Here is a 461,373-nt window from a genome sequence, read left to right on the forward strand (position 1 = left end):
CTAGTCACAAAGAAAAGAAGGATTATTTGGCTGTTGGCACATGTACATCGAATATTCAAAATATTATAATAACCTAAACTTGTTATGATAAGGAGAGATTGGATGAGTACAGAGGTTAATAGCCAGAAAACAGTGGCCGTCAATGCCGGTGCAGAAACTTTTTACAATTATATTGGCGGGGAATGGGTACCTTCAGTGACAGGGGAAACGTATCCGAGTGTGAACCCAGCCAATACAGATGAGGTACTGGGTTACTTTCAGAAATCGAATGAGATTGATGTGCAAAAAGCAATCGAGAGTGCAAAGAAGGCTTTTCCTGAATGGAAAAATACATCTCCAATCAGCCGGGGGGACATCCTTTTTAAACTGATTTTTCTCATCCAGCAGGAAAAAGAGGAATTAGCAGAAATCATTACGAAGGAAGTCGGCAAAACGATCGGGGCAGCCCGAAAGGAAGTGGATGCAACGGTTCAGGCTCTGAAGCATTTCAGCGGCGAGGCGAATCGGATTTCAGGTGAAACCGTGCCTGCGATTGATCCGAAAACCTTTGCCTGCACGATACAGGAGCCGCTGGGAGTGGTGGCTGTTGTTACGCCATTTAATTTTCCGCTCGGAATCGCCATTTATAAAATTGCACCTTCCATGCTGGCTGGAAATACGATCATCTATAAGGCTGCAAGCGATACGTCTCTAATCGCAGTGAAGGTAGTCGAGCTGTTTGAAAAGGCTGGAATGCCAGCGGGCGTGCTGAATATGATCACGGGCCCGGGTTCTGTCGTGGGAGAAGAGCTTGGAACCAATCCGGAAATTAAGGCAGTCTCGTTTACAGGCTCCTCCGATGTCGGCATCCATCTTGGCAAGCTTGTGACAGCCCATGGCGGAAAAATGCAGGCTGAAATGGGCGGGAAGAATGCGACAATTATTCTGGAGGATGCCAATCTGGAAGAGGCTGTCCAGAGCGTGGTCATCAGCGGGTTTTATAATAACGGCCAAAGCTGTACGGGAACCAGCCGCGTGATTGTGCCCCGGTCCATTTCACGAAAGGTCATTGAGCTGCTGGTTGAAAAAGCAAAGCAAGTAAAGGTTGGCGATGGGGTTCGGGAAGGAAATGACAACGGTGCGGTTGCGAATAAGCATCAAATGAATACGTATCTCCATTATGTGAATAGCGCCATCGAAGAAGGAGCGGTGCTCGAATATGGCGGAAAGCAGCTGACAGATGGCGATATGGCGAAGGGCTATTTCGTCGCTCCGACTGTTTTCAGTAAGGTTACGAAGGATTTTACAATCGCCCAGGAAGAGATTTTCGGGCCGGTTGTGGCTGTGATGGAAGTGGATTCTTACGAAGAGGCGATTGAGCTTGCAAATGATACGGAATTTGGCTTGTCATCCGCCATTTTTACAAATGACCTTCAGAAGGCATTCGATTTTGTCCGGAAAATTGAAACAGGGGTCACGCATGTGAATATCCCATCCAACCATTATGAAAACCAGCTCCCGTTTGGCGGCAAAAAAACATCCAGCATTGGGCCGCGTGAACAGGGCAGCACCGCATTGGATTTCTGGCTTGATACAAAAACAGTTTATATAAAACCTTGAGGAGGGAGAGGATGAAAAACATAGGAGTAATTGGCTGCGGGGCCATGGGAAAGGGTATTGTGAAAAATTTAATCAAAAACGGGTATAAGGTGTTTGCTTATGATCCAAGTCAGGATGCACTGGCGAAATGCGAGACGCTGGGGGCCATTCCCCAGCCTTCTCCATTCGAGGCAGCAAGACAGGCGGATCTAGTAATTTCTTCATTGCCTGGACCAAGTATTGTGAGAGATGTTATGATGGGTGGAAGCGGAGTCTTTCCTGCTTTAAAGCCTCACAGTTTCGTGCTGGATATGAGCACCATTGACCCAAAAACAGCCCAGGAGTTGAATCAGGCTGCAAAGGAGCAAGGCATCCATTTTTATGACTGTCCGTTAAGCGGGGGACCTAAGGGTGCTGATGCCGGTACGTTGACCATAATGGTTGGGGGAGACGATAGATATTTGCCGGACATTCGCCCGGTCCTGGAGAGCGTAGGAAAGGATATCTTTCTGCTCGGCCCTTCAGGATCAGGCCAGGTGGCAAAGCTGTGCCATAATATGCTGGTTGCTTTAACGACTGCAGGCTTGGGGGAGGTCCTTGCAGTGGGCGAGAAAGCAGGTGTCAGCCGGTCTCAGCTGGCGGAAGTCATTCAAAGCGGGTCTGCGCATAATCGCGTGCTGACCGTATTCGGTGAAAATATCCTTCAGGATACATACGAGAATGTGCTGTTCAGCCTGGAGCACATGAATAAGGATATTCACTTATACAAAGACACAGCTGAATTTTATAGCGAAGATTCTCCTTTGGGCCAGCTGGTGTGCGATATCTATGAAAAGGCGATGGAGCAAGGGAAGGGCAAGCTTGATTCTTCCGCCGTGTGCGGATCTATCTAGTAATCTTTTAATCCAGGGGGGAGAACATGAAAAACGAAAAGACAGAAATTTTAAAAGATTGGCGCTTGCATGCCGTTGTGCTGGTTCTGGTTGCGGCCACCGAAGCGATTGGACAGATCAGCTTTAAAGTTGGCGCAGGGGTTATTCTGCTGCTGCCTATGCTTTATGCTTTTTTCCTGGGGCTGGGTCTTTATTTCACTCCGCTTATTAAGGAAAAACAGGCTAAAAATGCAGAGCCCCTCATCGTGCTTGGGGTTACTCTTTTAATTGCGAAAATTGGCGTAACAATTGGGCCGCAAATCGAGGCAATCATTGCGGCAGGGCCATCATTATTGCTGCAGGAACTTGGTAACTTGGGAACGATCTTATTTGCACTGCCAGTGGCCATTTTTCTTGGCTTTAAAAGAGAAGCCATTGGCATGACCCACTCGATTGGCCGGGAGCCGAACGTCGGGCTGATTATGAATAAATACGGATTTGATTCGCCAGAAGGCAGAGGAGTAATGGCAATTTATATTTTCGGTACTGTGTTTGGTGCTGCCTTCCTGGGATTGATTTCCGGATTTCTGGCCACCATTACCCCGCTCCATCCGCTGTCTTTCGCGATGGCATCAGGGGTGGGAAGCGGCAGCATGATGGCTGCTGCCAGTGGATCGCTTGTCGCTGCCTTCCCTGAAATGGAGGCGCAGATTGTTGCCTTCGCAGGCGCCAGTAACCTGCTTTCACTTTCTACAGGGCTGTATGCAAGTATTTTCATTGGATTGCCTCTTACTGAAAAGCTGTACAGCATCATGATGAAGCGTAAAGAGAAAAAGGCTGCGGAAAAAGGGGGAGATATCCATGCTTAAAAACATAACAGAGTGGTTCCTGATTTTAGGCATATTCGGTCTTTCGGCGCTGATAGGCAACTGGGTAGGCTACGATATCCTGCCGTCTGCAGCCATTCCAGGCATGCTTGTATTAATTGTCATCAGTGTGCTCGGACTGATTCTTGAAAAAGTGCTGCCAGGCAATATCCCGAGCGTCGGATATATCGGGATTATCGGAATCATCGTTTCCATTCCAGGAGTACCAGGATCTGAATATGTTGTCGAATGGACAACCCAGGTCAATATTTTGGCTCTTGCTACCCCAATTCTGGCTTATGCAGGCATCTCAATCGGAAAGAACTGGGCTGATTTTTCCAAGCTGGGCTGGAGAAGCATTATTGTTGCAGTCTTCGTGTTTTTCGGAACCTTCATCGGATCTGCAGTTATTGCTGAGATTATTTTACGTATGCAGGGAATTATTTAATGAATTGCGGCCTGGCAGGCGGATATCTGCCGGGCTTTTTGCTCTGCATCTGTCATTTTTTAGCACTGCCTCAAAATATATCGGTCAAAAATGCCATTTTATCGGCCGGTTTTCCGATATATCGGTCACTTCGCGTTCCATCAACAATCTATTAATCTCACAGAGAAAAAACAAATAAGAAAGAGTGAATAGCATGAACCTTTATGAACAGTTAATAAAAGATTATGACCAGGAACTAACCCACTCAGGTGTAAACGGTGAAAGATTGGCCTCAAGACTTGATGAGCTTTCAAGGATAGGCCTCTTGGATAGTGGCGGGGTGACACGCCCAGGCTATTCTGCCGAAGAGAAAAAAGCAAAAGAGCTAGTAATCAAGTGGATGAAAAACGCTGGTCTTACTGTGACGGCAGATGGAGCAGGAAATGTATTCGGCAGATTGGAAGGAAACACGGAAGGACCTTCAATCGCTTCGGGTTCCCATGTTGACAGTGTTCCAAATGGAGGGCACTTTGATGGGCCATTGGGTGTTCTTTCGGCTTTGGAGGTCGTAGAGTCATGGAAAGAAACAGGATACATACCAGAGAAGCCGTATGAAGTTGTGATTTTCTCAGATGAAGAGGGTTCGAGATTCAAGAGCAGCTTAACAGGCAGCCGGGCATTTATGGGTCAACTGAAGCCGGAAGAAATGGATAGCCTGCGGGATGAGAATGGCAAATCGTTTCGCGACGTATTGAACGAATATGGAAGCAGTGCGGAAGCGTGCTTAAAGGCAGGAGAAAACAGACGTGAAATCGAAACCTTTGTGGAAGTCCATATTGAGCAAGGGAAGGTGCTGGAAAGAGAGAATCAGCCAGTTGGAGTGGTAAAAGGCATTGCAGGGCCAGCCTCGCTGGAGGTTACCTTTACAGGAGAAGCTGGACATGCAGGAAATACGCCGATGGCTGGACGAAAAGATCCGCTGGTGGCTGCCTCATTGTTTGTAGCTGCCATTGAGAAATTTCCAAAGCAGGTCAGTGATACAGCTGTTGCCACTGTCGGCAAGCTGAACGTGCATCCAAATGGTTTCAATGTCATTGCCCAGAAAGTAATACTAACCGTTGATATCAGGGATATTTTTGAAGAAACCCGGGATCAGCTGCTTGATCAAATTAAGACCAAAGCGGTGAAAATAGCAGAGGAACGAAGTATTGGTGTGCAAATGAAGCTGAATGCCAAAATCAAACCTCTGCCAATTCATGAAAGTCTGCAGGCAGGTATAGCAGAATCCCTGACTAAGTTCAATATTAATCCTGTTTATATTCCGAGCGGAGCCGGCCATGACACGATGATCGTCGGCACGGAAATGCCAGCCGCCATGCTGTTCGTCCGCAGCAGGGATGGCATCAGTCACAATCCGCGGGAATGGACATCATTAAATGACTGTGTACATGGTGTACATGTTTTGAAAGATTTTGTTGAAGGGCTTTTGAAAAAATAGCAAAAAGGAGAAATCCCCATGATTATCCGCCATATAAAACCAGCAGACGCCGAGGCGCTGGCCGGCCTGATCACACAAGCAGAAAACGAATCAGACTACATGCTTTTCGAGCCAGGTGAAAGGAAGACCTCAGCCGAGGCACAAGGAAAAAGAATTGAAGCCATTCAAAAAGAAGATCATTCGACCATCATCGTCGCGGAAAAAGATAGCCGATTGATCGGCTTTGTAATGGCAATTGGCGGTGCGGCAAGGAGAAATAAGCACTCAGCCTATCTCGTTGCCGGTATCCTCAGCGAACACAGAGGCCAGGGCATCGGCACCAAGCTGTTTGAAGAGCTTGACCGCTGGGCGCGTAAACACGATATCCACAGGCTGGAACTTACAGTTGTTATCCGTAATCAGGCAGGAGTCGCCCTTTACAAAAAGGCGGGATTCCAGATTGAAGGCACTAAGAAACATTCGCTTTTGATAAACGGTGAATTTGTCGATGAATACTATATGGGTAAGCTGTTATAAAAGAAAGGCCATTTTCTGAACACAGAAAATGGGCCTTTCTTTTTTTGTACTTCTGCCAGGTAAAATATCCTATTTTAACATTTAAAAACCCTGAAATATCAAGAAGGGCCCATAAAATTTCACGGAATAAAACAAAAAATCAGAATTTTAATTGAATTCTAATCCTGTAATCTTGTATACTTGTAATACAAGTTTGAAAAAGCGCTTACATTTCTAATGGAAAGGGAGGATTTTATGATTCAAAAAAAGTGGAAGATTATCATATCGGTTCTGACACTTGTTTTCATTGCCATTGTTGGCGTGCGGACAGCGGCCGAGAACAAGGATAAAAAGTTCGTATCCGTTGCCACTGCTTCAACAGGAGGTACATATTACCCGATTGGGGTTGGAATGGCTAATATTTGGAGCAGCCATTTAAAAGGAGAGAAAATCCAGGCGAGCGGCCAGTCTTCAGCCGGCTCCATTGAAAATATTGAACTGCTTCGTGAAGGGGAAGCACAGCTCGCCATTCTTCAGGGGTTAATTTCGTCCCAGGCCTATGCCGGTGATGGCTCCTTTGAAGGAAAGCGCTATGAGGATTTGCGCACGATCTCCATGCTCTGGCCAAATGTGGAGCATTTTGTGCTGATGAACAGCAAGATCGAAAGCGGAACTATCGACGATATAAAAGGAACGCAATTTTCTGTAGGGCCGCAGGCAAGCGGTACGGAGCAATCTACAGTCGTGATGATGGAAGGCCTTGCGCTCACGAAAAAGGATATTTCTCCTGAGTATCTTGGCTACAGTGACACGGTTTCCGCGATGCGCGATGGGAGATTGGATGGAGGTTCCCTTCCGGCAGGTATTCCGATTTCCGCTGTAACAGATATGTATGCAAGTAATGTGAAAGCATCGATTTTGGAAGTAACTGACGAGCAGCTGGATGCCATTAATGCAGTATCTGACAGCTGGTACCGCTATGTGATTCCTGGAGGAACATATCCGCGTATTGACGAAGATATCAACACCATTGCCCAGCCGAACCTTTTATCCACAACAAAAGAAATGGACGAAGAAACAATCTATGTTTTAACCAAAACGCTCTATGAAAATCTGGATGAAATGTATGAGGTTCATAGCTCTGCCAAGGAAATGACACTGGAAACCGCCCTTGATGGAGTATCTGTTCCATTGCATGCCGGAGCTTACAGATATTTTAAAGAAGCAGGTCTTGATATACCTGAAAATCTAATTCCGCCGGAAGCGAAATAAAGGAGGGAAATCGATGACAAAATCAACAACCGAACCCATTGTACAGCCAGCCAATCTGGATAAAGAAGCAGGCGGCGGCATGCGGCTGCTGGAGGGTCCATACAAAAAAGCGGCTGCCATCATTGCTGTTTTGTTTTCTGTTTTTGCTATTTATTCGAATGGATTATCCAATATTCAAGAGATTTATAGAAACCTGATTTTCCTGGGCATCCTGCTGGTTATGACTTTTTTCTATTATCCGGCCGGAAAATCTTCCAATCAAAAAAGGTTTACAGCCCCTGATTACGTATTTGCGGCGCTTGCCATTGCAGGTCTTGGCTACCTGCTCCTGAATTACACAACGATTCATGTGGACCGGGGCTCCCAGCCGATTATGATTGATTATATCTTTGGAGCCATAACGATCATCGTCCTCCTGGAAGCTTCAAGACGGGCAGTTGGGATCTTTATCCCGATCCTGTGTGGAGGCGCTATTGTATACGCCCTGTTTGGCACCTACTTCCCATGGATTTTCGGGCATGCCGGCTTTTCACTGGAACGCCTGCTGTACCGTCTTTATATGACGACGGAGGGCGTGCTGGGTTTAACACTTTCGACGGCCTCCACGTTCATCGTCATGTTCGTCCTGTTTGGTGCCTTCCTGTCTGTCAGCGGTGCCACCCAGCTTTTCAATGATCTCGCCCTTTCCATTGCAGGCAGAAAGCGTGGAGGCCCTGCCCAAGTGGCGGTCATCTCCAGTGCACTGACAGGATCATTGAGCGGAAGTGCAGTGGCCAACGTCGCGACAACAGGAGCTTTTACGATTCCATTGATGAAATCCATTGGTCTTAAGCCTAAGTTTGCCGGTGCCGTAGAAGCGGCTGCTTCAACAGGCGGAATGATCATGCCGCCGATTATGGGCGCTGCCGCATTCATTATGGCCGGTTTCCTTGGAATCTCTTATACAACGGTCATCCTGGCAGCGATCATTCCAAGCTTTCTCTACTATATCGCACTGATTTTTGCCATTGATATTGAAGCGAAAAAGCAAGGCCTGAAAGGCATCAGTAAAGAAAATATCCCGGATGTCGTCAAAATCCTGAAGGAACGCGGTGTCCTGCTTATTCCAATCATCGTTGTCATCACAACACTATTAATGGGAAAGACAGCTCTATTTGCCGGATTTGCCGGAATCGGTGCTGTCATTGTGGCGAGCTGGCTGGCAAAGGATAAATCTTCAAGAATCACGATCTCTAAAACAATTGAAGCTTTCATTGAAGGCGGAAGAGGGACGATTCAAGTCGGGATTGCCTGTGCCGCTATCGGAATCATCATCTGCGTTGTCACCATGACAGGAATTGGATCTACATTAGCTTATAATATTGTCGAATTAACGGGCGGTCAGCTTTGGCTGATTTTAATCGTCGTCATGCTCACCTGCATCGTTTTAAGTATGGGGCTCCCATCCACAGCTCTTTATATCGTCGTTGCAGTTACGGCAGCTCCTGCACTTGTGGAGGCTGGCGTTAATCCAATCGCTGCCCATTTCTTTGTGTTCTGGTTTGGTGCATTGTCCAACATTACGCCGCCTGTGGCTCTGGCATCATATACCGCAGCGGGACTGGCTGGCGCCAATGCGATGCAGACATCATGGGAGGCGCTTAGAATTTCACTTCCGGGCTTTATCATTCCGTTCATGATTGCCTATAACCCTATTATTCTGCTTCAGGCAGCAGAGGGAGAAACGGTATCCATTTTATCAGTCGCATTAGTGGTCATCACAAGCACACTGGGCATTTACGCCCTAGCAAGTTCGCTTGGAAATTACCTGAATGCCAAGCTGACGATACTTGAAAGATTCCTAATGTTTGCAGGGGCATTAATGCTGATTAAACCAGGCATGATCACAGATATTGCCGGACTTGGGCTTTGTGTGTTTGCGATTCTCTTCCACATCATCAGAGTAAAGAAAAGCAGTTCAGTCGAAATCACCATATAAGGAGCTAACATCCATGAAAATCGAACGAAAAAAAATCTCGGCCCAGGTGCTGGATCAGCTGAAGGAAATGATAAAAGACGGCAAGTTCCCGCCAAATGAGCCGATGCCATCCGAGAATGAGCTGGCCAAACTGTTTGGCGTCAGCCGTGCGCCTGTTCGAGAAGCATTGAGCGTATTATCTGCCAGCGGGATTATTGAATCCAGGCAAGGCGGCCGCAGCTTCGTCAAAGAAGTTAATATGGCAGACATGCTTGGTTCGTTAGCGATTGAATATATCCCCGTGGAACAGATTTTTGAGCTATTGGAAATGCGGAGGATTATGGAGACACAGGCAGCAGCTATTGCTGCCTTGCGTCGTGATGAGGCCGATCTGGAAAAAATGAAACTGGCGCTCGATCAATTTGAGATTACGCTGACGAATCCTGAAGCGTTAGGCGATCTGGCAGACGTTAATTTTCATAAACACCTGATCGAAGCAACGAAAAATCGTTTCATGATACAGGTAATGGAAAATATCGATGATCTGTACCGAAAAGCAATTGCCTTTTCCCTTAAGAAGAATGTGGGTCTTCCGGCAAAGCGCGAACAGGTTTTTCAGGAGCATATGAGCATTTTTACAGCTATTAAAGAACAGGATGAAGAAAGAGCGGCAAAGGCGATGCGAGTGCATCTTGAGAATGTTACAAAGAAATTGAAGGTGAACGAAGGGGAAGGAAAGAAGGTGCCATTGTGATCACCGAACAAATTGTTGAGCGGCTGAAAAGCATCATGGGATCAGAAAATCGCGTTTTGCTTGAAAAAGCAGACCTGGTTTCTTATTCATACGATGGCTCATTTGGAGCCTATATTCCGGAGATCATCCTGCAGCCAGTTTCGACTGAGGAAGTGGCAGGCATAGTAAAGCTCGCCAATGACATGAAAATACCAGTCTATCCAAGAGGCAGGGGAACGAGTCTAAGTGGAGGCCCGCTCCCTGTCCATGGCGGGATGGTCCTTGATTTTTCCAGGTGGACACAGAAGCTGATCATTGATCCGGAGGATACCGTTGCGATTGTATCTCCCGGAGTCATCACAGCTGATATTGACCGTGAAGCGCAGCGGAATGGGCTGATGTATCCGCCAGACCCAAGCAGTTCCCATGTTTCTACAATTGGAGGGAACCTTGCTGAGAATGCCGGCGGGCCGCGCGGTTTAAAGTACGGAGTTACGAAGGATTATGTATTGGGCCTCGAGATCGTCACGCCAGAAGGGGACGTTATCCGAACAGGCGGGCGGACGGTCAAAAACGTCACAGGCTATGACCTGACGAAGCTGATCGTTGGGTCGGAGGGGACGCTGGGCATCATCACAGAGGCCACCCTTCAGCTGATTCCAAGGCCGCAGGCCACCCAGACGATGATGGTCATATTTGATGACATTATTGATGCCGGAAAAGCGATCTCGGCTGTGCTCACTTCCGGCATCCTGCCTTCCAAAATGGAAATCATGGATCAGGCTTCCATCAGGGCGGTGGAAGAGTTTCAGCCGATCGGTCTTCCAATAGATGTGGATGCCATTATCCTGATTGAGCTTGATGGCCATCCAATTGCCATAAGGGATGAAAGCGAACAGGTGAAGCAGGTGTGCCTGGACGTCGGGGCAAGGAAAGCCATCATTGCTAGGGATGAGGAATCTGCCGAGAACCTGTGGAAAGCGAGAAAGCTCGTTTCCCCTGCGATTGTCAGGAAAAAGCCAACGAAAATTTCCGAGGATGCTACCATTCCAAGAAGCAAGATTCCTGAAATGTTCAGAAGGCTTCAGGAAATCAAAGCAAAATATGAAATTGACTTAGTCGTATTCGGCCATGCGGGTGATGGAAATCTGCATCCGAATATCATTGCAGATAAGCAGGATAAAGAAGAGATGAAGCGTGTGGAAAAAGCAGTAGAGGAGATTTTTACAGCAGCGATTGAATTGGGTGGAACCCTCTCAGGCGAGCATGGAATCGGGACCATGAAGGCGCCGTTTATGGAGATGGAGCTTGGGGAAGCGGGACTGGACATGATGAAACGAATGAAAAAAGCGTGGGATCCGAACAACATTATGAATCCGGGCAAGATTTTTCCTGAGACAAAAGGACAAAAGCTGGTGTTAGTCCATGACTAGCCAGCTTGCCTATAAAGAAACGTTCGACTGTGTCCAATGCGGCTATTGTCTTCCAGCATGTCCCACATACGCCAGCATGGGGAAAGAAAGTCATTCTCCACGGGGCCGGATCAATCTTGTGCAAATGGCGGCGGAAGGAAAAATAACCATCGATGAAATGACAGAATCGATGGAGCTCTGCCTTGGCTGCCGCGCCTGTGAGACGGCATGCCCAACGAATGTGCAATATGGAAAAATTCTCGAATCATTTAAGGAAGTAAAGGCTGCCGAAGCACCAGCTCCATTCATGGAGAACTTGGCTCTGCAGAAGGCATTGCCGAATAAAAAATTGCTGTCAGCCATGAGAGCTTCACTTCGGGCCTATCAAAAAACGGGTATGGACACCTTGGCCCGCAAAAGCAAGGTGCTAGGCATTCTTCCCGAACAGCTTCGTGCTTTTGAAGAAATAGCACCTCCTGTGGAAATGCCAAATAAACAGCTGAGAACAGGCAGCCATAGCCTTCGGCGTGAGCCGAAAGCCCGCGTCGCTTTTTTTACAGGGTGCATTATGGATGTGTTTTTTGCCAAGATCAATGACCTCAGCATCAAGCTGCTGAGGCATGCTGGCTGTGAAGTCACTGTGATCAAGGAACAGACCTGCTGCGGCGCGCTGCAGAACCATAGCGGAGATACGGGAACATCCAGGAAACTGGCGAAGGAAAATATTGCGGCTTTTGAAAAAGGGAACTTTGATTATGTGGTTAATGCGATTGGCGGCTGCGGTGCGATGCTCGTTGAATATGATCACCTTCTCGCAAATGATCCGGAATGGGCAGAGCGTGCCAAGGTGTTCGCACAAAAGAATAAGGATGTAAGTGTAATACTGAACAAACTCGGAATCAGTTTCAGCCGGGAACTCTCAGGTGCTGTGACCTATCAGCCATCCTGCCATCTGTTAAATGTGCAGAAGGTGGCGGACGATCCCGTTCAGCTCCTCGAAAGCATACCAGGCATTACATATGTTCCGCTTCCGAAAGGGGATATGTGCTGCGGATCGGCGGGGATTTATAATATTGTCCACTACGAAGAATCCATGGAAATCCTTGATGCCAAAATGGAACATGTCCAAAAGATCTCGCCGGACATCATCGTCACGTCCAACCCTGGATGCCATTTGCAGATGGGCCTCGGGGTTAAGCGCGAAGGGCTTGAAGACAAGGTCCGTGTTGTCCATATTATTGAATTACTGGCAGAAGCCTGCGGGATTGATCATAAATAAGAGAAAGGGTGGAGGATCATGTATGATTACATCATTATTGGCGGGGGCATTGTTGGCCTGTCAACAGGAATGGAGCTGCTGAGCCGGTTTCCTTCAGCAAAAGTGGCCATCCTGGAAAAGGAAAGCCATGTAGCGGCCCACCAGACGGGCCATAACAGCGGTGTCATCCATTCCGGAATATACTATAAACCCGGAAGCTATAAAGCCAGGCTTGCCAAAAAAGGCAGTGAATCCATGACGGAGTTTTGCCGGGAGCATGGTCTTGAAGTGGATATCTGCGGAAAAGTCATTGTCGCGAGCGAAGATTTCGAGCTCCCGCTATTGGACGATCTATATCAGCGCGGTTTAGACAATGGTCTTGGCATCCGGATGATTGACCATGGAGAGCTCCATGAAATCGAGCCGCACGTGAATGGAAAAAAGGCAATTCATGTGCCAATGGCTGGCATTGTCAACTATAAGCAGGTTTCGGAAAAAATGGCTGAGATCATCACAGCAAAAGGCGGGGACATCCTGCTGAATCATAAAGTACTAGCCATTGACGAAACGGCTCAGGAAGTAATCGTCCAGACCAGCATGGGAGAGGTAAGGGGAGCATACTATGTAAACTGCGGCGGCCTGCAGTCAGACAGGATCGCCAAGCTTGCCGGATTGAAAACGGATGTCAAAATAGTGCCATTCAGGGGCGAGTATTTCATGCTCAAACCGGAGAAAAGCAGCCTCGTCAAAAATCTGATCTATCCTGTGCCAAATCCCAACTTCCCGTTCCTCGGGGTCCATTTTACCCGCATGATTAACGGAGCCATTGATGTTGGCCCAAATGCCGTTCTAAGCTTTAAGCGGGAGGGCTATAAAAAGACGGATCTCAATGTGGCAGACCTTATGGAGGTTGTGGCTTATAAAGGCTTCTGGAAGCTGGCAAAGAAATATATGAAAGAGGGAGTGGAAGAAATGATCCGCTCAGCATCCAAGGAGCTCTTCATGAAAAATGTCCAGAAGCTCATGCCGGATATCCAGAAGGATGATATTGTTCCCGGGCCGGCCGGTGTCAGAGCGCAAGCCTTGAAGGATGATGGCTCATTAGTCGATGACTTTTTCATTGTGCCGAGCAAACGCTCCATTCATGTTCTAAATGCACCATCTCCGGCCGCGACGGCATCCATTGAAATTGGAAAAGAAATCGTCAGGAAGATGGACGGAATGTTAAAGATGGAATCAGCTGTTTAAGTAATTGGAGAATAATTCAAAATCCCCTGAACCATAATATGGAAGAAAGGGGATTTTTACATGAAAGCTACTACAGTGATCAGGCTGCTTCATTTGGTCATTCCTTGGCTGACCATATTTTTTCTGCCTAAAAAGTCCTTCAATAAATTTTCCACCGTCTCGGTTTTTGCCGGAATTTTAGTGTTCATTATGAGCATCCTGGCCATTCCTTTTAAATGGTGGACAGTTGAGGGCGGACACTTTAAGAAATTGCTCAATGATCTAACCTTCATACTGGGCCCGTTTTTTATCGGGACCTTATGGATTTTTCATTTTACCTTCGGAAACTTTAAGCGTTATCTGGCTGTCAACGCTATCATGGACTTTCTATTCGCCTATCCGCTTAATTATTTGTATGAAAAATTTAATTTATATAAGCTGGTCAAATTTAAGCCCATCTATATTTTCCTGTTCTTCACCACCTACGCATGGATTATTTATGGATACCAGGAATTTTTTCATCGTAACCACAGATAAGAAAAAAGCCGCTCCCTCATGGAACGGCTTTTCTCGTCAGCATTCTCCATTATGACACTCGACCCCGATCACACGGAAGCCATTTGCATCCAGTTCTTTCTTGATTTTATCCAAGGTTTCTTCTGTGGTATCCTTCGGCAATGTAAAAAGGATACGGCGGATCAGGCTGACATGGAAGTTGGATGAGTCCAGTGAAATGACTCCCTGTATATCGCTATATTTACTGATGATGCTGCTTATCTTTTTCAGTGTTCCCTGTGTGCCATAGCTTCCCACAGTCAGGGTATAGCTTCCGCGGTTCAGTCCCCACGCTTCCTCCAGCAGTTCCAGTACGGCCGCATGTGTCAGCAAACCGACAAACTGCCCATTTTCATTTTCAACCGGCAGATAAGGATATCTCTTCAGCGTGAAAAAGGCTTTCATGAAAGAGTCATCCTCATCAATTACGGTCTGCTGGTCTTTAGCCAGGACCGTAATGGGTTCATCCAAAGAATGATTCTCCTTATATTCTAAAATATCAACCTTATAGATATTGCCGGCAAACTTTGTATGTGTGGCATCCAGAATAGGGACACAGCGGTAACCAGTTTCGTTTAGAAACTGCAGCGCCTGTTCCAAATTAAAGGTTTCATCACAAAACCGGACATCTCTTTTCTCTACCATCTGATGGCGAATCAGCATTCCAGCATCCTCCTTTACCCCTAACCTTCTCTATTCTATGCCGGTGCCTTTTTGGCAATGATAAGAAATTAAGTGAATCCCCCTGCGAAAACTTGTAAAATAAGAAAAAGCCATCATCAGGAAAGGTGCTGAAAAGAACGTGGAAAGCATTACAGTTGTATCGCTGCTGGATGTGATTGGAGAACTGTTTTCCGATGAGATTTCCATAGCGGTTTCCAATACAAGTGAATATATTTATTACCGGCCGAGCAAGCGCATCGATTTGAAAATCAGGCCGGGTGACAGGGTGAAGGAAGGAACCATCGCCTTTAAGGCTTTAGGGACACAGCAAAGAGTGTCGGAGTTTATTGATCGCGATGTATTCGGTGTTCCGTACCACGGCATGGCGGTTCCATTTTTGCATGAAGGAAAGCTTGAAGGCTGCGTAACCGCTATTTTTCCGGCTTTGACGGACGGCAAATCGGTTGTGACAATGAAAACGAATGATGGCTGGATTCCGATTCCTTTTTCCGAGGTAGTCTACCTTGAGGCAAAGGATAAGAAGACCTATGTACATACTGGCGGCAATTCAGGCACCCATAAATACTCGCTTCAGGATTTTGAGTATTCGCTGCCGAAGGACAGTTTTATCCGCTGTCACCGCTCCTTCATTGTAAATGTTAATCATATCAAGGAAATCTTTCCTGACACGCATTCCACCTTTCTCCTCGTCATGAAAAATGGGGACCGGGTGCCTGTCAGCCAGTCTTACTCCAGCTATTTCCGCAAATTGCTTGGTTTTTAGAAAATTCTTTCTGTTTCAGCTTTGTAATTTGCTGTTTTATCCGAATTTTCCGTAAGGTTATCGGGAAAGTCCTGGCTCCCTCTTTATCGGGGTAAAATGATTATATATATCATGGCAAAGGGGATGAGCAACATGGAGAAAAATTTAGATCGGATTCGCGACAGCCGCCTGCATGACCGGGTAGTTACACCTGAAGAAGCAGCATCCTGGATTCAGGATGGTATGACTCTGGGGCTAAGCGGCTTTACACGTGCGGGCGATGTGAAAGCGGTGCCATTCGCGCTGGCTGATCGTGCCAGGCATGAGAGTTTTAAGGTGAATGTGTATACTGGAGCTTCTTTGGGATCTGATGTGGATAAGCTTTTTGCGGAAGCGGGGATTTTGGGAAAAAGGCTGCCATTTCAGGCCGATCCGACTATGAGAAAAGGAATTAACCAGGGGGATTTCTTATTTATCGATCAGCATTTGTCCCACACGGCAGAGCTTGTGCGCGCGAAGGTCTTGGATCCTATTGATTTCGCTATTTTGGAAGCGGTTTCTATTGCGGAGGATGGGCTGATCATTCCGTCTACTTCAATAGGAAACTCGCTATCTTTCGCTGAAAATGCCAGACATATCATCATTGAAATCAATCTTGCCCAATCCACGCAGCTGGAAGGTCTGCATGATTTATATGAACCTGGCAGACAGGGGGAACGGAATCCGATTCCGCTGACGAAAGCCGGCGACCGGATCGGCGCTCCGGGAATTAAAGTGGACTTGGATAAGGTGAGGGGTATCGTATTTACGAACCAGCAGGACTCTCCGTCGACGATCGTGCCGCCGGATGAAGAAACTGCCATCATGGCACAGCATCTGCTTCGATTTCTCCGCGGGGAAATTGAAGCAGGCAGGCTGGCAAATAGCCTGGCACCGCTGCAGTCGGGTATTGGGTCCGTTGCGAATGCCGTGCTTCATGGAATGCTCGACTCTGAGTTTGAGAATCTGGAAGTCTATTCAGAAGTACTGCAGGATGCGGTATTTGATTTGATGGATGCCGGAAAAGTGAACTTCGCTTCCTGCTGTTCTATCACTCTATCAGATGAAAAAATGAAACAGGTTTTCAAGAACTTTGACCGATACAGGGACCGTTTAATCATGCGTCCGCAGGAGATATCCAACCATCCTGAAATCATCCGCCGCCTCGGCTTGATTTCGATCAATACAGCCTTGGAGCTTGATATCTATGGAAACGTGAACTCCACCCATGTCCTTGGAACGAAAATGATGAACGGTATCGGCGGATCCGGTGATTTTGCCAGAAATGCGCGCCTGGCGATCTTCGTGACAAAATCAATTGCCAAAGACGGCAAGATTTCAAGCATCGTCCCATTCGTTTCCCATGTCGACCACACCGAGCATGATGTCGATGTCATTGTGACAGAACAAGGCTATGCAGACCTGCGAGGGCTGGCTCCAAGGCAGCGCGTCGAACTGATCATCGAGAATTGCGCACACCCTCTGTACCGCGACCAGCTTCGCGAATATTACCGGGAAGCCCTCACAAGAGGGGGACAGACTCCGCACGTACTGGAAAAAGCCCTTTCCTGGCACACAGACTTCACCAGGAATGGAACCATGCTAAAAGAAACAGCAGCAGCTGCTCCTCAGTGGAGCTTCTGCTAAAGCAGGCAGTGCCAGGCACCCATACCGCTTCATTCAGCTGGTATAGGTGCCTGGCACTTTTAATGTTACAATGATAGCTATACTAACAAAATGATTGGGTGGAAATATGAGTAAAGCTATCAAATTAATTGCAGCTTTTAAATATAAGAATGAGTTTAAGGATGGCTATCCCCTGGTAACGGAGGAATCGGTGCAGCGGATTCCTAAGGGGATTGAAGAGGGTGCGGTCATTGAACTGACTGATGAGAGCGGGCGGTTTATCGGCAAAGGGTATTATGGAAAGCAGAATAAAGGCAGAGGCTGGATTCTCTCGCGTAATCCTCAGGAAACCTTCGACGAAGCGTTTTTTGCAAATAAATTTAAAGAAGCTTTAAAAAGGCGGGAAGCTCTTTTCCGTGATCCCGAAACAACTGCTTTTCGGGTTTTCAATGGAGAAGGAGATGGAATCGGAGGCATCACGATTGATTATTACGATGGCTTTTACGTGATCAGCTGGTACAGTGAAGGGGTTTACAGCTTCAGAAATACAGTAATTCAGGCATTGATGACCAGTGCTGATGTCAATGGCCTGTATGAAAAGAAACGGTTTGCTGTAAAAGGCACCTATATAGAGGATGATGATTTCGCAGCAGGGGAACGGGCATCTTTTCCGCTGATGGTGAAGGAGAATGGAATCAGCTTTCCCATTTATCTCAATGATGGCGCCATGGTAGGTGTATTTCTTGATCAGAGGCAAGTCCGGAAGACAATCAGGGATAAGTATGCTAAAGGAAAAACGGTACTGAACACGTTCTCTTATACGGGCGCTTTTTCAGCGGCAGCCGCATTAGGGGGAGCAGTGAAAACAACCAGTGTCGACCTTGCCAACCGCAGCAAAAGCAAAACCATCGAAATGTTCAGCGTCAATGGCATTGATTTTGAGGCACAGGATATTATTGTGGAAGATGTGTTCAACTACTTCAAATACGCCGTTCGGAAGCAGCTGAAATTTGATATGGTCATCCTTGACCCTCCAAGCTTTGCCCGTTCCAAAAAGCATACATTCAGCGCCAGAAAAGATTACCCGGAACTGCTCGCACAGGCCATTCAGATAACTGAAAAGAATGGAATCATTGTGGCATCATCAAACTGCAGCACATTCAACATGAAAAAATTCAAAGACTTTATCAAAAAAGCATTCACACAAACAGGGGACCGCTACAAAATCCTTGAGGAATTCACCCTTCCTGAAGACTTCCGCACCATTAAGGAATTCAAAGAAGGAGACTATCTTAAAGTAGCATTCATACAGAAGCTGTAAATAAAAGAATGACAGGCACCTATACCAATTGGTAATGGTGCCTGTCACCTTTTATTGATATTTAGCCCGCAGTTCCTTCATCTCTTCTACAAGTTTCTTCCCGATTTCCTGTGAAAAGTCTTCATAGACAGGATCCAGCTTAGACTGCCATTTCTGTTTTTCTTCAGATGTAAGCTCATGAATTTGAATGGAGGAATTCTGCCTGATTTTTTCAAGCAGTTCTTCGTTCATTTCAAAAGCCATCCGGCTGTTCCAGGCGGTTGTTTCTTCCATTGCCTCGAGCAGAATCTTCTTTGTTTCCTCTGTCTGCTCATTCCAGACCTTCTCGCTCATCATCACTGCATATCCAAGATAGCCATGATTGCTGATTGTCATATGCTTTTGCAGATTATAAAATTTCTTTGAGTAGATGTTGGAAATGGTGTTTTCTTCACCATCCACATCGCCTTCTTCCAGGAGTTTATAAGTGGAATTGAATGAATCCTGAACTGCCTTTGCCTTCAGGCGGCTGAATTGGGCAGATATCACATCACTTTGCATAATCCGGAAGGATTGCCCTTTCAGATCCCCTGGTTTTTGGATGGGGCCCTGATTTGAAGTGATCTGCTTAAATCCATTTGGCCAGTGGGCGAGCCCTTTTATGCCGTCCCCCTGCAGGGATCTCAGCAGCAGCTCGCCGATTTGCCCGTTCAGGCCTTCCATAGCAGCTTCACGCGAAGGGAACGCAAAAGGCAGATCCAGCACTCCCCATTGCGGTGAAAGCATGCCAAGCTTGGATGTGGAGGGGGCAATAAAGTGAACCTGGCCTTCTCTAAGAGCATTAATTTCTTCAATATCGGAATAGAGACTGCCATTTGGAAACACTTCTATTTTAATATGGCCATTCGACTTTTCGGCGACAAGCTCTGCAAACTTTTGGGCTGCAAGGCCCTTCGGGGTATTTTCAGCCACCACATGGCTGAACTTGAAGACAATTTGATCCTTGAGCCCTTCCTGGTCATCATCGTAGGGAACCGCATCCCTTGGAAAAAAGCTTTGATAGCCAAAGAAGACAGCCAGCAGCAAAACCATACCGGCAAGGAGAATATAGCCTGTGGCGCTTTTCATTTGAATCCTCCTTTTTAAAACTATTAATGTTATCATACTTACAAGAATTCTATCCGTAAAGACAGAAGGGAGGGTCCCTTGTGAATCAGATGCCCATCCGCTGGAAGATTACCATCCTGTCTTATGCAGTCGTTATTTTTTCTTTATTGATTGGCGGAATGGTGGTTATTGCAAACATCCAGGAGCAGGAAGAAAAAGAGCTGAGGATACGCTCGATGAATACAGCCAGAACGGTGGCAGAGCTGTCAGATGTAAAAAAAGGAATCCTCCAGCCGCAGGGCTGGAAGACGGTTAATAAAGTCGCAGAGGAAATCCGGATCATTAATGAAACAGACTATATCGTAATCATGAATATGGAGCGTATCCGCTATTCCCATCCGGTCAGGGAACTGATCGGCCAGCCATCTGCAGGTGAGGATGAGAAACCGGCTTTTGCCGAACATATTTATTTTTCCAAGGCAGAGGGAGACGTCGGTACCTTTATCCGCGCATTCATCCCGATTAAAGATGAAAGCCTCAATCAAATCGGTGTGGTCGTTGTCGGCAATAAGATCCCTTCGATTACGGAAATTATCGCTGATCTGGCCGGCGAAATCAGCATTATTGTCCTGCTGACGCTCATATTTGGACTGATCGGTTCTTTGATGCTTGCCAATCATATTAAAAAGCAGATGTTCCAGCTGGAGCCCCATGAAATCAAACGGATGCTGGAGGAAAGGACAGCCACCTTTCATTCGATCAATGAAGGCGTAATCGCGATCGATAACCAGGAAAACATTACGATTTTCAATGAAAAGGCAAAGAAAATTTTTAACGTAACTGGCGATGTCGCCGGCAAAAAAATCAGATCTGTTTTAAAAGACACCAGGCTCCCTGAAATAGTGGAGCGCAGCCGCGCAGTTTATAATGAACAAATCATTGTAAGCGGCAAGGTCATCTTAAGCACCAGAATTCCCATCCGGAAAGACAGCGAAATGATCGGAGCGGTAGCTATTTTCCAGGACCGCACGGAAGTCACGAAGCTGGCCGAAGAGCTGACCGGTGTAAAAAGCTTTGTTGAGGCGCTGAGAGTGCAGAACCATGAACATATGAACAAGCTTCACACCATTGCCGGATTGATTCAGCTCGGGAAAGCAGACAAAGCTTTAAAGCTGACGTTCGATGCGTCTGAAGAGCAGGAAAACCTCTCGAATTTCCTCAGCGATAAAATCAGGAACGATGCCATTGCAGGCCTATTATTAAGCAAAGTGCGGCGCGGAAAGGAATTGGGCATCACAGTGGTCATCGACCCAAACAGCAATCTGGAGGAGTTTCCAAGCCGCCTGGACCACCATGACTTTGTTTTGCTGCTGGGCAATCTGATTGAAAATGCGTTTGGAGCTTTTGAGCATAGTGAACGTGAAGATCGAAAAATAGATATCAGTATTGAGCAGACTGATGAGATTTGTGCGGTACTGGTGGAAGATAACGGCAGCGGGATAGAGGAAGCGATTTTGCCGAAGCTATATGAAAAAGGATTTACCGCCAATAAATCAGGCGGGACAGGCTATGGGCTTTACCTTGTCAAACAAATTACAGAAAAAGGCGGAGGAGCGATCGAGGTTTCAACAGGCCGGGATGAAGGAGCTTCCTTTACGATCACTTTTCCAATGGAAGCGGAGGGAGAGGCATATGGCGGTTAAAGAAGAAATCAATGTGCTGCTGATTGAAGATGACCCAATGGTCCAGGAAGTGAATAGAGAATTCATTGCAAGTGTGGAAGGATTCACGATTATTGCGGCAGCCGGAAATGGTGAGGAAGGAATCAGCCTTGCGAAAAAACTGAAGCCTGACCTGGTTATTTTGGATATTTTTATGCCGAAAAAAGATGGCATTCAAACCCTTCAGGAATTTAGAAAGCAGCACCTCGATTCTGATGTCATCGTCGTTTCCGCTGCAAAGGATAAGGAAACCATCAAGCTGATGCTTCAAAATGGCGCAAGAGATTATATCATTAAACCTTTTAAGCTGAACAGAATTCAGCAGGCTCTTGAAAAATACCGCCATTACAGAGAGAGCCTGAAGGAATCAGGCACACTGTCACAGGAGCAGCTGGATGCCCTGATTTATGCAAAGCAGGCGAAGAAAGAAGCAAACAGTCTGCCAAAAGGGCTGAATGAATTCACCTTAAATGAAATTACTGCATTTATGCAGCAGCAGACCGAACCCCGCTCTGCCGAAGAAGTTGCCAACGGCATCGGCATTGCCAGAGTAACCGCCCGCCGCTATCTTGATTACCTTGAAAAAAGCGGAGCAATCCGGCTGGATGTGCAGTACGGAGGAGTGGGCAGGCCTGTCAATCGGTATGTCATAGTTTAGTTATTATATTCCGAGACCAAAATGAACAAAACATCCGTTATGACCATAAACTTCTCGCTTTTATCTGAAAACGCTATCATTCCTAATAGAATGAATAGTTAGAAAAAAGGAGATGAGATCAAAGTGAAGAAGCAGCGGATTTATAAAAATTTAACCTTTCAGGTGTTAACGGCTATTTTTATCGGTGTTATGGTCGGACTGATTTGGCCGGAAGTCGGAAAAGAGATGAAGCCGGTAGGCGATACCTTCATCAACGCAGTTAAAATGGTCATCGCCCCGATTATTTTCCTGACTATCGTCCTTGGAATCGCCAAAATGGGTGATATGAAAAAAGTCGGCAAGGTTGGCGGCAAAGCGTTTATCTATTTTGAGGTTGTTACTACACTTGCTTTAATGATCGGTCTGATCGTCGTTAATGTCATTAAACCAGGTGCAGGCCTGAACTTTAATGAATTGGAAAAAGGAGATGTTTCACAGTATACAGCCAATGGCGGAGAGGGCATCAATTGGATTGAGTTTGTAACACATATTGTTCCTTCCAACATGGTGGATGCCTTTGCAAAAGGGGATATCCTGCAGGTTTTATTCTTCTCTATTTTATTTGGTGTCGGTTTGGCTGCTCTTGGTGAAAGGGGCAAAATCGTCATTGAATTTTTGGATAAGCTATCATTGGTCTTCTTTAAAATCATCGGCTATGTAATGAAGGCAGCCCCGCTTGGAGCATTTGGAGCCATGGCCTATACAATCGGGCATTTCGGACTGGCATCACTTGTTCCGCTTGGCAAACTGATGATTTCTGTGTACGTGACGATGTTCTTATTTATCTTTATTGTTTTAAATATTATCTGCAAAATGTACGGATTCAGCTTATGGAATTATTTGAAGTTCATCAAAGATGAAATTTTAATCGTATTAGGCACAAGTTCATCAGAATCAGTGCTTCCGAGAATGATGGATAAAATGGAGCGAATCGGCTGCTCCAAATCGGTTGTGGGTCTGGTCATTCCAACAGGGTACTCCTTTAACCTGGACGGTACATCCATTTACCTGTCCATGGCAGTTGTCTTCCTTGCACAAGTGTTCGGAGTGGATCTGACAATCGGCCAGCAGGTTACCATTCTATTAGTGCTCATGCTGACCTCAAAAGGTGCCGCGGGAGTAACTGGCAGCGGATTTATTGTATTGGCATCGACGCTTGCCGCCCTGCAGGTTATTCCTCTTGAAGGATTGGCGCTTCTTCTTGGTGTAGATCGCTTTATGAGTGAAGGAAGAGCAATAGTGAACCTGATCGGAAACGGAATCGCAACGATGGTTGTAGCAAAGAGCGAAAATGAATTTGATGAAAATAAGGCTAAAAAAGCCATTAGTGAAATGAAATTAATGAAGCAGGAACAGCAAAAACAGGCAGTATAAAAGATAAAGGCCATTTCCAACAAGGAAATGGCTTTATTCATTGTCGAAAACATTCCTAAGCTGACGACATTTCCTGCACCTATTTCCCGGGAAAAAATCAAGTATAAGAAGGATTGTCTGCCTTTTCAATCAAACGTTTGATTGAAAAGTAAATTGTTGAATTACCGCGAAAAACAGACAAAATTTAGAAAGTTATAAAAATTATATGATATGATTATTCTTAAAAAAGTGATAGGCACCTATACCACTTAAGCTAACTGGTATAGGTGCCTGTCACCGGAAAGAAGGTTCACATCGTGAAGCGCCTTAAGGTTCATTATGCGTGGATTATTTTAATATTGACGTTCTTGGCGTTGCTGGCTGCACAGGGTGTACGTTTGTCGTTCGGGGCGTTCATGGCGCCATGGGAGCATGAGTTTTCTGCGAATCGCAGTGTCATATCCTTCATTGCCTTCGTCAGCTATATTGTTTTTGCCATTTCACAGCCGTATGTTGGCAGGCTGATTGACAAATATGGCATCCGCTATATTCTATCCTGCAGCATTTTGGTGATCGGTTTTTCAACACTTCTCACCTTTTTCACCACTAATGCCGTCCAGCTGATTATCATCTATGGTGTAATCGCCTCGGTTGGTTTTGGAGGTGCATCCAATGTTGCGGGAACGATGGCGGTGGCGACCTGGTTTGCCGATAAAAAGGGTATGGCCATGGGACTGATGTCTGCAGGCACTGCAGCAGGACAGCTTATTCTTGTCCCGCTGTCCTTATTCCTAATTGACCAGCTCGGGTGGAAGACAACTGTGCTCGTGCTCGGCTGCTTTTTGATTGTATTCATTTTTCCGCTTCTTCTGCTCTTTATCCGTTCGAACCCGGCTGATCTCCATATCGAGGCTTATGGAGCGAGGGTGAGTGATAATGAGAAGGGAAGGCAAAAGGAAGCACCAAAAGGAACGCTATCTATATTCCAGCTCTTAAAGCGAAAAGAATTCCTGTTTCTCATGCTCCCGTTTTTCGTGTGCGGCGTCACCACTACAGGCCTGATGGATACCCATCTTATTCCCTTTGCCCAGTATTGCGGATTTACGCCTGGCGTTACCGGAGCCGCTGTCAGTCTGCTGGCCGGCTTCAACATTCTCGGCACAGTCGTATCCGGGTTTCTTGCAGATAGGTGGAATTGCAGAGGGATCCTTGCCTTTCTCTACGGAGTACGGGCCCTGACAATTGTTCTTCTGCTCATCATCGTAAATGATGCTTCCCTGTTTGGCTTTTTCGTCACTCAATCTCATTTGTTGATTCTGTTTGCCATCAGCTTTGGGATTGTCAATTTTGCCACTGTCGCACCGACCATGAAACTGGCTGCGGAATATTTCAGGCATCTGTCCGCCGGAGCGGTGATTGGCTGGATTTATTTGAGCCATCAGCTGGGTTCTGCTCTTGGTTCCTTCGTCCCTGGTGTCATATTTGATCTGACAGGGAGCTATGACAGTTCTTTCATTGCATCCATCATTCTTCTTGTTCTGGCATCCGCCTTAAGCATAATGCTTCCGAGACCAGGAGCAGACTATCAGTATGCGAACAGCAGGGAATTAGCGGAAAATAGTTAGGAGCTTAAAATCGACACTTTATTTCTCATCGGTTAAAATATTAATATTGAAATAACAGTTCGGTTAGGGGAGACAGGCATGCATCGTAATCATGATCTATATCAATTTTTCCTTGAAAAAACCTGGGACTTAACAGAAGAATGGTATAAAAATGTGGACAAAGAAGAGAGCGGCGGGATATATACATCAGAAGACCCCGCTGTGATTGAACGAGTAAAGAAGCAAAATTACGAATTCCACAAGCAGTTCTCCGAAGTCTTCCATAAAGAAGAAGAAGCTTTCTTTCGTGAGCTGGAAAGCTGGATTGTCAAAGTGGCGCAGGATGATGAACACCTCCGTACGCCTCTGGAGATGATCCTGCAGGAGTTCTTTAACACCCAGGAACAGTATTTGAACCTGCTTGAGCAGTTTGTTGAAATCAGCCAGGGTCAATATGATGAAAAACAAATTGCCTTATGGCGCAGGATGATCATTAGAACCATCGGTGAGGTGGTTACCTGGTTCACGGAGGAGTATAATAACCATTCCCAGAAGAGGCTGCAGGCACAGCAGGCTTTAATCCTTGAACTAAGTTCCCCGGTCATTTCCCTGACAGAAGATATCGCACTTCTTCCTCTTGTCGGGGATATTGATACAGCACGAGCGAAAATCATGCTTGAAAATACACTTCAGCAGTGCAATAAATTAGGTGTCAGCCAGCTGTTCCTTGACCTTTCAGGCGTAGTCATGATTGATACTATGGTAGCCCATCAGCTTTTCCAGCTGATAGAAGCGCTAAGCCTGATCGGCGTAAAGACGACAATCTCCGGCTTAAGACCGGAAATTGCCCAGACTGCAGTACAGCTCGGTTTGACATTTGATCATGTCAGCATCAAATCCACACTATCCAGTGCCATTAAATCAGCAAACATAATAGCAGGGTAATAAAAAACACGATGAAGGATGCCTTCATCGTGTTTTTGCGTCTATTCCAATCCTTTAATGGTCATTTCCTTCACAGGCAGGAATGCCTCACCTGTATCCAGATAGTTCACGTCCACCTGATCGCCTTCCTTCAGATAAATGGCCATCGGCACGGTTTCAGATGAAACCACATAGCTCTGGCGGTTATCCAGGAGGAATGATACGACGGTGAATTCGCCGGATTTCTCCTTGTACACCCGCAGTACAGTGCCGCTCACCTGTTTCTCCTCTGCTTTTGAGCTTCCGTCTACCGTGCCTCCGCCTCGCTGCAATGCGGTTTTATATAAACGCAATGCTTCATTTGGCGTTGTCCCGTAAGCAGATATTTCCGGATTGGCAGCTGATACAATAAAGTAGTTCTGCAGGAATCCGTTGGCATCAAGCACAGGCGTCAGCCAGCTCGCTTCCCCGTAGAAGTTATACAGAACAGGCATTTCACCGCTCCATTTTTTCTCGATGAATTTCTTCTCGATAATCTGGAGGGCACCCTGCGAATCCATATAAGATTCCTCAAGATTACCTGTAAAGAAGGTCGCTTCGCCCGTCCTTGAATTTGTCAGAGAATAGCCAAGCATCGAATCGACGCCTTCTTTGGGACTTGTAAAATCTGTGAAGTAATACATATCGCCATTTTCATCAAAAATCGGACTCACATTGGCTTCTGTTCCTTCATCCGATGGAAGCCTAACATCTGACTTTCCGAATTTGCTGTTCCAGAAGCCGTGGACATAATTCCCGAAATAGCTGTTCTGCAGACTGACAGTTTCAGGGGAAACAGCTCCATCCACAAAGGCCGGCACATCCGCAAGTTTATAGGACTCCGTCTGTCCGTTCAGCGGGTCAACCATGACCACCCCTTGAACATCAAAGCCATTTCTCGCCGAAATAAACTCTCCATATGAACGGATATAAAACGGCTTTCCGTCGTCATCCACCTCCAGCTGCACATCTCCGTAAAAAATGGCCTGCGGATACTGCATCCGAATATGGCGCTCAATATTTTTATTAAAATAAGAGGATGGTGTATACACCATATCACTTTTCACAAACTTTGGATTGGCAGAGGAGTCAGTTGCGCTGATTGTAAAATAGCCAGGTGTTTTATCTCCATTCCACCATTTGAAAAAGCCCGAAAACTCTACAGGCGCTATATAAACATATTCTCCATTGACTTTCTGGATCTGCAGGCTGCCAAGCTCATAATAGCTCGTATTCGGAACCTGCCCGAAAGCCTTCTTCATCTTATTGCGTGCAAACTGCGGCGGCACGCTTGCCGGTGTTTCTTTTTCATCAAACGTCTCAATCTCCGTTTTTTCATTCATTTTGGCACTTTCATATTTATCATCTGCGTTGAATAGAAAAGCTGTCAGAAAGAAAATCCCTGCAATCAGACTGACGGCAAACACACCTGTTTTTATCATTCGTTCCCTGCCTGTCGCAAGAACAGCTCCAATTAATGAAGCGATAACCGCAAACAGCCATAAGCTGGTCAAGTTCCGGTCCAGATTGGTGAAATAATACACGGCAAAAACAAGCAGCACAGATACAGCGGCGGTGCCGGCCATAATTCCGGTCCCCAGTTTCCTGCCTTCTTTTTCCTTTGCCTTTGCCTTCGGTTTATAGCTGAACGGAATCAGCAGGATAGCAACCGCCAGTCCGGCAATCAGTGAAAAAATAAAAATATTTCCCATAAGAATCTCTCCTAAAGTAAGTTCTTTACTATTTAATACGGACGGCAGACAAAAAAGTTTCATATAGAAAAAACTACCACTCCAAGTTACTTGTAGTGTAAAATTACACTATATAAACGGTTGGGAGTGACAAATACATGAAAAAATTACTGTTGATTATAGCAGGCTTGTTAATTCTGGCTACACCCGTCTTTTTTCTTTATGTATTAAATAATGGCAATCCCATCATGAACAAGTGGATAACCCATGAGGTGAAGAAGCATCTGGATGGAACAGACTATGACGAAAGTGATTTTCAGGAACACAGCTATAGCATACCTAAGATGGACATCAATCATGATTTTTACCATACCCATTATTATGTCATTTTCAAAGATGAACCGAACATAATCTATTACTATGGCAAAAAGAAGTGGTTTGGGGATGTTGTTCAGTTTTGTGAAAAAGAGGACGCTTCCACATATGAGTTTGTAACGGGGAATACGGAACATAGTGAAGAAGTCTGTGTATCGATGCTGGATAACCGTTAAAAGAAAAAGGATTCTTCCGCCTTGAACCAGAATAGGTTTAGCATTACATACTTAAGGAGATTTTTTATGATCAAATATGAATTTGCCTTACCGGATCAGGATCAATTATTTCAGTTATATGAAAATGACGGCTGGAATGAATTTTTGAAGCTGCCGAAAGAAAAACTGCATAAGGCGATGGAGCAGAGCTGGCTGGTGATCAGTGCCTATGATGGAGATTGCCTGATCGGGACAGGGCGCATTATTTCAGACGGAGTGATTAATGCCTATCTTTGCGGATTAATCGTTGATCCAGGTTATCGCAGCCAGGGCATCGGAAAGGAAATGGTGCGCAGGCTGGCAGTGGAGTGCTCGAAGGCACGGCTGCATGTGCAATTGATGGCTGAGGAAGAGAAAGCGGGCTATTATGAAAAGCTGGACTTTGAGGTTTTTACCTTAGGCTTGAAGTATAAGTTTTCAGGCTAAAGTTGTAGTCATTTTCAGTCAGAACGGCGATTTAGCATAAAGTTTCCAGCATTAAAATGGGTAATGTAAAATATGAGAAACGGAGGCAATTCTAATGGAAAAATATATATGCAAAACGTGCGGAACGCAATTTCCGCCTTCGGTCCATCAGCCTGAAAGCTGCCCGATCTGCATGGAAGAGCGCCAGTACGTTGGACCCCGTGGCCAGGAATGGACAACATTACATGAAATGACGGAAAGCCAAATTTATATAAATGAAATACAGAAGGAGGAATCCAATCTTTACAGCATGAAAACAGTGCCGGAGTTTGCCATCGACCAGACAGCTTATCTTATTCAGCATAACGGTTTTAATCTGATGTGGGACTGTATTACCTATCTCGATGAGCACACGATTGACACCATAAAAGATCTAGGCGGATTAGACGCAATCGCACTGTCCCATCCTCATTACTATTCAGCTCAGGCGGAATGGGCGGAAACATTCAATGTGCCGATCTATATACACGAAGACGACAGGGAATGGGTGATGAGGGACAGTGAACACATTATTTTCTGGAGCGGAGAATCGCTCAAAGTTCAAGATGGCCTGGTCATCCACCGCCTTGGCGGACATTTTAAAGGCGGTGCTGTCCTTCATTGGGAAAATGGGAGCCAGGGCAAAGGCGTTCTGCTCACCGGCGACATCATTCAGGTTGTCGCAGATAGTGGGTGGGTCAGCTTCATGTACAGCTACCCGAATCTCATCCCTCTTCCGGCTGAAACGGTAGAACGAATGGCTGGCAGAATAAAAACGCTATCATTTGACCGGATCTACAACGCGTTTCACAGAGTTATAGAAAAAGAGGCAGACCTTGCAGTGCAGCGGTCAGCTAAACGCTATATAAAAGCAGTCCGGGGCGAGCTTTTTCAAACCTAATATTGGCTCTGTAAATAGATATTTAGTAAAATAAGGTAATAGAATGGGAGGGAACGCGATGTTAAAAAAACCTAAATCCAATGAATATGCACCCTATTATGAGAAATATGTCAGCTCCGTACCGGAAGGGGACCTGCTGCAGATCCTCGATGTGCAAATAAAGGAAACGATGAATCTGGTAAAAGACCTGAATGAAGATCAGGCTCAATTCCGTTATGCTCCGGAAAAATGGACCATTAAAGAAGTTATCGGCCATATCACAGATACCGAACGCATCATGAGCTACCGCCTGCTTTGCATTGGCAGAGGGGAGATGGCCAAGCTGCCTGGCTATGATGATAATGAGTATGTGAAGAATGGGCAATTCAACCGTTTCAGCATCCGGGAACTGGTAGAGCAGCTGTCCTATGTACGCCAAAACACGATTGCTCTACTAAAAAGCATGGATGATGAGTCACTGCTAAGGAGAGGGAATGCAAACGGCACGGAAGTAACCGCCCGGGCCATCGCCTATATTATTGCCGGCCATGAACTTCATCACCGCACCTTCATTAAAGACAGGTATATGGGTGCAGAAGGCTTTGGTGGAACACATTGAATAAGCATGAAATAGTGAGCTGGCTGAAATCCCTTCTGATTGCCTTTGGAATCGCTATGGTGATCAGGGTCTTCCTTTTTTCACCTTACTATGTGGAAGGAGCCTCCATGGATCCGACCCTTCATGACGAGGAAAAAATATTCGTAAATAAATTTGAAGAACTGGACAGAGGCGATATTGTCATCATCAAGGGCGAAGAAAAAAACTATGTTAAAAGATTAATAGGATTCCCCGGCGATGAATTGGAGATGAAAGATGACCATCTGTATATAAATGGCAAGCAGTGGGATGAAGACTATCTCTCAGAAAATCGCAAAGCAGCAGAAGGAATTGTCAACAAACTGACCGGTGACTTCGGCCCTCTAACTGTTCCGGAAGATCACTATTTTGTGATGGGCGACAACCGCCTTGTCAGCCTGGACAGCCGTAATGGACTCGGATACATCGAGAAGGAGCGGATTATCGGTGTCAGCGAATTTGTCTGGTATCCTTTTTCAAACGTAAGAAAAGTAGATTAGCTTCAGGAGCGGCAAGCACCGCTCCCTTTACATAATAGGGGGGATCTTGTGGAATTGTTTCTTCAGGTAGCTGCCTATTTTATCTTTGCTGCCGGGTCTTTTTATTTCTTTTTCGGCGGAGTAAGAAAACCGGCTGGAAAATACGCGCTAAGGCACAAGAGCTTTATCTTTTTGATCAGCTTCTTAATACTGAGCGGATATTTCTGGTTCGGCAGATGATGAGGGTGAAGCCTGTATGCTGGAGCCACTATTCTATTTGCAGATTTCGACATTCTATTTATGAAAGCTGCCCTTCTATTTGCATCCTCCAAAAGGAAATTGCCTATTTTAATTAAATACCGAAACAAGTGAAAAGAAAGGGCGTGTTACAGATGACAAAAATCGGATTGATCAGGCACGGGATTACAGCCTGGAATAAGGAGGGACGGGCACAGGGAAGCTCGGATATTCCTCTCCATGAAGAAGGATTGGCTGAGGCGGAACGCCTGGCAGAACGGCTTGGCCGAGAAAGCTGGGATGTGATTTATTCAAGCAATCTCCTGAGGGCAAAGCAGACTGCGGAAGCCATCCAGGAGAAAACCGGTTCCATTCCCCTTCACCTCGATCCCCGAATAAGGGAAGTCGGCGGCGGGATGATTGAAGGCACAACCGAAGCAGAGCGTCTTGAAAAATGGGGCAAAGACTGGCGGGAAATGGACCTCGGTTTTGAGCCGAAAGAAAGCATCATTCATAGAGGACTTGAGTTCCTCCAGGAAATCACAGATAAGCACCCGGGCGAAAACGTGCTGATCGTAAGCCACGGTTCCTTCATCCGCCATCTGTTAAGGGAACTTGTGCCGCACACGGATCTGTCCTCCCCGCTGAAAAACACATCCATCACAAAGCTTTTGATCAAAGATAGTCAGTGGATCTGTGAGCTGTATAACTGCACGAAGCATCTTGAGGTGAAGCAGATAGAATCATGTTAAGCCAGTAAAAAAACAGCAGGCTGCCGCTGCTGTTTTTTTATTCATTATGTATCTTCGACTTAAAGTTCGGAAATGTAAACCTGAAAACAGTGCCTTTACCCACTTCGCTTTTGACGCGAACATTGCCATCCATGGCCCTTACAATACTGAACACGACCATCATACCGAGACCTGTCCCTTTGGAGCCTTTTGTAGAATAGTAGGGTTCACCTAAACGCTGAAGCTGATCGGACGTCATGCCGACACCGGTGTCTTTTATTTCGATGGTGATCTGGCTGCTGCTATAGTGTGTTTCTATGTATAATTGCCCGCCGCGCGGCATGGCCTCGATTGAATTTTTAATTACATTCAGAAAGCATTGGTGGAATTTTTGCCGATCACCTTTAATCGATCCGAGGAGGGCAAAATGGGCATTAATCTCTACGGAATTCTGATTGGCGGTCGGTTTTAATATATTCATGACTTGCATTAGTTCTTTTTTTACATTAATTTCTTCGATCTTATCTAAGGAAGGCTTGGAAAAGGTTAAATAATTTTGAATGACCTGTTCCGCCGATTCGAGTTCTGCTTTCACGATGCCCAAATACTCAACCCTTTTTCGCGGCGGCAGCCGCTGTTCCTGTAATAGCTGTACAAATCCAATTGCAGCCGTCAGGGGGTTGCGGATTTCATGTGAGATGGCTGCTCCCATTTGCTCCACAGCTTCAAGCTTTTCTGCCCTTACGAGATTTTCACGGATATCCAGATTTCTTTTGGCAAACTCGAATACATATGAAATCATGAAGACACCCAATGGCGGAATCACCAGGTAGGCAAACCAGGCATCAAACCGGTTCTGTGGCGGCACCGATAGTTCCATAACGACAACGGTCAGCACACTTAAAATCAGGGTTATGATAATCGAAAGGCGAATCCTTTTTCGCGGCACCTGCTTCCAAAACCAGGGATAGAGTCTCCAAAGAATAATCCCGAGGGGCAAATATAAAAGAATATTAGAATAAAACCCAGGTTCTACTCCATAAAAACTTCTCATCAAAATCACAGACCCGGCCAATGCGGGGCCGATTCCCGCATATAAACCGCCGATGATGACAGGTATCAATCGTAAATCAAAAAAGTAATGCGGGCTTGGCTGATAGGAAAACTGAAAGCATATCCAGATCATGAACAAAAGCCATATAAAAGAGCAGCCTTTGGAAAACCGGAATTTAGAGCTTTTTTCCGCCCATACCAGCACAATAAACAAGATGACGATCAAGAGCGATAGATTAAAGAAAAAATGCTTTGTGATTTCCACCGTTTCACCTGCCTCTTTGTGAGGTTATAAGAAAATTCTATATTGTTTTACTATTTATGACAATACTCATTTGCTTTTTTTATATAATATTGTCAGAAAATACAAAATTGTCGAGGGTGAAGATTAATATTTCAATGCGAGTGAAATATGGTTTGCCGAAACCTCTTTGTTATTTATTTTAAAAAGATGTATCATTCTAAATTTTTAGAACATATAATAAAATTAAAATAAATAAATAGATTAGAAAGGGTGAAATCCTCTTTGGATTTAATCAAAAAAACGATGGAGATTAATCTGGAACAGCAGAAGCTGATATCCAGCCCGCTAAGGATAAAAATTATTTACCTCCTCGCTAAAAAAGCCATGACAGCCAAACAGGTTGCTGAAGAGCTAGGGAAGTCTGCAGGAAGCATTCATTACCATATTCAGCAGCTTTATAAAGGCGAAATACTGGAGATTGAGGAAACGAAAGAAAACAGGGGAATTATCGAGAAGTATTACCGTTCAAAAGCGACGCAATTCAACTTGAAAGAAGAGAAAGGGCAGGAAAAAGGATCCAGCAGATCAATGGGAATAAGCATCTCCCTCACAGATGATGAATTAAAGGATTTTCAGGACGATTTGTATGATCTGATGGTTAAATACATGGAAAAAAGCGTAAAGGGGGCTATAAAGCGCAATTCATATGAAATCTCCTGCAGCTTCAAATTGCTTAATTCCGAGGAGGAAGATTAGATGGAAACCCAGATTAAAAAAAATATAACACTGTTTCTGACAGGGAAAATGACAGCAGTGCTCGGTTCCTCCATTTACGGTTTTGCCATTGGTTTATATATCCTTGCAGAAACAGGATCCAGTCTGAACTTTGCCATAACCCTCATTCTTAGTGCACTGCCAAGAATCCTGCTTTCCCCTGTTGCGGGCGCCCTCAGTGACAGGTGGAATCGCAAAAAAATCATCATTATTTCCGATTTTGCCTGTGCCGTCTGGCTGCTTGCCATTTTGCTGCTGTATCTTTTTGTCACACAGGAAATCTGGCTCCTCTACACAGCCACAGCTGTTCTAAGCATTTTGAATACCTTTTATTCAGCGGCAGTCACTTCAGCGATTTACAACATGGTCGGTCCTGATACTCTGCAAAAAGCGATGTCACTCAATCAGGCCGCAGCTTCATCATCCGCCATCTTGGGACCTGTTCTTGGGGGCGTCTTCTTTGGCATCTTTCATTTATCATTCTTCATGCTTATCAACATCATCGCCTTCACAGTCTCCGGCATCACCAGTTTACTAATTCAATACAATCTATTTGCAGAGAAAAAAGAAAGACTAGAAGAAAAGAGTATGATCTACGATCTGAAAATGGGCGTTTCATATGTGAAAAATCAGCCGTTCATTAAAAATCTCATTATCATTAGCATCTGGCTGAATTTTTGGTTCGCGGTTTTTCCCGTTGCGATGCCTTATCTGGTTCTGACTGTGCGGGAAATGAGTTCCCTTCAGCTGGGTATTATTGAAGGGGCCTTTTCCGTCGGGATGCTGATTATGTCGGTCGTTCTATCTGCCCGTCCCGAGGTAAAGAGAAAAGAAGTAACCATCTTTGGGGGCGTAATGGCCATGTCCCTCATCATTGCACTGCTTGGCCTCCCGAATTTTCCTGGCTTAATGGGCATTTCAAACAGCATCATGTTTCCTTTTTTAATTGGTATGGTCCTGCTGTTATCATCAGTTATCATGGTAATCAATATTCCGGTGATGGTTTTACTGCAAAAAGGCACGCCTGATGCCTATCGGGGCAGGGTTATGTCACTCCTTGAAACAGGAGCAAGTGCCATGACACCACTCGGCTTTATCTTTTTTGGCTTCCTGCTTGAAAAAATGCCTGTCTGGATCCTGATGGCTGCATGCGGAGGCTGTATTCTGGTGCTCATCCTGTATCATCTGCAAAAAAGAACCTTTATCCAGTGCTGAGAGATGCAGATCAGCCTAAAACAGAGATTAGCCCACAAGCCTGAGAGAAAGCAGTTTTCCGCTGCTTTCTTTTATTTTGCCGTTTATCGCCTAAGTTCTGGGGTATTTCAACATATAGATACATAGTTTGAATCGTAGCCCAGAAGCAATTGCTTCTTATATATAAGGAGGAAAATCATTTGAAACAAGATCCGGAAAACAAAGGTGTAAATGAGCACAGCAAGGACAGGCAGCTTGAAGAGTTTCGCATGGATAATACAGGAAAGAAGCTTACGACGAACCAGGGAGTCAAGGTTTCGGAGGATGAGCATTCGTTAAAAGCTGGTTCCCGCGGCCCGACCTTGATGGAGGACTTTCACTTCAGGGAAAAAATGACGCATTTTGACCATGAGCGCATCCCGGAACGGGTTGTCCATGCCCGCGGTTTTGGCGCACATGGCTACTTCCAGGTGTATGAACCCATGGCAGAATATACCCGGGCAAAGTTTCTGCAGGATCCATCTGTGAAAACCCCGGTCTTTGTTCGCTTCTCCACAGTTGCAGGCTCCCGCGGCTCGGCAGACTCTGTACGTGATGCCCGCGGCTTTGCAACGAAGTTTTATACCGAAGAAGGCAACTACGACTTAGTCGGCAATAATATTCCGGTGTTTTTCATTCAGGATGCCATCAAATTCCCTGATCTGGTTCATTCATTCAAGCCGGAGCCGCATAACGAAATGCCGCAGGCTTCAACGGCCCATGATACGTTCTGGGATTTTGCCGCCAACAATACTGAAACAGCCCATATGATCATGTGGACAATGTCAGACCGTGCCATCCCGCGCAGCTTCCGCATGATGGAGGGCTTTGGCGTTCACACGTTCCGATTTGTGAACGAGCAGGGCAAGGCACGTTTTGTGAAATTTCACTGGAAGCCTGTTCTGGGCACACATTCCCTGGTTTTTGATGAAGCCCAAAAACTTGCCGGAAAGGATCCGGATTTCCACCGACGTGATCTTTGGGAAGCCATCGAAATGGGGAATTACCCTGAATTTGAGCTTGGAGTTCAGATGATTGAGGAGGAAGATGAATTCTCCTTTGACTTTGATATTCTGGATGCAACAAAGCTATGGCCGGAGGAAATGGTCCCGGTTAAGATCATCGGGAAAATGACCCTGAACCGTAACCAGGATAATGTATTTGCTGAAACAGAGCAGGCCGCGTTCCACCCGGGACATGTCGTACCTGGCATTGATTTTTCAAATGACCCGCTGCTGCAGGGACGTTTATTTTCCTATACCGACACCCAGCTGATCCGCCTTGGCGGTCCGAACTTCCATGAGATCCCGATCAATCGTCCGGTCTGCCCGTTCCACAATAATCAGTATGACGGCTACCATCGCATGACGATTAATAAAGGGCCGGTTGCCTATCATAAAAACTCGATGCAGAATAATGATCCAAGCCCTGCCACAGCAGAAGAGGGCGGCTATGTTCATTACCAGGAAAAAGTCGAAGGACGCAAGGTGCGCGAGCGCAGCGACAGCTTCAAAGACCATTACAGCCAGGCGAAAATGTTCTGGAACAGCATGTCTGAAGTGGAAAAGCAGCATATGATCGAGGCGTTCCGCTTTGAAGTGGGCAAGGTGATGAACAAGGATGTGAAGCAGCAGGTTGTAGACATGTTCAGCAATGTGGATAGCTTCCTTGCCGAGCAAATTGCCCTCGGAGTTGGCGTAAAAGTGCCGGATGCTGCGAATGAATCCAAAGTGACGCTCTCTTCGCCTGCTCTTAGCCAAATGAACACAGCTAAATCACCTAAGACCCGGAAAGTCGCCATTCTCGCTGATAATGGATTCAACTATTCTGAAGTCAAAAGCGTAATGGAAGCTTTGAAAGGTGCAGGAATCATGCCGGAGATTGTCAGCAAAAACCTGGGCATGATCAAAGGAGACGGCGGAGAATTGGAAGCAGTGAAAACATTCCTGACCTCTCACTCAGTAATGTATGACGGCATCTATGTGGCAGGAGGAAAAGAAAGTGCTGAAGCCCTGAAGAAGGTGCCGCAGGCCAAGGAATTCGTCAGCGAAGCCTACAAGCATTTTAAAACCATTGCGTTTGGCGGCGAAGGAGCCGAACTGCTGCCTCAAGAAGCAATGAACACGCTGGGGCAATCACAAACCCTATCGGAAATGGGAATCGTCGAAATCAAAGCCGGCGATGCATCCGCAAGCGAAAATTTAATTAATAGCATTGCCATGCACCGGCACTGGGGACGTGCCATATAAGGTGCCATCGAAGCCAGCTGCCCGTTATGGGGAGGCTGGCTTTTTTCTGATTTCTTGATAGATAAAGGACTGACCGATATAGTTGGAAACTGACCGATAAATATGATGAAGTGATTTTGGCCGGTAAATTCCCCACTTTGGCCGGTATTTTCCTAAACTTGGCCGGTGAAACGGCAAAATAGGCCGGTAAATCCCCCATTTTGGCCGCAATTTTCATAATTCTGCTCCGATCTGCCAGCAGCCGCATAAAATTTTCCCAACATGCAGGTATTCCCCTTCTAAAATAAGAATTCTTTAATACAAACCTGCCAAAACAAAGCAAAAAATGACAGGAAGACAAAAAGAGAAAAAGGTAGGATATAATCAAGGGAGTGATCAGTAATGTCATGGATCGTATCGCTGCAGAAGGCGATTGATTATATAGAGGAGCATTTGCTGGATGAGGATCTTTCCATCGGGAAAGCCGCGGGTGAAGCCAACTCCTCCGTATTTCATTTTCAGCGTACATTCGCCATTTTGACGGATATGCCGGTGGGCGAATATATACGGGGAAGAAGACTGACCCTCGCAGCACAGGAACTGGTCCGAACAGACCGCAAAGTGATTGATCTTGCCTATAAATACGGCTATGACACTCCCGAGGCTTTTACTAAGGCTTTCCGCAGGCAGCATGGCATGACCCCGACTGAAGCAAGAAATTTCTCCGGAAAGCTGAAATCATATAACCGCCTGGTAATTCAGGTGAGTCTGAAAGGGGCAGAACCAATGCAATATGCAATTGTCAAAAAAGAAGCTTTCCAAGTAGCAGGAATCAAAAAGGAGTTCTCATTGTGCAATGAAGAGAATCTGGCCGGCATCCCGAAAATGTGGGATGAAGTGAATAGCAACGGGACTGCTGACAAGCTATTTATGCTGAATAATGGCGAGATTAAAGGAGTTCTCGGTGTGTGTGTCGATAACCGCAGCAAGAAGCCTGACAGCATGGATTATTGGATCGGGGCAAGCTTTAAAGGCGAAAAGCCTGACAGCTTCGAGTGCCTGGAAGTCCCGGCCTCCAAATGGGCGGTATTTGAAGTACATGGCGCCATGCCGCATGCCATGCAAAACACCTGGAAAAAAATCTTCTCAGAATGGTTTCCATCCAGCGGCTATGAACATGCTGCTGCACCGGAGCTGGAAGTCTATACGGCAGGTGATGCTTCCAATTCTGATTATTATTCAGAGATCTGGATCCCGGTAAAATAAACAGGAAAACCTGCAGACGCCATATCTGCAGGTTTTGTTTTACACTTTCTTCTTCGGGATTTTTCCAATCCCCAGCTCCTTCGCTTCTTTCTGCAGAGCCTTGATCAGACTGAAGGTCATTAATGCCATGATGACGGAGAAAGGAAGAGCTGCTGCAATCATCGTATTCTGCAGTGCTTGAAGCCCGCCGGAATAAAGCAGAACCAATGAGATGGCAGCAAGCAATATTCCCCAGACCATTTTTATCTTATTGCCAGGATGGTGTGAGCCATTTGTTGTCATCATTCCTAAGACATATGTGCCGGAGTCGGCAGAGGTAATAAAGAATGTACAAATGAGCAGAATGGCGATAACAGAAAGGATCGTTCCCATCGGCAAGTTGGAAAATACACCAAATAAAGCTTCCTCAGTAGCCAATTCGGAAATTTTGGCAACACCGTTATGCTCTTGCATCATTGCTGTCCCGCCAAAAGTTGCAAACCATATGAAGCCTATTAGCGATGGCACAAGGAGGACCCCAAAAACAAATTCCCGGATGGTTCTCCCTTTTGAAACACGGGCGATAAAAATCCCTACGAAGGGTGCCCAGGCAATCCACCAGGCCCAGTAAAAAATCGTCCAGGCATTAATCCATTCCCTGACTTCTGGATCTAACGGCGCAATTCTGAGGCTCATGCCAGGCAAATTCTGCAGATAAGACCCAAGTGTATTGGTGAACAGGTTTAAGATGAACAAAGAAGGTCCCAGGAAAAAAGTGAGCAAAAATAGAATCACTGCTAAAATCATATTGGCATTGCTCAAGATTTTGATGCCCTTGCCAAGTCCAGACCATGCGGATACCATGAAAAGAACCGTAACAATAGCCACAATAATGAACTGGACTGTAATGCTAACCGGTATGCCAAAAAGATAAGACAACCCTCCGTTAATCTGCACAGCCCCAAACCCAAGTGTCGTTGCCACACCAATCACAGTCGCAACCACTGAAAGAATATCAATGATCTTCCCTGTTGCTTTCTGTGTATGGTCGCCTAAAATCGGCTTTAAAGTGGCACTGATCAAACCAGGTTCCCCGTGGCGGAAAATAAAGTAAGCCAAAACAAGCGCCACAATTCCATAAATCGCCCATGCATGGATTCCCCAATGGAAGTAAGTATATCTCATGGCATGCCTAATGGCCTGGTCAGTCCCTACCTCTCCGCCAGTTGGAGACCCAACTGCATAGTGATAAATCGGTTCAGCTGCACCCCAGAAAACCAGGCCGATCCCCATTCCCGCACTAAACAGCATCGCAAACCAAGTAGGGCGGGAAAATTCGGGTTTGTCATCCGGCTTCCCAAGCTTAATTCTGCCTAATGGACTTATTAAAAAGTACAAATTAACAATAACGATAAATGATACAAGAATTAAATAATACCAGCCGAATTTATCGGTGATAAAAGCCTGTACATTTGCTGTCACTCTCTCCAGCGAATCCGGGACAAAAACACCGAATAAAACAAGCAATAATAATATGCCCACCGATATATAGAAAACCATTAAGTTCTGCTTCACATACAATCTCCTTTCTTCTAATACCGCTTCCATTAGGATTAAATATATGGCAAGTAATTATGCGGAGGAAAAAGAAATTTGCAGGAATTTCCCATATGCTGACGAAATTCCATAGGTATATGGACAAGGAGGTAAGAGGAGATGCTGACATTATTTCGCTATAACTGGCAAGTGCGCGATGAGTGGTTTGAATGGTGCCGCCAGCTCTCAGCCGAAGAGCTGAATGCCAATCAGACTGGAGGAGTTGGGGGCATTCTGGAAACCCTTTTTCATATCGTGGATGTAGAATACAGCTGGATTTGTGCCATTCAGGGCAAGGAAGTGAAAGACCCCCTGTTTTCCGACTATGATGAACTGGAAAAAGTAAGGGCACTTTCTGAAGAATACCGCATGGAATTAGAAAGTTTTTTTCAGGAGGAATGGCCGGTTCCATATAATGAGTTTGTTACACCGCCATGGATGGAGAGGCAATATAAAAAGGGAGATATCCTGAATCATGTCATTGCCCATGAAATCCATCATATCGGCCAGCTGTCTGTATGGGCAAGAGAGATGAATCTAACGCCGATATCAGCCAATCTGATAGGAAGAGATTTAAATCAAATAAGGGGAATGGAAAATGATCAGAAGGCTAACTGAACTAGACGATGAAATTTGCTTCAGCTTTTTAAAGCAGCAGCCGGCTGAGAATCTGTTTATTATTGGAGATATTGAAGCATACGGCTATGAGCAGGAATTCCAAAAGGTGTGGGGAGAGTTCGATGAAAGCGGAAATTTAATCGCAGTTTTATTAAAATATGAAGAAAATTACATCCCCTTTGCAGCAGGAGATTTTAATGCCAGGGGGTTTGCGGAGATCATGCTCGGGGACCCGAATCTTGGGATGATGTCTGGCCTAAAAGCTGTAACTGCAAAAATTGAACCTCATCTTTCAAATCGCATAAAAAGAAAACGGGAAACTTATTATGCAAAGTGCGTGGAAATAACGGACGAAGGTATTGATGCATCAGCAGTTTGCCAGGCTGGCCCTGAAGATGCTGAACAGCTGGTGGAGCTTCTGAACAGCATTCCTGAATTCAGCGATTCAGCCATTACTGTTGAACGAAAACGCAGGGGTCTAAAGGATGGCTCATCCCGTTCTTTTTTTATTACAGAGGAGGGAAAAATGGTCAGCACCGCTTCAACTGCAGCCGAAAATTCCCTTTCTGCCATGGTCGTCGGCGTCGCAACAGATCGTAATTACAAAAAGAAAGGCTATGCCACCCAATGCATGGTCAAGCTCTGCCGCCAGCTTCTTTCGGAGCATAAAGAACTATGTCTGTTTTATGATAATCCGGCTGCCGGCACCATCTATAAACGCATCGGGTTTGAAGATATCGGTTTTTGGATGATGTACACGATAGAAAAGGAAATGTCTTGATCCAGGGCATTTTTTTGCGGGAATATTTCAAAAAAATCGTCAAATAGGACATATATCACCGAATTAAATAATGAGCTTCCATAAAATAAAGTTTGGGGGGATTTGAAAATTTTATTGGAGGGGTAGGAATGTATCAGCAAATCGCCATGTATGCGACTGTTTTCTTTGTGTTCCTGCTGGCGCTGGCATTTGCGTTTGTCTACGGAGAATCCAAGCGCAGCGGAGAGTATAGCACCATCCAGGAAAAAGGATATAAAATCAGGAAATTCTATTTTCTCGGGCTAATTGCCATTATGGCTTTTGCCACTGTTATGACGCTTGGCAGGCTGCCGTACGACAGCAATCAGGCCGAAGCGGAAGGCTTAAATGAAGGGAAAGTAGTGAAGGTAACTGGAATACAATATGCGTGGGAGATGAGTGAGGAAACATTTAAAGCAGGGGACAAGGTCCAATTTGATGTGACGGCTTCGGATGTTACCCATGGTTTTGGCTTATACAATGAGAATATGGAGCTTGTTGCACAAACTCAGGCAATGCTTGGATATACGAATACAGTTTATTATACTTTTAAAGAACCTGGAACTTATCAAATATTATGCCTTGAATACTGTTCAGCCGGACATCATGTGATGGTTAAAGAAATTGTTGTCGAACCGGAAGGGGGAGCTTCTGATGAATGAAGCGATTCACCCATTAGCCAGGAAAACAGTGGGTTGGCATCTGGCTGTAACTTCACTTGTCTTAATTCTTATGATGATCTTTGGTGTTATTATGCTGATGAATCAGGGTGAAATGATCAGCATCACGCCGCAGTGGTTTTATAAAATCATGACTGCGCACGGAACAGGCATGGTCGGCATCGCTGCATTGGGAGGAACGGCCATCTTATGGTACTTCCTGTCTAAATACGTAAAACTGAACCCTGCCATCCTCATTGTAAACTTTGTCCTTTTTTTAACCGGAGTCTCGATGGTTCTCATCGCCATTTTTGTCTTTGACTTTTCCGATGGCTGGACATTTTTATATCCGCTTCCTGCTCAGTCAGCCAAAATGTATGGGGCGGCAGGTGCGGTATTCTTCTTATCGGGCATGCTGGTTCTTGGCTTTGGTTTTTTAATTCTTTACATGTACCTGGCTGCGAGACTGACAGCAGTTTATGGGGGCCTTGGAAAGGCACTCGGATGGGATATCATTTTCAGGGGGAAAAAAGGATATGGTCCGCCTGCTGCTGTCGTGGCGACTGCCATGGTCATTATAACCAATTCGACTGCACTGCTGGCAGGAGCCACGGTGCTGGCGGCATCCCTCGTAAATATTATCAACCCGGCCGTCACGATGGACCCCCTGCTTGCCAAGCATCTTACGTATGCGTTCGGCCATATCTTTGCCAATTGCACCATCTATATGGCTGTTATTGCCGTCTATGAGGTCCTCTCAGAATATACTAAACGACCGTGGAAAGCTAACAAGGTTTTTTTTATTGCGTGGAACTGCTCGACACTCTTTACCTTAATGATCTATACGCACCATTTACTGATGGACTTTGCGGTGCCAAAATGGATGCTCATCATCGGGCAGGTGTTTTCCTATGCAAACGGCTTGCCCGTTATGGTCGTTACAGCCTACGGAGCGCTGATGATTGTCTACCGCTCGCGGATGAAATGGGACTTTGCATCAAGCCTGTTTTTCCTTTCCATGTTCGGATGGGTGGCAGGAGCAATCCCGGCTATCATTGATGCCACCATTGTCGTCAATCAAGTGATGCATAACACGAAATGGGTTCCGGGCCATTTCCATACGTATATGGGAATGGGTGTAGTCGCCATGATTATTGGGTTTATGTATTATTTTAATAAGACCGAAGGCAATCAGGAGCACAGGGGAATCGATACGTTCACCATTGCTCTCTATTTTGTTTTTTTTATGGGACTTGTGGGCTCTTTCCTTTATGCAGGCGGAATCAGTGCACCAAGAAGATGGTCAGAACACCTGCCGCAATGGGTGCTGTCCGACCAGGTAGGCGCAGTCAGCGGAATCTTTATCGTTCTGGCCGCAATCATCTTCACCGCAAGATTTTTTTCCGGGTTAAGATGTGTTGGCAGTCAGGTTCCTTACCAAAAAAAATCAGCAGCTGGCTGAGAAATAGGCGCTCTGGAGATTCTTCTCCAGGGCTTTTTTTATGATATAGTGATAATTAGGAATATTATAAATACATAAAGGTGATCTATGAAAATATTTAATTGGAAAATGGCGTCCTTTCTGCTGACAGGGATTGGAATATCCAGACTGGGAGATTTTATTTACCTGATTGCTATTAATTTGATTGTCTATGACATGACCGGATCAGCAGCTGCTGTAGCAGGATTATGGATCATAGGTCCAGTCACTTCCGTTTTAACCAATTCATGGAGCGGAGGCTTGATAGATCGGAAAAATAAAAAGAGCATTATGATTTGGACGGACTTGGCCAGAGCCATGGGTGTAGCTCTGATACCATTTCTCGGAAGCATTGGCTTCATTTATGCAGTCCTCTTTCTAATCAGTATGGCGAAGGCTCTATTTATGCCGGCTTCCGCAACGTATATAGCCAAGCTGGTTCCAATTGAAAGCAGAAAAAGGTTCAACTCCATCAACAGTCTTGTTACCTCAGGCGCTTTTATCGTGGGGCCAGCCATCGCAGGCGGATTATTTCTGATTGGAACCATCGAAACTGCCATCTATTTAAATGCGGCTTCCTTTGTCTTTTCAGCTGTCATCATCTGGGTGCTTCCAGATATGGATAAAGATTTAAAGTCCCCTTCTGTACAAACATCAGCCTATGAAACGCTCCGGGATGATTGGAAGCAGGTTATCATGTTTGCCGGGAGAGAGGTTTTTATCATTTCTGTTTACGGGTGTTTTCTGGCATTCGGTTTGTTCTCGCTCGCAATGGATTCCCAAGAAGTTGTGTTTATCCAGGATGTTGTGGGGCTGACAGAAGCGGATTATAGTTTCCTTGTCAGCATCAGCGGGATTGGTTTTGCGCTGGGAGCTCTCTTTATCACCATCGTTTCAAGAATGCTTAGCATCAAACAGCTCATGGGCTATGGCATGCTTTTGACCGCAGCGGGTTATCTGATTTATGCATTGGCAGACTCCTTTATGCTGGTGGTCATGGGATTCACTGTACTGGGCATTTTTAATGCTTTCTCAAGTGCGGGATACCAAACCTTTTATCAGAATAATGTGCCTGTGGAAATTATGGGCAGAATGACAAGTGTGATCGGTGTCATCCAAAGCTTTGCTCAGATTATCCTGCTCTTTGGAATCGGTGTTCTCGGAGATCTGTTTCCGCTCCGTTATACGATTGTCATTTTAGCAGTCCTGAATTTAATCCTTTCTCTTTATGTCTGCCGGCAGCTGCTGAAGCCGGGGAAGCAGCAGTATTTTTCAGAAACAACCTCCTCTTAAAAGAAACGCCGGCCCAATTGGACCGGCGCGGGCATTAATTCCTCATAATGATATAAATCAAATCACTAGTGTTGCGTTAATTTAATTTGACTATTGGAAATACTTAAAATGTTCAATTTTATTATTTTGTGCAAAGAAAAAGTCCTTTATAATGGATAAGTCAGGTGGTAACCCGTCCAAATCCACTATAAAAGGACATACGCATGGACAAGATTACACGAAAAAATTCATTTGGACAATGGTTTTCACCAATAAACCTTCAATTATTTGAAGAACAGGTGAAAACGATGAAATTAGATTACTATACGAAAAAACTAACGACTGAGTCATTCCTTAAATTACTACTTTTTGCGCAACTACAAGAAATCGAAAGTCTGCATGCACTAAGCGATAGTCTATTCGATGACCAGCTTCAAAAAGGAATCGACCTTGATTCTATCAGTATTTCTCAGCTGTCACGCCGATTGAATGGGATGAATCCAGATATATTCCAAAGGCTTTTCCTTGATTTAGTATCACAAATTCATACCAAAACGTACTATACGAAACTTGTGATGCCGTTAAAAATTATTGATTCAAGCACGCTGCCACTCAATTTAACCAATCATAAATGGGCAAAATTTCGCAAAACAAAGGCGGGAGTAAAGTTGCATCTCCGTCTTGTGTTTATGGAAAAAGGTACTTCCTATCCTGAAAAAGCCGTTATGACAACTGCAAAAGAACATGACCGTGGTCAGCTTGAAATCATGGTGGATGACAAGGAATGCATGTATGTGTTTGATCGTGGCTATCTAGACTACGAGCGCTTTGATCGCATGACTGATGATGGCTACTTTTTTCTTTCCAGACTACGTAAAAATGCAGTCATACGGGAAGTTTTCGATTTTAACCTACCAGAGAAAGCGGCTGTTTTGTCAGACCAAATGGTATTGATTGGTACGACTCAAAACCGTGCTGAAAATTACTTTCGCCTTCTAAAAGTGATGGATTCAAAAGGAAATGAACTCCAGCTTATTACGAATCGTTTTGATTTGAGTGCCGAAGAAATTTCGGAGATGTACAAATCTCGCTGGGCAATTGAGCTATTTTTTAAGTGGATTAAACAACATCTCAGCATCAAAAAATTCTACGGTCAAAGCGAATGGGCAGTTCAAAATCAAGTGTTTATCGCACTGATTGTTTTTTGCCTACATGTTCTCGTACAAATCGAAACAAAAAGTAAGCGAAAAACCTTACAAATTAGCCGTTATTTAAGGGCTGCATTGTGGAAACCAGCGAATATCTGGCTTCGAAAGATTGAAGGAAAAGCCATCCCTTAAATAAACAAATTGTCGTTGTCGCACAGGTCTAATTGTAAATAAAATCCAAATGGATGGAGCCACCTTTAATAGGGTATTTACCTTTTTGGCTCTAATCAAGAAAGATGATTAAACTGAAAATTATGACATTATTTATACAACACTAGTGAAATCAAATACATAATGTAAGAGGCTGCGAGAAAGCCGCCCTCATATTTTCCTACAGCATAATGGCTTCTTGAGAAGATGAGGAGCACAAATGTGATTAAAATTAAAATCGTAATATCGACGAATATCTTAGGGTCCACAGGGAGCGGTGATATGGCGGCTGAAGTCCCGAGGACAAACAGGATGTTAAAGATATTGCTCCCAACAATATTTCCAAGAGCGATTTCACTTTCTTTTTTTATGGCTGCGGCGACAGAGGTCACCAGTTCCGGCAGAGAGGTTCCGATGGCAACAATCGTTAAGCCAACCAATGTTTCACTCATTCCCAAAGAGTAAGCAATCTCTGTACTGCTTCTGACTACCAAATCACCGCCAAAAATAATGGCAGCCAATCCGGCAATCGTCAAAAGGCTTTGCTTCGACCATTGTCCAGCGCTTGTTTTTATAGGATCAGCATGGGTACTGCTTCGGCTTTCCCGGGCCACTTCAAATAAATAGTACATGAATACAGCAAAAATCAGCAGCAAAACAAGGCCATCACTGCGTGAAACCACATTGCTGCCGATTGAGTCCAGATATGTATCACTAATGAAAATCATAAGTGCGGCAGTGGCAAGCAAAGTGAATGGAATCTCCTTGCGGATGGTGGTGCTCTCCACTTTCAGGGGAAAAATCATGGCGGTAATGCCGACAACCAGTGTGATGTTAAAAATATTACTGCCGACGACATTCCCGATAGCCACATCGGCATTGCCATCGAGCGCTGCCAGAATGCTGACTGTGGCTTCAGGCGAACTTGTTCCAAACGCAACGATTGTCAGCCCGACCAGCAGCGGAGAAATCTTGAGAAACCCGGCAATTTTTGAAGCGCCATCCACAAAGAAGTTTGCCCCTGCTATTAAAAGGGCAAATCCTATGATCAGAAGTAAATATGACACTTTTCGAAGCACCTCCTATAATTACTATGATTATCCAATTATGGATTGTATTTAGTAAATCTTCAACTAAAAGCCACCGGAATGTTATGCCGGCGGCTTCGTTTGTTTTTCCGCTTCTTTTTTGAGCTCCTCATACCAGATCTGAGTTTCTGAGGAATCTTTGCTGTTAACAAATATCTGCTCATCTTTGACCTCAATGTATAGAATGGGCGTATGCTCTTTTTGGATGAATAATAGGCTGCTGCCATAGCCAGTCACTTTGAAATGTCCCTGTGCAAGAGTAGGGAGGCCGATACCATTTTGTTTCCAGGTTACTTCAGGCATCTCCTCCAATAATTGTACGGACTGAATATCCCGATAATCCCACTTATCTCCGTACATCCCGGAGATTTCAATTGAATCCTCCTCTAATGCCATTTCATAGCCTTTATGACTGTAGACGGTCAGATAAACGATAGGGCCAAACGTTACAATGAAGAGAATGCTGGCAATTATATAACTGCGTTTTCTTTTGGCCGGCACTTCATATCTGGATAAGTAGACGAGTCCGCCAAGCAATATGACCAGCATGAAGCCGAATTGCGCTTCGGCTGCGAATCTGAATTCGGTAAACGAGAGAGGCAGGAGCACCAGCATTCCGATAGCGGTGCCTATAAGCAGGCTTCCGATTTTTTGCGGATACCTGTTTTCTATTAATGATTCTTTCTCTTCTTCGGGCCGCGATGCGAATCCGGAAATGAGCCAGTAAGCCTTTTTGAATCTTACAGCCCACCCGAGAATCAGGAAGAGCGCGATCACGGCAATTTGTGTAATGACAAGTCCGATCATGGGAAAAACCTCCTTACTATTCTTACGGAGAAAACCGCCGTTTTGTTTCGTATTTGGTATAATAATAAGACAGTATCTTTTAAAAAATGTATTGAAATAAGGGGAGGAACATCCTTGAAAAGCAAAAATATTTTATTTTATATATTGCTGGTACTTTTGCTCACTACCGTTGTCAGCATTGTTATGGGCTATCATACCTTCGGCTTTGGGGTAGGGTTTCTGTTCGCATTTCTGTCTCTTTCCACAGGATATTTCTATTCCATGAAAAACCGGGAATATATGCATCAGAATTATCATGCCGACTATGTGGACCGATTAAAGAACGATAAAAAGATCTAAGAGCGGTTCCGCTGGCATTCAGCACTCCTCTATTATATGCTTAATTTAAAATGAATAGAGGAGGCTGGCCATGAGAAACAAGGAAAAGATGGGGCTGCTGCTGGATGTGGAGACGACGGGACTTGGACCAAATTCCGATGAAATCATCGAACTGGCATTAAAGCTGTTTTCCTACCGTGCGGATACAGGGGAGATCCTTGATATTAAGGATAAAGCTGCATTCCTGCGGGAGCCCATAAGCAAATCGGCCAAAAACAATTACAGCCGCGCTTTTAGAGTTCACGGAATTCCTTATGAAGCTGTCAGCGGTAAATGCTTTGATGATATCAAAATAAAAAAATATTTCTTTCATGCCGATTCCGTTTTCGCTCATAATGCATCCTTTGACCGCAGCTTTTTATACCGGATGTATCCTGAAGACATCAACGAATTAAAATGGTATTGCACAATGAGAAGTGTCCCATGGAAGGAATATGGTTTTACAGACAGCAAGCTGCTGACGCTCCTTCAGTCCCATCAGATTGCAGAAAGCCAGACGCATAGGGCTATGGATGATATTACATACCTCTTAGAACTGCTGAAAAAAACAAATCCTGCCGGGGATTTCTATATGCGTGATGTTCTGGCAAAAGGTCCGATGAGAAAATACCAGCCTGCGATGCAGGGCCGGCTTGGTTAAAAGGCAATACAGCAAAAGAGTGCACTCAGGCACTCTTTTTTTTTGGCAATTTTTCTTTTCTTATTCACTCTTCAGCAGGGGCAGTATGATTTTCACTGTCGTTCCCTTGCCAATATCGCTGTCATATTCTATCGTTCCTTGCATTTCACGGATGATTTTGTTCGTAACCATGCTGCCAAGTCCTGTTCCCTTCGTCTTTGTTGTATAAAAAGGCAGTCCGATATTCTCTAATTGCTCGGATGTCATGCCCCGGCCGTTGTCTGAAATGGTTATTTCAACCGTGTTGTGAAAATAATCAGCAGAGGTGAAAATTTGAATCCTTCCCTTTTCCGGGACTGATTCTATACCATTCTTGATCACATTCATGATGGCCTGTTTTAGGTGGTGTTCATCTCCCTGCACATAAAAAGGCCCTTTATCCGCGTATTCAATCACCACATTGGCATAAGAAGCAAGGGGTCTCATGAGCAGTACGCAATCCTGAATCACGTCATGCAGGGGGACATTAGCCAGATGGAACTGCTCGGGCTTTGAGACTTTTAAATAGTTTGTAATGATGCTGTTTGTACGATCCAATTCCTCAATAATGAGCGGGGAGAACTTTTTTAAGCTCTCATCCGACGTATCCTGGCTCAAATATTGAATGAAGCCCCTCACAGTGGATAAAGGATTTCTGATTTCATGTGCGATGGAAGCTGCCAGCTGGCCGACCATTGTCAGCTTATCCATATACATCATTTCACTGATCTGTTTATTCGTTTTGAAAAGATTTTCGATGACAAAAATAAGTGCAATAAATGTCAGGTAAAACGCAACGAAGTAAGTCAGGTAAAAGAATGTATCAAGAAAAATGACGGCTGTGGCAATGATGGATATATATAAGTAAAAATAAAAGAACAGAATAAAAGAACCAGTCACTACACGATGGCTGGAATTAAGAAACACTCGTCTTAGGGAAAGGGTAATCACAAATGCCAGAATGGAAACCAAAATTCCAATATAAATGAACTGTCCGCCTATTAAATAGCGGGTAATGACGGTACTCAGCATCACAATAGAGCCGGGAAGCCATCCTGTATACAGCGTCACGATCATGATGGCGACCATGCGCAAATCAAAATGGGTTTCCCCCAGCGTTTCAATAGGATAAAACATGCATAAAAGTGCTCCGAATGAGCCGAGAAGTCCGTAAATCAATTTTTGTTTAAGGGTAAGAGGGGTCTTTGTCTGATATGGAAAAAACAAATTCCCGTTAAACGTAAATGAAAAAAGTATTGTAATGTTTACCAGTAAAGGCTTGATCAGTGTAACCAATAGTCTCCTCCCAGTATAACCAAATCTAGTGTAAGGGAACTGTCCCTATTAACGTAAAATTTGTTTTACCCGGCCAACCTGTCCATCTTCGAGTCTCACTTTTATACCGTGCGGGTGAGAAGGTGACTTTGTTAGAATGTCTTTCACTATTCCTTCTGTCAGCACACCTGTCCGCTGATCCTTTTTAAGAACAATTTTTACTTTTAACCCAGGCGCGATTGCAGCGCGATTCTGCCCTTCCATTATACACCCGTCCGTTTCCGCTGGTTATTGGTCTTCTTTGTCTGCTGGCTTTTCAATGCTTTCGCCGATTTAACCGGAGTATTATTGAACTTTCCGCCTGCCTGCTCTTGTTTTTTATTCATAAGCTGCTGTTTCATTGCTTCTTTTAAGCTGATTTTTTTTCGATTATTGTCTTCTATATGAGTCATGTTAGAGTCTCCTTTATCTACATATCCCTCTATTATAAATCATTAAACAGTTAAAGGAAATTTCACAGAGGAATAATCTTTTTACCTGTAACTTTTCAGAAAAATAAGTCTTTTAGACCACGAGAAATCTTATAAACCATCCTTTGTTCCTATTTTGAAAATACTGAATATTTTGTACTATTTAGATTACAGAAACAGATTATAGGGAGTGAGTCAAATGTTAAAAGTTCTATCCACTTCAGCTTTATCCCTTGCTTTAGCAGGAAGTGCCGTTTTTGCAGGAGCGGGACCGGCAGATACTCAGGCAAAGCAGGAAAGTAAATATCAAATCAGTCTTGCCCATCATGTAGGTGCGTCGCCGGAGCTTGCTGCAAAAGCAAAGGAATTGGGAATCGATCTATCAAAGGTCGATCCGGCTGAGAAAGCAGCAAAGGCAGGAGCCAAGTTCCAGCAGCCTGGTGCCCATCATGTGGCGTATAAAGCAGCAACAGGAGATATACCGGTTCTTGTTCTTCTGGCAAAGTATTCGGATGGTGATGAGCCGGTCGGTGATATGCCTGGACAAGTTCCAGCTGAGTATTATGAGGATTTAATTTTTGGAACAGAGTATAATCCTTATGAGCTTCCTCAATTCCAGAAATATGATGGTGAGAATGTTCCAAAGGACCGCACGATGCAAAATGCTTATAAAGAATCCAGCTATGGAAAAACCAACCTGGTCCGCAAGGAAAACACCGAATTTGTATGGGTAGAGATGCCTAAAGGTGCTTCATACTACTTGGATCAGGAAGGTAAATATGCTGAAAATGGTACATACGTTAATGGCAATGTGAATGGGGATGCCCATACAGGCGAATTCATCCGTGACTTGCTGAAAGCGGCAGACGAGCAGGTTGACTTCTCGAAGTATGCTGAGAATGGGGAAGTGCCTAATATCTTCGTCATTCATGAAGGTACAGGAGCTGAATTCAGCCGTGACCCGGCACAGTTCTGGTCACATAAGTGGAGCCTGCTAAGTGCTTTATATTATGGGAAATACTATGAAACTGGCAAACCTGCAGATGTACATGCTGGCATGTCTCAAAATGAATGGATTAATAAAACAGTTGCAGAAGATATGACCTATGACGGAGTAGTAGTCAATAACTACAACATTCAGCCAGGCATCGGCGGAAACGTTGCCGGTTTCGATGCAGCTACTAATACCTACAAAGAAGAAGCAAAAACGGGTCCATTCCCTGCACAAACCGGGGTTTACGCTCATGAATTTGGACATGCGCTAGGATTGCCTGATTTCTATGATACGGTTTACAGCTCTGAAGGTGTAGGAAACTACTCAATGATGGCAGGCGGCTCCTGGATGCGCTATCCGGATGCTGCAGCTTATGCAGGAAACTCTCCAACGCACTTTGATCCGTTCTCTAAGATATTCTTGGGGTGGGTAAATCCAATTGAAGTAAAGCCTGAAGATGGCGTGAAAGAAATCACGCTTCCGGCGATCAATAAAGCAACTGCTGATAACGGCATCGTCAAAATGGAAGTGCCGGGCTCTAATGGCACTGAATACTTCCTATTTGAAAACGTTCAGCAGGATGGCTTTAACAAAGGCTTAATTCGCCAGGGGGCAGATTCTAAAGGGTTAATGGCATGGCACGTAGATGAGAACATCATCAACCTGTACCAGACTGCCGGCTTCCGTCCAAACAACGTGGAAAACTGGATGAACAAACGCTTCCAGTACAACCAATCTGAAACAGCAAGTGATGGTACAGTTGTAACTCACTACGGTTTATCTGTTCTTCAGGCTGATGGCAAGTATGACTTGGAGAAAAATCTAAACCGCGGTGATGCAGGAGATTTCTTCAAAACCGGAGGGAAAATCACACCTGTATCCGGAAATGTTCACACTGGTTCTTACTACTTCTGGAAGGGCTATAGCTCAACGCCGGCTGATTCCGGAATCCATGTAACTGACATTAAAGAAAATGCCGATGGATCCATCACGGCGAAATTCTACTATAATACAAACAGCAGCAAAAAATAATAAACTAAAAATCCGAGCGGGTTGGCCTGCTCGGATTTTGGTTTAAAGACTATTTTTTTCATAAACTTTTAAGTTAGCATAAATCGCACCGATAACAGGAGCATCCAAATCCAGCAGCGCAGCTTTTTTCAGCAAATATCCAAAGAAATGATCGGCTTCGATAGCCTGCTGCTTTTCCATATCGCGCTGCAGGGAGGATTTCATTTCATAGCCCATTTCGTTTATTTTTTGAACCTGTGCATCTTCAATCCCATCAGCCAGCGGAGCATCCAAGCCCCTCATAATAGCAGATGCTTCCTTCAAAACTATTTTAACGGTATTTAATCCGAATGCCTGATCTCGAATCGGCCCGATGGGTGAACGGAACAGGGAAGTGACACCAGAAAGTGTGGAGATAAAGAGGTACTTATGCCACATCTCCTGTTCGATATTTTCGGATAGGCGGAAGTTTGCTTTTGTACCTGAAAATGCCTCTTGAAGCTTCAGGATCCGCTCTGTTTTTTCACCGGATCGTTCCCCAAAAACAAAGTCATGGACCGGGCTTGTCTGAATCACTTTCCCATTTTCACCAAGAGTGGTTTCAATAAAGCAAAGGCCGCCAAGAACGTTCGCTGCCCCAAAAGCGGCTGTTAGTTGATCCATATGTGCGATTCCATTTAAGAGAGGAAGAATCAAGGTACTATCGCCTGTGAAGGGACGGATATCCTCTATAGCTCCCTCAAGATGATAGGCTTTTGTAGAGAGCAGGATGACATCGAATGCATCTGCCTTTTCTCCGGCCTGGATCGTTTTCGGCTCATGAAAAGTCATATCCCCATGCACACTTTCCGCTAGAAGCCCGTATTTCTCAAGCTGCTGCTTTCGTTTCTCCCTTACCAAAAAAGTAACATCCTCGCCTTTTTCCAAAAGTCTTCCGCCAAAATAGCCGCCAATGGCGCCGGCTCCGATAACTAATATTCTCATTTTTTTGTGCCTCCTTAGGTTAAATGGAAAAGTGCACGCATGAACGTGCACTTTTGCTAAGTTAAATAGTAGAATAATCCGATTACAAATATTGCACCAAAAATCAATTTAGCAAGGAGAGGAAGAGAATCTGTCCCTTTTTCGTTTACTTTCTTCTCTTCCTCATTTACCGTTTCACGGTATTTTGGACTGCAGCAGCCCATTAAGCGGATTTCTTCCAGCCGGAAATATCTTCTTCCAGCGGCAGGTTATTCGCCCGAGCCTTTTTAGCAGCGGAGAAGAATAGTGCCACTAGAATGACGGTACCGATGGCTCCGCCAATCCAGGAAGCATTCATTGATAAACCGAACCCGATTTGCGCATTAAAGATATACGTTAGGACCATTAACAGCATGAAGATTCCAGGTATAAGGGAAATCCAGTAATTTTTCTTCGCGATATACAAGTACATGGCACCGACAAACAGCGCGATAACCGCAGTTGATTGGTTAGCCCAGCTGAAGTATCTCCATAAGATGTTAAAGTCGATTTGCGTAAGTGCCAAAGAAAGAGCAAACAATGGGATAGCGATCCACAAACGGCTGGAAATTTTCTTCTGGGAGAAGTTAATATAGTCAGCAATAATCATTCGTGCACTTCGGAAAGCTGTATCTCCGGAAGTGATCGGAAGGACCACGACACCAAGAATCGCAAGTGTTCCGCCGATTGCCCCAAGCATTAAGGTAGAAGCTTCGCTTACAACGGCACCAGGACCTCCGTTAGCAAGGAAATCACTTAATCCGTTATAACCATCGAATAAGCTCATTGCGGCAGCAGCCCAGATCATGGCGATAACACCTTCTGCAATCATCATGCCATAGAAAATCTTGCGTCCCTGATTTTCATTCTGAGTTGTACGGGAAATAATCGGCGTCTGTGTTGCATGGAAACCGGAAAGAGCACCGCAAGTGATAGTGAAAAACAGCAATGGGAAAATAGGTGCGTTAGCCGGATGGAAATTCTGCAGAGAAATTTCCGGAATATCGGCACCAGTTGCCACTAAACCAATACCTACGCCAAATGCGCTGATTAAAAGCAATGCGCCAAAGTATGGGTACAGGCGGCCGATGATTTTATCAACAGGCAGCAAAGTCGCCAAAATATAATAGATGAAAATTGCAGCAATGATTAGAGTTAGTGAGATTTTTTGATCCATTACCACATAAAGCAGATCAGCCGGAGTTGTAACAAACACCGTACCAACCAATAACAGAAGAAGAACGGCGAAAGCGTTCACAACATGCTTCATGACTTTCCCGAGGAACTTGCTCGCAAGCTCAGGCAAATGCGCGCCGCGGTTGCGGATCGAAATCATTCCAGTTAAATAATCATGAACGGCACCGGCAAAAATACAGCCGACCACGATCCAGATAAAGGCTACAGGTCCGTAAAGCGCTCCCATAATCGGGCCGAAAATCGGACCAGTACCTGCAATATTCAATAGCTGAATCAACGAGTTCTTTGGTGTGCTCATTGCGATATAGTCCACACCGTCAGCATGCGTGTAGGCAGGAGTCGTCCGTGCCTCCTTCACACCGAATACTTTTTCAACAAACTTGCCGTACGTAAAATAACCAATAATTAAAAGTGCAATACAGACTAAAAAAGTAATCATCATTATCCCCCTTTATGAATGCGTTTACATTAATTATATAAGAAGAGAAGGAAATTTGAACAATTTGTGTCCAACATGTAAAAAACAAAGATTAAAATGCAGTGATGGGGGATTAACATGCATCGAAGGGTGGGAATGTATAGAAAATTCGTTATATTTAGTGGTTAGCAGTCCAGTTAAACTAAATATATAGTGCCAAAGCGATTTGGAGAGTGCAATCCCCATCGATTTTGGCGCAATTCCCAGTAAAAAGAGCGCAAACCCGTTCTCAAAGCGCAAAAAGATCCCAGATAAGCGCAAACAGACACAATAACAGCGCGAAACCGAAGCAGAAGAGCGCAATCCCCATCGATTTTGGCGCAATTCATAGTATAAAGAGTTCAAACCCGATTTTAAAGCGCAAAAACATCCCAGATAAGCGCAAACAGGCAAAATAACAGCGCGAAACCGAAGCAGGAGAGCGCAATCCCCATTGATTTTGGCGCAATTCCCAGTAAAAAGAGCGCAAACCCGTTCTCAAAGCGCAAAAACATCCCAGATAAGCGCAAACAGGCAAAATAACAGCGCGAAACCGAAGCAGAAGAGCGCAATCCCCATCGAATCTGGCGCAATTCCCAGTAAAAAGAGCGCAAACCCGTTCTTAAAGCGCAAAAACCTCCCAGATAAGCGCAAACAGGCAAAATAACAGCGAGAAACCGAAGCAGGGAAGCTCAATCCCCATTGATTTTGGCGCAATTCACAGTAAAAAGAGCGCAAACCCGTTCTCAAAGCGCAAAAACCTCCCAGATAAGCGCAAACAGGCAAAATAACAGCGCGAAACCGAAGCAGGGAAGCGCAATCCCCATTGATTTTGGCACAATTCCCAGTAAAAAGAGCGCAAACCCGTTCTCAAAGCGCAAAAACCTCCCAGATAAGCGCAAACAGACACAAGAACAGCGCGAAACCGAAGCAGGAGAGCGCAATCCCCATCGATTTTGGCGAAATTCCCAATAAAAGAGCCCAAACCCGATTTCAGACCCCCCTCAGAAAAGCAATCAATCTCTGAATCACTGCAATCCCCCTCAAAAACTTCCCCCCACAAAAAACAAAAAGGCACCGTCACCGATGCATTTTCACAATTCCAATCGCACCCGCAGTGCCTTCACATAGTTCCGGCTCACAGACAGAAGTTCTTCCCGGCCTTCCATCTCAAGCTGGTATGCCCCGTTGAACCAGGGGGTGAGTCGTGTGACATAATCCAGATTCACCAGATAGCTTTTATGAATCCGGAAAAAGCTAAAGGGAAGCAGCCGGCTCTCCAAATCTTTCAGGGGGGTTTTAGTTTCATGCTCACCGGTTCTGGTTATAATTCTGGATACTTTTTCATCCCGGTAGATATAGAGGATTTCTTTTGGCTCCAAGTAAAGTATTTCTCCATCTTCTTCAACAGCCAGTTTGCCGGCGGGCTTGCTGGTGTCATTTTCTTTTTTGGCACCAATCAATTTTTCCACTCGCCTGATGGTCTGTTCGAGCTGCTCCTCGTCGTAGGGCTTCAGTAAATAATCGGTTGCTTCATAGCGGAAGGCTTCAGCAGCAAACTGCGGGTAGGCGGTTGCAAAGATAATGAGCGGCACTTTTTTTAGCTCCTGCAATGATTTGGCAGCTTCCATCCCGTTCATCCTGGGCATCTCCACATCAAGGAAAACGACGTCCGGCTGAAGCTGGATGGCTTTCATCACGGCCGCTTCGCCAGATTCAGCCTCGCCGACAACCTGGATAGCAGGAAACTCCTCGAGTAAATGCTTTAATTCATCTCTGCTGTATCGTTCGTCATCAGCGATTAAAATTCGGATCGTTTTTTCCATCAGTTTTTTCCTCCGTTTGCGGAATGGCGAATTGTATGTCAGTGCCGAAGCCTGGAGTGCTGGCAATTTGCAGCGAAGCTTCCTCACCAAACATCATGGTCAGCCGGCGGTTTACATTGTACAATGCAAGTCCGGAGCCCGATTCTGACTGCAGGGTTTCTTTGCCGAGCTGTTCGGCTCTTTCCCGGCTCATTCCCTGTCCATTATCCTTCACTTTTACTAACGTCATTCCATCCTGTTTCTGAATTTTGATCATAATGATACAGTCCTGTTCCTTGTTCTTAATCCCATGCTTTACGGCATTTTCCACAATCGGCTGCAGAGTGAGCGGCGGGATTCTTTCCAAAAGGGCATCTTCATCAATGTCGTATATAACTTCGAGCCGATCCACAAACCGGGTTTCTTCAATTGACAGATAGGCCTTTACATGTCTGAGCTCCTGTTCAAGGGTCGTACAGCTGACTGTTGTGGCCGTCAGATTTTGCCGCAGAAAATGAGATAAGGAAACGAGCAATTTCCTTGCCTGGGCAGGCTCGATCCGCACAAGGGAAATAATCGTATTTAATGAATTAAATAAAAAATGCGGTGATATTTGCGCCTGCAGTGCTTTAATTTCAGCTTCCTTTGCCAGCTGGTAGGCTTTATCAGCCTCAGCGATCTCGAGCTGATTGCTGAGCAGTACACTTAGCCCGGAAATTAGCTCCATCACGAGATTAGTCATTTCTTTTTCCGAAGTGAAGTAAAACTTCAGCGTTCCGATGGTTTCGCCGCGCAGCTTTAAAGGAGCGACAATGGCTGCGCCAAGAGGACAGTTTTCCTGCCGGCAGTGAATGGTCTGGTCATTGGCAACCACAATTTCCCCGTTCTGAATGACATCCCGTGTTATCTGTGTCTGGATCGGGCTTCCGGAGCGGTGGTGGTCATTTCCAAGGCCGACATGGGCAAGGATTTCGGTGTGATTGGTGATTGCAACTGCTTTCATCTGAAGTTCCTTATGTAAAATCAGGCAGACTGCCAGTGCGGACTTATGATTAATCCCTTCACGAAGGTGTGCAAGCGTCTGGTCAGCAATCCGAAGTGTTTTCTGTGCATGAAAAGCTCCTGCTTTTTCTTCTTCGTTTATGACATTTTTTATGATCAGTAAAAATAGGGCACTGCCAAGACCATTTGCTATAATCATGGGAATTCCAATCATTTCGACTAGCGCAACCGCTTTTTCTATAGGCCGTGACATACCGAGAATAATCAGCATCTGTACGGCTTCAGCCGTAGCACCGATGAAGAATGCCGACGATAGCTTCACATGTTCATTTTTCCGGCGGAAAAATCCGGCAAGTAGCCCCGCCACTATCGACGCCAAACCGCAGGCAATCCCGGTAAAGCCGCCAAGCGTAAATCGGTGGAATCCTGCTATAATTCCTGCCCCAACTCCTACTTTAGGACCGCCAAGCAATCCGGCGAGCACAACCCCGATCACCCTGGAATTGGCAATGGCTTCATCTGTAGCAAGTTCGGATGCCCAGCGGTTAAACTGCAGTGTGTCCGTATTGAAGGCCAGCCCTGAATAGGTTCCAATGATGCCAAAGAAGCCGAAAAAAAGAATGGCTTTATACTCCTGCTGCCGTTTTAATCTTTCGCCATAAATCATCTCTCTGAAAAAGCGGAACCTTGTCAGAATCAGCGCAATGGTGACAATGATTCCAAGCCGCTCCAGCATCGTAATCAGCAGTTCCAGCATCCTCAGAACCCCTTTAACCAAGTTAGTTAACATTATTCTAATGGATTAAAGAGTAAATGAAAAATAACCCGTTTGAATTTTTCAAAAAAATGTACAGGCTTTTCCTGCATATTTGTCGAAAATTAATTGATTAAAGGGTCAGGAGGGTTTTTGGATGCTTCTTTCTGATAGAAATTGGAGCTGATAAAATGATCAAATATGCAGTGGATCCAGAAGGAATATCAGCAGATATGCTGGACGGTTTTTTTGATGGGTGGCAAAATCCGCCGAGCCCTGAAAAGCATCTGAAGCTTCTAAAAAACAGCACGAAAATCGTGCTTGCCATTGACCGTGATAAACATGCAGTGGCTGGGTTCATCACAGCAATCAGCGATGGAGTGCTATCAGCCTACATTCCGCTGCTTGAAGTACTGCCTGATTACCAGCAGCAGGGAATCGGTCAAAAGCTGGTCACCCGCATGCTGGAAGAGCTGGACGGTATTTATATGATCGATATTATGTGTGACCCTGAATTACTGCCGTTTTATGAAAAGTTCGGAATGATTAAATCATCCGGAATGGTGCAGCGGAATTATCAGAACCAATCAGGAAAGCAGTGACAGGGGATGGCGGAAGATGAGTATCCCTTCTGCTTACCTCTAATAAGGAGGACTTTCTATGAAGTACACCCTCAATCAAATTACACCTGAAGAACTAATTGAAAACCGGATAAACCTAAAGGGCTTCCTTCAATCTCAGATCAGTCCCTTAATCGGCAGGAAATCCTGGATGCAGGACTGGGAACAGCTCGCCAAAAGATTTCAGCTATTTGCATTTGCAGCTTTGCCAGAAGCGGAGGCTCTTAAATACAGCTGGAATCCTAAGGAAATCGAAGCGATCGTTGAAGAAACGTGCAAAGAAGCTGAGAGCCATCTTCACTTTGAAAGCCTAACTATAACAATCGTTCCAGCACTTCCTTTCCCATGGTTTCAGAATTTTGATCAATCCATGTGGACAAATGGCTACACAATAGGTCCAGATACCATCATTATGGCTATTCCCCCACAGCCGGACCCCGACTTTTTAAACTATATGATTGCCCATGAGCTCCATCATGCTTCCCCTGAAAATCCGATCTACAGTCTTACTTTGGAAACCTTTACTCTCGCGGACTGGTATAAAATGGAGGGGGGCGCCGAGTATTTCAGTCTTTCGCTTTATAAGGATAAACGCTGGTGGAAGAAGGAATTTACTGAGGAAATCGAGCAGAATTATATAGAAATTGCCCGGCAAAACCTGAGTACAGCAGACGATGTTTTAAAAAGCAAAATCTGTTTTGGCAATAAAGAGATGGGAATCCCGGTATTTGCCGGCTATTCTTTTGCTTATAAAATGGTAAGGCATTATGCGGAGCAGGAGAAGATTGAGAGGTATCGGGATTTATATCAGGCAGACCCGCATGAAATATTTAATAGCTATATAATCAAGGAGGCCATTTAATTGGAAACAGAACTTCTGAATATATTTGATGATAACCGAAAACAAATCGGTGTCGCATCTCGTGAGGAGGTCCATAAACAAGGCCACTGGCATGAAACGTTCCATTGCTGGTTCGTCAGCAGGGAAAAAGATCAGGATTATATTTATTTTCAATACCGCAGCAAGGAGAAAAAGGATTACCCTGGCCTTTTGGATATAACTGCTGCTGGCCACCTCTTAAGCCATGAATCTGTCATGGACGGCATGAGAGAAGTGGAGGAAGAACTGGGGATTCATGTTGATTTTGCGGACTTGGTGCCACTGGGCGTCATTGATTACATAGCAGAGAAAGAAAATTTTATCGACAAAGAACTGGCCCACGTTTTCCTGTATCACAGCAATTATTCCTTAGAAGAGTTTAGCCCGCAGCCTGAAGAGGTTACTGGGATATACCAGATTGCAATGGAGGAGTTTTATGGACTGTGGTTTGGCGGAAAAGAACTCATTGAGGCAGAAGGATTCCAGGTGGATAATGGCATAAGAATCCCCAACTCCATAAATGTAAGGAAAACGGACTTTGTCCCGCATCAGGATTACTATTATAAGCGTGTGCTGCATTCGATGCGTGAACAGATTGTTCAATCAAAGGTATGATTGAAGGGAAGAAGACAATGAGAAAGGTGTTCTTCATACTTTTTGCTCTTTTGCTGGTAAGGGGGTTCATCATCATTCGCAACAAAATGGCTTGAACTTAATCCCGAAAAGGTCGAATCCCGCTCACAAGTTATTGTGCTGGGAACATATAATTTTAAAAGCAAACAAAAATCAAGCAAGGGGAATTTTTACGGAAGGCAGTTTCAAGTCGAGAAAGTATATAAAGGAAAAGCAACAGAAACCATCACGGCAGGCATTGATGTTTACGATAAAGGATGGGCTGAGGAATATCAGCAGGATGGAGGCAAGTTCCTGTTATTTTTGGAGAAAACAAAGGAAGCCCGCTTTCTTGTTCCCGTTGCCGGTCCCAATGGAATGGTCCAAGTGCAGGATGGCAGAATTTTATCAGGTCATGAGGGTTTTTACGGAAAAATACTGAGCGGTGAAGCAAGAACACCAAGTCCTGCAGAATCTAATAATGATGGAGGACATCTGCTCGAAGCATTGCTGTTTTCCTTCAGGCCTTATCACTTTCCTGTTGATTATTAGGTTTTTAGCAACAGAAAAGGCGAAATCTTATTAAGCACGCCACATTTAGATTATAATAGAGAAATAACAACTATTGAAAAGGCAGGATTCTTATGATTGTAAAAAATGAAGAAGAATTAGCAAAACTGAAGGAAATCGGCAGAATTGTCGCGGAGATCCGCGATGAGATGATTGAAAAAACTAAGCCAGGTGTAACAACCAAGGAGCTTGATGACTTAGCCGGAGAGCTTTTTGAAAAGCACGGAGCGATTTCAGGCCCTAAAGGAGAATACGATTTTCCAGGCTTCACATGCATAAGCGTGAATGAAGAAGTGGCCCATGGCATTCCTGGAAGCCGGGTGATTAAAGAGGGCGATCTTGTAAATATTGATGTTTCAGGATCAAAAGATGGCTACTTCGCAGACACAGGCCTATCATTTGTCGTTGGTGAAGACGAGAAGCTGCAAAAATTATGTGATGCGGCTCAGGAGGCGTTCGATGAAGGACTGAAAAAATTAAAGCCGGGCGGCAAGCTGAGCCTTGTCGGAAAGACAGTTCACAAGGTTGCCAAAAACAATGGATTCAACGTTATCATGAATCTGACTGGACACGGTGTCGGCCGCTCCCTTCATGAAAAGCCGGACCATATCCTGAACTATTTTGATCCATGGGATAAACAGCTGTTAAGAGAAGGCATGGTTGTTGCCTTTGAGCCTTTTATCTCAAGCGGTGATGAAGAAGTAAGGGAAATGAGCGACGGCTGGACGTTCGTTACACCTAACAAAAGCCATGTCGCTCAATGTGAACACACCGTTGTCATCACAAAAGAAGGACCGATTATCTTAACGAAATAACCATGGACCAGGGGCATTGCATGTTCCTGGTTTTTATATAGTATTACGGTTGAAAAACCTTCATCTAATATTGCTTGAGAAAAAACACTTGAACAATGTCCTCCATTCCGCTAAAATAATAAAAATTTCAAATTTAAACGTAATGACAGAAACAAGTAGCTGCTTATCTCCCTGTTTTAGAGAGCTGATGCCTGGTGAAAATCAGCACAAAGATAACAGTGAATTACCTTCTTGAACTTTCTCTGTGAACAGGAGTAGCAGGGAACGGCACGGGCCGTTAATCCGCTGAGTGGAAGAGCAATCTTCAAAAAGGGTGGTACCGCGTTAGCCACGTCCCTTTCTTTAGGGGGCGTGGTTTTTTGTATTCCGATAATAGAAAGGATGGGGGACATGGAGAATTTTTTTGGAAAATTAACAGCCCAGCAAAAACACGAAACAGAGAGGCAGCTGGAGGTATACCGCAATGGTGTCCAGGATATTCTGCCTGAAGCAGAGCTAAAGAATAAAATAGCCAAGTCCATTTTTCAAAACCAGCCTTTAAAAATTAAGCTGGGGCTTGATCCTTCTGCACCGGATGTCCATATCGGCCATACGGTTGTGCTGAAAAAACTAAAGCAGTTCCAGGACAATGGCCATATCATCCAGCTGATTATTGGCGATTTTACCGGAAAAATTGGCGACCCGACAGGCAAATCCGCAGCCCGAAACCAGCTCACCGATGAAGAGGTGAAGCGTAATGCCAAAACATACTTCGAGCAATTCAGCAAAGTGTTGGACATGAATAAGGTCGATCTTCACTACAACTCAGCATGGCTTTCGGATCTCCAGCTCGAAGATGTCATCCGCCTGTCTGCCAGCATAACAGTTGCCCGCCTGATGGAACGAAATGACTTTTCAGAGCGCCTGTCCACAGGCAAACCGATCTCTCTTCATGAATTTTTCTACCCGCTGATGCAGGGATATGACTCGGTTGTACTCGAAAGCGATATCGAGCTTGGCGGGAATGATCAGCACTTCAATGTCCTGATGGGACGCCATCTGCAGGAGCATTTCCAAAAAGAAAAGCAGGTGGTCATCCTGATGCCGCTCCTTGAAGGCCTGGATGGCAAAGAGAAAATGTCCAAATCAAAAAACAATTACATTGGTGTCGATGAAGATCCCAATAATATGTACGGCAAAACCATGTCCATCCCGGATGAGCTGATTCCAAAATACTTCAATCTCGCAACAGATCTGCCAGTAAAAGAAAAACAGCAAATCGCAGAGGGGCTCGAAAACGGCACACTGCATCCGCGTGACGCCAAAATGCTTTTAGGTAAAACAATCGTCCGCATGTACCATGGCACGGGTGAAGCCGATAAAGCCGAACTGCATTTCAAAACTATTTTCCAAAAGGGAGCCATGCCGGATGAGATCCCGGAAGCCGAATGGAAGGGTAAAGGTGAAGTCCTCATTACAGACCTGCTTGCCGGCCTCGGCCTGCTTTCCTCCAAAACGGAAGCCAGAAAAATGATTGCGGGCGGCGGCATCCGTTTAAACGGACAGAAAGTCGGCGATGTTCAGATGCTCGTGAAAATCACAGACGGATTAGTTCTGCAGGCAGGCAAAAGAAAATTTGTGAAACTAAGGCTTAGCACTGCAAAGTAGGCAAATCGCTTTTTCCTCCTGGCACTTTCAAGATATGATAGAATAGACGAAATTTTTAAAGAAAAGCAGGTGAAGGAAATGAAAGCGATCATTCATGAAGGAGTAACAGGCCGCGCGGGATTATCTTATGGTGAACTGGAAAAGTCCGATCCGGGTAACGGCGAGGTGAGGGTGAAATTGAAAACGGCAGGCTTGAATCATCGTGATTTATTTGTCCTGAACCGCCACAAGCCAGAAGATCCTGCGCTTGTCATCGGTTCAGACGGAGCGGGAATCATAGACTCAGTCGGAGAAGGCGTTACACACGTGAAGCCAGGTGATGAGGTCATCATCAATCCCGGACTGGGATGGAAGGAAAAGAGCGATGCACCGCCAGCAGGCTTTGAAATCGTCGGCTTGCCGTTTCATGGCACATTCGCCGAATATATCACCATTCCTGCTGAAAACACAGCACCCAAGCCGGCGTATTTAACCTGGGAGGAAGCGGGCGTCCTATCCCTGTCTGCACTAACCGCCTACAGAGCATTGTTCACAAGAGGAAAGCTTCAGTCAGGCATGAAGGTGTTCATTCCAGGGATTGGAGGAGGAGTTGCAACCTTCTTAATGCAATTTGCAAAAGCAGCGGGAGCAACCGTTTACGCAGCTTCCCGTTCGGAGGAAAAATGTCAGAGAGCACTTGAACTCGGTGCGGATAAAGCCCTGAACAGCAGTGAAGACTGGAATGGAGTCCTTGGCGGGGAAAAAGTGGATCTTGTCATTGAATCAGTTGGCCCTGCGACATTCAATAAATCGCTCGAAATCCTGCGTAATGGCGGCACCATCGTAACATTTGGCTCCTCCACAGGAGATCAGCTGGAACTAAATCTCCGCAGCCTTTTTTATGCCCAGCAAAACCTGCTTGGCTCAACAATGGGCAGCGCGGAGGAATACCATGAAATGCTCCAGTTTATTGAAAAGCATCAAATCAGGCCGGTATTGGATCAGGCGCTTCCGCTGGAAGAATTCGAGAAAGCTTTTGACAGACTCGATAACGCAGAACAATGGGGGAAGATTGCTTTTAAAATTAGTGTATAAAAAAGGGGTGAGATTCTGCGAAAAGCAGTGTCTCACCCTGTTTCTTCCTGTCTAGCTCCAGAGCCTGCCCCCTCGAGGTGCCGGGGGCGGGCAAGGCTCTTTCGCTTTTCTTACACATGTAAAAACTTCACACAAACCGGATCCGGAACCATAACATCAGATTGAAGTAATGAAAGCTTCCCGGTATTCTCATCACGGGAATACAAAACAATATTGCTGGAATTCTGGTTGGAGCCAATCAAAAATTTCTCGGTTGGATCAAGCACAAAGTCGCGCGGCCAGTTTCCTTCTGTGGAGGTATGCTCCACAAAAGCAAGCTCTCCATTATCCGGATTGACGGAGAACACCGCAATGCTGTCGTGTCCGCGGTTGCCGGCATAAATGAAGCGGCCGTCTGAAGAAATATGAATGGCGCTTCCCTGGTTATTTTCCGTAAAACCTTCCGGAATCGTGGAAATAGCCTGCTTTTGAACTAAGCTTCCATCCTCATGGTACTGAAGCAAAAGAACCTCTGAGCTAAACTCAGTCATTACATAGGCGTACCTTCCATTTGGGTGGAACACAAGGTGTCTCGGACCGCAGCCCGGCTTTACAGACAGGATGCTTTTTTCCTTCAGAATTCCATCATTCACTTCATACGTAATCACCTGGTCCGTTCCCAGGTCAACTGCAACTAAATATTTTTCGTCCGGAGTAAGTCCTGCATAGTGAGTATGCGGTTTTTCCTGCCTGCTGTCAGGTCCGGATCCGCTATGTTCAATTACCGAAACGGCAGGGTTTAGAGAGCCGTCTTCATTTGTTAAGTAGGACTCCACTGTCCCTTTATGGTAGTTTGCACTGAAAACATTTCGGACAGATGTATCGACACTGACGTGGCAAGGAGGAGAGCCATCTGCCACCTGGCTGTTGATTTTCTCAAGTGAACCGCTGCTGTCCAAACGATAGGCAGCTACTCCGCCGGATTCGCCTTCCTTGGCAACCGAGTATAAAAATTGATTATCCTGGCTGATTGTTAAATAAGTGGGATTATCCAGTTTTGCTGCCGTTTTCACATCGGAAATTCTGCCTGCTTCTGCATCCAGAACAAATGAATAAATCCCTTCACTTTCACCCTTTGTGTATGTTCCTATGTATCCTCTGTACTTGGCCATATGAAGCCTCCTTTAAATGCTTTCTTCTAAAATTACTCTATCATACATAGCGGTTCAAACAAAAGGAAGAGGAATTTTACAATCGACAAAGAATAGTAAAATGGTATATATACGAAAGGATGATTATGTTGAACGCACCCCATTCGATTTTGTCAGTTTGGAAAAAATTTGATCGCTTTCCGATGGAGACCCTGACAAAAGCATGGTTTTACGATAAAGCCGGCATTAAAAAGCAGCGGGAGGTTTCCTTAATGAAGGAGCACCATGATCAGTATGGCATTACCGGAAACTGTTTTGACCTGGCGATCTGGCTTCTTCATGAATTTAAGCAGGCTGGAATCGATGCCTATCCGGTTGGCCACGAATTGAAAACATCTTCAGCCCATGCAGCAGTGGTGGCAGTGGATGAAGAGGGGCGCCGCTTTCTATGTGACCTGGGCGACCAATGGCTGCAGCCCATATTAATTGATCCGGAGGCAAGAGACTTTACGCCGGAAAAAGTAAGCGGATTTTTCCCGGCAGCAGATGTTCAGGTCTCATCTGAAGACGGACAGCTGGAAATTGCTTATCACCGCCCAAACGGAAAAATATCGCGGCAGAGTTATGATACGGATCCGGCAGCCATGAACATTTTCCTGGAAGCAGCTGAACGATCTCAGAACACTATTTATCCAAAGGCATTGCTGGAACAGCGGATTCCCTATAAAAATGAAACCGCCCATTGGGAATTTTATAATTGGGAAAGCTTCCTCAGTACAACAGAAGGCCTGTATCATGACGCTCCTGTGGATACTATTGAAGAATGGTCAGCCCGGATTCATGAAAAGACAGGGTATGATAGGGAATTTTTAATTGAAGCATTGGGCTTCTATAAGAAGCTGGGAGATTGAAAAACTGATGCTGGTTGAGAATCTTTTTATCTGAATGTCACTCAAAAACTGGATTCGCTCATAAGATCTGACTTTCGCCCACATAACGCCAGGAACTAAAGGAGCTGCCATGTACATAAAACTCTATCAATATCATATCCGCCCGGAAAACGAACAGGAACTGATGCTGCTCCAGCGGAAAGCCGGTCATATCTACCGGAATTACATCGATGTTCAGACCAAAATGTTAAAAAACAAGATAGATGAGACAAAGTGGACAGAAATCAGTTTTTTTAAGTCGGAAGAAGACTATCAAAACAAGCTGCCGCTGATTAACAGCAATGCCGACATTCAGGAGCTTTACAGAAGGTTTGAATCTCTGCTGATCAGCGAAATAAAGGAAGAAGATTATGAGGAATGGCTTTAAAACCATAGTTAATGACTCTTCCTCTTAAGGAAATCCTCCTATTTATTCTCCATTCTGTTATTTTGAAGATATAGTAGGATATAATCGAAGCAGGACATAAGAGAGGGGATATACATACAGATGGAGCCTATTCGAAAAGTTTCAGCGTATCTTACTCAAAATGCGGAGGTATTATCAGAAGAGATTGTTGCAGAAATCGTAAGCCGGTTTGGTTTCGAAATTCCCAAACAGGAAATTGATGCGGCCGTTTCGATGTATGTTGAGTTTATAAATTATCTGGGAGTCATGATTGCTAACAGCGAAAATCGGGTTCCTGAAGGACTGGTCGAGTGGAGTAAAGGAAACGGCGAACGGGCTGCCTCCCTGGGAGGAAAAATTTCCGATATAGTCACCCGATATCCGGACACCCGCATTGTTTTTACTGATAGATTACGTAATATAGGGATGGAATTTGAGTTAACAGCGGATGAAGTTATTTCTATTGTGAAAAAAGTAAACTACATACTCGACATCAGCATTAATGAAACCGTATTTGCTTTTGAACGGCACTCGGAGGAACAATTAAAGGAGACCCAATCCCAGGTAAATGAACTGTCTGCTGCCATTGTACCGATTCAGGACAGCATTGCCATTCTGCCGTTGATCGGCAGCATAGACTACGACAGAGCACAAATCATCATTGAGAAAACAGTCCCGCGGGTAAGCCAGCTGGGAATTGAAACCTTAATTATCGACTTTTCCGGCACGGTGAATATAGATATTGAAATCGCCAAGCACATCTTTGATATCCGGAATATCCTCCTGCTGATCGGTGTCAACACCATTGCCACAGGTGTCAGACCGGATTTGGCAAAGAAAGCCGTTACCCTTGGCATTGACTTATCATCCCTTGAAGTATATTCGAACGTCCTGCAGGCGATTAGAAGCATTAAATAAATTAAATGATTGAAGCTGCTGAAGCGGCTTCTTTTTATATAAAAAAATATTGTCGAACCCCCACTCCCATGATAGTATTTAGATATTTTCAAATATATTAAATTCGCAAAACATAGCTACTATCAAAAAAGATTCGTATTGGAGGCTTTTTGCATGACTGTTTTTACATCCGCCTATTTTACAATGACTGAACAGGAAGCCATTGAATATGCCAAAACAAGACTGAATTATTTTGCTCCAGATGCCGAATTGGACTGCAGGGAAATTGGCGATGGCAATTTAAACTATGTGTTCAAGCTGACGGACCATAAACACAATAAGTCTCTGATCATCAAGCAGGCTGGTCCGGTTGCCAGAATCTCTGATGAATTTAAGCTGTCTCCTGACCGCAACCGCATTGAATACGAAATTCTGGATCTGCAAAACAAACTCGCTCCAGGTTTTGTGCCAAAAGTGTTTAGCTACGATCCCATTATGAACTGTACCGCGATGGAGGATCTGTCTGATTATACCATCATGAGAACAGCCTTAATGCGGCATGAAAAATTCCCGCTGTTTGCTGACCATATCTCGACTTTCCTGGTAAATACCCTTTTGCTTACTTCCGATGTTGTAATGGGGCATAAGGAAAAGAAAGAGCTGGTCCAAAAATTCACCAACCCGGAATTATGCGAAATTTCAGAGGACCTCGTCTTCACAGAACCGTTTTACGATTGTCCGAGAAATGAAGTGTTTGAAGGCACCAGGGAATTTGCCAAAAGGGAAATATGGGAAGACCCGAAGCTTCAGCTTGAAACTGCAAAGCTTAAATTCGAGTTTATGACCCATGCCCAGTCCCTTCTGCATGGCGATCTGCACACAGGCTCGATTTTTGTAAAAGAAGATTCTACTAAAATCATTGATCCCGAATTCGCATTCTGCGGCCCTGCCGGCTACGATGTCGGCAACGTGATCGCCAACCTGATTTTCGCCTATGTGAACGCGAAATATACAATGGCAGATGGTGAAGAAAGACAGGTTCAGCTGGAATATCTCGAAAATACAATGGAAGATATTATAGACTTGTTCAAAAAGAAATTCCTCCGGGCATGGGAGGAGAAAGCAACTGAGCAAACAGCCCGTTATGATGGGTTTAAAGAATATTATCTGGATGCAGTCCTGCGTGACACAGCAGCTGTCACGGGACTTGAACTGTGCAGAAGAATTATCGGGCTGGCATCTGTCAAGGATGTCACTTCCATTGAAGAATACAGCAGCAGAGCTGCAGCGGAAAAGATTTGTCTGGCAGCCGGAAAAATGTTTATTATGGATAGGGAATCTTTTAAAACAGGTGAGGATTTTGTACGTATTCTAAAAGACTGTGAAAAAAGGTTCTAAAGGAGGCAGCATGATGGGAAAACCAGTGGATGTCATCCAGTCTGTCAGATTGGATGATGAAAACGACACGCTCATTCTATTAGATCAAACAGTTCTGCCGAATGAAAAGAACTTTTTGCATTTGAAAGAATTAAAGGATATATGGGAAGCAATCTATCATTTGAAGGTCCGGGGTGCACCTGCCATTGGAATAGCGGCGGCTTACGGTGTCTATTTGGGCACAAAGCAATCAGCAGCAGTAAGCTATGAAGAACTTTATATGGATTTTAAAAAGGCGAAGGAATACCTGGCGTCATCACGGCCAACTGCAGTTAATCTGTTTTGGGCGCTCGACCGCATGGAAGCCCGTTTCCTGAAGGAAGAAGGCAAAGCTGCAGCCGAAATAAAGCAAGCCCTAAAAGTGGAAGCAGAAAAAATACGGGCTGAGGATGAAAAGGTTTGCGAGTCGATTGGACAGCACGCGCTTTCTGTACTTGAGCCTGGTTGGGGTATTCTGACACACTGCAATGCAGGTACGATTGCCACCGCTAAATATGGAACAGCTCTTGCTCCGATTTATTTAGGCCAGGAAAAGGGATATGATTTTAAAGTATACGCTGATGAAACCCGCCCGCTTTTGCAGGGGGCCCGCCTGACAGCATGGGAGCTCGAAGAAGCAGGTGTCGATGTTACGCTGATCTGTGACAATATGGCCAGCATCGTAATGAAAGAAGGCAAGATTCAAGCGGTACTTGTCGGCTGTGACCGCGTGGCAGCCAATGGGGATGCAGCCAATAAGATTGGAACTTCTGGCGTTGCGATTCTCGCAAAACATTACAAAATACCTTTTTATGTTTGTGCCCCTCTGTCAACAGTCGATCTCGCATGCAAAACAGGGGACGATATCCATATTGAATTAAGAGATTCAGAAGAAATTACTTCTAAATGGTACGAAAAGCCGATGGCGCCAGAAGGTGTACAAACCTATAACCCCGCATTCGATGTCACAGATCATGATTTGATTACAGGCATTATTACGGAGAATGGCATAGCTTATGCACCGTTTACTGAAAGTCTGTCTAAGATGTTTAAATAGGAAGAATTCCGCCTCCTGGCCAAGTGGTCAGGGGGCATTTTCATGCTTCCACTTCTATTCTTTATATCTTTAAAGCGTTTAACTAGGAAAATATCCCTGATTCCGATAAAAATAGAGTGTAATTTAACTCTTTTCATCAATCAAAAGTACTATTTTATTTGGGGTAATCCTATAGTTTATGGAAAAATTATGAAGTAATTACCATTCAGATAGTAGAAAGTATTTGTAAACCCTCCAAAATACCTGATACTTTTTAAGAAACTATGTTTCTGTACCTGATTCTAAAGTATGAGAATTAAATAATTTAGCATATTGTTAGAGTCTGAATATTTTAAATATACTTTAAATACAACAAGAACCGACAGAAAAAATATAGATTCGAGAGGAGAAAAAGGATGAAGAAAAAAAGGGCATTAGGAGCAGCACTTCTAAGTATGACAATGGGTTTATCAGTTTTTACAGCGGGGGCATTTGCAAAAGAACCAGAGACTCAAAACGAAACCTACCGGGTATTGATCCAGGGGCCGTCAAACGCTAAAGCTTCTGTGAATTCACAGGTGGACAAGCGCTGGGATTTTGGCAGTGATGGCATGACTGCTGAAGTCAATGCAAAGCAATACCAGGCATTGCTCAAAAATAAGAACTTAAAGATTGAAAAGGTAAGCGAAGTTACTCTTGATACTGCCAGAACGGAAGTGTCCAAGAAAGATTCGGTTTCTATTCAGGCAGCGGGATATCCTAGTGATCAGACACCATGGGGAATTGCTTCCATCTATAATAACAGCAGCATTACCAGTACGTCAGGCGGAAGCGGCATTAAGGTTGCTGTTCTTGATACAGGCGTTCATACAAGCCATATTGACCTGGAAGGCTCTGCAGAGCAATGTAAGGATTTCACTCAATCCAGCCCGATTGTAAATGGCTCATGTACTGATCGTCAGGGACATGGTACACATGTAGCTGGGACGGTTTTAGCACATGGTGGATACGACGGCCAGGGAATCTATGGAGTAGCTCCACAGGCGAAATTATGGGCATACAAGGTACTTGGCGATAATGGCTCAGGCTACTCAGATGATATTGCAGCAGCAATCCGCCACGTTGCGGACGAAGCATCCCGCACAGGATCAAAAGTAGTCATTAATATGTCACTTGGTTCAAGCGGCAAAGATTCTCTAATCAGCAGTGCGGTTGATTATGCCTACAGCAAAGGTGTCCTTGTTGTTGCCGCAGCAGGAAATTCCGGATACAGCGCTAATACAATCGGCTATCCTGGAGCATTAAAGAATGCGATTGCAGTTGCAGCCCTTGAAAACGTCCAGCAAAACGGTACATACCGTGTAGCCAACTTCTCGTCCCGCGGAAATCCTAGCACTGACGGTGACTATGTCATTCAGGAAAAAGACGTGGAAGTGTCTGCACCGGGAGCAAGCATCGAGTCTACATGGTATAACGGAGGCTATAACACGATCAGCGGAACATCCATGGCTACACCTCACGTAGCTGGCCTTGCAGCAAAAATTTGGTCATCCAGCCCATCCATGAGCCATACTCAGCTTCGCACAGAGCTTCAAAACCGTGCCAAGCAATATGACATTAAAGGCGGATATGGAGCAGCAGCTGGTGATGACTATGCATCAGGCTTTGGATATCCCCGCGTGAAATAAGCAATCAGCAACATACCCCCGAAGAACCGTCCGATCCTCTGATCGGGCGGTTTTTTTTAGTAGAATGAATCTCCTCGAATTACATAATATTTCCGCGGAAATGATCATATTTTAGCGAAAGATGAAAACTTGTAAAAATTGCTGATGCAAATCACTTTTGAATATACAATAGGGAGTGGATGTAAATAGAAGGGAGCTGACAGCCATGGCTGTTCAAAATACATATATAAGCGATCGGGAAGCAAAGGAACTGATCTGTGAAATTGGCAAAAGAGTGTACAATAAAAGCTTCGTTGCAGCAAACGACGGAAATATCTCCATTAAGGTGGGCGACCATGAACTCTGGACAACACCAACTGGAGTAAGCAAAGGATTTATGACCCCTGAAATGATGGTCAAAATGGATCTTTTAGGCAACGTGCTAGAGGGCAATCTGAAGCCTTCTTCCGAAGTGAAGATGCACCTCAGAGTGTATCAGGAAAACCCTGAAGCAAAGGCAGTTGTCCATGCCCATCCGCCTGTCGCCACTTCGTTTGCCATAGCCGGAATCAGCCTGGAAAAACCTGTATCACCGGAAGCGATAGTCCTGCTTGGCAAAGTGCCGGTTGCCCCGTATGCCACTCCGGGCACACAGGAAGTTCCTGATTCAATTGCCCCATACTGCAGGGATTACAATGCCGTTCTTCTTGCCAACCATGGCGCCCTAACCTGGGGCAGGGACATCACAGAGGCCTATTTTCGAATGGAATCACTGGAACACTATGCACTCATGCTGATGTATTCAGAACACATCATGCAGAAGTCAAACGAACTAAGCACAGGACAAATTGCAGATTTGATCTCAATCCGTGAGAAAATGGGCATTAAAACAGGCGGAATACCGGTTCCTGGCAATGATAAGAATATCCGGACAGCTCCCGGTCTGCAAGAAGAAATGATCGAAAGCATTGTTCAAAAAGTAACCGAAGAAGTCTTGAAAAACGTTTTAAAATAGCCGAAGTGGGATAGCTATAAGGGTATAGTAATGTTGTATAATTTCAACCTTTTAACGAAACCTATCTTGAATACCTTATTGAAACGCGAGGAGAGATTCCGATGAAACTGCTGGTCATTGGCGGGGTGGCTGCAAGTATGTCAGCCGCATCAAAATTAAGGAGAATGGATGAAAAAGCTGAAATTACCGTCTACGAAAAAGGCAAGTTTTTATCTTACGGTGCCTGCGGTCTTCCTTATTATATATCTGGAGAAAATGATGATTACCGAAAAATGATCGCAAGAACACAGGAGCAATTTTCTGAGAGGAACATCAAAACACATCTTCAGCATGAAGTGTTAAAAGTGGATACAAGCAAGAAGGAAGTAACTGTTAAAGACCTTGCATCAGGAGAAATGTTTACGGATACATACGATAAGCTGATGATCGGAACAGGCACGTTTCCCATCATGCCTCCATTTCCTGGAGCTGATCTTGAGAATGTTCAGGTGCTGAAAACAATGGAAGATGGGATGGTATTAAAAGAAATTTCCCGCAAATCAGAAGTGAAAGATGTTGTCATTGTTGGCGGAGGCTATATTGGAATCGAAGTGGTCGAAGCGATGAAAACCCTCGGCAAAAATGTGCGTGTCATTGAAATGGGAGAGAGAATCCTGGCTCCTTTCGATAAGGAAATAACAGATATCGCTGAAAAAGAAATTCGTGATCACGGTGTAGAATTGAATCTGGGAGAAAAGGTAGAGAGCTTCAGCGGCAATGGGAAAGTGGAGAGTGTGAAAACGGATAAAGGAACTTATAAAGCTGATTTAGTGCTTGTTGCTGTAGGTGTAAAACCTGCTACCAAGTTTCTGGAAGGTTCGGGTATAGAGCTGGCGGAAAATGGAGCCATCATCATCGACCGTGAAATGCGGACAAATATTGAAGGTGTTTATGCAGCGGGGGACTGCGCTCAGGTTTATCACAAAGTGCTTGAAGAAAATGATTATATCCCGCTGGGAACAAACGCGAATAAATGCGGCCGCCTGGCTGGGGCCAATATAGCCGGCAGCCATGAAAACTATGTGGGAACTCTGGGAAGCGCCGCGATTAAAATTTTTAATATGGAGCTTGGAAGAACGGGACTTTCCGAGGAAGATGCAAAGAAGCTTGGCGTCAGCTATACAACTGAATTTGTGAAAGCCGCAGATCATCCAAGCTATTACCCGAATCAGACCCCTATCTGGATCAAGCTGATCTGTGAAAAAGGAACAAACCGAATCCTCGGAGCCCACGCCATCGGCAATAAAGGGGCGGTCCTCCGAATCGATGTATTTGCCGTTGCCATCCATAATAATATGGCAGCAGAAGAACTTGGCATGGTGGATCTTTGTTATGCCCCGCCTTTTGCGGGTGTCTGGGATGCTGTCCATATCGCAAGCAACGCAGCGAAAAAATAGATTAAAGTCAGCGGAAACGCTGGCTTTTTAGTTTTCTCAGGAGGTTTTTGCAAGAAGATGTTGAATATTGTCCATATAAAATCCCTTTTATGGAGGCTGAAATGTTTACAAGAATCGATACAGTCTTTCTGCAGGTAATTGATTTCGGAAAAGCCATTGAATGGTATAGCACTGTGCTTGGCTTCCCGGTAAGATGGAGGGATGACCAGGGAGGGTATGCAGCCTTGGAAATCGGGGAAACACCTTTAACCCTTGTCCGTTCTGAAAAAGTAATTCCTTCCTCTCATATGCCATTTAACTTTTATGTTTCCGATATTGTTGAAGCACATCAGCATCTGGCAGGGCATAAGGTGAAAGCCGGCCCAATCCAGGATGATGGAACGGTAAAGTGGTTTGAGTTTGAAGACCCTGACGGCAATAAGCTGGGCGTATGCCATTTTAAAGAATAAGGAAAAAGCTGCCTCACTTTATGGCAGCTTTTTCAGTTATCAATAAGAATCCTTCGCAAGCTTGGGATGGCGATTCATCGCTCCGAGCAGAATCAGCCCGCTCAGTATGAGGAGTAAGCTTGTGACAACGAAGACTGCAGAAAAACCCAGATAGCCGGAGATCAAACCGCCGATGACCGGACCGATAATGTTGCCGAAGAAGCGGAGGCTAGTGTTGTAGCCGAGCACTTCACCTTGCATGGCAACCGGGGCTTCCTGGCGGATATAAGCGATCCGGACAGGGATGATGCCCCCGATGGTTATTCCAAGCGCAAAGCGGACAAGTACAAGCTGCCACATGTTTGAGACAAATCCTCCCGGCAGATAAAACACGCCTGCGAGGAAGAGGAGAATAACCAATGTTTTTATATAGCCATGCTGGTCCCCGATTTTTCCCCATTGCCTGGCCATCAGCAGATTGCCAAGCCCTGCAGCCGAAAAGGCAATTCCCGCAAAGAACGCCAGATTTTCAGGTCCATGCAATTCACTGACATATAAAGATAATATAGGCTGAATGCTGAAGTGTGCGATTTGAACAAGCGTTGAGATCAGCATAACTGTCAGCAAAACGGGGTTGCTGATAATATGCTGGATGACTGCCTTGCTTGAATACCGCGTTTTCTCGCCCTTTTTTGTTTGGACTTTGTGTTCTTTTGTAAAAAAGACAAGAAAGGCAGAAACAAAGATGGCGATGGAGGTCCATTTAAAGGTATCTGAAAAACCGAATAAATCAGCTAGGACTCCGCCGAGAAGGGGGCCCATCAATGAACCTGTAATGCTTCCGGTCTGCAGTGTCCCCATCACCCTGCCGGCAATTTCCTTCGGAGTCTGTGTGGATATAAACGCCTGGGACATTCCGATGAAGCCGGTAAAAATCCCTGTAAACAGTCTGAGAAAAAACAGCTGCCAGACGTTTGTCACGTACCCCATCAGGAATATGGATATGCCCATCCCGATTCCGGACAGTATCAATATTTTCCTGCGCCCAAAAAGGTCCCCGATTCTTCCCCACACAGGAGAAAAAAGAAATGCAGTCACAAATGTGATCGCAAATGTCCACCCTGACCAATGCTGTACATAAGTTGGAGAGTAGTCGCCAAAACTTTCTATATATAACGAAATAAAGGGAAGCACCATCGTCATGCTGCCTGCCACAAAGAAATTGGCAAACCACATGATCATTAGATTTCTTTTCGTCTGTTTTATCATATTTGAAACACTTCTTTCCGGTAAACATTTCGTTTCCCTAAATATATAATACTAAAAATTTCTAAAAAGAGGAAGGGTTATGCTATCAATCTAATTTTTATATATCCTGATAACCATGATAAAAACGGCTTTTTTAAGGAAAGGCCGAATTTTCTATGACATTTTTACCAGAGTCCGTGAAAAAAACATTGTCTTATAACAGTATTTATTCTATAATTCCTAATAGGAAAAAGATTCAGAATATATATGAAAAAGGGGGAAGTTGTTTGGAAGCTTTTGTTAATCAGCTAAACGGCATTTTATGGAGTACACCTGTTATTTATATCTGTTTAGCTATAGGGTTGTTCTTCTCAGTCTTAACTCGATTTTTACAGGTCCGCCATATCAAGGATATGGTACTGCTCATGTTTAAAGGGAAAAGTTCCGCAGCGGGCGTTTCGTCTTTCCAGGCCTTATCTATTGCTCTTTCCGGCCGTGTAGGAACTGGTAACATCGCAGGTACTGCCACTGCCATCGCAATGGGTGGACCTGGTGCTGTATTCTGGATGTGGGCCATTGCTTTTATCGGAGCAGGCAGTGCATTCGTTGAATCGACGCTGGCACAGATTTACAAAGTGAAAAAAGACGGGCTATACCGAGGCGGTCCGGCCTATTATATTGAAAAGGGAATCGGAATTAAATGGTTTGCCGTCCTTTTCGCTATTTCTGCATTGCTGGCTATGGCGCTTTTAATGCCTGGCATCCAGTCAAACTCAATTGCACTTGGAATGGAAAATGCGTTTGGCATTGATAAAACAGTAACAGGCCTTATTATAATCGGGTTACTTGCACTGATTATTTTCGGCGGTGTTAAGCGTATTGCAAATGTTGCTCAATATGCTGTACCATTTATGGCTGTGGGTTATATTTTAGTAGCTTTAATTATTATTGGCATGAACATTGGCGAACTGCCTGGTGTTATTTCGTTAATTTTCAGCAGTGCCTTTGGTGCAGATTCCATGTTTGGCGGAATTATCGGAAGCGCGATCGCCTGGGGAGTAAAGCGCGGTATCTATTCAAACGAAGCTGGTCAGGGTACAGGCCCGCATGCAGCTGCAGCTGCTGAGGTTTCCCACCCTGCTAAGCAAGGTCTCGTGCAGGCATTCTCTGTATACATTGATACGTTATTCGTATGTTCCGCAACTGCTTTCATGATTCTATTTACAGGCATGTTCAATACAGTTGGAGCTGATGGAAAGACTCCAATTGTAGAAAACCTTCCTGGAGTGGAAGCCGGCCCTGGTTTCACACAGGCGGCAGTTGAATCTGCACTTCCTGGTTTTGGTGCCGGATTCGTTGCTGTTTCTCTGTTCTTCTTCGCTTTTACAACAATTATGGCTTACTATTATATAGCTGAAACAAATGTAGCTTACTTAATTAATGGCAAGAACAGCAAGCTGGCTATGTTTATCCTGAAAATTGTCTTGCTTGCTGCAACATTCTATGGCGCTGTTAAAACAGCCGGATTGGCATGGGCTCTCGGAGATGTTGGTTTGGGACTGATGGTTTGGCTGAACTTAATTGCCATCGTTATCTTAAGAAAACCGGCTCTGATTGCACTGAAAGATTACGAAGCCCAGAAGAAACAAGGTCTTGATCCAGTATTCAATTCCAAAAAGCTTGGCATTAAAAATGCTGAGTATTGGGAAGAGGAATACAAGCCGCAGGAAGAAAAAGTATCTTAATAGAAAGATAAGAGATGTCCGGCTGATGCCGGGCATTTTTTTTACAATCTTTAAACTACTTTTACAATTTTCAGGTTATTTCTTAGCATTCTCTTAATATTCATCTTTTAGTATTGTACTTGGGTTTGGTACATAAATACGATGCAAATATTATTGAATAATATGAAGAGGTGCTTAGGATGACTGAATTGAATCGCCGCAAGTTTTTAACGTATGTAGGTACAGGTGTGGGAGCATTGACTGTCGCTTCGACAGGTTTGGGGGCAATGGTTCCAAAAGCGGAAGCTAAGGGTGTTGAGGCAGCCTCCCATTTATTCGGATTCCAGAAGAAAATCTCTGGATTAAATTTTAAGCCGATTGACCCGACAGATAAAGATGACCTTGTTTTACCACGTGGATACAAATACGATGTTGTGGCAGCATATGGAGATGTCATTAACAAAAAAGGCGATACATTCGGCTTTAACAATGACTTTACATTATATTTTCCAATTGATAAGGACAAGCGTGGTCTCTTATGGGTGAATCATGAATATTCAAGCGATCTATTTGTTCATGGTGCAAGGCCGGCAAATGGCAAGTATACGGCAGCGCAAATTCAGAAAATGCTATACAACCAGGGAGGATCAATTATCGAGGTATACCGTGATAAAGAAGGCACCTGGAAAATGGACACGGATTCCAAATATGCGCGCCGTATTACAGGCTTGACTCCATTCCAGCTCACAGGTCCTGCCAAAGGTTCAAAAGCAGTGGGTGGTGCAACGAATGTACAGGGAACTTTTGCTAATTGTTCTGGCGGCATGACATTGTGGGGCACGGTTTTATCAGCTGAGGAGAATTTCGAATCTACCTCAAAGGATGCAGGATTAAATGAAACACATTATGGCTGGATTGTGGAAATCGATCCGTTTGATCCTAATTTCAAGCCGCGCAAGCACACCGCCCTTGGTCGCTTTAACCATGAAAATGCAGCAGTCGGCCTGACCAATGACAATCGGGTTGTGGTTTATATGGGTGATGATAAGAAAGATGCATGCGTGTATAAGTTCATCAGCAAAAATAAATATGTAAAATCCCGCGGAAAAGCAAATGCAGACCTTCTTGAAGAAGGGACGCTTTATGTGGCTAATATGGGCAGCGGAAAATGGGTGCCATTAACTATCGAAAATGTGCAGAAAGCTGTCAAGGGGAATGCAGATCTTTTAAAGAAATTCCAAACACAGGCCGATGTGGCTGTTCACTGCCATGAAGCAGCTCTGCTTGTTGGCGGAACACCTACTGACCGTCCGGAAGATGTGGAAATCAGCCCGTTCGATAAAACGGTATTCATTGCCCACACCAACAATGACAAACATGGCAACTTTCACGGCCATATTACTAGATTTATTGAAGAGGGAGATGACTTGGGTGCACTGACTTTTGATTTTGAAATTTTCGCAGCCGGCGGAAAACAGAGTGGCTTCAGTGCACCTGATAATCTAACTTTCGATAGCCTTGGCAATCTCTGGACGGTAACAGATATGTCATCAAGCAAGCTGAATACAGGAATCTACACGCATTTCGCCAACAATGGCATGTTCGTCATCCCGACTATCGGAAAAAATACCGGCGAAGCCTTTCAGTTTGCTTCAGCTCCCGTTGAAGCAGAACTAACTGGACCATCCTTTACACCAAACGAAACAACCCTGTTCCTGTCCATTCAGCATCCGGGAGAAGAGACGGAAGACCTGAACAATCTGACAAGCAAATGGCCGCACCGCAAGGGAGATTCTATGCCGCGCCCGGGAGTTGTGGCGATTACAGGCTTCAAATACTAGGAGGTTATTATGCTATCAAATATCGGGATACCAGGATTGATTATTGTTCTAGTGCTGGCGCTGATCATTTTCGGCCCATCCAAGCTTCCTGAAATCGGCAGGGCATTCGGCACAACCCTGAAAGAATTTAAAAAATCCACACGCGAACTGGTTTCAGACGAACAGCCGGAAGAAAAGAAAAAAGAATTGCTATAAGAATGAATAGGGAAGGGAGAGATATCTTCCTTCCTTTTATAGTGAGGTGAATAATATGAATAATGAGGCAGTAAATGTCCTCCAGCATTTTGAAGAGCTTCGGAAGAGGCTGATGATTATAGCGGCTGTCTTTATAGCGTTCTTGGCACTATCCTTTATTTTTGTCAGCGACATTTACCAGTGGCTGGTTAGGGATCTGGATTTTAAATTGGCTGTTCTCGGTCCTTCTGAGATTCTATGGGTCTATTTTATGCTTGCGTTTGTTGTCGCCATTGCAGCCGCCATCCCGGTAGCTGCCCATCAAATCTGGCTGTTCGTCAGCCCGGCGCTTACCGGAATGGAAAAAAAGGTAGCCTTATCCTATATTCCCGCGTTATTTTTCCTGTTCATTACCGGTATAGCATTCGGATATTTCATTCTTTTGCCGCTGGTTCTGAATTTTTTAATGACCTTATCGGGAGATATGTTCACCGCCTTTTTTACAACGGAAAAATACTTTCAATTCGTGCTGCATTTAACACTGCCATTCGGCTTTCTGTTCGAGCTTCCGGTTGTGATTATGTTCCTGACCAGCCTTGGCATCCTCAATCCCTATTCGCTGCAGAAGATAAGGAAGTATGCCTATTTCGTGCTGATTGTGGTGGCGATTTTAGTTACACCGCCCGATTTTATTTCAGATATTTTGGTTACATTGCCTCTCCTGCTGCTGTACGAGGCGAGTGTAAGCCTGTCCAAAATCATTTATAACCGAAAGCAGAAAAAGCAGGCTGTTTTGCAGTAACTATAATAAAAATCAAAACACAAAAAAAGCTTGGACCGTAAATGTCCAAGCTTTTCTATTATTCTCTTACTTAACACGAGGGAAGCCAAAGCCTGATGCATAATCGTCACCAGCTGCAGCTCCTGTTCCGCCAAGAATATCATTTTGCTTGGCCCGGTTCTGAAGCTCGCTGCGAAGCTGGGTGTGGCTCATGGATGGATTCTGAGCCCAGATCTTAGCAGCTAATCCGGATACATGAGGAGTAGCCATGGATGTGCCGCTGATTGTGCTGTAGCTGCCATCATACCAGGTGGATTCAATTGCTCTGCCTGGTGCAGAGAGCTCGACATCACGCTCCTGGATTAGGTAGTCGCCATCAGTAGCGGGGTTGCCTCTTGATGAAAAATCTGCAACACGGTAAGAACCATTTTGCTGAACATTTTCAAGAGCCGCTACTGCAACAGCATTCACCAATGCGCCAGGATAGCCAATCGTGTTATCGGCAGGACCATCATTTCCGGCAGCAGCAACTACCAGAACACCTTTGCTGTAGGCGTAATCAACTGCATCTGCAATCAATGTGCTTTTAGAGCTTGAACCCAATGACATGGAAATGACCACTTTAGATCCTGTGCGGACCGCTTCATCGGCCGCATGCTTAATAGCTCCGGCGATGTCATCAGAATACCCTGATCCTCTGTCATTTAACACCTTATATGCCCAGAGATCTGCGTCTGGGGCTACCCCATAAACACCTTGTCCGTTATCACCGCCATGAGCCAGTACAGTACCCGCAACATGTGTGCCGTGTCCGTTCTTATCCCCGCAGCTGCCGTCAATTAAAGGTGACTTTCTTTGTGTAAAGTCCTTACACTGTTCAGCTTGTCCGGCAAGATCAGCATGTGCTGTATTTACACCTGTGTCCAGCACGGCAACCTTTACCCCGTTTCCGCCTGAAGTGCTTTGGATGGAGCTGTCATTATAAATGGCCTCAATTCCCCAAGGTGTACCGTCTGCCGGAGCTGATGCAGCCCCTGATCCAGGTTTTGCTGCGGTCACAGGTGAGTTCTTTACTTCTTCAACTTTATCAATCTTTAAGTTTTTATTTTTTAAAAGTGCTTGATACTGTTTAGCATTAACCGTAGTAGTAAAACCTTTCTGGCCAAAATCCCATCGTACTCCATAGTTCGATTTTGCCTTTGCTTTTTCTGCACTTGGGCCCTGAATGACAACCCGATAGGTTTCATTGCTCTCAACCTGCTGACCGAATGCCCCTGACGCAAATACAGATAGTCCCATTGCTGCACTTAGTAATGCTGAACCAATGACTCTTTTTTTCTTCATCCAAAATCTCCTCTCAGAATATGTATGGTCACAGCTGAATAGCTGTGACTCTATTATATTTACAAAATTCAGAATAATTAAACGGACCTTTTGTACTATTTTTCTGATTTTAATGAAAATTTACATTCGAGGAAAATATTTCAACCTGTAAATTGGATATAAATGGAGTTATTTGATCCCCAACGAGGGTATAGCCTATTAAGTCAATAAAGGAGTGTGAAATATGAGAGCTGTAACCTACCAGGGAGCGAAAGATATTCAAGTAAAAAATGTAGAGGATCCCAGAATTGAAAAGCGGGATGATGTCATTGTCCGCATCACGTCAACCGCCATTTGCGGATCGGACCTTCATTTATATCAGGGTAATATGCCATTGCGGCCAGGTTATGTTATCGGGCATGAACCCATGGGGATCGTTGAGGAGACAGGTCCTGATGTGACACGGGTAAAAAAAGGCGACAGGGTGGTCATCCCATTTAATGTATCGTGCGGGCATTGCTTCTATTGCCAGCATGATATGGAAAGCCAATGTGATAATTCGAACCCGCATCATGATTCAGGCGGCTACTTTGGCTATACCGAGAAATACGGAAACCATCCGGGCGGCCAGGCAGAGTTTCTAAAGGTGCCGTTTGGCAATTTCATGCCATTTGTTATACCGGAATCGTGCGAACTGGAGGATGAATCACTGCTCTTTTTATCGGATGTTCTGCCGACAGCCTATTGGAGTGTAGAACATTCAGGCGTTAAAGCGGGAGACACAGTCGTCGTCCTCGGCTGCGGTCCCATCGGGTTAATGACCCAGAAATTTGCCTGGATGAAAGGAGCTAAACGGGTAATTGCAGTAGATCATCTCGATTACCGTCTCAATCACGCCAAGCTTACCAATGATGTGGAAGTCTATGACTTTACGAAATATGATGACATGGGAGCTTATCTAAAAGAAATCACCCAGGGCGGAGCTGATGTAGTCATTGATTGTGTCGGCATGGACGGGAAGAAATCCGCTGTTGAAAAAATCGAGCAGAAGCTTAAGCTCCAGGGCGGAACGCTGGGCCCGATCCAAATCGCGACGAAAGCTGTCCGCAAATTCGGAACTGTCCAGCTGACGGGTGTGTACGGGCTGACTTATAATATGTTCCCGCTGGAGGAATTTTTCTCGAGAAACATCACCATTAAAATGGGCCAGGCGCCTGTGGTTCACTACATGCCTGAGCTATTTGAAAAAATAACGAATAAGGAATTCGATCCGAAGTCTATCATCACCCATCAGATTCCGCTCGAAGAAGCTGATCGGGCGTATAAAATTTTTAATGACCATGAAGATGACTGCATTAAAGTCATCTTAAAACCTTAACAAACACAAACCAGCCTGGATATACCCTGGCTGGTTTTTTGAAGTTTAAGAATATAACATAATATACATATTTCGACATAAACGTATATAATAGTGCTAAAGACACATTATTAATAGAGTTAACCAAGGAGCATGGAAATGAAAGGCTTTAACCAACAGACTTTGATAAAAGAAGAAACAAAAGCAGTTAAGCTTTTTATATGGCTATTCTTTATTATATTAACACTTTATGATTTGTTTTATTATTATCTGTTTCCCCTCAATACTGGCGGCAGTACCGGCCTGCCAAAGGGCGGGCTTGGATGGGGGTATTATCTGGCTATTATCGGACTCCTGCCCTTAGCGCTGTATTTAATCAGGACAAAACGCCCTTTTCAGGTAAAATACTTATTTTTTGCAGGCTTTTTCCTGATAGATTTTAGTAACAGCATGCTGATCTATTTCGGTGAGTCGAAGGAATTTCAGAGCGGAAGCGCAGTAGAACTTTTATTTATTATATTTGCGCCGATTTTTGTGAATAAGCGCTATTTTTGGATAGTAACCGGCGGAATGATTGCGAAGTATCTTCTGGCTGGTTTACTGTTGAGCAGCCAAAAGGTAATGGTGCCAATCGTGCTTATGGCCATTTTTTCAAGTGTTTCATATGTTCTGCTGAATCGCTTCTATTCCTATATTCACTCGCTTACACATGTTTTCCAGGAGCTCCGCCAGACTGAAAAGCTGGCTGCTGTCGGACAGATGGCTTCCGCAGTCGGCCATGAAGTAAGAAATCCTTTAGCAGCTTTAAGAGGATTTACTCAGCTGCAGATGGAAAAACATCCTGAAGACCAGGACCGCTACAAGATCATGATTGAGGAAATCGACCGCATTAATCTGATTGCCGATGACCTTATGATCCTAAGCAAGCCAAGGCTGCCTCTGTTTAAAAAAGTTGAACTGAATGCAGTGATTAACTATGTCATCTCGATCATACATGAACAGGCAGCCAATCAGAATATCCGTGTCGAAACAGAAAATCTGGAAGCTGTTCCTAAAGTTCAGTGTGACGAAAATATGCTGAAGCAGTCTTTTATTAATTTGATCAAGAATGCGATGGAATCTATGCCAGAAGGCGGCACGATCCTGATTTCGGCCAAAGTGGCGGAGGGTGACAAGGTTTTAATCAGCATTAAAGATGAAGGCTGCGGGATTGATGCTGAGAATATGGAACGGGTCGTGGATCCATTTTATACAACTAAGCCGGATGGAACCGGTTTAGGGCTGATGGTTACCAAGCAGATTGTGGATGAACACAAGGCGGAAATCACGTTTGAAAGTGAAAAGGGGATAGGGACAATTGTGACTCTTACTATTCCTATAGAGCAGCCAACCCAATAAAAGAATTCAGGGGGATGTCATTTAATATACAGGGCAGACCTGGAAATTAGTAACTGACATTATAATAATACTATTCGAAATCGTACAGCACCCTATGAGGGTGCTGTATTTTATTAGGCAAATAGGCTTCTTTTTTACAAAAATTTAATAATTTTCCTATGTTAATTCCGACTAATTGCTCATTCTCAAATAAGTCTAAAAATAGATAGAATTATGAATGTTATCATCCTAATCTACTATAATTTGAGGAGATGTATTCATTTGAAAAAGCCTATGCGCAAACTTGGAAAGACGATACTCGCAACAACGATGGCCCTATCTGTCTTAGCAGCTCCTATTTCATATGATTCTGTCATGGCGGCAAAGCCTGATCATGCAGGGAAACCGGAACTTAAATTCAGCCATGAAGTAAGCCTGCGGATACTGGGAACAACAGATATACATACACACCTTTATAACTATGATTACTATAAAGATGCAGAAACCATTGAATTTGGTCTGGCTAAAACAGCTACCTTAATCAAACAGGCAAGAAAAGAAGCAAAGAATACATTATTATTTGACAACGGAGACCTCATTCAGGGTAATCCGCTTGGCGATTATAAAGCAAAAGTAGATCAGCTTGAGGATGGGGAAATGCATCCCGTGTTCAAGGCTATGGAACTATTAGATTATGATGCCGCTACGGTAGGAAACCATGAATTCAATTATGGCCTCGAATATCTGGATGAGGTTCTGGATGATGCGCCATTTCCTTATGTAAATGCCAATGTCTACAAAGACGACGATGATAATAATCCGGAAAACGATAAAAATTACTTTAAACCATATAAAATCATCAAGAAAAAAGTCGTTGATGAAAAAGGAAGAAAACAGGTCATTAAGGTTGGGGTTATCGGTGCTGTGACTCCGCAGATTACACAATGGGACAAAGCCAATCTTGATGGAAAAATCATCACAAAAGACATTGTAAAATCAGTAGAAGCCAATATTCCTAAAATGAAAGAAGAAGGTGCGGACATTATCATTGCACTTGCGCACTCCGGCATGGGGGACGCAGCATATGCTGAGATGGAAGAGAATGCAGCCTACGACTTAACAAAAGTAGAAGGCATTGATGCGGTTATTTCCGGACACAACCATAAGAATTTTCCGGGAGATTTCACCGATCTTCCTGAAGTGGATGCAGAAAAGGGAACGGTCAACGGGGTGCCCTTCATCATGCCTGGCAGCTGGGGCAATCAGCTTGGCGTTATGGACCTGACTATTGCCAAGGTAAAGGGCAAGTGGGAGGTTAAGGATTCCCAGTCATCTTTAAGGTCTATTTTTAGAAGTTATAAAAATGAATCCGGCGCGACCGTCAAGGAAAGTCTTGCAGATGCAGATCCTGCTATTTTGAAAGCTGTAAAGGAAGAGCATGAAGGAACCGTGAATTATGTCCGCCAGCCTGTCGGGGAAACAAAAGCTGATATCCACAGCTATTTTGCACTTGTAAAAGATGACCCGTCCATTCAAATTGTGACGAATGCACAGAAGTGGTATATTGAGAAGCAATTAAAAGGAACACCAGATGAAAATACACCAGTGCTTTCGGCGGGAGCTCCTTTTAAAGCAGGCGGCCGCAACGGGGCAAGCTATTACACATATATCCCTGAAGGCACAATCGCCATTAAAAATGTAGCCGATCTATACCTGTATCCGAATACAGTCGCTACGGTAAAAATTAAAGGGGCAGATGTGAAGGAATGGCTTGAAATGTCTGCAGGCCAGTTCAATCAGATAAAAGATAATGAAGCGGGAGAACAGTCACTCATTAATAATGATTTCCCTACTTATAACTATGATGTAATCGATGGTGTGACATATGAGATCGATGTAACAGAACCTGCTAAGTATGATAAAGATGGCAAGCAGGTTAATGCTGATGCAAACAGAATCAAAAATCTTCAGTATAACGGAGCACCTATTGATCCGGATCAGGAATTCATCGTTGTGACAAATAATTATCGGGCCAGCGGCACTTTCCCTGGAGTTAGAAACAACACGGCAGTAGAGCTTTATCCGGATGAAAACCGCCAGGCGATCATTGATTATATCCGAGAAGAACAAACCATCGATCCTTCTGCAGATGCCAATTGGTCATTTGCACCGGTTGCCGGTGGCGTAAATGTAACGTTCGAATCTTCACCGGATGCAAAGGATGCGATTGCTGAAGGCAGCGGAATCGGCTATGCGGGGGAAGCAGCCAATGGCTTTGCGAAATATTCGCTTCAATTCCCGGAGCCAAAGCCATTTGAAGTCCAACTTTTGGGGATCAATGATTTCCATGGTCAGCTTGATACATTTAATTCCGGTTTGAATGCGGGTGGAATCGAGTATTTAGCTGCACACTTAAAACAGCGTGAAGCAGAGAATCCCAATACAATTATGCTGCATGCAGGTGATGCAGTAGGGGCGAGCTCCCCTGTTTCGGCCCTTCTTCAGGACGAGCCAACAATTAAAATGCTTAATGAGATCGGCTTTGATATAGGTACAGTCGGCAACCATGAATTCGATGAAGGGGTAGACGAAATGCGACGCCTTATCAATGGCGGGGCCCATCCAAAAACTGTGGAGAAGTATGGCGAGTTTGAAGGAGCAAACTTCCCGTATGTTGCAGCTAATGTAGTGGATGAAACAACAAAGGAGCCAATCCTTGATCCCTATGTAATTAAAGAAGTAAATGGAGTGCCAGTCGGCTTTATTGGCATTGCCTATTCCGATACTCCTGGAATTGTTACGCCAAGCGGAACGGCAGGTGTAGAATTCACGGACGAAGCGGAAGCAATCAACAAGTACACAGCTGAGCTGAAGGAACAGGGTGTTAAATCGATTGTGGTCATTACTCATAACCCTGTAAAGTCCGATATAGATGGGTCTAACCCTCAAGAGGAACTCGCTGACATTGCGAATGCAGTTGATGATGAAGTGGATGTGATGTTTGGCGGCCATAACCATCAGTACACAAATACTGTGGTGGACGGGAAATTGCTTGTTCAATCTTATTCGTATGGAACTGCTTTTTCCGATGTGGACTTAACAATTGATCCAGTGACAAAAGATATTGTTGCTAAAAAGGCTGAAATCGTAAGCGCCACACGTGACGTTGAACCTGTTGCAGAAATTAAGCAAATGCTTGATGCTTATATTGCTGATGTCGCTCCGATTTTAAATGAAGTCATCGGTCATTCTTCAACAGGTATTACGAGAGAGGTAAATGCTGATGGAGAATCTCCGATGGGCAACCTGATTGCAGATTCCATGATTGCGCAGACCAATACCGATTTTGCCTTCATGAACTCAGGCGGCGTCCGTGCAGGCATTGATGCTGGAGATATTACGTGGAAAGAAGCTTTTACGGTACAGCCTTTCGGAAATGACCTTGTGACATTGACGTTGACCGGTGCCCAGATAAAAGAACTTTTTGAACAGCAATGGGGTTCAAAAGAGAGAATCATGCATGTTTCCGGCTTAAAGGTAACGTATGATTCTTCGAGAGCTGCCGGAGACCGGATCGTATCTTTAGTAAAGACAGATGGAACGCCAATCGCTGCTGAACAGGAATATTCTGTGACGGTAAACAACTATATGGCTGATGGCGGAGACGGCTACAGCGCTCTTTTAAACGGTAAAAACCGCACAGTGGATATTGTCGACCTTGATGCTTTAATCAGCTACATCAAAGAACAGAAAGAAGTAAACCCAGCGGTTGAAGGAAGGATTACAAAATTGAATAAATAATAGGAAGGGAGCATCAGAGCAGTCTGATGCTCCCTTTTCTATATGTCCTCAAAATAGGCGAAAGTACCTATTTTTTCTCGTTTCAGCGAATGAATTAATTACAATTACCCACTCAAATATTATCAAAATATTAAAATAACAGTATTGTTAGACTATTAAAAACTTTATGTTAGTTTGATAGAATTAATCTCGCACTTCGAAAATTCAGAAAAACTAAATAGGAGGCTATAAGAATGAGTAATAAGAATAAACCTTTTAAGGTTGTATCTTCCATTACAGCCAGCACGATGATGGCAGCTGCACTATTTGCGGGATCTTTTGCCGGGACAACAGCAGCTCCTTCAAAAGCTTCAGCTGAGGAACTTTCTGCACCGATTGATTTGAACATTGTGAATGAAGAACGCCTGGGAAAGGCATTAAAAGAAAGAGGATTAGTTAAAAAGGATGCTTCCTCAAAAGAAGTAGAAAAGGCAGTAAAGGATTACATAAATGAAAAACAAGGTGAAAAGCAGCCTGGAAGTACAAAAAATAGCCATGACCATAAGGATGAGTTTGACAAAAAAACAAAAGATTTCTTAACCAAACAAAAAGACAAGCTGTCAAAGCAGCTGAATAAAGGCCATAAAAACTATAAAAAGGGCAAACCGGACGGCTATGTAAAAGTAGATCCGGCCAAAGAAGCAAACTACAATGGCGGTGTCAGAACAGACAAAGTGCTTGTGCTATTAACTGAATTTGAAGATTTCAAGCATAACAATGTAATACAGGAAGAGGGCTATATGTATGCTGATGATTTCAGCAAAGAGCACTATGAAAAACTAATGTTTGGCGATACTGAATTTGAATTATTTAATGGAGATAAAGTAAAAACATTTAAGCAGTTCTATGAAGAACAGTCCGGAGGCAGCTATACGGTTGACGGCACTGTTTCTGAATGGCTGACGGTCCCTGGAAATGCGAGTGATTATGGTGATGATAGCCCTAACGGAGGCCATGACAATCTATCTCCTCTTGGGCCACGGGACTTAGTAAAAGAGGCTTTAAAAGCAGCTGCAGACGCTGGAATGGATCTTTCTGCATACGATGAATTTGATCTATATGATTTAGATGGAGATGGTAACTTTAATGAGCCTGATGGATTAGTTGACCATCTCATGATTATCCACGCTGGTACAGGGCAGGAAGCTGGCGGAGGTGCGCTCGGTGATGATGCCATCTGGTCTCACCGCTGGACGCTTGACGGAGTATTTGCAGTTCCGAATACAACTGCCAAGGTAGATTATTGGGGCGGAAAAATGGGCGCATTTGATTATACGATTCAGCCTGAAGACGGAGCTGTCGGGGTGTTTGCACATGAGTTCGGACATGATTTGGGATTGCCGGATGAGTATGATACACAATACACCGGTCAAGGTGAGCCGGTTGCTTCCTGGTCCATCATGAGCGGCGGCAGCTGGAACGGAAAAATTGCAGGTACTGAGCCTACAAGCTTCTCGCCACAAAACAAAGAATTCTTTCAAAAAGGCATGGGCGGAAACTGGGCCAATATTATGGAAATAAATTATGAAGATATTGATAAAAAAGGCTTGGCAACTGTTATTGACCAAAGTGTAACCAAATCTAAAAACCCGGGAATTGTAAAAGTAAATCTTCCTGAAAAAGAAGTGAAGGGAATTGCACCTGCGTTCGGTGAGAAATATTACTACAGCACAAAAGGCGATGACCTTCATACCACTTTGACGACACCTGAATTTGACTTAACAAATGCTGAAACAGCTGCCTTCAATGCGAAAGTTTATTATGATATTGAGTTTGATTATGATTATCTAACGGTTACTGCAAAAGCAGCCGATGGGACAGAAGCTGAGCTCGATGTAATTGGTGATGATGATACAGATGGCGATGCCCGTGCTGAATCTTCAAAAGGACAATGGGCAGATAAGACATATGACTTAAGCGAATTTGCCGGTAAAAAAGTTAGCCTGACATTCGAATATGTAACAGATGGCGGACTGGCATTAGATGGATTTGCTATTGATAATATTTCCGTAACGGCTGATGAGGAAGTTATTTTTACCGACGATGCTGAAGGCGAATCTCAGATGACTCTTGACGGATTCATTGTTTCCAACGGAATCAGCTATGCGAAGAACCATTATTATCTGGAGTGGAGAAACTACTCAGGCTCTGATACGGCACTTGCCCAATCAAGAGGAGTAAAATATAACACTGGTTTAGTTGTTTGGTATGCAGATGACAGCCACACAGATAACTGGGTTGGCGTTCATCCTGGAGAAGGTTTCCTTGGAGTGGTGGATTCACATCCGGAAGCCATTACCGGTCTGCTAGATGGAAAAGAAACGGTATCTCAAAGCACAAGATATCAGATTGCAGATGCTGCGTTTTCCTTGGACAAAACACCAGCATGGGAAGTAAGCTCGCCAACCCGAGGTGATTATGACTACCCAGGTTTAAAGGGAATATCTGTTTTTGATGATTCTAAAACATACATCAACAGCCTCATTCCTGATGCTGGACGAATTGTTCCGGAACATGGCCTGAAATTCCAAGTGGTCGGTGAAGCAAAGGACAACTCTGCCGGAGCAGTATGGATTCACAAATAAGATTTAAAGGTGCGAGCCAGAAATGGCTTCGCGCCTTTTTCTGTTAAGGGTGGACAACTTCCTGCCTATAAGCTAGTATCATTACCGATACTAGTTTTTTCCGATTTTCGGCTATACTAAAAATAATTATTTGATTACACGTAATAAAGTTAAAAGGAGTAACATATGACACAATCTTTTATTGAAGATATGAAGCCATTTATCCAGAAGGCATGGGAAAAGTCTGCATTTGCACAGCCGACGACCGTTCAGGCAGAGGCGGTTCCGCTGGCTTTGGAAGGCAGGGATATTATTGCCGAGTCCCCGACTGGAACAGGCAAAACACTTGCTTACCTGCTGCCGGTCCTTGAAAATATTGACCCGGATAAACAGGCGGTTCAGGCCGTCATTTTAGCCTCTTCACAGGAGCTTGTGATGCAGATATTAAGCGAGATCCAAAAATGGGCAGAAGGCAGCGGGATTAAAGCCGCTTCTTTTATTGGCGGAGCCAACGTAAAAAGGCAGCTTGAAAAATTGAAGAAGCATCCGCATATTGCTTTGGGAACGCCAGGCCGGGTGCTTGAGCTGATTAAACAGAAAAAGCTGAAAATGCATGAAGTGAAAACAGTTGTTCTCGATGAAGGAGACCAGCTTCTTGTTCCAGAACATGCTCAGACTGTCCAAAATATTGTTAAGTCTACGCTTAAAGAACGCCAGGTCCTGCTATTCTCAGCCACACTGCCTCCGGTTGTTGAACAGCTTGCGAAAGAGCTGACAGCTGATGCTGAAGTGATTCGTGTTGAGAAGGATGAAACCATTCAGGCTGCAGGTGTGGACCATATTTATTTTGTGGCAGAAGCAAGGGATAAAATTAAGATGCTCGAAAAAATCTCAAGGCTTGAGGACATTAAAGCACTGGTATTCGTTAAGGATATTGGCAACCTGACCGTCATGGCAGAAAAGCTTGATTTTAAAAACATCTCTTCAAGCACTTTGCACAGCGATCTGAGCAAATTCGACAGACAGAAAGCAATCAAAAACTTCCGCACAGGCAAAACCAATATGCTGATTGCTACAGATGTTGCGGCAAGAGGGCTGGACATCAAAGGAGTCACCCATGTGGTGCATTTCGACTTCCCGAAAGATATGAATCAATATGTCCATCGCTCGGGAAGAACAGGAAGATTCGGTGCAAGCGGAACCGTTATCTCTCTGGTTACTGAAAGAGAAGAGCGCGAACTCAAGAAAATGGCAAAAGAACTAGGCCACACTGCAGAAAAGAAAGTAATGCGCGGCGGCCAAATCGTATAAAGATCAAACAGCCAGGCACCTATATCAGTTGGTGCCTGGCATTTTTCTTATATAAAGGAATTTCCCCTTTTCTAAGCGAATTAGTAAGTGGAGCTTTATTTAACTAAAGAATAAGGGGAAATCAAATAATGGAGAATCCAAGGCTAAAGAGCTTTCATGATGAAGATCTGCTTGAAGCGACGATAGATGAATTGCAGGAAAAATTGCAGAATGGGGAAATTACCTCCAAAGACCTTGTAATGATGTACATGAACCGGATTGGACAGCTGGATGAAAACATTCATTCTGTGTTAGAACTCAATCCGGATGCATTGCATATTGCAGCTGCTCTAGATGCGGAAAGAGAAGAACAGGGGCCGCGCAGCCCTCTTCACGGCATTCCCATATTGTTAAAGGATAATATCGATACAGGGGACAAAATGCAGACAACTGCAGGTTCACTCGCCTTGAAGAATCATTGTGCACAGAAGGATTCGTTTGTGGCCTCTCAATTAAGGCAAGCGGGAGCCGTCATTTTAGGAAAAACCAATATGACAGAATGGGCCAATTTTATGACGGAAGGGATGCCAAGCGGATACAGCTCACGAGGCGGACAGACGCTGAATCCATATGGACCGGGTAAATTTGATGTGGGTGGCTCCAGTGCAGGATCGGGTGCAGCCATCGCCGCTAATTTTGCGGCCGCAGCCATCGGAACGGAGACATCAGGTTCCATTTTAAGTCCTGCCAGTCAGAATTCTCTCGTTGGAATTAAGCCGACAGTCGGACTTGTCAGCCGAACCGGCATTATTCCAATTGCCCATAGCCAGGATACTGCCGGTCCTATGGCGAGAACGGTTAAGGATGCCGCTTTATTATTAAACGTACTTGCAGTACCTGACGAAAATGATCCGATTACCATGACAAATAAAGATCTGCGGGGCAAGGATTTTACCGTTTTCCTTGATGAAGCCGGATTAGAAGGTACACGAATCGGCATTGCCCGGGAGACTTATTTTGACTACCTAAGTTCTGAAAAGCTCTCAGTCATGAATAAGGCAGTAAACGATTTAAAGGAGCTGGGTGCAGAGGTGGTAGACGAGGTGGTGATCCCATCCACTAAAGAGGAGTGGAGCCGAGATGTCCTGACATATGAATTTAAGGCAGATTTGAATGCTTACCTGCGAACGGTCGCACCGCACCTTAATATTCGCACCCTGTCCGATGTCATTCATTTTAATGAAAATAATAGCGAAAAGTGCTTAAAATACGGCCAATCCATCCTGATTGAGGCAGAGGAGACAAGCGGAAATCTGACGGAAATGGCCTATATATCTGCACTTGAGAAAGATATTTATTTTTCAAGAGAGAAGGGCATTGATTACGTGATGAAAGAGCATCACCTCGATGCCATCGTGTTTCCGAATAATTATGGAGCAGGCATCCCTGCAAAAGCGGGATATCCATCCATCACAGTACCGGCCGGCTATACGCCTGAAGGTGAGCCTGTGGGCATTACATTTACAGGACTTGCCTACAGTGAGCCGCTCCTTATTAAGCTTGCTTATGCCTTTGAGCATGCCACCAGGCATAGGAAAGCTCCAGAACTTGGAGTGCTGGCATAGAATAACTGCCGGTTAATTGACTCATACTACTTCTGAAAAACAAAAAAGGAGCAGATGAGAATATGGGCAGAACTAAACGCGGAAACGGCAATGCACAGCGCAATAACAATAAACACAGACCGCAGCGCACAAGCGAAGAGCTTGTTGAATTCACAACGGGAAGCAAAGAAAAGAAAGAAAACAACGTGCAGGACTGATGAGCAAATCCTCCTTTATAGAAGGAGGATTTTTTGTTAGGCGTGAAAAAGGCTATCTGAAAATAAAAATGAGTTATACGGCAATAAAAGGGTTTATCCGAAAATAAAAAAGAGCTATCTGCAAGTAAAACCCAGCTATCCGAAAGTAAAAGCAGTCACAATCTCTAAGTAATGTAAAAGTGCTTCCGCACATAAAAATAAGCTATCCGCACAGAAAAAGATTTATCCGCACATAAAAGTGAGGTATCTGCACAGAAAAGTGCTTATCCGCTCATAAATCGGTACTATCTCCAAAACAAGCAAGTGAATCCTCGCAAAAATGCTGATAAATCCATAGAAAAAGACAGTTTCCTCGGGAGAACTGTCTTTTTTCTTCAAGTTATTCTTCAACCTTTTTCAGAGGCTTGGCTGCCGGACCTTCAACGACTGTTCCGTCATAGGAGAAGCGGGAGCCGTGGCATGGGCAGTCCCAGGTGCGGTCGCCGTGGTTCCATTCGCATTCACATCCCATGTGGGTGCAGGTTGTATCTACAAGATGGAGGCTGCCTTCAGGATCCCTGTAAGCACCAGTACGCTTGCCATTGATCATTACGACTCCGCCTTCATCATGAGACAGATCTGCCGTTTCTTTAGGCACAAATTCAAGCTTCCCTTTAATCAGCTGTCCAGCTACATCAGTATTGGCTGCAATAAATTTCTTGATGCTTGGGTCAGCCTGAAATCTGGATGGGGTAAACAGCTCGGCATAAGGGTTGTCCCTTTCCATAATCTGATCTTTTATCAGCATAGCAGCTGCTGTCCCGTTTGTCATTCCCCATTTCCGGTAGCCTGTTGCGACAAAGATATTCTTCTGTTTGGACGTAATTGGGCCGATATACGGGACTTTATCAAGCGTATATAAATCCTGGGCAGACCAGCGATAAGGATAATCGGTTATGCCGAGCACCTCTTCCGCAAAGGCTTCAAGGGCTTCGTAATGCTTCATCGTATCTGGTCCATGACCCGTCTTGTGGCTGTCGCCGCTCACTAAAATGAGTTTGTCTCCGTTATAGGGTGTGTACCTCAGTGAGCGGGTCGGTGAATCGGCACTATAATACATGCCTCCAGGAAAATCCTCTTTAGTTTTTACGCCAAGTACATAAGATCTTTCCGGAGATAATCTGGCAAAATAAAAACCTTTCTTATCCGCAAAAGGGAAGTGGGAAGCTGCAATGACATATTTGCATTTCAGGCGATGGCCTTCTCTGGTCACGACATCAGGCAGGCTGCCATCTTCAATGTCTGCAGCTGTTGTATTTTCATAAACAATACCGCCCAAATCCACAAAGTCTTTAAGAAGCTTTTTCAGGTATTTCAGCGGATGAAACTGGGCTTGATCAAACATGGAGAGCACCGCTGTTGTGTTGATGTTAAAAGGAATGCTCTCTTTCATTCCGCTTGGAATTCCGAGTTTTTCGTATGCTTGCCGCTCTTTTTCAACTTTTCGTGCATACTCTTCTGAAACAGCATATATGGTTGCTTCTTCGTTGCTGAAATCACAATCAATTTGTTTTTCTGATACAATGTTCCGGACAAATTCTATAGCATCTGTTGAAGCCTGATAATAGAGTTTGGTTTTTTCCTCGCCAAAATGACTGATCAATTCATCATAAATTAATCCATGCTGTGCTGTTAATTTTGCTGTCGTATGGCCGGTAGTCCCGTTTAATATATTGCCGGCTTCAAGAATGGACACTTTAAAGCCTTCTTTGGCAAGAAGGTAACCCGCTGTAATGCCTGTGATGCCGCCGCCTACAATGGCAATTTCCGTTTGAGCATCTTCTCTGAGCTTATCGAAGGCCGGAAGTTCCTCCTCCCTCCAATAAGGCTCTGGATATTGGGGCGTTTTGTGGTTGGATGTCGTCATACCCTGTCCTCCTGTAACGTTATATTCGTTCATAATTTTTCCTGCAAACCCTATTCCTATACAAATTCTCCTTCTATAACCATACCCATTAAATTGTTAATTAATCAGGTGGAAGGGTAAAACCGGTTTTTCACTGTTTTTTTCATCATTTCTGGATAAAATGTGCAGGCCGAGAAAAGATATACAGTATCGAATGTTAATGGGGTACAGTCATGATTACATTTAGCTATCTGAGCATTTTTCTGCTATTGACTATATTAGCTGCACTTTTTGATATGAAAATATTTGATTATACGATATTGGAAGCTTTGAGGAATTTACTGTATACAGAAATTGCCACTGGAAGAATGATCGTTGTTGTTTCTGTACTTATTGGACTGCTTTCAAGTGCAGTCATTGATTTTCGTCTTTTTAAAGCGAAAAAAAAATCAGGGTCATCCAGGTAAGGAATCGCTGGGACATGCTAACTGAACGAACATTTTAAAAGGGATTGGTGATGGAATGTTAAAAGAGAATATCTCTCTCAGCCAGCTGCTGACATTGTTGATCAATTTCCTTTTAGGAAGCGCCATTGTTGTCGGAGTAGGCGGGGATGCCAAGAAGGATGCCTGGATTGCGATCGCAGCCGCCATAATGATAGGGTTTGGAGTCATGCTATTCTATTACCTCCTAATTAGCCGGGTGCCTGGAAAAAATTTTTTCGAGATTATGGAGTTTGGCTTTAAAAGGCCGATTGCAATTATTTTTTCTATTACTTACGTGGTTTATTTCTTATACCTTGCCTGCAGGGTGGTCCGGGATTTTGGCGAATTGATTGCTTCGGCCATTCTGCCGTCGACGCCGATTGAAATTATCTCGCTGACTATCTGTCTGCTGATGGCCTATATTTTATATCTCGGTCTTGAAGTCCTTGGCAGAACCTCGGAAATTTTTACTCCTTATTTATTCGGCTTTTTGTTTCTTTTGACCATCCTATTATTTGCAAGCGGCAATGCCAATTTATATGAGATTAAGCCTGTGCTCGGAGATGGGCTTAAACCGGTTTTGAATGCGCTATTTCCAACTTTGATCGTGTTCCCTTTCGGAGAGCTTATTGCATTTACACTCATTCTTCCAGTTGTAACCAACTTTAAATATTGCCTGCGTGTGTCCATGCTCGGAGTGGGAATTGCAGGTGCGCTTTTATTATTTGCAATGTTTCTGATGATTGTCACACTGGGGGCTGATGCTTTGCAGCGTTCCAATTTTCCCATGCTCAGCTCAGCTCGTGAGGTCTCCATCGGCAATTTCATTGAAAGAATTGATGCACTCGTTGTATTTATTATGATGCTGGGGATTCTGGTAAAGGGTTCTGTGTTCATGTTTGCAGGATTGAAAGGCCTTGAGTACACCTTCCGCCTTCCTTACCGGTATTTTTCATTGCCTGTAGCCATGATTGTTTCATCCTTTTCTATATTAATATCCGTGAACTTCGGTGATCATTGGCAGGAGGGGCTTGAGATGGTCCCATACTTTTTGCACTTGCCATTGCAGTTCGGACTGCCATCACTTCTGCTGATCGCGGTTTTATGGAAGCGGCGAAAGAAAAAGGCTAAACCCGGTGTGAAGGGGATGAAGTTTTGAGTATTCTTAAATCACTATTAAAAATGCGCAAAAAAGAATATCCTGTTCAGCCTCAGGAAGCTGCAAACACTGACCCAGATCTTAAAAGCATGAGCCTGGAACAGCTGAAAAACAGAATAAATGCAGAGTTCGGAAGCACGGTTGATTTAAGCATGGATGAGCTGAAAACAGAAGGGAAAGATGCTTTGCTCATCTACCTTACAACTATGATTGATACAAAGTTATTAAAGGAAACGATTCTTCAATCACTCAGCGGGAAGGAGGATGGCATTGAGTTAACAACGGAGGACGATCTGAAATCACTATGCAAGGAGAAATTCGGAGGGGCAGGCTACCAGCTGGTTGAATCGTTCGATAATATCATTACTGCTCTGCTTTATGGAAACATCATTATCTTTTTTAAAGATATGGAAAAAGCGCTTTCCCTTTCCATGGCTTCAGGTGAAGACCGGTCCGTAACAGAGCCAAGCACCCAGACCGTGATAAGGGGTCCAAAGGATGGGTTTGTAGAATCGATTTCAACAAATGTTCGTCTCCTGAGGAGAAGAATTAAGAACAGAAATCTTCGTTTTGAAAAATTCATCATTGGATCTGAGACTAATACTTCCGTATACATCGGATATATGGAAGGCATATCAAATGAGAAGATCGTCCAGGAAGTCCGCAAAAGGCTTGGTCAAATCAAAGTGAACGCAATCTTTGAATCTGGAAATATTGAAGAGCTGATTGCAGACAAATCCGCTACACCCTTTCCGCTGGCACTGAATACAGAGAGGCCTGATGCCGTGGCATCCAATTTGCTTGAAGGGAAAATTGCCATCCTTGTTGATGGGACTCCTTTTGTGCTGGTGGTTCCGGCTGTTCTGGTAGATTTCTTTTCCATTGCAGAAGATTATTATCAAAACTTCATGATGGGAAGCTTTTTAAGAATGATCAGGTATTTATCGTTTATGATTGCCTTGATTACGCCATCCTTATATGTCGGAATCTTAACCTTTCATCATGAGCTTCTGCCTACACCTCTGCTTCTCGGGATCATTGCACAGCGGGAGGGGGTGCCATTTCCGGCAGTCATTGAAGTGTTATTGATGGAAGTTACCTTTGAGATTCTGCGTGAAGCCGGTGTTCGAATGCCAAGGGCTGTCGGGCAGACTGTTTCAATTGTTGGCGCGCTCGTCATCGGACAGGCTGCAGCTGAAGCAGGGATTATATCGAATATAATGGTCATCATTGTTGCCATTACAGCCATTGCCAATTTTGTATCACCCACTTATAGTTTTGCTGCAGCAGCAAGGCTGTTAAGATTCCTGCTGATCATTGTATCGGCTTTCCTGGGCCTGTATGGGGTCCTGATAGTACTTGTTTTTATTGTCGCCCATTTAAGCTCACTCAGATCCTTTGGCGTTCCGTATCTTTCACCGGTTGCTCCATTTATCATCGAGCAGCAGAAAGATGTCTTTTTCCGATTCCCGGTTTGGAGCATGAGGAAGCGGCCAGCTTATCTAAAGTCACAAAATCCTGAAAAGTTTCCAAAGACCGGGTCGCCTTCTCCTCCTCCAATGGAAGGAGAGCAGTCCAATTGAGAAAATATGGTGTGATGTTTGCCGTTATTTTGACGGCTATTCTGCTTTCAGGATGCTGGGATCAGAGAGAGCTGAGTGAAATAACTGTTGTAACAGGAATGGCTGTGGATAAGGGCGAGGACGATAAGTATATCCTGACTGTAGAAGGCATAAATGCGACAGAATTGAATAACCGCACCGCCAGCGGAAATGCGCCATCTATTGTTTATTCTGCTGAAGGAAACACTCTGGCAGAACTGACCTATAGAGTGAATGAAGGGATATCCAGGCATTTGATCTATTCCCACATGCGCACTTTGATTATTGGGGAGGAACTTGCTAAAGAAGGCATTATTGACTTTATTGATTTTCTGGAGAGAAACCGGGAAATCCGGGATGATTTTAATATATTGATTGCAAGGGGGGGGAAGGGATCGGATGTATTAAAAGTGACGTATCAATTTCAGAAATCTACTTCTTTAAAATTGCACACTCAGCTGGACACCATGATGAAGGATTGGGGGGGAGACCCAGGAGTGAGGATGAATGATGTCATTACAGCCTGGACCGCACCGGGACGTCAGCCTGTAATGGCCGCTGTCAGGATTAAGGGTGACCCGGAAGCTGGCGCGAGTGCGGAAAATATGATGAAGGTCACCCCGGATGCGCTTGTGGTCCTGGACTCACTGGCTATATTCAAAGGTGATAAGCTCGAAGGATTTCTGACACTGGAGGATTCAAGAAATTACTTATGGATTCAGAATAAAATCAATAAAACATCCATTACCGTAAAATGCAGTGAAAGCGAGTATATGGGGCTTAGAGTATATGATACAAGGACAAAGATTAAAGGGAAACTCGAAAATGGGAAAGCAAAGATTAATGTAAAAATCAGAGCAGAGGCATATATTGACGGAACTCATTGCAACAATCAGCTTGATAAAGCAAAGACATATAAAGAAAGTGGAGAAACTGCCCAAAAACAGATTAATGAAATGGTCACAAAAACGATTGAGAAGGTTCAGCAGGAATATGGCACCGATATTTTTGGCTTTGGTGAAGATGTGCTTAGACAGGATTATCAGAATTTCAAAAAAGTCCAGAAAAACTGGGACGAAAAATTTGCTGATGCTGATATAAATGTAGACACAACTTTAATCATTCGGCGAACAGGCATCAGGACTAAAAGCTTTCTGAAGGAAGTAAAATAGAGATTCTTTCCTTCATTGACGCATAAAAGCTGTATTGATATAATTTTTCTATAATTCAGCTAATTTTTGAAGGTCTGGGCATTGTCCAGCCCTTATTTCTTTTAAAGGGGAAAGGCCAAATGAAATTCGAGACTTCTGTTCTGCACTTGAAAAATAAGAGCAAACGCAAGATTAAAAGTAAAGTAACACCGATCTATCAAACTTCCGCCTTCGCATTCAATGATCTGGATGAGCTGGAGGGATTTTATCAGGGAAACGGCAATTATCTTTATTCCCGGGTCGGCAATCCGAATACGGATGAGCTTGGTGAATTAATTGCCACTCTGGAAGGAGCACCGGCCGGGACGGCTGCCTCATCCGGTCTATCCGCCATTCTGGCGGGAGTGCTTGCTGTAGTCAAAAGCGGCGACCATATTGTGGCAGCGGATGACCTGTACGGCGGCAGCTTCCATTTAATCAAGGAAGAGCTGACACAGCTCGGTATAGAAGTAACCGTTGTTCCTTTTTCTGATGCTGCGCAGGTGGAGGAAGCCATACAGGAGAATACAAAGCTTCTTTATTCTGAATCCATCACAAATCCTTTATTGCGGGTGGAAAACCTTGAAGAAGTCGTCCGCCTGGCGAAGAAGCATAATCTCGTTACCCTGATCGATAATACATTTGCCACTCCATATCATTGCCAGCCTTATTTGATAGGCATTGATTTAGTCGTCCACAGTGCAACCAAATATCTAGGCGGGCATAGCGATATTACAGCAGGTGTCCTGGCTGGAGATGAAGAGCTGATCGGAAGAGCACGCGGAAAAATTGTAAACCTCGGGGTTAATTTAAGTCCGTTTGAAGCCTGGCTGACATGCAGGGGAGCGAAAACTCTGGCTCTCAGAATGAAGCAGCAGTCAGCAAATGCCGGAAGAGTGGCAAGGGCATTAAGGCAAAATCAAGAAATAAAAAATGTCTATTATCCTTTTCAGCATGGTGAAGAAGGATTCGGCGCCATTGTTACGATTGAATTGGCTGACAGTGCTGATGTGAATGAGTTTTTTAAAGAGCTGGGGTGGATTAAAATTGTGCCGACACTTGCGGGTGTTGAAACGTCCGTATCCCATCCGCTGACCACATCGCACAGGGCACTGCCTCCTGAAGTATGCAGGGAACTTGGCATTACTAAGCAGGTGGTCCGGATATCCATCGGAATTGAACATGCGGATGATATTATTGCGCAGCTGAATAAGGCTATTATTCGGAGTCTGGGATGACTATTAGATGCTCTCAAGCTGGTCAAACAGCCAATGCTTCAATTAAACCAACAAGGTAACAGTTAAGACGAAGTTTTTCAGGCTGAATGTCAATTTGCCATCCTTGGGCAGAACAATGCCCATTGAAACCAAGTACCAGAACCACTTCTTATTGGTCAATCTATTCGGGTTGGAGAATTGCCCTTGCTGTTTCTTTTTATTTTCATGACGGGCCCAAAGTAGCACAACGATGATATCCAGGCAAGAGCCAATGGAAATGGCTGTGATCACAAAGGTATTGGATGGCTGCCATTTCCCTTCATTCTCAGCTGCTTTCATTTCCTGTTTGTTCTTCTGAATCTGGAGTTCTTTTGAAAAAGCAGAAGAAATTTCTGAAGTCTGTTCTTTTTGAAAAGAAGGTTTAAGGGTGACAGCCGCAAAAATTAAACAGCATAATAACGCAAAATAAATAATAAAAAACATAAAAGTTTGCTTGCTGGAATAGTTCTTTTTCATTTGGAAAAACCTCCCTTTAATTTCAACATTTCCAACATCAAAATATTGGAAACTACTGTTTCGAAATATTGAACATTTGAAAAAAAATTCAAGGTGGCAGTTTTCAGGAATGAAGTGATTCCTTCCATTAAATACTAAGGATACAGTATTTGAGGAAGGAGCTGACACTATGCCTGAACTTCCGGAAATGGAAACCTACAGAAGGCTGTTAACGGAGCAGCTGGCCCGTAAAGTCATTACTGATGTAGAAGTAAATCGGGAAAAGTCCATCAACGTGCAGCCTGCCCAATTAAAAAGTCAGCTGATAAATGCACAAATAACCGAAATCACCCGAAGGGCTAAACATCTTATTTTCAAGCTGAGTTCCGGTAAAAATCTTTTGCTGCATCTGATGCTGGGCGGCTGGATGTATATTGGCAATGAAGCGGACAATCCTGACCGCACGAAACAGGTTATTATTTCTTTTGGAGATAAAAAGCTCTATTTTATTGGACTAAGACTTGGCTATCTGCACTTGCTGACAGACACAGAGGTGGAAAAGGAGCTTTCAGATCTTGGGCCGGAGCCTCTGGGTCAAACGCTGGGATTTCCGGCCTTCCGCGAACGGATCGGAACCAGAAGAGGCATGCTGAAAACGACATTCATCAATCAGCAGTTTCTTTCGGGAATCGGCAACTGCTACAGCGATGAAATCTGTTTTGAGGCTGGGCTGCTGCCTATGAGAAAAGCAGATGAATTGGATGAGGATGAAATAAAAATCCTGTATCAGTCCATGAAGGGCGTATTAACCCGGGCCATTCAGTTTGGGGGCTATATGGAAGAGCCTTTGTTTAAAGGAGATGCCAAAACCGGGGGATATAATGAGCAGTGCAGAGTGTATGACAGAGAAGGAGAACCCTGCCTTCGCTGCAGCAGCCCTATAGTGAAAGAAGAAATATCTTCCCGGAAAACATTCTACTGCGCAAATTGCCAAAACTAAGAAAGAGGCTGCACAAACTGCAGCCTCTTTTCTCTACTCTTCCGGATCACTCTGAATCCTATCAACTGTCGTGGAATCACTGGAATCCATTGCACCCTTTAAAAAATGGACAAGCATAAATCCGGCCAGTCCCAATGAAACCATAAAACCGATTGTAATTGCCCACATTAGAGCCATCCTTTAACCTCCCTATTTTTAAAAGATAGAAAGTATAAAATTTTGAACGCCGATAACTGTCCAGCGCAAGCAGCCGCCTGCCCACCCAATGCTGCAAGCATGTCTTGTTGCGGCTCCTAAGGACTCTCAGATCTATGCCTTTACTATCAGAAGGATGAACGCCTTCTTACAGGAACCGTCTTATGCATGAGGCCCGCAGGACAGGGAAGGCTTCGAAAGCATAAACATCGCACGACCGAAAGCGAGTCTGCATTCCTTTGTGGGCAAGGCGCTTCCGCTTTTCTGAACCAAGAGCGTTTCCTTACTAAAAGGTATATGCCTGAAATCTTCAATCTTTCCCTTTCGATTATTAAAAAAGGAAGGGAACAGGGTGCTGCATATCGAAGTAAAGAAGATGGCATAAAGTGTTTTACAGCCAAAAGCGCTAAAGGAGGGGATCTCTTTTGGATTTCAAAACGGCCGATTTATGTGATGACCACAGCAAAGAACTGCACATTTGTCAGCAGGAGTTTAAATCTTATGGGCAAAAAAGAAAGTTTTCCGGTCCCATTTCAACGGTTAGAGTGTTTGAAGATAACGTGCTGGTAGTAGAGGCACTGGAGTCCATTCCAGAGGGAAGTGTGCTGGTGGTGGATGGCGGCGGATCAAAAAGATGCGCCTTAATGGGTGACAGGCTTGGTGAAATTGCTCAATCGAGAAAGCTTGCCGGTGTGATCATTTATGGGTGCGTCCGGGATACAGTAGAGCTCGGAAGCCTTGATACAGGCATCCTCGCACTAGGCAGCAATCCTTTAAAAAGCCGAAAAGAAGGAAAAGGGGATCGAAACATCCCGGTTACGTTCGGAGGGATTGACTGGAAGCCGGGAGAATATGTCTATGCAGATGAAGATGGCGTGATTGTCTCATCAAAAGCCCTCATATAAAGCTGAACACCCGCTGAAAAGCGGGTGTTTCCTTTTATAGCACTTTCCTGCTTAACATAGAATACCGTATTAAGAGGGGGTGCACATATGTTTATAATATTTATACTATTTTGGGCAGCCGGCATTTATCTTTTGTTCCGCAGCAGGAATGAGGAAGAAGAGCATTTGATCCTAAAACTGATTGGTTATTATCTGTTAGGCACATTTACTTTTAGCATTAATGGCATTGTATTGCCAGTTGGTTTTATAATCAGTTTATTCCTAAAGCCCCGGCAAAATAGAAGCGTGAAGCGCGGCTCTGCGATCTTCGGGCTGGCAATAATGGTCATCAGCCTTTTTTTATAGATGACATTAAATTTGTCAGATTTGGATGCCTGCCTGAATGCAGCTGACAAAGCTATCAGTTCTCTAAAACTGCTTCCTTTTCAATGCTGATTTCTTCCGGCAGCATTGTTGAAGCTTTCGGGACCCTTCGGGGCTCATAGTCAATTTCATCAGAGGAGTATACTCTGATTACCACTTGGCCATGCATAGCTTGTGCCCGAATGAGCAGGGGAGAACTGTAACGGTTTTTAAAGGTGAAATCTGGGCCATACCAGCTTACCGTTGCATCCCGGCCAGGCGGTACATAGGGAACCTTTTTGCTGTGGGAATAACGCTCGATCACTTTGACACCTGCCCGGTCAACTGCATTGAACAGAGTGGAGGATACCTGGCAGATCCCGCCCCCGATATCTTCTGACAGTTCTCCTCTAACGATGACCGGAGCACGCTGATAGCCTTTCCCCGCCGTTCTTTTGCCGACAGCACGGTTAAAAGAAAATACTTCATTCGGAAAAACAACATAATTATCAAGGGCTTCGGCTGCAAGCTGAATATTATGGGAGCGTGAGGTGTTATTCGGATTAAAATACGTAACGTACTGGCCGATCATTTTAACTCGGATATGGGAGATAAGATCACGATCCACTCTCGGGTATACGGGGAGCGTTGGGATCTCAATTCTGGCTGGCCCGTTATTATAAAAATATGTATAAAAAATATCTGTGAATGCTTTGCGGTGCAGTATTTTTCCAGGCTTCTCAGCAACGATGCGTCCGCTTTCGCCTATGTACGCGTTCCTAGGCGGAATATACGTCTGGCGATTTAATTTTTCCAGTAGCTGAGTGAACCGTTCACCGTCCACTAGCGGAAGCCCGGGAAAAGGCATTTCATATTCCGTCCTGTTGACTCTTGCAATGGATTTGCCGTCATTTTCAATGGATAAGTCATCAGGAAGACTGGCAGTTTGTGTTTGTGTTAATAGCATGATCCCCAATACCCATGAGAATTTCATATCGCAGGTGCACCTCCGCCCTTAGTATGGACAGGAGAGAATTGTTTCATGTGCCGAAAAAATGATTGATTATTGGCTTCACTTTGAAGCTGCCATGAAGCTCTGTCATCATGCCCCCGGACTTCTGCATCCTCTGTCCGTTAAAAAGCCCCTGGCACATTCTCCCGGAAGGCCGAATTCTTTAATTGATTAAGGAATATAGTGTAATAAAACTTTAGTGAGGGAATGAGGAATGTGCAGCTAGTCAAGGCAGAAATTACCCGGCTAACCGATTTGCTGAAAAGGAGCCAATCACAGGATGGCTCATGGGCATATCCGTTTGAAATTGGAATCATGACTGATGTTTATATGATTATCCTGCTGAGGACGCTCAAAACGAAGGATGAAGAGCTAATTCGGAAACTGGCGGAAAGAATAGAAAGCCGCCAGGATGAGAGTGGTGCGTGGAAGCTTTTTAGAGACGAAAAAGAAGGAAATCTATCTTTGACCATTGAAGCGTACTACGCCCTTTTGTACTCAGGCTATAGGCAGAAGAATGACCCGGCTCTTTCAGCTGCACGGAAATTTATTTTATCAAAGGGCGGGATAAAAAAAGGAGGAATATTTACGAAAATCATGCTTGCCATGACAGGCCAATATCCATGGCCGGCTGTTTTTCCAGTGCCAATCGAAATAGTGCTGCTTCCTCCATCCAGCCCAATCAGCATCTACCAGCTTTCGAGCTTTGCCAGAATTCATCTCTTGCCGGTGATCCTGCTTGGCAGCAAAAAATTCAGGCGAAGAACGGAAAATAGTCCTGATTTGGATGAAATCTATGGAACAAGGGACAGGGAAGAACTATGGGAAGAAAGCCGTTCTGATGAATGGAGAAAACTTGCTGATATTCTTACCGATATGGCCGAAAGCTTAATTGGATTGCCTGATCGGCTCCGCAGCATGGCATATGAGGGAACAAAGCAATATTTGCTCGAGCGGATTGAACCGGATGGAACATCATTAAATTATTTCAGCAGCACTTTTTATATGATATTTGCCCTCCTCGCTCTCGGCTGCTCTCCAAAAGATCCAGTAATCATCAAGGCGGTAAAGGGATTAAAGGGAATGTCCTGCACAATAGATGGACATATCCATTTTCAGTTAACAGACGCTAAAGTATGGAATACGGCTTTAATTTCCCACGCTCTCCAGGAGGCAGGTGTAGATGAATCAGATACGGCGATTTTAAACGCGAATAACTATTTGCTTTCAAGGCAGCAAACCCGTCACGGAGACTGGACGGTCCACAACCGCAAGGGGCTTCCTGGAGGCTGGGGATTTTCAGACTTCAATACCATGCATCCCGATGTAGATGATACGACCGCCAGTCTGAGGAGCCTTCACAATCAAACGGGAGCAGCTGCCAAGAAATCCAGGCAGAGAGGAGACCAATGGGCTCTATCCATGCAAAACCGTGATGGAGGATGGCCGGCATTTGAAAAAAACGTAGATAACCGCCTTCTGAATCTAATTCCTATTCAAGGAGCAGAGTTTATTCTCACTGATCCGTCCACAGCAGATTTAACTGGCAGAACCATTGAATATTTATGTACCTTCACTACAGGAGCTGAAACTTCAATTAAAAGAGGAATAAGCTGGCTGAAAAAGAATCAGAGAAGAGACGGTTCCTGGTATGGGCGCTGGGGGATTTGCTATCTGTATGGAACCTGGGCAGCCCTTACCGGCCTCGCCGCTGCAGGGGAAAAGGAAGATGAGAAGTACATCAGAAAAGCGGTTGAGTGGCTGAAGTCTGTCCAGAATGAGGACGGCGGCTGGGGAGAATCCTGCAGAAGCGATATTGAAAAACGCTATGTTCCATTGGGAAGCAGTACATTAACACATACTGCCTGGGCCGTTGATGCTTTAATTGCCGTTTCTCATGAAAACAGCCCTGAGATCAGAAAAGGCATGGCTTTCCTGATTCGCGAAGGCCAAAGAAATGACTGGACGACAGATTACCCAAAAGGTCAGGGAATGGCCGGTTTCCTATACATGCACTATCACAGTTACCGGTATATTTGGCCGCTATTGGCACTAGGCCATTATGAAAAGAAATTCATGCAAAAAGGAAGCTCCGAATGATCGGGGCTTCCTTTTTTATTGGCTTATTAATCAGGGTTTTTGCGGATAATTTTGAGGTTTCGCTCATAACTTTGTAATTCCGTCCAAAAAACCGGAATTTTGGCAGCTCACCTATCTTTTCTCCTCATCAACCAGCTGGCAGTCTGCTGAGGAATCATCTTTATTTTTATTAAACAAGAGCTTGTACATAGCCTTCCCGTCACTAAGTGTGCCATCTGCCATATCCATTGGCAGCAGGGCGAAAAAGACGTAATAAAAGGAGAAATATACAAATTGGTACCACAGCATGTTTGCATCCAGAATGCCCAGCCGGATCAGGTAATTCACAATAAAAATACTGCCTATGTTAAAAATAGACCCTCCTAAAAAAATAAGAGATTTGGTCAGTTTATTGCTGTATTTTAATGCTGAAAACTCACATCCTCCATACCAGAAGTAAAACCGTCTAACCTCTAAAAACCTCATTGAGAATAGGATTTTGCCTGTGCCAATGATAACACGGATCCCTTTTCCGCCAAAAATGCCTGCAAAGAATATATGCCCCAATAAATGAATCAGTGTGACCGCCGGGTAAACCACAAAAAAGGCTTGAATAAATTTCAAAAAATCATCATACCCAAACATGGGAGGACCTCCATTTCCATAGCTGTATGAAAAATCTGCGCGATGCAGCTTCATTATTTGTTTGCCTACCCCATGTGTACCCCGCATTTTTCCGCATTAACGTACATTCTTTTTCCATATTTCCCATCTGGGTCGAAAGAGGCCGACTATCTGCTACGTCTCAGGTCTTATTTGAAAATAAAGCTGAGGCTCGTTATAGCATTTACACGAAACAGGTAAGATGAAATCAAGAAAGGAGGAAACGAAAATGAAAAAACTTGGATTACTGATAGCAGGTGGAATTGCAGCCATGGTGCTGGTTTCAAATCTTGGACCAATAGTGGGTCTGGCAGTAAGCGCGGCGATTCTATACTTTGTGTTTAAACAATTTATAAAAGCAGAAAGCACGATGGCAAAAATCGGCTATGGAATCATCGGGTTCATCGCTTTGATGGCAACCGCTTCCAACTTCCCGGCAATTTTAGGGCTTGCAGCTGCATATGTTCTTTATCTGGTATATAAAAAATGGAACGATTCAAGCTCAAGTGCAGTGGAAGAAGAAAATGACCCTTTTGCTAACTTTGAAAAGCAATGGGCGGATTTAAACAGAAACTAAAAAAGGAGAGATAGATATGGCAAACCTATTAACGAGAATCAAAGATACAGTAATGGCAGACCTTCACGAAGTGTTGGATAAAAAGGAGAAAAAGAATCCAATCGCACTTTTAAACCAATACCTTCGTGAATGTGAGCGTGAAACCGAAAAGGTCCGCAAGCTTTTGGAACGTCAATATACATTGAAAGAAGAGTTCACTCGAGAATACGAGCAGGCGAAAAACCTTGCAGACAAACGCAAGCGCCAGGCAGAGGTTGCATCGCAGGCAGGTGAGGAAGAACTCTATCAGTTTGCAGCTCAGGAGCAAATGCAGTATGAAGAGCGTGCCAGCCGTTTGAAGGATCTTCTGAACCAGGCTATACAGCAAATGGGTGACCTTGAAAGAAAATACGAGGAAATGAAGCATAAACTGAAGGATATGCATATCCGCCGCATGGAGCTGATGGGCCGTGAAAACATCACACGCGCAAATCACCAAATGGATAAGGTGCTTGATCAAAACAATGATAAAAACTTTACAAGATTCCAGGAAATCGAATCCTATCTTGACCATCTTGAACATCAGGTGAAAAGCTCCTATCACCGCAGCACAATTGATGCCCGCATCGCACAGCTGGAAAAAGAGCTTGAGAAGAAGCCTGTATTGTAATATTCGAAAATAAGTCAGAAATAGTTTGGAACATGCAATAAAACAAAAATGAAGCCTGCCTGTATTATCTTTTTCCCAAAAAAGATAAAAACTCTTTCTATTTTATGAACAAAAAATGGTATTCTAAAAAGGCGTAGAGATACTGCGCCTTTTAAGTCTATAACTGTTAGCTCCAGCGCCACCCCCTCGAGGTCACAAGCCGAGCCTCTCAAAAAGGCAAAGGACGCCTTTCCGTGAGGCTCGTCTTGTGCTTGTCGGGGGTTAGCACCAAGCAAGGCTTCCTTGGATGTTCTTCGCAGGAACAAGCGTTTTGGCTTGTTCCGAAGGCGCTGCCGCATTTCTTATCATTCCATATACACAAAAGGGGGGATGCCACATGAACATTAACAACAAAAGCGATTATATGAGCTGGATTATCATATTGGGCATTGTCTTTCTCTTTGTGGAAATAGCCTTTTTTAATAGCGGTGTGATATTCTCTCTTCTTGTGCCAATTGGAATGGTATATATCGGAAGGAAGAGGATGCCTAAGAGCTCCGGAAAATGGCTTTTCTGGCTGGGGCTAATTTTTCTGCTCATCAATATTTTCAGCATGATGACGCTGAAATTTTTCCTCCTGGCGATTTTGATTCACCTGCTGATTCAGTTTGGGCAGTCCAAAAAGGATCCTAAACGGATTCAGCCGGAGTTCAATGAACCGGCAGTAAATCTCCAGAAAGAAACAGTCATAAAGAAGAGTCCTCTTTTTTCCAATATATTTGTCGGCCAGCAAAAAACACCTGAGCAAGTATACGAATGGAATGATATCAATATCCAGACCGGTATTGGTGATACGGTCATAGATTTAAGCTATACGGTTATTCCCAAGGGAGAAACCGTTATTTTCATCCGGAACTTCATCGGAAACGTGCAGGTGCTTGTTCCCTATGACGTTGAGGTTAGTGTCAGCCATTCAGCTATTGTGGGTAAGGCCAGAATATTAGAGCACGAGGAATCAAAGATGTTTAACCAGCTCCTTCAGCTTCAGACTCCCGGCTATGATCAATCAGGACAGCGCGTTAAGATTTTCACTTCACTTGCAGTAGGGGATATCGAGGTGAAGCGCGTATGAGTATCATTCAGCGGCAAATTGCATGGGGAGCGGGCATGTCCCTTTGTATTCTTGCTGTTTTGACAGCTTCTTTTTTTACGATGTTTCCCATTCCCGGATGGCGGGATCTGTGGGAAACGGAAATACTCGATATTCCGTTTATCCTATTTGTGCCGAGCGTAAGCCTGGCTCTTGGCCTGATTTTTGGATTATTGTCAGGCATTTACTGGCGCCGGCAGCTTTTTGCCGTAGATACAATGCTCCACCAGGTGGAGGAAGGCCGTCAATTGGATGTGCAGGAAACAGGTAAAGAATTGCATTCCATAGCAGTCAGGGCCGAGAAGATTCAACAGCATATGGCAGATCAGGCAAAGATTTCTCAAAAGCTGGCAAATGAAAAAGCGGAAGATTTCGAGAACAGGATGCAGGAAATTGTTTCCCAGGAACGGAACAGGCTTGCACGCGAGCTTCACGATTCTGTCAGCCAGCAGCTGTTTGCAGCATCCATGATGATGTCTGCGATTACTGAAACCCAGCAAGATCCGGAAGAAAGGCAGGCAAAGCAGCTGAAAATGGTGGAAGAAATGATCCATCAATCACAGCTGGAAATGCGAGCCCTGCTGCTGCACCTTCGTCCAGCGGCCCTTAAGGGCAAAAGCCTGCAGGAAGGAATTGAAGAGCTTCTGGTCGAATTGCTTCAAAAAGTAGCGATGGAGATTGAATGGAAGGTAGAGGATTTTCCGCTTGATAAAGGGGTGGAAGACCACCTATTCCGCATCCTCCAAGAAGCGGTGTCCAATACACTCCGCCATTCCAAATCGCAAAACCTTGAAGTGCTCCTGATTCAAAGAGATGATTATGCCATACTCCGTGTAGCTGATGATGGAGTCGGTTTTGATGTAGAGGAGACGAGGGCTGGCTCCTACGGTTTGCAGAACATGTATGAACGTGCCGCTGAAGTTGGCGGAAGCATGAAAATCATCAGTGTAAGAAACAAAGGAACCCGTCTTGAAGTTAAGGTTCCGATTATGTAAATAATGTCTGCTGTTAGGCAAGACTAAATTCTGAGGGTGAGGCCAATGATTAAAGTTTTATTTGTGGATGACCATGAAATGGTTCGGATTGGAGTGTCTTCCTACCTTACGGCACAGCCGGATATTGAGGTTATAGGAGAAGCGGATAACGGGAAAACAGCTATTGATCTGGCACTCGAATTGAGGCCGGATATCATTTTGATGGATCTTGTTATGAAAGAAATGGATGGTATTGAAGCGACAAGAAGAATCATCGAGAAATGGCCGGAAGCTAAGATCATTATTGTGACAAGCTTCCTTGATGATGAAAAGGTTTATCCGGCTTTGGAGGCAGGGGCGACAAGCTATATGCTGAAAACCTCGAAAGCCAGTGAGATAGCTGAGGCAGTCCGTTCGACCTATCATGGACAATCGGTACTGGAACCGGAAGTGACCGGCAAAATGATGGTGAAAATGAGGCAGAAAAATCACCAGCTGCCCCATGAAGAGCTGACAAGCCGCGAGATGGAAATCCTTCTTTTAATGACACAAGGCAAAACGAATCAGGACATCGCCGACGAACTTTTCATTGCCTTAAAAACAGTCAAAACACATGTAAGCAATATATTAAGCAAGCTGCAGGTGCAGGACAGAACCCAGGCAGTCATTTATGCCTTCAAGCACTCGCTGGTTAAATAATGTTCTGGAGAGCTAATTTTGATATTAGCTCTTTTTATTTTGCCTGAATGAGGAACCGGAAAAAAATGATTCAGAATCTGCTCATGAGGGTAACAATAAAACCAAACAAAAAAATTTGGCGGTGATGAAATGTCTGTGATTGCTTTATTGAAAAAAGGAAATAAATCATCGGGAATGGCAGCAATCGGAAATACGGCACTGGCGATTGCTAAAGGGCTGGCAGCTTTTGCAAGCGGCAGCGGGGCCATGCTTGCCACAACCCTCCATTCCCTTGCTGATGCACTGAACCAGGGGTTTGTGTTTTTTGGCAGTGCGCTTGCCGAAAAGGCGCCAACCAAAAGGTTCCCCACAGGATTTGGCCGGGTGATCAACCTGTTCGTATTAATTGCTGTTATCGTTATTTCCATCATGGCCTATGAAACGATACATAAAGGATGGGAATTGATTCAGCATCCAAAGGAATCAACCGACCTCTGGCTCAATGTAGGAGTTATGCTTCTTGCCGTTGCTGTCGATGGTTTTATTTTATTAAAAGCCATGAAGGAAATCGGCCATGAAACCAGGAATCCTGCCAAAGGATTTGGCATTGTGCCTGTTGCCTTTAAAAATGTAAGGTTAGCCTCCCCTCCAACACGGCTGGTCTTTTATGAAGATATTATTGCGACATTTGGCGCCTTGCTTGCCCTTGTTTCGATATTAATTGCTCATTTTACAGGACTTTACTTCCTGGATGGAGTCGGCACAATTTTAATTGGACTGCTTTTGGTGGGGATCGCTGTAAAAATCGGATTTGAAAATACGCTAGGTCTGATTGGTGTAGCGGCACCAAAAGATATTGAAGACCGTATCGCCCAAATTATTCTCGGAGATCCTCAGGTCGTGGATATTAAACAGCTGCGGCTGATTCAGGAGGGAAGAAGATATCATGTGGAAGGTTACATTGAGCTGGTCGAAGGCCTTACGCTTGCCGATGCGGATGATATAAAAATTGGTGTCAGAAATCAGCTGCTGGATGACCCTGATATCAGTGACGTAACACTTGGTATTCTTGAGACAGATCAAATCCAGACGTGGAAATAATATTGAAAAGGAAGCCCGCACTAAAGGCTTCTTTTTTTAGCGCTCATTATGCTGGAAAAATACCCATTGCTTTTAAATTGAAGAAATATTAAAATAAAACTAACTTATTTGAAATGGAGGTGGAGAAGAGATGAGTGGAACTGTTTTGGCACGAGGTGAATGGATTGAATTCCTGACAATTTACCGTGCGATTTTTCATGGTTTTGCTGTTAACGGGACAAGTCTGTCCTTTTTTAGCAAATTTCATATGAAAACAAAACAGTGAGAACATCTCTTTTACGCCATTATATAGAACGGTGAAGGGAGCTTCTTCAAGCTCTCTTTTTTTTTATCCCGTTTCATTGCGGTAAGCTTCGCAGCAAGATTAAGAAATCTTGTTGCACCAAGCTTCCGATAAAAGTCCGATTAAATGAACTCAGTATAAAGCAGCCGCATTTTGGCAGCAGCTGAGTGGCCGGCGCATTGCCGTACAGCTAACTGTGAGCAGAAAATCGTCCAGTGAAAGCTTCATTTTATCAGATTTTACCCAGGCCATAGGAGTATGTTTCCTATGGTTTTTTTATGTATATTTTTATAAATGTGGAGGAAATATCTATGATCGCATGCAGCGCACAGCAAGTCGGAAAAAGTTACGGCGGAAATACCGTGTTTGAAAATATATGCTTTGAAATTCATGAGAGGGACAGGGTTGGTTTGACAGGAAGAAATGGAAGCGGAAAAACGACTCTGTTTAAATTGCTGGCTGGAGCAGAAGTCCCGGATACAGGCAAGATTCATTGGCGAAAAGGGTGTGAGATTGGCTATCTGGCACAAATCCCGGACTATCCTGCAGGTATGAAGGCAATTGATGTTTTAAAAACAGCTTTTACTTATCTGCTGGAGATGGAAAAAACAATGAAGAAAATGGAACAGCAAATGGCAAATGAAAATGTTCCGGATCAATTAAATAAACTTATTGGAGAGTATGGAGAGCTGCAGGATCAGTTTGCACTGAACAATGGTTATGAAATGGATAGCCAGATAGAACGCATCTCTAATGGCCTTGATATCAGCAGTCTTCTGAACAAGGATTTCAGCATTCTAAGCGGTGGTGAAAAAACAAAGGTATGTCTCGCCCACATGCTCCTGAAAAGCCCGAATCTGCTTCTGCTGGATGAGCCGACCAACCACCTGGATATTAAGGCAGTGGAATGGCTGGCTGATTTTATAAAGAGTTATGAAGGGACCGTAGTGCTCATTTCACATGATCGCTATTTTTTAGATGAAACGGCCGGCAGGATTCTGGATTTGGAAGATGGAGAGATCACTCTTTACCAGACAAACTATTCAGGCTTTGTAAAAGAGAAAGAAGAAAGGCTAATGAGAGAGTTTCAGCAATATGAGGAGCAGCAAAAGAAAATCAAGAAGATGAAGGAAGCCATCAAGAGGTTAAGAGAGTGGGCCAATCAATGCACTCCGCCTAACGCTGGCCTTCATAAACGGGCAAGCAGCATGGAAAAAGCCCTCCATCGGATGGAGAAGCTGGACCGGCCTGTATTAAACCGCAAAAAAATGAATATGGATCTTGAAGCATCTGAACGGAGCGGAAAAGATGTGGTCTTGATGAAAGAAGTAAGCAAGTCTTTTGGGAGTAAGCACTTATTCCAAAACGTCAGCATGCACATCCAATTCCGCGACCGGACAGCTATTGTGGGGGATAATGGGTCAGGAAAATCGACTTTGGTCAAAATGATCCTGGGAGAGCTAGAACCTGATACTGGGGAAATTCGGAGAGGGAGCAACCTGAAAGTCGGCTATTTGTCACAGCATGTTTTCGCAGATGCAGATGATCAATCGGTGATGGACGCCTTTAGGGAAGGGCTTGCTGTAACAGAGGGAGAGGCACGCCATATTCTGGCCGGTTTCCTCTTTTATGGCTACACTGTTTTTCGTAAAGTTTCACAATTGAGCGGCGGTGAAAAAATGAGGCTTCGGCTGGCTCAGCTTATGCACAGGGACATTAACTTTCTTATTCTTGATGAACCGACCAATCATCTTGATATCGAATCTAGAGAGGTGCTCGAAGAGGCATTGGAAGAATTCAATGGAACCATTTTGGCTGTCTCCCATGACCGTTACTTTATCAATCGAATATTCAGCAAAATATACTGGATTGATCAAAAAGAACTTCATTACTATGAAGGGAATTATGATCGGGCCAGAAAGAAAATGGAGGAGAAGTGGAGAGCAGTGATGGAAGTTCCTCCTGTGAAAAAGGCTAAAATAGCAGCTGTTTCTCCGAAAAAAAAGGATAAAGTGCAGGAAACAGAGGAATTGGAAAACGCAATTGAACAACTTGAAACAACTCTTATGAAATTAGAAACGGTTCTGGAATCGGAAATGGACCTGGAGAAACTGCAAACATTTTATAATGAAAAAGAAGAGCTTGAAAAGAAGAGGGAAGAGCTGTACAGGAAATTGGATGCTATTTTATAAAGAAAAGTTAAGGCTAACAAATGAGTTAGCCTTTTTTTATGCATTTTATCGAATGAATATAAATTTTTTTCAAATAAACCTTTCAGTTTTCATCTATTTCCTGTATAGTAATATACAAATTTGAATAATTATTTAAATCTGAATAATTTCACGAGATTTTCTTTTAATAATAAGATCTTTCAAAAGAAGAACCGCTATTCAATATTGAATAATTTTTTCGGAGGACCCAAATGAACAGCTTTTTCATGGATTGGAATAATGACAAAGAAGTCATATCTTCAATGGAAGAAGACATTATGGTTACTAATGCAGACGGCATAATTATAAAAGTCAGTAAAGGCAGCGGCAGTCATTATGGTGTTGAACCTGAATCTCTCCTTGGCGAATCTGTTTATGATCTGGAAAGAAAAGGGGTCTTTAAGCCTGCGATTACTCCTGAAGTATTAAAGAAAAAGAAAAAAGTCATTCTTGTGCAAAAAGCCGGCTCAGGCAAAAAGATTCTGGTTACTGGTATTCCGGTATTCAATGAAACAGGAAAAATCGATCATATTGTCAGCTATTCCTACGATGTTTCAGAGCTTCTTGTTATAAAGGAATACCTGAACAGTGTTGAAGAAGAAATGGCCAGGGTGAAGAGCGAGCTGGATCTCCTGCGCAATAAGAGCATCAAAATGGATGGCATGATAGCTGACAGTCTGGCGATGAGAAATATAGCCGAAACCATCAGAAGAATCCGGGATGTAGATGTCACAGTCCTGCTCCTGGGTGAATCAGGTGTCGGAAAATCGGCTCTCGCTAAATGGATTCATCAAAACAGTACAAGAAAAGACGGACCCTTCATAGAAGTAAACTGCAGTGCCATTCCGGAATCCATCTTTGAAGCTGAGTTTTTCGGGTATGAAGGCGGTGCTTTTACAGGGGCAAAGAATAAAGGCAAAATGGGATTTGCTGAAATGGCAAAAGGAGGCACGCTATTTCTTGATGAAATTGGCGAACTTTCAGCCCATCTGCAGGCAAAGCTGCTGAAATTCATACAAGACAAGCAGTTTTATAGAGTGGGGGGAACAAAGCCTGTTCAGGCAGACTTTCGGCTCCTTGCGGCTACAAATAAGGATCTCGAAAAAGCAGTTGAATCCAAGGATTTCAGGCAGGACTTATTTTTCCGGCTGAATGTGGTGCCATTGAAGATACCGCCTTTAAGGGAGAGGAAAGAGGATTTGTTTGCGCTCATTCATTATTTTCTTCACTCTATCTCCAAACGGCATAATCGGGAAAGGCAGCTCGAAAGACCCCTGGTCGATCACTTGCTGCAGCTGGAATGGAAGGGGAACGTAAGAGAACTTGAAAACCTGATGGAACGGCTTATCGTGACAAGCACCAGCCTGATGATCACGAAAGAGGACCTGCCTTATGAATACCATATGCAAGGAAAAAAAGATGGTTTTATAGATTATGAGGGACAATCTCTTCCTGCTGTTTTGGAAGAGGTAGAGAGGAAAGTATTAATCAATGCAAGGAAGCGTTACCGAACCACTACTGAAATAGCGGGGGCCCTGGGGATCAGTCAGCCTTCAGTAGTAAGAAAATTAAAAAAATATGATTGTTAATACATACTTTGGCATGAATATTGCATTAAAGAATAGCAGAGCAAATATAGCATTTACATCTAATGCAGGATTCAGGAGGGGTTAGTATGAACGAAGAAAATTGGGGTCATCTTGTCGGAAATATTTCAAACTTATTGGCACCAAGCATGGCAAAGGACCACCCGAATTTGCCGGTGGTCAAGGCGGAAGGCTGCTATTACTACGGAGTCGACGGAAAAGAGTATTTGGATTTTACATCAGGCATCGCAGTGGAAAATGTGGGACATCGACATCCAAAGGTTGTACAGGCCATTAAAGACAGTGCAGATCATTTGGTGCACGGCCCGTCAGGCGTTATCATCTATGAATCGATTTTGCGGCTCGCAGATGAACTTGGAAAAATTACGCCGGGAAATCTGGATTGCTTTTTCTTTGCAAACAGCGGGACAGAGGCAATTGAGGGTGCAATTAAATTGGCAAAGTATGTTACGCGGAGGCCCTATGTTATCTCCTTTACAGGCTGTTTCCATGGAAGGTCGATGGGGGCACTCAGTGTATCTACATCGAAGAGCAAATACCGCAAGTTTCAGCAGCCGTCCTGGCTGACCTATCAGCTTCCATATGCGGATGAGCGCGATTGCCCTTTTGGTGAAGATCCTGAGGAGTACTTCCCAAGAAAGCTGGAAAAGGATGCTGAAACCCTGTTCAAGCATCAGGTGGACCCTGAAGAGGTTGCCTGCATGATCATTGAACCGGTTTTAGGAGAAGGAGGCTATATCATTCCTCCGAAGAAATGGATGCTGAAGATCAGGGAAATATGTGACCGGCATGGAATCCTGCTGATATTTGATGAAGTGCAAACAGGCTTTGGGCGTACTGGAGAATGGTTTGCCGCTCAGGCTTTTGATGTTGTGCCGGATATCATGGCGATTGCAAAAGGAATCGCGGCAGGGCTGCCTTTAAGCGCAACTGCAGCATCAAAAGAACTGATGGAAAAATGGCCGCTGGGTGCCCATGGAACAACCTTCGGCGGAAATCCGATTGCCTGCTCTGCAGCTTTAGCTTCTCTTGAAATACTAAAAACGGAGAATCTTTTGGAAAACGCAAAGCAGATGGGAGAGTATGCATTAAAGAAATTACAGGATTTAAAAGCCGAACATCCTGCAATTGGCAGTGTCAGAGGGCTGGGCCTGATGATTGGCATTGAAATAATCGATCCGCAAACCGGAAAACCGGATGGAAAAGCGGTAATGGATATTCTGAACTCTTCACTTGATAAAGGCGTCCTCTTCTATCTCTGCGGAAATTCAGGGGAAGTGATTCGGATGATTCCGCCGCTTATCGTAACAAAGGAGCAAATCGACCAGGGACTGAAAGTATTGGAAGAAGCACTTACAGAGCATGAAGCAGTTGTTTCCAATTCATAAGGAGGTATGAGAATGAAAGCTGAGACAAGGGTTAAGCCGCAGGCTGTCACAGGAGAGTATTGGAAATTTATCATTCCATCATTAATTGGGTCGCTCCTATTTCTGGTTCCAGTTAAATTTCAGGGAGACGTAACCATTGGTGTTGGTATTTTAGCATCACTAGTAGGTAATGCGTTCAATGAGCAGATGCCTGCCATTATCATTTTCATTTTAGGAGTATCGGTTTTTCTTTCCATCCTGACAAAAGCAGCAAAACCGGCATTTATACTGGATAATAAGTTTTTAAAAGGATTATTTGATACCGGCAAGTTTGGATTAACCATGAGAATTCTTGGATTCGCAGCAGGAATCATGACTTTGTTTGAGATCGGGCCAGAATTTATCTGGTCACGGAATACAGGCGGAGTGGTTCTTTATGACCTGGCTCCCGTTTTGCTTACGTGGTTCCTTTTTGCCGGCATCCTTCTGCCGCTTTTAGTGGAATTTGGATTAATGGAATTCATTGGGGCACTTGTCCAAAAATTTATGAGACCATTTTTTACACTTCCCGGACGGTCATCCATCGATTGCCTTGCGTCCTGGATGGGCGCCGGAACTGTAGGTGTTTTGGTTACCACGAAGCAATATGATGAAGGCTTTTATACAAAAAGAGAAGCAGCGGTCATTGCGACGACCTTTTCGATTGCATCAGTTGCTTTCAGTCTTGTTGTTGCGAATGTGGTTGGCCTTGGGCATTTATTCATTCCCTTTTATTTAACCGTTTCTGCAGCTTGTGTCGTGGCAGCATTGATTATGCCTAGAATTCCGCCATTATCCCGGAAGCCGGATACCTATTATGAGCCAGTAGGACAGCAGATTGATGAAACCATTCCGGAAGGGGTTTCGAAATTGAAATGGGGATGGGAGCAGGCAATTGATAAAGCCAGGAATGCCCCGGGTCCCAAAAAGCTATTAACCAATGGGATCGAAACCGTTTTAGATATTTGGATGGGTCTGATTCCGCTTGTTATGAGCTTGGGAGCAGCAGCCCTGATTATTGCGGAATACACGCCTGTATTTGAGTTTATTTCATACCCGCTCATTCCTGTTTTGGAGTTTATGCAATTGCCGGAAGCAGGAGCAGCAGCACAAACTATGCTTGTTGGCTTTGCTGATATGTTCCTTCCTGCCGTTATCGGAAGCGGGATTGAGAGCGAGCTGACAAGATTTGTCGTGGCGGGCTTGTCATTAACACAATTAGTATACATGTCTGAAATCGGGATCCTGATCCTGCGTTCAAACATTCCGCTGAGCTTTTTGGATTTATTCGTTATCTTTATTGAAAGAACGGTTATTACGTTACCTGTTATTGTACTGATTGCACATGTTTTTGTATTTTAGTTGGAAGGAGGGTGGCAGGTAGCCTGCCCTCCTTTTCGTTATATTAATTTTCTTAAAAGTTCAAAAAGGGCAATATATTATTGGGGCATGTCTCATATCTTATATAGAATCTGCATTATATAAGGAGAGGCGCAATGAGTAAATTCTTCAAAGGAGTCATATTGCTTGCACTGGCTGCTTTTGCAAGCGAATGTATAGAGTTTGTGGTAAATATGGTGCTTGCCCGGGAACTGGGGGAGAGGGGACTCGGCATGTACATGTCGATTTTGCCGACCATATTTCTAATTGTGCTGCTGGCCAGTTTTGAGCTTCCAATCTCTATTTCCAAGTTCATAGCTGAAAAGGATAAAAGGTATCATCTCAGTATGCTCCATCATGTTATCAAGCTGACCATTATCTTTACAGCGGTTTTGGTTCCGATTGCAGCGGCAATCATTCCGTTTGTCAGTGTCTTTAATGAGTACCATCCGCTCCTGAGATGGGTTGTGATCGGGTTCATCCCAATCGTGTCTTTTTCCTCAATTGCCAGAGGCTTTTTCATGGGCAAGCATCAAATGGGGAAAATTGCAGCCTCCAATTTTCTGCGCAAATCCGTTCAGCTCCTTCTGCTCGTGGTTCTTTATCAGGCCTTTCAATTTGATGTCAATACAGCAGTCTTTATTGCATTTTGTACGTTTGTAGGAAGTGAGATTGTTGTTTTTCTCTATTTGCTGAATATGTTTATTATCCAGTATCACCGTATTAAAAAAGAGCCATCTGAGTTTGTAAGCGGAAGTAGTGTCAGGCAGAACTTAATCTCTGTTTCAGTGCCGACGACTGCTTTGAGAGTTTTCCATGCCCTGACACATGCTGTTCAGCCATTCTTGATTAAGGGGGCGCTTTTAAAGGCAGGAGTGCCGGGCGAAGTCGCAACAGAACATTTTGGAATGCTTGCTGGTGTCGCCATGACGATCGGTTTTTTCCCATCCTTTATTGCCCATTCATTTTTAATCATGCTGATTCCGACAGTCTCCAAAGAATATGCGGATAAAAATCTGGAGGAGCTTCGGAGACTTCTTCAGCAGGTGTTCTTTGTCACCTTTTTATACGGGATCCCATCGGTCGTTCTTTTCTATTTTTTTGCACGGCCGCTGACCGAGGTGTTTTTCCACTCCACAGATGCAGCCGTTTATTTACAGCTGCTGTGGCCATTTTTTCTGCTCCACTTTTTCATTATCCCGATGCAGGCCTATTTAATCGGCCTGGGCCTCATGAAAGATGCGTTTTATCATTCAGTATGGTCAACTGTTGTTTCATTTACAGCCATGTTCGTGCTTGGATCCATGCACAGCCTGCAGATGGATGGTATCATAATGGGCATGAATATGGGAGCTGTCCTCCTGGCCATGATGCATTATGTAACAGTATGCAGGAAAATTGGCCTGACACTCTATCTATCGCCAGCCAAGCAGTTTAATTGAAAATGAGAAAGCATCTCCCGTCATGGGCAGATGCTTTATTTTTTGTCCTCATTTTTTTCCCCGAATTTGCTCTCAATCGTTTGTTCATCTCCGTACAGGATGATATGATCTCCCTCCTGAAGCTCAGTGATAAGCCGGTCTTTTCTGATCTTTATTTCACCTCTTTGGATGTACAGCACATTAATATCTTGGTCATCTTCAATCAATTCCCTTAATTCTTTACCAATGAAATCGCATGATTCATTGATGGTATGGTCCAATACATGATCCGTATCATCCGTAAGCAGCGCTTCTCTTATCGGGAGATCGCGAAAATCATAATGTTCTTCGAGCTCATGCTCCAGTTTCCCCGAAAGATAATCGCGCACTTTAGGCATCTTTAATATAAAAATAACCAGGATCAGGACAGCGGCCACGACCGAGATCTTGGCAGTAAAGAATTCATCTGAGAGGATGCTGCTGATTGCCGAAATGATTACTGCCAATGAAAAGGCGCCAAATAAAATTAAAAAGGCTCCGAACCTTCTGCGGATTGGATGGTCGATAATCAGTTCAGATTCCCCGGTTGTAAAACCGGTTCCTGTCAGCATGCTGATCACCTGAAATCTCGCAATAGGCTTATCCAGCCCGGTATATGTGAAGATCAGCGTATGAATTTCGATAACAGCCAAAACGATTCCCAAATAAATCAGGATGAAAAGAACGCCCATCTTGCTTCCTCCGAAAATTTAGAATTATGTAAAAAACCTAAGGAAGCCAGTCCTTAGGTCATTGCTGTACGGTTTCGTTATAGTAATTCACTGAATACATGGCACCTTCGTCAACCATTTTATTATCTTCAATATTATGCGGGTCCGGGTGGCCAAGTTTTTCTTCAGGCACCGTATCATTTATAAATCGGTTCGGAAGCATGCCTTTCATCTTAACTGCAAGAGACTGAACCTTATTTCGATTATTTTTGCTTGCCAACAATAAAATACTTGTAATGCCAACACCGGCTAATAGATATGGATTTAACGGACGAGAATTCATGATTATGCTCCTCCTTCAAATAATTGGATTTGTATGTCTTGGTGTTTATTTACCCGGCATATTGAAATGCAAACATTTAGTCTTAATAACATTGTTTCCAGCAATAGAAATAATTACCCCTTCTACATGGTTTTATTGAGGCCGTTAGAGGGGAAATATTTATTAAAAAGGAATAGGATTCCAGGAGGAAGATGGGGATGGAAAAAGAATATAGTGAAGATAATTGGAAATGGTACCGTTACGATCATCTGGATGAAATAGAGTTTAATGAGGCTGGCGACTATAAAGAGGTTTTACAGGAATGGGCCAAGAATACTTCCGAGAACCGAACAAATGTAATGAAAATAGATACTTCAGAACGTGAAAAGGAATTTCTAAGCGGTTCCCTCATATATCAGCAGAAAGTCAAAGAGCAGCATGAAAATAGTTTGTTCCACTATTTTCTGACAAGGGATTTTCTCATCACTGTCAGCTTTGATTCATCTGTCATTCAGTCTGATGATTCATTGCTATTAAAAAAAATGGATTATACCCATAATGCCATTGATGGATTTTTCGTGATTTTAGGCGAGATCCTAAGTGATAACATCCAGAAGATTGATAAGTTTGAAGTACGATTAAATGAGCTGCTATGGAAAATAAAAGAGAAAAATAATATTAACCGCCTGGAGGAAATCTATGAGCTCCGCCACCAGATCCTGGTTTGGAAGAATATCATGATTCCTGTTAAGGAAATCAGGCTGGGGGTAGAAGAGACGTTTGGTGAAGGTGTCACCGATGGAACTGAATTTAAAAGAACGTGCAAGCGAATTGAAAGGGGCTATACGCTGGTGCGGGAGTATCAGCAGGAAATTGATGACCTGGTTAATTTTGAAGAAATGGTATCCATGCACCGGGGAAATGAAATCGTGAAGACACTCACGGTCATTACCACCCTTATGACTCCGATCGCAACATGGGGAGCGCTCTGGGGTATGAACTTCAAAGTTATGCCTGAACTGGAATGGAAGTATGGGTATTTGTTCTCCATTATCATAATCATCGCTTCTACCGCAGCCCTCTATATCATGCTTATTAAAAAAGGCTGGATGGGTGATATCCTAAGGGGAAAAAAGAAGAATTCATTCTTCAAATAAAGGAATGCCGTTAGAATGCGGCATTCCTTTCGTTTAGTAAATGATCCAGTGTTACTTTAATCCCAGCCTCGTATGATGTTTTAGGAAGAGTGCCAATTCTCGCTTCATATTTACTGCCGTCCAATATAACAGGTGTCTGATTCAAATACATCAATTCTGTATATTCTCTCATCATGGGATCAAATAGGCCGATTGCACGTATCATCCATTTATGGACAGGTCTGAAGGAAACGCCTCTGCTAAGATGCTGAGATACAATACTGGCTATTTCTTCTCCGGTAATGGTTCCTGCACCAGGGATATTCCAAGCTTCACCATATGAGTTTTCATTCAATGCAAGCTCGGCTAATGCTTCTGCTCCATCTTTAATGAAAATGAATTCTCTCGGTATATTGGTTTTGCCGACAAACATGCCCTTATTCTTTTCAATAATTTGGCTGAGAGTATAGTGTAAGAGTGTGTTTCCTGTATGAGGACCGTAAAAGTCAGGGAAGTGGGCAATGATATATGGTACCCCTGATCTTTTAATAGTCTCAATCAAGTCCTGGCGCAGCATGCCTTTTTTCGTGTGCGGATTCTTGGGAGAAACTTCGTTTGCAGGGCTGGATTGAAGACCATAGGAGTATATATTATCAGCATATATAAAAGGCTTATGATGTTTGCTGCAGGCCTGCAGGATATTATTTAAGATAATTGAGAGTGTGGGATCCCAGTCCGGGTAAGGGATATTGATGGCATGGAACACTGCATCTGCTTCGGACACTGCTTTCTCAACATCATCTGGATTCAAGGCATCACCAGCATGGATAACAGCATTTTGTCCCCAGCTTTTTTTAAAGTTAAGAAGGTTTTCGTTAGACCTTGCAAAAGCGATAGTTTTAATATTTCTGCGGCATAATGCTTCTGTCAAAGCATAGCCCATTCCGCCTGTTGCTCCTAATACTGCAGCTGTTTTCATCATTTGTCATCATCCTTTTTATTTAATTGACCACTGTTCAATTGAGTGGAAAAATGAAAGAAATGCGATAACATTTCTTTAACAAATTGCTTTTATTAAAAATTGGGCATGTGAAGAGGCGAGTTCCTTCACTTCTTCAAATGTGGTTTCCGTTCTGCAATAATGTGTGACAAAGCCGTGCAGACTTAGAAATACAGACCAAATATCCTTTATGGAGAGAGAGTTGGGAGCGAGTGAATTAACCGCTTGTGCAAAATGCAGGTAGCTTTTGTTTGGCCCTTCATTTAGATAGCCTTTCACATCATCATCACGAATTAAAAACATCAGCTCATAATGCTTTTGATGGGTCAGGCCAAATTGTATATAACGGTAAAAAATGCTGAAAAGCTTTTGTTCATTGCTATCTGCAGATTCTCTCAGGACACTGGCGAGGACTTGATCAAGTTTTTGAAAATCGGCTTCAACAATTTCATAAAATAATTGAGCCTTGTTTTTGAAATGATAATAGATGGCACCATGGCTGCACTGAAGGGTGTCCGCAATTTTTCTCATGGATGCTGCGGCATATCCTTCCTGAACAAACAGGTCACGTGCTACAGAAATAATGGCTTCTTTTGTTAGTTCGTCATGGGCTGATTTTCTTGGACTCATGGAATCACCTTTCGTTATTGAACACTGGTCAATAAAATTATATGATGATAGGATATTTTTGGCAATGTTTTTTTACTATCTATCCAAATAATTTTAATTAGCCATCAGCTTTTGATATGCTTTAATAAAACAGGAGGGAACAACATGAATGAAACAAAAACATGCAGAGAATCTTTTACGGTAAAAACAAGCATTGTGCTTCCGCCAGACACGAATACATATGGAACACTATTTGGCGGCAAGCTAATGGCTTATATTGATGATGTGGCAGCCATCGCGGCGATGAGGCACGGGAGAAGAAATGTCGTAACCGCTTCTACAGATTCTGTTGACTTTCTTCATCCGGTTTATGAAGGCAACTCAGTCTGCCTGGAGGCCTTTGTGACCTATACAGGCCGGACATCAATGGAGATCTTTGTAAAAGTAATTGCAGAAGACCTGCTGACCGGGGACCGAAATGTGTGTGCTATGTCCTTTTTGACAATGGTTGCGGTTGACGAGAATGGAAAGCCGACCCCGGTGCCGGCGGTTGTGCCTGAGACAGATGAAGAAAAGAGCTTATATGAATCAGCAAAAGAACGTGCGGAAATTCGCAAAAAACGGAGAAAGGACAGTGAAGCCAGGGCAAAGACATACGGTACAGGTCTGCCCTGGTAAATAAGGGGGAGAATAATGGGTTCCAAAGTGATGCATAGCATCATCAACAATGAAATTGCATCCAGAATGAAAATAGAGGACAGAGCAGCTTTTTTATTGGGGGGAATAGCACCAGACGCTGTTTCTCCCAAAGGGATCTTTCCCATTTTTATAAAGGGAGAACGGATGATTATAAGAGTATTGTTTATAAATACAGGAATATAAGTCATTCACCTTACATCCTCGGCTATTACATCCACTTAATTGCAGACCATGTCTGGCTGACAGGATTCTATCTTCCCAGGCTGAAAAACAGAATGGAAAAAGATGACGAGGTCTTACCCGCTATCATAATGATTTTCGCCTGTGTAATGCAAAGCTCTCTGGACATTACGGCCCTATGAAATTTGAACCTGCCAGACTTAGAAGAGATTTCTTCCAAACAAGTCAGCTTATTTCTTCCATTTGTTTAAAACGAATTTGAATACGATAAAAAGGACGCTGAGAAGCCCCTTGAAGTGTTTATATTTCAGCAGATTGTCGGATACGTTGAAACCTCTGCAGAGCTGGGGATTGCAGAGTTGAAGAAATTCTTGCTTTTAAAAAATAAACTCCTCATTTCTTCCTAGCTTGTATCACATAATCTAGTAAAATAGATTTAACTTTCAGAATATTAACTCTTATTCCTTGATAATCCTTTTCCTTCCTCTTAAGTTAGACGTGTATAACATAACTGAAGGAGGATGAATATGAGAAGAGTTTTGAAAGCTAGTGTCCTAATGCTTTTAAGTATTTTACTAGTTGCCGGAACCATGCCTTTAACCGGGCAGGCGAAAAAGCCGAAGCCTGATGATGGCTATGGCGGCTATAGCCAGGTTGATGTTGGCAAGGACGGAATGGTGGCTTCAGCCCATCCACTGGCATCAAAAATTGGGGCAGATGTCTTGAAAAATGGCGGTAATGCCATCGATGCGGCTGTCGCAGTCCAATTCGCCCTTAATGTTGTGGAACCAATGATGTCCGGAATTGGCGGGGGTGGTTTCATGATGGTCTATGATGGCAAAACGAAAGAAACCAGCATTATTAACAGCCGTGAGCGCGCTCCAGGAGGTGCCGCACCAGATATGTTCCTGGATGAAAACGGAAAGCCGATTCCATTTGCGGAGCGTTCAACTGGCGGTACGGCAGTCGGTGTGCCCGGCACATTGAAAGGATTGGAAACGGCCCTTGAAAAATGGGGAACACGCCCTATGCAGCAGCTGATCGGCCCTGCCATTAAGCTGGCAGATAAAGGATTCCCAATAGATTCTGTATTAGCCGATGCGATTGCCGATAATCAGGACAAGCTTGGCAGAACAGCTGCCGGCAAAGTGTTTTTGCCTAAGGGCGAACCTATTGAAGAAGGGGAGCGTCTAGTACAGAAGGATCTTGCAAAAACCCTGAAGATGATACGTGCTGGCGGGACAGACGCTTTTTATAATGGGAAAATCGCAGAAGCTCTTGCTGGTGTGGTGCAGGATTTTGGCGGATCCATGACACCTGAAGACCTTGCGGGATATGAAGTGACTATTGATGAGCCTATTTGGGGAGATTACCAGGGGTATGAAATTGCGAGCATGCCGCCCCCAAGCTCTGGCGGAGTGTTTTTGCTGCAGATGCTGAAGATTCTGGATGATTTTAATCTATCACAATATGATTTAAAATCCTGGGAGAAATATCACCTGCTTGCTGAGACCATGCATCTAGCCTATGCAGACCGCGCCGTATATGCAGGAGATCCAGAGTTTGTAAATGTCCCAGTCAATGGGCTGCTTCACCCTGATTATATTAAGGAGCGCCAGGAACTGATCAGCCTGAATGAAGTGAATCCAAGCCCGGAGGCGGGAGATCCTTGGAAATATGAGAACAGTGAAGCCAATTATGAAGCAGCTGAACAGCCGAATGACCGCCAATACGGTGAGACCACTCATTTTTCTGTAACGGACAGATGGGGAAATGTTGTCTCTTATACCACAACGATTGAACAGGTATTCGGAACAGGAATCATGGTTCCAGGCTATGGGCTGATGCTGAATAATGAGCTGACAGATTTTGATGCCGTACCGGGCGGGGCAAATGAAGTCCAGCCAAACAAGCGGCCTTTAAGCTCGATGACCCCGACGATTGTCTTTGAAGATGGAGAGCCTGTCCTGACTGTCGGTTCACCAGGCGGCCCAACGATTATAACATCAGTACTGCAGACGATCCTTTACGCCATTGAATATGACATGGAGCTAAAAGCAGCAGTTGAAGAACCGCGAATCTATACAAATAATCTGAATTCCTACCGCTATGAAGAGGGCATTCCTTCAGAAGTTATTAATAGGCTAAAAGGGATGGGGCATAGCTTCGGTCCGAGTCCGACCACGATTGGAAACGTCCAAAGTATTTTGATCGACCGGGATAAAGGAATTTTCAAAGGTGTGGCAGATTCAAGCCGCAATGGTGCTGCCATTGGTGTTGATTTGAAAGGAAAAGGGAAAAGCAAATAAGATTTGTGAGAATAGCGCCTTATCAATAAGGTGCTATTCTTTTGATGCGAAATGAATAGTCGTTCATTTTATGGCAGGAATTTATGTTTATCTGTTGAAATATAATTTAAGCAGGCATTCATAAAAGAAGGAGGAACATGCCATGGCAGTCAAAGATGAATTATACCAGCTGGCAGATAAAATGAACGCTGATCCCGTTCATATCAAGGATGAGAAAAATCGGGTATTTCAGGTGGACCTTGAAGAAAGCGGATCTATCCAGATTTTATTAAAGGAGGGAAAAGTCATAGTGGAAGAAGGGGCTTCCCATGAGCCTGAAGTGACACTGAAATTGTCAGACAAAAACTTTTCTAAGTTATTAAAAGATGATCTCAACACGACCATGGCATTTATGACAGGCAGCCTGAAAGTAGACGGTAAAATGGGGCTGGCCCTGAAGCTGCAGGAAATTGTAAAGAAATATCAATGATAATAAGGCAGCCCCCTCAAACAGGAAGCTGCCTTATTTTATGATAAAAACAGTGCCATCAGGTCTTCATCATAGTACTTTCCATCAATCTTAAGAGCGTGCCTCTCCTTTCCGTAAACCTCGAAGCCAAAAGAAGCATATAGCTTTTTAGCAGGAATATTTTCAGACATTACAGCCAGGTGGATTTGTTCAACCCCATCCCATGAGCGTGCCTTTTCCACAGCTTTGCCCACCAGGCACTTGCCAACGCCATTCTGACGCCATGACTCTGTAACGTACATCGCATAAATATTGGACCGATGATTTACTTTCAATCCGGTTTCTCGTACTAAACTGACTACACCTATAAGTTTTCCATTTTCAAATGCGCTGAAGTGAAAGGAGTTATCCCCCTTAAATCTTTCACCATACACTTCAGGAGGCCTCCCGGCTTCCTCCTCATAGCTTGAACCAAATGCTTCCGGATTCTTTTTTAACCCTTCCAATCTAATCTCTTTGTAGATTTCAGCATCATCTGGACGCAGAAGCCTAATTTCCATCCTGGACACTCCTTTATTTTTCCTAACCCTTAGATTCTAGTTAACAGGACAAACTCCTTTAACATTTTTTTAAGAAAAGTTTTTTTCTGCTTGTATAAGGGAACAGGATAAAAAAAGTACAGGAGGGATTGGAATGTCTCAAGAAAACAGCAAGGACTTAAAGGATATTGTAAAAGGGCAGAATTCCGCGCAGAAACAAGAACAGTCATTGAAAGATCAGGAGCGTAAGCCGGATCAGCAAAACCGTTTGAAGGACCAGGAGAATATGAGGAAGTAGTTTTAAGAGAGCTACGAAGAATAGCTCTCTTTTTAAAAAGGAAAAATGACTCCCGCCCCGAATAGTAAGCAATGGGTTACTCCTATTGAATATACATATAAAAAGGGGGATGCAGAATGGGAGTGCTGTTTGGTTTAATTATCGCGACTCTGGCCTTCGCTTATGGGATCGACCGAAGAAGGAAAAAGATAAATAATACGATCCAAAAAGGAATCAGCCCAAGTGATAAACCGGGGGAAAGCACGAATTATACGATGGGTGATAATCATTATACCGGAGGCGGACAATAGCCATGGAGTTTTGCGTTATCAGCAAGGCTCTTCTTTTTTTCCGGATCATGCTTTCTTCTCCTGAAAATGGGAAAAGCTAAGGTTGCCTGGTTTCTACAGGGCATCAAAAAGGGTATAAGGAAACATACATATTGTAACCTTTTTAGATTTGGAGAAGTGGGCTATGAAAAAAAGAAGAGTGGAATCCCTATTTGTTTTTATTCTGATTGCATCTGTGTATACGATATTTTTCACGGATGCCGGTTCGCCAATAAAAATCGGTGCTGTCCTGCTGTATGCAGCTGTTATTTTTATCAGCGCCTATTCCTTGATGCTTGAGAATCGCAGCCCTAACCAGACCTTGCTGTGGATGTATGTGCTTGTATTTTTTCCGGTTGCCGGCTATCTGTTTTATTTGTTTTCCGGACAGCTTTATTTGAAAGGCCACCTGTTTAAAAGCAAAAGAAGCAGAGACAGGGATGAATGGAAGAAGCTGATGAAAAGAGAATACACGCCTGATACATCATTCCTGCAGGACAGCCAGCACTGCTTTGCAAAATTCGCCAATAATGTAGCACTGACTCCGCTAAGCACAAATTCAAGGGCAAAAATTCTCAAAAATGGCGAAGAGACTTTTAATGAAATCAAGAAAAAGCTGCATGAAGCAGAAGAGTTTATTCATATGGAGTACTATATTTTCCGCTCTGACAGACTTGGCAAGGAAATCATCAATATTTTGATGGATAAAGCCAGGCAGGGTGTGGAGGTGCTGTTTATTTTTGATGCGGCAGGCAGCATGGGGATTACACTGGAGGATTTGCAGTCCATGGAGGATGCAGGCATTAAGATACGTCCATTTTCTCCGTTGAAGTACGGTTTTTTCAATCAGAAATTCAACTTTAGAAACCATCGCAAGATAGTTGTTATAGACGGGAAAGTCGGCTTTGTGGGCGGACTGAATGTGGGCGTTGAATACCTGGGCGAAAATGAAAAAATCGGTTTCTGGCGGGATACTCACATGCTTCTGAAGGGGGAGGCTGTGTACACACTGCATACGGTCTTTCTCTTGGACTGGGAATATGTAAGCAAGGAAGATGTGCTGGAGGAATACAGAAATGTAAAATATCCAATAGATGATGATGTGCTCGATGGTGCCGTGCAGGTGGTGGCCAGCGGACCCGACACACAGCAGGGAATTATGAGCGATTTATATTATTCAATGATATCCTGCGCGACCAGATCCATTTGGATTGCCACACCTTATTTTGTCCCTGATGAATCCATTCGCACTGCATTAAGGGTGGCTGCGGCTAAAGGAGTGGAAGTGCGCATCCTGGTCCCTGAGATCAATGACAGCTTCCTGACACAATACGCAAGCCGGTCCTATTTTGCGGAACTGCTTCGATATGGCGTTGAAATTTATTCCTATAAAAAAGGCTTCTTGCATCAGAAGATCATTATCGTTGACGGAATCCTCGCTTCAATAGGAACTGCGAACATGGATATGCGCAGCTTCCACTTGAACTTTGAAGTCAACGTCTTCCTATACGGTACAAGCTCCATCCGTGATCTTGTCGCCCATTATGAGGAGGATCTGGAAGAAAGCGAAAAAATAAGCCCCGTCCAGTATTATAAACGCGGATTGGCGGAAAGATCGAAGGAATCCTTCGCCCGGCTGTTTTCCGGGGTCTTATAAAAAAAGTGCCATGGATGTGGCGCTTTTTTTTGTGTAGAAAAAAGCTTTGCAAATAAAGCAGCTCAATTTGCAAATAAATTAGTGAGGCGGCAAATAGAGCGACATAACTAACAAATATAAGTGAAGCTGCAAATAAAGCAGTTGAACTTGCAAATAAATAAACGAAATTGCAAATAAAGCGGCTGAACTTGCAAATAAGAAATTGCAAATAGAGCACCAAACCTAGCAAATAAATAAATAAACCTGCAAATAGACCAAGCCCCGTACAAATAGAAATCCGAACTTGCCAATAACCCATTTAAGTCTCCAGACCGAGGCATAATCATCCTCCTTATTGGTCAAAAAAGGAAAAAATATACTAAAATAGAGATCAGTACGATATGATTAGAATAGTTTGAAAAGTTAGAAAGAAGGAGGGTTTTTATGCTTTCACAATCAGTCATTCATGATGTAATTACAGCAGCCTTGGCCACTGGCGGGGATTTTGCGGAAGTGTTTGTTGAGGATCGTTTCACCAATAACCTTGCACTTCAGGGCGGGAAAATTGAGAGCAGCTTATCAGGCAGGGATTATGGGATAGGCATTCGCGTGTTTAAGGGACTGCAGAGTGTTTATGCTTACACAACGGATGGATCAAAGGAAGGTTTGCTGAAAGCTGCGGGCAATGCTGCCCAGGCGATCAGAGGTGAGAAAATCATTCAGCCTGCACGGCTGCAAAAGGAAATTATTCCGGCAGCACATCCTATATCTCTGAGTCCGCGCGAAGTGGAGAAGATCCGCAAAGTAGATGTGATGAAAAAGGCATCCGAAATTGCCAAAAACTATCACAGCAGCATCCAGCAGGTTACGGTCAGGTATTTGGATGAAGAACAGAATGTGCTGATTGCCAACTCGGAAGGTAAGTTTGTTGAAGATCGCCGGGTGCGAAGCCGCCTTGCCATTCAGTCGATTGCTGCAGAAGGAAATCAAATGCAGACTGGCTTCTATGGACCTGGAGCCCATAAAGGCTTTGAATTCATGGAAAACCTTAACCTTGAACATTATGCAAATGAAGCATCCCGCATCGCGGTTACGATGCTTGGTGCAGACCCATGCCCAAGCGGAAAATTCCCTGTCATCATCGATAATGAATTCGGCGGCGTCATTTTCCATGAAGCATGCGGTCATGGCCTTGAAGCCACATTTGTATCGAAGGAGAACTCTGTATTTACAAATCGGATTGGTGAAAAAGTGGCTTCAGATGTCGTTACATATATTGATGACGGCACACTTTCCAATGAGTGGGGATCCATTACCATTGATGATGAAGGGGAAAAAGCCTGTAAAAATGTACTGATTGAAGATGGTATTTTAAAAGGTTACTTGATTGATAAATTGGGCGGACGGCGAATGGGTATGGAATCAACCGGATCTGGCAGAAGGCAGTCCTACCGTTTTGCGCCAACTTCAAGGATGACCAATACGTATATCGCAAATGGCAAGTCCACTCCGAAAGAAATCGTATCAAATACAGAGTACGGAATTTATACAAAATACATGGGTGGCGGCCAGGTCAATACAACAACTGGTGATTATAATTTTGCCGTTATGGAAGCGTACCTTGTGAAAGATGGAAAAATCGGCAAACCTTTAAAAGGTGCTACTTTAATAGGCAATGGCCCAAAAACTCTCCAGCTGGTTGATATGGTGGGGAATAACCTTGATCATGGTGCAGGCATGTGCGGTTCCCTGAGCGGAAGCATCCCTGTCAATGTTGGCCAGCCGATGATCCGCGTAAGCGAAATGACTGTTGGCGGAACAAAGGGGGGCGAATAATATGAATCTGCAGGAATTTAAGGAAAAGCTATTTCAGCTTGGCGAGCAGCATGGTTTTACAGATATGGAGCTGTATTATGAGAGAGAGGAGAAGTTCGCCTGCGAGCTTTACAAAGGGGAAATTGATTCCTACGATACTTCCGAAGTGTTCGGAACCTCCTTCCGAGGCCTTTACGAAGGCAGGATGGGCTATGCTTTTACGGAGAAACTGGATGAGGACTCCCTGTCTTTTCTGATCGAGAATGCAAAGGAAAACTCTCAGTTTATTGAAGATGAAGTACAGGAAGAAATCTTTGCCGGCAGCGAAAGGTATGAAAAAGGAAACTACTATTCAGCTAATCTTGCGGAGGTCACAATCCCTGAAAAAATGAACCTGCTTAAGGAAATAGAAAAACACATCTATGCATATGATGAGCGGGTAACCGGGACTGATTATTTCATGCTGAGGAGCGGTGAAACGGAAAGGGTTCTTCTCAACAGCAAAGGCCTGAATCTCAGCGAAAAGAACAATCATGCCGGCATTTATGTATCAGTTATCGTTAAGCAGGGAGATCTAGTGAAAAACGGTGAATACTCCAAGTTTACGAGAGACTTTTCCATCTTGAAGCCTGAGGAAATTGCCAAGCATGCAGTAGAAGAAGCCTTATCTCAGCTTAATGCCAGAAGTGCTGAAAGCAAGAAATATCCTGTATTATTGAGAAATGATGCTGCCAGCGCCCTCCTTCAGACATACATCCCTATCTTCTCAGCGGAAAATACTCAAAAAGGGCAATCGGCTTTAAAGGGCAAAACAGGGGAGATCATTGCGGCAGCGTCATTGAATATAGTGGATGATCCATTTTTAGAGGAAGGTCTGCTAAGCTCAAATTTCGACAGCGAAGGGGTCGCCACTGCCAGGAAAGATATTGTGAAAGACGGCAGACTTGTTACCTTGATGCATAACCGCAAAACGGCTCAAAAAGATGGTGTGGAATCGACGGGCAATGCTTACAAAGCTTCTTATAAGGGCGCTTTAACGGTAGCTCCAACGAACCTTCATGTCATTCCATCTGATCAAGGCTATGACGAGCTGTTATCATCGCTGTCAGAGGGCATAATCATAACCGAATTATCCGGCCTCCATTCCGGTGCCAACACCGTATCAGGGGACTTCTCCATTGCGGCTAATGGCTATTATGTCAAAGACGGTAAAGTGCAAAATGCAGTAAACCAAATGACGATTGCCGGAAACTTCTATGAGCTATTGAATAATATTGAAGCCATCGGCTCAGACCTGGAATTTTCGATGGGATTCATGGCCACAGGCTACATTGGTTCGCCATCTCTATTAATCAGGGAACTGGCTGTGACGGTTGAATAATTAAAAGATAATGGCACACTACTGTAATCGTGGTGTGCTTTCTTAATTGTGTGGGAATATTTAATTAAAAATACCTAGATATAAATAATAAGTTGCTGGATAAGCTGAAAAATCTTCTGGAAAAATAAAGGATATTCTTTCGAAGAATAGAAATATTGCTGTTAAACAAAAAAGGAGGCAATGAGATGGACCTAATTGAAACCAGCCGCCTAATTCTTCGCAGTCTTACCCTTGACGATGCACTCAAGGTAGAAGAATATGCCAGTGATTATGATGTGGCCAAAACAACACTAAATATTCCCCATCCCTATCCGGAAGGGGGAGCAAGGGAGTTTATTACAAGCATCCTGGAAGCAGAGAGAAAAGGTAAAATCGCGATTTTCGCCATAACGAAAAAAGAGGATAATAGCTTAATAGGACTCATCAATATTACAGGCACTAATGCAAACAGAAGAGCAGAAATCGGCTATTGGATCGGCAAGCCGTTCTGGGGGAAAGGTTATGGTACAGAGGCAGCCAGGGCAGTTATTAAATATGGATTCGAAGAGCTGAACCATAACCGCATTTATGCCCTTGCTTTTACAGACAATCCTGGGTCATGGAGGATTATGGAGAAGTCAGGAATGAAGCATGAAGGAATTTTGCGCCAGCATGTAATAAAAGACGGCAGGCCGGTAGACCTGACTTATTATGCGATATTGCTGGAGGAATATATAGGGGAAGGTTCAGCCATTTGAATCGCTGTCCGCATTATGTTTCAATGGAAGCAAATCATTTTTTATATGGAGGTTCATGTGCGGATCATTGCTTCCCATCCTTTTATAACAGTCAGCCGGAAGATCGATTGGAATCAGCAGCAATACATTGAAAAGGAACTTTATCTTCATTTATTTGAGGATCACATCCTTTCGCCAACGGATAAATTTCTCCTTGATGAAGTTTGGGATATGTCATACAGATCTTCCAATTGCGAAATTGGTTTTCTCTATCTTCATACCAATCGGGGGCTATTCTCTTTTCAAGTAAAGTCTAAGCCAAACCAGTTTATAAATCTTTATAGAAATCTGAAAAAGTAATAAAGCCGGAATTGTCATGCACAACAATTCCGGCTTTGTTATTAAGCCTGTTCGGCCAGTCGTACAAGCATATGGGCCAGCTTATGCTTCTCTTCATCATTGCCAGCTTTCCATAATTCTTTCAGAAGCTGTTCCTCGCGGTTTTTTGGCTCCACATTTTCAGCCAGGTAGCCAGCCACCTTTTCCGCTGTTACCGCAAGCTGTTCCTCATTTAATCCCAGCTTTTTGCCAAGCTCGATTCTTTCAGCCAGATAGCTTTTAAACTCGTCGAAATTGCTTAAAATATCTTCGGCCCTTTCATTTGACATTTTGTCCATTACATTCTTGATATTTTTTGTATCCAATTCACCATCTTGTTTGATTACATGATCCTGTTCATTCATTTAACAGACCTCCCAAAAGAACGTTTTCTTATTAAATATCCTTTTGGGGGCCAACCTAAACTTGTTTATATCTCGCTGGATGGAGATTCCTGAACAGCTTTCAATTTCTTGAATTTTAATTTTGACATAATAACGCCAATTTCATATAGCCCGATAAGGGGCACAAGGACAAGAATCTGTGAAAATAAATCAGGCGGTGTAATTAGAGCTGATACAACAGCCATGATCAAGTAAGCGTATTTTCGCATCGAGCTGAGCATGACTGGGGTAACAATGCCGATGGTTGTCAGAAACAATAACAGCAAAGGCACTTCAAACAGAAAACCAAAAGGAATGGTCGACATCAGCAGAAAAGAAAAATATTCCCTGGCAGTGATCATCATCGCAAAATGTGATTCACCCAATAGCATTAAAAACTGATAAATAGCAGGGAATATAATAAAAAAGCCGAAGCAAAGACCGCCGATAAAGCTGAAGAGAATAGCCGGAAAAAATATCAATGATACTTTGCTTTCTTTTTCCGTTAATGCGGGCCTCACAAATAGCCAGACCTGATATGAGATAAAAGGAAGCGAAAGCCCAAGGCTGATGCTTCCTGCAATTCCCGTGTACATCTTAATCACATCCAGCGGTCCAAGCATGACAAGCTCATGATCATTCGCGAGCATAGGGATCAGTCTGTTGATGAAAAACAGACAAAGGGCAAAGCTGGCTATAAAGAAAATCAGTGATCGAATCAGCACTTTTCTTAGATCTGTTAAATGCTCTACAAGGGTTTGTTCATCCGTTTTCAATCTAAACCCTCCTATTAAAGCGGTTTATCCTTCCGGTCAGCCGTTTCGATTGGACGTTTTTTTGAATCGGGTTCCTCATCATCACTCATAATTTCTCTGGCTGATTTCTTGAATTCTGATAAGGTCCTTCCAAAGGCAGACCCGATTTCCGGAAGCTTTTTAGGACCAAAGATAATTAAGGTAATAACAAGGATGATAATTAATCCGGGAATTCCGATATTTGAAAGCCCCATGATGTTCACTCCTTTTTGTGGATTTTTAAAAAGGTGAGTAAGTGCGCCTGCCCCCTTTGGTTTCGGGGGTGGGCAAGGCGCTTCCGCCTTTCTTATGCAAGCAGGCCGCCTTCTTTGCTGTATTTGATGATTCCTTCAGCAGCACGGTAGGCGAGTGCACCAACTGTTCCTGTCGGGTTATACCCTCCGTTGTGAGGAAAAGCGGATGCGCCAATGACAAATACATTTTCTGCATCCCACATCTGCAGATAGTTGTTTACAGCTGATGTTTCGGGCTCAGTCCCCATGATCACGCCGCCGGTATTGTGTGTTGTCTGATAAGGGACGATGTCATAGTGCTCCAGCTGCTGCCGGTCATTAATTTTTGATGGTCCCATCTCCTTCATGATGTTGTCGGTGATTTTTCCAATATAGTTATAAAGATTCTTATCCTGCTCGGTGAAATCGTATGTCAGGCGTAACAGCGGAAGCCCGTAGGCATCTTTATAAGAAGGGTCTAAGTCCATATAATTGTGCTGCACAGGCATGGATGCTCCCTGTGTCCCAATGCTTAAAGCCCTTGTGAAATACTTAATGGAATTCTCCTTGAACTTGCTGCCCCATTTCGGTGTATCAGTCGGAACCATATTATATTGAATCGGACGGTATCCTGATTGGTTGAGGGAAATGGAGCCCCCATGGATAAAGCCCAGATCCGAGTGGTCAAAATTGTCTCCATTGTAATCATCCACAGTAGCACCAAGAGCACCGGCACCCATGAATGTATTAAATTGTTCTTCATCAAAAAATCCAGCTGATCCGGGAAGGATCTGGTAGCAATAATTCTTTCCAATAACCCCTGACCCTGTGTCAGGATTGTATGGACGCCCCAGTTTTGATGTCAGCAGCAGGCGGGTGTTGTTCATGACATAGCTTGTCAGAATAACCATTTCTGCCGGCTGGATGAATTCTTCCTTCGTTTGCACATCCACATAGCGTACTCCAGTTGCTTTTTTGCCGTCGTGAATAATTTCTGTTACATTCGAAAAGTTGCGGATATCCACATTTCCAGTTTCTTTGGCAAACGGAATGACGGCAACGGTCGGATCTGCCTTGGCACCATATTCACAGCCGAAGCGTTCACAAAACGCACAATACTGACATGGAGCCAGCTTGGCGCCATATTGGTTTTCATATGCCTGGCTCATATTGCCGGATGGCATATGGTAAGGTTTCATTCCCAATGATTTCGCTGCCTCTTTAAATCTTGCTGTAATGGGTGTTTCCTTCATTGGAGGATTTGGGAATGGATTTGCTCTCTTTGGCCCTAGCTCACCTTCCTCACCGCCAATTCCTGCCGCCTTCTCAAATTCATAGAAATAAGGCTCCAATTCATCGTATGTAATGCCCCAATCCTGAACTTGAAGCCCCTTAATCTTTGCTTCTCCATATTTTTTAACCGTCTGTGATTTAATTTCGAAGTCATAAGGCAAAAAGCGGAAAGTATGGCCATTCCAGTGGACACCGGATCCTCCTAAGCCTTCACCAAGCAAAAAGGAACCAAGCTGACGCATCGGAAGAGCTCTTTCTTTCCCCTGGTTGCGGAAGGTAATCGTTTCTTTTGAAAGGTCCTGCATTAATTCATAGCGGATTCCATAGCGAAGTTCATCATGGACAACATAGTAGTCCTTGACACCGCGCTCTTTTCCCCGCTCCAGGCCGACCACTTTTAATCCCTGTTTCCCTAGTTCAGCCGCAATGATTCCGCCGGCCCATCCAACTCCTACAATGACGGCATCTGTTTTAGGCAATGTTTTAGCCATTTTTTATCACTTCCTTAAGAGATAGTTCTATTTCGTATATGAATGGAGGCTATTTGGTTCAATTTCCGCAAATTTTTCAGACTCAATCTGATTGATATAGCTCATCTGATGGCCAGGAAAGTCTTTCATTTTCCAGCCTTCCATATTCTTGTTTCCGGCATAGGCAGGATCTGCGTAAACGCCTTCAATAGTTGCTGCCCGGAGAATATTAAAAAATGTCCTGGAAGTAACACCCCGGAGCTCTACTTTATCCTCCTCAAAAGCGGTAAGGATTTCATCCTGCTGTTCACCCTCCAGTTCAGCGAAAGGCTTATTGAACTTATCATTGCTGTAGGTCTGCAGGGCAACAAGGCCGACATCAAAGACTTCATGCCGTTTTAAAGGGGACTGGTAACCCTGAAAGTTTGAGCCTGGGAAGAAAGGGCCCTGCATATATTCCCTTGTATTGTTTCCCCATGAGCCCGCAAGCTGGTGGTCAATAAAAAATGGAACATCCAAATCATTAGCGCCAGGGCCATTTTCATCCTTTGGATAAATTCTCTCAACGGCCGCCTGAAGGATTCCGAATATCTCGGGGTTTGTGAAATATAAAGGTGACTGCTGATAGGCAACCTGATCATGCCCGTTTGTATGGGCATTCTCTTCCGTTGCTGTACCGTCTTTATTCATGTTTGCGCCAATTAAGCCGCCAAGAATGCCGCCTCCTACCAAACCGCCGGCAACTAACCCGGAATTACGGATGAATCTCCTCCGGGACATGGTTGATTCTTGTTTTTGTTCATGTTCAGACATTTATCTAGAAACCTCCTTTTATTTGCCATTATGGTGAAAAAAATACATGTCTAAACAATGATCAGGAATTTTTTTAGCAGATAGGGAGAAAAGAAGAGGGGTTTTAGGGGATTTAAGGCATTAAAAAAGATGCAAACCGATTGGTCTGCACCTTTTTTAAGTCCGATGACGGACAACCTGAGGATTATGATTTGCATAGGGCCGAACCGATTTTAAATATATCGGTTATAGACGAGAGTGCCTTTCGTACGCTCTGCAAACCCTCCCTGGTTTCTTGCAATGCCAATGACGAACCTTGAAGTCGCTGTTACGCTTTTCATCGTCAACCAGTCCCTTCTGTTTTGTTATTGGCCTTGCATTATTTGTTTACCACGAGATCTTGACTTAAAACCTATTTCTTTTAAAAAATGAAGTTCTTTTTCTATTCAGTTTTATCCCTTATGGATAAAATAAAAGAAAGGAAGTGAAACGCAATGAATACGAAGAAAGAAATCCGTGAGTACATATGGAATTTTCTCGAGGAAAACAAGCTTGGACGCTTTCCGTTTCCTTTAAAAAATAGAATCCCCAATTTCAAAGGAGCTGAAAAAGCGGCTGCATTTGTTTTTACTATGCCTGAGTATAAAGAGGCTAAGGTAATTAAGGTAAATCCTGATTCTCCGCAGCTGCCGGTCCGTGCACAAATTTTGAAAGATGGAAAGACATTGCTGGTTCCAACTCCAAGGCTGAAAGCAGGATTTATTATGGTAAAGCCGGAATGGGTCCCAGCCGGGGAGGAGCGAAAAGTAGCGAGCCTTAAGCATATCCACTCATATGGTAAAGAAGTTCCTCTCACCGAATTGCCGAAAATTGATTTGTTTTTTGCCGGATCAGTGGGCCTTCACCGGGATGGGCGGCGTGTCGGAAAAGGGGAGGGCTATGCCGACCGTGAATATGCGATAATCAGAGAGCTGGGAAATCCAGAAATCCCTGTAATTGGAACAGTGAATAGCGCCCAGGTGATAGAGGAAGATATCCCGAGGGATCCATATGATCTGACTATCGACTGGATTGCCACTGAAAAGGAACTGATCAAAACCAACACGCCATATCCAAAACCAAACGGGATTCAATGGGATCTTGTAACGGAGAAGGAAATGGAAGAGATGCCGGTTTTGCGTGAAATATGGGAGTTAACAAAACGAAAGGCAGCCAAGTAATTGACTGCCTTTCAAGCTTTCACTTCGTCCATTTTCTTTAAAACATCAGCAATCTTTGCGTGATTTTCAGGGGATTCATCAATATGCTTCCATAAAATCTTTCCCTGTGGCGAGAAAAGCCATGTCCCGCCTTGAATGTAGACATTCTGGGTCTTCATGGATTTCGTGACAAATTCCTTCTGTTTTTCATTATCAGGGACAAACCCCTTCACTTTTCCTGTTATAAATCCAAATGCTGCTTTTGAAAGGAGCTTCCACTTTGGCATTGTTTTATGTCCCATTCCTCTATAAGCTTCCCGGGATGGATCGCCAAGGATTGGAAAAGGGAACGGGCCGAATTGCTCAAGGAATTGATTGATGAATGTTCCTTTAGAAGGAGCAATGACAATAACTTGAAAACCTCTGGCTTCCAATTCACTTATGCGCTCGCGCAACTGCGCAAGATATTCTCTGCACACCGGTCAGCCAAGATGGCGGACGAAAACAGCCATTGTATATTGGCCATTAATGGCCTGTTCAAGCGTAATATTTTTATCAGGATTTTGGGTTTCCAAAATATAATTCATTATTATCCCGCCTTTCGGATTTACTTCTGATCATACCTAATCTTTTTGAAGGAATAAAGAAATGAAGCTTGCACATAAAAAAACAGGAGTTCGCACTCCTGTTTAGTCCCTGCTCCCCAAAATTCCAAAAATACGAAGAATATTAATGAACAGGTTAATAAAATCAAGGTATAGGTTAAGAGCCATTAAAGGCACTTCTTCCGGTGAAACTCCATAATGCTTCATGCGGTTGAAATCGAATAGCACATATCCGCTGAATACAAGCACTCCGATGAAGGAGAATGCCAGCATCGCGTTAGAGCTTAACGGCCAGAAGATGCTGAAAATAGAGATTGCAATAAGGGCAAGCAATGCTGCCATCAGCATGCCGCCAAGAAAAGATAAATCCCGCTTGGTTGTCGTAGCGTATACAGCCAGGCCTGTAAACACAACCGTTGTCGCTGCAAGTGCGACCAGTACGGGGTTCGGGCCAATGGCAGCCAGGTAATGGGCAACAATCGGATAGGTCGTCATCCCTGAAATAAATGTAAATACATAAAGGAATGGATACCCGATGGCCTTTTTGCGGCGAAGCAGGAAAGCGAAAAGCAGCATTCCGAGTTCAAGAATCATGAGCGGCAAAAACAGGGCTGGAGGGACGAAAACACCCGCCATCGTTCCGATAAAAGCAATACCCAATGATAAGGCGAATGCCCGTAAAACAGAAGGCAAATAACTATTATTTGCGGTTTGCTGTACATACATTTGTTTCATTTCTCCCCTAAAATCATTTGTATATGTATATACGTCAGAACTATTATATAAGTTTCATCATTTATTGGTTTTTAAAAGGTCTCTTATCTCCGTTAATAGCTCAACGTTTTTATCCACAGCTGGTGCAGGTGTTGCTTCTTCTTTCTTTTTAAAACGATTGTTGATAATCCTGATAAAGATGAAAATAGAGAATGCCACGATGAAGAAATCAACCACATTCTGTATGAATAAACCGTATTTGACCTCAGCTCCTCCAACTTTTACCATCAGATTCGTAAAGTTTACTCCGCCCATCAGCAATCCAACAAGCGGCATGATGATATCATCTACAAGAGAAGATACAATCTTTCCGAAGGCAGCTCCGATAACAACCCCGACAGCCAAATCAAGCACATTTCCCTTCAGGGCAAATTTTTTAAACTCATTCCACATAACATGTCACCTTTCTAAGAAAATTAACGTAATTATACTATAGAAGAATAAATGAAAACCAGATAAAGAAGCCCCTATTGACAGAAACAGGCTTTTTCTCTATAGTAACAATGACAATTATATTTCGAATATTCCCGTGTGAGCGGGAGAGGTTCATAGCTTCACCCTCTATAAAAAACTATGGCTTTGATTATAATAATCAACCATATCCATAAGAGGATATGGTTTTTATTTTTTAAGCTGTACTTTTTGGACCTCTTCTTAGGATCAGCGGGATCGTATAAAGGGAGGCTTTTTTATGTCAGGAAGAAAAGATGAGGAATTAACGGATATTACGCTATTGGGAAATCAGGGTACAAAATATCTTTTTGAATACTCGCCTGATATTCTGGAGGCTTTTGACAATAAGCATCCAAACCGCGATTATTTTGTAAAGTTTAATTGCCCTGAGTTTACGAGTCTTTGCCCGAAAACAGGACAGCCAGATTTTGCGACCATCTATATCAGCTATATTCCGGATCAGAAAATGGTAGAGAGCAAGTCATTAAAGCTATATCTTTTCAGCTTTAGAAATCATGGCGATTTCCATGAAGACTGCATGAACATCATTATGAACGACCTTATTGAATTAATGGACCCGCGCTATATTGAGGTTTGGGGCAAATTTACGCCACGTGGCGGAATCTCCATTGATCCGTATTGCAACTACGGCAAGCCGGGGACGAAATATGAAAAAATGGCAGAATACCGTTTAATGAACCATGACCTTTACCCGGAGACAATTGACAATCGTTAAGATCCTAGCTTGCTTAAAGTGAAATTTTAAAATAATATCAAAAAGGCAGAGCAATCTGCTTTTTTTGTTGCAGAAAATATACATAAGTGGGATTATATTCAGGGAATATTCTGTATTTTATGGTACGTTACTATAATAAAGCTCTGAAGGGGGACAAAATGAAGAAAGGCATACATAAAAAAGATCCGCACTTTAAAATCGCAGAGAGAGAGGCGTGGATTGGCATTGGTCTGGTGCTCTTCAATTTTGTATGGTGGTATGGGTTTGCCTATGGGATGGGGTCTGGGCCTGCTGGTGAGTATACATATATTTGGGGGTTGCCTGCCTGGTTTTTCTGGAGCTGCGCAGCAGGATTTGCCGTAATGGTGATTCTGGTAACTGCAGCTGTTAAGTTCCTGTTTAAAGAAGTGCCGTTTGAAGAAAACGGGGAAGGGGGAGAATCTGAATGAATTGGCAGGTAATTTTTCCTCTTCTCATCTTTTTAATTATTATTTTTCTCGTAGGCTTATGGTCCAGCAGAAAGATTGATACCGGGAGTTCGTTCCTGCAGGATTATTTTCTTGGGGGAAGGCAGCTTGGCGGTTTTATTCTGGCTATGACGATGATTGCAACCTACGGAAGTGCCAGCAGTTTCATTGGAGGTCCCGGCGTTGCTTACACACAGGGGCTTGGCTGGGTGCTGCTTGCGATGTCACAGGTTGTCACAGGTTATTTCGTTCTCATGGTGCTGGGGAAAAAGTTTGCCATCACAGCAAGAAAGTATAATGCTGTGACGCTCATCGATTTTCTAAAAGAACGATATAACAGCAGATGGGTTGTCTGGCTATCCTCTCTCAGCATCATTATTTTCCTTTTTTCTGCCATGGCTGCCCAATGGGTTGGCGGAGCAAGATTAATTGAGTCACTGACAGGATTAAGCTATTTGTCTGCTTTATTCATTTTTGCGGCTTCTGTTATGGTCTACGTGGTTATCGGCGGCTTCCGTGCTGTTGCCGTAACGGATGCTGTCCAAGGCGGAATCATGTTCATCGGCACCATGATCCTTCTGGTTGCTGTTATTGTGGCAGGTGGAGGAATACCGAATATTATCAGCGACCTGTCTTCAGAAAATCCGAATCTGATTACACCGTTTGGCTTTGATGGCGGATTGACTCCTTTATATGTATCCTCATTCTGGATTCTGGTGGGAGTTGGAGTTGTAGGCCTTCCTCAGGTCGCAGTGAGGGCCATGTCATATAAAAATGCCAGAGCCATGCACAGGGCCATTATAATCGGAACAATAGTAGTCGGCTTTATCATGCTTGGCATGCATTTAATTGGCGTATTTGCCCGTCCTATTCTGCCGGGGATTGAAGTGGGAGATAAAGTTATGCCGTTGATTGCCATGGAAGTTCTTCCTCCATGGCTTGCGGGAATTGTACTGGCTGCACCGATGGCTGCCATCATGTCAACAGTGGATTCCCTGCTCCTCCTGGTCAGCTCGGCGATTGTGAAAGATGTCTATATTAATTACATTAAGCCTGATGCCAAAGAAGCTGCCATAAAGAAACTGAGTTTTGCGGTTACAGCCCTGCTTGGAATTCTGGTTTGCATCATGGCTCTCAGTCCGCCCGATTTGCTGATCTGGCTGAATCTCTTTTCTTTTGGGGGACTGGAAGCAGCATTCATATGGCCAGTTGTGCTGGGCCTATATTGGGCTAAGGGAAATAGATATGGGGCTGTGGCCTCGATGATAACCGGAACTGCTTCGTATATTTTATTCCATACTTTTTATCCAAATGCATTAGGCATGAATACAGTCGTATTGCCTATTGCTTTGTCACTTGCTGCATACGTATCTGTAAGTCTATTGACCGAAAAACATGCATCGGCACCAGCAGAAATATAAGCATTAGGCTCCGGAAACTATTCCGGGGCCTCTTGTCTCTTACTGTAAAACGCTGATAAATAGGGCATATGGCGTTTTATTCAACCGTGTAAGTAAAGCAGGAGAAGAGTCATATATAAAGGAAACGGGAGGAAACCCTTGTTTTTGTAAAAAAATGAGCATATTGATAGGTTTGTAGAAACGATCCCTATTTGTTACACTTAATTAGTTGAAACGTAATTGTAACATTTGACTTTAAATGGAAATGTTTTTATAACATTAGGGAGAATATAATGAAAAATTTAATAAATATGATCATGATTGCCATGCTGTCATCCGTTATAGCAGGATGTTCAAATGAAATAAATGCATCTTTAAATACAGAAGAAATAAAATTTGAAAAAGAAGATAAAGTGGAAGCTGAACAGAATACATCAGCTGTACAAGAGGTCGGGAAAGAGAAAAAAGATACTGTTTGGCTTGAAGGCAAGTCACTATTCCAGGTGGACGCAACAGATGGAAAAATGAAATATACAGTTTATCTATATGCTGAAGATGAAAGAAGAACCATTCTGGAAGAGGACAGTGCGAAAGGGAAGAAAGGCGATTCTTATTTTACAGGACATTACTCAGTTTACCTGGCTGAGAAAGGGTCGAAAGAGGCTTATAGACAGGAAGATTTGAATAACAGTGCTGAATTGTCATTTAACCCTTCGAAGGAGCAGGTTTACACTCAGAAAATGAGGAATAAAACCATCATTTCGATTTTTCAGTCCAAGGGGGAAAATGCGGTTAAGGGCCAGCTGCTGGCGATTAAAGATGGAGAAGTGCTTAAAATCAATACAGAAAAAGAAGTGGTCACTTCCTCCAAAGCGAAAATAAAAAATATTAATCAGAAGTATCTTCAAACTGCCCAAAATAAGAATGATAGATGGGTTATTTCAACATGGCTATTTAATGAAGAAACCCTTTCGATGAGCCTGCATGACCGAATAGAGCTGAACAAAGAAGATCATTCTGATATCGACTGGATGAATCTGTGGTTAAAAGAGGAAGCCCTATACTATCCTTTTAAAAACCTGGCACTCAGCGTGGATGCCATTGAAAAAGCCAAACAGGGAATTCCGCTCGGAAGCCCTTATCCAATTGGCACAAACATATCTGAAATTAAGAAGTCAGATCCAAATTATATTAAGGAAGGGTTTGAAAATGGAAGCCCTTTTGTCATGTACCCTGAAATCAGCTATTATTTTGAACGGGAAACCGGAAATGTAACCGCAATTTCTATTCCTGGACAGCGGGTGAGAACTTTCATTGACGAGATTACTGCTATGTTTGGCACTCCTCTTGAAGTAAGGGAAGAGGTGCTGTCAGGTAAAACCATTTCCACCTACCTGGCAGATAAATATTCCATCGAATTCATTTCTGATTTAGAAGGAAACGTTAGTGAAATAGTATTGATGAAAACAAAAAACCATGCGGCACATTGACCGCATGATTTTTTTGTAAAATAACAAAGTATTATACTTTGAACTTCAAGAACCGTCTAGCGCAAGCAGCCTACCCCCTCAGGGTCACAAGCTTGTCTAGCTCCGGCTCCTAGGGACTCGGGGTCATAAGCCATTTCCTTTCAGAAGGAATAACGCCTTCTTACAGGAACCGTCTTATGCCTGTCGTCCCTGGGCAGTCGCCTCCACATTTCGGGCAAGCCACCCAAAAGGCAAAGGACGCCTTTCCGGGAGGCTCGTCTTGTGCTTGAGGCCCACAGGATGTGGGTCATGCAGACGTTGCCACAGGACGTGGCGTACTTAGTCTGCGTTCCGGGCAATGCGGTTCCGCTTTAAAATGCCCAATCACCTTTCCTGAACACGGGTTCAGCGTTGCCGTCTTCAGTAATTCCATCGATATCCATTTCAGCGGAGCCGATCATGAAGTCAACATGTGTTAAGCTTTCGTTCAAGCCGTTTTCAGCCAGTTCTTCACTGGACATTTTCTTGCCGCCTTCAATGCAGAATGCATACGCACTGCCGATCGCAAGGTGGTTTGAAGCATTTTCATCAAATAAAGTATTATAGAAAAGCAGGTTGGACTGTGAAATTGGCGAGTTGAAAGGAACCAGAGCCACTTCACCAAGATAGTGGGAGCCTTCATCTGTCTCAACAAGCTGCTTAAGAATCTCTTCGCCTTCTTCGGCCTTCACATCGATAATACGGCCGTTTTCAAATGTCAGGCTGAATTTGTCGATGATATTTCCGCCATAGCTTAAAGGTTTTGTGCTGGAAACCGTGCCGTTAACACCTGTCTTGTAAGGTACCGTAAATACTTCTTCAGTTGGCATGTTAGCCATGAATTCGTGTCCCTGTTCATTTATGCTGCCTGCCCCCACCCATAAGTGGCCTTTTGGAAGCTCGATTGTCAGGTCTGTACCTGGAGCTTTATAATGAAGCTTCTGATATCGCTTGCTGTTCAAATAATCCACTTTTTCATGAAGTGTTTCATCATGCTTTTTCCAGGCTTCAACCGGGTTATCCAAATCAGCGCGAGTTGCTTTGAATATAGCTTCCCAAAGCATATCCACACGTGATTCTTCCGGTGCGTCAGGGAATACCATGTTTGCCCAGGCTTTAGATGGAGCTGCAATGACTGTCCAGCTTACTTTATCGGACTGGATGAATTTGCGGTATTTTGCCAGCGCCTGTCCTGCAGCTTTCTGGAAGCTTGAGATTCGTTCTGATTTCACGCCTTTCAGCAAATCAGGGCTTGCCGAAACGATTGACATGAATGCCGCACCCTTTTCAGCTAAATCTTCGACTTCCTTCGCACGCCATTCAGGGTATTCGGAGAAAGACTCATCCGGTGCCAAGTCGTACTTTGTGCGAGTGACCGCATCATCGCTCCAGTTCACAACTACGTTATGAGCTCCTGCTTCATAGGCCTTTTTAACAATTGTACGAACCAGTTCAGCTGCATCAAGCGTTGTGTTAATTACAAGCGTCTGTCCCTTTTGTACGTTTACACCAACTTTTACGGCAAGCTCTGCGTATTTCTCTAAATTCGTTTGAAAATGACTCATTATGTATTCTCCTTTGTCAGAATCTTCATTTTCATTGTAGCTGTTCTGTTCGCAAAAAGAAACCTATTGAATTGAAATTCGTGCTCGAGAACCTTGGGTCTCCATCTATGGACGGAGACATAATTAAAAAGGAACCTTATACAGATTCCTTTTTGGCATGGAATGCATTATTTCTTTCAGGCAAAGCAAACATCAGCCAATACAAAAACGCACTTACAACAGCCAGCAGCGCCAGTATAAAGAATGTCCAGTCATATCCGATCCAGACTGTAAGCGGAATGGAGATAGGTGCAATGGTTTTCCCGATTGTAAATCGAAGGGAGGCAGCTGCAAAGTACTGACCCCGCATATGATCTGGAGCAATTTTTGATACATAGCTCTGCTGAAGGCCGGCTGTCATTAATTCACCCATAGTGAAAACGGCCATAGCCAGAATTAATCCCCATATCCATTGCGTTTGCCCTAACATGATGATGGCTGCTGCATAAGTAAGAGATGATAAAATAAAGACATTTCTTTCTTTGTACTTTAACATCATTTTCGTTACGGCTACGGTAAATAAGGCTACGAGGAAGCCGTTCTCAGACAGCAGAATGCCAAAAGCCTGTTCTCCCTGAACAGAAAAGTACCAGTCATTCCATTTAAAAAGCGCCTGATTATGAACAGCTTCATTTGTATAGACAGGTAATAATAGATCAAGCTGCATAAAAGTCTGTGCAGCCAGAACACCTGCTATGATAAAAAGGAGAAAGGTTTTGTCCCTGAAGATAATGCCATAATCTTTCGTTTGCTTTAATAAAACTGCATGCCATTTACTATTTCCGCTTTCTGCAAGTATTTGTATTGGCAATGTTTCCCTTGTCCACCGGGAAAGGATGAAAGATAATAGGATACAGATAATGCCGGCGGCCATAAGAAGCTGAAAACGGTAATGGACATAGAAAATGGCTCCTAAAATGGGACCCACCACAACAGCAATATTAATTGAAGTGTAAAAAATAGCAAATACCTGGCTTCTGTCCTTTTCCTCGACCACATCTGCAACCATTGCCTGGCTTGCCGGCCAATAAAATGAACCGAATATTCCCACAAAAGCAAAGCAGATAAAGCCAAGCACCGGAGAATCCAGCCAGGGTGAACTGGCAAATCCAAAAATGATGAATGAAAGTCCCTGTCCAAATGCAGAGAGAACCATCATTTTCTTGCGGCCAAAGCGGTCAGCTGTATAACCGCCCATTAAGTTGGCAAGTACGGAGAATACCTGAGAAAAAATGAGCAATAAACCAGCCTTGTCTTTTCCGAATTCATCCGCGAAATAAATCGTTAAAAACGGGAAGAACATCCAGAATGTAATATTCATAAGCGCTTCCCCAAATAACCTTACTTTTAAATTCTTATCCCAATCTTTTATTTTCATGCTGTTTCCCCAACTTCAATCTCAGAATAACGCTATCATACTACCAAAATTGAAAAAAACACAAGAAGACTTTTTCCAAAAAAGCCAAGCCTTGATTAGGCTTGGCTTTTCTTAATCAATATACAAAAAACATCAAGACCGTAGTAACTATGCCAACCCATATGGCCAGTAATGCACAGTAGCCCATTATATGACGAATATGAAGGCCAACCACACTCAGTATAGGAAGGGCCCAGAAAGGCTGGATCAGATTCGTCCAGGCATCACCCCAGCCTACAGCCATAGCCGTAATGGCAGGATCCACACCAAGCTGGAGACCGGCAGGCACTTGAAGCGGCCCCTGCAATGCCCACTGCCCGCCGCCTGAAGGAGCAAGAATATTGACGAGACCGGCGGACCAATAGGTGAATATATCAAAGGTGTCTTTACTTGCTATGGATGCCATCCCATTAATTATAGACTCTGCTAACCCGGAGCTGCCGAGAACGGCGATAATCCCGGCGTAAAATGGAAATTGCAGAATGATAGGAGAAATGGCAGAACCCGCTTCTTTAAAAGCATTGGCGTATTGTACGAGCGATTTATGAAGGATGAGGCCTAACGATAAAAAGGCAATATTGATAATATTCAAGTCAAGGTCACGCCCGTTTACAAACTCAAATATGACATAGATTACCCCGATTAATCCGGTAATGATGCCGAGAAAGGGTGTTCTTTCAAGCTTTCCGGCGGGAGTTTTTAAAACTTCCTTCTGTTCAGCGTCCTGCTTGGGTGCCTTAGGGGGAACGTATGAGATAATGCCTTTTTTGGGTGCCATCAGCACAATGAAAATTGGCATAGTCATTACAAGAGCAATTAAAATCGCAATTGTTCCAGGATGGAAAATGGTCTCCGAAGTGGGGATGACGCCAGCCGCTTCCTCGAGAAAATGGCCCTTGGTCGCAACAGTCAAACCAATTGAGCTTGATAAACCAGCCGTATAAAGAGCAGTTGGTGCATAGGCTGCAGCCACCAATAGGGGGAAGTGTGCGTTCTGATTTCTTTTCCCAACTTCACGGGCAATAATGGCGCCAACGACAACAGCAAGGCCCCAGTTAATATAATAAGCAGCAGATGAAACGAGAAAAGTCAGCACGTAGGCCTGGTTGGCTGTCTTCGCTTTTGAGGACAGCTTTTCAAGTATACGCTGTACAGAAGGAACTGAAGCAAGCGCCATGCCTGTCATTAGGAGGAGCACCATTTGCATGGTAAAAGCAAGATACACCCAGAAGCCGTCACCGAAGGATTTAAATAGCTCAACAGGTTCGGAAGGCTTCATGAAAAACCCTGCAATAAACACAAACAGAGTCATTAATACCGCAATGACAAAGGCGTCCGGGAGATACCTTTCCACAAGCTTGGAGAAACGGTCTGCCACTCTGGTTAACATCTTTTCACTCTCCTTTCAGTATTAGTACATGCTATGGAGAGGACAAGCTGTGTATGCCTGTTCATAAAGAAAGAGCCCTGGCATCAGCCAGGGCTATATATTAATCCTTATCTTCCATGGCAGCCTTAAGCAAATCGCCAAGGCTTGTTCCAAAGGAATCTTCCTTCTGGGTGTATTTCTGAACAAGTTTTCGCTCTTCCCGTTTGTTGACGGCTTTCTTTTTGTCCTGTGCTTTTTCCACCACATTGCATGGCCGGCACTGGAAGTAGGCTCCTGCTTTGCCCTGGTGGATTTCCATTTTTTTGCGGCACTGAGGGCAGCGGCGGTTTGAAAGCTTTGGATCTTTGCGCTTTCGGAAATTACAATCAAGATTGGAACAGACAAGTATTTTTCCGTCCTTGGTATTTCTTTCTTTTAGGAAGGAATCGCATTCTGGACATTTTGAGCCCGTGAGATTATGGGCACGGTAAGATTTATCGCTCTTTTTAATTTCTGAAACCAATGTCCGTGTCTGCTTGCGGATATTCTGCAAAAACTCTTTGGGATCTGCTTTTCCGCGTGCGATTTTCTCCAATTCCTGTTCCCATTTAGCAGTCAGTTCCGGTGATTTCAGATCTTCATTCACCAGGTCCATCAGCTGTTTGCCCTTTTTAGTCGGAAACAGACGTCCATTTTGCCTTTCGATCGCTTCCGTATCAAGGAGCCGTTCAATGATTTCCGCTCTAGTCGCAGGTGTTCCCAAGCTGTATTTTTCCATCTGGGTCAATATGTCAGCTTCGGAATAGCGAAGAGGAGGTTCAGTAAGCTTGGCGGACAATTCAGCCGTTTGTACCGTAAAGCTCTGTCCTTTTGAGATGTTCCTAAGGCTCTGTTTTCCTGTTTCTTCATCACTGCTGCGTTCAACCTTGCGATAACCCAGGTCGATAACTGCTGTTTCCCTGGCAGTGAATGTCTCACTGTTAACTTCTATCGAAGCATGGATGGTTTCATACTTATAAGGGTTATGGAAAATGGCCAGAAATCTGCGCAGAATCAATTCGTACAGCTTCCGCTCATCAGCAGACAAATCACTGAGGTGTACACGTTCTTCAGTCGGAATAATTGCATGATGATCAGTTACTTTTTCATTATTAAAGACTCGCTTTGCCAGGACCTTGCCCTGATTCGCAAGGATCGGCTTCACTTCGTCCTTATAGGAAGCTGCAATGCCATGAAGGCGATCCATCATGGTGGCTTCCATATCTTTTGTCAAATAGCGCGAGTCAGTACGCGGATAGGTGACAAGCTTATGCTGCTCATAAAGTTTCTGCAGCACATTCGATGTTTTCTTGGCGGAGAAGCCGTAACGCTTATTGGCGTCACGCTGCAGCTCCGTCAAATCATAAGGAAGCGGCTGCGGCTCTGTTTTTTCCTTCCGGATAATGGAGTGGATAACTGCTTTTTGCCCCTTCACTTTAGAAAGGACTTCATCAGCTGCTTCTTTAGAAAAGATGCGCTTTTCACCATTTTTCTCCCAGTCAGCCTGCAGGGGGCCAATTTGAGCGCGAATCGTCCAGTACTCTTTTGGAACAAATTTTTGAATTAATGCTTCCCTTTCCATCACGAGAGCCAGTGTCGGTGTCTGCACCCGTCCAGCGGATAGGGGATCCTTGTATTTAGTAGTCAGGGCCCTTGTGACATTCAAGCCGATGAGCCAATCGGCCTCTGCCCGGCAGACGGCGGATTCATACAAATCTTCAAATTGTTTTCCTGGCTTAAGGTTTTGGAAGCCGTCCCGGATGGCGCGGTCCGTTACAGAAGATATCCATAAGCGTTTGATTGTCTTGCGCCAGCGGATTTTCTCCAAAATCCAGCGTGCGACAAGCTCCCCTTCGCGTCCTGCATCAGTAGCAATGATAATTTCTTTAATATCCTTCCGCTTTGCCAGGTTCTCAATCGCTTTATACTGGTGGCTGGTCTGCTTCATCACCTTCAGGCCCATTTGATCAGGAATAATCGGCAGATCCTCCAGATTCCAGTTTTTGTATTTGGTGTCATAATGCTCAGGCATCTTTAACTCGATTAGATGGCCAAGAGCCCATGTCACGATATATTTATCGCCTTCCATATAGCTTTTATGAGATTGCCGGCATCCCAGAACCCGTGCAATTTCACGGGCAACACTGGGCTTTTCAGCAAGAACAAGTGATTTCATAAGAACTCCTTTCAAATTACATTCAGCCATTTCTGTACAAACTAAGTATAGCTGAAATTAATCAATATTTGTAATGGGATAAACTTTGATGGGCAGTAAAGTGAATAACTGCCTAAGTTGTATTGCTTTTCATCAGCCACAATTCATTCTACAATGAACTTACCAGTTTGTTTACAAATAGAAAGAGACAAGGTGAAATGAATGAATGCAAAAAATCGGCTTCTTTATGATTACATTCAGGAGAATTCAATCAATATCACAGATATGTGGCTGTCTTTAAGGGATAAACAGAAAGGTTCCATTTATTCTGCAGATGCAGACTCTGCTTATGAGAAGCTCCTGAGAGAACAAAATACGTTTACCAACCGCACCGTTTCAGCAGCTCTGATTGATGAGGACACTTTTAACGAGAATATGGAAGAATGGGCCATTACAGTAGCGGAGAGCAGAGTGGATTCTAATACGCCCATTTTTCAAGTGCTTGAAGCTTTAAGCAATGTGCGGGAAACCTATTGGCATTTTGTTGAAAAGTTCATTAACGAAAACAAGTCTGAAGTCACAGCAGATGATGTATTGAAATGGAGCACAATTATTAACAAGGCTTTTGATAAGCTCATTAATAAATTTTCAGAGAAGTATTATCAATTAACGACCAACAGGCTTGTTGCCCAGCAAAGTCTGATCAATGAACTTGGAACTCCTGTTATTCCGATAAAAGACCATACAGCTGTACTCCCTCTTATCGGAAATATAGACACCGAACGTGCACGAATCCTACTGGAGGAAATTCCGAAAAAATGTGCAAAAGAAGATGTAGAACATCTATTCATTGATTTATCAGGTGTGGCCATCATCGACACGATGGTTGCCCATCAAATATTCTCTTTAACGACAGCTTTAAAGCTGCTGGGGGTAAAATCCACCATCTCCGGCATCAGCCCTGAAGTTGCCCAGACTTCCATTCAGCTTGGCCTGGACTTCACAGGCATTAATACTTACGGTACATTAAAGCAAGCACTGAAAAGACAAGACATTGAATGAAATCAAGCTGGCAGAAATGCCGGCTTCTTATATAGCTATAATAAAAACGCTTTACTGTGTTACCATTCTAACAATCTAACTTGTTAAAAAATGGTAAAAACTAATTGACATCCTCTCATAGGGCACATAGAATTAATTATATTCAGAAAATATATCAAAATTAGGCTGTGATAAAGATGAGGCATCTAAAAACTGATACTGCAAATAATCTTTTTAAAAAGGCTGTATTTCAAACCTGTGTTTGAGATACAGCCTTTTCTTTATCTCGCTAATGTACCGAGGAGGAAATGAAATGGAAAAATTGACAGATTCGATGATGACTTTAACTCGCGGGGAGGAGAACAAAGTGGTTACTTTAAATGGAAATACCCTTACTTTGTCTGAAGCCAAAAGAGTGCTTTTTGAAGGAGTAAAGGCTGCAGCATCAGAGGAAAGCATGCTGCGTGTAAAAAACAGCCGTGAAGCCGTTAAGAGAATTGTAAGTGAAGAAAAGGTCATTTACGGCATTAACACTGGCTTTGGCAAATTCAGCGATGTAAGAATTGATCAGGGAGATGTAGAGGATCTTCAGCTGAATTTAATCCGCTCGCATGCCTGCGGTGTAGGGGAACCATTTCCGGAGGCTGTTTCGAGAGCTATGCTCCTATTAAGAGCCAATGCTTTATTGAAAGGATTTTCAGGAGTCCGTCCTGTCGTGATAGAAACTCTTTTAGCGCTTGTGAATAAACAAATCCACCCTGTCATCCCGCAGCAGGGATCTCTTGGAGCGAGCGGCGATTTGGCTCCTCTTTCCCATTTGGCATTAGTGTTAATGGGAGAAGGGGAAGTGTTTTTCAAGGGGGTAAGAAAGCCTGCTCTTGAAGTGCTTGTTCAGGAGGGAATCGAGCCTTTAACATTACAGGCGAAGGAAGGGCTTGCCCTGATTAACGGCACTCAAGCGATGACGGCAATGGGAGTGATTGGCTATCTGGAAGCAGAAAAAATCGCTTATCAAAGTGAATTGATCGCTGCAGTTACAATGGAGGGCTTAAACGGAATTATTGATGCGTTTGATGAGAATATCCATCAGGCAAGAGGCTATCAGCAGCAGGTCGATACAGCAAGAAGAGTGAGGGAATATCTCTCAGGCAGCAGCCTGATCACAAGACAGGGAGAAATCCGGGTCCAGGACGCGTACTCCATCCGCTGCATCCCGCAGGTGCATGGAGCATCTTGGCAGGCGCTTGATTATGTGAAAGAAAAGCTTGAAATTGAAATGAATGCAGCCACAGATAACCCGCTGATTTTTGAAAACGGGGAAAGCGTTATATCCGGCGGAAACTTTCATGGGCAGCCAATCGCACTTGCAATGGACTTCATGAAAATCGCGGTTGCGGAATTGGCCAATATTTCAGAGCGCCGGATTGAAAGGCTTGTTAACCCGCAGCTGAGTGACTTGCCGCCATTTTTAAGCCCGGAACCTGGACTGCAGTCTGGTGCGATGATTCTCCAATATGTTGCAGCTTCACTTGTATCGGAGAATAAGACACTTGCCCATCCCGCAAGTGTGGATTCCATCCCCTCATCCGGGAATCAGGAAGACCATGTGAGCATGGGAACCATCGGATCAAGACATGCATATCAGATTATCCAGAATGTTAATAAAGTGCTTGCAATTGAACTGATTTGCGCACTCCAGGCAGCAGAATACCGCGGTTCAGATAAAATGGCTGATAAAACAAAACGTTTTTATGAAGAAGCAAGAAAAGTGGTGCCTTCCATCACAAAAGACCGCGTATTCTCAAAGGATATTGAAGCATGCGCGTCCTGGCTGAAAGAAGTGGAAGTAGACGCAATATAAGCAGCAGGGGTCTGAATTTTATTCAGGCCCCCGGCTTTTTAATCTTTGGCTCTTTCCTCAAGTTGCTTTGCTTCATCTTCTTCAAAGCGGTTCTTAAAAGCTTCCTGTGTCACAATAAATTCTTCGTCTTCCTGTGCTTCAGTTGTGTGGCGCTCGACCATTGTGTGTTCAGGAAATTCCCCAGGGTGATGTTTTCTTTTATGATTAAAATGGACTCCGCGTGACATAGTCTGGCTCCTTTCATTCTTGAATTCATATTCTTTCACTATTTTTCCCTTGGACACCTGGACTATGTACGGCTGATTCACTCAATATTTTCCGTTCAATTTTGTCTTTGGCCGCATAAGTATATATAGCAGAGACGAAAGAGGAAGGGAGGGGGATAGCCATGAACGATTCGAATGCCTCCGTATTTTGTGCGGGCCGGGGAGATCGAGCTCCTGTTTTTACTGCAGATGCTGTCATTGATCATCAAATAAAAAAAGTCAATTTGGAGAATTATATCGGAAAATGGGTTCTGCTGTTTTTTTATCCGAGTGATTTCACATTTGTCTGACCGACAGAATTGGCGGCGGTCGCCGCTGTGAATCCATATTTAAAAGCTTTAAACTGTGAAGTAATGTCCATCAGCACGGACAGTGTATACGCCCATAAAGTATTTAAGGAAACATCTCCCTCTTTGAAAAATGTAAATTATCCAATGGTAAGTGATCGAACCCATCAAATAAGCAGAGCTTACAGGGTTTTGGACGAGAATTCAGGAGCGGCCATCAGGGCATCCGTTTTTATCGACCCTAATGGCATTATTGCGGCGAAGATCATTTACCCTGGAGAAGTTGGAAGAAATCTGCATGAACATGTCAGAATCATGCAGGGAATTCAATATGCTCAGCAGACAGGAAAAGGTGTGCCGGCCAATTGGCAGCCTGGCCAGACCGGGATAAACATGGATCCGAACTTAATAGGCAAAATCTGAAGGGAGGAGGCGCAAGCTTTCTCTTGATTTTTCTGCAGGTCCTCCATATACATAATTGCTTTAATAAGCAGCGCTGAAAATATATAATAATAAGTAACAAATGAAGTGAAGGGGGAACTAGAGATTGGACTTCTTTTCTATACTGTCTGAAGATCGGATCAAAAAAGCGTACAAGGATGGCGAGTTTGATAATTTGCCAGGCTATGGGAAACCGCTTCCGTTCGATGACCTGTCTTCCGTCCCTGAAAATTTGCGCATGGCCTACCGCATCATGAAGAATGCCGGATTCACTGATGAAGAAAACCAAATGAAGAAGGAAATGCTGACGATCGAAGACCTGATTAAACAATGTGAGGATCAGGAAGGAAAAATGGTATTACAGAAGAAGCTTAACGAAAAGATGATCCGCTTTAACAGCATGATGTCGAAAAGAAGACAAAACACCAATTCATCCCTTTTCAAAAACTACGAAGAGAAAATTAACAATAAATTATTCTAATGGATCAGATGATTGGAATTGAGGAGAATACATGAACAAAGATGAATATATAACGGTCCTTGAAAAAAGAGTGGAAGAATATGAGGCAGCCATAGCGGATATGACTGCACCGATTATACCATCGATCATTCCCCAGACGATACTGGTGCCTATTACAGGCCTGCTCATGGCAGAAAGATTCGAAAAAATTACGGCTAAAATCCTGAATCATATTAAAGAGCATGACACTGAATTCGCCATCATAGATTTTACAGACATTACCGTCGACCGCATAGAGCAGATGTGCCTTTCAGAACTTGGACAGCAAATCCGCAACCTGACTGATTCCATTAACCTCATGGGAGTTAAGCCTTACTTTGTAGGAATGACCCCGCAGCTGATAAAGGAAATCGTCCTTTCCGGAATAGAGCTAAATGCTGAAACACATGCAACCTTCCAGGCGGCCTTAAAGCATTTAATGAAAATAAACAGCCTCGTCTTTCAAAAAATATAAATTCTCAAAAACTCCTCTCCTGAATAGGACAGGGGTTTTTTTCATTGAACAGGCACATTTTCTTTCCCTTTGGGGATTTGTCCATGCGAAAACCTCCGGTGGCACATATTCTATAGTATCCATGAGAAAGGAGGTAGAAATATGTCGAGAGATTGGAGAAGAAGATTTGAGATTAATGCAGATGAAGTAGAAATCAGAGCCGAAAGAGTTATTGTAAAAGAAGATGATGATCGCCGCCGTGATGATGTACGTGGAGCGGAAGACCGCCGCAGGAAGCACCGTCGGGATGATGTAGGTGGAGCAGAAGACCGCCGCAGGAAGCACCACCGTGATGACGATGTATTTGGTATCGAAGACAATCGCAGAAACCATTGTGGCTGTGGAAGAGACAGTGTGGGCGGAGCAGAAGACGACCGCAGAAGACATCGCCGTGATGACGTACGCGGTGCAGGTGACTTATGGTACAACAGAGACTTAGCCGGATCTGGAAGAGGATGCAGACGCCGCCGAGATGATGATGACCGCAGAAGAAGAGGTTTCTGCGGATGCCGCTGGATCTAAAAACAATGAAAACGAAGGCAGGGGAAGCACCTCTGCCTTTTATATATGAAAAATTCCCTAAAGAACTGTAAAAATCATCCGAAATTAATAATAGAAGGTAATAGAGATTTTCAGACTACATAGAAGGTGTGGCTTGCATGGATAAAACAACGATTATAGGCGTAATATTAGGGATTATAGCAGTTGGAGTAGGGATGGTTTTTAAAGGGGTTTCCCCGTCTGTTCTGATTAATCCGGCCGCTATTCTGATCATTATCCTGGGAACTGCAGCAGCAGTGGCTATTGCATTTCCAACAAATGAAATCAAACGGGTGCCCAAGCTTTTCGGCATTTTATTTAAAGAAGAACAGCTGATGAACCCGGCTGAGATGATTAAGATGTTTTCGGATTGGGCTCAGCTGGCAAGAAAAGAAGGATTGCTTGCACTTGAAGTCAAAACGAACGAAATCGAAAATACTTTTTTAAAGAACGGCTTATCTCTGGCCGTTGATGGGCAAAGTGCCGATTATATACGTGATGTATTAAGCGAAGAAATCGAAGCGATGGAAGAAAGACATCAGGCCGGAGCCCAGATTTTCAGCCAGGCAGGCACCTATGCCCCATCTCTTGGAGTGCTGGGAGCAGTAATAGGATTAATTGCAGCACTGGGTAATATGGAGGACACCACGAGCCTCGGTCATGCCATCAGTGCGGCATTCGTAGCGACTTTGCTGGGGATTTTCACGGGTTATGTGTTTTGGCATCCGTTTGCCAATAAGCTTAAGAGAAAATCCAAGCAGGAAGCAAAAATTAAAAGTATGATGATCGAAGGCATTCTCTCTATTTTAGAAGGGGAGGCGCCTCGGGTAATAGAACAAAAGCTTGCTTCCTACCTTCCTGCAGGGGAACGCCGGAAATTCCTTGAAGAAAGCAGCGTGGCGAAGGATGAGTAGGCGGAAAAAGAAGCAGCACCATGAGGAGCATGTAGATGAATCCTGGCTATTGCCGTATGCTGATTTATTAACACTGCTTCTGGCCCTATTCATTGTCCTATTCGCAATGAGTTCCGTAGATGCCCAGAAATTTCAGAAGCTCTCAAAGGCATTCAATGATGTCTTTTCAGGGGGGACAGGGGTATTTGAATTCCCAAGTCCAATGCCAGAAGGCCAAATGCAATCCACTGATGCTGTGTCCGAAAAGCCAAGCAAGGATTTGGAGGAGATGGCAGCAATGGATGAATTGGAAAAAGAAAAGCTGAAGCAGGCTGCCGATCAGGAAGAACTGGCAGAGCTGCAGCAAAGAGTCAATGCTTTTATTGAAAATCAAAACCTGGCGGATAAACTGGAAACCTCTTTAACCACCGAAGGACTGCTTGTGTCAATCAGGGATAATGTCCTGTTCGGCTCAGGAAGTGCAGAGGTCCGTGAGCAGGATTTAAATATGGCAAGTGAAATTGCAGAGCTTCTCATCATGGACCCGCCAAGAAACATTATCATAAGCGGCCATACAGACAACGTCCCGATCCGCAACTCAAACTTCGAGTCCAACTGGGAACTCAGTGTGATGCGCGCTGTCAATTTTATGAAAATAATTCTGAAAAATGACCAGCTGGACCCTAAATGGTTCAGTGCCAAAGGCTTCGGAGAATTCCAGCCGGTTGCCGGAAATAATACCAAGGAAGGCAGAGGGAAGAACAGACGGGTAGAAATTTTAATATTGCCAAGAACGGGGAATCAGCCTTAGGGGGCTGGTTTCTTTTTGCAGTGAAATAAAAAAAACGCTGTGATCCAGCCGCTTTGAAGTGAAAAATTATTATTCATTTGCTTCCTGTTCCGTGCCTTCCGGTTTACACATGCGGTCGACCATTACACCAAATAGAAATACACAGGCAATTGGAATAGAAAAGTTCAATACATGAACAATGGTCATTAGCAAACCTCCCAAAAGGTATTAATTACATCATATGCCAACATTCACAAAAAAGACAAGTAATATTCAGAAAATACACATAATTTGAGATTGACAAAAAGAAAGAGCCGCAAATGGGCTCTTATAATGGAAGATCTGCTTCTGAATGAATGGTTTTTGGTTCTGTCTTTTTTCCATGGAGCAAATAGTAAACGAGTAATCCAAACAGTGCCACGCCCGCAAGCATAAAATAAAGTGAAGCGAAGCCTGTTTTTACAGCAAGTATTCCAAGAACATAGGATCCCAGTCCAATTCCGGTATCAAAAAGTGTGAAGAAGGTTGAGGTAGCAAGTCCGCGTTTAGCTGGATCAGCCTGCTTAATTGCAACCGTTTGGAGACCCGGAACAATGGTGCCATATCCCAATCCGATTATCGCACCTGACAGCAAAAACACAAAGGTACTGTTTGCCTGGCTTAGTAAAAATAACCCTGCGGCAAAAAGAATAATGGCCGGATAGATCACTCTATTTTCTCCGTACGCATCAAACCAGCGGCCTGTAAATGGGCGGGACATAATAATAAATGCCGCATATACCACAAAAAAGAAGCTTGCAGCTTCAAGCAAATCAAGCTCTTTCGCATAAACAGAAATAAAGGAAAGAATTCCTGAGTAAGCGAAAGCAAGGATGCCTGCAGAAATCGCCACGGGAACTGCACTTTTTTCAAATAAGCTTGAAAAGGTAAATTTTGGATGCTTCACAGAGCTCTCTGCTTTATGCGGTATTCTTACAAAAGCACCCAGCACGATAGCAATAAAAGATAAAACTGTACATAAAGCAAAAATCCATGAGAAATTTGCATATTGAACAATCGTCAAACCGGCAAACGGGCCAATGACCATGGCCAGATTCATGAACATTGCATAATATCCAAGTCCTTCGCCTCTGCGTTCATTCGGTACAATATCAGCAACGATAGCTCCAGTTGCAGTGGTAGCCATGCCAAATCCAACTCCGTGCAGGAATCTCAGTGCTAAAAGAGCGGGTGTAGAGTCAGCCCAGAAGTAAAGCAAAGAAGATACGGCAAATACAATCAAGGAAGCAATCAGGATCTTTCGGCGTCCAACCTCGTCAATCCATTTCCCTGTAAAAGGCCGGCTGATCACTGCAGCAATCAGAAAGACTGAAATAATCAGACCTACCTGTGTTTCATCCCCTTTTAAATCATCCAAAATATAAAGGGGAAGCGTAGTCAGCAAAACATAAAACCCCATAAATAAGAAAAAACTAGTAATAGAAATACTCAAAAAATCCTTCGTCCATAATGGTTGTTTCTTCATAGTTGTCCTCCTAACAATGAAGTACCAGGTACCTAGACCACTTTGGTGAACTGGTCTAGGTGCCTGGTACCATATTTTCTCTCATTTTTGCCATAATTGTGATCATCGTGCTGATTTCTTCTTCCGTAATATTCTGCAGGACATTGCTTTCACTTGATCTTACTGCAGCAAGCCAATTGTCGTATTCCTGGATGGCTGCATCAGTCAGAAAAATCAATTTTTCACGTTTGTCCTTTCCTGCCGTTCTCGTGATCCAGCCCGATTTCTCAAGACGGGCCAATGTCCTGGTCATGGTCGGAGCCTCAACGCCAAGATAAGAAGAAATCTCTTTTTGAGTGCTCGGGCCTCCAATTTTCAGACGGTAAATAATCGTCCATTGAGCAGCGTATAAACCAAGCGGCACTAAACTTTCATTAAGTACTTTGGAAAAATGGCGTGTAAATTGGTTAATAGAATGAAAAAATTCACTTTGATTAGGGTGCATGTATTCACCTGCTTAAAATAATTACCTAGCTAACTATACATGAAATTTACGAAAATGTCCACCTCTTCTATTCTTTTGCTAACTAAGTGTTTAACTGCCAAATAAAAGGGAATGGAAGAATAAGGGCAACTGTGCACAACAATAAGGGGGAAATTTTTTTGGATAAGTTATTAGAAGCCGTAGGAGATATTTCAGGATGGCTGTGGGGATATCCCATCATCCTATTATTAGCCGGAACAGGACTGTATTTAACCTTTTTGCTTGGTTTCTTCCAGTTCCGTTATCCGGTATATATTTTTAAGCAAACATTCGGAAGTGTGTTTAAAAAGCCGAAGGGGAAAGGAACCGTTACACCGCTGCAGGCACTCACTTCAGCACTTGCTTCTACCATTGGTGCCGCGAATATTGTAGGTGTGCCGGCAGCCATCATGTTTGGCGGTCCAGGTGCCGTATTCTGGATGTGGATCATTGCGCTCATTGGAATGGCCATCAAGTTCTCGGAAAGTGTATTAGCCATTAAGTACAGAGAAAAAAATGAAGATGGAGAATATGTGGGCGGCCCTATGTATTATATGACGAAGGGGCTTAACATGAAGTGGCTTGGTGTGATCTTTGCGTTCGCGCTGATGATTGAACTGATTCCAAGCATCATGGTACAGGGAAATGCAGTAGCAGCTGCGGTTGGCGAGACATTTAAAATTGATGGCCTTTATACAGGAATTGCTGTAGCAGTACTTGTTTCGTTAGTTGTTTTTGGCGGGATTCAGAGAATCGGCAAGGTGACCGAAATCTTTGTTCCGTTTATGGCTCTCATTTATGTAGGTGCGGCGTTAGTAGTCTTATTTATGAATCTTGGCAAACTTCCTGAAGTGTTGGAATTAATCTTCACTTATGCGTTTCAGCCAATGTCTGCAATGGGCGGATTTGCCGGAGCGGCAATTGGCGAAATCATTCGCTGGGGATTTGCTCGAGGATTATATTCCAATGAGGCAGGACTCGGAACCGCTCCGATTGCCCATGCTGCAGCCACAACCGATCACCCGGTGCGCCAGGGATTTTGGGCGATCATCGGAATCGTTGTTGATACGCTGATTGTTTGTACTGCAACGGCATTTGTTGTCCTATCCTCCGGGGTGTGGACAAGGGAAGGGGCAATGGAAGATCCTTCAGCCCTGACAGCAGCGGCATTTACGGAATACTTTGGATCATTTGGAGGTATTCTTGTTGCTGTATCCCTGGTATTCTTTGTCATTTCGACGATCATTGTCGTAGTCTTTTATGGATCCAAAATGGCAGAGTTCCTATTTGGCTCATTTGCCGGAAAAGCCATTAAAGTCGTTTACATTGCTGCCATTGTTCTTGGCTCAGTGGGAGCGGCGAAAACAATCTGGCAGTTCCTTGATCTGGCTCTTGCCATGATTTTGATACCAAACATCGTTGCTGTTCTCCTTCTAAGCAAAGAGGTTAAACAGCTGAAAAACGAGTTTTTTACTTCAGAAAAATATTATTTAAAGGATATTAAAAAAGATGATAATGCTGCGTAGAGTTTGGTCTTCCGCTTATGGCGGGAGGCTTTTTTATTAACTTCGCAAATTTTTTGAAAAATAACACTTGTGTTACAAATAGACATAAGTTTATAATATAGACAAAAGTTTAATAAGGCGGGGCTGGTCAATTATGAATGATAAAGAAATATTGATTTTGCAGCTGATTAAAGAGGATCCTTTTATTGCCCAAAACGAGCTGGCAGAAAAAACGGGACTTTCCAGGTCCGCAGTAGCCGGCTATATCTCTTCACTGACCAAGCAGGGGAAAATTCTTGGCAGAGCTTATATCCTGCCGCAAAAGAAAGAAGTGCTTTGTGTTGGAGGCGCCAATGTGGACAGAAAAATCCAGACAACAGGGCAGCTCCAATACGGAACATCGAACCCTGCAGAAAGCTCCCAATCCTGTGGCGGAGTGGCACGCAACATTGCTGAAAACCTTGGCAGGCTGGGCTGTGATGTGGGTTTGATGACAGTAGTGGGAGATGATCCGGAAGGCGAATGGCTTCTTGAATATACGAAAGCTTTTGCTGATGTCACTCCTTCACAGTCGCTGGCAGGGTCCACCACCGGTACCTATACCGCAGTGCTCGATAATGAAGGAGAAATGGCTGTAGCACTCGCTGATATGTCCATTTATGAAAGCGTTAGCAGAGAATTTGTCGAGAAAAAGTGGGGTTACCTGGCATCATCCGAAATGGTGATACTCGATACAAACTTCCCGCCCAAGGTTCTGGAACAGATTATTACAAGGTGCTATGAAGAGAACATTCCGCTTTGCATTACTCCTGTTTCTGCACCAAAAATAAAAAATCTGCCGGATGATCTGAAGGGTGTTACCTGGCTGATTGCCAACCAAAATGAGGCAGAAGCACTAACGGGGATGGAGATCAGCAATGAAGGAGACTTCTTTAAGGCGGCACAGGAGATTATGAAAAAAGGCGTTGAAAGAGTCGTTATCAGCCGGGGAGATAAAGGGCTAATCTACTTTACAAACAGGGGTGAAGCAGGTGTGCAGCTTCCTCCGAAGGTGAAAATTGCCGATGTGACAGGTGCAGGTGATTCGCTTGTATCAGGAATTATTTTTGCCCATTTAAAGGGCCTGAGCACAGAGGATGCCTGCAAAATCGGCATGTCCTGCTCCATGCTGGCTCTGCAGTCCCTTGAAACCGTTAATCCTAATCTAAACAACACACGCTTGCAGGAAACATTCAAACAATATTTCGACTAAGGAGAAGTGACATCATGTTAGAAAAATGGCTTGAGTACTCAGAAGAAGTGTTAGAAGCAAAGAAAGCAAATAAACCGGTTGTTGCCCTTGAGTCCACAATCATTTCACATGGAATGCCATACCCGCAAAATGTTCAGACGGCAAAAGAGGTAGAGGAAATCATCCGCAAAAACGGTGCTGTCCCTGCAACGATCGCCATTTTAAACGGAAAAATTAAAATCGGTCTGTCAGATGAGGAGCTGGAGTTCCTGGCCCAAAGCAAGGACGTGGAAAAAGCAAGCCGCCGTGACCTTCCATATTTGGTAGCGAAAAAGAAAAATGGTGCGACAACTGTAGCAGCCACCATGATCTGTGCAGAGCTTGCCGGCATTGAAGTGTTTGTAACAGGCGGAATTGGCGGAGTTCACCGCGAAGCTGAAACCACAATGGACATCTCGGCTGACCTTCAGGAGCTTGCGATGACCAATGTTGCTGTTATCTGTGCAGGTGCAAAATCCATCCTGGATATCGGGTTAACGCTCGAATATCTAGAAACCCACGGCGTTCCGGTCGTTGGATTTGAAACAGATGTATTGCCTGCCTTTTATACACGCACAAGTCCGTTCAGCGTGAACTACCGGGTGGATAATGCAGAAGAAGCAGCCGAAATGATCCGCACAAAATGGGAACTGGGCCTAAAAGGCGGCGTTGTCATTGCCAACCCAATCCCTGAAAAAGATGCGCTGGAAGAAGCGTTCATCACAAATGTTATTGAAACTGCTCTTAAAGAAGCAAAAGAAAACAATATCGCAGGCAAAAAAGTAACGCCATTCCTACTAGGTAAAGTGAAGGAGTTAACAGAAGGAAGAAGCTTGACAGCGAACATTGCATTGGTGAAGCATAATGCGGAAGTGGGCTCTAAGATTGCTGTTAGTTTGAATAAGTAAGGGGAAAGCCAGACTTAGGGAGTCTGGCTTTTTATACTGATAGAATGATAGCTGTGATGATGATGGCTAAATATAATAGTAATCTTAAGAAATTGATCATCAGGATCTGTCCCTTCTGGAACCCATATATTAGATGATATGTACAGGGTCTTATATGGGGGAAGGGTGTTTGTCTATATGCAGTAAAAAGGGCACTTCCTTTGGAATGTGCCTCTTAATTTTGTATTCTTTTGGCATTCAGGATATACCGGGATGGTGCATTGCCCACATATGAGAAGGGGTAGCAGGTGGAAACAGTGAGAATTTCGTTAGGAGCGGTGGAGCGGATCACAGTGGTATCGTCTGCATCAACAATCTTAGAATCGGTAATTTCATATGTAAATTTACCATATGGCATGCTGACTTCAAAAATATCACCGATTTCAAGTTCGCCGAGTCTTCGAAAGACCGTATCCCGATGCCCTGATAATAAAATCTGATCGGGCTGCCCTGGAAGTACAGTTGTGGAGTAGTGGCCAACCCCTTTTTCCAGCTCATCCTCATCTGTTCCTTCTATAATGGGAAGTTCTGCTTTTAAACGGGGGATTTTTAAGATGCCAATAGCTTCACCCTGCTCAAAGGATATATCTATTGGCTGTTCTGTTAGGAGAACACTTTTACTTTCTTTGTTTACTTCGTTCTGAACTCCTTCTTGTGCCTGGGCTAAAGAATCCTTTGTTTTCTTCTCTTGAGCGTACATTTCCTGCAGCGAGAACAGGACCAATCCGCCTCCGATTAAGATAAAGAAGGAGGCAGCTAATAGCAGCAAACGGCTTTTAAACTTCAATTAAGAATTACCTCCATTCAACTTCTTAAATTTAATAAAGTCCAGATAATAAGCGAAATCCTCTTTCGTAATTCCCTGCCTGATTGCTTCTTTGACAAGGGAAACCCACTCCTCATCCAGCTTAGACAAGTCTGTAATATCTTCTCTATTCTCTTCCAGCAGATCCTCAAGATTAGCATCCAGTGTCCTGGCGATTCGCGATAAAACCTGCAATGAAGGGTTCTCCTGTATGCCTCTCTCAATATAGCTTAGGTACGATTTGGATACCTCCGCTTTTTCAGAAAGCTCATTAATTGAGTATCCTTTCTTGATTCTTAAGGTTTTAATCCGGCTACCTATCATAGGCATAATACTCCCTTATCATAAAATGTAAAGACATTTTCATTATAACGAACAAATTGTTCAATAAAAAATACAAAATAGTGAGAATTCTCGAGATATTCTTAGAAAAAGAACGAAAATCGTTCTTTAAAACGAAAATTCGGCTGAATTTGGAATTTCTCAAAATAAGACGGATGGACTATACTCGACTTATCGGTTCGATAAAAAGAACGAAACGAACAAAAACAAAGAACATCAACTCACTAGGAGGGGGTTCTTATACGATACAAACGGATTAGAAAATTTGGGAAGAAGAATAAGATCCTATTGCTTGCATTTAAGTTTGTGGCTGCCTGGTATCTGCTTATTGGGATGTCGGCAACTTTGACTGGGCAGACGAATGCCTATTTTAGTGATAGGGACACAGTAAATGGGACCATTCAAGCCGGTACCTGGGAGACAGAAGAGCCAGGGTGCTCTAAAGGTGAGAAGCATGGGGAATGGGATTGCAGCTCTCTAAAATTCGTTGGACAAAAGTATGATGGGCAGAAGATATATGCAACCATTCAAAACACAGGGTCAGATATGAAAACGAATGGAACATATGAAATTTATTACATTGAGAAAGGGAACCCCAAGAAAGGAAAGCCTGTTGGTGAAGTGCTGACATTTGCTCCTATTAAAGAAGGAAAAATAATAGAAGTTTCTTTTATTCCTCAGCAAAGTGGATCCTATATGTTTAAAGCCTATCAGCACAAAGATCATCCTGGAAATGGGGAGCTGTGGAGTGAAGCTATAACAGTAAGCATAGATGCAGGTGAGACTGACAATGTGGAAGAAGAAAAAACGGAACAAAAGGCAGATGTAACAGAAGAGACTGCCAAGGAACAGGTAAGCAATAAGACAGAGGAAACAGGCAAAGAAGCAGCTGAACCAACGAAAGATAAACCTCAAGAGAAGCCTGAGCAAAAGCCAGCAGAAGAACCAAAAGAAGAGCAGAAGGTAGAACAGCCTAAAGTTGAAGAAAAGCCACAAGAGAAACCAAAAGAAGAATCAAAGCCGGAAGATACCAAGGCTAAGTCTTCAGAAGCTCCTGTTAATTCTGAAGAAAGCACAAATGAGGCAGGTGAATAGCTTGAAAAAAGCATTGAAAATGATAAGCAACATTATAACAGCGGTTCTATTCATTAATTTAATATTAATGGCCTTCCTAGTGGTCTCCTCCAAAGCATCAGGAGGAGAGCCGCAGGCCTTTGGATATCAGCTTAAGACAGTGTTATCAGGCTCTATGGAGCCTGCCTTCCAAACTGGGTCTGTTATTGCAGTAAAGCCTCTTAGCTCTGAAGAAAGAAAGTCTCTTAAGAAAGATGATGTCATTACATTCCAGGCAAGCGAAGAAAAATTAATTACTCACCGCGTAATCGGTGTCAGCAGCAGCGGAGATCATGTCATGTATGAAACAAAGGGAGATAACAACAAAACTGCAGACATGGAACCTGTGCTATCTGAAAATGTAAGAGCTGTTTATACTGGTTTCACCATTCCTTATGTGGGATATTTTATAGATTTTGCTCAATCGAAAGAAGGAAGTGCGATTTTGCTTATTGGTCCAGGGTTACTGCTTCTAGGATATGCAGCATTCAGCATCTTCCAGGCTATAAGAGAAATTGACCCTAAAAGCAGCAAAGCGGATTCAGAAGAAAAAACTGCTTAATTTGGTTGTACTCCCTGTAATAATACAGGGGTCAATATATAAAATTATACATACCCAAAAAGGGGTAAGAGGAGGAAGCTTTATTATGAATCTTAAGAAAAAGTTAGGTATGGGAATTGCATCTGCAGCATTAGGTATTTCATTAGTTGGTGGGGGAACATTTGCATACTTTAGTGACAGTGCAGAAACTAACGGAACCTTTGCAGCTGGTACTTTGGATTTAAATGCAAATCCAACAACAATTATTGATGTTGAAAATATTAAACCAGGGGATACGATGCTCCGTTCTTTTAAACTTGTTAACAATGGAACATTGGATATTGCAGCAATTAATCTTGATACTGAATATACTGTAACAGGAGCAGGAAATAACAATGGTGAAGATTTTGGTGACCATATTAGAGTGAATTTCTTATTCAACGCTGACAAACTAGATACTCCTATCTTTTCAACAACTCTTTCTGAGTTAAAGTCAATGAAGCCAGATGTAATTGAAGGAAATATCTTTGGGGCATGGTTGGCGGAGAGAGGTGGTAAGTTGGCTGCTGGCACAGATGATACTCTTTATGTACAATATGAGTTTGTAGAAAACGATGAAGATCAAAATGTGTTCCAAGGTGACTCTCTATCACTTAAATGGACTTTCAACGCTGAACAAGGCGCTGGAGTTGCAAAATAAATGACTTTCGCAAAAGGTGGGAATCATTCCCGCCTTTTGTTAAATCTATCGTTGTGAGGGAATGCCATGAAAGTTAAAAGTTTGCTGGCAAAACCTATAAAAATATTTTTTATATGTAGCATTGTTTTTTTTATTGTTTTTGGAAACGGAACGGCAATAGCAGTGGACAATGATATTGATATTAATACGAACTTAGAGAACTTAAATAGGTACCTATTTGAAGTAGATAATTTAAAACCAGGGGACTGGATGCCCCGAAATATAACAATTAAAAATGATGGCAATCAAGATTTTAAATATACTTCTAACATCGGAAAATCGAAGTCTATTAAAGGACTTTTTGAGGAATTAGAACTTGAGGTTAAAAAAGATACAAAGATACTTTACGAAGGAAGGCTTAAAGATTTTAAAGGCTTCTCCCCCAGAGAATTAGCGAAAGGGACAGAAGAAACTTTATTTTTCCAAGTAACAATGCCAGAACATTTAGGAAATGATTTTCAAAATTCCGCTGCAGAGGTTGAAATCATTTTTCTTGCCGAAGCAACAGGTGATCCCGGAACCGGCAACGAGACTCCCGGATCAGGAGATAATAATAATTCTGGAGGGGGAACTAATAATTCACCACCATCCACAGATGCAACGGTAATTCCAGAGAAGGTTAATAAACTCCCAAATACCGCAACTAATAATTATAATTTATTACTTATCGGTGCACTATTTTTAGGTGCCGGAAGCGTAATTTTATTATGGCGTTATAGAAGGCTGCGGAGTGAAACTTAGATTAAGGCCTGAGGAACTGATTCTTTAAGGCCTTAATTTTTATTCGTGTTTAGAACTTATTTAAGCAGTTAATGAATATAATCAAAAAGCTACTCATTAAGCGGTGAACTTATGAAAAAAATTCTACTGTATCTTGCCTTCATTAATCTACTGGATGGTCTCTTGACGTTCTTTGGAGTTAAACTTTCGCTAATTGAAGAATGAATCCAATAATGGATGTTCTATATACTATGGAACCTATATTATTTCTTTCTCTTAAAGCTGTTCTTTCAGGCTTTTTAATCCTGCTGTCAACTTCAATTAATTTTCCGCCGTAAACTAAAGTAAAGGTATTGGCAAAAGGTGCAGCTTATCTTTATTCCTTAATATTGGTACTTCATGTTTTATGGATTTATGAAGCTCTATCTTAATAACCAATAGAGTGAAAATACCATTCTTAGTCAAGAGAGGGGGCTGTAAATGTACCGAAAGAACTGCCATAAATGCCACAAACCTTCATATAGCAGCAGTGAATCGGGAGACTGGCTATGCCCGATCTGCCACACCAATCTAACGAATGAAAACTTTTTGGAGGCTATGACCCTCGAACCAGTCCACACAACCTTTAAAAAATGTAAAAGTCCGCATACCTATTCAATAAAACAAATCAGCAAAAATTACAGAAAAAGAATCGGACTTTCATACTACTCAAAAAAGAGTTCGACCATTAATAACAACTTCCTTTAAAAGATGAGGGGTACAGGTAATCAAAAGAACCTAGATCAATTAGAAATTTGTCGAAAATCAAATTAATTTAATATTAAAATAATTAATAAAAATTACAAAATCTGACAACGTTAGCAATACGGCCATAGTAGAATACATCTATGGAAAATATTTCTTTGAGTCGATAGGCGCAGAAAAAGGCAAACTCATTGAAAAATGAGGACGCAAAGTCACGGGTCTAAGGTATTGAAAAATACTACGATGGCTGGGTTGCCTGGAATACGATACGTATCCTGGGGGGAAGAATTTTGACGGAGCAAAATGTAAAGGTCGAAGGAATTGATTTGGAGTGGCTGCAGTTAATTATGGAAGCTAAGAACTTAGGCCTGCAAAAGGAAGAAATTAGAGAGTTTTTACATAATAACAAAGCCAAAGAGCTTCTGATGGAAGCCTAATATCCGGTATTGCTAAGTATTTCTGTTAGAGGTATCTCTATATACGGAAATGCTTTTTATTTTGGCTGTTTTCGTAAAGTTTGTTGCTATTTAATAAATTGATTTAATTTACTGAGTTGATTGGAGCGGAGGGGACTTGACTCCTGCGGGAGGAGAGGGAGCGGGAGACCCCGCAGGCAAAGCCGGGGAGGCTCCCGTTCCTCCCCGCGGAAAGCAAGTTCCCGCAGCGGAAATCAACGGGCAGAATACTAAGCAAAAACAACACACTATGAGAAAGGATCCTAATTTTGCAAAAAAAATAAGCCTGTACCTTCAGGCTCATTGCATCTATGATTTTTGTCCGCTTCTCCACTTATTAAAATCCAAAAACTCCCGAAATTGCTCCTTAGAAACACCAGACTCCATCGCTTCCTTCACAATTTTCATCCATTCTGAATCGAGGTCTTCCTTGTTGATCTGCTCATGGATCAGATGGTCCACGGGAACATTCAGAACACCTGCGATTTTCTCAAGAAATTGAATCGATGGATTAGTTTGCAGGTTGCGCTCAAGCGAGCTTAAATATGATTTTGCCACACCGGCCTGGTCCGCAAGCTCGGATAAGGACATTTTCTTTTCCTGGCGAAGTTTTTTTACACGATCACCGATCATCGTATACCACACACCTTATTTTGTATGTAATAGGATTATATCATATATCTAGTTCCATATTAAGAACGATTTGTTCAATATTATTACCATCATACCACAGTGTCAACCGATTTAAATAGTTAGTTATCTGTGTTTTATAAAAATAAATCTTTTGTCGCTCGCAAAAAGTAATGCTCCGCGTCAGAGGACGGGAGCATTTTGGTTTTCAATAATGTGAATAATTTGCTGTGCAGCTGCTTCCACATCATCCGCATTTACGTGGTGGAATTGGCCTTCATAGTCATGCTGTTTAAAAGCATAGCGCGGATCGTAATAGTGTTCTAATAAAAGCTTGATAAATAGCTCGTAGTTTTCTGCTTCAGCTGATTCATCCAGCTGCTCGCGGATTTCAGTATCTTTCAGACGTTTTTTAATAAACACAAGGCTTTCATCCACTTTCGGCTTGAACCATTCTTCTCTTTGATAAGGTTCCACATAGTCACGGAGGATACGCTGCACACGGGACTCCATGCTTGCAAACATATCAATATGAATACCAGTTTTTTTGGTATCAAGAAGCTCGTCCGGCTGAACAGCCTTTCCTATTCGCTTGCTTTCAGCTTCCATAATAATATAAGGGGAACCTTTAACCTCAGAAAGGGCTTGATACAATAGTGCATCAAATGTTTTCTGGGTACTGCCGTCTCCCATGCCAAAGGATCCGAAGATTGAACCGCGATGTCCTGCCATTTCTTCAAGGTCAATAACAGGATATCCTTTTTCGCTTAATACCTTCAGCACATCCGTTTTCCCGACGCCGGTCATTCCGTGCAGAACAACTGCTTTTTCAGGAATCAAGTCTGCCGTGTTTTCAAGAATATATTGACGGTACGCTCTATAGCCCCCAATTAAACGGGGGATTGAAACGCCTGCATACGTTATAAATGTAGTGACCGCTTTACTGCGCATGCCGCCGCGCCAGCAGTAAATGACAGGCTGTAAGCCATCATTTTTCAGGTCTCTGATCTTCTGCATCATGGACGGAATTTTAGGTGAAACGATTTCCATCGCTCTCCACTTAGCCGCATCAGAACCTTCTCTCTTATATAGTGTTCCGATTTCCACACGCTCTTCATTGGTGAAAAGCGGAACATTGACAGCACCGGGAATGCTGCACTCCTCAAATTCAATTGGAGACCTGACATCGACCGGAACTGCGTTGTCCATTTGGATATATTGTTCGACTGCTATTTCTCTCATTATTATTGCCTCCAAAAAATAATGCTATATATCGTCCGAAAAGGAACGTTAATTGATTTTACTCTCTCTATTATACAGGATTTTGAAAATATAGGTGTCTCCCACAATCATACTCCTATTTTCAAAAGTTTGTTCTAATAATTTTTTCCAGACATTGTAATATCAGCATATCCATTGGTTTTGCTTTTTAAAAAGGAGGTTAAATAAAAGGCAAAGGTGGTGGAAACATGTCCTTGAATACAGAGGTTGCAATTGTGGGCGGAGGGATTGGCGGCTTGACGCTTGGATTGAAGCTGGCCCAAGCCAATATTGATGTCCTCGTTCTGGAGAAACTGGATGCCCCATCTTCCGTTTATAAGGGAGAACTCCTGCAGCCGAAGAGCCTGAAAATTTTTAAGCGGCTTGATGCTTTGGATGTAATCCGCGAGAATGGCTTTTCATTTTCCCGAATTGCGTTTGAGGAAGGGGAAAAAGAGTTTGCCATGGATTACAGCATTCTGCCGGGAGATTATAAATACTCACTCATGATCGAGCATGAAAGGCTGAAAGGAATCCTCCTCAAACAGGCGCTTCAATATCCAAACTTTCATTACTTGTCAGGGACCCTGGCAAAAGGCTATGAAAATGGCGAATTAATGGTTGAGCGGAAGGATTTAAAGGAGAAGCTGACGGTGAAGGCTGACTTTTTTATAGGTGCTGAGGGAAGGAATTCCATTACAAGAAAAGTAATGAATAGCAAGATTAAGAAGATTGAGTACAATCATCAATTTTTAACTGTCACGTTCCCCCGGCCTCAATCATTGGAGGAAGGGAAGATCATTTCTAAGGGTGAACGGTTTCTCGGATTATTTCCGCTGCCGGATGCGAAAGTACGGTCTGTCTATTTAATTCCGGAGGGCACTTATAAGGAACATCTCAAAAAAGGAATTCACCATTTCCATAAAAACTATTTAGAGCTTTTTCCGGAATTGGAGGGGTATGTGACCAGGCTGGAAAATTGGAAGGATATTCAGCTGATGATTCCGACAGCCTTTTATGCAGATAAATATGTGGATGGAAGACTCGCTATCTTGGGGGATGCAGCCCATACGGTCCACCCCATGGCAGGTGAAGGGATGAATATGGCGATTCAGGATGCGGATGTGCTTGGTGAATTGCTTGCAGAGATGTATGCGAGCGGAAGAATTTCGCCGGACAAGCTTAAATGGTATGAAAAAGTCCGGAAGCCCCGCGCTGAAAAAATGATCAGCCTCAGCCATTTATCGGCCATAGCCTATTCCTATTCCAACCGGGTTATTACTGGAATACGCCGCAATGGCCTGAAGCAGATTGAAAGAGATAAAACATTGCAATATAAGCAAATGCTGAATATTTCAGGCCTTGGATATTGGTCAGAGAGCCTGTGGGATCGATTGATTCAGGCAGGAATGCTGCCGGCAAGAAGAACAGAATTATCAGCTGCCGTTAAAAGCGATTACTTTTATACAGAAAAAGATGACTATCCCTGGAAGAAGGTTGAACAGCCATGATAAATGAATATGTGAGATTACTAAAAGCACGAAATTGGATGAAAAAGAACCAGCCGTTTTTATATAGCTGGCACGCATACGTAGGCTTCGAGCTTGACCTTTTTTCCCAGTTCCGAAGCTGGAAAACGGTAAAAGAGGTGGCATCAAGCAGAAATCTTCAGGAGGAGCTGCTTTTAAGGTGGGTGGAGGTGGGGCTTTCGATCCGTCATTTGAAAAAGAAAGGGAAGGATAAAATTAAGACAGCATCTAAATTCAGTCTTCCATCCACGCCGAAAAACCCCCGATCTACAGGAATCATCCTGAAGGAAATGATGGAATTGCATATCCCGACTTTACTCTCTTATCCAGAACTGCTCCGTTCCAATAAGAAAAACACTTTTGACCATGAAGAGCATGGACCTACCGTAGCGAGAACCTCGTCACTGCTTGAACAGCTTGCATTGCCGCGTCTGATGAAAACCATTAAGAAAAACAAAATGGAAAGGATCATCGACATTGGCTGCGGGGAAGGCGGCTATTTAAGCAGAATCAGCAAAAAGTTCCCGCAGGCAAAACTGGCAGGCATTGAAATGAATGAAGAGGTGGCAGATTCCGCCAGAACCAATTGCAAAGATATTCCCAACATTAAAATTATCACAGCGGATGTCCATGAATACTCACCTGAGCATCAGGCTGATTTAATTATGGTCAATAACTTACTGCACTATATCCAGCCGGAGGATCGCAAGCAGCTGCTATCCCGCTTGAAAGGCTGGCTTAGCCGAAAAGGATCCATAACTATTATCACGCCCATTCTTCATTCGAAAAAAGGGGAAGAGTTTTCAAGTGTTTTTAACAGCTTCTTCTCTGCATTTGAAAATCTCTATCCAACCCCGACCGAGGAGGATATACATCAAATCGCTAAAGAGCTGAAGCTGAAAGTAAAAACCTTCAAGCCGGTCGTAACCGAAGGCGGATGGTATTTTATCCAGCTGTCCAACAGGTAAATGAAAGCAAGCTAGATAAATGGTAGAATGGTGTAAAACATGACTGAAATGGTGATTGAAATGAGAAATAATAAATACCTAGTGATTTATGAGGAGCTTGCCCAGCAAATTCAGGAAGGCAAGTATCCCGCCAGATCCATTCTGCCATCTGAACATGAATTGACGGAGATGTATTCCACTTCAAGGGAAACCATCCGAAAAGCGTTGAATTTGCTTGCACAAAACGGCTTTATCCAGAAAATCCGCGGGAAAGGCTCGCTGGTCCTTGATTTAAAAAAGCTTCAGTTCCCCATATCGGGTCTGGTCAGCTTTAAAGAGCTGGCCGGGAAGATGGGTCAGCGTGCCGAAACGATTGTGGACGAATTTTCACTTATTCAGCCTGATGCAGAAAAGATGAAGCATCTCCATATTGATAAAAGTGAAAAGGTATGGAAAGTGTATCGTGTCCGGAAGATTGAAGATGAGCGGATTATTTTGGACAAGGATTTTTTAATTGAGAAATATGTCCCGGGCTTGAACAAAGAAATATGCCAGAGCTCTATTTTTGCCTACATTGAGGGCGAACTCGGAAAAAAAATCAGTTTTGCCAAAAAGGAATTTACTGTGGAAGAACCAACTGCTGAAGACCGCAGGCTCCTTGATATGGAAGGGTTCCATGCCATTGTCGTGGTGAAAAATTATATCTACTTTGACGATGCCACCCTTTTTCAATACACAGAATCCAGGCACAGACCCGACAAATTCAGGTTTGTTGACTTTGCCAGAAGAATGGACAGCCAGGTATTTTAAAGGTGAATATGCCTTTTTACGTTTAAGATTGTCCATTCAGGGAAATCTCCTTATGTGAAGATTTTTCAAAGGAGATGTTATAAATGAGTAAAAAAATCGCATGCTTAATTACCGAGATGTTCGAAGATAGTGAATACACGGAACCTGCCCAAGCATTTAAAGAAGCCGGCCATGAAGTTGTGACAATTGAAAAGGAACAAGGCAAATCTGTTAAAGGAAAACAGGGCGAAGCCACTGTTCAAATAGATCAAAGTATTGATAACGTAAATCCGCAGGACTTTGATGCACTATTCCTGCCAGGCGGATTCTCACCGGACCAGCTTCGTGCCGATGACCGATTTGTTCAATTTACAAAATCCTTCATGGACGAAAAGAAACCAGTATTCGCCATCTGCCACGGACCACAGCTATTGCTCACAGCTAAAACACTCGAAGGCCGCGACGCAACCGGCTACAAATCCATCCAAGTCGACATGGAATACGCAGGAGCCAAATTCCAGGACTCAGAAGTCGTCGTCTGCCAAAACCAGTTAGTAACAAGCCGACAGCCAGATGATATTCCGGCATTTACACGTGAATCGCTTAAGTTGTTAGGTTAATAAAATTGACAGCCCTCTGCCTTAGTTGGTAGAGGGCTTAATATATACACTTAATATGGGTTTTGATTCCGTATAATTGTTAAATAACTGTGCTGATTGGAGCGAAAGGTACGAGACTCCTACGGGAGTAGCGAACCAGGAGAGACCCCGCAGGCGGTCACGCCGAGGAGGCTCCCGGTAGCCCCGTGGAAAGCGAGTGCCTGCAGCGGAAATCAGCACCCATATCAACAGCTGCACATTATGTTTAAAGGGTACAACCCATCAAAAAAGCAGCCATCAATAGGCTGCTCCAATAATTATTTATTCTTCCTCAAACTCCCCAGCTCTTCCACCAAAGCCTGCATTTCATTCGGGCTAAAAGAATCCTTCTTCATAACAAGATCATAAATATCCTTCAATTCCTCATACATTTCCTCATCAAAGTGGGAAGGCTTTATAGCACCTAAGTTTAAAACCTTCAGCTTTTCCTTAATAGCCTCAATCATAAACTCCACATTCTCAACCGATTTCTCTGACAAATTATTCATTCCCAACACCCTCTCATCACTATGTATTCACGAATCTTCGTATTCTTTTCATCTTTCCATGTTCTCAATAAATTGTCAATATAAATTAGGCTTGCATGTACCATGGAAATTAGTAGAAAATAAAGGAGAAGTTTGTACAAATCACATAAGATAATACAAGAAATGGACGAGTCAGGTTTCGTCAGCCGGAAAAAAGGGAAAAATTGAATCAAATTTTCATATAATAATTTTGCTAAAGGAGAATAAAATATGGGGAAATCATTGTTTTGGAAAGGCGTACTATATGGAGCACTTGCAGGCGGTGCGCTAAGCCTTCTTGACAAATCTACAAGGGAAACCGTTTTTGACAATTGCCGGAAAACGTCCAGCAATGTCGGCTATTACTTAAAGCACCCAAGTGAAGCAGTTAATCAGGTGAAGGATGTTTCCAACAAGGTCAAAACAGCGATTGACCAGGTAAGTGAAGACGTCGCTTTTATTACTGGAACAGTGGAAGAAATAAGAGAAATGGCACCGGAAGTAACACAGATTGTCCAGAATACAAAGCAGGCCTTTTCAGATATTAAGCTGAAGGGATCAAGTGAACTGCCGGAAAAATCTGCTGACGATTCAGTTCAGATTCCGCATTAAAAACAAGTGAGGTGTTGGAATGGGACGAACTTTTTCGGCTCTGATTCCAAACTTATGGAGGAGAGTAGAAGAAGATGACGTGTTTGGACTTGCAGCCCAATTGGCGTATTTCTTTCTCCTCTCTCTTTTTCCACTGCTAATTTTCTTGGTCACACTCGTTCCTTATTTGCCGATCACACAGCAGGATATCTTAAATGTTGTTCGGGATTTTGCACCAGGAGAGACCATGAAGCTCATTGAAAGCAATATCTATGAAATTACGCAAAGAAATGGAAAGCTTCTTTCCTTTGGGATCATCGCTACGCTCTGGTCAGCTTCAAATGGAATCAATGCCGTGGTGAAGGCTTTTAATAAGGCGTATGACGTAAAAGAAACCCGTCATTTTATTATTGCACGCGGGATGGCGATATTACTTACGTTTGCCATGATTTTTGTGTTTGTTCTGGCTCTGCTCCTTCCTGTTTTCGGAAGACAGATTGGTTTGTTTATTTCTTCGGAATTTGGTTTGTCAGGCCAATTTCTGGCGATATGGAATATGGTCCGCTGGTTAGTGAGTCCATTCATTCTTTTTGTGGTGTTTACAGGGTTATACTGGATTGCCCCCAATAAAAAATTAAGGTGTATAAGTGTTGTACCTGGTGCCATTTTTGCAACAGCCGGATGGGTGCTGTCATCACTTGCCTTTTCATACTATGTCAGCAGCTTCGGCAATTTTTCCGCGACATATGGAAGCATTGGGGCCATTATCGTGCTTATGATCTGGTTTTACATATCCGGCATTATTATCATTCTTGGCGGGGAAATCAATGCCATCAATTCTAAGATCAATAAAGAGGATTGCTGATGAAAAAGTTTCCTTCTTAAAAACATTCTCTCCGTAGCACAATAGTAATGGGGGAAAATGAATTTTCAGGAGGGCATCGAAATGACAAAACACACGAAAAAAGACGGCGGCACAAAGCAAAAAGGCAAAAATAAACCTAAACAAAAAACATCCGGATCTGCTAACGGGCAGAACGGCTACCATTAAAAAGAAAGGCGTAAGCGCCTTACCACGTAGGACCGCAGACTAAGGACACCACGACCTGTGGCAACGTCTGCATGACCCCCATCCTGGGGGCCCCAAGCACAAGACGAGCCTGAAAGTCGTCCTTTGCCTATATGGCAGGATTGGTTTGTGAACTCGAGGGGGCAGGCTGCTTGCGCCAGACATAATAAAAGCCTGGGAAACTGAGTTCCCAGGCTTTTTTCTTATGATCTCAATAACCTCAGGCTGTTTAAAATAACTAAAATGGTAGACCCTTCATGGCCGATTACTCCATAAGGAAGGTCAAGTATCTGCAGGAAGTTGGATGCAATTAAAAACATAATGACCGTTATAGAAAAGATGACATTTTGTTTGATAATGCGATTCATTCGGCTTGAAAGTTCAATGGCTTCCGCAATTTTTGGCAGGTCATTTTTCATTAAGACAACATCAGCTGTTTCAAGCGCTACATCCGTTCCTTCGCCCATGGCAATTCCGACATTTGCCGTTGCAAGGGCAGGGGCATCGTTTATTCCGTCACCGACCATGGCGACATTGCTGTATTTTTCTTTGAGCTTTTTTAAATGCTCCACTTTGTTTTCAGGCAGGCATTCGGCAATATGCTCATTCACATGGCTTTCGCTGGCAATCGCTGCGGCCGTGGTCTGGCTGTCTCCAGTAAGCATGATGGTGTAAATCCCTTGCTGCTTCAATAGGTCTATTGCCTGCTTCGTCTCTTCGCGGACAACATCCTTGAGGGAAATAAGGCCGATTACTTCATCATTTTTCTGTACAAACACAACAGTCTTTCCTTCACTTGCCATTCGATCGGCAGCAGCTTCTGCAAATGCCTTGGCCTCTGTTTTACCGACAAAAGAGGCTTTGCCGATTTTCCATTCATCTTGATCAACTTTGGCTTTGACTCCAAATCCGGTAACATCTTCAATGCTTTCCGGACGAACAAGGAATTCTGATAGTGTTTCTTTAGCATATTTGACTATGGCATTTGCAAGCGGGTGGTTTGAATGACTCTCAATGGAAGCTACCTTTAAAAGCAGATCTTCCCTGGAAAGACCATCCTTGACTATTACATCGGTAACTTCCGGTTTTCCTTTTGTCAGGGTGCCGGTTTTATCAAAGGCGATTGCCTTAAGATGGCTTAAGTTTTCGAGGTGCACGCCTCCTTTAAACAGAATGCCGTGTTTCGCACCATTCGAAATAGCGGATAAGGTTGCCGGCATGATCGATGCAACCAGGGCACAAGGTGAAGCGACGACAAGCAGAATCATTGCCCGATAAAAGGTTTCTGTCCAGCTCCATCCTAAAAGAAAGTGAGGAGCAAACATCATTAAAACGACAACAGCCAAAACCACTTTGACATAGGTTCCTTCAAACTTTTCAATGAAAAGCTGTGAAGGAGATTTCTCGCTTTGGGCAGATTGGACCAGCTCAATGATTTTTTGAAAAAGAGTTTCATTATTTGGTTTTGTTATTTCAACGGTAATCGATCCGTTCAGATTCACAGTACCGGCAAATACCTGGTCATCTGCACCTTTGGAAACTGGCAGTGATTCACCCGTGATGGCTGCCTCGTCCAATGATGAATGGCCTTTTACAATCGTTCCATCTGATGGAACACGTTCACCTGGTTTCACCAGGATTAAATCCCCAATCTTCAGCTCAGAAACATGCACACGTTCCTCGGCCCCATCTATGATCCTCAAGGCTTCTTCCGGCTGAAGTTCCATGAGGGAAGAGATTTCTTTATGGCTCTTGTTCATGGTGTATGTTTCTAAAGCGCCGCTGACGGCGAAGATGAATATCAGGATTGCACCTTCTGTCCAATACCCGATAATGGCTGACCCGATCGCAGCAAAAATCATCAGCATTTCAACATTCAGTTCTTTATTCTCAATGGTCTCTTCAATACCTTCTTTTGCTTTCGCAAAGCCGCCTATAATGAAAGCAAGCAGGTAAGCGGCAATCGATGCAGCCTCCATATTGCTTCGGTCTAATAACCAGCCTGCCAGAATCAATACACCGCTTAGAAGAGCGGCAATCAGTTCAGCATGTGGTTTAATTTTTTCTAAAAGATTTTCTTCAGATGCAGTGCTGCTTTTAAGCAAAGCCTTTGCCTCCATACTCATCGTTTGTCCTCCTAAAAATGAATTTAAAGTTTTTTCAGTTGTCTTATTGAGAAGAATAATCACATTCAATACCCCTAAAAAACGACGAAAGCTGCCACCAATTAGGTGACAGCGTTAAAATCCAGTAATATCAGGTAATGCAGCTAGCATTATGCAAATATTGTATTCTATTACACTTATATTACTATATAGCCTATGAAAAGGAAAGTTAAACGGTCTCTATAAAAATTAAATAAATTTATTTAGCTTATGAATTTTGCACTTCGATTTCCGCTGCGGGTACTTGCTTTCCGCTCCAATTTTAAAAACCCCGCACCAATATTAAACTGCTTTACAATGCTTAGAATGACTGGCTCTTTTCCAATACCTGCTGTTTATTCCCAAACAATGTGACTGCACCAAAGATAATCAAAAGCATGACACTGATAATATTGAAGAAGCTTATGGATTTGAATAATTCAATGAAAAGGCCGCCGAAATAGGGGCCAATCAGGCTGCCAATGCTAAATGCTACTCCGCATAGGAGATTGCCGGTTGGAAGCAGGTTTTTAGGCATTAAGTCTGCCATATAGGTGATGCCAAGTGAAAAGGTTGATCCGACTGCCATACCGGCAATGAATAAGCAAACTGTTAGAGCAAAGACCAATTCTTCGAGCATGCTTGCGGCGATGAAGCTGATAAACCCGATAAAAAGAACACTCATTAATACGTTGCGTCTGCCGAATTTATCACTCATGATCCCTAAAGGAAGCTGGAATATGATTCCGCCGATTGCAAATGAAGTGAGCAGAAGGGAAACACTTGAAACCTCAAGTCCTATGCGCAGGCCGTAAATAGGGAAGCTGCCGTTCAAGGAGGCTTCAAGGAACCCATAGCCGAGTGCAGGCAAGAAGGCAACCCATCCATATTTTGTGGCTTTTGAAAAACGTTTCATTGTTTCCCTGAATGAGTTGATTTCAATGGCCTGTTCAGGGAAGTCATTTTTCAATGTAAATAAGAACAGCCAGGCGATTAGACATAGTATGGAAGAAAGGACAAACGGCATGGTTTCATTAATTTTGACAAGCGGAGCCATTAATGGACCTACTGCAAAACCCACCCCGAAGAAAAGTCCATATAATGAAATATTCCGGCCGCGCTTGTTTTCAGGTGAGAAGGATGTGATCCATGTCTGTGTGCCAAAGTGCAGGGCATGGTCGCCAATTCCGATTAAAAGCCGGAGAATGAACCAAAACCAAAATGATTTCCAGAGAGGAAACAGGATGAGAGATACCACCACTAATAAACCTCCAAGGATGATAACAGGCTTGTAGCCGTATTTGCGCAATGGATATTCCATAAAAGGAGAGATGAGCAGGATCCCAATGTATAAACCTGTTGCATTCAAACCATTCAAGCTGGAGGAAATGCCGTCATTTTCAAAAATAATTGCAATTAAAGGAAGCAGCATTCCCTGGCTGAAACCTGAAATGGCCACAATGCTGATGAGAATCCAAAAACGCATTGTTTCTTTATTCATATTAAAACCTCATTTTCTGACGTGAAATATAAATGTCTCCTAAATGATGGTATCGGGAATAGAGAATCTTGGCAAGAGAAAGTTGCTGGTCATAATATTTTTGTTTGTAGATAAAATAGTGTAATCTCTAATATTAATAAGATAAAAAGGGGCGAATACCATGGAATTTAAAATGAAGGAAGAAGCAGGCTTTTATACCGATTTGCCATTTGGACGCCTGGATGTTGCTGGGGATGAAGAGCATGGCTTCAGACCGTACCAGCTGCTTGTCGCTTCGCTGGCTGTGTGCAGCGGGGGTGTATTGAGGAAAATCATGAAAAAAATGCGCATGGAATTCGAAGACATCGAAATAAAAACCAATGTGGAAAGAAATCCTGAAGTCGCTGACCGTGTAGAGAAAGTACATATTCATTTCATCATAAAAGGAACTGACTTAAATGAAGCGAAACTTCACAAAGCATTGGAATTGACTAGAAAAAATTGTTCAATGGTGCGCTCAGTGGAAGGAAGCATTGAAATAGAAGAGACATTTGAACTTATTTAAAACGCAAACAAGGAAGAGGATGCCTCTTTCTTTTTTTTATAGGCAAGCTTTTCATCAGTATCTTTGTGAAGGGTAACTGAAAAATAGTATAATAATTCCTATAAAAATAATAAGAATTGAAAATTAGAAGTGAGGTGCCCCGCAATGAAATTCCAAGACTTACATACAGCCGAAGCAAGAATCCAGCTCATGGAAAAACTCTCGGAAACGTTTTTATCAAGAGCTGGCAAAAATGATGAAGAGGGTCTTTTCCCCTTTGAAAATATAAAAGAACTTAAAGAATCGGGATATACATCATTAACAGTCCCCAGACGATATGGAGGAAAGGAAATCTCCCTTTCTGAATTTCTGCGTCTCCAGGAAAAGATTGCTGAAGGAGATGGCTCCACAGCCTTATCCATTGGCTGGCATATGGGCATTATCAAAAGCCTGGGCGAGAAAAACAACTGGGATGAATCCGTATTTAGGGCTTTATGTGAAGAAGTAAAAAAGGGGGCTTTAATGAATAACTGTGCATCAGAACCTCAGACGGGCAGCCCTACAAGGGGAGGAAAGCCAATTACCTCTGCCAGAAAAGAAGAGGATTTTTGGATCATTAATGGCCGGAAAAGCTTTACAACCATGGCCCCTGTGCTTGATTACTTCAATGTGAGCGCCACGATTGAAGAAAGCGGGGAAATAGGAAACTTTTTAATTCCGAGAAGTTCCGAAGGCTTGGAAATAGAGGAAACATGGGACAGCATTGCCATGAGAGGAACGGGGAGCCATGATCTTCTTTTAAAAAATGTAAGAGTGAAGCAGGACGCGCTAGTCGAGCTGTTTCAGCCTGGAAAAAAAGGAGCGGCTGGCTGGCTTCTCCATATACCGGCCTGTTATTTAGGCATTGCACAAGCGGCTCAAGATTATGCCATTACCTTTGCCAAAAATTATTCCCCGAACAGCATTAGTGGTGCAATCATTGATTTGCCAAATGTTCAGCAAAAAATTGGCGAGATGGAGCTTGAACTCATGAGAGCACGCCATTTTCTCTATTCAGTTGCAAAGAAATGGGATGAAGCAAACGATGAAGCCAGAAGCAGGATGCAGCCTGAATTGGGAGCAGTCAAGCTGGCTGTAACAAACGCAGCCATAGCAGTAGTCGATTTGGCCATGCGTGTGGCAGGTGCCCGCAGTTTATCAGCAAAAAATCCTCTGCAGCGATATTACAGGGATGTGCGTGCCGGCCTGCATAATCCGCCAATGGATGATATGACCATTCTGGCCTTAGCAAAAAAAGCTATAAAGTAACCCGGAAGGCTGCTCTCTTAGCAGCTTTAGTTATTATTTAAAAAACTTATTTCATTGTAGCCCCAATCGCCTGGTGATTGGGGTATTTTGTTGTCTTCAAGTCTGAATTAGCGGTTAAGTTCGGACAGGAGGAGAAGAAATATCGTGGACTGAGTCCGAAGTCGCCCCGAGTTCAGACAAAAGAAGAGGAAAAACCGTGGATTGAGTCCGAAGTCGCCCTATGTTCGGACAGAAAAAGAGGGGAAATCGTGAATTGTGTCCGAAGTTGCCCTATGTTCGGACAGGAGAAGAGGAAAAACCGTGGATTGAGTCCGAAGTCGCTCTATGTTCGGACAGAAAAAGAGGGGAAATCGTGAATTGTGTCCGAAGTCGTCCCGAGTTCAGACAAGAGAAGAGGAAAAACCGTGAATTGTGTCGGAAGTCGCCCCGAGTTCGGACAAGAGAAGAGGAAGAACCGTGGATTGTGTCCCAAGTCGCCCTGTGTTCGGACAGCAAAAGCTAAATTTCTTCCCTGTTTTTAAAATGCCTAAATCCTGCTTCAAGTTTGAATTTTTTCGAAAGCGGCTAAAGAGAAAGAAACGTTTTACATAAACTTACTGCATATAATCACATAGGCGTGAATGAGCAGGCAATACTAAAAATATTAAAACGTAAGGAGAAAAAAGATATGACTAATAAAGTTTTCATGGTATTGGCGTTTGCAGGTGTGCCCCTGTCTGTCATCGGAACATTGATGCATTGGTCCAATATTTTGCTGTTTGTGATCTACTGCATCACCATTATCGCATTGGCCAGCTATATGGGAAGGGCGACAGAAAGCCTTGCCATAGTAACCGGCCCCCGAATTGGAGGGCTGCTGAATGCCACCTTTGGAAATGCGGTTGAACTGATCATTTCGATTTTTGCTTTAAAGGCCGGCCTGATTAGTGTTGTTCTTGCCTCACTGACAGGGTCCGTATTGGGAAATTTACTGTTAGTGGCCGGCCTTTCATTTTTCGTTGGAGGAGTTAAATACAAGACCCAGTCCTTTAATGTATATGATGCACGTCATAACTCAGGACTTCTGATGTTTGCCGTCATTGTGGCTTTTGTGATTCCTGAAGTTTTTTCAATGACCATGGATGAAGCTGAAACGATAACTTTCAGCATTGGCATCTCTGTCATATTAATAGCTCTTTATTTAGCGGCTTTGTTCTTCAAACTGGTCACTCACCGGGGCGTTTATCAATCAAAAGAGGATGACAGAAGCTCTCATGAGGAGGAAACTCCGGAGTGGAGCAAAGGAAAAGCCATTGCTGTACTTGCCATTTCTACCATTGCGGTTGCTTATGTATCAGAGAATCTGGTTCACACCTTCGAAGAAGTTGGAGAAGCGTTTGGCTGGACGGAATTGTTTATTGGGGTGGTCATTGTGGCAATCGTGGGAAATGCGGCTGAGCATGCTTCTGCCATCATTATGGCTTATAAAAATAAAATGGATATAGCTGTTGAAATTGCTGTTGGTTCCACGCTGCAGGTTGCGATGTTTGTAGCACCTGTTCTTGTACTGCTTTCATTGCTGTTCCCGGCTGCAATGCCTCTTGTCTTTACATTGCCTGAGTTAATTGCCATGGTGACAGCGGTGCTGCTTATGATTGTCATTGGCAATGATGGGGAAACCAATTGGTTCGAAGGCGCCACTCTGCTGGCAGCTTACGTTATAATGGGAATCGGATTTTATCTTTTATAGTCATGACCAAACAGAAAACCGGCTCTGAAAAAATCTCAGGGCCGGTTATTTATATGGGTATTTAAGTACTTTTTTAAAGGATTATGTTTTTCAGAGAATGGTTCTGTTCGCTTTCAGTCATTGATCACCAACCTTTACGCTGATTTTTGACCATTATCATGACTTGCAGAAGACTTAACAAAAAAACGATTCTCCTCCTTTTACATAGTAGTGGGGTTGATTTCCACTGCCCTCCTTTAGTTTAGTAAGCCTATTATAAAACATTATTAGATATTTGTAAATATTCAGATTTTTACAAAATCATTACAAATGAAATATTTTTGCTGCTGATTCCTCCTCAAATCCCTCCGTTATTTTTCACGGGACGGATAATATCCACTTTCTCCGAAAAAACTAATATCAACCTAAAAAGATTGTGACTTGAAAGGAGAAAGACATCATGAAAAAATACGTAAGCATTCTTTTTTTAGGTCTTATATTAATACTGTCATTCCATCCGGCCGCAGAAGCGCAGAAAGGGACTGAGAAATCGGCAAAACAGCCGCCGAAGGCCATTGTTGTCCCTAATTCGGTGCTGAATGTTACAAAGGAAAATACGTATCCTAATCCGGCTCAGGATATGCCGACACTCCAGCCGAGTGAATTAACCCAGCAGCTCATTGATTCATCCAAGGTTAAAATCGAAAATCCGGATCTCATTCGGATGCTGAATGAAACCTCTGTGAGCAGTACTCCGTTCGCACTTGGATACAGGGCCATCGTATATCTCGGTCAGTGGCCGCTTAATTATGAGTCTGCTGAAACCTCCCCTAATTGGGAATATCAGAGGATTAACACGAATTATTTCGACAACCGCGGCGGCAAGGCCCCATACCAGATTCATTATGTTCAGGAAGCCCAAAAGGTTGTCCGTGGAGGTCTGACTGCCAAGGTTCCCAATGCCGAGGATGTAAAAAAGATGATGCTTCTCAAAGCCATGGAGAAATCCGGTCTGCCTCTTGCTTTTGAAACGATTGTTGGAGCAGGCACCAAAAAAGATCATATCTATAACATTCCGCCCAAAAGATTAGGGTATCTATACGGCTATGCTCCCGCAATCAATGAAAAGGGGAAAGTAACGTATGGAGAAGTGTATTTGATGCTGAAAGGCAGCAAGAAAATGATTGTCATTAAAAATGTCACTTCACAGGGAATAGGTGCCTGGATTCCGATTCAGGATCATGTGACGTTTGGGTTTCTTGTTTCAGAAAGGCCTAGATAATAAAAAAGCCAGCCTGACATATAGGCTGGCTTAATCTATTAGATATTCGAACGTCTTGTTTTGAAATCTGTTTCTTTATAGTAGCTGTTCTTTACAAGAACGTTAGGGCCAAGGCATCTAACCCCCGCACAATGACAGTTCAGAGAATCAGCGAGTTCTGTTTTGCTCCACTTTTGATAAATATCCTCAAGCTGATCTGTTTGGATATTTCCCAGCGGCGGTGTATCGCCAAAGTCAGTGACAATGACATCGCCGGTGAAAATATTTATATTCAGCCGTGATCTTCCGTCAGGGTCATTCCGGACGGTTACATTATTTGATGAATGCAGTCTTCTTAAAAGATCCAGGTCTTCTTTATTGCTGCTGCAGGCATAAAAGGGCAGGGTGCCAAACAGCATCCATGTATTCTCATCCCGGATATCCAGCAGATGATGGATGGCTGATCTCATTTCTTCAAGAGTTAATGTTTCTAATGATGAGGCGAAGTCTGATGGATACATTGGATGGACCTCATGGCGCTGACAGTTCATTTCTTCTATAATCTGTTTATGAATTTTTTCAAGATAAGGTAATGTCCGTTTGTTGAGCATTGTTTCAGCAGAAACCATTACCCCCGCTTTCACGAGCTCCCTGCTGTTTTCAATCATCCTGTAAAAGAGCCGCTGACGCTGCTCTATCGTCGGCTTTCGCTCCATCATCGCAAAGCCGCCCTCGATAAAGTCCTCCTCAGTTCCCCAGTTATGAGAAATATGAAGGACATCCAAATATGGAATGATTTCTTCATAACGGGCTAACTCCAGTGTCAGATTAGAATTAATCTGTGTTCTGACCCCTCTTTCGTGCGCATAGCGAAGCAGCGGCGCAACATAATTTTTAACCGATTTTTTTGAAAGCATCGGCTCCCCGCCGGTAATGCTCAGTGAGCTTAAATGAGAAACTTCATCCAGCCTCTTAAGCATCAAATCAATGGGCAGGGCATCGGGATCCCTGGGCTGAAGTGTATAGCCGACAGCGCAGTGTTCACAGCGCATGTTGCATAATACAGTGGTTGTGAATTCAATATTTGAAAGCACCAATTTTCCGTGCTGATCGATATCGGAATAAGCTTCCCATGGATCATTTTCCGGTGTGATAGGTGAAAGTTGTGTTTTCATATGTATCTCCTTTTAAATCTAAGTCCTTTGTCATTATTTAATCTTTCATATCCCATGTCAATCGATAGTTTGGAGTAAAAATGAAATAAAAACGTTTAATTTCTCCTCATGCGGGAATTAACTCAATAACAAACGCGAAACACTTTTTAACTTAAGAGGAGGATTTAACATGGAACAGAATAACACTTATAATACAACAAACACAACAACTGCTTTAAGATCAGATTATGGACAGGATATGAATTATGACCATGATAACGGATCAAACAGCAAGCTGATGAAAGGGATTGTCATTGGCGGTATTATTGGCGGGGCTTTAGCAATGCTGGATAGTACAACAAGAACAAAAGTAAAAACGAAAGCGATGGATCTAAAGGATTCTTCTGCAAATCTTATTTCTGAAGTGAAAGAAAATCCTGGTGATGTAAAGGATAATATGATTAACCAGTTTAAGAGTGCTTCCAATACTCTTAAAGAGGCCATTAAAGATGCCCAGAGTTTGTACCAGCGTGTCAACGAAGATGTTTTCGGCAACATGGATATGGTAAAAGAAGTGTCTAATGAAGCCATGACAACAGCAAAGGAAGCAAAAAGCGAGCTGGCTGATATCGGGTCAAAAGTAAAGGAAGCAGGTTCAGAATTAATGGAAAGCCCTGTTGAGAACGGTGGAAATTCCACTGGCTCGAACAACCAGGCAGCAAGTTCAGTGAGCAGTTCAGAAACTGCTTTCCCGGTAGAGCGTGGCGAAAGTGCTGTCACCTATAGTCCTGAGACTCAAAAGAACAGCAATAACCTTTAATTAATAATATAAAATTTCCTCTGCTCTTATGAGTGGAGGATTTTTTATTGGTTCTGTTTCCTAATGATGGTTGTTTTATATATACACGGAGGGGGTAACCCTTAACTATAGGTATAGGACATTTTTTGGAGGTTACATTTATGGGTTATAGACGAGGGAAATCATTATCAAAGGATATGGAAAAACAATCTTACGAAAGAGAAACAGCTGTTGGAACTGCAGGGATGGTAGTCAGTCCTCATTCAGTTGCCACAGATATAGGTGAAAAAATACTGCGGGAGGGCGGCAATGCAGTAGATGCTGCAGCTGCCATCCAATTTGCATTAAATGTAGTAGAACCAATGATGACAGGCATTGGCGGAAGCGGATTTTTAATGGTTTACGACAATAAAAAGAAAGATGTAAAAATATATGATGGACACACAAGGGCGCCAAAAGGTGTGCATCCGGAAATGTTCCTCGATGACAATGGGGAAGTAATCGATTTTCGCAAACGCTCTACGCATGGAACAGCAGTAGGAATCCCGGGAATATTAAAAGCTATGGATTCAGCTGTAAAGGAACACGGTTCAAAGTCATTAGCCGATCTGATTCAGCCGGCAATAGAAGCCGCAGAAAGCGGCATTGAAGTGAACTGGGTAATGGAGGAAGCTCTTCAGAACTTTCATTACAGGCTGGGTGAGGAAGCCAAAGCTTTTTATTTTCCGGAAGGCAAATCTCTAAAGAAAGGTGACAGACTTGTCAAGGATCATTTAGCCAAGACATTCAGGATCATGCAAAAAGAAGGAATAGCCTCCTTTTATGAAGGAGAGATAGCTGCAGCCATCGTAGAAACGTTAAAAGAAGAAGGCGGCTTTATGACGCTGGAGGACCTGAAAAATTACCGGCTTACCATTGATGAGCCGATATGGGGCGAGTATAAAGGCTATAAGATCGCTTCGTCCGCTCCTCCCAGTGCAGGCGGGGTAACCGTTATCCAAATTCTTAAAATGCTGGAGAAGTTTGATTTAAGCCAATATGACGCAAAGTCCTGGGAAAAGTATTATCTGATAACCGAAGCTATGCGTTTGGCTTTTGCGGACAAAGTTGCCTATTCAGGGGATCCGGAATTTTCTGATCTCCCTATTGAAGGCCTGCTACATGATGATTATATTGCTGAAAGGGTAAAAGCTATAAATTTTAAAAGGAGAAATGATGCAATAGATTTTGGAAACCCCTGGAAATATCAAGGAGGCGAACCAAAGCAGATTATTCGCCAGCCGGATGACTTAGAGAAAAGCGAAACAACTCATTTCACGGTTATTGACCAATGGGGCAATATTGCCGCATGTACATCAACCGTTGAGCATCCATTTGGGTCAGGGATTATGGTAAAGGGCTACGGATTTTTATTAAACAATGAACTTACAGACTTTGATGCCAACCCTGGCGGAATCAATGAACCAAAACCGGACAAAAGGCCGGTCAGCTGCAAAAGCCCGACGATCTTATTTAAGGATGACCAGCCCGTACTAACTCTTGGTTCACCAGGCGGACCGACCATTATTGGCTCGGTTTTTCAGACGATCGTGAATATCATTGACCATAAAATGAATTTAAAGGAAGCCATTGAAGAGCCCCGAATCTTTGCCACAACAGGCCCGCTCATTGAATGGGAGCCGGGAATAAGCATGGAATCCAAAGGCGAAATGGAGTCAAGCGGATTTGAATTTGGAGATAAGCCAAGCCGAATCGGGAATGTTCAGGCCATTCAGATTGACCGGGAGAAAGGGCGTCTATATGGTGCGGCTGACTCCAGCCGTGAAGGAAAGGCAGCCGGAATTACAGAGGAGCAAATAAAAAGCTGATGCCGCCTGGCATCAGCTTTTCTTTGGATCAATATCAGATAGTGTGCTCGTTTTGCTGTTTGAGCTGCTCCTTTAATGACTAACATACTGCCGTTAGTCTCGAATACAACTGCTTCCACATCTTCCATTGAGGAAAACCCATTGGAACGAATAGCCTGCATAATTACTGATTTCAAAACCCTGTTTTTATATAAGGCTGACCCTATGAATTGACCTTGATAATAAAGCAGGTCAGGACTTGCTTTATTGAATGTGGCTGAATGAAGAGAAAGCCAGGCTACTATATAGGCCGATCAAAAGTGCATATGCAGTCAGACCCTCTGCAAGTGATACCTGTTTGTTAAGGAAAATAGTCGCCAGGGTAGACCCAAGGGCAACTCTTACCACTAAATTAAATGCATTCATTTTTGTTAAAGTACGTTTTCCCGATAGTCTCAGGAACAGAATCAGAAAAATATAGCTTATAGATCCATTTGAAAGAACTCTCCATAAATCTTGCCAGCTGGAAAAAACATGATTGCCTCCCTTATATATGGGTTTTATTCCTTTTATAGGAAGAAAAAAAACGGACGATTTTTATCTCCATTCATGTTGCAGGGAGGCAATTGAAGGGTATATTAAATAAAAATACTTATTTGCTGAAATAACTAATTTCATGTAGGATGTAATCGAGACGAAAGGAGAGAACGTTTTGGGCAGTCCGATTCAAGATAAGAATTCACAGGTTACTTTTCTAAAACAGCGCTTAAATATGTTCCTGGACGTACTGGAAGCTATTGAGCCGGAAGACACCGAAATCGAAGACATCGACCGTTTAATTGCTATGATCGATGACCTCGAATCCAAATGCCGTGAATTTAATAACCGCGATTAAAACAGGAGCCTGAGGGCTCTTTTTTTATGAAAATTGCTTTGGAAATTCCCTCTTTCATCCTGTAAACGATTGCAACCTTTGTCTTTAAATACGCATCAGATAGGAGTATAATGATTACGATTAATAATTGTAATTTTCATAAAAGATATGAGCTATATAGGGAACAAAGGGAAGGGGACTAAAGCAATGAATATCGACAAATTTCAGGAAAGCATGTATCAGCTGATTGTTGAGACATCCACTAATCTTCCGCGTGATGTGCGCCGTGCAATCAAATCAGCGAAAGAAAGAGAAAATGCCGGCACTAGAGCAGCGATGAGCTTAGATACCATTACGAATAATATTAAAATGGCTGATGATAATGTGTCGCCAATTTGCCAGGATACCGGATTGCCGACTTTCAAAATCAAGACGCCAGTCGGTGCTAACCAGCTGGTCATGAAGGAAGCAATCAAAAACGCAATCGCCCAGGCAACTAAGGACGGAAAGCTTCGCCCGAACTCTGTTGATTCCTTAACTGGCGCCAACAGCGGGGACAACCTTGGCTACGGAACACCTGTCATTAAATTTGAACAATGGGAACAAGATTATATAGACGCCCGCCTGATTCTTAAAGGCGGCGGCTGTGAAAATAAAAATATCCAATATAGCCTTCCCTGCGAACTTGAAGGCCTTGGCCGAGCTGGACGCGACCTAGATGGAATCCGCAAATGCATCATGCACTCTGTATACCAGGCGCAGGGACAGGGATGCAGCGCCGGCTTTATCGGTGTCGGCATCGGGGGAGACCGCTCTTCAGGCTATGACCTGGCGAAAGAGCAGCTGTTTCGTTCTGTAGATGATGTAAATCCTAATGAAGATCTCCGCAAACTCGAGGATTACGTGATGGAGAATGCAAATGAGTTAGGAATCGGAACAATGGGCTTCGGCGGGGAAACCACGCTTTTAGGCTGTAAAGTCGGTGTTATGAACCGTATTCCGGCAAGCTTCTTCGTATCTGTTGCCTATAATTGCTGGGCGTTCCGCCGCCTTGGCGCAGCAATCAGCATGGAAACAGGTGAAATTAATGAATGGATGTATCAGGAAGGCGAGCATATCGACTTTGGTGCTTCTGAAGCCGAACTTGAGACAGCGGCAGCAGCAGAAACAGCAGAGCAAACAAACATCGTATCATTGCAAGCACCGATCACTGAAGAACAGATTCGCAACCTTAAGGTTGGTGATGTGGTACAGATCAACGGCATGATGTACACGGGCCGCGATGCCATCCACCATCACCTGATGGACCATGATGCACCAGTTGATCTTAATGGGCAGGTCATTTACCACTGCGGCCCGGTCATGATGAAGGACGAAGACGGCAAGTGGCATGTAAAAGCCGCTGGACCGACTACAAGTATTCGTGAGGAGCCATATCAGGGAGATATCATGAAAAAGTTCGGCATCCGTGCTGTTATCGGTAAAGGCGGAATGGGGCCAAAAACATTGGAAGCACTTCAGGAACATGGCGGCGTTTACTTAAATGCAATCGGCGGTGCTGCACAATATTATGCTGACTGCATCAAGTCGGTTGAAGGCGTGGACCTCATGGAATTCGGTATTCCGGAAGCTATGTGGCACCTGAAGGTTGAAGGCTTTACTGCAGTTGTGACGATGGATTCCCACGGGAACAGTCTTCATAGGGATGTAGATAAATCTTCACTTGAGAAATTGGCTCAATTCAAAGAACGTGTATTCTAATAGATGAACGGGAGAGAGGCTGTTTGCGGCCTCTCTTTTTTGTGCATTTTTTTGCCAATGATCCCTGCGAATGTTTTTATTTCATTCACAAACACTAAGAAAAAAATATTGGAGGAGCTCAGATGAAAAAATTAAGTATCTTCCTGAGTGTTTTTATTTTGTTTTTTTCCGGAACAGCTTATGCGAATTATGGCAATTCGCCGGTTCACTGGGGATTCAAAAAAGCAAAAAATGAGGTGCCGGCCGAAGCAGGAAAGCCGCTCGACTCACTGCTTGAAAGACATGGCTCCTATTATAAAGGCGATACAAGCAAAAAAGACATTTATTTAACATTTGATAATGGATATGAAAACGGCTATACAGGGAAAATTTTGGATGTTCTGAAAAAGGAAAATGTTCCTGCTGCCTTTTTTGTAACAGGACATTATTTAAAAAGCGCACCTGATCTTGTAAAGAGGATGGCGGATGAAGGGCATATCATAGGCAATCACTCCTGGCATCATCCTGATATGACAAGAGTGAGCGATGAGAAATTTATTAAAGAACTTGAAATGGTCCGTGCTGAAAACGAAAAGCTTACAGGTGTTAAGCATATGGCATATTTGCGGCCGCCTCGAGGCATTTTCAGCGAACGCACTTTGGCTTTGGCTAAAAAGGAAGGCTATACGCATGTATTCTGGTCACTGGCCTTTGTCGACTGGAACACAGACCGGCAGAAAGGCTGGCAGTATTCTTACGACAATATTATGCGTCAGATCCATCCAGGCTGTATCCTTCTCTTGCACACTGTTTCAAAGGACAATGCCGATGCTCTCCAAAAGGCCATACAGGATTTGAAAAAACGCGGGTACACCTTTAAGAGCCTTGATGATCTGACATGGCAACAGGCAATTGGGGAGCGGATGCTGTACTGATATATGTTTGGCCGATAAATCGGCCAAATCTTGGATTTATCGGCAAAATGTCCAGCTTTCGATAAAAAATTTGGATGGGCACAACAAAGTGATATTGGCCGTAAAACTTAAGATTAGGCCTGTAAATTATGTGCTTTGGCCGGTATTTTTTTAAAGATGGCCGGTAAATGCCCAATTTCGGCCGGTAACACTGCAGAAATTTATAAATTGCATGAAATAGACCCAACTTTTCAGGGTCTATTTTGTATATAGTCCAACAAGTTTAGTAAAATAACGGCAAAAAATGCTATAATCGGGGAAAATGATAAAGGACGGATTCTTCTTGGAAAAGATACAAGTAGAAGGACCTTATAATTTTGATCTGGTACTGGACAGGCTTTTGAATGACCCTCTTAATCAGGTTGATATAGAAAATCGGTCTGTGAAAGTGCCTATGCTGCTCAGCCATCATCCGATTGTGGCAGAAGTAAAAGCAATCGGTACAACTGATAAGCCGGAATTTTTAATAACCGGAACTGATGGCGCTTTTAAAGAAAAAGCAGCAGAGCGTTTATCGGAAATTTTTCAATGGCATCTGCCTCTTGAGAGGATTCACGAACATTTTCAAAACACAGAATTACAGCCAATTTTCGATGCTCATTATGGTACTCCAATTGTTCTTGATTTTGATCCGTATAGCTGTATATTAAAATGCATTATTCACCAGCAGCTTAATCTTGCTTTCGCACACACGTTAACAGAACGGTTTGTAAAAGCATTTGGATTCGAAAAGGATGGAGTGTGGTTTTATCCGCTTCCCGAAAAAGTTGCAGAACTGAAAGTGGATGAATTAAGAGAGCTGCAGTTCAGTAGACGAAAGGCTGAGTATGTAATTGGCATCGCAAAAGAAACGGCCTCGGGAAATTTAAACTTTGACGAGCTTAAAAACCTTTCAGATGAAGAAATTTATGATAAACTTATCAAATTGCGCGGTGTCGGACCCTGGACTGTTCAAAACTTCTTGATGTTCGGGCTGGGCCGGCCAAATCTTTTTCCAGCTGCAGACATTGGCATCCAGAATGCCTTAAAAAAACTATATAAATTAGAAGCGAAACCGACTCTTGAGGAAATGGAGACATTCTCGAAGAGCTGGGATCCTTATTTGAGCTATGCTTCTCTTTATTTGTGGAGGAGTATCGAGTAATTTGGAGTGATGAAGCACCATGAAACAAGAACAAACAGCTAAATTAAAACTAAAGCAAACATTTCCGCTGACAATCAAAAGGCTTGGCATCAATGGGGAAGGTGTCGGTTATTTTAAAAGGCAAGTCGTATTTGTTCCAGGAGCACTGCCTGGCGAGGAAATCACAGCAGAAGCAACAAAGGTAAACCCAAAGTTTGCTGAGGCCAAAATAAAAAAAATCCGTAAAAAATCGGAATTCCGTGTTCAGCCGCCATGCCCGGTATATCATGAGTGTGGAGGCTGCCAGCTGCAGCATCTCCGGTATGATCAGCAGCTGAAGGAGAAACGGGATATCATTATTCAAGCTTTAGAACGCCATACTAAGCTGAATCCCGAGAAGCTGGATATCAAAGAAACCATTGGAATGGAAGATCCGTGGAGCTACAGAAATAAAAGCCAGTTCCAGGTTGGCCAAAAAGACGGGAAGGTGCTTGCCGGATTATATGGCATGAATTCGCACCGCCTGATTAATATTGAGCACTGTGCGGTGCAGCATCCGCAAACAACAAAGGCGACTGAAGCAGTGAAACGGATTCTCCAGGATTTGAGAATCCCAATCTATAATGAAAGAAGCCGAAAAGGTATAGTAAGAACAATCGTTGCCAGGGTGGGAATCCAGACAGGAGAGCTTCAGATTGTACTGATCACAACTCAAAAAGAGCTTCCAAAGAAAGAGATCATAATAGAAAAAATCAAAAGCGAGCTTCCTGAAGTAAAATCAATCATACAAAATGTGAATGGTGAAAAAACCTCCCTTATTTTTGGACAGGAAACCATGAATCTGGACGGAAGCGACTTTATCCAGGAAACACTCGGAGATTTGCAGTTTGAACTATCTGCACGGACATTTTTCCAGCTGAACCCTGAACAAACCGTTAAGCTTTATAATGAAGTCAAAAGAGCAGCGGCTTTAACCGGCAAGGAAAAAGTAGCTGACGCATACTGCGGCGTCGGAACGATTGGATTATGGGTAGCAGATCAGGCAGCGGAAATCCGCGGCATGGATATCATCAGGGAATCCATTGAGGATGCAAAGAAAAATGCTGACCGCCATGGAATTAAACATGCCCAATATGTTGTCGGCAAAGCAGAGGAATGGCTTCCTAAATGGACAAAAGATGGATGGCGTCCGGATGTTATTATCGTCGATCCGCCAAGAACAGGACTTGATCATCAGCTGTTAAAGACTATTTTAAAAGTCCAGCCCAAGAAAGTGGTTTATGTCTCATGTAACCCATCTACATTGGCAAAGGATATTTCGGTCCTGAGCCCCAAATATAAAGTAAATGGCATACAGCCTGTGGATATGTTCCCGCAGACCGCACACGTGGAGAGTGTGACACAACTTGTTTTAAACGTGTAACCCAAACATAAGCTTTTGCTGATCCACCCTGATTTCGTAAAAAATATTTTTGCGGTTTCGGGGTCTTTTTTCTGTTAATCCCTGCTGTTTTTTAGAATGTTTTATCAAAGCTTTATTTTTTACTCAGCCAGTGGAATACTGTTTAATGGGATGGATGTCAGCAGGAGATATTTTAGCTGTACAAAAATTGTGCAGTTAAAATTTACATTATTTAATCAGTTTGATAAAAAGTGCTTAAGCATGGTATAAGTGTAAAAGAAGCAAGGATATTCTGCTTTTTAATTTTGGGATTAAAAGTTGGTTTCCCATATTGAGAGGATTTGAATTTTACTATGATAGATAATTTTTGGCGTGAGTTACCGCGGCCATTTTTTATACTGGCACCAATGGAAGAGGTGACGGATGTTGTTTTTCGCCATGTGGTGAGTGAAGCAGCCAGACCTGATGTGTTTTTTACTGAGTTTACAAACTCAGATAGTTATTGTCACCCCGAGGGGATTAATAGTGTGCGTGGGCGTTTGACTTTCACAGAGGATGAACAGCCAATTGTAGCCCATATATGGGGGGATAAACCTGAATACTTCCGGCAAATGAGTATTGGGATGGCGGAACTGGGCTTTAAGGGATTGGATATCAATATGGGCTGTCCTGTACCCAATGTAGCACAGCACGGGAAGGGAAGCGGCCTGATCCGCCGCCCGGAAGTGGCAGCTGAATTGATCCAGGCAGCCAAAGCAGGAGGTTTGCCGGTAAGTGTAAAGACAAGGCTTGGCTTCACGGAAGTAGACGAATGGAAGGTCTGGCTGAAACACATTTTGGAGCAGGACATTGCTAATCTTTCCATTCATCTGCGTACAAGGGACGAAATGAGCAAAGTGCCTGCGCATTGGGAGCTGATCCCGGAGATTAAGAAACTTCGCGACCAGGTGGCACCAGATACCCTTTTGACGATCAATGGAGATATTCCTGACCGTCAGAAGGGCTTGGAGCTGGCCGAGAAATACGGTATTGATGGAGTTATGATTGGGCGCGGCATATTCCATAATCCATTTGCCTTTGAAACGGAGAAGAAAGATCATAGCAGTGAGGAATTGCTGGACCTTTTAAGATTGCATATGGATCTCCATGATCAATATTCGCATTTAGAGCTGCGGCCGTTCACGGCTCTTCACCGTTTTTTCAAGATCTATGTCAAAGGATTTCCAAGGGCAAGTGCACTAAGAAATCAATTAATGAACACTAGGTCTACAGATGAAGTGCGCGAATTGCTTGATGCGTTTGTGTCAAAGAATCTTGAAAATAATAACTGAATTCTAAATGGGGATGGGCAAGCGGTCCATCCTCCTTTTTTTAATGGGGATGAGGATGAAAGCTTTTTTATTATGCACATTCATGGTATTTTCTTTTGCAATGATAACAGGCTGTCAATCAGCTGAAACAATGGTCCTGCTGGATGAGGAAGTCAGAGAAATCAAAGTTTCAAAATCGGAGGGTTTAGGCGGAATTAATGATGAAGAAAGTTTTATTTCTTTCAAGGATAGAAAATCGATCGCTGTATTTGAAAAGGCAATAACATCTGCTGTAAAACAGTCAGGGAATGCAGATATTAGTAAACCTAAGTATGATATAGCAGTAGAATATAAAGGAGAACTTCCTTCTCACGGCATTCATTTGTGGCTTGGAGAAGACAATGAAAAAAGCGTCTTCATGTATATTACAGATGAATCTGTTTACCTAACTTCTCCAGAAATGACGATAAAACTAAGAAGCCTAATTCTCTCCAAATAACAGCAGCCCAGCCATTTCACCTGTGTGTGGAATTAAATTCCATATGGTTAATTCACTTGGAAAAGGGGTATTGATCAGTAATCCAAAAGGAGGTGGCCAAGAATGGAAGTAGAAGTTTTATGTAATGTTGAGAACTGCAAGTATTGGGCTGAAGGTGATAAGTGCGTTGCCGACTCTATTTATGTGATTGGCCAAAATGGCCGAGAAGCTGATGATGTAGAGGAAACAGCCTGTAAAACCTTTGAGCATCGTGAATAAGATTGGGTAGGCCTGACTGCTGGAGAATTTTAACGATCCCGGCCGTCAGGTTTTTTTACATACAAAAAGAGAAGATTATTAAGACCGCTATGTTTCTCCGGAAAGGGTATAATAAATGAAAATGACACTAAATCCATGCAGACAGGAAGGAGATAGAATGACGACTATTAATGAAACCGGATGGAATTTTGATAATAGCTATTCACGGCTGCCGCAGACATTCTTTTCAAAAGTAAAGCCAAATCCTGTACAATCACCTGAGCTGGTGATCCTTAACGAGCCACTGGCGAAATTTTTGGGACTAAACATTGATGCATTGACAAGCGAAACTGGCATTGAGGTGCTTTCTGGCTCTCGAGTTCCAAAAGACGCTGACCCTCTTGCTCAGGCTTATGCAGGGCATCAGTTTGGACACTTTAATATGCTTGGAGATGGCCGGGCCATGCTGATCGGCGAGCAGGTAACTCCTGAGGATAAACGGGTGGACATTCAGCTGAAGGGCTCCGGCAGAACTCCGTTTTCACGCGGCGGAGATGGGCGGGCGGCTCTAGGCCCGATGCTCCGGGAATTCATTATCAGCGAAGCCATGTATGCTCTGGGAATTCCCACTACCCGCAGTCTGGCAGTTGTAACAACAGGTGAAGCGATTATCCGGGAAACTGAGCTTCCAGGTGCTGTACTGACAAGAGTGGCTGATAGCCATATACGGGTGGGCACTTTTCAATATGCGGCAAATTGGAGGCCGGTTGATGAGCTTAAAACACTGGCAGATTACACGATTCAGCGCCACTACCCAGAAATTAAAGGCGATGAAAATCCTTACAAGACACTCTTGCAGAAAGTGATCAAACGTCAGGCTGCACTCATTGCGAAATGGCAGCTAACAGGTTTTATCCATGGAGTCATGAACACCGACAATATGACAATTAGCGGAGAAACCATCGATTATGGTCCGTGCGCCTTTATGGATAAGTATGACTTGGCAACCGTATTTAGTTCCATTGACAGAGAAGGCCGGTATGCTTATGGAAATCAGCCTTATATAGGCGGATGGAATCTGGCAAGGTTTGCTGAAACCCTCTTGCCCCTGCTGCATAAAAATGAGGAAGATGCTGTAAATATAGCCCAGGATGCAATTTCGGAATACAATAAAATTTATCAAAGCCATTGGCTTGCAGGGATGAGGGCAAAACTCGGATTTTTTAATGAAGAAGCACAAGATGAAGCCCTATTTACCAGCCTTCTAAAGATGATGCAGAAGTCTGGAGCAGATTATACAAACACCTTCCGTTTATTAACATTAGACAAGCCTGAGGAAACTTCGATATTTGATGATCAAGAATTTGCAAACTGGCATGGACAATGGCAGGAAAGGCTGAACAGGCAGAAGGAATCGAAAGAAGCAGTGAATGAATTAATGAGGAAGAGCAACCCATCCGTCATCCCCCGGAATCACAGAGTTGAAGAAGCTCTTGAAGCAGCTGTTACCAAAGGGGATTACAGCGTGATGAAAAAGCTTCTTGCAGCACTGAAGGATCCTTATGCCTATACAATAGAACAGGAAGAATACTGCAAGCTGCCAGAGCCATCCGGCATGCCATATCGAACATTTTGCGGAACTTAATATAAAGAAATGAACAATTTAGAGCGTTAGCTGTAATTTTGCAAAGCCTGGCCCCATTAGTGGGGCAGGCATTTTTTATTTAAGCAGTTAGTGCTTTATTGTTGACTTCAGGAAATCACGGTGTTATTTTTAAGACAGAACATACATTCGATTTGGTGATAATCCTGAATATACATCTTGAAGAAATCATATCAAAAAGTATCTTAACACCTGCCAAAGGTGCAATTGACAACTTTACTCATTCATTGAACCCCTATGCGGGCTGTGCCTTTGGCTGCAAATATTGCTACGTTAGGGAGCTTCCTGTTTCCATTTTTCGTGAAGAGGAATGGGGTGCGTGGATTGATATAAAATCAAATGCGGCCGAACTTTTGGAGAAAGAATTGGCTAAAGCTAAAAAGAGGGGAAAAGTTGCTTTATTTATGTCCTCTTCCACAGACCCTTACCAGCCGATTGAATATGCCTCAAAACTGACAAGAAGTTTATTGGAAGTTATGCTTAAAAATCAGCCTGACTTTTTACATGTACAAACCCGTTCTCCTATGGTGAAGCGGGATATTGATTTATTTCAGCAATTCGGAGATAGTATCAGAATTTCCATGACAATCGAGACAGACAAAGAAGAAGTCAGAAAGGCATTTGCACCAGCGGCCCCTCCCATCCCGGCAAGAATGGCTGCACTAAAAGACATAAAAGATGCAGGAATTATAACTCAAGCAACAATAGCCCCGTTACTGCCTTGTTCAAGAGAATTTCCTGCAAAACTTAAGTCTATTGCAAATCGAGTTACAATTGACGATTTTTGGATGGGGGATGGAAGCGGCGGACGCAGGACTGAGAGACTTGGAATCCGCAAGATTTTTGATGAGCTTGGTTTGGAGAAATGGTATAATCCATCTGCATATAAAGTGGTTCTTAAAATGCTGGACCGGGAATTTCAAGATGCACCCATTCAATTAGGTGTATCCAAGGCTGGCTTCAGCCCTGATGGCAAATAGCTGACTATAAAATATATGAGGTATTTTTATGGATCTGTTAAGTTCACAATATGTAAGAGGTATTAGCCTTAAAAGAGAAGAAATTCCTTCCTTCAATCAGTATCCCTTCAACCTTCCCAGCTTGAAAACCATGGATGAGGTGCCTTTCCACCCGAAAGTAACCTTTCTGATTGGAGAGAATGGAATGGGAAAGTCGACACTGCTCGAGGCAGTAGCGGTTGCACTAGGATTTAATGCAGAAGGCGGATCTTTCAATTTTAACTTTTCAACCTTCGATTCGCATTCTGTGCTGGGAGATTATCTCAAGGTGATAAAAGGCATAGATAGGCCGTCTGATGGTTTTTTTCTAAGGGCAGAGAGTTTCTATAATGTCGCTTCTAATATTGAGGAAATGGATCGGGAAGGTGGCGCACCAAAAGTAATCGACTCCTTTGGAGGCCGTTCTTTACATGAGCAATCTCATGGAGAAGCGTTTTTCTCTACGTTTCTTCACCGGTTTCGCGGCAATGGGATTTACATCCTGGACGAGCCGGAGGCAGCACTTTCTCCTTTGCGGCAAATGTCCATGCTGACAAGAATTCATGATTTGGTCAGGGAACACTCACAATTTATTATTGCCACACATTCTCCGATCATTATGGCCTATCCGGAGGCAGCGATATATGAATTCAGCGAGGAAGGCATTTCAGAAAAGAAGCTGGAGGAAACGAATCATTACCGCATCATGAAACAATTCTTTGATGATAAGAAAAGGATGCTTCATCATTTGCTGGATGAATAATAAAAATGGAGGCTTCAGGCCTCCATTTTTGTCTATGTATCTTATTCACTTTCGTGGCTGAACATCCAGTTTATACCAAATTTATCTGTTAACTGGCCAAAGCTCTTGCTCCAGAAAGTTTCCTGCAGCTCCATTGTTACTGTGCCGCCTGCCTGCAGATTGTTAAAATACTTTCTCAGCTTATCCAGGTCATTAATGACAACTGCGAGATTAATGTTATTTCCTACTGTAAATGGCATACCGGGAAAAGTATCTGAAAACATAACATTACTGCCGCATATGTTAAGGCTTGAATGCATGACCAAATTCTTTGCTTCCTCTGGAAGAGGATATTCAGGATTTTGCGGTGATTCACCAAAAGTTGAAATCTCAGGCATTTCCAGTTCAAAAGCCTTTACATAAAATTCAATTGCTTCGCGTGTATTTCCCTCGAAATTAAGATAGGCATTAACAGCCATTCCTTTCACTCCTTCCTAATACAATTCCATTATAGACAAAATATTCTAAATTTAATGTAGTTCAAAAGTCAAAAAGTGAAAATCAGAACAATTTTTATAATTCCTGAAGTGCTTGATCTACATTATTGAAGCCTCTTCGGTCAATGCTATCAGGTTCATCCGATTCAATTGTCCACTCAGTTTTTGCAGGAGTTAATCCTCCATTTTCATCTTTAATGAATGGACTATGTACGTGATAAGTTTTCCCTGCCTTTTTCACCGTGTATCCTATATAGCAGTGATGATCCTGGCCTTCTTCCTCGAAAATACCAATATCGTCGATTCCATATTTGTCTAAATAGGAATGAAATGGCTCCTGCAATGCATTGATAATTTGCTCTCTTGGTAAAAACTCCATGACGTATGCTCCCTTCCGATTATCTATCCCTTAATATGGCTTTTTTTGCAGGGATTAAACACGGAACTGTGAAAAGAGTACTCCGCATCAGCGAAGTACTCTGCTTCTTAACTTAAATCTAAGTTTTCCGAGAAGCTCCATAAGCTCTTCATATTCTTCCAGCTGAATCCTGCAAGCCTGAATGGCCTCTCCGACATTTTGGGTGATAACCTCTTTTTCTTTGCGTGCTTTTTCCTCGAGGAAGATATACACCTTGCGTTCATCAGCTTTGGAACGCTCTTTTCGAAGCCAGCCATTAGAAATCATTCTGGAGATCATAGGTGTGAGTGTCCCCGTGCCAAGATTTAGTCTTTCTCCAAGCTCCTTTGCTGTCACGCCATCCTTTTCCCAAAGTGCCAGAAGTACCAGATATTGGGGATAGGTTAAGCCAAATGGCTGAAGGGCACTTGTATACAGTTTTGTAAATTCGCCTGCTGTTTCATAAACAGCAAAGCATAGCTGTTTGTCCAGTGTAAAAAAGTCTTTCACATAATCACCTGATTCTAATCTCTAGCATTACAATAATTTCGTCAAATCATCCTCGATTTTTCCTGGTTCAGTTGTAGGTGCATACCGTTCTACAACCTGGCCATTCCGGTCCACGAGGAATTTAGTAAAGTTCCACTTAATGTTTTTAGACAGAATTCCCTTTTTCTGTTCTTTTAGGTAAGCAAATAATGGATCCGTATTGTCACCATTTACATCAATTTTAGCGAAGATCGGAAAGGATACACCATAATTAAGCTGACAGAACTCAGTTGTTTCCTCAATATTATCGAATTCCTGGTTATTGAACTGATCACAAGGAAACCCAAGAATTTCAACGCCGCTGTCTTTATACTTTTCATAAAGCTCCTGCAGTCCTTTGAATTGGGGTGTTAATCCGCATTTGCTGGCTGTGTTTACAATAATCAGAGGCTTGCCTTCATATTCTTTCAAAGATTTCAATTCACCATTTGTTTTTTTGACTTCAAAATCATAAACCGTTGTCATTAGGATACCTCCTACTTTTAATCGTGTGCGATTTAATCTTAAGCGATCTAAACTCCTTTTGCAAACAAATCAGCTTTTTATGAAACTACCATTAAGTTTATTCGTAGAAAAGGTAGGTTTCAATTTCATTTACAAAGGGTGATCATGATGATGGACGAATTGCGGGAAGCGATTGAGAAACTCCCGGAGAGGGGAGCGAAGAGCTATCTATTCCACATATTACTTCGGGTTCACTTATTGAATAACAGTGTTGATTCCCAGGAAGAGATACTCGAACTGCTAAATGATATTCAAAAAAGGATACTCTTTTATTCTCAAGAAAGAAAATTGGAGCGGGAATATGAAACATACCATATTGTGTGTGGAGAATCACCGGCAGGCGCTTTAAAGGTTGGGCTTAGTAAAGAAAATAAGGTCATTGGCTATCCTGATTTTTTTAGTAACGGACCTCTCTGGAAGCTGCATGAAGAAGAGGGCAGAAAAAAGCGATTAGAATGGCTGATGGATCACATTAATATGCATGAAGATTACCTGGAAATGAGATATGAAAGAAAAGTAGCTAAAGCACTTGAAGAGATAGATTCTATTCCAGCGGGAAAACCGATCGTTATCTGGACAGCTGACAATGCAGATGAACAAACTGGTTTACGATATTTCCTTCACTTATTAAGAAACAAAGAAAATAATGTGCATGTTATTAATACTGCTCAGTCATATAAGGAGCTTTTCCCTGAGAAAAAGCATCAATCCATTTTAAGGCACTCAGGCGAAGCAGCTCCTGAGAAACTGAAGATGATGCTGGAAAAACACTTAGGAAGCCCTTTATCTGCAGAAGAAAAAAATAGGTTTGTATCTGATTGGCAGTCCCTCTCCAGAACAAGGGAAGTATTGCGTATATGGGAAGATAATGAAATACATAGTGTACCAGAGAGTTATTTTGATGAATCTATCATCGAGTCAGCCAAAAAGCTGCATAAAAGCAACAAAGGTTTTATAAAGTCAGCCAGATTAATTGGTGAAGTGATTGGGCATCTGGATGAGCCAATTGGTGATGGCTTTGCAGAGTATAGAGTAAGATCCTTAATTTATAACGGAATATTAGCCATAAAAGGAATTCCGAAAAGTATGAGGTATTATAGCATTAAACTGAAAGAATTTTAGATGAATCCGGTTTTTCACCGTAATCAATTATCCCTGTCCATCGTGTGTTAGTATTATTTGGTCTAGCAGCAGTCCGGTACTTGAAGTGAATTAATATCTAAAAGCCATCTGCTGGAATTTCATGCAGGCTTCATTTATTCTTAATAAAAGAAACGAATAGAAGAGGGATTTACCTTGAAAAAGATTTACAGTGATATAATTCAATTCCGCGGAACCCACTTTGATTTTGGTTTCATGCAGGGAGAACTTATAAAGGATTCTCTTTCTGTGAAAAATCGGGAGGATCAATGGAAGGTAAGAAAGCCGCGATTTTCAATAAATGAAGCAGAAGTGAAAAAAGCGATTACAAGGTTTGCCCCTGGTATTTGGGATGAACTGCTTGGGATACGGGAAGCATTGCAATGGCCGATGGAGCGGGTTATGCAGGAGTTTGGCGGCTATCGCCTCGATTATGTCCGCTCGGGCTGTTCCATCCTTACAGGGGCTGATTACCTGATCCGCAATTATGATTACCATCCGAAAACCTATGAGGGGCGCTATACTTTTTATCAGCCAACAGATCAGGGATATGCGATGATTGGCCCCAGCCAGAGGGTGACCGGGCGGATGGATGGCATGAACGAAAAAGGACTTGTGATTGGATATAATTTTATGAATCGGAAAAAGCCTGCTGATGGCTTTATCTGCTGTATGATCGGCCGCCTGATTTTGGAGGCATGTGCAAACGTGGAAGAAGCGGTTGAGATGCTAAAGGAAATACCGCACCGTCATTCCTTTACATATGTGGTGCATGATACAAGCGGAGAGACTTATGCAGTGGAAACATCTCCGAGAGGTGTAAAGGTCCGTCAGACAACTGCCTGCACAAACCATTTTGAAATCATGAAGGATGAAAATCGCAACCATCTAGCTGACAGCCTGCGCAGGCTGGATGTCATGAAAAGCCATCAGGGTGAGCGATTAGATGCACATGATGCTTTCCGCCTCTTGAATGATAGCGATAAAGGCGTTTTCTCGGATCTTTATGGAAGCTGGGCCGGGACGATTCATACATCCGCCTATTTGCCGGGGGAGATGAAGGCCTGGTTTGCGCTCGGCGGCGACAGAGGGCCGAGTATTTTTGATTTTCGGCATTGGCTCGATGGACAGGATATTGAAATGAATAGAATAACTGGTGAAGTTGATACGGACATTCCTTTTTTGCATATGGATGAACAGGCGAATTGGTTCAGGTAATAATGAAACGGAGAGATGTGTTCTCCGTTTTTTCCTTGTTTGAAAAAATAAATTCATCATTTGTACAAACCATCACATTCTTTCATCACTTCATGTTATGGTACACTTTATATATGAATTGGATGTAAACTGAGGTGCATACGAGTGAAAACAGTATTGGTCATAGGCGGCGGTGTAACAGGATTGTCCGCTATGTATGAACTGAATAAGTGGAAAAAAGAAAATGATCAGGATATAAGGCTTGTACTGGCAGAATCAGCAGAACAGCTTGGCGGGAAAATCCGCACTGTCAGGGAAGGCGGATTTGTAATAGAAGCGGGAGCTGATTCGATTGTTGCCCGCAAAGCGAATGCGATGAACTTTATCCAGGAGCTGGGGCTGGAGGAAGACGTTGTCTACAATGCTGCGGGGCTGTCTTATATATACAGTGATGGTGAGCTGAAGCTGATACCGGCAGATTCTGTGTTTGGGATACCGGCCAGTGTTGAATCTCTTGCCAAATCTGCTCTTGTTTCAGCAGAAGGAAAGGTTGAAGCCCTGAAAGATTTTTATACGAAAAATGATAGCTTTACAAAAAACGATTCCATCGGCGATTTCCTGGAGCATTTTTTCGGAAAAGAACTGGTGGAAAAGCAAATTGCGCCTGTTCTTTCAGGTGTATATTCCGGGAATCTCAGTGACTTAACCATTGCTTCGACTCTTCCGCAGGTGTTTGATTATAAAGAAAAATACGGCAGCATCATTAAAGGTTTTGAAGAAAATAAAAAGGTGTTCCAGAGCGGAGGGGGAAAGAAGTTCCTTTCCTTTAAAAAAGGTCTGGATGGATTAATAGATGCTTATGAGGAAAAATTGGATGAATCAGAAATATTTAAAAACACGAAGGCAGTTAAAATAGAGAAAAGTGATCGTAAATATATAGTCGATTTCTCGAATGGCGAAACCCTGGAGGCCGATCATGTGGTGCTGAGCATTCCGCATAATGCCGCTGCAGCGCTGTTCGATCATGAGGAGCTGAAGGCGGAATTCGAACTTTTGAAGAACAGTTCCTTAATCTCTATCTATCTTGCTTATGATATTCCAGACAGCGAGCTGCCTGAAGACGGGACAGGCTTCATCACTGCAAATACGGATGAATTGACCTGCAATGCCTGTACATGGACAAGCCGCAAATGGGAGCATACCTCAGAAAGCGGTAATCTGCTTGTTAGATTATTTTATAAAAGCAGCCATCCGGCCTTTGCATCTCTAAAGGAAATGAACGATGAAGATTTGCTGCAGACGGCTTTGGCCGATATTGAAAAAAGCCTTGGCATTACATCTGTTCCCGCTGCCAGTGAAGTGACGAAATGGACTGAAAAAATGCCAAACTATCTGATATCCCATCCGCAGACAGTAGCTGCACTTGAAAACAGGCTGGACCAGGAATACCCTGGAATATGGCTTGCAGGCTGCTCCTATTATGGTGTAGGAATTCCAGATTGCATCGAAAATGGGGCAGAAACTGCCAGAAAAATTATTGATCGTATATAAACCAAAATCCCCTTCTGCTAAAGATGGGGATTTTTTTCTTATATGATTTTTGTATGATCCTTAGGACCTTCAATTTTCATTTGCTCAAGCTCGAGCTTCATTTTCTCTGTTTCAAGCAGAAAGTTTTCCTGCTTCAGCTTTTCCAGGGTGATTTCATCTTTTATCATATTGTGTTTAATTTTTGCCAGTCTTTGTGTATGAAAAGTCAGGATGGCGATGATGGGAATAGAGAAAGTCATCACTACAGCAATAGTACCTGTCAAATTCCTTGCACCTCACATTTGATTGAATTAGAAAATTTTGTATAATTTGTATTTGTATAAATTATAGCAAATGACAAGTGAGATAGAAACGCGAAAATAATCTGGTGGTGAAGAAATGGCTGAAATTACTATAAAAAGAGTATACGATCCGTATGAAGAGGCTGATGGATACCGGGTATTAGTGGATCGGCTGTGGCCGAGGGGAATTAAAAAAGAAGATGCACATTTATCAGCCTGGGAGAAAGAGGTTGCACCAAGCAGCGAGCTTAGAAAATCTTTTAATCATAAACCTGAACTTTTCGGTATATTTCGGGAAAAGTATCTCATTGAACTGCGCACACAGACAGACAAGATTCACAAGATGGAAGAACTGTACGAGATATCAAAGAAGCAAAAACTAACATTACTATATGCTGCAAAAGATACAGTAAATAATCATGCAATTGTATTATTAGAAGAATTATTAAGGAAGGTGAAATAGAAGCTTAACTTTATAGGAAGGAAAAAAATAAAAAATAGGTAGAAATACTTTAAAAATAAGTAATAATTCTGAAAGTTAAGTGTTTTCTTTTTTCCTATACTTTAAGTTAAAAGAAGTGAGGGAGAAGGAAATGATTGATTTACTCCTGATTCATGGAACTGTCATTACTATGGATCAAAACAGGCGGATAATCACCGATGGAGCTGTTGCCATAAATGGAAGCAGGATCCTGGATGTGGATATGAGTGAGAAACTATTGGAAAAGTATGAGGCAAAAGAAGTGATAGATTGCAGCCATCATTGTATCCTGCCTGGATTAATAGATGTACATGGACATGGCGGCCATTCGATGTTTAAGACAATTGCAATGGAAAGCTTGGATTTTTGGATGCCAATTATGACGAATACGTATAAGCATTTTGTAACAGACGAATTCTGGTATTTTGAAGGAAAGCTTTCTGCACTTGAGCGCCTGAAGGCGGGCATAACAACAGGTGTATCTGTTCTTGGCTCAATGCCAAGGTCGGATGACCCGGTTTTTGCCATCAATCATGCAAGAGCCTATGCAGAAACTGGTGTCAGGGAGGTTGTTTGCACTGGTCCCTGCAATCCGCCATGGCCTCATTCATTCAGCAGGTGGATAGACGGTCAAAGAATTACTAAAGAAGTCACCTACGAGGAAGTGTTAAATGGTGCTGAAGCAGTAATTGAAGCTTTAAACCATGCCAATCAAGATCGGACAAGAGCATTTATTACTCCTTTCGTAATTGTTACATCAGTTGAACCATCTGGCCCAACTTCACCTGCGAAACTTCATCATTTAACAGAGCATGATTTATACCAAGCAAAGAAAGTCAGAGGAATTGCCAGAAAATATAATACAAGAATCCATTCTGATGCTTTTGGAGGCATGATTCACTTAGCAGTAAAAGATTGGGAGAATGCTCTTTTAGGTCCTGATGTTCATCTTCAGCATTGCCGTGGGATATCCTTTGATGAAGCGAAAATATTAGCTGAAACCGGAACAAATGTCAGTGCCTCTCCTGGATTCTCTCAAATTCATGCCCGCACACCGATGATAGAATTGATCGAGCTGGGAACAACAGTTGCTATATCAACAGATGGCACTTCACCATCCACTAGCTTTGACATGTTTCAAGCCATGAGAAAAACACAATTTATACATCAGGCAGCTCATAGAGATGAATATTGCTTACCTCCTGGAAAACTTCTGGAGATGGTTACGATTGATGCTGCAAAATGTATTGGATGGGATGATGAATTGGGCTCTCTTGAAGCGGGGAAAAAGGCGGATGTTATAACTGTCAATATGCATCAGCCGCACTTAACACCTGAGTTTATGCATATTCACCGGCTCGTCCATCAAGCTTATGCAACTGATGTGGGGCATGTTATCGTAGATGGCAGGGTCCTTATGAAAGACAGAGCAGTCTGCTCCGTTGATGAAAGATCAGTTTTGGCAGAAGCAAATGAAGAAGCTAACTCAACAATTAAGCGTGCAGGGCTTGAAAAATACATGAAGCAAACGAAATATTTTTGGGGTCACACACGAACCTATGGGGATGGTATGGATCATGATAAAGAATCTGATATTGTGGAGAAAGGGGAAAATCAATGAAGACCAGGCTAAAGGGGAAATATGTAATTGGATATGATGGAAAAGATCATGTCCTGATAGAAAATGCTGAGGTTGTATTTGAAAATGATACCATCATTTATGTTGGAAATAGTTATTCGGGCCAAGCTGATAAAGTTATAGATGCCGGCAGCGCTTTAATCAGTCCGGGATTCATTGACTTGAATGCATTAGGCGATATTGATCATGATATCTTGCATTTGGAGGCCAGTTCAGCAAGACAGAAAAATCTGCTTTGGTCAGAGAGGTATGTTAAGCAAGGGCACCATGAAATTATGACAGCTGAAGAAGAGGCTTTTAAATCTTTATATGCCTATTCACAGCTGATCCTTCATGGAATTACAACTGCTATGCCAATCACTTCTGTTCATTATAAAAAATGGGCAGAAACATATGAGGAGCTTGCTTCAGCAGCGAGGCATGCTGCTGACTTGGGACTGCGTATATACCTGGGTCCAAGCTATCAATCGGGGATAAGGGTCGTCCAGGCAGATGGCAATATTAAGATTCATTGGGATGAAGAAGCTGGAAGGCAAGGATTAAAAAGAGCTGTGCGCTTTTTGGAAGAGTTTGATGGTTCATTTAATGGTTTGGTCAGGGGAATGCTTGCCCCGGAGCGGATTGAAAGTCAAACGGAAGAAAGTCTTCTCCTTACAAAGCAATATAGTGATCACTATAAAGTTCCGATAAAATTGCATGCAGCCCAAGGTGATTTTGAATACCATACAATGATTGAGAAATATGGCGTAACGCCAATTAGGCATTTATATAACCTGGGATTTTTAGGATCCAGAACGGCGATTCCTCATGCCCATTTTATTGCTGGCTACAGTGGGGCAAAAATTGGTGGTGGAGATGATTTGTCACTGCTGAGGGAAACGGGCACAACTGTCATTCATTGCCCATTAATAATTGGAAGGCACGGACAGGCAATGGAATCCTTTGCAAAATATAAACAGTCAGGAATTAATTTAGCGTTAGGTACAGATACGTTTCCTCCGGACATGTTCCAGAATATCAGAACAGGGAGCATGCTTTCCCGGATCGTAAATAAAGAAGTTAAAGACTCAGCATACTCAGATCTTTACCGTGCTGCAACTTTAGGTGCTGCAAAGTTTCTGGGAAGAGAAGATTTGGGCCGCCTTTGTGCTGGCGCAAAAGCAGATATTATTGCAATTGATTTAGCCGGATTCCATATGGGAGTATTAGATGATCCCTTAAGAACAGTGATTGTAAGCGGAACTGGAAGAGATGTAAAGTTATCCATTATCAATGGGAAAGTAGTCATGACAGACCGAAAAATACCCAACCTTGATTTAGAGGAATTAAAAGGAAAAGCGCAAGAATATTTTATGAAAATGAAAAAAGGTTATTTAAAAAGAGATTATCAGGAGCTTCCTGAGAATGAATTGATGCCGCCTTCTTTTAGGTTTGTTGATTCTATTGATTAGCAACGACGTTTTATATAAGTAGTAGAAAAAGTTTAAAAACATGTAAAGAAAGTAGAAATAGATTAATCAGAATATTTTATATAATTAGACAAAGGCTTTAGGGCTGAAAAAAGGGGGGAGTGTAATTGAAAGTGAAAAAAAGAATGGGGTTAGTGATCTTAGCTCTGCTGATCGTGATCCTTATTTCAGGATGTTCGACTAAAAAGCAAGTTAACAGCAATCAGGACTCCAAGGGAACAGCATCTGAAAACGGCGAAACATTAGTTATAGCCCGGTTATCTGACGCAGAAAATTTAGATCATCATTTTATGTCGACGATCAATGCTGCCAGCGTTACACATAATAAAATTTATGAAGGTCTTGTTGGTCGGGATAAAAATGCCGAAATCAAGCCGCTGCTGGCTGAAAAGTGGGAACAATTAGATGAAACAACTTGGGAGTTCAAACTTAGAGAGAATGTTACATTCCACGATGGGACTGCATTTAATGCTGATGCAGTCAAAGCAACATTTGACCGGTTATTAGATCCGGAAGTTGCATCTCCAAGAGCTGTAGTATTCAAAATGGTTGAAGAAGTAAAAGTAGTTGATGAATTTACTGTTCAATTTAAACTATCAGAACCTTTTTCACCCTTACTATCCATATTGGCCAGTCATGAAGGCGGCATTATCTCACCAAAAACACTTGAGAAATATGGAAATAAAGTTATTGCAGAACCTGTAGGGACAGGTCCATTTGTATTTGAATCCTGGACTCCAGGTAAGGAAATTGTTTTTAACAAAAATGAAAAGTATTGGGGGACTCAATCTAAGCTGGAGAAAGTCATTTTTAAAATCGTCCCTGAAGAAACAACAAGGATATCTATGCTTGAAACAGGCGAAGCTCACATAGCCGAACCTTTATCCGTCACAATGATGGAAACGGTGGAAAACTCCAAAAATGCAGAAATATTCCGCAGTGAAGGATTTGGTACAGAATATATTGGGTTTAACGTTGAAAAGGAGCCATTCGATGATGCCCGAGTCCGCAAAGCTATTGGACATGCTGTTGAAATGGATTCTATCCTGGAAGGTGTATTTGAGAATGTTGGGAAAAAGTCCAATTCACTGCTTGGGCCAAAGGTATTTGGATATCATGAAAGCTTAGAAGCATATGAATATAATCTCAATGAGGCAAAAAGGCTTCTGGCCGAAGCAGGCTACCCAAATGGTTTTGAAACAACGCTGAAAACAATGGATAAGAAAGAATGGATCAATATGGCGGAAGTTCTTCAGTCTCAGCTGAAAGGGATAGGAATCAAACTGGACATTCAGGTATATGAATATGGGACATTTGTCGAACAAGTAAACCGCGGTGATTCCGAGATGTTTATTTTAAGCTGGAGAAATGCGACTGGAGATGCTGATTATAATCAATATAACCTTTTCCATAGCAGTTCACACGGCCCTGCCGGAAATACCTTCTTTTACAGCAATAAAGAAGTGGACGGCTTAATAGAAGCTGCACGGGCTGAAAAAGATTCGGATAAGCGGATGGAGTTCTATGCAAAAGCTCAGGAAATCGAAATGGAAGAATCTATCTATATTCCGGTTCGTGTAATTGAGAATATGGCTGCTATTTCAAAAGATGTAAAAGGCTTCTCTATAAGTCCATCTGGATACTTGGAGATCAATGACATTTCAATTAAATAAGACTCTAAGATAAGAGGGATATCCATTCTGGGTACCCTTTTATCTTGTCCGGGGCCGGAAAGGTGAATGACAATGAATAATAGCTATTGGCTAAAGAATGTGCGTTTGGAATGCGGATACAAAAATGAGAATAATAGAGTGTCAGGTACTATAACAGATCGATTTCATTTATTAATAGAGGACGGCTGCATTGCAAAGATTACGAAGGACTTAGAGGCTTCATCTGATGATCTGCCTATAAAAGATGCAAAGGGACTGCTGCTATTGCCATCCTTTGTTGAAAAGCATGTCCATCTCGATAAAACCTATATGGGGGATAAGTGGAGGGCCTGCATCCCTGCATCGGGTGTTATAGAACGGTGTGAAATTGAAAAGAATGCATTGTTATCTATGTCTGCAAGTACCTATCAGCGATCAACAGCATTACTTAAGCAACTCATATCTTATGGATCAACTCACATTAGAACCCATGTGGATATATACCCTGAAGTCCAATTACAGAATTTAGCTGAAGTTCAGCAGGCATTGGAGGAATTTTCAAGCTATGCAAGCTCCGAGATTGTTGCCTTTGCCCAGCATGGCTTGCTGCGCTCAGGGACACCTCAGCTTATTAGAGAAGCTATTAGAAATGGTGCAGGTATTGTAGGTGCGGTCGATCCAGCTACCGTTGACAACAATATTGAAGCTTCGCTTGTTCAATTGATGGACCTAGCTGTAGAAGGCAATGCAGATATTGATTTGCATTTACATGATCCTGGTCACCTTGGTACCTTTACAATGAAAAGGCTGGCCTTTCTGACTAAGGAAGCTGGCTGGGAAGGAAGAGTAGCGATTAGCCATGCATTTTGCTTGGGTGATGTTTCAAGGGCAGAAGCCGCTGAAATGGCAGAAATTTTAAAAGACGCAAGTATTTCGATCGTTACTAGCCTCCCGACTGGCCGGGCAATCCCGCCTGTTGATCTGTTAAGTGAGTATGGAGTAGAGGTTGCTGTTGGAAACGATAATATTTTTGATTCCTGGTGGCCAACAGGCAATGGCGATATCCTGGAAAGAGCAGGCCGTTTAATTGAACGGTATAGATGGACAGATGAAAAGTCTCTTTCGCAAGCATTTAGATATATTACAGGGGGCAGAACACCGCTGGATCAGAAGGGAAACCAGATCTGGCCAACCCCTGGAGATGAAGCCAGCATGGTCCTTGTCGATGCAAGCTGTTCAGCAGAGGCTATGGCTAGAAGAGCGGAACGCCATGCAGTGTTCTACAAGGGGAATTTAGTTTGCGATAAAGCAGGGATGAAAAGAAATTGAAGAAGTAAAGAAAGCTAAAAAATTAGTAAAAGAATCCGAAAAAAATAGTTCGATTTTTTTATACAATTTAATAAATCAGTTAATGAGGTTCCTCGAAATACAGAACAAGATTAAAAGTAACGGGGGAAATACGATGATTTATGATTTGTTAATAAAAGGCGGTAAAGTGGTTCTTAAAAACGAGGTAGTTAACAATGATATTGCCATTGTTAATGGAAAAATTGCAGCGATTGCGGAGACGATTGACCATGAAGCTGAGCTGATTATCGATGCCTCTGATCAATATATCATGCCTGGAATGATCGATACTCATGTGCATGTTTGTGAGCCTGGCCGAACAGAGTGGGAAGGGTTTATAACTGGAACTAAAGCACTGGCAGCAGGAGGAACTACATGCTATGCGGATATGCCCTTGAATGCCCTTCCGGCTACGATAGACAGGCATACACTGCAATTAAAAGCAGAAGCAGCCAAGGGGAAGAATTATATTGATTATGCATTTTATGGCGGACTTGTTCCAGACAATCTTGAAAGACTCGAAGAGCTTTCAGATGAAGGAGTTATCGCCTATAAATGCTTTATGTCCACTTGTGGAACGGATAATCCCGATGATTTTTCTAATGTGGATGATTATACCCTTTTTGCGGGGATGAAAAAGATTGCTGAACTGGGTCAAATTTTGTCGATTCATGCGGAAAATGCCCAAATTACTGATCGATTAGGCGAAGAGTTAACCGCACAGGGCAGGACAGCAGCAGCAGATTATGTCTTTTCACGGCCTGTTTTAACAGAGGTTGAAGCAGTGAAACGCGCCCTTTATTTTGGAAAAGAAACGAAGTGCCCTATTCATTTTGTGCACATTAGCACCGCAGAAGCGGTAGAAGAAATTATGAAGGCCCGAAGCGCGGGTCAGGATGTCTCTCTTGAATCCTGTCCCCATTATTTTACGATATCAGCTGAACAGCTTGAGAAAATTGGCCCGGCTGCCAAATGTTCTCCTCCACTGCGAAGTATAGAGGAACAAGAAAGGCTTTGGAAAAAGTTAATAGAAGGCAAGATTGATATGTTAACATCTGATCATTCACCATGTCCGCCTGAAATGAAGCATAGTCCTTCAAATAATTTTTTCGAAGTGTGGGGAGGAATCACAGGGTGTCAAAACAGCGTTGATTTAATGTTTGATGAAGCGGTTTTGAAAAGAAAACTGCCAATCACTCATTTTGCAAGGATGATTTCTTCTAATCCCGCTGAACGTTTTAACATTCCCAATAAAGGAGAAATAGCAGTATCAATGGATGCAGATATCATCTTCATTGATGCTAATCGTTCCTATGTTGTTGAGGAGGAAGGCCTATATTATCGGCATAAGCATAGCCCATACATTGGAAGGATGATTAATTGCCGGATAACCAAAACCCTTGTCCGCGGCAAGATTGTATATGATTTGGATCAGGGGATTGTTGGGAAACCACTCGGAAAAGCCCTTAAGTTAAAAAATGGCAGGTCAACTTTGAATATGATCTGAAATTAAAAAGTCCGCAGAAAGATTATAGATAGGGGAACTGGGTATGACAGACTTAATCAATTTGCAGGGGAAACTTGAATATGAAAATTTAGCAAAAAATATTGTGAAAAGGCTTGAATGGCTGGGCTCATTTGCAAAGGACCCAGAAGGAGGAATTACCCGTCTTCTATATTCCCAACAATGGACGGACACTCAGCAAGCTTTGAAGAGATGGATGGAAACTGAGGGTTTGGAAGTAAAGTTTGATGAAGTTGGAAATCTCAGCGGAATACTAAAGGGGGTAAATCAGACAGAAACCGTTTTAACTGGGTCGCATATTGATACCGTGAAAAATGGCGGGTTGTTTGACGGCCAATTTGGCATAGTAGCTGGGATACTGGCTTTAATTTATTTGAAAGATTATTATGGGACTCCAGAACGCAATCTCGAGGTTGTTTCACTGGCAGAAGAAGAAGGAAGCAGATTTCCTTATTGCTTTTGGGGTTCAAAGAATATTGCCGGATACGCATATAAAAAAGATGTTGAAAATCTTACAGATTCAAATGGAGTAATTTTTTCTGAAGCCATGGGTGAGGCGGGGTTCAGCTATAGGGATGAAACAAAATCTCCGCGGCAGGATTTGAAGGTATTCGTTGAAATCCACGTCGAACAGGGAAATGTCCTTGAAACTGAGAAAAAATCTGTTGGTATTGTGAAATGCATCGTTGGGCAAAGGCGTTTTACAATTGAAGTAAAAGGTCAAGCCAATCATGCTGGAACAACACCCATGGCATATCGAAAAGATGCTGTATATGCTGCCAGCCAAATGATACATGAAACACTAAATATGGCAAAGCAATATGGCGATCCGCTTGTAGCAACCGTTGGGAGGATTGATATTTCACCCAACACTGCAAATGTGGTGCCGGGAAAAGCTGCGTTTACTTTAGACCTGCGCCATATTGATAAAAATACGATGTCCCATTTTACTGAAAGATTTATAGAAAACATAAATGATATATCACGAGAGCATGGGGTTGAAACGGTCATTGAAAAATGGCTTGATACGGACCCGGTCCCAATGGATCCTGAAATTACAGAATTGATTGAAAAGAAGTGCAAGGAGAAAAATTTGAGCTATAAAGTAATGTATAGTGGTGCTGGCCATGATGCACAAATTTTTGCACCGTCCATTCCGGCGGCTATGCTATTTGTGCCGAGCGAAAAGGGCATTAGCCATAACCCTGGTGAATATACTGCGCCTGCTGATTTAGCTGAGGGAGTTCAAGCACTGATCAGCACTTTATATGAACTGGCTTATAAATAGTATTAATGAAAAGGGGAGTTATATATGGGTTATCCAAAAGATTTATTATCGAGCAGGTCTGTAATAGAACATGGAAAATATGCTTTAATTGCACCTGAAGGATTAGTGAACAATGTTATTCCTGGATTTCATCATTGCCATATTTCGATTTTAGGTTCTCCTAAGCTTGGGGCAAGCTTTGTCGACTATCATGTGACAATGAAAAAAGAAGGCGGAAATAAAGAAGGCTTTGGCGGACAGGAGGAAGTACAGACATTTGTTTACATACTGGAGGGGAAAATAAAAGCTTCAGCAGATGAAAAAGAATTTATCTTAGAGGAAAGCGGATACCTTTATTGTCCGCCGGGAGTGAAAATGTATTTAGAAAATATGAATGATGGGGATTCTAAGCTCTTCTTATACAAGCAGAAATATCGCCGTCTTGAAGGGAGAAAGCCCTGGGTTATATCAGGACATACAAATAGAATAGAATTCAGGAACTACGATGATATGCATAATGTCAACATTAAAGATCTGTTGCCTGCTGATTTAGATTTTGATATGAATTTTCATATCCTTTCGTTCGATCCTGCTGCGAGCCACCCGTTTATTGAAACACATGTTCAGGAACACGGAGCATATATCCTTTCCGGAGAAGGGATGTATAATCTCGATAACAAGTGGATCCCAGTAAAAAAAGGCGATTATATTTTCATGGGCCCTTATGTTCACCAGGCAGCGTACGCTATAGGGAGAGAAAATTTAACATATATCTACTCAAAAGATTGCAATCGGGATGCGGAACTATAAAAAATTACAGGAGAGGAGAAATAGCGGTGCCAAACATACAGAAGATTATGGAAGAAAGAGTTTTTGAAATCGATAAAATAGCAAAGTTCGATTCAGATAAACCGCAAAAGAACTATTTTTATGAAACTGATAAAACGGTAGGAGCTGTCTGGTGTCTGGAACCTGGACAGGAGGTATACTTGCATTCTCACTCCAATGTTGATGATATATGGGTTTGTATGGAGGGAACAGGAACCTACTTTCCTGACTTGGAGAATGAAATTCAAATAGGTAAAGGCATGGTGATCCTTGCTAAGCCTAATCAGATTCATGGAATGCGCAATACCGGGAAGGACAGGTTTTTATTTGTTGGATTTGCAGCCGGGTCTTTGCCAATGGATATAACAAGATATTGACTTGCAGGCTGTAGTCTTTTAAAAAGTGTATCGCTCTCAGCCAGTTTTCTGGAAGAGAGCGATATGTATAATTAGATCCAATTTATGTTCATAACAAACAAGCACCCCGGCTAAACTTTCACAGTCAGCTTCGTTCTTAATAGATTGTAAATGAAATAACCTAAGCAAATTAAGCTGGACAGGGAAAAGCTGATCCAAATCGTAAGAAGATTTTCCATAATAGGCAAAGCTGCAAACCCCCCGGCAGTCCCAATAATAGATGCAAGGGGAATAAGGGCAGGCAAGGTTTTACTGCCAAGGATAATATACAGCATGGGAACAATCATGGAAGCATAAGTATTACCGAAAAAAAACAGCAGTTCGATAGGAGATGGAGGCAGGATACTAACTATAATAAGTAATAATAAACACATGGCTCCGGAAAACAGATAGGTGAATCCCCATTTTTCTTTATTGCTGAGGGGGCGAAGCATCCCGACGATATTTTTAATGATCAATGTGACAACAGCATGTAATTCTGCACTAATTGCAGATGAAATGGCACTGAAGCAAAACAGGACAAATAAAACAATAAGCAATGTTGAATTGATTTTTCCTATTAACTCAAATAACAAGGAATATATGGAATCATAGCTTCTTCCAAAAATAATAATCATGATCAAAGATGATAATGCAAGAGGAATAGTTGCCCAAATTAAACCCGCTAGTGTAAAAGTAATTCTCAGCTTTTCTTTTTTTATAATAAAAACTCTTTGCCATGAGGCACGATCAATAATTACTTGTCCAAAGCCAATTAAAATAGCTGTGAAAATAAACAAAATAGCTTCCGTGTTTTTAACGTAAAGGATGTATGGATGATATAATTTAATGCCTTCATAAACAGGATATACACCTTCCTGGATATAAAAGTAAACAGGGATGATGATGACAGCGCTGAATATGAGCACGACATTAATGCCTGCAAGCTGATGGATTCTTTGCATGCCCCCTGCTCCCCCAATAAAAAAACAAAACAATAAAAAGAAAACCATACCAGAAAAAACAGGCAGGGGAAAAATCATGTGCAGTAGGATTCCTGCCCCCATAGCTTGAACGAATATAGAATGGAAACTAATTACGAGAAGAATAAAAATCATGAACCAGTAACCGGGTGGAGTCAATCTTTTGCGCAATACATCACCTATCGTTTGCTGGTCATGAAACCGATCTCGAATCTTTTTTGCTAATATTCCAAATAAAATGAGTGCAAGAGCCCCCATAAGGGAATAGCCGATTCCTCCGGTCAGCCCATACTTTATTAATGTTTCGGGAGATGAAAGAATGGTATTGCCTGTTACCCATCTTGACAAAAGACTCACAACACCAAAACCGATTCCCAGCTGAAATGCTCCGCCAATATAGTATTGAAAATCGGTTTTCTTCATTGTGAAGTCTCCTTCATGCGGTAATCCCTGGGTGATTGGCCAGTCATTTTCCGAAAGATTTGGCTAAAGTAGTGCTGACTGTTAAATCCGCACTTTTCTGAAATGGTGCTAATGCTTAATTCAGGGCTTTCAATCAGCATTTTTTGTGCCTGTTTTAATCGAAAGTCATTTAAGTATTCGGAAAAGCCCATTCCTACTTCCTCGTGAAATTTTCTGCTCAGATAAGCTGAATTGATATGAATTTTAGATGCTAAATAATTTAAAGTAAGCTTTTCATTGTATTCCTTTTGAATAATTTGCAAAGCCTTAACAATTTGCTCAGAGTAGCTGCCAATTCGTTCATACCTCCGCAAAACGCTCATTAACTCCTCTTCAATGACGGGCTTTGTAATATAATCAACTACTCCAAGCCTGAGTGATTTTTGAATATAATCAAAGTTTTGATAGGCTGTAACCATGATTAAGTCAATATCACCAGCTGCGGAAAGCTCCATAGCTAAATCTAACCCTGATTTGCCTGGGAGCTGAATATCAAGGAAAGCGAGAAAGATGTCGTGCTTTTTTATAATTTGAAGAGCTTGTGAGGCATCCTGAGCCTTAAAAAGAATCCAATTGGGAAATTTCTTTTTGATGAGATATTCCAGCTGTTCCAATTCTATAAGTTCATCATCTACAAGCAGAATATTCATTGCATCCTTTCTCCTTCCAATTTCTCTGACATAATAACGTGGGGGAATATAGCCAAAACTGCTGTTCCATCTCCCTGGTCTGTTAATTGCACAGAAGTTTCATCATTGGGAAATAATAGTTCAAGTCTTCTTTTTATATTCTCCAGCCCCACGCCGCCATCCTGGGGACTTGTTTCATAGCGCTCTAAAGAATTGTTCCACACTGAAACATGAATCGCTGATTCGATCTTTATTATTTTTATTTTTAATAAGGCCTCGCCAATATGTCTTTCAAAGGCATGCTTAAAAGCATTTTCCACAAGTGTTTGTATTAAAAAGGGAATGATAATGGCATTATTCACATGGTTGTCCAAATGAATTTCATAATGAAGACGATCTCTAAATCTTGTTTTCTGTATCTCCAGATAGTAATTAACATAAGTAAGCTCATCTTCAATTGATATGAAATTATTTAAAGTCCGATATTTAAATTTTAGCAGTTTTGAAAGGGTTTCAATGGACCGTATTAATTCTGCTTTACGGTCCAGCCTAGCTAGAGCCAGGATGGAGTTTAAGGTATTAAAAAAGAAATGCGGCTGGATTTCCTGGTTTAATTGATTGTATAAAGCTGTTTGAAGTTCACTTTCTAACGCTATTTCTCTTTTTTGCCTCTCAAGTAAATCAATTCTTTTTTCAAAAACAAATAAAAATAGCAGGGTAAAGGCTCCCGCCAGCGGAACCAGAACACAAAACATAATGTATATGGAGAATGATTCAATAGGCAGCATGTGGTTCGTTTCTCCTTAAGTATTAAAAAAGGGAGGTATAATAACCTATCCCTTTTTTAATATAACATTTTATACAAAATAGAGGTATTTGTATTAAACTGGAAGAGTTTCAGCGATATGACAGCTTACAAAGTGATTATTAACCAGCTCCCTAAGGGGAGGTTCCTCTTGCTTGCATTTTTCAACAGCAAAAGGACAGCGTGTATGAAACCTGCAGCCTCCAGGAGGATCAATCGGTGATGGAACATCTCCTTTTAATATGACGCGGTCCCTTTTTAAAGTTGGATCCGGAACTGGAATAGACGAGAGCAGTGCTTTTGTATACGGGTGAAGCGGAGAGTCGAACATTTCTTTTTTCTCTGCAATCTCGACCACTTTTCCCAGATACATCACCATAACCCTGTCTGAAATATGCCTGACGACACTAAGGTCATGAGAGATAAAAAGGAAGGTCAATTTAAACTGCTTTTGCAGCTTCTTTAATAAATTGAGAATTTGTGCCTGGATAGATACATCCAGGGCAGATACAGCTTCATCACAAATGATTAATTTTGGATTAACGGCCAATGCTCTGGCGATTCCAATACGCTGGCGCTGGCCGCCGCTAAATTCATGCGGATATCTGTCAAGTGCTTCTGGAGGAAGTCCGACATAGCCAAGCAGTTCCAGCATTCTTTCCTTTCGCCTTGATTTTTCAACCACATTCTGAATGGCCATGGCTTCATTTAAAATTTGCTTCACCATTTGCCGGGGATTAAGAGAAGCAAAAGGATCTTGAAATATAACCTGCAAATCACCTCTAAGTTTTCTCATATCCTTTTTATTTAACGTTAAAATATTTTTCCCCATATAAAGAACCTTTCCGTCAGTAGGTTCATCAAGCCTTAAAATTGCACGTCCGGTTGTTGATTTCCCGCATCCGGACTCCCCAACTATACTTAATGTCTCACCTTCAAAAAGCTCAAATGAAATATCGTCTACCGCCTTTACATATGCCTTTGGCTTGAAGATAGAGTCTTTTTTAACCGGGAAATATTGTTTTAATCGATCTACTTGCAAGATGATATTTTTTTCTGCTGTCGTTTCCACGTTAGACAACCCCTTCTTTATCTCTTTTGCCAGTCCACTTGTCGGTATATTTCCAGCATCTTACTTTAATATCTTCAGAATAGGAAACAAGATCAGGCTGGTGTGCAGCACATATATCTTCTGCATAAGGGCATCTAGAGGCGAACCGGCATCCGCCAGGCATATTGTAAGGGCTGGGGACACTGCCATCTATCGTGATTAGTTCTTCCTGATCTTCATGGATTTTGGGCAATGAGTTCAATAGCCCTTGCGTATAAGGGTGCTTTGGATCAGCAAATATTTGCTCTGTAGAAGCATGCTCGACTATATTTCCGGCATACATTACCGCTACCTTATCACAAGTTTCTGCCACAACTCCCAAATCGTGGGTAATCATGATAACACCCATTCCTATTTTTGTTTGCAGCTCTTTTATCAGCTCCAGTATTTGCGCTTGAATCGTAACATCCAAGGCAGTGGTTGGCTCATCTGCTATTAATACCTCAGGTGTACATGCAAGAGCCATAGCAATCATGACACGCTGGCGCATCCCTCCGCTCAATTGGAACGGTTCTTGTTTCGCTCGTTTTTCAGGAGAGGGGATTCCAACCATCTTCAGCATATCAACTGACTTATCCCATGCAGCTTTTTTTCCCATCTTTTGGTGCAGCCTCAAAGCTTCTGCAATTTGTTCCCCAACCGGGATTACAGGATTCAAGGAAGTCATTGGCTCCTGAAAAATCATAGATATTTCATTCCCGCGAATTTTTCTCATTTCATCCTCTGGCATTGTAACTAAATCTCTTCCTTTAAAAAGAACGGAACCCCCGGCAATTTTTCCCGGTGGAGAAGGAATGAGGCGGAGAATAGAGAGGGAAGTCATACTTTTCCCGCATCCGGATTCCCCTACAATTCCCAGCGTTTCCCCTTTATGCAGTGTAAAATCGATGCCATCAACCGCTTTGCTGACTCCCCGCTTTGTTGTAAAGTGGGTTTTTAATCCTTTTACTTCAAGTATTGGCCTGTTACTTTCTTTCATATCCAGTCACCACCCTTAACTTAATTTAGCTCAATGCGTTTATTGAAGAACCGATAGAAGACATCTACGAATAAATTCACAACTACGAAAATAAGTGAGGCAAATAATACTCCTCCCTGGACCATTGGAAGATCACGCATTCGAATTGCATCGACAATCATTCTTCCCAGTCCATTAATAGCAAAGATCGATTCCACCAATACGGTGCCTCCAAGGAGTGCGCCAAACTGCAGGCCCACAACCGTAATCACTGGAATCAGGGCATTTCTCAGTGCATGTTTATAAATAATGATTCGTTCGCGAAGCCCTTTTGCACGTGCTGTCCGAATATAATCCTGGCGAATAACTTCCAGCATGCTCGATCTGGTCATCCTTGCGACAATTGCTGCTCCTCCTGCTCCAAGGGTAATAGCCGGCAAGATGACATGGAGCAGACTGTCCCATCCTGCAACCGGCAAAATTTGAAGCTTAACAGAGAAGAAATACATAAGCATGAGGCCAAACCAGAAGCTTGGAAGTGAAATTCCTAAGAGTGCAACAAGCATGACGCTGACATCGGTCAAAGAATAAGGTTTAACAGCTGAAATAATTCCTGCTGCCATTCCCAGCACGATTGTAATAATGATGCTAAAGAAGGCGAGTTCAATGGTAATTGGCAGTCTTACTAATATTTCATCAAGAACAGGCTGGCTGTTTTTTAAGGAGACACCTAAATCCCCCTTAAACACACTCGTTAAATATTCGAAGTATTGGATATATAAAGGCTGATTTAATCCAAGCTGGTCTCGAATAGCTTCAATCGTTTCTTTTGAGGCGCCTTCACCAGCAAGAAGTACTGCAGGATCTCCTGGAACGAGCTGCATAATAAAGAAGACAACAAAAGTAACTCCAATAATGACCGGGATTGTTTGTAAAATCCGGCGTAATATAAACATCAGCATAGATGTAACCTCCTCAAAGCTTTTATTTTTTCATCCTAGGGTCAAACGCATCACGCAAACCATCACCAAAAATATTAAATCCAAGAACTAGAATAGAGATGGCAAGACCTGGAAATAGGGCGATATAAGGTGCGGAGAATAAGAAATCCCTCCCGCTGCTGAGCATGGTTCCCCATTCAGGTGAAGGCGGCTGTGCACCCAGGCCGAGGAATGATAATCCAGCTGCTGACAGAATGGCAGTAGCCAATCGCAGAGTCCCTTGAACAATAATGGGTGAAAGAATATTCGGGAAAATATGCCTGGATATAATGACAAAATCAGAGGCGCCAAGCGATCGGATTGCATCAATATACTCAAGGCGCTTTACTTCTAAAGTAGATCCCCGGACGATTCTAGCAAATAAAGGTACAGAAAAAGCTCCTACTGCTATGGTCACATTAATCAGACTTGGACCCAGTGCTGCAATAATTGCTAGCGCAAGGAGAATCCCTGGGAATGCAAGCATAACATCCATCATCCTCATGATAATGGTGTCAACCCATTTGCCATAATACCCAGCTACAAGACCAAAAATGATTCCGAAAAATGCTCCGAATAACACAGCAGCAAATCCGACCCCCATTGAAAGCCTTGAACCATATAGAATCCGGCTTAAAATATCTCTTCCTTTATCATCTGTTCCCATCCAGTGGTCTGCAGATGGAGGAGTCAGCTTATTTTCCAAATCAATTTCGTATGGGCTATATGGAGCCAGCAGCGGTGCAAATGCCGCCATTAACAGATAAACAAAAATAATAATAGCCCCAGCAAGTGCTGCTTTATTTTGCATCAATATAGAAAGAAAATCTTTTATTCTAGATTCCTTTGAGCCGCTAATCAATGTCTTTACAGCTATATCTGGCTGCTCCGTTTTTACTTGAACTGTCATCTTATTTCCCCCCTAAAAGATTTTTTTACTAGCAGTAAATTGAAAATCAGTCTTCCTCCTTTCAAAAGAAGAATGGATTGCAAACGTTTAGTTAAAATTATCAAAATTACCTGTAAAGTAAATATTTTTTAAAATAGTTGTCAAAATATTTAAAAATCAAGTAAATATTCTGTAAATATCTAAGTGCATCATCTTCTATAATGCAGATATGCATTTACGGAGGGACGGTGAACATTGAGTTTATTACCGGAATTATTTACTAAAAAAGGGGAGAGAAAAATGGAGAAAGATAGAAAGCACTTTCGAAAGGGATTGCTAATGATTTTCCTAAGCTTAATGATGCTGCTGTCAACAGCATGTTCTACACAAACAAAAACAGAGCAGGAAGCTGGCAATGAATCCGAAGGTAAAAAGGATGGGGGTACATTGACAGTTGTCCGTTTATCAGATGCAACAAAATTAGATCCTCACTTTATTACAGACATTCCTTCAGCAAATATTATTTATCAAAAAGTATATGAAACTTTAGTGGAACCAGATAAAGATATGAACATTCAGCCGCTGCTGGCAACAGAGTGGAATGTCATTGATGATACGACCTGGGAGTTTAAACTAAAGGAAGGGGTATCCTTTCATGACGGTACACCGTTTAACTCTGAAGCTGTGAAGGCCACCTTTGATCGTTTGCTGGATCCAAACACTGGATCGCCTCAGCGTGAGAAATTCGCGATGATTAATGAAGTAAAAGTAATTGATGAATACACAGTACAATTATTGCTTGATTACCCGTATGCTCCGCTGCTTTCTATTCTTGCAAGCAGTGAAGGAAGCATCATGAGTCCAAAGGCGCTGGCCGAAAACCAGGAGACGCTTGCAGAGAAACCTGTTGGTACAGGCCCGTTTGTTTTTGAAAATTGGAAGACTGGACAGGAAATTTCCTTGAAGAAAAATGAAAATTATTGGGGAAAAAGTCCAAGTATTGATGAAGTTGTTTTTAAGGTTGTACCTGAAGACGCGACTCGGCTGGCTATGATTGAAACAGGGGAAGCACACATTAATGATCAGGTGCCTGTTACAGAAATTGAGCGAATTGAGGCTTCTGAATCGATGGGACTTCTCCGGGCTGAGGGGCTTGCAGTTGAATATATCGGATTTAACACGAAGAAAAAACCATTGGATGATGTTAAAGTCCGCAAAGCAATCAGCCATGCAGTTGAGAGAGAAGCGATCATTAAAGGGGTTTATAACAATGTGGGCACACTTGCTAATGCCGCGATGAGTCCAAAGGTGTTTGGCCACAGTGAAAAAGTTAAGCCTTATGATTATGATCTAAATGAAGCAAAGAAATTGTTAAAAGAAGCCGGATATGAAAACGGACTTAAGCTTAAATTACTGACAAGTGATAGAAAAGAACGCATCAATATGGCTGAAGTTATTCAATCGCAATTAAAGGGAATTGGCGTTGAGGTAGATATTCAAGTAATGGAATATGGAGCATATATCGATACAATTGATAAATCTGAGCATGATCTATTTATCGGAGGATGGGGAAATGCCACTGGAGATGGTGATTATAATCAGTACAACCTTTTCCATACTGCTTCACAGGGACCTCCTGGAAACCATTTTTATTACAGCAACCCAGAGGTAGACAAAATTATCGAAGAAGCACGAAGAGAGACTGACGAAGCAAAGCGGAAGGATCTTTATGAAAGAGTAATGCAAATGGAATTAGAGGATGCGGTCTATATTCCAATCCGAAACTATGAACATATGGCTGCGCACAGTAAAAATGTAAGCGGCTTTTGGCTGAATGCTGCCAATTATTTAATGATTGATGATGCAGTAATTAAGTAAGTAAATTAAAAAGGGAAACGGAAAAGTACTTTTGAAGCAAAAGTGCTTTTCCTTCATTTTCAATTTTAGGAGGAATCAGAATGACAGCTCTATGGATTACAAATGTTCGGCTAGAAAAAGGATTCATTTACGAAAATGAACAAATTACAGGGACAAGCACAGAAATTTGCCACTTGAAAATCGAAGCTGGAAAAATTGCAGAAATTTCACTGCTTGCCCCAGATTCTAATGAAAACCAACTTGATGCAAAACAGAAGCTTCTGCTTCCTTCTTTAAGAGATATGCACATTCATATTGACAAAACCTATTACGGCGGGCCATGGAAAGCCTGTACACCAATCACAAATGGCATTTTCACTAGATTAGAAGAGGAAAAGGAACTTCTGCCAAAGCTTCTCCCAACCGCACAAGAACGTGCTGAAAAAATGATAGAGCTATATTTGGAAAATGGCCATACCCACATTCGCACACATTGTAATGTTGACCCTGTAATTGGCCTGAAAAACTTGGAAGCTACTGTCAATGCACTAAAAAAATATGAAGATGTCCTTACATATGACATTGTTGCGTTTCCGCAGCATGGACTGCTGAGGAGCGGCTCTGTTCAGTTAATTCGTGATGCTATGAAAAATGGTGCCACCCTGGTTGGCGGTGTGGATCCAGCTACCGTGGACAGAAACATTGAAAAGTCCCTGCATACCATTTTTGAAATTGCAGCAGAGCATAATAAGGGAGTCGATATCCATCTTCATGATCCTAACACATTGGGAGCTTTTACATTTGAGAGAATGGCAGATTATACAAAAGAAGCAGGCATGGCAGGAAGAGCAACAATTAGCCATGGAATTGCTTTAGCCGACCTGTCCGGAGAAGCATTGGCTGAGATGGCGGCAATATTAAAAGAGCAGGAAATTGACGTGACCACTACCATTCCAATTAATCGTACAACTATTCCAGTTCCTGCCCTTGATCGTTCTGGTATTCCCGTTTCAGTAGGCCATGACAGCATCACCGATCACTGGTCCCCGTTCGGAACAGGAAACACCATACAGAAACTGGGGACCCTTGCGGAAAGGTTCCGAATGATTGATGAATATTCTTTATCATCAGTTTTGAAGTTTGCAACTGGCGGTATTACTCCCCTGAATAAAGCTGGTGAAAGGGTTTGGCCAAAAGTCGGCGACGATGCAACGATGATGCTTGTTGATGCGACATGTTCAGCAGAGGCAATTGCAAGAAGAGCACCGGTTGAGTCATTATTTTTCAAAGGCAATAAGGTTGAAAGCAAACGAACTGAACTAAACATAATAAATTCATAGCTTAAGAGCAAAAAGGAGGGTTAAGTAATGCCTAAGTCCCATTGGTTAACAAACATTAAGCTTGAAACTGGATACCTCAAGGATGAAAAGGGAGTTTATACTACAAAAACTGAACTATTTCATTTGAAAATTGAAGATGGAAAAGTAATAGAAAAACAGAGCAGCGGATATGAAATTTCGAAAAATGAAAATACAGTGGATGGAAGAGGGTTTTTGGCACTGCCATCTTTTAAAGAGATGCACAACCATCTTGATAAGACCTATCTTTCTCTTGATTGGAAGGCTTGCAGGCCGGTCAAAAATTTAGAGGAACGTTTAAGGTATGAAGCAATGGAGCTTGAGGAATTGGCGCCTACAGCCAGGCAGCGGGCAAGCAAGATGATTGAGCTTCTCCTTTCTAAGGGATCAACTCACATTCGTACCCATGTAAATATTGATCCTTATATTGGCTTGAAGAACCTGGAGGGCGTAAGAGAAGCTTTAGAAGACTATTCCGACAAACTGACATTCGAAATTGTAGCTTTCCCTCAACACGGTCTTTTAAGGGAACATGTAATTCCTCTCATGAAAGAAGCGATGAGATCTGGAGCCAGCATTGTAGGCGGTCTTGATCCTGCAGGAATTGACCGTAATATTGAAAAGTCACTTTATGAAGTCATGAATCTGAGTACAGAATTTGATGCAGATATAGATATCCATTTACATGATGGAGGACATGTAGGGCTATATACAATTGATAAATTTGCTGAAATGATAGAAGAAGCAAAGTGGCACAATCGTGCTGCTGTAAGCCATGCATTTTGTTTAGGGGAAGTACCAGTCCCGCAAGCAGAAGAAATGGCGGAAAGATTGAATGAGCTTGGAATGTCGATCATGTCCACTATTCCTATAACAAAATCTCTTCCACCAATTGAACTCTTGGACAGAAAAGGTGTAAATATTTATCTGGGATGCGATGGTTTCTATGATTCATGGGGACCTTTCGGGAATGGAGATCTGCTGGAAAAAGTAACGAGATATGGTGAGCTTTACCGTAAGAGCGATGAAATTTCTCTGGCACAATCATTAAAATGGGCCACTGGGGGTCCTGTCCCATTAAACAAGGATGGAGAGATGAGTTGGCCGCTTGAGGGAGAAGAAGCAAACTTGGTACTTGTCGATGCTTCGTGTTCGGCAGAAGCAGTTGCGAGAACACCTAAAAGAGAAGCGGTAATTTTTAGAGGGAAAGTTGTAGCAGGACAGCTGACATAAAAACGTTTCCTGATATAAATACCATATTTTATGGAGGATCATATGTTAAAAATTGATGATAGCCTTGTGCTATTCGACGCAGCAGAAAATGGTGACCTTGACTGTTTGAAAGCCTGTCTAGAGAGCGGCATTAATATTAAACTTCAGGATAAGAAAAAACGAACGGCCATTTTGATTGCTTCGATAAATAAGCATTATGATATGGTTCATTTTCTGGCGGAGTCAGGGGCAGATATTAATCTTCAAGATCAAACCAGCTTAAACCCATTTTTATATGGATGCATTCATGGAGATTTGAAGTTAGTTAAAATGATGATTAGCGCTGGGGCAGATATTAATCTCTTAACGAGATTTGGCGGAGTGGGTATTACTCCAGCCTGCGAAAAGGGACATATAGAGGTGGTTCGTGAGCTTTTAACATCTACAGATATAAACGTAAACCATACCAATTATTGCGGATGGACACCTTTGATTGAAGCCATTGTTTTGAATGATGGAGGAGAAACCCAGCAGGCCATCATAAGGATATTGCTTGAACACGGGGCCGATACAAGCCTTACAGACCAATATGGTGTGAAGCCGATTGAGCTCGCCAGAAGAAAAGGATACAAAGAAATAGAGGATATCTTATTTACCGCTGGTATAGAGTAATTGCATAGTAAGGTATTTTAGGCAAAGAACTCCCTTTCTGTTTTAATAGCAGAAAGGGAGTTCTTTTGGTTCATAAAAGTGTGCTGAAAGTTGATTCCCTAAGCAGCAATAGCAGCAATGTAAAAGCATAGTAAGAAAACTAAAGTTTAAAAGTTTTATTTAGCAGGGAAGATATAGGAAAGGACATTCAGATAATTTTGAAGACAGTATGTTAACATCAAGTATAAGGAAATATTTAAATAAAGGAGGAAATGCGATGAATAAAGATATACAAAAAGAAGAAAACCGTTTTTTTATGAATGATGATGAAGGGAATATGATTGCTGAAATCACCTATATTCCAAGCGGCGATTCCGTCATAACCATAGACCATACATATGTAAGTGAATCTCTGCGCGGTCAGGGAGTTGCCGGAAAACTGCTGGAAAGTGTCGTTCAGGAGGCGCGCATCAAAGGGTATAAGATTGTTCCTGCCTGCTCATATGCTAAAGCTGTTTTTGACCGAAAGAGCGAATATCAGGATTTACTCGCGAAATAAAGGAGGTTTTTTCTGAATGGATGCAAAAATAAAAAATGTAAATGGAACAGCCATCTCATATTATGATGAAGGCACAGGTGAGCCGCTGGTATTGCTGCATGGTTTTTGCGGCAGCAAAGATTATTGGGCAAGGATGATTCCAATTTTGGCGGAGGATTTTCGCGTCATTGCGGTGGACCTTCCAGGACATGGGGGGTCAAGTTTGCCGGCCGGTGAACTGTCAATTGAAAAGATGGCTGAAGTGATCAAAGGGGCTATAGATGAGCTGGGGTTTGATAAAGTATCTCTTTTCGGACACTCATTGGGCGGCTACGTAACCCTTGCATTTGCTGAATCTTATGAAGACATGCTGAAATCTTTTTCTCTTGTCCATTCAACAGCCAGCCCCGATTCAGAAGAAGGAAAGAAAGGAAGGGATATCGCTGCCGGCAAAATTGATAAAGAGGGAATTGAGTCCTTTATTGATGGGCTTGTGCCCAAGCTCTTTGCGCCCGGTGAGAAACATCCCAAGGAAATTCAAATGGCCAAAGAGATTGGCTATCGTACAAGCTCTGAAGGTGCAAAGGCTGCTCTGAAAGCGATGAAACTTCGTGCGGACCGCAGCCATGTCTTGAAAAGTACAAAGCTCCCGGTATTACTTGTTGCTGGAGACAAAGACCAGATTATCCCTCCAGAAAAGTCATTTGCAGTTGAAGGGCCTAACATCAAACAATTGACCATTAAAGCTGCCGGGCATATGAGCATGTACGAAGCACCGGAAGAACTGGCTCAGATTCTTCGCAGGTTTTTGAAAGAGTAAGCAGACTCTTTTTTTGAGCGCACATAATTATTTCTATCCGCACACAAATTTGTGTTATCCGCACATAAAGGTTCCTATGACAGCAAATTAGTCATTTTTACTATTGAAATATAGAAAAAAAGCTCCTTTTCACCCGAAAAGGAGCTTTTCTTACTTAAATATAACTGAAATGATCTCGTCTGTAGTCATTCCGCTTTCTATTTCAAATGTGCCGGGACGCAATTCGTTCTCAAGTCCCCGTTTTTCTACATCTTTATAGAATTGAATTCCGCTTTCAATAATATGGGCTTTTTCAAGTGCGTTCCCAACGTCAATGCTGGTCATTCCCATAGATACGGTTAAAATAGTCCGGTAAACAACTTTTTCGCCAGTTTTGTCCTCAGTTTTCTCTTCTGCTTTTTCATCTTTCTTCTCGCTGGACTTTGCTGCAGCAGCGAGCTGTTTGCTCCATTCAGCTTCAGTGTTGATGACGTAGCCTTTAGATGCGAGCAATTCAATCATTTCTTTATCTGACAGCTTTTCTGCTTCCTCTGTCTTATCAGAAGGATTTTCTGTACTTTTTGCTTCAGAAGGTCCAAAAAGGTAGACGCTTCCTGTCAAGATGGCCGCCGCTAAAAGGCCTGCTGCAAAACTGCGCAAGGTATTTGGTGTCATTGGGCAACCATGCTCCTTTCACCTTTATTCGCTGAATAAGGCAGAAGCATCAGGTCGACCTCGTTAGGTGTAAGCTGTTTTTTTAATGCAATGCTTTCATTCGAATATCCGCGTTTATGCAAATCCAGTACCTCGCGAAGCAAAAGTCTTTCTTCTGATGGTCCGCTCATTGCCCCGGATTGCTTTGCTGTAATCTCAGCATCCAATTCAATATTTCTGATTTGCTGCTGCAGTTCATGAATTTCATTTTTTAATGTAAAAGTAACCTGATCGATTTGCTGCTCAATATTTGATTTGGATTGCGCCGTTTTTAAAAACGATAAAATGAGCAGCACAACTGCTGAACCAAATAATATGGCGATTACCCATCCCATCCTAAAATCCTCCCTTATGTAAACACATTTTTTCTAGTTATCTATTTTTTTACCAAACTAAATTATACCTTTATTGCCTGCGAATTTCGAATGATAACCTCAAAATAACACGATAGTCCCGTTTTTATGTAAGAAAAAGGAGCGAGCGGTGAATCTTATTGCTTATTAACTAAAAAAAAAGAGGGCAAAAAACCCGGTCCTGACGGGACCAGGCATCAGTTTGTCAGATTTCTTTCTGCAGCTGGGCACGTTTGGCTGCATGCAGTATATCTTCAATAGGGGAGACTCTGCCGAATTTATCTTTATGGACAATATGTTTTCTTTCAAATTGGGTGGGATTATCGATTCCAGCAGCTGCCGCAAGATTAAATAACCCTTCTCTTAGAGAGATGACATAGTTGCAGACCCGGTAATGCTTTTCATCAACAATCAATCCATCCTGCAGCTTCTTGTCAGTTGTCGCAACCCCTGCAGGACAGTGATTTGTATGGCAGACTTGGGCCATGATGCAGCCGACGCTGATCATAAAGCCCCTCGCAATATTGACAAGATCCGCTCCCATCGCAAGAGCAATGGCAATTTTATCAGGAGTGATTAATTTACCGGAAGCGATAATTTTCACACGGTCTCTGACTCCGTACTCCCTCAGCATTTCATCCACAACTGTCAGGGCTGATTGGATGGGGAGCCCCACACTATCTGCAAGCTCCTGATAAGTAGCCCCTGTTCCGCCTTCACCGCCATCAACTGTAATAAAATCAGGGCCTTTGCCGCTCTCCTTCATATAGGAAATCATGCTCTCCAGGGCATCAAGATCTCCTACCACTATTTTCATTCCGACAGGCTTTCCGCCTACACTCCGGAGCTCCTCAATAAAATCGAACATGGAAGGGGCATCCTCAAATTCATAGAAACGGTTTGGACTGTTAATCGTTTTGCCAACCTCTACAAGCCGGATTCTGGCAATTTCTTCGGTTACTTTTTCACCTTCAACATGTCCGCCGCGGGTTTTCGCACCCTGTGCAAGCTTTAGTTCAAAGGCTTTTACCTCAGGTATTTCACTTTTCTTTTTAAATTCTTCCCAGGAGAATTCCCCGTTAGCCTTTCGGACGCCGAACATATCAGGGCCAATTTGCATTATAATGTCCGGGCTGCCGGCAAGATGATACTGAGACAGACCGCCTTCACCAGTATTCATCCAGGTGCCGCCGGCAAGGCCAAGACCTTTTGAAAGTGCAGTGATCGCTTTTTCGCCAAGAGAACCGTAGCTCATGGCCGATTGTCCTACAAGTCCCTTGACTCTGAATGGCTGCCGGCAGGTTTTTTCTCCCAGCACAACCGCATCTTCATCCCGCAGATAGTAAGGATCGGCCAATTTTTCTTCGCTGTGTTCCTTTCTTGAAAAAAGATTGTCTCCATCGACTTTATAAACACGTGTTTTAACTTTCTGTGTATTATCCACCTTCATCTCATCAACGAGTTTAGGGAACAGGGTATTGCGTATATAGAACCCTTCTTCATCAAAATCTCTTATAGAGCCGAATCCTATTAGTCTTTCTTTATATTTGCCGGCTTTGACCACATCCTGGTATTCCTTTCTGGAAAAAGGCTTGCCTTCCGTATCATTATTGAATAGGTATTGTCTTAGCTCAGGTCCCACTTTTTCTGTGATGTATCGCACCTTCCCAATTACCGGAAAGTTTCTGAGTATGGAGTGCTGTTTTTGCCTGTCATCTTTTACATACCAATAAATAAATAGAATCACTGGTATAAAAATAACCAATGCAATAAATATAAATAATGCAATGACAAGGTAATCTGTTAAACTCATTTTATCCTCCTTCTATTAAAACTGGCTTAGGGCTTCTCGTATAGGGGTGTCCCCAGAGGCTGCCTCAATGGTTGAATGAAAGATAGCTTCTTTATCAATAGACTCTACTAGAACTTCGGCTGCGTCCTCACGCGAAATCTCAGCATCCCGGTCATGGATTTTCTCTGACAGGGTAATTTTTCCGCTGCCGGGATTGTCAGTTAATTGACCAATCCGGATAACCGTGTAGACCAAATTGGCTGCTTTAAGCATATCTTCTGGAAGATCCTTCGCAGCAATCTTGCGGGAAGGGTCCGTTTCCCTTTCCTCCGCTTTGACTGCACTCATCATCACAAATCGTCTGACACCGGATTCTTGTGCCAATTGGATGATATCTGAAATAGATTGGTGATCGACCATGACTGTTTTGCTCGTATGCTTTTTAGGATTGACGCCTGTTAAATAAATCACTGCATCTGATGCCTGAAGATAGGGGATCAGCTTTTGCTCGTCATAAACAACTGCATGGGCTGCACCCAGTTTTACAAGGTCTTCAATCTGGTTTTCATTTGCAGCAACGGCAAGAGCTTCAAGCTTCTTCTCCGCGAGCTTTCTGATTACATGTTCGCCCACATCTCCATTGGCACCGATTACAATTACTTTCATGCTAACGCCTCCTTTTCTACCCTTTTTCCACATAGGGTTTATTTAAAACCAAAATTAGGCAAACAAAAAAGCGGCCACTAGGACCGCGTACGTATAGGATGATTCCGTTTTCGCTATAACATTACATGGATTGAAGCCCAGAGCAAAGCCACTGCATATAAAATAAAGCTCCATCCTATGCGGATGAAGCTTTACCATTTATGCCAGCCTTTTAAAATTTTGGCCAAGAATTTCATTCATCGTATGAACTGTGATAAATGCCTTATTATCAACCTGGGTAATGTAACTTTTCAGCTTTGTGAAATCTTTTCTCCCCAGGATAGTTGTAATGACTTCTTTTTTATCTGATGTGAAGGCACCGGTTGCGGAGTGGATGGTTGCACCTTTGCCCAGTTCATGAACGATATAGGTTTTTATCTCATCACTGTGGCGGCTGATAATAACAACTTCTTTGTTTGAATTGAATTGCTGAAGTGCATAATCAATGACAAATCCATTAATTATGACACCAAAGAAGGCATACATGCCAACTTGCGGGCCGAACAGAACGGCGGAAGACAGGGCGATCAATAAATCCGCAAGAAGCACTCCTCTGCCGACTTCAATATTTAAGTATTTATTAATAATCATGGCGATGATGTCTGTCCCGCCAGTAGAAGCCTGCTGGTTAAAGACAATTGCCATTCCGGTCGCGGCGATGCATTGCCCGATGATCAGCTGAATAAGCAAGTCTTCGCTTAGCGGATGGGCCATCGGGGCGAATTTTTCAAGCACCCACACATAAAAAGACAAAGCGAAGCTCGCATATATAGTTTTTGCCCCAAAGCCTGATCCAAGAAAAATAAAACCAACTGCAAACAGGATCAAGTTGACAAGAATCATGAAAGTACCGATGGAGAAATCCGGAAATAAGTCATTCATGATGATCGACAATCCGCTGACCCCTCCTGTTGCTAAATTATTGGGGGACAAGAAAAAATGGACATTTATAGAAACCAGGAATGCTCCCAGATTTATCATGATAAAAGAAAATAGTTTTTGCCGCATCGCCGCAACCTCCTTTTTTTATAGTTTTCTCGAGATCCGTATAAAGTGGAACAACGGGATTATAAAGCCCTTAAAGCCCCTTTGTAAAGGGAATGAGGGCAAAAAAATAAGGTTTAATAATTATGAAAATTGGAAGGGTTTGCAAGAGGGGCTGATATTATCTATTTTTGCTTAATTCTTATATAATAAGTTTTGGTTAGCACGACGCGAAAGGATGTAAAAAATCTTGAAAAATAGGAAGCTTATTGTCATTCCCATAATGATTCTTGTAGCTGCAGCTGCAATGTGGATGCTTAATAAAGATTATCAGCAAATAGATTTGTTGATTCGATTGCTGATAGCAGCTGGTGCAGCACTATTATCAGGGGTCATCTCATACTTTTTATTCAAGCCGGAAAAAGAAGAACAATAATGATGCCTGCTCCCTGGCGAGGGGACAGGCATTTCTTTTTGGAACTTTTACCACTCGGTTTGTATATAAGCAGAAGGGGATGAGAGAAGTGAATCATATTGTGGAATGCCCAATATGCAATGGTGAGGAATTTGCGGAAGGCACCGACTTCATGCCGGTTAAACCATTAAATAAAAAGCTCTCAGCAGGATCTTTAAAAATCTATCGTTTTTGTTTAAGCTGAGGAGAAGTTGTTTCTATTAGAGTTGAGAATCCAGGTAAGTTTAAAAGCCGGTGATAGAAGAGAATGCCTCGTGAAGCCGAAATTTAGGAAGCAAAGAGAAAAATAGTCGCCATGAGCGCTGCATGAAGCCGGCAACCAGGAAGCCAGTAGAAAAATGGTCGCCAGCGCTACATGAAGCCGAAAATCAGGAAGCAAAGAGAAAAATGGTCGCCATGACCGCTTCATGAGCTGAAAACCAGCAAGCCAGTAGAAAAATGGTTGCCATGAGCACTACATGAAGCCGAAAATCAGGAAGCAAAGAGAAAAATGGTCGCCATGACCGCTTCATGAAGCTGAAAACCAGGAAGCCAGTAGAAAAATGGTCGCCATGAGCACTTCATGAAACCGAAAGTCAGGAAGCAAAGGGAAAAATGGTCGCCATGGACGCTTCATGAAGCCGAAAGTCAGGAAGCAAAGGGAAAAATGGTCGCCATGAGCACTTCAGGAAACCGAAAATCAGGAAGCAAAGGGAAAAATAGTCGCCATGGACGCTTCATGAGCCGCAAATCAGGAAACAAACATGAAAAAGTCGTCATGAATCGCTTCCGCCAGCCAGTATTCTTATTTCTTCCGCTTGAGCAGCTGTAAATCAATGTACAGCTGGCATCTTGTGTTAAAGTCATCAAAGTCGATGGATGTTAAATCAGTAATTTGTTTCATTCGGTATTTTAATGTATTGGTATGGATGAAAAGCTGTTCCGCTGTCGGCTTAAGGCGGCAGTTGTTCAATAAATACACTTCAAGCGTCTTCAGCAGGCTGGTTTGGCTTTCCAGGTCTTTTTTCTGCAGCTTCAAAAGGTCTTCATTTACATATTTAGTCAGGCTGTTATGCTGAGCAATAGGTTCTAAATAACGGAATACCCATAGCTTTTTATATTCATACGGCAATTCTTCAGGTGATCCAATGAATTTGGCGGCTTTGATGACCTCCAGAGCCTCTGCATAGCTTTTGCGCAGTTTTAAGATGGAGGAATATTCTCCTCCGATCCCTGCATACACAGTCTGCGGTCTGAATTGGCTAAGAACGGTATTGGTTAATTCATGTGCGTCTTCTGATAGGCTGCCGGGTGCAGGTGAACTGCTGCCGATCATGACGATAATTTCATGCTGGTTTGTAAATATGTGAGCTGGATGGCTGAGGGCATTTGCAAACAGCCGAACGGTTTCATTCAATTCCGCAAATATCTCTTCATCTGCCTGCACGACAGAAAATACATTGATGATAAAGGCCTCAGGGAGGATGATTTTAACATTGGCCGCCTCCCATTTGATCTGATCTTCCGTCTGATAGGTACGATCAATAATCTTTTGATAAAATTGATGTTTTTCTTCTTCCTTGCGCAGTTTTTTCAGGTTTTTCTGATATAATAGCTTTCCAATATGAAAGGAAACATCATGCAGAAAGTTCATTTCGCTTTCAGATAGAGCGTCTTCTATTTCCTGAACCCAAATAAAACCCAGTATCTGCTCTTTATATTTTGCACTTACAACCACGCGCTGGTTAAGGCCGATTTCTTCCATTTTCTTAATTCTAAAAGGCTCAGGAATTGTCTTTAACTGATCAACAATGCCTTCATCCATAAATTTCTCCAAAATGGGTATGGGCCATCTCTTAGAAAATATGGTCTGCTGGTTCGCCAAATCAAAATGTTCAATATAATACGAGCTATAGGCCAGCAGTGAGAATTGTTCATCCTCGATGACAACAGGCTTCTTTAAAAAAGTACTGACCATTTCTGTAATCTCATCTATATCTGTCATATTAAGGATTTTCTCCAGCGGCTGACTCATTAAGACTCCCTCCTAAACATTGCTGTTCTTATTATAGTGAAAAACAATGGGAGGCACCACTCGAATTTTGCCGAAAGAAAAAGGACCGGGCATTTTCTTGGCCCAGTCCTGAAACGTTTAGGTTATTTTAAGGATTTTTCAAAGTCAGCAAATTGTTTTTCGATTTCTGCAGATGGCTTTGCAGTTAGAAGGCTTACCACTATGATGGCAATTAAGCTGGCAGCAAAGCCTGGAATCATTTCATAAAGTACTTCAGATAATCCGGCTTGAGACCAAATGATGACAGTGCTTGCCCCAACAATCATTCCGGCTAATGCTCCCCATCTTGTCATGCGCTTCCAATATAAGCTAAGAATGATAAGAGGTCCGAAAGCGGATCCGAAACCAGCCCATGCATAACCCACAAGGTCTAGAATCGTTTCATTTTTCTCCCATGAAATAATCAATGCAATGATAGAAACTAGTAATACAGATAATCTTCCTATTGTAACCAATTCTTTATCTGTAGCTGAGCGGCGGAAGAACGTTTTATATAAATCTTCCGTCAATGAGCTTGATGTTACAAGCAGCTGTGATGAAATGGTACTCATAATAGCTGCCAGAATGGCTGAGATTAAGAATCCAGTGATGATCGGGTGGAATAAAACCTCGCCAAGAAGAATGAAAATGGTTTCAGGGTCCTCTATTGAAATGCCTGTATCAGCAACATAAGCAATACCCACAAAACCAGTCAGCATAGCGCCAATACTCGAGAAAATCATCCAGCCCATCCCAATGCGGGTGGCTTTCTTGATTTCTTTAACAGAACTGATAGCCATAAAGCGGACGATAATATGAGGCTGCCCAAAATAGCCAAGTCCCCAAGCAAAAAGGGAAATGATGCCTAAAAGACTTGTTCCTTTAAAGATATCAAGGAAAGCTGGATTGATTGTTCTTGCAGTATCAATTGCCGGCCCAAATCCGCCTACATGGAAAAGTGTTACTAATGGTACAAGAATGAGGGCGATAAACATAATCAAACCTTGAACAAAGTCTGTCCAGCTAACCGCAAGAAATCCACCGAATAGTGTATACGCTACTACTACACCAGTAATGATCCATAAACCTGTGTGGTAATCCAGCCCAAAGGTGCTTTGGAATAATACTCCCCCGGATACCATGCCTGATGATACATAAAAGGTAAAGAAAATTAAGATAACTAATCCTGAAATCAGGCGCAGAATTTTGGAAGCATCCCCGAAACGGTTTTCTAAATAACCAGGGATCGTAATAGAATCATTGGCTACCTCAGTATACGTGCGAAGCCTAGGTGCAACATAAAGCCAGTTCGCCCATGCCCCGAGTGTTAAGCCAAGGACAATCCAGGAAGCGCTTAGGCCAGTGGCATACATGGCTCCCGGGAGTCCCATCAGCAGCCAGCCGCTCATATCGGATGCACCCGCACTTAAAGCGGTTACCGCAGGACCCAGTGTTCGTCCTCCGAGCATGTAGTCTGATAGATTGGAAGTCCTTTTATAGGCATAATAGCCAATCCAAAGCATCCCAATCATATACACGGTAATGGATATAATTAATGCATAATCCATTTGTAAGCCTCCTTTTTGTTAGTTTACAAATATTTAGATAAAATAAGCGATGAGAAAGCAGTGGGCTGCTTTCTCATTACTTAGAAATCACAAATGGTTGGTTATTATTATAGCTGTATTTTATTGTTTTGGAAGAAAAATAATTTTAAAGTTTTACTTTTTGAAAATGCCCTTAAAAGCAAAAGCAATATTAGCAGGGCGTTCAGCGAGCCTTCTCATGAAATATCCATACCAGTCCATTCCGTATGGTACATAGACACGCATCTTATAGCCTTGCTTCGCCAGTTCCAGCTGTGTTTTATTCCTCATGCCATAGAGCATTTGGAATTCAAAGCGATCGTTTGGAATGTTATGCTTCTTTGCCAATTCTTTTGTGTACTCAATGATCTGATCATCGTGGGAAGCTATTGCTGTATAATTTCCGTTTAACAGACTTTGCTCAATTAATTTCTTATAGTTTTCATCTACATCTGTCTTTTCAGGAAAAGCATGCTCCGGTGATTCTTTATAAGCACCTTTTACCATTCTTAAAAAAGGCTGATATTTCCCCAAATCCTCGAGGTCCTTTTCAGTCCGATACAGGTAAGCCTGCAGAACTGTACTTACACAGCTGTACTTCTCTTTAAACTGCTTAAACAAATCGATAGTGGCCTGGCAGCGCGGTACATCCTCCATATCAATTGTCACCATAATTTTATGCTTCTCGGCAGTATCAAGAATTCTTGTCATGTTTTTCACAACAAGATCACGATCGATATCCAGACCAAGAGAGGTCATTTTTAGGGATACCTGTGAATCAAGTCCTTCTTTGCTGATCATTTCAATGGTTGAAATACATTCCTCTGTCCGTTCATTAGCCACTTCAACAGAATCAACAAATTCTCCCAAATGGTCCACTGTTACAGAAAGTCCTTGATTATTCAGATCTCTGATAAAGCGGACGCTGCTTTTGAAATCAACCCCTCCAATTAATTTACCTGCCGCAAAACTTCCGCCTCTGTTCTGGGCAATTTTATTCAGTAAGCTATTTTTTGATAAATATAGAAAAAAGTCTCTTGTAATCGCTTCCATTTCTTCCGGCACCTCCAATGGTTATATCTTTAGATTAATCTTACAATTCTGTGACAAGTTACGACAATGTTCATAAAAAACAAAGATTCTATATTTCTATTGTTGACAGAAGACAATGAAAGGCTGCATTTTCCAGACGATGAAACATCTGCTTCAGTTCCAGGCAACTTCCGCTTTCCGTTGTCAATTAATATGTAAGAAAAGTTTCCATATTATTGTTTACATTGACAAGCATTTGTATTTAAATAGTAATATAGTTTTGAATATTTACTTATTTCTGATAACGGGGGTTAGAGAAAATGAGAAAGCAGTTAAAGAAATTTGCGCAATTTACAGCATTGTCCAGTTTGCTTGTCCTCTCTGCATGCGGCGGCAATCAGGCAGCAGGGGATGAGGATGGGGAAAGCAGCGGAGGAGCAGTTAAAGCCGACATTGGAGTTATTTCTTATATCAGCGGGCCGGGTGCAGCTTATGGCGAAGCAATCACAAATGGCTTAAAGCTCGCACAGGAAGAAATCAACGGCAAGGGTGAAGTCGAGATAAACCTTGTTATAGAAGATTCCGCCGGCAAGCAGGATCAGGCATTGACAGCAGCACAAAAGCTTATGAATTCAGAGAATGTGACAGGCATTATCGGGCCTACATTAAGTACAGAAATGAATGTAGTTGGTCCAGAAGCCGATCTGAACGGGGTACCGATTATGGGGACTTCAACAACTGCAGAAGGGATTCCGCAAATTGGGGACTATGTCTTCCGAAACTCGCTGCCTGAAGCATTGGCGATTCCTGCTTCAATAGATAAAGCCATTGAGAAATATGATGCTAAAAAAGTAGCAATTCTATATGGAAATGATGATGTTTTTACAAAATCCGGCTTTGACACGATGAAAAAAGCAGCAGAAGAGAAGGGGCTTGAAATCTTAACGATTGAAACGTTCCAAAAAGGACAATCAGACTATAATGCGCAATTGACGAAAATTAAAGGTTTAAAGCCAGACCTTATTCTGGCTTCGGCTCTTTACAATGAAGGTGCAGTCATAATGGATCAGGCAAGGAAAATGGGCATTGATGTCCCGTTTGTAGGAGGAAACGGCTTCAATTCTCCTGAGGTCATCAATATCGCAGGGGATGCAGCAAATGGACTGATTGTGGCAACTCCTTGGTATGGTGAAAAAGAAGATGATAAGGTCAAGGAATTTGTCGGTAAGTATGAGGAAGAATACGGCAAAAAGCCTGACCAATTTGCAGCACAGGCTTACGATGCACTATACATTATGGCTGAAGCATTAAAAAATGCGGGTGAAGCTGATCGTGATGCACTTCGTGATGCTTTGGCCGAAATCCAAGGCTTTAATGGAATCCTTGGGGAGTTCTCTTTTGATGAAGAAGGGGATGTCGTAATGGATCCGACCGTTTTGGTTATCGAAGGCGGGGCATTTAAGGAATTTAATTAAGAAAGCTGCAAAAGTGAAGCTCTGGCGCTATCAGTGCCAGAGCTTACTTTTAAGAAAATGATTCATATAAATAAAGTTAGTAGGTGAATACCGTGTTAATTGAACAATTAATAAACGGAATTACCCTTGGCAGCATTTATGCCATCGTTGCACTTGGGTTTACATTGGTTTTCGGGGTGCTTGGCATTATCAATATGGCACACGGAGAAATCTTTATGTTCGGGGCCTTCATTGGTGTTGTTGTCACTTCCACATTCAAAGGGCCGCTTTGGCTGGCCTTTATGGCAGCGATTTTGGTAACTGCCGCAATGGGATATCTGCTTGAGCGATTTGCCCTGAGACCTCTCAGGAATAAACAGGGAGTATCCCATCTGGCGCCATTGATCAGTACCATTGGTGTTTCAATATTGCTGGAGAACCTGTCGCACCATATTTTTGGTCCAGGCAACCATCCTTTCCGTGCTTCTTTTGCGGAAATAAGTTTCCAGATTGGTTCGATAACCGTATATCTTGTGCAGATTGTTATCTTTATCATTTCTGTCCTTCTCATGTACGCCCTTTCTTTTTGGCTAGGCAAAACAAAGGCAGGAAAAGCCTTAAGGGCAACTGCTGAAAATCTTGAAACTGCAAGCCTGCTTGGTGTTGATGTGAAAAGAACGATTACGATGACTGTTATTATCGCATCTGCGATGGGCGGGATTGCCGGGATCCTGGTCGGAATGGCATTTAACTCTGTTACCCCTCAGATGGGATTATCCATTGGGCTAAAAGGACTTGCCATCATCATTCTTGGCGGCATGGGGAATGTCAAGGGAGCGATGGCCGGGGGCCTTATCCTTGGCTTGGCGGAAACCTTTGTCGTTGTTTACGGCAATTCGGGATACAAGGATGCAATAGCTTTTGCGGCAATTATCGTCATCCTTCTCATCAGGCCGCAGGGATTGTTTGGCCAAAAAATTTCAGCGTAAGAAGGTGAACTCATGCTTGCAGAATTAATAAATCCATATTATTTACAGGTAGCTTCTTTTATATTAATCAACATTATTTTAGGGGTAAGTATATATATTACTCTATCAACTGGTCAGCTCTCGCTTGCCAATGCAGGATTTATGGGGATCGGTGCCTATACATCGGCCCTTCTGACGCTGAACTTTGACCTTCCTATTATTGTGGGGATACTTTCGGGCACTTTATTGGCGGGTTTATTCGGAATCCTTATCGGGATACCGACATTAAGGCTTCAGGGGGTTTATCTCGCCATTGTGACTCTCGGGTTTGGAGAGGTTATCCGGGTTATTTTTGTAAACTGGGAGTCTATGACAAAGGGAGCTGTAGGTTTATCAGGCATTCCTCATATGGGCCGTGAACTGCTGAATACTTTAAAAGAATTTGGCTTTGATCCGAAAATACTTGGACTCCAAAATAACCAGTTTGTATTTCTCGCTATTTTCCTCATTTTGTTAGGGGTTACAATCAGCATAATCACGTTTTTCAGAAGGCAGAACCGCTCCAGAGTGGGACGGGCTTTCGCAGCGATTAAGCTGGATGAAAAAGCAGCAGAGTCAATGGGAATCAATATTACTTATTATAAAGTCCTGGCATTTGCACAGGGGGCACTGGTAGCCGGATTTGCAGGTGCATTATTTGCACATGTTCTTGCCTACATAAGTCCGGCCGATTTTGCCTATCACCGTGCGGTTGAGATACTGATTTTCGCAGTTTTCGGAGGAAGCGAAGTAATTTGGGGACCGGTGTTTGGAGCGCTCTTCTTAACTGTAATGCCCGAAGTGCTCAGGTTTATAAGCGAATACCGCTACATGATTTACGGTCTGATCATTATTATTATGATGGCTGTCCGGCCACAGGGATTAATTGATGTAAATATTTTAAATTGGCTCAAGCTTAAAGCATCAAAGAGGAGGCAAAAGCATGGTACTTCAAATCAAAAAAGCATGTAAAAACTTTGGCGGGCTGAGTGCCCTGTCTGATGTCTCGTTCTCTATTAACCGGGGGGAGATCTTTGGGCTGATCGGTCCAAACGGAGCCGGGAAGACAACGATGTTCAATCTGATTACATCGATGTTTACGCCTACCTCAGGCGAGATTATCTTTAATGAAGACAATATCAATGGCTTAAAGCCGCACCTTATCACGAAAAAAGGCATTTGCAGAACATTCCAGAATATTCGCTTGTTTCCCCAGATGACAGCAGAAGAAAATGTGATGGTTGGGGAGCATTGCCGGAGTAAATCCGGGGTGTTCAGCAGTGTATTCAGGACAAAATCACAGCGGAAAGAAGAAGAAAGAATCCGCAGCAAAGCGAATGAACTATTAGAGTTTGTTGGGCTGGGAGGTTTTGCGGATATTGTTTCTGACAGCCTGGCATACGGCCAGCAAAGAAGGCTGGAAATTGCCAGGGCACTGGCAAGCTCTCCTCAGCTGCTGCTTCTGGATGAACCGGCAGCCGGAATGAACGAAACAGAAACAAGCGAATTATTTCATCTCATCAAAAAAATTCAGGAACAAGGCGTTACCGTCCTGCTGATTGAGCATGATATGCCGCTTGTCATGAAATTATGCGACCGTATTGCCGTGCTAAACTTCGGCAAGAAGATTGCTGAAGGAACACCTGCTGAAATCCAAAATAATTCGGATGTCATCGAAGCCTATCTCGGCAGTGAGGAGGAAGATTTGTATGCTTAAGGTAAACGGGATTAACGCCTTTTATGGAAAAATCCAGGTTCTGAAAAGCATCAGCCTCGAAGTGGAAGAAGGCAGTATTGTTACGATACTTGGCGCAAACGGAGCAGGAAAGACAACGACTATGAAGACCATTTCCGGATTGCTCAAGCCTCAAGCCGGCAGCATTCAATTTCAGGGGCAGGATGTAACGGGACTGCGGCCGGACCAGCTGCTGCGCAAAGGGATTGCCCTTGTTCCGGAAGGCCGCCAGATTCTTTCAGGAATGACAGTGCTTGAAAATCTTGAGATGGGAGCGTACCATCGGAAGGACAATGAAATTGACCAGGATATTAAGAATGTAATGGAACGTTTCCCAATCCTTGAAGAAAGACAGAAGCAGCTTGGAGGAACATTATCCGGGGGCCAGCAGCAGATGCTGGCCATTGCGAGAGCGATCCTCAGCAAACCAAAGCTGCTTCTTCTTGACGAACCTTCAATGGGGCTGGCCCCTCTAATAGTGGCAGATATCTTTAAAATTATTAAAGAAATTAACGAAGCAGGCACAACTGTTCTTCTGGTGGAGCAGAATGCAAGACAGGCACTAAAAATATCCGATTATGGGTATGTCCTGGAAACAGGGAAAATGGTTGCTGAGGGAAGCTCACAAAAGCTCCTGAATGATCCTAGAATCATGGAAGCTTACCTGGGGCGGAAATCAAGCTAACAATAAAAGGCCGAATCTTTAGATTTGGCCTTTTATATTTTTACCTATTGGATTATGGTAAAATCGGTTGAGAAAAGATTTATTTCTGCAAAAACCGGAGGACAAATGAAAAAGGTAAAGAAGATTTTAAAACGGCTGATCATAATCTTATTAATTCTCGGCGTATTTATGTTTTTAAACAACACCTCCCTGCTTACAAAAGAAAGAAATGATAAGCCGCTGCTTCTCGCCCATAGAGGAATGGCCCAGACCTTTCATATGGAAGGGATAACAGGGGAGACCTGTACGGCTGAAAGAATTTACGAGCCTGAGCATTCCTTTCTTGAGAATACGATTCCTTCCATGGAAGCAGCTTTTGCGGCAGGTGCAGATGCAGTTGAACTGGATATTCAGCTTACAAAGGATGGACAGTTTGCGGTGTTCCATGATTGGACGCTGGAATGCCGGACAAATGCAAAGGGAAATACCAGAGATTATACAATGAAGGAATTAAAAAAGCTGGACATTGGATATGGCTACACAGCTGATAATGGAAAAACCTATCCGTTTCGCGGTAAAGGAATCGGGATGATGCCAAGCCTTGATGAAGTCATGGAAGAGTTTCCGGAAGGAGATTTCTTAATCCATATTAAAAGCAACGATCCCCAAGAAGGAGAAAAGCTTGCTGAATACCTGTCCATGTTTTCAGAAGACAGATTGGAGAAAATATCTGTTTATGGAGGAGACGAACCTATTGCTGCTCTGATAGAAGAAATGCCTGCAATGAGGGGGATGTCCAAGGCAACTTTGAAAGAATGCCTTCTCCCTTATTTAGGAACGGGGTGGACAGGATATGTTCCAAACTCCTGCCATAACACACAGCTTCATATTCCTGAATCATATACAAAGCTGTTATGGGGCTGGCCAAATAAGTTCTTGAATCGAATGGATGATGCAGGCACAAGAGTTATTGTGGTTGCAGGGGACGGGAGCTGGTCGGAAGGATTTGACAGACCGGAAGACATGGAACGGCTGCCTGATGATTATTCAGGAGGCATATGGACAAACAGGATCGACCTGATTGCCCCCATATATAAGAATGAATAGGCGCTTGGTCTGATCCAGGCGTTTTTTAATTTTTTTAATGGAATTATTTAAAAATTTTGTAAAAAGGATTATGATATTAATAGGTTTATTTAGTTTGCCGAAGGATTTTAGTTGTCTTATTATACATATATTATAAATTGCAATTACAGCTTGGGGGACTATAAATGGCGAAAGTTTTAGCATTTCTTAAGCCTTACCGGATAGCGGTGGCAATAGCATTATTCTTAATGCTGACGGAGCTTGCTGTTGAGCTTATTCAGCCATTGCTAATGGCAAAGATCATAGATGAAGGCATCCTTCAGAATAATCTTCAGGAGGTAGTGAAGTGGGGAGGGATTATGCTGGCTGCCTCTTTTGCCGCCTTTGCGGCTGGAGTCATTAATTCCTTTTATGCTGCCCATGTCAGCCAAAGCTTTGGTTTTGATGTAAGGAAAAGATTATATGACAAGGTACAATCCTTCTCTTTTGCCAACTTTAATCTTTTTCCGACATCTTCATTAATTACCCGAATGACTAATGATATTACGCAGCTTCAAAATACCGTTTTTATGAGTCTTCGAATCATGATGAGAGCCCCTCTATTAATAATTGGCGGCCTTATAATGGCTTTTGTGGTAAATGTGAAACTTGCTCTTATCTTATCAGCTGTGGCCCCATTCCTTTTTCTATTTCTGTTTTGGGTAATGGGAAAAGGAGGCGTGCTCTTTAAAGCAGTCCAGGAAAAGCTGGACTCTGTGAACAGCGTCATGCAGGAGAATCTGACAGGGATTCGGCTAATTAAAGCGTTTGTCCGCAGAAATCATGAAGTGAAACGATTTACGCGCACGAATGAGGATCTTAGAGATGGAACGGTTAAAGCATTGCGCCTAATGGAAGTGACCATGCCTGTTTTGCTCTTAATCATGAATCTTAGTATTCTTGGCGTGCTTTGGTTTGGCAGCATACAGGTAAATACAGGGGATGTAAAGGTTGGAGAGATTGTTGCAATTGTTAACTATGCTACCAGGATAACGGCCGCTTTCTCCATTTTTTCCTGGATTATCATGGCATTCTCAAGGGCGCGGGCCTCTGCGAATCGTGTTGCAGAGGTGCTGGAGACTGATGTGGATTTAACAGACAGCTCAGAATCCAGGAATGCCCTTACAGTAAGTCAGGGCAAAATTCTATTTAATAATGTATCTTTTCATTACCCAGGCACTTCTGAGAAGGTACTGGACGGCATCAGCTTTACAATATATCCCGGGGAAACAGTAGCGATATTAGGTGCAACAGGCTCAGGGAAGACCTCTTTATTTCAGCTCATCCCCCGGCTATATGATGTGACCGGAGGAAAAGTTGAAATTGATGGGCATGATGTCAGGGAAATGAAAATGGAGAATCTCCGCAGGAAAATTGGCTTTGTACCTCAGGAAGCCCTGCTTTTTACAGGCAGTGTGAAAGAGAACATTTCATGGGGCAAGGAAGATGCAGTGATGGAGGAAATAACTGAAGCAGCTGTCAATGCACAAATACATGAAACGATTATGAAGCTGCCACGAGGTTATGAAACAAAAGTGGGACAAAAGGGTGTTAATTTATCGGGCGGGCAAAAACAGCGTCTATCCATTGCCCGGGCGCTAGTAAGAATGCCGAAAATCCTTCTGCTTGATGACAGTACAAGTGCACTGGATATGAAAACAGAGGCAAAACTTTTGAGTTCTTTAAAAAAATATACCTGTACAACACTGATTATCACACAGAAAATCAGTACAGCAATGGAAGCAGACAGAATCTTATTGCTTGAAGATGGAAGGCTTCTGGCTGAGGGAGACCACGAGAATCTCCTTAAAACATCGGGATTGTATAAGCGGATTTTTCAATCCCAATCTGGAGAGGAGAACAGAAATTATGCTTAAACAGCTCAAAGAACCTTTCCAATATAAAAAGATACCTCTCGACTTGAATGGTAAATTTACTAAAGGGAAAAAGCCGAAATCTGAGAACATTAATTTCACATTAGAAAGAATCTGGACATACTTGGCCTACAATAAAGGATTGTTATCTCTTGTTCTATTAATGGTGGTTATCAGCTCAGCAATGGGGCTGCTTGGTCCTTATTTAGTCGGGATGGCGATCGACGAGTATATTGTCACAAAGAACAGCAATGGATTTATTGCCTTACTGATCTGGCTTGGAGTCATATATGTGCTGAACTCGCTTGCACTTTGGTTTCAGAATTATTGGATGATCGGCATCGCACAGGATACTGTATTTACAATGAGAACGAAGCTTTTCAAACATTTGCATAAGCTCCCTATTCCGTTCTTTGACAAGCGGCAGCAGGGGGAACTGATGAGCAGGGTAACAAACGATATTGAAAATGTCAGCTCGACTCTGAACAGTTCAGTGATCCAGGTCTTTTCCAGCCTGCTGACTTTGATTGGCACAGTTTCCGTTATGCTTTGGCTCAGTCCTTTGCTGACGATCATTACTCTGATCATTGTGCCGCTGATGTTTTTTGGAATGAAATGGATTACAGCACGGACAGGAAGGTTATTCAAAGAGCAGCAAAAGAATCTTGGAGAGCTGAACGGTTTTATTGAAGAGACCATATCAGGACAGAGGATCATCAAGACCTTTTCACAGGAAAAGAAAGTTATAGCCGAGTTTCGGGAAAAAGGAGAAAAACTTAGGGGGGCAGGGTTCTGGGCTCAGACATATTCCGGATTTATCCCGAAGCTGATGAATGTTCTGAACAACATGAGCTTTGCCATTATTGCCGGGGTTGGAGGCATTTTTGCCCTGAATGGTATGATTTCAATCGGTGTCATTGTCATATTCACGGAGTATTCCCGGCAATTCACACGTCCGCTTAATGACCTGGCAAACCAGTTTAACACACTTTTATCAGCGATTGCAGGAGCAGAGCGGGTATTTGACATTATGGATGAAGATGAAGAATTCAGAAATGAAGAGCAGCTAAAAGAACTTACCGGAGTAAAAGGCGAGGTAGAGTTCCATAATGTATCTTTTTCTTATGAGGAAGATGGAAATACGGTAAGGGATGTAAACCTTCATGTAAAAGCAGGACAGACTGCTGCTTTAGTTGGTCCGACAGGTGCAGGGAAGACAACAATGATCAATTTGCTCTCACGGTTTTATGAACGGGACTCAGGCCTTATATTAATTGACGGTGAAGATATAGCCAATGTGAAAAAAGAAAGCCTGAGGAAGCATATGGGTTTTGTGCTGCAGGATTCCTTTCTATTCCGCGGCACTGTGCGCGAAAATATCCGCTACGGCAGGCTGGAAGCCTCAGATGATGAAGTGGTGGAAGCGGCTAAGCTTGCCAATGCCCATTCCTTTATCATGAAACTTCCTCAGCGGTATGAGACAGTGCTGAGTCAGGACGGAAATGGCATAAGTCAGGGGCAGAAGCAGCTTCTTTCCATTGCACGTGCATTTCTGGCCAACCCGGGCATTTTAATTTTGGATGAAGCAACAAGCAGCATTGATACAGTGACAGAGCTTAAGATTCAGGATGCCCTTCAGGAACTGATGAAAGGCAGGACCAGTTTTGTCATTGCCCACCGTCTGAATACGATTCAGAAAGCGGATAAAATTTTTGTTCTTGAAGAGGGCAGGATTATTGAGGAAGGTACTCATGATTCTCTGCTTGAACAGGAAGGCTTTTACTATCGGCTTCACGGTAAAGCGGCAGTGGGTGCTAATGCTTGAAATGACAGTTGGATGCAAAATGGGTATATGGCCAGCAGGGATGCAAAAGGCGGACTTGATTAATATCAAATCCGCCTTTTTGCTTATCTATAAAATGACATTCTTTTCCTTAGCTTCTTTTAGCCAGTCAGGGAATTCATTCAGCAAGAGGTCATAAAGTTCGTTATCAGAAATGGTCTCGATATCTTTAATGTGGAAAAAGTTTGCGTTATCGATATAGCGGCCATCCATTTCATCCAATTTTTCCAGTACTTCAAAGTTTGAATCGCCTATGCCGACAAACTGCCAAAATAATGGTTTATCGGAGGATGCTATAACCGGCTTTTTGATCGTTCTTTTACAGCCCCCATCATTAATGAAAACAATGAAGGCAGGGTCTTTACTAGGATCTTCTGTGGTATATTTCTGAATGACATCCTCCATTACTGGCGGTTCATCATTTCTTCCGAATTTGTGAATCAGATCATTATTTAATATATATTGATCCACATATCCTTCAAAGTCATGTTCTGTTACCGGCTTCAGCCTGGAAAATTCATTATCATAGACCCAAATATCAAGTGCACCGTCATCATCAAATTGGCTGGCAACTGCTAAGATTCTCTCCACAACCCTTTGGACAGTCCCGTTTTTATATAACTTGCGCATGGAGCCGGAAATGTCCAGTACAAGTCCAACTCTGGCAGTAACATTTGTCAGGTTCTTTTTCTGCAGCACAATTCCAGCAGATTTTTTCAATAAACTAATAGAGCTCATTACTCTGAATCCCCCTTTAATCATATACCGGAAATTTACCATATTGGGAGACTATTAGCATTTAATTTGCATCTTAATTCGAGAATTTCATGGCAAAGTCGATAAGCATTTTTTCATATAAATGAATGGAATGCGGCAGGACATATTCATTATCACCGTGCCAGTTCATGCCGGTTGGGCCAAACTCGATAGCTGGTATCCCGTAATTGGCAAAGAACACAGTATCGGCAGAACCATGCTGTCCAAAGAAAACGGCTTTATCTTCTGTGTGTTTTTCAACAATAGGTTCAAGCATTAAGATGAAAGGATTGTCTCTGGCTGTCACAAGCGGCTTGCTGAACATATTCATGATTATTTCTCCATCTGTGATATTCTCGATTTGTTTGATGATCTCTTCATGATCCTGTTCAGGCAAGTACCGGATATCATACGACATGATACATTTTTCAGGCACCTTATTATAAACATCTCCTCCAGTTATTTTTGCCAGATTAATCGAAGGCTGCGGAAAAAATTCAGACGCCTCTTTTGCAAAAGGCAATTTTAATAGTTTTTGATGTACTTCAAAAGCCTTTTCAATGGCATTGACTCCTTCCCATGGACGGCTGCCGTGGGCCGGATCTCCGTCTATCTGGATGTCCAGCCTGATAACTCCTTTTGCTTCCAGCGCAATTCCGAGCTGAGTCGGTTCAGAACAAATGACAAAATCCCCGCGATACCCCTGTTCTGCTAAATACCCGGAACAATTAAAACCGCCGATTTCTTCATCTGATACAATTTGAAGCTGAATTTTTACGCCAATTGGCTTATTGCGGAGTTCTTTTACTGCACACATCATGGCCGCAACCCCGGCTTTCATATCTGCTGCCCCGCGTCCATATATTTTATCGCGGAGTTCTACAGGAATGAATTGTTCATCCTTTCCTGAGACAACATCCACATGCCCATTAAAAATAACGGTCTGATCACCGCTTCCAATTTCACAGACTGTCATTTTATAAGCATTATTTTCAATTATTCTAGAAGGAAGGTCGTGGCCCGACAGCCATTGATGACAATATTCAATAGCCTGGTTTGCTCCTTCCTTTGAAGAGCTATTAATAGCAATGAGATCTTTCAGCAAGCTTTCAAGCATGTGTCAAAGGTCCTCCTTTAATGCAGCAATAATTTACACAGTACTATTCCTATTCCCGCTTTGGCCGGATGAAAACAGCCTTATTAATGATAGTCCGATATTTTGTGAAGAATTAGTGAAGTATATTGCGAAAAGGGATGGAAAGAAGTATATTATAAGTGAGGAAAGTTAGTGAAGTATTTCACAAATAACTTCACGGCAGCAATCTTTCCTCTCAAGAGCTGGCCGGCTTTTAAATTCCCTGATAGGGAAAAAATTTTTAAATGAATATGTGAAATTTCTCACAATAATAACGTGGAGATGATTATCATGAAATGGTGGAAAACTCCTAAGACAGCAGTCGTGTGGACAATATTAAGGGTTTGGCTTGGTATACAATGGCTGGAAGCAGGATGGCATAAGGTAGCAGGCGGTTTTAATGCAGATGGATTCATGCAGGGGGCCATAGCACAAGCCGCTGGCGACCATCCGGCAGTGCAGGGCTGGTATGCGGGCTTCCTGGAAAATGTAGCATTGCCAAACGCAGATTTATTCAGTACTTTAGTTGCATGGGGTGAAGTCCTAGTTGGAATTGGACTAATACTTGGAGCAGCGACCATTCCGGCATTAATCGCAGGAGCTTTCATGAATCTAAACTTCCTATTAGCAGGAACAACAAGCACTAACCCAATACTATATACAGCAGCAATCATCCTTCTATTTACAGGTGCAGGTGCTTACTGCTGGGGTGTTGACAGATTCGCCATCCCCTATATTAAAACAATGATAAAAGGCGGTCACGGAATAGGCAAAAAAGAAGCACACACTCACTGAGCAGAAATATGAAAGGCAGGAACCTGAGGTTCCTGCTTTTTTTGTCCTTTAATAATAGAAAAGCATAGAATTCTGAATGCCGATAAATGTCTCGCTCCAGTGACTGCCCCCTCGAGGTCACAAGCTTGTCTAACTGCGGCTCCTAGGGACGTCATAAGCCATTTCCTTTCAGAAGGAAGAACGCCTTCTTACAGGAACCGACTTATGCCTGAGGCCCGCAGGATACGGGTTATGCAGACGTTGCCACAGGACGTGGCATTCTTAGTCTGTGCTCCTTCATGGGCAAGGGCTTCCGCTTTTCTATTTAGGCTAGCGTTTTTGTCTGCTCTTTGCCCGCTGATCAGCAGCCTTGGAACGTGCCATTGCCTCGAGATCATCATGATCGGCAAGTTCGCGGTTAAATTCTACGTCGATGCCGTCAGATTTCATGTTTTTTGGTACTTGTGGAAGTGATGATTTGTTTTTATCGCGAGTTTTATGTCCATGTGCACGGCCCATTGCAAATAACCCCTTTCAGCAATAAAGGTGCGGAAACTAATTGTTTCCGTACCTTTATCATGTGCCTTTAATAGGGATGGTATGGGTGGAAATTAATGTTTTGACTGTCTGCCTGCAAATCCGCCTGCTTTGTCAGCTCTTTTGAATTCTCTTGAATAAGTTACTTCCTGCATGCTTGATAAAGTGCTTTTGGATTTGTCTTTTTTCTTTTTGTCCACTTTGTATCATCCTTTCAGAATAAGGTTCACACTTCCCTTATTTTTCCCTTATTTGAAAAAAATGATACAAATTTCATTTATAAATATCGCTAAGAGCAGCCTTTAATTCTGGATATAAAAATTCATAACCGAATGACTGCAATTTTTCAGGAAGTACTTTTTGCCCCTCTAATACCAGGGTACTCATCTCTCCAAGAGCTATTTTTAGAGCAAAGCCCGGAGCAGGCATCCAGTGCGGGCGATTAAGGACTTCTCCAAGTATTTGCCCAAATTCCTTCATAGTCACAGGATAGGGCGATGTGAAATTTACGGGACCCTGAAGCTGTTCGTGTTCAATGCAAAAAAGGATTCCGCTTACGGCATCATCTAAATGAATCCAGGAAACCCATTGGCTGCCTGTTCCGACAGTCCCTCCGGCAAATAATTTATAAGGAAGGGCCATTCGCGGAAGAGCACCTTCGTTTTTCTCAAGAATGATTCCAAACCTGCAGAATACTGTCCTGACTTCAAATTCTTCTGCTTTGGCTGCCTCTTCCTCCCAGCGTCTTACTGTTTCAGCCAAAAAATCAGTACCGCTTTTCCTGGAAGATTCGGTGAAAGTTTCAACCTGGGAAGTGCCATAGTAACCAACGGCGCTGGCATTTATAAGTGTATACGGCTTTTCTTCAAGGCGGCTGATAATCCGGCGAACTTCCTTCGTGGCTGTAATGCGGCTGTTTAATATCCGTTTTTTGCGATCTTCCGTCCATCTTCCACTGTTAATGGACTCACCAGCCAGGTTGATAAACACGTCAATGCTTTCCAGAACATCTTCCGGTGAATCATCATCGTTCAGCCATTGTACATAATTCAGATTTTTAGAATGCTGCTTATGAGATATATTTCTCGTTAGAATAAATATTTCATGTTTTTTCTCCAGTAATTTTTTCACCAAGGCGTTTCCAACAAAGCCAGTTCCGCCTGCGATGGCTATTCTCATGGGCGATTCCCCCTTTCAAGTGCAAATACCTTGTTACAGATTACGACGTTCTCTTTCAAAATCCTTTTTTGATAAGGCTGTTTTCGCAAGGTTTGTTGCTTTTTGTATATTATTTATTGAGTTTATTGCGGCGGTAAGACCCTGTCGAAGAGACTCACCGCCCGCGGCCTGCAGAAAGTGAGCAGCCTGGAGCGGAAAACAACAATTTATACGAAAAGAGGCTTTGATTATGTTACATTTAAGAAAAGAGGTGGAGAAAATGCCGATCATTACGAAAATCACATTTCAGAAAAAAAACACAGACCGCTACAATATATATATGGATTATGGGAAAGGTGAAGAATATGCATTTAGTGTGGATGAAGATGTATTAATAAAACATCAGCTCAAAAAAGGAATGGAGCTTGATGAATTTTCACTAAATGAAATTGGCTATCAGGATGATATCCGGAAATCCTATAACATGGCTATTCAGTATTTATCCAGAAGGATGCGCTCAGAAACCGAAGTCCGCAAACATTTAGCTGACAAAGAAGTTGAAGAACCGGTTATTCAGGAAGTTGTTCACAAATTGTATGATTACAATTTTTTGAACGATGAAGAATATGCAAAAGCTTTTGTGCGTACACAAATGAACACATCAGATAAAGGGAAAGGTTTAATCCGCACTGAACTAAAGGAGAAAGGGATATCCCCTAAATTAATCGATAAGGCGCTGGAGGTGTATTCAAGGGAAGCTGAATTAAGTACAGCAATAAGGCTGTGTGAAAAGCATGCACAGAAAAATGGCCGTGATTCATCAAAGATCCTCAAACAAAAACTGGAGCAGATGTTAATGCGTAAAGGTTTTAATTTTGACATCATTCAAGAAGCAACATCTGAAACGGAGATTGAAAAAGAAGAAGATGAAGAATTGGCTGCCCTAAAGTATCAAGCGGAGAAAGCTAAGAGGAAATATGCTAATCTTCCTGAATTTGAATACAGGCAAAAAATGAAACAAACCTTATTTAGAAAGGGCTTTTCGTTTGATTTAATTGATCGATATTTAAGTGATGAAGAATAACACATGGAAGCCCATGTGTTATTTTTTAGATTCAATTACAATGGACTCTTCATTCAAATTATCCAGAATCATTACTGCCACTTCTTCAGGAGAACGAAGCCTGGATTTGTTTTTGATATGGTCGCTTTCATCCCAGAAAGGGGTATCCATTCCGCCCATATAAACGGCTTTAACTTTAATATCCGTGTCTTCGAGTTCTTTCTGAAGGCTCTCTGTAAACCCTCTTACAGCAAACTTGCTTGCTGCATACACAGATTCATTTACTTTTCCTTTTAAGCCAGCAGTCGAAATGATGTTCATCAGCAAGCCGCCGTTTTTTTCTTTAAAATAAGGCAGAACAGCCTGAGTCATATAAATAGTGCCCAGTACGTTTGTTTGAAGCATTTCCTGTATTTCCTGCTCTCCAAGACGTTCAAATGGCCCAAAATGTCCAACTCCAGCATTGTTAATTAAGCCGAAAAGTTCATGGCTTTGGATTTGCGTCATCAAGCTGCTGATCTCCTGGAGTTTTGCAATATCTAATGTAAAGGATTGAGCGCTTCCGCCAGCTTCATGAATCTCCTTTTCCACGCTTTGCAGTTTGTCCAAAGTCCTTCCTGTTAAAATAATATGGAATCCTTGTCTGGCAAATAATAAAGCAAGCTCTTTGCCTAATCCGGACCCCGCGCCGGTAATGATGACGGACTTCATATGTTTCCCTCCTTTGAAGGTCTTTTAAACACCATTTTAACAAAAAAGATCAATATTTGTGAAATAGCATCAAAACAAAAGGCAGGACCCTTTTCTAAACAGGCATTTTCTCATATACTTAGGTATGTCGAACCGGAAAACAACGGGCACATTAAAAGACTAAACAGAAGTTTCAAGAATTAACCAAAACCATATACGATTATCTAGAGAAAGTAAGAGGGGTTAATATGCAGGAGAAAAGGTACAGTACAATGACTACGTATGAGCTTCAGCAAGAAATTTCCAGCTTAAATGAAAAAGCAAGGAAAGCGGAACAGATGGGTATGGTAAATGAGTTTGCCGTACTTGAGCGCAAAGTAATAATGGCGAAATCCTACCTGCTCAATCCTGATGATTTTTCCCCTGGTGAAATTTATGAAATCGATGGAGATCCAGGAGTTTACTTTAAAATTGAATATATGAATGGCGTGTTTGCCTGGGGATTCCGGCTAAATGGAAGCAAAGGTGAAGAAGCTTTGCCGATCTCCATGCTGAAAAAACTGGAAGAAAGAGGATGATGTAAACCATCCTCTTTCTGATTTTAGTGCAGTCTAACTCACTTTATGAATTTTTGCGAATCTGCCGTTTTAAAATAATGAGGTCTTGAGTTTGCTGGGTCTCACCATTTACTTGTGAATGTGCACGTTTAGGCCTAAAGTGCGGTGAAGTAAATGGACTGGAATAAGGGTTATCCCCAAAAAAGTTTTTGCTGTTTCCCATAACCAAACCCTCCTCGTATTTTAAAATTCTGGTGTGTCACTTTCGCGGTTTGATGAAGCTCTCATTCGTTCCTGAGGGTGCGTATTAATTGTGCCATCAGCCCGGCGTGAAGCATATTCTGCTTTAGCCCGCGGCTCCCCCTCCAATTTTATATTGTTTTGATTTGGGAAATTTCTCGCTTTATTGCGCATAAGCAGCCTCCTAAACCGGAATAAGAGCGTGAACGGCATCTTAGCCAATCACGTAATACTATTATTTGTTTTTTTCGAAAGGCTATGATGGATACTGGTTATTAATAAATGGTAATGAGGTGACTTTTATGAATGAGTACCAGCAAAAGCTTTATGTGCTTTTATTGGAAAAAAACAAAATGCTTTCAGCAAGCCAGGCCCAGACATGGATTGAACTGCTATGGGAAGATTTTGAAGCAACTTATGCCAAGGCTGGCAGAGAATATAAAGGTGCTGAAATGACAGAAAGAATCGTAAGGCAATGGGTAGAAAACCACGGAAGCAGGCTCCATGAATTTGTTGCCAATAATCCTAAATACAAGCATTTACTCGAACAGGACAAAAATGCGCTGAATTGAAAACAGGCTGCCTATTTAGCAGCCTGTTTTCATTAGCCAGGAATGATATCCAGTTTTTTTCGAAGTTTTTCCTCACTGAAAATCCAGCCTGTATAGGATGATTGAATGTTAAACTCCCGATCGAGCTGGACCACGGCTACAAATGGATAATGTCCATTGCTCCGGTAGCGGAGGTCAATGAATCGAACTTCATAATAATCATCATATTCATCCACTTCCCAGCGGTAAACAGGTGAGAAGGATAGGAATGCTGATAGATTTTTGTCTTTCTTCGCGGCTTCAATTACAGGTGTTTCAGGAACAGGAACGCGGTTAAATTGATCGAGAATCCTCACATGGTTTTTAACAGCACGCCCTACGAAAAATTGCTGCTTGCTCATCACGGCAACTCGCCATTGATTGAATTTCATTGTTGGGGCAATGATGATTTCTGTGGCATCCGGTATAATTACTTTTACAGCTCTCAGCACACTTCTCTGAGCTGCGAATCGAAGAAGATAATACACGACAATAATGCCATAGATAATTAAAAATGTATAACCAGGATGAGCCCCGAAGGCCCAGATAAATAATCCTGCGACATGGATCCCAAAAATAAATGGGTCAAATGTGTTAATGATTCCCAAAGCTACCCATTTGGAAGAAAAGGGCCGAAGTGCCTGAGTTCCATAAGCATTAAATATGTCTACAAAAACATGCAGGAAAACAGCCAAAAAAGTCCACAGCCATAAATGAAGCAAATCTGCTGTTGGAAAAAATGGGTAAACAACTGCAAGTATGGCAAGAGGCCAAAGCAGCACAGCAGGTATGGAGTGGGTAATTCCCCTGTGATTGCGAATATAAACGGCATTATTTCTTAGTTTTAAAACAGTATCTATATCTGGTATTTGGGAACCGACTATGGCTCCAATCATGACACTTGTTGCTGTAGCAGAACTTTCAGCAACAACGGGGTCAAGAGTGGCAATGCCGCCAATCGCCAGCCCCATAACTACATGTGTGCCGGTATCCAAGAGGAAAATACCTCCTTCCTTGGGACATGATCTAGTGTTTGATTTAATCTATAGCGGACTTGATGCCGCTTTTTTAGTGTACCAGCAAATTTCTTGTATTAACAGCTGAATATGGGTACCTTTAAAGGAGTTGCTGAATAATGTTCAATCATCAAGAACTAAGGATTAAAGAAGCGACTGTACTAATATATTCCCATATTTTCCGATTGTTTAACATCAGGAGGATTAAAAATTGAAAGAAGTTAATCAAAATACGATTGAATCAGTTGATATAAATGGTTTTCAAGATGATTTGCTCAGGTGGTTTGAAGCTGAGCAAAGGGATTTGCCATGGAGAAAGGACCAGGATCCTTACAAGGTTTGGGTTTCCGAGATTATGCTTCAGCAGACGCGGGTGGATACCGTAATTCCTTATTTTCATCGCTTTATTGAACAGTTTCCGACTGTAAAGGATCTATCTGAAGCAGACGAAGAAAAGGTATTAAAAGCCTGGGAGGGTTTGGGCTATTATTCAAGAGCAAGAAACCTTCAGGCGGCTTCCCGGGAAGTCCATGAAAAATATGGCGGAAGAGTTCCAGATACACCAAAAGAAATTTCTTCATTAAAAGGAGTAGGGCCTTATACAGCAGGAGCAATTCTCAGTATTGCTTACGGAATACCGGAACCAGCTGTGGATGGCAATGTCATGCGGGTCCTTTCGCGTATCCTCTCTATCTGGGATGATATCGCCAAGCCTTCTTCGAGGAAGATCTTTGAGTCTTCCGTCCGAAAATTAATTTCACATGAAAATCCGTCCCATTTCAATCAGGCCCTTATGGAGCTTGGCGCATTAATTTGTAAACCAACGTCACCTTCATGCTTATTATGCCCGGTGAGAGAACATTGTACTGCTTTTTATGAGGGGACGCAGCATGAGCTGCCCGTAAAAACTAAAACAAAGAAGCAAAGAAATGTCCAGTTAGCTGCAGCTGTCCTCATAGATGATCACGAAAGAATTTTGATACACAAACGGCATGAAAAAGGCCTTCTTGCTAATCTCTGGGAATTTCCGATGGCAGAAATCAATATTGCTTATGTAAGCGACAAAGAGCAGATGAAAGATGTGTTCAGCACACAATTTGGCGCCGAAGTGGAAATACAAGAAATGACTGGTCAGATTGAACACGTTTTTTCCCATCTAACATGGAACATAAATGTGTATAAAGGAAAAATAATAATACTTGAAGAAGAAAAAAATGATTTGAAATTAGTCAGCCTTGAAGAAATTAAAGAATTTCCTTTTCCGGTTTCCCACCAGAAAATATGGAAGCAATATTTGGATAGCAGAGGATAGAAAAAGGGGGCGTGCCCCCTTTTTCTATATGATTAATCGTAGCTTACCCGGGTTCCATGCGTATAATCAGCTTCCTGTCTTTTCAAGCCGCCGCGGTTTTCTATTTCTTCGATGATTTCCCTATGGATGGTTTGGCCCTCAGCATTTAAATAAGGCATGATCTGCTGAAATGAATGATGGTAAAAAGCAAGCTCACTGTCCTTCCAGTCTGATTTTGACATCATAGAGAGCTCTGTCATATCACGTCCGACAAACAATTGCCATCTTCCTTTCCTTATTTGGATTACAAATAGTGTTTTAATTCGAATTGCCATATATACATGGAAAAAGCTAAAATGAAATCGGTAAGGGGTTTTATTTAGGCTGTTTTTTAAAATGTTGGTGCTGTTAAATTCAAATAAAGTTTAACATGCAGAGTTGGTTAGAGGACACTTGCACCAAACTAGAGAGAACAGCTTATTTTTAAAATTCCCGTTATAACAATCCCTAAACAGTTTGGAACAGGAATACATAACAGAAAGGAAACTGAATCATGACACAAAAAGTAGCACTGATAACAGGAAGCAGCAGAGGAATTGGAAAGGCAACGGCCATCAGGCTTGCCAAAGAAGGCTATGACATTGTCATCAATTACGCACGCAGCAAATCGGCTGCAAATGAAACAGCAGCCGAAATTGAGGCACTGGGAAGAAAAGTCCTGGTTGTAAAAGCAAACGTAGGTGACGTAGAAAAAATTAAAGGGCTTTTCCAGGAGATTGAGCGTGAATTTGGAAGGCTGGATGTGTTTGTAAACAATGCAGCATCCGGTGTACTGCGCCCGGCAATGGAACTGGAAGAATCCCATTGGGACTGGACAATGAATATTAACAGCAAAGCTCTGCTTTTCTGCGGACAGGAAGCTGCAAAGCTGATGGAGAAAAATGGCGGCGGAAAAATAGTAAGCATCAGCTCCCTGGGATCGATCCGCTACCTGGAAAACTATACGACTGTGGGGGTTTCAAAAGCGGCATTAGAAGCATTGACACGCTACTTGGCTATTGAACTGGCTCCCAAAAATATCGTCGTAAACGCTGTTTCAGGCGGTGCAGTTGATACTGAAGCTTTAAAACATTTCCCTAACCGTGCAGAGCTTCTCGAAGAAGCAAAGACCAAAACTCCTGCAGGGCGTATGGTGGAAATTGAAGATATGGTTAATACAGTAATGTTTTTGATAAGTGAGGAATCCAGCATGATCCGCGGCCAAACGATTATTGTGGATGGAGGCATTTCACTGCTTGTTTAATGAGAAAATGGATATCTTTGGTATTTAAAAAAGTTGGATAGTTTCCTCCACTCTCGGTTAAATTAATGAGCGTGGAGGTGATTATAATGGCTAAACAACCAAACCAAACTCAAGCTGGAACTAACGTTCAAGAAGTGAGACAACAAAACGCACAATCTGCTGGACAAGGCCAATTCGGAACTGAATTTGCCAGCGAAACAAACGCTGCTGAAGTAAGACAGCAAAACCAGCAAGCTGAAGCTCGTAAAGGTCAAAATGCCGGCAAACAAAGCCGCTAATAACATTTAAAGAAAGAAACCGCCTTTTAAATGGAAAGGGCGGTTTCTTCTTTTTTGTGCGGATTAGAATTAAAGTCCCCAGTCAATTTTTTATCTCTGATCATCACTTCGACAAAACTTCCATAAAGTCAACATAACTAGTCAAAGGGTTAAAAAAAGGTGCATCGAAATATAAAGATAGGAAAAATAATGGGGACGGTGAAACAAACATGGAGAACTTTAACAGTTTAGTTTCAGAACAGATGAAAACGATGGAAAAGCTTCTTTATCTTCAAAGTGAATTGGAACGCTGCCAAGAGATTGAAGAAGAATTGAAGGCAATTCAGCAGGAAACGGAGCTTGAAAGTGTACAGTATGAGATTGCAAGGATGAAAGAAGAACTGAAAGAAATTCATCGTATGTTTGAGGAACAGACCGAAGAGGTCATCCGCTCCTATCAGGAAGTAAATGTAACTGTTTAAAAATAACTTTCCTTCCCTAAATCCATCTGTTCTTCTATACCTATAAAATCAGCTATATATCCTTTTTTTTAAGCCGTTGATACATTTCAATGGCTCTTTGTTTTAAAAATTTCCTTTTACCGTTATAATAGTAGAAAACAGGAATCGTACTTTGTTGCCTTTTTCTTTTGGATAGTGTTGAGTCATGCTGTGCAGTAAACGCCGGCATGAAGGGGAGGACGCCTATTAAATGGCGCCAAAAAAAGTATTTTCAGGTTGCAAAGCTTCCGGAATGGAAAGTAGGGGAAAAAAATGGCGGTACCCATCGAAGGCGAACCAATGCAAATACACAGCTATAAACATAATGGGCATATCCACCGCGTCTGGGAGGAAACAACCGTATTAAAAGGGACACAAAATTTAGTGATTGGCGGAAATGACCGGACAATCGTAACAGAATCTGACGGAAGAACATGGGTGACAAGAGAGCCAGCCATTTGTTATTTCCATTCACAGCACTGGTTTAATGTGATTGGAATGATTCGGGAAGATGGTGTTTATTATTACTGCAATATCAGTTCACCATTTATTTTTGACGGAGAAGCGTTAAAGTATATTGATTATGATCTTGATATTAAAGTGTATCCGGATATGACATTCAATCTGCTTGACGAAGATGAGTATGAACGGCACCGTCAGGAGATGAATTATCCCGATGTAATTGACAGCATCCTTAAATCGAATGTTGACAATCTCATCCATTGGATCCGTCAGAGAAAAGGACCTTTTGCACCCGACTTTATTGATATATGGTATGAACGTTATCTTACTTACAGACGCTAAAAAATGGCTGAATGCCGAAAAAACGCCTGTTGGACCTTGAGTCAGCAGGTTTTTATTTTTGTCCAGATCTGCATGATTACCAGGTTTAGGGGTAAGTTTAAAAAAATAATTGGAAATATCGGCTGATAGTCCAATATAAAAAAGCTGCATGATGAAGAGAGGGGGAGCGATCCGGTTGGACAGTATAAAGAGATATTTGAAATTCGTAAAGCCGTATCGGCTTCAGATTATCGGAACCATTATAATAGGCATCATTAAATTTGCCATTCCACTTTTGATTCCGCTTCTGATTAAGTATGTAATTGATGATATTATTGGCAATGAGGCATTAAGCCAAAGCGATAAGACCAGCACACTTTTAATGGTTATGGCTGTGATGATTGCTTTATTTGTCATCGCCCGTCCGCCAATTGAGTATTACCGTCAATACTTTGCCCAATGGGTGGCAAGCAAAATTCTATATGATATCCGGGATAAGCTTTTTACCCACATTCAAAAGCTAAGCTTCCGGTTCTATGCAAATACAAGAACAGGGGAAGTCATCTCCAGGGTCATAAATGATGTTGAGCAAACCAAAACATTCGTAGTAACCGGTTTAATGAATTTATGGCTTGATGTGGCAACTATTTTAATAGCAGTTGTCATTATGCTGAATATGGATGTTACGTTGACGATTGTGTCTCTGCTTTTATTTCCATTTTATGCTTTTTCAGTCAAATACTTTTTTGGGAACCTCAGAAAGCTGACAAGGGCCCGTTCTCAGGCTCTTGCAGAAGTACAGGGCTATCTGCATGAACGTGTTCAGGGGATGGCAGTTGTTAAAAGCTTTGCAATTGAAGATTATGAGCAAACCCAATTTGATGCGCAAAATAAAAATTTCCTGACAAAAGCGATCGACCATACGAAGTGGAACGCAAAGGCATTTGCAGTTGTTAACACCATTACAGATATTTCACCGCTTTTAGTTATTGGCTATTCAGGATACCAGGTTATCCAGGGGGAAATTTCTCTCGGTGTCATGATGGCGTTTGTCGCTTATATAGATAGATTGTACGGCCCGCTGAGACGGCTTGTTAACTCATCAACAACCTTAACTCAATCGATAGCATCCATGGATCGAGTATTCGAATTAATTGATGAGAAATATGATATAGACGATTCTTCTGATGCAATCCAATGCCGGAATGTTAAAGGGCATATCCAATTTGAAGAAGTAAGCTTTTCTTACAATGAGAATGAGCCTCCAGTATTAAAGAAAATAAATCTTGATGTATCAGCAGGGGAGACAATTGCCCTTGTTGGGATGAGCGGAGGAGGGAAATCCTCATTAGTAGGGCTGATTCCGCGTTTTTATGATGTCAACGAAGGCAGAATCCTGCTTGATGGCACTGATATCCGTTCATTTAAGGTAAGGAGCCTTCGCGATAAAATTGGCATGGTGCTTCAGGATAATATTTTGTTCAGCGAATCGGTTAAAACAAACATTCTTCTCGGCAAACCCGATGCCAACGAGGATGAAGTAATAGAAGCTGCCAAGGCTGCCAATGCCCACGAATTTATTATGAATTTGCCTGAAGGTTATGATACCAAGGTAGGCGAGCGCGGTGTGAAGCTCTCGGGAGGGCAAAAGCAGCGGATCGCCATTGCGAGAATTTTTTTGAAAAACCCGCCGATCCTTGTGCTGGATGAAGCCACTTCAGCCCTTGATTTAGAGAGTGAACATCTGATACAGGAAGCATTAGAAAAATTGGCTAAAGACCGCACGACTTTTATCGTGGCTCATCGCCTTTCCACCATCACTCATGCGGATAGAATTATCCTGATAGAGCATGGTGAAATTTCTGAAGATGGAAGCCATGAGGAATTAATGAAAAAACAAGGTAATTATTATAAGCTTTTTCAAGTTCAGCAGCTTGAAAATTAGGTTTAAAAGCCGGCTCTATTACAGGGCCGGCTTTATTGTGCGCTTTTTTATAGCAATGCGTTAAATTACTATAGTATTAAAACAGCTGCCGGCAAATAACGGTCATTAATCTCCATCTTTTTCATAAATATTAGTAGGATATTACTTACAAAATCATGTCTAAAAATATATAATGTTTACTATATTTAAATAATTTAGAAAAATGAGTAGACTTAACCAATCTTTTTTTATAGAATGAAAAAAAGATAGTGACCTAAGGTCCAATATTGTTAAAAATGTCCCATTTCATAGAAAAGGACGTTCAAGAAAGGAGTATCCGTGTGACTCAAGCTCCAGTTTTAGATGTAAAGCAGCTGAGGACTTCCTTTTTTTCTTCAGATGGAGAAGTTCCCGCCGTGGACGATATCAGCTTCTCGGTTAACAAGGGTGAAATTCTTGGAATTGTAGGTGAATCGGGCTGTGGAAAGAGTGTTACATCACTCTCCATTATGAAGCTGATTCCACAGCCCCCGGGAAAAATTACGGGCGGCGAAATCCTCTTGGATGGAGAAGATCTTGTTAATGCATCAGAAAAAAGAATGCGTGAATTAAGAGGCAATGAAGTGGCTATGATTTTCCAGGAGCCGATGACTTCATTAAATCCTTTATTTACAATTGGAGATCAGCTGGTAGAAGGAATCAAATTACATAAAAAATTAAAAAAGAAAGCCGCGAGCCAGCAGGCAGTTGAAATGCTGAAGCTTGTTGGACTGCCAAGGGCAGAGCAGATTATGAAGGAATACCCCCATCAGCTCTCAGGGGGAATGAGGCAAAGGGTAATGATTGCCATGGCTTTGTCCTGCCATCCGCGCCTTTTGATCGCGGATGAGCCGACGACCGCTTTAGACGTTACAATCCAGGCCCAAATTCTATCTTTAATGAAGGATCTAAATGAAAAACTGGATACAGCTATTATTATGATCACACATGATTTAGGGGTAGTAGCTGAAGTCTGTGAACGGGTAATTGTTATGTATGCAGGGAAAATAGTGGAAGAGGCTCCGGTAGAAGAGATATTCAAAAACCCAAAGCACCCTTATACCCAGGGACTACTTCAATCAGTGCCTGATGTAAGAGAAAAGAAGGAGCGTCTATATTCCATACCGGGAAATGTCCCAAAACCGGGCTCCATCAAGACTGGATGCCGTTTTGCAGCGCGCTGTGAATTTGTCCATGACCGCTGCATGACGGAAAGTCCTCCGCTTTACAATGTCGAAAAAGCAGAACAGCATACGGTGCGCTGTTTCCTGCATGAGTCTGGGGGTGTCATTAATGACCGAAGTGCTGTTGGAAGTTAATCAGTTAAAAAAGTATTTTCCAGTATCCGGCGGTCTGTTTGGAAGAAAACAAGGCGATGTGAAAGCGGTTGACGATATCAGCTTCTTCGTCAATAAAGGTGAAACGCTTGGATTGGTCGGTGAATCAGGATGCGGCAAATCAACCACGGGCAGAATGCTGATGCGCCTGATAGAACCAACAGAGGGAAAAGTAGTTTTTGAAGGCAAGGATCTGACTGCCCTCAACTCGGCCGAAATGCGCAAAATGAGAAAGGAAATGCAGATGGTATTCCAGGATCCTTTTGCTTCCTTAAATCCGCGCCATACAGTTGAGCAGATTTTGGAGGAGCCTCTCATTGTCCACGGAATCGGCAATAAGGAAGAGCGTAAACGGAGGGTAAGGGAGATGCTTGAGGTTGTCGGCCTCAGCAGCTACCATGCCAAGCGCTATCCGCATCAATTCAGCGGCGGCCAAAGACAGAGGATTGGAATTGCAAGAGCATTGATGACCAAGCCTAAGCTGATCATTGCAGATGAGCCTGTTTCAGCTCTTGATGTATCCATTCAATCACAGGTGCTCAACCTGCTGGAAGATCTGCAAAAGGAATTCCAGCTGACGTATATATTCATTGCCCATGATCTCGGGGTTGTTAAACATATCAGTGATAGAGTTGGTGTTATGTATCTTGGAAGATTAGTAGAGATCACAACATCTGACCAGCTCTACGATAAACCGCTGCACCCGTATACAAAGGCTTTGCTTGGTGCAGTTCCCATCCCTGATCCGACTTTAAAGAAAGACAGGGAGCTATTGACTGGGGACATTCCAAGTCCGCAGAATCCGCCAACAGGATGTGCATTCCATACAAGATGCAAAGAATGCATGGAGATCTGCAAAACAGAGAGGCCGCAGCTGAAGGAAATAGAACCAGGTCACTTTGCAGCCTGCCATCTTTATAGCTGAGCTATAAAAAGGGCAGAACTGCATGGATGATAAATAGGTTAATAGCCGATACCGGCAAAAGAAAAAAGGGGGAAAACAATGAAAAAGCGCAATGGCATTTGGTTTCTTGTTGCAGCTTTGCTTCTGTCACTGGCTCTTGCCGGCTGCAGCAGCAACTCAAGCAGCGGAACGAAAGACGAAAAGGATAAAGAGAAAGGTACAGATACAGAAGAAACGTCTTCAGGCGGCACATTAGTATTTGGCCGAGGCGGTGACTCTACTTCGCTTGATCCCGCTATCACAACAGAAGGTGAGTCATTTAAAGTTACAAAAAACATCTATGAAACTCTGATTGAATTTGGTGAGCAGGATACAGAAATTCAGCCTGGCCTTGCTACTGAATGGGAAGCAAGTGAAGACGGGCTAAAGCATACATTAAAGCTTCGTGAAGGCGTAAAGTTCCACGATGGAACTGATTTTAATGCCGAAGCGGTTGTCTTCAACTTTGAAAGATGGAAAGCTGGAAACGCTGAACAGTTCTATTACTATAACTCTCAGTTCGGAGACAAGATCTCTGAAGTAAAAGCTGTAGATGATTACACAGTTGAATTTACTTTAAACAAGCCAATTGCACCATTCTTAAAGAACCTTGCAATGTCACCATTTGGAATTGCCAGCCCGGCTGCTATTGAAAAGCACGGTGAAAAGTTCCTTCACAACCCGGTTGGAACAGGACCATTTGTATTTAAGGAATACAAAGCAAACGATCGCATTACTCTTGTGAAAAATGAAGAATACTGGCAGGAAGGTCTTCCAAAGCTTGATGAGGTTATCTTCCGTGTTATTCCAGAAAACTCTGCGCGTCTAAATGCATTGGCTACAGGTGAAGTAGACTTAATCGATGGTGTTAACTTCAGTGATGTTGGCCAAATCGAAGGAAACCCGGACCTTCAAACTTTTGAACGTCCATCATTAAACGTAGCTTACCTTGGATTGACAAGCACCCGCGGACCATTAAAAGATAAGAAAGTCCGCCAGGCATTGAACTATGCTGTTGATAAGCAAGCTCTAATTGATGCTTTCTATGCTGGTGCAGCTGAGCCTGCGAAAAACCCAATGCCTTCAGTTGTAGCTGGCTATAACGATGATGTTGTAGATTATGAATACGATCCTGAAAAGGCTAAAGAACTTTTAAAAGAAGCAGGATATGAAAATGGATTTGAAATGGAACTATGGGCAATGCCGGTTCCTAGACCATATATGCCGGATGGACAAAAAGTGGCTGAAGCACTTCAAGCCAACTTTGATGCAATCGGTGTTAAAGCAAAAATCGTTACTTATGAGTGGGGTACTTACCTGGATAAAGCCAAGAATGGTGAAGCTGATACATTCCTATTAGGATGGACTGGCGACAATGGGGATGCTGATAACTTCCTATATGTGCTTCTTGACCAGGACAGCATCGGCTCCAACAACTATACTTACTATGAAAACCCTAAGGTGCATGAATTGCTTGTAAAGGCTCAGGCTAGTGCGGATCAGGCAGAGCGTGAAGAGCTTTACAAACAGGCTCAGGTTCTGATCAAAGAAGATGCTCCATGGATTCCGCTTGTCCACTCAAGGCCAATCCTTGCGGGCAAGGCTGATATCACAGGCTTCAAGCCGCATCCAACAGGTTCTGATTTACTGGCAACTGTAGAATTTAAATAAGATGCTTTTCAAGTGAGATAAGTATACTTCTTATATTCAAGGAAAAGGGAGTACAGTTCTGTAGCTCCCTTTTCTATTCCAACAAATTTTAGACAACCTTCAAGAGAGGTGAAATGGCAATGCTGTCCTATACACTTAAACGTTTGTTTTCCCTTATTCCAGTTTTGCTGGGGCTTTCCCTTATCGTCTTTTTTATGATTCGGGCAATTCCTGGTAATCCGGCACAGATTATCTTGGGACAATTGGCAACAAAAGAAGCAGTAGAGGAATTAACGAAGCAGCTGGGGCTTGATCAGCCTTGGTACCTTCAATATTTTACATACCTTGGCGGGCTCTTCACGGGGGACCTTGGAGAATCACTCCGTACGAAAACAGAAATTAGCCAGGAAATTTGGCCTTATCTGGCTGCAACAATTGAACTTACATTCGTTGCCATGTTAATTGCTGTTTTTATCGGTGTGAATGCCGGAATCATCAGTGCATGGTATCAGAATTCCTGGTTTGATTATGTGGCAATGGTGCTTGCACTTATTGGTGTTTCCATGCCAATCTTCTGGCTTGGTTTAATGGAGCAGTGGGCATTTGCCATTAAGCTGGACTGGCTTCCTACCTCAGGAAGGGAAGAAGTAAGAAATCCGATTACGGCCATTACGAACATATATATGATTGATACCCTCCTGCAGGGAAGAATGGATCAATTCTGGGATGTTATCAGACACTTGATTCTGCCGGCATTTGCCCTGGCGACAATTCCAATGGCGATCATTGCGAGAATTACACGTTCTACGATGCTTGAAGTAATGAGATCTGATTTTGTCAGGACGGCGAGGGCAAAAGGCTTAAGAATGTTCTGGGTCGTTTATAAGCACTCGTTAAAGAATGCCATCATTCCAGTTCTTACAATTATCGGTCTTCAAATGGGACTATTACTTGGAGGAGCGATTTTAACAGAGACGATTTTCAGCTGGCCGGGTATCGGACGTTATATTTATGAGGCTATCAATTATCGTGACTATCCTGTTATCCAGTCAGGCATACTTGTCATTGCATTTATCTTTGTCATGATCAATCTAATTGTGGACTTGCTGTATGCAGCAATCGATCCGCGCATTAAATATAATTAAGGAGGGGGAACGGACTTGGAACTTTCAACACAAAAAGACCTTCAGCCGCCTATTATGCCAGCTGAAGAAAAAGCAGTTTCCCCCTGGGTGGAAGCATGGAGGAGCTTTAGAAAAAATAAACTGGCTTTAATTGGCACCATTATTGTATTATTTTTCATTCTTCTGGCTGTATTTGCACCGCTTATTGCGCCGCAGGGAATTAATGAGCAAATGCTGTCAAAAAGGCTTCAGGCACCATCAGGCGAGCATTGGTTTGGAACGGATGACTTCGGCAGGGATATCTTCTCAAGAGTTGTTTATGGGGCAAGGATCTCCTTATGGGTAGGGTTTCTGGCCGTAATCGGATCTATTGTAGTTGGCTGCCTTTTAGGTGTAGTAGCAGGGTATTATGGCAAATGGGTTGATACAATTATCTCCCGCATTTTCGATATCATGCTGGCTTTCCCAAGCATCTTGCTGGCCATTGCGATTGTGGCAGTGCTTGGCCCATCATTGAGAAATGCCCTGATTGCCATTGCGGTAATCAATATTCCTAACTTTGGCAGACTTATTCGTTCAAGGGTGCTGAGTGTAAAACAGGAAGAATATATAATGGCCGCAAAAGCGATCGGAATGAGCAACAGCCGGATTCTCTTCAGGCATGTGCTCCCAAATAGCATGGCTCCGATTATTGTACAGGGAACACTTGCCATCGCAACAGCAATCATTGAATGTGCTGCCCTTGGATTTCTTGGCCTTGGTGCAGAGGCGCCAAATCCTGAATGGGGAAAAATGCTTTCTGATGCTAAGGCATATCTAATACAGGCTCCATGGACGATGATTTTCCCTGGGCTTGCGATTATGCTTACGGTTCTAGGTTTTAACTTAATGGGTGATGGATTAAGGGATGCACTTGACCCAAGAATGAAGAACTAACAAAAAAAGCAGCTGAAATCAGCTGCTTTTTCCTATGATTGTTAGTTTATATCCCCCGGCTATTCGGAGTTCTCCGGTATTGAAACCTCATTTTCCTCTTTATGATATGCCTGAAAACTGGAAATAAGCTTATCAAGGTGTTCCACATGTTCATCATAATCAACAATAGCTGATACAACTTGCATGATATGAGGGAGAATGGATTCTTCATCATGCTCATACTCTTTATGCTGAGCCAGGAAAAGGTTCACCAGTTCCTTTCTGCTCAGGCTGAAGTCGCCTTCCTCAAAAACTACATTCGGCCGGACTTTTCCAATAAATTTAAGCATGACGTGTTCATGATAGTGGATAAGGATATCAAGCTGCTGCTGAACTGCATGCTGAAATTCTTCTGGCATTTGCAGCAGATCATTTTCATAGCGGTGAAGCTTTTTTAACGTTTCCAGTGAGCGTTTAACAGTCGAGATCATTTGCCTATATATAACGAGTTTTCTGGATTTAACCTGATCATTGCGTTTAAAATAATTTCTTTCCTCTTTATACATTAAGTACAGCTGATCAAGCTTCACATTGCTTTCTTTCATTTTATCAATATCGTTTTTGAGCAGTTTGTGTTCAGACGCATGCCGTATATTTAGCCTGATCCATTTGGTAATTTCCTCCGTGCTATTGGATATTTTAAAGTAAAGTTTATTTTCGTATTTAGGAGGAAGAAATACAAGGTTAACGATAAAAGCCGATAATACACCAAGCATAATGGTTGAAAAACGAATAAGTGCAAACTGCAAAAAGGTATCGCCAGGTGTTTCCATAATGGCAATCAGGGTTACAAGTGACAGTCCAATCGTGTTTTCGATTTTAAGCTTTAGATTAATCGTGATAACAATAATAGCTGCCAGACCTATAATGAAGACATCGTTGCCGAATAATAGCACGAAAATCACGGCAATTACTGCACCGATCGCATTACCCTGGATCTGTTCAACAATAGATAGATAAGATCTGTAAATAGTCGGCTGAACAGCAAAGATAGCTGCAATTCCTGCAAAGATTGGAGCAGGCAGATGAAAGAGTTCCGATAATAAAAGAGCTAGAATGATTGCGATTCCCGTCTTAAGTATGCGGGCGCCAAGTTTCATACAATAAATGTCCTTTCTTTCTTTAAGATTTTTTATCTTGTGGTTCATTAAAAAGCAAGTTGAATTAAACCGCAATTACAGTAATTATACATACTTTAAACGGTTTTGCTCATTATTAAACAATATTGTACTATACAGGGATATGGAAAGAAGTTCAAGGGGCATTTTCATGAAATTTTTATTAAAAGTTGTAAAAAAGATAAAGGTGCCTAAACGATGTGATAAGTTTAAGAGAAAGGAGAATAGTGCGGCTGGCGAAGCACGGAAACAGTGATGGAAATCATGTGGTGGAATATTGTCGCTGGGGGAGCACTGAAACAGCGGAACTCAAGGAGCGTAATAGTGCCGCTTGGCGAAGTGGGGAAGTAGCGAAAGGAACTCAAGGAGCGGAATAGTGCGCTGGACGAAGCACAGAAGCAGTGAAAGAAACTGGGAGTTGTGCCAAAACAGAATAAAAAAGCCAAACTAAGACTAAAAGCCCCATCCGCTGAAACGGTTGGGGCTTGGTTGGTCATCACTCTGTGGAAACAGAAGGATCTGCCTGTTCTTTGACCGGAATGACTTGAACGAAGTGGTCTTCCGGATGATTAAGAAGGGAAGCAAGCTTTGAGGCTTCTTCTTCCTGGCCTTGATCGTTCAACAGTGCAACGTATTGGCCAAGCAGGTCTTTTACATCTTCCTTTCCTTTATCGGAAAGAGGAGTAACAGAGACTTTTGCTCCCTTGGCAATTCTGCGCTGGATGGCTTCTTTTGTTAAGCCCCTTTCCGGCTGGTGTCTTAGGTAAACAACACCGCCTGTCATTCCTGCGCAGATCCATGGACCAGCATCACCCAGAACCAGGCCTCGGCCATTAGTCATATACTCAAAGGCAAACCCTTTAATATTTGCATTTGAACCGATATTGCCGTATTCCTTTTCAGGCAGCGGCTTTTGCAGCTGGCCGCCGATAATCATGTCTGCTCCAGATAATCTGATTCCGGCACGGGCGTCAGCATTTCCTTGTGCCACAAGCAAACCTTGCTGAGCGCCATAACCAAAGCCTTTACCAACAGAGCCATTATAAAACTTACCATTCTTGCCTTTTGCTTTAAAGATTTTAATTTGTCCGCCGAAAGAAGTTTTTCCGATGCCATCCTGTGCTCCTCCAGCAACTTCGATGTTGATGCCGAAACTGTTGTAAGCTCCAAGGCCATTGCCCGGGATGGATCCGCCTTTGTATTTCAAATCAACTTGCGGAAGAGTTTTATAAGAACCGTCGAGTCTGTCTCTTACACGGTGGCAGGATACTCGGCTTCCCAGTACTCGCTGCTCGGAAGTGATGCTATGGAACTCACGTGACTGATGTAATTCTTCCACACTTGCATCCAGATACTCTGCTCCAACAGCCACCTGCAGCTGGGCTTCCTTTAGTGCTTCAGGTGTTTCCTGGACTGAGAATTGGCCGATTTCAAGTGTTTTCAGAAGGTGAGTCAGATCAAGCTGATCCTGGCCCTTAATCTGTACAAGCAGGTCAGAACGTCCTACTGCATCCTGCAGGTTTTTTACACCAATTGAAGCTGCCAGTGCTTTCAGTTCGTTGCCAAAAGCAGTAAACAGGTTCATGATGCCTTGGACAGCAAGGTCGAATTGACGAGGAACAAACCTTCTTAAACCATGTTCCTTCGCCTGTGCTTCTGAATCAATTTGTGTTGCAATACCAACATGGCAAGTATCAAGATGGCAGCCGCGGCATGTTGTACAGCCGATAGCAAGCATGGAAAGTGTACCAAAGCCTACACGGTTAGCACCTAGCAGCATAACCTTCAATACGTCTGCTGCACTCTTGATTCCGCCATCAGCCCAAAGCTCCACATTATCGCGGATTCCTGCTTCCAGAAGGGCATTGTGGGCTGCCTTAACACCAATTTCAACCGGAAGGCCTACATGCTGCAAGGCATGAATTCTTGCTGCCCCTGTACCTCCGTCAAAACCGCTCAGTGTGATTATATCGGCACCAGCTTTTGCAATCCCGACTGCAATGGTTCCAATATTCGGCACAACTGGCACCTTTACCGCAACTTTAGCTTTGTCATTGGCTGTTTTAAGCTCGTGAATCATCTGTGCCAAATCTTCAATCGAGTAGATGTCATGATTGTTGGAAGGTGAAATCAAATCCGATCCAATTGTTGCATTACGTGCCTCGGCAATTTTTGCAGTTACCTTGGATCCAGGAAGGTGACCTCCTTCACCAGGCTTTGCACCCTGCCCTATTTTTATTTCCAGCAGGTTGGATGAATTAAGGAGCTCGGCATTAACACCGAAGCGTCCTGATGCCACTTGTTGTCCGCGGGTTCTCGGATATTTTCCAAGCATATCCTTGATTTCTCCGCCTTCGCCATTCAGGCTGACCATGTTCAAGCGGTCAGCACCTTCAGCATAGGCTCTGAAGGCTGTTTCATTCTGAGATCCAAATGACATGGAGGAAATGACAAATGGCAGGTCATGCTCGCCCACATGCAGGCTGATATCCTCAGGATTTAAATGAGAAGCAGTTTCCTTAAATCCGGTTAAATGACGGATTGTTGTTGGATTCTGGTCTTCCTGTTCTGTGATTTTTTCCTTATATGCATTGTAGTCACCAGTTGAGGCAACTTCGCCGATCGCTTTCCAGATTCGGGGGAAAAGGCTGAATGTTTTTCCGATCCGTTCTTTTTCATTCTGGTAATCTTCTGCTCTTGCAAATGCATCTTCCTTTAAAGCACTAAAGCTAAATGAAAGCTCCTTAGATCCGAAGAAATTCACTATATTCAGGTATTCGGCTAATTCTTCGTGAAGACCAATGGCAGAGAATAAACGTCCATAGCCTCTTAATTCATGAATGCCGATTGTTGAAATGACTTTTTCCAGTCCTTTAGTCAGAGCTGAATATAAATTCTTCAGCGGTGTTTCAGATTCGCCAAGAACTGTCATAAACATATAGTAAGGACTTATAATATCAGCGCCTAAACCGAATGCTGTGATGATATCATGAAGCGATCTGATTGAAGCTGAGCGCAGCAATAGGGAACATTCACGGCGCACAGCCTCTTTTACAAGAGCTTGATCGATCGCAGAGACCGCAAGGTGCGGATCAATCCAGTAAGCGTTCTCCTGATGAGCATTGGCGTCGTCTAGTACAAGCAGGGTTTTGCCATTTTTGACAGCATCAACTGCTTCTGCAGATAAACGGTCTAAAGCTTCTTTTACCGTTTCATCTTTCGTAAATGTGGTAGACAAATAAGATATCAGCTTTTGTTCCTGATAGAAGCAGGTTACCTGATCGTAGCTCGGCTGATTAAGTTCAACGGAACATTCAAAGCCTGCTTTGCCTTCTATTAAAATAGGAGTCTGCAATTCAATTACGGCCCCTGGCTCCTGTTTTTCAAATAAAGAAGGACGCTGGCCGATAATCGTGCGGGTTGAGAAATGCTCAGTTTCCCGGTCACGGTCAATGGCAGGGTTTGTAACGACAGCAACACTTTCCTTAATAAAATCTGCGATGTTTTTCCGCTGAGGATTTAGTGCTGCTAAAGGGGAGTCGTGTCCAAGAGAACGAATTGGCTCCGCTCCTTTTTCTGCCATTTGCTCTACCAGCTGGACATGGTCTCTCTCCCAGCCGAAAGCTTTATACTGCCCGTTATGAATCTTATCCGGATAGTTTACAGAGACGGTTTTCTCCAGTTTAGGAGATTGCAGGCGAATCCGGAAGTTATCAGTGTTCACACGCTTTGAAAATCTGTCAAAAACTTCAGCCTGATAATGGCTGTGTTCGTATACTGCAAGTGTATCTCCGTCCCATTTTAAACCAACCTTTTCACCCGGTGAAAGCGGCTTAGGTTCATTTACATATTCACTGGATGGGATGATACCAGGCTCAGAAGAGAACAGATAAGAACTTTCAGTTTCCAGCATCCAAAGCGGGCGGAGACCCAGCGCATCGACACTGAAAACAGCTTCATCGGCAAAACGGGAAATAATTCCTGCTGGACCTTGAGCAAAATGTCCCCATGCTTCACGGATATAGGCGTACATATCCTGAAGGTGATCAGGGTATGATTTGATTTCATTCACGATAGGCGGGAACATAACATCCATTGCTTCAAACAGGGTAAATCCATCCCTGCAGATAAATGTTTCAAGTGTTCTGCTCAAATCCTGAGAATCACTGCCGTCTTTTACAAGTGGAACGCCAACCATTTTGGCTTCATCCCTAAGCTTGGCAATCGTGTTGATTTCTCCGTTATGTCCTAACACACTAAAAGGCTGCACGCGGAAAAAGCTTGATAATGTGTTAGTGGAATAGCGATTGTGCCCAAGCGTCATTGTTGAAGCAACAAGCGGGCTTGCTAAATCATGATAGTATTTAGGCAGAATGTCTCCCGCTCCCATTACTTTGTATACAGCATGATGCTGGCTAAGGGAAGCGACATGAACATGTTCGTCTTCTTCAAAGTCAACAATCAATTCAAAGAGCTTCTTGGAAAGCTCTCCGCCAGTCTCCTCTGCTAAACAGGCAAACTGCCAGAATACAGGATTCTCCTGAATGGCAATGGGACCTAAAGCTGAGGACTCGGTTACTTCATCAGATGCATAAATAACCATTAGATTTGCGTCAGCAAGCTTTTGCAGCAAAATGGCTTTAAGTGATTCAGTATCCTGCTTTCTGGACATGAACACATGTCCAACGACAAATCCTTCCTTTTCTGCTGCTTTAGGATCTGCTCCTGCTTGTTTTAACTTTTCTTTCCATAGCTCTCTTGGGATATCAATATGAATCCCTACGCCGTCGCCTTCTCCATTTATAAAACCGGCACGGTGATTCATCGTAACGAGTGCATTGATACAGCTGAAAATATTCTCGCGGGTTGGGACTTTCTTTTTCTCCATTGCAGAAACAATGCCGCACGCATCGTGCTCCTGGCGGTGAAACTCTTTAAAAAGTGAAGGACTCCATTGCTGTAATGTCATAAAATTCGGCTGAAAATAAGGCTGTGCCTTAAAGCCGTTCACCTCCTGAAAAATAGTAATCTATAAAAATTTAGTGTTTACGGGTTTTAAATGAGGCTGCTGCAAAGTTAATCTTGTTTTGAAAGGATAAATGCATAGGCATTTATTAAATGAATAGTTCGATTATTCGGGACAGTCTAATAATATATTAAACTCTTTATGCCAGCGAAATCCGCTCTTACACAAAAGATTTCTCCCATCATATCATATGAATTTTCAGAAATCAATTATTTATACAAAAAGTTGGATATGATTAGAAGGGGGACATTAGTTTGTGTATAAAAAATCGCCTTGTTTGTAAACGTTTTCATTACTGGAGTTAAAGAAAACGGAAGCATTTCTGCTCCCGTTAATGTATAAAAATATGAATATTTATTAGCCTTTTAATTGCTGAAATGCGTTTTGAACCGCATGAATTGTTGCGTGGATATCTTCCTCGGTATGCGCAATTGTCATAAACCATGCTTCATATTTTGATGGAGCCAGGTTTATTCCCTGATTGAGCATCAGCTTGAAGAATTTTGCAAACATTTCTCCATCTGTATTTTCCGCCTGTTCATAATTCACAACTTTTTCTTCCGTAAAGTAGATTGTCAGGGCGCCTTTTAATCGGTTAATTGTTATGGGAATGTTATGCTCTTCAGCAGCTGCACTAATGCCTTTTTCAAGCAATTCGCCAAGCCGGTCCAGATATTCATAGACACCAGGCTGTTTCAATACTTCGAGACATGCAATTCCTGACAGAATCGAAGCTGGATTACCAGCCATTGTACCTGCTTGATATGCAGGACCTAACGGAGCTACTGTTTCCATGATTTCCTTCTTCCCGCCATACGCACCGATTGGAAGGCCGCCGCCTATGATTTTCCCCATAGCTGTCAAGTCTGGTTTTACCCCTAGCAGGTCTTGGGCACCGCCATACATAAACCGGAATGCTGTGATGACTTCATCATAAATGACTAGTGCCCCGGCTGCATGTGTTAATTCATTAACCTGTTCCAAAAAACCTGGTTTGGGTTCAACAATTCCAAAGTTGCCGACAATCGGTTCCACCAGGACGGCAGCGATTTGGTCGCCCCATTTTTCCAGCGCTTCCTTATATGGTTCGATTTCATTGAAAGGAACTGTGATCACTTCCTGGGCAATGCTCTTTGGAACCCCGGCAGAGTCAGGAGTTCCAAGTGTTGACGGCCCTGACCCTGCAGCAACCAGTACAAGATCGGAATGGCCGTGATAGCAGCCTGCAAACTTAATGATTTTGTCCCTGCCCGTATAGGCTCTTGCAACACGGATCGTGGTCATGACCGCTTCAGTTCCTGAGTTCACAAAGCGGACTTTATCCAAATTAGGCATTGCTTCCTTTAGCATTTCTGCGAATTTCACTTCATGTGGTGTAGGAGTTCCATATAATACTCCGCGCTCAGCTGCTGTTTTTATTGCTTCTGTAATATGGGGGTGGGCATGCCCGGTAATGATGGGACCGTATGCAGCCAGATAATCAATATATTGATTTCCGTCCACATCCCAGAAATAAGCGCCCTGTGCACGTTCCATTGCAACCGGCGAGCCGCCTCCAACTGCTTTATAGGAGCGGGAAGGACTGTTCACCCCGCCGACAATATGTTCTAAAGCCTGTTTATGCAGCCGTTCAGAATTAGTAAATTGCATGTTAATCCTCCTGATAAAATCCAATTATACGTTCATCATTATTTTAACATGTTTGGAAGGGGCTTCGTCCAATCTAAGGGGAAGGCGGACTATTCTGTATTTTAGAAAGCGGAAATGGAGCAATCTAGTTGTGAAGAATGCGCTGTTTGTCTAAACTATTTCATTAGGGCATTAATTGGCAGGAGGAGTAATGATGAATGATGCAATAACAGTACGCAACTTAAAGAAGGAGTTTAAAGCATATTCAAGCCGCTCAGGATTAAAAGGTGCTTTCCGTGATTTGCTTACAAGGAATTATAAGATTGTGCCAGCGGTTAACAATATCAGTTTTAATGTAAAGCAAGGGGAGATGGTTGGGTATATTGGTGAAAATGGGGCGGGGAAATCAACCACCATAAAAATGCTGACAGGGATTCTAACCCCAACCAGCGGTGAAGTGATTGTGAATGGAATGAACCCTCATAAAGACCGTGAAAAATTCGTCAGCACGATTGGAGTTGTCTTCGGCCAGAGATCTCAGCTTTGGTGGGATATTGCTGTACAGGAATCCTTCAGGCTGCTCAAGAAGGTGTACAAGGTTACTGATGAGCAATACGACAGCCATATGGCGCATGTTATCAAAACCTTAGATATTGAACCTTTGCTCGATAAACCGGTCCGGAAGCTCTCACTCGGGCAGAGAATGAGGTGTGAGCTGGCAGCAGCACTCATCCATAATCCTCCGCTGCTGTTTTTAGACGAGCCCACTATTGGGCTAGATGTGCTTGTAAAATTGAAAATCAGGGAGTTCTTAAAGGAAATAAATGAAAAATATAATACAACTATTCTCCTGACCACTCATGATCTTTCGGATATTGAGGCGTTATGCGAACGAGTTGTTATGTTAGATGACGGTAAAATCATTTATGATGGAGCATTAAAAAGCCTGAAGGAAAAATGGGGAGAAGGGAAGGAAATAGAATTTCAATTTCTTGAAGAAGTGGGCCTTGCTGATTTAAACAAGATTACGGCATCATCTGAAGTAAAATGGGAAAAGGATGAGAAAGAAGCGATCTTTACCGCCTTTGTGGAGGATAATGATGAACTGATTTCCCTGCTTATCGCTAAAGTCGTGGCGGATTTGAAAGTGAAAGACATCAATATTAAAGAAACTTCAACAGAGGAAATAATTAGAAATATTTATGACCGGGGGATCTCTTAATGAAAGGATTTATTTATAACCGGGGGTGTTCCTGTGGATAAATATATAGAAATGATTCGGATCCGCTTTTTGATGATGCTTGCCTACCGGACGAATTACTATACAGGCATTCTGATATACAGTATTAATATTGGCGCTTACTATTTCCTGTGGAGCGCCATTTATGGAGAAAAAGATGCGATTGAGGGAATGTCTGTGATCCAGATGTCGACATATGTGGCTGTAGCGTGGATGGCAAGGGCATTTTACTTTAATAATATAGACAGGGAAATGGCTGCTGAGATTAAAGAAGGAAAAGTAGCGGTGGAACTGATCCGCCCATATAATTATTTGGGCATGAAAACAATGCAGGGATTGGGTGAAGGGATATTCCGTCTCTTCTTTTTCTCGGTTCCGGGAATGGCAATTGTCTCGTTCATTTTTCCACTCCAATTTTCTGCGGATTGGACTACCTGGATTTTCTTTGCGGTATCGATTTTATTAAGTTTTCTTATAAATACGCAAATTAATTTATTGACAGGTATTACCACTTTCTTCTTATTTAATAATACTGGGCTTATCCGGGCGAAAAGAGTTGTGATTGATCTCTTTTCCGGTCTTCTGATTCCTATCAGCTTTTTTCCGGTCTGGGCACAGGATATATTAAGATTTCTGCCCTTTCAGGGTATTAGCTATGTGCCGAGCATGATCTTTACAAATAGCTTTTCAAATAACGAAGCTATACAAGCTATCATTATGCAGGGGATCTGGGTTCTTATTCTGATAATGCCAATTCAGGTTCTGTGGATCATAGCGAAAAAACAGCTCATTATTCAAGGAGGGTGACAGATGTTTTATATAGCCATTTTCTTTCAATATGTCGCCCAATATATGAAAACAAGAATGCAGTACCGTGCAGATTTATTTGTAGAGATCCTTTCAGATCTATTATTTCAGGCAGTCAATTTAATTTTTATCTTAGTCGTCTTTGGCCATACAACTCTCCTTGGGGGCTGGACAAGGGATGAAATTATCTTTATTTACGGATTTTTCCTTGTGCCCTATGCACTGTTTTCATCATTCTTTAATATTTGGGATTTTAATGAGAGATATATTGTAAAAGGAGAACTCGATAGGATTTTGACCCGGCCGATCCATAGTCTGTTCCAAATCGTTTTAGAACGGATGGAACTTGAATCTCTTTTTGGGGCTGTTACTGGAATTGCGGTTATGATTTACGCCGGAAACAGTCTTGGTTTAGAGATATCCTGGACAGATCCATTCTTATTCTTCTTATTTGTGATAGGTGGAATGCTTGTGTACGGTGGCATCTTTGTCATGATTGCCTGCATCAGCTTTTGGGCGGATGCCAGAACATCAATCATGCCGATGATGTACAACATCGGGAATTATGGCAGGTATCCGGTTGATATTTATAATAGTGTCATACGCTTCGTCCTAACCTGGGTGCTTCCGTTTGCCTTTGTTGGTGTATATCCAGCTTCATACTTTTTGGGGAAAGAGGAATGGTTTTTGTATTCCTTTTTAACGCCTGTAATCGGTATAGTATTCTTTAGCATTTCGATTCTGGCTTGGAATTCAGGTGTTAAGCGCTATCGCGGTGCGGGCAATTAAAGACGTGTTATATCCCTGGCTTTTTTTATGGGAGGAAATTCTGAGTATAAGCAGAAAGACGTTTCAGAGACAGGCTGTCATACAGGACTGGCTATAAGCGTATAAATGAATTGATAAGCATTTCGAAATGAGGTGCAGTATGGCATTTTATTTATCGCTGATTTTAATCGTGCTGTGTATGATCATGAGTCTGCAGACTCTTTTCTCATCCGCCAAGATAAAGGGAAGATGGGTTTCTGTGGAGAATTTCCTTTATCTGATAAGTTTGTATGCAACGATTATGATTGGGTTTGGCCTTATATATATATGGCTTGATTTACATGGGCTGGTGGTTTTAATGGACGGCACTGACTATATGGAAACTGGTTTCCTCGAGAGACTGGAGACGGGTTTCTATTTTAGTGCGGTAACACTTTTTTCAGTTGGGTATGGAGATATCAGTCCTGTTGGTATAGGCAGGCTTATTGCCGTACTGGAAGCGTTAATCGGTTATGTGATCCCGGCAGCATTTGTTGCCAGGGTAGTATTTGATGCAGGTGACCGGGTTTCATAATGCTATCAGTTGTTTTTGACCACAAAGTTGGATAGGCTTAGAGTAAGAAACCTATTCAACAGGAGGAATTAAAATGGCAATTGAAATCGGTAAAGCAGCTCCGGATTTTGAGCTCGAGGCCAGTAATGGTGAAAAGGTAAAGTTATCAGATTACCTCGGGAAAAATATTGTTCTTTATTTTTACCCGAAAGACATGACGCCTGGCTGCACAACCCAGGCATGTGATTTCAGGGACAATCATGATAATTTTGCAGATGTGAATGCTGTCGTTTTAGGAATAAGCCCCGATCCGCTCAGCAGGCATGAGAAGTTTATTGAAAAGCATGGATTGCCTTTCCTGCTGCTTGCGGATGAGGAACATAAAGCGGCAGATGCCTATGATGTCTGGAAACTGAAAAAGAACTTCGGGAAAGAATACATGGGAATTGAACGTTCCACTTTTATTATTGACAAGGAAGGCAAACTGGTTAAAGAGTGGCGCAAGGTTAAGGTAAAAGGGCATGTCGAGGAGACACTGGAATATATAAAGGAGAATTTGTCCTAGCCGCAAATGGGTTGCCTATTTTTTAACGGAACAAGGCTTTTGTCCATTCCGAAGAACAAGTTTTGCATATCATTTTATTAGGGCATACCTCCTCAGATACTTTTTCGAAACGGACCTGAACAGGTTCGTTTTTTTTATGTTTATTATTTTTGCCAAGCGGCATGGGGTGAAACGGTGAATTAAAATAAGATGGAGTGGTAGTTATGAAAATTGTTTCTTCCATTTTGCCTCCCAAGAGCTGCAGGAAGAGGCAATACTGGATTTTCCTTAAGGGGATTTTCTATTTATTGACGGATTTGAAGCTGCGGGAAATCCTTTATGATGCTAAGTATTTATTACACATGGGTAAGAATTAATAAGATAAAAAAATTAAAGTGGATTATGGTGATGTCAGCAGGAATAGATGAAATGCATTTCAAAACATGCAATGGGAATGAAATTCTTATGGCTGAGTTTACGCTTGGTACTTTGTTAGGGCATGTTAAATAAACTGCCGGCGGAAAATGAAAAGGTCCAAGTCTGGTTAAATTTTTAAGCATAACCTTCATACATATATATAAAATAACAAAGATTATTAATGCGATCGATTTTGAAAGAGGGTATTAAGATGAGGATTTATACAAAAACGGGAGATAAGGGGACAACGTCATTAATATACGGGCAGAGAGTCAGTAAAAATGACATTCGCGTTGAGGCATACGGTTCATGTGATGAGGCTAATTCTATGATTGGAATGGCCTTAAGCCATTTAAGAAGTGAGTATTTCAGCGGAAAAGAAAAAGTGGAGCAGGTGTTTCGTAAAGTGCAGACAGACCTGTTTCATGCAGGAGCAGAGCTGGCAACGCCTGCAGGAAAAGAAGTTAAATGGACGATAAAGCAAGAGGATATCACCTTCATGGAAAAGCAAATTGATGAGTGGGAGGCTGACCTTGGAGCGCTTAATAACTTTATATTACCCGGCGGTCACCCTTCGGGAGCTGCATTCCATGTAGCTAGAACGGTGGTGAGAAGAGCGGAACGATGTGCGGTCTCGCTCGGTGAAGAAGTGAATCCGATCGTTTTAGTTTATCTGAACCGATTGTCAGATCTGCTGTTTGTTGCTGCCCGGTTTGTCAATCACCATTTAGGCTCCGGTGAGCAATCGCTTCACGCTGAAAAGAGTTGATTCCCTCTATTAAGGAGTTTGTAATATTGACAAATGTGGTAAAAAATTAGTACACTATTTATAAAGATTATAAAGTAAGAATATTTGTTGGAAAAGAGGTGCATGGCGGTGGCGCATATGGAATTAAAAGAGGCGCTGGATACTTTAAAAGATACTGGAGTCCGTATCACTCCGCAGCGTCATGCGATACTTGAATATTTAATAAACTCCATGTCACACCCTACTGCTGACGATATATACAAAGCATTAGAGGGTAAATTTCCAAATATGAGTGTGGCAACAGTTTACAATAATTTACGAGTATTCCGTGAGGTTGGCCTGGTAAAGGAACTGACATATGGTGACGCATCTAGCCGCTTCGATTTTGTAACCACTCATCATTATCATGTCATTTGTGAAAGCTGCGGCAAGATTGTAGACTTCCACTATCCTGGTCTTGATGAAGTAGAGCACCTTGCTTCACATGTTACAGGTTTTAAAATCAGCCATCATAGAATGGAGATTTACGGAACGTGTCCGGATTGTGCAAGTAAAGAAGCTCACTAATAAATTATTTAAAGCTGCCGGCTGTGTGCTGTCAGCTTTTTATTTTTCCATAAAAAAACCGGCTTTCAGTTAGCCGGTCATTCTTAAAACTTGAATATGAAGCAAGAGATAAATCAGCTCTGCTTCGTATTTTTTTTGTTGTATTTTTCATCAAATTCAACGCCCTCAAGTTTTGGATCGAGCGTTAAAGGTTCATTACAGTACATGCACATATCAACTCGGCCAAGCATCTTTGTATGTTTTCCGCAATTTGGGCAAACCACCTGCACGGTTTTTGTTGAAAGCATGCCGATCCAAAAATATACACCGGTGCTAGCAAGAATGCAGAGCATTCCAAGAAGCATAAATATTGTCATGAGAAGAGCGGAATTCCTAAAGAATATTCCGAGATACATAACGATAAATCCGATAAAAATTAAACTAAGGGCAAATGTACGAATCTTATTGATTTTATTTGAGTACTTAGCCATTCTGCTCCCTCCTAAAAACTAACTATACCATACTCCTTTTGCGTAAATAAATATTAATATAGAATGGTGTCGAAAAATGTCTCACATTTAGGAAGGATTTCATTTATAATTGTCGAAGATATACGCTATCAATAAAATGGAGGAATTATGATGGAAGATATTCTCCGTCCTATATATCAAGAACGGGCAAGCCAGACAAACACTCTTGGCGTGATTATGACCGAGAAACTGCAAAAAGCTATTCCTGCTACTGATACATTTGATGCTGTACTGCTGATCCTTGTAGAGGAAGCAGATGAACCTGTGTTTGTTAAACATTACACATATAAAGATAAAAAAGCTGCTCTTCATATTGTGACAGACAAGCAGCTTCGCGAATGGATCCTGCTGGGGTCGAACCGAAAGATCTTTGATTGGCTCTATAATGGGAAAGTTTTATTCGATCGAAATGAATATATTCATAACCTGAAGGTGGAATTAAGAGAATTTCCGTTCTATGGGCGAAAATTAAAAATGGGTCTTGAGTTTGCCAAGCTGATCAGAAGATATATGGATGGCAAAGCCTTTTTTGAAAATCGCCATTATTTTGATGCCTATAACCATATTGTTCATTCCCTTCATCACCTGGCCAGACTGGCTGTTATTGAAAATGGATTCCATCCAGAGGTAACTGTCTGGAACCAGGTAAAGCAAATTGAACCTGAAATAATGAAGCTATATGAAGAATTGGTGAATAGCCAGGAGCCTCTTGAAAAAAGACTGGAGCTTCTGTTTCTTGCAAGTGAATTTCTAATTCATTCAAGAACTAAGCAAGGAATCAGCCATCTTGCAGATGTGCTTGCTGAGAAAGATGCATGGTCCATCCACGATATTATGAACCATGAAGAGCTTTATCTATATGCAGTTGACTTAAGCATGCTTCTTGAGTATTTGATTGATAAGCATTTTATCGAAACAGTAAATGTTGAAACAAAAGGGCAAGGAATTTATCACAGGTATTACAAACTCAAAAAAAAATTATCGTAAAAAAACTTTAAAAGTTATTGACCTTTATTTAAATCCTTGTTATATTTATATCCGTCGCTGCGATATGAACGAAAAACATTTTCACAGACGACGGATAACTTATAAAAAAAGTGTTGACAACTAAATTCAACACATGTTATATTGATAAAGTCGCTTCTGGGCGATTAGGTAAAATATAACAAAGAGAAATTGATCTTTGAAAACTGAACGAACAAAAACGTCAACGTTAATTCTTTAGTCTTTTTTGAAAAGACAATTTATGAGCTTAATCAACTCTTATATGGAGAGTTTGATCCTGGCTCAGGACGAACGCTGGCGGCGTGCCTAATACATGCAAGTCGAGCGGACAGATGGGAGCTTGCTCCCTGAAGTCAGCGGCGGACGGGTGAGTAACACGTGGGCAACCTGCCTGTAAGACTGGGATAACTCCGGGAAACCGGGGCTAATACCGGATAATTCTTTCCCTCACATGAGGGAAAGCTGAAAGATGGTTTCGGCTATCACTTACAGATGGGCCCGCGGCGCATTAGCTAGTTGGTGAGGTAACGGCTCACCAAGGCAACGATGCGTAGCCGACCTGAGAGGGTGATCGGCCACACTGGGACTGAGACACGGCCCAGACTCCTACGGGAGGCAGCAGTAGGGAATCTTCCGCAATGGACGAAAGTCTGACGGAGCAACGCCGCGTGAGTGATGAAGGTTTTCGGATCGTAAAACTCTGTTGTTAGGGAAGAACAAGTACCGGAGTAACTGCCGGTGCCTTGACGGTACCTAACCAGAAAGCCACGGCTAACTACGTGCCAGCAGCCGCGGTAATACGTAGGTGGCAAGCGTTGTCCGGAATTATTGGGCGTAAAGCGCGCGCAGGCGGTTCCTTAAGTCTGATGTGAAAGCCCCCGGCTCAACCGGGGAGGGTCATTGGAAACTGGGGAACTTGAGTGCAGAAGAGAAGAGTGGAATTCCACGTGTAGCGGTGAAATGCGTAGAGATGTGGAGGAACACCAGTGGCGAAGGCGACTCTTTGGTCTGTAACTGACGCTGAGGCGCGAAAGCGTGGGGAGCAAACAGGATTAGATACCCTGGTAGTCCACGCCGTAAACGATGAGTGCTAAGTGTTAGAGGGTTTCCGCCCTTTAGTGCTGCAGCAAACGCATTAAGCACTCCGCCTGGGGAGTACGGCCGCAAGGCTGAAACTCAAAGGAATTGACGGGGGCCCGCACAAGCGGTGGAGCATGTGGTTTAATTCGAAGCAACGCGAAGAACCTTACCAGGTCTTGACATCTCCTGACAACCCTAGAGATAGGGCGTTCCCCTTCGGGGGACAGGATGACAGGTGGTGCATGGTTGTCGTCAGCTCGTGTCGTGAGATGTTGGGTTAAGTCCCGCAACGAGCGCAACCCTTGATCTTAGTTGCCAGCATTCAGTTGGGCACTCTAAGGTGACTGCCGGTGACAAACCGGAGGAAGGTGGGGATGACGTCAAATCATCATGCCCCTTATGACCTGGGCTACACACGTGCTACAATGGATGGTACAAAGGGCTGCGAGACCGCGAGGTTAAGCGAATCCCATAAAACCATTCTCAGTTCGGATTGCAGGCTGCAACTCGCCTGCATGAAGCCGGAATCGCTAGTAATCGCGGATCAGCATGCCGCGGTGAATACGTTCCCGGGCCTTGTACACACCGCCCGTCACACCACGAGAGTTTGTAACACCCGAAGTCGGTGGGGTAACCTTTTGGAGCCAGCCGCCTAAGGTGGGACAGATGATTGGGGTGAAGTCGTAACAAGGTAGCCGTATCGGAAGGTGCGGCTGGATCACCTCCTTTCTAAGGATATTTACATGAAACGTGACGTGTTTTGTTCGTTCAGTTTTGAGAGTTCAATCTCTCAATGAAAGATTCGTTCTTTGAAAACTAGATAATGTTAATGAAGAAGCAATAACCGAGTAATCGCCATCTTAGTTTTTTTCTCTTATTTTTGTTTTAAAACGAAGTAAGAGCACAAACCATGAGGGCAATGAGAAGCAAGAAGATCAAGGAAGCGACCGAACGAGCACCGGAGCGTACGAGAGTACGTGAGGAGCACAGTGACGGAGCTGACGCAGAGATTCGCCGCTTATCATTGGCCGAAGTAGGTTAAGTTAGAAAGGGCGCACGGTGAATGCCTTGGCACTAGGAGCCGATGAAGGACGGTACTAACACCGATATGCTTCGGGGAGCTGTAAGTAAGCTTTGATCCGGAGATTTCCGAATGGGGAAACCCCCTATCCGTAATGGGATAGGATCTTTACCTGAATACATAGGGTATAGAAGGCAGACCCGGGGAACTGAAACATCTAAGTACCCGGAGGAAGAGAAAGCAAACGCGATTCCCTGAGTAGCGGCGAGCGAAACGGGATTAGCCCAAACCAAGAGGCTTGCCTCTTGGGGTTGTAGGACACTCTACACGGAGTTACAAAGGAACGAGGTAAATGAACAGGTCTGGAAAGGCCGGCCAGAGAAGGTAAAAGCCCTGTAGTTGAAACTTCGTTCCCTCCAGAGTGGATCCTGAGTACGGCGGGACACGAGAAATCCCGTCGGAAGCAGGGAGGACCATCTCCCAAGGCTAAATACTCCCTAGTGACCGATAGTGAACCAGTACCGTGAGGGAAAGGTGAAAAGCACCCCGGAAGGGGAGTGAAAGAGATCCTGAAACCGTGTGCCTACAAGTAGTTAGAGCCCGTTAATGGGTGATAGCGTGCCTTTTGTAGAATGAACCGGCGAGTTACGATTACATGCGAGGTTAAGTTGATGAGACGGAGCCGCAGCGAAAGCGAGTCTGAATAGGGCGAATGAGTATGTGGTCGTAGACCCGAAACCAGGTGATCTACCCATGTCCAGGGTGAAGTCCAGGTAACACTGGATGGAGGCCCGAACCCACGCACGTTGAAAAGTGCGGGGATGAGGTGTGGGTAGCGGAGAAATTCCAATCGAACTTGGAGATAGCTGGTTCTCTCCGAAATAGCTTTAGGGCTAGCCTCATGTAGTAAGAGTCTTGGAGGTAGAGCACTGTTTGGACTAGGGGCCCCCATCGGGTTACCGAATTCAGACAAACTCCGAATGCCAAAGACTTATCCATGGGAGTCAGACTGCGAGTGATAAGATCCGTAGTCAAGAGGGAAACAGCCCAGACCACCAGCTAAGGTCCCAAAGTATACGTTAAGTGGAAAAGGATGTGGAGTTGCTTAGACAACCAGGATGTTGGCTTAGAAGCAGCCACCATTTAAAGAGTGCGTAATAGCTCACTGGTCGAGTGACTCCGCGCCGAAAATGTACCGGGGCTAAACGTATCACCGAAGCTGTGGATTGACATCTTCCGATGTCAGTGGTAGGAGAGCGTTCTAAGGGCGTTGAAGCCAGACCGCAAGGACTGGTGGAGCGCTTAGAAGTGAGAATGCCGGTATGAGTAGCGAAAGATGGGTGAGAATCCCATCCACCGAATGCCTAAGGTTTCCTGAGGAAGGCTCGTCCGCTCAGGGTTAGTCGGGACCTAAGCCGAGGCTGAAAAGCGTAGGCGATGGACAACAGGTTGATATTCCTGTACCACCTCTTTACCGTTTGAGCAATGGGGGGACGCAGGAGGATAGGGTAAGCGCGCTGCTGGATTAGCGCGTCCAAGCAGTTAGGCCGGTAACGAGGCAAATCCCGTTACCACATAGGCTGAGCTGTGACGGCGAGGGAAAATTAGTACCGAAGTTCCTGATTCCACACTGCCAAGAAAAGCCTCTAGCGAGGGAAAAGGTGCCCGTACCGCAAACCGACACAGGTAGGCGAGGAGAGAATCCTAAGGTGAGCGAGAGAACTCTCGTTAAGGAACTCGGCAAAATGACCCCGTAACTTCGGGAGAAGGGGTGCTCATTAGGGTGAATAGCCCTGATGAGCCGCAGTGAATAGGCCCAGGCGACTGTTTAGCAAAAACACAGGTCTCTGCGAAGCCGCAAGGCGAAGTATAGGGGCTGACGCCTGCCCGGTGCTGGAAGGTTAAGAGGAGAGGTTAGCGCAAGCGAAGCTTTGAATCGAAGCCCCAGTAAACGGCGGCCGTAACTATAACGGTCCTAAGGTAGCGAAATTCCTTGTCGGGTAAGTTCCGACCCGCACGAAAGGCGTAACGATCTGGGCACTGTCTCAACGAGAGACTCGGTGAAATTATAGTACCTGTGAAGATGCAGGTTACCCGCGACAGGACGGAAAGACCCCGTGGAGCTTTACTGTAGCCTGATATTGAATTTTGGTACAGCTTGTACAGGATAGGTAGGAGCCTGAGAAGCCGGAGCGCCAGCTTCGGTGGAGGCGTCGGTGGGATACTACCCTGGCTGTATTGAAATTCTAACCCGCGCCCCTTATCGGGGCGGGAGACAGTGTCAGGTGGGCAGTTTGACTGGGGCGGTCGCCTCCTAAAAAGTAACGGAGGCGCCCAAAGGTTCCCTCAGAATGGTTGGAAATCATTCGCAGAGTGTAAAGGCACAAGGGAGCTTGACTGCGAGACCTACAAGTCGAGCAGGGACGAAAGTCGGGCTTAGTGATCCGGTGGTTCCGCATGGAAGGGCCATCGCTCAACGGATAAAAGCTACCCCGGGGATAACAGGCTTATCTCCCCCAAGAGTCCACATCGACGGGGAGGTTTGGCACCTCGATGTCGGCTCATCGCATCCTGGGGCTGTAGTCGGTCCCAAGGGTTGGGCTGTTCGCCCATTAAAGCGGTACGCGAGCTGGGTTCAGAACGTCGTGAGACAGTTCGGTCCCTATCCGTCGTGGGCGCAGGAAATTTGAGAGGAGCTGTCCTTAGTACGAGAGGACCGGGATGGACGCACCGCTGGTGTACCAGTTGTCTTGCCAAAGGCATCGCTGGGTAGCTATGTGCGGAAGGGATAAGTGCTGAAAGCATCTAAGCATGAAGCCCCCCTCGAGATGAGATTTCCCATAGCGTCAAGCTAGTAAGATCCCTGAAAGATGATCAGGTTGATAGGTCAGAGGTGGAAGCGTGGCGACATGTGGAGCTGACTGATACTAATCGATCGAGGACTTAACCAAAACGAAAAGCGGAGGCGACTGTTCAACTTCGAGAGAAGTTAGGAGCCGAAGCTAGACAAGTTATTGGTGAATACTCGGCAAATTCTTCTTCATACATTATCTAGTTTTGAGGGAACGAAAAATAGTAAATTTCCTCTTGAAAAATGATAAAAAGACGGTATAATAATACTTGTCTTTGAAAAATAGTCTGGTGGCGATAGCGAGAAGGTCACACCCGTTCCCATACCGAACACGGAAGTTAAGCTTCTCAGCGCCAATGGTAGTTAGGGGCTGTCCCCTTGTGAGAGTAGGACGCTGCCGGGCTGTTTTACAAATATCACTATTCCGCAGTAGCTCAGTGGTAGAGCATTCGGCTGTTAACCGAACGGTCGTAGGTTCGAATCCTACCTGCGGAGCCAAATGGAGAGCTGTCCGAGTGGCCGAAGGAGCACGATTGGAAATCGTGTATACGCTAACCGCGTATCAAGGGTTCAAATCCCTTGCTCTCCGCCATTATTAATTCTATATTGGCCCCTTGGTCAAGCGGTTAAGACACCGCCCTTTCACGGCGGTAACACGGGTTCGAATCCCGTAGGGGTCACCATAATGGAGGATTAGCTCAGCTGGGAGAGCATCTGCCTTACAAGCAGAGGGTCGGCGGTTCGATCCCGTCATCCTCCACCATATTATTGTCGCGGGGTGGAGCAGTCCGGTAGCTCGTCGGGCTCATAACCCGAAGGTCGCAGGTTCAAATCCTGCCCCCGCAATTTGGTCCGGTAGTTCAGTTGGTTAGAATGCCTGCCTGTCACGCAGGAGGTCGCGGGTTCGAGTCCCGTCCGGACCGCCATTTTTACAATATTAATAATATTTGGCTCAGTAGCTCAGTCGGTAGAGCAAAGGACTGAAAATCCTTGTGTCGGCGGTTCGATTCCGTCCTGAGCCACCTTTACTGAATTGATTTGCCGGTGTAGCTCAATTGGTAGAGCAACTGACTTGTAATCAGTAGGTTGGGGGTTCAAGTCCTCTCGCCGGCACCATTTTTTTATGTTAATATGGAGGGGTAGCGAAGTGGCTAAACGCGGCGGACTGTAAATCCGCTCCTTCGGGTTCGGCAGTTCGAATCTGCCCCCCTCCACCATTTATATAGGGGTATAGTTTAATGGTAAAACGAAGGTCTCCAAAACCTTTGATGTGGGTTCGATTCCTACTACCCCTGCCAATTTTATAATGGCGGCTGTGGCGAAGTGGTTAACGCATCGGATTGTGGCTCCGACACTCGTGGGTTCGATTCCCATCAGTCGCCCCATAATTTTAAAGTAACAGTACGAGTATAACTCTCATATAAATGTAATATGAACGATCAATGGGCTATAGCCAAGCGGTAAGGCACCGGACTTTGACTCCGTCACTCGCAGGTTCGAATCCTGCTAGCCCAGCCATTTTGCGGAAGTAGTTCAGTGGTAGAACATCACCTTGCCAAGGTGGGGGTCGCGGGTTCGAATCCCGTCTTCCGCTCCAGAATAAACTTCAATTTATGGCGGCATAGCCAAGTGGTAAGGCAGAGGTCTGCAAAACCTTTACCACCGGTTCGAATCCGGTTGCCGCCTCCATAATCTAAATCTTGATTCGCTGATATACGCCGGGGTGGCGGAACTGGCAGACGCACAGGACTTAAAATCCTGCGGTAGGTGACTACCGTACCGGTTCGATTCCGGTCCTCGGCACCACAAGATTTACTACATTTTAATATGCCGGTGTGGCGGAATTGGCAGACGCGCACGACTCAAAATCGTGTTCCTTCTGGAGTGTCGGTTCGACCCCGACCACCGGTATCTAAAAAAAGGTTTCCCTATTGGGAAACCTTTTTTTGTTGTTTAATTAATATCTGTGCGAATTTTAAAGCTGAAAGCAAATATCAATGCAGCCCTTCTGCTGATTGTGATGCAAGTTGTTTCAATGCAGGGTTCCGAACGATTCAGAGGGTGGTTTCGAAATGGGGTTCTGTACTGTTCGGAAGTAATTCAAAAGGACATAATTATTGACTTAGCAGGAGGAAAAAAAACGATGTGTCCTAATGTTGTGAATTGAGCGGAACTAATAACTGAAGAGGCGAAAAAGAATCTCTAAATTTCGAAGATGTTATGTGAACGGAACTTATGCACCAAAATAGAGCCAGAAAGATTCGATGACTTTATGTGAACGGAACTAATGAAGCAGAATAGTGCCGTTCAGTTTCAAAGATGTCATGTGAATGGTACTAATGCAAGAGAATAGTGCCGTTCAGTTTCAAAGATGTCACGTGAATGGAACTAATGCAAGTGAATAGTGCCGTTCAGTTTCATGATGTCAAGTGAGCAGAACTAATGCAGCAGAATAAAGCCATTAAGGTTCGATAACCTCAGTGAATGGAACTAATAATTCTGAATAGAGCCCTTCAGTATCGATAGTGTGATCTAAAAGAATCTAATGATGTTTGCTTATTCATGAATCGTGTGAGGATAGCCGAAGGGGACATGCCATACTGTTAAAAATAAACTACTCAACATAATTGTGTTTTATTCAAAGTAAGAAGTCTTGCCATGAATGATATGATTAAAGTTGTTTGATAGGATTTTCCGGATTTTTTTCTTTGAAATAATATCAGAACACCATTCATGCACAATATTGGTTGTTAGCATCATATCGGGAAACATAACTCTAAACTCTTTAACACTTCTAACGATTGCCAATTCGACATCTTCTTTGTATCCGCAATTCTTACATACTAAAGCAGCTCTGTGCAATCGATCCATAAAGTGCTGGCAAGAAGCACACTTAACCCCCTTCTCCAATCCCTCAAATGTATACTCAAATCGCCTTCCATAAGGAATATCCTCCAAATGCAAAGACAGTAACTTGTCTGCCAGCATTAAATGGTTCTTATTTGCCGGTTGAGATTTCAATTTTAATTTGTCTATAAATCGGTTAATTTGTGCTGGAAATATAGCAGGAAGATTCATTGTGGCTTGATACAATTGAAATTCGGGGTTAATAAAAATAAGAAGAGCCTTAAGAGGGGTTTCTACTCCCAATTTCTGCAGAAGTCTTCTCAGGAGGGATTCACTTCGCTGAAGCTGCAGAAGAGGATTTTTAACTTCAGTATTTGCTGGTACTGTATACCATCTGTTTTGTTCGATATAAAAGTCTCCCTCATAATTCTTAACTTCAAAAAGATAGATACAGCCTCCAGTGAATAATAGTGAATCTATTTGGAAAAGGGTGTTACTGTAATCGAACAATAAATCATTAAGAATAATCCATTCCTCAGGCGAATGTTCTAGTAGTTCATCAAATTTCTTCTCACCTGAAAAACCTTTTTCTAAATTAAGAAAGAGGCTGTAATCTTTTGGGGAAAGCCGCATTCTTCCATGTAAACACTGAAGCAATTTTAATTCTTCCGGTTCATAACGATATTTTAATATCATAGCCCACATCCCTATATTCAAGATAGCTTCATTCTATGCAATGTATTCGATTAACACAAGTTAAACCTTTTAAACAAGTCAAAATATTGCACCTTTTTAGTCAATCCAGTCACCTATATATGCAAACGGTTTCAAATATAATGTAGGAAAGCGTTTGCAAGAGATAAGGGGGCGGTGAAAAGATTTGGAGACAAAGATTGAGGTCGGGGAAGCAGCAGTCAATTCAGAGGTTAAAACAGTATCCAGGAAAAAAGCAAATCTGAAAAAAATGCTAACATACAGTGCTTTTGTAGGACCGGCATTGATTTTTTTCCTGGTGATTCAAATCATTCCTTTTTTGATGGGTATTTATTATTCCTTTACTTCCTGGAATGGTGTCAGTTCTGTGGTTGAGTGGGTAGGACTTGAAAATTATTTAAAGATCTTTAAGAATGATCCTAAGTTTTTTGATTCCTTTATTTTTACTACCAAGTTTATGTTAGCTTCGGTTATTATTAGTAATTTACTAGGTTTTGGGCTTGCGTTATTATTGAACGCAGCATTGAAGTCCAGGAACTTATTGCGGACTGTGTTTTTCATTCCTAATGTTATCGGGGGATTATTGCTTGGGTTCATCTGGCAGTTTATTTTTGTAAAAGGGTTTGCGGCAATTGGAAATCTTACAGACCTGTCCGTTTTTAAGCTCCCATGGCTTGGGGATGAGACAACAGCATTCTGGGGGATTGTAATTGTGTTTGCCTGGCAGATCAGCGGATATATGATGGTTATTTATATTGCAGCGCTGCAGGGGGTTGACCAGACATTGCTGGAGGCTGCCAGGATCGATGGGGCATCAAGCTGGACACTTCTGACGAAAATTATTATTCCACTTATTTTGCCGGCGTTTACGATTTGTTTCTTTTTAACTATTTCAATGGCCTTTAAGATTTTCGATCTGAATATTTCACTGACAGGCGGAGGTCCTTTTAATTCAACACAATCTGTAGCGATTAATATTTATCAGGAAGCATTCCAAAATAACCGGTATGGTCTTGGTACCGCGAAATCCATTCTGTTCTTCCTTGTTGTGGCTATTTTTACAACGGTTCAGGTTATGATGACCAAGAAAAGGGAGGTTGAGGCATAATGAATCCCAGATATACGAAGGTTACGTTTCTGCTCGAGATTATCGGAATCGTATTAGGAGTCATTTTCCTCATACCTTTTTATTTCGTGATCATCAATTCTGTAAAAGGTTTTGCAGATATTTTGATTGATGCTGCAGCGTGGCCGCAGGAGTTTTTATTCTCCAATTACTTGAAGGTATGGGATATTATTAATTTCCCGCGGGCCTTCTGGAACTCGCTTATAATTACGGTGATCAGCAATATTGGACTTGTTGTCATTAGTTCCATGGCTGCCTGGAAGATGGTCCGAACCCCGGGAAAATTCAGCAAAATCCTATTTGCCCTATTTGTTTCTGCGATGGTTATTCCATTCCAGACGGTCATGATACCGCTGATGAAGCTGGGAGGCACGCTGAATCTGACAAACAGCATACCAGGTCTCATCATTATGTATTTTGGCTTTGGTGTACCATTATCGCTTTTCCTGTATCACGGATTTATTAAAACAGTTCCAATAGAGATAGAAGAATCGGCCCGAATTGATGGGTGCAGCCAGTTTGGGGTCTTTTGGAGAATTGTTTTTCCGCTTCTAAAACCAATCACTGTAACGGTTGTTATTTTAAATACATTATGGATCTGGAATGATTATCTGCTGCCGCTTCTTGTGCTTCAGGATGCAGAACTTAGGACGATTCCTTTGGCCACAAGTTCATTCTTTGCACAATATACAAAGCAATGGGACATGGGACTGGCCGCCCTTGTAATGGGCATTACACCGGTCGTTATTTTCTTCCTGTTCCTGCAGAGGCATATTATTAAAGGCATTGCACAAGGCTCCATCAAGTAGTTATAGAGACTTTTGCGGCCATATGGGCTGTTAAAGTTTATATAAAAAATTATTCAGGGGGGAAACAAAATGAAACGCTTTGCTTTATTACTGCTGTCATTGGTTCTGATGGCGGGCATTATGGCAGGCTGTTCTTCTTCCAGCTCTTCAGGGGACGAAAAGCCTAAGGATGATTCAAAGAATGAGGATGAAGTGGTAACATTAAATTTGTTCCAGTTTAAAGTGGAGATTGCCGATCAGCTTCAGGAAATGATCGGTGAATTCGAAAAAGAGCATCCGAATATTAAAGTAAAGCTTGAATCAGTCGGCGGCGGTGCTGATTATGGTGCCGCATTAAAAGCAAAGTTTGCATCCGGCGAACAGCCTGACATTTTTAACAATGGCGGATTTAAAGAATTGGAGCTTTGGAAGGAGCATCTTGCAGATCTTTCAAATGAGCCTTGGGCAGAGCATGTGCTTCCAATTGGAAAAGTACCAATGACTGATACAGACGGAAAACTTTATGGAATGCCTGTAAACCTTGAAGGATACGGTTTCATTTATAATAAGGATTTATTTGAAGAAGCAGGCATTACTGAACCGCCTAATACGATTTCTGAATTGAAGGATGCTGCTGAAAAACTAAAGGATAAAGGAATTACTCCTTTCTCTGCCGGTTACGGAGAGTGGTGGGTAATTGGTCAGCATTTATTAAATATTCCATTTGCACAGCAGGAAGATCCAGTGGCATTTATTGAGGGCCTATACAGCGGATCTGAAAAGATTATTGGCAATGATAAATTTAAAGAGTTCAAAGAAGTGCTTGATACTGAAATAAACTTCGGAAATGAAAATCCATTAACAACAGATTACAATACGCAAGTGACTCTATTTGCTTCCGGCAAAACGGCTATGCTTCAGCAGGGAAACTGGACAGAAAACATGATTCTTGAAATCGACCCTGAAATTAACATGGGATTCCTTCCAATTCCGCTGACTGATGATGAAGCTGAAGCAGACCGTTTACCAGTAGGCGTTCCGAACAACTGGGTTCTTAATAAAAATTCAGAACATCTTGAAGAAGCAAAATTATTCCTTGACTGGATGGTTTCTTCTGAAACAGGAAAGCGTTATATCACAGAAGAGTTTGCGTTCATTCCTGCCTTCGACAATATAGAGCCAACCGGTTTAGGGCCTCTTGGCCAGCATATTCTTGAGTATTCTAAGGAAGAGAAAACTGTTCCTTGGACATGGTTCAGATGGCCTGATGGTGCAAATAAAGAGTTTGCTGCAACAATCCAGGAATACGCTGCAGGAAAGATCGACTATGATACGCTCGTTGAACGCTTCCAGGCATCCTGGGATAATTTGAAATAAATTTGGTTAAACAGGAAGCATGTCTGCGGAAGATATGCTTTCTGTTTTATATTTTAATGATAAGCAAAACCCCATAGCAAAAAGGCATCCCCAAAAAGGGAAGTTCGCTTTATACTATTGTAAAAGACAAAGCAGCGGGGGATGTACATGTTCAAAAAGAGCATTAGGAATAAACTGATTGTTCTATTGATGGTAGCAACGATCGTTCCATTTGGGGCGTCTATAATCATCACTTATTATCATACAGCGGAATCATTGAAAGACCAGGCCATCAAGGAAAATAGCAACCTATTATATCAAGGAAAAGTGAACCTGGAGGGTTACATAAATGAGCTGGATGGATTAACACTATCCCTTTACAATAATCCAGGTTTAATAAACTTTTTAAAAGATCCCCAAAAGGAAAATAATTATCAGGCAGTGGAAGCTGTAAGAAATGTAATTTCTACCATACTGTATGCAGAAGAAAATATTAAAAGGGTCAACATTGCTGTTGCAAAGGAAGATCGTCTTATAACAGCTTCCAGGCGCTCTACAGTTATTTTTTCAAAGAAGCTGACAAATGCCAATCAGGAATTTTACCTAAAAGCAAAAGAAAGTCCAAGCAATATGTATCTTGAGCCTATTCATAAGATAAAGGAGCCTGAGGACAAAAAGCCTAAAAATGTAATAACGCTTCACAGATCTTTAATCAATATTCCATCAGATGATATATTGGCATATATCTCACTGGAGTTCTCACCAGATCAAATAACCAATATCAGCCGTAATCTTTACTCGGAGGAAAATGAAGAATTCTATATTATATCTCCTGAAGGGGAATTGATCTACCATTCAACTGATGAAACTGATGAAGATACTAAAACGACTGATTGGATAGATTGGGTAATGAGTACAAATAAAGTTAATGGCACGGTTGAATGGAAAGAAGGTTCATTCAACGGCGTCATGATATACGATCAATTATCGCAAAATTCTGGCGGCTGGTATCTTGTTAAGCGTGTCCCATATACCACTTTATATGAAAGTGCATTCAGCGTGGCGAAAATCAATATCATGTTTGGCGTAATCGGACTCATCCTGGTTATTCTTGCCACTCTATTTATCTCTGTTAGAATCACTTCACCAATCAGAATCCTGCTGAAATATATTGATCAGGTTGAAAAAGGAAACCTTAATGTCCGTTTTCAATCTTTTGGCAATGATGAGATTGGCTATCTCGGTGATCGATTTAAACAAATGATCGATAAAATAAATGATTTGATCAATCGGGAGTATAAACTTCAGCTTGAGAACAAGACCAATCAGCTAAAGGTTCTGCAGTCCCAGGTTAATCCGCATTTTTTATATAACGCATTGCAGTCCATCGGAACAGCGGCATTAAAAAATCAGGGTCCGCAGATTTATTCGTCTGTTACCCGCCTTTCTAAAATCATGCGGTACAGCATGAATATGGAGGAGGATATGGTTCCTCTTCAAAAAGAGATCGAACATACCAAGTCCTATCTCCTGCTGCAAAAAGAGCGGTTCGGTGACCAGCTTCAGTTCAGTTTTCAGCTTGATGAAGAAGCATTGGGGTTTCCTGTGCCGAAAATGATTTTACAGCCCATAGTGGAGAATTATTTTAAGCATGGCTTTGATGCACGGGAAAAAACAGGAGAGGTTAGTATCACCTGCAGACAGGATGAATTTTATCTGGATATTCTGATCGGGGATAATGGCAGCGGCGTTTCTGAGAGCAGGCTGGAGGAAATCCGATTGCATTTGATGAATGACAGGATAGGGCAAAAGGTTGAGTTAACGAATATCGGACTGAAGAATGTTTACACCCGGTTAAAACTCTATTATGGCAATCGTGCATACCTGCAGCTTAAGAATCTTGAGCGCGGCGGGCTGCTTGTTTCTATTAAACTTCCAAAAAGGATGGAAGGTGGATAAGATGAAAGCAATTATTGTGGATGATGAAAAACATGTGAGGGAAGGCTTGTTGCTTCTTGCGGATTGGAGCCGCTTTGGAATTGACACAATCCTGGAGGCGGTAGATGGAAATGAGGCCATAAAGCTGATTAAAGAGCATCGCCCGGAAATCATATTCACTGATATGAGCATGCCAAAGAGAGATGGCATAAGCCTTTTAAAATGGATTCATTCTTCGGATCTATCCAGCAAGACGATTGTCGTCAGCGGATATGATGATTTTGACTATATGAGGAATGCCATCTGTTATAAAAGCTTTGATTATATCTTGAAGCCTATTGATCCTGAAATATTGAATGAAACCCTGGAGAAAGCCATAAATGAATGGAAACAGCAGAGTCCTCCAGAGGAATGCCAGAAGGAGCATGGCGGGGAGATGAATGTGATTCAGCAAATAGAACAGTTTTTGCTGGAAAGCTATAACAAGGATATTAACCTGCAGGAAATTGCAGACAGATTTTATTTAAGCAGGGAGTACATTTCCAGGAAGTTTAAACATGAATATCAGGCTACCATAACGGATTTTATTACGAATGTCCGAATGAACAAGGCAAAAGAGCTTCTGCAGAACCCTAAACTGAAAATCTATGAAATTGCTTTCCAGGTCGGCTATCAGGATGAAAAGTACTTTAGCAAAGTCTTTAAAAAGACAGAGGGGATTTCCCCAAATGAATATCGAAGCATGAATTAACAGAAGGAGGAAGATTATGATCAACGTGCTTGTCTGGAATGAGAATCGTCATGAACAAAAGGATGAAAAGGTAAGGTCTGTCTATCCGGATGGTATTCACGGTGCCATTGCAGACTTTTTAAATGAAGAAGATTATAAAGTAAAGACAGCTACATTGGATGAGCCTCAGCATGGACTTAGTGATGCTGTTTTACAGGAAACAGACGTTTTGGTCTGGTGGGGGCATCTCGCGCATGGGGAAGTTGAGGATGCAATCGCTGAAAAAGTAAAACAAAGAGTGCTGGATGGAATGGGGCTGATTGTCCTGCATTCCGGCCATTTTTCTAAGATTTTTAAAGCATTGATGGGAACATCCTGTGATTTAAAGTGGAGAGAAGCGGATGAAAAGGAACGGATTTGGATTGTAGACCCGAGCCATCCCATTGCAGAAGGACTTGGAGAATATATTGAACTTGAAAAAGAAGAAATGTATGGGGAACATTTTGATATCCCTGCACCGGATGAACTTGTAATGGTGAGCTGGTTTGAAGGCGGGGAAGTTTTCCGGAGCGGCTGTACATACAGGCGCGGAAAAGGGAAAATCTTTTATTTTCGCCCAGGACATGAAACGTATCCAACTTATTATCATAAGGACGTTCAGCAGGTTATTAAAAATGCTGTTAAGTGGGCTAAACCAACTGATCTTCCCGTACCGGTCTATGGAAATGCGAAGCCATTGGAGAGAATCAGAGTGAGTCAAGAAGGAGTGGAGAATTAAGATGAAAAAACTCAAAATTGGAATAATTGGCTGTGGAAGTATAGCCAAGCATCGGCATATGCCTGAATATCATGCAAGCAGCGGGGCTGTCATTGCAGCGGTATGTGATATTGATGAAGAGCGTGCAAATGTGTTTGCCGGGTTGTACGGGGCGCAGGTGTACACCGATTATAGAGAATTGCTGGCTAATAAGGATATAGATGCAGTGAGTGTCTGCACCCCGAATTATCTGCATGCTCCCATATCAGCTGCAGCATTAAACGCCGGCAAGCATGTACTATGTGAAAAGCCTATGGCAACTTCTATGGAAGAGGCACAGGACATGATTGAAGCAGCCAGTAAGAATAGAAAGAAATTAATGATTGCTCATAATCAGCGCTTTGTTCCATCTCATAAAAAAGCAAAGGAATTGATTGCAAAAGGTGAAGCTGGAAAAATCTATAGTTTCCGGACGGCTTTTGGCCACGGCGGGCCAGAGGGATGGAGTGCAGATGGCAAAGAAAGCTGGTTCTTCAAAAAAGATCAGGCTTTTATTGGCGCCATGGGCGACCTTGGTGTACATAAGACCGACTTGCTGCGTTATCTGCTGGGAGAAGAGTTTGCTGAGGCAGGAGCATTCGTAGAGACAAGTGCCAAGATGGGTGCTGATGTCGATGATACAGCGGTATGCGTTTTAAAAACGGAAAGCGGTGTAATCGGTACATTGGCTGCAAGCTGGTCTTATGTCTCAAAAGAAGACAATTCCACAATTATTTATGGAGAAAAGGCAATTTTGAGATTAGAAGATGATCCGGTGAATTCTCTCATTGTTCAGTATGCAAACGGTGAAACAGTGAAGTACGAACTTGGCGGGATTCAGACAAATGAAGAAGGAGGACAAAAGAATTCAGGCGTCATTGATCATTTTCTTGAAAGCATCTTAAATGAACAGGAGCCTGCGATTCCTGGTTCTGAGGGAATGAAGTCGCTCCAAGTGATACTTGCTGCGCTGGAGTCGAGCGAAACAAAGCAGATTGTCAGAATTAAGTGAGGTGCATGCATCAATGAAGAAACTTCGGATCGGGATTATTGGTGCTGGCGGAATAGCCCAGTCCAGGCATATTCCCGTTTTACTAAAATTATCGGATAGTGCTTCCATAACAGCTATTTGCGATGTGAATGAGGATACTGCAAAATTGGCTGCAAGGAAGTTTGGAATTAGCAGCGTTTTTACGGATTATAAAGAAGTATTCAGTGAAACAGATGCCGTAGTTATTTGTACACCGAATAAGTTTCATGCTGAGATTACGGCTGCTGCACTGGATGCCGGGCTGCATGTGTTGTGTGAGAAGCCGATGGCCATGACAGCAGAAGAATGCAGGAAAATGATAGAAGCCAGAGACAGGTCGGGAAAGGTTTTGGCCATTGCCTACCACTACCGGTTTATGAAAGAGGCTCAGGCTGCCAAAAAACTCATTTCAGAAGATGAAATTGGTCTTCCATTTGCTGCCAGAGCACGGGCGATGAGAAGAAGAAAGGTGCCGGGATGGGGTGTTTTCACCAATAAGGAACTTCAGGGCGGAGGAAGTTTGATTGATTATGGATGCCACTTGCTTGACCTCTCGCTTTGGCTTCTGGGAAACCCGGAGGAAACCGGGGTTTCCGGTACAGCTTATAATACATTGAGCAGAATGCCTGAGCAGGTGAATCTATGGGGAAGTTTTGACCATCAATCCTTTAATGTCGATGACCATGTGACAGCTTATATAAAATTTGCCAATGGGGCATCCCTGCTTTTTGAAACCTCATGGTCGGCCAATATCGAACGGGATGATGAAAGCCTCAGCCTTTCAGGGCAGGGTGGAGGAATTGATTTATTCCCATTCAGTTTGAACCAATCCAAACATGGAATGCTCCTTAATACACGCTCAGAATGGCTGCCGGGGGAGGATGACTATGCTTTGGCGCAGGCACGGAACTTTATTGACAGCTGTTTGGGGAGGGAAGAATTCATAGTTAAAGCAGAAGAAGCACTGCAGACAACCAGAATTATTGATGCGATTTATAAAAGCAGTGAAATGGGCAGAAGAGAAATACTTTAGAAGCGAGGAGGGGATTTTATGAAGCTCGGCGTATTTACCGTTTTATTTGCTGAGAAGAATTTTGAAGAAATGCTTGATCATGTGGCAGCTGCAGGTCTTAAGGCTGTTGAAATCGGAACGGGGGCTTATCCCGGAAACGCTCACTGCAGCCTGAACGAGCTATTAGAAAGTAAAGAACTTCGGGCTGATTATCTGAAAAAGATTTTATCAAGAGGTCTTGAAATCAGCGCATTCAGCTGCCATGGCAATCCGATTTCCCCTGATAGAGCATTTGCAGAGGAATCGGACCGCGTGTTATATGACACGATTAGGTTAGCCAGCTTAATGAATGTTCCGGTTGTTAACTGTTTTTCAGGCACTGCAGGTGATGGGGAAGGGGCCGAGCATCCGAATTGGCCGGTTGCTCCATGGCCGAATGAGTATGGAGAAGTGCTGAAATGGCAATGGGAGGAGAAACTCATTCCTTACTGGAAGAAAGCCGGGCAATTTGCAAAAGACCACAATGTGAAAATTGGTCTTGAACTTCATGGCGGATTCCTTGTGCATACTCCTTATACACTTCTAAAATTAAGGGAAGAAACCTGTGATGCCATTGGTGCCAATCTGGACCCAAGCCATTTATGGTGGCAGGGAATCGACCCTGTGGCAGCAATAAAGATTTTGGGAAAAGAAAATGCCATTCATCATTTTCATGCAAAAGATACCTATATTGACCAGGAAAATGTTAATATGTACGGTTTAACAGATATGCAGCCGTATGGAAATGTCCAGACCAGAGCGTGGACATTCAGGTCAGTCGGGTGCGGACACGGCCTGCAGGAATGGTCGGATATGATGAGCGCTTTGCGAACATTTGGGTATGATTATGTTGTCAGCATTGAGCATGAAGATCCGCTTATGTCTATAGAAGAAGGATTTACAAGGGCAGTCAGGAACCTTAAATCGATCTTAATTGAAGAGCAGCCTTCAGAAATGTGGTGGGTGTAACATTCTTAGCAGGGAAGGATTTTAAATCCTTTCCTGTATTTTCGACAAATTTCTCAATTGGGGTTGACCATTCCGGCTGAATTTAGTATTATTAAATAGTTGATTCGACACAATGTTTATTTTGCTGTTGATAAAAATCGACATTGGATTTTGTCATAATCTCATTACTGATTAAATATAAGTACACAAATGCGGGTGTAGTTTAGTGGTAAAACCTCAGCCACGAGCCAACACATCCATGAATCATCTCCGAGTTGCCTCGACGCATAGGCTTCCATGAAAAAGCTTTTAGAGGAAGAGGCATGCAAGTACGGGAAAAAAACAGTAGTCAGTAACTTCATATAAATGCGGGTGTAGTTTAGTGGTAAAACCTCAGCCTTCCAAGCTGATGATGAGGGTTCGATTCCCTTCACCCGCTCCATACATAGCCAACGCAGTGTTTCGTTCAAAAAGAACGAGGTATTGCGTTTTTTCATGTTCTTTGGCTATTGAGCAAAAAAATCGGGTGGCATCCGCGGATTCCACTCGATTTTTAATAAACTTGTTTAACATCCAATTACCTTAAAGGTTCCTTCTCCACCATGCACTTGAGAGTACATGTTCATTAGGGACTCAACCATTTTTTCAGCCTTTTCCATTTCCAGAGAAGGGCGCAAATAAACGATTTGAACGGCATTTTTAGTCTGTTCCGTCACCGCTGTCCTTTCAGAGTCGACAAACGGACTGCCAAATGGCCCTGCCGCATCTTCACTAATAATTAAATTGGCAAGTGAGTTGGGTCTTCCGTTTAGACCGTTATATTCTTCGCCTTCTTTGCCTAACCTGATAGTCAGATTGCCTGAAAGCTTATCTGCGTCATACACGCCAATCGGTATTTGATATTCGAGGGAAAAGAAGTTGTTAATATCTATGGAGCTGTTGACCGGCTGCAGATAATTTTGTTTCTTAATTCTTCGGTACAGTGCTTCTGCAGAGTGGCGGTACCGATTTGGATCCTTGCCTGCTGTTTTGAAAATCTGTCTCCATTCTTTGATCCCTTCATATTCTGTAACACTCTTGTCCTCTAAGTCAAAATAAATTGATTCCTGAAATAATTGGAGTCTGCCCTTTACCATTTGAGGAGATTGTCCGACTTCTATATTTTTATATGTAATGAATCCAATTTTAAATTGGGGAATTAACCTGCACAACTCGGGAGCAAACGTAATTTCCAAGCTTTCCACCTCCAAAATTACTTTAAAATAGTTTATCATAATAAGCGGTGATTCAATAAATTAAAGACTTTCATATAAATCAATTTTTCATGAAAGGAGGTTATACAATGGATTTTGCCCAATTCAAGCAGGAAGTGATTGAATACAGCAAAACAATTGGCATAGATAAAATCGGTTTTACAGCAGCCAGCACTTTTGATGAGATGAAAAATAGACTGATTCGCCAGCAGGAACTTCAATATCAATCTGGATTTGAAGAGCCCGATATTGAGAAGAGAGTGAATCCCAGCCTCCTATTGGACAAGCCCAAATCCATTATCTCAATAGCTGTTGCTTACCCTTCCAAAATGAAGGTCAGAGTGGTCAGCAAAAGAGGTGAGAGAAGAGGCATTTTCTGCCGCGCTTCATGGGGTAAAGACTATCATCATATCTTGAGGGAACGTCTACAGAAACTTGAGGGATTCATTCAGTCAAGAATACCTGAGGCGTTATGCAAATCCATGGTGGATACAGGTGAGCTTGTGGATCGGGCCGTAGCGCAGCGTGCCGGAATTGGCTGGAGCGGAAAAAACTGTTCCATCATTACACCGGAATTCGGATCGTATGTCTATCTAGGAGAAATGATTACGAATCTGCCATTTGAGCCGGATAAACCAATGGAAGACAGATGCGGCAGCTGCAATAAATGTGTAGACGTCTGTCCGACTGGTGCTTTAATTCAGGGAGGTCAGCTTGATGCACAGAAGTGCATCGCGTTTCTGACACAGACAAAAGGCTTTCTTGCTGAGCCGTATAGAGAAAAACTGGGTAACAGACTTTATGGGTGTGATACCTGTCAAACCGTATGCCCTGAAAATAAAGGCAAGGATTTTCATCTGCACGAAGAGATGGAGCCGGATCCGGAAGTGGCAAAGCCGCTTTTAAGGCCGCTTTTATTTATCAGCAACCGTGAATTTAAAGAAAAATATGGTCCGGTTTCAGGCTCCTGGAGAGGGAAAAAGCCGATCCAGCGAAATGCCATTATCGCCTTGGCTCACTACAAAGACGAAACAGCTGTAGAAGATCTGATTAAAGTCATGACAGAAGATCCTCGGCCGGTGATCCGTGGAACGGCTGCCTGGGCACTTGGGAAAATTGGCGGTGAGAAATCATTAGCTGCCCTGGAAAAGGCTTTGCAGCAGGAAAAAGACGGAGAGGCTATTGCTGAGATTGAAAAAGGTTTAAGTTTTATTGAGAAATGATGAGGGAGGAATCTCCCTCTTTTTCTATGCCATTTTTATGAAAAATTCTAATTTTTCCTCAGTCCAACAATATGCAAAGAGTAAAATTCAAATGCAGAGAAACTGTTCAGTCCGGCTGACTTACTGTTATATTGCACGAAAAATTAAGCAAAGTCCTCTGCTTTCTCTCATATGTATTGAATAGGAGAGGAGTGAGATGCGTGAGGGACCAGCTTCAGGAGCTGTTAATAAAAAGAGTGCAGCAGTGCGTTTCCCATTCAAGAAGTTCAATTCATACCTGCCCTAAGATTGAAAAGAAGAAAGAATCTCTTACCGCCCGGTCCGGTGAGATTGTTAAAGCCCAGGCAACCGGAAAAGTGATCAAGGTCGGCGGGGAGAAGGATGACGTGAAGCAGGTTGAATACAGAGTTCACTTTAGATATTTAATTAAGCAAAAAGGCGTGTTCTATATGGAAGAAGAAATTGAAGAGCGAACAGCCGACTTTTATAAAGGAGTGTTCGTCGAGGATCGGGAGAAAAACCCTTTTAATGAGATTCAAAAAGATGAAGCGTCTCCAGACCATGAATATGGAGAGGAAGAAAGGCTTGTATATGAGTATGACCGCATGAAAGCAGTGCAGTATGCAGAAAAATGGTGGAACAGCTATAATCCGGCTTATAAAAAATTTGAAGTGGATTGCACCAATTATATTTCACAGTGCCTTCATGTAGGCGGCGGCCCGATGAGAGGGTATCCTAACCGCGGAAAAGGATGGTGGATGAGAAGCGGAAATTGGAGCTACAGCTGGACGGTAGCGAATTCATTGCGATGGTATCTGCCGAGTTCGAATTCGGGGTTAAGAGCGGAGGAAGTCTCCAGTCCGGATCAGCTCTTAATTGGAGATGTTATTTGCTATGATTTTCAGGGAGACGGGCGATTTGACCATACAACGATCGTGACGGGAAAAGATGCCTCAGGAATGCCCCTGGTCAATGCCCATACTTATAACAGCCGAATGCGTTATTGGGCTTATGAAGATTCAACAGCCTATACACCGAATATTAAATATAAATTTTTGTCTATAACTGATGACCAGTAATTTGTAAGGTGATTTCAAAATGATATAATAACACATGCAGATTTAATTTAGAGGTGAAAAAAGTGGGGTTGCATGTAGTATTATATCAGCCGGAAATTCCGGCCAACACTGGTAATATAGCCCGTACTTGTGCGGCTACTGATACGACATTGCATCTGATCCGGCCGCTTGGCTTCTCGACAGATGATAAAATGCTGAAGCGTGCAGGCTTGGATTATTGGCAATTTGTAAAGATCGTCTATCATGAATCATTGGACGATTTCTTTAATAGCAGCGAAGGCGGTGAATACTTCTACTTAACGAAGTATGGCACCAAGCCGCATTCCACTTTCGATTACAGCAATGTCGGGAAGGATTATTATTTTATTTTCGGCAAAGAAACGACGGGCCTTCCGAAGAATATCATTGAAATCAACAAAGAACGCGCATTAAGGGTTCCAATGAACGATAAAGTCCGTTCGCTTAACTTATCCAACACTGCAGCCATTCTTGTTTATGAAGCACTGCGGCAGCAGGATTACTTGCATTTAAAATAGGAAACAGCTGGCCTGGTATTTTTCGGGCCTTTTCCTTTGGAGAATACTTTCCTTTCTGGGTAAAATGAAAAAGTATATATGGAAAGGATGAGTTGTGATGAATGAAGTGATCAATTTGCTGATGGACCATCGCTCCGTGCGGAATTTTGAAGATAGGCCTCTGTCCAAAGAACAGATAGAAACGATTGTACTTTCTGCTCAAGCTGCGTCCACCTCAAGTTTTGTTCAAGCCTATTCAATAATCGGTATTACCGATAAAGTGAAGAAAGCGAAACTTGCTGAATTTGCAGGCAACCAGAATTATGTAGCAGAAAATGGCCACTTTTTCGTATTTTGTGCTGATCTGCATCGTCATGAAGTAATGGGACAAATGGAAAATATCAATGTAATTCCCTCCATTGAAAGCACAGAGAAATTTATGGTGGCTGTCATTGATGCAGCATTGGCTGCACAGAATGCTGCGGTTGCTGCTGAATCGCTGGGATTGGGAATATGCTATATTGGCGGAATAAGAAACAATCTTGAAGGTGTAGCTGAACTTTTAAAAACACCGGATCGCGTAATTCCTTTGTTTGGACTGGCTGTTGGCTATCCTTCCAAAAAGAACGATAAAAAGCCAAGGCTTCCTCTTCAGCACATATACCATGAAAATGAATATAAGCAGGATGAAACTGCCTACCGCGAAGAGCTGGAAGTGTATAATAAAATCATTTCCGAGTACTATGATGAGCGTACGGGCGGCAAGCGGAATGACACGTGGACTGGTCAAATCGCCGGCATGCTTGAAAAGCAGACACGAATGTATATGAAGGATTTTGTACAGAAGAAAAAGATGGATTTGAGGTAGGGCTATAACCAAGAGCCTGTGTTCGAAATAAGAGAAAAGCTGCTGAATGATCAGCAGCTTATTTTTTGCTTACGCCTGGCTTGTCATCATAACCAGCAGCGAAAATAGCAGCAAGGAAAGCAACCATTACACCGATAATAATAATTGTACCCATGTATATGTAATCCTCCTTTAGCGGTATATCAATAGGCAAGCTTGTAAATATAAGCTTATTATAGCCCAAAAATGAATAACTGTGAATGAAAAGTATGGAGTTTTTTTTACAGTTAGATCCCGCAGCAAAGTGTTCCTTATAATTAATCCCCATAAAAAGTACAAACCAAACTCTCAATAGTTTACGCATGTTCGATTGCCGGGGCGCATAGAGTATATTAATCGTCTCTGATAATGCGACAGGGGGAGGTCCTTATGGATATTCTAAAAAAAATTGAGATGTACAGACACGAGGAAGAAAAGCTTAAATGGGAAGGGACTTTTGGAGAGTATTTAGAAATTGTTAAAGAGAAGCCATGGGTTGCCCAGTCAGCACATTCACGGGTATATAATATGATTAAGGATGCCGGTGTCGAAGAAGTGAAGGGGCAAAAAAGATATCAATTTTTCAGCAATCAGCTCTTTGGATTAGAAGAAGCATTGGAAAGGCTGGTAGAAGAGTATTTCCATCCTGCTGCCAAACGCCTCGATGTCCGCAAAAGGATTCTTTTATTAATGGGGCCGGTCAGCGGCGGTAAATCAACTTTAGTGACAATGCTAAAGAGAGGTTTAGAGCAATATTCTCACGCTGATAGGGGAGCGGTCTATGCTATTAAGGGCTGTCCAATGCATGAAGATCCGCTTCATTTAATCCCGCATCACCTCCGTAAAGACTTTCATGATGAATATGGAATAAGAATTGAAGGAAACCTCTCGCCATTGAATAGTATGCGTCTCGAACAGGAGTATGGCGGCCGTATAGAAGATGTTTTAATTGAAAGAATCATTTTCTCAGAAGACCGCAGGGTGGGAATTGGAACTTTCAGCCCATCAGATCCAAAATCCCAGGATATTGCTGATCTGACTGGAAGCATTGACTTTTCAACCATTGCTGAATATGGTTCAGAATCAGATCCTCGTGCCTATCGTTTCGATGGGGAACTAAATAAAGCAAACCGAGGGATGATGGAATTCCAAGAAATGCTGAAGTGCGACGAGAAATTTTTATGGCATTTATTGTCCCTGACTCAGGAAGGCAACTTTAAAGCAGGGCGCTTCGCCTTGATATCAGCGGATGAGCTAATTGTTGCTCACACGAATGAAACAGAGTACCGTTCATTCATTTCTAATAAAAAGAATGAAGCTCTGCACTCAAGGATTATCGTTATGCCAATCCCATATAATTTAAAGGTTTCAGAGGAAGAGAAGATTTACGATAAAATGATCCGAGAAAGCGATGTTTCCAATGTGCACATTGCACCTCATACCCTGAGGGTTGCAGCGATGTTTACGATTTTAACCCGCATGAAGGATCCGAAAAAAGGCGATATAGATTTAGTTAAGAAAATGCGTTTGTATGATGGAGAGAGCGTTGAAGGCTATAACAGGGCTGATGTGGAGGAATTGAAAAAAGAGCATGCAGATGAAGGCATGAGCGGTATTGACCCGCGTTATGTTATCAACAGGATCTCTTCTACAATCATCCGTAAAAATATTACGAGCATCAATGCGCTGGATGTATTACGGTCGCTTAAAGAAGGGTTGGATCAGCATCCATCCATTACTCCAGAACTGAAGGAAAGATACCTGAACTTTATTTCTCTGGCCCGCAAAGAATATGATGATATTGCGAAGAAAGAAGTACAAAAGGCATTTGTTTACTCTTATGAAGAATCTGCAAAAACGCTTATGGAAAACTATCTTGATAATGTTGAAGCATACTGCAATAAAGCGAAGCTTCGCGACCCATTAACCGGTGAGGAAATCAGTCCGGATGAAAAACTGATGCGCTCAATCGAAGAGCAGATCGGCATCTCCGAGAATGCGAAGAAAGCATTCAGGGAGGAAATCCTCATCCGCATCTCAGCTTACGCAAGAAAAGGCAAGCGCTTTGACTATAATTCGCATGACCGTCTGCGTGAAGCTATCCAGAAGAAGCTTTTCGCTGACCTGAAAGATGTCGTGAAGATCACCACATCTTCAAAAACGCCTGATGAGCAGCAGCTGAAGAAGGTGAATGAAGTTGTAGCAAGATTAATTGACGAACATGGCTATAACTCAACATCAGCAAACGAACTGCTCCGCTATGTTGGAAGCTTGCTGAATCGTTAAAAAAAAGCCTGGCAGGATAGCTGCCAGGCTTTTTTTTGCGGATGAATAAGGAGCTGAATTAGGAGGGGCGCAAATAAGTTCAGGAGCAATCATGGCAGAAGAGAACGCGATAAAGAATAGGGAAGGCGTAATGACATGGGTTACAGCACAAAAATCAAAAATCAGCTGGATATCGGCGTAATTATGATACTAGAGGCAATAAAGAATGAGGAAGGCGCAAATAACACGGGTTACAGCGCAAAAATCAAATGTATCAGCGCAAATAATTGAAGAAGCGTCGCAATCAAGAAAAAGTCAGAATCGGAAAGCAAACCGCAAAATGAATTAAAAATGATAGATTCCAGGAAAAATACCCCATATAAAAAAAGAGGCCCGAAAGCCCCTTCATCTATTTTTCTCTATATTTTGTGCAGCTTCTTTCTTTTTTTTCTGGCATTCAGGACAAATTGGCTTGTTTTCAAGATAAACTGTCCGATCATACAGTGATAATTCACCACACCAGCCGCAGCAAAGGATTTCGCTCATAAAAACCCCCCCCTTTTAGTATAATCCTATTTTCGCTTGGCCATTTTTATGCAGCAGATTCTGCCTAAAAGTTTAGATACGCCCAATTGGGGGTATAAATACAGCAGAGGTGATATTCATGAAAAAGAAAGAATTAGATAAGAATTATACACCGAGAAACAGCTCAATGGCAGAAAATATTGAAGAAATGGAAAACCTGGGAAAGCAGATGGAAAATTTGCGGACCAATAAAGAATTAAAAGAGGATTATGATAAATATCCCGATCCCATTCAGCATAAAAACAAGGACAAGAACCTTCGCTAAAAGCGGAGGTTCATTTTTGTTTAATTAGGCAAATCCCCATATTAAAAAATGGGCTTGTCTAAAAGATGATGCGAATGTCTTATTGTCAAAATTATTTGTAAATTATTTTGTCTTCTCGCATATGATAGAGTAATAAACATTTCTTTGTATTGGTGCATTAATAATTAATTTGCTGCCAGGAAATGAGTCTATGAAAAGAAGGCAGACTGCTGAATTGGGGATGTTTCATCATTTTTTGACACTCGCGATATTGTATGTTGGAAAGCTGTAATGTGTGAAATTTAATTTAAAAGGAGGGGTTAACATGACGAATGTCAATAACCATCAGTTTGTGATTTCCCAAGAAGATTGGTCCCTCCATCGCAAAGGCTATGATGACCAGCAGCGTCATCAGGATAAAGTCCAGGAAGCAATCCGCAACAATTTGCCTGATTTAATAACGGAAGAAAACATTGTAATGTCGAATGGGCGGGAAGTAGTGAAGATTCCAATTCGCTCTTTGGATGAATACAAAATCCGTTATAACTATGATAAAAACAAACATGTCGGCCAAGGCGATGGAGATAGCCAGATTGGAGATGTAGTGGCACGTGACGGATCCGGCAGCCAGAAAGGACCCGGAAAAGGGCAAGGGGCAGGCGACCAGGCAGGCGAGGATTATTTTGAAGCAGAAGTATCATTGATGGAAATTGAAGAAGCTTTATTTAAACAATTGGAATTGCCTAATTTAAAAAGAAAAGAGCAGGATGAAAATCTGGTAGAGGACATTGAATTTAATGATATCAGAAAGACTGGATTAATGGGCAATATTGATAAGAAACGGACCATGATGTCGGCATTCAAGCGGAATGCAATGAATGGAAAGGCAGCTTTCCACCCAATTTATAAGGAAGATTTGAAGTTCAAGACCTGGAATGAAATTGTAAAGCCTGATTCAAAGGCTGTCGTGCTTGCAATGATGGATACGAGCGGATCGATGGGGATTTGGGAAAAGTATATGGCCAGAAGCTTTTTCTTCTGGATGACCCGGTTCCTGAGGACCAAATATGAGACAGTCGAGATAGAATTTATTGCCCATCATACTGAAGCAAAGGTGGTCTCAGAAGAGGACTTCTTCTCAAAAGGAGAAAGCGGGGGAACCATTTGTTCATCTGCCTACCGTAAAGCGCTTGAACTGATTGATGTCAAATACGACCCGCGCAAATATAACATTTACCCTTTCCACTTCTCAGACGGTGATAACCTGACCTCTGACAATGCCCGCTGTGTTAAGCTGGTGGAAGAACTTATGAAGGTGTCCAATATGTTCGGGTACGGTGAGGTCAACCAGTATAACCGCCACTCGACCTTGATGTCAGCCTATAAAAATATTAAAAATGAGGATTTCCGCTATTATATCCTTAAGCAAAAAGCAGATGTATTCCATGCGATGAAGAGTTTCTTCAAACAGGAGGAAGATAAGAAGAAGTATGCTTAAGAGAGGGGAACCTCTCTTTTTTATTCGGGAAAAAAGACCCCACACGGGGGGCCCTTTGCTATTTGTGCCTTTCCTTTGTAAGCCGATTATCCCAGTTTAATTCAGCACTGGTTTTCACAACTTCAGACTTTGGTGAAACATGAACACGAGTGAATTCCTGATTATCGGCAGCACATGAGCTACCGGATTTATCTGCCAGTGTTTTGATATCTGTTTCATGGACAACTTCCCGTGCTGAAGCGCTTTCGAGGTACCCTTCTGAGTTTTCAGCACTGACCCTCTGATTGCCTTTCTGGGTAGTGGGATAGTTTCCGTAGTAATCCGCGATTAAGACATATTTTCCATCAAACACCATGCTTGCGTATTTATCCAGGTCATGTTCATCAAACCGTATACCATCTTTTTTATCAGGATCCATTCCTGAACTTGTGGCTGGATCTTCTCCCATAAAAAGGGCTTTCACTGAATCAAGAAAGCGCTGATTGCCGAGCTCCTGGGATCCGACTATTCGCAAGTTCACTCCATGATTGTCTGCAAAGCTTTCAAGATTCGCTCCATCTTTTGAAACAATCACCAGGTTGTCTTTCTGATACCCGTTTGACTCTGCCCCTTCAATAGCTTCTCGTAGCTCTTCCTGTGTAGCATACCCGCCTATTAATATATTTTTCTTCATATTTTCACTCCTCATGTCATATTATATTTTCTATTTCCCCTGATTTGCAGGAGGAGAAACTTTCTTTTTCTTTTGAAGGGCGGACAGTTAGACTGTCCTGTATCATTACATGGTACAAGCCGTATGAATTAATAAAACACAGTAAATACAGTATGATAAAGATGTAGCCAATAAATTGGAATTGCTGCTGGAGGTGGGGTATATGGAGATTGAAAAACTGGCTAAAAGGTTAAGTAACAGGACCCCAGTCATTTTAGGGAGTGAGCGATTTTCGAAATTCGCTATTTTGCTTCCGCTTGTAGAGATAAATAAGGAAACACATGTCCTTTTTGAGGTGCGTTCACTTACAATGAGAAGGCAGCCTGGGGAGGTCTGTTTCCCCGGCGGAAGAATAGATCCGGAAGACAGGGATGAGGAGCATACGGCCATCCGTGAGACCTCAGAGGAACTCGGCGTAAGCGAAGACAGCATCACAGATGTGTCCCCGCTGGATTACATGATTTCCTTCGGACAAATTATTTACCCTTATGCAGGCATTATCCATAATCCTGACCAGATCGTGCCAAACCCTGACGAAGTAGAAGAAGTTTTTACCGTGCCTCTTTCCTTTCTAAAAAAAGTAAAGCCGGAAACGTATCACGTGAATTTTAAAGTAGAGCCCGAAGAAAATTTTCCTTTTGACTTGATTGCCGGAGGTGAAAATTACAATTGGCAGACAAGGAAAGTAGAAGAAGTATTTTACTTTTTTGAGGATAAGGTTATTTGGGGGCTCACTGCCAGAATTCTTAAGCATTTTCTTGAAATCATTATTGAAGATTTCGAGGAAAATGAAAGCGGTTGAAGAAAAAAATTTCAAAAAAGGTTGACGAAGTCCTTATAAATGTTTATGATTCATATAAATTGAATACTTAGAAACTTCTTATCAAGAGAGGCGGAGGGACTGACCCTATGAAGCCTCGGCAACCAGCATTTATGCACGGTGCCAAATTCAGAGGAATACATTTTCCGAAGATAAGAAGGCGGAATGAACGGAATGTAAATTCAAACCCCTTCTTGTCTGTAATAGACGGAAGGGGTTTTTTGTTTTTATAGGTATCTGCTCTTTAAATATTAACCAGGGGGAATGAGAAATGTCAGCGTTAACTATTGGGCTATTGGGGTTTGGAACAGTTGGAAAAGGAGTGTATGAAACGATCAGCAAACATCAGGGAAGGCTTCAGGCGATATTCGGGAAAGAAGTGAAGGTCTCAGCAATACTTGTCAAAAATGTAAGTAAGCATTCTGTGCCTGATGATGAGGTGCTTTTAACTGATGATTTTCAAGAAATTATTGAGCTTCCCAAGCTTGATGTCGTAATTGATGCCATTGTTGACAGGGAGCCAGGCTATACGTATTTGCGCCAGGCAATATTGAGAGGATGCCATGTCATTACTGCAAATAAGGAGATGTTTGCATTCCATGGAAGTGAGCTTGCGAGGCTCGCAAAAGAACATAATGTATCATTAGGATTTGAAGCAACAGTCGGAGGCGGAATCCCAATAATTCAGACTATCAAGCAGCTGCTGAATGCGAACAAGATTGAACGGATCGAAGGTATATTAAATGGCACGTCCAATTTCATTTTGACAAGTATGCGCGAAGAGAACTTATCATTTGAAGAAGCACTGAAAATAGCTCAGGAAAAAGGATATGCAGAAGCCGATCCCAAAAACGATATCGAGGGATATGACGCTTTTTTCAAAGCGGTTGTTCTGAGTGAGCTGGTGTTCGGGAAAGCACCGGCGCAGGAAACATCTGTTAGAGAAGGCATTACTGACATTACAATTGAACAAATCCGTATGGCTGACTCCCTGGGACTGAAATTTAAACATGTAGCATCGATTGAGAGGGAAAAAGATGATATCCGCTGTACTGTAAAACCGGTCCTGACAGCGGAGGCACATCCCTTGTACAGAGTAGAAGGAGTGCAAAATGCAGTTTCAATTGATGCGGATATAGTCGGGAATATCAGCCTGCAGGGTCCTGGAGCCGGCATGTTTCCGACAGCCAGCGCAATTATTGAAGATTTGATTCATGTAGGCAGAACCGATATTCCTTCAGTCTTTGAGGAAGGCAAGTCGGAAGGGACTGTTCTTGACGAGCCAGTTTGGATTATTTGGGGTGATGCTAATGCAGGATTGCCTGAGGGATGTGAAATAATCAGTAAAGTGTCAAAAGATGTCTTCATCTTTAAGGCATCATTGGAAGCTGTGTCATTATTAGATACATCAGATTTTAAGGCTTATCAGGTGCTTGGAGACTATGCTCCGGCTGTAAAGGAAAATAAACAGGTACAGACGGTATAACCTGAAAACATAATGAAAAAACAGGAGGGGCAAGCTTATGAGCTGCCCCTCCTGAAGTATGTTTAGAGATGGTGGATGTTATCGCAGTCTAACGGGCAGTAAGCCTCCTTCTTCAAGACTCAGAGGAATCGAAAGAGGATAAGTGGGAGTCCACTGCCCATAAAGGCCCGACCGCAGAACAAAGATTAAAAACGCCACGTCCTCCCAAAAGCTGCGCTTTCGGTCGTGCGATGTATCGCTGCCGTAGCTTTCCTTGTCCTATGGCAATGTCTTTGTAACATACTTCCGCCCAAAAGCTGTCGCATTTGGTCGTACGATGCTCATGCAGACGAAGCCTTCCTTGTCCTGTGGGCCTCAACTTATAATCAGTGGGGTATAAAGCCCCCGCTGATTGAAGTTTCACTTTATGCCTGCTGGTTTTTTAACAAAGGATTATTTAACCCAGAATAAAGGTCTTTTACATGGACCGTTACAATCTTAGCGCCAATCTGGACATGGACCATATTATCAAAAACAGCTGTTACCAGGCCGTTTAATGAAACATTAGCACCAATATTTAGATCTTTGTTGGGAGTTTTAACATTTTTTTTGTCTGCCATCGTAACACCATCCCATTCGGTTTTATTGAACTTATACATAGAATATTGCCTTTTTATAGTAAAATAAACGCTTTAATAAAAAAAGTCCAGTAATATAGCTCGTTTTTTTATCGACAAATTTTATTGGTGCCAGGTACCTGTCGAATTTTCTTTATATAAATAATTAAGTATTCATTTCCGAAATTAAATACAGCCGAAAAAACAATCCTTGGAGGGAATGACACAATTTGTGCTATCCGATTTTGGATCTAATTGACAGGAGTGAAATTTAGACAAAGAGGGTATTAATAGTCCGTAAAAATACGGTTTCAGAAAAGGATGAATAACGGAATATGAATATGCCTCTTGCAATTGGGCTCATTTTTATTGCCCTTTATATAACTGCAATAATCGGGATTAAAATCTTAAGAATTCCCGATATCGTTATTTATATTATTTTAGGAGCAGGCATCGGTATTTTTGGATTTTACAAAGAGGCGAAAGTAATTGAAGCTGCAGGTGAAATTGGCTTAATTCTGCTATTCTTTCTGCTTGGCACAAAATTCTCTGTGCGAGAATTAAGGAATAACGGAAGGAAGGTCTGGAAATCCGGGCTATTGGATGTTTTTTTGGGAGTGGGAGTGACTGCGGGAATTGCCTATGCAGCAGGTCAAAATATGTTTGTCTCTTTATTGATAGGCGGAATCGTATATGCAACCAGTTCTTCAATTACTGTTAAGCTGCTGGAATCAAAGAATCGCCTTGAAGATAAAGACTCTGAATATATTCTATCTCTTCTGATTTTTGAAGACCTCGCTGCCCCGATTCTTGTGACCGTTCTGATTGGGCTGAGCGGTGGAAATAGTTTCTCCGCTCCAGACTTTCTGTTTATTTTTCTGAAGGTATCTCTCCTTGCTGGCGCTGCAGTTTGGATGAGCAGAATAGTTCTTCATAAAGCCCAGCATTGGATGAAGAAAGTTGCTCATGAAGATTCCTTTTTGATTCTTGTTCTTGGAGTTGCGATTACCTATGGAGGATTTGCAGTATTTCTGGGGCTATCAGAGGTTATTGGCGCATTTCTTGCCGGCATCATACTTGCCGGAACGGAGGTGAAAGAAAAAACAGAGGAAGTTGTACTTCCCGTCAGGAATCTGTTTCTCCCATTTTTCTTCTTGAATTTCGGGCTTTCGCTTGAGTTTAATGAAGAAATTCCTTCTCTGGGTCTTCTGGTTATTATTGTTACCTGGTCCATCATTCACAAGCTTGCTGCAGGATATTTTGGAGGGCAATGGTATGGCCTATCGAAACAGGAAGCTCTAAAGGCGGGATTATCATTATCATCAAGGGGAGAATTCTCTGTAATTATTGCCGGATTGGCCACAGGAGGCCTTAAAGTATTTGCAGGGGCTTATATCCTGATTGCAGCTTTGGTCGGCATGCTGCTGTTTCAGTTATCATCCTGGATCCATTCACGGGTGCAGAAGAATTCCGGTTAATAGCATAAAAATTTCCGGAAAATCTCTTCTTTTGAAGAGTTTTTCCGGTTTGCTGTTTATTAATTTCTTCCTTCCTCTTACTTCCTGTTCCGTGAAACATAAGGATTTTCAGCAATCCAAAATCTCCAGGGATAATTCCGCGCATCACCGGAATTATCAATTCCGATTCGTTTTCCGCGTGTGACTTTCCCGGGAGGAATTCCTTTAGCAATCATAAGAGGAGGGCTTGTAAAACGCCGCCCATAATCATCTATTGTAATATTGAGAGCTTTGGTTAATTTACCAGGTCCATTAGTTAGGTTCTTAAGATCATCCATTTTTCGTCTTTTCTTCATTAAATCAAGGCCGTCTACAGGTTCAATTCCCCTGATCAATACAGCTTCAGGCTTTTCCTTTGGGCCGCTCACAACATTAACCAAACAATGGGTATGCATCACATACGTGTAGACAAATCCGGGTTCATTGAACATGATTTCGGTCCGCTTTGTTCTCCTGTTCCCAAAGCTGTGAGCTGCCCTGTCTTCCGGGCCCATATATGCTTCTGTCTCAACGATATAGCCTGAGGCGATGCCCTCTTCCGTTTCTTTGATCAATAAGCAGCCCAGCAGTGCTTCCGCCAATAGTAGTGTCGGCTGCTGAAAGAAGTCTTCTGGCAGTGGGGCATATGGTTTTATATCTTTCAAGATCAATCTCTCCAAACAGTATGTTATTAGTGTTGCAGCATCGTGTCTTATGTTTTTACCCTCTGCTATTTTTTCATAACCATACCTGCAGTATAATAGCAAAGGGAAATACTATACAGGATGTGGGCATTGATGAATAAAAATATCGGTTTTATCGGATGTGGAAAAATGGCTCAGGCCATAATTGGAGGAATACTCAAATCCAATCTGGTAAATCCAAGCCAGATTATTGCTTCAGCAAGAACGGAGAAGACGCTTGACGATGTAAAAAGCAGGTGGAATATACAAACACGCCTTTCCAATATTGGAGCAGCGGAAGAAGCGGATATAGTGTTTTTGGCTATTGAGCCTGATGCACATGGGGAAGTTATTGATGAGATTAAAGATAGCGTCCGTTCCGATGCCATCATTATAACCATTGCGGCCGGCATTAGTCTAACCTTTCTGGAACAGTCATTTGGCCGGAAAGTTAGAGCAATTCGAATCATGCCTAATACGCCATCATTAGTAGGAGAAGGAATGAGCGTCCTTTCAGCTAATGAATCAGTATCTCCAGATGATATGGAGGAAGTGGAAAAAATATTTTCATGCATTGGAAGAGCAGCTTTTATGGAAGAAAAGATGATGGATGCGATTCCTGCTATAAGCGGTTCTTCTCCAGCTTACGTCTATATGTTCATTGAAGCATTGGCAGATGGCGGTGTAAAAGCAGGATTGCCCCGTGAACAGTCTTATCAGCTCGCAGCACAGGCTGTTTTGGGGGCTGCCAAGATGGTGCTGGAAACAGGTCTGCATCCAGCGGAATTAAAGGATGAGGTCTGTACTCCAGGTGGGGCAACGATTGAAGCAGTTGCCGAGCTGGAGAGAAAAGGGTTCCGTGCAGCGGTAATGAGTGCAATGGATCAATGTTTTGAAAAAACAAAGGCTCTTTCAGGGAAAAACAATTAAACAAGATTTATTATCCTAAACCCGGCAGTTATACAACTGCCGGGTTATCTAATGGTTCGTGAAATTTAGGTGCAAATCAAAAGGAAAAATACTGAACATTTCATGGCAGAATGGAATATATAATAAGAAAATTTAAATTTTAATTCCGACTTGACTCATAGGAATACATGTATTATAGTAAGTCATTATGAGAACATCTTTTGGGGAGGATTCAGTCCGATGAGTACAGGACTATTAGTTTTAAATATTGCCATTATGCTTCTGCTTGTAGGCGTATTATTCTTTATGCAAAAAAAGCATATTTCATTCTCAAAGCGTGTGTTTACAGCGCTTGGATTAGGGATTTTGTTTGGTTTCGCCCTTCAGCTGATTTACGGACCGGGTGCTGAGATCATTGCCAAATCTGCAGACTGGTTCAATTTAATAGGCGGGGGTTATGTCAAATTCCTGCAAATGATCGTAATGCCATTAGTCTTCATTTCCATTTTAGGAGCTTTTACTAAGCTTAAATTAACAAATAATATAGGGAAAATCAGTGTGCTTATCCTTGGTCTGCTTGTAGGTACAACTGCAGTTGCTGCCGCTATAGGGATTGCAACAGCTGTCGGTTTCGACTTGGAGGCAGTCCAAATCAGCGGAGGCGATGCAGAGACAGCCCGCGGCGAACAGCTGGAAGAAACCTATCAGGGTATTGAAGGAAGAACATTCCCACAGCAGATGCTTGATCTTCTTCCGGCAAACCCATTTCTTGATTTTACAGGAGCAAGACCTACATCCACCATTTCAGTTGTAATATTTGCAGCCTTTTTAGGAATTGCATACCTGGGTGTCAGACGGAAATCACCCGAGCAGGCTGAGCTTTTCGCAAAAATTGTGGATGCGTTCTATGCAATTATTATGCGTGTTGTAACATTAATTCTGCGCTTGACTCCGTACGGAGTGTTGGCCATCATGACGAAAACAGTGGCCATGAGTGATTTCGACTCCATTTTAAACTTAGGGAAATTTGTTATAGCTTCTTATGTGGCACTTGCCATTATGTTCCTGATTCACCTGCTGCTTTTAACATTGAGCGGTTTAAATCCAATTACCTATATGAAAAAAGCATTTCCTGTATTAACATTTGCCTTTACATCTAGAACAAGTGCCGGTGCATTGCCATTGAACATTAAAACACAAAAGTCACTGGGTGTTCCTGAAGGAATTGCCAACTTTGCAGGGTCATTTGGTCTTTCCATCGGCCAAAATGGATGTGCTGGAATCTATCCGGCAATGCTGGCGGTAATGATTGCTCCGACTGTAGGCATTAACCCGCTGTCACCAGGATTTATTTTTACCGTCATTCTCATTGTAGCGATCAGCTCCTTTGGTGTGGCAGGGGTCGGCGGCGGTGCGACGTTCGCAGCGATCCTGGTATTATCTGCCCTTGACCTGCCAGTTGCACTGGCCGGCTTGCTGATCTCAATTGAACCGCTGATAGACATGGGACGCACAGCTGTTAACGTCAGCGGATCCATGACCTCCGGCATCTTAACGAGCCGTATCACCGGTGAAATTGATGGAAATCTTTATAGCGACATGAATGAAAAAATAGAAGCAGAAGCATAAGCATAAGAAAAGCGACAGGTGCCGGGCACCTGTCGCTTTTTTCATTTAACGATATTCTGCTCTTTTCTTATAACTGTTAACGATGTCATGGCGCCTACAAATATGATGGTTAAAAACGAGTACAGGAATTTTTCAATACCGACAATTTTTAAACCGCTTAAAATGACCAATCCATCAATTGCAAATATCAAAGCGCCGATATTAATAGGGAGGAGCTTTGTCATTAGCTGTGCCAGCAGGTCTGTTCCCCCTGTGCTGGTTTCATAGCGGAGCATAAGGCCTATCCCAAAACCAACCAGGCAGCCGCCTAAAATCGAGCTGGGCAATATGGAAAGATTAAAATGTCCTCGCATAGCAGAAAGCAAATCAATAATGAAGGATGAAATCAGGAGGCCGTGCAGACTATAGAAAAAATATTTCTTCTCATAAAACCAGGCAAGTACATATAATGGAATGCTTAAGACAATCATACTTAATCCAGTGGGAAGCTCGTAATAATAATGGAGGATCAGCCCTATGCCAATAATGCCCCCATCAAGCAAATGGTGGGGGACAAGGAAGCCGTTAATGCCTATGCCTAATAATAAACTTCCCATTAAAGTTGCAAACAGCTTTTCATACATAAGCTATCACCCTAACTTGTCCAATTGTATACTTATAGAATATGAATGGTCAGGTATTAAATAGAAGCGGTAAAAAACAAAAAAGCTTGTCCGATTTGGACAAGCTTTTGTTATAAGGCGCTTCCGCTTTTCTTTTTAGTGCGGCAGGAAAGCAAGCTGATAAAAGAATAGCACTGCAAATAAATAAACCAGCGGATGAACTTCTCTCCATTTGCCTTTTACCACTTTCATAAGCGGATAAGCGATGAATCCAAGCGCAATTCCTGTTGCAATGCTGGATGTCAGCGGCATGCTTAAGATGATCAGGAATGCAGGGAATGCTTCATCAAGTTCATTCCACTTAATATGTGAAATGCTGCCCATCATCAGGCTTCCAACGATAATCAGGGCTGGTGCAGTAATAGCGGCAAGACCTGACACCGCACTGACAAGCGGTCCGAAGAAAGCTGATAGCAGGAACAAACCTGCAACAGTCAAGGTTGTTAATCCTGTTCTTCCGCCGGCTGACACACCTGTGGAAGATTCAATATAAGCTGAAGTCGGGCTTGTACCAAACATGGCGCCGATTGAAGTAGCAATGGAATCTGACAAAAGCGCCTCACGAGCTCTAGGCATCGTTTTGCCTTTCATTAATCCCGCCTGCTGGGCAACGCCGATCATCGTTCCAGTCGTATCAAAAATCGTTACAAGCAGAAAGGAGAAAACTACTGCGTATAAACTATGCTGGATAATATCTCCAATTGCTTCGAATGGATTTAAAATGATGATTCCATCCGGAAGCGAAGGCAGTGAAACAAATCCTTGGTCAAAAGAGAGCTGGCCGGTAAAGAAGGCTATCAGAGCTGTGAGAATCATTCCGAAAAATAAAGCCCCATTAATCCCGAGAGTCATGAGGATTAAAGTCACAGCAAGGCCGACCAGAGCAAGAATGGATTGGGGAGAATGCAAATCCCCTAGTGCAACAAGATTTGTTGGGTGGCTTGTAATCAGCCCTGTTAGCCGCAAGCCGATAAATGCAATAAATAAGCCGATTCCGGCAGTAATTCCGTGCTTTAAATTATCTGGTATCGCAATGATCAGTTTTTCCCGGAAAGGGGTAAGCGACAATATAATGAAAATAATCCCTGCAATAAATACTGCTGAGAATGCTGTCATGTAATCAATATTTCCATGTGTGCCGACTACGGAGTAGGCAAAATAGGCGTTCAGGCCCATTCCAGGTGCGATGGCAATCGGATAATTGGCGAACAGTGCCATCCAAAGAGTACCTGCAACGGTTGCGATAATGGTTGCAGAAAAGACTTGCTCAAAAGGTACACCTGCATCAGATAATATGACAGGATTAACGACCACAATATACACCATAGTCAGGAAAGTGGTGATGCCTGCCAGAATTTCGGTCTTTACGTTTGTTTGATTTTCTTTCAGTTTGAACATATAAAGTCCCCCATAAACTAAAACTTCTTTCAGGTTGTATGTGTTATCAATAAATACGAACGTTTAGAAAGCACAAATAATATAATATTCGTTTTTGGTTTAGATTTCAAGACCTTAATTTTATTATTCTATATATTGGCGGTTTCATCCTTATATAAAGAAAAAAGCTTCGATACGGAAACTTGCTTTCCGTGAAACAGCCATTATATACAAATGGTTGATTATTAATGGATTATGCTTATACACTAGTGTCAAACGATGACGAAATGGGGTTGGCCTATGTTTGCAAATCTTAAATCAATGAACTTGAGTCAGCAGGCCGAATATTTAACAAAGGCCCTTGTGAAGATGAAGAGCTACAACCATTCAGATGGAGAAAGGCATAAAGCTGACTTTCTAAAAGAAATAATACATTCGTATCCATCTTTTAATGATAATGATAATTTAGTATGGACTCAGGAAATACCTGGTGATGAATTGGGCCGCAAGAATGTGTTTGCTTTCCTCAAGGGGCGTTCCGGAGGCAAAAGGACTATTCTATATCTGGCGCATTTAGACACGGTCGGCACGGAGGATTTTGGCCCGATTCAGGGCATGGCCCATGATCCGGATAAGCTCCAGGAGTTCTTTGTACAATATGGCTCTGATCCGGAAGTGCAGGAAGATGCCCTGTCTGAGGAGTGGCTTTTTGGCAGAGGGGCATTGGATATGCAGAGCGGAATTGCTGTCCATCTGGCCAATCTTCTGTTTTTCTCGGAAAATCCCGACGAATTGAATGGCAATTTGCTCGTCATGTTCAATGCTGATGAAGAGGGCGAGCATAAAGGAAGCAGAGCCGCCCTAGCCGAATTGCTAAGGCTGAAAGAAAAAATGGGCCTGGAATACTTGGCTGCAATTAATAATGATTTTATCTCGCCATTGTATGATGGGGACACGACAAAGTATATATACACCGGTACAGCAGGAAAAATCTTGCCGTGTTTCTCCATTTTCGGAAGGGAGACCCATGCAGGCGAAAGTCTGGCAGGGATTGATCCAACATTAATTGCTGCAGAGCTGACTGCCCGTATAAGCCAGAATTTTCAGCTGACTGAGAAGCTTGAAGGAGAGCTGGTGCTTCCTCCAAGCTGTTTATATATGAGAGATGATAAAAAACGCTATGACGTTCAGACGGCTGTCGGCTGCCGAGTTTACTTCAATTACTTTTTCTATGAAAAACCGCTGAAGCAGCTTTCGAAAGAACTTGGGATGATTGCCGAAGATGCAGCCATCGCAGTAGAGCACCGGCTGAAAGGTGCCTATAAAGATTTTCGGACTGTAAATAAGCTGCCGGAAAGACAGCTGGACTGGGGAACAGAAGTCACGGCTCTAGATGATTTTCTTGTATATCTTGAACAGAAGGGCATAGATACAGTGAGTGTTATGGAAGAAGCGAGGAAGCAAAGTTCTCTTAAAGAAACCGATGCCAGAATGATTGCCTTTGATATTGTAGAAGCTTTGCACCAATCAGACCCTGAAAAGAAACCTAGAGTGGTTTTATTTTATGGAACACCTTTTCTTCCTGCCAACACAGTTGATGTGAATACAGAAAGAGGGGTCTTTTTGAAAGATTGCCTGGAGGAAGTGCTTGCTGAAGAGGCTAAGAAAACAGGTGAGGCATTCAAGGTCCGCAAATATTTTCCCTACTTATCTGATGGAAGCTTCCTGTCTTTTGACGGCTCGGATGAAGATATACAATCTCTTAAAAAGAACTTTCCTGCCATAAAAAACCTTTTTCCAATTCCATTAAAGGCAATGAGGGATTTAAATATTCCTGTCATTAACCTTGGAGTTTATGGGAAGGCTGGCCATAAGTGGACTGAACGGGTCTATAAACCATATACTTTTGAAGTTTTGCCTGAGATTATCCGAAAGGTTACAAGAAGAATACTTCAAAAGCCGGGAAGCTAGTTCCCGGCTTGCTTCAAAAATAGTAACTTTAATATAGCAGTAACGTCTAATGTAAGGGGAAAGAATTCAGGAGGCGGTGGCAGAATGATAAAGGCTGTAATTTTTGATTTTGATGGAACCATTGTAGACACAGAATCTTTATGGTATGAGGTTTTTAAACAAATCCTGTCAGAAGATTATGGATTTGAGCTTGGGCTGGAGGATTTTGCGAAGGGGATTGGCACTACAGATGATATTCTATTTAATTATATTGACAGTAAATTAGGTATTCAAATTAATCGTGAATCTGTTCAGGAGAAAACAGAAAAAGCATTCCAGATTCAGAGGGATATTTTAATTCTGAGGGAAGGGATTCAGGACCTAATAGAAAAGTGCATTGAAAAAGGCCTTAAGCTTGGAGTCGCATCCAGCTCTGGCAGGGAATGGGTTAAGCATTATTTAGACCATTTTGGAATTGAGGGTCATTTTCAAACTATCAAAACAAAAGAAGATGTTGAAAAAGTAAAGCCTGACCCGGCTCTTTACATAAAAGCACTTGAAGAAATGGGCGTCGAGCCTGAAGAAAGTCTGGCCATTGAAGATTCCGTAAATGGATCAATCGCAGCTGTTCAGGCAGGAATGCACTGTGCGGCTGTTCCAAATGATGTTACGCACTTTCTTTCCTTCCATGAAAAGGTTATGAGGTATAAGGCTTTTTCTGAGATACCTATTGATGAACTGATAATGGGGCAAGGCGAGAGTTAATAAAAGGAGCGGGCTAAGCCAGCTCCTTTTATTTATATTAGAAAATGGCATTCAAAATTAAATAAACAAGGCCAGCTAAAGTTGCCGATATCGGCAAGGTGATTACCCATGTAATAAGCATTCTCTGGGCTGTTCCCCATTTTACTCCTTTAAGCCTGTGGGCAGAACCTACACCCAGGATGGAAGAGGAGATAACATGAGTAGTACTGACTGGCAAGTGGATAAATGTTGCGCCAAAAATGATCATTGCACCTGTTAAATCTGCTGCCACTCCATTTATCGGCCGGATTTTCATGATTTTTCCACCGACCGTTTTGATAATTTTCCAGCCTCCGATGGAAGTCCCAAGACCCATAGCTAATGCACAGGAAAACTGTACCCAAAATGGAATATCAGTTGAAGTGACATAGTTGTTTGCGATAAGCGCCATTGTAATAATACCCATAGCTTTTTGCGCGTCATTTGTTCCATGTGTATATGATTGCAGAGCGGCTGTGAAAATTTGAAACAGCCTGAAGTTCCGGTTTGTTTTTGTAAGGTTGTTGTGTTTAAAGACAATCTTGAATATGCTGTAAACGATAAAACCGACTGCAAAGGCAATTAACGGCGAAAAGATAAGTGCTTGAAGGATTTTTAAAAATCCCTGATAATTTAAAGCTGAAAATCCAGCTGCCGCAATCGCAGCACCGGCAATCGACCCTATGATCGCATGGGAAGAGCTGCTAGGGATGCCATAATACCAAGTCAGCAGGTTCCAGAATATCGCAGCAACTAAAGCGGCCAGAATGACAAGTGAACCATTCTGCAAAGTAAATGGGTCCACTATATCCTTTGTTATGGTTTTGGCCACCCCAGTAAATGTCATGGCACCAACAAAGTTCATGACGGCAGCCAATAGGATGGCATGCCTTGGTTTAAGAGCCTTAGTGGAGACAGAGGTAGCTATTGCGTTTGCCGTATCATGAAATCCATTGATAAAATCAAATGCCAGAGCTCCAATGACAATTAAGATTGTAATAATAAATACTGCATCCATTGTAATCGCCCCTTAAGCATTTTTCATGATGATGGTTTCAAGCGTATTGGCGACATTCTGGCAGCTGTCAGCAATATCTTCCAGAGTTTCATAAATTTCTTTATACTGAATAATCCGGATAGGATCTTTTTCAGTAGCAAAAAGATGCTTGATTGATTGACGGCGGACTCCATCACATTTGGATTCGTAATCTTTAATTTTGATTGCATGCTCCCTGATCTGCAGTAATTTCTTAGTTGAAAGAAGTTCCACGCATTTTTCAATTTCAATTGCACAATTCTTAATTGCATCCACAAACTTCAGCATAAACTCATCAGCTTGTGTCATGGAATACATTTCAAATAAATCAGCACATTCTTCAAAACCATCGAGCACATCATCCATGCTCATAGCGAGGTGGAGGATATCTTCTCTTTCAATCGGTGTAATAAAAGCGTTATTTAATTCCTTAATGACTTCATGCACATAGGAATCGCCTTTTGTTTCATAATCCTTCATTGTTTTTGAAAAGGTTTTTAAATCACTGACATTGTTAATTTTATAGTCGGCAAAGTAAATTGCACTATCTTTTAAATTCACTGAAATATTGCTTAACAATGTGTTAAACTTGTCCTTCTTCTTAAAAACCATTTTTTTACCCCCAATTATTTTAGGAAAAATTCAATCAAACGTAATTATTTTATACGAAATCGACAAAATATGATAGTTTTTTTTATTACAGTAATATTCCCCAGTTTAATGAGAATAAACGAAGAGATGAAAGAAGACACCGCCAAATAAGGCGGTGTCTTAATTATGGAGATATTCATCTATCCTTTAAGCCTTCCGATAAAATCATGAAGCTTTTCCAGTGAATTTAAATTCTCATTGCATTTCTGGCTGTCCTGGCAAATGTAATTCCCTTTTTTTGTATAGGTACCCAGCTGAGTACCCTTGGTTTCAGTTAAGAACATGCCTGTTTCTTCGAATTTGTTGCAGATGGCACAGATCCCTTTTTTGCCCAGCGGTTTAAATGTTCCATATATGCCAGTCAGTTTGCCATCCATAAGGCTGATCATATACTTCCTGTTTGTGCCTTTGTCGTCCCATCCTAAGTAGCTTATTTCCCTGAAATCGATATCTTCAAGTGCTGGTATCTTTAATTTTTTTGCTTTAGGGAACAGCTTTTTGATGGATTGTTCCGTCAATGATGCAAACGGTATTACGTATTCCTTTATTTGTTCCAAAAAGGCATCAGCCTGATCTCTTTCTTTTATATCACTGACCGGTAAAAGAAGCTGTCTCTGTTCCTCGCTAAGTTCTTCAAAAAGGCCCAATACCTTCTCAGCAGAAAGAGATTTCAGTGCATTCAGCACTCCTGTATCATTGACAGATGCATGGCCATTAATTAGCACCTGCGTCTGATATTTAATAAAATTATATTGATCATTCCTGATGAAAGGTTCCATTATACACACTCCTATACCTACAGCACCTTTATATATCACCTTCACTTTAAAAGAATTACATAAAAATGTAAATGTATAAAACGATTAGGAAATGAACTTGGCATATGAAAAGCACTGAACAAGGTTCAGTGCGAATATTTACTTTTTATAAACTATTTTTTTGATTGTTTCAACTGAAAGAAAATATTCTTCCGCCAATTGAGAGATTGTTTTGCCGTTTTGGAAGGCGCCTTTAATAGAATGGTTCCTTTCATCCAGGGCTTTTCTCGCTCCAGAGCGTGAGCCCCATTTTTGGTAGTCCTTTTCAGGCTTGGGGATATAAATTGCCTCACCCTGAACGTATTTTTGAATTTCTGCTATCAAAGTCTCCGGTAAAACGGCATTCGCTTTTACATAACTCATTTCTGCCAGCTCCTTATTGATTTTTGTTAATAAAAAATGAATAAGGTGCAAAGCCGATATCAGAAATGGTTTTAGCTGAATGGGCGATAATAAATTAGTCTATTACCGCCTCATGCAAAGTATCGCCACCAATATCAGGCTTTGCATGAGACGCTGCATTATCAGGCATTGCAACTGCAATGGCCACTTTCATCACCTCCTAAAGAGTGTTTTTCTATATTATAAATTAACATGATTGCCAATGCATTTAACACCCTAATTCGACAAAAACAAATTTGTCTTTATCATCCCTTGATTCTTGCAGATTTTTCTGATAATATATTTTTCTGCCCACGCGTATGCTCATATGTATTTCTCCATTGCGGCTGAAAAACAATTGAAAGGAGAAACATATGCCATCTGAATTTGAACACCCCGATTTTCAGCAGGAGACTCAGCGGCTGGAATTTACGAAACGTTATATTGATGTCGTAATTAAAACGTCAGAATCCAGCAAAGATAAGTTCCAGGAAAATATGAAAGAAGCTTTTGAAGACGTTGATTGGCTTGAATCCAGTTTAAGTTACTCTTCTTTATTGACAAATGCCCGTTTCTTTGAAATGTCCAAAGATGAATTAAAACAATTGAAAAAAGCCCGGAAAAAGCCATATTTCGCCAGAATTGATTTCTTAAGAGAAGATTTAAATGAAAAAGAGATCTTATACATAGGCAAAACTTCATTGTATTCAAGGGAGAATCAGGAGCAGATTATCGTTGACTGGCGTTCTCCGATAGCCAATTTATACTATGAAGGCAGGCTGGGAGAGGTTCAATATCATTCCTATGAAGAAAGCTTTACGGGCCATCTGTCATTGAAACGGCAATATATGATTGAAGATGGGATTCTGGATGAGATCCGGGATATAGACCTCACGACTACAGATGAATTGCTTCAGGAATCACTGTCTAAAAGCTCAAGCAACCGCCTCACAGAAATTATTTCAACCATACAGGAAGAACAGAATAAAATAATACGTGCTGATTTGAATAAGCCCATCATTGTTCAGGGGGCAGCAGGAAGCGGAAAAACAACAATTGCCCTGCACAGGATTAGCTATTTCATTTATCAGTACAAAGAAAATTTTGCACCTGAACAGCTTATGATTCTGGCACCAAGCAGGCTATTCATTGATTATATTTCAGAAGCTCTTCCTGAGCTTGGGGTAGAAAGAGTCCGCCAGACTACCTTCCAGGAATATGTGCTGGCATGTCTTGGTGAGGATCTTAAAATGGCTGATGACAGTAAATTGGTGAACTTGCTTGAAGACCATGGCAGTGAAGAAGTAAACCTTGCAGCCTGGGCATCATCCATTAAAGGATCGCCCGTTTTTCAGACAATCCTCACCAATTACCTAAAAGAAATTTATAATAGCTTCTGCCCCAGTGATGATTTTATGGTAGATAAATTCAGGCTGTTCAGCCATAAGAAATTCTTCCAGCTTTTTTTGGAGGATTACAATTATCTGCCTCTTTATCGAAGGCTCGAAAAATTAAAGGCTGTGCTTCAAAACGATCTTGCTAAGAAAAAGAAAAATATCATAAAGAAAATTGAAACGTATTATGACGAGAGAATTGAAAGGGCCCTTAACAGAGGGAAAGACCCGGAAAAAAGAAGACAGTATGTTTCAGATGCGCTTGATAAAAAAGCTGCCAGGCTGGAAGAATTAAAGAAAAGCTTCAGAACTGCTGTGCCAAAATACATGAAGCAATTTCCGAAAAAAAGCCTTATCCGTTATTATAAAGACCTGTTTGAAGACTCCAACCGTCTTTCAAGATTGTCAGGCGGGAAATTGCCTCTAAAAGATGCAGATCTGCTATGTGAGTACTGCAGGAAATTGTTCAGGAAAAAGGTTTATGAGAGAGAAGACTTAGCTTTAATGCTTTACTTGCAGGAAAGCCTTTTTGGCATCCCTAAAGAGCTGAAGGCAAAAAATATCGTCATTGATGAAGCACAGGATTACAGTTTCATGGAGCTCCTCTCTTTAAAAAAGTCACTTGATACGGATATGTTCACATTAGTGGGGGATCTTGCACAAGGAATTCATTCCTACAGGGGACTAACAAGCTGGCAGGAGGTTCTTGACTTTATTTTTCCTCGTGCAACATATACAGAGCTTCAGAAAAGCTATCGTACCACCGTGGAAATCATGGAAAAGGCGAATGAATTGCTCAAGCTTCTCCCCTATTCATTCCCTGAAGTCGAGCCGGTTGTCCGCCATGGGAAAAGTCCTGAATTTATCAAGAGAGAGAATGGCCACAGGCTTGTACAGCAGCTTGAGGAACAGGTAATTTCATTGAAAAAAGAAGATTATAAAACATTTGCGGTGATCGGGAAAACGATGAAAGACTGTCTGCTCATTCATGGCCTTTTTAAAAAGCATGCCAAGCTCCCTTTTAAACTGCTGCAGGAGCAGGAAAGCATACCAAAGGATGAAATCGTCATCGTCCCCTCCTATTTGGCAAAGGGTCTGGAATTTGACGGGGTCATAATTCTGTCGCTTGAGGAAGAATTTTCTATAAAGTCTGAATTGGATATTAAGCTTCTTTATGTCGCTATGACAAGGCCTCTGCACCGGTTATATTTCTATGGAATGGAAAGAAACAATTTTATTATTGGTTAAAACTTTTAGCAGCTGATTTTTCGGGCTGCTTTTTTTTGGCCTAAATTCAATTGTTTCGGAGAGCTTCAAAAAGTATTTTTTGTCCATTGTTTAGGACATTTTTTCACCGGGAAAATCAATCTTACATAAGAAGGTGTGACGAAAAATAGCGATATCACAATCCCGGCATATGCCGTTTATATAGATGGGCGATTGCCTCCCTAGGGCAATCGCTTTTGTTTTGGAAGTGTAAATAGTAGGTCTCCTTTTCATGCAAATGATAAAATGAAGTAAAAAACATGAAGGAGATGATTTCATTATATGAAGGATATCAGCAGCACTTTAACCTTACATAATGGAGTTGAAATGCCCCAATTCGGGCTGGGAGTATATAAAGTAGAAGAGGGCCAGCAGGTTGAAGACACAGTGAAAAATGCAATCAACATAGGCTACAGGCTAATTGATACTGCTGCCTTTTATGAAAATGAAGAGGGTGTTGGAAGGGCAATAAAAGAAAGCGGTGTTCCCAGGGAAGAGCTTTTCATAACGACAAAGGTGTGGAATACGGACCAGGGATATGAGCAAACATTAGATGCCTTTGATAAAAGTTTAAAGAAGCTGGGTTTAGAGTATATCGATTTATATCTAATCCATTGGCCAGTTAAGGAGAAATACCTGGAAACCTGGCGAGCGCTTGAAAAGCTGTATAGGGATGGAAAGGTAAGGGCCATCGGCGTGAGCAATTTTCAAATTCATCATATAAAGGACATAATGGAAAACTCAGCTGAAAAGCCTGCAGTAAATCAGGTTGAGCTTCACCCTCTTCTATCCCAGGAAGAATTGAGGGCATTTTGTGATGAGCACAATATAAAAGTGGAAGCCTGGTCTCCAATTGCAAGGGGCAGAGTGCTGGAGGACCCTGCCATAAAAGAAATTGCCGCGGGTCACGGCAAATCATCAGCCCAAGTTATATTAAGATGGCATTTCCAAAACAGTATTATTGTAATCCCCAAGTCAGTTAAAGAAGAAAGATTAAGGGAAAATGCAAATATTTTTGATTTTGAATTAACTCAAGAAGAAATGAGACAAATGAATACATTAAATAAAGATCAGCGATTTGGGGCTGACCCGGACAATTTTGATTTTTAATTAAGCTATTCAAAAAGCATCCTTAGGGATGTTTTTTTATTTTTTTGGTAATTATAAAATTTTTCCAGAAGAATAGTTTTTTAATTTTTGGTTTTAGATAGAGAATCCTGGGTAATTTAATTATACAAGCACATAAGATCACCAAAAGCTGCGCAGCTGCTGAATGAAATTCTTAATCTGAACAGAAACTAATTCAAATCAAAAAGAGGAGTGATTTTCAATGTTAAGCTTTTTATGGGCATTAATTATAGGTGGTATCATTGGTTGGTTAGCAGGTATGATTTTGGGAAGAGATATTCCAGGAGGAATTATTGGTAACATCATTGCTGGTTTCGTTGGTGCATGGTTAGGTTCATTGATTCTTGGTGATTGGGGTCCTGTAGTAGCTGACTTTGCTATTATTCCTGCTTTAATTGGTGCTATCGTGCTTGTATTCATCGTAGGCTTCATCATGAAGGCTATGCGTAAATCTCATGACTAATAGAATCATTTGAAAGAAGTCCCATATGGGGCTTCTTTTTTTGCGCTGAAAGCCTCTGCTCTTTATTATAGCGACATAAAAAGCTGCCTCTCTAGAGGGCAGCTATGAATCGTTCTTAAAAGCAATACGGATCAATTCCCTTAAATATCTCAGGATTATCTAAGAAAGGCGCATGACAGACTATGGTTTCTTCTAAGAACGGGTGTGGAATCTCAAGTTTTACGGCGTGCAGTGCCTGACGTGGAAAAGCAGGTTTTCCGCCATATAAAATATCCCCTGCAAGCGGATGTCCGATATGGCTGAGGTGAACACGGATCTGATGTGTTCTGCCAGTATCCAGACGGCATTTAATAAGTGAAAGCTTCAGATTAGGAAAGTATTCAATTAGTTCATAGTTCGTGACAGCAGGCTGGCCGCCGGGAGATACTCTTCTTCTGGCTGGATGATGTCTGTCCCGCCCAATTGGCTCGCTGATGGTTCCTCTGATCTTAGAAATCCTTCCATGAACTAATGCTAAATATGTACGTTTAATTGTTCTTTCTTCCAGTTTTTTATCCAGGATTGCTCCTGCCAATGCGTGCTTCGCAAACAAAATGGCACCGGTCGTATCTCGGTCCAGGCGATGTATATGTTTTATGCTTCTGTATTCGCCCTGCATCTGCATATGAAAGGCTGCAGCGTTTGCTAAGGTATTATTTTGTTCTGGAGAATTAGGATGTGTGTCCATGCCTGCAGGCTTATTCAAAACAAGTAAATGATCATCTTCAAAGAGTACTTCGATGTCATAATAAGAGGGTATAAGTCCCAAATCTTCCTCCCTGAAGAAATGGAATTTTAATTTATCCCCTGCCTGCAGCGGGTTTGTCCAATTGGCTGGGGCATCATTGGTTACAACCTGCTTGTTCATCCTCATATTGTGTGTCTGTTTTTTTGGTGCTCCCCATAATGTCCGGACTATGTATTCGACGGTATATCCTTCCCAGTGAACAGGCACCTCTATTTCACACCATTCGCCAAACCTTTGTATTTTTACCATAAATTGCTCCTTATCCTGGTTGAATAATCGTGACTTTTCTACATATAAATTAATTACAATAACTATATTAGCCTTTATAATCAGCGGATAAAAGGAATAGGTGTCCACAGATTATTATTGTAATATTTAAAACCACCTTTTATTTTACTTAAAATGGAGTTAATATAGAACTTTAGAACTAATTATAAAGCATTACGACTGTGCCATCTATTTCCGCAGGAGGAATAAATGTAAACAAATCCCTTCTCCATGGGTATAATTACCACCCTAAAGGGCTTTCAGAATATGATATTCTTATGTATATATTACGAACTGATTACAAGGATTACAAAGGTGGGTTATCAGTGAAAGTTGTATTTGCATCAACTCCTGATCAGGAACAAAAAATTCAAGAGTTAATTAGAAAATTCTATTCAAATGTGTTTCCTCTTTATTTCACAGATGATGACATTAGAGAATTTGAACAGCAGAAGATTTTACATACTTCTACACGGCACTTTGAATACTTCGGAACATTAAAGGAGGCTTATCAGGTTATAGCAGGACTGCAGACGCTAATGGCTATTCTGGAATCCCGTCAGATGAATGACAAATATGAGATGATTTTCGCCAAAAATGTTCAAATACTTCAAGAATTCGGTTTGTCATTTCCATTTGCCTACAGTCATTTTTGCGGAGAAAGGATGCCGCGGAATAATTTGTTCAGTGTCTACGCCAAAGCCGCAAATGAAATGCTCGTATAGAAAAACGCCTGCAGCCGCAGGCGTTTTTGGTTATTTCGAATTCTCATTAAACCATTGTTCAAAGACTTCTTTTTCCTGGTAGCCAGTAATTCTGTTAACCTCTTTGCCGTCTTTGAATTGAACAATTGTTGGAGTCTCCTTAATTCCGTAATTGTCCCAGCCGTCTTCAAATTCAAGCAGGTTGAATTGAACCAGATTAATGCCCATATCTTCTGTAAGCGGAGACACAATAGGAGTTGTCCTCTGGCAATGAGGGCATGTCGGGCTATAAAAATACACAGTTACATCTTCATTTTCATTTAACTTTTTGTCCAATTCTTCAGGAAGAATCAGATTTTGATAATTTGGGTCTTCAAGCTGTTTGACTGTTTCAGGATGAAGTGAATCCTTTTCATATGGATTATTCCCAGAAACTTTTTCTTCATTTTGCATCTTAGTTAAGATTCCAACAGCTGCGAATAACGCAATGATAATGGCAAGAAAAATAATGACCTTTTTCATTATTCTGCTACCTCCTTGGTTTTCTTCCAGACAAGATAACTGCAAATAAAAATAATTATAAAAGCTGTCAATGCTAAAAACGGAATCGTAATGAATCCAAGCCAATTAATATATTGCCCTGTACAGGGAACTCTCCCGCATGCTGCTGCATGGTCTGCCATAAATGAAATTTTCTGAATGGAATAGTGGTATATGGAAATCCCTGCTCCAACTGCAGATAACACCATTGTATAAAGGCTGATGCGATAATCTTTCTTAATAACAGCCAAGCCTAATATGACAGCAAATGGGTACATGACAATCCTTTGATACCAGCAAAGCTCGCAAGGTTCGTATTGCCTGATTTCCGAAAAATAAAGGCTGCCGAACATGGCCAGAATCGATGCTGCCCAGGCAATAAACAGCAAATTCTCCCGCCGGTCTGTTTGTGTTTTCTCCATAATAATCTCCTTATTAATATGTACTCTAAAATTATAAAGCTATTGGACATCCCTTGTAAATTAACATGTTCAAAGGACCATCAGAAATAGGGCATTTGTAATATTAATTGATATTAGAAAGGAATAGGGGGAATTACGGAAATTAATAAAAGATATACAACACATTTATAGAAATATATATAAAGGAAAAGACGCAAGATAAGAATAAGAGGGAAATTGGCTAAGAAAACTCATAGGGTGTTATGAATGCAGTAAAAAAGGGAAAAGAGTCGTATGTCACTGGAGAGGCTGAACTTTCTTATCAGCTCCCATGATAATTATTATTTCCAAAAGGAGTGCACCACCATTGACAAAGCTTGATTTAAAGAAGTTTGAGAAAAAAATGATTATCAGAAATACACGGCATTCAGATATAGATCATATCATTGCCCTGCAGGAGCTCTGTTTCCCAGGCATGATACCCTGGAAGAAGGATCAGCTTGAAAGCCATCTGGATATTTTCCCTGAAGGCCAGTTTGTTGCAGAATATGATGGGGAAATCATTGGTTCGTGCTCAAGCCTTATTATCAATTTTGATGAGTATGATGACCGTCATTCCTGGGATGATGTAACAGACAAAGGATACATAACAAACCATAATCCGGAAGGCTATAACCTTTATGGAATAGAAGTAATGGTTCATCCGGATTACCGCAGAATGAAAATTGGCCACCGCCTGTATGAGGAGAGAAAAGAGCTTGTCAGATCTTTAAATTTAAAAAGTATCATCATAGGGGGGCGTATTCCGAATTATCATAAATACGCGAAAGAAATGAACCCCCGTGAGTATGTAAATGAGGTCTCACTTCATAAAATCTATGACCCGGTTTTATCCTTTCAGCTACTGAATGGCTTTACCCTGATGAGGATTAACCCGAACTATTTGCCGGATGATGTGCAGTCAAATAAATATGCAACGCTGATGGAATGGAATAATGTTGATTACAGACCAATGACTAAGCGCTTTTACAAAACAAGTTATCCGGTCCGTATATGCGTGGTGCAATATTTAATGCGGCAGATTAAATCCTTCGATGAATTTGCCCATCAGGTGGAATATTTTACAGATGTTGCTTCTGATTCCGGTTCTGACTTTGCGGTATTTCCCGAGTTATTTACCACTCAGCTAATGTCCTTTCTGGACGAACGGTCACCAAGCCTGGCGGTCAGAAAGCTTACGGAATACACTGAGCAATATATCGAGTTATTCACGGATTTGGCAGTCAGATATAATATTAATATAATTGGCGGCTCTCATTTTGTTAAAGAAGATGATGATGAGATTTATAATATCGCTTATCTTTTCCGCCGCGATGGGACGATTGAAAAGCAGTATAAGCTCCACATTACGCCAAATGAGCGCAAATGGTGGGGGATCAGCCGCGGAGATGAAGTTAAAGTATTTGATACGGATTGCGGAAAAATAGCCATCCAAATTTGCTATGACATCGAATTTCCTGAGCTGGCGAGAATTGCGACTGATAAAGGTGCAAAAATTATATTTACACCCTTCTGTACTGAGGATCGCCAAGGATATTTGCGAGTGCGCTATTGTGCTCAGGCACGCGCTGTTGAAAATCAGATATACACGGTTATTTCAGGGACGGTCGGCAATCTTCCGCAAACAGAGAATATGGATATTCAGTATGCACAGTCTGCCATATTTGCACCATCTGATTTTGAGTTTGCAAGGGATGGCATTGTGGGAGAGACCAATCCAAATATTGAAATGGTCCTGATTGGTGATGTTGATCTGGAAATTCTCCGCCGTCAAAGACAGGATGGCACGGTGCGCCAGCTAAAAGACCGCAGGCATGATATTTACAGCATTAAATATAAGAAGTAATATATAGTTGCAGATTGAGCGCCTTTCACCTGGCGCTCAATGCTTTTTATACCTGATCTTAGGGTGGATTTTGTCAAAATAACTCGGATGTTTTAAAGAGGAATATCCGTCTGGAACTCGAAAAAGATATGGTGAAGCTTTTTTTAGGAGGTCATACAATGGAATGGAAGACAGCGGCAGAACGATGGATAAACCATGAGAATTTGGACAGTGAATTACTTGAACAGCTGAAACGTCTGCAGGGAAATGAAAAGCTCCTTGAAGAAGCGTTTTATAAGGGACTGGAATTTGGAACGGGCGGCATGCGCGGGGAAATAGGACCGGGAACAAACCGCATGAATATATATACAGTCCGCAAGGCATCTGCGGGACTTGCCGCATACATAGAAGAAAAAGGATTGGAAGCAAAGAACAGAGGGGTGGCAATAGCATATGATTCACGCCACATGTCCCCGGAATTTGCAATGGAAGCAGCTAAAACCCTTGCAAGCAGAGGCATTCAGACTTATGTATTTGACGAACTGCGCCCAACACCTGAACTTTCATTCGCAGTCCGATACCTGCATGCTTATGCAGGAATAGTCGTGACGGCGAGCCATAATCCTCCGGAATACAATGGCTATAAAGTGTATGGATCGGACGGTGCCCAGCTGACTCCTGCTGAAGCTGACATTGTAATCGGCAAAGTAAATGAAATAGAAAACGAACTGCTTATTGAAGTGATGGACGAGGATAGTTTAAAGGAGAAAGGCCTTATCACAATGATTGGGGCTACAGTTGATCAGGCCTATCAGAAGCAGCTCCTTACCATTTCCGAAAACCCTGATGCCGCAAATGAAACGGATGTTCATGTAGTTTTTACACCTCTGCACGGTACAGCGAATAAGCCGGTTAGAGAGGCTTTGGCTGCTTTGGGCTATGAACATGTGCATGTAGTAAAGGAACAGGAGCTGCCGGATCCAGAGTTTTCAACAGTAAAGAGTCCTAATCCAGAAGAAAAGATTGCATTTGAGCTGGCCATGAGAGATGGAAGAGAAACTAATGCAGATATACTAATTGCCACAGACCCAGATGCCGATCGACTTGGCATTGCTGCAAAGAACAAAGATGGCGAGTATGTCCTTTTGACAGGAAATCAGACAGGTGCGCTGCTGCTTCACTACATACTTTCTCAGAAGAAAGAGAAGAATACACTGCCTGACAATGGCATTATGCTAAAAACGATCGTGACATCTGAATTTGGACGCAGGGTTGCCTCATCATTTGGTGTAGAAACCATCGATGTTTTGACAGGATTTAAGTTTATTGCAGAAAAAATCAAGGAATATGAGGAGACGGGTGAATACAGTTTCCTGTTTGGGTATGAGGAAAGCTATGGCTATCTTATCGGCGACTTTGCAAGGGATAAAGATGCTATCCAGGCATCTTTGCTTGCTGCGGAAATGGCTGCTTTTTATAAAAAGAAGGACATGTCCCTTTATGATGCATTGCTTAGCTTATTTGACGAATATGGCTATTTTCTTGAAGGGTTAAAATCAATGACTCTAAAAGGAATTGAAGGAGCAGAAAAAATCCAGCAGACCCTGGCATCCTTCCGTGCCAATCCGATAAAAGATCTTAAAGGAATGAAGGTCCAGGCTATTGAAGATTACTTAACAGGAATCAGAACGGAAGCAGATGGAATGGAGAAAGTAATCGACCTGCCGAAGTCCAATGTTATTAAGTATTTCTTCGAAGATGGGACTTGGATCTGCCTAAGGCCATCAGGCACAGAACCGAAGATTAAATTCTATTTTGGAATCAGCGCCTCTACATTGGCCAGCAGCAAGGAAAAACTGGAATCTGTCCAAAGTGAATTTATGCAAATCGTTGAAGAAAGAATGGGCAGTTCGGTAATACAATAGCGTTAAACATCCAGAAGGTGATTAGCCAGAAAGGAAGATTCGATGTTAAAGGGACAAGCGGCAATTGTAACAGGTGCATCAAGAGGGATCGGCAAGGAAATTGCTGTTAAACTGGCCCAGCAGGGCATGAAGCTTACCCTGATTGGAAGGTCAGAGGAAATTCATCAATCTGCTGAAGATCTCAAAAAAATGGGATTTGCAGATGTACTGCCCATTCAGGCGGATATTTCGGATGAATCCGAAGTAAAAGATGCGGTTGAAAAAACTCTTCAGAAGTACAAACAGCTTGATCTTCTGGTGAATAATGCAGGGGTGGGATTTTTTAAGCAGGTTGATGAAACAACACTGGACGAGTGGAAAAAGGTCTTTGAAGTAAATGTGCAGGGAGTTTTCCTCGGAAGCAAGGCAGTACTGCCGCACATGAAAGAGCGCAAATCCGGCACAATCATTACGATTTCTTCTGACGTAGCCAGATACACCATCCCCAATGGATCAGCTTATACAGCTACGAAATATGCAGTGCAGGGCTTTTCAGGGTCTTTAGCTCAGGAAGTCAGAGAATACGGCATCCGCGTCGGAACCATTAATCCCGGCATGGTAGATACGTTTTTTGCAGAGTCTAAGCAGGGGCTTGAAGAGAAAAGAGATTGGCTGAAGGTTGAAGATATCGCCAATGCTGTTGTTTACATGGCATCTGCGCCGAAGCACATGATGATAGACGAAATCGTTCTTCATCCATTTGTTCAAAACTATCCAATTGCATAATCGATTTCACCGAAGAGGCCTGCTCTTCGGTGTTTTTTCTGTATACAACTTTGGTCGGAGTCCGCTTCCTCCCAAATGCCAAGGAAGAAAGGGAAAAAAAGTTATATAATGAGAGTACATAATATGACAGTTCCAAGGGGGATAAGGGTGTTAGGGGAAAAAAGGCAATCTGAAATCAAAATATTAAAAGAAATAGCAGAAATATTGAATGAAGGAACGGAAATTGATTCCCTTCTTAAAGAGGTTCTGCAAAAATTGCTTCATATTACCGGCCTTGAAACGGGATGGGTATTTTTAATTGATAGCCAAGGGGCGTTCCGCCTGGCAGCAGAAGAAAAACTGCCCCCTGCCCTTGCCGCGGATAACTGCAAACCAATGTGCAATGGAGACTGCTGGTGTATTGACCGCTATAATGACGGCAGATTAAACAAAGCTTCGAACATTATTGAATGCAAAAGAATAGAAGATGCCATTGCTGAGCAAAGAATGGATACCAATGGGCTTACCCATCATGCCTCCGTCCCGCTGAGAGCAGGGAAAGAAAAATTTGGGATCCTTAATATCGGCTCACCTGATAAAACTCATTTTTCACAAGAAGAATTGGCTTTGCTTGAATCTGTGGCTTTTCAGATCGGAACGGCTATAAAACGAATCAAGCTGACACAGCTGGAACAGGAGACGGCTCTTGCTGCGGAAAGAAACAGGCTGGCAAGGGACCTGCATGATTCAGTCAACCAGCTATTGTTCTCCTTAAGCTTAACGGCGAGAGGAGGGGCTGAAATGACTGATAACCCTGAAATTAAAGAGACCTTTTCCTACATGCAGGATCTCGCACAGGAAGCTTTAAGCGAGATGAGGGCACTGATCTGGCAGCTGAAACCCCGAGGGCTGGAAAATGGGATTGTATGTGCTATGCAGTCATACAGCCAAATGCTTGGCCTGAAGCTGAATTCAAAAGTAAAAGGTGTGATCTGTCTGCCTGGAAAAGTTGAAGAGACACTTTGGCGAATTGGCCAGGAAGCACTGGCAAATTGCAAAAAACACTCTGGTGGATCAACGGCAGACTTAGCACTGACAGTGGATGGAAAAACAGTTTCAATGGTGATTTCCGATTGCGGCAGAGGGTTTCATTATAGAGAAAACGATATCCCTTCCCTCGGCCTCAAAAGCATGAAGAAAAGGACGGAAGCACTGAATGGTTTATTTAAATTAAAAACAGAGCCAAACAAAGGAACGAATATTGAAATTATCATTCCTTTGGAAAAGGGAGGGAAATAGATGGCGATCAAGGTTTTAATAGCGGACGATCATCATGTTGTAAGAAGGGGTCTTGTATTTTTTCTGAAAACACAGCCGGAAATAGAAATCATCGGAGAAGCAAAGAACGGCCGTGAAGCTGTAGAGATGATGCAAACGAATCAGCCTGATGTTGTATTAATGGACTTGGATATGCCTGTTATGAATGGTATTGAAGCCACCAGGCAAATTAAAGCGAGCTGCCCTGAAGTGAAAATCATGATACTTACAAGCTTTTCAGATCAGGATCATGTGATTCCGGCAATTGAGGCAGGGGCCTCAGGATATCAGCTGAAGGATATTGAGCCGGATATTCTTGTCCAGGCAATTATCCAGCTGATGAAAGGGGAGAACCAGCTGCATCCAAAAGCCACCTCCCATCTGCTCACACATTTAACGAATAAAAACAGTACAGAAAGACAGCCGCTGGAAGAACTGACAAAAAGAGAACTGGAGGTTCTGCGGGAGATTGCAAAAGGGAAGAGCAATAAAGAAATTGCTTCATCCCTTTATATAACAGAAAAGACAGTCAAGACCCATGTTTCCAACTTATTGTCCAAATTGGAACTTGCGGACAGAACACAGGCAGCACTTTATGCAGTTCGTCATGGTATTGCAGAGTCAAATTAAGAAAAATCATCCTAAAGTTGCAGGAGGTATTCACTGAATTAGTCCTAAGATAAGCTTTGTAAAACTCAGCCATACTGACGATGTTTAAAAATGCAAACTTCTATATACTAAGTAGTATAGGAACTAAAAGGAGAGTTTATGATGAAGCTTACAATTATTAATGGAAGCCCGCGATTGAAAGGAAGAACGGGAATAGCGTCTCGTTATATTGCAAGGAAATATAACGCTGAACTGATCGATTTAAGTCTTGGAGAAATTCCTTTATATAATGGTACAGAAGATCAATATCAGCTGCCTGCCGTTAGAAAGCTGCGCCAGCAGATTGCAGACTCTGATGGGGTCGTTCTAGCTTCCCCTGAGTACCACAGTGCCATGAGCGGAGCTCTAAAGAATGCGCTGGATTTTCTCGGAAGTGAGCAATTTGCCCATAAGCCAGTCGGCTTGCTTGTTGTGGCAGGAGGCGGAAAAGGCGGCATCAATGCCCTGAATAATTTAAGAATTGCCGGCAGAGGCGTATATGCCAATGTCATTCCTAAGCAGCTGGTCCTGGATCCGCATTGTTTTGATTATGAAAATGATGGCCTTTATGAGGAACCTGCCCAACTTGTTGAGGGGTTAATGAAAGAACTTCAGGTATATATGAAGGCATATGGCCAGATTAAGCAGGAATTAAAATAATTAATTAAAAAAAACACGGACCAAAAAATCCGTGTTTTATTATTGGTGGAATTCTTTTTTTAAGTTAGTTCATAAAATACAGTGTTTGGCAGCTGTTTTTCCGATAATTCATTGGCATGGTCAATATATCTCAGCAGTGAATATAAATGTTTCTCAATGACAGAATAGTCTTTTTCGAAGTTGTAGGCATGAAGAAAATGTTCGATCTTCTTCGAAAGAAATTGATCATCTGTTCTGACCATCAGGATCAGCAGGTTATCCCATTCTGACCGGTGCGTATAATATAGCGCCCGGTCATAATCCACTTTATTCATTTGTCCTCTCCTCCTCTTTCAGGAGTTGATTATAGTTTATGATGATGCAGAATTTTATTTCGAAGTAAATCTTGGACTTGTTGATTTACAAGGGTTTTCATCATTTACCTGTATATTGGCCACATCCATTTATAAGACAAATACCATACATAAAATTGATGACTGGGACAAAAATATAATTAACGACACATGCTTTGGAGGATATATGAAAAAGTATTTATCGATGTTTATGCTGGTTTGTTTATTAGCTGGGGGAGGCTCACTGGCAGGAGCTGTCCAAAAACCGGATTATGAAAAGTATGGGAGAATTGCCATCGCAGTTGTGAAAGAAGACTATCCTGGAGAAGAAGTGGTGGATTATCAGTATGGAGGAAGGCAAAAAGTTACTGAAACAGATGTAACAGACACCTTCACTTTTACTGTAAAGGAAGATGGGAAGCCTGTAACCGTGCTGGTTAGGGTCACACATAACCTTAAGGATAACAAAGCGGTAAGCCTATCTGTAGAGAGAAAAACGCAGTAAGCTCCTTCGGGAGCTTTTTTCATTGTATTTGGCAAACAAACTCCTTATTTAAAATAATGATAAAAAAATATTTTTCTGATACTCTTGGGTTATGAATAAAACCGTCAAATATAGGGAGTGAGTTTTTTGAAGGAATCAATTCTTGTTGCGGAAGATGAAGCTAAAATTGCGAGGCTTCTGGAAATTGAACTTGAATTCGAGGGCTATCAAGTGACAAAGGCAATGGATGGCTATCAGGCAATGGAGTTATACCGGACTGGAAGATGGGACTTAATTATTCTGGATATTATGCTTCCTGGGTTTAGCGGGATAGAAATTCTGCGAAGAATTCGCAGCAAGGATAAACAAACCCCCATTTTGCTCCTGACGGCTAAAAGCTCAGTGGAAGATAAAGTATCGGGTTTAGACTTGGGTGCCAATGATTACATAACAAAACCTTTCCAGATTGAAGAGCTGCTTGCCAGGATACGGGCTGCACTAAGAATAAAGTCAGCAGGTACAGAGGAACCTGCAGTTCATGACTGTCTGGAAGTGTCAGATTTAAAGCTCAATGAAAAAACAAGAGAAGTCAGCCGGGGAGATAAGGCCATAGAACTCACCCCAAGAGAATTTGATTTGCTTGTTTATTTAATGACAAATAAAAGACAGGTCCTGAACAGGGAACAGATTTTGGAGGCCGTTTGGGGATATGACTTTTTGGGGGACACAAATGTAGTTGATGTTTATATCAGGTATTTGCGCAAGAAAATAGACATGCCTGAGAGGCCAGCTCTTATTCACACAATTCGCGGAGTAGGGTATGTATTAAAGGAGACGAAATGAATCTTCGGAAGAAAATATATTTGTATACAACTGTTCTCTTTGCAGTACTTCTGCTTATCATGAATATCGCTGTGTATGCTGTTTTCAGCAAATTAATATATGAAAATGAGCAGGCATCCATTTCAAATGAAATGGCTAATATTACAAAGATTGCGCAAAGATCAATCGGGAATGTTCCAGAAGATGATTTGCTTAGAGCTTTTGTTCCGTCAAGCGGAATGGTGAGACTGGTTCAGCCAGATAAAAAGGCAGTAACCTCCGCATCCTCCGATGAAAAGGCGCTCAGTAAAATACCTGCAGAGTATATCAGCAGTGAATTGATAAAAACAATGGAGATTGATAAGAAGGTCTATATGTTTGCGTCTGCACCTGTGATCCTTCCAGATGGTGAAATAGGGAGCTTTCAGCTGGCCAGAAGCATGGAAAGTGCAGAAAATATATTAAGGACTCTACGCTTCGTTCTGGGGATTGTGACAGTCCTGGCAATGATTCCAGTTCTAATTTCCAGCGCTATCCTCAGTAAGTTTATTACAAGGCCAGTTGCGACAATGACAGCCACCATGAAAGAAATTAGAAAAAGCGGCCAATTCAAGCGTCTTGAACTGGAGGGGAAATCCCAGGATGAGCTGCATCAAATGGGTGAAACCTTCAACCATATGATAGATCTTCTTGAATCCAATTATGAAAAGCAAAAACTTTTTATATCAAATGCTTCCCATGAATTAAAAACCCCATTAACTGTTATTGAGAGTTATTCAAGCCTGCTTAAGAGAAGGGGATTGAAAGAACCTGAATTATTTAATGAATCAATAGAAGCCATTCATTCAGAGGCATTAAGAATGAAGGAAATGACAGAACAGCTTCTTTTGCTTGCACGGCATGATGATCAGTGGATGCTCGATTTGAAGATGATAGATCTTAACCGTTTTTTAACCCAGGTCATCCGGACTTATGGAGATGCTTTTAAAAGGACTATACAGTTGGAATCCAGTTTGGCTGGAAATACCTTTATTCAAACGGATGAAAATAAATTAAAGCAGCTTCTGTTTATTTTTCTGGATAATGCCAGGAAATACAGTGATGATATCATAAGGGTTACTATCGGGACAGAGAAAAGTAAGGTTTATATCCGGATTGAAGATCGCGGCATGGGTATTCCCCAGAAGGATCTGCCAAGAGTGTTTGACCGTTTTTACCGGGTAGATGAGGCAAGAAACAGAAAAACAGGAGGATCGGGACTGGGACTGTCCCTTGCCAAAGAAATCGCCGATGCTCTTGGGGTTGAGATCAGGCTCGAAAGTACTGAAGGATTGGGAACTGCAGCATCCATAAGAATTAAAATAACTTAACCATTCTCATCATTTTCTCATGTTATTATCAGATAATAGAGAAATAAGCCAAGTGGAGAGGTGTAAGGAAATGAAGCATAAACTTATAATAATTTCAGCTTCGGGGCTTTTGCTGGCTGCGCTCCTTGTATTTGCTGTAATACAATTCACAAATGTCTCGGCTTCAGAATCAATTACTGAAAGTGAAGCCATGGAGATAATAAAAGACCGGTATCAGGGTGAAATTCTGAATTTGAAAAAAGTGAACAGCACTTATTTGATTGAAATGAAAAGAGGCAAAGGGTTCTATCAAATAAAGCTGAGTGAAAACGGAGGAGAAATTCTTTCTTTTGAAAAAAAAGATCAAATTTCTAATGGTGAACAGAAGCAGCTTAATGAAGAAAAAATAAAGGAAATTATTCAGGCAGAAGAATCTGGTGAATTACTCTCCATTAAAAAAGTGACTCATAAAGAAAAATCAGCCTTCGAGGCAATCGTTCAGAAAGATGAAGAGAAGATTAAGATTACTGTTGATGCTCTGAATGGAGAAGTTTTATCCCGTGCTGCTGAGGAAACAAAGGTCCCTGTAAAAAATCTAACCGAAGAGGAAGCTGTCCAAATTGCTCTAAAAAATGAACCTGGGGAAGTGGATGATATCAGCTTTGGAGAAACAGACAAGGGACCTTCTTATCTTGTTGAGATAGAAAAGGATGATGGCAGGGAGGCAGCTGTCGAGATCCATGCTATTACAGGAGAAGTGTTGTCGGTTACCTGGGATGATTAATCCCTTTCTCATCAAATTTTAATTTTCTTATCCTTTTTCTCTCATTTTCACCGGTTATATTGAACATGTAGAAAAGAAAAAGGAGGAAAAATAAAATGAACAAAAAATTTGCAGTTATTTCTTTGACAGGAGCCTTATTGCTGGGAGGTGCTGTTGCAGCAGGTGCAGCAGATACGAATGGAAAAGGAAGCACTGGGAGTAAAAAAGAAGCTGCACAGGATATGATTACTGTTGAAGAAGCGAAAAAGATTGCTCTTTCTGAAGCAGAGGGAAGAGTAGAGAGCATTGAATTGGAAAGAGCAAATGGCAAACAGTATTATGAAATTGATATTGAGAACGGGAAAGAAGATTTCGATATTAAAGTTCACGCCTTAGATGGTGAAGTCATTTCAATTAATAAAGAGCGAAACGACGATGATGACGATGATCAGTCTGAAAAAGAGGTAAATCGGGAAAATGTAATCTCCGAACAAAAGGCTATTGAAATAGCTGAAAAAGAAGTTAATGGAACGATGAAAGAAATTGAAATAGATGAAGACGATGGACAAATCCTATATGAAGTTGAACTGCAAACAAATAAAGGCGAAGCAGATGTTGATATTGATGCTGAAACAGGAAAAGTATTAAAAGCCGAATTTGATGAGTAAATCCAAATGAAAAGCGGGGCGAAATGCTCCGCTTTTTGATGTAATTTGTTACAAGCTTATGAAGAGACTACTCATCAATCCTCTTGTTGGTTCATAGATTATGGTAAGGACTAAAAGGGGGAGTGGCAATGCGAGAAGAAGAAAATAAGTCATTGGAATATGCCATTCAGGAAATTACTGAAATTGCAAATGGGTTTGGCCTGGACTATTACCCAATGAGGTATGAAATTTGTCCTGCAGAAATCATTTATACATTCGGCGCTTATGGCATGCCGACCAGGTTTTCGCATTGGAGCTTTGGAAAACAGTTTCATAAAATGAAGCTGCATTATGATTTAGGATTATCAAAAATTTATGAGCTTGTAATCAATTCGGATCCTTGCTACGCGTTTCTGCTCGATTCCAATGCCCTTATTCAAAACAAATTAATTGTGGCGCATGTTTTAGCACACTGCGATTTCTTTAAAAATAATGTCCGTTTTCAAAACACAAAGAGGGACATGGTAGAGAGCATGGCTGCCACCGCCGAAAGAATCAGGCAATATGAAATTGAGTTTGGGAAGAAGGAAGTGGAAACTTTCCTGGATGCAGTGCTGGCAATTGAAGAACATATTGATCCGTCTCTTATGAGACCTAAGCTCGCCTGGAGTACGGAAGATGAATATGAAAGCAGCGGTGATACGGCAGCGCCTAGCCCTTATGATGATTTATGGGGTTTGGATGAAAGGAACAAAAAGCATGAGCCAAAGAAGAAGAAAAAGAAATTCCCTCCAAAACCCGAAAAGGATTTACTATTATTTATTGAAAGCTACAGCAGGGAGCTAACCGACTGGCAGCGGGATATTTTAACTATGATGCGGGAAGAAATGCTCTATTTTTGGCCGCAGCTCGAAACAAAAATCATGAATGAGGGATGGGCTTCCTATTGGCATCAGCGTATTTTAAGGGAAATGGATTTGACATCTGCAGAAGCGCTTGAATTTGCCAAATTGAATGCCGGAGTGGTTCAGCCGTCCAGAACCGGAATCAATCCATATTATCTGGGCCTGAAAATTTTTGAAGATATTGAAGAGAGGTATAACAACCCGACGGAGGAAATGAAGAGGCGCGGTGCAGTTCCAGGTTCAGGCAGGGAAAAAATGTTTGAGGTGCGTGAAATCGAATCCGATATTTCTTTTTTGAGAAATTATTTAACAAAAGACCTTGTCATGAGAGAAGATATGTACCTTTTTCAAAAGCAGGGAAAGGATTATAAAATTGTTGATAAACAGTGGGAGCATGTTCGGGATCAGCTTGTCAGCATGCGTGTAAATGGAGGATTCCCGTATTTGACGGTTAATGACGGCGATTATATGAAGAATGGAGAGCTTTACCTCAAGCATTGGTTTGAAGGAGTGGAGCTTGATCTTAAATATCTTGAAAAAGTACTCCCATACGTATACCAGCTTTGGGGAAGAGGAGTTCATATGGAAACCATGGTTGAAGGAAAAAATATGCTTTTCACTTACGACGGGAAGAGCATTCATAGAAAATACTTATAACAATGGAGGACGAACCACATCTGAAGTGGTTCGTCTTTTTCAGGTTGAGCAATAAAAAGAGGTTTATTAAAAAATGGACAGGATATAAACTAAATACTTTCTTCCTAAGGAGTATTGCAGTAATATTAACGTGTACAGGCGGGGGTATTGGAATAGGTTATTTAATGACTTACCAGTTACTGATATAGCTTGAATCCATTTATAAACTAAAGAAAGGATGGTAATCTTGAAAATTACAGATTCAGCTCGTGACCTATTGAAGCAAGTGTTTCAAGAGAAAGATACGGGTGGCATTAGAGTTTATTTCGCAGGCTTTGGCTGAGGAGGCCCACAAATTGGACTGGCTCTGGATGAGCCGGAAGCAGACGATATAATCGAGACAATCAATGAAATTCAAGTTGCATTTGACCCGGAGATCAAGCAGCATACAGAAAGTATGATTCTGGACCATGATCAGGAAAATGAAAGACTAGTCTTATTAGGCAACGAAAGTGATTGCTGTTAAGACAGTGATTAAAAACACCCGTTTGGGTGTTTTTTTTTGACAATAAGATTGGATCAAGTTATTGACATAATACCATATAGGGTATATTATATGAACTGTAATTGAATGAATAATGCAGAGGAGATTATGATGCTGCTGATTTTCTTTACACAATAAAAAACTATATTTTTTTGATTATATAAATACCCATTGGGGTAAGAGGGGGAGAAGAATGGATAAGAAGAAAACAACAATTGTTCTATTTAGCGGAGATTATGACAAGGTGATGGCAGCTTATATCATTGCCAACGGAGCAGCTGCTTATGACCATGAGGTAACAATCTTTCACACTTTTTGGGGACTGAATGCTCTAAGGAAAGATGAGTCTATTCAAGTGAAAAAATCATTTATGGAAAAAATGTTTGGAAAAATGATGCCTAGAGGTCCTGAAAAAATGGGTCTTTCAAAAATGAATATGGCTGGCATGGGTCCTAAAATGATTAAAGATATTATGAAAAAGCACAACACGATGCCAGTAAAGGATTTGATTGAAATGGCAAAAGAGCAGGATATAAAGCTGGTAGCCTGTCAGATGACAGTTGATCTTCTGGGCTTTAAACCAGATGAAATTATTGATGGCGTTGAATATGCTGGTGTAGCAGCCTACTTGGCTGATGCAGAAGATGGAAATGTAAACTTATTCATCTAAACCAAATTTTTATAATAGGGGGATTTCTAAATGAAAACATTAAAAGCAAACTTTACGGTAGATGCAAAAGGCCTTGCTTGTCCAATGCCAATTGTAAGAACAAAAAAAGCAATAAATAATATAAATCCCGGTGAAGTACTTGGGGTGCTTGCAACGGATAAAGGTTCAAAGGCAGACATTCAGGCCTGGTCAAAAAGTTCAGGACATCAATATCTTGGAACAATTGAAGAAGGTGATGTGCTTATGCACTATATCCGCAAAGCAAGTGAAAATGAAGAGCGAGAAGCAGCAAATTTTGAGACTATTGCCTCTAACGAAGATCTTCAAAAAGAACTTGACTCAAATTCAGAGATTGCCGTTCTTGATGTAAGGGAACCGGCTGAATATGCATTTGAACATATTCCAAACGCTGTTTCTATCCCTTTTGGTGAACTTGAAGAACGAATGGGAGAGCTGAATAAAGATAAAAAGATTTATGTAGTATGCCGTACAGGCAGCCGAAGTGGTATGGCTTCACAGGCATTAAGCGAAAAAGGCTTCACCCGCATAATTAATGTAGTGCCGGGTATGTCTGGTTGGAATGGACCGACAGAAACTAAAGTGAACTAAAAAATTTTAATAGAAAGTATACAGTAGGGGGTATAAAACGATGAAAGCAATGGCAGCTAAAGAAGTAACAAAAAAAGTTATTGAAAATGAAGAGCTATTTATACTGGATGTGCGCAATGAAAGTGACTTTAATGATTGGAAGATTGAAGGAACAAACTTTGAATACTTGAATGTTCCCTACTTCGATCTTCTTGATGGAGTAGAGTCAATTCTGGATAAAATTCCACCTGATAAAGAACTTTTAATCGTTTGTGCAAAAGAAGGATCTTCTGTCATGATTGCAGAAATGCTTGAAGAAGCTGGACGAGAGGCTTCTTACCTGAAAGGCGGAATGAAAGCATGGAGCGAACACCTTGAGCCTGTTAAGGTAGGAGACTTGAAGGACGGGGGTGAAATGTACCAATTTGTCCGCATTGGTAAAGGATGTCTATCATATATGGTTATTTCTAATGGGGAAGCAGCGATTGTCGATGCAACAAGAATGACAGACGTATTTACTGATTTTGCTGCTGAAAAGAATGCAGAGATCAAGCATGTCTTTGATACACATCTGCATGCTGACCATATCTCAGGCGGAAGAAAAATTGCTGAAAAAACAGGTGCTTCATACTGGCTTCCTCCCAAGGATGCTGAAGAAGTAACATTTGATTACAAAAGCCTTGAAGATGAAAGTAAAGTAATGATTGGTTCTACTAAGATCAGCATTCAAGCTGTTTATTCACCAGGCCATACAATTGGATCCACATCATTTGTGGTAGATGATCAATACCTTCTATCAGGCGATATTCTATTCATCGATTCAATTGGCCGACCTGACCTTGCAGGAAAAGCCGGTGACTGGGCTGGCGATTTAAGGGAAACACTTTATAACCGATATAAGGAGCTATCAAGTGAATTAGCTGTTATGCCTGCACACTTCATGATCATTGATGAGTTAAATGAAGATGGCAGTGTTTCTGAGAAACTTGGCACATTATTTGCTGAGAATCATGGATTAAAAATTGATGACGAAGGAGAGTTCAGAAAATTAGTTTCTGAGAACCTTCCTCCTCAGCCAAATGCTTATCAGGAAATCCGTGAAACAAATATGGGGAAAATCAACCCGGATGAAGAAAAACAGAGAGAGATGGAAATTGGTCCTAACCGCTGTGCTGTAAGATAATCATCTGATTTCATATAACGTTAAATTAGATAATTTTAAACAATGGAGGAATGGAAACATGAACGCAGCAAAAGTGCTGGATGCAAAAGGCTTAGCTTGTCCAATGCCAATCGTAAAAACAAAGAAAGCATTAGGGGAAATCGAATCAGGCCAGGTGCTTGAAGTTCATACAACCGACAAAGGTGCAGTTAAAGACTTGGCTGCCTGGACAGAGTCAACAGGACATGAGCTATTAAAACATGAGGATGACAGCGGAACTTTAAAGTTCTGGATAAGAAAAGGCTAATCTATTGAAAGGTAAAGGGGGGGGGCTGCTCCCTTTTATCGCTAAAAGGAGGAGATAGCCACATGGATTTGACCTTTTTATTCGTTATATTTTTAATTGGTTTTATCGGGTCTTACATTTCCGGCATGGTAGGAATTGGAGGCTCAATCATTAAATATCCTATGCTCTTATACATTCCGCCATTATTTGGATTAGCTGCTTTTTCTGCTCACGAAGTAACCGGAATCAGTGCAGTACAGGTGTTTTTTGCAACAATCGGGGGTGTCTGGGCTTACAGAAAAGGCGGATACCTGAATAAAACACTTATTATTTATATGGGTTCAGCAATACTAATCGGAAGTTTAATCGGAAGCTACGGTTCAAGGTTTATGACTGAAGGCGGCATCAATCTTGTATATGGGGTATTGGCTTTAATAGCGGCAGTCATGATGTTCGTGCCGAAAAAGGGCTTGGATGATATACCCTTGGATCAAGTAAAGTTCAATAAATGGCTTGCAGCCTTCTTTGCTTTGATCGTCGGCATCGGAGCTGGAATCGTAGGTGCAGCAGGTGCATTTTTACTTGTTCCTATTATGCTGGTTGTATTGAAGATCCCTACAAGGATGACGATTGCGACATCACTGGCCATTACATTTATTTCATCGATTGGATCTACAGCTGGCAAATTGGCAACCGGACAGGTGGACTATATTCCTGCTGCCATAATGATCATTGCCAGCTTAATTGCTTCACCATTAGGAGCAGCTGCAGGAAAGAGAGTGAATACAAAAATCCTCCAAGTCATATTGTCTGTTTTAATTCTGGCAACATCAATCAAAATTTGGATGGATATTTTATAATTAAGAGGGAGGGGGCAGCGGGTGCTGTTCCCTTTTAATTTTAACCTCTTTGATATTTATCGTATTGCTAACATATTTATTTGTTATTTGATTTTACTGCCGCATCCAGGCGGTTTAGCAACAAAGGATATTACTTAAGAGAGGTTTTCATAAGACCATTACAACCATTCTTAGTGAATGGCTTTCTTTTTAAATCTGCCGCCTCTGACTTCAGCAATATCAGCTACTGCTAAAAAAGCACTCGGATCTATTTCTTCGACAATTGATTTTAACTTTGCTTCTTCAAGTCTGGTTATGACACAAAAAATTACTTTTTTGTCATCCCCAGTGTATGCACCTTCCCCATTTAAGTAGGTAACGCCTCGTCCAAGCCGGGCAAGAATCGCTTCGCCGATTATCTTGTGCTGTTCGCTGATAATCCAGGCGGATTTGGATTCATCCAGCCCGCTGATGACAACATCAATAGTCTTGAAAGCAATGAAATAGGCAAGGATTGAATACATGGCACGGTCCCAGCCGAAAACAAAGCCTGCAGTAGCAAAAATGAAGACATTGAAAAACATAATAATTTCCCCGACAGAGAACGGTAGTTTTTTATTTACCAGAATGGCCAGAATCTCTGTTCCATCTAAAGATCCCCCATATCTGATCACCATTCCGACCCCGAAGCCAAGAACAATACCGCCAAATACTGTAGCTAACAGCAAGTCCTCTGTAAATACGGGAACATCATGCAAGAGGAGGGTAGTGGCTGATAATACCGCAATGCCCAGCAATGTAGACAAAGCAAAGGTTTTCCCTATTTGTTTGTATCCTATGTAAAAAAATGGGATATTTAAGATGAAAATAAACCAGCCGAGTTTCCAGCCGGACATGTGGGAGAGGATAATGGAGATTCCTACTATTCCGCCATCCAGAATTTTATTGGGCACTAGGAATTCTTCGATTCCGACCCCCATAAGTATGGCTCCAAGTATGATGAAGAAAATTCTTTTTGCAAGCTTGCCTTTAGTCAACCCTTTATGTACATTTGCTCCAACAGCAGTCTCAAGTGAAACGTTCATAAATGACCCCCATTTAAATTGATGAAAAATCTGTCAAACTGAACGAGCATCTTTAATGAGCTAATAACATAATATGATAGCTTGTGCCAATTTAGCTCAAATTAATTATTCGATAAGTTTGATAAAAACTATATCTAATTATAACATTTCTTATATTAAATGAGGGGTATCGAGTTCATAATGATAAGTTGTGAGCCCTTATTAGGATAATTTCCGTTCCGTGGAAAGGTATCTTTTTTATTTATCTATCAAAATGGAATGAATATTTTATTAAAATACGATTAGCTCAAAGGTCTTAGGGGAAATAAACACATACAAGCTATAAGCTGATTAAGGGAGGAGTAGTAAAATGCATAAGGTTATTCAATTTGGCAAGAAGCTCGGAAAGGAATTTAAGAAAGATCGGGCAACCGGGCTTGCAGCCGAACAAGCATATTATTATATGCTCTCCATTTTTCCTTTGTTAATTCTGCTTATCTCTATTGTTCCATATCTTTCACTGGATCCTCAAAAAGCATTATCATACTTGCAGAGTGTAATGCCGTCAGATTCATTTAATGTTATTGAAGATAATGTAGTGGATATCATTACGAAGCCGAACGGCGGTCTGCTGACGTTCGGTATCATAGGTACTTTATGGTCCGCTTCTAATGGAATGCAGGCATTCATAAGAGCCATGAATGACGCCTTTGATGTGGAGGAAACGAGGTCATTTATAAAATCAAGACTAATATCCATAGGTTTGACTCTTGGTTTGCTCGCAGCATTCATCATTGCTATGGTTCTTCCCGTTTTCGGGAAAGTCATCATGAACTTTGTTGAGAATTTTATTAATATACCTGATGGGATGCAGATACTGATCAATATATTGAGATGGGCCATTGCTTTTGTAATCATGGTTACAGTTCTGGCTATTCTTTATAAGGTGGCACCAAATAAACATTTTCCTTTCAAACAGGTCTTGCCAGGCGCCATAGCCGCAACGGTTATGTGGCAGCTTATATCATTTGGCTTGTCATTTTATGTAAGCAATTTTGGGAATTATTCCGCCACATACGGAAGCCTTGGCGGAGTCATTGTATTGATGCTATGGTTCTTTTTAACCGGACTTGCTCTTGTTATTGGCGGGGAAATCAGTGCCCTCTATCACAGAAATAATACACTCAAGCCGGGCCGAGGAAAGAAAGATGACAAAGAAAATTCCAAGGTGCAAACAGATGCAGAAGCATATCGTACACTTTCAATAAAATAGGACAAAATAAAACGAGGGCTCAGCCCTCGTTTTATTTAATTTGGTGGATAAAAGGTATTTTGATGTTCCACCATTTCTTTATTTTCTTCGGTGTTTCTTTTACAGCGGATATCGTATTATTAAAGGTCTGTTTCTTATAATTGATATCTCTTTGAATTTCTTTCTGGGTTGCTGTCAGTTCGTCAACCCCATTTTTTAATTGATCTGCTTTTAGCTGCATAACAGTACTTATAGCTGTCAGTTTCTTAATTGCCGGTTTGGCATCCTTGTATGCTTTAAAAGCATAGATGCCCAGAAAGATCAGGGACGCTGCAATAAGAATCAAGCTTGCATATACAATGAACATTGTGACCTGCCTCCTCATGCTGGTTTTTTAGAAAATTTTCGAACTGCAATTACTGCTAGTCCCGCCGCCTCTCCCCTCGAGGTGTCGGGGTAACCAAGGCGCCTATGTTTTCCTTATTGTTTACCCATTACAAAAAAAAATTAACATAAACCCCTGTAATCAACTTTAAGATAAAGGGGAATACTCAGAATAAATTAAAGAATTGACCATCATATTTGAGTTTGCTAGAATTGTTTTCATTATATTAATATATAATTTTATTGGGCAGGACATTGATCATTGATGTGCTGCGGCAATAGATTTTACCTGTATATGTTCAGAGATAGGGTCTGAGCGTTTCTACCGGGCTGCCGTAAATAGCTTGACTACAGGGGATATAGCTTGTTCGAATCGGCATGCTATTTTCTTCTGTTTCTTATGGCAGCTTCGCATATTGCGGAGCTTTTTTTATTGGTTACTAAATAAGGAGGGAATGACATGTCATCTTTTTTCCGGTTTCGTGAAAGAGAAACATCATACAAACAGGAAACAATCGCAGGTTTAACGACATTTTTATCAATGGCATATATATTAATTGTAAATCCAATTATACTTAGCCAGGCTGGAATGGATAAAGGAGCTGTCTTTACGGCTACGGCGCTGTCGGCAATTATTGGCTCTTTATTAATTGGCTTGCTGTCCAATTATCCAATTGGGATTGCACCAAGCATGGGACTCAATTCTTTCTTCACTTTTTCTGTCTGCATCGGGATGGGCATTCCATGGCAAACGGCTTTAACTGGTGTATTTGTTTCAGGGATTTTATTTGTGATTTTAAGCTTATTAAAAATACGGGAAAAAATTATTAACGTTATACCCAAGGATTTAAAGCATGCAATAGCAGGCGGGATTGGCTTTTTTATTGCTTTTATCGGATTGAAAAATGCCGGTTTGATTGTAGGAAATGAGGCGACATTTGTTGCAATTGGCGATTTTAAATCCCCAGTCACGCTGCTGGCAGTTTTCTGTTTTATCCTAACAATCGTGTTAATGGTAAGGGGAGTTAAAGGTGCCATTTTTTATGGTATGGTCATTTCAGCTGTTGCTGGAATGTTAATTGGCCTTATTGATAAACCGGAAAAAATTGTGGGGGCCATTCCGAGCCTTGAACCGACATTTGGTGAAGTTTTTCAGAATATTGATCAAATCTTTACCCCGGAAATGCTGGCAGTCATATTCACTTTCTTATTTGTTGCCTTTTTTGATACGGCTGGAGCCTTAATCGCCATTGCAAGTCAGGCGGGATTGATGAAGAATAATGAAATCCCTAATGCGGGAAAAGCGCTTCTGGCAGATTCGAGTGCTACTGTAGTCGGTTCTGTGCTTGGAACTTCTACAACTGCCTCCATGATTGAGTCCAGTTCAGGGATTGCGGCCGGAGGAAGGACAGGCTTTACTTCTGTTATCATCTCTGCATGCTTCGCTATTGCATTATTCTTTTCTCCATTACTCGGTGTCATTACGGCCGAAGTTACGTCTCCGGCACTTATCATTGTTGGAGCACTGATGGCTATGGAAGTGAAACATATCGATTGGGGAAAACTGGAAATAGCTATTCCGGCATTTGTAACCATCTTAATGATGCCGCTGACTTTCAGTGTAGCAACTGGGATTGCACTCGGCTTCATCTTATACCCAATCACAATGCTGGCATTGAAAAGGCCAAAAGAAATTCATCCAATAATGTATGGACTATGTATTGCATTTATGGGGTATTTTGTTTATCTTGCATAAGGAAGAGGGCTGCCTGTATACTCAGGCAGCCTTTTTGTGAATCCTATAATTGCTTTGAAGAAATGGCTTTTCTATTTTATAAAATGTTTGACGCCACTCTTTTAGTCTAAATAAAAAGGAAACAACAAAAAATCATTGAACAATAAGCCAATGTCATACATAATATATATGAGCATATATTCATATAAAGGGGTGGAACGAATGGGACACAGTCATGGTCATGGACATGGGCATTCACATGATCACCATCACACAGGCAATAAAAAGGCTTTAATGTGGGCATTTATTTTGATTGCTTCATTTATGATTGTAGAAGTAATTGGAGGAATATGGACTAACAGCCTTGCGCTGCTATCGGATGCCGGACACATGCTGAGTGATGCAGCTGCGCTTGGCTTAAGTTTTCTGGCAATCAAAATAGGGGAAAAAAAGGCGACAAATTCAAAAACATTTGGCTATAAACGATTTGAAATTATTGCTGCTTCAATTAATGGAATTACACTGCTGCTGATTTCTCTCTATATTTTCTATGAAGCCTACCACCGCATTCTAGAGCCGCCGGCTGTTCAAAGCATGGGGATGCTGGTGATTTCATCAATCGGACTGCTCGTAAATATCGCAGCGGCATTTATTTTAATGAGTGGGGATAAGGACCACAACTTAAATGTTCGGAGCGCTTTTCTGCATGTTCTTGGTGACTTGCTTGGTTCTGTTGGAGCTATAACAGCTGCGCTTCTAATTTATTTCTTCGGCTGGGGTATTGCGGACCCGATTGCCAGTGTAATGGTAGCACTTCTCATCCTTATAAGCGGATGGAGGGTGGTAAAAGAGTCTTTTCATATTTTAATGGAAGGGACACCTTCTCACCTGAACCCTGAGGATATTAGAAGGAAACTCCTTGGCCTTGCACATGTAAAAGATGTTCATGATCTTCATATCTGGACGATTACTTCTGGCTTCCCTTCTCTTAGCTGCCATCTTGTGATTGAACATGACGGCGGTCACGATGCAGTACTTCATGCGGCGCAATCGGTACTTCATGATGAATATGGCATTGAGCATAGTACAATTCAAGTGGAAGGAGAAAGAAAAGGCTGCCCCGGCCATAATGAGAGCTGCAATTAATAGGGTCCAAAGTTCATGAATGCTGGCTATGTTCGATTGCCTGGTTCAATAAACTAATGACGTGTTCATCATCATGGCTGTAGAAAAGAGTGGTTCCTTCACGGCGGAATTTTACCAGCCGCAGGTTTTTCAAAAAGCGCAGCTGGTGAGAAACCGTAGACTGAAGCAGTGATAAATTTTCGGCAATCTCATTTACCGAATACTCTCCGTGAAATAATAAATGAAGAATTCTAAGCCTGGTTGGATCTGATAATGCTTTGAATGTCTGGGAAACCATGAATAAGGTTTCTTCATCCAGATCGGCTGGGTACGGCGCGTTTTCTTCTGTCATTTTGTTCACCTCTGCCTTCCATTATAATTCTGTTCTAAAAAAAACGAAACCGCAGAGGTGTGCCCTTTGCGGTTTTAACATATTATTTTTTCTTTCTCACTTCCTGGTGAATTTCATCAACCAGTTTTTTCATTTCTGTATGGATTTGTTCTTTTTCCAGGTTCAGTTCCTTTTTTATTTCAGGCATTGATTTTCCTTGTTCCTTCATTTGAATTATTTCGCCAAGATCCTTATTTGCCGCCTTTGCCATGGCTGCACCTGAAATAAGATAACGAAGAGGGATTCCTTTGTCAAGATACCCCTGCAGTACTTGAGGAGACTTTCCGGAATACTCGGAGACCTTTTGCAGAACAACTTGTTTATTGGTTTCAAGGAACTTATCCATGTGATGCTGATGCTTTTTTATTTTCTCTAAATCCACTCCATACTGTTGTGCTGTTTTTTCCCAGGAAGAGTTACTTTTTTTATAAAATGCCAAAACGTCCCCAACCTGTTTATTTGAAAATTTTGCAATGTGGGCAGCTATGAAGATTTCCTTTTTGGTGAATCCTTGTTTCAGAAGGGACTTCATTAAGGATTCATCAATCATTCGGTGATGGTGTTCATGTTTCTGCTCTTGTGCCGGTGATTGTCCCTTTGGTGCTGTTTCGGCGTTAACGGATAAAGCGGCCCCCGTTAGTAAAATGCAAAAAGACAATACTAATTGTAATTTTTTATTCATGCTGCACTGCACTCCTTTCAAAATTATAATTCGTATATAGCATTTCCCAAGATATAGCGAAAGCATTAATAAACTTGGCTATCTTTTTCAAGAAAACGTTAAGGACAGAGATATTCATTGAAAAAAAACACTCATTTCGATTACATTAAGAAAAGAAGACTGTTCGGGGACGGTGATGAGAAAATGAAAATACTTGTTGTGGAAGATAATGAAAGTGTCTGTTCAATGCTGGAAATGTTCTTTATGAAAGAAGGGTACCATGGTGTCTTTGTCCACGATGGGCAGCAGGGGTTTGAGCATTTTAATAAAGAAAGATGGGACTTACTTATTGTCGATTGGATGCTTCCTATTATGGATGGAGTGACTCTCTGCCGTAAAATAAGGGAATTGAGCAAGGTCCCGATCATTATGCTGACGGCTAAAGATAGCGAGTCCGATCAGGTTCTGGGCCTTGAAATGGGTGCTGATGATTATGTGACCAAGCCATTCAGTCCGCTGACGCTAATGGCCAGGATCAAAGCGGTGACACGCAGGTTTCAGGCAGAAACAGGATCAGCGGATGAACCCCACTATGTTGCCAGTGAATACTTCAAAATCAGCAAAGAATCCAGAGAGGCCTATTATAATGGGCAGCTTCTCAAGAATTTAACCCCGAAGGAATTTGACTTGCTGTATTATCTTGTAAAACATCCGAAACAGGTTTTTACAAGAGAGCAGCTGCTTGATAGTGTATGGGGTTATCAGTTTTATGGAGATGAAAGAACGGTAGATGTACATATAAAAAGGCTCAGGAAAAAAATAGGCACGGAAGAGCAGCCTTTTATCCATACTGTATGGGGTGTTGGCTATAAATTTGATGAAACGGCAGCAGATAATGAAGGTTAAATATTTTTATCAGCTGTTGATAAGTCATGTCAGCATCCTCATTCTGGCATTCCTGTTATTAAGCCTTCTTTTCTCCCAGTTTGTTGAGAGTTATATTTTTGAGAATAAAGTGGAAGAGCTTGATTCCTATGGCGAACAGATCCTGACTGATTTAACAGTCAGGATAGAGGGTGATGAACAATTTTTAACAGAATACAGCCAGCTGCTCGATGCAAGGAATATAAAATACATACTCTTTGATCATAAAGGGAGGGTCTTGTATCCGGAGCTTAAATCAGATCCGATGATTCAGCTCACCAAATCTGAGTGGGCTGAAATTTCGAAAGGAAATAAAGTAACTGTAAAGCATGATATAGAACGCTTCGGCCAGGAGGTAACTCTGGTTGCCATGCCTTATATGCAGGGGGGCAATATGGTTGGCGGAGTTTTGCTTCTGTCGCCTATAACTGGAGCGATGGAGATTATCAGCCAATTAAATCGATTTTTATTATATACCATTTTTATTTCACTCTCTGCGACCATCCTGTTGAGCCTGGTTCTCTCTAAAAATCTTATCAAGAGGATAACGGATCTTAGGAATGCTGCCTCTATGATCTCTTCCGGGAACTATGATGTGAATGTACCATACACCTATATGGATGAAATCGGTGAATTGGCTAAAGACTTTAACGATATGGCAGCCAGATTGAAGGAATCTAATGAAGAAATTAAAAGACTGGAGAATAGAAGGAGGAAATTCATTGCTGATGTCTCGCATGAGCTGCGGACTCCTTTGACCACCATCAGCGGTTTGGCTGAAGGCATTAAAGGAGGACTTATTCCGGAAGCGGAAAAAGAAAAAGGGATGATCCTGATTGACAGGGAGGCCAAGAGACTTATTCGTCTGGTAAACGAAAATCTGGATTATGAAAAGATCCGGTCCAATCAGCTGCAGCTGAATAAAATGGATATTGATCTTCTGGAAGCATTTGAAATAGTTAAGGAACAGCTGGAATTTCAGGCAGGGGAAAAGGGAAACAGGATATATCTTGAGGCAGAAGAAGGGGTTTCAGTACATGCAGATTATGACCGGCTAATTCAAATTTTGGTTAATATTGTAAAGAATAGCATTCAATTCACCGATCAAGGCTCCATATTTTTAAGAGGACATGAAGGTCCTGATCAAACAGTGATCGAAATAGAGGACACGGGTATAGGCATCGATCCTCAAGAAATCGAGTCTATCTGGCTGCGTTTTTATAAAGCGGATCTATCCAGGACCAACCATTCCTTTGGTGAATTTGGCATTGGGCTTTCCATTGTTAAACAGCTTGTTCAGCTGCACAGCGGGGAGATTGCTGTCAGCAGTGAAAAAGAGAAAGGGACTAAATTTACGATTAGGTTTCCACGGAAAACAGCATCTTCTCAATAAGGCAAAAAAAAGGAACAGCCCTCTGACAGGCTGTTCCTTTATTCCATTTATGACAATACCTCGGTTTCAGTAAAAGGCACTTCTTTTGCAGGTGCCGGCTCTTCTGTTTCTGGTACTGCTGTTACTTCAATATACTTAATATGATGCTCTTCCATATCAAGTATTTTAAACCGGTAATTTTCATATTCGATCATATCGCCTTGTTTGGCTTCGTAATTTTCTGTCAAAATCCAGCCGCCGATGGTATCGATATCTTCATCATTAATGCCGGTTCCCAGCAAGTCATTAACTTCGCTGACAAGAACTTTTGAATCAATGATATATTGGCCTTCTTCCGTCTTTCTGACCATGGGCACTTCATCCATGTCGAATTCATCGCGGATTTCACCCACAATTTCTTCAATGATATCCTCAACAGTAACTAACCCTGAGGTACCGCCGTACTCATCCATTAAGATGGCCATGTGAATCCGTTCTTTCTGCATTTTTAGCAGCAGCTCATGGATAGGTATGCTGTCAATGACCCTGATAATGGGACGAATGTATGATTCTAGGGTGCTTGATGATAATTCCCTGTTCATAATGAGATCTGTCATGACTTCTTTTATGTTGACCATGCCAATGATATGATCCTTATCCCCATCTATAATGGGATAGCGTGTAAATTTCTCTTCCTGAACGATTTGCAGGAAGTCTTCTAGTGTATCATCTTTTGATAAAGAAACAATTTCTGTACGCGGAACCATGATTTCTTTCGCGATACGGTTATCAAACTCAAAGATTTTATTTACATACTTAAACTCAGATTGGTTGATTTCGCCGCTTTCATAGCTTTCTGATAAAATAATGCGAAGTTCTTCTTCAGAATGTGCCAATTCGTGTTCAGAAGCAGGCTTTAATCCAAACATGCTGGTCAATAGGCGGGCAGAACCATTCAGCGCCCAAATAATTGGATACATAACCCGGTAAAACCAGATTAAAGGACGTGTTGTTAACAATGTAACCGCTTCTGCCTTTTGTATTGCCAGAGTCTTTGGAGCCAATTCCCCCACAACTACGTGCAGGAAGGTGATAAAAGCAAAAGCAATGCTGAATGAGATAACATGCGAAATGGAAGACGGCAATCCGAAACTGTTGATCACTGGCCGCAGCAGGTGTTCAATTGTCGGTTCACCCAGCCAGCCAAGGCCGAGGGCTGTAATGGTAATTCCCAGCTGGCAGGCCGAAAGGTATTCATCCAAATTCGAAATGACTTTCTTCGCAGCAATTGCATTTTTATTACCTTCTTCAATTAGCTGATCAATCCTGGAACTTCGTATTTTAACAATGGCAAATTCCGATGTAACGAAAAAAGCCGTTAAAGCAATTAAAATGGCTATAAAAACCAAGTTTAATATGTCCAAATAAGTTCCCCTTATCCCGCCTAAACGGGCAGGGTGTCACCTCCTGATTTTGTGAAAAATGGGATCAGCTGGTTAAGTCGGAAAGGGAACGGAGCAATGCAGTGCTTTCAGTAGTCAGCTTCTTGGAAAAGCCATGTTTTTGTTCATCATCCAGTGTATTAATAAGCGGCATGAGAACAGCTATTTCCTGATGAAGCTGTTTAATCTGCAATGTGACTGCGTTAATATGCTTTTCAACTTCCCCTGTCTGAATCTCCCTTTTCGTTTTCATTTCTAGTTTTCTCTTAATCTCTTCAAGCGGAAGATGCAGCAGTTTGCATTCCTCAATAAATCTTAGATCAGACAAAACTTCTTCTGAATATATGCGATAATTTGATTTTGAGCGTTTCGCTTTTATTAGGCCAATGCTAGTGTAGTAATCTATAGTTCTTTTAGAAACATTAGCAATATTGGCTAATTCGCCGATACGATAGTAAGCCCCATCATATCACCTCTGTTTTGAATACTTATATCTCATGAAAGTGCTTTCCATCAAGAGATATAGTTAGAATCAATTATACGTTAGCACAAACCATACAGTCAAACGTAGTAGTTTGGAAAAAAGGGTTACATTTATTTTATGAAATTATGCATTAAATATGAAGTAAAAAGATTCGGAAAAATTAATTTTTTTGTGAGTGCTAAAAGATCACCATTTTGACTTATGCAATCTGGAGGTAAGGCAGCTTCTGACAGGCATACTATTTCAGCATAAGCAGCCGGAAGGCAATTTAAAAACCAGGAGCCAAAAAAGCGCTCCCGGTCATTCCCTATGAAGGTCATATTTTCACAACTTCAATATAGGAAATATGATGCCCCTCCATTTCCTTAATAATAAATCTGAATCCTTCTTCTTCGATAAAGTCTCCCTGAGCGGCATCATACTTTTGCGTCATTATCCAGCCTCCGATAGTGTCTACATCATCATCAGATAATGATGTTCCCAGAAGATCATTTGCTTCTGAAATCAGCAGCTTTGCATCCAGGATATAATGATTTTCTCCTGGCTTTTGAACAAACGGAAGTTCGTCTGCATCGAATTCGTCCCGAATTTCACCCACAATTTCTTCGAGGATATCTTCAACTGTGACCACACCAGCTGTTCCGCCGTATTCATCAAGGAGAATGGCCATATGGAAACGCTCTTTCTGCATTCTCAGGAGCAAATCGTGAATGGGAATGGTCTCAATCACTCTGATGACAGGTTTAATATATTGCCGTAAAGGGTGTTTGCCTTCGCATTTTTTTCTAACGCAGTCAGTTAAGATTTCCTTTACATTAATAATCCCAAGAATATTATCTTTATCACCCGCCGTAACAGGATATCTGGTGTATCGCTCATTCAATATGAGATCCAGGGTTTCTGCCAATGATGAATCTTCCGGAAGGGTAACGATCTCGGTTCGAGGAACCATTATCTCTTTAGCAATTCTATTGTCAAACTCAAAAATTCGATCTACATACTGATATTCTGATGGATTGATTTCTCCGCTCTTTAAGCTTTCAGATAGGATAATCCGCAGCTCTTCCTCTGAATGGGCCATTTCACTTTCTGAAACAGGCTTCAGTCCAAATAACCCTGTGATAATTCTTGCTGAACCATTTAAAATCCAAATAAATGGATACATAATCCTGTAAAATACTATTAATGGTTTTGAAAAAGATAACGTTATTGCCTCTGCTTTTTGTATGGCAAAGGTTTTTGGCGCCAGTTCTCCAATAACCACATGAAGAAATGTCACAACAGAAAAAGCAATAACAAAAGAGAGGATATGAGTTATGGAAGCCTGTAAGTTAATGCTTTCAAATAGGGGATGGAGCAGCCTCTCAATAGTCGGTTCACCAAGCCAGCCGAGGCCCAGTGCTGTAATCGTAATCCCAAGCTGACAGGCAGATAAGTATTCATCCAGACTGCTTATAACTTGCTTTGCTGAACGGGCTTTAGCATTTCCCTCCATAATAAGCTGGTCAATACGTGAAGTCCGGACTTTAACAATGGCAAATTCAGATGCAACAAAAAAAGCAGTTAATGCAATTAAGAGAAATAATAAAAATAGGTTAAGGGTGATCATATAAAATCCTTACACGATATGTAAGGAGCCGGCACCTCCTTTATTATAAGTACTTTTCCCTTATTCATGAATTTTACAAATAAACCTGGAATAAAGGATTTCTTTAATAAGAAAGTACCCTTAATTAGGAGGAAGGTAACCAGTAAATAATAAAAAAGCCTGAAGGCAGGCTTTTTCGAAAGTGAAACGTATAAATTCTGAAGGTAGATAACTGTCTAGCTCCAGGAGCCATCGGCTTTTCTTTTCAATAATTCCATTCTCTTGCCAGAAGTCCATATACGGCAAGGTCGTGATATCGATTATAAAGGTACTCTCCATCCCGGATGATTCCTTCCTGACGAAAGCCGAGTCTCTCCGGTATCGCGCGGCTTTTTCCATTTCTGATCCCGCACCGTATTTCGATTCTGTTCAGTCTTAAATCAAAGAAAGCATGATTAATCATGGCTTGCACACTTCGTGTCATAATTCCGCTTCCCTCAAAATCCTTTGCAAGGTAATACCCAATGCTGGTTTGTCTGTTATTCCAGTCGATCTGGTGAAAACCAATAGAGCCTGCAAGTTTTCCCTGATAACGGATTCCTGCATTAAAGCCGTTGTTATCGGCAAACTGTTTCAGCCATATTGGAATAATAGAGTGATACTGTACAGGTGAAGCCATATTATCTACCCATGGAAGCCATTCTCTTAAATGATTGCGGTTTCTGTCCACCAGGTTGAAAAGCTCTTCTGAATGATGAAGCTGGAACAATTGCAATTCTATATCTTCATCTGCTTTTAAGGAAAACATAGGATAATCTCCTCCAATAATCTGTAAATATATTAATAATAATCTGAAATTAAATAAAAATATATATATTTGGTTCAAATCATGTACGCTTTTAAGCCAGGAATATGAAAAAGCTGCTCCTCAATAGGGAGTCAGCCTTTGACTATTGTCTGTTTTTCAGTTGGCAGGGTTATGCTGAAAACGGTCCAATCCGACTCTGTATCACAGGTGAGAGTCCCTTGATGTTTTTCAATTATCTCTCTGCATACAAATAAACCGAGCCCTGTTCCGAGTGTTTTGGTTGTAACAAATGGTTCGAAAATGGAACTGACGAGATGCTCTGGAATTCTCGGCCCATTGTTGGCAATATCAAGCTTTATGTGTCCTTCTGGAGTCCATTTGCTTTTAATATGAATGACAGGGTCGCTGCGGTACTGAGTAAGCACATCAATGGCATTGAAGATAATATTGATAAATACTTGACGGATTTCATCAGCATAGCCTTTCAAATATATATCTTCGTTCATATCCTGAAGAATCTTAACCTTTCCATCCAGGATACTGGGATAGAGAAATATCAGGACTTCATCTATTAATTCATTTAGAGAGAAAGTGATTTTCTCTTTTCCGATCAGTTCCTTTTTAGAGAGGAGCAAAAATTGTGAAATTCTAAAATTCAGCTGCTCCAGTTCATTTGAAATGATATCCAAGTATTTCATGGTAGGATTTTCGGATTTTAACAGCTGGATAAACCCCTGTACAGATGTAAGCGGATTTCTGAACTCATGAATAAAGCTGGAAGTCATCTGGCCCAGCAGAGTCAATCTATCTTTATGGGTGGAATCGATAAATTGTGTCTTTTCCTTAATAATCTGATCTTTGGCATCCGTATATCTGGATACAGCGTGATATAAGAATTTATCGAAGCAATAACTGATTTTTTCGTACAGGCTCTGCAGTTCATGAAAATGTATTTCAGAACGATTCAATATTTCTAGAAAAATTGTTCTTCCCAAGTTGACATTATAAACAAAGTCTCCGATATTAATTTCTGCTTTCACTCGCTGCTCAGCGACAGAGTAGGCAAGCTTTTGAATATATTCTTCAAGTTCATCGCCTTCCTTTATCAGAAATTGAATAATCAATTGGAACATGGCGGTGCCATTATCTTTGATTTTATCTTTAAAAGGATCATCTTTATTAATGAGTATTTTTTTATTCCATTCACTTAAAAGGTTTTCTTTTTCCGTTAGCAGAAGTTCCAATATAGCTTTATTTGTTTCAATCGTCATTTTACCCTCCACTTTTTCACATTAAAACAGTTATCCCATAGATTTCGATAGATTACAGCAAAATCCTCTGTTAATTTAATGGAAAATATCAGTAATTTTACCCTATGGAATATGGCCATACTTGTGACAAAAAGCACAGTCATTTTTTTGTGATAATTGATATATTTAAAGAACAAGGCAGTTTTTTATTTGTAAAATTGTCACTATTTCTTTTATAATATAGAAACAGGTGTAAATTTACACCAACAACGAAAAGGGAATGAAGCTGCATTGACTAGAGATGAAATTATACTGAAAGTTTCAGATAAGATCCGTCTTATCCGTACAGAGGCAGGATATACACAAGATAAGATGGCGGAAATTATTGGTGTTTCAAAGAAGACCCTGGTTCAAATTGAGAAAGGGCGGGCAGAAGCAGGATGGTCGACTGTGGTGGCTGTTTGTGCCTTATTCAGGGAAACGGAAACAGTCCGGTTTCTGTTTGGAAACGAACCCCTTGAAGTTCTGGAAACTATTGCAAGAGAGGGAATCGATTATAGGAAAGAAAAGACTCTTGGCGGAAAGCTCTGGTGGCGGGAATTGAAGAGAAGCAATGGTTTGATCCTTCAGCAGAATATCATCAGCCAGCATTACAGGATTATTGATCAGGACCATTTTCGAATTTACAGCAGTTTCGATGAAGCATCTTCTAAAGAACGGTTTGAGGAGCTGGCTGCAGAAAATAAAGGCCTTCAATAATAGGTGTATTCTATTAAATATAAAAAAGCAGCCGCCGGGCTGCTTTCCTGTTTTAAGGGATTTGCGGATTTTCCTTATCTTTAGCTATAAGCACAGGGCAAGGTGCATTTTTGGCAATTTTTGAGCTGGTGCTCCCAAGGAACATCTTTTTAATTCCGCCTTTGCCTGAGCTGCCCACTATAATTAAATCGGCATTTTCGGCAGCGGCATATTCAGATATGCTGTCAGCGGGACTTCCTTCTATAACATCGAACTTTACATTGATGTTATACGGCTCAAGAATTTCCCTTGCATTAAAAAAAGTTTTGTCAACACTATGTTTCACTCTTGCGTGAGTCGTGGCAGAGGATTCATCATGATATACCGGCAGGGGCGGTATTTGAATTCCTTCCAGCAGATAGCCATTTGTCCTTACAGGCTCTATTGCTTTCTCATTGCTTATGGGAACATTTTCAATTGTCTCCTCAAAGACTTGTGTAATCAGAAGCTGGGCTTCAGGATGCTGCTTAACCAATTCGATCGCCATATTTAAAGCCTGTCTGCTTCCATCTGTATCATCATAGCCAACTACAATTTTTTCAAAGAACATAATAGTTCACCCCTTCTTAAGGTAAGAAAACTTATTGGTCATATACCCTTTATTGCTAGAAGTCAATCATTGTAAATCAAATGGCTCCTGAAAAATTTGTGCATACCCCCATAAAAAACGATATTGCTTCGTAGACTATTAATAAAAATGAGGCAAACTCATATGGAATGCTATGCGTCTGCAAATATTCCATTTTATCAAAAAAGCATTCGGCCTGCGATTGCTTTTTTTTTTTCATTGATGCCGGATTTGGGAGATTGTCGCTATTTAAACTGGATTATAAATTCCGGGTCAGACGGACTAAAAATAAAATGTACAAAAGATGATAAAAAATTTGATTATTTGGGTATATGTATATGTCTGGGAGAATTATAGTTTTTAGCTGGGAACAAAATACTATATGAAAACATATTTTTTGCAGGTATGCTGATATCGGTATACCCTTAAGGCTGACGTTATACGGGCAAAATGATATTCAGCAAGAGATATTGGAGGAAATATGAGAAAGAGAACTTCTTTTATTAAAAAGTTTCAGTCAACTTGGATAAAGCTGCACCTGACACAGGTGTCCATATTGCTTGCATCCACATTAGTCCTGGCTTTCTTAAGCTTCGTATATTTTTCATACAAGGACGCGGATATAAGTGCACTTGAAGCAGGACTTGCACAATCTACAGTCATTTATGACGCTGATGAGGAAGTAGCCAGCAAGATCTCTGCAAACAAAAATGAAGGCATTACAATCGATAAAATTCCTGATCATATGAAGAATGCGGTTATTGCCATTGAAGACCACCGTTTTTATGAACATGGAGGAATCGATTTAAAAGGAATAGGCAGAGCCTTTTTTACAAACCTGAAGGCTGGCGGAATTGTTGAGGGTGGCAGTACGCTTACTCAGCAGCTGACTAAAAACGCCTTATTATCTGCAGAGAAAACATATAAAAGGAAGCTGGAAGAATTCTTCCTTGCGATTGAGATAGAAAAGGAATACAGCAAAGACGAAATTCTTCAGATGTATTTAAACCAGGTTTATTTTGGAGAAGGTGCCTGGGGGATAAAGCGTGCAGCAATGAAATACTATGCAAAGGATGTTGAGGATCTCTCAATTAGCGAAGCAGCACTGCTTGCAGGGCTGGTTAAAGCCCCTTCTGCAATAAATCCTTACCAAAATGAAGATAAAGCAATTGAAAGAAGAAATCTCGTGCTTGATCGCATGAAGGAACACAGCTTTATTTCAGAAAAGGAATGGGAAAAAGCTAAGAATGAAAAGCTTGTTTTTGAAGACGGCGGGGGAGATCCCCTTAAAGGGAAGTACCCTTACTATGTAGATGTTGTTCTTGAAGAAGCTATTAATAACTATAATATTTCACTTGACGATCTTCTTAGCAACGGTTATCAAATATACACAGAGCTTGATCAGGATATGCAAGGCAGTGTAGAAGAAACCTACAAAAATGATCAATTATTCCCTAAAGGTACGGGAGAGCAGCCAGTGCAAAGCGGAGCCATACTCCTGGATCCCCAGAATGGCGGAATCCGTGCTCTTGCAGGGGGAAGAGGTGAACACACCCTTCTGGGACATAACCGCGCTGTCCATAAAGTAGGCCAGCCTGGATCGACAATGAAGCCGATTGTACCATACGCAGCTGCACTGGAAGCGGGTTGGGAAATTACTGATGAACTTAAAGATGAGCGAATGACATTTGGTGAAGATTATGAGCCAAATAATTATAATGGCCAGTTCAGGGGAAATGTGCCAATGTATGAAGCGGTCAAGGATTCTTTGAATGTTCCTGCTGTATGGCTTTTGGATGAGATTGGTGTGGAAAAAGGGGTGGATGCCGCAAAGAGGTTTGGCATACCTGAAGATGCCATCAATCAAAATTTGGCACTTGCCCTTGGGGGTACAAATGAAGGTGTTTCACCCCTAACCATGGCACAGGCATATGCTGTGTTTGCAAATGGCGGTGAAAGGCCGGAAGCCCATTCCATTACAAAAATAGTTGATAAAGATGGAGAGACAGTTGCAGAATGGAAAGGTGAAAACACAAGAGTCATTTCAAAGGATGTTGCAGATAAAGTGACAACCATGCTTCTTGGGGTAGTTCAGCATGGAACAGGTAAGGCTGCCCAAATACCCGGCAGAGAAGTTGCGGGGAAAACAGGAAGTACACAAATGACCATTGAAGGCATAGATGGCGTTAAAGACCAATGGTTTGTCGGCTATACACCACAGCTGGTAGGTGCTGTATGGGTTGGCCATGATATGACAGATGCAAAAAACTATCTTACAACCTCCAGCAGTGAAGGCACGGCTCCGATATTCCGGGAAATCATGACAGAAGCCCTGAAGAACCAGGAAGCAGAATCATTTAATGTCCCTCAAATTGCTGGCCTGATGGAACAGAGGCAAAGGGAGCAGCAAAGAAAAGCATGGGAGAAAAACATAAGAAAAGAAACAGAGAAGATAAAAGAAAAAATTGAAAAAGAAAAGGAAAAATGGAAAGAGAAATGGAGTAAAGAGAAAGAAAAAGATAAGGAAAAAGATAAAAAGAAAGAAAAAGATAAAGATAAAGATAAAGATAAAGATAAAGAAGAATGATTAACAATATACATTTAAAGAGTACAGTGAAAAACTGTACTCTTTTTATCATGGCAGAAAAATTTTATGCTGATTTAGCAGAAGCCTGTCACTTGATTTTTGAGGACTGGGATCGTTCCATTGCCAGACAGGGAGAGGTGCTGGATAATCTATTATATTATCGGAAGAAGGCATAAAAAAATCCTCTTCTATATTGGTTTGTTTTCCATTATTGGGACCCAGACTTTAGCTTCAGCTAAAATAGATATAATATTCCCAGTATAGAGTCTATAAAAGGAAGGCCTAAAAAAGCTGCTGCTGGAAGCTGGATTCCGTCAGTTTAAATGGCTTCACCATGAAGAATCTGGTTTTTCTCAGCCAATTATCATAGCTTATAATTAAAAAAAGGCCGAATGGCCTTTTTTTAATAGAAATTATTTAGAATAACCAGCTGATTATCGCGCCAATTACCACAATTGCTCCAACTACCATAAAAATTGTACGTATCATCTATCTTCACTCCAATCACTATGCAATAAAATGGTCACTTATAGCTGAAATGTTTCAGCTGAATTGATTAAGCGTTTTTCTGACATGCGAAGAACTGAAACATGGTTGCTGCACATTTCTTTGATTTCTTCCAGATGCTTCTGAACTTCATTTCCTTCAACAATGATTTTTAGGGTCGTTTGCGGCTTCACTGTTAATAGGAAAGACACTAATTTAGACAGATTTGAGGCATCCACAGCTTTGTGTTTGCTGTAGAGGTATGTAGTGCCTTCAAATTGTTTTGCTACTTGATAAATTTCAAGCATTTTCTTCATTGTGAACCTATTTTGGACTAAAACATTGGTAGAAATTATTTCTTTCATTTTAAAAATCTCCTTTTCAAAAAGTATTTTATATATTAATCGATTAATGATATTAATGATGTGGTTGTACTAGGGATTTACCCATGTAATCTGAACCGTAAACCACCCTGATTCAAAGTGTGAATAATTACCTTTTTAAGTCGCTAATGATATCAGGGGTGAGGCACTATCAGTCTCCAGCAGGAGATAAAAACCATCAAAAGCCGCTTAATCAATTGTTTGTCACTAATTAAACTGGAGATATAAACCGGGAAACTGAGGTAAAAGGGATGAAAAAATTCAAAGAAATCTTTCAAAATGCCAATTATGTGAAATTGTTTTTCGCTAACTTTACTTCTCAGATGGGCAGTACAATTGGTTTAACAGCATTCATGTTTTATTTGCTTGACCGTTTCTCGGAACAGCCTTTTTATGCTACATTAACTGAATTGATGTTCTCCGTTCCGACTCTGGCGGTGTTTTTTTTAGTTGGAGTGTTTGCGGATAGGATGGATCGCCAGAAAATTGCTTATTATTGTGACTGGATCAGCTCATTATTATCAATTGTACTTTTGCTGACTGTTCTCATTGGCTGGATGCCGCTGGTATTTGCAGTATTGTTCCTGAGGAGTGCAATCCAGAAATTCTTTTTTCCCGCTGAGCATGCAATGATTCAAGGAATATTGAAAAGTGAAGATTATACCACTGCTGCGGGCCTAAATCAGGTTGTGATGAGTCTTTTCATGCTGTTCGGAAATGGTCTAGGCATTTTTGTATACTGGACAGTGGGAGTATACGGCGCAATTATGACTGATGCTCTTTCCTTTATCATCAGTGCATTATTAATAAGATCATGCCATATCCCCGAAGAAGTCCGCCTGCCGAATGGCGGCCATAAGCTTAAAGACTTAAATATAGCGCTTGTCCTCAAGGACTTTAATCTTGGAATGAAATATATTCTAAATCACAGGTTATTATCTGCTTTACTTGTTGGTTTCTTCGTTTTCGGAGTGGTAAACGGCGGGTTTTCCATAATGCCAATTTTTATGCTGAAATATAAGCTGGAGCCGCACGCCTATGAGGAATACTCAGTCCTGCTTGGAATAACCTTTGGGATTGGCATTCTGATTGGCAGCTTTGCTGCCTCTTTGCTTGCTCAAAAATTCAAACTTTATCAGCTGATCATTGCCGGATTATTGTTATCAGGAAGTTTCATCATTGCTGCCTCTTTTGCTGAAAATACGATCATTTTCCTTTCTTTATTATTTGCTGCAGCATTTGGCCTACCTTTAGTGAACATTGCCATTGGCGGCTGGATGCCAAGCATTGTTGATCCGAAGATGATGGGTAGAGTACAGGGATGGATAAGCCCGCTGATGATGCTTTCCCAATCCTTAACACTCGGATTTATTGCTGTCAGCTTTCCTGGACTCCTCAAAGTAGAAATGCTTTATTGGATGGTAGGGGGCTGTTTAGCACTTGTTGGTGTTTTTTACAGCCTTATCCTTCCGGGATTGACGAAAAAGTCAGAAAAAAGCAGTGAAGCACATTCTTTGAAACAGACTGGTGCAGTATAATGTAATAAAAGACTAAAAGTCCCTATTATAGGGGCTTTTTATGTATGAAAAAAATTTTAAAATAAAATATGAACGATTTCATCTCTTGAACGTCTTATGAGTGAAATAAATAGGTAACAATGGGATGATAGAGAAGAGAGGAAAGAAGCTGATGGAGGAGAAAGACCTTATAATAAGCGCCAAACGAGGAGATCAGCTCGCTTTTGCCATGCTTTTTAAAAATAACTATCCCTTTCTGGTTAAATACTTAATCAAAATCACTATGAATCCCGATGCAGCTGAAGAGCTTGCCCAGGAAACAATGGCCAAATGTGTTGAGAAAATCGGCCTGTTCAATGGCAAGGCGAAATTTTCTTCCTGGCTGATTTCCATTGCGACGAATTTGTATATTGATCAGAAGCGAAAGTCGAAAAGAGAGAGGAACTGGAAAGCAGAGGAAGAAGTATCCAGACGCATGAAATGGCACCTTGAAAGCCGAAATGAAGAATGGAATGATGCCTTATCGGCATTGGGAAAATTAAAAGACGAGATAAGGATACCTATCGTACTTAAACATTATTATGGCTACTCATATGAGGAAATAGGAGAAATGATGAAGATATCTTCAGGCACCGTCAAGTCAAGAGTGCACAATGGGATCATGTCTGTAAGAGAGGAGTTGAAGCTTCATGACGAACAGGAAATTACTGCAGCTCGATCACGATCATCAAGATGAGAATTTTCTGGCTGCTGTAAAGAAGATAGAAGACGGATTGGAATCGCTGGAAGAAAATGTCCCGGTATATACACCTGATCTGCAATTTTTTGAAAACTTAGTTGCAGAGCAAAAACAGTCGATGAAAAGGAAATTGATCAGGGACTTAGCTATCTTCACTTTTGCAGCACTCCTCATTGTAACTTCTTTATTATTCATGCTGTATCAGGTTCCAGCTGTATTTTTTATTCTGCAGGGAATTGTCACTGTTTTTATTATGGCTTATAGTACAGTCAGCTTTGTTAAGCAGGTGAATGGCACATGAGCAGCGAAGAAATTTCCCTCCCTTTGCTGATTGTTGTGGGGATCATCTTAATTGCACAGAGTACCTTCCTATTCCTGGATGCAAGAAAGCATGGCCACAATTATTGGCTATGGGGTATTATCGGTTTAATTCAGGCGCCAATGCCTACGCTGTTTTACTTGATTTTCGTCAGAAAGATTTGGCAGAAAAAAGACTAATTGAGGGATGAAGGATGAAAAAGTTAAAACAGATGCTGCTGCTTACAGCCACAGGAGGCCAGCTGCTTGGAATCGCCATGCTGTTTATCAATATTAAGGCAGCGATTATGTTTTATATCTTATATGCTTTAATGATTTTTGCGATATTTATTGTACTGATTGCAGAAAGAAAAAAAGAAAAAGAGGAGGAAGAGCAAAATGATTATCGTGACTACTGATGCGGTACCTGGGAAAGAGATTAAAGAAATTAAAGGCTTTGTAAGAGGGAGTACAGTACAGACAAAACATATTGGAAAAGATATTCTAGCAGGATTGAAAACAATTGTAGGCGGAGAAATTGGTGAATATACTGAAATGATGGATGAAGCAAGACAGAAGGCAATAGGCAGAATGGTTGAGGATGCAAAAGCTAAAGGGGCCAACGCAATCATTGGAATGCGGCTGCAGACATCAGCTGTTATGCAAAATGCTGCAGAGATCATTGCATACGGAACCGCAGCTATAATTGAAGAATAACAGGAGAAAAACCAGCTGACACTTGGTCAAGCCCCCATATAGTGGAGATATTAAAAAACCGGAGCTGTTTCCTTTTGGAAATGGCTCCCTTTCGGTTTTATTTTAGTTATTTCATTCTTTTTATTTACTTGACATGGAGCCTCGTCACGCATGATTCTCGCTCTAGGAAGCAGGTTTGTAACACAACTAGCTCCCCTATGACGGTATCATGCGTTGCTCCATATCAAGTAGTGCACTTTAAATAATTTGTGAGTTCCTTTTGAGGGACCCATTTCCTTATGCTATAAGATTCTGGCGACGATAATTTACTGGCGACTGTTTATTTAACCGCTTTTGTCTCCTTATATGATTGTAATGATGAATATATTGATGGATTTTTGCTTCTAATTCTTCAATATTTTGTACAGAATAGGGATGATAAGCTTCTGTTTTTAAATGGGAAAAGAAGCTTTCAATACAGGCATTATCGAATGGATTGCCTGGACGGGACATGCTTGGTTGAATATCATAGGATTCGAGCGTGTCTTGATAAAGTTTGGATGTGTATTGTGTTCCCCGGTCGCTATGGAGGATGACACCTTGCACATCCTTTTCTTTTTGAACAGCTTGGTATACAGTTTTTATTACGAACATCGTTTCACTATTATTCCTTGCCATTTCGTATGCAATAATCTCATTATTGTACAAATCCATTATGGCAGATAAGTGTAACTTTTCGTCCCCGATTGAAAAGGAAGTGATATCTGTAACCCACTTTTTATTAGGTTGGTCAACCGAAAAGTCTCTATTGATGATATTTGTTGTAATCGTTTCTGGTTCAGTGCGCTTATACTGATTATAGTTTGAAGATCTGTGTTTCTTCCGAATAATTGATTGAATTCCAAGTTCCTTGTAGAGTCGAAAGACTCTTTTATGATTGATTTGCATTCGGTATTCTTCCTGAAGTTCCATATGAACACGCCGATAACCCCATTGCTTATTGGATTTCTCATATAATTGCAGAATCAGCTGCTTCAATTCAACATCCCTATCAAAACGTATATACTTTTTGTATTTGTAGTATCCACTTACTGATACCCCAAGAAATTTACAAAGTTCCGCTACATTAAATTGTTCTCTTAAGAGATCAACTACCTGAAACTTTAATTTCTTCCCTCCCTCATCAAGATTTCCTGAAACTTTTTTAAAACAGAATTCTCCATTTCCAATTTCCGAATGTAACGCTCTTGATCTGTATACTCTTTCCTTCGACCCCTATTATCTAAATAAAATGCTTGTCCTTCTTTTTGATATTTCCTCCACCAAGTCTTTACAGTATTTCTGCTTGGGATATTTAGTTTGTCAGCTACCTGTTGTGCTGAAAAACCTTCTTCTTTTAACTGGATCGCTTCCGCTTTAATCTCCAAAGAATAACTTTGTAACCTTTGCCCTTTTTTGGCCATAAAAATCACCCCTTAAGTCAATGTTGCCCAACTGTGGGTTTTTCAACATCTACTATAAGGGGTGCAGTCTACACTTTAGCTGGTTTTTTTTATTTTGATAGATAGGACTGGTTTTCTTTTGTGAAAAATAGGGAAAGATTTGCAGGTGAATATTTGGCAGAAAATACTTAAAAAGAAACTAGTGAATTTTATATGATTTTAAAAGCAATTTACATTGAAATCCTTTACAATAGAGTGAAACTTCTTTTAATAAGGCTATTTTTGTTTATATAAGTTAGTTTAATTTTCTGAGTTGATTGGAATGGAGGGCACTTGACTCCTCGAAAATGCTATCGCATTTTCTTCGTGCGGTGTTCACTCGAGGAAGCTTATTCAATGTCCTGCGGGAGAAGAGGGAGGAGCTCTTTTCCTCCGCGGAAAGCAACTGCCCGCAGTCGAAATCAATGGGCTTAGTTCATAGGCAAAAAGACAATCTCTAAGAAAATAGCCTTTAAAAACAACACTATGAAAATGACATTTGAATGTAGATTGGAGTTTATATGCTATATTACCGTACGTATGTAAAAGATGAATCATTGCCATGGGTTACCTTTGTTCATGGTGCAGGGGGCAGCTCTGCAATTTGGTATAAACAAATGAGAGAGTATAAAAAGCATTTCAATGTTCTGCTGGTAGATTTGCGGGGACATGGTCAATCTGGAAGAGGCACATGGGAAGAAGGAGATCATTTTTCGGAAGTATCTCTGGAAATAGTTGAGGTGCTTGATCATCTCCATATCCCCGAGTCTCACTTCGTAGGCATCTCGCTGGGAACAATAGTGATTCAGACAATTGCGAAGGATCATCCGGAAAGAGTGGCTTCCATGATTTTGGGCGGAGCGATAACAGAATTGAACTGGCGTACAAGATTTTTGATAGCCATTGCCAATTTAACTAAGTATATGCTGCCGTATATGCTTCTTTATCAGCTGTTTGCCTGGATTATAATGCCAAAAAGAAATCATCTTGAATCAAGACATGCCTTCGTAAGACAGGCAGCAAAAATGTGCCAAAAGGAATTTATCAACTGGCTGTCCTTAACAAAGTCAGTCAATCCTTACCTTGGAAAAATCCAGTCAAGCATATCCCACATCCCTACCCTTTTCATCATGGGGCAGGAAGACCATTTGTTTATTAAGTCTGTAAGAAGCATTGCCCAGAAAGCAAAAACAGCTACAGTCAAAGTCATTACAGGTGCAGGACATGTATGCAATATTGATAAACCTGATGCCTTTAACCAGATAACCATCGATTTCATCAGGAGGCAGAAAAGAAGATTGGCATCATAAGAAAGCGGAAGCGCCTTGTCCACAAAAGGAATGCAGACTAAGAACGCTACGTCCTGCGTCTGCATGACCCACATCCTATGGGCCTCAAGCACAAGACGAGCCCCCCGGCAAGGCCCATGGACGACAGGCATAAGACGGTTCCTGTAAGAAGGCGTACTTCCTTCTGAAAGGAAACGGCTTATGACCCCGAGTCCATAGGAGCCGCAACAAGACAAGCTTGTGACCTCGAGGGGGGATGCGCTCCTCCTAAAAGCTAGCGCTTTTAGTCGTGCGATGATTAAGCTGTGGAAGCATTCCTTGTGGAGCCAGACAGTTCTCGGGGTTTTAAATTTTTTAAATGAGTTAATGACAGAAAATTTTCAAGAATAGGAAAAAGGCTGATTGACTTTTGGTGAGAGCGGTGATAATCTTACCAATATGGAAAAAAATGAAAAGGAGGGTTACAAAATGATCTTAATTCATCATCATCAAAAAACAATTCAAAAAAGAAAATCTGTAACCTATCCTTTAAAGCATATAAAAATGTAAACAGGATCTGCCTGCACATTTTGAAGGAGCACAGGTTACATTTTGTAACGTGGGCTCTTTTGTCTATTAAGACATATCGCATGCCGCGGTATGTCTTTTTTTGTCCAATTATATAAAGTTGAAAGTAGGAGTTGCAGGCTTAGCCTGTATCCATATATGTACGCTTTTATAAGCGGCTGTTTCGGCAGCAATACAAGAATAGGAGGATAATTTTATGAATGCTTTAAGAATGAGAAAGACAATTTTGCCGGAGGATCTGGATGGAGGCTAGTTATGAAATTTGCTGCTGTTTATGTATGAAAGCTCTTGATTAAAACTTGAGCTTCATGCGGGAAAGGGGAGAGATCGTTGTTTTCGATTTTAGGAAAATTAAGCTGGTTTTTTAAAGAAAACTGGAAGAGGTACACAATTGCTATTACTCTGCTAATCATTGTCGGAATCCTTGATGTAATGCCTCCAAGGCTTGTAGGAATGGCAATTGATGACATTCATCTGGGTGAAATGAGCAGTGCTAAAATCATGGACTACCTTGGTTTATTGGCGATTATCACAATTGTTTCCTATGGAATTACGTATATTTGGATGTATCAGCTCTTCGGAGGGGCATTTTTGGTAGAAAGAAAACTGCGTTCACAGTTTATGGGACACCTATTGAAAATGACCCCAACATTTTTTGAGAAAAACCGGACCGGTGATTTAATGGCCAGGGCTACAAATGATTTAAAAGCTATATCAGTTACAGCCGGATTTGGAATATTGACACTGGTGGATTCCAGCGTATTTATGCTGACGATATTATTTACAATGGGATTTCTGGTTAGCTGGAAACTAACCTTTGCTGCAATATTGCCTCTGCCTATCATGGCTTATCTGATAAAGATTTACGGGAAGAAGATTCATACACGGTTTATGAGTGCTCAGGATGCCTTCGGAGAACTCAATGACCGGGTTCTTGAATCTGTTTCGGGAGTCAGGGTGGTGCGCGCTTATGTGCAGGAAAGAGCAGATCAGCAGCGTTTCCATGAACTCACTGAAGATGTTTACAACAAAAATATTGAAGTGGCTAAAATTGATTCTCTTTTTGAGCCAACCATAAAGGTGATTGTGGGCTTAAGCTATCTTATAGGACTGGGGTATGGTGCTTATCTTGTTTTCCATCAAGCCATCACCCTTGGCCAGCTCGTGTCATTTAATGTGTATTTAGGCATGCTGATTTGGCCAATGTTCGCTATCGGAGAATTAATTAATGTTATGCAAAGAGGAAATGCATCGCTTGATCGGGTACAGGAAACATTGTCCGCTAAGCAGGATATTAAGAATCCTGAATCCCCGTATATCGTTGAAACGCCTGCCAGTGTAACCTTTAAGGATGTTCATTTCCAATATCCTTCTTCAAAAACGGCTAACCTCAAAGGGATTAAGCTGCATATCGAGCGCGGGGAAACGCTGGGGATTGTAGGGAAAACAGGAAGCGGGAAGACCACTTTCATAAAGCAGCTATTAAGAGAATACCCATCAGGCACCGGGATGCTTGCAATTGCTGATGTTCCAATTGAAGAACAGGAGCTTGAAAGAACGAGGGGATGGATCGGTTACGTTCCACAGGATCATGTTCTTTTCTCCAGAACTGTCCGGGAAAACATCCTTTTTGGAAAAGAGGACGCGACTGTAGAAGATATGCAAAAGGCAATTGATTTGGCAGCTTTCCGCAAAGACCTTGAACTGCTGCCTGAAGGGCTTGAAACACTGGTCGGTGAAAAGGGAGTGGCCTTATCAGGAGGACAAAAACAGCGGATTTCCATTGCTCGTGCACTAGTGAAGGATCCGGAAATTCTGATCCTTGATGACTCACTTTCAGCCGTTGATGCCAAAACGGAAAAAAAGATCATTGATAATATCCGGACTGACCGCAAGGGTAAAACGACAATAATTACAACCCACAGGATGTCAGCCGTCCAGCACGCTGATCATATTATCGTCCTTGATGAAGGAGGAATTTCAGAAGAAGGCACTCATGAGGACTTAATGGCTGCAGATGGATGGTACAAGGAACAATTTTTGAGGCAGCAAACACAAGTCTCTGAGGAAGAGGAGGTGATTTCATGACCACTGGGAAGCGTTTAATCCGGTATGCACTTCATTATAAAAAAACGATTATTGCGGCACTGCTGATGCTTACGATAGCTGTAGCGGCAGACCTGGCGGGGCCTTTCATAGCCAAGAAAATGATCGATGACCATATTCTTGGCATAGAATCAGTCTGGTATCAGACAGAGGGCGGAGAAGGTGCCGTAGAATACGCTGGTCATTTTTATAAAAAAGAGAAAAACCTTGATCAGGGTGAGCAGAAAATAGATCAGGCCCGCATCCTGCAGGCAGGAAGCCAATTCGTCTTTATCAGGGGTGACATTGCTTTTGATGGAGAACGAACCTATAAAGACGGCAAACTGCTTATAGAAAAAAGCGGCCAAACCGAAACATATGAAGGGAAGGCTTTGACTGGTGAAGAACTGATGCTTTTTTATTCACCTGAGATTCCTAAGATCGTTCAGCTTTTGGCCTTTTACTTTGGATTGCTGGTCATCGCTGCTTTTTTTCAGTACGGTCAGCGGTTTTTTCTGCAAAAGTCGGCAAATAGGATCATTCAGCAAATGAGAGAGGATGTCTTTGGGCAGATTCAAAGACTGCCAATCAGTTACTTTGACACTCTGCCGGCAGGCAAGGTGGTTGCCCGAATAACTAATGATACAGAAGCCATACGTGAGCTTTATGTGACAGTACTGGCAACCTTTTTTACAAGTGCCATATATATTTCAGGTATTTATATCGCTTTATTTATTTTAGATGCCAAGCTTGCTGCAATCTGTTTAATCCTGCTCCCGATTTTATATGTTTGGGCGATTGTGTACCGTAAGTATGCATCGAAATACAATCATGTAATCCGTTCCAGGGTGAGTGATATCAATGGCATGGTGAACGAATCGATACAGGGAATGAACATCATCCAGGCGTTTGGCCGCGAAAAAGATACACAAAAGGATTTTGAAAAGCTGAATATAGAGCATTTTACCTTCCAGAATAAACTTTTGAGCCTCAATTCACTGACCTCACATAATCTGGTGGCAGTGCTGAGAAACGTGGTCTTTGTTGCATTTATCTGGTATTTTGGGGGAGAGTCGCTAAATGCATTATCTGTCATTTCACTCGGGATGCTTTATGCATTTGTAGACTACATTAACCGCCTGTTTCAGCCGGTGCAGGGTATTGTTAATCAATTGGCCAATCTGGAGCAGGCACTTGTTGCCGGTGAAAGAGTGTTCAAATTGCTTGATGAAAAGGGCATTGATATTAGTGATAATATAATATCCCGCTATAAAGGGGATGTGACATTCGATCATGTGCACTTTGGCTATAAAGAGAAGGAATATGTGCTGAAGGATCTAAATTTTGAAGCAAACCACGGAGAGACAGTTGCTCTGGTAGGCCATACCGGATCAGGGAAAAGTTCAATCATGAATCTTCTCTTCCGTTTTTATGATTGCCAGGAAGGCAAAATTATGATCGACGGAATGGATATAAAACAGATTCCAAGGCAGGAGCTCCGCAAACATATGGGCATCGTCCTGCAGAATCCTTTTTTGTTCACAGGAACCATTGCTTCCAATGTCAGTCTTGATGACCCAGAAATAACGCGAGACAAAGTGGAGAAGGCTCTAAAGGATGTGGGAGCAGATAAGATTTTTCAGCATCTTGAAAATGGTTTCGATGAGCCGGTTATCGAGAAGGGAAGCACGCTCTCCAGCGGGCAGAGGCAGCTCATTTCCTTTGCGCGTGCCCTTGCTTTTGACCCGGCCATCCTGATACTCGATGAAGCAACATCAAGCATCGATACTGAGACAGAATTGATTATCCAGGAAGCCATGGATGTGCTGAAAAAAGGGAGAACCACATTTATTATCGCCCATCGTCTATCGACAATCCGAAATGCTGATCAAATCCTCGTTCTGGATAGAGGTAGAATAGTTGAAAAAGGCAACCATGCTGAATTAATGGAGCAAAAGGGTAAATATTATCAAATGTATCAGCTCCAGCAAGGATCAACACTTGCTGGATAGCAGGAAAGCGCCGGATGGCGCTTTCTTTTTTTGTTTTGAGGCTACTTTGATATGATGAGCATATCCGAGAGAATTTGGATTTATCCGCAAATCGCATTCCAAGTAATTTATACAAACATTTTGTTCAATAAAATTTCACTTTTCAGACACAAAATAGTACTGGGCAAAAAATTTCTGATCAGTCATTTCATGGTACTTTGATATTATCAAACATATCTGGAGGAGATTCATATGGAGGAACTTTCTATTACTTTGGTGATTGCAAGTATTATGGTACTTGGATACTTCATAGGATATACTATTGTGAAAGCATAGCTGCCGGCTTTACCGCCCGGCAGTTTTTTTATTCCAATTTTTATCATTAAAGTTTGGAAATAAGGGAAAAGAATAAATATGAATCATAGTGTTAATTTAAGGAGGTATGAAATTTGGCTGATTTCAGAATTGAAAAGGATACACTTGGCGAAGTGAAGGTGCCTGCGGATAAATATTGGGGAGCCCAGACCCAGCGGAGCAAGGATAATTTTAAAATCGGCATTGAAAAAATGCCGATGGAAGTGATTTATGCTTTTGCTAAGGTAAAGCGTTCAGCTGCAGTGGTCAACAATAGACTTGGGAAACTGTCTGATGATAAAAAGGATGCCATCACAAGGGCCTGTGATGAAGTTCTTGATCATAAATTTGACTCTCATTTTCCGCTGGCTGTCTGGCAGACAGGGAGTGGCACACAATCAAATATGAATGTAAATGAGGTTGTCGCGAAAAAAGCAAACGAATTGCTGGGCAAGAAGGGTCAGCAAGAAATTAAAGTTCATCCAAATGATGATGTCAATATGTCTCAAAGCTCGAATGATACATTTCCGACTGCCATGCATATCGCAGCTTATACCGAGGTGGAGGAAAAACTGCTTCCATCCTTAAAGGAATTAATAAAGACAGTCAAATTGAAAGAGGAAGCCTTTAATACAATCGTGAAAATAGGAAGGACTCATTTACAGGATGCAACTCCTCTTACATTGGGCCAGGAGATCAGCGGCTGGCGTGCCATGCTTGAAAAGAACGAAAAAATGCTGATGGATGCAAAGCATTACCTGCTTGACTTAGCCATTGGCGGTACTGCAGTCGGTACAGGCATTAATGCAGATACGTCATTTGGATCTGAAATGGCAAACGAAATATCCAGACTTACAGGCTATTCATTCCGCTCTTCTGAAAATAAATTTCAGGCTCTGACCAGCCATAATGAAATTGTCCATGTTCATGGCACATTGAAGGGGCTTGCAGCAGATTTAATGAAAATCGCGAATGATGTCCGCTGGCTCGCAAGCGGGCCGCGCAGCGGAATTGGGGAATTATCGATACCAGCAAATGAACCTGGCAGTTCAATCATGCCAGGCAAAGTAAATCCGACACAGAGTGAAGCCCTTACGATGGTGGTTTGCCAGGTCTTTGGAAATGATGCGTCGATTGGATTTGCTGCCAGTCAGGGGAATTTCGAATTGAATGTGTTCAAGCCTGTTATAATTTATAATCTTCTTCAAAGCATCAGAATTCTTGCAGATGGAATGGCCTCTTTCAATGAAAATTGCATGATGGGACTGGAAGCTAATAAAGAAGTGATTAAAGAGCATGTTGAAAGGTCACTAATGCTTGTAACAGCACTTAATCCGCATATTGGCTATGAAAAAGCAGCGGAAATAGCAAAACTCGCATTTAGAGAAAATTCAACATTGAAAGAAGCAGCATTAAAAACTGGCTATATTACTGAAGAACAATATGAGAATTGGGTAGTACCCGAAAAAATGATCTAACTATTAAATGGCCCTCCTTTAAGAAAGGAGGGCCAAAGCCATATTTATTCAATTGTTATCTTGCTTTATTAGAAAGAACCGCCGCCAAGTTGTTGTTCAGCCATTTGTACAAGGCGTTTTGTGATTTCTCCTCCAACAGATCCGTTAGCGCGAGAAGTTGTTTCTGCACCAAGGTTTACACCAAATTCAGTAGCGATTTCGTACTTCATTTGATCAAGTGCTTGTGATACTCCTGGTACTAATAATTGGTTTGAGGAATTGCTTCTGCTAGATGATTGGTTGTTCATGTGATTTCCTCCTCGAAATATAAGTGTTGGTTTTTTGGTTGGGTTAGCTGGAATTGCACCAGCGCAAGGATTTTATCCTGCTCCACTGCCTGGCGTAACCCATCGTTTTTTTTTGCGAGTGCTTGATGTCGCTTTGTTACTCTCTATTATGTTTGATTTATTATAGTTTATTCTTTTAGAAAATCGGGAATTTTTTCCTGAAGAGACTTTCTGATTAGGAGTTTTACATAACGAAGCTTAAACAAACAAACCATAGTAAATATCAGATAAGTTAACGAAAGTGAGAGGATTGGAAATGGCGATATGCCCTGTCTGCAACGGGTTTGAGAAACTGGAAGCAACCTGCAGCACCTGTGGAAGCAGTATGGAGGACAGTGGAAGAGTAATGGATTTTTACGATGATTACAGTGCCTATATGCCAATTGACCAGATGAAACTGGAAGATGGCTATCCCCAGGATTATCAAAGGGAAGAATGTCCGCATTTGCTGAAGTGTCCATCATGCGGTCAGGATTCAGTAAAGTTTATCAAAGAGTAGAATGGAGCTGACAGTATTAAAAAACCCCGTCTTCGACGGGGCTTCAATATTATTCTTTTTCAGAACGAATTCTTCTTTCGGAGTTTGCATCAAAGAAATGAGCTTTATTCATATCGAAAGCAAGCTCAAGATTTTGGCCTGGCTTAATATCTGTGCGGGAATCAACACGTGCAACAAAATCCTGGCCTTCGATGCTTGAGTAAATCATTGTTTCAGCCCCAGTCAGTTCGGAAACGTCAATGCGGGCATTGATTTTAGAACCGGCAGAAGCATCAATAAATACCGGCTCATCATGAATGTCTTCTGGACGAATGCCAAGGACAATGTCTTTGCTTGTATACCCTTGTTCACGAAGCACCTTCATTTTACCCTCTGGGACAGCAATCTGAGTTTTGCCAATGACAAACTTGCCGTCTTCAAGCTTTCCATTAAAGAAGTTCATGGCAGGTGAACCAATAAATCCGCCTACAAATACGTTTTCAGGCTTCTCATAAACTTCTTTAGGTGCGCCAACCTGCTGAATCACTCCATCTTTCATAACAACCAGGCGGGTAGCCATTGTCATGGCCTCTGTCTGGTCATGGGTTACATAGATGGTTGTAGTTTGAAGACGCTGATGAAGTTTGGCAATTTCTGCACGCATTTGAACACGAAGCTTTGCATCAAGATTTGATAAAGGTTCATCCATCAGGAATACCTTTGCATCACGGACAATCGCACGGCCTAAGGCTACACGCTGTCGCTGACCGCCTGACAATGCTTTTGGTTTGCGGTCAAGATAAGGCTCCAGACCAAGAATTTTAGCTGCTTCCTTAACACGGCGGTCGATTTCGTCTTTTGGAAATTTACGGAGCTTAAGACCGAAAGCCATGTTATCGTATACAGACATATGCGGATAAAGTGCATAGTTCTGGAAAACCATTGCAATATCACGATCTTTTGGAGGGACATCGTTGACACGTTTTTCATCGATATAGAAGTCGCCTTTAGAAATTTCCTCAAGGCCAGCAATCATACGGAGAGTTGTGGATTTACCGCAGCCGGAAGGACCGACAAATACGATAAACTCTTTATCCTGTATATGAAGGTTAAAATCTTCTACTGCCGTTACTTTATTGTCATAAATTTTATAAATATTATCGAGCTTTAATTCTGCCATCAGGGTTGCCTCCCAATATTCTTTTCTTAATAACAGTTTAATGGATATCTGGGTTTTCCCATATGGCCAAACTGCACAAAAAAGCTGAAAGCGTTTTTATGCAATGTGCTCAATCATTTTTGCTCGACCAGCAAACAAGCTAAGTAAACAGTCAGGGCACTGTTGAAATCTTTTAATTGAAGGCCGGTTTTCTCAGTGAATTTATCCAGCCTGTATTGCAGCGTATTTCGGTGGACATACAATTTTTTCGCAGTTAATGAAACGTTGGAGCTGTTCTGTAAAAAAACTTTTATGGTGTGCAGAAGTTCAGAGTCTTCTTGCAGTAAAGAAAGGCGTGAAAGCAGGCTCTTTTTTAAAATTGCATCCATACTTCCCGTGACAAGAGATGGAAATAGCGTTTCGTATTTCAGCACCTTTTCGGCTGGAAGCAAAGAGGAGGCTTGCTCAAAAAAACGCTGTTCTTCTTTAAAATAATTGCGCAAATGTGCCTCGAACCTATTCGGAATGCCGATGTAAAAGGCCGTTTTTACAAAAAAATCGCTTTCAAAAGCATTGGAAATAGCAAGGAATTCTTCTTCGGCTAGAGGGGCGTTAGCTTCCTCTACAATGACTCCTCTAGCTGGTCCGTTCCATAAAATCAAAATGTCCTTTTCAAAAAAACCTTTAAAAGCAGCTTCCATATCCTCGCGTATCCAATCGCCTTCAGACATCTTAAATTGAACAAGCCTGTACGGAACATCTTTTGCTAATGATGGAATTTCCCCATTGGAAAATAGGTATTGAAACCAGGCTTGGGATGCGGGAGCATGGTGAATGGAGCAGTCATGGAATTCAAATAAAGTTTTTAAGACCATCAGACTGTCTGCTGATACCTCTTGAGATGGGATGCCCAGCCATTGGCCTGAATCCTCATGATGAAGCCAGTACATATCAGAATAAAAGCTAAAATCAGGTTTTTCATTTTCAAGCAGAGAGCCCGGATATTGGTCATGTAATTTTTTTAACATATCATTACCCTTTAGTTTGATAAATTTTTGTGTTTCTTATATTATAGCAGTTATAATTTAATTGAAAAAATTAACTTATTCTGTGAATGTTTCTATAAAGTGAATTGAAAGTGTAAGGGGGGAGACTCATGGAATATTCACCGGAAATGAAAAACCGCTTGAAGAGGCTGGAAGGGCAGGTGCGGGGTGTTATCCGAATGATGGAAGAAGAAAAACACTGCAAGGATGTTGTAACGCAATTATCTGCTGTCCGTTCTGCAGTTGACCGTGCAATGGGATATATTGTAGCTAAAAATCTTGAGACATGCATTCGGGAAGCTGCTGACGAAGGCAAAAATGCGGAGAATGCAATTCAGGAAGCAGTGAATATGATTGTGAAAAGCAGATGATTAAAAAAGTGGAAGGCGCCCGCTTATTAAAGGAACTCAGACTAAAAACGCCACGCCTGTGGCAGTGTCTGCATGACTCACACCTCCCAAAAGCTCCGCTTTCGGTCGTGCAATGTTTATGCTGACGAAGCCTTCCTTGTCCTGTGGGACTCAAGCATAAGACGAGCATGCTGAAAGGTTGTACTTTAACCTTTTGGGCGGATTGGCTTAGACCCGAAAGCCGATGGTACAGGAGCTAAACGGTATCTAATTCAGAATTAATACAATTTAATCCGTATTAAGAGGCACCTGAAGTCAGGTGCCTTTTAATATTAGTCTGCCTCATTTGGAGGTTCTTCCTCATGCAATTCCCTAGCCTGTTCAATATTAACATCATCACCGCGTCCATGAACGGAGCCTCCAGAAAGACCTTCGTTTATGATTCTGTCTATATCCATATAAGCTTTGTCCCTGCCTTCATAGTTCACGTCCTCTGAAACCTGGCGTTTCTTATCCATGTTTGAATCGCTCCTTTAAATGATATATCCTGGCGGGATTATTTTTCCAAAAGAGCTATAAGGTCATACATGGATCCTCTAACTTTTTTCTCATTCATACACATGAAATAACATTAATTCGTGGATTTGGGATTTCAGGCTATCCTCCTGCCCGGCGGGGTCACCGGAAGTCCATTCAATTTTGCCGTCAGGATGATAGATGCCAGTCATTTTTTGCTTTTTAAAATAAAAAGAAAATGTCCATCCCGGCAATTGTTTATTTTCATATAAAGGTTTGAATTGAAAGTGTGTCAGCATTAGGATTCCTCCAGATGTTGTAATATCCCGTTTAATGTTCCTCAAAAGGGGAATGGAATAGATATAGAAACATTTTAACATTAAAAGGAGGCAAAGATGATGAAGAGAAACAATAAATTTATGATGTCAGCCATGGCACTTGGAGCAGCTTATTTAATGAGAAATCCGGAGGCACGCCAAAAGCTTAAAGACCAGTTTAAATCATTCGCCGGAAGTGCCTCTAAAAAAGATAAAATGAAGACAGCGAAAAGCCCTGTAACGACTTATTAATCCTTTTGCGGTTTTGGATGGCACTTGTAAAAAATCGCATAAAAATAGCCGTGCACACTATGGTGTACGGCTATTTTTATTGATGTGCCAGAACCCCGCCAGCGAGAAAAATAAGCGGGTCAGTTCTTCAATTCTTTTTTCTTCTATCCAGACTTCATCAAAACTCATTGGCTTGGAATTTATTTCATAAATTACATAAGTGCCCTGGTCAGTTAATCCTGCATCAATAGAGTATTCTCCATAAAAACCTTTTGTCTTCTCAAGGAGCTTTCCTGCTTCCACAACTGCAGAATGAATAAACTCATCATGTTCTTGCGTACGGACACTTTCATATGGAATCATTACACCGCCATTCGGTATGTGTGTTGTAATATCCTGTTCCTTAGACTGCCTGATGCCTATCCCTGTAACAGAATAGTTGCCTTCGCTGAAATGGGCCAGAATTCTAAAATCAAATCGCTTCCCTTCCTTTCTGGCAGGGCTGATCGCTTTCTGTGCCATATAAGGTTTATTCGTCAGGAGAATACCCCATTGGTTCCAGAAATTTTTATAATCAGTGTAACTGAATGAATCGTGCAGACCGTTCAATCGCATTCCATTTCCCAGCTGGCTTAAATGATAAATCCCTTTGCCCTTGGACCCGTTTGCGGGCTTTAAGTAGATATTATTATATTTGCGGATAAAGTTCTTAAGCTCTTTTGGACCTGAGACAAGAATGGTTTCAGGAATATACTCCTGCAGCGGGGGATGGTCCTTAAATAACTGGAAAACTTCGAATTTGTCCAGAAAACCCGGGTTGAAAAATGGAATATTATGTTCCTTAAAAAAACGGCTCGCTTTATGAAAAGCTTCTGTTTTTTCAATTTTCCGGAAAGGCACCCTGTTGTAGACAAGATGAGGAAGAGGGCACCTTGCCTCAATCCATTTATCCAGCTGGGGAAAATAAATATAGCCATTTACGGAATTCGCCTCCAGGTCTTCTGCCGTAAATACAAAGGAAACTCCATTTTGCTGTAGTATGTTTTTCTGCAGTGCCTTAAATAAAGGGCCATTGCCTGCGATAGACTGGTCCTTTCCTTTTCCGGTCAGGATTCCTATCACCGGTCCTGCATTATCGTTTTGCATTGACAATGAAAAGGAAATCAAATTTTGTTCCGCCTTCGGTCCAATGGTGCTTAAAGGATGAGGATCCCTTCCAAGTGTACAGCTGGTGCTGCTGAACCATGTCCTGCTGGCCCAGTCATAATAAATCTTCATCTGAATATTTCCTGGGGCTTCATAATGGATGCTTCGGCAAGGAAGACTGCAAATGCAAGCGAAAGCTTGCGGGTAAGAAAGTCGAACTCCCGGAGTTGAGGATGTTTAAATATAGATCTGCCAGGCTTTGAGTTTGCTTCGAAAAGCCATACATGGCCATTTCGGTCCAATCCAAAGTCAAAGCCGATTTCACCAATGATTCCTTCCATGTTCCGTTCCAGGGCCTTGCTGATTTTTAATGCCGCCTCACTCAATTTTTCCACTGCTGCCGCTTTTTCAGCATCGGATTCAAACAATTCTTCCAGGGTTTTGATTTCACCGCCGCTTTTAACATGAGTTGTAACACTGCCATGTCCAGCCATTTTTGCAGCTGAAGCTGTTACATTCCATTCCCCATTTTCATCTTTATTCGTATGAATCCTGAAATCAATTGTCCTCTGTTCATGGCGGAGCAAGTGGATTCCCTGCTGAACAAGCATCCGGCTTAAACTCCGTCCTGCAAAAATATTCCCCATCAAATTTTCCAGACTGTTAAACTTTCTCAGGCGGTTTTCATCCCGAACTCTATACCGGCAATAATAATGCCCATCCTTTTTATCATAAATTATTTGATGAATTCCAAGCCCCAGGCTTCCATTAATCGGTTTTAGGAAAACATGACCATAATCAGCCAGCATTCTTTCAATGACAGAAAATGAAGAAAAAGGGTGGGTTTCCGGCAAGTAGTGACTAATATCCTCATCGTTCTGCAGTCTTTCATAAACATCCAATTTATTAAAGAATCCAGGATTATACCAGGGAATTAAATAGTCTTTCTGCAGGCGGTCACGAACTTCTTTAAGTTCGTTTCTTCTTTCGCTTTTCCTATTGGGAAGCCGATCATATACAACATTCGGAAAAGGCACTTCAAACGTTTCCCATCCTTCCTCATGATAGAAAAGCCCCCTGATTGTTCCTTGTTCCCAGTTGATATGCTGGTCACCGAACAAATACGGAATTGCTCCAACCGTTTTTTTGACAGAAAGCAACTTGGCAAAAAACAGGGTCCGGTCCCCGACTGGCCTTAAAGGAAAGGAGGTGAAGCCTGATGTGAAGATTCCTACAAGCGGGCCGAGGTACAGTGTCCCCTTATTGGCAAATGCATGCAAAGGAATCTTGAGATCAGGGAAATGCAGTGCATCTGCCACATCTTTACTTATGACGATGGAGTTTTTCTTTGTTTTCTGAAGTAAGAAAGCGGCATCTTTTGAGTGTGTGCCAAAGGCCAATTTCGTCAAATGAGTATGAAGGTTAAGCTCGTTAGGAATATAAACTGTTTTGGAGGCAGAATCGGAAATTTCAATTTGATATTGTTTTCTCATGATTCGTACTCCTTTCTAATTCCTTATTGGCTGCCAGGAATTTGGCATAGTGAAGGGGAGCAGTATATAATTCTTCCTTCTTTTCAGGCTGGCTGTTCAGGATGGTTTTTCTGCCTGGTTTTGAGTTAATATCCAGAATCCAAATGGAGCCGTTGTTTTCCACTCCAATATCAATTCCTATTTCAAATAGCGGAGGAAGCTTTCGTTCAAGCGCAGCGGGAAGAGTATCGATAATGTCATAAAGCTCATCGCAAAGAAAACTCCTCAATGAAGATGGGTATTCAATAATCCAGTCCTCAAAAGAAATATTGCTGCCGCCAGTGCTTAAGTTGGAAACGATGCCGCCATTTCTGCCTGCCCGGATGCCCCGGCCCAGCTCCTTCCAGGTGCCATTCATGTCCTTTTGAAGTAAAATCCTTATATCAAAGGGCTGTTCTTCCTTGTTCGATAGATTCACATATGGCTGGAAGAGGTACTGCCGTTTTGCGGTCAGGTTATTAAGCCAGCCCGCTGCTTTTTCAGCGCTTTCAAAGCTGCGGGAAACCTGAGCATTCTTTTTATCTGTTTTAACAAGAATGTTTTTGCCTGTTTTCTCAATATAATAAATTCCGTGCCCCTGTGAACCGCTAGCGGGTTTTAAGATGAGGGGATGATCAGGCAGGAGGCAGTCTAAAAACCTGTCAGCGTCAGTATAGGGTGCTGTTTTCAGCAAATAGGGTGAAATGTTTGTGCAGGAGAGGATTTCATATAATTCAAGCTTATTAGGCAAGCCGTAGCCAAGGAATTGGATGTCACTTCTTGCCTTGAGCCAATTCACGATGGACATGCATTGTTTCGAGTGGGAATCATTTCCGTAAAAACAGCGGTCATAAAGGATTTCTGGCGCTGTAAATTCTGCTGGCTCCCATCCGTCTGAAGCAGGGTTATAGAAATCACCTGTAATTCTTTCTGTAATAGGATTGATATCTGAAGGCACAAACCGGAAGCAGTTAATGTTATATTCATTAGCTCTTCTGGCCAATTCCATAAAATATGACTGTTCACTCCGTTTGTTCAATGTCATGATTCCGAATGAAAGCATGCTGTAATCCTCCTTTTTGGATAAATGATAAAGCCGTTGCATATTCGATCAGCGCCTTGGCTGATGGCCTTACTCTTTTTTCTTTGTCTTCGAAATTTTTAGAGGGCTTAGAATTCACTTCGATGATCCATAGCTTTCCATTTGTATCTAAACCAATATCAATTCCGAGTTCTCCGACAAGCCCTTCGCATTTCTGGCTGATGATTGTTGCTGTTTCAACAGCAAGCTCTTTCAATAAGGCCAGCTGCTGAACCGCTGTTTTCTGATCAGACAGCAACGAGAAAATTCTGAGAGGTTTCATGATTTCACCGCCTCTGGCAATGTTTGAAACAAATTGCTGCTCAGCAGAAATCCTTGCCACTGCAGAAGTGGCTTTCCAGATATCCTGAAAATTTTTGTGGCAGAGCACCCGGAAATCAAGCTGCCTGTTTTTAAAGATTTGCAGAGGGATGGCCTGCTGGGCCAGAAAAATTGATTTTCTTTGGTATTGCTGGAACCACTGTACAAAACGGGTATAATTTTTGAAATTGATTGTATTCTCCCTGCCGTTTCCGGTCGATAGTTCTGTCATGATTTCTTCGCCGTTTAAACTTAGCCTGATAATATTCCGGCCCTGGCTGCCGTGGATGGGCTTTAGGAATAATAATCTGTGTCTGGCCAGCATATCTTTGATGGTTTGTTCATTTGCAATGGCCGTATCAGGCAGATAAGGCTGCATATGATCCTCAGAAAAGAGCAGGTCATGAACTTCCTGTTTTGATAGAAAACGGTCATTAAACACTGGGATATTAAGTTTTATGAGGCTGTTTTTAAATGATTGAAAAGAGGTACTTGCTTCAAGTATTCGGGAGTGAATCCGGTTATAGATTACACTCGGCAAAGGAACCGGACTTTTTATCCATTTTCTATCCTGCAGACAGTATCCATGCAGACTGCCTGCAATGAAGTCCCGAAAGTGAAACACATAAAAAAATCCTCCCATATTTGAAACAACTTCATGCAATTCTTCGCAAAAAGAATGAATAGAGCGGAAATCAGGCTCTTCGCCATTATCATTGAAATCTGTCATCAGCCCTATAATCGGTCCGGCAGTAATAGTAAGGTCCTTTCTGGAATAACTGGCAACAAAATGGAGATCTTCAATTGGCAAGCAGCATTCCTGAAGAAGCGGCTCACTGAAACCAAGCTCATCTTTCGTAATGTTTGCTCCTTCAATGGTTATCTGAAAGGTGTGCTTGCCGATCTGCAGCAAATGGGGCATTTGCAAATCAATATTCCAGTAATGGACGAGAGAATGGCTAATTTTAATGCGAAATTGATTTTCCTGAAACATTTTTACCGGAACAATCGTAATAGGCAATAAAGAAACTGACATGATCATTCCTCATTTGCTAAACTTTATTTGAGCCTTTTCAAAAAATCCGCATGCTGTGTACAAATTGAATGCTAATTTTAACCTGCGGCAGAAAGTGCAAAACTCCCATTGACTAAGTTTTCACTGTATAATGAAAAAATAGGCAAAAGCTGATGCCATATCGTATGTTCTGGGCAATAAAATGGTGCGTCTGGAGAGGCGCTTGTAACTTAAGGAAGGTAGAGATGAGTATGGAAATTGCAATGACAATAATTTTGATGATGTTAATTGGGGCTCTCATTGGCGGGTTTACTAATTACCTGGCTATTAAAATGCTCTTTAAACCTTATAATGCCGTTTACATAGGTAAATGGAAGGTGCCATTTACCCCGGGGCTGATTCCTAAACGACGGGATGAAATGGCTGATCAGATGGGTAAGCTTGTTGTCAATCATCTTTTGACACCGGAAAGCATCAAGAAAAAGTTCATCAATGCTCAATTTCAGCGTGATATGACTGGGCTGGTACAAAAAGAGCTTGAAACTATCATGCTGTCGGAAAAATCAGCAGAAGACATACTTGAAGCGTTTGGAATCACGGATGGGCAAGCGAAAACAGAAAACCGCATTAACTTATTAATTGAGCAGAAATATGAAAAAATCATTAGTGAATATCGGAGCCGGCCCCTTAAAGATGTTATTCCTCAGACTCTTTTGGATAAAATGGATGAAAAAATCCCGGCAATCAGTTCAACGATCCTTCAAAAGGGGATTGATTATTTTTCCAGCATTGAAGGCAAAATGAGAATTCAAAGAATGGCAGATGATTTTGTCCGTGAACGCAGCGGAATGCTGAGCAACATGCTGCAGATGTTCATGGGGAACATCAATATTGCAGATAAAATTCAGCCGGAAATCATAAAGTTTTTAAGTAATGAGGGAACGTCGGATTTGATTACAACCCTTTTGAAAAATGAGTGGAGTAAAGTTCTTGAAATGGAAGCTGCAGTTATTGAAGAGCAGCTTGAAAAAGAACAGATTCTTTCAGTAATAAAGAATATTGCCCATAAGGTCATTAATCTGGAGAGTTTATTTAAAACGCCTTTATCATCTTTTATGGCCCCTTATAGGACTGTATTAATAGATGAACTGGCTCCTAAAAGTGTTCAGATGCTTTCTGATTGGCTTTCAGGAAAAACTGAAATGTTCATGGAAAGACTTCGTCTCGCTGAAATTGTCCGTGAACAAGTCAGCAATTTTTCGGTAGAACGATTGGAAGAAATGGTCTTTTCCATAATAAAAAGCGAGTTAAAAATGATTACTAATTTAGGGGTACTCCTTGGGGGGATTATCGGGCTCATTCAGGGATTCATAGCCATATTGATTAATTAAGGGTATCGCCTCGCGTTTACTGTCATAGTTTGTTATAGTGTAGTGGATGTTCAAAACGGGGAAGATGAATTTTCCTTTTGAATGAGAATCGGAAGGAGTGTTTTTATGGCAGTAAATTTATATGATTCAGCCTATGAATTAGAAAAAGCGGTGCGGGAAAGCGATGAATATAAGGCATTAAAACAAGCATACGATGATGTAAATGCAGATCCGTCTGCCAAGGCAATGTTTGATAACTTCCGTAAAATCCAGATGGAACTTCAGCAAAAACAAATGATGGGCCAGGATATTACACAGGAAGAAGTAGAACAGGCACAAAAGACAGTCGCACTTGTACAGCAGCACGCCCAAATCTCAAAGCTTATGGAAGCAGAACAGCGCATGAGCATGATGATTGCAGAAATGAACAAAATCATCATGAAGCCTCTTGAAGATCTTTATGGTGCAGTTGAATAAATCAGCATTGGAAACCCCCGGAATTAATTTCGGGGGTTTTTTAATAAGAAAAAGCATCATCTTATATTAAACTGAACGAGGTTTGGGTACCTTTATGATAGATATTGATTTAAAGAAAGGGGCAGCAAATTGAAAAAAGCCATTTTTCTGGACCGGGACGGCGTTTTGAACGAGGTTTTATCAGAGAGGGTGAAATTCGTTAATAAGCCTGAGCAGTTATACTTACTTGAAGGGGCAGCAGAAGCTGTGGCAGAGCTGACCCAAGCTGGATATGAGATTTTTGTTGTGACCAATCAGGGCGGCGTAGGACTCGGTTTTTTGAAAGAAAGAGAGCTAAGGAGAATCCATGAAAGACTGCAGGAGCTTGTTGCAGAAAAAGGCGGTCATATTAAAGAGGTGGCCTATTGCCCTCATAAACCAAAAGCAGGGTGCGAATGCCGTAAGCCAAATGCAGGCATGCTGGTGGATTTGGCGGAAAGGCACCATCTTGATCTGGCTAAGAGCATTATGGTAGGCGATCACGAGCGGGACATTGAGGCAGGCAAGAAGGCCGGCTGTAAAACTGTTTTCATCGGCTCTGATCCAACAAGTGCAGATATTCAGGCCTCATCACTTTTTGAGGCAGTGGAAGATATTTTGCAAATGCTTAAATAGGGGAGTGAAAAACCGCTTCCAGGATTGGCTGGAAGCGGTTTTTTATTTTACTATGATTGCACGAAAAAGACTAGCGTGCTCCGCCAAGCTGCTGCTCAGCCATTTGCACCAGGCGCTTTGTAATTTCTCCGCCTACTGATCCATTTGCTCTTGAAGATGTTTCCGGGCCAAGGTTCACACCGAATTCTGTTGCGATTTCATACTTCATTTGATCAATTGCCTGGCTGACTCCTGATACTAAAAGCTGATTAGAATTGCTGTTTCTTGCCATGTAAATCATCTCCTTGGTGTAGTTTTCTTGATTGTTACACTAATAGCTTTAGGAGAGAAAATAAGATTTATTCATAGTTGCATGTGGTAATTTATGGAATTTTCCTGCGGACTCTAATGTGGATCTGACTTGAAATCAGCTGTGCGCATATAAATTGGGCCTAGGTGCACAGAAAAAATCTTATCCGCACATAAACTTCCTCCATCCGCACATAAATAAATGCCATTCGCACATAACTTTCTAAAGTTCGCCATTATAAAGCTGCAGAAAGCCGAATAGCCATGAAATATAGGCACTTGCCAGCACTGCACCTATAAAAAAGGCGAAATATGCCCAATCCTTCCAGGAAACTGAAATTTTTTGATAGAAATCCCGGTTCCTATCTCCGGTAAACCCTTTTGATTCCATCGCCATTGCCGTCCTTTCAGCTTTACGAATCGCTCCGGCAAGAAGAGGAACTGAATACCTCTTAAGTTCTGCCATTTTTTCAGAAAGTGTCCGGGCTTTGGGTATCCCCCTAATCCGGTGGGCGCTTCTGATAATCTCAAATTCTTCTTTCATTAATGGCAGAAATCGATATCCTGCCATGATTCCATATGCAAGCTTTGGAGAGAGCCGGCATTGCTGCATGAGACTTAGCAGGAACTCTGTCGGCTTGGTGGTTAAAATGAACAGAAGGGACAGCGAGGTAAAGCTTAAAACCCTCATTCCAAGAGATAGGGCACGCTGAAAGCCCTCTTCAGTCAATGTGAAGATCCCCCATGTCCATAGGATGGTTTCACCTTCAATAGTCTTTGAAAAAATCATAGCTGACCAAATATATATTATAGCCATGAAGATAAATGGCGAGAAAAGCAAAATCCATCTTTTGAATGAAACATTACCAAAAATAAAGGTGGTTCCTGCAGTCACCACTAAGGTCAGAAAAGGAGTAACCGGGTCAAAGAAAACGGACAAAATCAATACACAGACAATCACAGTCAGAGCTTTTATGCTTGGGTTAAATTCATGTAAGAGCAAGCTTGTTCATCCCTTCCACGGCAGCCAGTTCGTTCCTGAGTTTTTCTGTGTAAGGAACCTTTAGAGAAGCAATTTTCATAATCTCATGTTCCTTCCATAATGAATCAGGCAATCCCTCGTATATCTTCTCTCCTTCTGAAAGGACAATCACTTTATCGGCATAGGAATGCAGGATTTCCATGTCATGAGTGATCATCACCACGGAGCCTCCGCTATGGATCCTTGTTTCCAAAAGCGCCATTAGGTCAGCAGAGGTCCTGGCATCCTGTCCAAATGTTGGTTCATCAAGGAGCAGCAAATCCTGTTCATTCACCAGCATCGATGCAACACTAAGCCGCCGCTTCTGTCCCTGACTTAAGGAAAAAGGATGCATGTCAGCGTGCTGGAGCAAGTTCACTTGATGCAGAACAGCTTGAACCACTTTTTGTATTTCGGCATCTGTCATTCTCTGTATTTTCAGACTGAAGGCAATTTCATCATAAACAGAATCTGCAATAAATTGGTGTTCGGGATTCTGAAAAACGTATCCTAATTTTAGTCTTAACTCTTGCTCCTGCCACTGGGAAAGGGAGCGGTCATCAAAAAGGATGTTGCCTTTGGATGGAGCATATAATCCTGCAAGCAGTCTGGAAAGCGTTGTTTTTCCAGATCCATTTGAACCGGCTATTGCCACAAATTCACCTTTTCTAACTGAAAAACTAATATTTTTAAGCAAATCCTTCCCATTCTTATGAAAAGAAAGATTCTCCGCCGACAGGATGACCTGATCTTCAAAGACTTGATGTATAGTCTTCCTGTTATCTAAAATCTGAAGTGCAGCATAGGGATTTACAAATCCAGCAATTAATTCCCGGTCAGTTAACGGAAGCTTTTCCCCTTTGTAAATCCCTGCCTTTTTTCCTAATAGACCTGCTCTTACTGTGCTTGGAAGCCAGATACCCTCAAGCAGTAGTTCTTCTGCATATTTATTAAAGCAGTCTGCAGTGCTTCCATTAAATAAAATTTCGCCTTCCCGGTTTAGCACCACACAGCGGTCGGTCAAATCAATCCAATCATCCAGCTTGTGCTCAATGATTAGAAGGGCAAAGGATTGCTCCTCTTTTAGCTCTTTGATGATACGGGTAAGTTCATAGCTTGAAGCCGGGTCAAGATTTGCTGTCGGTTCATCCAAAATCAGGATATCCGGTTTTAATGACAATACACATGCAAGTGCAAGTTTTTGCTTTTGTCCCCCCGAAAGGGTGTGGATTAAGGCGTGCTTAAATGGCAGAAGATGAACAAGTTCCAGTGCTTCATCAATCTTGTTCTCAATTTCTGCAGGAGGTGTTTTCATATTCTCAAGGCCGAATGCCAGCTCCTCTTCAACTGTTGTCATGCAAAACTGGCTTTCAGGATCCTGAAACACAATGCCAATGTGCTGATTAATTTCACCTGGCGGGAATTCATCCAGTATCTTTTCTTTGAAGGAAATGGTGCCATCCAAGTCGCCATCAACGGCTTCCGGATACAATTTATTTAAGCAGAAAGCAAGCGTGCTTTTTCCGCAGCCGCTGGGTCCCAATAATAGAACAGCTTCCCCTGAATTAAGGCTGAAATTCACATTCTTAAAAACAGGATTCTTCACATCTTCATGCCGGAAGGACAGCTTTTCTGTTATTAATAAAGGCTGGTTATGCTGAAATGCCATTTTGTGATTTTTCCCTTCTCAGCTCTTTTCCGATAGGGAAGCTGTTTAATGCCCCAGTTTTAGCAAGACTCTTACTCAGCCATTTCCCCAGCAATCCAGCGAGCAAAGCACCGCTAACCAGTCTCACAAAAAACATGGCAGTTACATAACCGGGTGAGAGGGCTGCGTAGCCGGAAATGAAATAGCCCCAAATAAAGCTTGTAACAGAAGAACCCATGCCGGCAGCAATTAAAACCCATGTCCGGTAATTGTTCCATTTAGTTGCCGCAAAAACAGCTTCTGCTCCAATCCCCTGAATCATGCCTGAAAGAATCAGGCGAGGGCCTACTGCATTGCCAATCATGACTTCAATGGCCGCTGCGATGGTTTCCGATAAAAAGGCTGCTCCGGGTTTTCTGATTATGTACGCTGCGATGATTGAAACAATAAACCAAATGCCAAAAATCAGATCATAGCCAATTAAGCCAAACATCCCATATAACACGTTGCCAAATTGCATGAACACCAGGTATACAACTGCAAACACAACAGCGAGTACAGATAGGACAATGACCTCACGAAGCTTCCATTTTTCGAGCATTTTACACAGCCCCCTTCTTGGAAGGACTGTTTGCAGACATATTAACCGTCATGACAATATGAGTGGAATCGCTTTTCTTACAGCTTTCGAAAGCATCTTCCAGCGTTTTAAAAACATCGTGTGCATTCCCATCTAATCTTGAAGCATAATGCACTCCTTCAGTAAACGTTCCCTGTGCCTTTGCGAGCTCGACTTGGTTCATAATGACGTTCATGTATCCAGGAATCCCCATCGGATAAAGTGCGAACTGGACAGCGACTTCCTGGCTGATTCCAGCAGATTTTTTTTCATTCGCCTTCTCTTCATTTTCAGCAAGATAAGCATCTCCGGCAGTATCGCCAGGGCATCCATTTGAAAATGTGCCGTTAAATACTACATGATCACCATGCTTAGCAGCTTCAAGATAAATCGCTTTGACTACATCAAAAACATGAATGGACCTGCCGCGCACACAAGTGCTCACATCATCTGTTTCCATCCATACCTTGCTTGTATCCACTTCTTTTAGAGCAGATAAAATAACATCCACAAACCTGTCAGTCATTGGATAAATCGAAAACCTGCACCCTGTAATCTCGCTGGTTCCGCATAAGAAATTTTCCTGCATTTTGCCATCCTCCTGGTTTATATAAAATTAAAAAACTGCATTCCCAAAAGGAAATGCAGTTGAATGATATCAATACACTAGAAATGATAGCCGTTCACCTGCACTTCCCCACGCTGGTATTATCCAGATCGGGTGATAAGAGTCAGAACGGATTGTTCTTCTCAGCCAAAAAGCTCCCCTAGTGCAAAATAAGATATGCAGTTTTTATTGACTCCATCTTAATACGGAGCATCCAAATTGTAAATGACTAATTTACAATTCTTTAAATCAAATGATCAATGAAAACAGATAAACGCCTTCAATAACACAGATAAGCTATGAAAAAATTTCTGCATTGTCCATGTCATGTTCTAATCCAATCCTTCCCTTCATAAAAGTGTAATAGGACAATTTTACACCGAGAATAGGGGGCAAATTGGATGATATATAGAATGCTTGCTTTAAATATTGACGGAACACTACTCCAATCAAATGGAAGACTTCATAAATCAACAAAAGAAGCGATTGAATATGTGCAGCAAAAAGGAATTTATGTAACACTTGTCACATCCAGAAGCTTTCCATCCGCGAAAAAAGCGGCCAAAGCATTGAAAATCAATTCCTTGCTGGTCACACACAGGGGAGCTTATATTGCAGCTTCTCAGGAAAAGCCGATATTTGTAAAAAGGATACAGGAAGATGAAACGTTTGAAATCGTGCGCCTGCTTGAAGGCTTTACCTGTCAAATCAGGCTGGTGCACGAAAAATATTCCCTTGCCAACAAAACCAAGCTCAATACCAATATGCTTGCTAAAACTGTTTTTACAACCGGCGATCCCATTTTTTACTCGCAGCAATTTGTGGATTCATTAAGTGATACCATTTTAGATGAGCCGGTCACACCGCCAAAAATTGAAGTGTATTTTGAAGATAAAGACGACCTTGAGGATGTCCAGGCAGCCATTAGGGGCATGTTTGAAAATGTAGAAGTCATTAAGTTAAGTGATCTGCGGATGGATATTGTACCTGCCGGAGTTTCAAAGCTGAATGGTTTGCTCTATTTATGTGAACATCTCGGAATTTCCCGAAACCAAATGGTCGTTATAGGCGACTCGGAGGATGATCTGGAAATGATTGAAGCCGCCGGCCTCGGTGTGGCTATGGGTAATGCACCTGCCGAAGTCAAAAAAGCAGCAGACTGGCTGACACGATCCAATGACCAGAACGGTGTAAGCTACATGGTCAAAGAACATTTCCGCAAACAGCATCCAATTGATTTCCTGAAGAAAATGAATCTATTAAAATAAAATCAATCAAAGAGAGCTCGATTAGAAATCGGCTCTTTTTTGCTTTGCGATACTGGGTATCCATTAGGAATCATTTCCCTTATATTGACCTTGTTTCCCCATTTCTGTACACTAAAAGAAGTTTGTCAACATGAAAAATAGACACTATGCAGCTGCCCCTAAGAAAACAAAGACATCGGCAGATTAATATATTTTCTAAAAAAGGTGATCAATTTGAACATTTCAATTTTAGGTGTACAGGATGAACGTTTCCATCGTCCGCTCCGGCTGATCGGGAACCTCTTTTTTGAAGAATGTGAAGTGATGCTGGGTGAGAATGATGCAGCCGACCTTACAATTAATCTTCAGCTTGAACATGGAAAGCACATTAAAGCCATTGCAGAGCTTTCTGATAAAGATGGCAAGAATCATTCAGCGAATTTTGAGAAGGAATTCGTACCGTCTGAGACAGAAAAAGAGAATTTTAAACAAATAAAAAATGCAGTATCCCACGTATATCTGACTGTTTTGCAGGAATGGACAGGCATTACCCAGAAGTGGGGAATTCTGACTGGGGTACGTCCCACAAAATTGCTTCACCGTGCCATACAGCATCAGACACCTCTCCATGAAGCCCATCAGCAGCTTAAGGAAGAGTATTTGATTACAGATGAAAAGATCCAGCTTATGCAGAATATCGTAGACAGGCAGCTTGCTGTCGTACCGGATCTTTATAACTTAAAAAATGAAGTCAGCATATATATTGGCATTCCATTCTGCCCGACAAAATGCGCGTATTGCACTTTTCCTGCATATGCGATTAATGGCAGGCAGGGTTCAGTAAACTCGTTCCTTGGCGGCCTGCATTTCGAAATGCGTAAAATTGGCGAGTGGCTGAAAGAAAATGATGTGAAAATTACTACTGTCTATTATGGTGGAGGGACTCCGACAAGCATTACGGCGGAAGAGATGGATATGCTTTATGAGGAAATGTACGACTCTTTTCCAGATGTCGAAAACATACGGGAGGTCACTGTGGAAGCCGGACGTCCGGATACAATCACACCCGAAAAGCTTGAAGTGCTGAAAAAATGGAACATTGACCGCATCAGCATCAATCCTCAGTCCTATATTCAGGAGACCTTGAAAGCCATTGGCCGCCACCATACAGTGGAAGAAACCGTGGATAAGTTCCATCTGGCCCGCAATATGGGAATGAATAACATCAATATGGATCTGATTATTGGGCTTCCTGGAGAAGGTGTGCCGGAATTTTCGCATACTTTGGATGAAACTGAGAAATTAATGCCGGAATCTCTGACAGTTCATACTTTATCCTTTAAACGGGCTTCGGAAATGACGAAGAACAAGCAAAAATATAAAGTTGCCGAGCGGGAAGAAATTGAAAAAATGATGGACATGGCTGAGGATTGGACAAAACAGCATAATTACCATCCTTATTATCTTTACCGTCAGAAAAATATTCTCGGCAATCTTGAAAATGTCGGCTATGCCCTTCCGAATCAGGAAAGCATCTATAACATCATGATTATGGAAGAACAGCAGACAATCATCGGGCTCGGATGCGGGGCCTCCAGTAAGTTCATTGATCCTCAGACAGGGAAAATTACTCATTTTGCAAACCCGAAGGATCCTAAATCGTATAATGACAGTTTTGAGCATTATACAAACGAGAAATTGAAAATATTAAAAGAACTTTTTAATAAACACGAATCCCTGGCCGAATAGGCGGGGGTTTTTTTAAAGTTTATATTTTAGAAAATTCAGAAAGAAATTAAAGGAATTACTGAAAATAAAGAGAATGAATATAGGTAATAAAGATCATAGAATTATATGAATACAAATGTAAGCGTTTTCTAAAAGGGGGAATTGTAATGATGATGCAGACACCTTTGACTATGACGCAAATGATAAAGCGTGCAGAAAAGTATTTTCCAAGGAAAACAGTCGTTTCAAGAACAGCCGGCGGAATTCAGAGATTTACATATAAGGAGATTGCAGAACGGACAAGGAAGCTGGCAGAAAGCCTGCAAAACATAGGGGTGGAAAGAGGGGACAAGGTCGGGACACTTGCTTGGAACCATCATCGCCACCTGGAGGCTTATTTTGCCATTCCATGCAGCGGAGCCGTTCTTCATACGATTAATATACGACTGTCACCTCAGCATATTACTTATATAATTAACCATGCTGAAGATAAGGTGCTTTTGATTGATCCTGATATTGTCCCTTTAATTGAGAAGGTTAAGGATGAACTGAAAACGGTCAAGGCTTTCATTATTATGACTGATGAAGATGAATTGCCTGAGACTACTCTTTCGCCGGTTTATCACTATGAAACGCTTATCAATGAAGCAAGCGGTGCATACGAATATCCTGATGATCTGGATGAAAATTCAGCAGCTGGAATGTGCTATACCTCAGCAACCACAGGCAATCCTAAAGGTGTCGTCTATTCCCACAGGGGCATCGTCCTTCACAGTATGGCACTGGGAATGGCAGATAGTGCAGCGGTAAGCGAGAAAGATATCGCCCTTCCGGTAGTGCCGATGTTCCATGTAAATGCATGGGGGCTCCCTTTTGCTGCTGTCTGGTTTGGAACGACTCTTGTGTTGCCGGGCCCATATTTTACACCTAAACTTTTGGCTGAGCTTATCCAATCAGAAAAAGTTACGATAACAGCCGGAGTACCGACAATCTGGCTCGGATTATTAAAAGAGCTGGATGAAAATAAATATGACATGAGTTCACTCCGATCGGTTCTGTGCGGAGGATCGGCTGCACCAAAAGGCATGATTAAAGCTTTCGAGCAAAAACACAATATTCCATTCATGCATGCTTACGGAATGACTGAAACAAGCCCTCTTGTTGTTATTTCGACTTTAAAAAGCTATCAGGAAGAGTTATCACCGGATGAGAAGCTGGACATAAAAGCCAAGCAGGGCATACTTGTCCCCGGATTGGAAATGAAGATTGCCGGCAAGGATGGCGAAGCAGCATGGGACGGAAAGGAAATGGGGGAACTCGCCATAAGAGGACCATGGATTGCTTCTGAATATTACAAGGACGAGCGGACAGATGAGTCGTTCCAAGATGGCTGGCTCTACACGGGTGATGTCGTAACCATTGATGAAGAAGGATTTATGAAAATTGTTGACCGGACAAAAGATTTGATTAAAAGCGGAGGGGAATGGATTTCTTCTGTTGATATCGAAAATGCCTTGATGGCTCATGAATCGGTATTTGAGGCTGCGGTTGTTGCTGTCCCGCATGAGCAATGGCAGGAACGGCCGGTGGCATGCGTTGTTCTGAAAGAGCCATTTAAAGGACAGACAACAAAAGAAGACCTTTATGAATTCCTAAAGCCGCAATTTGCAAAATGGTGGCTTCCGGATGAAATTCTTTTCTTTGAAGAAATACCAAAAACATCTGTAGGAAAATTCCTCAAAATGGCTTTAAGAGATCAGGTCCAAAAAGAATATACAGGTAATGCAAAGTAAATATAGTGCAGCATCCTTCTGAGGATGCTGTTTTTTTGTGCAGGTTTTGGAATACAGCACAATACCTTAATAAGTGACAAAATTAAAAATTTTTAGACAAAACGCTTTTTAAATATAATAATACTCTTTATAATAGAAGAAGCACAAAAAGGAGGGAAAGGATTTTGACAACAGACTTTGTAACTGATACTGTCAGCGTACAGCTTGATGGCCGAGTGGCCACAGTTGAGATGAACAGGCCGGAATCACTGAATGCATTGAATGTGGAAATGATTAAGGGGCTCTTGACTGCGATGAAGGATATAAGCCAAATGGATGAGGTGGATATCGTTGTATTAAAAGGAAAGGGCCGCGCATTTTCCTCAGGCGGAGATATTAAAACAATGCTTTTGGAAACAAATGAAAGCGATTTCCCTGTTGTGATGGATTGCATCAACGAGCTGGTTGTGTCTCTTTATAGCATGCCGAAGCTGACAATCAGTGCTGTAACAGGCGCAGCAGCTGGTTTGGGCTTAAGTCTGGCATTGGCTACTGATTATATTTTGGCAGACAAGAACAGCAAGCTTGCCATGAATTTTATTGGAATTGGATTAATTCCTGATGGAGGGTCTCACTTCTTCCTGCAGCAGCGAATCGGCGAGGATAAAGCCAAGCATTTAATCTGGGAAGGAAAAGTGCTGACTGCAAATGAGGCTTTACAAATGGGGCTGATTCACGAAATAGCAGAAGCTGATTTAAATAATGCTGTTGATGCAAAATTGAGCAAATGGCTTAACAGCCCAACTGAAGCAATGATTAAGACAAAGAAAATTCTTGCTGATAAAAACCGCCCCCTTCTGCTGAAAGTGCTTGAGCTTGAAAAGCTCGGCCAGCATAAAATGAGGCAAACAGAAGATCACCAAGAGGGAATCCAGGCCTTCATCGAAAAAAGAAAGCCTGTGTTTAAGGGGAAATAAGAATGGAAAGAAGAAAGCAAAGAGCTGAGCCCTTTGCTTTTTTTCTAATCTGAATGTACATCGGTGAACTATCTAAGCTGTCCTGCTCCAAAAGGAACGCTTTGACAGCATCAATCTCTCACGGCTCATAGCTTTAGCTTTTAGGAGAAGCGCCTACCCCTCGAGGTGCAGGGGCGGACAAGGCGCTTCCGTTTTTTCTTGTTATCTATGAAACAAAATCAGCTTGCCGGCCGGTGAGGTGCAGCGGTGCGTTTTTTCATCCAAACCTTTTTCCTTAAGGAGGTTTTCTCCCACACTTTTAGCTTCGTCATCTGTAGCTGCCTGAAATGCTTCATCCAATATCTTTTCTCCGTCCTGTTCAAATGCAGTTAGCTTGTATGTTTTCATAATAAGATACTCCTTTATTATAAAATTCAGATAGTTACTATTATTCTTGCATAATTTTTATAAATGTGCAAAATATTTTTTAAAAGAAATGCCGTAAATTAAAATGCTAAATTTTTAAAAATAGTGAACCTTTTTTTATGTTATGGCCGTATTACCTATTAGGCAAAGGAGGAGTTCGATATGGCTTTAGAGCTTGAACATGTAACAAAGCGTTTTGGTAAGTTTACTGCAGTTGATGATTTATCTCTAACTATTCCCGAAAGTGAGATGTTTGGGTTTCTGGGGGCGAATGGCGCCGGTAAAACGACTACCTTCCGAATGATATTGGGGCTATTGGATCCCAGCGGGGGAAAGATTACGTGGAATGGAAATCCAATTGATTATTCAACTAGTCCGCTGATAGGCTACCTTCCCGAAGAAAGAGGCCTATATCCAAAGCTAAAGGTCAAGGATCAGGTAGTCTATTTAGCTAAGCTGAGGGGGATGGCAAAGCAAGACTGTTTAAGGGAATTAACATATTGGCTTGAGCGCTTTAAGGTTCCCGAATATGCCAATAAAAAAATTGAAGAGCTATCAAAAGGCAACCAGCAAAAAATCCAGTTTATTACTGCAGTTATACATAAGCCTAAGCTATTAATATTGGATGAACCATTCAGCGGGCTGGATCCGGTTAATGTAGAACAGCTGAAGGATGCTGTGCTGGATTTGAAGGATAGCGGCACAACGATTGTTTTTTCCTCCCATAGGATGGAACATGTAGAAGAACTTTGTGAGCATTTATGCATCATGCAAAAAGGACGGCCTGTTGTGCACGGGTCTCTAAAAGAAATTAAACGTTCATTTGGAAGGAAGAATCTTGTTATCCACGCAGACTATGATTTAAGCTTTTTGGCGGATAGCAGGGGAGTGGTGAAAGCCAGGCAGACAGCTGAGGGAATTCAGCTGCAGATTTCCGGAGAAGAAGCAGCTGAAGACATTTTCAGGGAGGTTGCAGAGAAGGGTTTTGTCCGTAAATTTGTACTGGAAGAGCCGTCCCTGAATGATATTTTTATAGAAAAGGCTGGTGCTTCCTATGAATAATTTTTTGACGATCCTTCTTCATACTTATTTAAGCAAGCTGAAGACCAAGTCTTTTATTGCAACGACACTCATTACTGTGGTGATTGTTGCAGGGCTTGCCAATTTATCAGGTATTATTGATTATTTTAATAAGGATGATGAAGAAAGAGTTGCAGTGATCGATGAGACTGGTGTGCTGTTAACTCCTCTTCAGGAACAAATGGATGCCCTAAATAACAAGATAACTTTAATTGAATACAAAGGGTCTGAGGCAGAAGGGGAAACTGCTGTTAAAGATGGAGATTATAAAGGGCTTTTGCTGTTATCCTTTAGCACAGATGAGCTCCCTGAAGCGGCCTATAAAGCCAGAAGCATAGCCGATTCAGCCATCCCATCCGAATTGCAGGGCGGGCTGCAGCAGCTGAAAACACAAATGGCTGCCACTCAAATTAATCTTAGTCCAGAGCAATTAAGCAAGCTATATGAGCCGGTACCTTTTGATAAGACCGCTCTTGAAGAAAACGCCAAAACAGAAGAAGAATTGAATCAGGCAAGAGGGCTTGTTTATGTTCTATTATTTATCATTTATTTTGCTGTAATCTTGTATGCCAATATGATTGCCATGGAAGTAGCAACAGAAAAGTCTTCCCGTGTCATGGAAATCTTAATATCCAGTGTTTCTCCAATCAAGCAGATGTTCGCGAAAATATTGGGGATTGGGCTGCTTAGCCTGACACAGATGGCACTTATTCTATTAGTAGGCTATTTTTCAGTCAAACAAAATCTTGATACGATGGAAGGCGGTTTTTTTGAATTCTTTGGCTTTGGAAACATTCCGGCTTCGACCATCGCTTATGCAATCATCTTTTTCATTCTTGGATATTTCCTTTATGCCACACTGGCTGCTTTTCTTGGTTCGCTGGTAAGCAGGATTGAAGATATCCAGCAGATGATTACTCCAATGACCATGATGGTTGTAGCAGGCTTTATGATTGCTATGTTTGGCTTAGGCCAGCCGGAAGCATCTTTTGTAACAATCACCTCTTATATTCCATTCTTCACTCCCATGCTCATGTTCATGAGAGTGGGGATGCTGTCACTGCCTGTATGGGAGCCAATTCTCGGGATCGTGATCCTGCTGGCTGCCATAATAGTACTGGCTGTCTTCGGAGCGAGAGTCTACAGGGGCGGAGTATTGATGTATGGGAAGTCAAATTCCTTTAAAGATATCAAAAAAGCATTACAGCTTACTAAAAACGAATAAACAGGCTGTTTATCAAAGTTTATGTCTTGAAGACGGTTAATTTAGTTTAACCACTGAGTTGGTTGGAGCGGACGGCGCCTGATCCTCGAAAATGCATACGCATTTTCTTTGTGAGCCGCTGATTCTGGGAAGATTATTCAATGTCATGAGGAAGCAGCGGATCAGGTGAGCCTCCGCAGACACAGAGTGTCGAGGAAGCTCACCTCACGCCCCAGGGAAAGCAAGTGCCTGCATTGGAAATCAACGGACAGAATTTATAAGAAAAATTACTATCTCTAAGAATAGGCCCTATTGAAAAAAGCTCCGTATTTTAGAAAAGAGCTTTTTTCAATAGGGTTTTCTTATGCAAACAATGCCTTTAATCCTTCGAATGCAAAATAAAGCCCAAATCCAATCAGCGATATTCCTGAAAGAATCGAGATGACGATAATTCCTTTTGAAGTAAGGAATCGGCGAAACCCTGTGGTCAGTGCAGCTACAAACAAATCCCAGAGCATGAGACCCAGAAAAATCATTGTACTGTATAAAAAGAGCTCTGTTTTTCCATAGGATGCTGCTGTTTTTGCAAGAACTGATCCGTAGATACCCAGCCAGAACAAAATGGAAAGAGGGCTGGATATGGACATAATAAATCCGGAAAAAAAGCATTTAAACAATGAATCCCGGCTTCGCACATAGCTCAGGGAAATTTTATTGGCATTTGCAATGCTCTCGATCCCTGTATATAAGAGTATAAATCCTCCAAAAAGCCACAGGAAGATCTGAACGATAGGGGTGTCCAAAAAATGGACAAGCCCAAGGTATACAACAAGCATATAAAAGGCATCAGCAAACATGGAGCCAACTCCAACAATCCAGGCATGCCAAAATCCATTTTTTATCCCCTTTTCAAGCCTGACAGCATTTACCGGCCCGATTGGAGCTGCCAAAGATAGTCCGAGAAACACATAACTTAAATATATTCCAATTCCCAATATACCACTCCGCCCTTTATATTTTCCTTGAGGCTGCAAACCTGTCCTCGAGGAAAGAGTTCTTGTACATTTTTATGCACAAGCTTCCCGGTCTAAAACAAACTTCAGGAAAATTTTCAGACGGCACATATAGCAATTTAATTTCGAATAGGAACGTGCATTCGCTTTTTGAATGAGGTAAAATGAGAGAAAAGGAATGAAAGGAAGTTAACATGAAAAGGGTTACGTTTATTCATGCAGCTGATTTGCACCTGGATAGTCCAATGTCTGGACTGAAGCATTTGCCCCCATCCATTTTTAAAAAGCTCCAGGAAAGTACTTTTGAAGCATTTACGAAAATAGTTGATTCAGCCATTTTCCATAATGTAGACTTTATCATTTTAGCCGGAGATTTGTTTGATGGTGAAGACAGAAGTATAAGGGCACAAACACGTTTTCGGAAAGAGATGGAGCGGCTGGCTGAATGCGGGATTGCTGTATATGCGGTCCATGGAAATCATGATCATATGGATGGGAGATGGGCACATTTGCCATTGCCGGAGAATGTCCATATCTTTTCCCATGAAGTCGAAGTGGCAAAGCATATTGCTGAAAATGGTACATCCGTTCACCTCTATGGTTTCAGCTACCCTAAAAGACATGTGGCGGAACGGATGATCGATCAATATAGCAGGGAAAATGGAGCTGATCTGCATATTGGAATCCTTCACGGTTCTTTTGAAGGCAGCAGTGATCACGCTCAATATGCCCCATTCCGAATAAATGATTTGCTTGAAAAGGACTTTGATTATTGGGCTCTCGGACATATACATAAACGAGAAATCTTAATCACCCAGCCACCCGTCATTTACCCTGGTAATATACAGGGAAGGAACCGGAAAGAAACTGGTCCCAAAGGATGCTATTTAGTTGAGCTGGATAGTTCTGGTGCAAAGACGGAGTTTCTGGAGGCAGCTCCTGTTATATGGGAGAATGCAGAAATAGATGCTTCAAAATCGGAAAGCTATCAGGAGATTTATGAGCTTTGCATAAGTTTGATTGAAGAAAAGCGCCAAAACAGAAAGGGAACAATTATAAATCTGACACTCAACGAAGTAGGCTTGTCGGATCACGAATTAAGAAGCATAACGAATGGTGAGCTGCTCGAATCTTTGCAGGAGGAAGAGGCAGAAGAGGAGTCTTTTGTATGGATTTCCGGCCTAGCCGTGAATGAAAAAAGGATGTGGAATAAAGAAAAGCTGGCACATGAATCGGATTTTTTCAGTGAGCTTTTTAAAACTGCGGGTCATTTTGCAGAGGGCAGTGAAAGTGCCCTGATCTTGTATGCACATCCCCTGGCAAGAAGATTTTTGGGTGAGCTCACTAAGGATGACAAGCAAAGAATCGCAGAGGAAGCCGAAGCACTGCTTGTGGATCTTCTACACAAAGCTTAAGGACATTGAATGGAGGTGGAACTTTGAAAATTACAGATATACATATTTACGGATATGGAAAGCTTACTGACTTTATGCTAACCGGTATTCAATCATTGCAGGTGATCTACGGGGAAAATGAGGCAGGTAAATCTACCATCATGTCTTTTATACATAGTATTCTTTTTGGCTTTCCAGCAAAGGTCCAATCGGAATTAAGGTATGAGCCCAAGGAAGGAGCAAAATATGGCGGCAGGCTTACCGCAATTTTTCCTGATAAAGGGAAGGCAGTCATAGAGCGTGTTAAAGGAAAAGCATCCGGAGATGTGAGTGTCTTGCTTGAAGATGGAACAAAGGGAGGGGAAGAGCTTTTAAACGATCTCCTTCATCACATTGATAAAGGGCTGTATCAATCTATTTTCTCCTTTAATATTCATGGGCTGCAAAATGTAAATCAAATGAAGGGTGAAGAATTGGGGAGGTATTTGTTTTCAGCAGGTTCACTGGGAACGGATCATCTGGTTTCTGCGGAAAATATACTTCAAAAGGAATTGGAAAGCCGCTTTAAACCAAACGGAAAAAAGCCTTCTCTGAATGTAAAGCTAAAAGAGATGAAGCAGCTGCATCAGGATCTGAAAAAAGCGGAGCAAAATAATGAGCAGTATTGGACGTTGCTTCGTGAAAAAGAAAATCTTGAAAACGATTTAAACAGATTGCATCAGAGGCTGGACCATGCTCAGCAGGAGCTTTTCCGTTTAAAAGAATGGCAGGACTTATATCCATTAATAGCAGAGGAGCAAGAGCTGATTAAAGAACGGGAAAAATTTGCACACATTTCCTTCCCGGCAAATGGGCTTTCTCTTTTGGAGAAACTTGAAAGTGTGATTCAGCCCCTGGAAGGGCGCAGAGCTAGTCTGGAATCGAGAATAATCCTCCTGGAACAAGAGCTGGAAAATAATCAGCCAGATCATTTTCTCCTTAAGCATGAGCATTCCATCAATGCAGCGGTAGAGGGGCTGCCGTTTTTGGAAAAGTTAAACCAAGAAGAAAAAGAATTATCAATTAAGCTGGAAAATATTACAGAAGAAATTTTAAACCTTCAGGAAAGACTTCATCTTCAAATTGACGAACAGCAGCTTGAACAAGTTGATACGAGTGTTTTTATGATGGAAAAGGTTAAAAATGCGCAAAATCGCCGTAACCGTCTTCAAGCAATGAAACAGGAATTGGATGATCGATTTAACGATGAAAAGTCAGTGCTGGAGAACACGGAACGAAAAATTGGCGAATTGAAAGAACAGCTTCTTAATGAAGAGGAACTTTCAGCCATTAAGGAAACATTAAGCTTCACTGCAGATAGGCATAATATCGAAAAAGAACTGCAGGATACACAGGAAAGACTTCAGTTCCTTCAAAGAGCAGAAAAAAAGGAACAGGAAACAAGACGGCAAAAAACATATCAGGAGAAAAGGCAGCTGTTTTTTTTGGGAGTCCTTTTTGCTGCTTTGTTCGGCTGGGGAATCTTTAGCGAATCATGGGTGATTGCAGGTGCAGGATTTGCAGGTGCAGCCTTTTGTTTTGCCATTGCAAATAAAAAAGAGCCTAAGGGGCAAGACAGCTTTATTAAAAATGAGATAAAAGCTCTGAATGAAAAAGAACGCTCACTGCTTGATAAATTAAAGCAGCCTGACATTCAGCATGCAGCCAGCCTGGAGGCACAGCTGAAGAAAGACAGCGACCGGCAAAATCAGCTTATCCAATTGCTGTTTCAGCTCGAACAGGCAAATGAAAAATACGAAAAGGTCATTGCCTCATTTGAAAAATGGGAGAATGAATGTGCCGAACTTGAAAATGAACTGCTGCAGCTGGGTAAACAGCTATTTCTGCCTCATGATATCTCCAAAACCTTTTTGAGTGAAGCTTTTAATATGATTGAACAGTTAAAAGTCCTCTATAGGGAAAAGAAATACACTGCTGAAAGAAAGGCATCAGCAGAAAAGGGAATCAATGAGAAGCTCCATACTTTTCATAAACTAAAAGGCTTATTGGATAGCGAGCCTGGGAGTGTACAGGAAATTGGCTATCAATTGAAAGAAAGACTGAAAGAAGAAACGGAAAAACATATTAAGCAGGGTGAAAGGGAAGCGGCGCTTCATGAGTTAAAGCTAGAACACAGCACAGTGCTGGCAGAACTTAGCCACTTTCAAAAAGACTACGAACATCAGCTTTCCCTTGCCGGAACCGATGCAGCCGAAGAGTACAGGGAAAAGGCTGCTGAAGCACAGAAATTAGCAGAACTAGAAGAAAAGATTAAACAGGTCCGCAAGCAAATTAATCTTAACTCTTTTTCACAGGAAGAAATTAATAAATATTCCAATGTAACAAAACCAGAAGCAGAGATCCAAGCTGTCAGTGAAGAAGCTGCTCTGCTCCAGGAAAGCATTCCTGGTTTGCAGAGAAAACTTGCAGAGGTCAAATATGAAATTCAAATCCTTGAAGAGGGCGGAACCTATGCGGAACTCCTTCATAAGTTCGCCTTGCTGAAATCTGAGTTTGAAGAAGAGGCAAGGGATTGGGCAAAATATGCTGCTGCCAAGGATATATTAGATAGAACGATAAACAGTTTTAAAAATGAGCGTTTGCCAAAAATGCTGGCAAAGGCAGAGCAATTTCTTTCTTTTTTAACCAATGGAGGCTATGTACGGATTTTTCCTAAAGAAGAAGGAAGCGGGTTCCTTATAGAAAGCAAGACAGGAGCAGTTTTTGAAGCAAAAGAACTGAGTCAGGCGACTGCTGAACAGATATACGTATCCTTCAGGCTAGCACTTGCCATGACGATTTATGGCAAGTATCCCTTCCCTATTATTATAGATGATAGCTTCGTGAATTTTGATCATGTCCGCACTGAAAGAATGATTAACCTGTTAAAGAACCTTACAGGCAGGCAAATTTTATTTTTCACCTGTCATAAGCATCTTCTGCCGCATTTTCAGGAAGAACAAATACAATCCGTTGCAAAGGAAAAGCTGTCTGTCTAATTAACAGGCAGTTTTTTTATATGTATGGTAAGTAAATCTTACAAAAACTCATAAACATTTAAAAAAGTGTGTAAAGAAACCTTACAAATATCATGTTTTTTCTTTTGTTATTCAGTAAGATGATAAAAAGCGGTTAGGAAGGAGAATAAAATTTGCCCTGGCTGATTCAAGTATTGTTACTCGCTATTTTTCTGATTGCAGGGAATTTTGCGGCTGCGTTCTTTCATATTCCGCTTCCTGGAAGTGTCATAGGGATGCTTATGTTATTAATCCTATTGGTAACCAATTCAATTAAATTAGAATGGATCGAGAAAGCAGCATCTTTTCAAATTAAACACATGTCCCTGCTGTTTATCCCCTTTGTCATTGGATTATTCTTATCTCCCAATTTTATTCCTCTATTAAATTTTCATTTCCTTTTGGTCCTGATTCTAAGCAGCTTTTGCTGTTTATTGGGCACAGCGTATTCTGTTCAAATGTATGAGAATACAAGAAGGAGGCGCCAAAAATGAGTTCTGTTTTATTCAATAGTATAGGGTGCATCTTGATGACTCTTGCCAGTTATATCGCAAGCCTGCAAGTTTTCAGGAAGTTTAAGAAGAGCTGGTTAAATCCTTTATACACCGGAACTGCGCTCTTGATTACCATTCTTCTATTGTGCAACATCCCACTAACAGTCTATCAAAAAGGAAGCAGTCTGTTTGAGCTGCTCCTCCAGCTTTCGGTTGTCTCTTTTGCTGTTCCTTTATATAAGGAGTGGCCCTTAATGAAAAGACATCTTAAGAAAATATTCTCAGGAGTCTTTGCCGGAACCTCCTTAGGCATATTTTCGGTTTACATCATGTCACAGGTTTTTCAATTTAATCAGGAGATTATTGCATCTCTTATTCCGCGTTCAGTAACACTTCCGGTAGCCTTAACGGTCTCTGATGGCTTGGGAGGGTCTACAGCCTTTACCGTTTTCTTTGTGCTATTTTCTGGTCTTTTTTCCGTTATGCTGGGCCCAAACCTATTGAAGTGGCTTGGAATAAATAGTAAAGCCGCTAAAGGATTGGCAATGGGCACTTCAGCACAGATGCTGGGAGCCAGCCGTTCACTTATGTGGGGAGAGGAAGAAGGTGCCATGGGGTGCATAGCCATGACAACTTCTGCAATTATCCTTTCGTTATTCATTCCAATATTGCTGCTTTTGCTGTAACCTTCAAATACCATTAAAAACCCATTCATGAAAACGTGAATGGGTTTTTATAGCGAGCAAAAGTCATGATTAATTTAGGAGAGTGCAGGGTCTGTGTGGTATACTAGTTTAATAGAATTGCATGTTTAATGAGGCTGCCAAAGACTGTCTGGTCCAATTCATAGTGCCCTTTTTAAACAACCTCGTGAAGGGAGCGTCGGTGCGCGTATGTCAAAAGGAATTGTTTATTACGAAGTAGGAGAACAAATCGAACTTTTTCTGCTAATCAAAAGTGCAGCTAAAGGAATTGCAAGTAATGGAAAACCGTTTTTGACCCTAATTTTCCAGGACCAAAGCGGCGAAATTGAAGCAAAGCTTTGGGATGTGTCTGATGATGATGCGAAAAACTACAGCCCTGAAACCATTGTAAAAGTGGCAGGGGATATTTTAAATTACCGTGGACGCAATCAGCTAAGAATCCGCCAAATTCGGCCGGCGTCCCCAACAGACCCGGTCAAGCTGGCAGACTTTCTCGAAACAGCGCCATTAAGTACAGATGAGATGATGAGTAAAATCACTCAATATATATTTGAAATGAAAAACCCGAATATCCAAAGGGTTACTCGCCATTTATTGAAGAAGCATCAAAAAGACTTTCTTGAATATCCGGCCGCTACGAAGAATCATCATGAGTTCGTATCCGGTCTTGCCTATCATGTAGTTTCCATGCTGGATTTGGCAAAGGCAATTTCCGGTTTGTATCCAAGCCTGGATAAGGACTTATTGTACGCTGGAGTCATTTTGCACGATTTAGGAAAGATTACAGAACTGTCTGGACCGATTTCAACATCTTACACAATAGAAGGAAACTTGCTTGGACATATTACTATTATGATCAATGAAATTGGAAAAGCTGCTGAGGAGCTGGGAATCAGTGGTGAAGAGATTATGATCCTTCAGCATATGGTTTTATCCCATCACGGCAAAGCGGAATGGGGCAGTCCAAAACCGCCGCTTATCAAGGAAGCAGAAATTCTTCATTACATTGATAACATTGATGCAAAAATGAACATGCTTGATAGAGCCCTTGAGAGGGTGAAACCAGGAGAGTTCTCCGAGCGTGTATTTGCTCTGGATAACCGTTCATTCTATAAGCCCAGTTTTCATAAATAATAACCGCCATCCTTCCTAATGGAAAGGGTGGCTTTTTTATAGATATCCAAATAAAATTCTAAAGTTAGATAACTGTCTAGCTCCAGCACCTCCCCCCCCTCGAGGTCACAAACTTGTCTAGCTGCGGCTCCTAGGGACTCGGGGTCATAAGCCATTTCCTTTCAGATGGAAGAACGCCTTCTTACAGGAACCGACTTATGCTTGAGGCCCGCAGGACAAGGAAAACTTCGTCAGCATAATCATCGCACGACCGAAAGCGACAGCTTTCGGGAGGATGCGGGTCATGCAGAAGTTGCCAAAGGACGTGGCGATCTTAGTCTGCGTTCCTTCGTGGGCAAGGCGCTTTTCTTTTTTCCTGTTTATCATATTTTTCCTGGTTTAACATACATTTATAGTAAATGGACAACCATTATGAAAAGAAAGAGGGGAAACTGATGATTCCAATTTGGGTATATTTTGTTGCAGCCGGAATCGTTGTAAGTGCATATATGGCGGTGACGACGGGCAGGGAAGAGAAAAAGGTGGAGCAGGACAGCATTGAACGTGAGGGTGAAATTTATATGAAGCGTCTTGAAAGGGAAAAAGAAGAGCGGAAATCCACTCAGCAATCTGCAGGCTGATTTGGAATCCATCTAAAAAACATAAAAAACGGGACTCCAGCCTGGAGCCCCGTTATTCATTATTTTTCTTCAGTCCCTGCTTCACCTTCAGCCCCAGCTTCCGGTTCTTCAAGAACTCCTTTTAGTTCCTTATCTTTAATATCAACATCAGCAGCTTTTAATTCACGATCCATTGCCTGCTGAATTTTTTCGCCGTCAAGCTTGGACACTTTCACTTGATATTCCATTTCCTTCTTCATTTCATCAAATGATTTTTTCTCTTTTTTCTCTGTTACTTGAATGATGTGGAAACCATGCTCAGATTTAACAGGAGCGCTGATTTCGTTCACATCAAGGGCATAAGCTGCCTCCTCGAATTCAGGAACCATTTTACCTGGGCCGAACCAGCCTAAATCTCCGCCATTTGCAGCAGATCCTGGGTCTTTTGAATATTCTGTGGCCAGGTCTTCAAACTTTCCGCCTTCGTCCAGCTTTTTCTTTACTTCGTCAGCAGTTTTTTCATCCTCTACAAGGATATGGCGTGCTTTAATTTCCGGTTTGTAGTTATCGTAGTATTCTTTAACTTCTTTTTCTGTTGCTTCAATATCTTTAATAGCAGCTTTTTCCTGAAGCAAGCCTGTTTTGAAAGTTTCTCTTAGGTCTTCTTCATCCTTATAGCCATATTGCATAAGCGCCATCTCGAAGTTAGCGCCAAGCTGCTGTTTTAATTCGTCGATTTTCTCGTTAAGTTCCTCGTCTGTTACTTCGTATTTATCAGAAAGAACTTTTTCATAAATGAGCTCCTGGAGCGCCTGTTCGCCGTACTTTTCCTTCATTGCTTCATAAAGCTCGTCCTTCGTAATGTTTCCGCTCTTTGTTTCAACGACAACATCTCCTGATTCCCCGCCGGTGCTGCTGCATGCACTTAATCCAATTACTCCGGCTGCAATGGAGAGGGATAGCATCCATTTTTTCATGTTGAACACTCCTAAATTAATTTTCAATTCGGCTCTGGTGAGCTGGAACTGGAATTTTTATACTTCTCAATAACAGCAATTTCCTTCACAGAGCCTGCATTTATCACAATCCCTACTATACCATAAATGTAAAAAATAACAAAAGAAGAAAGTAATGTTTGGTCGATAAACACAGCGTTTTTTATAAAAATCTGGGTATTCGCCCATCCCCTTCAGGACAATTGTACATATGATACATGGAACCCTCTGATGGGAGGTTCAAACACCTAAAAAAAATTAGGGTAGCCGGGATATAAGCCTATCCGACCACAGAGGCAAATGAATAGGATATGGTAGCGACCTGAAGGGGAGGTGTTATCCATGGGTGCTGGATACGGCGGAGGTTTCGCGCTAATCGTTGTATTATTTATTTTATTAATCATTGTAGGATGCGCGTGGCTGTAATCTAAGATGGGCATAGGGTCTAGTCAAAGAGGGCCCTGTGCCAGAATTTGAGAGGAGGCAACCATATGTCTGGAGGACATGGATGTGGCGGAGGTTTTGCGTTAGTTGTCGTGCTGTTCATTTTGTTAATCATCATTGGAGCTGCTTGTTTTTGCTAAGCTTTTGATGTTTACAATTAATGTATATAAAAAAGCGGCGGAAAATTTCCGCCGCTTTTGCTCATGTTTAAGAGCTCTCAGGATATCCTAAGCATACAAGATTTCTACAAAAGAAGAGATTAGCAATATGGTAATAAGAATGTTAATGGTTCTGAATACTTTGGGCTGCCGTTCCTCAGGAATCTCTTTTTGGAGACAAAGCGAATTTGTCATCTTGTTGATATAAAATAAAATAAAAACGGCAAAAATAATAAAGATGGAGATCATCCAAGATTCCCTCCTTGGGCAGTCATATTATTGCTTTTACATGTTTTGTCTGTTATTTACAATAACAAAGTTCACAAAAAAAAGATAGTATTAAAGATTGCCTGTCCGGTAAGTAAAAGGTATCCTTTGTCAGGATACCCGGGATTTATGTTTATGCTACTGGTTCGAATGAAGCAATATCTCAAACCCATCTTCATTTTCTTCAACATAAGATTGATTTGGCGCAGTCAGCACATTTTTGGCGCACACAATGTCAGAAAAAGATAAGCCTGCATGGAAAGCAAACAGAATTATTAAATAATGAACATAATGCGGAAAAATAAAGCAAGCAGCCAGGAGCATGCTGTTTATGATAAACATAGGGGCCAAAGTGGCAGTCAGGAATAGCCGTTTTGAAATAGGCTCCGTTATTCGAATATATAGAATTGGCATAAAGCCATATTTAATTTTCAGCTGTTTTTTAACGATACTTCCAAGGTGTGCAATAGGCAGATAGTGAAGCAGCTTATGCACAGGATACAACAGCCATAAGCCGGCTGCAAAGAAAATAAAATAATTATCGTAAAAGGAGCCCGATACAAATACATACGTTGCAGGAACATATGTAAATATGAAAGTGGCCAGCATGGTTAAGGAAGACAGTATAAAAAGCCTTTGCGATCCATATTGCTTCGTGAAGTTAATCGTCTTCCAGCAATTCATCATAAAAATACCTCCAGAAGGAGTAAAATAGTAATCTTTCAAACTTACTTAAGATACTTTACGATGAATAAATAAAAAAATCAATAGGGAAAGCTAACACATTTTGTCGAAAAACATTTTTTATATAATGAAACTAATGTGAAACTATGAGCAACTGAATTCATAAATACAAAGCGAATAGTATGTATTCGCTTTGTAAGGGCTTACATATGGATAGAAGGAACTTTATCTATTTAAACAAGTTCCTTTTCAGCTGATGTTTTTTTCTTTAATTTACCCTCATCTTCATCAAATTGATTTTCAAGGTTAGCAAAAGACTTTTCAAAAATCTCCATGAAATCGTCACCGTATATATTGCGGACGATCGCCATAATCTCAATGATATCTGGAAATTTCCCATACAAATCCCTTAATGGCATCGCACCTGAGAACACGGCATTTTTCTCAGGTGAATAGGTTTCCATAAGACTTAGTAACACCTTTTCGCCGTCATCAGTCAATTTAATATAGGTATTTCTTTTATCGCTTTCTTTTTTAGAAAACTGAAGAAAGCCTCGTTCTTCAAGCTTTTTGGAGAAATTGAATGCAGTAGAAACATGCATTACGCCAAACTTGGCAACATCGGAAATCGATGCTCCGTTTAAATGATAGGCAATCCATAAAATATGGTGTTCATTAATATTTAAATCGTAGGGTTTTATCCATTGCTGCCAATCTTTTTCTATAGACTTCCACAGGGCTTTACTCAGCTGTGCCACTCGCTGGCTGAAGATCATTGCTTCCTTCATAGAAATTGGTTTATCCGACATTCAAAAATTCACCTACTTTGTAAGATTAATTATTTCTGGTCAAACAGCCAGAAGTTCATTTTCTTTTTATAGTATCATTATGCCAATAAAACAAAAATTAATAAAGATATAAATTTACAAAATTTTTAGAAATATAATTGGATATTTCTATAAAAGGCTTAAGGACAAGGGATGAGAGCTTGTTCAAAGCTTTATAAAAATTTGAAGCATTTTCATAATATATTGGTTTTCGGTCAAAAATAAAAAAATCCTTCTTTTTTACTTAAGAAAAAAGAAGGATTTTTTTATTCACTTATTATTTAAATTTGTTTCAAGTTCATGGATGGCCGCTTCAATTTCCTGCAATTCTCTTTGCAGTCTGTGCTGATGTGGAAGGATTTCGTTTTTCCAATTGCTGATGGAATATTTGATGTCGTTTGAGAATTCCTTAAATGCGGTTTTTCCTTCCTTCGAAGCAAATGATGCTGAATCCTTTATGGCGAGCAATTCGGATTTTAATTCGATCAGCTGCTCCTTCAGGGTGTTTGTAGTATTTTTTAACTGCTGTCTTGTATCCCTTCCTGAAGCAGGTGCAGTCAATAGGGTTGATATGCCGGCTGCAGCGCCGCCAGCTAATAGTCCAAGCAATAACGATTTGGCTTTCATAACCATCACCTCAAAAATCTTGTATATATGTCTATTTTACTACATTACTCATTTTTCTAAAGCGGAAAATGAAAAGTTCCCGTTTCTTATCTATATCACAAAAATTAGAAGGGTAAACCACATCCTCATAGCTCCCGGTATACAGGCATACAATTCAGTAGAGGGGTATAAAGCGAAAGGGGGAGAGAGGTTGTCCGGAGCGGCGGCTGGAATTTTTGCATTGAGTGTGGTTCTGTTTTTAGGAGGTATTCATTTTTTTCTTTCTATAAAGAAACCCGGAGTCTATCCTCCGAAGTATGTTCTAAAAAAAAGGGCAGCTGCTTTAGCGGCAGGCGGTGCACTGTTGTTCCTGCTGGGAATGATTGTAGGAAGTTTCCAATAATATAAATATAAAAAGCCCGCTTTATTTTGCGGGCTTTGTCTATTACTGGCTGATCGTCTGCTGAGTCAGCTTTGTTCTGTTAGCAATTGATTGTGCTACTGGATATAGGATAACCATTGCAGCCGTGTTAACTGCAGCTGCGGGCAGTACAACTGCTGCAAATAGTGCCGTGAATGGCCCTGGCAGTCCGACAATCAGGTATGCGGAAGTTAAAAACACAATTCCGGATACAATTGTTCCTGCTGCTGTTAAGACAGCTGCACTGATAATATTCTTGCGGAATTTCTTTAAACTCAGGAACAAAACAAAAAAGGTGAATGCAGTAACAGGCTTATCAATAATATTCGGGATTAATCCTCCAGGAAAAGTTGTGGTAAGTCCGGATATCAGGCCTGTAACCAAACCTAAAAGCAAAACGCTTTTGCTGTCTGGAAAAAGGATTATGCCCAAAAACATCATGGTAAGCATCATGTCCGGTTTCATCCCAAGAAAGAACCCTGGAACCACTGCATGAAGCACTGCGCCCATCCCGACCAATAGGGATAAGGCCACTAAATTTTTTGTATTCATTTCTCATCTCTCCTCTGCTATTCTCTGACTAAGCTCTGTTCGTCTCTCCTGCAGTGCACTCTTTGCCTGCAGCGAAAAACTTTAACTAATTATAACACATAACCCCGGGATGAAAAGGTGTTATATTTTTAACTATTATTCTTAAAGGCTTTCATAAATGCGGCCAGTTTTTCAACATGCTGTTCTGGCACAGCATTATAAATGGAAGCGCGGCAGCCGCCTATAGAACGGTGTCCTCCGAGCCCAACAAACCCTGCTTCTTTTGCCTGGTGCAGAAATTCCCTGGAGAGGTCCTCATTTTGAAGATTAAAAGTGACATTCATAAGGGATCTGCTGTCTTTATGAGCATGCCCTATGTAAAAGCCTTCGCTTTCATCTATTACATCATAAAGCATTTTCGCCTTCTTTTCATTGGCCTTTTCAATCTGCTGAAGGCCGCCTTTCTTATCCGCCCATTCAAGCACCAGGGAAAGCAAATAAATAGCCAGAGTGGGAGGTGTGTTATATAAAGAGTTATTATTGGCAAACGTATTATAATTCAGCATTGCAGGGAGATTTTCTGATGATCTTTGTAATAGTTCTTTGCGGATAATGACAACTGTTACACCGGAAGGGCCGAGATTTTTCTGGGCGCCTGCATAGATCAAATCAAATTGCTCCACTCCCAATGGACGGCTTAAAATATCGCTGGACATATCAGCTACAAGTGGTGTTTTTTTATTTGAAGGAAATGTTTTCCATTGTGTGCCGTAAATTGTATTGTTGCTGGTAATATGAAGATAGGCAGCATTATCAGGAATGTCATTTTGATTGTATGCTGGGATGAAGCGGTATTTTTGATCCTTGCTGGAGGCAGAAATAACGGTTTTGCCAATTTTATCTGCTTCTTTTAAAGCTTTCTCCGACCAGGAGCCGCTGAGGATATAATGGGCTTCTTGATCTTTTCCCAGCAGGTTCATCGGAACCATAGAAAACTGGAGACTTGCACCTCCCTGGATAAATAGCACTTCATAATCATCCGGAATGGCCAGCAGTTTTCTCAAAAGTGTTATTGCCTGATCATGTACTGCCTGATACTCTTTGCTTCTATGGCTTAGTTCCATTATGCCCATTCCGGTATTGCTGAAGTTCAGTAAATTCTTTTCCGCTTCTTTTAATACCTCTTCCGGCAGGGCCGCGGGACCTGCATTAAAATTTAGAGCTCGGTACATTTTTCTCCCTCCAAAAATATAAAATCAATTCACTATAACGCTGTAAAGAAATAAAGATATTTAATATGTTAACAAAATTTACTGATTTGTACAGAGAAAAAAATGAACATTTTGAAAATTGGGGGATGAAGGAGGTAAAAAAATTCCCCCTGCAAAAACAGGAGGATGCGAGAGTTACAGGTGTTTTGCTATGGCTTCAGAGATCTCCTTAAGATCTGAGGCTGAATATTCCGATTGGTGTGATTTCCACACAACTCCTAAGCCATCTCCTTCTCCATAACGGGGAATAAGGTGGGAGTGAAAGTGGAAAACGGTCTGCCCGGCATGTTCACCATTGTTATTAATTAAATTCAAACCAATTGGATCAAATTCAGCCTTGATGGCTCTTGCAATTTCCGGAACAGATTCGAAATAGCTGCGGGCTGTTTCCGCATCCATTTCATATAAATTTTCTTTATGTACTTTCGGGATAACAAGTGTATGCCCTTTAGTAACCTGGCTTATGTCCAGAAATGCCATCACATGCTCGTTTTCGAAAACTTTGGCCGAAGGAATCTCGCCATTGATTATTTTACAGAAAATACAATCGTTCATTATGTCAGCTCCTAACCAAATATACTTTTACACAATTCTACCATATCCGCCAAAAAACAAAAAAGTGAAACATATTATTGCGGAGAAGGGATGATTGCATTGTCCTATTAATAAAATAAAAGGCAGGATCCGCTTGGAATCCTGCCTTCGGTGAAGGGGAAGCTTCTATTGGAACGTTTCTACTTCAGGTAAATTCTCTTTAACAAACACCTCATTTATGAATGAATTGTGTTCATATCTAGAGAAAATCGATCTTTGTTCAATCGGACCATCCCCTTATTATCTTTATATGCATTCACGGGCGTATAAAGCATGGATGATAGTCTTTAACAAACACCTCATTTATAAAATGACTTAGTGACCACTTTTGATTAAGCGATCAAGTGTTTAAGATCATCAGGTTTCATGTGCAATGCAACCATCCCCTTATTAGGAACGTTTGAAGCTTATACTGAAAGGAAACTGTCTGCGACAGACACCTCATTTCAAGTTTTGATCATCTGAATGTTGTTCAAATGATTTGTTTCCCCTTCATAGATTAGAATGTCCGGATTCGGGATTTATATGCAGGGATTATCCCCAAACTGGACAATATCCTTTGGCTTTTTTTACAATGGTCTTACATATATAGTAGGAAGGACGTTGAAAATGGCGCTGCTCGAAATTAAAAACGTTACCGGCGGCTATACAAGAAACCCGGTTTTGAAGGATGTCTCCTTTGATGTGGCAGAAAAAGAAATTGTCGGCCTGATTGGTCTTAACGGAGCCGGAAAAAGTACGACCATCAAACATGTAATTGGTTTAATGGAACCAAAGGAAGGCGAAATAACGATCAATGGCACGCAGTTCCTTAAGGATAAGGAAGGGTATCGCAAGCAATTCACCTTTGTTCCGGAAACGCCGATTTTGTATGATGAATTAACACTGGAAGAACATTTGCGTTTAACAGCCATGGCATACGGCCTGCCTGAAGCAGACTATAAATCAAGAGTGGCGACACTCCTAAAGGAATTCAGAATGGAAAAAAGACTTAAGTGGTTTCCTGCCCATTTTTCTAAAGGGATGAAACAAAAGGTAATGATTATGTGCGCCTTTCTGGTGCAGCCTTCATTATACATTGTTGATGAACCGTTTGTAGGTCTTGACCCGCTGGGCATTCAATCACTTCTTGATTTGATGAAAAAAATGAAAGAAAGCGGTTCAGGCATCCTTATGTCCACCCATATACTGGCAACTGCTGAAAGATATTGTGATCGTTTTGTGATTTTGCATGAAGGAAAAGTGAGGGCGAAGGGAACTTTAGCAGAGCTGCAGCAGCAATTTGCTATGCCGGGAGCAACCCTTGATGATTTATATATCCAGCTCACAAAGGAAGAAGATTATGTTTGATGAAAAACAGTTATGGAAGGAGAGATTCGGGAGGACAGTCAAAGAGCTTTCCCGCTATCTCCGTTATATTTTTAATGGCCATATTGTCATTGTCATGGTGTTCCTTCTGGGTACTGCCGCTTTTTATTATCAGGAGTGGATAAAGACACTTCCCAGTCATTTTCCTGCTGCAGCGGTAATGGCAATTATTTTAGCCCTTCTGGTTACATACAGCCCGATTTATACATTTTTTTCTGAGGCAGACAAAATTTTTCTTCTGCCGCTTGAAGATAGGCTCTCAAGTTATTTTAGACGCTCGCTGGCAGTCAGTTTTTTGGTGCATGCATACATCCTGGTAATGGGGCTGGGGATTTTTATGCCCTTGTATGCCAGAGTGAATGATGGCAGTTTTAATACGTTTTTACCTTTTCTGCTTATCCTGCTGTCGTTAAAAATTATCAATTTGCTGATCCGCTGGAAGATACAATATTACATTGAAACTAGCGTGCATATCCTGGATGCATGTGTCCGCTATGCAGTAAACGCTGTGTTTCTATATTTCCTTTTTAGCGGTGCTTCCCCCATTTTTATGCTGGCTGCAGGCGTGCTGCTGATTCTGCTGTACTTGTTCTTCAGCGTGAAATCCAGGGATAAAGGACTAAAATGGGAGATTTTGATTGACCAGGAAGAGAGGAGAATGACGTCTTTCTATAGGCTTGCCAATATGTTTACAGATGTTCCAAAACTGAAAGATCGCGTAAAAAGGCGGAAATGGCTTGATTGGCTGATATCAGGCATTCCTTTCAAACAGGATGCGACTTTTAAAAACCTTTTTGTTAGAACGTTTCTCCGTTCTGGTGATTACTTCGGTATATTCATTCGTTTAACGTTTATTGGTGCTGGAGCGATTTATTTAATCTCATATGGAATGGGACAAATACTGCTTGTACCGCTCTTCATGTACTTAACAGGCTTTCAGCTCCTGCCTTTATGGAATCATCACCAGGATAAGCTGTGGGTGAATTTATACCCGGTTAAAGGGGACATAAAGGAGAAGTCCTTTAAACAGCTGCTTACTGGCATCCTATATGTTCAGGCACTCCTCTTATCGCTGGCTGTCCTGGCCAATGGCGGATGGATGGCATCACTGCTGTCTTTGGCATTAGGGATTTTATTTGCATATGTATATACCCATTTCTATATTCAGAAACGGCTGGCGGGCAGCCGGGCATAAAATGAAACCATTGCTGACTGGCATACGTATATATAGTCATCCTGAATGAAGGCAGGTATGAAAATGAGGGAGTATGAATTAAAAGCGTATCACGAAATTGAAGAGTGGAAGAGACGAATAAATAAGCGTTCCAGTATGCTGAACCGCCTTTCGAAAAAAGCTCAAACAAAGGTAAATAGTATAATACCCGAAAAAGCTCATCAAATTATTACAGACAGCATAAAGAATATGGTGAAGGCAACCCTGATTGGATCAAATGTAACCACCAGAAAAAAACATTCCGCCAGCCGTGGCCTTGAAGTAATGGATCACATGCTTGAAGAGAAGGTTTCGACCTACCGCAAAACAGCTGCGGTCGAAGGGGCCGGGACTGGAGCAGGAGGAATTCTCCTTGGCTTGGCAGATTTTCCTTTACTGCTGAGCATAAAGATGAAATTTCTTTTTGAAGCTGCCGCCGTATATGGGTTTGATACAAATGATTATGAAGAGCGCCTGTTTCTCCTGCACGTCTTTCAGCTCGCATTTTCCAGCGATGACAAAAGGAAAGAAACACTGAAGCTGATTGAAGAATGGGATGACCGTAAGGAAGCACTGGCAGACATGGACTGGAAGGTATTTCAGCAGGAATACCGTGATTATATCGACTTCGTTAAGATGCTCCAGCTGGTGCCCGGTATAGGTGCTGCTGTTGGAGCATATGCGAACTATAATTTGCTTGACCATTTAGGAGAAACCGCTAAAAATGCTTATCGTCTGAGGATATTAAAGACTGCCCCGAGACCTGATTAGGCTTGGGGTTTTTTTTGGCAATTTTTGATGGGGGCGAGTGAGTTTATTGCGCAATTTGGCCAGGGATTGTACCGAAGAGATTCGGGTATGCGTCAAAAGAGGAGAGGAAAGCGCCAAAAAAACAGTTAATTGCGCTGAAACGAAGGAATTGCGCCTAGCCCGGCCGGGGATTGCGCCGAAGAGATTCAGGTATGCGTCAAAAGAGGAGAAGAGAGACCAAAAAAGCAGTTAATTGCGCTGAAACGAAGGAATTGCGCCAAGCCGGTTGAGGAAAGCGCTGAAAATATTCCGGTATGCGCCAAATGGGAAATTGATTGAGACAATAGCTCCAAACATAAAATCCGCTGATAAAAAGGTCCACACCACAAAAGAAATGGGCCAGTCGCCTGGCCCAATCTATATTACCTCTTACGATCCTACCTCGACAGAATCCTTGCTTTCATGAAAGCTATGATAGTTTAAAGCTGCTGATCCCAATGTTTTTGCTGCGATCAGCATGGCTTTTTCATCGATATCAAACTTTGGATGATGGTGCGGGTAATTTTCATCTGTGTTTTCCGGTCTTGCACCTGTAAAGAAGAAGGTTCCTTTAACCTGCTGGAGATAGTAGGCGAAATCTTCCCCGCCCATATCCGGCTCTGTTTCTTCTACCCACTTGACTTCATCAATCTTCCCTGCAAGTTCAGCCAGGAATTCGGTTTCTGTTTTATGATTAATAACAGCAGGATAGCCTTTATGGAATTGATAGTCATAGGAGCTGTCTGCTGTGTAGCATGTTCCTTTAACAATGCGCTCGATTTCCTCTTCGATATTGGTGCGGACGTCCTCGTTAAATGTACGGACGGTTCCGATCAATTTTGCTCTATCGGCAATTACATTAAATGCGTTATCAGCTACGAATGATCCAACTGTTACTACTGCAGAATCAATGGGATTTACTTTTCTGCTGACGATTTGCTGAAGATTCACGACCAGCTGAGCCGCAGTTACAATAGCATCCTTTGTTTTGTGAGGCTGTGCTCCATGTCCGCCTTTTCCTTGGATGGAAACTTCAAACCTGTCTGCTGCCGCCATAAATGGACCGACTCGATATTGAATTTTCCCTGTTGGTTCGGATGCCCATAGGTGAGTTCCAAAAATGGCGTCGACTCCCTCAAGGCAGCCATCTTCGATCATCGATTTCGCGCCGCCTGGGGCATATTCCTCGGCGTGCTGGTGAATCATGACATATGTACCTTCTAGTTCATCGCGAAGTTCATTGAGTGCCTTTGCCAGCACAAGCAAGGTTGCTGTGTGTCCATCATGTCCGCAAGCATGCATAACACCTGGTACCAATGATTTATATGGGACATCCTTTTCATCTTGGATAGGCAGTGCATCAAAGTCGGCTCTTAAAGCGATGGTTTTTCCTGGTTTGCTGCCATAGATCTTAGCAACAACCCCATTACCTCCTATATGCCCCTGGACTTCAATCCCCAGATTTTCATAATAGGTTTTGATATAGTGAGCCGTCTTTTCTTCCTTAAAGGATACTTCAGGGTTCTGGTGAAGATAGCGGCGGATGGAGACCATTTCATCGTAATAGCTTTCCAGTTTTTTAAATAACGTTTCGGACATGATTTCCTCTCCTATCTTTATAATTTTTTTCATTATTATAACATTCTTTAATAGGTTAAAGGGGGAAATCTTTTTTAAAACTTAACATAATACAAATGAATCAGAGATGATACTATAAATTAAAATGCTAAATGGGAGGTATTAGTAAGATTGGAAACGCATAAATCTAAATGGGCATACTTTTTCCTGGCTGTATCTGCGGCAGTTTTTCTCTATTTTTTGGCTTCTGTTAATATCGGAGCATCACTGGAATTTGATCGTTATTTTTCGAAATTTTTTACAGGTTTGTTTTCAGAAAATACCCATCCATTTTTTGAAGCTATGGACACTTTGGGAGATAAAGCCGGTGTTGGAATTATCACATTGGCATTCTTATTGTTACTTTTGTTTAAATATAGGAATTATGAAGCGATGGCATCAGTTGTTTTTGCTGTTGCAGCGGGAAATGAAGTAAATAAGTGGCTTAAAGAGGCTATTGGCAGGCCGCGCCCTGATCAGGAACATCTGGTTGATGTGGCGAGTCTCAGCTTTCCGAGCGGACATGCAATGATTGGGATGATCCTCTATGCGGTTATGGCCTATTTTATCATTGACGAATTAAAGTCCAAGTCTGCAAAATGGATCACGGCGATATTAGCTGGCATATGGATTTTTCTAATGGGAATCAGCCGGATTGTGATGGGTGTACATTATCCGTCAGATATTGCAGCGGGATTTGCAGCAGGATATATTTGGGTATTTATTACGATTTCACTTTACGCAGCACTAAAGTCAATGTTCAGAAGAAATTCACACCAGAGAGACTCGGCATAAAGTAAAGAGACTATCGCAGATAGTCTCTTTACTGCTTTTTAAATGAGAAACATGGCTGCAATAGTTGTCACAATTAAACCAATTGTCACCGGAAGCAAATTCCTGCGTGCCAGTTCAAAAGCGTCTACATTACAGATGGCTGCTGCAGGGATGAGGGCCCAAGGAACAAGTGTACCTCCGCCTACCCAGATTCCGGCTACCTGGCCTAAAGCTGTTAGGGTTGCCGCGCCTGTGCCTATGGCTGCCGCGAACAGGCTTGCAATCGAGCCGGCAAGTGATATGCCGGAAAAACCAGATCCGTCAAGGCCGGTAATAGCGCCAACCACTGTTAATGTAATGGCCCCTACTTCTTTGCTTAAAGGTACAGCGGATGCCAGGCCAACTCCAAGATCATTAACGATTCCATGAGAGTCTTTTGGCAGAAAGTCTCCTATCATTTGAGTAAATCCAGCGTCCCCCAGATAAAAGAAAGCTGCAATTGGAATTACAGGGCCAAAAACCCTAAAACCAAACTGGAAGCCTTCAACTAAATAGCCAGTTGTTTTTTCAAGGCCTTTATTCCGATGTGCAGATAGCGAAATCATCAGAAGGATGAAAATCGATGTCCCGCCTACTAAAGCTGTTGCGTCACCGCCCTGGAGGTCGAGTGCAAACATGGCAGCAACATCAGCAGCAAATAAGACAGGAATGAATAGGGCAAAAAAGCGCTTTTGATTAAGTGATAGCAAATGTTGTTGACTGGCGTCAGACTGAAGTTCGGCAGGGGTATCCACGGTGAGTCCTGTTGCTGCATTCAGCTTTCCGCTTTTCATGTCTCTCTTTATAAGATAAAAAGCTGTAATAGTTGTCACTGCTCCCATAATAATAACAAGCGGAATACTGGCTGATATGACTTCCCCGACAGGAAGCCCGGCTGCATCGGCAGTTAACTTCGGTGCAGCCTGGATTATAAAATCCCCGGATAATGCAATGCCGTGTCCGAATAGGTTCATGGCCATTGCCACGCCCAAAGCAGGCAATCCAACCCGGATGGCTACTGGGAGAAGTACTGCTCCCATTAATGCAACTGCAGGAGATGGCCAAAAAAACCATGAGATGACCATCATCAAAATCCCAATAGTCCAATAGGCGAGCGCTGGTGTCCTGATTAATTTGGTAAAAGGAGAGATCATGACATCATTGATTCCAGTTATGGTCAGTGTCCGGCTCATGGCGACAATTATCGAAATGACCAGTATGGTGGAAAGGAGTTCTGTAATGGCAAAAATAAAACTGGTAAAAATACTGCTGACTGAACTGCTTAAGGAGCCGGTAGCCGTTATGGCAATTAAAAAGATGCCTGCAATACAGACAAGGGTTGTATCTCTCCTCATAATCATGAAACCAATAATTAACAGAATAAAAAGAACATAAATCCAATGGATGGCTGTAAGTTCAACTCCCATCTATTTTCCCCCTTTCATAATTCCATAGAGAAGCGCCGATTTAGGCGAATCACCCGATTTGGAATGTAGTACAGAATATGATGGGAAGAAATAAATGGTGATATGAATTGCATCCGTCCGGAGGCGGAGGCTGAACCACTCTGCGGAATGTTTCGGTAAAACAGCTGAGTGATAAAATGAATATATTGAAGGAAAAGGTTTCTATTTTAGCGAATACAAGAATAGGAGAAAAGAAGGAAGGGAACGCCTATGAGATACAGGTCAGTTAATCAGATCATCTTCGCGGTAACTTTATCAGCAGTTGGAGTTTTGCTTCTCCTTATGAACATAGGTGTCATTTCCTTGGAAATAAAAGAGGTATTTGTCGTAATTTACCCCTTTATTTTATTGGCTGCAGGACTCCATTACCTGCTGTCATACATGTTGAAGAAAAGCCGGAGCGGAATGTTTCCCGGGTTATTTCTAATAGTATTTTCTTTTCTATTAATCCTTGATCGTTTTGAAGTAACTGAATTTAGGTTTATGGAAATATGGAAACTTTGGCCCTTGTTCCTTATTTTTTTCGGCATTAATATTTTATTGAAACGAGATCGTTTGAAGATTCATTTTGAACAGGATTTCCCAGCGGAAATATATGAAAAAAACAAGGGTGCAGCGGAGAAGAAGGTTATTAATATATCAAAATACGAAAGCCCGCAGCCGCTTAAAAATATAAGAGGTTTTTCGATTGGCGATGTGGATTTTAAACAGCCAAATTGGTCTCTGGAGCCAATGGATTTATATACAATGATCGGTGATTATTTTATTGATTTCAGCAAGGCCTTCATCCCGGAGAAAGAGACACCTGTCATTGTAAGAGGGTGGATTGGGGATGTAAAAATGATCATTCCTGAAAACATTCCCGTGATGATCCAGTCAAATATTAATATAGGGGACATTCGCATTTTTGATCAAAAGACAGGTGACATTAACCGCAGTCTTCAATATAAGTCGCCCGGTTACGATGAAGCATCAAGAAAGCTGAGAATCGCTGTACAAGTAAAAATTGGATCCATCCGGATCGATAAAGTATAGGGGTATATGATGAGAAAAACCGGGATCAGGTATTGGTTTGTACAGAGTTTTATTATGATGGCCATTATAAGTTCATTAATCTTTTTTGTCGGATTACAGGTGTATCTATTTTATAATCCTGAATCGCCAATGACGATAAAGAGCACCTTCTCGCTTTTTTTGTATGCTTTAACCATTTTACTTCTTACAGGAGCCTACTTTGGACTTAAGGGCAGCTACTTAATTAAAGGCAGGCTCGGTGATATTTTATTATTTGTTTCAACATTAAGGAGCGGCAAGTATGCTGATCGGATGGAATCCTATGAAAAAGATGAGATAGGGTTAATTTCAGATGAACTGAATCAGCTGGCGGAAAATATCCAGGTGCAGGTTTTTTCCATGCAGCGGCTAGCTGATGAAAAGTCTATCCTGGCACAAACAGCCCATTCAGCTGCTGTGATGGAAGAGAGACAGCGCCTGGCAAGGGATCTGCATGATGTAGTGAGCCAGCAGCTTTTCGCTTTGAGTATGATGTCTTCAGCTGCCCTAAGAGTTTTCGATTTAGATAGCGACAAAGCAAGAGAGCAGTTAAATGAAATCTCTCAAATCGCTGCGAAAGCGCAGGGGGAAATGAGGGCGCTTCTTCTCCATTTGAGACCAGTGCAGCTGAGTGATGACAGGCTATGCGATGGAATTATTAAGCTGATACAGGAGTTAAAGGCAAAGACAAACATCGATTTTAATGCAAGCATTGATGAGATTGAAAATCTTTCAAAAGCAGCGGAAGAGCATTTGTTTCGGATTGTGCAGGAAGCCCTATCTAATGTACTCCGCCATGCTGATGCAGGGAATATAAAAATAACCTTAACGGAAGAAGAAGATTACATTAATCTTTTTATTGCTGATAATGGAAAAGGCTTTAATCCTCATAAAGAGAGGATCACCTCCTATGGGCTGAAGACAATGAGGGAACGCTGTGAAGAAGTTGGAGGAATATTCAAAATACGTTCTAAGAAAAATGAAGGAACCTATATAGATATTAAAATTCCGGCAAAAGGGGAGAGGCTGAAATGATCAGTGTTGCTGTAGTGGATGATCATGAAATGGTAAGAAAAGGCATTATATCTTATTTGGCAACGGAAGCTGGAATAAAGGTAATTGGGGAAGCAGAAAGCGGAAATGAAGCTGTAAAGCTTGTACTCAATGAACGGCCGGAAATCGTTCTGATGGATCTGCTGATGGAAAATGGGAACGGAATTGAAGCCACAAGGGAGATTTTAAAAAGCTATCCTGGGTGCAAAATTATAATCATAACCAGCTATTACGATGATGAACAAGTTTTCCCGGCAATTGAAGCGGGTGCGTTCAGCTATATGCTTAAAACAGCAAATGCTGCCGAGGTTGTGAATGCAATTAAGAAAGCTGCACAAGGAGAGTCCGTTATTGAATCAAAGGTTGCGGGGAAAATGGTAAGCCGTTTTAGAGAAAAAGAAAAAAAGCCTCACGATGATTTAACTGAAAGGGAGTTTGATGTTCTGCTCTGCATTGGGGAAGGGATGACAAACCAGGAAATCAGTGAGGAATTGTTCATTGGCATCAAAACAGTCAAAACACACGTAAGCAATATCCTCAGTAAACTGGGTGTGACTGACCGTACTCAGGCAGCAGTTTATGCCAATCGAAATGGCATAATTAAAAGACAGGCATAGAGAAGGATGAGCTGCTGCAGCTCATCCTTTATTAAATTAAAAGAATGTATGAATTCTTAAGTTAGATAATTGTCTAGCTTCAGCGCCTACCCCCTCGAGGTCACAAGCCAATCCTCCCAAAAAGGCAAAGGACGCCTTTCCGGAAGGCTCGTCTTGTGCTTGTCGGGGGGGGGCTAGGCGCTTCCGCTTTTCTTATTTCTCTTCTTCAGGGATATAATATTGGGTCACATATGAAGGGCTGGAGAATATATTCGGTGTCTTATCGATGCCGCTTTCCGTCCCGCGTTTTTCATGTGCTTTTTCATATGCTTTGGAATTCTGCCAGTTCTTAAAGGATTTTTCATCCTTCCATAGTGTTAGAATGATATATGTGTTTGATTCAAGTGGCCGCAGAACCCGGATGGCCGTAAATCCCGGTTCATTTTCAATAAGTCCTGCCCTGTTTTTAAACCGGTGCTCAAAAAGCGGCCTGCCTTCATCTGTAACAGGTATATTATTCAGAACTGCAAATCCTGCATCATTGAATGTACCGGAAGAATCAATTACTTCATAGGAACGAGGTTCTTTAAAGATGGAGGCTCCTGCTGTTTCATGGATTAATAAGGCACTCTCAGTATTCTGCATTACAACCATGTTTTCATTGGAGTGCTTTTTTTCAATTTTTTTCAAAAAATCGTAAGTTCCTCTTGCCATATATATCTTCATTTTTTCTCACTCCACTTGGAAAAGTTTATAGTGTTTTTTGAAAGTCATTTCAGTGAAAATATCATGCTGTTAAACATTTCATTCATTAATTGAAAAATTTTATGAGCTAATATCCTTACAATCTTTAATTTTCCCTTATTTAGATAGTTAAAAACGTCAATTTTTTGACATTTGTCCTTCAAATCTATACAAAAACAGAGAAAAAAGGATATAGTCATAAAGGATAGATACTGGCGATTTCTAATTTTGGTATATATATATTACAATAATACGCAGACAAGTCTTGAAAGGTGGATAAAATTTAATGACGAACTCATTTAACGATACATTTCTGAAGGCAGCGAGGGGGGAACAGACAGATTATGTTCCTGTTTGGTATATGCGCCAGGCTGGCCGTTCGCAGCCGGAATATAGAGCGATAAAAGAAAAATACTCCCTATTTGAAATTACACACCAGCCTGAGCTTTGTGCCTATGTTACTAGGCTGCCGGTAGAGCAATATAACAATGATGCTGCCATTCTTTATAAAGATATTATGTCACCTCTTCCTGCCCTTGGGGTTGATGTGGAAATTAAATCAGGAATCGGCCCTGTTATTTCAAATCCTATCCGTTCCATAGCGGATGTAGAAAAGCTTGGGGAAATCAATCCGGAAGAGGACGTTCCATATGTCCTGGAGACTATTAAGCTTCTTACTCAAGAGCAGTTGACTGTGCCTCTAATCGGTTTTGCAGGGGCTCCATTTACTATTGCCAGCTATATGATTGAAGGCGGACCATCTAAGAATTACAACAAAACGAAAGCATTCATGTATGCAGAACCTAAAGCCTGGTTTGCTTTAATGGATAAACTTGGGGAAATGACTATTACATATGTGAAATCCCAGGTCAAAGCAGGTGCGAAAGCTATCCAGATTTTCGATTCATGGGTTGGCGCCTTAAATGTGGAGGATTACCGCTATTTTATTAAGCCTGTAATGAATCGTATTTTCTCTGCCTTAAAAGAAGAGAATGTTCCGCTGATCATGTTCGGTGTAGGCGCAAGCCACCTGGCATTGGAGTGGCATGATCTGCCGCTTGATGTAGTTGGGCTGGATTGGAGACTTCCGATTCAGGAAGCAAGGGCAAAAGGCATCACCAAAACAGTCCAGGGCAATCTTGATCCGGCTATTCTCCTTGCACCATGGGAGGTTATAGAGGAAAGAGCAAAAGCTATTCTCGATCAGGGAATGGCCCAGCCTGGTTATATATTTAATCTTGGGCATGGTGTTTTCCCGGAGGTTAATCCGGACACATTAAAGAAATTAACTGCTTTTATTCATGAGTACTCTGCTTCCAAACTAAACAAGTAACCTTTAGGACAGCTTTGTCCAATGTCTGGTAAACCGATTGGCACATTGCTTGAGCATTAGTTTTGGTAATCAATTTAATTTTTGGCACAATAAGGACTGGAGACAAAACTATTTGAGGTGGAAGACATGGGTAAAAAGACAGTTGGTTTACTTGTAATGGCTTATGGAACTCCCTATAAGGAAGAAGACATTGAGCGTTACTATACACATATCCGCAGGGGAAGAAAGCCTTCTGAGGAAATGCTTGAAGATTTAAGAAGCAGATATGAAGCGATTGGCGGAATATCACCGCTTGCAGAAATTACTAAAGATCAGGCTGAAAAACTTGAACAGCATTTAAATGAAATTCAGGACGATTATGAATTCAAAATGTATTTAGGATTAAAACATATTGAACCTTTCGTAGAAGATGCAGTTAGACAAATGCATGAGGATGGGATTGAAGAGGCTGTCAGCATTGTTCTTGCACCTCATTTCTCAACCTTTAGTGTAAAATCATATAACGGCAGAGCCAAAGAAGAGGCTGAAAAGCTTGGCGGTCCTGTTATAAAATCAGTTGAAAGCTGGTATAAAGAGCCTAAGTTTATCAAATATTGGGCTGATCGTGTAAAGGAAACATTCGATAAAATGCCTGCTGAAGAAAAAGATTCAGCTGTGTTAATTGTTTCTGCACACAGTTTGCCGGAAAAGATTCTGCAATCAGGGGATCCATATCCGCATCAGCTGCAGGAAACAGCTGACCTGATTGCCGTACAGGCTGGCGTCAAAAACTATGCCGTTGGCTGGCAAAGTGCAGGAAACACACCTGAACCATGGCTTGGTCCTGATGTGCAGGATTTGACAAGGGACCTATATGAAAACAAGAGCTACAAGGCATTTGTGTATGCTCCTGTCGGCTTTGTTTCAGATCATCTTGAAGTGCTGTACGACAATGACTATGAATGCAAAGTTGTCACTGATGAGCTTGGTGCAAGCTATTACCGTCCAGAAATGCCAAATTCACAGCCAGAGTTTATTGATGCGATGTCTGATGCCATTTTTAAGTTGCTGAATAGATAAGCAAAAAATTAGAAAAGAAGGCGATTTACCGTGCAGGGAGAGAGACAGAAAGTTGTTGTTGCCGGAGGGGGAATTACTGGTCTTGCTGCAGCTTACTATCTGCAGAAGGAAGCCAAAGAAAAAGGAATGGCCCTGGATGTAAAGCTCATAGAAGCTTCACATCGTCTTGGCGGCAAGATTCAAACAATAACACGAGACGGTTTTGTGATCGAAAGAGGACCAGATTCCTTTCTGGCCCGTAAACAAAGTGCGTCCCGGCTTGCCAAGGAAGCAGGGCTGGAAAAAGAGCTTGTGAGAAATACATCCGGTAAGTCCTATGTTCTTGTAAGACAGCGCCTATTTCCAATGCCGGGCGGATCAATCATGGGCATTCCTACACAAATTGCTCCCTTTATTACAACCGGCTTATTCTCTCCCGCAGGGAAGGCAAGAGCTGCGGCAGATTTTGTGCTGCCGCGCTCCGCTTCTTCCAATGATCAGTCACTGGGTGCCTTTTTCAGGAGAAGGCTTGGTGACGAAGTTGTCGATAATTTGATTGAACCGCTTCTTTCTGGCATTTATGCTGGCGATATTGATCAATTAAGCCTTATGGCCACCTTCCCGCAGGTTTATCAGGTTGAGCAGAAGTATAGAAGTTTAATTCTGGGAATGAAAAAGTCCACAGGCTCTCACCCGAAACAAGCCGCAAACCGCAAAAGCAAAGAAGGGATGTTCCTTACTTTCAAATCGGGGCTTCAATCGCTTGTCGATGCCCTAGAGAGCAAGCTTGAACCTGGAACTGTACTAAAAGGCCATCGAATTGAATCGATCAAGAAGACTGGCAGAAGCTATACAGTTGAAATGAATGGCGGAGAAAACCTTCAGGCAGATTGCATGGTTATGGCTGTTCCCCACCATGCTCTGTGCAGCATTTTCTCTGGCTGGGGACTTTTTGGGCAGTTCAAAGACATGCCTTCCACTTCTGTGGCAACTGTAGCGCTGGCTTTTCCTGAGCAAGCGATTGAGAGGGATATTGACGGAACCGGTTTTGTTGTTTCACGCCATAGTGATTACACCATTACTGCATGTACCTGGACACATAAGAAATGGCCTCATTCGACCCCCAAAGGAAAAGTGCTTCTGCGCTGTTACGTTGGCAAAGCCGGTGATGAAGCAGTGGTGGATCTGTCAGATGACCAAATTGTTAAAGTTGTACTTGATGATTTAAATAAAACAATGAATATTAAAATGAATCCGGACTTTGTTTATGTAACAAGATGGAAGGATTCAATGCCGCAGTATACTGTAGGACATAAAGAGCGCGTCGGGCTGGCAAAGAAACAGGCACAGGAAAAGCTTCCGGGCATTTTTCTGGCAGGAAGTTCATTTGAAGGTCTTGGCGTTCCTGACTGCATAGATCAGGCAGAAGAGGCAGTTCGAAATGCAGTTGAATACTTGCAAAGCAACAAGCAAAAAGCTGTCCGTGTGTGACAGCTTTTTATATTGGATCATTTCAGCTTGCTTTTTCATTTAGAGTATGGTAAATTACTTTTTGTACTAATGACCAAATTGTTCATTTAGTCATTTTCTAAAGAGGTGAGTTCATGTCAGCAGATCGGAAACAGCAAATTATTGAGGCTGCCACTAAATCATTTTCTCTATTTGGTTATAAAGCAACCACTATGGATCAAGTTGCAAAGCTTGCAAATGTTGGAAAAGGCACTATTTATAATTTCTTTAAAAATAAAGAAGAGCTGTTTGATGAAATTATCCATACGCTCATTATGGAAATGAAAAGCGCAGCTGATGAAGCGCTTGATCCTTCTTTGCCCTTTCATAAAAATGTTCATCGGGGTTTGTATAAAATACTTGAATTCCGCATGAAGCATCAGCTGACAATCAAGCTTTTCCAGGAAGCAAAGGAAATGGGAACTCCTGCTGTTACAGATGTAATTGGGAAAGTAGAGGATGCGATATTAAGTTATTTAAAAGACAAAGTCACACAAGCGATTGAAAAAGGAGAAATCCGGAAATGCGATCCGGAACTGACATCTTTTGTGATGCTGAAGCTTTATATTGCTCTCATATTTGATTGGGAGCAGCGTCATGAACCTTTGGAAAAAGAAAAAATAGCTATGCTGTTTGAACAATACATTATGAAAGGATTATCGAACTAGATAGTCCTCTATTTTTTCAGAGAAATGACCGAATGGGGAAATTAGTCATTAAGTTATTACGGAGGGATTTACGGTGAGAAACAAACTTTTCTTGAAGGAGTTTTCAGCAATCTTAAAAAACAAAAAACTGCTGATTCCTATTATCGCAGTAGTGTTTATTCCTATTTTATACAGCGGAATGTTTCTTTGGGCATTTTGGGATCCATACGATCATTTAGATGATCTGCCTGTTGCTATCGTTAATGAGGATGCAGGTGCTGCATTTGAAGATAATGAATTGCATCTGGGCGATGATCTTGTTGATAAATTAAAGGAAAGCAAGGACTTTAATTTTCAATTTGTTGATAAAGAGGAAGCATATAAAGATCTAAATGATCAGCAATATTATATGCTTGTTGAAATCCCTAAGGATTTTTCCAAGAATGCAACCACTCTCCTGGAAGACAATCCGCAGAAAATGAACCTGATTTACGTTCCCAATGAGAGCTACAATTTTTTATCAGCTCAAATTGGCGGAACAGCTGTAGAAAAAATTAAAGCGTCTCTGTCAGAAAAAGTGACTGAAACATATGCTGAAACGATGTTCGATAAGGTAGGGGAACTGGCAGATGGCATTGGACAGGCAAGTAATGGGGCCCTTCAAATCAGTGAAGGAGCTGCAGATTTAAAGGATGGTTCTGACACGCTGCATGAGAAGCTGGCGCTTTTAGCCGATAAATCCATTGAGTTCAATAATGGTGTAAGCTCAGCAAGAAAAGGTTCAGAAGAAATGACAGAAGGAGCTAAATCCCTTTCAGAAGGTTTAGGGAAATTAGCTGAAGGCCAATCAGAATTAAGTAAAGCTTCTGATCAGCTGGAATCTGGAAGTCAAAAGCTGTCAGCAGGTGTTACACAAACAAAAGCAGGGATTGTTACAATAAAGGAAAAACTTCCTGTTATGATTGATGGAACTGAGCAGGTGGAAAATGGAGCGAAAACCTTATCTTCATCTCTGGAACAATGGCAAACGGAGGCACAAAAACTCAGTGGAGGCACTGCTCTTTTAGAGCAAAAGCTGCAGGGCTTTATATCGCAGCTTCCTGATGGATCTCCTGAAAAAGCTGAGCTTCAGACTGTGCTTGCCCAGCTGAAGGCTGGATCAGCCCAGCTTGCTGAGTCAGCTGGTAAACTATCTGCGGGAGGAGCCGAATTATCCCAAAAAATGGGGCAGCTAAATGAAGGACAGCTGCAGCTCCAGCAGGGAATAAATCAGCTTGCCCAAGGGGCATCCGATCTGGAAACTGGTTCTCAGCAGCTTGTACAGGGACATAAAGATTTCGGTGCTGGAATGGAAACATTTGCTCAGAAATTTGGTGAAGCCCAAGCCGGAGCAGACAGGCTAGCAGGCGGTGCAGCAGATTTGTCAGGAGGTCTTGGCAAACTGACCCAAGGTTCAGCTGCATTTGCAGATGGCACAAAGCAGCTTGAAGATGGCGCAGGCAAAGTAGCCGAAGGTAATGCACAAATCTATGAAGGTTCTTCTGAGTTAGCAAATAAATTAGCGGATGGCGCTGAAAATGCATCAGCCGTAAATGCCAGCGATAAAACTTATAATATGATGGCAAATCCGGTAGAAATAGATAATGAGAAGATTACAGAAGTACCTAACTATGGTACAGGGTTCGCGCCATATTTTCTGTCGCTTGGCCTTTTCGTGGGTGCTCTGCTTCTTTCAATTGTATTTCCGCTTCGGGAGCCGGCTGGCGTTCCGCGGTCAGGATTTAGCTGGTTTGCAAGCAAGTTTGGGATTCTTGCTGGAGTAGGCATTATTCAGGGTCTCATTGCTGCCATGATATTATTGCTGGGACTTGGCCTGGAAGTGCAGAGTGTACCTTTGTTTCTGCTGTTTACAATCATAACCAGCCTTACGTTCATCGCGCTTATTCAATTTTTTGTCACCGTCATGGGTGATCCTGGCCGGTTTGCTGCCATAATTATATTAATTCTCCAGCTGACAACAAGTGCAGGTACTTTCCCGCTTGAGCTGATTCCTAATGCACTTCAGCCAATCAGTTCATACTTGCCTATGACCTATTCTGTTTCCGGACTAAAGGCTGTCATTTCTAGCGGGAATTTTGATTTCATGTGGGAGAATGCAGTCATTCTATTGAGTTTCGCTGCCCTGTTCATTGCAGGAACCTTTGTTTACTTTACTGCAATGCACAAGAAAAGATTTGCAGCTGCTGCAGGGCATGCTGATTGATTATAAGCAAAAAACAAAGCCAGCCCACAGGGCTGGCTTTTAATATATTATTCTATAAATCTGTTATTCCCATGCATTCATCACACTTGTTTCCGTAGCATTCATGCTGCTCTTCGATCGACTTCCCGCATTCTGAACATTGTTTTGCCGGCAGGTTTCTGAAAAACTCCATAATGTTTTGAATCATGTTGAAGCCTCCTGATTTGTAATATTGTTCTAAATAATTTGATTATTTAAGTTTATTGTATTATAACAGTATCTTTGTGTCAACTCCTGTTTCAATACAATATTAAAAAAGTGAAAAAATAGGCATAATCGAGTATATTGGACATAGTAAAGATGGGCCTTTCCCTGAGAGTTTGGTTATCAGTCATAGCGTAGGAACTTACGCTTTTTTAATAAGGAGGAAACGTGATGAAGTTAACTGTAATTGGGAGCTGGGGCGGTTATCCTAAAGCTGATGGGGCGAGTTCAGGGTATTTGCTGGAGCATGATGGGTTTCATTTGCTGATCGACTGCGGAAGCGGCGTACTTTCAAAAATGCAGAATTTTTTTCAGCCAGAAGAATTGGATGCAGTGATTATCTCGCATTACCATCCAGATCACATTGCGGATATAGGGGTTCTGCAGCATGCCAGGCTCATTCAGAGTTTTTTAGGCAGGAAAACAGATACCCTCCCGATCTATGGTCATTCTCTTGATCAGTATGAATTTGCCAAATTTACATACAAGGATATCACAAAAGGAGTCTGCTATGATCCTGATGGCACTCTCTTTGCAGGGCCGTTTCAAATTCGCTTTTTAAAGACTAATCACCCTGTGCCTTGCTATGCAATGAGAATTGAAGCAGACGGCAAAACGCTTATTTATACGGCTGATACGTCATATAAAGAAGAGCTGGCAGCATTTAGCGAAAATGCTGATTTATTAGTTTGCGAATGCAATTTTTACGGTCATCAAAATGGAAAAAATGCTGGGCATATGACAAGCTTGGATGCTGGAACATTGGCCAGCAAAGCAAAGGTGAAAAATTTGCTGCTGACTCATTTGCCTCATTATGGTGAACTGCGAAAGCTGAAGGAAGAGGCTTCAACAAAATATACCGGTCCTATTTCTATTGCGGATTATCAATGGTCCCATACTTTTTGAGGAGGAACACAGATGCTTTTTATTGACAACCAGGGAATCACAGATCCCAGAATTAACCTTGCTATTGAGGAATATGCACTAAAGAATCTTGATATTGAAGAAACCTATTTGCTTTTTTATATTAATGAACCTTCCATTATTATTGGAAAAAACCAGAATACAGTTGAAGAGATTAATACTGAATATGTCGAGAACAATGGTATCCATGTGGTCAGAAGGCTTTCTGGCGGCGGGGCTGTTTATCATGATTTAGGCAATCTCAACTTCAGCTTTATCACAAAAGATGATGGAGAAAGCTTCCACAACTTCCAAAAGTTTACCGAGCCGGTTGTAGAAGCTTTGCAGAAGCTTGGTGTTAATGCTGAATTGAGCGGGCGAAATGACCTGATGGCAGAAGGCAGAAAGATATCCGGGAATGCCCAGTTTTCTACCAAAGGCAGAATGTTTAGCCATGGTACCCTCTTGTTTGATTCCGAAATAGAAAATGTCGTTTCGGCATTAAAGGTAAAGAAAGATAAAATTGAATCGAAAGGCATTAAGTCTATTCGAAGCCGTGTTGCTAATATCTCAGAGTTCCTGGATAAAAAAATCACAATTCAAGAATTTCGCACTTTGCTGCTTAAGAATATTTTTGGTGATTTAGATGAAATTGCAGAGTACAGGCTTACGAATGATGATTGGGAAAAAATTCATCAGCTGTCCAAGGAGCGCTATCAAAACTGGGATTGGAATTATGGAAAATCACCCAAATTTGATCTTCAGCACTCGCATCGTTTCCCAGTGGGGCAAATTGATATTAGACTTAACGTCACAAAAGGGAAAATTGAGGAATGTAAAATTTACGGAGACTTCTTTGGGGTTGGAGATGTAAGCGAAATTGAAAGCAAGCTTACAGGAATTCGCTATGAAAAGTCAGAGATTGAAAATGCCCTTGAAGGAGTGGACATTAAGCATTACTTCGGAAATGTGACAAAGACCGAATTTATCAACCTGGTTTATTAATGGGATCATTTATTGGAAAGCTGGCATTATGCCGGCTTTTCTTATATTTATATAAAGTTTTGCGAAAGGCAGTCCTCTATAAAAAAGAAATTGTGAACAATTCGCTTTCCTACTTGAATACAAAACTTTCTTTCAATATAATATATTTAGAAAATTTATTTAATAAAAATGAATGACTATTCATTCATTACAGGGGGAGTGTAAATGAATTTAACAGAGCAGCTGCATGAAACGGCGATCAAAATGGGCAATAAGACTGCCTATTATTTTATGGACCAGTCCAGTACATATGGGGAGCTTGATGGTGCTGTGACTAAATTTGCGGATGGGCTCTCAAAGCTGGGAGTGAAAAAAGGAGATCATATTGCTCTTTTACTTGGGAATTCGCCGCATTTTGTCATCGGCCTGCATGGAGCACTGCGGCTTGGAGCAACTGTTATACCGATCAACCCAATTTATACACCGGATGAAATTGGCTACATTGTTAATAATGGTGATGTAAAAGCGCTTGTTACGCTTGACCTGTTAGTGCCTTTGATTGAGAAGATGCATCAGGCTCTTCCAAGAGTGGAGAACTTTATTATTTGTGAAACCCCGCAGGGACAGGCTTCAAAAGCGGATCCGTCTGCATTATCAGCTTTCTCAAAAATGAAATCGTTTACACAAGTGATAGCTTCAGGAGATTTGGATTTTAAAGGCCCTGAGCTCAAAGATGATGAAACAGCCGTTATCCTATATACATCCGGTACGACAGGCAAGCCGAAGGGTGCCATGCTGACACATAAAAACCTCTACTGCAATGCAAAGGATGTCAGCGACTATTTGCACATGAACGAAAATGACCGGGTTATCACTACTTTGCCTATGTTTCATGTCTTCTGTTTAACGGTTGCTCTCAATGCACCGCTGATGAATGGGGCTACTATTTTAATAGATCCAAAATTCAGCCCGAAAGAAATATTTAGACTCGCTAAAAAATATGAACCTACTGTTTTTGCCGGCGTTCCGACCATGTACAATTTCCTTCTTCAGTTTGATGATGGAAATACGGAAGATCTGAAATCGTTAAGGCTTTGCATTTCGGGCGGTGCTGCCATGCCTGTTGCACTTCTTCATGGCTTTGAAAAAAAATTCAATGTCATTGTCTCAGAAGGATATGGTCTTTCAGAAGCTTCTCCGGTTACCTGCTTCAATCCGCTTGATAAGCCGCGGAAAGCAGGCTCAATCGGGCAATCCATTATGAACGTTGAGAATAAGGTCGTAAATGAACTGGGAGAGGAAGTTTCCGTTGGCGAAGTAGGTGAACTGATTGTGCGCGGGCCCAACGTGATGAAAGGCTACTACAAGCTGCCGGAAGAAACCGCGGCAACTATTCGCGATGGCTGGCTTTATACAGGAGACCTCGCAAAAAGGGATGAGGAAGGTTATTTTTATATCGTTGACCGTAAAAAGGACCTTATTTTAGTCGGCGGATATAATGTGTACCCGCGGGAAGTTGAAGAGGTGCTCTATAATCACGAGGATGTAGTTGAAGTTGCTGTATTGGGTGTGCCTGACCCAAATCTGGGTGAAGCGGTGAGATGCTATGTTGTAACTAAAAATCCTCAGCTGACAGAAGAACTGCTGCTTGCATACTGTGCTGAGCATCTGGCTAAATATAAAGTGCCGTCATCGATCGAGTTTTTAGAAGAGCTGCCAAAGAACACAACTGGTAAAATTTTGAGGAGAGCATTGAAGAATCAGGTTCTACAGACTAAATAGGTTTTTATGGACAGGCATGGGATGTGTCTGTCCTTTTCTATTCCAATTTCAGATTGACTAAATTTGAAAGGGTTTTCACGAAATTTATCGAATTATTAGATAGTACTTGAAAGAGGAGAGATACATATGAGTTCTATTGCAGTCGAAACAAAAGGTCATATTGCGGTCGTAACGATTAACCGCCCTGATGCATTGAATGCTTTTAATTTTGATACTTTATCGGAGCTTCAGGAATCAGTTGAAAAGCTGCGCACCAGCCCTGATGTGCGTGCAGTGATTTTTACAGGGGCTGGAGAAAAAGCATTCAGTGTTGGTGCAGACTTAAAAGAGCGCAGGACACTATCAGAAGAGCAAGTCCGCAGAAATATATATAAAATAGGTGAGGTATTCTCACTGGTTGATCAGCTTCCGCAGCCTACTATTGCTGCTATTAACGGTTTTGCCTTCGGGGGCGGGATGGAGTTAGCTCTATCCTGCGATTTCCGCATCGCCGTTTCAGGCACTTTAATGGGACTTACAGAAACAAGTTTGGCCATAATACCAGGGGCAGGCGGCACTCAAAGACTTCCAAGATTGATAGGCCAGGCCAAAGCCCTGGAATTAATTTTGACGGCTAAAAGGCTTACTTCTGAAAAAGCGCTTGAATACGGCATCCTTACAAAAGTGACTGAAAAAGATAATCTCTTAAATGATTGCTTTGAATTTGCCGGACAAATGCTTAATAACGGCCCGCTTGCCCTGCAGCAGGCTAAATTTGCTGTAAAACATGGCATGGGTGTCGATTTGCAGACTGGGCTGCAGATTGAAAGGAAGGCATATGAAGTAATTATCCCAACAGAAGATAGAGTTGAAGCTCTTGCAGCATTTGCTGAAAAAAGAAAACCAGAGTTTAAAGGGAAATAAAATGAATAAGCGGGTAATGGGACACGGCAATATTTGGCTGTGTCCTTTCTATTAAAATAATAAATTTTTAGAAAATTATTAAAAAATATCTTGAATAGTGTCGCTATTAACTATATAATTTAGTGAATAAAAGCATAAAAGCATAAAAGTGCTGAAGTGAAAAGATAGAGATAAAAGGGGGATCATCTAGTATGTTAGAGAGAATAAAATCATTTAAAGCAATAGCTGCTGCAGGTCTTATGGGAACTTTGCTTCTAAGCGGCTGCGGGAGTGAAAGTACAAATGGAGATGCAGGCTCTTCTGATAAAGAAAAGGAAGAATCATTTAATATAGGAGTTACGCAGATTGTCGAGCATCCCTCGTTAGATGCGGCACTCGAGGGCTTTAAGAAGGCATTGGAGGATTCTGGTATTGAAGCAAGCTACGATGTTCAGATTGCACAAGGGGACCAGAATAATAATCAATCCATTGCCAATAATTTTGCCGGAGATGGAGTAGACCTGATCTTTGCCAACTCTACCCCCAGTGCATTAAGTGCACTGAATGCAACAAAGGATATACCAATTGTATTTACTTCAGTAACCGATCCAGTGGGTGCGCAATTAGTAAAATCAATGGATTCTCCTGAAGGAAATATAACAGGTACAACAGATACGCATCCTGATGCGATACCCAACATGGTTAAATTTATAAATGAACAGTTTGAGGCAGGCACAGTGGGTGTTATTTACAATTCTGGAGAACAAAATTCAGAGGTGCAGATTGAAAAGGTGAGGGAAGCTCTTTCAAGTACAGATATGAAATTGGCTGAAGCAACCGTATCCAATTCTTCCGAAGTGAAACAGGCTGCAGAATCTCTTGTCGGAAAAGCTGATGCCATCTATATTATTACGGATAATACTGTTGTTTCCGCTTTGGAATCTGTCATTCAGGTTTCAAACGACAATGACATCCCGCTTTTCGTGGGAGAACTGGACTCTGTTAAACGCGGGGGCTTTGCTGCTTACGGATTTGACTATGAAGATATCGGATATGAAGCTGGGGAAATGGCTGCAAAAATTTTAAAAGACGGCAAGAAGCCATCCGAACTTCCTGTCCAATATCCGCAGAAACTAAAGCTGCTAATCAATAAAAAGGCTGCAGAAGAAATGGGCATTGACTTAAAAGAGGAATGGAGCGATCTTGCTGAGTTTGTGGAGTAATACCTGTAAATAACCCACCAGCGTTTGCGCTTTTCTAATAGAAAGGGAGATTACTATGCCAACAGCGATCTTTGGTTCCATTGAGGCAGGAGCAATTTATGCCTTAATGGCATTGGGGGTTTACCTATCATTCAGAATACTGGATTTTCCCGATCTGACGGTGGATGGAAGCTTTGTAACGGGCGCATCTGTAGCAGCTGTCATGATAGTAGGAGGATACAATCCATTTTTGGCAACAATGACAGCATTGCTTGCGGGGTTTGCAGCAGGCTGCCTTACAGGCCTTCTTCATACAAAAGGAAAAATTAATGCCCTCTTGTCCGGAATATTAATGATGATCGCATTGTACTCTATCAATCTCCGGATTATGGGCAAGTCAAATGTTCCACTGCTGTCTGAGGAAACGGCTATCACAAAGCTTACAGCATTCTGGCAGGGACTTGGGATTGATCAGGCTATTCAAAGCCTGTTTGGGGCATTGGGAATGGGTTTCATCCCAAAGACCTGGGGGATTCTGATTTTAATGCTAATATTAGCCTTTGCTGCGAAAGTATTGATTGATCTTTTCTTAAAGACAGATATTGGTCTGGCTATACGTGCAACAGGCGACAATGAGACGATGATCCGAAGCTTTTCAGCTGATACAGATATCCTGAAGATAGCTGGCTTGGGCATTTCAAATGCACTTGTAGCTTTTTCTGGAGCATTAGTGGCACAGTATAACGGATTCAGTGACGTCGGAATGGGAATCGGGATGATTATCATAGGACTTGCATCCGTAATCATTGGAGAAGCAATCTTTGGCGCAAAAACTATTGTCCGAGCAACACTGGCTGTCATCGGAGGAGCCATTTTATATCGTATTATAGTCACTCTTGCATTGAGAGTTGAATTTCTTGAAACAGGAGATATGAAGCTAATCACAGCAGTAATCGTGATTGGTGCGCTGATTCTGCCAAAGCTTATTCAGCAGCAAAAAGAAAAGCAGAGAAAGCGGCGGAGATTAGCGGAAGCGAAAAAAACTAATGCCTACGGGAAAAGTGGTGAACATCTTGCTGCAATTAAATCAGATTCATAAAGTGTTTAATGAGGGAACTCCAGACGAAAAAACAGCACTTCACAGAATCGATCTTCATTTAAAGCCAGGCGACTTCATGACGGTTATTGGCAGTAATGGAGCGGGAAAATCTACTCTTATGAATATGATTTCCGGCAAATTGATTCCTGATATAGGAGAAGTGCTGGTTGATGGCACTGATGTCACTCTTGTGAAAGAACATAAAAGATCCAGGCTGATCGGACGTGTCTTCCAGGATCCGATGGCAGGAACAGCCCCTTCCATGACCATAGAAGAAAATCTTGCCATTGCTTATTCGAGAACTATGGCACGTGGCCTTCGCAAAGGAGTTTCCAAGAAACGACGCGACTTTTTCCAGGAAAAGCTGGAAATGCTGCATCTTGGATTGGAAAACAGGCTTTCAGCAAAAGTTGGACTGCTGTCAGGCGGGGAGAGGCAGGCATTATCCCTGTTGATGGCGACTTTTACAGAGCCTAAAATATTGCTTTTAGACGAACATACCGCTGCCTTGGACCCGGCTCGTGCAGAATTGATTACCAGCCTTACGAAAGAGATTGTGGAAACATATAAACTTACTACATTAATGGTGACCCACAATATGCAGCAGGCACTTGACCTGGGAAATAGGCTGATCATGATGGACAAGGGCCAGATCATTTTTGAAACAAATGAAGACCAAAAGAAAGATTTGACCGTCGAAAAACTGCTTGAAGAATTCCAAAAAATCCGTGGAGAGAAAATGAGCAGTGACAAGGCTGTATTAATCTAAAGGGAGACCGGACAAAAGGCTTTTGGCTTTGTCCGGCTTGTTTGTTTTGGAAATATTCCAGTAAAAAAACATACCGCCCGAAGCGATATGCCAACTTTTTCATGGATAATACATGACTGCCTGGTAGCGAATCAGTTCGGCTCCGATATTTTTATACGTATGCGCTTTATTTGCTGAGAATTTTATTGAATTGCCGGAGCGGACAGTGATTCGCTGGTCTCCGATCTCTATTTCAAGAGTTCCGGACATGACAGTGATATATTCTTCAACACCCTCATTATGTTTATCAGATGTATGCTGGCAGCCCGATTCAATTTCGACTGTGAAGATCTCGAATTTCTTGCGGGGGTCAAAAGGGAACACGGGATAAACCCTGTAATCGCCCATGCTCTCCATTATTGGAGTTAGAGTCTTCAATTCTATGAGTTGGACATCTGATGGTTCCTCATGAATAAGTGAGGAAAATGAAACTTGAAGGCCGCTCGCGATTTTCCAAAGCGTGGTGACAGTCGGGTTGGATTCCCCCCGCTCAATCTGTCCCAGCATCGCCTTGCTGACCCCGGTTATTTCTGCCGCTGCATCCAGGCTGTATCCTCTTGTTTTTCGAATATTCCTTAGGTTTTCCCCAATACTTTTTTGAATATTCTCCATTATATCCTCCAGGTTTATTGTGTAATATAACGCACGAATGTATAATATACTATACCAGCGCATCATGCTTTAATATTAAGTCTATTATAGTATAATTTTCAGGCTGGTATTATATTTTTTAAGGCGGTGAGCATTATGGCAGAACTTGCAGTCGGCAAGCCTTCCGGGGAGTATAGGAAAGGGGTGCAGTCGGGAATCAGCATCGCGATAGGATATGCACCCATCGCTTTAACATTTGGGCTGCTCGCCAAAACAACTGGTCTTTCAATTGGTGAAACAGCTTTAATGAGTTTGCTCGTATTTGCAGGGGCAGCACAGTACATATCCCTGAGCCTTCTTTCATTGGGAACGGGCATATTTGAAATTGTTTTGACATCTTTTATCGTGAATATCAGGCACTTCTTAATGTCAACCTCTCTTAATGAAAAGTGGGATGATGAACAGGCTGCTAACAAGGTAATTTTATCTTTTGGGATTACGGACGAAACTTTCTCAGTTGCAGCAGTACGTGAAGAAAAGGTAACAAGCGGTTATATGCTTGGGCTTATCTCGGTTTCCTATTTAAGCTGGGTCTTTTGCTCAGGGCTTGGGCACCTAATTGGTGGGAGCCTTCCGCAAACCTTGCAGGAAAGCATGTCTGTTGCTCTTTATGCCATGTTTGTCGGCCTTCTCGTTCCGTCTATGAAAAAGAGTGCAAAAGTTGTTTTTCTTGCGGCACTGGCAGCGTGTTTTAACACAATTTTCACTTTGACTAATACGCTATCGACTGGCTGGGCAATTGTGCTGGCCACGCTTTTGTCAGCTGTAATAGTAGAATGGATTGAAAATGCAAAAAACAGGCACAGGGGGCAGGGGCATGAGTAGCCATATCGTGTGGATGATTGTTGGGATGGCAGCAGTTACGTATATCCCAAGACTGCTGCCTTTTGTGCTTTTTAAGGGGAAGGAGCTTCCCGGGTTCGTTCAGGGGATATTAAAGAATGTGCCGTATGCGACCTTAGGGGCACTTATTTTTCCAGGCATCCTGTTTATAAATGAAGATATTTGGTTTGGGCTGCTCGGGGCAGCTGCTGCTTTTCTAGCAGCCTTTTTAGGTGCAAATGTGATTGTTGTTGTATTAGGATCGATTGCTGTGTTATCTGTATATTCTTTCTTATTTTAGAAAAGATTATTATTGATGTTCTTTAGCCGGTTCCTTCTAGAACCGGCTTTTTCAATAGAACTCCTGTGAAAGGCTAATAACTTGGATTGTCCCATCAAAATAGTTCTAATTCCAGATTTTTATACTAAACTAAATATAGAAAGGTTGTACCATAAGGGGGGATCAGATGGCGCGGAAATTAGGCTTTTACGGGGCGCTGGCCTTTTTTGTATACGGTTTATTTTTTTATTGGTATTTATTCTATTTTGCTGACAGCAGTCTGCCCTTTGAGTATGAAGGCTCACGGGCAGATCCGGCAACTTTCCTGAACGGCAGGGAACTGATGCTCAGTGAGGAATATTCTAAAATAAGAAACCTGCTGTTTTTTATTTCTACACCTTTTGAATGGATTTTCTATTTATTCATTCTCTTATTTGGCTTATCGAAGGCTTTTAAGAAGTGGGCTGAACAGACTGCACCTTATAAATTCCTGCAAACGGCGATTTATTTGATTTGGCTTTCTTTTTTCGCGTTTATTGCTACTATGCCATTAAGCTATATCAGCTTTTCACTTTCAAAAACGTATAATATCTCGACACAGAGCTTCAGCGGATGGATGAAGGATGAACTCATTGATTTTTGGGTTAATTATGGAATGATGGTTCTCATAGTGTCTGTATTGTACTGGCTGATTAATAAGAGCAGGAAGAGATGGTGGCTTTATGCCTGGTTATTGTCTGTTCCATTTACCTTATTTATGATGTTCCTGCAGCCTGTTGTCATTGACCCTCTTTATAATGATTTCTATCCTTTGAAAAACAAGGAACTTGAAACGCAAATTCTGGATTTGGCAAATCAGGCTAAAATACCGGCGGAACATGTCTTTGAAGTCGATATGGCAGAGAAAACAAATGCGCTGAATGCATATGTGACTGGTATCGGATCAAATTCAAGAATTGTTCTATGGGACACAACCCTGAATAAATTAACTGAAGATCAGATCCTGTTTATAATGGCACATGAAATGGCCCATTACGTGGAAAAGCATATATATATCGGAATTGGCGGTTACTTGCTGCTTTCCCTGCTGGGCCTTTATTTGACAGCCAAAATAATGGAGAAAGCAGTCGATAAATGGGGACGGGCGCTTAAAATTCCTGCGGTAAATGATATTCGGTCCCTGCCGCTGTTTTTGATGATTCTTTCGATGCTGCTTTTTATTTCAAGTCCTCTATCCAATTTTGTTTCACGGTATCAGGAAACAAGGGCAGACCGCTATGCCATCGAAATGACGACGGACTCAAAAGCAGCAATAGAAACATTTCAGGAGCTGACACGTGCCGGTTTAAGCCAGGTTAATCCGCCGCTTCTCGTAAAAATATTCCGGTATGGACATCCAACCATGCTGGAGCGTATTTCCATGCTCGAAGAATTTGAAATGGAACAGAGGCAAAAAGAACGGAAGCAGGCGGCAGACTGATTTGACAATAATATGAGAAAAAAGCAGGCCATGTGGCTTGCTTTTTTATATTTCATTCTTATAAATATGTATGCCGCCTTCACTATCAGTCTGAATTTCATTATAAAAATAAATGCCTGCATCATCATCAATTCCATAACCAGCCGTGACATTGGTTTTCCCCGCTGCCCTCTTTAAATTTTCCCCTTCATTCCATTTAGTGAAATGGACACTAATGACACAATCCCTGATTAACCCGATACCTTTCAGAAAGAGATGCTGTTTTTCAGATGTATCAATAGGGGGAATTATGCAATGCTCCGGGATAATTAGGGCACCTGCCGAAAAACCTGCTACAGGAATACCGTTCTTGTACATCTTGCCAATGTATTCTCCCACTTCAGTATCAACAATATAACTTCTGTATTTTTCCGTTTCACCGCCTCCAATGATGACCCCGGTACAGGACACCAATTCTTGAAGAAAAGATTCTGGTGGTGCAGGGGAAAGAGGCAGATAACAGAAATTCCTTGCGCCATTTTGAGTTAAGCCGGAAGTATACTTATTCATATAGCCTTCCCAGCCCTCCCTTTCCAAAAAGAGTATAGCTATTTTGCCAGCCGCTCCACAAGCCAGCTCCGTAAACTTTTTTCCAAGCCTTTGCCCGAATGGAGGGCTTCCGCCCATTAAAAATAAATGCCTGCTGTCCAATAATTTTCTCCTGCCTTATTAAAAATAAAATACCCCGCCGATTGGCGGGGGCAAACTGGTTTACTAAGTGCCAAAACGTTTGGAAAGTTCTTTGTACTGCTTTGATAAATGCATAAATGACGGTTTATTTCTTTCATCAATTGCTGCGTCTATTTTATTCATCAGCTTTTCTTTTTCAGTATTCAGCAGAATCTCGGTAACAAGCATATCAATATAAAGGTCAAGAACAAAAGAATCCTTATGGTTTTTCCGTTTTATCCCACTGGTTTTCATCAATTCGGTGTATGATTTTTCCTTCATGGAAATCACCCCTGAGCTTTTTAATATTATATGGAATTGCCTTTAAATATTCAACTAAGTTTTTTAAATTTTAAGAAAATATTTTCAGAATGTCGAAATTGTGAACAAATTAGAAACTATTAAATAAATTAGTAATTTTTAGATAAATTGGTGTTAATATGGAAAAGCGAGAGCGAAAATAGATAGGAGATGAAAACATATGAGCCATAATACCCAAATGATCGAGGAGTATGAAGTCAATCCAAATACAATGATTATCAAACCCCTCGCTTATGGGCTGAAAGTTTATTCGCAAATCTGGGAGCTTGATGATGAGGTGACTTCCCCTTTTAAGCCGATCGATATAATTAAAAGCAGCTGCAAATATTTTGGATCAAGCTATGAAGGCAGAAAAGAGGGTACACGCCAATTAACCGGCATTACCCATAAAGCTCCAATAACGATAGACCCCACAAATTTCATTTATTTTTTCCCGACGGCTTCTCCAAACAATCCTGAATGCATCTGGATTGCATTGGATCATATCAATTATTTCAAGCGAGCGGAAAACGCACATACTCAAGTGGTTTTTAAGAATAAGCAAAGCTTCATTATTCCAGTATCTTATACTACGCTTAATAATCAGGTGCTCAGAACAGCTTTACTAAAAACGACATTGATAAGGAGGATAGAGGATTCAGAGAGAAAGGCATTGTACTTTGTGAATGGTTCCAAAATAATGAATGCTTCGGAGAGAACTGGAGCCTACCAATAGAGAAGGGAAAGGATAAATAAGAAGCATGCGGAATTTCATGCTTCTGTTTTTCGTGTGTATATTACATTATTAGCTGCAGGCTTTTCTTATTCCAAATATTAATTTGCCTTCAGATTTTTTCCGGGCCTGGGCATAGGTTTTTTAATAAGATAATATGTCATCAGCTCCTGGACTTTATTGCGGATGCGGGGGTTAAAGTAATTATGATGCTCCTCATATCCTTTGTAAAGGAACATGAACATAGTAAATGTCTCATCTCTCTTTATTTCCTGTACCTTAAGCTGGTGTTTATTCATATAGCGTTTTACCTCAGAGAGTTCACTTTGAATGACCTTCATTGTTTCTTCAACCAAATCAAGATAAGGCTGTTTTAGTTTAAACGGGCTTTTATTAATGACGATGGAGTCGCGATTTAAAATGGTTAGCACCATTGGCAAATAAATAGCCTGTTCCATGATATTACGGTCTTCCTCAGGAATTCTGGTCATGTTTTTTCTGCTCCCTTAATCAATAGTATCCTGTTAGTGTTACAGAACAAGTGTTCTCATTTAATTTTACAAAGGAATGTTTTTTCTTGCAAGAGCCTATATTTGTCGAAACGCTGTTATTCTTCATCATTTCCAATAATTAAAAAAAGTTTCAGCCGGCAGCGTATTGAGAAGGGATTTTATTTCTGATGTCGAAATAAAGAGGACAGCACAGTTAGAAAGGATGGAATAAATGACGCAAAAAAATACAATTAAACCGGAAGACCTTTATCAGTTAAAATCAGTAGCTGATCCGCAGCTATCCTTGAATGGAAATGACTTAGCTTTTGTTGAGACCAGAATGCTTGATGAGGAAAATACATATAGTTCAAATATTTTTTACTTAAATACCATTAAAGGCAATATGCCGGTTCAATGGACTTACGGCAAACATCGTAATCATTCGCCCCGCTGGTCTCCTGATGGGGAGTCAATCGCATTTGTATCCGACAGAGACGGAAAATCACAGATTTATGTGATGAGCAAAGCAGGAGGAGAAGCCAAACAGCTGACACACTGTGCAAATGGCGCTTCAAAGCCTGTTTGGTCACCTGATGGGAAGAAGATTGTTTTCAATCTTTCAGTAAAGCCTGGAGAAGATGCAGAAACAAAGGAAAATCAGGAAAAACAGACAGACAGGCCCCTTCCTCTTGAAATTGAAAAAATGAAGCACAAATCAGACGCCCAGGGTTTTTGGAGCGGAAGGTACAGCCAGGTTGCATTAATAGATATTGAAACTGGCGGAATGGAGCAGCTGACATCCGGAGAACATGACTACCAATTGCAAGACTGGTCACCAGATGGAAAATGGATTGCTGTTACGGCAGATTTAAGTGAAGACAAAGATTTCTCTTTTCTAAGCGATGTCTATATTATCCATCTTGAAACAAAAGACATGAAAAGGATTACAAATGGAAAAGGTTATTTTGGAAGCGCCACATGGTCGCCGGATGGAAAATACATAGGATTGTTCGGGCATGAAAGGGAATACGAAAATGCTACGCATACAAAGGTCTGG

454 protein-coding genes, 17 tRNA genes, 3 rRNA genes, 5 riboswitches and 1 other annotated feature (1 of these 480 cut by a window edge) are annotated in these 461,373 nt (G+C 42.3%); of the genes, 325 read left to right on the plus strand and 149 right to left on the minus strand.

From position 1 onward, the window contains the following. The first annotated feature begins 102 nt into the window (after positions 1-102). The 13 genes from AC0VZ9_RS04895 (at position 103) to AC0VZ9_RS04955 (ending at position 14,132) form a co-directional block, all read left to right on the plus strand. Positions 103-1,599, plus strand: a complete 1,497-nt coding sequence (locus tag AC0VZ9_RS04895; protein WP_475397080.1) for an aldehyde dehydrogenase family protein — start codon at positions 103-105, stop codon at positions 1,597-1,599. Positions 1,600-1,610: 11 nt separating this feature from the next. Further along, positions 1,611-2,471, plus strand: a complete 861-nt coding sequence (locus AC0VZ9_RS04900; protein ID WP_009335082.1) for an NAD(P)-dependent oxidoreductase — start codon at positions 1,611-1,613, stop codon at positions 2,469-2,471. A gap of 26 nt (positions 2,472-2,497) precedes the next feature. After that, positions 2,498-3,319 carry a DUF3100 domain-containing protein gene (locus AC0VZ9_RS04905; RefSeq protein ID WP_009335081.1) on the plus strand — a complete coding sequence of 274 codons (822 nt, stop codon included), beginning with the start codon at positions 2,498-2,500 and terminating at the stop codon, positions 3,317-3,319. Beyond that, on the plus strand, positions 3,312-3,764 hold the full coding sequence (locus tag AC0VZ9_RS04910) for a hypothetical protein (protein WP_009335080.1): 453 nt from the start codon (positions 3,312-3,314) through the stop codon (positions 3,762-3,764). The genes AC0VZ9_RS04905 and AC0VZ9_RS04910 overlap by 8 nt, the downstream gene beginning before the upstream one ends. 193 nt (positions 3,765-3,957) lie before the next feature. Next, the gene (locus AC0VZ9_RS04915) at positions 3,958-5,241 is read left to right on the plus strand and encodes a M20 family metallo-hydrolase (RefSeq protein ID WP_252245974.1); all 1,284 of its coding nucleotides are present in this window, start codon (positions 3,958-3,960) and stop codon (positions 5,239-5,241) included. Between the two features lie 18 nt (positions 5,242-5,259). After that, positions 5,260-5,757 carry a GNAT family N-acetyltransferase gene (locus AC0VZ9_RS04920; protein ID WP_009335078.1) on the plus strand — a complete coding sequence of 166 codons (498 nt, stop codon included), beginning with the start codon at positions 5,260-5,262 and terminating at the stop codon, positions 5,755-5,757. 234 nt (positions 5,758-5,991) lie between these two features. Beyond that, on the plus strand, positions 5,992-7,008 hold the full coding sequence (locus AC0VZ9_RS04925; protein WP_009335077.1) for a TAXI family TRAP transporter solute-binding subunit: 1,017 nt from the start codon (positions 5,992-5,994) through the stop codon (positions 7,006-7,008). A 13-nt stretch (positions 7,009-7,021) separates the two neighbouring features. Next, positions 7,022-8,986, plus strand: a complete 1,965-nt coding sequence (locus AC0VZ9_RS04930; protein ID WP_217025817.1) for a TRAP transporter permease — start codon at positions 7,022-7,024, stop codon at positions 8,984-8,986. Between the two features lie 13 nt (positions 8,987-8,999). Further along, positions 9,000-9,719, plus strand: coding sequence for a FadR/GntR family transcriptional regulator (locus AC0VZ9_RS04935; RefSeq protein WP_251263871.1), 720 nt, complete (start codon positions 9,000-9,002; stop codon positions 9,717-9,719). After that, a complete protein-coding gene (locus AC0VZ9_RS04940) occupies positions 9,716-11,131 on the plus strand; it encodes an FAD-binding oxidoreductase (RefSeq protein ID WP_251263870.1) in 1,416 nt (471 codons plus the stop codon). The genes AC0VZ9_RS04935 and AC0VZ9_RS04940 overlap by 4 nt, the downstream gene beginning before the upstream one ends. Beyond that, positions 11,124-12,389 (plus strand): (Fe-S)-binding protein, encoded by a 1,266-nt coding sequence (locus AC0VZ9_RS04945; RefSeq protein WP_009335073.1) that lies wholly within the window; start codon positions 11,124-11,126, stop codon positions 12,387-12,389. The genes AC0VZ9_RS04940 and AC0VZ9_RS04945 overlap by 8 nt, the downstream gene beginning before the upstream one ends. 18 nt (positions 12,390-12,407) lie before the next feature. After that, complete coding sequence (lhgO, locus tag AC0VZ9_RS04950; RefSeq protein WP_009335072.1) at positions 12,408-13,616, plus strand: L-2-hydroxyglutarate oxidase; 1,209 nt, start codon at positions 12,408-12,410, stop codon at positions 13,614-13,616. A gap of 60 nt (positions 13,617-13,676) precedes the next feature. After that, entirely contained in the window at positions 13,677-14,132 is a 456-nt protein-coding gene (locus AC0VZ9_RS04955; RefSeq protein WP_009335071.1) for a hypothetical protein, read from the plus strand. A 36-nt stretch (positions 14,133-14,168) separates the two neighbouring features. Here the strand turns inward: AC0VZ9_RS04955 and cbpA are convergent, their stop codons facing one another. After that, on the minus strand, positions 14,169-14,813 hold the full coding sequence (gene cbpA / locus AC0VZ9_RS04960; protein WP_217025813.1) for a cyclic di-AMP binding protein CbpA: 645 nt from the start codon (positions 14,811-14,813) through the stop codon (positions 14,169-14,171). 139 nt (positions 14,814-14,952) lie between these two features. Between cbpA and AC0VZ9_RS04965 the strand changes: the two genes are divergently transcribed. The 3 genes from AC0VZ9_RS04965 (at position 14,953) to AC0VZ9_RS04975 (ending at position 18,562) form a co-directional block, all read left to right on the plus strand. Further along, positions 14,953-15,597, plus strand: coding sequence for a LytTR family DNA-binding domain-containing protein (locus AC0VZ9_RS04965; protein WP_217025812.1), 645 nt, complete (start codon positions 14,953-14,955; stop codon positions 15,595-15,597). A 132-nt stretch (positions 15,598-15,729) separates the two neighbouring features. Further along, on the plus strand, positions 15,730-17,262 hold the full coding sequence (locus AC0VZ9_RS04970; RefSeq protein WP_217025811.1) for an acetyl-CoA hydrolase/transferase family protein: 1,533 nt from the start codon (positions 15,730-15,732) through the stop codon (positions 17,260-17,262). Positions 17,263-17,368: 106 nt separating this feature from the next. After that, positions 17,369-18,562 carry a class I SAM-dependent rRNA methyltransferase gene (locus AC0VZ9_RS04975; RefSeq protein WP_217025810.1) on the plus strand — a complete coding sequence of 398 codons (1,194 nt, stop codon included), beginning with the start codon at positions 17,369-17,371 and terminating at the stop codon, positions 18,560-18,562. A gap of 51 nt (positions 18,563-18,613) precedes the next feature. Here the strand turns inward: AC0VZ9_RS04975 and AC0VZ9_RS04980 are convergent, their stop codons facing one another. After that, positions 18,614-19,669, minus strand: a complete 1,056-nt coding sequence (locus tag AC0VZ9_RS04980; protein ID WP_009335066.1) for a TRAP transporter substrate-binding protein — start codon at positions 19,667-19,669, stop codon at positions 18,614-18,616. 89 nt (positions 19,670-19,758) lie between these two features. Here AC0VZ9_RS04980 and AC0VZ9_RS04985 point away from each other — a divergent pair, with 89 nt between their 5' ends. The 5 genes from AC0VZ9_RS04985 to AC0VZ9_RS05005 all read left to right on the plus strand — a co-directional run bounded on the left by AC0VZ9_RS04985 (position 19,759) and on the right by AC0VZ9_RS05005 (position 25,968). Then, a complete protein-coding gene (locus AC0VZ9_RS04985) occupies positions 19,759-21,351 on the plus strand; it encodes an ATP-binding protein (RefSeq protein WP_254179081.1) in 1,593 nt (530 codons plus the stop codon). After that, on the plus strand, positions 21,341-22,027 hold the full coding sequence (locus AC0VZ9_RS04990; protein WP_009335064.1) for a response regulator: 687 nt from the start codon (positions 21,341-21,343) through the stop codon (positions 22,025-22,027). The genes AC0VZ9_RS04985 and AC0VZ9_RS04990 overlap by 11 nt, the downstream gene beginning before the upstream one ends. A 123-nt stretch (positions 22,028-22,150) precedes the next feature. Next, positions 22,151-23,440 carry a C4-dicarboxylate transporter DctP gene (gene dctP, locus AC0VZ9_RS04995; RefSeq protein ID WP_475397081.1) on the plus strand — a complete coding sequence of 430 codons (1,290 nt, stop codon included), beginning with the start codon at positions 22,151-22,153 and terminating at the stop codon, positions 23,438-23,440. A 296-nt stretch (positions 23,441-23,736) separates the two neighbouring features. Further along, positions 23,737-25,044, plus strand: a complete 1,308-nt coding sequence (locus AC0VZ9_RS05000; RefSeq protein WP_034297291.1) for an MFS transporter — start codon at positions 23,737-23,739, stop codon at positions 25,042-25,044. Positions 25,045-25,122: 78 nt separating this feature from the next. Next, positions 25,123-25,968: an STAS domain-containing protein gene (locus tag AC0VZ9_RS05005; protein ID WP_071157499.1), complete on the plus strand. Its 846-nt coding sequence runs from the start codon at positions 25,123-25,125 to the stop codon at positions 25,966-25,968. Positions 25,969-26,009: 41 nt separating this feature from the next. Here the strand turns inward: AC0VZ9_RS05005 and AC0VZ9_RS05010 are convergent, their stop codons facing one another. Beyond that, a complete protein-coding gene (locus AC0VZ9_RS05010; RefSeq protein ID WP_019382637.1) occupies positions 26,010-27,698 on the minus strand; it encodes a membrane protein in 1,689 nt (562 codons plus the stop codon). A gap of 137 nt (positions 27,699-27,835) precedes the next feature. Between AC0VZ9_RS05010 and AC0VZ9_RS05015 the strand changes: the two genes are divergently transcribed. The 7 genes from AC0VZ9_RS05015 to AC0VZ9_RS05045 all read left to right on the plus strand — a co-directional run bounded on the left by AC0VZ9_RS05015 (position 27,836) and on the right by AC0VZ9_RS05045 (position 31,696). After that, positions 27,836-28,228, plus strand: a complete 393-nt coding sequence (locus AC0VZ9_RS05015; protein WP_019382636.1) for a DUF3139 domain-containing protein — start codon at positions 27,836-27,838, stop codon at positions 28,226-28,228. Positions 28,229-28,294: 66 nt separating this feature from the next. After that, positions 28,295-28,693, plus strand: a complete 399-nt coding sequence (locus tag AC0VZ9_RS05020) for a GNAT family N-acetyltransferase (protein ID WP_019382635.1) — start codon at positions 28,295-28,297, stop codon at positions 28,691-28,693. 94 nt (positions 28,694-28,787) lie between these two features. After that, positions 28,788-29,612, plus strand: coding sequence for an MBL fold metallo-hydrolase (locus AC0VZ9_RS05025; RefSeq protein ID WP_019382634.1), 825 nt, complete (start codon positions 28,788-28,790; stop codon positions 29,610-29,612). A gap of 58 nt (positions 29,613-29,670) precedes the next feature. Further along, positions 29,671-30,210 carry a DinB family protein gene (locus tag AC0VZ9_RS05030; protein WP_019382633.1) on the plus strand — a complete coding sequence of 180 codons (540 nt, stop codon included), beginning with the start codon at positions 29,671-29,673 and terminating at the stop codon, positions 30,208-30,210. Further along, entirely contained in the window at positions 30,207-30,728 is a 522-nt protein-coding gene (gene lepB, locus AC0VZ9_RS05035) for a signal peptidase I (protein WP_009335055.1), read from the plus strand. The genes AC0VZ9_RS05030 and lepB overlap by 4 nt, the downstream gene beginning before the upstream one ends. Positions 30,729-30,776: 48 nt before the next feature. Then, on the plus strand, positions 30,777-30,947 hold the full coding sequence (locus AC0VZ9_RS05040; protein ID WP_192908251.1) for a hypothetical protein: 171 nt from the start codon (positions 30,777-30,779) through the stop codon (positions 30,945-30,947). Positions 30,948-31,099: 152 nt separating this feature from the next. Continuing rightward, positions 31,100-31,696: a histidine phosphatase family protein gene (locus AC0VZ9_RS05045; protein ID WP_034297348.1), complete on the plus strand. Its 597-nt coding sequence runs from the start codon at positions 31,100-31,102 to the stop codon at positions 31,694-31,696. A 37-nt stretch (positions 31,697-31,733) separates the two neighbouring features. Here the strand turns inward: AC0VZ9_RS05045 and AC0VZ9_RS05050 are convergent, their stop codons facing one another. Then, a complete protein-coding gene (locus tag AC0VZ9_RS05050; RefSeq protein WP_009335053.1) occupies positions 31,734-32,993 on the minus strand; it encodes a sensor histidine kinase in 1,260 nt (419 codons plus the stop codon). 261 nt (positions 32,994-33,254) lie between these two features. Here AC0VZ9_RS05050 and AC0VZ9_RS05055 point away from each other — a divergent pair, with 261 nt between their 5' ends. From AC0VZ9_RS05055 to AC0VZ9_RS05070, 4 genes are all read left to right on the plus strand, one after another. After that, the gene (locus AC0VZ9_RS05055) at positions 33,255-33,728 is read left to right on the plus strand and encodes an ArsR/SmtB family transcription factor (RefSeq protein ID WP_019382628.1); all 474 of its coding nucleotides are present in this window, start codon (positions 33,255-33,257) and stop codon (positions 33,726-33,728) included. Then, positions 33,729-34,961, plus strand: coding sequence for an MFS transporter (locus AC0VZ9_RS05060; RefSeq protein ID WP_475397082.1), 1,233 nt, complete (start codon positions 33,729-33,731; stop codon positions 34,959-34,961). 179 nt (positions 34,962-35,140) lie between these two features. Then, complete coding sequence (locus tag AC0VZ9_RS05065) at positions 35,141-37,228, plus strand: catalase (RefSeq protein WP_475397083.1); 2,088 nt, start codon at positions 35,141-35,143, stop codon at positions 37,226-37,228. Between the two features lie 381 nt (positions 37,229-37,609). Beyond that, the gene (locus AC0VZ9_RS05070) at positions 37,610-38,473 is read left to right on the plus strand and encodes an AraC family transcriptional regulator (RefSeq protein WP_019382624.1); all 864 of its coding nucleotides are present in this window, start codon (positions 37,610-37,612) and stop codon (positions 38,471-38,473) included. 39 nt (positions 38,474-38,512) lie between these two features. On the opposite strand, the gene AC0VZ9_RS05075 is transcribed toward AC0VZ9_RS05070, so the two are convergent. Then, positions 38,513-40,027: a glycine betaine uptake BCCT transporter gene (locus AC0VZ9_RS05075; protein ID WP_475397084.1), complete on the minus strand. Its 1,515-nt coding sequence runs from the start codon at positions 40,025-40,027 to the stop codon at positions 38,513-38,515. 141 nt (positions 40,028-40,168) lie between these two features. Between AC0VZ9_RS05075 and AC0VZ9_RS05080 the strand changes: the two genes are divergently transcribed. The 6 genes from AC0VZ9_RS05080 (at position 40,169) to AC0VZ9_RS05105 (ending at position 46,216) form a co-directional block, all read left to right on the plus strand. After that, entirely contained in the window at positions 40,169-40,666 is a 498-nt protein-coding gene (locus AC0VZ9_RS05080) for a DinB family protein (RefSeq protein WP_475397085.1), read from the plus strand. Then, on the plus strand, positions 40,647-41,447 hold the full coding sequence (locus AC0VZ9_RS05085) for a GNAT family N-acetyltransferase (RefSeq protein ID WP_071157485.1): 801 nt from the start codon (positions 40,647-40,649) through the stop codon (positions 41,445-41,447). Before AC0VZ9_RS05080 ends, AC0VZ9_RS05085 begins: the two co-directional genes overlap by 20 nt. A gap of 128 nt (positions 41,448-41,575) precedes the next feature. Continuing rightward, complete coding sequence (locus tag AC0VZ9_RS05090; protein ID WP_475397086.1) at positions 41,576-42,127, plus strand: cytochrome c oxidase subunit II; 552 nt, start codon at positions 41,576-41,578, stop codon at positions 42,125-42,127. Then, positions 42,120-43,586 carry a cbb3-type cytochrome c oxidase subunit I gene (locus tag AC0VZ9_RS05095; protein ID WP_475397087.1) on the plus strand — a complete coding sequence of 489 codons (1,467 nt, stop codon included), beginning with the start codon at positions 42,120-42,122 and terminating at the stop codon, positions 43,584-43,586. The genes AC0VZ9_RS05090 and AC0VZ9_RS05095 overlap by 8 nt, the downstream gene beginning before the upstream one ends. Before the next feature lie 87 nt (positions 43,587-43,673). Then, positions 43,674-44,897, plus strand: coding sequence for an MFS transporter (locus AC0VZ9_RS05100; RefSeq protein ID WP_009335043.1), 1,224 nt, complete (start codon positions 43,674-43,676; stop codon positions 44,895-44,897). A 203-nt stretch (positions 44,898-45,100) separates the two neighbouring features. Continuing rightward, positions 45,101-46,216, plus strand: a complete 1,116-nt coding sequence (locus AC0VZ9_RS05105) for an IS4 family transposase (RefSeq protein WP_115596674.1) — start codon at positions 45,101-45,103, stop codon at positions 46,214-46,216. A gap of 128 nt (positions 46,217-46,344) precedes the next feature. Here the strand turns inward: AC0VZ9_RS05105 and AC0VZ9_RS05110 are convergent, their stop codons facing one another. Together AC0VZ9_RS05110 and AC0VZ9_RS05115 are read right to left on the minus strand one after the other, a co-directional pair. Continuing rightward, positions 46,345-47,301, minus strand: a complete 957-nt coding sequence (locus AC0VZ9_RS05110) for a calcium/sodium antiporter (RefSeq protein WP_475397088.1) — start codon at positions 47,299-47,301, stop codon at positions 46,345-46,347. Between the two features lie 84 nt (positions 47,302-47,385). After that, entirely contained in the window at positions 47,386-48,129 is a 744-nt protein-coding gene (locus AC0VZ9_RS05115; RefSeq protein ID WP_475397089.1) for a DUF3784 domain-containing protein, read from the minus strand. Positions 48,130-48,243: 114 nt separating this feature from the next. On the opposite strand from AC0VZ9_RS05115, the gene AC0VZ9_RS05120 reads away from it, so the two are divergent. After that, positions 48,244-48,468 (plus strand): hypothetical protein, encoded by a 225-nt coding sequence (locus AC0VZ9_RS05120; RefSeq protein WP_009335040.1) that lies wholly within the window; start codon positions 48,244-48,246, stop codon positions 48,466-48,468. Between the two features lie 70 nt (positions 48,469-48,538). Then, positions 48,539-49,147 (plus strand): exonuclease domain-containing protein, encoded by a 609-nt coding sequence (locus AC0VZ9_RS05125; RefSeq protein WP_475397090.1) that lies wholly within the window; start codon positions 48,539-48,541, stop codon positions 49,145-49,147. Between the two features lie 60 nt (positions 49,148-49,207). On the opposite strand, the gene AC0VZ9_RS05130 is transcribed toward AC0VZ9_RS05125, so the two are convergent. From AC0VZ9_RS05130 to AC0VZ9_RS05140, 3 genes are read right to left on the minus strand one after another with little or no spacing between them, the layout of a single operon-like run. After that, on the minus strand, positions 49,208-50,461 hold the full coding sequence (locus AC0VZ9_RS05130) for an ATP-binding protein (protein ID WP_009335038.1): 1,254 nt from the start codon (positions 50,459-50,461) through the stop codon (positions 49,208-49,210). Positions 50,462-50,509: 48 nt separating this feature from the next. Then, positions 50,510-50,704, minus strand: coding sequence for a YwbE family protein (locus AC0VZ9_RS05135; RefSeq protein WP_009335037.1), 195 nt, complete (start codon positions 50,702-50,704; stop codon positions 50,510-50,512). Next, positions 50,704-50,892 (minus strand): hypothetical protein, encoded by a 189-nt coding sequence (locus AC0VZ9_RS05140; RefSeq protein WP_009335036.1) that lies wholly within the window; start codon positions 50,890-50,892, stop codon positions 50,704-50,706. The genes AC0VZ9_RS05135 and AC0VZ9_RS05140 overlap by 1 nt, the downstream gene beginning before the upstream one ends. Before the next feature lie 217 nt (positions 50,893-51,109). On the opposite strand from AC0VZ9_RS05140, the gene AC0VZ9_RS05145 reads away from it, so the two are divergent. Then, a complete protein-coding gene (locus AC0VZ9_RS05145) occupies positions 51,110-52,936 on the plus strand; it encodes a M6 family metalloprotease domain-containing protein (protein ID WP_475397091.1) in 1,827 nt (608 codons plus the stop codon). A 42-nt stretch (positions 52,937-52,978) separates the two neighbouring features. Here the strand turns inward: AC0VZ9_RS05145 and AC0VZ9_RS05150 are convergent, their stop codons facing one another. The 5 genes from AC0VZ9_RS05150 to AC0VZ9_RS05170 form a co-directional block, all read right to left on the minus strand. Continuing rightward, a complete protein-coding gene (locus AC0VZ9_RS05150; RefSeq protein ID WP_475397092.1) occupies positions 52,979-53,899 on the minus strand; it encodes a ketopantoate reductase family protein in 921 nt (306 codons plus the stop codon). A gap of 202 nt (positions 53,900-54,101) precedes the next feature. Next, entirely contained in the window at positions 54,102-55,553 is a 1,452-nt protein-coding gene (locus AC0VZ9_RS05155; protein ID WP_217025791.1) for a carbon starvation CstA family protein, read from the minus strand. Positions 55,554-56,069: 516 nt separating this feature from the next. Beyond that, positions 56,070-56,321, minus strand: coding sequence for a hypothetical protein (locus AC0VZ9_RS05160; protein ID WP_475397093.1), 252 nt, complete (start codon positions 56,319-56,321; stop codon positions 56,070-56,072). Positions 56,322-56,665: 344 nt separating this feature from the next. Then, complete coding sequence (locus tag AC0VZ9_RS05165; RefSeq protein WP_009335032.1) at positions 56,666-57,397, minus strand: LytR/AlgR family response regulator transcription factor; 732 nt, start codon at positions 57,395-57,397, stop codon at positions 56,666-56,668. Next, entirely contained in the window at positions 57,366-59,135 is a 1,770-nt protein-coding gene (locus AC0VZ9_RS05170; RefSeq protein WP_009335031.1) for a sensor histidine kinase, read from the minus strand. The genes AC0VZ9_RS05165 and AC0VZ9_RS05170 overlap by 32 nt, the downstream gene beginning before the upstream one ends. A 188-nt stretch (positions 59,136-59,323) precedes the next feature. Here AC0VZ9_RS05170 and AC0VZ9_RS05175 point away from each other — a divergent pair, with 188 nt between their 5' ends. The 7 genes from AC0VZ9_RS05175 (at position 59,324) to AC0VZ9_RS05205 (ending at position 65,350) form a co-directional block, all read left to right on the plus strand. Continuing rightward, on the plus strand, positions 59,324-59,734 hold the full coding sequence (locus tag AC0VZ9_RS05175) for a GNAT family N-acetyltransferase (RefSeq protein WP_192908257.1): 411 nt from the start codon (positions 59,324-59,326) through the stop codon (positions 59,732-59,734). Between the two features lie 58 nt (positions 59,735-59,792). Beyond that, complete coding sequence (locus AC0VZ9_RS05180; RefSeq protein WP_192908258.1) at positions 59,793-60,614, plus strand: DUF2268 domain-containing putative Zn-dependent protease; 822 nt, start codon at positions 59,793-59,795, stop codon at positions 60,612-60,614. After that, entirely contained in the window at positions 60,615-61,247 is a 633-nt protein-coding gene (locus AC0VZ9_RS05185; RefSeq protein ID WP_192908259.1) for an NUDIX hydrolase, read from the plus strand. Positions 61,248-61,382: 135 nt separating this feature from the next. Next, positions 61,383-61,796, plus strand: coding sequence for a hypothetical protein (locus AC0VZ9_RS05190; RefSeq protein WP_226280689.1), 414 nt, complete (start codon positions 61,383-61,385; stop codon positions 61,794-61,796). 92 nt (positions 61,797-61,888) lie between these two features. Then, on the plus strand, positions 61,889-62,629 hold the full coding sequence (gene map / locus AC0VZ9_RS05195) for a type I methionyl aminopeptidase (protein ID WP_009335026.1): 741 nt from the start codon (positions 61,889-61,891) through the stop codon (positions 62,627-62,629). Between the two features lie 133 nt (positions 62,630-62,762). Next, positions 62,763-62,970 (plus strand) — a binding site (T-box leader). Positions 62,971-63,019: 49 nt separating this feature from the next. After that, positions 63,020-64,276: a tyrosine--tRNA ligase gene (tyrS, locus tag AC0VZ9_RS05200; RefSeq protein WP_475397094.1), complete on the plus strand. Its 1,257-nt coding sequence runs from the start codon at positions 63,020-63,022 to the stop codon at positions 64,274-64,276. A gap of 78 nt (positions 64,277-64,354) precedes the next feature. After that, the gene (locus tag AC0VZ9_RS05205; protein ID WP_475397095.1) at positions 64,355-65,350 is read left to right on the plus strand and encodes a zinc-binding dehydrogenase; all 996 of its coding nucleotides are present in this window, start codon (positions 64,355-64,357) and stop codon (positions 65,348-65,350) included. A 110-nt stretch (positions 65,351-65,460) separates the two neighbouring features. On the opposite strand, the gene AC0VZ9_RS05210 is transcribed toward AC0VZ9_RS05205, so the two are convergent. After that, complete coding sequence (locus AC0VZ9_RS05210; RefSeq protein ID WP_192908261.1) at positions 65,461-66,501, minus strand: lactonase family protein; 1,041 nt, start codon at positions 66,499-66,501, stop codon at positions 65,461-65,463. A 125-nt stretch (positions 66,502-66,626) separates the two neighbouring features. Between AC0VZ9_RS05210 and AC0VZ9_RS05215 the strand changes: the two genes are divergently transcribed. The 9 genes from AC0VZ9_RS05215 to AC0VZ9_RS05255 all read left to right on the plus strand — a co-directional run bounded on the left by AC0VZ9_RS05215 (position 66,627) and on the right by AC0VZ9_RS05255 (position 75,731). Next, complete coding sequence (locus AC0VZ9_RS05215) at positions 66,627-67,391, plus strand: hypothetical protein (RefSeq protein ID WP_009335022.1); 765 nt, start codon at positions 66,627-66,629, stop codon at positions 67,389-67,391. A 109-nt stretch (positions 67,392-67,500) separates the two neighbouring features. Next, entirely contained in the window at positions 67,501-67,797 is a 297-nt protein-coding gene (locus AC0VZ9_RS05220; protein WP_009335021.1) for a hypothetical protein, read from the plus strand. Between the two features lie 120 nt (positions 67,798-67,917). Continuing rightward, the gene (locus AC0VZ9_RS05225) at positions 67,918-68,733 is read left to right on the plus strand and encodes an STAS domain-containing protein (RefSeq protein ID WP_009335020.1); all 816 of its coding nucleotides are present in this window, start codon (positions 67,918-67,920) and stop codon (positions 68,731-68,733) included. Positions 68,734-68,886: 153 nt separating this feature from the next. Next, positions 68,887-70,110 carry an S-methyl-5-thioribose kinase gene (gene mtnK / locus AC0VZ9_RS05230; RefSeq protein ID WP_019382606.1) on the plus strand — a complete coding sequence of 408 codons (1,224 nt, stop codon included), beginning with the start codon at positions 68,887-68,889 and terminating at the stop codon, positions 70,108-70,110. 13 nt (positions 70,111-70,123) lie between these two features. Continuing rightward, a complete protein-coding gene (gene mtnA / locus AC0VZ9_RS05235; RefSeq protein ID WP_019382605.1) occupies positions 70,124-71,185 on the plus strand; it encodes an S-methyl-5-thioribose-1-phosphate isomerase in 1,062 nt (353 codons plus the stop codon). Between the two features lie 395 nt (positions 71,186-71,580). Further along, the gene (locus AC0VZ9_RS05240) at positions 71,581-72,852 is read left to right on the plus strand and encodes a S8 family peptidase (protein WP_009335017.1); all 1,272 of its coding nucleotides are present in this window, start codon (positions 71,581-71,583) and stop codon (positions 72,850-72,852) included. 205 nt (positions 72,853-73,057) lie between these two features. Beyond that, positions 73,058-73,846, plus strand: a complete 789-nt coding sequence (locus AC0VZ9_RS05245; protein WP_251263955.1) for a class II aldolase/adducin family protein — start codon at positions 73,058-73,060, stop codon at positions 73,844-73,846. A gap of 101 nt (positions 73,847-73,947) precedes the next feature. Beyond that, positions 73,948-75,282 (plus strand): CoA-disulfide reductase, encoded by a 1,335-nt coding sequence (locus AC0VZ9_RS05250; protein ID WP_009335014.1) that lies wholly within the window; start codon positions 73,948-73,950, stop codon positions 75,280-75,282. Between the two features lie 101 nt (positions 75,283-75,383). Further along, positions 75,384-75,731 carry a VOC family protein gene (locus tag AC0VZ9_RS05255; RefSeq protein ID WP_071155965.1) on the plus strand — a complete coding sequence of 116 codons (348 nt, stop codon included), beginning with the start codon at positions 75,384-75,386 and terminating at the stop codon, positions 75,729-75,731. Between the two features lie 39 nt (positions 75,732-75,770). Here AC0VZ9_RS05255 and AC0VZ9_RS05260 read toward each other — a convergent pair whose 3' ends face one another. Next, complete coding sequence (locus AC0VZ9_RS05260) at positions 75,771-76,979, minus strand: MFS transporter (protein ID WP_009335010.1); 1,209 nt, start codon at positions 76,977-76,979, stop codon at positions 75,771-75,773. Positions 76,980-77,245: 266 nt separating this feature from the next. On the opposite strand from AC0VZ9_RS05260, the gene AC0VZ9_RS05265 reads away from it, so the two are divergent. The 4 genes from AC0VZ9_RS05265 (at position 77,246) to tatC (AC0VZ9_RS05280) (ending at position 81,499) form a co-directional block, all read left to right on the plus strand. Then, on the plus strand, positions 77,246-78,703 hold the full coding sequence (locus tag AC0VZ9_RS05265) for an alanine/glycine:cation symporter family protein (protein ID WP_009335008.1): 1,458 nt from the start codon (positions 77,246-77,248) through the stop codon (positions 78,701-78,703). Positions 78,704-78,882: 179 nt separating this feature from the next. Next, positions 78,883-80,523: a PhoX family protein gene (locus AC0VZ9_RS05270; protein ID WP_475397096.1), complete on the plus strand. Its 1,641-nt coding sequence runs from the start codon at positions 78,883-78,885 to the stop codon at positions 80,521-80,523. Between the two features lie 9 nt (positions 80,524-80,532). Next, positions 80,533-80,718, plus strand: coding sequence for a twin-arginine translocase TatA/TatE family subunit (locus AC0VZ9_RS05275; RefSeq protein ID WP_009335004.1), 186 nt, complete (start codon positions 80,533-80,535; stop codon positions 80,716-80,718). Positions 80,719-80,773: 55 nt separating this feature from the next. Beyond that, on the plus strand, positions 80,774-81,499 hold the full coding sequence (tatC, locus tag AC0VZ9_RS05280) for a twin-arginine translocase subunit TatC (protein ID WP_251263850.1): 726 nt from the start codon (positions 80,774-80,776) through the stop codon (positions 81,497-81,499). 66 nt (positions 81,500-81,565) lie between these two features. Here tatC (AC0VZ9_RS05280) and AC0VZ9_RS05285 read toward each other — a convergent pair whose 3' ends face one another. Continuing rightward, positions 81,566-82,822, minus strand: a complete 1,257-nt coding sequence (locus AC0VZ9_RS05285; protein WP_251263849.1) for a S8 family peptidase — start codon at positions 82,820-82,822, stop codon at positions 81,566-81,568. 223 nt (positions 82,823-83,045) lie between these two features. Here AC0VZ9_RS05285 and AC0VZ9_RS05290 point away from each other — a divergent pair, with 223 nt between their 5' ends. From AC0VZ9_RS05290 to AC0VZ9_RS05320, 7 genes are all read left to right on the plus strand, one after another. Beyond that, positions 83,046-84,179, plus strand: a complete 1,134-nt coding sequence (locus tag AC0VZ9_RS05290; protein ID WP_071155801.1) for a zinc-dependent alcohol dehydrogenase — start codon at positions 83,046-83,048, stop codon at positions 84,177-84,179. Positions 84,180-84,317: 138 nt separating this feature from the next. Then, a complete protein-coding gene (locus AC0VZ9_RS05295; RefSeq protein WP_019382597.1) occupies positions 84,318-85,556 on the plus strand; it encodes an ATP-binding protein in 1,239 nt (412 codons plus the stop codon). A 261-nt stretch (positions 85,557-85,817) separates the two neighbouring features. After that, positions 85,818-89,336, plus strand: coding sequence for a bifunctional 2',3'-cyclic-nucleotide 2'-phosphodiesterase/3'-nucleotidase (locus AC0VZ9_RS05300; RefSeq protein WP_475397097.1), 3,519 nt, complete (start codon positions 85,818-85,820; stop codon positions 89,334-89,336). Positions 89,337-89,569: 233 nt separating this feature from the next. Further along, positions 89,570-91,960, plus strand: a complete 2,391-nt coding sequence (locus AC0VZ9_RS05305; RefSeq protein WP_019382595.1) for an immune inhibitor A domain-containing protein — start codon at positions 89,570-89,572, stop codon at positions 91,958-91,960. A gap of 165 nt (positions 91,961-92,125) precedes the next feature. Further along, positions 92,126-93,250, plus strand: coding sequence for a DEAD/DEAH box helicase (locus tag AC0VZ9_RS05310; protein ID WP_217033412.1), 1,125 nt, complete (start codon positions 92,126-92,128; stop codon positions 93,248-93,250). A gap of 128 nt (positions 93,251-93,378) precedes the next feature. Further along, positions 93,379-94,854 (plus strand): amidase family protein, encoded by a 1,476-nt coding sequence (locus tag AC0VZ9_RS05315; RefSeq protein WP_019382594.1) that lies wholly within the window; start codon positions 93,379-93,381, stop codon positions 94,852-94,854. Positions 94,855-94,916: 62 nt separating this feature from the next. Continuing rightward, on the plus strand, positions 94,917-95,051 hold the full coding sequence (locus AC0VZ9_RS05320; RefSeq protein ID WP_019382593.1) for a hypothetical protein: 135 nt from the start codon (positions 94,917-94,919) through the stop codon (positions 95,049-95,051). Between the two features lie 379 nt (positions 95,052-95,430). Here AC0VZ9_RS05320 and AC0VZ9_RS05325 read toward each other — a convergent pair whose 3' ends face one another. Further along, entirely contained in the window at positions 95,431-96,957 is a 1,527-nt protein-coding gene (locus tag AC0VZ9_RS05325; RefSeq protein ID WP_019382591.1) for an FAD-dependent oxidoreductase, read from the minus strand. 212 nt (positions 96,958-97,169) lie between these two features. Here AC0VZ9_RS05325 and AC0VZ9_RS05330 point away from each other — a divergent pair, with 212 nt between their 5' ends. From AC0VZ9_RS05330 to AC0VZ9_RS05350, 5 genes are all read left to right on the plus strand, one after another. Beyond that, the gene (locus AC0VZ9_RS05330; RefSeq protein WP_019382590.1) at positions 97,170-97,403 is read left to right on the plus strand and encodes a hypothetical protein; all 234 of its coding nucleotides are present in this window, start codon (positions 97,170-97,172) and stop codon (positions 97,401-97,403) included. A 55-nt stretch (positions 97,404-97,458) separates the two neighbouring features. Beyond that, positions 97,459-98,580 carry a GerAB/ArcD/ProY family transporter gene (locus AC0VZ9_RS05335; RefSeq protein ID WP_009334982.1) on the plus strand — a complete coding sequence of 374 codons (1,122 nt, stop codon included), beginning with the start codon at positions 97,459-97,461 and terminating at the stop codon, positions 98,578-98,580. After that, positions 98,577-100,163: a spore germination protein gene (locus AC0VZ9_RS05340; RefSeq protein ID WP_019382589.1), complete on the plus strand. Its 1,587-nt coding sequence runs from the start codon at positions 98,577-98,579 to the stop codon at positions 100,161-100,163. Before AC0VZ9_RS05335 ends, AC0VZ9_RS05340 begins: the two co-directional genes overlap by 4 nt. Then, on the plus strand, positions 100,160-101,353 hold the full coding sequence (locus AC0VZ9_RS05345) for a Ger(x)C family spore germination protein (RefSeq protein ID WP_251174003.1): 1,194 nt from the start codon (positions 100,160-100,162) through the stop codon (positions 101,351-101,353). The genes AC0VZ9_RS05340 and AC0VZ9_RS05345 overlap by 4 nt, the downstream gene beginning before the upstream one ends. 119 nt (positions 101,354-101,472) lie before the next feature. Then, complete coding sequence (locus AC0VZ9_RS05350) at positions 101,473-102,609, plus strand: trans-sulfuration enzyme family protein (protein ID WP_019382587.1); 1,137 nt, start codon at positions 101,473-101,475, stop codon at positions 102,607-102,609. Between the two features lie 42 nt (positions 102,610-102,651). On the opposite strand, the gene AC0VZ9_RS05355 is transcribed toward AC0VZ9_RS05350, so the two are convergent. Then, a complete protein-coding gene (locus AC0VZ9_RS05355) occupies positions 102,652-103,104 on the minus strand; it encodes a hypothetical protein (protein WP_252246000.1) in 453 nt (150 codons plus the stop codon). Between the two features lie 169 nt (positions 103,105-103,273). On the opposite strand from AC0VZ9_RS05355, the gene mutM reads away from it, so the two are divergent. Then, on the plus strand, positions 103,274-104,083 hold the full coding sequence (mutM, locus tag AC0VZ9_RS05360) for a bifunctional DNA-formamidopyrimidine glycosylase/DNA-(apurinic or apyrimidinic site) lyase (RefSeq protein WP_251174000.1): 810 nt from the start codon (positions 103,274-103,276) through the stop codon (positions 104,081-104,083). A gap of 33 nt (positions 104,084-104,116) precedes the next feature. Here the strand turns inward: mutM and AC0VZ9_RS05365 are convergent, their stop codons facing one another. Further along, positions 104,117-104,260, minus strand: coding sequence for a hypothetical protein (locus tag AC0VZ9_RS05365; RefSeq protein ID WP_019382584.1), 144 nt, complete (start codon positions 104,258-104,260; stop codon positions 104,117-104,119). Between the two features lie 443 nt (positions 104,261-104,703). Here AC0VZ9_RS05365 and rraA point away from each other — a divergent pair, with 443 nt between their 5' ends. Together rraA and AC0VZ9_RS05375 are read left to right on the plus strand one after the other, a co-directional pair. Continuing rightward, positions 104,704-105,183, plus strand: coding sequence for a ribonuclease E activity regulator RraA (gene rraA, locus AC0VZ9_RS05370; RefSeq protein WP_475397098.1), 480 nt, complete (start codon positions 104,704-104,706; stop codon positions 105,181-105,183). Positions 105,184-105,270: 87 nt separating this feature from the next. Continuing rightward, positions 105,271-105,528, plus strand: coding sequence for a hypothetical protein (locus AC0VZ9_RS05375; RefSeq protein WP_475397099.1), 258 nt, complete (start codon positions 105,271-105,273; stop codon positions 105,526-105,528). A gap of 55 nt (positions 105,529-105,583) precedes the next feature. Here the strand turns inward: AC0VZ9_RS05375 and AC0VZ9_RS05380 are convergent, their stop codons facing one another. After that, positions 105,584-106,519 carry a VanW family protein gene (locus AC0VZ9_RS05380; protein WP_009334971.1) on the minus strand — a complete coding sequence of 312 codons (936 nt, stop codon included), beginning with the start codon at positions 106,517-106,519 and terminating at the stop codon, positions 105,584-105,586. 225 nt (positions 106,520-106,744) lie between these two features. On the opposite strand from AC0VZ9_RS05380, the gene shc reads away from it, so the two are divergent. After that, positions 106,745-108,637, plus strand: coding sequence for a squalene--hopene cyclase (gene shc, locus AC0VZ9_RS05385; protein WP_475397100.1), 1,893 nt, complete (start codon positions 106,745-106,747; stop codon positions 108,635-108,637). 111 nt (positions 108,638-108,748) lie between these two features. On the opposite strand, the gene AC0VZ9_RS05390 is transcribed toward shc, so the two are convergent. Then, the gene (locus AC0VZ9_RS05390) at positions 108,749-109,261 is read right to left on the minus strand and encodes a hypothetical protein (protein WP_009334968.1); all 513 of its coding nucleotides are present in this window, start codon (positions 109,259-109,261) and stop codon (positions 108,749-108,751) included. Between the two features lie 247 nt (positions 109,262-109,508). Here AC0VZ9_RS05390 and AC0VZ9_RS05395 point away from each other — a divergent pair, with 247 nt between their 5' ends. The 12 genes from AC0VZ9_RS05395 to AC0VZ9_RS05450 all read left to right on the plus strand — a co-directional run bounded on the left by AC0VZ9_RS05395 (position 109,509) and on the right by AC0VZ9_RS05450 (position 122,715). Next, the gene (locus AC0VZ9_RS05395) at positions 109,509-109,856 is read left to right on the plus strand and encodes a lmo0954 family membrane protein (RefSeq protein WP_009334967.1); all 348 of its coding nucleotides are present in this window, start codon (positions 109,509-109,511) and stop codon (positions 109,854-109,856) included. Between the two features lie 16 nt (positions 109,857-109,872). Then, positions 109,873-110,505, plus strand: coding sequence for a PspA/IM30 family protein (locus tag AC0VZ9_RS05400; protein ID WP_475397101.1), 633 nt, complete (start codon positions 109,873-109,875; stop codon positions 110,503-110,505). Between the two features lie 376 nt (positions 110,506-110,881). After that, complete coding sequence (gene liaF, locus AC0VZ9_RS05405) at positions 110,882-111,616, plus strand: cell wall-active antibiotics response protein LiaF (RefSeq protein ID WP_009334965.1); 735 nt, start codon at positions 110,882-110,884, stop codon at positions 111,614-111,616. Continuing rightward, positions 111,613-112,629 carry a sensor histidine kinase gene (locus AC0VZ9_RS05410; RefSeq protein WP_251173995.1) on the plus strand — a complete coding sequence of 339 codons (1,017 nt, stop codon included), beginning with the start codon at positions 111,613-111,615 and terminating at the stop codon, positions 112,627-112,629. The genes liaF (AC0VZ9_RS05405) and AC0VZ9_RS05410 overlap by 4 nt, the downstream gene beginning before the upstream one ends. 45 nt (positions 112,630-112,674) lie before the next feature. Beyond that, positions 112,675-113,307, plus strand: a complete 633-nt coding sequence (locus AC0VZ9_RS05415; RefSeq protein WP_251173994.1) for a response regulator transcription factor — start codon at positions 112,675-112,677, stop codon at positions 113,305-113,307. A 129-nt stretch (positions 113,308-113,436) separates the two neighbouring features. Next, positions 113,437-114,387 carry a cation diffusion facilitator family transporter gene (locus AC0VZ9_RS05420; RefSeq protein WP_019382577.1) on the plus strand — a complete coding sequence of 317 codons (951 nt, stop codon included), beginning with the start codon at positions 113,437-113,439 and terminating at the stop codon, positions 114,385-114,387. A gap of 130 nt (positions 114,388-114,517) precedes the next feature. Beyond that, entirely contained in the window at positions 114,518-114,652 is a 135-nt protein-coding gene (locus AC0VZ9_RS05425; RefSeq protein ID WP_258752638.1) for an RAxF-45 family protein, read from the plus strand. 329 nt (positions 114,653-114,981) lie between these two features. Beyond that, the gene (abc-f, locus tag AC0VZ9_RS05430; protein ID WP_475397102.1) at positions 114,982-116,862 is read left to right on the plus strand and encodes a ribosomal protection-like ABC-F family protein; all 1,881 of its coding nucleotides are present in this window, start codon (positions 114,982-114,984) and stop codon (positions 116,860-116,862) included. Between the two features lie 230 nt (positions 116,863-117,092). Then, positions 117,093-118,469 (plus strand): sigma-54 interaction domain-containing protein, encoded by a 1,377-nt coding sequence (locus AC0VZ9_RS05435; RefSeq protein ID WP_475397103.1) that lies wholly within the window; start codon positions 117,093-117,095, stop codon positions 118,467-118,469. Between the two features lie 86 nt (positions 118,470-118,555). Then, positions 118,556-119,875, plus strand: a complete 1,320-nt coding sequence (locus tag AC0VZ9_RS05440; RefSeq protein ID WP_475397104.1) for an aspartate aminotransferase family protein — start codon at positions 118,556-118,558, stop codon at positions 119,873-119,875. 12 nt (positions 119,876-119,887) lie between these two features. Continuing rightward, positions 119,888-121,255, plus strand: coding sequence for a YjiH family protein (locus tag AC0VZ9_RS05445; protein ID WP_019382573.1), 1,368 nt, complete (start codon positions 119,888-119,890; stop codon positions 121,253-121,255). Positions 121,256-121,389: 134 nt separating this feature from the next. Then, on the plus strand, positions 121,390-122,715 hold the full coding sequence (locus tag AC0VZ9_RS05450) for a polysaccharide biosynthesis protein (RefSeq protein WP_009334957.1): 1,326 nt from the start codon (positions 121,390-121,392) through the stop codon (positions 122,713-122,715). A gap of 35 nt (positions 122,716-122,750) precedes the next feature. Here AC0VZ9_RS05450 and AC0VZ9_RS05455 read toward each other — a convergent pair whose 3' ends face one another. Together AC0VZ9_RS05455 and AC0VZ9_RS05460 are read right to left on the minus strand one after the other, a co-directional pair. Next, a complete protein-coding gene (locus tag AC0VZ9_RS05455; protein WP_475397105.1) occupies positions 122,751-123,425 on the minus strand; it encodes a TrkA C-terminal domain-containing protein in 675 nt (224 codons plus the stop codon). A 58-nt stretch (positions 123,426-123,483) separates the two neighbouring features. Beyond that, a complete protein-coding gene (locus tag AC0VZ9_RS05460) occupies positions 123,484-123,747 on the minus strand; it encodes a hypothetical protein (RefSeq protein ID WP_258744172.1) in 264 nt (87 codons plus the stop codon). A gap of 197 nt (positions 123,748-123,944) precedes the next feature. On the opposite strand from AC0VZ9_RS05460, the gene AC0VZ9_RS05465 reads away from it, so the two are divergent. Next, positions 123,945-124,883 (plus strand): magnesium transporter CorA family protein, encoded by a 939-nt coding sequence (locus AC0VZ9_RS05465; RefSeq protein WP_475397106.1) that lies wholly within the window; start codon positions 123,945-123,947, stop codon positions 124,881-124,883. A 10-nt stretch (positions 124,884-124,893) separates the two neighbouring features. Here the strand turns inward: AC0VZ9_RS05465 and AC0VZ9_RS05470 are convergent, their stop codons facing one another. Both AC0VZ9_RS05470 and AC0VZ9_RS05475 read right to left on the minus strand, forming a co-directional pair. Next, positions 124,894-125,844 (minus strand): SDR family NAD(P)-dependent oxidoreductase, encoded by a 951-nt coding sequence (locus tag AC0VZ9_RS05470; protein WP_019382570.1) that lies wholly within the window; start codon positions 125,842-125,844, stop codon positions 124,894-124,896. 75 nt (positions 125,845-125,919) lie between these two features. Next, complete coding sequence (locus AC0VZ9_RS05475) at positions 125,920-126,492, minus strand: TetR/AcrR family transcriptional regulator (protein WP_192908282.1); 573 nt, start codon at positions 126,490-126,492, stop codon at positions 125,920-125,922. Between the two features lie 144 nt (positions 126,493-126,636). On the opposite strand from AC0VZ9_RS05475, the gene AC0VZ9_RS05480 reads away from it, so the two are divergent. From AC0VZ9_RS05480 to AC0VZ9_RS05495, 4 genes are all read left to right on the plus strand, one after another. Next, positions 126,637-127,149: an acyl-CoA thioesterase gene (locus AC0VZ9_RS05480; RefSeq protein WP_009334951.1), complete on the plus strand. Its 513-nt coding sequence runs from the start codon at positions 126,637-126,639 to the stop codon at positions 127,147-127,149. 15 nt (positions 127,150-127,164) lie between these two features. Next, entirely contained in the window at positions 127,165-127,353 is a 189-nt protein-coding gene (locus AC0VZ9_RS05485; RefSeq protein WP_306219769.1) for a hypothetical protein, read from the plus strand. 524 nt (positions 127,354-127,877) lie between these two features. Beyond that, entirely contained in the window at positions 127,878-129,659 is a 1,782-nt protein-coding gene (gene ggt / locus AC0VZ9_RS05490; RefSeq protein ID WP_475397107.1) for a gamma-glutamyltransferase, read from the plus strand. Positions 129,660-129,801: 142 nt separating this feature from the next. Further along, entirely contained in the window at positions 129,802-130,128 is a 327-nt protein-coding gene (locus tag AC0VZ9_RS05495) for an SCP2 sterol-binding domain-containing protein (RefSeq protein WP_251173987.1), read from the plus strand. Between the two features lie 38 nt (positions 130,129-130,166). Here AC0VZ9_RS05495 and AC0VZ9_RS05500 read toward each other — a convergent pair whose 3' ends face one another. Further along, a complete protein-coding gene (locus AC0VZ9_RS05500; protein ID WP_475397108.1) occupies positions 130,167-130,667 on the minus strand; it encodes an N-acetyltransferase family protein in 501 nt (166 codons plus the stop codon). 133 nt (positions 130,668-130,800) lie between these two features. On the opposite strand from AC0VZ9_RS05500, the gene AC0VZ9_RS05505 reads away from it, so the two are divergent. The 7 genes from AC0VZ9_RS05505 to AC0VZ9_RS05535 all read left to right on the plus strand — a co-directional run bounded on the left by AC0VZ9_RS05505 (position 130,801) and on the right by AC0VZ9_RS05535 (position 137,160). Then, complete coding sequence (locus AC0VZ9_RS05505) at positions 130,801-130,944, plus strand: hypothetical protein (RefSeq protein ID WP_019382565.1); 144 nt, start codon at positions 130,801-130,803, stop codon at positions 130,942-130,944. Positions 130,945-131,060: 116 nt separating this feature from the next. Next, positions 131,061-131,234 (plus strand): hypothetical protein, encoded by a 174-nt coding sequence (locus tag AC0VZ9_RS05510; protein WP_009334947.1) that lies wholly within the window; start codon positions 131,061-131,063, stop codon positions 131,232-131,234. Positions 131,235-131,397: 163 nt separating this feature from the next. Next, positions 131,398-132,909 (plus strand): cardiolipin synthase, encoded by a 1,512-nt coding sequence (cls, locus tag AC0VZ9_RS05515; protein ID WP_475397109.1) that lies wholly within the window; start codon positions 131,398-131,400, stop codon positions 132,907-132,909. A 423-nt stretch (positions 132,910-133,332) separates the two neighbouring features. After that, positions 133,333-134,724 (plus strand): TldD/PmbA family protein, encoded by a 1,392-nt coding sequence (locus AC0VZ9_RS05520; RefSeq protein ID WP_475397110.1) that lies wholly within the window; start codon positions 133,333-133,335, stop codon positions 134,722-134,724. Position 134,725: 1 nt separating this feature from the next. Then, a complete protein-coding gene (locus tag AC0VZ9_RS05525) occupies positions 134,726-136,084 on the plus strand; it encodes a TldD/PmbA family protein (RefSeq protein ID WP_475397111.1) in 1,359 nt (452 codons plus the stop codon). A gap of 185 nt (positions 136,085-136,269) precedes the next feature. Beyond that, complete coding sequence (locus tag AC0VZ9_RS05530) at positions 136,270-136,821, plus strand: GNAT family N-acetyltransferase (protein WP_019380286.1); 552 nt, start codon at positions 136,270-136,272, stop codon at positions 136,819-136,821. Between the two features lie 57 nt (positions 136,822-136,878). Continuing rightward, a complete protein-coding gene (locus AC0VZ9_RS05535; RefSeq protein WP_475397112.1) occupies positions 136,879-137,160 on the plus strand; it encodes a hypothetical protein in 282 nt (93 codons plus the stop codon). A 41-nt stretch (positions 137,161-137,201) separates the two neighbouring features. On the opposite strand, the gene AC0VZ9_RS05540 is transcribed toward AC0VZ9_RS05535, so the two are convergent. From AC0VZ9_RS05540 to AC0VZ9_RS05560, 5 genes are all read right to left on the minus strand, one after another. Then, positions 137,202-137,543, minus strand: coding sequence for a DUF3243 domain-containing protein (locus AC0VZ9_RS05540; RefSeq protein ID WP_251267260.1), 342 nt, complete (start codon positions 137,541-137,543; stop codon positions 137,202-137,204). 65 nt (positions 137,544-137,608) lie between these two features. Then, positions 137,609-138,337: a twin-arginine translocase subunit TatC gene (gene tatC / locus AC0VZ9_RS05545; RefSeq protein WP_009334940.1), complete on the minus strand. Its 729-nt coding sequence runs from the start codon at positions 138,335-138,337 to the stop codon at positions 137,609-137,611. Positions 138,338-138,351: 14 nt separating this feature from the next. Continuing rightward, positions 138,352-138,570 carry a twin-arginine translocase TatA/TatE family subunit gene (gene tatA / locus AC0VZ9_RS05550; protein ID WP_009334939.1) on the minus strand — a complete coding sequence of 73 codons (219 nt, stop codon included), beginning with the start codon at positions 138,568-138,570 and terminating at the stop codon, positions 138,352-138,354. Between the two features lie 92 nt (positions 138,571-138,662). Then, positions 138,663-140,372: a GMC family oxidoreductase gene (locus tag AC0VZ9_RS05555; RefSeq protein ID WP_475397113.1), complete on the minus strand. Its 1,710-nt coding sequence runs from the start codon at positions 140,370-140,372 to the stop codon at positions 138,663-138,665. A 27-nt stretch (positions 140,373-140,399) separates the two neighbouring features. Next, positions 140,400-141,164 (minus strand): gluconate 2-dehydrogenase subunit 3 family protein, encoded by a 765-nt coding sequence (locus AC0VZ9_RS05560; protein WP_251156878.1) that lies wholly within the window; start codon positions 141,162-141,164, stop codon positions 140,400-140,402. Between the two features lie 473 nt (positions 141,165-141,637). On the opposite strand from AC0VZ9_RS05560, the gene AC0VZ9_RS05565 reads away from it, so the two are divergent. Continuing rightward, complete coding sequence (locus tag AC0VZ9_RS05565; protein WP_475397114.1) at positions 141,638-142,363, plus strand: 5-formyltetrahydrofolate cyclo-ligase; 726 nt, start codon at positions 141,638-141,640, stop codon at positions 142,361-142,363. Between the two features lie 11 nt (positions 142,364-142,374). On the opposite strand, the gene AC0VZ9_RS05570 is transcribed toward AC0VZ9_RS05565, so the two are convergent. From AC0VZ9_RS05570 to mscL, 3 genes are all read right to left on the minus strand, one after another. Beyond that, positions 142,375-142,821, minus strand: a complete 447-nt coding sequence (locus tag AC0VZ9_RS05570) for an AhpC/TSA family protein (protein ID WP_475397115.1) — start codon at positions 142,819-142,821, stop codon at positions 142,375-142,377. Between the two features lie 210 nt (positions 142,822-143,031). After that, a complete protein-coding gene (locus AC0VZ9_RS05575) occupies positions 143,032-143,673 on the minus strand; it encodes a Bax inhibitor-1/YccA family protein (RefSeq protein ID WP_009334934.1) in 642 nt (213 codons plus the stop codon). A gap of 66 nt (positions 143,674-143,739) precedes the next feature. Then, entirely contained in the window at positions 143,740-144,114 is a 375-nt protein-coding gene (mscL, locus tag AC0VZ9_RS05580) for a large conductance mechanosensitive channel protein MscL (RefSeq protein WP_009334933.1), read from the minus strand. Between the two features lie 142 nt (positions 144,115-144,256). Beyond that, positions 144,257-144,302, plus strand: a riboswitch (PreQ1 riboswitch). 110 nt (positions 144,303-144,412) lie between these two features. Here mscL and queF point away from each other — a divergent pair. The 4 genes from queF to AC0VZ9_RS05600 all read left to right on the plus strand — a co-directional run bounded on the left by queF (position 144,413) and on the right by AC0VZ9_RS05600 (position 148,267). Next, positions 144,413-144,910, plus strand: a complete 498-nt coding sequence (queF, locus tag AC0VZ9_RS05585; RefSeq protein WP_009334932.1) for a preQ(1) synthase — start codon at positions 144,413-144,415, stop codon at positions 144,908-144,910. 158 nt (positions 144,911-145,068) lie between these two features. Further along, on the plus strand, positions 145,069-145,359 hold the full coding sequence (locus AC0VZ9_RS05590; RefSeq protein WP_475397116.1) for a YhdT family protein: 291 nt from the start codon (positions 145,069-145,071) through the stop codon (positions 145,357-145,359). After that, on the plus strand, positions 145,356-146,798 hold the full coding sequence (gene panF, locus AC0VZ9_RS05595) for a sodium/pantothenate symporter (protein WP_251156875.1): 1,443 nt from the start codon (positions 145,356-145,358) through the stop codon (positions 146,796-146,798). Before AC0VZ9_RS05590 ends, panF begins: the two co-directional genes overlap by 4 nt. Before the next feature lie 272 nt (positions 146,799-147,070). Continuing rightward, the gene (locus AC0VZ9_RS05600) at positions 147,071-148,267 is read left to right on the plus strand and encodes a hypothetical protein (protein ID WP_475397117.1); all 1,197 of its coding nucleotides are present in this window, start codon (positions 147,071-147,073) and stop codon (positions 148,265-148,267) included. 350 nt (positions 148,268-148,617) lie between these two features. On the opposite strand, the gene AC0VZ9_RS05605 is transcribed toward AC0VZ9_RS05600, so the two are convergent. The 4 genes from AC0VZ9_RS05605 to AC0VZ9_RS05620 form a co-directional block, all read right to left on the minus strand. Continuing rightward, on the minus strand, positions 148,618-149,850 hold the full coding sequence (locus AC0VZ9_RS05605) for an aminopeptidase (protein ID WP_019380276.1): 1,233 nt from the start codon (positions 149,848-149,850) through the stop codon (positions 148,618-148,620). Positions 149,851-149,986: 136 nt separating this feature from the next. Then, entirely contained in the window at positions 149,987-151,267 is a 1,281-nt protein-coding gene (locus AC0VZ9_RS05610) for an MDR family MFS transporter (protein ID WP_475397118.1), read from the minus strand. Positions 151,268-151,382: 115 nt separating this feature from the next. Then, a complete protein-coding gene (locus AC0VZ9_RS05615; protein ID WP_019382437.1) occupies positions 151,383-152,696 on the minus strand; it encodes a short-chain fatty acid transporter in 1,314 nt (437 codons plus the stop codon). Positions 152,697-152,796: 100 nt separating this feature from the next. Continuing rightward, positions 152,797-154,890 carry a DNA topoisomerase III gene (locus tag AC0VZ9_RS05620; RefSeq protein ID WP_475397119.1) on the minus strand — a complete coding sequence of 698 codons (2,094 nt, stop codon included), beginning with the start codon at positions 154,888-154,890 and terminating at the stop codon, positions 152,797-152,799. Positions 154,891-155,091: 201 nt separating this feature from the next. On the opposite strand from AC0VZ9_RS05620, the gene AC0VZ9_RS05625 reads away from it, so the two are divergent. Both AC0VZ9_RS05625 and hutH read left to right on the plus strand, forming a co-directional pair. Beyond that, a complete protein-coding gene (locus AC0VZ9_RS05625; RefSeq protein WP_019382430.1) occupies positions 155,092-155,931 on the plus strand; it encodes an STAS domain-containing protein in 840 nt (279 codons plus the stop codon). A 346-nt stretch (positions 155,932-156,277) separates the two neighbouring features. Next, a complete protein-coding gene (gene hutH / locus AC0VZ9_RS05630) occupies positions 156,278-157,771 on the plus strand; it encodes a histidine ammonia-lyase (protein WP_026041753.1) in 1,494 nt (497 codons plus the stop codon). Between the two features lie 38 nt (positions 157,772-157,809). Here hutH and AC0VZ9_RS05635 read toward each other — a convergent pair whose 3' ends face one another. Continuing rightward, positions 157,810-158,079, minus strand: coding sequence for a hypothetical protein (locus tag AC0VZ9_RS05635; protein WP_306576498.1), 270 nt, complete (start codon positions 158,077-158,079; stop codon positions 157,810-157,812). 80 nt (positions 158,080-158,159) lie between these two features. On the opposite strand from AC0VZ9_RS05635, the gene AC0VZ9_RS05640 reads away from it, so the two are divergent. From AC0VZ9_RS05640 to motB, 6 genes are all read left to right on the plus strand, one after another. After that, complete coding sequence (locus AC0VZ9_RS05640) at positions 158,160-158,747, plus strand: peroxiredoxin (RefSeq protein ID WP_226280810.1); 588 nt, start codon at positions 158,160-158,162, stop codon at positions 158,745-158,747. A 124-nt stretch (positions 158,748-158,871) separates the two neighbouring features. Then, positions 158,872-159,246, plus strand: coding sequence for a DnaJ family domain-containing protein (locus AC0VZ9_RS05645; RefSeq protein ID WP_475397120.1), 375 nt, complete (start codon positions 158,872-158,874; stop codon positions 159,244-159,246). A gap of 31 nt (positions 159,247-159,277) precedes the next feature. Then, positions 159,278-159,739, plus strand: coding sequence for an STAS domain-containing protein (locus AC0VZ9_RS05650; protein ID WP_019382426.1), 462 nt, complete (start codon positions 159,278-159,280; stop codon positions 159,737-159,739). Positions 159,740-159,880: 141 nt separating this feature from the next. Continuing rightward, the gene (locus AC0VZ9_RS05655) at positions 159,881-160,300 is read left to right on the plus strand and encodes a hypothetical protein (RefSeq protein WP_217025761.1); all 420 of its coding nucleotides are present in this window, start codon (positions 159,881-159,883) and stop codon (positions 160,298-160,300) included. Positions 160,301-160,437: 137 nt separating this feature from the next. Next, the gene (motA, locus tag AC0VZ9_RS05660) at positions 160,438-161,232 is read left to right on the plus strand and encodes a flagellar motor stator protein MotA (protein ID WP_217025760.1); all 795 of its coding nucleotides are present in this window, start codon (positions 160,438-160,440) and stop codon (positions 161,230-161,232) included. Next, on the plus strand, positions 161,225-162,022 hold the full coding sequence (gene motB, locus AC0VZ9_RS05665; RefSeq protein ID WP_251156869.1) for a flagellar motor protein MotB: 798 nt from the start codon (positions 161,225-161,227) through the stop codon (positions 162,020-162,022). Before motA ends, motB begins: the two co-directional genes overlap by 8 nt. A 307-nt stretch (positions 162,023-162,329) precedes the next feature. Here the strand turns inward: motB and AC0VZ9_RS05670 are convergent, their stop codons facing one another. Both AC0VZ9_RS05670 and AC0VZ9_RS05675 read right to left on the minus strand, forming a co-directional pair. Continuing rightward, positions 162,330-163,526, minus strand: coding sequence for an MFS transporter (locus AC0VZ9_RS05670; protein WP_475397121.1), 1,197 nt, complete (start codon positions 163,524-163,526; stop codon positions 162,330-162,332). 55 nt (positions 163,527-163,581) lie between these two features. After that, the gene (locus AC0VZ9_RS05675; RefSeq protein ID WP_475397122.1) at positions 163,582-164,010 is read right to left on the minus strand and encodes a MarR family winged helix-turn-helix transcriptional regulator; all 429 of its coding nucleotides are present in this window, start codon (positions 164,008-164,010) and stop codon (positions 163,582-163,584) included. Between the two features lie 158 nt (positions 164,011-164,168). On the opposite strand from AC0VZ9_RS05675, the gene AC0VZ9_RS05680 reads away from it, so the two are divergent. The 3 genes from AC0VZ9_RS05680 to AC0VZ9_RS05690 all read left to right on the plus strand — a co-directional run bounded on the left by AC0VZ9_RS05680 (position 164,169) and on the right by AC0VZ9_RS05690 (position 167,711). Then, positions 164,169-165,554 (plus strand): alanine/glycine:cation symporter family protein, encoded by a 1,386-nt coding sequence (locus AC0VZ9_RS05680; protein ID WP_009334912.1) that lies wholly within the window; start codon positions 164,169-164,171, stop codon positions 165,552-165,554. A 133-nt stretch (positions 165,555-165,687) separates the two neighbouring features. Continuing rightward, on the plus strand, positions 165,688-166,785 hold the full coding sequence (locus AC0VZ9_RS05685; protein WP_009334911.1) for a carbohydrate kinase: 1,098 nt from the start codon (positions 165,688-165,690) through the stop codon (positions 166,783-166,785). Between the two features lie 14 nt (positions 166,786-166,799). After that, positions 166,800-167,711, plus strand: a complete 912-nt coding sequence (locus AC0VZ9_RS05690) for a pseudouridine-5'-phosphate glycosidase (protein ID WP_019382419.1) — start codon at positions 166,800-166,802, stop codon at positions 167,709-167,711. Positions 167,712-167,925: 214 nt separating this feature from the next. Here the strand turns inward: AC0VZ9_RS05690 and AC0VZ9_RS05695 are convergent, their stop codons facing one another. Next, the gene (locus AC0VZ9_RS05695) at positions 167,926-168,537 is read right to left on the minus strand and encodes a class D sortase (protein ID WP_475397123.1); all 612 of its coding nucleotides are present in this window, start codon (positions 168,535-168,537) and stop codon (positions 167,926-167,928) included. Continuing rightward, the gene (locus AC0VZ9_RS05700; RefSeq protein WP_019382417.1) at positions 168,538-168,879 is read right to left on the minus strand and encodes a helix-turn-helix domain-containing protein; all 342 of its coding nucleotides are present in this window, start codon (positions 168,877-168,879) and stop codon (positions 168,538-168,540) included. Positions 168,880-169,152: 273 nt separating this feature from the next. Here AC0VZ9_RS05700 and tapA point away from each other — a divergent pair, with 273 nt between their 5' ends. The 5 genes from tapA (at position 169,153) to AC0VZ9_RS05725 (ending at position 173,191) form a co-directional block, all read left to right on the plus strand. Next, positions 169,153-169,992 (plus strand): amyloid fiber anchoring/assembly protein TapA, encoded by an 840-nt coding sequence (gene tapA, locus AC0VZ9_RS05705; protein ID WP_475397494.1) that lies wholly within the window; start codon positions 169,153-169,155, stop codon positions 169,990-169,992. Position 169,993: 1 nt separating this feature from the next. Then, positions 169,994-170,572 (plus strand): signal peptidase I SipW, encoded by a 579-nt coding sequence (gene sipW, locus AC0VZ9_RS05710; RefSeq protein ID WP_475397124.1) that lies wholly within the window; start codon positions 169,994-169,996, stop codon positions 170,570-170,572. Between the two features lie 85 nt (positions 170,573-170,657). Beyond that, positions 170,658-171,251, plus strand: coding sequence for a CalY family protein (locus AC0VZ9_RS05715; RefSeq protein ID WP_475397125.1), 594 nt, complete (start codon positions 170,658-170,660; stop codon positions 171,249-171,251). Positions 171,252-171,317: 66 nt separating this feature from the next. Further along, a complete protein-coding gene (locus AC0VZ9_RS05720) occupies positions 171,318-172,031 on the plus strand; it encodes an LPXTG cell wall anchor domain-containing protein (RefSeq protein ID WP_475397126.1) in 714 nt (237 codons plus the stop codon). A gap of 894 nt (positions 172,032-172,925) precedes the next feature. Further along, a riboswitch (cyclic di-GMP riboswitch) is annotated at positions 172,926-173,014 on the plus strand. 30 nt (positions 173,015-173,044) lie between these two features. Beyond that, the gene (locus AC0VZ9_RS05725; RefSeq protein WP_019382411.1) at positions 173,045-173,191 is read left to right on the plus strand and encodes an anti-repressor SinI family protein; all 147 of its coding nucleotides are present in this window, start codon (positions 173,045-173,047) and stop codon (positions 173,189-173,191) included. A gap of 327 nt (positions 173,192-173,518) precedes the next feature. Here AC0VZ9_RS05725 and AC0VZ9_RS05730 read toward each other — a convergent pair whose 3' ends face one another. Next, positions 173,519-173,842 (minus strand): helix-turn-helix domain-containing protein, encoded by a 324-nt coding sequence (locus AC0VZ9_RS05730; protein WP_048010430.1) that lies wholly within the window; start codon positions 173,840-173,842, stop codon positions 173,519-173,521. Positions 173,843-174,022: 180 nt separating this feature from the next. Continuing rightward, positions 174,023-175,081 (minus strand): tRNA 2-selenouridine(34) synthase MnmH, encoded by a 1,059-nt coding sequence (gene mnmH, locus AC0VZ9_RS05735; RefSeq protein ID WP_009334901.1) that lies wholly within the window; start codon positions 175,079-175,081, stop codon positions 174,023-174,025. 227 nt (positions 175,082-175,308) lie between these two features. Here mnmH and AC0VZ9_RS05740 point away from each other — a divergent pair, with 227 nt between their 5' ends. The 4 genes from AC0VZ9_RS05740 to AC0VZ9_RS05755 all read left to right on the plus strand — a co-directional run bounded on the left by AC0VZ9_RS05740 (position 175,309) and on the right by AC0VZ9_RS05755 (position 178,984). Beyond that, positions 175,309-176,610, plus strand: a complete 1,302-nt coding sequence (locus tag AC0VZ9_RS05740) for an FAD-dependent oxidoreductase (RefSeq protein ID WP_475397127.1) — start codon at positions 175,309-175,311, stop codon at positions 176,608-176,610. Further along, on the plus strand, positions 176,607-177,596 hold the full coding sequence (locus AC0VZ9_RS05745; RefSeq protein WP_475397128.1) for a class I SAM-dependent methyltransferase: 990 nt from the start codon (positions 176,607-176,609) through the stop codon (positions 177,594-177,596). Before AC0VZ9_RS05740 ends, AC0VZ9_RS05745 begins: the two co-directional genes overlap by 4 nt. A gap of 39 nt (positions 177,597-177,635) precedes the next feature. Continuing rightward, a complete protein-coding gene (treR, locus tag AC0VZ9_RS05750) occupies positions 177,636-178,385 on the plus strand; it encodes a trehalose operon repressor (protein WP_009334898.1) in 750 nt (249 codons plus the stop codon). Between the two features lie 83 nt (positions 178,386-178,468). Then, entirely contained in the window at positions 178,469-178,984 is a 516-nt protein-coding gene (locus AC0VZ9_RS05755; protein ID WP_251156859.1) for a type 1 glutamine amidotransferase domain-containing protein, read from the plus strand. 296 nt (positions 178,985-179,280) lie between these two features. Here AC0VZ9_RS05755 and AC0VZ9_RS05760 read toward each other — a convergent pair whose 3' ends face one another. Beyond that, entirely contained in the window at positions 179,281-179,511 is a 231-nt protein-coding gene (locus AC0VZ9_RS05760; RefSeq protein ID WP_009334896.1) for a DUF1128 domain-containing protein, read from the minus strand. A 249-nt stretch (positions 179,512-179,760) separates the two neighbouring features. On the opposite strand from AC0VZ9_RS05760, the gene AC0VZ9_RS05765 reads away from it, so the two are divergent. Continuing rightward, positions 179,761-180,141: a YtxH domain-containing protein gene (locus tag AC0VZ9_RS05765; RefSeq protein WP_009334895.1), complete on the plus strand. Its 381-nt coding sequence runs from the start codon at positions 179,761-179,763 to the stop codon at positions 180,139-180,141. Positions 180,142-180,160: 19 nt separating this feature from the next. Beyond that, positions 180,161-180,985: a YihY/virulence factor BrkB family protein gene (locus tag AC0VZ9_RS05770; protein WP_475397129.1), complete on the plus strand. Its 825-nt coding sequence runs from the start codon at positions 180,161-180,163 to the stop codon at positions 180,983-180,985. Between the two features lie 407 nt (positions 180,986-181,392). Here the strand turns inward: AC0VZ9_RS05770 and AC0VZ9_RS05775 are convergent, their stop codons facing one another. Beyond that, positions 181,393-183,315, minus strand: coding sequence for a heavy metal translocating P-type ATPase (locus AC0VZ9_RS05775; protein WP_251267341.1), 1,923 nt, complete (start codon positions 183,313-183,315; stop codon positions 181,393-181,395). Positions 183,316-183,655: 340 nt separating this feature from the next. Further along, positions 183,656-184,834 carry an MFS transporter gene (locus AC0VZ9_RS05780; RefSeq protein WP_009335733.1) on the minus strand — a complete coding sequence of 393 codons (1,179 nt, stop codon included), beginning with the start codon at positions 184,832-184,834 and terminating at the stop codon, positions 183,656-183,658. 160 nt (positions 184,835-184,994) lie between these two features. Between AC0VZ9_RS05780 and AC0VZ9_RS05785 the strand changes: the two genes are divergently transcribed. From AC0VZ9_RS05785 to AC0VZ9_RS05800, 4 genes are all read left to right on the plus strand, one after another. Continuing rightward, positions 184,995-185,378, plus strand: coding sequence for an OsmC family protein (locus AC0VZ9_RS05785; RefSeq protein WP_009335734.1), 384 nt, complete (start codon positions 184,995-184,997; stop codon positions 185,376-185,378). 144 nt (positions 185,379-185,522) lie between these two features. After that, a complete protein-coding gene (locus AC0VZ9_RS05790; protein WP_475397130.1) occupies positions 185,523-186,665 on the plus strand; it encodes an acyl-CoA dehydrogenase family protein in 1,143 nt (380 codons plus the stop codon). Between the two features lie 667 nt (positions 186,666-187,332). Further along, a complete protein-coding gene (gene cax / locus AC0VZ9_RS05795) occupies positions 187,333-188,394 on the plus strand; it encodes a calcium/proton exchanger (protein WP_009335736.1) in 1,062 nt (353 codons plus the stop codon). A 439-nt stretch (positions 188,395-188,833) separates the two neighbouring features. Next, positions 188,834-189,655 (plus strand): YfkD famly protein, encoded by an 822-nt coding sequence (locus AC0VZ9_RS05800; protein WP_009335737.1) that lies wholly within the window; start codon positions 188,834-188,836, stop codon positions 189,653-189,655. Positions 189,656-189,693: 38 nt separating this feature from the next. Here the strand turns inward: AC0VZ9_RS05800 and yfkAB are convergent, their stop codons facing one another. Beyond that, positions 189,694-190,809, minus strand: a complete 1,116-nt coding sequence (gene yfkAB, locus AC0VZ9_RS05805) for a radical SAM/CxCxxxxC motif protein YfkAB (protein ID WP_071155886.1) — start codon at positions 190,807-190,809, stop codon at positions 189,694-189,696. Positions 190,810-190,978: 169 nt separating this feature from the next. Between yfkAB and AC0VZ9_RS05810 the strand changes: the two genes are divergently transcribed. Next, the gene (locus AC0VZ9_RS05810; protein WP_475397131.1) at positions 190,979-191,608 is read left to right on the plus strand and encodes a hypothetical protein; all 630 of its coding nucleotides are present in this window, start codon (positions 190,979-190,981) and stop codon (positions 191,606-191,608) included. Positions 191,609-191,748: 140 nt separating this feature from the next. After that, positions 191,749-193,455, plus strand: a complete 1,707-nt coding sequence (gene ggt, locus AC0VZ9_RS05815) for a gamma-glutamyltransferase (protein ID WP_475397132.1) — start codon at positions 191,749-191,751, stop codon at positions 193,453-193,455. On the opposite strand, the gene AC0VZ9_RS05820 is transcribed toward ggt (AC0VZ9_RS05815), so the two are convergent. Both AC0VZ9_RS05820 and AC0VZ9_RS05825 read right to left on the minus strand, forming a co-directional pair. Continuing rightward, a complete protein-coding gene (locus tag AC0VZ9_RS05820; RefSeq protein ID WP_475397495.1) occupies positions 193,359-193,739 on the minus strand; it encodes a YetF domain-containing protein in 381 nt (126 codons plus the stop codon). The two genes, ggt (AC0VZ9_RS05815) and AC0VZ9_RS05820, sit on opposite strands and share 97 nt — an antisense overlap. Next, the gene (locus tag AC0VZ9_RS05825) at positions 193,699-193,860 is read right to left on the minus strand and encodes a hypothetical protein (RefSeq protein ID WP_009335759.1); all 162 of its coding nucleotides are present in this window, start codon (positions 193,858-193,860) and stop codon (positions 193,699-193,701) included. Before AC0VZ9_RS05825 ends, AC0VZ9_RS05820 begins: the two co-directional genes overlap by 41 nt. 286 nt (positions 193,861-194,146) lie before the next feature. On the opposite strand from AC0VZ9_RS05825, the gene AC0VZ9_RS05830 reads away from it, so the two are divergent. The 11 genes from AC0VZ9_RS05830 (at position 194,147) to AC0VZ9_RS05880 (ending at position 205,017) form a co-directional block, all read left to right on the plus strand. Continuing rightward, entirely contained in the window at positions 194,147-194,329 is a 183-nt protein-coding gene (locus AC0VZ9_RS05830) for an SE1561 family protein (RefSeq protein ID WP_009335760.1), read from the plus strand. A gap of 186 nt (positions 194,330-194,515) precedes the next feature. Further along, entirely contained in the window at positions 194,516-196,069 is a 1,554-nt protein-coding gene (locus AC0VZ9_RS05835) for a fumarate hydratase (protein WP_286676837.1), read from the plus strand. Positions 196,070-196,191: 122 nt separating this feature from the next. After that, the gene (gene pdaA / locus AC0VZ9_RS05840; RefSeq protein ID WP_252246034.1) at positions 196,192-196,983 is read left to right on the plus strand and encodes a delta-lactam-biosynthetic de-N-acetylase; all 792 of its coding nucleotides are present in this window, start codon (positions 196,192-196,194) and stop codon (positions 196,981-196,983) included. A gap of 301 nt (positions 196,984-197,284) precedes the next feature. Continuing rightward, entirely contained in the window at positions 197,285-198,166 is an 882-nt protein-coding gene (locus AC0VZ9_RS05845) for a DNA-3-methyladenine glycosylase family protein (protein WP_071155896.1), read from the plus strand. A gap of 19 nt (positions 198,167-198,185) precedes the next feature. Next, the gene (gene rlmD, locus AC0VZ9_RS05850; RefSeq protein WP_019383456.1) at positions 198,186-199,568 is read left to right on the plus strand and encodes a 23S rRNA (uracil(1939)-C(5))-methyltransferase RlmD; all 1,383 of its coding nucleotides are present in this window, start codon (positions 198,186-198,188) and stop codon (positions 199,566-199,568) included. A 332-nt stretch (positions 199,569-199,900) separates the two neighbouring features. Further along, positions 199,901-200,878 (plus strand): tRNA dihydrouridine synthase, encoded by a 978-nt coding sequence (locus AC0VZ9_RS05855; RefSeq protein ID WP_252246035.1) that lies wholly within the window; start codon positions 199,901-199,903, stop codon positions 200,876-200,878. Between the two features lie 55 nt (positions 200,879-200,933). After that, a complete protein-coding gene (locus tag AC0VZ9_RS05860) occupies positions 200,934-201,356 on the plus strand; it encodes a YhfM domain-containing protein (RefSeq protein WP_071155900.1) in 423 nt (140 codons plus the stop codon). A gap of 102 nt (positions 201,357-201,458) precedes the next feature. Next, the gene (locus tag AC0VZ9_RS05865) at positions 201,459-201,614 is read left to right on the plus strand and encodes a DUF1540 domain-containing protein (RefSeq protein WP_019383459.1); all 156 of its coding nucleotides are present in this window, start codon (positions 201,459-201,461) and stop codon (positions 201,612-201,614) included. A 157-nt stretch (positions 201,615-201,771) separates the two neighbouring features. Beyond that, on the plus strand, positions 201,772-203,238 hold the full coding sequence (locus AC0VZ9_RS05870; RefSeq protein WP_071155902.1) for a protein adenylyltransferase SelO: 1,467 nt from the start codon (positions 201,772-201,774) through the stop codon (positions 203,236-203,238). Between the two features lie 155 nt (positions 203,239-203,393). Continuing rightward, positions 203,394-204,236, plus strand: coding sequence for an SPL family radical SAM protein (locus AC0VZ9_RS05875; protein WP_009335769.1), 843 nt, complete (start codon positions 203,394-203,396; stop codon positions 204,234-204,236). 28 nt (positions 204,237-204,264) lie between these two features. Continuing rightward, positions 204,265-205,017, plus strand: coding sequence for an AAA family ATPase (locus AC0VZ9_RS05880; RefSeq protein WP_071155904.1), 753 nt, complete (start codon positions 204,265-204,267; stop codon positions 205,015-205,017). A gap of 41 nt (positions 205,018-205,058) precedes the next feature. On the opposite strand, the gene AC0VZ9_RS05885 is transcribed toward AC0VZ9_RS05880, so the two are convergent. The 4 genes from AC0VZ9_RS05885 to AC0VZ9_RS05900 all read right to left on the minus strand — a co-directional run bounded on the left by AC0VZ9_RS05885 (position 205,059) and on the right by AC0VZ9_RS05900 (position 206,904). After that, positions 205,059-205,475, minus strand: a complete 417-nt coding sequence (locus AC0VZ9_RS05885) for a VOC family protein (protein ID WP_071155907.1) — start codon at positions 205,473-205,475, stop codon at positions 205,059-205,061. Positions 205,476-205,569: 94 nt separating this feature from the next. Next, positions 205,570-205,872: a DUF5634 family protein gene (locus AC0VZ9_RS05890; protein ID WP_009335772.1), complete on the minus strand. Its 303-nt coding sequence runs from the start codon at positions 205,870-205,872 to the stop codon at positions 205,570-205,572. 87 nt (positions 205,873-205,959) lie between these two features. Continuing rightward, entirely contained in the window at positions 205,960-206,400 is a 441-nt protein-coding gene (locus tag AC0VZ9_RS05895; protein ID WP_009335773.1) for a MarR family winged helix-turn-helix transcriptional regulator, read from the minus strand. Positions 206,401-206,427: 27 nt separating this feature from the next. Continuing rightward, positions 206,428-206,904: a glutathione peroxidase gene (locus AC0VZ9_RS05900; protein WP_009335774.1), complete on the minus strand. Its 477-nt coding sequence runs from the start codon at positions 206,902-206,904 to the stop codon at positions 206,428-206,430. A gap of 144 nt (positions 206,905-207,048) precedes the next feature. Here AC0VZ9_RS05900 and AC0VZ9_RS05905 point away from each other — a divergent pair, with 144 nt between their 5' ends. From AC0VZ9_RS05905 to hemG, 3 genes are all read left to right on the plus strand, one after another. Beyond that, the gene (locus AC0VZ9_RS05905; RefSeq protein ID WP_475397133.1) at positions 207,049-208,065 is read left to right on the plus strand and encodes a DUF1835 domain-containing protein; all 1,017 of its coding nucleotides are present in this window, start codon (positions 207,049-207,051) and stop codon (positions 208,063-208,065) included. 174 nt (positions 208,066-208,239) lie between these two features. Further along, entirely contained in the window at positions 208,240-209,301 is a 1,062-nt protein-coding gene (locus tag AC0VZ9_RS05910; protein ID WP_475397134.1) for a C45 family autoproteolytic acyltransferase/hydolase, read from the plus strand. A gap of 144 nt (positions 209,302-209,445) precedes the next feature. After that, positions 209,446-210,831, plus strand: coding sequence for a protoporphyrinogen oxidase (hemG, locus tag AC0VZ9_RS05915; RefSeq protein WP_448896943.1), 1,386 nt, complete (start codon positions 209,446-209,448; stop codon positions 210,829-210,831). A 38-nt stretch (positions 210,832-210,869) separates the two neighbouring features. Here hemG and AC0VZ9_RS05920 read toward each other — a convergent pair whose 3' ends face one another. Next, positions 210,870-211,094 carry a hypothetical protein gene (locus AC0VZ9_RS05920; RefSeq protein WP_009335778.1) on the minus strand — a complete coding sequence of 75 codons (225 nt, stop codon included), beginning with the start codon at positions 211,092-211,094 and terminating at the stop codon, positions 210,870-210,872. A 115-nt stretch (positions 211,095-211,209) separates the two neighbouring features. Between AC0VZ9_RS05920 and AC0VZ9_RS05925 the strand changes: the two genes are divergently transcribed. From AC0VZ9_RS05925 to AC0VZ9_RS05965, 9 genes are all read left to right on the plus strand, one after another. Next, entirely contained in the window at positions 211,210-211,575 is a 366-nt protein-coding gene (locus AC0VZ9_RS05925) for a DUF488 domain-containing protein (protein ID WP_009335779.1), read from the plus strand. Between the two features lie 130 nt (positions 211,576-211,705). Beyond that, on the plus strand, positions 211,706-213,214 hold the full coding sequence (locus AC0VZ9_RS05930; RefSeq protein ID WP_475397135.1) for an amidohydrolase family protein: 1,509 nt from the start codon (positions 211,706-211,708) through the stop codon (positions 213,212-213,214). Then, the gene (locus AC0VZ9_RS05935; protein WP_475397136.1) at positions 213,211-214,683 is read left to right on the plus strand and encodes an amidohydrolase family protein; all 1,473 of its coding nucleotides are present in this window, start codon (positions 213,211-213,213) and stop codon (positions 214,681-214,683) included. The genes AC0VZ9_RS05930 and AC0VZ9_RS05935 overlap by 4 nt, the downstream gene beginning before the upstream one ends. 143 nt (positions 214,684-214,826) lie before the next feature. Continuing rightward, positions 214,827-216,374 carry a glutathione ABC transporter substrate-binding protein gene (locus AC0VZ9_RS05940; RefSeq protein WP_475397496.1) on the plus strand — a complete coding sequence of 516 codons (1,548 nt, stop codon included), beginning with the start codon at positions 214,827-214,829 and terminating at the stop codon, positions 216,372-216,374. A 72-nt stretch (positions 216,375-216,446) separates the two neighbouring features. Continuing rightward, positions 216,447-217,682 carry an amidohydrolase gene (locus tag AC0VZ9_RS05945; RefSeq protein WP_475397137.1) on the plus strand — a complete coding sequence of 412 codons (1,236 nt, stop codon included), beginning with the start codon at positions 216,447-216,449 and terminating at the stop codon, positions 217,680-217,682. A gap of 133 nt (positions 217,683-217,815) precedes the next feature. Next, positions 217,816-219,207 carry an allantoinase AllB gene (allB, locus tag AC0VZ9_RS05950; protein ID WP_475397138.1) on the plus strand — a complete coding sequence of 464 codons (1,392 nt, stop codon included), beginning with the start codon at positions 217,816-217,818 and terminating at the stop codon, positions 219,205-219,207. Positions 219,208-219,250: 43 nt separating this feature from the next. After that, positions 219,251-220,513 carry an allantoate deiminase gene (allC, locus tag AC0VZ9_RS05955; protein ID WP_071155919.1) on the plus strand — a complete coding sequence of 421 codons (1,263 nt, stop codon included), beginning with the start codon at positions 219,251-219,253 and terminating at the stop codon, positions 220,511-220,513. A gap of 24 nt (positions 220,514-220,537) precedes the next feature. Then, on the plus strand, positions 220,538-221,302 hold the full coding sequence (allE, locus tag AC0VZ9_RS05960; protein WP_071155921.1) for a (S)-ureidoglycine aminohydrolase: 765 nt from the start codon (positions 220,538-220,540) through the stop codon (positions 221,300-221,302). A gap of 26 nt (positions 221,303-221,328) precedes the next feature. After that, positions 221,329-221,697 carry a cupin domain-containing protein gene (locus AC0VZ9_RS05965; protein WP_226280693.1) on the plus strand — a complete coding sequence of 123 codons (369 nt, stop codon included), beginning with the start codon at positions 221,329-221,331 and terminating at the stop codon, positions 221,695-221,697. Between the two features lie 110 nt (positions 221,698-221,807). Here the strand turns inward: AC0VZ9_RS05965 and AC0VZ9_RS05970 are convergent, their stop codons facing one another. The 7 genes from AC0VZ9_RS05970 to AC0VZ9_RS06000 form a co-directional block, all read right to left on the minus strand. After that, positions 221,808-223,121: an SLC5/6 family protein gene (locus AC0VZ9_RS05970; RefSeq protein WP_071155923.1), complete on the minus strand. Its 1,314-nt coding sequence runs from the start codon at positions 223,119-223,121 to the stop codon at positions 221,808-221,810. Then, positions 223,118-223,810 carry a response regulator transcription factor gene (locus tag AC0VZ9_RS05975; RefSeq protein WP_009335789.1) on the minus strand — a complete coding sequence of 231 codons (693 nt, stop codon included), beginning with the start codon at positions 223,808-223,810 and terminating at the stop codon, positions 223,118-223,120. Before AC0VZ9_RS05975 ends, AC0VZ9_RS05970 begins: the two co-directional genes overlap by 4 nt. After that, positions 223,807-224,577: a sensor histidine kinase gene (locus AC0VZ9_RS05980; protein ID WP_009335790.1), complete on the minus strand. Its 771-nt coding sequence runs from the start codon at positions 224,575-224,577 to the stop codon at positions 223,807-223,809. Before AC0VZ9_RS05980 ends, AC0VZ9_RS05975 begins: the two co-directional genes overlap by 4 nt. Positions 224,578-224,670: 93 nt before the next feature. Next, the gene (locus AC0VZ9_RS05985) at positions 224,671-225,666 is read right to left on the minus strand and encodes an ABC transporter ATP-binding protein (protein WP_009335791.1); all 996 of its coding nucleotides are present in this window, start codon (positions 225,664-225,666) and stop codon (positions 224,671-224,673) included. 1 nt (position 225,667) lies between these two features. Then, complete coding sequence (locus AC0VZ9_RS05990; RefSeq protein WP_009335792.1) at positions 225,668-226,684, minus strand: ABC transporter ATP-binding protein; 1,017 nt, start codon at positions 226,682-226,684, stop codon at positions 225,668-225,670. Positions 226,685-226,704: 20 nt separating this feature from the next. Next, on the minus strand, positions 226,705-227,625 hold the full coding sequence (gene nikB / locus AC0VZ9_RS05995) for a nickel ABC transporter permease (RefSeq protein ID WP_009335793.1): 921 nt from the start codon (positions 227,623-227,625) through the stop codon (positions 226,705-226,707). Positions 227,626-227,647: 22 nt separating this feature from the next. Continuing rightward, positions 227,648-228,553: an ABC transporter permease gene (locus tag AC0VZ9_RS06000; protein WP_071155927.1), complete on the minus strand. Its 906-nt coding sequence runs from the start codon at positions 228,551-228,553 to the stop codon at positions 227,648-227,650. Between the two features lie 279 nt (positions 228,554-228,832). Here AC0VZ9_RS06000 and AC0VZ9_RS06005 point away from each other — a divergent pair, with 279 nt between their 5' ends. From AC0VZ9_RS06005 to AC0VZ9_RS06030, 6 genes are all read left to right on the plus strand, one after another. After that, entirely contained in the window at positions 228,833-230,410 is a 1,578-nt protein-coding gene (locus tag AC0VZ9_RS06005) for a glutathione ABC transporter substrate-binding protein (protein ID WP_009335795.1), read from the plus strand. Positions 230,411-230,490: 80 nt separating this feature from the next. Continuing rightward, a complete protein-coding gene (locus AC0VZ9_RS06010; protein ID WP_475397139.1) occupies positions 230,491-231,729 on the plus strand; it encodes an amidohydrolase family protein in 1,239 nt (412 codons plus the stop codon). Between the two features lie 27 nt (positions 231,730-231,756). After that, positions 231,757-232,980, plus strand: a complete 1,224-nt coding sequence (locus AC0VZ9_RS06015) for an amidohydrolase (RefSeq protein ID WP_251156842.1) — start codon at positions 231,757-231,759, stop codon at positions 232,978-232,980. Between the two features lie 42 nt (positions 232,981-233,022). Then, a complete protein-coding gene (locus tag AC0VZ9_RS06020; protein ID WP_475397140.1) occupies positions 233,023-233,631 on the plus strand; it encodes an ankyrin repeat domain-containing protein in 609 nt (202 codons plus the stop codon). A gap of 208 nt (positions 233,632-233,839) precedes the next feature. Continuing rightward, positions 233,840-234,169, plus strand: a complete 330-nt coding sequence (locus AC0VZ9_RS06025; RefSeq protein WP_082919369.1) for a GNAT family N-acetyltransferase — start codon at positions 233,840-233,842, stop codon at positions 234,167-234,169. Between the two features lie 16 nt (positions 234,170-234,185). Beyond that, positions 234,186-234,968, plus strand: a complete 783-nt coding sequence (locus AC0VZ9_RS06030) for an alpha/beta fold hydrolase (RefSeq protein WP_217025727.1) — start codon at positions 234,186-234,188, stop codon at positions 234,966-234,968. A 150-nt stretch (positions 234,969-235,118) separates the two neighbouring features. Here AC0VZ9_RS06030 and AC0VZ9_RS06035 read toward each other — a convergent pair whose 3' ends face one another. The 5 genes from AC0VZ9_RS06035 to AC0VZ9_RS06055 all read right to left on the minus strand — a co-directional run bounded on the left by AC0VZ9_RS06035 (position 235,119) and on the right by AC0VZ9_RS06055 (position 239,519). Then, positions 235,119-235,622, minus strand: coding sequence for a hypothetical protein (locus AC0VZ9_RS06035; RefSeq protein WP_475397141.1), 504 nt, complete (start codon positions 235,620-235,622; stop codon positions 235,119-235,121). Beyond that, positions 235,619-235,996 (minus strand): hypothetical protein, encoded by a 378-nt coding sequence (locus AC0VZ9_RS06040; protein ID WP_019383483.1) that lies wholly within the window; start codon positions 235,994-235,996, stop codon positions 235,619-235,621. Before AC0VZ9_RS06040 ends, AC0VZ9_RS06035 begins: the two co-directional genes overlap by 4 nt. A 223-nt stretch (positions 235,997-236,219) precedes the next feature. Beyond that, a complete protein-coding gene (locus AC0VZ9_RS06045) occupies positions 236,220-237,827 on the minus strand; it encodes an FMN-binding glutamate synthase family protein (protein ID WP_284951414.1) in 1,608 nt (535 codons plus the stop codon). A gap of 15 nt (positions 237,828-237,842) precedes the next feature. Then, positions 237,843-238,472, minus strand: coding sequence for an NAD(P)H-binding protein (locus tag AC0VZ9_RS06050; RefSeq protein ID WP_251156840.1), 630 nt, complete (start codon positions 238,470-238,472; stop codon positions 237,843-237,845). Between the two features lie 198 nt (positions 238,473-238,670). Further along, positions 238,671-239,519: a YitT family protein gene (locus AC0VZ9_RS06055; RefSeq protein WP_009335810.1), complete on the minus strand. Its 849-nt coding sequence runs from the start codon at positions 239,517-239,519 to the stop codon at positions 238,671-238,673. Positions 239,520-239,745: 226 nt separating this feature from the next. Between AC0VZ9_RS06055 and AC0VZ9_RS06060 the strand changes: the two genes are divergently transcribed. The 3 genes from AC0VZ9_RS06060 (at position 239,746) to AC0VZ9_RS06070 (ending at position 240,781) form a co-directional block, all read left to right on the plus strand. Then, on the plus strand, positions 239,746-239,931 hold the full coding sequence (locus tag AC0VZ9_RS06060) for a hypothetical protein (protein WP_009335811.1): 186 nt from the start codon (positions 239,746-239,748) through the stop codon (positions 239,929-239,931). A gap of 88 nt (positions 239,932-240,019) precedes the next feature. Next, on the plus strand, positions 240,020-240,154 hold the full coding sequence (locus tag AC0VZ9_RS06065) for a hypothetical protein (protein ID WP_019383488.1): 135 nt from the start codon (positions 240,020-240,022) through the stop codon (positions 240,152-240,154). A 378-nt stretch (positions 240,155-240,532) separates the two neighbouring features. Continuing rightward, positions 240,533-240,781 (plus strand): hypothetical protein, encoded by a 249-nt coding sequence (locus tag AC0VZ9_RS06070; RefSeq protein ID WP_448896938.1) that lies wholly within the window; start codon positions 240,533-240,535, stop codon positions 240,779-240,781. Here the strand turns inward: AC0VZ9_RS06070 and AC0VZ9_RS06075 are convergent. The 3 genes from AC0VZ9_RS06075 to AC0VZ9_RS06085 form a co-directional block, all read right to left on the minus strand. Continuing rightward, entirely contained in the window at positions 240,755-241,984 is a 1,230-nt protein-coding gene (locus AC0VZ9_RS06075) for a PucR family transcriptional regulator (protein ID WP_019383490.1), read from the minus strand. The two genes, AC0VZ9_RS06070 and AC0VZ9_RS06075, sit on opposite strands and share 27 nt — an antisense overlap. Positions 241,985-242,106: 122 nt before the next feature. Beyond that, a complete protein-coding gene (gene putP, locus AC0VZ9_RS06080) occupies positions 242,107-243,570 on the minus strand; it encodes a sodium/proline symporter PutP (protein WP_009335813.1) in 1,464 nt (487 codons plus the stop codon). A gap of 153 nt (positions 243,571-243,723) precedes the next feature. Continuing rightward, entirely contained in the window at positions 243,724-244,641 is a 918-nt protein-coding gene (locus AC0VZ9_RS06085) for a proline dehydrogenase family protein (RefSeq protein WP_009335814.1), read from the minus strand. A 299-nt stretch (positions 244,642-244,940) separates the two neighbouring features. Between AC0VZ9_RS06085 and AC0VZ9_RS06090 the strand changes: the two genes are divergently transcribed. The 8 genes from AC0VZ9_RS06090 (at position 244,941) to AC0VZ9_RS06125 (ending at position 254,304) form a co-directional block, all read left to right on the plus strand. Beyond that, positions 244,941-246,095 (plus strand): ABC transporter substrate-binding protein, encoded by a 1,155-nt coding sequence (locus AC0VZ9_RS06090; RefSeq protein WP_009335815.1) that lies wholly within the window; start codon positions 244,941-244,943, stop codon positions 246,093-246,095. Between the two features lie 92 nt (positions 246,096-246,187). Continuing rightward, positions 246,188-247,063, plus strand: a complete 876-nt coding sequence (locus tag AC0VZ9_RS06095; RefSeq protein ID WP_009335816.1) for a branched-chain amino acid ABC transporter permease — start codon at positions 246,188-246,190, stop codon at positions 247,061-247,063. Between the two features lie 12 nt (positions 247,064-247,075). Continuing rightward, positions 247,076-248,053: a branched-chain amino acid ABC transporter permease gene (locus AC0VZ9_RS06100; protein WP_009335817.1), complete on the plus strand. Its 978-nt coding sequence runs from the start codon at positions 247,076-247,078 to the stop codon at positions 248,051-248,053. Further along, positions 248,025-248,798 carry an ABC transporter ATP-binding protein gene (locus AC0VZ9_RS06105; RefSeq protein ID WP_009335818.1) on the plus strand — a complete coding sequence of 258 codons (774 nt, stop codon included), beginning with the start codon at positions 248,025-248,027 and terminating at the stop codon, positions 248,796-248,798. Before AC0VZ9_RS06100 ends, AC0VZ9_RS06105 begins: the two co-directional genes overlap by 29 nt. After that, positions 248,791-249,501 (plus strand): ABC transporter ATP-binding protein, encoded by a 711-nt coding sequence (locus AC0VZ9_RS06110; RefSeq protein ID WP_009335819.1) that lies wholly within the window; start codon positions 248,791-248,793, stop codon positions 249,499-249,501. Before AC0VZ9_RS06105 ends, AC0VZ9_RS06110 begins: the two co-directional genes overlap by 8 nt. A 105-nt stretch (positions 249,502-249,606) precedes the next feature. Further along, entirely contained in the window at positions 249,607-250,587 is a 981-nt protein-coding gene (locus AC0VZ9_RS06115; RefSeq protein ID WP_475397142.1) for a glycerophosphodiester phosphodiesterase family protein, read from the plus strand. Positions 250,588-250,751: 164 nt separating this feature from the next. Continuing rightward, positions 250,752-252,482: an ABC transporter ATP-binding protein gene (locus tag AC0VZ9_RS06120; RefSeq protein ID WP_009335821.1), complete on the plus strand. Its 1,731-nt coding sequence runs from the start codon at positions 250,752-250,754 to the stop codon at positions 252,480-252,482. Next, the gene (locus AC0VZ9_RS06125) at positions 252,475-254,304 is read left to right on the plus strand and encodes an ABC transporter ATP-binding protein (protein ID WP_009335822.1); all 1,830 of its coding nucleotides are present in this window, start codon (positions 252,475-252,477) and stop codon (positions 254,302-254,304) included. Before AC0VZ9_RS06120 ends, AC0VZ9_RS06125 begins: the two co-directional genes overlap by 8 nt. Before the next feature lie 87 nt (positions 254,305-254,391). On the opposite strand, the gene AC0VZ9_RS06130 is transcribed toward AC0VZ9_RS06125, so the two are convergent. Then, positions 254,392-255,060: a vWA domain-containing protein gene (locus AC0VZ9_RS06130; RefSeq protein WP_019383493.1), complete on the minus strand. Its 669-nt coding sequence runs from the start codon at positions 255,058-255,060 to the stop codon at positions 254,392-254,394. A gap of 73 nt (positions 255,061-255,133) precedes the next feature. Continuing rightward, the gene (locus AC0VZ9_RS06135) at positions 255,134-256,195 is read right to left on the minus strand and encodes a M20 family metallopeptidase (protein WP_475397143.1); all 1,062 of its coding nucleotides are present in this window, start codon (positions 256,193-256,195) and stop codon (positions 255,134-255,136) included. Positions 256,196-256,504: 309 nt separating this feature from the next. Here AC0VZ9_RS06135 and AC0VZ9_RS06140 point away from each other — a divergent pair, with 309 nt between their 5' ends. Continuing rightward, positions 256,505-257,008, plus strand: coding sequence for a DoxX family protein (locus AC0VZ9_RS06140; protein ID WP_475397144.1), 504 nt, complete (start codon positions 256,505-256,507; stop codon positions 257,006-257,008). 309 nt (positions 257,009-257,317) lie between these two features. Here AC0VZ9_RS06140 and AC0VZ9_RS06145 read toward each other — a convergent pair whose 3' ends face one another. The 3 genes from AC0VZ9_RS06145 to AC0VZ9_RS06155 all read right to left on the minus strand — a co-directional run bounded on the left by AC0VZ9_RS06145 (position 257,318) and on the right by AC0VZ9_RS06155 (position 258,703). Continuing rightward, positions 257,318-257,506 (minus strand): YfhD family protein, encoded by a 189-nt coding sequence (locus AC0VZ9_RS06145; protein ID WP_009335826.1) that lies wholly within the window; start codon positions 257,504-257,506, stop codon positions 257,318-257,320. Between the two features lie 92 nt (positions 257,507-257,598). Then, the gene (locus AC0VZ9_RS06150) at positions 257,599-257,724 is read right to left on the minus strand and encodes a YfhE family protein (protein ID WP_081757217.1); all 126 of its coding nucleotides are present in this window, start codon (positions 257,722-257,724) and stop codon (positions 257,599-257,601) included. A 73-nt stretch (positions 257,725-257,797) separates the two neighbouring features. Continuing rightward, positions 257,798-258,703: a TIGR01777 family oxidoreductase gene (locus AC0VZ9_RS06155; RefSeq protein WP_475397145.1), complete on the minus strand. Its 906-nt coding sequence runs from the start codon at positions 258,701-258,703 to the stop codon at positions 257,798-257,800. A gap of 259 nt (positions 258,704-258,962) precedes the next feature. On the opposite strand from AC0VZ9_RS06155, the gene recX reads away from it, so the two are divergent. Further along, entirely contained in the window at positions 258,963-259,766 is an 804-nt protein-coding gene (gene recX / locus AC0VZ9_RS06160) for a recombination regulator RecX (RefSeq protein WP_475397497.1), read from the plus strand. Positions 259,767-259,784: 18 nt separating this feature from the next. Here the strand turns inward: recX and AC0VZ9_RS06165 are convergent, their stop codons facing one another. Beyond that, the gene (locus AC0VZ9_RS06165; RefSeq protein WP_252246049.1) at positions 259,785-260,456 is read right to left on the minus strand and encodes an SDR family NAD(P)-dependent oxidoreductase; all 672 of its coding nucleotides are present in this window, start codon (positions 260,454-260,456) and stop codon (positions 259,785-259,787) included. 227 nt (positions 260,457-260,683) lie between these two features. Here AC0VZ9_RS06165 and AC0VZ9_RS06170 point away from each other — a divergent pair, with 227 nt between their 5' ends. Next, positions 260,684-261,013 (plus strand): YfhH family protein, encoded by a 330-nt coding sequence (locus AC0VZ9_RS06170; RefSeq protein ID WP_113883199.1) that lies wholly within the window; start codon positions 260,684-260,686, stop codon positions 261,011-261,013. A 43-nt stretch (positions 261,014-261,056) separates the two neighbouring features. Here the strand turns inward: AC0VZ9_RS06170 and AC0VZ9_RS06175 are convergent, their stop codons facing one another. Continuing rightward, entirely contained in the window at positions 261,057-261,215 is a 159-nt protein-coding gene (locus tag AC0VZ9_RS06175) for a YpzG family protein (RefSeq protein WP_009335831.1), read from the minus strand. Positions 261,216-261,235: 20 nt separating this feature from the next. Continuing rightward, positions 261,236-261,406 (minus strand): small, acid-soluble spore protein K, encoded by a 171-nt coding sequence (locus AC0VZ9_RS06180; RefSeq protein WP_009335832.1) that lies wholly within the window; start codon positions 261,404-261,406, stop codon positions 261,236-261,238. Positions 261,407-261,534: 128 nt separating this feature from the next. Here AC0VZ9_RS06180 and AC0VZ9_RS06185 point away from each other — a divergent pair, with 128 nt between their 5' ends. Further along, positions 261,535-261,804 carry a YfhJ family protein gene (locus tag AC0VZ9_RS06185; protein WP_251157534.1) on the plus strand — a complete coding sequence of 90 codons (270 nt, stop codon included), beginning with the start codon at positions 261,535-261,537 and terminating at the stop codon, positions 261,802-261,804. Positions 261,805-261,836: 32 nt separating this feature from the next. Here AC0VZ9_RS06185 and AC0VZ9_RS06190 read toward each other — a convergent pair whose 3' ends face one another. Then, positions 261,837-262,817, minus strand: coding sequence for a metal-dependent hydrolase (locus AC0VZ9_RS06190; RefSeq protein WP_009335834.1), 981 nt, complete (start codon positions 262,815-262,817; stop codon positions 261,837-261,839). A gap of 232 nt (positions 262,818-263,049) precedes the next feature. On the opposite strand from AC0VZ9_RS06190, the gene mutY reads away from it, so the two are divergent. Beyond that, positions 263,050-264,150: an A/G-specific adenine glycosylase gene (gene mutY, locus AC0VZ9_RS06195; protein ID WP_475397146.1), complete on the plus strand. Its 1,101-nt coding sequence runs from the start codon at positions 263,050-263,052 to the stop codon at positions 264,148-264,150. A gap of 32 nt (positions 264,151-264,182) precedes the next feature. Here the strand turns inward: mutY and AC0VZ9_RS06200 are convergent, their stop codons facing one another. Further along, positions 264,183-264,407: a hypothetical protein gene (locus AC0VZ9_RS06200; protein ID WP_019383506.1), complete on the minus strand. Its 225-nt coding sequence runs from the start codon at positions 264,405-264,407 to the stop codon at positions 264,183-264,185. Between the two features lie 275 nt (positions 264,408-264,682). Here AC0VZ9_RS06200 and fabL point away from each other — a divergent pair, with 275 nt between their 5' ends. The 10 genes from fabL (at position 264,683) to nikC (ending at position 274,925) form a co-directional block, all read left to right on the plus strand. Further along, positions 264,683-265,432 (plus strand): enoyl-[acyl-carrier-protein] reductase FabL, encoded by a 750-nt coding sequence (gene fabL, locus AC0VZ9_RS06205; protein ID WP_252246050.1) that lies wholly within the window; start codon positions 264,683-264,685, stop codon positions 265,430-265,432. 86 nt (positions 265,433-265,518) lie between these two features. Continuing rightward, positions 265,519-265,710 carry a gamma-type small acid-soluble spore protein gene (locus AC0VZ9_RS06210; RefSeq protein WP_009335838.1) on the plus strand — a complete coding sequence of 64 codons (192 nt, stop codon included), beginning with the start codon at positions 265,519-265,521 and terminating at the stop codon, positions 265,708-265,710. A gap of 209 nt (positions 265,711-265,919) precedes the next feature. Continuing rightward, on the plus strand, positions 265,920-266,171 hold the full coding sequence (locus tag AC0VZ9_RS06215; RefSeq protein WP_475397147.1) for a YgaB family protein: 252 nt from the start codon (positions 265,920-265,922) through the stop codon (positions 266,169-266,171). A gap of 291 nt (positions 266,172-266,462) precedes the next feature. Further along, the gene (ntdP, locus tag AC0VZ9_RS06220; protein WP_009335840.1) at positions 266,463-266,993 is read left to right on the plus strand and encodes a nucleoside tri-diphosphate phosphatase; all 531 of its coding nucleotides are present in this window, start codon (positions 266,463-266,465) and stop codon (positions 266,991-266,993) included. Between the two features lie 175 nt (positions 266,994-267,168). After that, entirely contained in the window at positions 267,169-268,917 is a 1,749-nt protein-coding gene (locus AC0VZ9_RS06225) for an ABC transporter ATP-binding protein (RefSeq protein WP_475397148.1), read from the plus strand. A 320-nt stretch (positions 268,918-269,237) separates the two neighbouring features. Further along, entirely contained in the window at positions 269,238-270,254 is a 1,017-nt protein-coding gene (locus tag AC0VZ9_RS06230) for an ABC transporter ATP-binding protein (RefSeq protein ID WP_009335842.1), read from the plus strand. Continuing rightward, positions 270,229-271,197, plus strand: coding sequence for an ABC transporter ATP-binding protein (locus AC0VZ9_RS06235; RefSeq protein WP_009335843.1), 969 nt, complete (start codon positions 270,229-270,231; stop codon positions 271,195-271,197). Before AC0VZ9_RS06230 ends, AC0VZ9_RS06235 begins: the two co-directional genes overlap by 26 nt. Before the next feature lie 78 nt (positions 271,198-271,275). Then, positions 271,276-272,886: an ABC transporter substrate-binding protein gene (locus tag AC0VZ9_RS06240; RefSeq protein ID WP_252246052.1), complete on the plus strand. Its 1,611-nt coding sequence runs from the start codon at positions 271,276-271,278 to the stop codon at positions 272,884-272,886. A 119-nt stretch (positions 272,887-273,005) separates the two neighbouring features. Beyond that, positions 273,006-274,010, plus strand: coding sequence for an ABC transporter permease (locus AC0VZ9_RS06245; protein ID WP_009335845.1), 1,005 nt, complete (start codon positions 273,006-273,008; stop codon positions 274,008-274,010). 54 nt (positions 274,011-274,064) lie between these two features. Then, complete coding sequence (gene nikC / locus AC0VZ9_RS06250) at positions 274,065-274,925, plus strand: nickel transporter permease (RefSeq protein WP_050807843.1); 861 nt, start codon at positions 274,065-274,067, stop codon at positions 274,923-274,925. Positions 274,926-274,984: 59 nt separating this feature from the next. On the opposite strand, the gene AC0VZ9_RS06255 is transcribed toward nikC, so the two are convergent. The 3 genes from AC0VZ9_RS06255 to AC0VZ9_RS06265 form a co-directional block, all read right to left on the minus strand. Further along, the gene (locus AC0VZ9_RS06255) at positions 274,985-276,064 is read right to left on the minus strand and encodes an FUSC family protein (RefSeq protein WP_009335847.1); all 1,080 of its coding nucleotides are present in this window, start codon (positions 276,062-276,064) and stop codon (positions 274,985-274,987) included. Positions 276,065-276,578: 514 nt separating this feature from the next. Further along, complete coding sequence (locus AC0VZ9_RS06260; protein WP_475397149.1) at positions 276,579-281,051, minus strand: glutamate synthase-related protein; 4,473 nt, start codon at positions 281,049-281,051, stop codon at positions 276,579-276,581. Between the two features lie 414 nt (positions 281,052-281,465). Then, positions 281,466-282,758 (minus strand): glutamate-1-semialdehyde 2,1-aminomutase, encoded by a 1,293-nt coding sequence (locus tag AC0VZ9_RS06265; protein ID WP_284951415.1) that lies wholly within the window; start codon positions 282,756-282,758, stop codon positions 281,466-281,468. A gap of 193 nt (positions 282,759-282,951) precedes the next feature. Between AC0VZ9_RS06265 and AC0VZ9_RS06270 the strand changes: the two genes are divergently transcribed. The 5 genes from AC0VZ9_RS06270 to bcp all read left to right on the plus strand — a co-directional run bounded on the left by AC0VZ9_RS06270 (position 282,952) and on the right by bcp (position 286,670). After that, a complete protein-coding gene (locus AC0VZ9_RS06270; RefSeq protein ID WP_009335851.1) occupies positions 282,952-283,959 on the plus strand; it encodes an ABC transporter ATP-binding protein in 1,008 nt (335 codons plus the stop codon). A gap of 33 nt (positions 283,960-283,992) precedes the next feature. Next, positions 283,993-284,784 carry an ABC transporter permease gene (locus AC0VZ9_RS06275; RefSeq protein WP_009335852.1) on the plus strand — a complete coding sequence of 264 codons (792 nt, stop codon included), beginning with the start codon at positions 283,993-283,995 and terminating at the stop codon, positions 284,782-284,784. 3 nt (positions 284,785-284,787) lie between these two features. Further along, positions 284,788-285,573: an ABC transporter permease gene (locus AC0VZ9_RS06280; protein ID WP_009335853.1), complete on the plus strand. Its 786-nt coding sequence runs from the start codon at positions 284,788-284,790 to the stop codon at positions 285,571-285,573. Positions 285,574-285,712: 139 nt separating this feature from the next. Next, on the plus strand, positions 285,713-286,126 hold the full coding sequence (locus AC0VZ9_RS06285) for a potassium channel family protein (protein WP_009335854.1): 414 nt from the start codon (positions 285,713-285,715) through the stop codon (positions 286,124-286,126). Positions 286,127-286,199: 73 nt separating this feature from the next. Further along, a complete protein-coding gene (gene bcp, locus AC0VZ9_RS06290; RefSeq protein ID WP_019383514.1) occupies positions 286,200-286,670 on the plus strand; it encodes a thioredoxin-dependent thiol peroxidase in 471 nt (156 codons plus the stop codon). Between the two features lie 22 nt (positions 286,671-286,692). Here bcp and AC0VZ9_RS06295 read toward each other — a convergent pair whose 3' ends face one another. Continuing rightward, positions 286,693-286,893, minus strand: coding sequence for a hypothetical protein (locus AC0VZ9_RS06295; protein ID WP_139266800.1), 201 nt, complete (start codon positions 286,891-286,893; stop codon positions 286,693-286,695). Positions 286,894-287,277: 384 nt separating this feature from the next. Here AC0VZ9_RS06295 and AC0VZ9_RS06300 point away from each other — a divergent pair, with 384 nt between their 5' ends. After that, the gene (locus tag AC0VZ9_RS06300; RefSeq protein WP_251263806.1) at positions 287,278-287,835 is read left to right on the plus strand and encodes a cob(I)yrinic acid a,c-diamide adenosyltransferase; all 558 of its coding nucleotides are present in this window, start codon (positions 287,278-287,280) and stop codon (positions 287,833-287,835) included. Positions 287,836-287,943: 108 nt separating this feature from the next. Further along, the gene (gene perR / locus AC0VZ9_RS06305) at positions 287,944-288,381 is read left to right on the plus strand and encodes a peroxide-responsive transcriptional repressor PerR (RefSeq protein ID WP_162272000.1); all 438 of its coding nucleotides are present in this window, start codon (positions 287,944-287,946) and stop codon (positions 288,379-288,381) included. Between the two features lie 113 nt (positions 288,382-288,494). On the opposite strand, the gene AC0VZ9_RS06310 is transcribed toward perR, so the two are convergent. Continuing rightward, positions 288,495-288,851, minus strand: a complete 357-nt coding sequence (locus tag AC0VZ9_RS06310; RefSeq protein ID WP_009335859.1) for a YgzB family protein — start codon at positions 288,849-288,851, stop codon at positions 288,495-288,497. 150 nt (positions 288,852-289,001) lie between these two features. Here AC0VZ9_RS06310 and AC0VZ9_RS06315 point away from each other — a divergent pair, with 150 nt between their 5' ends. The 21 genes from AC0VZ9_RS06315 (at position 289,002) to AC0VZ9_RS06415 (ending at position 296,758) form a co-directional block, all read left to right on the plus strand. Further along, the gene (locus AC0VZ9_RS06315; protein ID WP_251263805.1) at positions 289,002-289,877 is read left to right on the plus strand and encodes a nucleotidyltransferase-like protein; all 876 of its coding nucleotides are present in this window, start codon (positions 289,002-289,004) and stop codon (positions 289,875-289,877) included. A gap of 277 nt (positions 289,878-290,154) precedes the next feature. Continuing rightward, positions 290,155-291,704: ribosomal RNA gene (locus AC0VZ9_RS06320) — 16S ribosomal RNA — on the plus strand. A gap of 181 nt (positions 291,705-291,885) precedes the next feature. After that, complete coding sequence (locus AC0VZ9_RS06325; protein WP_258760818.1) at positions 291,886-292,017, plus strand: hypothetical protein; 132 nt, start codon at positions 291,886-291,888, stop codon at positions 292,015-292,017. Continuing rightward, positions 292,012-294,947 (plus strand): 23S ribosomal RNA (locus tag AC0VZ9_RS06330). The genes AC0VZ9_RS06325 and AC0VZ9_RS06330 overlap by 6 nt, the downstream gene beginning before the upstream one ends. 186 nt (positions 294,948-295,133) lie before the next feature. After that, positions 295,134-295,250 (plus strand): 5S ribosomal RNA (gene rrf, locus AC0VZ9_RS06335). Together the 16S, 23S and 5S rRNA genes with 16 tRNA genes alongside form the textbook arrangement of a ribosomal RNA operon. A gap of 20 nt (positions 295,251-295,270) precedes the next feature. Next, a tRNA-Asn gene (locus AC0VZ9_RS06340) sits at positions 295,271-295,345 on the plus strand. A gap of 3 nt (positions 295,346-295,348) precedes the next feature. Continuing rightward, positions 295,349-295,439, plus strand: a tRNA-Ser gene (locus AC0VZ9_RS06345). Between the two features lie 16 nt (positions 295,440-295,455). Next, positions 295,456-295,530, plus strand: a tRNA-Glu gene (locus tag AC0VZ9_RS06350). A gap of 4 nt (positions 295,531-295,534) precedes the next feature. After that, positions 295,535-295,610 (plus strand) — tRNA-Val (locus AC0VZ9_RS06355). 9 nt (positions 295,611-295,619) lie between these two features. Beyond that, a tRNA-Met gene (locus AC0VZ9_RS06360) sits at positions 295,620-295,693 on the plus strand. A 3-nt stretch (positions 295,694-295,696) separates the two neighbouring features. Continuing rightward, positions 295,697-295,773 (plus strand) — tRNA-Asp (locus tag AC0VZ9_RS06365). Positions 295,774-295,796: 23 nt separating this feature from the next. Then, a tRNA-Phe gene (locus tag AC0VZ9_RS06370) sits at positions 295,797-295,869 on the plus strand. Positions 295,870-295,887: 18 nt separating this feature from the next. Further along, positions 295,888-295,963, plus strand: a tRNA-Thr gene (locus AC0VZ9_RS06375). 17 nt (positions 295,964-295,980) lie between these two features. Continuing rightward, positions 295,981-296,064, plus strand: a tRNA-Tyr gene (locus tag AC0VZ9_RS06380). Positions 296,065-296,071: 7 nt separating this feature from the next. Next, positions 296,072-296,145, plus strand: a tRNA-Trp gene (locus tag AC0VZ9_RS06385). Positions 296,146-296,156: 11 nt separating this feature from the next. Next, positions 296,157-296,232 (plus strand) — tRNA-His (locus tag AC0VZ9_RS06390). A gap of 58 nt (positions 296,233-296,290) precedes the next feature. After that, positions 296,291-296,365, plus strand: a tRNA-Gln gene (locus AC0VZ9_RS06395). A 4-nt stretch (positions 296,366-296,369) separates the two neighbouring features. Further along, positions 296,370-296,444, plus strand: a tRNA-Gly gene (locus AC0VZ9_RS06400). Positions 296,445-296,462: 18 nt separating this feature from the next. Next, a tRNA-Cys gene (locus tag AC0VZ9_RS06405) sits at positions 296,463-296,536 on the plus strand. 28 nt (positions 296,537-296,564) lie between these two features. Further along, positions 296,565-296,653, plus strand: a tRNA-Leu gene (locus AC0VZ9_RS06410). Positions 296,654-296,676: 23 nt separating this feature from the next. After that, positions 296,677-296,758 (plus strand) — tRNA-Leu (locus AC0VZ9_RS06415). Between the two features lie 723 nt (positions 296,759-297,481). On the opposite strand, the gene AC0VZ9_RS06420 is transcribed toward AC0VZ9_RS06415, so the two are convergent. Continuing rightward, positions 297,482-298,390, minus strand: a complete 909-nt coding sequence (locus AC0VZ9_RS06420) for a nuclease-related domain-containing protein (RefSeq protein WP_217027419.1) — start codon at positions 298,388-298,390, stop codon at positions 297,482-297,484. 184 nt (positions 298,391-298,574) lie between these two features. Between AC0VZ9_RS06420 and AC0VZ9_RS06425 the strand changes: the two genes are divergently transcribed. The 10 genes from AC0VZ9_RS06425 (at position 298,575) to AC0VZ9_RS06470 (ending at position 308,613) form a co-directional block, all read left to right on the plus strand. Further along, on the plus strand, positions 298,575-299,516 hold the full coding sequence (locus AC0VZ9_RS06425) for a carbohydrate ABC transporter permease (RefSeq protein WP_009331574.1): 942 nt from the start codon (positions 298,575-298,577) through the stop codon (positions 299,514-299,516). Further along, on the plus strand, positions 299,516-300,343 hold the full coding sequence (locus AC0VZ9_RS06430; protein ID WP_019381349.1) for a carbohydrate ABC transporter permease: 828 nt from the start codon (positions 299,516-299,518) through the stop codon (positions 300,341-300,343). The genes AC0VZ9_RS06425 and AC0VZ9_RS06430 overlap by 1 nt, the downstream gene beginning before the upstream one ends. Positions 300,344-300,412: 69 nt before the next feature. Continuing rightward, positions 300,413-301,699, plus strand: coding sequence for an ABC transporter substrate-binding protein (locus tag AC0VZ9_RS06435; protein WP_009331572.1), 1,287 nt, complete (start codon positions 300,413-300,415; stop codon positions 301,697-301,699). Positions 301,700-301,846: 147 nt separating this feature from the next. Next, entirely contained in the window at positions 301,847-303,637 is a 1,791-nt protein-coding gene (locus AC0VZ9_RS06440) for a sensor histidine kinase (RefSeq protein ID WP_251175763.1), read from the plus strand. A 1-nt stretch (position 303,638) separates the two neighbouring features. After that, positions 303,639-304,367 carry a response regulator transcription factor gene (locus AC0VZ9_RS06445; protein ID WP_009331570.1) on the plus strand — a complete coding sequence of 243 codons (729 nt, stop codon included), beginning with the start codon at positions 303,639-303,641 and terminating at the stop codon, positions 304,365-304,367. Between the two features lie 16 nt (positions 304,368-304,383). Next, positions 304,384-305,124, plus strand: coding sequence for a ThuA domain-containing protein (locus AC0VZ9_RS06450; RefSeq protein WP_251157550.1), 741 nt, complete (start codon positions 304,384-304,386; stop codon positions 305,122-305,124). Between the two features lies 1 nt (position 305,125). Continuing rightward, the gene (locus tag AC0VZ9_RS06455; RefSeq protein WP_251263640.1) at positions 305,126-306,154 is read left to right on the plus strand and encodes a Gfo/Idh/MocA family protein; all 1,029 of its coding nucleotides are present in this window, start codon (positions 305,126-305,128) and stop codon (positions 306,152-306,154) included. 13 nt (positions 306,155-306,167) lie between these two features. Continuing rightward, positions 306,168-307,205: a Gfo/Idh/MocA family protein gene (locus AC0VZ9_RS06460; protein WP_192908304.1), complete on the plus strand. Its 1,038-nt coding sequence runs from the start codon at positions 306,168-306,170 to the stop codon at positions 307,203-307,205. An 18-nt stretch (positions 307,206-307,223) separates the two neighbouring features. Beyond that, positions 307,224-308,192 (plus strand): sugar phosphate isomerase/epimerase family protein, encoded by a 969-nt coding sequence (locus AC0VZ9_RS06465; protein ID WP_071157648.1) that lies wholly within the window; start codon positions 307,224-307,226, stop codon positions 308,190-308,192. Positions 308,193-308,539: 347 nt separating this feature from the next. Further along, a tRNA-Gly gene (locus AC0VZ9_RS06470) sits at positions 308,540-308,613 on the plus strand. Positions 308,614-308,737: 124 nt separating this feature from the next. On the opposite strand, the gene AC0VZ9_RS06475 is transcribed toward AC0VZ9_RS06470, so the two are convergent. Beyond that, positions 308,738-309,406, minus strand: a complete 669-nt coding sequence (locus AC0VZ9_RS06475; RefSeq protein ID WP_019381356.1) for a B3/B4 domain-containing protein — start codon at positions 309,404-309,406, stop codon at positions 308,738-308,740. A 107-nt stretch (positions 309,407-309,513) separates the two neighbouring features. Between AC0VZ9_RS06475 and queG the strand changes: the two genes are divergently transcribed. From queG to AC0VZ9_RS06500, 5 genes are all read left to right on the plus strand, one after another. Continuing rightward, a complete protein-coding gene (gene queG, locus AC0VZ9_RS06480; RefSeq protein WP_019381357.1) occupies positions 309,514-310,647 on the plus strand; it encodes a tRNA epoxyqueuosine(34) reductase QueG in 1,134 nt (377 codons plus the stop codon). A gap of 200 nt (positions 310,648-310,847) precedes the next feature. Beyond that, entirely contained in the window at positions 310,848-311,726 is an 879-nt protein-coding gene (locus AC0VZ9_RS06485; RefSeq protein WP_019381358.1) for an amidase domain-containing protein, read from the plus strand. Positions 311,727-311,788: 62 nt separating this feature from the next. Then, the gene (trmL, locus tag AC0VZ9_RS06490) at positions 311,789-312,262 is read left to right on the plus strand and encodes a tRNA (uridine(34)/cytosine(34)/5-carboxymethylaminomethyluridine(34)-2'-O)-methyltransferase TrmL (protein WP_019381359.1); all 474 of its coding nucleotides are present in this window, start codon (positions 311,789-311,791) and stop codon (positions 312,260-312,262) included. A 97-nt stretch (positions 312,263-312,359) separates the two neighbouring features. After that, entirely contained in the window at positions 312,360-313,109 is a 750-nt protein-coding gene (nfsA, locus tag AC0VZ9_RS06495) for an oxygen-insensitive NADPH nitroreductase (protein WP_251175759.1), read from the plus strand. A gap of 408 nt (positions 313,110-313,517) precedes the next feature. Continuing rightward, positions 313,518-315,413, plus strand: coding sequence for a PrkA family serine protein kinase (locus AC0VZ9_RS06500; RefSeq protein ID WP_009331560.1), 1,896 nt, complete (start codon positions 313,518-313,520; stop codon positions 315,411-315,413). 384 nt (positions 315,414-315,797) lie between these two features. On the opposite strand, the gene AC0VZ9_RS06505 is transcribed toward AC0VZ9_RS06500, so the two are convergent. Further along, positions 315,798-315,938, minus strand: a complete 141-nt coding sequence (locus tag AC0VZ9_RS06505) for a hypothetical protein (RefSeq protein WP_019381364.1) — start codon at positions 315,936-315,938, stop codon at positions 315,798-315,800. A gap of 118 nt (positions 315,939-316,056) precedes the next feature. Between AC0VZ9_RS06505 and AC0VZ9_RS06510 the strand changes: the two genes are divergently transcribed. Both AC0VZ9_RS06510 and yhbH read left to right on the plus strand, forming a co-directional pair. Further along, positions 316,057-316,242: a hypothetical protein gene (locus AC0VZ9_RS06510; RefSeq protein WP_009331558.1), complete on the plus strand. Its 186-nt coding sequence runs from the start codon at positions 316,057-316,059 to the stop codon at positions 316,240-316,242. A 304-nt stretch (positions 316,243-316,546) separates the two neighbouring features. Further along, positions 316,547-317,719 carry a sporulation protein YhbH gene (gene yhbH / locus AC0VZ9_RS06515; RefSeq protein ID WP_009331556.1) on the plus strand — a complete coding sequence of 391 codons (1,173 nt, stop codon included), beginning with the start codon at positions 316,547-316,549 and terminating at the stop codon, positions 317,717-317,719. Between the two features lie 58 nt (positions 317,720-317,777). Here the strand turns inward: yhbH and AC0VZ9_RS06520 are convergent, their stop codons facing one another. After that, on the minus strand, positions 317,778-318,392 hold the full coding sequence (locus AC0VZ9_RS06520) for a general stress protein (protein WP_251263646.1): 615 nt from the start codon (positions 318,390-318,392) through the stop codon (positions 317,778-317,780). Between the two features lie 202 nt (positions 318,393-318,594). On the opposite strand from AC0VZ9_RS06520, the gene AC0VZ9_RS06525 reads away from it, so the two are divergent. Together AC0VZ9_RS06525 and AC0VZ9_RS06530 are read left to right on the plus strand one after the other, a co-directional pair. After that, on the plus strand, positions 318,595-319,233 hold the full coding sequence (locus AC0VZ9_RS06525; RefSeq protein ID WP_251263647.1) for an NUDIX hydrolase: 639 nt from the start codon (positions 318,595-318,597) through the stop codon (positions 319,231-319,233). Between the two features lie 75 nt (positions 319,234-319,308). Continuing rightward, positions 319,309-319,410, plus strand: a riboswitch (SAM riboswitch). A 112-nt stretch (positions 319,411-319,522) separates the two neighbouring features. Next, positions 319,523-320,737, plus strand: a complete 1,215-nt coding sequence (locus AC0VZ9_RS06530; protein ID WP_475397150.1) for a homoserine dehydrogenase — start codon at positions 319,523-319,525, stop codon at positions 320,735-320,737. A 404-nt stretch (positions 320,738-321,141) separates the two neighbouring features. On the opposite strand, the gene AC0VZ9_RS06535 is transcribed toward AC0VZ9_RS06530, so the two are convergent. After that, positions 321,142-321,336, minus strand: coding sequence for a hypothetical protein (locus AC0VZ9_RS06535; protein WP_009331548.1), 195 nt, complete (start codon positions 321,334-321,336; stop codon positions 321,142-321,144). 332 nt (positions 321,337-321,668) lie between these two features. Between AC0VZ9_RS06535 and AC0VZ9_RS06540 the strand changes: the two genes are divergently transcribed. Further along, positions 321,669-322,811 carry a cation:proton antiporter gene (locus AC0VZ9_RS06540; RefSeq protein ID WP_475397151.1) on the plus strand — a complete coding sequence of 381 codons (1,143 nt, stop codon included), beginning with the start codon at positions 321,669-321,671 and terminating at the stop codon, positions 322,809-322,811. Between the two features lie 77 nt (positions 322,812-322,888). Here the strand turns inward: AC0VZ9_RS06540 and AC0VZ9_RS06545 are convergent, their stop codons facing one another. Beyond that, the gene (locus AC0VZ9_RS06545) at positions 322,889-323,494 is read right to left on the minus strand and encodes a DNA-3-methyladenine glycosylase (RefSeq protein ID WP_009331544.1); all 606 of its coding nucleotides are present in this window, start codon (positions 323,492-323,494) and stop codon (positions 322,889-322,891) included. Positions 323,495-323,626: 132 nt separating this feature from the next. On the opposite strand from AC0VZ9_RS06545, the gene proC reads away from it, so the two are divergent. After that, positions 323,627-324,442: a pyrroline-5-carboxylate reductase gene (proC, locus tag AC0VZ9_RS06550; protein WP_009331542.1), complete on the plus strand. Its 816-nt coding sequence runs from the start codon at positions 323,627-323,629 to the stop codon at positions 324,440-324,442. A gap of 219 nt (positions 324,443-324,661) precedes the next feature. Further along, on the plus strand, positions 324,662-326,050 hold the full coding sequence (locus tag AC0VZ9_RS06555; protein WP_009331540.1) for an L-cystine transporter: 1,389 nt from the start codon (positions 324,662-324,664) through the stop codon (positions 326,048-326,050). Between the two features lie 41 nt (positions 326,051-326,091). Here AC0VZ9_RS06555 and AC0VZ9_RS06560 read toward each other — a convergent pair whose 3' ends face one another. Further along, positions 326,092-326,673 (minus strand): YitT family protein, encoded by a 582-nt coding sequence (locus AC0VZ9_RS06560; RefSeq protein WP_009331538.1) that lies wholly within the window; start codon positions 326,671-326,673, stop codon positions 326,092-326,094. Positions 326,674-326,808: 135 nt separating this feature from the next. Next, on the minus strand, positions 326,809-328,110 hold the full coding sequence (locus AC0VZ9_RS06565) for an NCS2 family permease (RefSeq protein ID WP_009331536.1): 1,302 nt from the start codon (positions 328,108-328,110) through the stop codon (positions 326,809-326,811). A 279-nt stretch (positions 328,111-328,389) separates the two neighbouring features. Here AC0VZ9_RS06565 and AC0VZ9_RS06570 point away from each other — a divergent pair, with 279 nt between their 5' ends. Continuing rightward, positions 328,390-330,060: a M20 family metallopeptidase gene (locus tag AC0VZ9_RS06570; protein WP_251263651.1), complete on the plus strand. Its 1,671-nt coding sequence runs from the start codon at positions 328,390-328,392 to the stop codon at positions 330,058-330,060. Between the two features lie 84 nt (positions 330,061-330,144). Beyond that, complete coding sequence (locus AC0VZ9_RS06575; protein WP_475397152.1) at positions 330,145-330,804, plus strand: HAD family hydrolase; 660 nt, start codon at positions 330,145-330,147, stop codon at positions 330,802-330,804. A 37-nt stretch (positions 330,805-330,841) separates the two neighbouring features. Here the strand turns inward: AC0VZ9_RS06575 and AC0VZ9_RS06580 are convergent, their stop codons facing one another. The 4 genes from AC0VZ9_RS06580 to AC0VZ9_RS06595 form a co-directional block, all read right to left on the minus strand. Then, positions 330,842-331,840 (minus strand): inorganic phosphate transporter, encoded by a 999-nt coding sequence (locus AC0VZ9_RS06580; protein ID WP_009331531.1) that lies wholly within the window; start codon positions 331,838-331,840, stop codon positions 330,842-330,844. Positions 331,841-331,852: 12 nt separating this feature from the next. Then, positions 331,853-332,470 (minus strand): DUF47 domain-containing protein, encoded by a 618-nt coding sequence (locus AC0VZ9_RS06585; RefSeq protein ID WP_009331529.1) that lies wholly within the window; start codon positions 332,468-332,470, stop codon positions 331,853-331,855. Positions 332,471-332,649: 179 nt separating this feature from the next. After that, the gene (locus AC0VZ9_RS06590) at positions 332,650-333,288 is read right to left on the minus strand and encodes a FusB/FusC family EF-G-binding protein (protein WP_475397153.1); all 639 of its coding nucleotides are present in this window, start codon (positions 333,286-333,288) and stop codon (positions 332,650-332,652) included. A 138-nt stretch (positions 333,289-333,426) separates the two neighbouring features. Continuing rightward, positions 333,427-333,690, minus strand: coding sequence for a CD3324 family protein (locus AC0VZ9_RS06595; RefSeq protein WP_009331524.1), 264 nt, complete (start codon positions 333,688-333,690; stop codon positions 333,427-333,429). 392 nt (positions 333,691-334,082) lie between these two features. On the opposite strand from AC0VZ9_RS06595, the gene helD reads away from it, so the two are divergent. The 3 genes from helD to AC0VZ9_RS06610 all read left to right on the plus strand — a co-directional run bounded on the left by helD (position 334,083) and on the right by AC0VZ9_RS06610 (position 337,959). Further along, the gene (gene helD, locus AC0VZ9_RS06600) at positions 334,083-336,350 is read left to right on the plus strand and encodes an RNA polymerase recycling motor HelD (protein WP_009331523.1); all 2,268 of its coding nucleotides are present in this window, start codon (positions 334,083-334,085) and stop codon (positions 336,348-336,350) included. A 300-nt stretch (positions 336,351-336,650) separates the two neighbouring features. Continuing rightward, positions 336,651-337,478, plus strand: coding sequence for an aldo/keto reductase (locus tag AC0VZ9_RS06605; protein ID WP_009331521.1), 828 nt, complete (start codon positions 336,651-336,653; stop codon positions 337,476-337,478). A gap of 220 nt (positions 337,479-337,698) precedes the next feature. Next, the gene (locus AC0VZ9_RS06610) at positions 337,699-337,959 is read left to right on the plus strand and encodes a GlsB/YeaQ/YmgE family stress response membrane protein (protein ID WP_009331519.1); all 261 of its coding nucleotides are present in this window, start codon (positions 337,699-337,701) and stop codon (positions 337,957-337,959) included. A 115-nt stretch (positions 337,960-338,074) separates the two neighbouring features. Here AC0VZ9_RS06610 and AC0VZ9_RS06615 read toward each other — a convergent pair whose 3' ends face one another. Then, the gene (locus tag AC0VZ9_RS06615; protein ID WP_071157663.1) at positions 338,075-338,995 is read right to left on the minus strand and encodes an RluA family pseudouridine synthase; all 921 of its coding nucleotides are present in this window, start codon (positions 338,993-338,995) and stop codon (positions 338,075-338,077) included. 344 nt (positions 338,996-339,339) lie between these two features. Between AC0VZ9_RS06615 and AC0VZ9_RS06620 the strand changes: the two genes are divergently transcribed. Then, a complete protein-coding gene (locus tag AC0VZ9_RS06620) occupies positions 339,340-339,738 on the plus strand; it encodes a YhcU family protein (RefSeq protein WP_009331516.1) in 399 nt (132 codons plus the stop codon). 30 nt (positions 339,739-339,768) lie between these two features. On the opposite strand, the gene AC0VZ9_RS06625 is transcribed toward AC0VZ9_RS06620, so the two are convergent. Together AC0VZ9_RS06625 and AC0VZ9_RS06630 are read right to left on the minus strand one after the other, a co-directional pair. Then, on the minus strand, positions 339,769-340,239 hold the full coding sequence (locus AC0VZ9_RS06625) for a thioredoxin family protein (protein WP_475397154.1): 471 nt from the start codon (positions 340,237-340,239) through the stop codon (positions 339,769-339,771). Further along, on the minus strand, positions 340,239-340,679 hold the full coding sequence (locus AC0VZ9_RS06630) for a disulfide oxidoreductase (RefSeq protein ID WP_009331514.1): 441 nt from the start codon (positions 340,677-340,679) through the stop codon (positions 340,239-340,241). Before AC0VZ9_RS06630 ends, AC0VZ9_RS06625 begins: the two co-directional genes overlap by 1 nt. 382 nt (positions 340,680-341,061) lie before the next feature. Between AC0VZ9_RS06630 and AC0VZ9_RS06635 the strand changes: the two genes are divergently transcribed. The 6 genes from AC0VZ9_RS06635 (at position 341,062) to AC0VZ9_RS06660 (ending at position 347,837) form a co-directional block, all read left to right on the plus strand. After that, the gene (locus AC0VZ9_RS06635) at positions 341,062-342,564 is read left to right on the plus strand and encodes a bifunctional GNAT family N-acetyltransferase/carbon-nitrogen hydrolase family protein (protein WP_009331513.1); all 1,503 of its coding nucleotides are present in this window, start codon (positions 341,062-341,064) and stop codon (positions 342,562-342,564) included. A 158-nt stretch (positions 342,565-342,722) separates the two neighbouring features. Then, positions 342,723-344,468 (plus strand): phospho-sugar mutase, encoded by a 1,746-nt coding sequence (locus tag AC0VZ9_RS06640; protein WP_019381382.1) that lies wholly within the window; start codon positions 342,723-342,725, stop codon positions 344,466-344,468. Positions 344,469-344,510: 42 nt separating this feature from the next. Further along, the gene (locus AC0VZ9_RS06645; protein WP_009331511.1) at positions 344,511-345,233 is read left to right on the plus strand and encodes an SDR family oxidoreductase; all 723 of its coding nucleotides are present in this window, start codon (positions 344,511-344,513) and stop codon (positions 345,231-345,233) included. A gap of 147 nt (positions 345,234-345,380) precedes the next feature. Further along, positions 345,381-346,511 carry a GAF domain-containing sensor histidine kinase gene (locus tag AC0VZ9_RS06650; RefSeq protein ID WP_019381383.1) on the plus strand — a complete coding sequence of 377 codons (1,131 nt, stop codon included), beginning with the start codon at positions 345,381-345,383 and terminating at the stop codon, positions 346,509-346,511. Beyond that, positions 346,512-347,159, plus strand: a complete 648-nt coding sequence (locus tag AC0VZ9_RS06655) for a response regulator (protein ID WP_019381384.1) — start codon at positions 346,512-346,514, stop codon at positions 347,157-347,159. Positions 347,160-347,300: 141 nt separating this feature from the next. Further along, positions 347,301-347,837, plus strand: a complete 537-nt coding sequence (locus tag AC0VZ9_RS06660; RefSeq protein WP_019381385.1) for an NADPH-dependent FMN reductase — start codon at positions 347,301-347,303, stop codon at positions 347,835-347,837. A 59-nt stretch (positions 347,838-347,896) separates the two neighbouring features. On the opposite strand, the gene AC0VZ9_RS06665 is transcribed toward AC0VZ9_RS06660, so the two are convergent. Continuing rightward, entirely contained in the window at positions 347,897-348,151 is a 255-nt protein-coding gene (locus tag AC0VZ9_RS06665) for a YhdB family protein (protein ID WP_009331507.1), read from the minus strand. A gap of 205 nt (positions 348,152-348,356) precedes the next feature. Between AC0VZ9_RS06665 and AC0VZ9_RS06670 the strand changes: the two genes are divergently transcribed. From AC0VZ9_RS06670 to AC0VZ9_RS06720, 11 genes are all read left to right on the plus strand, one after another. Next, positions 348,357-348,674 (plus strand): DUF3889 domain-containing protein, encoded by a 318-nt coding sequence (locus AC0VZ9_RS06670; protein WP_009331506.1) that lies wholly within the window; start codon positions 348,357-348,359, stop codon positions 348,672-348,674. Positions 348,675-348,800: 126 nt separating this feature from the next. Then, a complete protein-coding gene (locus tag AC0VZ9_RS06675; RefSeq protein ID WP_009331505.1) occupies positions 348,801-349,496 on the plus strand; it encodes a response regulator transcription factor in 696 nt (231 codons plus the stop codon). Beyond that, complete coding sequence (locus AC0VZ9_RS06680) at positions 349,493-350,845, plus strand: HAMP domain-containing sensor histidine kinase (protein ID WP_009331504.1); 1,353 nt, start codon at positions 349,493-349,495, stop codon at positions 350,843-350,845. Before AC0VZ9_RS06675 ends, AC0VZ9_RS06680 begins: the two co-directional genes overlap by 4 nt. Positions 350,846-350,915: 70 nt before the next feature. Beyond that, positions 350,916-351,608: a PepSY domain-containing protein gene (locus AC0VZ9_RS06685; RefSeq protein WP_009331503.1), complete on the plus strand. Its 693-nt coding sequence runs from the start codon at positions 350,916-350,918 to the stop codon at positions 351,606-351,608. Positions 351,609-351,703: 95 nt separating this feature from the next. Beyond that, positions 351,704-352,255, plus strand: a complete 552-nt coding sequence (locus tag AC0VZ9_RS06690; protein WP_009331502.1) for a PepSY domain-containing protein — start codon at positions 351,704-351,706, stop codon at positions 352,253-352,255. A 128-nt stretch (positions 352,256-352,383) separates the two neighbouring features. Continuing rightward, entirely contained in the window at positions 352,384-353,796 is a 1,413-nt protein-coding gene (locus AC0VZ9_RS06695; protein ID WP_009331501.1) for a SpoVR family protein, read from the plus strand. Between the two features lie 716 nt (positions 353,797-354,512). Next, positions 354,513-354,989 (plus strand): DsrE/DsrF/DrsH-like family protein, encoded by a 477-nt coding sequence (locus AC0VZ9_RS06700; protein WP_009331500.1) that lies wholly within the window; start codon positions 354,513-354,515, stop codon positions 354,987-354,989. 30 nt (positions 354,990-355,019) lie between these two features. Further along, positions 355,020-355,598, plus strand: coding sequence for a sulfurtransferase TusA family protein (locus AC0VZ9_RS06705; protein WP_475397155.1), 579 nt, complete (start codon positions 355,020-355,022; stop codon positions 355,596-355,598). Positions 355,599-355,638: 40 nt separating this feature from the next. Beyond that, complete coding sequence (locus AC0VZ9_RS06710; RefSeq protein ID WP_475397156.1) at positions 355,639-356,760, plus strand: MBL fold metallo-hydrolase; 1,122 nt, start codon at positions 355,639-355,641, stop codon at positions 356,758-356,760. Positions 356,761-356,818: 58 nt separating this feature from the next. Next, positions 356,819-357,046, plus strand: coding sequence for a sulfurtransferase TusA family protein (locus AC0VZ9_RS06715; protein WP_475397157.1), 228 nt, complete (start codon positions 356,819-356,821; stop codon positions 357,044-357,046). Positions 357,047-357,108: 62 nt separating this feature from the next. Next, on the plus strand, positions 357,109-357,885 hold the full coding sequence (locus AC0VZ9_RS06720; protein WP_019381387.1) for a sulfite exporter TauE/SafE family protein: 777 nt from the start codon (positions 357,109-357,111) through the stop codon (positions 357,883-357,885). Positions 357,886-358,055: 170 nt separating this feature from the next. Here AC0VZ9_RS06720 and AC0VZ9_RS06725 read toward each other — a convergent pair whose 3' ends face one another. Continuing rightward, the gene (locus AC0VZ9_RS06725) at positions 358,056-358,949 is read right to left on the minus strand and encodes a YitT family protein (protein ID WP_009331495.1); all 894 of its coding nucleotides are present in this window, start codon (positions 358,947-358,949) and stop codon (positions 358,056-358,058) included. A gap of 349 nt (positions 358,950-359,298) precedes the next feature. Here AC0VZ9_RS06725 and AC0VZ9_RS06730 point away from each other — a divergent pair, with 349 nt between their 5' ends. After that, entirely contained in the window at positions 359,299-360,201 is a 903-nt protein-coding gene (locus AC0VZ9_RS06730; RefSeq protein WP_192908313.1) for a YihY/virulence factor BrkB family protein, read from the plus strand. 31 nt (positions 360,202-360,232) lie between these two features. Here AC0VZ9_RS06730 and AC0VZ9_RS06735 read toward each other — a convergent pair whose 3' ends face one another. Continuing rightward, positions 360,233-360,547, minus strand: a complete 315-nt coding sequence (locus tag AC0VZ9_RS06735; protein WP_217027406.1) for a DUF948 domain-containing protein — start codon at positions 360,545-360,547, stop codon at positions 360,233-360,235. 286 nt (positions 360,548-360,833) lie between these two features. Then, positions 360,834-360,935: riboswitch (purine riboswitch) on the plus strand. 89 nt (positions 360,936-361,024) lie between these two features. On the opposite strand from AC0VZ9_RS06735, the gene AC0VZ9_RS06740 reads away from it, so the two are divergent. Both AC0VZ9_RS06740 and AC0VZ9_RS06745 read left to right on the plus strand, forming a co-directional pair. Next, positions 361,025-362,320, plus strand: a complete 1,296-nt coding sequence (locus AC0VZ9_RS06740; protein WP_009331492.1) for an NCS2 family permease — start codon at positions 361,025-361,027, stop codon at positions 362,318-362,320. Positions 362,321-362,521: 201 nt separating this feature from the next. Continuing rightward, positions 362,522-363,445 (plus strand): cation diffusion facilitator family transporter, encoded by a 924-nt coding sequence (locus AC0VZ9_RS06745; protein ID WP_009331491.1) that lies wholly within the window; start codon positions 362,522-362,524, stop codon positions 363,443-363,445. A gap of 13 nt (positions 363,446-363,458) precedes the next feature. On the opposite strand, the gene AC0VZ9_RS06750 is transcribed toward AC0VZ9_RS06745, so the two are convergent. Beyond that, positions 363,459-363,776 (minus strand): ArsR/SmtB family transcription factor, encoded by a 318-nt coding sequence (locus AC0VZ9_RS06750; protein ID WP_009331490.1) that lies wholly within the window; start codon positions 363,774-363,776, stop codon positions 363,459-363,461. An 82-nt stretch (positions 363,777-363,858) separates the two neighbouring features. Beyond that, positions 363,859-364,497 carry a hypothetical protein gene (locus tag AC0VZ9_RS06755; protein WP_009331489.1) on the minus strand — a complete coding sequence of 213 codons (639 nt, stop codon included), beginning with the start codon at positions 364,495-364,497 and terminating at the stop codon, positions 363,859-363,861. 183 nt (positions 364,498-364,680) lie between these two features. On the opposite strand from AC0VZ9_RS06755, the gene AC0VZ9_RS06760 reads away from it, so the two are divergent. Further along, positions 364,681-365,382, plus strand: coding sequence for a response regulator transcription factor (locus tag AC0VZ9_RS06760; protein WP_009331488.1), 702 nt, complete (start codon positions 364,681-364,683; stop codon positions 365,380-365,382). After that, positions 365,372-366,793 (plus strand): sensor histidine kinase, encoded by a 1,422-nt coding sequence (locus AC0VZ9_RS06765; RefSeq protein ID WP_009331487.1) that lies wholly within the window; start codon positions 365,372-365,374, stop codon positions 366,791-366,793. Before AC0VZ9_RS06760 ends, AC0VZ9_RS06765 begins: the two co-directional genes overlap by 11 nt. Positions 366,794-366,840: 47 nt before the next feature. Here the strand turns inward: AC0VZ9_RS06765 and AC0VZ9_RS06770 are convergent, their stop codons facing one another. The 5 genes from AC0VZ9_RS06770 to AC0VZ9_RS06790 all read right to left on the minus strand — a co-directional run bounded on the left by AC0VZ9_RS06770 (position 366,841) and on the right by AC0VZ9_RS06790 (position 372,365). Further along, positions 366,841-368,196, minus strand: a complete 1,356-nt coding sequence (locus tag AC0VZ9_RS06770; RefSeq protein ID WP_009331486.1) for a hemolysin family protein — start codon at positions 368,194-368,196, stop codon at positions 366,841-366,843. A 64-nt stretch (positions 368,197-368,260) separates the two neighbouring features. After that, positions 368,261-368,662, minus strand: a complete 402-nt coding sequence (locus AC0VZ9_RS06775) for a MerR family transcriptional regulator (RefSeq protein WP_082919370.1) — start codon at positions 368,660-368,662, stop codon at positions 368,261-368,263. Between the two features lie 352 nt (positions 368,663-369,014). Continuing rightward, positions 369,015-370,307 carry a hemolysin family protein gene (locus AC0VZ9_RS06780; protein ID WP_009331484.1) on the minus strand — a complete coding sequence of 431 codons (1,293 nt, stop codon included), beginning with the start codon at positions 370,305-370,307 and terminating at the stop codon, positions 369,015-369,017. A 244-nt stretch (positions 370,308-370,551) separates the two neighbouring features. After that, a complete protein-coding gene (locus tag AC0VZ9_RS06785; RefSeq protein WP_019381396.1) occupies positions 370,552-371,094 on the minus strand; it encodes a GNAT family N-acetyltransferase in 543 nt (180 codons plus the stop codon). Positions 371,095-371,225: 131 nt separating this feature from the next. Then, positions 371,226-372,365 carry a histidine kinase N-terminal domain-containing protein gene (locus AC0VZ9_RS06790; protein ID WP_019381397.1) on the minus strand — a complete coding sequence of 380 codons (1,140 nt, stop codon included), beginning with the start codon at positions 372,363-372,365 and terminating at the stop codon, positions 371,226-371,228. A 270-nt stretch (positions 372,366-372,635) separates the two neighbouring features. Here AC0VZ9_RS06790 and AC0VZ9_RS06795 point away from each other — a divergent pair, with 270 nt between their 5' ends. Then, the gene (locus AC0VZ9_RS06795) at positions 372,636-373,103 is read left to right on the plus strand and encodes a helix-turn-helix transcriptional regulator (RefSeq protein WP_009331481.1); all 468 of its coding nucleotides are present in this window, start codon (positions 372,636-372,638) and stop codon (positions 373,101-373,103) included. Between the two features lie 52 nt (positions 373,104-373,155). Here AC0VZ9_RS06795 and AC0VZ9_RS06800 read toward each other — a convergent pair whose 3' ends face one another. Further along, a complete protein-coding gene (locus tag AC0VZ9_RS06800; protein ID WP_475397158.1) occupies positions 373,156-373,692 on the minus strand; it encodes a universal stress protein in 537 nt (178 codons plus the stop codon). 499 nt (positions 373,693-374,191) lie between these two features. On the opposite strand from AC0VZ9_RS06800, the gene AC0VZ9_RS06805 reads away from it, so the two are divergent. Together AC0VZ9_RS06805 and AC0VZ9_RS06810 are read left to right on the plus strand one after the other, a co-directional pair. After that, positions 374,192-376,297, plus strand: coding sequence for a transglycosylase domain-containing protein (locus AC0VZ9_RS06805; RefSeq protein WP_475397159.1), 2,106 nt, complete (start codon positions 374,192-374,194; stop codon positions 376,295-376,297). Next, a complete protein-coding gene (locus AC0VZ9_RS06810) occupies positions 376,294-376,473 on the plus strand; it encodes a hypothetical protein (RefSeq protein ID WP_019381400.1) in 180 nt (59 codons plus the stop codon). The genes AC0VZ9_RS06805 and AC0VZ9_RS06810 overlap by 4 nt, the downstream gene beginning before the upstream one ends. 351 nt (positions 376,474-376,824) lie before the next feature. Here the strand turns inward: AC0VZ9_RS06810 and AC0VZ9_RS06815 are convergent, their stop codons facing one another. Further along, positions 376,825-377,148, minus strand: a complete 324-nt coding sequence (locus AC0VZ9_RS06815) for an HPr family phosphocarrier protein (RefSeq protein WP_009331477.1) — start codon at positions 377,146-377,148, stop codon at positions 376,825-376,827. A gap of 269 nt (positions 377,149-377,417) precedes the next feature. On the opposite strand from AC0VZ9_RS06815, the gene AC0VZ9_RS06820 reads away from it, so the two are divergent. From AC0VZ9_RS06820 to AC0VZ9_RS06845, 6 genes are all read left to right on the plus strand, one after another. Further along, positions 377,418-378,704, plus strand: coding sequence for an MFS transporter (locus AC0VZ9_RS06820; protein WP_475397160.1), 1,287 nt, complete (start codon positions 377,418-377,420; stop codon positions 378,702-378,704). Positions 378,705-378,828: 124 nt separating this feature from the next. Further along, positions 378,829-379,419 carry an RNA polymerase sigma factor SigY gene (gene sigY / locus AC0VZ9_RS06825; RefSeq protein WP_009331475.1) on the plus strand — a complete coding sequence of 197 codons (591 nt, stop codon included), beginning with the start codon at positions 378,829-378,831 and terminating at the stop codon, positions 379,417-379,419. Then, positions 379,373-379,723: a YxlC family protein gene (locus AC0VZ9_RS06830; RefSeq protein WP_475397161.1), complete on the plus strand. Its 351-nt coding sequence runs from the start codon at positions 379,373-379,375 to the stop codon at positions 379,721-379,723. Before sigY ends, AC0VZ9_RS06830 begins: the two co-directional genes overlap by 47 nt. After that, positions 379,720-379,920 carry a hypothetical protein gene (locus tag AC0VZ9_RS06835; RefSeq protein ID WP_009331473.1) on the plus strand — a complete coding sequence of 67 codons (201 nt, stop codon included), beginning with the start codon at positions 379,720-379,722 and terminating at the stop codon, positions 379,918-379,920. Before AC0VZ9_RS06830 ends, AC0VZ9_RS06835 begins: the two co-directional genes overlap by 4 nt. A 14-nt stretch (positions 379,921-379,934) precedes the next feature. After that, a complete protein-coding gene (locus tag AC0VZ9_RS06840) occupies positions 379,935-380,138 on the plus strand; it encodes a hypothetical protein (RefSeq protein WP_019381403.1) in 204 nt (67 codons plus the stop codon). Continuing rightward, entirely contained in the window at positions 380,119-380,436 is a 318-nt protein-coding gene (locus AC0VZ9_RS06845; RefSeq protein WP_019381404.1) for a YbjQ family protein, read from the plus strand. The genes AC0VZ9_RS06840 and AC0VZ9_RS06845 overlap by 20 nt, the downstream gene beginning before the upstream one ends. A 276-nt stretch (positions 380,437-380,712) precedes the next feature. Here AC0VZ9_RS06845 and AC0VZ9_RS06850 read toward each other — a convergent pair whose 3' ends face one another. Next, positions 380,713-381,645, minus strand: a complete 933-nt coding sequence (locus tag AC0VZ9_RS06850) for an IS3 family transposase (protein WP_159871989.1) — start codon at positions 381,643-381,645, stop codon at positions 380,713-380,715. Then, the gene (locus tag AC0VZ9_RS06855) at positions 381,579-381,878 is read right to left on the minus strand and encodes a helix-turn-helix domain-containing protein (RefSeq protein ID WP_159871984.1); all 300 of its coding nucleotides are present in this window, start codon (positions 381,876-381,878) and stop codon (positions 381,579-381,581) included. The genes AC0VZ9_RS06850 and AC0VZ9_RS06855 overlap by 67 nt, the downstream gene beginning before the upstream one ends. Before the next feature lie 539 nt (positions 381,879-382,417). On the opposite strand from AC0VZ9_RS06855, the gene AC0VZ9_RS06860 reads away from it, so the two are divergent. The 4 genes from AC0VZ9_RS06860 (at position 382,418) to fumC (ending at position 389,660) form a co-directional block, all read left to right on the plus strand. Then, positions 382,418-383,206, plus strand: coding sequence for an alpha/beta fold hydrolase (locus AC0VZ9_RS06860; protein WP_475397162.1), 789 nt, complete (start codon positions 382,418-382,420; stop codon positions 383,204-383,206). A gap of 876 nt (positions 383,207-384,082) precedes the next feature. Then, on the plus strand, positions 384,083-385,840 hold the full coding sequence (locus AC0VZ9_RS06865) for an ABC transporter ATP-binding protein (RefSeq protein WP_475397163.1): 1,758 nt from the start codon (positions 384,083-384,085) through the stop codon (positions 385,838-385,840). Next, positions 385,837-387,849: an ABC transporter ATP-binding protein gene (locus AC0VZ9_RS06870; RefSeq protein ID WP_475397164.1), complete on the plus strand. Its 2,013-nt coding sequence runs from the start codon at positions 385,837-385,839 to the stop codon at positions 387,847-387,849. The genes AC0VZ9_RS06865 and AC0VZ9_RS06870 overlap by 4 nt, the downstream gene beginning before the upstream one ends. 428 nt (positions 387,850-388,277) lie before the next feature. Then, positions 388,278-389,660, plus strand: a complete 1,383-nt coding sequence (fumC, locus tag AC0VZ9_RS06875; RefSeq protein ID WP_258753246.1) for a class II fumarate hydratase — start codon at positions 388,278-388,280, stop codon at positions 389,658-389,660. Positions 389,661-389,728: 68 nt separating this feature from the next. Here fumC and AC0VZ9_RS06880 read toward each other — a convergent pair whose 3' ends face one another. Next, positions 389,729-389,947, minus strand: a complete 219-nt coding sequence (locus AC0VZ9_RS06880) for an alpha/beta-type small acid-soluble spore protein (protein ID WP_009331467.1) — start codon at positions 389,945-389,947, stop codon at positions 389,729-389,731. Positions 389,948-390,242: 295 nt separating this feature from the next. On the opposite strand from AC0VZ9_RS06880, the gene AC0VZ9_RS06885 reads away from it, so the two are divergent. Then, complete coding sequence (locus AC0VZ9_RS06885) at positions 390,243-390,485, plus strand: hypothetical protein (protein ID WP_019381408.1); 243 nt, start codon at positions 390,243-390,245, stop codon at positions 390,483-390,485. Positions 390,486-390,534: 49 nt separating this feature from the next. On the opposite strand, the gene AC0VZ9_RS06890 is transcribed toward AC0VZ9_RS06885, so the two are convergent. Further along, positions 390,535-391,644 (minus strand): ABC transporter ATP-binding protein, encoded by a 1,110-nt coding sequence (locus AC0VZ9_RS06890; RefSeq protein WP_009331465.1) that lies wholly within the window; start codon positions 391,642-391,644, stop codon positions 390,535-390,537. Positions 391,645-391,757: 113 nt separating this feature from the next. Next, entirely contained in the window at positions 391,758-392,651 is an 894-nt protein-coding gene (locus AC0VZ9_RS06895; protein WP_009331464.1) for a PucR family transcriptional regulator, read from the minus strand. A gap of 128 nt (positions 392,652-392,779) precedes the next feature. On the opposite strand from AC0VZ9_RS06895, the gene AC0VZ9_RS06900 reads away from it, so the two are divergent. Further along, positions 392,780-393,040 (plus strand): metal-sensitive transcriptional regulator, encoded by a 261-nt coding sequence (locus AC0VZ9_RS06900; protein WP_009331463.1) that lies wholly within the window; start codon positions 392,780-392,782, stop codon positions 393,038-393,040. A 311-nt stretch (positions 393,041-393,351) separates the two neighbouring features. On the opposite strand, the gene AC0VZ9_RS06905 is transcribed toward AC0VZ9_RS06900, so the two are convergent. Beyond that, positions 393,352-393,537, minus strand: a complete 186-nt coding sequence (locus AC0VZ9_RS06905) for a hypothetical protein (RefSeq protein ID WP_009331462.1) — start codon at positions 393,535-393,537, stop codon at positions 393,352-393,354. Between the two features lie 90 nt (positions 393,538-393,627). Further along, a complete protein-coding gene (locus tag AC0VZ9_RS06910) occupies positions 393,628-393,834 on the minus strand; it encodes a YheE family protein (RefSeq protein WP_009331461.1) in 207 nt (68 codons plus the stop codon). A gap of 96 nt (positions 393,835-393,930) precedes the next feature. Here AC0VZ9_RS06910 and AC0VZ9_RS06915 point away from each other — a divergent pair, with 96 nt between their 5' ends. Then, positions 393,931-394,104, plus strand: coding sequence for a hypothetical protein (locus tag AC0VZ9_RS06915; protein WP_009331460.1), 174 nt, complete (start codon positions 393,931-393,933; stop codon positions 394,102-394,104). A 57-nt stretch (positions 394,105-394,161) separates the two neighbouring features. Here AC0VZ9_RS06915 and AC0VZ9_RS06920 read toward each other — a convergent pair whose 3' ends face one another. Genes AC0VZ9_RS06920 through AC0VZ9_RS06935 form a run of 4 tightly spaced genes read right to left on the minus strand, consistent with a single transcriptional unit; the run spans position 394,162 to position 399,178 of the window. Further along, the gene (locus AC0VZ9_RS06920) at positions 394,162-395,361 is read right to left on the minus strand and encodes a YheC/YheD family endospore coat-associated protein (RefSeq protein ID WP_192908318.1); all 1,200 of its coding nucleotides are present in this window, start codon (positions 395,359-395,361) and stop codon (positions 394,162-394,164) included. Continuing rightward, on the minus strand, positions 395,358-396,722 hold the full coding sequence (locus tag AC0VZ9_RS06925) for a YheC/YheD family endospore coat-associated protein (protein ID WP_192908319.1): 1,365 nt from the start codon (positions 396,720-396,722) through the stop codon (positions 395,358-395,360). The genes AC0VZ9_RS06920 and AC0VZ9_RS06925 overlap by 4 nt, the downstream gene beginning before the upstream one ends. Then, positions 396,700-397,803, minus strand: coding sequence for a YheC/YheD family endospore coat-associated protein (locus tag AC0VZ9_RS06930; RefSeq protein WP_071157601.1), 1,104 nt, complete (start codon positions 397,801-397,803; stop codon positions 396,700-396,702). The genes AC0VZ9_RS06925 and AC0VZ9_RS06930 overlap by 23 nt, the downstream gene beginning before the upstream one ends. Further along, the gene (locus AC0VZ9_RS06935) at positions 397,763-399,178 is read right to left on the minus strand and encodes a YheC/YheD family endospore coat-associated protein (protein WP_475397165.1); all 1,416 of its coding nucleotides are present in this window, start codon (positions 399,176-399,178) and stop codon (positions 397,763-397,765) included. Before AC0VZ9_RS06935 ends, AC0VZ9_RS06930 begins: the two co-directional genes overlap by 41 nt. Before the next feature lie 224 nt (positions 399,179-399,402). Here AC0VZ9_RS06935 and AC0VZ9_RS06940 point away from each other — a divergent pair, with 224 nt between their 5' ends. From AC0VZ9_RS06940 to AC0VZ9_RS06950, 3 genes are all read left to right on the plus strand, one after another. Further along, positions 399,403-400,548 carry a DUF445 domain-containing protein gene (locus tag AC0VZ9_RS06940; RefSeq protein ID WP_217026652.1) on the plus strand — a complete coding sequence of 382 codons (1,146 nt, stop codon included), beginning with the start codon at positions 399,403-399,405 and terminating at the stop codon, positions 400,546-400,548. A 105-nt stretch (positions 400,549-400,653) separates the two neighbouring features. Continuing rightward, a complete protein-coding gene (locus tag AC0VZ9_RS06945) occupies positions 400,654-401,004 on the plus strand; it encodes a YlbF/YmcA family competence regulator (RefSeq protein ID WP_009331454.1) in 351 nt (116 codons plus the stop codon). A 129-nt stretch (positions 401,005-401,133) separates the two neighbouring features. Continuing rightward, the gene (locus AC0VZ9_RS06950) at positions 401,134-401,658 is read left to right on the plus strand and encodes a D-glycero-alpha-D-manno-heptose-1,7-bisphosphate 7-phosphatase (protein ID WP_019381412.1); all 525 of its coding nucleotides are present in this window, start codon (positions 401,134-401,136) and stop codon (positions 401,656-401,658) included. A gap of 70 nt (positions 401,659-401,728) precedes the next feature. Here AC0VZ9_RS06950 and AC0VZ9_RS06955 read toward each other — a convergent pair whose 3' ends face one another. From AC0VZ9_RS06955 to AC0VZ9_RS06975, 5 genes are all read right to left on the minus strand, one after another. Further along, a complete protein-coding gene (locus tag AC0VZ9_RS06955) occupies positions 401,729-401,929 on the minus strand; it encodes an alpha/beta-type small acid-soluble spore protein (RefSeq protein ID WP_009331452.1) in 201 nt (66 codons plus the stop codon). A 240-nt stretch (positions 401,930-402,169) separates the two neighbouring features. Next, positions 402,170-402,949: an energy-coupling factor transporter transmembrane component T family protein gene (locus AC0VZ9_RS06960; protein WP_009331451.1), complete on the minus strand. Its 780-nt coding sequence runs from the start codon at positions 402,947-402,949 to the stop codon at positions 402,170-402,172. Further along, positions 402,936-404,636: an ABC transporter ATP-binding protein gene (locus tag AC0VZ9_RS06965; protein ID WP_475397166.1), complete on the minus strand. Its 1,701-nt coding sequence runs from the start codon at positions 404,634-404,636 to the stop codon at positions 402,936-402,938. The genes AC0VZ9_RS06960 and AC0VZ9_RS06965 overlap by 14 nt, the downstream gene beginning before the upstream one ends. Then, on the minus strand, positions 404,620-405,216 hold the full coding sequence (locus AC0VZ9_RS06970) for an ECF transporter S component (RefSeq protein WP_009331449.1): 597 nt from the start codon (positions 405,214-405,216) through the stop codon (positions 404,620-404,622). Before AC0VZ9_RS06970 ends, AC0VZ9_RS06965 begins: the two co-directional genes overlap by 17 nt. 1 nt (position 405,217) lies before the next feature. After that, entirely contained in the window at positions 405,218-405,823 is a 606-nt protein-coding gene (locus AC0VZ9_RS06975; protein ID WP_019381414.1) for a YkoF family thiamine/hydroxymethylpyrimidine-binding protein, read from the minus strand. An 88-nt stretch (positions 405,824-405,911) separates the two neighbouring features. Then, positions 405,912-406,013, minus strand: a riboswitch (TPP riboswitch). Between the two features lie 229 nt (positions 406,014-406,242). Here AC0VZ9_RS06975 and AC0VZ9_RS06980 point away from each other — a divergent pair. From AC0VZ9_RS06980 to AC0VZ9_RS06995, 4 genes are all read left to right on the plus strand, one after another. Then, entirely contained in the window at positions 406,243-407,109 is an 867-nt protein-coding gene (locus AC0VZ9_RS06980; protein ID WP_071157595.1) for a Cof-type HAD-IIB family hydrolase, read from the plus strand. A gap of 213 nt (positions 407,110-407,322) precedes the next feature. Beyond that, positions 407,323-408,837 (plus strand): coproporphyrinogen III oxidase, encoded by a 1,515-nt coding sequence (locus tag AC0VZ9_RS06985; protein ID WP_009331446.1) that lies wholly within the window; start codon positions 407,323-407,325, stop codon positions 408,835-408,837. Positions 408,838-408,983: 146 nt separating this feature from the next. Beyond that, complete coding sequence (locus tag AC0VZ9_RS06990) at positions 408,984-410,609, plus strand: long-chain fatty acid--CoA ligase (protein ID WP_009331445.1); 1,626 nt, start codon at positions 408,984-408,986, stop codon at positions 410,607-410,609. A gap of 164 nt (positions 410,610-410,773) precedes the next feature. Continuing rightward, positions 410,774-411,565 carry an enoyl-CoA hydratase gene (locus AC0VZ9_RS06995; protein ID WP_009331444.1) on the plus strand — a complete coding sequence of 264 codons (792 nt, stop codon included), beginning with the start codon at positions 410,774-410,776 and terminating at the stop codon, positions 411,563-411,565. Positions 411,566-411,766: 201 nt separating this feature from the next. Here AC0VZ9_RS06995 and AC0VZ9_RS07000 read toward each other — a convergent pair whose 3' ends face one another. Further along, positions 411,767-411,952 (minus strand): YhzD family protein, encoded by a 186-nt coding sequence (locus AC0VZ9_RS07000; RefSeq protein ID WP_009331443.1) that lies wholly within the window; start codon positions 411,950-411,952, stop codon positions 411,767-411,769. A gap of 180 nt (positions 411,953-412,132) precedes the next feature. Between AC0VZ9_RS07000 and AC0VZ9_RS07005 the strand changes: the two genes are divergently transcribed. Next, positions 412,133-413,032 (plus strand): ABC transporter ATP-binding protein, encoded by a 900-nt coding sequence (locus tag AC0VZ9_RS07005; RefSeq protein ID WP_009331442.1) that lies wholly within the window; start codon positions 412,133-412,135, stop codon positions 413,030-413,032. Next, entirely contained in the window at positions 413,025-414,275 is a 1,251-nt protein-coding gene (locus AC0VZ9_RS07010) for an ABC transporter permease (protein WP_475397167.1), read from the plus strand. The genes AC0VZ9_RS07005 and AC0VZ9_RS07010 overlap by 8 nt, the downstream gene beginning before the upstream one ends. A 341-nt stretch (positions 414,276-414,616) precedes the next feature. Here the strand turns inward: AC0VZ9_RS07010 and AC0VZ9_RS07015 are convergent, their stop codons facing one another. Then, entirely contained in the window at positions 414,617-415,249 is a 633-nt protein-coding gene (locus AC0VZ9_RS07015; protein WP_019381419.1) for a LysE family transporter, read from the minus strand. Between the two features lie 212 nt (positions 415,250-415,461). On the opposite strand from AC0VZ9_RS07015, the gene AC0VZ9_RS07020 reads away from it, so the two are divergent. From AC0VZ9_RS07020 to AC0VZ9_RS07045, 6 genes are all read left to right on the plus strand, one after another. Then, positions 415,462-416,682 (plus strand): metallophosphoesterase family protein, encoded by a 1,221-nt coding sequence (locus AC0VZ9_RS07020; protein WP_009331439.1) that lies wholly within the window; start codon positions 415,462-415,464, stop codon positions 416,680-416,682. 23 nt (positions 416,683-416,705) lie between these two features. After that, positions 416,706-419,699, plus strand: coding sequence for an ATP-binding protein (locus AC0VZ9_RS07025; RefSeq protein ID WP_475397168.1), 2,994 nt, complete (start codon positions 416,706-416,708; stop codon positions 419,697-419,699). Between the two features lie 173 nt (positions 419,700-419,872). Next, positions 419,873-420,211, plus strand: coding sequence for a CidA/LrgA family protein (locus AC0VZ9_RS07030; RefSeq protein WP_226280758.1), 339 nt, complete (start codon positions 419,873-419,875; stop codon positions 420,209-420,211). After that, entirely contained in the window at positions 420,208-420,897 is a 690-nt protein-coding gene (locus AC0VZ9_RS07035; protein ID WP_009331436.1) for an LrgB family protein, read from the plus strand. Before AC0VZ9_RS07030 ends, AC0VZ9_RS07035 begins: the two co-directional genes overlap by 4 nt. A 207-nt stretch (positions 420,898-421,104) precedes the next feature. Beyond that, a complete protein-coding gene (gene yhaM, locus AC0VZ9_RS07040) occupies positions 421,105-422,049 on the plus strand; it encodes a 3'-5' exoribonuclease YhaM (protein WP_019381421.1) in 945 nt (314 codons plus the stop codon). Positions 422,050-422,483: 434 nt separating this feature from the next. Beyond that, on the plus strand, positions 422,484-422,669 hold the full coding sequence (locus tag AC0VZ9_RS07045) for a sporulation YhaL family protein (protein WP_009331434.1): 186 nt from the start codon (positions 422,484-422,486) through the stop codon (positions 422,667-422,669). 59 nt (positions 422,670-422,728) lie between these two features. Here the strand turns inward: AC0VZ9_RS07045 and AC0VZ9_RS07050 are convergent, their stop codons facing one another. Then, on the minus strand, positions 422,729-423,625 hold the full coding sequence (locus AC0VZ9_RS07050) for a peptidylprolyl isomerase (RefSeq protein WP_071157581.1): 897 nt from the start codon (positions 423,623-423,625) through the stop codon (positions 422,729-422,731). A 360-nt stretch (positions 423,626-423,985) separates the two neighbouring features. Between AC0VZ9_RS07050 and AC0VZ9_RS07055 the strand changes: the two genes are divergently transcribed. Beyond that, a complete protein-coding gene (locus AC0VZ9_RS07055; RefSeq protein ID WP_019381424.1) occupies positions 423,986-424,069 on the plus strand; it encodes a YjcZ family sporulation protein in 84 nt (27 codons plus the stop codon). Between the two features lie 65 nt (positions 424,070-424,134). Beyond that, entirely contained in the window at positions 424,135-424,227 is a 93-nt protein-coding gene (locus AC0VZ9_RS07060) for a YjcZ family sporulation protein (RefSeq protein ID WP_019381425.1), read from the plus strand. Positions 424,228-424,314: 87 nt separating this feature from the next. On the opposite strand, the gene AC0VZ9_RS07065 is transcribed toward AC0VZ9_RS07060, so the two are convergent. From AC0VZ9_RS07065 to AC0VZ9_RS07080, 4 genes are all read right to left on the minus strand, one after another. Next, complete coding sequence (locus AC0VZ9_RS07065; RefSeq protein ID WP_009331432.1) at positions 424,315-424,494, minus strand: hypothetical protein; 180 nt, start codon at positions 424,492-424,494, stop codon at positions 424,315-424,317. 156 nt (positions 424,495-424,650) lie between these two features. Beyond that, complete coding sequence (locus AC0VZ9_RS07070; protein WP_475397169.1) at positions 424,651-425,199, minus strand: DUF3267 domain-containing protein; 549 nt, start codon at positions 425,197-425,199, stop codon at positions 424,651-424,653. Positions 425,200-425,429: 230 nt separating this feature from the next. After that, entirely contained in the window at positions 425,430-426,005 is a 576-nt protein-coding gene (locus tag AC0VZ9_RS07075; protein WP_009331430.1) for an HTH-type transcriptional regulator Hpr, read from the minus strand. 288 nt (positions 426,006-426,293) lie between these two features. Then, positions 426,294-426,650, minus strand: coding sequence for a YtxH domain-containing protein (locus AC0VZ9_RS07080; protein ID WP_009331429.1), 357 nt, complete (start codon positions 426,648-426,650; stop codon positions 426,294-426,296). Between the two features lie 190 nt (positions 426,651-426,840). Between AC0VZ9_RS07080 and yhzF the strand changes: the two genes are divergently transcribed. Continuing rightward, positions 426,841-427,032 (plus strand): membrane protein YhzF, encoded by a 192-nt coding sequence (yhzF, locus tag AC0VZ9_RS07085; RefSeq protein WP_009331428.1) that lies wholly within the window; start codon positions 426,841-426,843, stop codon positions 427,030-427,032. Between the two features lie 42 nt (positions 427,033-427,074). Here the strand turns inward: yhzF and AC0VZ9_RS07090 are convergent, their stop codons facing one another. The 3 genes from AC0VZ9_RS07090 to AC0VZ9_RS07100 form a co-directional block, all read right to left on the minus strand. Then, entirely contained in the window at positions 427,075-427,602 is a 528-nt protein-coding gene (locus AC0VZ9_RS07090; RefSeq protein ID WP_009331427.1) for a tryptophan transporter, read from the minus strand. Positions 427,603-427,730: 128 nt separating this feature from the next. Beyond that, positions 427,731-428,813: a 3-phosphoserine/phosphohydroxythreonine transaminase gene (gene serC, locus AC0VZ9_RS07095; protein WP_009331426.1), complete on the minus strand. Its 1,083-nt coding sequence runs from the start codon at positions 428,811-428,813 to the stop codon at positions 427,731-427,733. A gap of 174 nt (positions 428,814-428,987) precedes the next feature. Continuing rightward, positions 428,988-429,407: an HIT family protein gene (locus AC0VZ9_RS07100; protein WP_009331425.1), complete on the minus strand. Its 420-nt coding sequence runs from the start codon at positions 429,405-429,407 to the stop codon at positions 428,988-428,990. Between the two features lie 648 nt (positions 429,408-430,055). On the opposite strand from AC0VZ9_RS07100, the gene AC0VZ9_RS07105 reads away from it, so the two are divergent. From AC0VZ9_RS07105 to AC0VZ9_RS07115, 3 genes are all read left to right on the plus strand, one after another. Beyond that, positions 430,056-430,796 (plus strand): ABC transporter ATP-binding protein, encoded by a 741-nt coding sequence (locus AC0VZ9_RS07105; protein ID WP_009331424.1) that lies wholly within the window; start codon positions 430,056-430,058, stop codon positions 430,794-430,796. Next, the gene (locus AC0VZ9_RS07110; RefSeq protein ID WP_475397170.1) at positions 430,789-432,009 is read left to right on the plus strand and encodes an ABC transporter permease; all 1,221 of its coding nucleotides are present in this window, start codon (positions 430,789-430,791) and stop codon (positions 432,007-432,009) included. Before AC0VZ9_RS07105 ends, AC0VZ9_RS07110 begins: the two co-directional genes overlap by 8 nt. A 63-nt stretch (positions 432,010-432,072) precedes the next feature. Then, positions 432,073-432,798: an EcsC family protein gene (locus tag AC0VZ9_RS07115; protein ID WP_251174438.1), complete on the plus strand. Its 726-nt coding sequence runs from the start codon at positions 432,073-432,075 to the stop codon at positions 432,796-432,798. 408 nt (positions 432,799-433,206) lie between these two features. On the opposite strand, the gene AC0VZ9_RS07120 is transcribed toward AC0VZ9_RS07115, so the two are convergent. Next, a complete protein-coding gene (locus AC0VZ9_RS07120; protein ID WP_071157574.1) occupies positions 433,207-434,415 on the minus strand; it encodes a M20 family metallopeptidase in 1,209 nt (402 codons plus the stop codon). Between the two features lie 150 nt (positions 434,416-434,565). Between AC0VZ9_RS07120 and AC0VZ9_RS07125 the strand changes: the two genes are divergently transcribed. Further along, positions 434,566-435,228 carry a phosphatase PAP2 family protein gene (locus AC0VZ9_RS07125; RefSeq protein WP_009331420.1) on the plus strand — a complete coding sequence of 221 codons (663 nt, stop codon included), beginning with the start codon at positions 434,566-434,568 and terminating at the stop codon, positions 435,226-435,228. 38 nt (positions 435,229-435,266) lie between these two features. On the opposite strand, the gene AC0VZ9_RS07130 is transcribed toward AC0VZ9_RS07125, so the two are convergent. Further along, a complete protein-coding gene (locus tag AC0VZ9_RS07130) occupies positions 435,267-436,673 on the minus strand; it encodes a hypothetical protein (RefSeq protein WP_009331419.1) in 1,407 nt (468 codons plus the stop codon). A 249-nt stretch (positions 436,674-436,922) separates the two neighbouring features. Here AC0VZ9_RS07130 and liaF (AC0VZ9_RS07135) point away from each other — a divergent pair, with 249 nt between their 5' ends. Genes liaF (AC0VZ9_RS07135) through AC0VZ9_RS07145 form a run of 3 tightly spaced genes read left to right on the plus strand, consistent with a single transcriptional unit; the run spans position 436,923 to position 439,435 of the window. Continuing rightward, complete coding sequence (gene liaF, locus AC0VZ9_RS07135) at positions 436,923-437,747, plus strand: cell wall-active antibiotics response protein LiaF (protein WP_475397171.1); 825 nt, start codon at positions 436,923-436,925, stop codon at positions 437,745-437,747. Between the two features lie 6 nt (positions 437,748-437,753). Continuing rightward, entirely contained in the window at positions 437,754-438,800 is a 1,047-nt protein-coding gene (locus AC0VZ9_RS07140) for a sensor histidine kinase (protein WP_475397172.1), read from the plus strand. After that, positions 438,797-439,435 carry a response regulator gene (locus tag AC0VZ9_RS07145; RefSeq protein ID WP_009331415.1) on the plus strand — a complete coding sequence of 213 codons (639 nt, stop codon included), beginning with the start codon at positions 438,797-438,799 and terminating at the stop codon, positions 439,433-439,435. The genes AC0VZ9_RS07140 and AC0VZ9_RS07145 overlap by 4 nt, the downstream gene beginning before the upstream one ends. A gap of 192 nt (positions 439,436-439,627) precedes the next feature. Here the strand turns inward: AC0VZ9_RS07145 and AC0VZ9_RS07150 are convergent, their stop codons facing one another. Beyond that, a complete protein-coding gene (locus tag AC0VZ9_RS07150) occupies positions 439,628-440,140 on the minus strand; it encodes an antibiotic biosynthesis monooxygenase family protein (protein ID WP_475397173.1) in 513 nt (170 codons plus the stop codon). Positions 440,141-440,444: 304 nt separating this feature from the next. On the opposite strand from AC0VZ9_RS07150, the gene hemE reads away from it, so the two are divergent. The 5 genes from hemE (at position 440,445) to AC0VZ9_RS07175 (ending at position 446,948) form a co-directional block, all read left to right on the plus strand. Beyond that, entirely contained in the window at positions 440,445-441,491 is a 1,047-nt protein-coding gene (gene hemE / locus AC0VZ9_RS07155) for a uroporphyrinogen decarboxylase (RefSeq protein ID WP_475397174.1), read from the plus strand. 126 nt (positions 441,492-441,617) lie between these two features. Beyond that, on the plus strand, positions 441,618-442,550 hold the full coding sequence (gene hemH / locus AC0VZ9_RS07160) for a ferrochelatase (RefSeq protein WP_009331409.1): 933 nt from the start codon (positions 441,618-441,620) through the stop codon (positions 442,548-442,550). 30 nt (positions 442,551-442,580) lie between these two features. Then, positions 442,581-444,020 carry a protoporphyrinogen oxidase gene (gene hemY / locus AC0VZ9_RS07165; RefSeq protein ID WP_475397175.1) on the plus strand — a complete coding sequence of 480 codons (1,440 nt, stop codon included), beginning with the start codon at positions 442,581-442,583 and terminating at the stop codon, positions 444,018-444,020. 113 nt (positions 444,021-444,133) lie between these two features. Next, positions 444,134-444,706, plus strand: coding sequence for a TetR/AcrR family transcriptional regulator (locus AC0VZ9_RS07170; protein ID WP_009331405.1), 573 nt, complete (start codon positions 444,134-444,136; stop codon positions 444,704-444,706). A gap of 73 nt (positions 444,707-444,779) precedes the next feature. Continuing rightward, a complete protein-coding gene (locus AC0VZ9_RS07175; protein WP_475397176.1) occupies positions 444,780-446,948 on the plus strand; it encodes a YhgE/Pip family protein in 2,169 nt (722 codons plus the stop codon). Positions 446,949-447,000: 52 nt separating this feature from the next. Here AC0VZ9_RS07175 and yhfH read toward each other — a convergent pair whose 3' ends face one another. Further along, the gene (yhfH, locus tag AC0VZ9_RS07180; RefSeq protein WP_019381436.1) at positions 447,001-447,135 is read right to left on the minus strand and encodes a protein YhfH; all 135 of its coding nucleotides are present in this window, start codon (positions 447,133-447,135) and stop codon (positions 447,001-447,003) included. A gap of 227 nt (positions 447,136-447,362) precedes the next feature. Between yhfH and AC0VZ9_RS07185 the strand changes: the two genes are divergently transcribed. The 7 genes from AC0VZ9_RS07185 (at position 447,363) to AC0VZ9_RS07215 (ending at position 454,812) form a co-directional block, all read left to right on the plus strand. After that, positions 447,363-448,097 carry an MBL fold metallo-hydrolase gene (locus tag AC0VZ9_RS07185; protein ID WP_009331399.1) on the plus strand — a complete coding sequence of 245 codons (735 nt, stop codon included), beginning with the start codon at positions 447,363-447,365 and terminating at the stop codon, positions 448,095-448,097. 12 nt (positions 448,098-448,109) lie between these two features. Next, complete coding sequence (locus tag AC0VZ9_RS07190) at positions 448,110-449,099, plus strand: lipoate--protein ligase (RefSeq protein ID WP_009331397.1); 990 nt, start codon at positions 448,110-448,112, stop codon at positions 449,097-449,099. Between the two features lie 204 nt (positions 449,100-449,303). Beyond that, positions 449,304-450,860: a fatty acid--CoA ligase family protein gene (locus tag AC0VZ9_RS07195; protein WP_192908332.1), complete on the plus strand. Its 1,557-nt coding sequence runs from the start codon at positions 449,304-449,306 to the stop codon at positions 450,858-450,860. Positions 450,861-450,986: 126 nt separating this feature from the next. Beyond that, the gene (locus AC0VZ9_RS07200) at positions 450,987-451,763 is read left to right on the plus strand and encodes an enoyl-CoA hydratase-related protein (protein WP_009331393.1); all 777 of its coding nucleotides are present in this window, start codon (positions 450,987-450,989) and stop codon (positions 451,761-451,763) included. Between the two features lie 191 nt (positions 451,764-451,954). Continuing rightward, the gene (locus AC0VZ9_RS07205; protein ID WP_475397177.1) at positions 451,955-452,965 is read left to right on the plus strand and encodes an ABC transporter substrate-binding protein; all 1,011 of its coding nucleotides are present in this window, start codon (positions 451,955-451,957) and stop codon (positions 452,963-452,965) included. Between the two features lie 55 nt (positions 452,966-453,020). Beyond that, positions 453,021-454,043, plus strand: a complete 1,023-nt coding sequence (locus tag AC0VZ9_RS07210) for an ABC transporter permease (RefSeq protein WP_009331388.1) — start codon at positions 453,021-453,023, stop codon at positions 454,041-454,043. After that, entirely contained in the window at positions 454,018-454,812 is a 795-nt protein-coding gene (locus AC0VZ9_RS07215) for an ABC transporter ATP-binding protein (protein WP_019381441.1), read from the plus strand. The genes AC0VZ9_RS07210 and AC0VZ9_RS07215 overlap by 26 nt, the downstream gene beginning before the upstream one ends. A 99-nt stretch (positions 454,813-454,911) precedes the next feature. Here AC0VZ9_RS07215 and AC0VZ9_RS07220 read toward each other — a convergent pair whose 3' ends face one another. Then, positions 454,912-455,463 carry a helix-turn-helix domain-containing protein gene (locus tag AC0VZ9_RS07220; protein WP_009331386.1) on the minus strand — a complete coding sequence of 184 codons (552 nt, stop codon included), beginning with the start codon at positions 455,461-455,463 and terminating at the stop codon, positions 454,912-454,914. Between the two features lie 135 nt (positions 455,464-455,598). Here AC0VZ9_RS07220 and AC0VZ9_RS07225 point away from each other — a divergent pair, with 135 nt between their 5' ends. From AC0VZ9_RS07225 to AC0VZ9_RS07235, 3 genes are all read left to right on the plus strand, one after another. Beyond that, positions 455,599-456,327 (plus strand): AzlC family ABC transporter permease, encoded by a 729-nt coding sequence (locus AC0VZ9_RS07225; RefSeq protein ID WP_475397178.1) that lies wholly within the window; start codon positions 455,599-455,601, stop codon positions 456,325-456,327. After that, the gene (locus AC0VZ9_RS07230; RefSeq protein ID WP_009331384.1) at positions 456,320-456,625 is read left to right on the plus strand and encodes an AzlD domain-containing protein; all 306 of its coding nucleotides are present in this window, start codon (positions 456,320-456,322) and stop codon (positions 456,623-456,625) included. Before AC0VZ9_RS07225 ends, AC0VZ9_RS07230 begins: the two co-directional genes overlap by 8 nt. A gap of 166 nt (positions 456,626-456,791) precedes the next feature. Further along, the gene (locus tag AC0VZ9_RS07235) at positions 456,792-458,084 is read left to right on the plus strand and encodes a M48 family metallopeptidase (protein WP_475397179.1); all 1,293 of its coding nucleotides are present in this window, start codon (positions 456,792-456,794) and stop codon (positions 458,082-458,084) included. Positions 458,085-458,129: 45 nt separating this feature from the next. Here the strand turns inward: AC0VZ9_RS07235 and AC0VZ9_RS07240 are convergent, their stop codons facing one another. Together AC0VZ9_RS07240 and AC0VZ9_RS07245 are read right to left on the minus strand one after the other, a co-directional pair. Beyond that, positions 458,130-458,774: a Type 1 glutamine amidotransferase-like domain-containing protein gene (locus tag AC0VZ9_RS07240; RefSeq protein WP_019381443.1), complete on the minus strand. Its 645-nt coding sequence runs from the start codon at positions 458,772-458,774 to the stop codon at positions 458,130-458,132. Between the two features lie 63 nt (positions 458,775-458,837). Further along, positions 458,838-459,074: an IDEAL domain-containing protein gene (locus AC0VZ9_RS07245; protein ID WP_009331381.1), complete on the minus strand. Its 237-nt coding sequence runs from the start codon at positions 459,072-459,074 to the stop codon at positions 458,838-458,840. A 199-nt stretch (positions 459,075-459,273) separates the two neighbouring features. Here AC0VZ9_RS07245 and AC0VZ9_RS07250 point away from each other — a divergent pair, with 199 nt between their 5' ends. Then, positions 459,274-459,828 (plus strand): competence protein ComK, encoded by a 555-nt coding sequence (locus tag AC0VZ9_RS07250; protein WP_019381444.1) that lies wholly within the window; start codon positions 459,274-459,276, stop codon positions 459,826-459,828. A gap of 98 nt (positions 459,829-459,926) precedes the next feature. Here the strand turns inward: AC0VZ9_RS07250 and AC0VZ9_RS07255 are convergent, their stop codons facing one another. Next, positions 459,927-460,316, minus strand: coding sequence for a YhjD family protein (locus AC0VZ9_RS07255; RefSeq protein WP_475397180.1), 390 nt, complete (start codon positions 460,314-460,316; stop codon positions 459,927-459,929). Between the two features lie 232 nt (positions 460,317-460,548). Here AC0VZ9_RS07255 and AC0VZ9_RS07260 point away from each other — a divergent pair, with 232 nt between their 5' ends. Then, positions 460,549-461,373 carry the beginning of a S9 family peptidase gene (locus AC0VZ9_RS07260; RefSeq protein WP_192908337.1) on the plus strand. It continues 1,161 nt past the right edge of the window, so the window shows 825 of its 1,986 coding nt (coding positions 1-825); it begins with the start codon at positions 460,549-460,551; its stop codon lies beyond the right edge, outside the window.

It is taken from the genome of Cytobacillus sp. QJM3NY_8 (assembly GCF_056173585.1).

Bases quoted from the DNA above. Each gene is read 5' to 3' on its own strand.
- AC0VZ9_RS06685 (WP_009331503.1), top strand. From the start codon at position 350,916: ATGAAGCATAAACTTATAATAATTTCAGCTTCGGGGCTTTTGCTGGCT.
- AC0VZ9_RS05555 (WP_475397113.1), bottom strand. From the start codon at position 140,372: ATGGCTAAAACATTGCCTAAAACAGATGCCGTCATTGTAGGAGTTGGA.
- AC0VZ9_RS05395 (WP_009334967.1), top strand. From the start codon at position 109,509: ATGAAAAAACTTGGATTACTGATAGCAGGTGGAATTGCAGCCATGGTG.
- AC0VZ9_RS06925 (WP_192908319.1), bottom strand. From the start codon at position 396,722: ATGAGAAAACAATATCAAATTGAAATTTCCGATTCTGCCTCCAAAACA.
- AC0VZ9_RS06760 (WP_009331488.1), top strand. From the start codon at position 364,681: ATGAAAATACTTGTTGTGGAAGATAATGAAAGTGTCTGTTCAATGCTG.
- cls (WP_475397109.1), top strand. From the start codon at position 131,398: ATGAAAAAAAGAAGAGTGGAATCCCTATTTGTTTTTATTCTGATTGCA.
- AC0VZ9_RS06165 (WP_252246049.1), bottom strand. From the start codon at position 260,456: ATGAAGTCCGTCATCATTACCGGCGCGGGGTCCGGATTAGGCAAAGAG.
- ggt (WP_475397132.1), top strand. From the start codon at position 191,749: ATGGGTTATAGACGAGGGAAATCATTATCAAAGGATATGGAAAAACAA.
- AC0VZ9_RS06520 (WP_251263646.1), bottom strand. From the start codon at position 318,392: ATGAAGAAAAATATATTAATAGGCGGGTATGCTACACAGGAAGAGCTA.
- AC0VZ9_RS06270 (WP_009335851.1), top strand. From the start codon at position 282,952: ATGAATGATGCAATAACAGTACGCAACTTAAAGAAGGAGTTTAAAGCA.
- AC0VZ9_RS05755 (WP_251156859.1), top strand. From the start codon at position 178,469: ATGAGTAAAAAAATCGCATGCTTAATTACCGAGATGTTCGAAGATAGT.
- AC0VZ9_RS05565 (WP_475397114.1), top strand. From the start codon at position 141,638: ATGAATACGAAGAAAGAAATCCGTGAGTACATATGGAATTTTCTCGAG.
- AC0VZ9_RS05355 (WP_252246000.1), bottom strand. From the start codon at position 103,104: ATGAAAAAGAACTATTCCAGCAAGCAAACTTTTATGTTTTTTATTATT.
- AC0VZ9_RS05790 (WP_475397130.1), top strand. From the start codon at position 185,523: ATGAAATTCCAAGACTTACATACAGCCGAAGCAAGAATCCAGCTCATG.
- fabL (WP_252246050.1), top strand. From the start codon at position 264,683: ATGACACAAAAAGTAGCACTGATAACAGGAAGCAGCAGAGGAATTGGA.
- AC0VZ9_RS05720 (WP_475397126.1), top strand. From the start codon at position 171,318: ATGAAAGTTAAAAGTTTGCTGGCAAAACCTATAAAAATATTTTTTATA.
- AC0VZ9_RS06915 (WP_009331460.1), top strand. From the start codon at position 393,931: ATGATGAAGAGAAACAATAAATTTATGATGTCAGCCATGGCACTTGGA.
- AC0VZ9_RS04990 (WP_009335064.1), top strand. From the start codon at position 21,341: ATGGCGGTTAAAGAAGAAATCAATGTGCTGCTGATTGAAGATGACCCA.
- AC0VZ9_RS05245 (WP_251263955.1), top strand. From the start codon at position 73,058: ATGGCTGTTCAAAATACATATATAAGCGATCGGGAAGCAAAGGAACTG.
- tatC (WP_251263850.1), top strand. From the start codon at position 80,774: ATGAATAATGAGGCAGTAAATGTCCTCCAGCATTTTGAAGAGCTTCGG.
- AC0VZ9_RS06435 (WP_009331572.1), top strand. From the start codon at position 300,413: ATGAAACGCTTTGCTTTATTACTGCTGTCATTGGTTCTGATGGCGGGC.
- liaF (WP_009334965.1), top strand. From the start codon at position 110,882: ATGAACATTAACAACAAAAGCGATTATATGAGCTGGATTATCATATTG.
- AC0VZ9_RS05125 (WP_475397090.1), top strand. From the start codon at position 48,539: ATGAGAAACAAGGAAAAGATGGGGCTGCTGCTGGATGTGGAGACGACG.
- cax (WP_009335736.1), top strand. From the start codon at position 187,333: ATGACTAATAAAGTTTTCATGGTATTGGCGTTTGCAGGTGTGCCCCTG.
- AC0VZ9_RS06645 (WP_009331511.1), top strand. From the start codon at position 344,511: ATGTTAAAGGGACAAGCGGCAATTGTAACAGGTGCATCAAGAGGGATC.
- AC0VZ9_RS05095 (WP_475397087.1), top strand. From the start codon at position 42,120: ATGAATGAAGCGATTCACCCATTAGCCAGGAAAACAGTGGGTTGGCAT.
- AC0VZ9_RS06155 (WP_475397145.1), bottom strand. From the start codon at position 258,703: ATGAGAATAGCCATCGCAGGCGGAACTGGCTTTGTTGGAAACGCCTTG.
- AC0VZ9_RS05465 (WP_475397106.1), top strand. From the start codon at position 123,945: ATGGAAAAAGAATATAGTGAAGATAATTGGAAATGGTACCGTTACGAT.
- AC0VZ9_RS06655 (WP_019381384.1), top strand. From the start codon at position 346,512: ATGGCGATCAAGGTTTTAATAGCGGACGATCATCATGTTGTAAGAAGG.
- AC0VZ9_RS06625 (WP_475397154.1), bottom strand. From the start codon at position 340,239: ATGAAAAAGGTCATTATTTTTCTTGCCATTATCATTGCGTTATTCGCA.
- panF (WP_251156875.1), top strand. From the start codon at position 145,356: ATGAATTGGCAGGTAATTTTTCCTCTTCTCATCTTTTTAATTATTATT.
- AC0VZ9_RS06310 (WP_009335859.1), bottom strand. From the start codon at position 288,851: ATGGCTAAGTACTCAAATAAAATCAATAAGATTCGTACATTTGCCCTT.
- AC0VZ9_RS05860 (WP_071155900.1), top strand. From the start codon at position 200,934: ATGAAAGCTTTTTTATTATGCACATTCATGGTATTTTCTTTTGCAATG.
- serC (WP_009331426.1), bottom strand. From the start codon at position 428,813: ATGTACCGAGCTCTAAATTTTAATGCAGGTCCCGCGGCCCTGCCGGAA.
- AC0VZ9_RS05990 (WP_009335792.1), bottom strand. From the start codon at position 226,684: ATGAAAGAAAGTAACAGGCCAATACTTGAAGTAAAAGGATTAAAAACC.
- AC0VZ9_RS05115 (WP_475397089.1), bottom strand. From the start codon at position 48,129: ATGATCGGACTTGTCATTACACAAATTGCCGTGATCGCGCTCTTCCTG.
- AC0VZ9_RS04935 (WP_251263871.1), top strand. From the start codon at position 9,000: ATGAAAATCGAACGAAAAAAAATCTCGGCCCAGGTGCTGGATCAGCTG.
- pdaA (WP_252246034.1), top strand. From the start codon at position 196,192: ATGAAAAAATTAAGTATCTTCCTGAGTGTTTTTATTTTGTTTTTTTCC.
- AC0VZ9_RS05935 (WP_475397136.1), top strand. From the start codon at position 213,211: ATGAAGACCAGGCTAAAGGGGAAATATGTAATTGGATATGATGGAAAA.
- AC0VZ9_RS07195 (WP_192908332.1), top strand. From the start codon at position 449,304: ATGAATTTAACAGAGCAGCTGCATGAAACGGCGATCAAAATGGGCAAT.
- yfkAB (WP_071155886.1), bottom strand. From the start codon at position 190,809: ATGAAAACACAACTTTCACCTATCACACCGGAAAATGATCCATGGGAA.
- AC0VZ9_RS05205 (WP_475397095.1), top strand. From the start codon at position 64,355: ATGAAAGCGATCATTCATGAAGGAGTAACAGGCCGCGCGGGATTATCT.
- yhfH (WP_019381436.1), bottom strand. From the start codon at position 447,135: ATGATTCAAAACATTATGGAGTTTTTCAGAAACCTGCCGGCAAAACAA.
- AC0VZ9_RS05325 (WP_019382591.1), bottom strand. From the start codon at position 96,957: ATGACGACATCCAACCACAAAACGCCCCAATATCCAGAGCCTTATTGG.
- AC0VZ9_RS06630 (WP_009331514.1), bottom strand. From the start codon at position 340,679: ATGGAGAAAACACAAACAGACCGGCGGGAGAATTTGCTGTTTATTGCC.
- AC0VZ9_RS05900 (WP_009335774.1), bottom strand. From the start codon at position 206,904: ATGACAACGGTTTATGATTTTGAAGTCAAAAAAACAAATGGTGAATTG.
- AC0VZ9_RS06015 (WP_251156842.1), top strand. From the start codon at position 231,757: ATGCCTAAGTCCCATTGGTTAACAAACATTAAGCTTGAAACTGGATAC.
- AC0VZ9_RS07190 (WP_009331397.1), top strand. From the start codon at position 448,110: ATGCTTTTTATTGACAACCAGGGAATCACAGATCCCAGAATTAACCTT.
- sigY (WP_009331475.1), top strand. From the start codon at position 378,829: ATGATAGAGAAGAGAGGAAAGAAGCTGATGGAGGAGAAAGACCTTATA.
- AC0VZ9_RS06765 (WP_009331487.1), top strand. From the start codon at position 365,372: ATGAAGGTTAAATATTTTTATCAGCTGTTGATAAGTCATGTCAGCATC.
- map (WP_009335026.1), top strand. From the start codon at position 61,889: ATGATTGTAAAAAATGAAGAAGAATTAGCAAAACTGAAGGAAATCGGC.
- mutM (WP_251174000.1), top strand. From the start codon at position 103,274: ATGCCTGAACTTCCGGAAATGGAAACCTACAGAAGGCTGTTAACGGAG.
- ntdP (WP_009335840.1), top strand. From the start codon at position 266,463: ATGGCGGTACCCATCGAAGGCGAACCAATGCAAATACACAGCTATAAA.
- AC0VZ9_RS06815 (WP_009331477.1), bottom strand. From the start codon at position 377,148: ATGAAAGAAATAATTTCTACCAATGTTTTAGTCCAAAATAGGTTCACA.
- AC0VZ9_RS05530 (WP_019380286.1), top strand. From the start codon at position 136,270: ATGGACCTAATTGAAACCAGCCGCCTAATTCTTCGCAGTCTTACCCTT.
- nikB (WP_009335793.1), bottom strand. From the start codon at position 227,625: ATGCTGATGTTTATATTACGCCGGATTTTACAAACAATCCCGGTCATT.
- AC0VZ9_RS07105 (WP_009331424.1), top strand. From the start codon at position 430,056: ATGGCGCTGCTCGAAATTAAAAACGTTACCGGCGGCTATACAAGAAAC.
- AC0VZ9_RS05440 (WP_475397104.1), top strand. From the start codon at position 118,556: ATGAACGAAGAAAATTGGGGTCATCTTGTCGGAAATATTTCAAACTTA.
- AC0VZ9_RS05760 (WP_009334896.1), bottom strand. From the start codon at position 179,511: ATGAATAATTTGTCAGAGAAATCGGTTGAGAATGTGGAGTTTATGATT.
- AC0VZ9_RS05435 (WP_475397103.1), top strand. From the start codon at position 117,093: ATGAACAGCTTTTTCATGGATTGGAATAATGACAAAGAAGTCATATCT.
- AC0VZ9_RS06885 (WP_019381408.1), top strand. From the start codon at position 390,243: ATGGCGATATGCCCTGTCTGCAACGGGTTTGAGAAACTGGAAGCAACC.
- AC0VZ9_RS07235 (WP_475397179.1), top strand. From the start codon at position 456,792: ATGGCGCGGAAATTAGGCTTTTACGGGGCGCTGGCCTTTTTTGTATAC.
- AC0VZ9_RS06240 (WP_252246052.1), top strand. From the start codon at position 271,276: ATGAAAAAGCGCAATGGCATTTGGTTTCTTGTTGCAGCTTTGCTTCTG.
- AC0VZ9_RS04905 (WP_009335081.1), top strand. From the start codon at position 2,498: ATGAAAAACGAAAAGACAGAAATTTTAAAAGATTGGCGCTTGCATGCC.
- AC0VZ9_RS06525 (WP_251263647.1), top strand. From the start codon at position 318,595: ATGGAGATTGAAAAACTGGCTAAAAGGTTAAGTAACAGGACCCCAGTC.
- AC0VZ9_RS06835 (WP_009331473.1), top strand. From the start codon at position 379,720: ATGAGCAGCGAAGAAATTTCCCTCCCTTTGCTGATTGTTGTGGGGATC.
- AC0VZ9_RS05305 (WP_019382595.1), top strand. From the start codon at position 89,570: ATGAGTAATAAGAATAAACCTTTTAAGGTTGTATCTTCCATTACAGCC.
- AC0VZ9_RS05275 (WP_009335004.1), top strand. From the start codon at position 80,533: ATGCTATCAAATATCGGGATACCAGGATTGATTATTGTTCTAGTGCTG.
- AC0VZ9_RS06075 (WP_019383490.1), bottom strand. From the start codon at position 241,984: ATGAGTCAGCCGCTGGAGAAAATCCTTAATATGACAGATATAGATGAG.
- AC0VZ9_RS06595 (WP_009331524.1), bottom strand. From the start codon at position 333,690: ATGAGTTATGTAAAAGCGAATGCCGTTTTACCGGAGACTTTGATAGCA.
- AC0VZ9_RS06940 (WP_217026652.1), top strand. From the start codon at position 399,403: ATGAGTATGGAAATTGCAATGACAATAATTTTGATGATGTTAATTGGG.
- AC0VZ9_RS06845 (WP_019381404.1), top strand. From the start codon at position 380,119: ATGATTATCGTGACTACTGATGCGGTACCTGGGAAAGAGATTAAAGAA.
- AC0VZ9_RS05330 (WP_019382590.1), top strand. From the start codon at position 97,170: ATGATTACATTTAGCTATCTGAGCATTTTTCTGCTATTGACTATATTA.
- AC0VZ9_RS07210 (WP_009331388.1), top strand. From the start codon at position 453,021: ATGCCAACAGCGATCTTTGGTTCCATTGAGGCAGGAGCAATTTATGCC.
- AC0VZ9_RS05970 (WP_071155923.1), bottom strand. From the start codon at position 223,121: ATGAAGAAAACCGATTTTCAATACTATATTGGCGGAGCATTTCAGCTG.
- bcp (WP_019383514.1), top strand. From the start codon at position 286,200: ATGGCAATTGAAATCGGTAAAGCAGCTCCGGATTTTGAGCTCGAGGCC.
- AC0VZ9_RS05905 (WP_475397133.1), top strand. From the start codon at position 207,049: ATGATGATGGACGAATTGCGGGAAGCGATTGAGAAACTCCCGGAGAGG.
- AC0VZ9_RS05140 (WP_009335036.1), bottom strand. From the start codon at position 50,892: ATGACTCATATAGAAGACAATAATCGAAAAAAAATCAGCTTAAAAGAA.
- AC0VZ9_RS05870 (WP_071155902.1), top strand. From the start codon at position 201,772: ATGACGACTATTAATGAAACCGGATGGAATTTTGATAATAGCTATTCA.
- yhaM (WP_019381421.1), top strand. From the start codon at position 421,105: ATGTCAAAAGGAATTGTTTATTACGAAGTAGGAGAACAAATCGAACTT.
- AC0VZ9_RS06715 (WP_475397157.1), top strand. From the start codon at position 356,819: ATGAACGCAGCAAAAGTGCTGGATGCAAAAGGCTTAGCTTGTCCAATG.
- AC0VZ9_RS05070 (WP_019382624.1), top strand. From the start codon at position 37,610: ATGTCATGGATCGTATCGCTGCAGAAGGCGATTGATTATATAGAGGAG.
- AC0VZ9_RS06440 (WP_251175763.1), top strand. From the start codon at position 301,847: ATGTTCAAAAAGAGCATTAGGAATAAACTGATTGTTCTATTGATGGTA.
- AC0VZ9_RS06710 (WP_475397156.1), top strand. From the start codon at position 355,639: ATGAAAGCAATGGCAGCTAAAGAAGTAACAAAAAAAGTTATTGAAAAT.
- AC0VZ9_RS05890 (WP_009335772.1), bottom strand. From the start codon at position 205,872: ATGGAGTTTTTACCAAGAGAGCAAATTATCAATGCATTGCAGGAGCCA.
- AC0VZ9_RS05410 (WP_251173995.1), top strand. From the start codon at position 111,613: ATGAGTATCATTCAGCGGCAAATTGCATGGGGAGCGGGCATGTCCCTT.
- AC0VZ9_RS05450 (WP_009334957.1), top strand. From the start codon at position 121,390: ATGAGTAAATTCTTCAAAGGAGTCATATTGCTTGCACTGGCTGCTTTT.
- AC0VZ9_RS05335 (WP_009334982.1), top strand. From the start codon at position 97,459: ATGTTAAAAGAGAATATCTCTCTCAGCCAGCTGCTGACATTGTTGATC.
- AC0VZ9_RS06185 (WP_251157534.1), top strand. From the start codon at position 261,535: ATGAATGAGTACCAGCAAAAGCTTTATGTGCTTTTATTGGAAAAAAAC.
- AC0VZ9_RS06705 (WP_475397155.1), top strand. From the start codon at position 355,020: ATGAAAACATTAAAAGCAAACTTTACGGTAGATGCAAAAGGCCTTGCT.
- AC0VZ9_RS06810 (WP_019381400.1), top strand. From the start codon at position 376,294: ATGATTAACAATATACATTTAAAGAGTACAGTGAAAAACTGTACTCTT.
- AC0VZ9_RS07005 (WP_009331442.1), top strand. From the start codon at position 412,133: ATGGCTTTAGAGCTTGAACATGTAACAAAGCGTTTTGGTAAGTTTACT.
- AC0VZ9_RS05080 (WP_475397085.1), top strand. From the start codon at position 40,169: ATGCTGACATTATTTCGCTATAACTGGCAAGTGCGCGATGAGTGGTTT.
- AC0VZ9_RS07065 (WP_009331432.1), bottom strand. From the start codon at position 424,494: ATGATCTCCATCTTTATTATTTTTGCCGTTTTTATTTTATTTTATATC.
- AC0VZ9_RS06180 (WP_009335832.1), bottom strand. From the start codon at position 261,406: ATGCGCAATAAAGCGAGAAATTTCCCAAATCAAAACAATATAAAATTG.
- AC0VZ9_RS06670 (WP_009331506.1), top strand. From the start codon at position 348,357: ATGAAAAAGTATTTATCGATGTTTATGCTGGTTTGTTTATTAGCTGGG.
- AC0VZ9_RS05320 (WP_019382593.1), top strand. From the start codon at position 94,917: ATGGGCAGAACTAAACGCGGAAACGGCAATGCACAGCGCAATAACAAT.
- liaF (WP_475397171.1), top strand. From the start codon at position 436,923: ATGAGATACAGGTCAGTTAATCAGATCATCTTCGCGGTAACTTTATCA.
- AC0VZ9_RS05250 (WP_009335014.1), top strand. From the start codon at position 73,948: ATGAAACTGCTGGTCATTGGCGGGGTGGCTGCAAGTATGTCAGCCGCA.
- AC0VZ9_RS05270 (WP_475397096.1), top strand. From the start codon at position 78,883: ATGACTGAATTGAATCGCCGCAAGTTTTTAACGTATGTAGGTACAGGT.
- AC0VZ9_RS07060 (WP_019381425.1), top strand. From the start codon at position 424,135: ATGTCTGGAGGACATGGATGTGGCGGAGGTTTTGCGTTAGTTGTCGTG.
- mtnK (WP_019382606.1), top strand. From the start codon at position 68,887: ATGACTGTTTTTACATCCGCCTATTTTACAATGACTGAACAGGAAGCC.
- AC0VZ9_RS05170 (WP_009335031.1), bottom strand. From the start codon at position 59,135: ATGCTGGAACTGCTGATTACGATGCTGGAGCGGCTTGGAATCATTGTC.
- AC0VZ9_RS05620 (WP_475397119.1), bottom strand. From the start codon at position 154,890: ATGAAATCACTTGTTCTTGCTGAAAAGCCCAGTGTTGCCCGTGAAATT.
- AC0VZ9_RS06820 (WP_475397160.1), top strand. From the start codon at position 377,418: ATGAAAAAATTCAAAGAAATCTTTCAAAATGCCAATTATGTGAAATTG.
- AC0VZ9_RS05085 (WP_071157485.1), top strand. From the start codon at position 40,647: ATGATCAGAAGGCTAACTGAACTAGACGATGAAATTTGCTTCAGCTTT.
- AC0VZ9_RS06635 (WP_009331513.1), top strand. From the start codon at position 341,062: ATGATTATCAGAAATACACGGCATTCAGATATAGATCATATCATTGCC.
- AC0VZ9_RS05145 (WP_475397091.1), top strand. From the start codon at position 51,110: ATGTTAAAAGTTCTATCCACTTCAGCTTTATCCCTTGCTTTAGCAGGA.
- AC0VZ9_RS07145 (WP_009331415.1), top strand. From the start codon at position 438,797: ATGATCAGTGTTGCTGTAGTGGATGATCATGAAATGGTAAGAAAAGGC.
- AC0VZ9_RS06935 (WP_475397165.1), bottom strand. From the start codon at position 399,178: ATGTCAGTTTCTTTATTGCCTATTACGATTGTTCCGGTAAAAATGTTT.
- AC0VZ9_RS06540 (WP_475397151.1), top strand. From the start codon at position 321,669: ATGAATATGCCTCTTGCAATTGGGCTCATTTTTATTGCCCTTTATATA.
- AC0VZ9_RS05310 (WP_217033412.1), top strand. From the start codon at position 92,126: ATGACACAATCTTTTATTGAAGATATGAAGCCATTTATCCAGAAGGCA.
- AC0VZ9_RS05690 (WP_019382419.1), top strand. From the start codon at position 166,800: ATGTTAGAAAAATGGCTTGAGTACTCAGAAGAAGTGTTAGAAGCAAAG.
- AC0VZ9_RS06615 (WP_071157663.1), bottom strand. From the start codon at position 338,995: ATGGTAAAAATACAAAGGTTTGGCGAATGGTGTGAAATAGAGGTGCCT.
- AC0VZ9_RS06260 (WP_475397149.1), bottom strand. From the start codon at position 281,051: ATGACATTACAGCAATGGAGTCCTTCACTTTTTAAAGAGTTTCACCGC.
- AC0VZ9_RS05100 (WP_009335043.1), top strand. From the start codon at position 43,674: ATGAAAATATTTAATTGGAAAATGGCGTCCTTTCTGCTGACAGGGATT.
- AC0VZ9_RS05220 (WP_009335021.1), top strand. From the start codon at position 67,501: ATGTACATAAAACTCTATCAATATCATATCCGCCCGGAAAACGAACAG.
- AC0VZ9_RS06860 (WP_475397162.1), top strand. From the start codon at position 382,418: ATGCTATATTACCGTACGTATGTAAAAGATGAATCATTGCCATGGGTT.
- queG (WP_019381357.1), top strand. From the start codon at position 309,514: ATGGATTTTGCCCAATTCAAGCAGGAAGTGATTGAATACAGCAAAACA.
- AC0VZ9_RS07045 (WP_009331434.1), top strand. From the start codon at position 422,484: ATGATTCCAATTTGGGTATATTTTGTTGCAGCCGGAATCGTTGTAAGT.
- AC0VZ9_RS05700 (WP_019382417.1), bottom strand. From the start codon at position 168,879: ATGATAGGTAGCCGGATTAAAACCTTAAGAATCAAGAAAGGATACTCA.
- AC0VZ9_RS06175 (WP_009335831.1), bottom strand. From the start codon at position 261,215: ATGGGAAACAGCAAAAACTTTTTTGGGGATAACCCTTATTCCAGTCCA.
- AC0VZ9_RS06895 (WP_009331464.1), bottom strand. From the start codon at position 392,651: ATGTTAAAAAAATTACATGACCAATATCCGGGCTCTCTGCTTGAAAAT.
- AC0VZ9_RS06025 (WP_082919369.1), top strand. From the start codon at position 233,840: ATGTTAACATCAAGTATAAGGAAATATTTAAATAAAGGAGGAAATGCG.
- AC0VZ9_RS06745 (WP_009331491.1), top strand. From the start codon at position 362,522: ATGGGACACAGTCATGGTCATGGACATGGGCATTCACATGATCACCAT.
- AC0VZ9_RS06215 (WP_475397147.1), top strand. From the start codon at position 265,920: ATGGAGAACTTTAACAGTTTAGTTTCAGAACAGATGAAAACGATGGAA.
- AC0VZ9_RS07000 (WP_009331443.1), bottom strand. From the start codon at position 411,952: ATGAAAACATACAAGCTAACTGCATTTGAACAGGACGGAGAAAAGATA.
- AC0VZ9_RS06135 (WP_475397143.1), bottom strand. From the start codon at position 256,195: ATGCTTGAAAGCTTGCTGAAAGATCTCATTGCTATTAATAGCTCTTCA.
- AC0VZ9_RS05765 (WP_009334895.1), top strand. From the start codon at position 179,761: ATGGGGAAATCATTGTTTTGGAAAGGCGTACTATATGGAGCACTTGCA.
- AC0VZ9_RS06465 (WP_071157648.1), top strand. From the start codon at position 307,224: ATGAAGCTCGGCGTATTTACCGTTTTATTTGCTGAGAAGAATTTTGAA.
- AC0VZ9_RS06975 (WP_019381414.1), bottom strand. From the start codon at position 405,823: ATGCAGGAAAATTTCTTATGCGGAACCAGCGAGATTACAGGGTGCAGG.
- AC0VZ9_RS06280 (WP_009335853.1), top strand. From the start codon at position 284,788: ATGTTTTATATAGCCATTTTCTTTCAATATGTCGCCCAATATATGAAA.
- mnmH (WP_009334901.1), bottom strand. From the start codon at position 175,081: ATGAGAGAAATAGCAGTCGAACAATATATCCAAATGGACAACGCAGTT.
- AC0VZ9_RS05505 (WP_019382565.1), top strand. From the start codon at position 130,801: ATGTCTCAAGAAAACAGCAAGGACTTAAAGGATATTGTAAAAGGGCAG.
- AC0VZ9_RS06035 (WP_475397141.1), bottom strand. From the start codon at position 235,622: ATGACACCAAATACCTTGCGCAGTTTTGCAGCAGGCCTTTTAGCGGCG.
- AC0VZ9_RS04945 (WP_009335073.1), top strand. From the start codon at position 11,124: ATGACTAGCCAGCTTGCCTATAAAGAAACGTTCGACTGTGTCCAATGC.
- AC0VZ9_RS06695 (WP_009331501.1), top strand. From the start codon at position 352,384: ATGCGAGAAGAAGAAAATAAGTCATTGGAATATGCCATTCAGGAAATT.
- AC0VZ9_RS07130 (WP_009331419.1), bottom strand. From the start codon at position 436,673: ATGGGAGTTGAACTTACAGCCATCCATTGGATTTATGTTCTTTTTATT.
- AC0VZ9_RS05210 (WP_192908261.1), bottom strand. From the start codon at position 66,501: ATGGCCAAGTACAGAGGATACATAGGAACATACACAAAGGGTGAAAGT.
- AC0VZ9_RS07080 (WP_009331429.1), bottom strand. From the start codon at position 426,650: ATGAAAGCCAAATCGTTATTGCTTGGACTATTAGCTGGCGGCGCTGCA.
- AC0VZ9_RS06755 (WP_009331489.1), bottom strand. From the start codon at position 364,497: ATGAATAAAAAATTACAATTAGTATTGTCTTTTTGCATTTTACTAACG.
- AC0VZ9_RS05605 (WP_019380276.1), bottom strand. From the start codon at position 149,850: ATGAGTCATTTTCAAACGAATTTAGAGAAATACGCAGAGCTTGCCGTA.
- AC0VZ9_RS06090 (WP_009335815.1), top strand. From the start codon at position 244,941: ATGAGAAAGCAGTTAAAGAAATTTGCGCAATTTACAGCATTGTCCAGT.
- AC0VZ9_RS05380 (WP_009334971.1), bottom strand. From the start codon at position 106,519: ATGAAATTCTCATGGGTATTGGGGATCATGCTATTAACACAAACACAA.
- AC0VZ9_RS06905 (WP_009331462.1), bottom strand. From the start codon at position 393,537: ATGGATAAGAAACGCCAGGTTTCAGAGGACGTGAACTATGAAGGCAGG.
- AC0VZ9_RS06105 (WP_009335818.1), top strand. From the start codon at position 248,025: ATGGTACTTCAAATCAAAAAAGCATGTAAAAACTTTGGCGGGCTGAGT.
- AC0VZ9_RS06285 (WP_009335854.1), top strand. From the start codon at position 285,713: ATGGCATTTTATTTATCGCTGATTTTAATCGTGCTGTGTATGATCATG.
- AC0VZ9_RS07170 (WP_009331405.1), top strand. From the start codon at position 444,134: ATGTCAGCAGATCGGAAACAGCAAATTATTGAGGCTGCCACTAAATCA.
- AC0VZ9_RS05420 (WP_019382577.1), top strand. From the start codon at position 113,437: ATGTCTGTGATTGCTTTATTGAAAAAAGGAAATAAATCATCGGGAATG.
- AC0VZ9_RS04895 (WP_475397080.1), top strand. From the start codon at position 103: ATGAGTACAGAGGTTAATAGCCAGAAAACAGTGGCCGTCAATGCCGGT.
- AC0VZ9_RS05560 (WP_251156878.1), bottom strand. From the start codon at position 141,164: ATGTCTGAACATGAACAAAAACAAGAATCAACCATGTCCCGGAGGAGA.
- AC0VZ9_RS05540 (WP_251267260.1), bottom strand. From the start codon at position 137,543: ATGAATGAACAGGATCATGTAATCAAACAAGATGGTGAATTGGATACA.
- AC0VZ9_RS06945 (WP_009331454.1), top strand. From the start codon at position 400,654: ATGGCAGTAAATTTATATGATTCAGCCTATGAATTAGAAAAAGCGGTG.
- hemE (WP_475397174.1), top strand. From the start codon at position 440,445: ATGACGAACTCATTTAACGATACATTTCTGAAGGCAGCGAGGGGGGAA.
- AC0VZ9_RS07010 (WP_475397167.1), top strand. From the start codon at position 413,025: ATGAATAATTTTTTGACGATCCTTCTTCATACTTATTTAAGCAAGCTG.
- AC0VZ9_RS07075 (WP_009331430.1), bottom strand. From the start codon at position 426,005: ATGTCGGATAAACCAATTTCTATGAAGGAAGCAATGATCTTCAGCCAG.
- AC0VZ9_RS06170 (WP_113883199.1), top strand. From the start codon at position 260,684: ATGCAGGAGAAAAGGTACAGTACAATGACTACGTATGAGCTTCAGCAA.
- AC0VZ9_RS06785 (WP_019381396.1), bottom strand. From the start codon at position 371,094: ATGTTTTCCTTAAAAGCAGATGAAGATATAGAATTGCAATTGTTCCAG.
- AC0VZ9_RS06445 (WP_009331570.1), top strand. From the start codon at position 303,639: ATGAAAGCAATTATTGTGGATGATGAAAAACATGTGAGGGAAGGCTTG.
- AC0VZ9_RS06110 (WP_009335819.1), top strand. From the start codon at position 248,791: ATGCTTAAGGTAAACGGGATTAACGCCTTTTATGGAAAAATCCAGGTT.
- AC0VZ9_RS06115 (WP_475397142.1), top strand. From the start codon at position 249,607: ATGAAAAAGGTAAAGAAGATTTTAAAACGGCTGATCATAATCTTATTA.
- AC0VZ9_RS04925 (WP_009335077.1), top strand. From the start codon at position 5,992: ATGATTCAAAAAAAGTGGAAGATTATCATATCGGTTCTGACACTTGTT.
- AC0VZ9_RS05495 (WP_251173987.1), top strand. From the start codon at position 129,802: ATGGCAGTCAAAGATGAATTATACCAGCTGGCAGATAAAATGAACGCT.
- AC0VZ9_RS06740 (WP_009331492.1), top strand. From the start codon at position 361,025: ATGTCATCTTTTTTCCGGTTTCGTGAAAGAGAAACATCATACAAACAG.
- AC0VZ9_RS06070 (WP_448896938.1), top strand. From the start codon at position 240,533: ATGAAACCGAAAGTCAGGAAGCAAAGGGAAAAATGGTCGCCATGGACG.
- AC0VZ9_RS05615 (WP_019382437.1), bottom strand. From the start codon at position 152,696: ATGTTAACCAGAGTGGCAGACCGTTTCTCCAAGCTTGTGGAAAGGTAT.
- AC0VZ9_RS06965 (WP_475397166.1), bottom strand. From the start codon at position 404,636: ATGGCATTTCAGCATAACCAGCCTTTATTAATAACAGAAAAGCTGTCC.
- AC0VZ9_RS05315 (WP_019382594.1), top strand. From the start codon at position 93,379: ATGGAGAATCCAAGGCTAAAGAGCTTTCATGATGAAGATCTGCTTGAA.
- helD (WP_009331523.1), top strand. From the start codon at position 334,083: ATGCCATCTGAATTTGAACACCCCGATTTTCAGCAGGAGACTCAGCGG.
- AC0VZ9_RS05005 (WP_071157499.1), top strand. From the start codon at position 25,123: ATGCATCGTAATCATGATCTATATCAATTTTTCCTTGAAAAAACCTGG.
- AC0VZ9_RS05610 (WP_475397118.1), bottom strand. From the start codon at position 151,267: ATGAAAATAAAAGATTGGGATAAGAATTTAAAAGTAAGGTTATTTGGG.
- AC0VZ9_RS06575 (WP_475397152.1), top strand. From the start codon at position 330,145: ATGATAAAGGCTGTAATTTTTGATTTTGATGGAACCATTGTAGACACA.
- AC0VZ9_RS06460 (WP_192908304.1), top strand. From the start codon at position 306,168: ATGAAGAAACTTCGGATCGGGATTATTGGTGCTGGCGGAATAGCCCAG.
- AC0VZ9_RS06420 (WP_217027419.1), bottom strand. From the start codon at position 298,390: ATGATATTAAAATATCGTTATGAACCGGAAGAATTAAAATTGCTTCAG.
- AC0VZ9_RS05520 (WP_475397110.1), top strand. From the start codon at position 133,333: ATGCTTTCACAATCAGTCATTCATGATGTAATTACAGCAGCCTTGGCC.
- AC0VZ9_RS05600 (WP_475397117.1), top strand. From the start codon at position 147,071: ATGAAAAATTTAATAAATATGATCATGATTGCCATGCTGTCATCCGTT.
- yhbH (WP_009331556.1), top strand. From the start codon at position 316,547: ATGACGAATGTCAATAACCATCAGTTTGTGATTTCCCAAGAAGATTGG.
- AC0VZ9_RS07255 (WP_475397180.1), bottom strand. From the start codon at position 460,316: ATGACCAGAATTCCTGAGGAAGACCGTAATATCATGGAACAGGCTATT.
- AC0VZ9_RS05975 (WP_009335789.1), bottom strand. From the start codon at position 223,810: ATGAATATTCTGCTTGTAGATGATGAACTTATAGAATTGGAACAGCTG.
- hemH (WP_009331409.1), top strand. From the start codon at position 441,618: ATGGGTAAAAAGACAGTTGGTTTACTTGTAATGGCTTATGGAACTCCC.
- AC0VZ9_RS04920 (WP_009335078.1), top strand. From the start codon at position 5,260: ATGATTATCCGCCATATAAAACCAGCAGACGCCGAGGCGCTGGCCGGC.
- AC0VZ9_RS05800 (WP_009335737.1), top strand. From the start codon at position 188,834: ATGAAAAAATACGTAAGCATTCTTTTTTTAGGTCTTATATTAATACTG.
- AC0VZ9_RS07120 (WP_071157574.1), bottom strand. From the start codon at position 434,415: ATGTCCGAAACGTTATTTAAAAAACTGGAAAGCTATTACGATGAAATG.
- AC0VZ9_RS06325 (WP_258760818.1), top strand. From the start codon at position 291,886: ATGAGGGCAATGAGAAGCAAGAAGATCAAGGAAGCGACCGAACGAGCA.
- AC0VZ9_RS06500 (WP_009331560.1), top strand. From the start codon at position 313,518: ATGGATATTCTAAAAAAAATTGAGATGTACAGACACGAGGAAGAAAAG.
- AC0VZ9_RS06640 (WP_019381382.1), top strand. From the start codon at position 342,723: ATGGAATGGAAGACAGCGGCAGAACGATGGATAAACCATGAGAATTTG.
- AC0VZ9_RS06585 (WP_009331529.1), bottom strand. From the start codon at position 332,470: ATGGTTTTTAAGAAGAAGGACAAGTTTAACACATTGTTAAGCAATATT.
- AC0VZ9_RS06700 (WP_009331500.1), top strand. From the start codon at position 354,513: ATGGATAAGAAGAAAACAACAATTGTTCTATTTAGCGGAGATTATGAC.
- AC0VZ9_RS06020 (WP_475397140.1), top strand. From the start codon at position 233,023: ATGTTAAAAATTGATGATAGCCTTGTGCTATTCGACGCAGCAGAAAAT.
- AC0VZ9_RS06530 (WP_475397150.1), top strand. From the start codon at position 319,523: ATGTCAGCGTTAACTATTGGGCTATTGGGGTTTGGAACAGTTGGAAAA.
- AC0VZ9_RS06970 (WP_009331449.1), bottom strand. From the start codon at position 405,216: ATGCTCGAAAAATGGAAGCTTCGTGAGGTCATTGTCCTATCTGTACTC.
- AC0VZ9_RS06535 (WP_009331548.1), bottom strand. From the start codon at position 321,336: ATGGCAGACAAAAAAAATGTTAAAACTCCCAACAAAGATCTAAATATT.
- nikC (WP_050807843.1), top strand. From the start codon at position 274,065: ATGCCAGCTGAAGAAAAAGCAGTTTCCCCCTGGGTGGAAGCATGGAGG.
- AC0VZ9_RS07250 (WP_019381444.1), top strand. From the start codon at position 459,274: ATGAGCCATAATACCCAAATGATCGAGGAGTATGAAGTCAATCCAAAT.
- AC0VZ9_RS04980 (WP_009335066.1), bottom strand. From the start codon at position 19,669: ATGAAAAGCGCCACAGGCTATATTCTCCTTGCCGGTATGGTTTTGCTG.
- AC0VZ9_RS06990 (WP_009331445.1), top strand. From the start codon at position 408,984: ATGATGATGCAGACACCTTTGACTATGACGCAAATGATAAAGCGTGCA.
- AC0VZ9_RS07020 (WP_009331439.1), top strand. From the start codon at position 415,462: ATGAAAAGGGTTACGTTTATTCATGCAGCTGATTTGCACCTGGATAGT.
- AC0VZ9_RS06855 (WP_159871984.1), bottom strand. From the start codon at position 381,878: ATGGCCAAAAAAGGGCAAAGGTTACAAAGTTATTCTTTGGAGATTAAA.
- AC0VZ9_RS06725 (WP_009331495.1), bottom strand. From the start codon at position 358,949: ATGAACGTTTCACTTGAGACTGCTGTTGGAGCAAATGTACATAAAGGG.
- AC0VZ9_RS06045 (WP_284951414.1), bottom strand. From the start codon at position 237,827: ATGAGTTTAACAGATTACCTTGTCATTGCATTATTTATATTTATTGCA.
- allC (WP_071155919.1), top strand. From the start codon at position 219,251: ATGACAGACTTAATCAATTTGCAGGGGAAACTTGAATATGAAAATTTA.
- AC0VZ9_RS06100 (WP_009335817.1), top strand. From the start codon at position 247,076: ATGCTTGCAGAATTAATAAATCCATATTATTTACAGGTAGCTTCTTTT.
- AC0VZ9_RS07230 (WP_009331384.1), top strand. From the start codon at position 456,320: ATGAGTAGCCATATCGTGTGGATGATTGTTGGGATGGCAGCAGTTACG.
- putP (WP_009335813.1), bottom strand. From the start codon at position 243,570: ATGGATTATGCATTAATTATATCCATTACCGTGTATATGATTGGGATG.
- recX (WP_475397497.1), top strand. From the start codon at position 258,963: ATGCCGATCATTACGAAAATCACATTTCAGAAAAAAAACACAGACCGC.
- AC0VZ9_RS05030 (WP_019382633.1), top strand. From the start codon at position 29,671: ATGTTAAAAAAACCTAAATCCAATGAATATGCACCCTATTATGAGAAA.
- AC0VZ9_RS06790 (WP_019381397.1), bottom strand. From the start codon at position 372,365: ATGACGATTGAAACAAATAAAGCTATATTGGAACTTCTGCTAACGGAA.
- AC0VZ9_RS05590 (WP_475397116.1), top strand. From the start codon at position 145,069: ATGAAGAAAGGCATACATAAAAAAGATCCGCACTTTAAAATCGCAGAG.
- AC0VZ9_RS06265 (WP_284951415.1), bottom strand. From the start codon at position 282,758: ATGCAATTTACTAATTCTGAACGGCTGCATAAACAGGCTTTAGAACAT.
- AC0VZ9_RS05730 (WP_048010430.1), bottom strand. From the start codon at position 173,842: ATGATCGGTGATCGTGTAAAAAAACTTCGCCAGGAAAAGAAAATGTCC.
- AC0VZ9_RS05290 (WP_071155801.1), top strand. From the start codon at position 83,046: ATGAGAGCTGTAACCTACCAGGGAGCGAAAGATATTCAAGTAAAAAAT.
- abc-f (WP_475397102.1), top strand. From the start codon at position 114,982: ATGATCGCATGCAGCGCACAGCAAGTCGGAAAAAGTTACGGCGGAAAT.
- AC0VZ9_RS05625 (WP_019382430.1), top strand. From the start codon at position 155,092: ATGAATGCAAAAAATCGGCTTCTTTATGATTACATTCAGGAGAATTCA.
- AC0VZ9_RS05500 (WP_475397108.1), bottom strand. From the start codon at position 130,667: ATGGAAATTAGGCTTCTGCGTCCAGATGATGCTGAAATCTACAAAGAG.
- AC0VZ9_RS06830 (WP_475397161.1), top strand. From the start codon at position 379,373: ATGACGAACAGGAAATTACTGCAGCTCGATCACGATCATCAAGATGAG.
- tatA (WP_009334939.1), bottom strand. From the start codon at position 138,570: ATGGGGCTTTCAAATATCGGAATTCCCGGATTAATTATCATCCTTGTT.
- AC0VZ9_RS05365 (WP_019382584.1), bottom strand. From the start codon at position 104,260: ATGGCTCTAATGTGGGCAATTACAATCGGTTTTATGGTTTCATTGGGA.
- AC0VZ9_RS06010 (WP_475397139.1), top strand. From the start codon at position 230,491: ATGACAGCTCTATGGATTACAAATGTTCGGCTAGAAAAAGGATTCATT.
- AC0VZ9_RS06720 (WP_019381387.1), top strand. From the start codon at position 357,109: ATGGATTTGACCTTTTTATTCGTTATATTTTTAATTGGTTTTATCGGG.
- AC0VZ9_RS07110 (WP_475397170.1), top strand. From the start codon at position 430,789: ATGTTTGATGAAAAACAGTTATGGAAGGAGAGATTCGGGAGGACAGTC.
- AC0VZ9_RS04970 (WP_217025811.1), top strand. From the start codon at position 15,730: ATGGAGAAAAATTTAGATCGGATTCGCGACAGCCGCCTGCATGACCGG.
- AC0VZ9_RS05135 (WP_009335037.1), bottom strand. From the start codon at position 50,704: ATGGAAGGGCAGAATCGCGCTGCAATCGCGCCTGGGTTAAAAGTAAAA.
- AC0VZ9_RS06000 (WP_071155927.1), bottom strand. From the start codon at position 228,553: ATGACAGTTCAAGTAAAAACGGAGCAGCCAGATATAGCTGTAAAGACA.
- AC0VZ9_RS05510 (WP_009334947.1), top strand. From the start codon at position 131,061: ATGGGAGTGCTGTTTGGTTTAATTATCGCGACTCTGGCCTTCGCTTAT.
- AC0VZ9_RS06780 (WP_009331484.1), bottom strand. From the start codon at position 370,307: ATGATCACCCTTAACCTATTTTTATTATTTCTCTTAATTGCATTAACT.
- AC0VZ9_RS06055 (WP_009335810.1), bottom strand. From the start codon at position 239,519: ATGCGGCAAAAACTATTTTCTTTTATCATGATAAATCTGGGAGCATTC.
- AC0VZ9_RS04900 (WP_009335082.1), top strand. From the start codon at position 1,611: ATGAAAAACATAGGAGTAATTGGCTGCGGGGCCATGGGAAAGGGTATT.
- AC0VZ9_RS05980 (WP_009335790.1), bottom strand. From the start codon at position 224,577: ATGCTGCCTATTGAATCATTCTCCATATACATTATGTTTTGTGTTCTG.
- AC0VZ9_RS06560 (WP_009331538.1), bottom strand. From the start codon at position 326,673: ATGTATGAAAAGCTGTTTGCAACTTTAATGGGAAGTTTATTATTAGGC.
- AC0VZ9_RS05835 (WP_286676837.1), top strand. From the start codon at position 194,516: ATGAATATCGACAAATTTCAGGAAAGCATGTATCAGCTGATTGTTGAG.
- treR (WP_009334898.1), top strand. From the start codon at position 177,636: ATGACTGAAATGGTGATTGAAATGAGAAATAATAAATACCTAGTGATT.
- AC0VZ9_RS05105 (WP_115596674.1), top strand. From the start codon at position 45,101: ATGGACAAGATTACACGAAAAAATTCATTTGGACAATGGTTTTCACCA.
- AC0VZ9_RS06300 (WP_251263806.1), top strand. From the start codon at position 287,278: ATGAGGATTTATACAAAAACGGGAGATAAGGGGACAACGTCATTAATA.
- AC0VZ9_RS06680 (WP_009331504.1), top strand. From the start codon at position 349,493: ATGAATCTTCGGAAGAAAATATATTTGTATACAACTGTTCTCTTTGCA.
- AC0VZ9_RS06510 (WP_009331558.1), top strand. From the start codon at position 316,057: ATGAAAAAGAAAGAATTAGATAAGAATTATACACCGAGAAACAGCTCA.
- AC0VZ9_RS07115 (WP_251174438.1), top strand. From the start codon at position 432,073: ATGAGGGAGTATGAATTAAAAGCGTATCACGAAATTGAAGAGTGGAAG.
- AC0VZ9_RS05930 (WP_475397135.1), top strand. From the start codon at position 211,706: ATGATTGATTTACTCCTGATTCATGGAACTGTCATTACTATGGATCAA.
- AC0VZ9_RS05165 (WP_009335032.1), bottom strand. From the start codon at position 57,397: ATGGAAAAAACGATCCGAATTTTAATCGCTGATGACGAACGATACAGC.
- AC0VZ9_RS05940 (WP_475397496.1), top strand. From the start codon at position 214,827: ATGGGGTTAGTGATCTTAGCTCTGCTGATCGTGATCCTTATTTCAGGA.
- proC (WP_009331542.1), top strand. From the start codon at position 323,627: ATGAATAAAAATATCGGTTTTATCGGATGTGGAAAAATGGCTCAGGCC.
- AC0VZ9_RS06505 (WP_019381364.1), bottom strand. From the start codon at position 315,938: ATGAGCGAAATCCTTTGCTGCGGCTGGTGTGGTGAATTATCACTGTAT.
- AC0VZ9_RS04985 (WP_254179081.1), top strand. From the start codon at position 19,759: ATGCCCATCCGCTGGAAGATTACCATCCTGTCTTATGCAGTCGTTATT.
- AC0VZ9_RS07035 (WP_009331436.1), top strand. From the start codon at position 420,208: ATGAGTTCTGTTTTATTCAATAGTATAGGGTGCATCTTGATGACTCTT.
- AC0VZ9_RS05575 (WP_009334934.1), bottom strand. From the start codon at position 143,673: ATGTATGTACAGCAAACCGCAAATAATAGTTATTTGCCTTCTGTTTTA.
- AC0VZ9_RS05880 (WP_071155904.1), top strand. From the start codon at position 204,265: ATGGATCTGTTAAGTTCACAATATGTAAGAGGTATTAGCCTTAAAAGA.
- AC0VZ9_RS07150 (WP_475397173.1), bottom strand. From the start codon at position 440,140: ATGAAGATATATATGGCAAGAGGAACTTACGATTTTTTGAAAAAAATT.
- AC0VZ9_RS06870 (WP_475397164.1), top strand. From the start codon at position 385,837: ATGACCACTGGGAAGCGTTTAATCCGGTATGCACTTCATTATAAAAAA.
- AC0VZ9_RS05180 (WP_192908258.1), top strand. From the start codon at position 59,793: ATGAAGTACACCCTCAATCAAATTACACCTGAAGAACTAATTGAAAAC.
- AC0VZ9_RS05175 (WP_192908257.1), top strand. From the start codon at position 59,324: ATGATCAAATATGCAGTGGATCCAGAAGGAATATCAGCAGATATGCTG.
- AC0VZ9_RS05825 (WP_009335759.1), bottom strand. From the start codon at position 193,860: ATGAATGCATTTAATTTAGTGGTAAGAGTTGCCCTTGGGTCTACCCTG.
- AC0VZ9_RS05240 (WP_009335017.1), top strand. From the start codon at position 71,581: ATGAAGAAAAAAAGGGCATTAGGAGCAGCACTTCTAAGTATGACAATG.
- AC0VZ9_RS07200 (WP_009331393.1), top strand. From the start codon at position 450,987: ATGAGTTCTATTGCAGTCGAAACAAAAGGTCATATTGCGGTCGTAACG.
- AC0VZ9_RS06450 (WP_251157550.1), top strand. From the start codon at position 304,384: ATGATCAACGTGCTTGTCTGGAATGAGAATCGTCATGAACAAAAGGAT.
- AC0VZ9_RS06130 (WP_019383493.1), bottom strand. From the start codon at position 255,060: ATGAGCTCTATTAGTTTATTGAAAAAATCTGCTGGAATTGTGCTGCAG.
- AC0VZ9_RS05045 (WP_034297348.1), top strand. From the start codon at position 31,100: ATGACAAAAATCGGATTGATCAGGCACGGGATTACAGCCTGGAATAAG.
- AC0VZ9_RS04955 (WP_009335071.1), top strand. From the start codon at position 13,677: ATGAAAGCTACTACAGTGATCAGGCTGCTTCATTTGGTCATTCCTTGG.
- AC0VZ9_RS07220 (WP_009331386.1), bottom strand. From the start codon at position 455,463: ATGGAGAATATTCAAAAAAGTATTGGGGAAAACCTAAGGAATATTCGA.
- AC0VZ9_RS05455 (WP_475397105.1), bottom strand. From the start codon at position 123,425: ATGGGCGTTCTTTTCATCCTGATTTATTTGGGAATCGTTTTGGCTGTT.
- AC0VZ9_RS05350 (WP_019382587.1), top strand. From the start codon at position 101,473: ATGAAATTCGAGACTTCTGTTCTGCACTTGAAAAATAAGAGCAAACGC.
- AC0VZ9_RS06125 (WP_009335822.1), top strand. From the start codon at position 252,475: ATGCTTAAACAGCTCAAAGAACCTTTCCAATATAAAAAGATACCTCTC.
- tyrS (WP_475397094.1), top strand. From the start codon at position 63,020: ATGGAGAATTTTTTTGGAAAATTAACAGCCCAGCAAAAACACGAAACA.
- AC0VZ9_RS05655 (WP_217025761.1), top strand. From the start codon at position 159,881: ATGTCGAGAGATTGGAGAAGAAGATTTGAGATTAATGCAGATGAAGTA.
- AC0VZ9_RS05445 (WP_019382573.1), top strand. From the start codon at position 119,888: ATGAAAGCTGAGACAAGGGTTAAGCCGCAGGCTGTCACAGGAGAGTAT.
- AC0VZ9_RS06665 (WP_009331507.1), bottom strand. From the start codon at position 348,151: ATGAATAAAGTGGATTATGACCGGGCGCTATATTATACGCACCGGTCA.
- AC0VZ9_RS06610 (WP_009331519.1), top strand. From the start codon at position 337,699: ATGTTAAGCTTTTTATGGGCATTAATTATAGGTGGTATCATTGGTTGG.
- AC0VZ9_RS06840 (WP_019381403.1), top strand. From the start codon at position 379,935: ATGAAAAAGTTAAAACAGATGCTGCTGCTTACAGCCACAGGAGGCCAG.
- AC0VZ9_RS06430 (WP_019381349.1), top strand. From the start codon at position 299,516: ATGAATCCCAGATATACGAAGGTTACGTTTCTGCTCGAGATTATCGGA.
- AC0VZ9_RS05485 (WP_306219769.1), top strand. From the start codon at position 127,165: ATGGGTTCCAAAGTGATGCATAGCATCATCAACAATGAAATTGCATCC.
- AC0VZ9_RS05780 (WP_009335733.1), bottom strand. From the start codon at position 184,834: ATGAATAAAGAAACAATGCGTTTTTGGATTCTCATCAGCATTGTGGCC.
- shc (WP_475397100.1), top strand. From the start codon at position 106,745: ATGAGGAATGTGCAGCTAGTCAAGGCAGAAATTACCCGGCTAACCGAT.
- AC0VZ9_RS05260 (WP_009335010.1), bottom strand. From the start codon at position 76,979: ATGATAAAACAGACGAAAAGAAATCTAATGATCATGTGGTTTGCCAAT.
- AC0VZ9_RS05285 (WP_251263849.1), bottom strand. From the start codon at position 82,822: ATGAAGAAAAAAAGAGTCATTGGTTCAGCATTACTAAGTGCAGCAATG.
- AC0VZ9_RS07205 (WP_475397177.1), top strand. From the start codon at position 451,955: ATGTTAGAGAGAATAAAATCATTTAAAGCAATAGCTGCTGCAGGTCTT.
- AC0VZ9_RS07090 (WP_009331427.1), bottom strand. From the start codon at position 427,602: ATGAATACAAAAAATTTAGTGGCCTTATCCCTATTGGTCGGGATGGGC.
- AC0VZ9_RS05740 (WP_475397127.1), top strand. From the start codon at position 175,309: ATGTCCTTGAATACAGAGGTTGCAATTGTGGGCGGAGGGATTGGCGGC.
- AC0VZ9_RS05785 (WP_009335734.1), top strand. From the start codon at position 184,995: ATGGAATTTAAAATGAAGGAAGAAGCAGGCTTTTATACCGATTTGCCA.
- motA (WP_217025760.1), top strand. From the start codon at position 160,438: ATGGATAAAACAACGATTATAGGCGTAATATTAGGGATTATAGCAGTT.
- AC0VZ9_RS05470 (WP_019382570.1), bottom strand. From the start codon at position 125,844: ATGATGAAAACAGCTGCAGTATTAGGAGCAACAGGCGGAATGGGCTAT.
- motB (WP_251156869.1), top strand. From the start codon at position 161,225: ATGAGTAGGCGGAAAAAGAAGCAGCACCATGAGGAGCATGTAGATGAA.
- queF (WP_009334932.1), top strand. From the start codon at position 144,413: ATGTCAGGAAGAAAAGATGAGGAATTAACGGATATTACGCTATTGGGA.
- AC0VZ9_RS07050 (WP_071157581.1), bottom strand. From the start codon at position 423,625: ATGAAAAAATGGATGCTATCCCTCTCCATTGCAGCCGGAGTAATTGGA.
- AC0VZ9_RS06210 (WP_009335838.1), top strand. From the start codon at position 265,519: ATGGCTAAACAACCAAACCAAACTCAAGCTGGAACTAACGTTCAAGAA.
- AC0VZ9_RS06120 (WP_009335821.1), top strand. From the start codon at position 250,752: ATGGCGAAAGTTTTAGCATTTCTTAAGCCTTACCGGATAGCGGTGGCA.
- AC0VZ9_RS05460 (WP_258744172.1), bottom strand. From the start codon at position 123,747: ATGAATTCTCGTCCGTTAAATCCATATCTATTAGCCGGTGTTGGCATT.
- AC0VZ9_RS06145 (WP_009335826.1), bottom strand. From the start codon at position 257,506: ATGGGCCGTGCACATGGACATAAAACTCGCGATAAAAACAAATCATCA.
- AC0VZ9_RS07225 (WP_475397178.1), top strand. From the start codon at position 455,599: ATGGCAGAACTTGCAGTCGGCAAGCCTTCCGGGGAGTATAGGAAAGGG.
- AC0VZ9_RS05415 (WP_251173994.1), top strand. From the start codon at position 112,675: ATGATTAAAGTTTTATTTGTGGATGACCATGAAATGGTTCGGATTGGA.
- AC0VZ9_RS06555 (WP_009331540.1), top strand. From the start codon at position 324,662: ATGAGTACAGGACTATTAGTTTTAAATATTGCCATTATGCTTCTGCTT.
- AC0VZ9_RS06605 (WP_009331521.1), top strand. From the start codon at position 336,651: ATGAAGGATATCAGCAGCACTTTAACCTTACATAATGGAGTTGAAATG.
- AC0VZ9_RS06565 (WP_009331536.1), bottom strand. From the start codon at position 328,110: ATGTTCAAACTGAAAGAAAATCAAACAAACGTAAAGACCGAAATTCTG.
- AC0VZ9_RS05810 (WP_475397131.1), top strand. From the start codon at position 190,979: ATGGAACAGAATAACACTTATAATACAACAAACACAACAACTGCTTTA.
- AC0VZ9_RS05015 (WP_019382636.1), top strand. From the start codon at position 27,836: ATGAAAAAATTACTGTTGATTATAGCAGGCTTGTTAATTCTGGCTACA.
- AC0VZ9_RS05745 (WP_475397128.1), top strand. From the start codon at position 176,607: ATGATAAATGAATATGTGAGATTACTAAAAGCACGAAATTGGATGAAA.
- AC0VZ9_RS05865 (WP_019383459.1), top strand. From the start codon at position 201,459: ATGGAAGTAGAAGTTTTATGTAATGTTGAGAACTGCAAGTATTGGGCT.
- AC0VZ9_RS05945 (WP_475397137.1), top strand. From the start codon at position 216,447: ATGAATAATAGCTATTGGCTAAAGAATGTGCGTTTGGAATGCGGATAC.
- AC0VZ9_RS06005 (WP_009335795.1), top strand. From the start codon at position 228,833: ATGGAGAAAGATAGAAAGCACTTTCGAAAGGGATTGCTAATGATTTTC.
- AC0VZ9_RS04910 (WP_009335080.1), top strand. From the start codon at position 3,312: ATGCTTAAAAACATAACAGAGTGGTTCCTGATTTTAGGCATATTCGGT.
- AC0VZ9_RS06085 (WP_009335814.1), bottom strand. From the start codon at position 244,641: ATGGAAGCGATTACAAGAGACTTTTTTCTATATTTATCAAAAAATAGC.
- AC0VZ9_RS06255 (WP_009335847.1), bottom strand. From the start codon at position 276,064: ATGAAACTTGGCGCCCGCATACTTAAGACGGGAATCGCAATCATTCTA.
- AC0VZ9_RS05400 (WP_475397101.1), top strand. From the start codon at position 109,873: ATGGCAAACCTATTAACGAGAATCAAAGATACAGTAATGGCAGACCTT.
- AC0VZ9_RS07055 (WP_019381424.1), top strand. From the start codon at position 423,986: ATGGGTGCTGGATACGGCGGAGGTTTCGCGCTAATCGTTGTATTATTT.
- AC0VZ9_RS06800 (WP_475397158.1), bottom strand. From the start codon at position 373,692: ATGTTCTTTGAAAAAATTGTAGTTGGCTATGATGATACAGATGGAAGC.
- ggt (WP_475397107.1), top strand. From the start codon at position 127,878: ATGAGAAGAGTTTTGAAAGCTAGTGTCCTAATGCTTTTAAGTATTTTA.
- AC0VZ9_RS06570 (WP_251263651.1), top strand. From the start codon at position 328,390: ATGTTTGCAAATCTTAAATCAATGAACTTGAGTCAGCAGGCCGAATAT.
- AC0VZ9_RS06900 (WP_009331463.1), top strand. From the start codon at position 392,780: ATGGAATATTCACCGGAAATGAAAAACCGCTTGAAGAGGCTGGAAGGG.
- AC0VZ9_RS05855 (WP_252246035.1), top strand. From the start codon at position 199,901: ATGATAGATAATTTTTGGCGTGAGTTACCGCGGCCATTTTTTATACTG.
- AC0VZ9_RS06980 (WP_071157595.1), top strand. From the start codon at position 406,243: ATGATATATAGAATGCTTGCTTTAAATATTGACGGAACACTACTCCAA.
- allB (WP_475397138.1), top strand. From the start codon at position 217,816: ATGATTTATGATTTGTTAATAAAAGGCGGTAAAGTGGTTCTTAAAAAC.
- AC0VZ9_RS06590 (WP_475397153.1), bottom strand. From the start codon at position 333,288: ATGGAACCTTTCATCAGGAATGATCAATATAATTTTATTAAATATCAG.
- AC0VZ9_RS05675 (WP_475397122.1), bottom strand. From the start codon at position 164,010: ATGCACCCTAATCAAAGTGAATTTTTTCATTCTATTAACCAATTTACA.
- AC0VZ9_RS05715 (WP_475397125.1), top strand. From the start codon at position 170,658: ATGAATCTTAAGAAAAAGTTAGGTATGGGAATTGCATCTGCAGCATTA.
- AC0VZ9_RS05885 (WP_071155907.1), bottom strand. From the start codon at position 205,475: ATGGCTGTTAATGCCTATCTTAATTTCGAGGGAAATACACGCGAAGCA.
- AC0VZ9_RS05670 (WP_475397121.1), bottom strand. From the start codon at position 163,526: ATGAAGAAACAACCATTATGGACGAAGGATTTTTTGAGTATTTCTATT.
- AC0VZ9_RS07140 (WP_475397172.1), top strand. From the start codon at position 437,754: ATGATGAGAAAAACCGGGATCAGGTATTGGTTTGTACAGAGTTTTATT.
- AC0VZ9_RS05480 (WP_009334951.1), top strand. From the start codon at position 126,637: ATGAATGAAACAAAAACATGCAGAGAATCTTTTACGGTAAAAACAAGC.
- mscL (WP_009334933.1), bottom strand. From the start codon at position 144,114: ATGTGGAATGAGTTTAAAAAATTTGCCCTGAAGGGAAATGTGCTTGAT.
- mtnA (WP_019382605.1), top strand. From the start codon at position 70,124: ATGGGAAAACCAGTGGATGTCATCCAGTCTGTCAGATTGGATGATGAA.
- cbpA (WP_217025813.1), bottom strand. From the start codon at position 14,813: ATGCTGATTCGCCATCAGATGGTAGAGAAAAGAGATGTCCGGTTTTGT.
- AC0VZ9_RS05650 (WP_019382426.1), top strand. From the start codon at position 159,278: ATGAACAAAGATGAATATATAACGGTCCTTGAAAAAAGAGTGGAAGAA.
- nfsA (WP_251175759.1), top strand. From the start codon at position 312,360: ATGAATGAAGTGATCAATTTGCTGATGGACCATCGCTCCGTGCGGAAT.
- AC0VZ9_RS06140 (WP_475397144.1), top strand. From the start codon at position 256,505: ATGAAATGGTGGAAAACTCCTAAGACAGCAGTCGTGTGGACAATATTA.
- AC0VZ9_RS06455 (WP_251263640.1), top strand. From the start codon at position 305,126: ATGAAAAAACTCAAAATTGGAATAATTGGCTGTGGAAGTATAGCCAAG.
- AC0VZ9_RS05425 (WP_258752638.1), top strand. From the start codon at position 114,518: ATGAGTGGAACTGTTTTGGCACGAGGTGAATGGATTGAATTCCTGACA.
- AC0VZ9_RS05060 (WP_475397082.1), top strand. From the start codon at position 33,729: ATGGAAACCCAGATTAAAAAAAATATAACACTGTTTCTGACAGGGAAA.
- AC0VZ9_RS05845 (WP_071155896.1), top strand. From the start codon at position 197,285: ATGATAAAGGACGGATTCTTCTTGGAAAAGATACAAGTAGAAGGACCT.
- AC0VZ9_RS05225 (WP_009335020.1), top strand. From the start codon at position 67,918: ATGGAGCCTATTCGAAAAGTTTCAGCGTATCTTACTCAAAATGCGGAG.
- AC0VZ9_RS05025 (WP_019382634.1), top strand. From the start codon at position 28,788: ATGGAAAAATATATATGCAAAACGTGCGGAACGCAATTTCCGCCTTCG.
- AC0VZ9_RS05090 (WP_475397086.1), top strand. From the start codon at position 41,576: ATGTATCAGCAAATCGCCATGTATGCGACTGTTTTCTTTGTGTTCCTG.
- AC0VZ9_RS06735 (WP_217027406.1), bottom strand. From the start codon at position 360,547: ATGTTCATTGTATATGCAAGCTTGATTCTTATTGCAGCGTCCCTGATC.
- AC0VZ9_RS05475 (WP_192908282.1), bottom strand. From the start codon at position 126,492: ATGAGTCCAAGAAAATCAGCCCATGACGAACTAACAAAAGAAGCCATT.
- AC0VZ9_RS04915 (WP_252245974.1), top strand. From the start codon at position 3,958: ATGAACCTTTATGAACAGTTAATAAAAGATTATGACCAGGAACTAACC.
- AC0VZ9_RS06910 (WP_009331461.1), bottom strand. From the start codon at position 393,834: ATGCTGACACACTTTCAATTCAAACCTTTATATGAAAATAAACAATTG.
- AC0VZ9_RS05215 (WP_009335022.1), top strand. From the start codon at position 66,627: ATGTTGAACGCACCCCATTCGATTTTGTCAGTTTGGAAAAAATTTGAT.
- AC0VZ9_RS06690 (WP_009331502.1), top strand. From the start codon at position 351,704: ATGAACAAAAAATTTGCAGTTATTTCTTTGACAGGAGCCTTATTGCTG.
- AC0VZ9_RS06805 (WP_475397159.1), top strand. From the start codon at position 374,192: ATGAGAAAGAGAACTTCTTTTATTAAAAAGTTTCAGTCAACTTGGATA.
- AC0VZ9_RS06040 (WP_019383483.1), bottom strand. From the start codon at position 235,996: ATGGGATGGGTAATCGCCATATTATTTGGTTCAGCAGTTGTGCTGCTC.
- AC0VZ9_RS06245 (WP_009335845.1), top strand. From the start codon at position 273,006: ATGCTGTCCTATACACTTAAACGTTTGTTTTCCCTTATTCCAGTTTTG.
- AC0VZ9_RS04975 (WP_217025810.1), top strand. From the start codon at position 17,369: ATGAGTAAAGCTATCAAATTAATTGCAGCTTTTAAATATAAGAATGAG.
- AC0VZ9_RS06880 (WP_009331467.1), bottom strand. From the start codon at position 389,947: ATGAACAACCAATCATCTAGCAGAAGCAATTCCTCAAACCAATTATTA.
- AC0VZ9_RS07100 (WP_009331425.1), bottom strand. From the start codon at position 429,407: ATGAACGATTGTATTTTCTGTAAAATAATCAATGGCGAGATTCCTTCG.
- allE (WP_071155921.1), top strand. From the start codon at position 220,538: ATGGGTTATCCAAAAGATTTATTATCGAGCAGGTCTGTAATAGAACAT.
- AC0VZ9_RS06890 (WP_009331465.1), bottom strand. From the start codon at position 391,644: ATGGCAGAATTAAAGCTCGATAATATTTATAAAATTTATGACAATAAA.
- AC0VZ9_RS06050 (WP_251156840.1), bottom strand. From the start codon at position 238,472: ATGAAAGTAATTGTAATCGGTGCCAATGGAGATGTGGGCGAACATGTA.
- AC0VZ9_RS07070 (WP_475397169.1), bottom strand. From the start codon at position 425,199: ATGATGAATTGCTGGAAGACGATTAACTTCACGAAGCAATATGGATCG.
- AC0VZ9_RS04930 (WP_217025817.1), top strand. From the start codon at position 7,022: ATGACAAAATCAACAACCGAACCCATTGTACAGCCAGCCAATCTGGAT.
- AC0VZ9_RS06955 (WP_009331452.1), bottom strand. From the start codon at position 401,929: ATGGCAAGAAACAGCAATTCTAATCAGCTTTTAGTATCAGGAGTCAGC.
- AC0VZ9_RS06235 (WP_009335843.1), top strand. From the start codon at position 270,229: ATGACCGAAGTGCTGTTGGAAGTTAATCAGTTAAAAAAGTATTTTCCA.
- lhgO (WP_009335072.1), top strand. From the start codon at position 12,408: ATGTATGATTACATCATTATTGGCGGGGGCATTGTTGGCCTGTCAACA.
- rlmD (WP_019383456.1), top strand. From the start codon at position 198,186: ATGAAACAAGAACAAACAGCTAAATTAAAACTAAAGCAAACATTTCCG.
- AC0VZ9_RS07245 (WP_009331381.1), bottom strand. From the start codon at position 459,074: ATGAAGGAAAAATCATACACCGAATTGATGAAAACCAGTGGGATAAAA.
- AC0VZ9_RS05685 (WP_009334911.1), top strand. From the start codon at position 165,688: ATGAATGATAAAGAAATATTGATTTTGCAGCTGATTAAAGAGGATCCT.
- AC0VZ9_RS06315 (WP_251263805.1), top strand. From the start codon at position 289,002: ATGGAAGATATTCTCCGTCCTATATATCAAGAACGGGCAAGCCAGACA.
- AC0VZ9_RS06580 (WP_009331531.1), bottom strand. From the start codon at position 331,840: ATGGATGCAGTATTTATTATTACAATCTTAATTGTCATTGGAGCTCTG.
- AC0VZ9_RS05010 (WP_019382637.1), bottom strand. From the start codon at position 27,698: ATGGGAAATATTTTTATTTTTTCACTGATTGCCGGACTGGCGGTTGCT.
- AC0VZ9_RS06930 (WP_071157601.1), bottom strand. From the start codon at position 397,803: ATGCTTTCATTCGGAATCATGACATTGAACAAACGGAGTGAACAGTCA.
- AC0VZ9_RS05925 (WP_009335779.1), top strand. From the start codon at position 211,210: ATGGCTGAAATTACTATAAAAAGAGTATACGATCCGTATGAAGAGGCT.
- AC0VZ9_RS06030 (WP_217025727.1), top strand. From the start codon at position 234,186: ATGGATGCAAAAATAAAAAATGTAAATGGAACAGCCATCTCATATTAT.
- AC0VZ9_RS05295 (WP_019382597.1), top strand. From the start codon at position 84,318: ATGAAAGGCTTTAACCAACAGACTTTGATAAAAGAAGAAACAAAAGCA.
- AC0VZ9_RS07185 (WP_009331399.1), top strand. From the start codon at position 447,363: ATGAAGTTAACTGTAATTGGGAGCTGGGGCGGTTATCCTAAAGCTGAT.
- AC0VZ9_RS06660 (WP_019381385.1), top strand. From the start codon at position 347,301: ATGAAGCTTACAATTATTAATGGAAGCCCGCGATTGAAAGGAAGAACG.
- AC0VZ9_RS06920 (WP_192908318.1), bottom strand. From the start codon at position 395,361: ATGAAGATTTATTATGACTGGGCCAGCAGGACATGGTTCAGCAGCACC.
- AC0VZ9_RS06730 (WP_192908313.1), top strand. From the start codon at position 359,299: ATGCATAAGGTTATTCAATTTGGCAAGAAGCTCGGAAAGGAATTTAAG.
- AC0VZ9_RS05155 (WP_217025791.1), bottom strand. From the start codon at position 55,553: ATGATTACTTTTTTAGTCTGTATTGCACTTTTAATTATTGGTTATTTT.
- AC0VZ9_RS05255 (WP_071155965.1), top strand. From the start codon at position 75,384: ATGTTTACAAGAATCGATACAGTCTTTCTGCAGGTAATTGATTTCGGA.
- AC0VZ9_RS06750 (WP_009331490.1), bottom strand. From the start codon at position 363,776: ATGACAGAAGAAAACGCGCCGTACCCAGCCGATCTGGATGAAGAAACC.
- AC0VZ9_RS05150 (WP_475397092.1), bottom strand. From the start codon at position 53,899: ATGAGAATATTAGTTATCGGAGCCGGCGCCATTGGCGGCTATTTTGGC.
- AC0VZ9_RS06295 (WP_139266800.1), bottom strand. From the start codon at position 286,893: ATGGAAGAAACAATTTTCATAACTACCACTCCATCTTATTTTAATTCA.
- AC0VZ9_RS05375 (WP_475397099.1), top strand. From the start codon at position 105,271: ATGTTTATAATATTTATACTATTTTGGGCAGCCGGCATTTATCTTTTG.
- AC0VZ9_RS05775 (WP_251267341.1), bottom strand. From the start codon at position 183,315: ATGAGTATGGAGGCAAAGGCTTTGCTTAAAAGCAGCACTGCATCTGAA.
- AC0VZ9_RS05525 (WP_475397111.1), top strand. From the start codon at position 134,726: ATGAATCTGCAGGAATTTAAGGAAAAGCTATTTCAGCTTGGCGAGCAG.
- AC0VZ9_RS05020 (WP_019382635.1), top strand. From the start codon at position 28,295: ATGATCAAATATGAATTTGCCTTACCGGATCAGGATCAATTATTTCAG.
- AC0VZ9_RS05390 (WP_009334968.1), bottom strand. From the start codon at position 109,261: ATGTTTGGGTATGATGATTTTTTGAAATTTATTCAAGCCTTTTTTGTG.
- AC0VZ9_RS05770 (WP_475397129.1), top strand. From the start codon at position 180,161: ATGGGACGAACTTTTTCGGCTCTGATTCCAAACTTATGGAGGAGAGTA.